The organism is Rhodococcus sp. UNC23MFCrub1.1 (assembly GCF_000686025.1).
GTDB lineage: Bacteria > Actinomycetota > Actinomycetes > Mycobacteriales > Mycobacteriaceae > Rhodococcoides.
Window position 1 is genome coordinate 1 of sequence record NZ_JMLQ01000002.1, and the last position, 461,373, is coordinate 461,373.

397 protein-coding genes, 4 tRNA genes, 1 pseudogene and 1 riboswitch (1 of these 403 only partly in view) are annotated in these 461,373 nt (G+C 68.3%); of the genes and pseudogenes, 267 read left to right on the top strand and 135 right to left on the bottom strand.

The window, feature by feature from the left end; all coding sequences use genetic code 11:
* A partial coding sequence (locus tag BR07_RS0105030) for an integrase core domain-containing protein (protein ID WP_027504490.1) occupies positions 1–325 on the top strand: 325 nt, incomplete at its 5' end.
* Here BR07_RS0105030 and BR07_RS0105035 read toward each other — a convergent pair.
* On the bottom strand, positions 322–1,140 hold the full coding sequence (locus BR07_RS0105035) for an esterase/lipase family protein (protein WP_027504491.1): 819 nt from the start codon (positions 1,138–1,140) through the stop codon (positions 322–324). The two genes, BR07_RS0105030 and BR07_RS0105035, sit on opposite strands and share 4 nt — an antisense overlap.
* Positions 1,141–1,265: 125 nt before the next feature.
* Between BR07_RS0105035 and BR07_RS0105040 the strand changes: the two genes are divergently transcribed.
* From BR07_RS0105040 to BR07_RS0105050, 3 genes are all read left to right on the top strand, one after another.
* Positions 1,266–2,021, top strand: a complete 756-nt coding sequence (locus BR07_RS0105040; protein ID WP_027504492.1) for a phosphoglyceromutase — start codon at positions 1,266–1,268, stop codon at positions 2,019–2,021.
* Between the two features lie 105 nt (positions 2,022–2,126).
* Positions 2,127–3,296 (top strand): sensor histidine kinase, encoded by a 1,170-nt coding sequence (locus tag BR07_RS0105045; protein ID WP_027504493.1) that lies wholly within the window; start codon positions 2,127–2,129, stop codon positions 3,294–3,296.
* A gap of 16 nt (positions 3,297–3,312) precedes the next feature.
* On the top strand, positions 3,313–3,996 hold the full coding sequence (locus tag BR07_RS0105050) for a response regulator transcription factor (protein WP_027504494.1): 684 nt from the start codon (positions 3,313–3,315) through the stop codon (positions 3,994–3,996).
* A gap of 82 nt (positions 3,997–4,078) precedes the next feature.
* Here BR07_RS0105050 and BR07_RS0105055 read toward each other — a convergent pair whose 3' ends face one another.
* A complete protein-coding gene (locus tag BR07_RS0105055) occupies positions 4,079–4,948 on the bottom strand; it encodes a DUF559 domain-containing protein (protein ID WP_051613155.1) in 870 nt (289 codons plus the stop codon).
* A gap of 182 nt (positions 4,949–5,130) precedes the next feature.
* Positions 5,131–5,931, bottom strand: a complete 801-nt coding sequence (locus BR07_RS0105060) for a hypothetical protein (RefSeq protein WP_027504496.1) — start codon at positions 5,929–5,931, stop codon at positions 5,131–5,133.
* A gap of 154 nt (positions 5,932–6,085) precedes the next feature.
* Here BR07_RS0105060 and BR07_RS0105065 point away from each other — a divergent pair, with 154 nt between their 5' ends.
* From BR07_RS0105065 to BR07_RS0105105, 10 genes are all read left to right on the top strand, one after another.
* Positions 6,086–7,042 carry a Ppx/GppA phosphatase family protein gene (locus BR07_RS0105065; protein WP_027504497.1) on the top strand — a complete coding sequence of 319 codons (957 nt, stop codon included), beginning with the start codon at positions 6,086–6,088 and terminating at the stop codon, positions 7,040–7,042.
* Positions 7,039–8,055 carry a Yip1 family protein gene (locus BR07_RS0105070; RefSeq protein WP_027504498.1) on the top strand — a complete coding sequence of 339 codons (1,017 nt, stop codon included), beginning with the start codon at positions 7,039–7,041 and terminating at the stop codon, positions 8,053–8,055. Before BR07_RS0105065 ends, BR07_RS0105070 begins: the two co-directional genes overlap by 4 nt.
* Positions 8,052–8,906 carry a sugar phosphate isomerase/epimerase family protein gene (locus tag BR07_RS0105075; protein WP_231476212.1) on the top strand — a complete coding sequence of 285 codons (855 nt, stop codon included), beginning with the start codon at positions 8,052–8,054 and terminating at the stop codon, positions 8,904–8,906. The genes BR07_RS0105070 and BR07_RS0105075 overlap by 4 nt, the downstream gene beginning before the upstream one ends.
* A 90-nt stretch (positions 8,907–8,996) precedes the next feature.
* A complete protein-coding gene (locus BR07_RS23415; RefSeq protein WP_231476247.1) occupies positions 8,997–9,737 on the top strand; it encodes a MerR family transcriptional regulator in 741 nt (246 codons plus the stop codon).
* Entirely contained in the window at positions 9,734–10,585 is an 852-nt protein-coding gene (locus tag BR07_RS0105085) for a thioesterase family protein (RefSeq protein WP_027504500.1), read from the top strand. Before BR07_RS23415 ends, BR07_RS0105085 begins: the two co-directional genes overlap by 4 nt.
* Before the next feature lie 61 nt (positions 10,586–10,646).
* Complete coding sequence (gene proC, locus BR07_RS0105090) at positions 10,647–11,462, top strand: pyrroline-5-carboxylate reductase (RefSeq protein WP_027504501.1); 816 nt, start codon at positions 10,647–10,649, stop codon at positions 11,460–11,462.
* A 123-nt stretch (positions 11,463–11,585) separates the two neighbouring features.
* On the top strand, positions 11,586–11,831 hold the full coding sequence (locus BR07_RS0105095; protein WP_027504502.1) for a helix-turn-helix domain-containing protein: 246 nt from the start codon (positions 11,586–11,588) through the stop codon (positions 11,829–11,831).
* Positions 11,832–12,080: 249 nt separating this feature from the next.
* Positions 12,081–12,182, top strand: coding sequence for a 30S ribosomal protein bS22 (locus tag BR07_RS26520; RefSeq protein ID WP_003402602.1), 102 nt, complete (start codon positions 12,081–12,083; stop codon positions 12,180–12,182).
* Positions 12,183–12,375: 193 nt separating this feature from the next.
* Positions 12,376–13,485, top strand: coding sequence for an NAD-dependent epimerase/dehydratase family protein (locus BR07_RS23420; RefSeq protein WP_155956935.1), 1,110 nt, complete (start codon positions 12,376–12,378; stop codon positions 13,483–13,485).
* Entirely contained in the window at positions 13,482–14,588 is a 1,107-nt protein-coding gene (locus BR07_RS0105105) for a lysophospholipid acyltransferase family protein (RefSeq protein WP_027504503.1), read from the top strand. The genes BR07_RS23420 and BR07_RS0105105 overlap by 4 nt, the downstream gene beginning before the upstream one ends.
* On the opposite strand, the gene BR07_RS0105110 is transcribed toward BR07_RS0105105, so the two are convergent.
* Positions 14,585–16,075 carry a phytoene desaturase family protein gene (locus BR07_RS0105110; RefSeq protein WP_037184684.1) on the bottom strand — a complete coding sequence of 497 codons (1,491 nt, stop codon included), beginning with the start codon at positions 16,073–16,075 and terminating at the stop codon, positions 14,585–14,587. The genes BR07_RS0105105 and BR07_RS0105110 overlap by 4 nt on opposite strands.
* 5 nt (positions 16,076–16,080) lie before the next feature.
* Complete coding sequence (locus tag BR07_RS23425) at positions 16,081–17,046, bottom strand: HAD family hydrolase (protein WP_051613156.1); 966 nt, start codon at positions 17,044–17,046, stop codon at positions 16,081–16,083.
* A gap of 180 nt (positions 17,047–17,226) precedes the next feature.
* Between BR07_RS23425 and BR07_RS0105120 the strand changes: the two genes are divergently transcribed.
* The 14 genes from BR07_RS0105120 (at position 17,227) to BR07_RS0105185 (ending at position 26,529) form a co-directional block, all read left to right on the top strand.
* Positions 17,227–17,487, top strand: a complete 261-nt coding sequence (locus BR07_RS0105120) for a glutaredoxin family protein (RefSeq protein ID WP_027504505.1) — start codon at positions 17,227–17,229, stop codon at positions 17,485–17,487.
* A gap of 200 nt (positions 17,488–17,687) precedes the next feature.
* Positions 17,688–18,569 carry a redox-sensing transcriptional repressor Rex gene (locus BR07_RS0105125; RefSeq protein ID WP_037184687.1) on the top strand — a complete coding sequence of 294 codons (882 nt, stop codon included), beginning with the start codon at positions 17,688–17,690 and terminating at the stop codon, positions 18,567–18,569.
* Positions 18,566–19,960 (top strand): glutamyl-tRNA reductase, encoded by a 1,395-nt coding sequence (locus BR07_RS0105130; RefSeq protein WP_027504507.1) that lies wholly within the window; start codon positions 18,566–18,568, stop codon positions 19,958–19,960. The genes BR07_RS0105125 and BR07_RS0105130 overlap by 4 nt, the downstream gene beginning before the upstream one ends.
* A gap of 29 nt (positions 19,961–19,989) precedes the next feature.
* Positions 19,990–20,988, top strand: coding sequence for a hydroxymethylbilane synthase (gene hemC, locus BR07_RS0105135; protein WP_027504508.1), 999 nt, complete (start codon positions 19,990–19,992; stop codon positions 20,986–20,988).
* Positions 20,989–21,055: 67 nt separating this feature from the next.
* On the top strand, positions 21,056–21,190 hold the full coding sequence (locus BR07_RS27765; RefSeq protein ID WP_261781496.1) for a hypothetical protein: 135 nt from the start codon (positions 21,056–21,058) through the stop codon (positions 21,188–21,190).
* Complete coding sequence (locus tag BR07_RS0105145; protein ID WP_027504509.1) at positions 21,187–22,749, top strand: uroporphyrinogen-III synthase; 1,563 nt, start codon at positions 21,187–21,189, stop codon at positions 22,747–22,749. The genes BR07_RS27765 and BR07_RS0105145 overlap by 4 nt, the downstream gene beginning before the upstream one ends.
* A 69-nt stretch (positions 22,750–22,818) precedes the next feature.
* Entirely contained in the window at positions 22,819–23,793 is a 975-nt protein-coding gene (gene hemB, locus BR07_RS0105150; protein ID WP_027504510.1) for a porphobilinogen synthase, read from the top strand.
* Entirely contained in the window at positions 23,790–24,473 is a 684-nt protein-coding gene (locus tag BR07_RS27560) for a DUF5336 domain-containing protein (protein WP_051613084.1), read from the top strand. Before hemB ends, BR07_RS27560 begins: the two co-directional genes overlap by 4 nt.
* 89 nt (positions 24,474–24,562) lie before the next feature.
* Positions 24,563–24,700, top strand: a complete 138-nt coding sequence (locus tag BR07_RS26920; protein ID WP_155956937.1) for a hypothetical protein — start codon at positions 24,563–24,565, stop codon at positions 24,698–24,700.
* Between the two features lie 57 nt (positions 24,701–24,757).
* Positions 24,758–24,967 (top strand): hypothetical protein, encoded by a 210-nt coding sequence (locus BR07_RS0105165; RefSeq protein WP_027504511.1) that lies wholly within the window; start codon positions 24,758–24,760, stop codon positions 24,965–24,967.
* Between the two features lie 52 nt (positions 24,968–25,019).
* Positions 25,020–25,487: a hypothetical protein gene (locus BR07_RS0105170; RefSeq protein ID WP_051613085.1), complete on the top strand. Its 468-nt coding sequence runs from the start codon at positions 25,020–25,022 to the stop codon at positions 25,485–25,487.
* Positions 25,484–25,981, top strand: coding sequence for a hypothetical protein (locus BR07_RS0105175; RefSeq protein ID WP_027504513.1), 498 nt, complete (start codon positions 25,484–25,486; stop codon positions 25,979–25,981). The genes BR07_RS0105170 and BR07_RS0105175 overlap by 4 nt, the downstream gene beginning before the upstream one ends.
* Positions 25,978–26,217, top strand: coding sequence for a hypothetical protein (locus BR07_RS0105180; protein ID WP_155956938.1), 240 nt, complete (start codon positions 25,978–25,980; stop codon positions 26,215–26,217). Before BR07_RS0105175 ends, BR07_RS0105180 begins: the two co-directional genes overlap by 4 nt.
* Before the next feature lie 36 nt (positions 26,218–26,253).
* Positions 26,254–26,529: a metal-sensitive transcriptional regulator gene (locus tag BR07_RS0105185; protein WP_027504515.1), complete on the top strand. Its 276-nt coding sequence runs from the start codon at positions 26,254–26,256 to the stop codon at positions 26,527–26,529.
* Between the two features lie 95 nt (positions 26,530–26,624).
* On the opposite strand, the gene BR07_RS0105190 is transcribed toward BR07_RS0105185, so the two are convergent.
* Complete coding sequence (locus BR07_RS0105190) at positions 26,625–28,634, bottom strand: acyl-CoA dehydrogenase family protein (RefSeq protein WP_081821114.1); 2,010 nt, start codon at positions 28,632–28,634, stop codon at positions 26,625–26,627.
* A 42-nt stretch (positions 28,635–28,676) separates the two neighbouring features.
* A complete protein-coding gene (locus tag BR07_RS0105195) occupies positions 28,677–28,934 on the bottom strand; it encodes a hypothetical protein (RefSeq protein WP_027504517.1) in 258 nt (85 codons plus the stop codon).
* A 96-nt stretch (positions 28,935–29,030) separates the two neighbouring features.
* On the opposite strand from BR07_RS0105195, the gene BR07_RS0105200 reads away from it, so the two are divergent.
* The 8 genes from BR07_RS0105200 (at position 29,031) to BR07_RS23435 (ending at position 36,742) form a co-directional block, all read left to right on the top strand.
* Positions 29,031–29,525, top strand: a complete 495-nt coding sequence (locus tag BR07_RS0105200) for a GNAT family N-acetyltransferase (RefSeq protein ID WP_027504518.1) — start codon at positions 29,031–29,033, stop codon at positions 29,523–29,525.
* 66 nt (positions 29,526–29,591) lie between these two features.
* Positions 29,592–30,929 carry a glutamate-1-semialdehyde 2,1-aminomutase gene (gene hemL, locus BR07_RS0105205; protein ID WP_027504519.1) on the top strand — a complete coding sequence of 446 codons (1,338 nt, stop codon included), beginning with the start codon at positions 29,592–29,594 and terminating at the stop codon, positions 30,927–30,929.
* A 95-nt stretch (positions 30,930–31,024) separates the two neighbouring features.
* Positions 31,025–31,630, top strand: a complete 606-nt coding sequence (locus BR07_RS0105210) for a histidine phosphatase family protein (RefSeq protein ID WP_051613157.1) — start codon at positions 31,025–31,027, stop codon at positions 31,628–31,630.
* Positions 31,627–32,235, top strand: a complete 609-nt coding sequence (locus tag BR07_RS0105215; protein ID WP_027504521.1) for a TlpA disulfide reductase family protein — start codon at positions 31,627–31,629, stop codon at positions 32,233–32,235. Before BR07_RS0105210 ends, BR07_RS0105215 begins: the two co-directional genes overlap by 4 nt.
* Complete coding sequence (locus tag BR07_RS0105220) at positions 32,228–33,019, top strand: cytochrome c biogenesis CcdA family protein (RefSeq protein ID WP_027504522.1); 792 nt, start codon at positions 32,228–32,230, stop codon at positions 33,017–33,019. Before BR07_RS0105215 ends, BR07_RS0105220 begins: the two co-directional genes overlap by 8 nt.
* 16 nt (positions 33,020–33,035) lie before the next feature.
* The gene (gene resB / locus BR07_RS0105225) at positions 33,036–34,679 is read left to right on the top strand and encodes a cytochrome c biogenesis protein ResB (RefSeq protein ID WP_037184693.1); all 1,644 of its coding nucleotides are present in this window, start codon (positions 33,036–33,038) and stop codon (positions 34,677–34,679) included.
* A 2-nt stretch (positions 34,680–34,681) separates the two neighbouring features.
* Positions 34,682–35,659: a c-type cytochrome biogenesis protein CcsB gene (gene ccsB, locus BR07_RS0105230; RefSeq protein WP_027504524.1), complete on the top strand. Its 978-nt coding sequence runs from the start codon at positions 34,682–34,684 to the stop codon at positions 35,657–35,659.
* A gap of 33 nt (positions 35,660–35,692) precedes the next feature.
* Positions 35,693–36,742: a MinD/ParA family ATP-binding protein gene (locus BR07_RS23435; protein WP_051613086.1), complete on the top strand. Its 1,050-nt coding sequence runs from the start codon at positions 35,693–35,695 to the stop codon at positions 36,740–36,742.
* 39 nt (positions 36,743–36,781) lie between these two features.
* On the opposite strand, the gene BR07_RS0105240 is transcribed toward BR07_RS23435, so the two are convergent.
* Positions 36,782–36,991, bottom strand: a complete 210-nt coding sequence (locus tag BR07_RS0105240) for a hypothetical protein (RefSeq protein ID WP_027504525.1) — start codon at positions 36,989–36,991, stop codon at positions 36,782–36,784.
* Positions 36,992–37,163: 172 nt separating this feature from the next.
* Positions 37,164–37,373, bottom strand: coding sequence for a BldC family transcriptional regulator (locus tag BR07_RS0105245; RefSeq protein ID WP_027504526.1), 210 nt, complete (start codon positions 37,371–37,373; stop codon positions 37,164–37,166).
* 168 nt (positions 37,374–37,541) lie between these two features.
* Between BR07_RS0105245 and BR07_RS0105250 the strand changes: the two genes are divergently transcribed.
* Positions 37,542–37,859: a DUF4229 domain-containing protein gene (locus BR07_RS0105250; RefSeq protein WP_027504527.1), complete on the top strand. Its 318-nt coding sequence runs from the start codon at positions 37,542–37,544 to the stop codon at positions 37,857–37,859.
* On the opposite strand, the gene pepN is transcribed toward BR07_RS0105250, so the two are convergent.
* Positions 37,839–40,316, bottom strand: a complete 2,478-nt coding sequence (gene pepN, locus BR07_RS0105255) for an aminopeptidase N (protein WP_027504528.1) — start codon at positions 40,314–40,316, stop codon at positions 37,839–37,841. The two genes, BR07_RS0105250 and pepN, sit on opposite strands and share 21 nt — an antisense overlap.
* Positions 40,317–40,391: 75 nt before the next feature.
* Between pepN and BR07_RS0105260 the strand changes: the two genes are divergently transcribed.
* Positions 40,392–40,784 (top strand): phage holin family protein, encoded by a 393-nt coding sequence (locus tag BR07_RS0105260; protein WP_027504529.1) that lies wholly within the window; start codon positions 40,392–40,394, stop codon positions 40,782–40,784.
* Between the two features lie 18 nt (positions 40,785–40,802).
* Here the strand turns inward: BR07_RS0105260 and BR07_RS0105265 are convergent, their stop codons facing one another.
* Both BR07_RS0105265 and BR07_RS0105270 read right to left on the bottom strand, forming a co-directional pair.
* Positions 40,803–41,285 carry an FBP domain-containing protein gene (locus BR07_RS0105265; protein WP_027504530.1) on the bottom strand — a complete coding sequence of 161 codons (483 nt, stop codon included), beginning with the start codon at positions 41,283–41,285 and terminating at the stop codon, positions 40,803–40,805.
* Between the two features lie 59 nt (positions 41,286–41,344).
* Complete coding sequence (locus BR07_RS0105270; protein ID WP_027504531.1) at positions 41,345–42,214, bottom strand: 1,4-dihydroxy-2-naphthoate polyprenyltransferase; 870 nt, start codon at positions 42,212–42,214, stop codon at positions 41,345–41,347.
* Between the two features lie 198 nt (positions 42,215–42,412).
* Between BR07_RS0105270 and BR07_RS23440 the strand changes: the two genes are divergently transcribed.
* Positions 42,413–42,607 (top strand): hypothetical protein, encoded by a 195-nt coding sequence (locus tag BR07_RS23440; RefSeq protein ID WP_037184696.1) that lies wholly within the window; start codon positions 42,413–42,415, stop codon positions 42,605–42,607.
* A gap of 23 nt (positions 42,608–42,630) precedes the next feature.
* Here the strand turns inward: BR07_RS23440 and BR07_RS0105280 are convergent, their stop codons facing one another.
* The 4 genes from BR07_RS0105280 to BR07_RS0105295 form a co-directional block, all read right to left on the bottom strand.
* Positions 42,631–43,752 carry a GAF domain-containing protein gene (locus BR07_RS0105280; protein ID WP_155956939.1) on the bottom strand — a complete coding sequence of 374 codons (1,122 nt, stop codon included), beginning with the start codon at positions 43,750–43,752 and terminating at the stop codon, positions 42,631–42,633.
* 115 nt (positions 43,753–43,867) lie between these two features.
* Positions 43,868–45,031, bottom strand: a complete 1,164-nt coding sequence (gene menE / locus BR07_RS0105285) for an o-succinylbenzoate--CoA ligase (protein ID WP_027504533.1) — start codon at positions 45,029–45,031, stop codon at positions 43,868–43,870.
* Entirely contained in the window at positions 45,024–45,398 is a 375-nt protein-coding gene (locus BR07_RS0105290; RefSeq protein ID WP_027504534.1) for a VOC family protein, read from the bottom strand. The genes menE and BR07_RS0105290 overlap by 8 nt, the downstream gene beginning before the upstream one ends.
* Before the next feature lie 13 nt (positions 45,399–45,411).
* The gene (locus tag BR07_RS0105295) at positions 45,412–46,320 is read right to left on the bottom strand and encodes a 1,4-dihydroxy-2-naphthoyl-CoA synthase (RefSeq protein WP_373425200.1); all 909 of its coding nucleotides are present in this window, start codon (positions 46,318–46,320) and stop codon (positions 45,412–45,414) included.
* Positions 46,321–46,371: 51 nt separating this feature from the next.
* On the opposite strand from BR07_RS0105295, the gene BR07_RS0105300 reads away from it, so the two are divergent.
* The 4 genes from BR07_RS0105300 to BR07_RS0105315 all read left to right on the top strand — a co-directional run bounded on the left by BR07_RS0105300 (position 46,372) and on the right by BR07_RS0105315 (position 50,756).
* On the top strand, positions 46,372–46,983 hold the full coding sequence (locus tag BR07_RS0105300; RefSeq protein ID WP_027504536.1) for a PaaI family thioesterase: 612 nt from the start codon (positions 46,372–46,374) through the stop codon (positions 46,981–46,983).
* Positions 46,980–47,963, top strand: a complete 984-nt coding sequence (locus BR07_RS0105305; RefSeq protein ID WP_027504537.1) for an o-succinylbenzoate synthase — start codon at positions 46,980–46,982, stop codon at positions 47,961–47,963. The genes BR07_RS0105300 and BR07_RS0105305 overlap by 4 nt, the downstream gene beginning before the upstream one ends.
* 71 nt (positions 47,964–48,034) lie before the next feature.
* Positions 48,035–48,478 carry a DUF6918 family protein gene (locus tag BR07_RS0105310; RefSeq protein ID WP_037184699.1) on the top strand — a complete coding sequence of 148 codons (444 nt, stop codon included), beginning with the start codon at positions 48,035–48,037 and terminating at the stop codon, positions 48,476–48,478.
* Between the two features lie 73 nt (positions 48,479–48,551).
* Positions 48,552–50,756 carry a glycoside hydrolase family 3 C-terminal domain-containing protein gene (locus BR07_RS0105315; RefSeq protein ID WP_081821115.1) on the top strand — a complete coding sequence of 735 codons (2,205 nt, stop codon included), beginning with the start codon at positions 48,552–48,554 and terminating at the stop codon, positions 50,754–50,756.
* Here BR07_RS0105315 and BR07_RS0105320 read toward each other — a convergent pair.
* Positions 50,753–51,817 (bottom strand): AbrB family transcriptional regulator, encoded by a 1,065-nt coding sequence (locus BR07_RS0105320; RefSeq protein WP_081821116.1) that lies wholly within the window; start codon positions 51,815–51,817, stop codon positions 50,753–50,755. The two genes, BR07_RS0105315 and BR07_RS0105320, sit on opposite strands and share 4 nt — an antisense overlap.
* On the bottom strand, positions 51,814–52,407 hold the full coding sequence (locus BR07_RS0105325) for a flavin reductase family protein (RefSeq protein ID WP_027504541.1): 594 nt from the start codon (positions 52,405–52,407) through the stop codon (positions 51,814–51,816). Before BR07_RS0105325 ends, BR07_RS0105320 begins: the two co-directional genes overlap by 4 nt.
* A gap of 83 nt (positions 52,408–52,490) precedes the next feature.
* Between BR07_RS0105325 and menD the strand changes: the two genes are divergently transcribed.
* Positions 52,491–54,101 (top strand): 2-succinyl-5-enolpyruvyl-6-hydroxy-3-cyclohexene-1-carboxylic-acid synthase, encoded by a 1,611-nt coding sequence (gene menD / locus BR07_RS0105330; protein WP_027504542.1) that lies wholly within the window; start codon positions 52,491–52,493, stop codon positions 54,099–54,101.
* Here menD and BR07_RS0105335 read toward each other — a convergent pair.
* Positions 54,098–54,598: a DUF2505 domain-containing protein gene (locus BR07_RS0105335; protein WP_027504543.1), complete on the bottom strand. Its 501-nt coding sequence runs from the start codon at positions 54,596–54,598 to the stop codon at positions 54,098–54,100. The genes menD and BR07_RS0105335 overlap by 4 nt on opposite strands.
* A 117-nt stretch (positions 54,599–54,715) precedes the next feature.
* Between BR07_RS0105335 and BR07_RS0105340 the strand changes: the two genes are divergently transcribed.
* The 4 genes from BR07_RS0105340 to BR07_RS0105355 all read left to right on the top strand — a co-directional run bounded on the left by BR07_RS0105340 (position 54,716) and on the right by BR07_RS0105355 (position 58,178).
* Positions 54,716–55,165 carry a DUF3592 domain-containing protein gene (locus tag BR07_RS0105340; RefSeq protein ID WP_051613160.1) on the top strand — a complete coding sequence of 150 codons (450 nt, stop codon included), beginning with the start codon at positions 54,716–54,718 and terminating at the stop codon, positions 55,163–55,165.
* Positions 55,166–55,252: 87 nt separating this feature from the next.
* Positions 55,253–56,398 carry a glycosyltransferase family 4 protein gene (locus BR07_RS0105345; protein WP_027504545.1) on the top strand — a complete coding sequence of 382 codons (1,146 nt, stop codon included), beginning with the start codon at positions 55,253–55,255 and terminating at the stop codon, positions 56,396–56,398.
* Positions 56,399–56,428: 30 nt separating this feature from the next.
* On the top strand, positions 56,429–57,133 hold the full coding sequence (locus BR07_RS0105350) for a demethylmenaquinone methyltransferase (protein ID WP_027504546.1): 705 nt from the start codon (positions 56,429–56,431) through the stop codon (positions 57,131–57,133).
* A gap of 61 nt (positions 57,134–57,194) precedes the next feature.
* Positions 57,195–58,178 carry a hypothetical protein gene (locus BR07_RS0105355; protein ID WP_027504547.1) on the top strand — a complete coding sequence of 328 codons (984 nt, stop codon included), beginning with the start codon at positions 57,195–57,197 and terminating at the stop codon, positions 58,176–58,178.
* A 26-nt stretch (positions 58,179–58,204) separates the two neighbouring features.
* Here BR07_RS0105355 and BR07_RS0105360 read toward each other — a convergent pair whose 3' ends face one another.
* Positions 58,205–59,482 (bottom strand): geranylgeranyl reductase family protein, encoded by a 1,278-nt coding sequence (locus tag BR07_RS0105360; RefSeq protein ID WP_051613089.1) that lies wholly within the window; start codon positions 59,480–59,482, stop codon positions 58,205–58,207.
* 82 nt (positions 59,483–59,564) lie between these two features.
* On the opposite strand from BR07_RS0105360, the gene BR07_RS0105365 reads away from it, so the two are divergent.
* Together BR07_RS0105365 and htpX are read left to right on the top strand one after the other, a co-directional pair.
* Entirely contained in the window at positions 59,565–60,599 is a 1,035-nt protein-coding gene (locus BR07_RS0105365; protein WP_051613090.1) for a polyprenyl synthetase family protein, read from the top strand.
* Positions 60,600–60,671: 72 nt separating this feature from the next.
* Positions 60,672–61,538 (top strand): zinc metalloprotease HtpX, encoded by an 867-nt coding sequence (gene htpX, locus BR07_RS0105370; protein WP_027504550.1) that lies wholly within the window; start codon positions 60,672–60,674, stop codon positions 61,536–61,538.
* A 1-nt stretch (position 61,539) separates the two neighbouring features.
* On the opposite strand, the gene BR07_RS0105375 is transcribed toward htpX, so the two are convergent.
* Positions 61,540–62,031, bottom strand: coding sequence for a YajQ family cyclic di-GMP-binding protein (locus BR07_RS0105375; RefSeq protein ID WP_027504551.1), 492 nt, complete (start codon positions 62,029–62,031; stop codon positions 61,540–61,542).
* A 144-nt stretch (positions 62,032–62,175) separates the two neighbouring features.
* Here BR07_RS0105375 and BR07_RS0105380 point away from each other — a divergent pair.
* The 11 genes from BR07_RS0105380 to rplA all read left to right on the top strand — a co-directional run bounded on the left by BR07_RS0105380 (position 62,176) and on the right by rplA (position 67,020).
* Positions 62,176–62,258: transfer RNA gene (locus BR07_RS0105380), tRNA-Tyr, on the top strand.
* Positions 62,259–62,429: 171 nt separating this feature from the next.
* Positions 62,430–62,502, top strand: a tRNA-Thr gene (locus BR07_RS0105385).
* Between the two features lie 35 nt (positions 62,503–62,537).
* Positions 62,538–62,610: transfer RNA gene (locus tag BR07_RS0105390), tRNA-Met, on the top strand.
* Between the two features lie 98 nt (positions 62,611–62,708).
* On the top strand, positions 62,709–62,876 hold the full coding sequence (gene rpmG / locus BR07_RS27295) for a 50S ribosomal protein L33 (protein ID WP_027504552.1): 168 nt from the start codon (positions 62,709–62,711) through the stop codon (positions 62,874–62,876).
* A gap of 190 nt (positions 62,877–63,066) precedes the next feature.
* A complete protein-coding gene (hadA, locus tag BR07_RS23445; RefSeq protein WP_051613161.1) occupies positions 63,067–63,621 on the top strand; it encodes a (3R)-hydroxyacyl-ACP dehydratase subunit HadA in 555 nt (184 codons plus the stop codon).
* Positions 63,611–64,039, top strand: coding sequence for a (3R)-hydroxyacyl-ACP dehydratase subunit HadB (gene hadB / locus BR07_RS0105405; protein WP_027504553.1), 429 nt, complete (start codon positions 63,611–63,613; stop codon positions 64,037–64,039). Before hadA ends, hadB begins: the two co-directional genes overlap by 11 nt.
* A gap of 132 nt (positions 64,040–64,171) precedes the next feature.
* Positions 64,172–64,247 (top strand) — tRNA-Trp (locus BR07_RS0105410).
* An 80-nt stretch (positions 64,248–64,327) separates the two neighbouring features.
* Positions 64,328–64,786: a preprotein translocase subunit SecE gene (gene secE / locus BR07_RS0105415; protein ID WP_027504554.1), complete on the top strand. Its 459-nt coding sequence runs from the start codon at positions 64,328–64,330 to the stop codon at positions 64,784–64,786.
* A gap of 70 nt (positions 64,787–64,856) precedes the next feature.
* Entirely contained in the window at positions 64,857–65,702 is an 846-nt protein-coding gene (gene nusG / locus BR07_RS0105420) for a transcription termination/antitermination protein NusG (RefSeq protein WP_027504555.1), read from the top strand.
* A gap of 77 nt (positions 65,703–65,779) precedes the next feature.
* Entirely contained in the window at positions 65,780–66,214 is a 435-nt protein-coding gene (gene rplK / locus BR07_RS0105425; protein ID WP_027504556.1) for a 50S ribosomal protein L11, read from the top strand.
* Between the two features lie 86 nt (positions 66,215–66,300).
* Complete coding sequence (rplA, locus tag BR07_RS0105430; RefSeq protein WP_027504557.1) at positions 66,301–67,020, top strand: 50S ribosomal protein L1; 720 nt, start codon at positions 66,301–66,303, stop codon at positions 67,018–67,020.
* 60 nt (positions 67,021–67,080) lie between these two features.
* Here rplA and BR07_RS23450 read toward each other — a convergent pair whose 3' ends face one another.
* The 3 genes from BR07_RS23450 to BR07_RS0105445 form a co-directional block, all read right to left on the bottom strand.
* Complete coding sequence (locus tag BR07_RS23450) at positions 67,081–67,926, bottom strand: alpha/beta fold hydrolase (RefSeq protein WP_051613162.1); 846 nt, start codon at positions 67,924–67,926, stop codon at positions 67,081–67,083.
* 114 nt (positions 67,927–68,040) lie between these two features.
* On the bottom strand, positions 68,041–70,014 hold the full coding sequence (locus BR07_RS0105440) for a CocE/NonD family hydrolase (RefSeq protein WP_027504558.1): 1,974 nt from the start codon (positions 70,012–70,014) through the stop codon (positions 68,041–68,043).
* Between the two features lie 112 nt (positions 70,015–70,126).
* On the bottom strand, positions 70,127–70,324 hold the full coding sequence (locus BR07_RS0105445; RefSeq protein ID WP_027504559.1) for a hypothetical protein: 198 nt from the start codon (positions 70,322–70,324) through the stop codon (positions 70,127–70,129).
* A gap of 429 nt (positions 70,325–70,753) precedes the next feature.
* Between BR07_RS0105445 and rplJ the strand changes: the two genes are divergently transcribed.
* Together rplJ and rplL are read left to right on the top strand one after the other, a co-directional pair.
* Positions 70,754–71,308 carry a 50S ribosomal protein L10 gene (rplJ, locus tag BR07_RS0105450; RefSeq protein WP_027504560.1) on the top strand — a complete coding sequence of 185 codons (555 nt, stop codon included), beginning with the start codon at positions 70,754–70,756 and terminating at the stop codon, positions 71,306–71,308.
* Positions 71,309–71,413: 105 nt separating this feature from the next.
* Positions 71,414–71,800, top strand: coding sequence for a 50S ribosomal protein L7/L12 (rplL, locus tag BR07_RS0105455; protein ID WP_027504561.1), 387 nt, complete (start codon positions 71,414–71,416; stop codon positions 71,798–71,800).
* A 78-nt stretch (positions 71,801–71,878) separates the two neighbouring features.
* Here rplL and BR07_RS0105460 read toward each other — a convergent pair whose 3' ends face one another.
* A complete protein-coding gene (locus tag BR07_RS0105460) occupies positions 71,879–72,577 on the bottom strand; it encodes a hypothetical protein (protein ID WP_027504562.1) in 699 nt (232 codons plus the stop codon).
* The gene (locus BR07_RS23455) at positions 72,577–73,167 is read right to left on the bottom strand and encodes a sigma-70 family RNA polymerase sigma factor (RefSeq protein ID WP_231476214.1); all 591 of its coding nucleotides are present in this window, start codon (positions 73,165–73,167) and stop codon (positions 72,577–72,579) included. The genes BR07_RS0105460 and BR07_RS23455 overlap by 1 nt, the downstream gene beginning before the upstream one ends.
* Before the next feature lie 138 nt (positions 73,168–73,305).
* Between BR07_RS23455 and BR07_RS0105470 the strand changes: the two genes are divergently transcribed.
* Both BR07_RS0105470 and BR07_RS23460 read left to right on the top strand, forming a co-directional pair.
* On the top strand, positions 73,306–74,007 hold the full coding sequence (locus BR07_RS0105470; protein ID WP_027504563.1) for a CHRD domain-containing protein: 702 nt from the start codon (positions 73,306–73,308) through the stop codon (positions 74,005–74,007).
* Between the two features lie 13 nt (positions 74,008–74,020).
* The gene (locus BR07_RS23460) at positions 74,021–74,620 is read left to right on the top strand and encodes a class F sortase (protein ID WP_051613091.1); all 600 of its coding nucleotides are present in this window, start codon (positions 74,021–74,023) and stop codon (positions 74,618–74,620) included.
* 9 nt (positions 74,621–74,629) lie between these two features.
* Here BR07_RS23460 and BR07_RS0105480 read toward each other — a convergent pair whose 3' ends face one another.
* Positions 74,630–75,805, bottom strand: coding sequence for an acyl-CoA dehydrogenase family protein (locus tag BR07_RS0105480; RefSeq protein WP_231476216.1), 1,176 nt, complete (start codon positions 75,803–75,805; stop codon positions 74,630–74,632).
* Between the two features lie 299 nt (positions 75,806–76,104).
* Here BR07_RS0105480 and BR07_RS23465 point away from each other — a divergent pair, with 299 nt between their 5' ends.
* Positions 76,105–77,391 carry an aminotransferase class I/II-fold pyridoxal phosphate-dependent enzyme gene (locus BR07_RS23465; protein WP_081821120.1) on the top strand — a complete coding sequence of 429 codons (1,287 nt, stop codon included), beginning with the start codon at positions 76,105–76,107 and terminating at the stop codon, positions 77,389–77,391.
* 7 nt (positions 77,392–77,398) lie between these two features.
* A complete protein-coding gene (locus tag BR07_RS0105490; protein ID WP_197027737.1) occupies positions 77,399–77,902 on the top strand; it encodes a DUF2505 domain-containing protein in 504 nt (167 codons plus the stop codon).
* A 6-nt stretch (positions 77,903–77,908) separates the two neighbouring features.
* On the opposite strand, the gene BR07_RS27300 is transcribed toward BR07_RS0105490, so the two are convergent.
* From BR07_RS27300 to BR07_RS23480, 3 genes are read right to left on the bottom strand one after another with little or no spacing between them, the layout of a single operon-like run.
* Positions 77,909–79,549: an NAD-dependent epimerase/dehydratase family protein gene (locus BR07_RS27300; protein ID WP_051613092.1), complete on the bottom strand. Its 1,641-nt coding sequence runs from the start codon at positions 79,547–79,549 to the stop codon at positions 77,909–77,911.
* Entirely contained in the window at positions 79,546–81,180 is a 1,635-nt protein-coding gene (locus BR07_RS23475) for an MFS transporter (RefSeq protein WP_051613093.1), read from the bottom strand. The genes BR07_RS27300 and BR07_RS23475 overlap by 4 nt, the downstream gene beginning before the upstream one ends.
* Entirely contained in the window at positions 81,177–82,883 is a 1,707-nt protein-coding gene (locus BR07_RS23480) for an MFS transporter (protein ID WP_081821122.1), read from the bottom strand. Before BR07_RS23480 ends, BR07_RS23475 begins: the two co-directional genes overlap by 4 nt.
* Positions 82,884–83,338: 455 nt before the next feature.
* On the opposite strand from BR07_RS23480, the gene BR07_RS23485 reads away from it, so the two are divergent.
* The 14 genes from BR07_RS23485 (at position 83,339) to BR07_RS0105575 (ending at position 103,654) form a co-directional block, all read left to right on the top strand.
* Entirely contained in the window at positions 83,339–84,562 is a 1,224-nt protein-coding gene (locus tag BR07_RS23485; protein WP_051613163.1) for an ABC transporter ATP-binding protein, read from the top strand.
* A 9-nt stretch (positions 84,563–84,571) separates the two neighbouring features.
* The gene (locus BR07_RS0105515; RefSeq protein WP_027504566.1) at positions 84,572–85,366 is read left to right on the top strand and encodes an MlaE family ABC transporter permease; all 795 of its coding nucleotides are present in this window, start codon (positions 84,572–84,574) and stop codon (positions 85,364–85,366) included.
* Between the two features lie 3 nt (positions 85,367–85,369).
* Positions 85,370–86,230, top strand: a complete 861-nt coding sequence (locus BR07_RS0105520; protein ID WP_027504567.1) for an MlaE family ABC transporter permease — start codon at positions 85,370–85,372, stop codon at positions 86,228–86,230.
* On the top strand, positions 86,227–87,558 hold the full coding sequence (locus BR07_RS0105525) for an MCE family protein (RefSeq protein ID WP_027504568.1): 1,332 nt from the start codon (positions 86,227–86,229) through the stop codon (positions 87,556–87,558). The genes BR07_RS0105520 and BR07_RS0105525 overlap by 4 nt, the downstream gene beginning before the upstream one ends.
* A complete protein-coding gene (locus BR07_RS0105530) occupies positions 87,555–88,619 on the top strand; it encodes an MCE family protein (RefSeq protein WP_027504569.1) in 1,065 nt (354 codons plus the stop codon). Before BR07_RS0105525 ends, BR07_RS0105530 begins: the two co-directional genes overlap by 4 nt.
* Positions 88,616–89,635 carry an MCE family protein gene (locus tag BR07_RS0105535; protein ID WP_037184706.1) on the top strand — a complete coding sequence of 340 codons (1,020 nt, stop codon included), beginning with the start codon at positions 88,616–88,618 and terminating at the stop codon, positions 89,633–89,635. Before BR07_RS0105530 ends, BR07_RS0105535 begins: the two co-directional genes overlap by 4 nt.
* A 56-nt stretch (positions 89,636–89,691) precedes the next feature.
* Entirely contained in the window at positions 89,692–90,921 is a 1,230-nt protein-coding gene (locus BR07_RS0105540) for an MCE family protein (RefSeq protein ID WP_027504571.1), read from the top strand.
* 2 nt (positions 90,922–90,923) lie between these two features.
* On the top strand, positions 90,924–92,186 hold the full coding sequence (locus BR07_RS0105545; RefSeq protein ID WP_027504572.1) for an MCE family protein: 1,263 nt from the start codon (positions 90,924–90,926) through the stop codon (positions 92,184–92,186).
* Complete coding sequence (locus tag BR07_RS0105550) at positions 92,183–93,433, top strand: MCE family protein (protein ID WP_027504573.1); 1,251 nt, start codon at positions 92,183–92,185, stop codon at positions 93,431–93,433. Before BR07_RS0105545 ends, BR07_RS0105550 begins: the two co-directional genes overlap by 4 nt.
* 70 nt (positions 93,434–93,503) lie before the next feature.
* The gene (locus tag BR07_RS23490) at positions 93,504–94,235 is read left to right on the top strand and encodes a hypothetical protein (protein ID WP_051613094.1); all 732 of its coding nucleotides are present in this window, start codon (positions 93,504–93,506) and stop codon (positions 94,233–94,235) included.
* A 60-nt stretch (positions 94,236–94,295) separates the two neighbouring features.
* The gene (locus BR07_RS26160; protein WP_155956942.1) at positions 94,296–95,066 is read left to right on the top strand and encodes a hypothetical protein; all 771 of its coding nucleotides are present in this window, start codon (positions 94,296–94,298) and stop codon (positions 95,064–95,066) included.
* A 440-nt stretch (positions 95,067–95,506) separates the two neighbouring features.
* The gene (gene rpoB, locus BR07_RS0105565) at positions 95,507–99,013 is read left to right on the top strand and encodes a DNA-directed RNA polymerase subunit beta (RefSeq protein ID WP_027504574.1); all 3,507 of its coding nucleotides are present in this window, start codon (positions 95,507–95,509) and stop codon (positions 99,011–99,013) included.
* Positions 99,014–99,110: 97 nt separating this feature from the next.
* Positions 99,111–103,067: a DNA-directed RNA polymerase subunit beta' gene (locus BR07_RS0105570; RefSeq protein ID WP_027504575.1), complete on the top strand. Its 3,957-nt coding sequence runs from the start codon at positions 99,111–99,113 to the stop codon at positions 103,065–103,067.
* Positions 103,068–103,264: 197 nt separating this feature from the next.
* Positions 103,265–103,654 carry a VOC family protein gene (locus BR07_RS0105575; protein WP_027504576.1) on the top strand — a complete coding sequence of 130 codons (390 nt, stop codon included), beginning with the start codon at positions 103,265–103,267 and terminating at the stop codon, positions 103,652–103,654.
* Positions 103,655–103,670: 16 nt separating this feature from the next.
* Here BR07_RS0105575 and BR07_RS0105580 read toward each other — a convergent pair whose 3' ends face one another.
* Positions 103,671–103,997: a hypothetical protein gene (locus BR07_RS0105580; RefSeq protein ID WP_027504577.1), complete on the bottom strand. Its 327-nt coding sequence runs from the start codon at positions 103,995–103,997 to the stop codon at positions 103,671–103,673.
* 99 nt (positions 103,998–104,096) lie between these two features.
* On the opposite strand from BR07_RS0105580, the gene BR07_RS0105585 reads away from it, so the two are divergent.
* On the top strand, positions 104,097–105,734 hold the full coding sequence (locus BR07_RS0105585; RefSeq protein WP_027504578.1) for an alkaline phosphatase D family protein: 1,638 nt from the start codon (positions 104,097–104,099) through the stop codon (positions 105,732–105,734).
* On the opposite strand, the gene BR07_RS0105590 is transcribed toward BR07_RS0105585, so the two are convergent.
* Positions 105,731–107,314, bottom strand: coding sequence for a GMC oxidoreductase (locus tag BR07_RS0105590; RefSeq protein WP_197027751.1), 1,584 nt, complete (start codon positions 107,312–107,314; stop codon positions 105,731–105,733). The two genes, BR07_RS0105585 and BR07_RS0105590, sit on opposite strands and share 4 nt — an antisense overlap.
* 205 nt (positions 107,315–107,519) lie before the next feature.
* On the opposite strand from BR07_RS0105590, the gene BR07_RS0105595 reads away from it, so the two are divergent.
* Positions 107,520–108,482 (top strand): MsnO8 family LLM class oxidoreductase, encoded by a 963-nt coding sequence (locus tag BR07_RS0105595; protein ID WP_027504580.1) that lies wholly within the window; start codon positions 107,520–107,522, stop codon positions 108,480–108,482.
* Positions 108,483–108,486: 4 nt separating this feature from the next.
* Here the strand turns inward: BR07_RS0105595 and BR07_RS0105600 are convergent, their stop codons facing one another.
* The 3 genes from BR07_RS0105600 to BR07_RS0105610 form a co-directional block, all read right to left on the bottom strand.
* The gene (locus BR07_RS0105600) at positions 108,487–109,578 is read right to left on the bottom strand and encodes an endonuclease/exonuclease/phosphatase family protein (RefSeq protein ID WP_027504581.1); all 1,092 of its coding nucleotides are present in this window, start codon (positions 109,576–109,578) and stop codon (positions 108,487–108,489) included.
* Between the two features lie 64 nt (positions 109,579–109,642).
* Complete coding sequence (locus BR07_RS0105605; RefSeq protein ID WP_027504582.1) at positions 109,643–110,992, bottom strand: MFS transporter; 1,350 nt, start codon at positions 110,990–110,992, stop codon at positions 109,643–109,645.
* 182 nt (positions 110,993–111,174) lie between these two features.
* Complete coding sequence (locus BR07_RS0105610) at positions 111,175–111,558, bottom strand: VOC family protein (protein WP_027504583.1); 384 nt, start codon at positions 111,556–111,558, stop codon at positions 111,175–111,177.
* A gap of 153 nt (positions 111,559–111,711) precedes the next feature.
* Here BR07_RS0105610 and BR07_RS0105620 point away from each other — a divergent pair, with 153 nt between their 5' ends.
* Complete coding sequence (locus BR07_RS0105620) at positions 111,712–112,605, top strand: SDR family oxidoreductase (RefSeq protein ID WP_027504584.1); 894 nt, start codon at positions 111,712–111,714, stop codon at positions 112,603–112,605.
* On the opposite strand, the gene BR07_RS0105625 is transcribed toward BR07_RS0105620, so the two are convergent.
* Genes BR07_RS0105625 through BR07_RS23500 form a run of 5 tightly spaced genes read right to left on the bottom strand, consistent with a single transcriptional unit; the run spans position 112,584 to position 117,156 of the window.
* On the bottom strand, positions 112,584–113,081 hold the full coding sequence (locus BR07_RS0105625) for a SixA phosphatase family protein (RefSeq protein WP_027504585.1): 498 nt from the start codon (positions 113,079–113,081) through the stop codon (positions 112,584–112,586). The genes BR07_RS0105620 and BR07_RS0105625 overlap by 22 nt on opposite strands.
* 9 nt (positions 113,082–113,090) lie before the next feature.
* Positions 113,091–113,888: a glycosyltransferase family 2 protein gene (locus BR07_RS0105630; protein ID WP_027504586.1), complete on the bottom strand. Its 798-nt coding sequence runs from the start codon at positions 113,886–113,888 to the stop codon at positions 113,091–113,093.
* A gap of 30 nt (positions 113,889–113,918) precedes the next feature.
* Positions 113,919–114,944 carry a glycosyltransferase gene (locus BR07_RS0105635; protein ID WP_027504587.1) on the bottom strand — a complete coding sequence of 342 codons (1,026 nt, stop codon included), beginning with the start codon at positions 114,942–114,944 and terminating at the stop codon, positions 113,919–113,921.
* Positions 114,941–116,074 carry a glycosyltransferase gene (locus BR07_RS0105640; RefSeq protein ID WP_027504588.1) on the bottom strand — a complete coding sequence of 378 codons (1,134 nt, stop codon included), beginning with the start codon at positions 116,072–116,074 and terminating at the stop codon, positions 114,941–114,943. Before BR07_RS0105640 ends, BR07_RS0105635 begins: the two co-directional genes overlap by 4 nt.
* Positions 116,071–117,156 (bottom strand): hypothetical protein, encoded by a 1,086-nt coding sequence (locus BR07_RS23500; RefSeq protein WP_231476217.1) that lies wholly within the window; start codon positions 117,154–117,156, stop codon positions 116,071–116,073. Before BR07_RS23500 ends, BR07_RS0105640 begins: the two co-directional genes overlap by 4 nt.
* Before the next feature lie 194 nt (positions 117,157–117,350).
* Between BR07_RS23500 and BR07_RS0105650 the strand changes: the two genes are divergently transcribed.
* The 4 genes from BR07_RS0105650 to BR07_RS0105665 are packed head-to-tail and all read left to right on the top strand — an operon-like array spanning position 117,351 to position 121,858.
* On the top strand, positions 117,351–118,304 hold the full coding sequence (locus BR07_RS0105650; RefSeq protein WP_027504589.1) for a WcbI family polysaccharide biosynthesis putative acetyltransferase: 954 nt from the start codon (positions 117,351–117,353) through the stop codon (positions 118,302–118,304).
* Positions 118,301–119,299, top strand: a complete 999-nt coding sequence (locus tag BR07_RS0105655) for a glycosyltransferase (protein ID WP_027504590.1) — start codon at positions 118,301–118,303, stop codon at positions 119,297–119,299. The genes BR07_RS0105650 and BR07_RS0105655 overlap by 4 nt, the downstream gene beginning before the upstream one ends.
* On the top strand, positions 119,296–120,627 hold the full coding sequence (locus BR07_RS0105660; protein ID WP_231476218.1) for a glycosyltransferase family 2 protein: 1,332 nt from the start codon (positions 119,296–119,298) through the stop codon (positions 120,625–120,627). The genes BR07_RS0105655 and BR07_RS0105660 overlap by 4 nt, the downstream gene beginning before the upstream one ends.
* Before the next feature lie 40 nt (positions 120,628–120,667).
* Entirely contained in the window at positions 120,668–121,858 is a 1,191-nt protein-coding gene (locus tag BR07_RS0105665) for an NAD(P)/FAD-dependent oxidoreductase (protein ID WP_027504592.1), read from the top strand.
* Between the two features lies 1 nt (position 121,859).
* On the opposite strand, the gene BR07_RS0105670 is transcribed toward BR07_RS0105665, so the two are convergent.
* Positions 121,860–122,489: a TetR/AcrR family transcriptional regulator gene (locus BR07_RS0105670; RefSeq protein WP_027504593.1), complete on the bottom strand. Its 630-nt coding sequence runs from the start codon at positions 122,487–122,489 to the stop codon at positions 121,860–121,862.
* 89 nt (positions 122,490–122,578) lie between these two features.
* On the opposite strand from BR07_RS0105670, the gene BR07_RS0105675 reads away from it, so the two are divergent.
* Positions 122,579–123,922, top strand: a complete 1,344-nt coding sequence (locus tag BR07_RS0105675; RefSeq protein ID WP_027504594.1) for a cytochrome P450 — start codon at positions 122,579–122,581, stop codon at positions 123,920–123,922.
* On the opposite strand, the gene BR07_RS27305 is transcribed toward BR07_RS0105675, so the two are convergent.
* Complete coding sequence (locus tag BR07_RS27305; RefSeq protein ID WP_051613096.1) at positions 123,864–124,292, bottom strand: DUF1707 SHOCT-like domain-containing protein; 429 nt, start codon at positions 124,290–124,292, stop codon at positions 123,864–123,866. The genes BR07_RS0105675 and BR07_RS27305 overlap by 59 nt on opposite strands.
* 130 nt (positions 124,293–124,422) lie before the next feature.
* Here BR07_RS27305 and BR07_RS0105685 point away from each other — a divergent pair, with 130 nt between their 5' ends.
* Positions 124,423–124,941 carry a PadR family transcriptional regulator gene (locus tag BR07_RS0105685; protein ID WP_027504595.1) on the top strand — a complete coding sequence of 173 codons (519 nt, stop codon included), beginning with the start codon at positions 124,423–124,425 and terminating at the stop codon, positions 124,939–124,941.
* A gap of 60 nt (positions 124,942–125,001) precedes the next feature.
* Here the strand turns inward: BR07_RS0105685 and BR07_RS0105690 are convergent, their stop codons facing one another.
* Together BR07_RS0105690 and aroQ are read right to left on the bottom strand one after the other, a co-directional pair.
* Entirely contained in the window at positions 125,002–125,826 is an 825-nt protein-coding gene (locus BR07_RS0105690; protein ID WP_081821125.1) for an acyl-ACP thioesterase domain-containing protein, read from the bottom strand.
* Between the two features lie 14 nt (positions 125,827–125,840).
* Positions 125,841–126,335: a type II 3-dehydroquinate dehydratase gene (gene aroQ / locus BR07_RS0105695; protein ID WP_051613097.1), complete on the bottom strand. Its 495-nt coding sequence runs from the start codon at positions 126,333–126,335 to the stop codon at positions 125,841–125,843.
* 32 nt (positions 126,336–126,367) lie between these two features.
* On the opposite strand from aroQ, the gene BR07_RS0105700 reads away from it, so the two are divergent.
* Positions 126,368–127,660 (top strand): MFS transporter, encoded by a 1,293-nt coding sequence (locus BR07_RS0105700; RefSeq protein ID WP_027504598.1) that lies wholly within the window; start codon positions 126,368–126,370, stop codon positions 127,658–127,660.
* On the opposite strand, the gene BR07_RS0105705 is transcribed toward BR07_RS0105700, so the two are convergent.
* Complete coding sequence (locus BR07_RS0105705) at positions 127,608–128,825, bottom strand: MFS transporter (protein ID WP_027504599.1); 1,218 nt, start codon at positions 128,823–128,825, stop codon at positions 127,608–127,610. The two genes, BR07_RS0105700 and BR07_RS0105705, sit on opposite strands and share 53 nt — an antisense overlap.
* A 49-nt stretch (positions 128,826–128,874) precedes the next feature.
* Here BR07_RS0105705 and BR07_RS0105710 point away from each other — a divergent pair, with 49 nt between their 5' ends.
* From BR07_RS0105710 to BR07_RS0105725, 4 genes are all read left to right on the top strand, one after another.
* The gene (locus BR07_RS0105710; protein ID WP_027504600.1) at positions 128,875–129,906 is read left to right on the top strand and encodes a LacI family DNA-binding transcriptional regulator; all 1,032 of its coding nucleotides are present in this window, start codon (positions 128,875–128,877) and stop codon (positions 129,904–129,906) included.
* Between the two features lie 111 nt (positions 129,907–130,017).
* Complete coding sequence (locus tag BR07_RS0105715) at positions 130,018–130,977, top strand: lysophospholipid acyltransferase family protein (RefSeq protein WP_037184715.1); 960 nt, start codon at positions 130,018–130,020, stop codon at positions 130,975–130,977.
* A 16-nt stretch (positions 130,978–130,993) separates the two neighbouring features.
* Entirely contained in the window at positions 130,994–131,377 is a 384-nt protein-coding gene (locus BR07_RS23510; protein WP_037184717.1) for a MerR family transcriptional regulator, read from the top strand.
* A gap of 8 nt (positions 131,378–131,385) precedes the next feature.
* Entirely contained in the window at positions 131,386–132,381 is a 996-nt protein-coding gene (locus BR07_RS0105725; protein WP_027504602.1) for an aldo/keto reductase, read from the top strand.
* A 92-nt stretch (positions 132,382–132,473) separates the two neighbouring features.
* Here the strand turns inward: BR07_RS0105725 and BR07_RS0105730 are convergent, their stop codons facing one another.
* The gene (locus tag BR07_RS0105730; RefSeq protein ID WP_155956944.1) at positions 132,474–133,214 is read right to left on the bottom strand and encodes a giguanylate cyclase; all 741 of its coding nucleotides are present in this window, start codon (positions 133,212–133,214) and stop codon (positions 132,474–132,476) included.
* 244 nt (positions 133,215–133,458) lie between these two features.
* Between BR07_RS0105730 and BR07_RS0105735 the strand changes: the two genes are divergently transcribed.
* From BR07_RS0105735 to tuf, 14 genes are all read left to right on the top strand, one after another.
* Complete coding sequence (locus tag BR07_RS0105735) at positions 133,459–134,271, top strand: TIGR03084 family metal-binding protein (protein WP_027504604.1); 813 nt, start codon at positions 133,459–133,461, stop codon at positions 134,269–134,271.
* Between the two features lie 5 nt (positions 134,272–134,276).
* Positions 134,277–135,980 (top strand): acyclic terpene utilization AtuA family protein, encoded by a 1,704-nt coding sequence (locus BR07_RS0105740; RefSeq protein WP_037184994.1) that lies wholly within the window; start codon positions 134,277–134,279, stop codon positions 135,978–135,980.
* Complete coding sequence (locus BR07_RS0105745) at positions 135,977–137,125, top strand: acyl-CoA dehydrogenase family protein (RefSeq protein WP_027504606.1); 1,149 nt, start codon at positions 135,977–135,979, stop codon at positions 137,123–137,125. The genes BR07_RS0105740 and BR07_RS0105745 overlap by 4 nt, the downstream gene beginning before the upstream one ends.
* Complete coding sequence (locus BR07_RS0105750; protein WP_027504607.1) at positions 137,122–138,720, top strand: acyl-CoA carboxylase subunit beta; 1,599 nt, start codon at positions 137,122–137,124, stop codon at positions 138,718–138,720. Before BR07_RS0105745 ends, BR07_RS0105750 begins: the two co-directional genes overlap by 4 nt.
* 5 nt (positions 138,721–138,725) lie before the next feature.
* Positions 138,726–140,696, top strand: a complete 1,971-nt coding sequence (locus BR07_RS0105755) for an acetyl/propionyl/methylcrotonyl-CoA carboxylase subunit alpha (RefSeq protein ID WP_027504608.1) — start codon at positions 138,726–138,728, stop codon at positions 140,694–140,696.
* Complete coding sequence (locus BR07_RS0105760) at positions 140,693–141,853, top strand: acyl-CoA dehydrogenase family protein (protein WP_027504609.1); 1,161 nt, start codon at positions 140,693–140,695, stop codon at positions 141,851–141,853. The genes BR07_RS0105755 and BR07_RS0105760 overlap by 4 nt, the downstream gene beginning before the upstream one ends.
* Positions 141,853–142,701 carry an enoyl-CoA hydratase family protein gene (locus tag BR07_RS0105765; protein ID WP_081821126.1) on the top strand — a complete coding sequence of 283 codons (849 nt, stop codon included), beginning with the start codon at positions 141,853–141,855 and terminating at the stop codon, positions 142,699–142,701. The genes BR07_RS0105760 and BR07_RS0105765 overlap by 1 nt, the downstream gene beginning before the upstream one ends.
* A gap of 5 nt (positions 142,702–142,706) precedes the next feature.
* Positions 142,707–143,381, top strand: coding sequence for a TetR/AcrR family transcriptional regulator (locus tag BR07_RS0105770; protein WP_051613166.1), 675 nt, complete (start codon positions 142,707–142,709; stop codon positions 143,379–143,381).
* A gap of 65 nt (positions 143,382–143,446) precedes the next feature.
* Entirely contained in the window at positions 143,447–143,980 is a 534-nt protein-coding gene (locus BR07_RS0105775; RefSeq protein ID WP_037184722.1) for a DUF3558 domain-containing protein, read from the top strand.
* On the top strand, positions 143,977–144,498 hold the full coding sequence (locus tag BR07_RS0105780; RefSeq protein ID WP_027504613.1) for a DUF3558 domain-containing protein: 522 nt from the start codon (positions 143,977–143,979) through the stop codon (positions 144,496–144,498). The genes BR07_RS0105775 and BR07_RS0105780 overlap by 4 nt, the downstream gene beginning before the upstream one ends.
* 291 nt (positions 144,499–144,789) lie before the next feature.
* Positions 144,790–145,164, top strand: coding sequence for a 30S ribosomal protein S12 (gene rpsL / locus BR07_RS0105785; RefSeq protein WP_027504614.1), 375 nt, complete (start codon positions 144,790–144,792; stop codon positions 145,162–145,164).
* Between the two features lies 1 nt (position 145,165).
* A complete protein-coding gene (gene rpsG, locus BR07_RS0105790) occupies positions 145,166–145,636 on the top strand; it encodes a 30S ribosomal protein S7 (protein WP_027504615.1) in 471 nt (156 codons plus the stop codon).
* Positions 145,637–145,726: 90 nt separating this feature from the next.
* On the top strand, positions 145,727–147,829 hold the full coding sequence (fusA, locus tag BR07_RS0105795; RefSeq protein ID WP_027504616.1) for an elongation factor G: 2,103 nt from the start codon (positions 145,727–145,729) through the stop codon (positions 147,827–147,829).
* A gap of 98 nt (positions 147,830–147,927) precedes the next feature.
* Positions 147,928–149,118: an elongation factor Tu gene (gene tuf / locus BR07_RS0105800; RefSeq protein WP_027504617.1), complete on the top strand. Its 1,191-nt coding sequence runs from the start codon at positions 147,928–147,930 to the stop codon at positions 149,116–149,118.
* Between the two features lie 61 nt (positions 149,119–149,179).
* On the opposite strand, the gene BR07_RS0105805 is transcribed toward tuf, so the two are convergent.
* Entirely contained in the window at positions 149,180–149,845 is a 666-nt protein-coding gene (locus BR07_RS0105805) for a hypothetical protein (RefSeq protein WP_027504618.1), read from the bottom strand.
* A gap of 100 nt (positions 149,846–149,945) precedes the next feature.
* The gene (locus BR07_RS0105810; RefSeq protein ID WP_027504619.1) at positions 149,946–150,230 is read right to left on the bottom strand and encodes a hypothetical protein; all 285 of its coding nucleotides are present in this window, start codon (positions 150,228–150,230) and stop codon (positions 149,946–149,948) included.
* A gap of 113 nt (positions 150,231–150,343) precedes the next feature.
* Between BR07_RS0105810 and BR07_RS0105815 the strand changes: the two genes are divergently transcribed.
* Genes BR07_RS0105815 through BR07_RS0105825 form a run of 3 tightly spaced genes read left to right on the top strand, consistent with a single transcriptional unit; the run spans position 150,344 to position 153,522 of the window.
* On the top strand, positions 150,344–151,108 hold the full coding sequence (locus BR07_RS0105815) for a glutamate racemase (protein ID WP_027504620.1): 765 nt from the start codon (positions 150,344–150,346) through the stop codon (positions 151,106–151,108).
* Positions 151,109–151,159: 51 nt separating this feature from the next.
* The gene (locus BR07_RS0105820; RefSeq protein ID WP_027504621.1) at positions 151,160–152,377 is read left to right on the top strand and encodes an MFS transporter; all 1,218 of its coding nucleotides are present in this window, start codon (positions 151,160–151,162) and stop codon (positions 152,375–152,377) included.
* 44 nt (positions 152,378–152,421) lie between these two features.
* Entirely contained in the window at positions 152,422–153,522 is a 1,101-nt protein-coding gene (locus BR07_RS0105825) for a HoxN/HupN/NixA family nickel/cobalt transporter (RefSeq protein WP_027504622.1), read from the top strand.
* 10 nt (positions 153,523–153,532) lie between these two features.
* Here BR07_RS0105825 and BR07_RS0105830 read toward each other — a convergent pair whose 3' ends face one another.
* A complete protein-coding gene (locus BR07_RS0105830) occupies positions 153,533–155,035 on the bottom strand; it encodes a UDP-N-acetylmuramoyl-L-alanyl-D-glutamate--2,6-diaminopimelate ligase (RefSeq protein ID WP_231476219.1) in 1,503 nt (500 codons plus the stop codon).
* Positions 155,036–155,100: 65 nt separating this feature from the next.
* Between BR07_RS0105830 and BR07_RS0105835 the strand changes: the two genes are divergently transcribed.
* Together BR07_RS0105835 and BR07_RS23515 are read left to right on the top strand one after the other, a co-directional pair.
* Entirely contained in the window at positions 155,101–155,610 is a 510-nt protein-coding gene (locus BR07_RS0105835) for a GNAT family N-acetyltransferase (protein ID WP_197027738.1), read from the top strand.
* Entirely contained in the window at positions 155,607–156,353 is a 747-nt protein-coding gene (locus tag BR07_RS23515; protein WP_081821128.1) for a GTP pyrophosphokinase, read from the top strand. The genes BR07_RS0105835 and BR07_RS23515 overlap by 4 nt, the downstream gene beginning before the upstream one ends.
* Here the strand turns inward: BR07_RS23515 and BR07_RS0105845 are convergent.
* A complete protein-coding gene (locus BR07_RS0105845) occupies positions 156,327–157,913 on the bottom strand; it encodes an NCS1 family nucleobase:cation symporter-1 (RefSeq protein ID WP_027504625.1) in 1,587 nt (528 codons plus the stop codon). The genes BR07_RS23515 and BR07_RS0105845 overlap by 27 nt on opposite strands.
* 133 nt (positions 157,914–158,046) lie before the next feature.
* On the bottom strand, positions 158,047–158,748 hold the full coding sequence (locus BR07_RS0105850) for a GntR family transcriptional regulator (protein WP_027504626.1): 702 nt from the start codon (positions 158,746–158,748) through the stop codon (positions 158,047–158,049).
* Between the two features lie 437 nt (positions 158,749–159,185).
* Here BR07_RS0105850 and mftF point away from each other — a divergent pair, with 437 nt between their 5' ends.
* The 4 genes from mftF (at position 159,186) to BR07_RS0105875 (ending at position 164,152) form a co-directional block, all read left to right on the top strand.
* Positions 159,186–160,592, top strand: a complete 1,407-nt coding sequence (mftF, locus tag BR07_RS0105860; RefSeq protein ID WP_027504628.1) for a mycofactocin biosynthesis glycosyltransferase MftF — start codon at positions 159,186–159,188, stop codon at positions 160,590–160,592.
* Between the two features lie 118 nt (positions 160,593–160,710).
* The gene (locus BR07_RS0105865) at positions 160,711–161,973 is read left to right on the top strand and encodes a transcriptional regulator (RefSeq protein ID WP_051613169.1); all 1,263 of its coding nucleotides are present in this window, start codon (positions 160,711–160,713) and stop codon (positions 161,971–161,973) included.
* 104 nt (positions 161,974–162,077) lie between these two features.
* Positions 162,078–163,601: an aldehyde dehydrogenase gene (gene adh, locus BR07_RS0105870; protein WP_027504630.1), complete on the top strand. Its 1,524-nt coding sequence runs from the start codon at positions 162,078–162,080 to the stop codon at positions 163,599–163,601.
* 56 nt (positions 163,602–163,657) lie between these two features.
* Positions 163,658–164,152: a DUF779 domain-containing protein gene (locus BR07_RS0105875; protein ID WP_037184728.1), complete on the top strand. Its 495-nt coding sequence runs from the start codon at positions 163,658–163,660 to the stop codon at positions 164,150–164,152.
* Between the two features lie 21 nt (positions 164,153–164,173).
* Here the strand turns inward: BR07_RS0105875 and BR07_RS0105880 are convergent, their stop codons facing one another.
* Positions 164,174–165,037 carry a type IV toxin-antitoxin system AbiEi family antitoxin domain-containing protein gene (locus tag BR07_RS0105880; RefSeq protein WP_027504631.1) on the bottom strand — a complete coding sequence of 288 codons (864 nt, stop codon included), beginning with the start codon at positions 165,035–165,037 and terminating at the stop codon, positions 164,174–164,176.
* A 166-nt stretch (positions 165,038–165,203) separates the two neighbouring features.
* Here BR07_RS0105880 and eat point away from each other — a divergent pair, with 166 nt between their 5' ends.
* The 6 genes from eat to BR07_RS23520 all read left to right on the top strand — a co-directional run bounded on the left by eat (position 165,204) and on the right by BR07_RS23520 (position 206,317).
* A complete protein-coding gene (gene eat, locus BR07_RS0105885; RefSeq protein ID WP_027504632.1) occupies positions 165,204–166,634 on the top strand; it encodes an ethanolamine permease in 1,431 nt (476 codons plus the stop codon).
* Positions 166,631–168,043: an ethanolamine ammonia-lyase subunit EutB gene (locus BR07_RS0105890; protein WP_027504633.1), complete on the top strand. Its 1,413-nt coding sequence runs from the start codon at positions 166,631–166,633 to the stop codon at positions 168,041–168,043. Before eat ends, BR07_RS0105890 begins: the two co-directional genes overlap by 4 nt.
* Positions 168,040–168,765 carry an ethanolamine ammonia-lyase subunit EutC gene (gene eutC / locus BR07_RS0105895; RefSeq protein WP_027504634.1) on the top strand — a complete coding sequence of 242 codons (726 nt, stop codon included), beginning with the start codon at positions 168,040–168,042 and terminating at the stop codon, positions 168,763–168,765. Before BR07_RS0105890 ends, eutC begins: the two co-directional genes overlap by 4 nt.
* A 26-nt stretch (positions 168,766–168,791) precedes the next feature.
* Complete coding sequence (locus BR07_RS0105900; protein ID WP_027504635.1) at positions 168,792–170,297, top strand: amidohydrolase; 1,506 nt, start codon at positions 168,792–168,794, stop codon at positions 170,295–170,297.
* A gap of 625 nt (positions 170,298–170,922) precedes the next feature.
* Positions 170,923–179,598 carry an amino acid adenylation domain-containing protein gene (locus BR07_RS0105910; RefSeq protein WP_027504636.1) on the top strand — a complete coding sequence of 2,892 codons (8,676 nt, stop codon included), beginning with the start codon at positions 170,923–170,925 and terminating at the stop codon, positions 179,596–179,598.
* Positions 179,599–179,809: 211 nt separating this feature from the next.
* Positions 179,810–206,317, top strand: a complete 26,508-nt coding sequence (locus BR07_RS23520; protein WP_051613100.1) for a non-ribosomal peptide synthase/polyketide synthase — start codon at positions 179,810–179,812, stop codon at positions 206,315–206,317.
* A 52-nt stretch (positions 206,318–206,369) separates the two neighbouring features.
* On the opposite strand, the gene BR07_RS0105920 is transcribed toward BR07_RS23520, so the two are convergent.
* A complete protein-coding gene (locus tag BR07_RS0105920; protein WP_027504637.1) occupies positions 206,370–207,749 on the bottom strand; it encodes a wax ester/triacylglycerol synthase domain-containing protein in 1,380 nt (459 codons plus the stop codon).
* Positions 207,750–208,158: 409 nt separating this feature from the next.
* On the opposite strand from BR07_RS0105920, the gene BR07_RS23525 reads away from it, so the two are divergent.
* Complete coding sequence (locus tag BR07_RS23525; protein WP_051613101.1) at positions 208,159–216,657, top strand: non-ribosomal peptide synthetase; 8,499 nt, start codon at positions 208,159–208,161, stop codon at positions 216,655–216,657.
* Here BR07_RS23525 and BR07_RS0105930 read toward each other — a convergent pair.
* From BR07_RS0105930 to BR07_RS0105960, 7 genes are all read right to left on the bottom strand, one after another.
* Entirely contained in the window at positions 216,654–218,096 is a 1,443-nt protein-coding gene (locus BR07_RS0105930; protein WP_027504638.1) for a wax ester/triacylglycerol synthase domain-containing protein, read from the bottom strand. The two genes, BR07_RS23525 and BR07_RS0105930, sit on opposite strands and share 4 nt — an antisense overlap.
* A 144-nt stretch (positions 218,097–218,240) precedes the next feature.
* Positions 218,241–219,086 (bottom strand): ABC transporter permease, encoded by an 846-nt coding sequence (locus BR07_RS0105935; protein WP_027504639.1) that lies wholly within the window; start codon positions 219,084–219,086, stop codon positions 218,241–218,243.
* Positions 219,083–219,883: an ABC transporter permease gene (locus BR07_RS23530; RefSeq protein WP_037184733.1), complete on the bottom strand. Its 801-nt coding sequence runs from the start codon at positions 219,881–219,883 to the stop codon at positions 219,083–219,085. The genes BR07_RS0105935 and BR07_RS23530 overlap by 4 nt, the downstream gene beginning before the upstream one ends.
* Positions 219,880–220,878, bottom strand: a complete 999-nt coding sequence (locus BR07_RS0105945; RefSeq protein WP_027504640.1) for a daunorubicin resistance protein DrrA family ABC transporter ATP-binding protein — start codon at positions 220,876–220,878, stop codon at positions 219,880–219,882. The genes BR07_RS23530 and BR07_RS0105945 overlap by 4 nt, the downstream gene beginning before the upstream one ends.
* Before the next feature lie 230 nt (positions 220,879–221,108).
* On the bottom strand, positions 221,109–222,074 hold the full coding sequence (locus BR07_RS0105950; RefSeq protein WP_155956945.1) for a hypothetical protein: 966 nt from the start codon (positions 222,072–222,074) through the stop codon (positions 221,109–221,111).
* A 50-nt stretch (positions 222,075–222,124) separates the two neighbouring features.
* Complete coding sequence (locus tag BR07_RS0105955; RefSeq protein ID WP_037184736.1) at positions 222,125–223,585, bottom strand: wax ester/triacylglycerol synthase domain-containing protein; 1,461 nt, start codon at positions 223,583–223,585, stop codon at positions 222,125–222,127.
* 103 nt (positions 223,586–223,688) lie between these two features.
* Positions 223,689–225,137 carry a wax ester/triacylglycerol synthase domain-containing protein gene (locus tag BR07_RS0105960; protein ID WP_081821133.1) on the bottom strand — a complete coding sequence of 483 codons (1,449 nt, stop codon included), beginning with the start codon at positions 225,135–225,137 and terminating at the stop codon, positions 223,689–223,691.
* A gap of 246 nt (positions 225,138–225,383) precedes the next feature.
* On the opposite strand from BR07_RS0105960, the gene BR07_RS0105965 reads away from it, so the two are divergent.
* The gene (locus BR07_RS0105965) at positions 225,384–226,418 is read left to right on the top strand and encodes an alpha/beta hydrolase (protein ID WP_027504644.1); all 1,035 of its coding nucleotides are present in this window, start codon (positions 225,384–225,386) and stop codon (positions 226,416–226,418) included.
* Between the two features lie 87 nt (positions 226,419–226,505).
* Positions 226,506–227,396 (top strand): glycosyltransferase, encoded by an 891-nt coding sequence (locus BR07_RS23535; RefSeq protein ID WP_051613102.1) that lies wholly within the window; start codon positions 226,506–226,508, stop codon positions 227,394–227,396.
* A gap of 117 nt (positions 227,397–227,513) precedes the next feature.
* Here the strand turns inward: BR07_RS23535 and BR07_RS0105975 are convergent, their stop codons facing one another.
* Complete coding sequence (locus BR07_RS0105975; protein ID WP_027504645.1) at positions 227,514–227,990, bottom strand: hotdog fold domain-containing protein; 477 nt, start codon at positions 227,988–227,990, stop codon at positions 227,514–227,516.
* Positions 227,991–228,579: 589 nt separating this feature from the next.
* On the opposite strand from BR07_RS0105975, the gene rpsJ reads away from it, so the two are divergent.
* From rpsJ to BR07_RS0106035, 12 genes are all read left to right on the top strand, one after another.
* Complete coding sequence (rpsJ, locus tag BR07_RS0105980; protein WP_003938093.1) at positions 228,580–228,885, top strand: 30S ribosomal protein S10; 306 nt, start codon at positions 228,580–228,582, stop codon at positions 228,883–228,885.
* Between the two features lie 14 nt (positions 228,886–228,899).
* Positions 228,900–229,565 (top strand): 50S ribosomal protein L3, encoded by a 666-nt coding sequence (rplC, locus tag BR07_RS0105985; protein ID WP_027504646.1) that lies wholly within the window; start codon positions 228,900–228,902, stop codon positions 229,563–229,565.
* Positions 229,562–230,251, top strand: coding sequence for a 50S ribosomal protein L4 (gene rplD, locus BR07_RS0105990; protein WP_027504647.1), 690 nt, complete (start codon positions 229,562–229,564; stop codon positions 230,249–230,251). The genes rplC and rplD overlap by 4 nt, the downstream gene beginning before the upstream one ends.
* The gene (gene rplW, locus BR07_RS0105995; protein ID WP_027504648.1) at positions 230,248–230,553 is read left to right on the top strand and encodes a 50S ribosomal protein L23; all 306 of its coding nucleotides are present in this window, start codon (positions 230,248–230,250) and stop codon (positions 230,551–230,553) included. The genes rplD and rplW overlap by 4 nt, the downstream gene beginning before the upstream one ends.
* Positions 230,554–230,600: 47 nt before the next feature.
* The gene (gene rplB, locus BR07_RS0106000) at positions 230,601–231,437 is read left to right on the top strand and encodes a 50S ribosomal protein L2 (protein ID WP_027504649.1); all 837 of its coding nucleotides are present in this window, start codon (positions 230,601–230,603) and stop codon (positions 231,435–231,437) included.
* 17 nt (positions 231,438–231,454) lie between these two features.
* Positions 231,455–231,736 (top strand): 30S ribosomal protein S19, encoded by a 282-nt coding sequence (gene rpsS, locus BR07_RS0106005; protein ID WP_027504650.1) that lies wholly within the window; start codon positions 231,455–231,457, stop codon positions 231,734–231,736.
* Positions 231,733–232,137: a 50S ribosomal protein L22 gene (gene rplV / locus BR07_RS0106010; protein WP_027504651.1), complete on the top strand. Its 405-nt coding sequence runs from the start codon at positions 231,733–231,735 to the stop codon at positions 232,135–232,137. The genes rpsS and rplV overlap by 4 nt, the downstream gene beginning before the upstream one ends.
* Complete coding sequence (gene rpsC, locus BR07_RS0106015) at positions 232,137–232,940, top strand: 30S ribosomal protein S3 (protein ID WP_027504652.1); 804 nt, start codon at positions 232,137–232,139, stop codon at positions 232,938–232,940. Before rplV ends, rpsC begins: the two co-directional genes overlap by 1 nt.
* A 3-nt stretch (positions 232,941–232,943) precedes the next feature.
* Complete coding sequence (gene rplP / locus BR07_RS0106020; RefSeq protein WP_027504653.1) at positions 232,944–233,360, top strand: 50S ribosomal protein L16; 417 nt, start codon at positions 232,944–232,946, stop codon at positions 233,358–233,360.
* Positions 233,360–233,605 (top strand): 50S ribosomal protein L29, encoded by a 246-nt coding sequence (gene rpmC / locus BR07_RS0106025; RefSeq protein ID WP_027504654.1) that lies wholly within the window; start codon positions 233,360–233,362, stop codon positions 233,603–233,605. The genes rplP and rpmC overlap by 1 nt, the downstream gene beginning before the upstream one ends.
* A complete protein-coding gene (gene rpsQ, locus BR07_RS0106030) occupies positions 233,602–233,883 on the top strand; it encodes a 30S ribosomal protein S17 (protein ID WP_027504655.1) in 282 nt (93 codons plus the stop codon). The genes rpmC and rpsQ overlap by 4 nt, the downstream gene beginning before the upstream one ends.
* 100 nt (positions 233,884–233,983) lie before the next feature.
* Positions 233,984–234,676 (top strand): hypothetical protein, encoded by a 693-nt coding sequence (locus tag BR07_RS0106035; RefSeq protein WP_027504656.1) that lies wholly within the window; start codon positions 233,984–233,986, stop codon positions 234,674–234,676.
* Between the two features lie 6 nt (positions 234,677–234,682).
* Here the strand turns inward: BR07_RS0106035 and BR07_RS23540 are convergent, their stop codons facing one another.
* From BR07_RS23540 to BR07_RS0106065, 6 genes are all read right to left on the bottom strand, one after another.
* On the bottom strand, positions 234,683–236,227 hold the full coding sequence (locus BR07_RS23540; protein WP_037184741.1) for an alanine/glycine:cation symporter family protein: 1,545 nt from the start codon (positions 236,225–236,227) through the stop codon (positions 234,683–234,685).
* 76 nt (positions 236,228–236,303) lie between these two features.
* The gene (locus tag BR07_RS0106045) at positions 236,304–237,308 is read right to left on the bottom strand and encodes an aldo/keto reductase family protein (protein WP_027504657.1); all 1,005 of its coding nucleotides are present in this window, start codon (positions 237,306–237,308) and stop codon (positions 236,304–236,306) included.
* 42 nt (positions 237,309–237,350) lie between these two features.
* Positions 237,351–240,470: a helicase HerA domain-containing protein gene (locus tag BR07_RS0106050; RefSeq protein ID WP_027504658.1), complete on the bottom strand. Its 3,120-nt coding sequence runs from the start codon at positions 240,468–240,470 to the stop codon at positions 237,351–237,353.
* A gap of 14 nt (positions 240,471–240,484) precedes the next feature.
* On the bottom strand, positions 240,485–241,171 hold the full coding sequence (locus BR07_RS0106055; RefSeq protein WP_027504659.1) for a hypothetical protein: 687 nt from the start codon (positions 241,169–241,171) through the stop codon (positions 240,485–240,487).
* A complete protein-coding gene (locus BR07_RS0106060; protein WP_027504660.1) occupies positions 241,168–242,190 on the bottom strand; it encodes an endonuclease domain-containing protein in 1,023 nt (340 codons plus the stop codon). The genes BR07_RS0106055 and BR07_RS0106060 overlap by 4 nt, the downstream gene beginning before the upstream one ends.
* A 137-nt stretch (positions 242,191–242,327) precedes the next feature.
* Entirely contained in the window at positions 242,328–243,641 is a 1,314-nt protein-coding gene (locus BR07_RS0106065) for an AIM24 family protein (protein ID WP_027504661.1), read from the bottom strand.
* Between the two features lie 182 nt (positions 243,642–243,823).
* Here BR07_RS0106065 and rplN point away from each other — a divergent pair, with 182 nt between their 5' ends.
* The 5 genes from rplN (at position 243,824) to BR07_RS23545 (ending at position 246,989) form a co-directional block, all read left to right on the top strand.
* Complete coding sequence (gene rplN / locus BR07_RS0106070; RefSeq protein WP_027504662.1) at positions 243,824–244,192, top strand: 50S ribosomal protein L14; 369 nt, start codon at positions 243,824–243,826, stop codon at positions 244,190–244,192.
* A 1-nt stretch (position 244,193) separates the two neighbouring features.
* Positions 244,194–244,508 carry a 50S ribosomal protein L24 gene (rplX, locus tag BR07_RS0106075; RefSeq protein WP_027504663.1) on the top strand — a complete coding sequence of 105 codons (315 nt, stop codon included), beginning with the start codon at positions 244,194–244,196 and terminating at the stop codon, positions 244,506–244,508.
* Positions 244,508–245,074 (top strand): 50S ribosomal protein L5, encoded by a 567-nt coding sequence (gene rplE, locus BR07_RS0106080; protein ID WP_027504664.1) that lies wholly within the window; start codon positions 244,508–244,510, stop codon positions 245,072–245,074. The genes rplX and rplE overlap by 1 nt, the downstream gene beginning before the upstream one ends.
* A 4-nt stretch (positions 245,075–245,078) precedes the next feature.
* A complete protein-coding gene (locus tag BR07_RS0106085) occupies positions 245,079–245,264 on the top strand; it encodes a type Z 30S ribosomal protein S14 (protein ID WP_027504665.1) in 186 nt (61 codons plus the stop codon).
* A gap of 210 nt (positions 245,265–245,474) precedes the next feature.
* Positions 245,475–246,989, top strand: coding sequence for an APC family permease (locus tag BR07_RS23545; RefSeq protein WP_051613170.1), 1,515 nt, complete (start codon positions 245,475–245,477; stop codon positions 246,987–246,989).
* Positions 246,990–247,060: 71 nt separating this feature from the next.
* Here the strand turns inward: BR07_RS23545 and BR07_RS0106095 are convergent, their stop codons facing one another.
* Positions 247,061–247,546: a hypothetical protein gene (locus BR07_RS0106095; protein WP_027504666.1), complete on the bottom strand. Its 486-nt coding sequence runs from the start codon at positions 247,544–247,546 to the stop codon at positions 247,061–247,063.
* A gap of 688 nt (positions 247,547–248,234) precedes the next feature.
* Between BR07_RS0106095 and rpsH the strand changes: the two genes are divergently transcribed.
* From rpsH to map, 9 genes are all read left to right on the top strand, one after another.
* Positions 248,235–248,633 carry a 30S ribosomal protein S8 gene (rpsH, locus tag BR07_RS0106100; RefSeq protein WP_027504667.1) on the top strand — a complete coding sequence of 133 codons (399 nt, stop codon included), beginning with the start codon at positions 248,235–248,237 and terminating at the stop codon, positions 248,631–248,633.
* Between the two features lie 14 nt (positions 248,634–248,647).
* Complete coding sequence (gene rplF / locus BR07_RS0106105; protein WP_027504668.1) at positions 248,648–249,187, top strand: 50S ribosomal protein L6; 540 nt, start codon at positions 248,648–248,650, stop codon at positions 249,185–249,187.
* A complete protein-coding gene (rplR, locus tag BR07_RS0106110; RefSeq protein ID WP_037184745.1) occupies positions 249,187–249,609 on the top strand; it encodes a 50S ribosomal protein L18 in 423 nt (140 codons plus the stop codon). The genes rplF and rplR overlap by 1 nt, the downstream gene beginning before the upstream one ends.
* A gap of 46 nt (positions 249,610–249,655) precedes the next feature.
* Positions 249,656–250,327, top strand: coding sequence for a 30S ribosomal protein S5 (rpsE, locus tag BR07_RS0106115; protein ID WP_027504670.1), 672 nt, complete (start codon positions 249,656–249,658; stop codon positions 250,325–250,327).
* Positions 250,320–250,505, top strand: a complete 186-nt coding sequence (rpmD, locus tag BR07_RS0106120) for a 50S ribosomal protein L30 (protein WP_027504671.1) — start codon at positions 250,320–250,322, stop codon at positions 250,503–250,505. The genes rpsE and rpmD overlap by 8 nt, the downstream gene beginning before the upstream one ends.
* A complete protein-coding gene (gene rplO / locus BR07_RS0106125) occupies positions 250,502–250,945 on the top strand; it encodes a 50S ribosomal protein L15 (protein WP_027504672.1) in 444 nt (147 codons plus the stop codon). Before rpmD ends, rplO begins: the two co-directional genes overlap by 4 nt.
* A gap of 220 nt (positions 250,946–251,165) precedes the next feature.
* The gene (gene secY / locus BR07_RS0106130) at positions 251,166–252,488 is read left to right on the top strand and encodes a preprotein translocase subunit SecY (protein ID WP_027504673.1); all 1,323 of its coding nucleotides are present in this window, start codon (positions 251,166–251,168) and stop codon (positions 252,486–252,488) included.
* Positions 252,485–253,072: an adenylate kinase gene (locus BR07_RS0106135; RefSeq protein ID WP_027504674.1), complete on the top strand. Its 588-nt coding sequence runs from the start codon at positions 252,485–252,487 to the stop codon at positions 253,070–253,072. The genes secY and BR07_RS0106135 overlap by 4 nt, the downstream gene beginning before the upstream one ends.
* Before the next feature lie 3 nt (positions 253,073–253,075).
* The gene (gene map / locus BR07_RS0106140; protein ID WP_027504675.1) at positions 253,076–253,870 is read left to right on the top strand and encodes a type I methionyl aminopeptidase; all 795 of its coding nucleotides are present in this window, start codon (positions 253,076–253,078) and stop codon (positions 253,868–253,870) included.
* Between the two features lie 28 nt (positions 253,871–253,898).
* Here the strand turns inward: map and BR07_RS0106145 are convergent, their stop codons facing one another.
* Both BR07_RS0106145 and BR07_RS0106150 read right to left on the bottom strand, forming a co-directional pair.
* Positions 253,899–254,918, bottom strand: a complete 1,020-nt coding sequence (locus BR07_RS0106145) for a glutathione S-transferase family protein (RefSeq protein WP_027504676.1) — start codon at positions 254,916–254,918, stop codon at positions 253,899–253,901.
* A 9-nt stretch (positions 254,919–254,927) separates the two neighbouring features.
* Positions 254,928–255,644 (bottom strand): GNAT family N-acetyltransferase, encoded by a 717-nt coding sequence (locus BR07_RS0106150; RefSeq protein ID WP_027504677.1) that lies wholly within the window; start codon positions 255,642–255,644, stop codon positions 254,928–254,930.
* Positions 255,645–255,726: 82 nt separating this feature from the next.
* Between BR07_RS0106150 and BR07_RS0106155 the strand changes: the two genes are divergently transcribed.
* The 3 genes from BR07_RS0106155 to BR07_RS0106165 all read left to right on the top strand — a co-directional run bounded on the left by BR07_RS0106155 (position 255,727) and on the right by BR07_RS0106165 (position 258,717).
* The gene (locus BR07_RS0106155) at positions 255,727–256,317 is read left to right on the top strand and encodes a PadR family transcriptional regulator (RefSeq protein ID WP_027504678.1); all 591 of its coding nucleotides are present in this window, start codon (positions 255,727–255,729) and stop codon (positions 256,315–256,317) included.
* Positions 256,314–257,837, top strand: a complete 1,524-nt coding sequence (locus BR07_RS23550; protein WP_051613103.1) for an MFS transporter — start codon at positions 256,314–256,316, stop codon at positions 257,835–257,837. Before BR07_RS0106155 ends, BR07_RS23550 begins: the two co-directional genes overlap by 4 nt.
* Before the next feature lie 88 nt (positions 257,838–257,925).
* Positions 257,926–258,717, top strand: a complete 792-nt coding sequence (locus BR07_RS0106165) for an enoyl-CoA hydratase/isomerase family protein (RefSeq protein ID WP_037185024.1) — start codon at positions 257,926–257,928, stop codon at positions 258,715–258,717.
* Here BR07_RS0106165 and BR07_RS0106170 read toward each other — a convergent pair whose 3' ends face one another.
* Both BR07_RS0106170 and BR07_RS23555 read right to left on the bottom strand, forming a co-directional pair.
* A complete protein-coding gene (locus BR07_RS0106170) occupies positions 258,718–259,488 on the bottom strand; it encodes a tyrosine-protein phosphatase (RefSeq protein ID WP_051613104.1) in 771 nt (256 codons plus the stop codon).
* Positions 259,481–277,102 carry an amino acid adenylation domain-containing protein gene (locus BR07_RS23555; protein WP_155956946.1) on the bottom strand — a complete coding sequence of 5,874 codons (17,622 nt, stop codon included), beginning with the start codon at positions 277,100–277,102 and terminating at the stop codon, positions 259,481–259,483. Before BR07_RS23555 ends, BR07_RS0106170 begins: the two co-directional genes overlap by 8 nt.
* A gap of 228 nt (positions 277,103–277,330) precedes the next feature.
* Here BR07_RS23555 and BR07_RS0106180 point away from each other — a divergent pair, with 228 nt between their 5' ends.
* Positions 277,331–277,810, top strand: coding sequence for a MarR family winged helix-turn-helix transcriptional regulator (locus BR07_RS0106180; protein ID WP_027504681.1), 480 nt, complete (start codon positions 277,331–277,333; stop codon positions 277,808–277,810).
* Between the two features lie 110 nt (positions 277,811–277,920).
* On the top strand, positions 277,921–279,852 hold the full coding sequence (locus BR07_RS0106185; RefSeq protein ID WP_027504682.1) for an MDR family MFS transporter: 1,932 nt from the start codon (positions 277,921–277,923) through the stop codon (positions 279,850–279,852).
* A gap of 140 nt (positions 279,853–279,992) precedes the next feature.
* On the opposite strand, the gene BR07_RS0106195 is transcribed toward BR07_RS0106185, so the two are convergent.
* The 10 genes from BR07_RS0106195 to BR07_RS0106240 all read right to left on the bottom strand — a co-directional run bounded on the left by BR07_RS0106195 (position 279,993) and on the right by BR07_RS0106240 (position 289,906).
* Positions 279,993–280,460: a heme-binding protein gene (locus BR07_RS0106195; protein WP_027504683.1), complete on the bottom strand. Its 468-nt coding sequence runs from the start codon at positions 280,458–280,460 to the stop codon at positions 279,993–279,995.
* Positions 280,457–281,509, bottom strand: coding sequence for an L-glyceraldehyde 3-phosphate reductase (mgrA, locus tag BR07_RS0106200; protein ID WP_027504684.1), 1,053 nt, complete (start codon positions 281,507–281,509; stop codon positions 280,457–280,459). Before mgrA ends, BR07_RS0106195 begins: the two co-directional genes overlap by 4 nt.
* 12 nt (positions 281,510–281,521) lie before the next feature.
* Positions 281,522–282,133, bottom strand: coding sequence for a bifunctional 4-hydroxy-2-oxoglutarate aldolase/2-dehydro-3-deoxy-phosphogluconate aldolase (locus BR07_RS0106205; protein WP_027504685.1), 612 nt, complete (start codon positions 282,131–282,133; stop codon positions 281,522–281,524).
* Complete coding sequence (locus BR07_RS0106210) at positions 282,121–282,864, bottom strand: IclR family transcriptional regulator (protein WP_027504686.1); 744 nt, start codon at positions 282,862–282,864, stop codon at positions 282,121–282,123. Before BR07_RS0106210 ends, BR07_RS0106205 begins: the two co-directional genes overlap by 13 nt.
* 34 nt (positions 282,865–282,898) lie before the next feature.
* Positions 282,899–283,798: a sugar kinase gene (locus BR07_RS0106215; RefSeq protein WP_027504687.1), complete on the bottom strand. Its 900-nt coding sequence runs from the start codon at positions 283,796–283,798 to the stop codon at positions 282,899–282,901.
* Positions 283,791–285,296, bottom strand: coding sequence for a tripartite tricarboxylate transporter permease (locus BR07_RS0106220; protein WP_027504688.1), 1,506 nt, complete (start codon positions 285,294–285,296; stop codon positions 283,791–283,793). The genes BR07_RS0106215 and BR07_RS0106220 overlap by 8 nt, the downstream gene beginning before the upstream one ends.
* On the bottom strand, positions 285,293–285,802 hold the full coding sequence (locus tag BR07_RS0106225) for a tripartite tricarboxylate transporter TctB family protein (protein WP_027504689.1): 510 nt from the start codon (positions 285,800–285,802) through the stop codon (positions 285,293–285,295). Before BR07_RS0106225 ends, BR07_RS0106220 begins: the two co-directional genes overlap by 4 nt.
* Positions 285,799–286,833, bottom strand: a complete 1,035-nt coding sequence (locus BR07_RS0106230) for a tripartite tricarboxylate transporter substrate binding protein (protein ID WP_231476220.1) — start codon at positions 286,831–286,833, stop codon at positions 285,799–285,801. The genes BR07_RS0106225 and BR07_RS0106230 overlap by 4 nt, the downstream gene beginning before the upstream one ends.
* 264 nt (positions 286,834–287,097) lie before the next feature.
* On the bottom strand, positions 287,098–288,594 hold the full coding sequence (locus BR07_RS0106235; RefSeq protein ID WP_197027739.1) for a molybdopterin-dependent oxidoreductase: 1,497 nt from the start codon (positions 288,592–288,594) through the stop codon (positions 287,098–287,100).
* A gap of 13 nt (positions 288,595–288,607) precedes the next feature.
* Positions 288,608–289,906: a D-arabinono-1,4-lactone oxidase gene (locus tag BR07_RS0106240; protein ID WP_027504692.1), complete on the bottom strand. Its 1,299-nt coding sequence runs from the start codon at positions 289,904–289,906 to the stop codon at positions 288,608–288,610.
* Positions 289,907–289,959: 53 nt separating this feature from the next.
* On the opposite strand from BR07_RS0106240, the gene BR07_RS0106245 reads away from it, so the two are divergent.
* A complete protein-coding gene (locus BR07_RS0106245) occupies positions 289,960–290,595 on the top strand; it encodes a TetR/AcrR family transcriptional regulator (RefSeq protein ID WP_027504693.1) in 636 nt (211 codons plus the stop codon).
* Entirely contained in the window at positions 290,592–291,728 is a 1,137-nt protein-coding gene (locus BR07_RS0106250; protein ID WP_027504694.1) for an alanine racemase, read from the top strand. The genes BR07_RS0106245 and BR07_RS0106250 overlap by 4 nt, the downstream gene beginning before the upstream one ends.
* Positions 291,729–291,734: 6 nt before the next feature.
* Here the strand turns inward: BR07_RS0106250 and BR07_RS0106255 are convergent, their stop codons facing one another.
* Positions 291,735–295,148, bottom strand: coding sequence for a TM0106 family RecB-like putative nuclease (locus tag BR07_RS0106255; RefSeq protein WP_027504695.1), 3,414 nt, complete (start codon positions 295,146–295,148; stop codon positions 291,735–291,737).
* Positions 295,149–295,178: 30 nt separating this feature from the next.
* Positions 295,179–296,132 (bottom strand): alpha/beta hydrolase, encoded by a 954-nt coding sequence (locus BR07_RS0106260; RefSeq protein WP_027504696.1) that lies wholly within the window; start codon positions 296,130–296,132, stop codon positions 295,179–295,181.
* Positions 296,133–296,221: 89 nt separating this feature from the next.
* Here BR07_RS0106260 and BR07_RS0106265 point away from each other — a divergent pair, with 89 nt between their 5' ends.
* The gene (locus tag BR07_RS0106265) at positions 296,222–296,833 is read left to right on the top strand and encodes an alpha/beta hydrolase (RefSeq protein ID WP_027504697.1); all 612 of its coding nucleotides are present in this window, start codon (positions 296,222–296,224) and stop codon (positions 296,831–296,833) included.
* Positions 296,834–296,835: 2 nt separating this feature from the next.
* On the opposite strand, the gene BR07_RS0106270 is transcribed toward BR07_RS0106265, so the two are convergent.
* On the bottom strand, positions 296,836–298,410 hold the full coding sequence (locus tag BR07_RS0106270; RefSeq protein WP_027504698.1) for a molybdopterin-dependent oxidoreductase: 1,575 nt from the start codon (positions 298,408–298,410) through the stop codon (positions 296,836–296,838).
* A gap of 122 nt (positions 298,411–298,532) precedes the next feature.
* Complete coding sequence (locus BR07_RS0106275; RefSeq protein ID WP_027504699.1) at positions 298,533–300,323, bottom strand: AMP-dependent synthetase/ligase; 1,791 nt, start codon at positions 300,321–300,323, stop codon at positions 298,533–298,535.
* Positions 300,324–300,469: 146 nt separating this feature from the next.
* On the opposite strand from BR07_RS0106275, the gene BR07_RS23560 reads away from it, so the two are divergent.
* Positions 300,470–302,164: a DEAD/DEAH box helicase gene (locus BR07_RS23560; protein ID WP_051613107.1), complete on the top strand. Its 1,695-nt coding sequence runs from the start codon at positions 300,470–300,472 to the stop codon at positions 302,162–302,164.
* 42 nt (positions 302,165–302,206) lie between these two features.
* Here the strand turns inward: BR07_RS23560 and BR07_RS0106285 are convergent, their stop codons facing one another.
* On the bottom strand, positions 302,207–303,493 hold the full coding sequence (locus BR07_RS0106285; RefSeq protein ID WP_081821135.1) for an MFS transporter: 1,287 nt from the start codon (positions 303,491–303,493) through the stop codon (positions 302,207–302,209).
* 431 nt (positions 303,494–303,924) lie between these two features.
* On the opposite strand from BR07_RS0106285, the gene BR07_RS23565 reads away from it, so the two are divergent.
* Positions 303,925–306,216 carry a putative bifunctional diguanylate cyclase/phosphodiesterase gene (locus BR07_RS23565; RefSeq protein WP_081821136.1) on the top strand — a complete coding sequence of 764 codons (2,292 nt, stop codon included), beginning with the start codon at positions 303,925–303,927 and terminating at the stop codon, positions 306,214–306,216.
* Between the two features lie 4 nt (positions 306,217–306,220).
* On the opposite strand, the gene BR07_RS0106295 is transcribed toward BR07_RS23565, so the two are convergent.
* Complete coding sequence (locus tag BR07_RS0106295) at positions 306,221–306,832, bottom strand: histidine phosphatase family protein (RefSeq protein ID WP_051613109.1); 612 nt, start codon at positions 306,830–306,832, stop codon at positions 306,221–306,223.
* A gap of 98 nt (positions 306,833–306,930) precedes the next feature.
* Here BR07_RS0106295 and BR07_RS0106300 point away from each other — a divergent pair, with 98 nt between their 5' ends.
* Together BR07_RS0106300 and BR07_RS0106305 are read left to right on the top strand one after the other, a co-directional pair.
* Positions 306,931–308,106 carry an acyl-CoA dehydrogenase family protein gene (locus BR07_RS0106300; RefSeq protein ID WP_027504702.1) on the top strand — a complete coding sequence of 392 codons (1,176 nt, stop codon included), beginning with the start codon at positions 306,931–306,933 and terminating at the stop codon, positions 308,104–308,106.
* A gap of 11 nt (positions 308,107–308,117) precedes the next feature.
* Positions 308,118–309,278, top strand: coding sequence for an acyl-CoA dehydrogenase family protein (locus BR07_RS0106305; protein ID WP_027504703.1), 1,161 nt, complete (start codon positions 308,118–308,120; stop codon positions 309,276–309,278).
* 58 nt (positions 309,279–309,336) lie between these two features.
* Here BR07_RS0106305 and BR07_RS0106310 read toward each other — a convergent pair whose 3' ends face one another.
* The 8 genes from BR07_RS0106310 to BR07_RS0106345 all read right to left on the bottom strand — a co-directional run bounded on the left by BR07_RS0106310 (position 309,337) and on the right by BR07_RS0106345 (position 318,177).
* Positions 309,337–310,311, bottom strand: coding sequence for a 2-hydroxyacid dehydrogenase (locus BR07_RS0106310; RefSeq protein WP_027504704.1), 975 nt, complete (start codon positions 310,309–310,311; stop codon positions 309,337–309,339).
* The gene (locus BR07_RS0106315; protein ID WP_051613171.1) at positions 310,308–311,621 is read right to left on the bottom strand and encodes an enolase C-terminal domain-like protein; all 1,314 of its coding nucleotides are present in this window, start codon (positions 311,619–311,621) and stop codon (positions 310,308–310,310) included. Before BR07_RS0106315 ends, BR07_RS0106310 begins: the two co-directional genes overlap by 4 nt.
* Before the next feature lie 268 nt (positions 311,622–311,889).
* On the bottom strand, positions 311,890–312,606 hold the full coding sequence (locus BR07_RS0106320) for a sulfite exporter TauE/SafE family protein (protein ID WP_027504706.1): 717 nt from the start codon (positions 312,604–312,606) through the stop codon (positions 311,890–311,892).
* Positions 312,607–312,616: 10 nt separating this feature from the next.
* Complete coding sequence (locus BR07_RS0106325) at positions 312,617–313,648, bottom strand: ABC transporter ATP-binding protein (RefSeq protein WP_231476221.1); 1,032 nt, start codon at positions 313,646–313,648, stop codon at positions 312,617–312,619.
* The gene (locus BR07_RS0106330; protein ID WP_027504708.1) at positions 313,620–314,639 is read right to left on the bottom strand and encodes an ABC transporter ATP-binding protein; all 1,020 of its coding nucleotides are present in this window, start codon (positions 314,637–314,639) and stop codon (positions 313,620–313,622) included. The genes BR07_RS0106325 and BR07_RS0106330 overlap by 29 nt, the downstream gene beginning before the upstream one ends.
* The gene (locus BR07_RS23570) at positions 314,636–315,619 is read right to left on the bottom strand and encodes an ABC transporter permease (RefSeq protein ID WP_231476222.1); all 984 of its coding nucleotides are present in this window, start codon (positions 315,617–315,619) and stop codon (positions 314,636–314,638) included. The genes BR07_RS0106330 and BR07_RS23570 overlap by 4 nt, the downstream gene beginning before the upstream one ends.
* Positions 315,620–315,630: 11 nt before the next feature.
* Complete coding sequence (locus tag BR07_RS0106340) at positions 315,631–316,557, bottom strand: ABC transporter permease (RefSeq protein WP_027504709.1); 927 nt, start codon at positions 316,555–316,557, stop codon at positions 315,631–315,633.
* Positions 316,558–316,629: 72 nt separating this feature from the next.
* The gene (locus BR07_RS0106345; protein ID WP_027504710.1) at positions 316,630–318,177 is read right to left on the bottom strand and encodes an ABC transporter substrate-binding protein; all 1,548 of its coding nucleotides are present in this window, start codon (positions 318,175–318,177) and stop codon (positions 316,630–316,632) included.
* A 370-nt stretch (positions 318,178–318,547) separates the two neighbouring features.
* Here BR07_RS0106345 and BR07_RS0106350 point away from each other — a divergent pair, with 370 nt between their 5' ends.
* Both BR07_RS0106350 and BR07_RS0106355 read left to right on the top strand, forming a co-directional pair.
* Complete coding sequence (locus tag BR07_RS0106350; protein WP_027504711.1) at positions 318,548–319,567, top strand: 2-hydroxyacid dehydrogenase; 1,020 nt, start codon at positions 318,548–318,550, stop codon at positions 319,565–319,567.
* On the top strand, positions 319,564–319,950 hold the full coding sequence (locus BR07_RS0106355) for a universal stress protein (RefSeq protein ID WP_027504712.1): 387 nt from the start codon (positions 319,564–319,566) through the stop codon (positions 319,948–319,950). Before BR07_RS0106350 ends, BR07_RS0106355 begins: the two co-directional genes overlap by 4 nt.
* Before the next feature lie 31 nt (positions 319,951–319,981).
* Here BR07_RS0106355 and BR07_RS0106360 read toward each other — a convergent pair whose 3' ends face one another.
* The 5 genes from BR07_RS0106360 to BR07_RS0106380 all read right to left on the bottom strand — a co-directional run bounded on the left by BR07_RS0106360 (position 319,982) and on the right by BR07_RS0106380 (position 325,813).
* Positions 319,982–320,875: a LysR substrate-binding domain-containing protein gene (locus BR07_RS0106360; RefSeq protein WP_027504713.1), complete on the bottom strand. Its 894-nt coding sequence runs from the start codon at positions 320,873–320,875 to the stop codon at positions 319,982–319,984.
* A 33-nt stretch (positions 320,876–320,908) separates the two neighbouring features.
* A complete protein-coding gene (locus BR07_RS0106365) occupies positions 320,909–322,171 on the bottom strand; it encodes a glucarate dehydratase family protein (protein WP_027504714.1) in 1,263 nt (420 codons plus the stop codon).
* On the bottom strand, positions 322,168–323,121 hold the full coding sequence (locus BR07_RS0106370; protein ID WP_027504715.1) for a 5-dehydro-4-deoxyglucarate dehydratase: 954 nt from the start codon (positions 323,119–323,121) through the stop codon (positions 322,168–322,170). The genes BR07_RS0106365 and BR07_RS0106370 overlap by 4 nt, the downstream gene beginning before the upstream one ends.
* A gap of 105 nt (positions 323,122–323,226) precedes the next feature.
* Positions 323,227–324,825 carry an aldehyde dehydrogenase (NADP(+)) gene (locus BR07_RS0106375; protein WP_027504716.1) on the bottom strand — a complete coding sequence of 533 codons (1,599 nt, stop codon included), beginning with the start codon at positions 324,823–324,825 and terminating at the stop codon, positions 323,227–323,229.
* Positions 324,826–325,015: 190 nt separating this feature from the next.
* Positions 325,016–325,813, bottom strand: coding sequence for a TspO/MBR family protein (locus BR07_RS0106380; protein ID WP_051613111.1), 798 nt, complete (start codon positions 325,811–325,813; stop codon positions 325,016–325,018).
* 362 nt (positions 325,814–326,175) lie between these two features.
* On the opposite strand from BR07_RS0106380, the gene BR07_RS0106385 reads away from it, so the two are divergent.
* The 8 genes from BR07_RS0106385 (at position 326,176) to BR07_RS0106420 (ending at position 331,696) form a co-directional block, all read left to right on the top strand.
* On the top strand, positions 326,176–326,733 hold the full coding sequence (locus BR07_RS0106385) for an alternate-type signal peptide domain-containing protein (RefSeq protein ID WP_027504718.1): 558 nt from the start codon (positions 326,176–326,178) through the stop codon (positions 326,731–326,733).
* Between the two features lie 49 nt (positions 326,734–326,782).
* Positions 326,783–327,343 (top strand): hypothetical protein, encoded by a 561-nt coding sequence (locus BR07_RS0106390; protein ID WP_027504719.1) that lies wholly within the window; start codon positions 326,783–326,785, stop codon positions 327,341–327,343.
* Positions 327,340–327,900 carry a signal peptidase I gene (locus BR07_RS0106395; RefSeq protein WP_027504720.1) on the top strand — a complete coding sequence of 187 codons (561 nt, stop codon included), beginning with the start codon at positions 327,340–327,342 and terminating at the stop codon, positions 327,898–327,900. Before BR07_RS0106390 ends, BR07_RS0106395 begins: the two co-directional genes overlap by 4 nt.
* Positions 327,901–327,908: 8 nt before the next feature.
* Entirely contained in the window at positions 327,909–328,457 is a 549-nt protein-coding gene (locus BR07_RS23575) for a hypothetical protein (RefSeq protein WP_155956947.1), read from the top strand.
* Positions 328,450–329,982 carry a signal peptidase I gene (locus tag BR07_RS26165; RefSeq protein WP_051613113.1) on the top strand — a complete coding sequence of 511 codons (1,533 nt, stop codon included), beginning with the start codon at positions 328,450–328,452 and terminating at the stop codon, positions 329,980–329,982. The genes BR07_RS23575 and BR07_RS26165 overlap by 8 nt, the downstream gene beginning before the upstream one ends.
* Before the next feature lie 79 nt (positions 329,983–330,061).
* The gene (locus tag BR07_RS0106410) at positions 330,062–330,568 is read left to right on the top strand and encodes a mycothiol transferase (RefSeq protein ID WP_027504721.1); all 507 of its coding nucleotides are present in this window, start codon (positions 330,062–330,064) and stop codon (positions 330,566–330,568) included.
* Positions 330,569–330,630: 62 nt separating this feature from the next.
* Complete coding sequence (locus BR07_RS26170; RefSeq protein WP_051613114.1) at positions 330,631–331,182, top strand: hypothetical protein; 552 nt, start codon at positions 330,631–330,633, stop codon at positions 331,180–331,182.
* Between the two features lie 46 nt (positions 331,183–331,228).
* Positions 331,229–331,696: a phosphoribosyltransferase gene (locus BR07_RS0106420; protein WP_027504722.1), complete on the top strand. Its 468-nt coding sequence runs from the start codon at positions 331,229–331,231 to the stop codon at positions 331,694–331,696.
* Positions 331,697–331,706: 10 nt separating this feature from the next.
* Here BR07_RS0106420 and BR07_RS0106425 read toward each other — a convergent pair whose 3' ends face one another.
* Both BR07_RS0106425 and BR07_RS0106430 read right to left on the bottom strand, forming a co-directional pair.
* Entirely contained in the window at positions 331,707–333,017 is a 1,311-nt protein-coding gene (locus BR07_RS0106425) for an MCE family protein (RefSeq protein WP_027504723.1), read from the bottom strand.
* Between the two features lie 66 nt (positions 333,018–333,083).
* Positions 333,084–334,112 (bottom strand): NADPH:quinone reductase, encoded by a 1,029-nt coding sequence (locus BR07_RS0106430; RefSeq protein WP_027504724.1) that lies wholly within the window; start codon positions 334,110–334,112, stop codon positions 333,084–333,086.
* A gap of 98 nt (positions 334,113–334,210) precedes the next feature.
* Here BR07_RS0106430 and BR07_RS0106435 point away from each other — a divergent pair, with 98 nt between their 5' ends.
* From BR07_RS0106435 to BR07_RS0106445, 3 genes are read left to right on the top strand one after another with little or no spacing between them, the layout of a single operon-like run.
* Positions 334,211–335,857: an alkaline phosphatase D family protein gene (locus BR07_RS0106435; protein ID WP_027504725.1), complete on the top strand. Its 1,647-nt coding sequence runs from the start codon at positions 334,211–334,213 to the stop codon at positions 335,855–335,857.
* Positions 335,858–335,902: 45 nt separating this feature from the next.
* A complete protein-coding gene (gene trhO, locus BR07_RS0106440) occupies positions 335,903–336,751 on the top strand; it encodes an oxygen-dependent tRNA uridine(34) hydroxylase TrhO (protein ID WP_027504726.1) in 849 nt (282 codons plus the stop codon).
* Positions 336,748–337,635: a pseudouridine synthase gene (locus BR07_RS0106445; protein ID WP_037184765.1), complete on the top strand. Its 888-nt coding sequence runs from the start codon at positions 336,748–336,750 to the stop codon at positions 337,633–337,635. Before trhO ends, BR07_RS0106445 begins: the two co-directional genes overlap by 4 nt.
* A 58-nt stretch (positions 337,636–337,693) precedes the next feature.
* Here BR07_RS0106445 and glsA read toward each other — a convergent pair whose 3' ends face one another.
* Together glsA and thiM are read right to left on the bottom strand one after the other, a co-directional pair.
* On the bottom strand, positions 337,694–338,887 hold the full coding sequence (gene glsA / locus BR07_RS0106450; RefSeq protein ID WP_027504728.1) for a glutaminase A: 1,194 nt from the start codon (positions 338,885–338,887) through the stop codon (positions 337,694–337,696).
* Positions 338,884–339,714 carry a hydroxyethylthiazole kinase gene (thiM, locus tag BR07_RS0106455; RefSeq protein ID WP_027504729.1) on the bottom strand — a complete coding sequence of 277 codons (831 nt, stop codon included), beginning with the start codon at positions 339,712–339,714 and terminating at the stop codon, positions 338,884–338,886. The genes glsA and thiM overlap by 4 nt, the downstream gene beginning before the upstream one ends.
* Positions 339,715–339,968: 254 nt before the next feature.
* On the opposite strand from thiM, the gene BR07_RS0106460 reads away from it, so the two are divergent.
* From BR07_RS0106460 to BR07_RS0106495, 8 genes are all read left to right on the top strand, one after another.
* Positions 339,969–340,169, top strand: a complete 201-nt coding sequence (locus BR07_RS0106460; protein ID WP_027504730.1) for a cold-shock protein — start codon at positions 339,969–339,971, stop codon at positions 340,167–340,169.
* Between the two features lie 306 nt (positions 340,170–340,475).
* On the top strand, positions 340,476–341,420 hold the full coding sequence (locus BR07_RS23590; RefSeq protein ID WP_231476226.1) for a BMP family lipoprotein: 945 nt from the start codon (positions 340,476–340,478) through the stop codon (positions 341,418–341,420).
* Positions 341,421–341,422: 2 nt separating this feature from the next.
* Positions 341,423–343,000, top strand: coding sequence for an ABC transporter ATP-binding protein (locus BR07_RS23595; RefSeq protein ID WP_051613115.1), 1,578 nt, complete (start codon positions 341,423–341,425; stop codon positions 342,998–343,000).
* A complete protein-coding gene (locus tag BR07_RS0106475; RefSeq protein WP_231476227.1) occupies positions 342,997–344,196 on the top strand; it encodes an ABC transporter permease in 1,200 nt (399 codons plus the stop codon). The genes BR07_RS23595 and BR07_RS0106475 overlap by 4 nt, the downstream gene beginning before the upstream one ends.
* Positions 344,196–345,461, top strand: coding sequence for an ABC transporter permease (locus tag BR07_RS0106480; RefSeq protein ID WP_027504732.1), 1,266 nt, complete (start codon positions 344,196–344,198; stop codon positions 345,459–345,461). The genes BR07_RS0106475 and BR07_RS0106480 overlap by 1 nt, the downstream gene beginning before the upstream one ends.
* A gap of 97 nt (positions 345,462–345,558) precedes the next feature.
* Positions 345,559–346,206 (top strand): SDR family oxidoreductase, encoded by a 648-nt coding sequence (locus tag BR07_RS0106485; protein WP_027504733.1) that lies wholly within the window; start codon positions 345,559–345,561, stop codon positions 346,204–346,206.
* A 39-nt stretch (positions 346,207–346,245) separates the two neighbouring features.
* Positions 346,246–347,109 (top strand): HAD hydrolase family protein, encoded by an 864-nt coding sequence (locus tag BR07_RS0106490; RefSeq protein ID WP_027504734.1) that lies wholly within the window; start codon positions 346,246–346,248, stop codon positions 347,107–347,109.
* A gap of 15 nt (positions 347,110–347,124) precedes the next feature.
* A complete protein-coding gene (locus BR07_RS0106495; RefSeq protein WP_027504735.1) occupies positions 347,125–347,868 on the top strand; it encodes a siderophore-interacting protein in 744 nt (247 codons plus the stop codon).
* Positions 347,869–347,890: 22 nt separating this feature from the next.
* On the opposite strand, the gene BR07_RS23600 is transcribed toward BR07_RS0106495, so the two are convergent.
* The 3 genes from BR07_RS23600 to BR07_RS27315 all read right to left on the bottom strand — a co-directional run bounded on the left by BR07_RS23600 (position 347,891) and on the right by BR07_RS27315 (position 350,722).
* Positions 347,891–348,451, bottom strand: coding sequence for a hypothetical protein (locus BR07_RS23600; protein ID WP_051613116.1), 561 nt, complete (start codon positions 348,449–348,451; stop codon positions 347,891–347,893).
* A gap of 61 nt (positions 348,452–348,512) precedes the next feature.
* Entirely contained in the window at positions 348,513–349,319 is an 807-nt protein-coding gene (locus BR07_RS27310) for an ESX secretion-associated protein EspG (RefSeq protein ID WP_027504736.1), read from the bottom strand.
* The gene (locus BR07_RS27315; RefSeq protein ID WP_027504737.1) at positions 349,316–350,722 is read right to left on the bottom strand and encodes a hypothetical protein; all 1,407 of its coding nucleotides are present in this window, start codon (positions 350,720–350,722) and stop codon (positions 349,316–349,318) included. The genes BR07_RS27310 and BR07_RS27315 overlap by 4 nt, the downstream gene beginning before the upstream one ends.
* 155 nt (positions 350,723–350,877) lie before the next feature.
* On the opposite strand from BR07_RS27315, the gene BR07_RS0106515 reads away from it, so the two are divergent.
* A complete protein-coding gene (locus BR07_RS0106515) occupies positions 350,878–352,074 on the top strand; it encodes a metallophosphoesterase (RefSeq protein ID WP_027504738.1) in 1,197 nt (398 codons plus the stop codon).
* Here the strand turns inward: BR07_RS0106515 and BR07_RS23605 are convergent.
* Positions 352,037–353,353, bottom strand: a complete 1,317-nt coding sequence (locus tag BR07_RS23605) for a helix-turn-helix domain-containing protein (RefSeq protein WP_081821138.1) — start codon at positions 353,351–353,353, stop codon at positions 352,037–352,039. The genes BR07_RS0106515 and BR07_RS23605 overlap by 38 nt on opposite strands.
* A gap of 167 nt (positions 353,354–353,520) precedes the next feature.
* On the opposite strand from BR07_RS23605, the gene BR07_RS0106525 reads away from it, so the two are divergent.
* From BR07_RS0106525 to BR07_RS0106545, 5 genes are read left to right on the top strand one after another with little or no spacing between them, the layout of a single operon-like run.
* Positions 353,521–354,297 (top strand): ABC transporter ATP-binding protein, encoded by a 777-nt coding sequence (locus tag BR07_RS0106525; RefSeq protein WP_037184772.1) that lies wholly within the window; start codon positions 353,521–353,523, stop codon positions 354,295–354,297.
* Positions 354,290–355,030, top strand: coding sequence for an ABC transporter ATP-binding protein (locus BR07_RS0106530; protein WP_037184775.1), 741 nt, complete (start codon positions 354,290–354,292; stop codon positions 355,028–355,030). The genes BR07_RS0106525 and BR07_RS0106530 overlap by 8 nt, the downstream gene beginning before the upstream one ends.
* Positions 355,031–355,054: 24 nt before the next feature.
* Positions 355,055–355,933 carry a branched-chain amino acid ABC transporter permease gene (locus tag BR07_RS0106535; protein WP_027504741.1) on the top strand — a complete coding sequence of 293 codons (879 nt, stop codon included), beginning with the start codon at positions 355,055–355,057 and terminating at the stop codon, positions 355,931–355,933.
* Position 355,934: 1 nt separating this feature from the next.
* Positions 355,935–357,029: a branched-chain amino acid ABC transporter permease gene (locus BR07_RS0106540; RefSeq protein WP_051613117.1), complete on the top strand. Its 1,095-nt coding sequence runs from the start codon at positions 355,935–355,937 to the stop codon at positions 357,027–357,029.
* Positions 357,026–358,360 (top strand): ABC transporter substrate-binding protein, encoded by a 1,335-nt coding sequence (locus tag BR07_RS0106545; RefSeq protein WP_027504743.1) that lies wholly within the window; start codon positions 357,026–357,028, stop codon positions 358,358–358,360. Before BR07_RS0106540 ends, BR07_RS0106545 begins: the two co-directional genes overlap by 4 nt.
* Before the next feature lie 83 nt (positions 358,361–358,443).
* On the opposite strand, the gene BR07_RS0106550 is transcribed toward BR07_RS0106545, so the two are convergent.
* Positions 358,444–359,085, bottom strand: a complete 642-nt coding sequence (locus BR07_RS0106550; protein WP_027504744.1) for a CG0192-related protein — start codon at positions 359,083–359,085, stop codon at positions 358,444–358,446.
* A gap of 23 nt (positions 359,086–359,108) precedes the next feature.
* Positions 359,109–360,221 (bottom strand): hypothetical protein, encoded by a 1,113-nt coding sequence (locus BR07_RS23610; protein WP_051613118.1) that lies wholly within the window; start codon positions 360,219–360,221, stop codon positions 359,109–359,111.
* A 163-nt stretch (positions 360,222–360,384) separates the two neighbouring features.
* Between BR07_RS23610 and BR07_RS26175 the strand changes: the two genes are divergently transcribed.
* The 5 genes from BR07_RS26175 to BR07_RS0106580 all read left to right on the top strand — a co-directional run bounded on the left by BR07_RS26175 (position 360,385) and on the right by BR07_RS0106580 (position 363,371).
* Positions 360,385–361,023, top strand: a complete 639-nt coding sequence (locus BR07_RS26175; protein ID WP_051613119.1) for a CsbD family protein — start codon at positions 360,385–360,387, stop codon at positions 361,021–361,023.
* 257 nt (positions 361,024–361,280) lie between these two features.
* Positions 361,281–361,577, top strand: coding sequence for a WXG100 family type VII secretion target (locus BR07_RS0106565; RefSeq protein ID WP_027504745.1), 297 nt, complete (start codon positions 361,281–361,283; stop codon positions 361,575–361,577).
* A complete protein-coding gene (locus tag BR07_RS0106570; protein ID WP_027504746.1) occupies positions 361,574–361,861 on the top strand; it encodes a WXG100 family type VII secretion target in 288 nt (95 codons plus the stop codon). Before BR07_RS0106565 ends, BR07_RS0106570 begins: the two co-directional genes overlap by 4 nt.
* Positions 361,861–363,135, top strand: a complete 1,275-nt coding sequence (locus BR07_RS0106575; protein WP_027504747.1) for a WXG100-like domain-containing protein — start codon at positions 361,861–361,863, stop codon at positions 363,133–363,135. The genes BR07_RS0106570 and BR07_RS0106575 overlap by 1 nt, the downstream gene beginning before the upstream one ends.
* Positions 363,132–363,371: a hypothetical protein gene (locus BR07_RS0106580; RefSeq protein WP_027504748.1), complete on the top strand. Its 240-nt coding sequence runs from the start codon at positions 363,132–363,134 to the stop codon at positions 363,369–363,371. The genes BR07_RS0106575 and BR07_RS0106580 overlap by 4 nt, the downstream gene beginning before the upstream one ends.
* A 70-nt stretch (positions 363,372–363,441) precedes the next feature.
* Here the strand turns inward: BR07_RS0106580 and BR07_RS0106585 are convergent, their stop codons facing one another.
* Positions 363,442–363,930 carry a hypothetical protein gene (locus BR07_RS0106585; protein WP_155956948.1) on the bottom strand — a complete coding sequence of 163 codons (489 nt, stop codon included), beginning with the start codon at positions 363,928–363,930 and terminating at the stop codon, positions 363,442–363,444.
* A 94-nt stretch (positions 363,931–364,024) separates the two neighbouring features.
* Here BR07_RS0106585 and BR07_RS23620 point away from each other — a divergent pair, with 94 nt between their 5' ends.
* From BR07_RS23620 to BR07_RS23625, 3 genes are all read left to right on the top strand, one after another.
* Entirely contained in the window at positions 364,025–364,486 is a 462-nt protein-coding gene (locus BR07_RS23620; protein WP_051613120.1) for a hypothetical protein, read from the top strand.
* A 10-nt stretch (positions 364,487–364,496) separates the two neighbouring features.
* Positions 364,497–365,987, top strand: a complete 1,491-nt coding sequence (locus BR07_RS0106595) for a fatty acyl-CoA synthetase (protein WP_027504750.1) — start codon at positions 364,497–364,499, stop codon at positions 365,985–365,987.
* 108 nt (positions 365,988–366,095) lie between these two features.
* Positions 366,096–367,211, top strand: a complete 1,116-nt coding sequence (locus BR07_RS23625) for a cellulase family glycosylhydrolase (protein WP_155956949.1) — start codon at positions 366,096–366,098, stop codon at positions 367,209–367,211.
* A gap of 2 nt (positions 367,212–367,213) precedes the next feature.
* Here BR07_RS23625 and BR07_RS23630 read toward each other — a convergent pair whose 3' ends face one another.
* Positions 367,214–367,795: an excalibur calcium-binding domain-containing protein gene (locus BR07_RS23630; protein WP_051613121.1), complete on the bottom strand. Its 582-nt coding sequence runs from the start codon at positions 367,793–367,795 to the stop codon at positions 367,214–367,216.
* 98 nt (positions 367,796–367,893) lie between these two features.
* Positions 367,894–369,246 carry an MmgE/PrpD family protein gene (locus BR07_RS23635; protein ID WP_051613122.1) on the bottom strand — a complete coding sequence of 451 codons (1,353 nt, stop codon included), beginning with the start codon at positions 369,244–369,246 and terminating at the stop codon, positions 367,894–367,896.
* A 168-nt stretch (positions 369,247–369,414) separates the two neighbouring features.
* Here BR07_RS23635 and BR07_RS0106615 point away from each other — a divergent pair, with 168 nt between their 5' ends.
* Together BR07_RS0106615 and BR07_RS0106620 are read left to right on the top strand one after the other, a co-directional pair.
* Complete coding sequence (locus tag BR07_RS0106615; RefSeq protein ID WP_027504751.1) at positions 369,415–370,227, top strand: cyclase family protein; 813 nt, start codon at positions 369,415–369,417, stop codon at positions 370,225–370,227.
* On the top strand, positions 370,224–371,639 hold the full coding sequence (locus BR07_RS0106620) for an MmgE/PrpD family protein (RefSeq protein ID WP_027504752.1): 1,416 nt from the start codon (positions 370,224–370,226) through the stop codon (positions 371,637–371,639). Before BR07_RS0106615 ends, BR07_RS0106620 begins: the two co-directional genes overlap by 4 nt.
* On the opposite strand, the gene BR07_RS0106625 is transcribed toward BR07_RS0106620, so the two are convergent.
* Both BR07_RS0106625 and BR07_RS23640 read right to left on the bottom strand, forming a co-directional pair.
* The gene (locus tag BR07_RS0106625; RefSeq protein ID WP_037185079.1) at positions 371,636–372,448 is read right to left on the bottom strand and encodes an HpcH/HpaI aldolase/citrate lyase family protein; all 813 of its coding nucleotides are present in this window, start codon (positions 372,446–372,448) and stop codon (positions 371,636–371,638) included. The genes BR07_RS0106620 and BR07_RS0106625 overlap by 4 nt on opposite strands.
* An 8-nt stretch (positions 372,449–372,456) precedes the next feature.
* A complete protein-coding gene (locus BR07_RS23640) occupies positions 372,457–373,257 on the bottom strand; it encodes an IclR family transcriptional regulator (protein ID WP_037184784.1) in 801 nt (266 codons plus the stop codon).
* Positions 373,258–373,501: 244 nt separating this feature from the next.
* On the opposite strand from BR07_RS23640, the gene BR07_RS0106635 reads away from it, so the two are divergent.
* The 11 genes from BR07_RS0106635 (at position 373,502) to BR07_RS0106685 (ending at position 384,799) form a co-directional block, all read left to right on the top strand.
* On the top strand, positions 373,502–374,722 hold the full coding sequence (locus tag BR07_RS0106635; protein WP_027504754.1) for an ABC transporter substrate-binding protein: 1,221 nt from the start codon (positions 373,502–373,504) through the stop codon (positions 374,720–374,722).
* Positions 374,719–375,702, top strand: coding sequence for a branched-chain amino acid ABC transporter permease (locus BR07_RS0106640; protein ID WP_027504755.1), 984 nt, complete (start codon positions 374,719–374,721; stop codon positions 375,700–375,702). The genes BR07_RS0106635 and BR07_RS0106640 overlap by 4 nt, the downstream gene beginning before the upstream one ends.
* The gene (locus BR07_RS0106645) at positions 375,699–376,742 is read left to right on the top strand and encodes a branched-chain amino acid ABC transporter permease (RefSeq protein ID WP_027504756.1); all 1,044 of its coding nucleotides are present in this window, start codon (positions 375,699–375,701) and stop codon (positions 376,740–376,742) included. Before BR07_RS0106640 ends, BR07_RS0106645 begins: the two co-directional genes overlap by 4 nt.
* Positions 376,739–377,458: an ABC transporter ATP-binding protein gene (locus tag BR07_RS0106650; RefSeq protein ID WP_197027740.1), complete on the top strand. Its 720-nt coding sequence runs from the start codon at positions 376,739–376,741 to the stop codon at positions 377,456–377,458. The genes BR07_RS0106645 and BR07_RS0106650 overlap by 4 nt, the downstream gene beginning before the upstream one ends.
* Positions 377,455–378,159 carry an ABC transporter ATP-binding protein gene (locus BR07_RS0106655; RefSeq protein WP_027504758.1) on the top strand — a complete coding sequence of 235 codons (705 nt, stop codon included), beginning with the start codon at positions 377,455–377,457 and terminating at the stop codon, positions 378,157–378,159. The genes BR07_RS0106650 and BR07_RS0106655 overlap by 4 nt, the downstream gene beginning before the upstream one ends.
* A 28-nt stretch (positions 378,160–378,187) precedes the next feature.
* Positions 378,188–378,820 (top strand): hypothetical protein, encoded by a 633-nt coding sequence (locus BR07_RS0106660; protein WP_027504759.1) that lies wholly within the window; start codon positions 378,188–378,190, stop codon positions 378,818–378,820.
* On the top strand, positions 378,817–380,184 hold the full coding sequence (locus BR07_RS0106665; RefSeq protein WP_027504760.1) for an FAD-dependent oxidoreductase: 1,368 nt from the start codon (positions 378,817–378,819) through the stop codon (positions 380,182–380,184). The genes BR07_RS0106660 and BR07_RS0106665 overlap by 4 nt, the downstream gene beginning before the upstream one ends.
* Positions 380,185–380,196: 12 nt before the next feature.
* Positions 380,197–381,663 carry a dihydroorotase gene (locus BR07_RS0106670; protein ID WP_027504761.1) on the top strand — a complete coding sequence of 489 codons (1,467 nt, stop codon included), beginning with the start codon at positions 380,197–380,199 and terminating at the stop codon, positions 381,661–381,663.
* Positions 381,660–382,847, top strand: a complete 1,188-nt coding sequence (locus BR07_RS0106675) for a CaiB/BaiF CoA transferase family protein (protein WP_027504762.1) — start codon at positions 381,660–381,662, stop codon at positions 382,845–382,847. The genes BR07_RS0106670 and BR07_RS0106675 overlap by 4 nt, the downstream gene beginning before the upstream one ends.
* A 26-nt stretch (positions 382,848–382,873) precedes the next feature.
* A complete protein-coding gene (locus BR07_RS0106680) occupies positions 382,874–383,275 on the top strand; it encodes a DUF6992 family protein (RefSeq protein WP_027504763.1) in 402 nt (133 codons plus the stop codon).
* Positions 383,276–383,533: 258 nt separating this feature from the next.
* A complete protein-coding gene (locus BR07_RS0106685) occupies positions 383,534–384,799 on the top strand; it encodes a DUF4185 domain-containing protein (protein ID WP_027504764.1) in 1,266 nt (421 codons plus the stop codon).
* Positions 384,800–384,802: 3 nt separating this feature from the next.
* Here the strand turns inward: BR07_RS0106685 and BR07_RS0106690 are convergent, their stop codons facing one another.
* Both BR07_RS0106690 and BR07_RS27320 read right to left on the bottom strand, forming a co-directional pair.
* Positions 384,803–385,126 (bottom strand): hypothetical protein, encoded by a 324-nt coding sequence (locus tag BR07_RS0106690; RefSeq protein WP_027504765.1) that lies wholly within the window; start codon positions 385,124–385,126, stop codon positions 384,803–384,805.
* A gap of 10 nt (positions 385,127–385,136) precedes the next feature.
* A complete protein-coding gene (locus tag BR07_RS27320) occupies positions 385,137–385,607 on the bottom strand; it encodes a DUF3558 family protein (protein ID WP_197027741.1) in 471 nt (156 codons plus the stop codon).
* A 483-nt stretch (positions 385,608–386,090) separates the two neighbouring features.
* Between BR07_RS27320 and BR07_RS0106700 the strand changes: the two genes are divergently transcribed.
* The 4 genes from BR07_RS0106700 to BR07_RS0106715 are packed head-to-tail and all read left to right on the top strand — an operon-like array spanning position 386,091 to position 391,693.
* Positions 386,091–388,901, top strand: coding sequence for an FAD-binding and (Fe-S)-binding domain-containing protein (locus tag BR07_RS0106700; RefSeq protein WP_027504767.1), 2,811 nt, complete (start codon positions 386,091–386,093; stop codon positions 388,899–388,901).
* Between the two features lie 60 nt (positions 388,902–388,961).
* On the top strand, positions 388,962–390,347 hold the full coding sequence (locus BR07_RS0106705; protein ID WP_027504768.1) for an acyl-CoA dehydrogenase family protein: 1,386 nt from the start codon (positions 388,962–388,964) through the stop codon (positions 390,345–390,347).
* Positions 390,348–390,389: 42 nt separating this feature from the next.
* Complete coding sequence (locus BR07_RS0106710) at positions 390,390–390,908, top strand: DUF2243 domain-containing protein (RefSeq protein ID WP_027504769.1); 519 nt, start codon at positions 390,390–390,392, stop codon at positions 390,906–390,908.
* Positions 390,905–391,693 (top strand): cytochrome c oxidase assembly protein, encoded by a 789-nt coding sequence (locus BR07_RS0106715; RefSeq protein ID WP_027504770.1) that lies wholly within the window; start codon positions 390,905–390,907, stop codon positions 391,691–391,693. The genes BR07_RS0106710 and BR07_RS0106715 overlap by 4 nt, the downstream gene beginning before the upstream one ends.
* Here BR07_RS0106715 and BR07_RS0106720 read toward each other — a convergent pair.
* Entirely contained in the window at positions 391,641–392,555 is a 915-nt protein-coding gene (locus BR07_RS0106720; RefSeq protein WP_037184789.1) for an alpha/beta hydrolase, read from the bottom strand. The genes BR07_RS0106715 and BR07_RS0106720 overlap by 53 nt on opposite strands.
* Before the next feature lie 72 nt (positions 392,556–392,627).
* Between BR07_RS0106720 and BR07_RS0106725 the strand changes: the two genes are divergently transcribed.
* A complete protein-coding gene (locus BR07_RS0106725; RefSeq protein WP_027504772.1) occupies positions 392,628–393,158 on the top strand; it encodes a TetR/AcrR family transcriptional regulator in 531 nt (176 codons plus the stop codon).
* 103 nt (positions 393,159–393,261) lie between these two features.
* On the top strand, positions 393,262–393,663 hold the full coding sequence (locus BR07_RS0106730; protein WP_027504773.1) for a (R)-mandelonitrile lyase: 402 nt from the start codon (positions 393,262–393,264) through the stop codon (positions 393,661–393,663).
* A 3-nt stretch (positions 393,664–393,666) separates the two neighbouring features.
* On the opposite strand, the gene BR07_RS0106735 is transcribed toward BR07_RS0106730, so the two are convergent.
* Entirely contained in the window at positions 393,667–394,674 is a 1,008-nt protein-coding gene (locus BR07_RS0106735; protein ID WP_027504774.1) for an alpha/beta hydrolase, read from the bottom strand.
* Positions 394,675–394,722: 48 nt separating this feature from the next.
* Here BR07_RS0106735 and BR07_RS0106740 point away from each other — a divergent pair, with 48 nt between their 5' ends.
* The 6 genes from BR07_RS0106740 (at position 394,723) to BR07_RS0106765 (ending at position 401,247) form a co-directional block, all read left to right on the top strand.
* Complete coding sequence (locus tag BR07_RS0106740) at positions 394,723–395,568, top strand: tryptophan 2,3-dioxygenase (protein ID WP_027504775.1); 846 nt, start codon at positions 394,723–394,725, stop codon at positions 395,566–395,568.
* The gene (gene kynU, locus BR07_RS0106745) at positions 395,565–396,770 is read left to right on the top strand and encodes a kynureninase (protein WP_027504776.1); all 1,206 of its coding nucleotides are present in this window, start codon (positions 395,565–395,567) and stop codon (positions 396,768–396,770) included. Before BR07_RS0106740 ends, kynU begins: the two co-directional genes overlap by 4 nt.
* Positions 396,771–396,864: 94 nt before the next feature.
* Positions 396,865–397,497, top strand: coding sequence for a response regulator (locus BR07_RS0106750; RefSeq protein ID WP_051613124.1), 633 nt, complete (start codon positions 396,865–396,867; stop codon positions 397,495–397,497).
* The gene (locus tag BR07_RS0106755; protein WP_027504778.1) at positions 397,494–398,672 is read left to right on the top strand and encodes a sensor histidine kinase; all 1,179 of its coding nucleotides are present in this window, start codon (positions 397,494–397,496) and stop codon (positions 398,670–398,672) included. Before BR07_RS0106750 ends, BR07_RS0106755 begins: the two co-directional genes overlap by 4 nt.
* A complete protein-coding gene (locus BR07_RS0106760; protein WP_027504779.1) occupies positions 398,669–399,685 on the top strand; it encodes a hypothetical protein in 1,017 nt (338 codons plus the stop codon). Before BR07_RS0106755 ends, BR07_RS0106760 begins: the two co-directional genes overlap by 4 nt.
* Positions 399,686–399,726: 41 nt before the next feature.
* Positions 399,727–401,247 (top strand): alkaline phosphatase D family protein, encoded by a 1,521-nt coding sequence (locus tag BR07_RS0106765; protein ID WP_027504780.1) that lies wholly within the window; start codon positions 399,727–399,729, stop codon positions 401,245–401,247.
* A gap of 4 nt (positions 401,248–401,251) precedes the next feature.
* On the opposite strand, the gene BR07_RS0106770 is transcribed toward BR07_RS0106765, so the two are convergent.
* The gene (locus BR07_RS0106770) at positions 401,252–401,944 is read right to left on the bottom strand and encodes a TerD family protein (RefSeq protein WP_027504781.1); all 693 of its coding nucleotides are present in this window, start codon (positions 401,942–401,944) and stop codon (positions 401,252–401,254) included.
* Positions 401,945–402,185: 241 nt separating this feature from the next.
* Between BR07_RS0106770 and BR07_RS0106775 the strand changes: the two genes are divergently transcribed.
* Positions 402,186–402,635, top strand: a complete 450-nt coding sequence (locus BR07_RS0106775; RefSeq protein WP_027504782.1) for an Hsp20/alpha crystallin family protein — start codon at positions 402,186–402,188, stop codon at positions 402,633–402,635.
* Positions 402,636–402,736: 101 nt separating this feature from the next.
* Positions 402,737–403,612 (top strand): SCO6745 family protein, encoded by an 876-nt coding sequence (locus BR07_RS0106780; protein WP_027504783.1) that lies wholly within the window; start codon positions 402,737–402,739, stop codon positions 403,610–403,612.
* A gap of 1 nt (position 403,613) precedes the next feature.
* Here BR07_RS0106780 and BR07_RS0106785 read toward each other — a convergent pair whose 3' ends face one another.
* Entirely contained in the window at positions 403,614–404,606 is a 993-nt protein-coding gene (locus BR07_RS0106785; protein WP_051613126.1) for a sugar-binding transcriptional regulator, read from the bottom strand.
* Between the two features lie 191 nt (positions 404,607–404,797).
* On the opposite strand from BR07_RS0106785, the gene BR07_RS0106790 reads away from it, so the two are divergent.
* The 3 genes from BR07_RS0106790 to BR07_RS0106800 are packed head-to-tail and all read left to right on the top strand — an operon-like array spanning position 404,798 to position 408,847.
* Positions 404,798–405,598 carry an MIP/aquaporin family protein gene (locus BR07_RS0106790; protein WP_051613174.1) on the top strand — a complete coding sequence of 267 codons (801 nt, stop codon included), beginning with the start codon at positions 404,798–404,800 and terminating at the stop codon, positions 405,596–405,598.
* Between the two features lie 31 nt (positions 405,599–405,629).
* Positions 405,630–407,141 carry a glycerol kinase GlpK gene (gene glpK / locus BR07_RS0106795; protein ID WP_027504786.1) on the top strand — a complete coding sequence of 504 codons (1,512 nt, stop codon included), beginning with the start codon at positions 405,630–405,632 and terminating at the stop codon, positions 407,139–407,141.
* Positions 407,138–408,847: a glycerol-3-phosphate dehydrogenase/oxidase gene (locus BR07_RS0106800; RefSeq protein WP_027504787.1), complete on the top strand. Its 1,710-nt coding sequence runs from the start codon at positions 407,138–407,140 to the stop codon at positions 408,845–408,847. Before glpK ends, BR07_RS0106800 begins: the two co-directional genes overlap by 4 nt.
* 63 nt (positions 408,848–408,910) lie before the next feature.
* Here the strand turns inward: BR07_RS0106800 and BR07_RS0106805 are convergent, their stop codons facing one another.
* Positions 408,911–409,723 carry a formate/nitrite transporter family protein gene (locus BR07_RS0106805; protein WP_027504788.1) on the bottom strand — a complete coding sequence of 271 codons (813 nt, stop codon included), beginning with the start codon at positions 409,721–409,723 and terminating at the stop codon, positions 408,911–408,913.
* A 39-nt stretch (positions 409,724–409,762) separates the two neighbouring features.
* A complete protein-coding gene (locus BR07_RS27325; RefSeq protein ID WP_197027742.1) occupies positions 409,763–409,906 on the bottom strand; it encodes a hypothetical protein in 144 nt (47 codons plus the stop codon).
* A gap of 140 nt (positions 409,907–410,046) precedes the next feature.
* Between BR07_RS27325 and BR07_RS0106815 the strand changes: the two genes are divergently transcribed.
* The 12 genes from BR07_RS0106815 (at position 410,047) to fbaA (ending at position 420,144) form a co-directional block, all read left to right on the top strand.
* Complete coding sequence (locus BR07_RS0106815; protein ID WP_155956952.1) at positions 410,047–410,331, top strand: hypothetical protein; 285 nt, start codon at positions 410,047–410,049, stop codon at positions 410,329–410,331.
* Between the two features lie 22 nt (positions 410,332–410,353).
* The gene (locus BR07_RS0106820; RefSeq protein WP_155956953.1) at positions 410,354–411,271 is read left to right on the top strand and encodes a hypothetical protein; all 918 of its coding nucleotides are present in this window, start codon (positions 410,354–410,356) and stop codon (positions 411,269–411,271) included.
* Positions 411,268–411,696 (top strand): hypothetical protein, encoded by a 429-nt coding sequence (locus tag BR07_RS23645; RefSeq protein ID WP_051613127.1) that lies wholly within the window; start codon positions 411,268–411,270, stop codon positions 411,694–411,696. Before BR07_RS0106820 ends, BR07_RS23645 begins: the two co-directional genes overlap by 4 nt.
* A gap of 128 nt (positions 411,697–411,824) precedes the next feature.
* Entirely contained in the window at positions 411,825–412,154 is a 330-nt protein-coding gene (locus tag BR07_RS0106830) for a TfoX/Sxy family protein (RefSeq protein ID WP_027504791.1), read from the top strand.
* Between the two features lie 384 nt (positions 412,155–412,538).
* Positions 412,539–413,582, top strand: a complete 1,044-nt coding sequence (locus tag BR07_RS0106840; protein WP_231476228.1) for a glycerophosphodiester phosphodiesterase family protein — start codon at positions 412,539–412,541, stop codon at positions 413,580–413,582.
* A gap of 132 nt (positions 413,583–413,714) precedes the next feature.
* Entirely contained in the window at positions 413,715–414,713 is a 999-nt protein-coding gene (locus tag BR07_RS0106845; RefSeq protein WP_027504793.1) for a substrate-binding domain-containing protein, read from the top strand.
* Positions 414,714–414,721: 8 nt separating this feature from the next.
* A complete protein-coding gene (locus tag BR07_RS0106850) occupies positions 414,722–415,717 on the top strand; it encodes an ABC transporter permease (RefSeq protein WP_027504794.1) in 996 nt (331 codons plus the stop codon).
* Positions 415,714–416,496: an ATP-binding cassette domain-containing protein gene (locus BR07_RS0106855; protein WP_027504795.1), complete on the top strand. Its 783-nt coding sequence runs from the start codon at positions 415,714–415,716 to the stop codon at positions 416,494–416,496. Before BR07_RS0106850 ends, BR07_RS0106855 begins: the two co-directional genes overlap by 4 nt.
* Positions 416,496–417,392: a PfkB family carbohydrate kinase gene (locus tag BR07_RS0106860; RefSeq protein ID WP_027504796.1), complete on the top strand. Its 897-nt coding sequence runs from the start codon at positions 416,496–416,498 to the stop codon at positions 417,390–417,392. Before BR07_RS0106855 ends, BR07_RS0106860 begins: the two co-directional genes overlap by 1 nt.
* A 5-nt stretch (positions 417,393–417,397) precedes the next feature.
* On the top strand, positions 417,398–418,045 hold the full coding sequence (locus tag BR07_RS0106865) for a nucleoside/nucleotide kinase family protein (protein ID WP_027504797.1): 648 nt from the start codon (positions 417,398–417,400) through the stop codon (positions 418,043–418,045).
* A gap of 27 nt (positions 418,046–418,072) precedes the next feature.
* A complete protein-coding gene (locus BR07_RS0106870) occupies positions 418,073–419,077 on the top strand; it encodes a LacI family DNA-binding transcriptional regulator (RefSeq protein WP_027504798.1) in 1,005 nt (334 codons plus the stop codon).
* A gap of 44 nt (positions 419,078–419,121) precedes the next feature.
* Entirely contained in the window at positions 419,122–420,144 is a 1,023-nt protein-coding gene (fbaA, locus tag BR07_RS0106875; RefSeq protein ID WP_027504799.1) for a class II fructose-bisphosphate aldolase, read from the top strand.
* A gap of 1 nt (position 420,145) precedes the next feature.
* Here the strand turns inward: fbaA and BR07_RS0106880 are convergent, their stop codons facing one another.
* Positions 420,146–420,829: a FadR/GntR family transcriptional regulator gene (locus tag BR07_RS0106880; protein WP_027504800.1), complete on the bottom strand. Its 684-nt coding sequence runs from the start codon at positions 420,827–420,829 to the stop codon at positions 420,146–420,148.
* Between the two features lie 70 nt (positions 420,830–420,899).
* Between BR07_RS0106880 and BR07_RS0106885 the strand changes: the two genes are divergently transcribed.
* From BR07_RS0106885 to BR07_RS0106900, 4 genes are all read left to right on the top strand, one after another.
* Positions 420,900–421,640, top strand: a complete 741-nt coding sequence (locus BR07_RS0106885) for a (Fe-S)-binding protein (RefSeq protein ID WP_027504801.1) — start codon at positions 420,900–420,902, stop codon at positions 421,638–421,640.
* Entirely contained in the window at positions 421,637–423,103 is a 1,467-nt protein-coding gene (locus BR07_RS0106890) for a LutB/LldF family L-lactate oxidation iron-sulfur protein (RefSeq protein WP_027504802.1), read from the top strand. Before BR07_RS0106885 ends, BR07_RS0106890 begins: the two co-directional genes overlap by 4 nt.
* On the top strand, positions 423,100–423,699 hold the full coding sequence (locus BR07_RS0106895) for a LutC/YkgG family protein (protein WP_027504803.1): 600 nt from the start codon (positions 423,100–423,102) through the stop codon (positions 423,697–423,699). The genes BR07_RS0106890 and BR07_RS0106895 overlap by 4 nt, the downstream gene beginning before the upstream one ends.
* A gap of 91 nt (positions 423,700–423,790) precedes the next feature.
* Positions 423,791–424,498 carry an endonuclease/exonuclease/phosphatase family protein gene (locus tag BR07_RS0106900; protein WP_037184810.1) on the top strand — a complete coding sequence of 236 codons (708 nt, stop codon included), beginning with the start codon at positions 423,791–423,793 and terminating at the stop codon, positions 424,496–424,498.
* A gap of 119 nt (positions 424,499–424,617) precedes the next feature.
* On the opposite strand, the gene BR07_RS26930 is transcribed toward BR07_RS0106900, so the two are convergent.
* The 6 genes from BR07_RS26930 to BR07_RS0106930 form a co-directional block, all read right to left on the bottom strand.
* Positions 424,618–425,139, bottom strand: a complete 522-nt coding sequence (locus BR07_RS26930; RefSeq protein WP_155956954.1) for a hypothetical protein — start codon at positions 425,137–425,139, stop codon at positions 424,618–424,620.
* Positions 425,140–425,538: 399 nt separating this feature from the next.
* Positions 425,539–425,796, bottom strand: coding sequence for a helix-turn-helix domain-containing protein (locus BR07_RS0106910; protein WP_027504806.1), 258 nt, complete (start codon positions 425,794–425,796; stop codon positions 425,539–425,541).
* A gap of 149 nt (positions 425,797–425,945) precedes the next feature.
* Positions 425,946–426,443: a hypothetical protein gene (locus BR07_RS23655; RefSeq protein WP_051613128.1), complete on the bottom strand. Its 498-nt coding sequence runs from the start codon at positions 426,441–426,443 to the stop codon at positions 425,946–425,948.
* Positions 426,440–427,525 (bottom strand): MerR family transcriptional regulator, encoded by a 1,086-nt coding sequence (locus tag BR07_RS0106920; protein WP_051613129.1) that lies wholly within the window; start codon positions 427,523–427,525, stop codon positions 426,440–426,442. The genes BR07_RS23655 and BR07_RS0106920 overlap by 4 nt, the downstream gene beginning before the upstream one ends.
* Before the next feature lie 93 nt (positions 427,526–427,618).
* Positions 427,619–428,968 carry an MFS transporter gene (locus BR07_RS23660; RefSeq protein ID WP_051613130.1) on the bottom strand — a complete coding sequence of 450 codons (1,350 nt, stop codon included), beginning with the start codon at positions 428,966–428,968 and terminating at the stop codon, positions 427,619–427,621.
* A gap of 129 nt (positions 428,969–429,097) precedes the next feature.
* Entirely contained in the window at positions 429,098–429,799 is a 702-nt protein-coding gene (locus BR07_RS0106930) for a FadR/GntR family transcriptional regulator (protein WP_027504808.1), read from the bottom strand.
* Positions 429,800–430,000: 201 nt separating this feature from the next.
* On the opposite strand from BR07_RS0106930, the gene BR07_RS0106935 reads away from it, so the two are divergent.
* The 5 genes and pseudogenes from BR07_RS0106935 to BR07_RS0106950 all read left to right on the top strand — a co-directional run bounded on the left by BR07_RS0106935 (position 430,001) and on the right by BR07_RS0106950 (position 434,670).
* Positions 430,001–431,632 carry an AMP-binding protein gene (locus BR07_RS0106935; RefSeq protein WP_027504809.1) on the top strand — a complete coding sequence of 544 codons (1,632 nt, stop codon included), beginning with the start codon at positions 430,001–430,003 and terminating at the stop codon, positions 431,630–431,632.
* Positions 431,629–432,393 (top strand): enoyl-CoA hydratase-related protein, encoded by a 765-nt coding sequence (locus BR07_RS0106940; protein WP_027504810.1) that lies wholly within the window; start codon positions 431,629–431,631, stop codon positions 432,391–432,393. The genes BR07_RS0106935 and BR07_RS0106940 overlap by 4 nt, the downstream gene beginning before the upstream one ends.
* A 317-nt stretch (positions 432,394–432,710) precedes the next feature.
* Entirely contained in the window at positions 432,711–433,601 is an 891-nt protein-coding gene (locus BR07_RS0106945; protein WP_331280447.1) for an acyl-CoA dehydrogenase family protein, read from the top strand.
* A gap of 43 nt (positions 433,602–433,644) precedes the next feature.
* Positions 433,645–433,803, top strand: a pseudogene (locus tag BR07_RS27770) (acyl-CoA dehydrogenase family protein); the annotation flags it as partial.
* Between the two features lie 45 nt (positions 433,804–433,848).
* Positions 433,849–434,670, top strand: coding sequence for an acyl-CoA dehydrogenase family protein (locus tag BR07_RS0106950; RefSeq protein WP_231476255.1), 822 nt, complete (start codon positions 433,849–433,851; stop codon positions 434,668–434,670).
* Between the two features lie 39 nt (positions 434,671–434,709).
* On the opposite strand, the gene BR07_RS0106955 is transcribed toward BR07_RS0106950, so the two are convergent.
* On the bottom strand, positions 434,710–435,357 hold the full coding sequence (locus BR07_RS0106955) for a response regulator (RefSeq protein WP_027504813.1): 648 nt from the start codon (positions 435,355–435,357) through the stop codon (positions 434,710–434,712).
* A gap of 56 nt (positions 435,358–435,413) precedes the next feature.
* Positions 435,414–435,508: riboswitch (TPP riboswitch) on the top strand.
* Here BR07_RS0106955 and BR07_RS0106960 point away from each other — a divergent pair.
* Positions 435,508–436,272 (top strand): 3-oxoacyl-ACP reductase, encoded by a 765-nt coding sequence (locus tag BR07_RS0106960; RefSeq protein WP_027504814.1) that lies wholly within the window; start codon positions 435,508–435,510, stop codon positions 436,270–436,272. (Overlaps the previous riboswitch by 1 nt.)
* A 4-nt stretch (positions 436,273–436,276) precedes the next feature.
* Here BR07_RS0106960 and BR07_RS0106965 read toward each other — a convergent pair whose 3' ends face one another.
* On the bottom strand, positions 436,277–437,428 hold the full coding sequence (locus tag BR07_RS0106965; protein ID WP_231476230.1) for a sensor histidine kinase: 1,152 nt from the start codon (positions 437,426–437,428) through the stop codon (positions 436,277–436,279).
* Between the two features lie 219 nt (positions 437,429–437,647).
* Between BR07_RS0106965 and BR07_RS0106970 the strand changes: the two genes are divergently transcribed.
* From BR07_RS0106970 to drmB, 11 genes are all read left to right on the top strand, one after another.
* The gene (locus BR07_RS0106970; RefSeq protein WP_027504816.1) at positions 437,648–438,259 is read left to right on the top strand and encodes a DUF4352 domain-containing protein; all 612 of its coding nucleotides are present in this window, start codon (positions 437,648–437,650) and stop codon (positions 438,257–438,259) included.
* Positions 438,260–438,298: 39 nt separating this feature from the next.
* On the top strand, positions 438,299–438,934 hold the full coding sequence (locus BR07_RS0106975) for a VWA domain-containing protein (RefSeq protein ID WP_027504817.1): 636 nt from the start codon (positions 438,299–438,301) through the stop codon (positions 438,932–438,934).
* A gap of 72 nt (positions 438,935–439,006) precedes the next feature.
* Complete coding sequence (locus tag BR07_RS0106980; protein WP_027504818.1) at positions 439,007–439,450, top strand: hypothetical protein; 444 nt, start codon at positions 439,007–439,009, stop codon at positions 439,448–439,450.
* A gap of 349 nt (positions 439,451–439,799) precedes the next feature.
* Positions 439,800–440,375 (top strand): TerD family protein, encoded by a 576-nt coding sequence (locus BR07_RS0106985; protein WP_027504819.1) that lies wholly within the window; start codon positions 439,800–439,802, stop codon positions 440,373–440,375.
* Positions 440,376–440,485: 110 nt separating this feature from the next.
* The gene (locus tag BR07_RS0106990; protein WP_197027743.1) at positions 440,486–443,050 is read left to right on the top strand and encodes a Z1 domain-containing protein; all 2,565 of its coding nucleotides are present in this window, start codon (positions 440,486–440,488) and stop codon (positions 443,048–443,050) included.
* A gap of 5 nt (positions 443,051–443,055) precedes the next feature.
* Positions 443,056–444,879: a hypothetical protein gene (locus BR07_RS0106995; RefSeq protein ID WP_042572915.1), complete on the top strand. Its 1,824-nt coding sequence runs from the start codon at positions 443,056–443,058 to the stop codon at positions 444,877–444,879.
* A 275-nt stretch (positions 444,880–445,154) separates the two neighbouring features.
* Positions 445,155–445,772, top strand: coding sequence for a hypothetical protein (locus BR07_RS26180; protein ID WP_027504822.1), 618 nt, complete (start codon positions 445,155–445,157; stop codon positions 445,770–445,772).
* A 137-nt stretch (positions 445,773–445,909) separates the two neighbouring features.
* The gene (locus tag BR07_RS26185; protein WP_051613132.1) at positions 445,910–446,521 is read left to right on the top strand and encodes a DUF6339 family protein; all 612 of its coding nucleotides are present in this window, start codon (positions 445,910–445,912) and stop codon (positions 446,519–446,521) included.
* A gap of 458 nt (positions 446,522–446,979) precedes the next feature.
* The gene (locus BR07_RS26190) at positions 446,980–449,931 is read left to right on the top strand and encodes a UvrD-helicase domain-containing protein (RefSeq protein ID WP_197027744.1); all 2,952 of its coding nucleotides are present in this window, start codon (positions 446,980–446,982) and stop codon (positions 449,929–449,931) included.
* On the top strand, positions 449,928–453,134 hold the full coding sequence (locus BR07_RS0107015) for a helicase-related protein (RefSeq protein WP_037184823.1): 3,207 nt from the start codon (positions 449,928–449,930) through the stop codon (positions 453,132–453,134). Before BR07_RS26190 ends, BR07_RS0107015 begins: the two co-directional genes overlap by 4 nt.
* Positions 453,131–454,840: a DrmB family protein gene (gene drmB, locus BR07_RS0107020; RefSeq protein WP_027504824.1), complete on the top strand. Its 1,710-nt coding sequence runs from the start codon at positions 453,131–453,133 to the stop codon at positions 454,838–454,840. The genes BR07_RS0107015 and drmB overlap by 4 nt, the downstream gene beginning before the upstream one ends.
* Before the next feature lie 7 nt (positions 454,841–454,847).
* Here drmB and BR07_RS26935 read toward each other — a convergent pair whose 3' ends face one another.
* Together BR07_RS26935 and BR07_RS0107030 are read right to left on the bottom strand one after the other, a co-directional pair.
* Positions 454,848–455,327 carry a hypothetical protein gene (locus BR07_RS26935; RefSeq protein ID WP_155956957.1) on the bottom strand — a complete coding sequence of 160 codons (480 nt, stop codon included), beginning with the start codon at positions 455,325–455,327 and terminating at the stop codon, positions 454,848–454,850.
* Positions 455,324–456,226: a ParA family protein gene (locus BR07_RS0107030; protein WP_027504825.1), complete on the bottom strand. Its 903-nt coding sequence runs from the start codon at positions 456,224–456,226 to the stop codon at positions 455,324–455,326. The genes BR07_RS26935 and BR07_RS0107030 overlap by 4 nt, the downstream gene beginning before the upstream one ends.
* A 129-nt stretch (positions 456,227–456,355) precedes the next feature.
* Here BR07_RS0107030 and BR07_RS23685 point away from each other — a divergent pair, with 129 nt between their 5' ends.
* The 4 genes from BR07_RS23685 to BR07_RS0107050 all read left to right on the top strand — a co-directional run.
* Entirely contained in the window at positions 456,356–457,492 is a 1,137-nt protein-coding gene (locus tag BR07_RS23685) for a DNA cytosine methyltransferase (protein WP_081821140.1), read from the top strand.
* Between the two features lie 128 nt (positions 457,493–457,620).
* Positions 457,621–457,857 (top strand): hypothetical protein, encoded by a 237-nt coding sequence (locus BR07_RS26940; protein WP_155956958.1) that lies wholly within the window; start codon positions 457,621–457,623, stop codon positions 457,855–457,857.
* A gap of 105 nt (positions 457,858–457,962) precedes the next feature.
* The gene (locus BR07_RS0107045) at positions 457,963–460,155 is read left to right on the top strand and encodes a 3'-5' exonuclease (RefSeq protein WP_027504826.1); all 2,193 of its coding nucleotides are present in this window, start codon (positions 457,963–457,965) and stop codon (positions 460,153–460,155) included.
* 84 nt (positions 460,156–460,239) lie between these two features.
* A protein-coding gene (locus tag BR07_RS0107050; RefSeq protein WP_027504827.1) for a DUF262 domain-containing protein crosses the window boundary here: on the top strand, positions 460,240–461,373 show its 5' portion. The gene runs 735 nt beyond the window's last position; 1,134 of the gene's 1,869 nt are visible here — the first part of the coding sequence; it begins with the start codon at positions 460,240–460,242; its stop codon lies off the right edge, out of view.

Here is a 461,373-nt window from a genome sequence, read left to right on the forward strand (position 1 = left end):
CGACCACGGCATCACCATCGCCAGAGTGCTCACCGACAACGGATCCTGTTACCGGTCAACACTGTTCGCCGAAGCACTCGGATCGGTGGTGCACAAGCGCACCCGCCCCTACCGACCGCAGACCAACGGCAAAGTCGAACGGTTCAACCGCACCCTGAACCAGGAATGGGCCTACGCCCACACCTACCTCTCCGACGAAGCCCGCGCAGCGACCTACCAGGACTGGGTCCATCACTACAATCACCACCGACCCCACACAGGCATCGACGGCAAGTCACCCATCGAGCGACTCACCGTCCACAACCTCCCCGCGAAGAACAGCTAGCCGGTGAAGGGCGGGACGAACTCGCAGGGCACGGGTCGCGGGTGCGCGGGGTCGAGAGCGTTCAGCACGAACGCCGCGGCCCTCGGCGACCCGACGATGCCGGCATGCTCGGAGAAATCGACGTCGCACGTGTCCTGTACGACGATGTTGGTCGCGTTCGGAGCCTCGACGTAGCCGTCGGTGTACGGGACCACCACCTCGTCGTACCGGGTCATGATGTTCGTGTACGTGATGCCCGGCGCGTAGCGATACGACGCGTCGGGCCACGCGAACTGCGACGGGCCCGACTTCTTCCACAGCGGGGCCAGCGAGACGTACCTGTCGATGTCGTCCGCTCCGCCGAGCACCTGCGCGTAGTAGTTGGGCAGCACCGTGCCCTGCGAGTGTCCGACGATGTCGACCTTCTCGGCGCCCGTCGCGGACAGCACCTCGTCGACGAACGCCGCGAACTGCGCTCCCTTCTCGGGAACCGGCCCGAGGCCACCGATCGCGCTGATCGGCCACGCACCCGGCAGCGCACCGTACGTCGGAGCGAAGACGCAGTACCCCTCGTTCTTCAGCAGCGGCGCGTACACGCCCCACCCGGTCTGCTGCCCGGTCCCCGTCCCGTGCACCAGGATCACCGGATTCGGGTGCTCCGCCGTCGGCGCGCACGAGAAGTCGTTGGTGCCGGGCAGCGATCCGCCCGGGTTCGCGATCTCCGCCGGGAAGCCACTGAAGAAGTTGTAGTCGACGGGCAGCGGATCGGCCGTGGCGGTCGGCGCGCACGCGAGCCACGCGCACGCCGCCAGCGCCACTGTCCAGCGGGTTCTCATCAGCAGAGGCTAGCGGTCACGCCGGTTCGGCTCGGCGGAAGCGCAGTTCCCGCTGCGCACCCCGCACGACCTGCGGCGCGCCCGACCGGTCGTCCCGCCGACGGCATCGTGAGAAACTGGGCGGCATGAGCATCGGAACCCTGATCCTTCTCCGCCACGGCGAGAGCGAGTGGAACGCGTCCAACCAGTTCACCGGATGGCAGGACGTGCGCCTGACCGCCAAGGGTGAGGCGGAGGGGAAGCGTGCCGGCGAGCTGATCAAGGAGGCCGGTGTGCTTCCCGACGTGCTGTACACCTCGCTTCTGCGTCGCGCCATCAGCACCGCGAACCTCGCGCTCGACGCGGCCGATCGGCACTGGATCCCGGTCGTCCGCGACTGGCGTCTGAACGAGCGGCACTACGGCGCACTGCAGGGTCTCGACAAGGCGGCGACCAAGGAGAAGTACGGCGACGAGCAGTTCATGCTGTGGCGTCGTAGCTACGACACCCCGCCGCCCCCCATCGAGGTCGGCTCCGAGTACAGCCAGGACGCCGATCCGCGCTACGCCGATCTCGACAGCGTGCCGCTGACCGAGTGCCTGAAGGACGTCGTCGAACGCTTCGTTCCGTACTACGAGGACGTCATCGTCCCCGAGCTGCGGGCAGGGAAGACGGTCATGATCGCCGCCCACGGCAACTCGCTGCGCGCCCTCGTCAAGTACCTCGACGGCATCTCCGACGCGGACATCGCGGGGCTCAACATCCCCACCGGCATCCCGCTGCAGTACGACCTCACGGAGTCGGGCGACAAGCTCGTTCCCACCGTGCCGGGCGGCACCTACCTCGACCCGGAGGCCGCTGCGGCCGGAGCCGCGGCAGTGGCGAACCAGGGCAAGAAGTAACGACTCGATGAACGCGGTGCGAACGTGCGCCGGACGTGCGGTGACGGCCGGAAAACCCGGCCCACCGTGCGTCGGTGCACGGTCGTGTGACCGTACGATCGGCCCGTGACCACTCCGACCGTCGTACTGATCGCCGCCGTCGCGGCGTTCGGTGGGTACCTCGTCGGTGGAGTGCTGATCCCGTATCTGAACTCCCGCCACGTCCTGCGCCAGACCCGCGACAACGGGCTGACGATGTCCCAGGTCCTCGACCTCATCGTGCTGGCCGCGCACAGCGGTATCGCCGTCGTCGACCAGTTCCACGACGTCGTGCTGTTCAATCCGCGCGCCGAGGAGCTCGGTCTCGTCCGCGGTCGGTCGCTCGACGATCGGGCCTGGAAGGCCGCCACCAGGGTCCTCGAGACCGGTGACCACGTCGAGGTCGACCTCACGGTTCTCGACGCCCGCGGGCGCGCCGGCATCGCCGTGAAGGGGCACGCGCAGCTGCTCTCCCAGGAGGATCGCCGGTTCGTCGTCCTGTTCGCCGACGACGACTCCGAGCAGGTCCGCATGGAGGCCACGCGGCGGGACTTCGTCGCGAACGTCAGCCACGAACTCAAGACCCCCGTCGGCGCCATCAGCCTGCTGGCCGAGGCGCTGCTGCAGTCGCGCGACGATCCCGAGTCGGTCCAGCGATTCGGTGAGCGGATGCTCGACGAGTCCACGCGCCTGGGCAACATGGTCAGCGAACTCATCTCGCTGTCCCGGCTGCAGGGTGCCGAGAAGCTCCCCGATCTCGACGTCGTCGACGTCGACACCGTGGTCAAGAGCGCGCTCTCGCGTTCGGCCCTCAAGGCCGAGGCCACGGGCATCGTCGTCACGACGGACCGACCGAGCGGACTCGAGGTGCTCGGCGATCAGACCTTGCTGGTCACCGCACTGTCCAACCTCGTCGAGAACGCCATCGCGTACTCCCCGAAGGGGTCTCCCGTGTCGGTGACGCGGTCCCTGCGTGACGACGATGCGACGGGCCCACAGAGCATGGTGGCCTTCTCGGTCACCGACCGCGGCATCGGCATCGCCAAGGAGGACCAGGAGCGCGTGTTCGAGCGCTTCTTCCGCGTCGACAAGGCGCGGTCGCGGGCCACCGGCGGTACCGGTCTGGGACTGGCCATCGCCAAGCACGTCGCCGCCAACCACAACGGCCGCATCGAGCTGTGGAGCAAGCCCGGGACGGGCTCGACCTTCACGCTCCTCATTCCTGCTCACATCGAAGACGACGGCGAGCCGTCATGACCGAGAAGGACACCCCATGACGAGCGTGCTCATCGTCGAAGACGAAGAATCGTTGGCCGACCCGCTGGCGTTCCTGCTCCGCAAGGAAGGTTTCGACGCGACCGTCGTCGGCGACGGCCCCTCCGCCCTCGCCGAGTTCGATCGCGTGGGAGCGGACATCGTCCTGCTCGACCTCATGCTGCCGGGCATGAGCGGCACCGACGTGTGCAAGCACCTGCGCAGCCGCTCCGGTGTGCCGGTCATCATGGTCACCGCGCGCGACAGCGAGATCGACAAGGTTGTCGGCCTCGAGCTCGGTGCCGACGACTACGTCACCAAGCCGTACTCGTCGCGCGAACTCATCGCCCGCATCCGCGCGGTCCTGCGCCGCGGATCCGACACCGAGGAGATCGACGACAACAGCATCCTCGAGGCCGGACCGGTACGCATGGACGTGGAGCGCCACGTCGTCATGGTCGGCGGGCAGCAGATCACGTTGCCGCTCAAGGAGTTCGACCTGTTGGAGTACCTGCTCCGCAACTCTGGTCGAGTGCTCACCCGCGGACAGTTGATCGACCGCGTGTGGGGCGCCGACTACGTGGGCGACACGAAGACGCTGGACGTCCACGTGAAGCGGTTGCGCTCGAAGATCGAGACGGACCCCGCGAAGCCCGTGCACCTCGTCACGGTGCGTGGACTGGGGTACAAGCTCGAGGAGTGAGGCCGTTCGGTTTCGGCGAGTACGTCCAAAACGTCGCTGGCGGAGACTGAATCACGGCACTTTCGGCGTACTCGCGGGGGTATCAGGCGGCGAGTAGCCGGCGGACACGACCGACCAGGACATCGGGTTCGCGCCGCACATCGTCCGACGTGATCTGCAGAACGCGCCAGCCTTCATCAGCGAGCAGCGCAAGACGGGCCTTGTCGCGTCGGACGCTCTCGGGCGTTCCGTGGAATTCGTCGCCGTCGTATTCCACCGCGAATCGTCGTGCTGGCCAAGCGAGGTCGAGATAGAAGATGCCGAGTCCGTGCATCACGGGCCACTGCAACTCGGGTGCCGGAAGGTGGCCGTCGTGCAGAACCAGGCGAGTCTCCGACTCCATCGGTGAGCCGGATCTTCGGTCGACGAGCGGTGCCAGACGGCGGACCTCGACGATGCCCCGCCGCCCCCGTTGCGCATCGACTGCTCGTTCCAGCGATCCGGGTTCGCAGCCCACCCGGGCCGCGGCATCGAGAACGGCGAGCGCGCGACCGGGAGAACGTTGCCGTGCGACCTCGACAGCAGTCCAGGCGGGCTCCACGACGAGTCGGGTGCCGATCTCCATGAGCGGCGCACCCCGTCGCTGGTGCACCACCACCCCTGGTCTGCTCTCGATGCGCCGATCGTCCGGCTCCACCACATGTAATTGCTGCGTCTGGTCGAGATCGAAACCGTGCATCGCCGCCGCCGTGTCCATGGATGCGGCGACCCGCGTTCCGAGCTCGATGCTCAGAGCGTCGAGTCGCGCCGAAACAGGGAGCGTTCCGACCGCGTACAGCCCGTGCCGTACGCGGGTCAGCTGACGAGTGTGCACCAGCCACCGCACGCGGCTCGGGGACATGCGTCGGAGGAGATCGGTCGTGTGCAGGAAGCCGCCGTTGGCTCTCATTGCGTCGACGAGTGTGGGGTCCATGGCGCAGACCGTCACGAGCTGCACCGACAGGCGCCGCGTCGATCGAGCAACTCGCCAGTGCCGTGGGGATGACGGGGTGCCTGTGGATGAAGCGTGACCAAGCCCCGGCGAGTACGTCGAAAGTGCTGCGGCGAGCGCCGAGATCACGGCACTTTCGACGTACTCGCGGGGCATTGACGGGACTACGTGCGCTGAGCCTCGCGGGTCGCGGGGTGCACGGCGATCAATCCCAAGCCTTGCCGACGCCGACACAGCGCGGCGAGTTCGGTGTAGACGTCCTTGCCGAGCAGCTCCGTCAGCTCTGGCGCGTACGACTGCCAGACCGCCTTCGAGCCGACGTGTGCGTCGGGGGAGGCGGTGCAGTACCAACTGAGGTCGGCGCCGCCCTCACCCCAGCCGCGTCGGTCGTACTCGCCGACGACGGTCTGCAGGATCTCGACACCGTCGGGGCGCGTCACCCAGTCCTGGGTGCGGCGGATGGGCAGCTGCCAGCAGACGTCGGGCTTCACCTCGAGGGGTTCGACGCCGGTGCGCAGCGCCATCCGGTGCAGTGCGCACCCGATGCCGCCCTCGAAGCCCGGTCGGTTGAGGAAGATGCACGCACCCTTGTACTTGCGGGTGCGCAGCGCCTGCTCGCCCTCGAGGTCGTCGACCTCGACGAAGCCCTTCTTGCCGTGCCCCTTGTCGAAGAACTGCCAGTCGTCCGGCGTGAGCATCTCGACGGAGGCGACGAGTTTGGCGTGGTCGTCGTCGTCCGACAGGAACGCTCCGTGCGAGCAGCACCCGTCGTCGGGCCGATCGGGGACCGTTCCCTGGCACGCGGGGGTTCCGAAGACGCACGTCCAACTCGACAGCAACCACGTCAGATCCGCGCGGACGACGTGCTCGGGGTTGGTCGGATCGACGAACTCGACCCACTCGCGCGGGAAGTCCGGCGCCACCTCGGGTGCGGGATCGAGTTTGTGAGTCGCCGCGGGTTCCAGCACGTCCGCGGGCCGTCCGGTGGCCTCGCCAGACCGCCGTCCGGCCTCGTCGCCCACGCTCGTCGTCTGCTTTGCGGCCCGGCCGGCCTCCGGCCTACCCGCCTTCTCAGCACGTGTCACAAGCCACGACGCTAGACCCAGTACGGTGTTCCCTGTGCGGTTAGGGGTGCTCGACGTCGGAAGCAACACAGTTCATCTGCTCGTGGTCGACGCTCACCGCGGCGGTCACCCGACACCGATGAGCTCCACCAAGGCTGCCCTGCGCCTGGCGGAGAACACCGACGACGCCGGTGACATCACCCAGTCCGGCTCCGATCGACTGGTGCGGACGGTCGCCGACTTCTCGTCGATCGCCACATCGTCGGGCTGCGGCGAGCTCATGGCGTTTGCCACGTCGGCCGTCCGCGACGCACGCAACTCGACCGCCGTCCTGAACCGAGTGCGCGACGAGACCGGCGTGAGCCTGCAGGTCCTCTCCGGCGAGGACGAGTCGCGTCTGACGTTCCTGGCCGTGCGTCGGTGGTACGGCTGGAGTGCCGGGCGCATCCTCGACCTCGACATCGGCGGCGGATCCCTCGAGCTCAGCACCGGGATCGACGAGAACCCGGACGTGGCGATGTCGCTTCCCCTCGGGGCCGGCCGACTGACGCGCGACTGGCTGGCCGAGGATCCTCCCGGCAAGCGGCGGGTCGCCGTGCTGCGTGACTGGCTCGACGCGGAACTCGTCGAACCGGCGAAGAAGCTGCTCGAGCCGGGGCTGCCCGACCGGGCGGTGGGAACGTCGAAGACGTTCCGCTCGTTGGCTCGATTGACGGGCGCCGCTCCGTCGGCTGCCGGCCCCCGTGTCGTCAGGACCCTGACGGCCGACGGTCTGCGTCAGGTCATCTCGTTCATCTCGAGGATGACCTCGGCGGACCGTGCAGAATTGGAAGGCGTGAGCGCGGATCGATCACGACAGATGGTGGCCGGAGCACTGGTCGCCGAGGCGAGCATGCGCGCGCTGTCGATCGATTCGTTGGAGATCTGTCCGTGGGCGCTGCGTGAGGGATTGATCCTGCGCAAGCTGGACACGGAGACGTTCGGCGATGTGGTGGAGACTCGAGAGACATGAGTGACGACAACAACGGAAGTGGCGCGGCCGACACCGGACAGGTGTCGGTGGCGGAACTGCTCGCGCGCAACGGCGCCAAGGTGGACACGCAGTCCGGTGGCGGTCGACGTCGACGCGGCATGGCCGGCGGTATCTCCGTCGCCGAGCTGACCGGCGAGATCCCGATCGTCCGCGACGAGACCCCGGCCGAGGCGCCCGACGACGAGACCGACGCGTCGCCCGAGACCGAGTCGCCGCAGGACCAGCCGCGGCAGGCCGAGGCCGAGGAGTCGACCCGCGACGCCGAGCCCGAGCGGCCCGCCCCGGCACCCGAGCCCACACGGACCACGCCCCGGATCGACGACCGCCGCCGTGAGCAGCAGGCCCGCCCGACCCCCGCGTTCGGTGCCGCCCGATCCGCTCGGCCCGAACCCGCGCTGTTCTCCGGCGCTCCGTCCGTGGCGGTCGACCGCCTGCGTGCCTCCACCGAGGAGCGTGCGCTCGCACCCGAGCGGCCGGCGCAGGAGCGTCCCGCCTCCGATCGACCCGGCACTCCTGAGCAGCAGCGATCGACGCCGGCCGAGCCGGAGGTCGACGCCGACGAGGTCACGGCCGAGAACGACGCGGTGACCACGATCGTCCCGGCAGTGACCGAGGATTCCGAGAACCCGGACACGATCGCCACCGACACGGCCGACGAGGCCGATCTCGCGACCCCCACCGATGCGGAACCCGTCGAGGACGCACCGGTGGCGCCGTCGAAGTCCCGCAGCCCGGTCAAGCAGTGGTTGTCGCTGATCGGCCAGGGCATCGTGGCTATCGTGCTCGGCGCGCTCCTGTTCAAGGGGTTCGAGCGACTGTGGGAGATGCTCCCCTGGGTCGCTTTGGTCCTTGCGTTCTTCGTCATCGTCGGACTCGTGGCCGTGGTGCGTGTGCTGCGCCGCACCGACGACATCGTGTCGATCCTGCTGGCGGTGGTCGTGGGCGGATTCGTCACTCTGGGCCCGCTGGCCTTCATGCTCAGCACCACGTGACGACGCCCGGGCGCCGGCACGTTCCGGTGGGGTTGTCCACGGCCTCGGTCTATCCGCAGAACACCGAGTCCGCGTTCCGCTTCGCCGCGGAACTCGGCTTCGACGGGATCGAGCTCATGGTGTGGGCCGAGCCGATCAGCCAGGACGTCGGTGCGATCAAGCAGCTCAGCCGCGCGTACGGCGTTCCGGTTCTGGCGCTGCACGCACCGTGCCTGCTGATCACCCAGCGGGTGTGGGGTTCGGATCCGGTCTCGAAGCTCGTGCGCTCGGTCCACGCTGCCGAGGCGCTCGGCGCGTCCACCGTGGTGGTGCACCCGCCGTTTCGGTGGCAACGCATCTACGCCGACGGTTTTCCCGACCAGGTCGCCGAGCTCGAGTCCGACAACGAGGGCATGGTCGTCGCCGTCGAGAACATGTTCCCGATGCGTGCGGACCGGCTCTTCGGTGCGGGCACCGGCTCGGTGAAGCGGCTCGAGAAGCGCGGCGGGAAGCCCGGCATCGGGTTCACCGCGTTCGCGCCGTCCTACGACCCGACCGACGTGGGCCACCAGCACTACACGCTGGACTTCTCGCACACCGCGACGTCCGGGCTCGATGCCGTGGCGCTGTCCGAGCGCATGGGCGCCGGGCTCAAGCATCTGCATCTCGCGGACGGCCGCGGCGCCTCCGTCGACGAGCACCTCGTGCCCGGCGACGGCACGCAGCCGGTCGCGGAGGTCTGCCAGGCGCTGGTCGCGCGAGGCTTCGACGGTCAGGCCGTGCTCGAGATCAACACCCAGAACGCGCGGACGGCCACCGAGCGGTCGGCCGCACTCGAACGATCGTTGGCGTTCGCCCGGCAGCACCTCTGACGTCCCTCACCTCTGAAGTCCGCACTCTCGGAAGATCGCACCTTCGGATAGTCGCACTATCCACTGTGGTCTAGAGTTCGACCGGTGCGCATGTCCGAGCTGGTCGAACGGTCCGGGGTCCCGCGACCCACGATCAAGTTCTACCTCCGCGAAGGGCTCCTCATGCCCGGGGTCGGCGCGGCGACGGTGTCCGAGTACACCGACGAGCACCTCGACCGCCTCCGGTTGATCAAGGCCCTTACCGGCGCCTCCCTTCCTCTCGGACGGATCAGGACGGTGCTCGCGGCCCTCGACGAGGCGACCGGCGACGTCCATCCCGCGATGAGCCGGGCACTCGGTGCGCTCCCGCCCTACCTCGACGACGCGGGGCAGGACGGAGTCGACCCGGGTCCGGCGCCGCGTACCTCGCGGATCCTGGAACGGCTCGGCCACGCCGCCGCCGATCTCCCGACCGACAGTTCGGCAGCTCGTCAGCTCGACCACTCCCTCGCCGCCGCCGACGCTGCGGGCGTCCCGCTATCCGACGACGACGTCGTCGCGTACGCCCGTGCCGTGCGCGTGATCGCGGAGGGGGAGTGGGCGCGGGTGCTCGACCACACCGAGCCACGCGACGCCGTGCGCTTCGCCGTCCTCGGGACGGTGCTCTACGAACCGGTGGTCACCGCCCTGCGCCGCCTCGCGCACCACGATCTCGCCCAGCAGCACTTCGCCCCGACCGGCCTTCCCGACCAACTCACCCGGCCGGCCTCCGGCCTTCCCGACCAACTCACCCGGCCGGCCTCCGGCCTTCCCGACCGGCCCCACCCGACGACAGATTCGAGCGACCAGTGACCGACGCCCCGTTCCGCACCCTCACCACACTCGATCGCACCGACACGGATCTGTTCGAGGGCAGCATCGACCCGACGTGGACCATCGGCCCCAAGGTGCACGGCGGCGCCATGATGAGTGTCTGTGCCGCGGCCGCCACTCAGCGTCTCGCGCTGGACGACGACCCGATCGAGCTCACTCCGCTCGCAGTCAGCGCCAGCTACCTCGCGGCGCCCGATCCCGGCCCGGTGACGGTCGAGACGACGGTGCTCAAGCGTGGTCGGCGCGTGGTGCACGTCGACGCGGTGTTGCTGCAGAACGGTCGTCCCGCGGTGCGGAGCGTGGTCACGCTCGGCACGCCGGACAGCGGAGCGCCCGTGCACCAGGAGCACGAGTCGTCCCTGGCGTCGGTCCTCGACATGGCCGTCGAGCCGCCGGACTCGGCCGCTCGAGTGGCGCCCGGTCACCCGATGGCGGACGTCGTCCACGTCGCGACGGGCTGCGACATGCGTCTCGATCCCACCGCCGCGCACTTCCTGACCGGCGCGCAGGGGTCGGCGGAGATCCGCATGTGGGTCCGGCCGCGGCCCGACGACGAGAACGATCCCGTCACCGCGGCGCTGTTCGCCATCATGGCCGGCGACATCTGCCCGCCCGTGACGATGAATCGCGGCCTCTTCGGCTGGGCTCCGACGGTCCAGCTCACGACGTACCTGCGCCACACCCCGGCACCCGGCTGGCTGCGCGTGAAGTCGTCGAGCACCGTGCTCGGCGGTTCCTGGTTCGAGGAGGACCACACCATCGTCGACTCCACCGGTGCCGTGGTGGTGCAGAGCCGACAGCTGGCCATGGTGCCGCTCGCGACCTGAGCCCGACCGAGGGACCGCGACACCCTGCTGACCGCCACCCGGGGCATGGCACGCTGAGCGCATGACGAGAATTGCGGTGATCGGCGGCGGCCGGATCGGTGAGGCGTTGATCGCAGGACTGATCGAGGGCGGGTTGCCCACCGGCAACGTGGTGCTGGCGGAGAAGTACCCGGCCCGCGCGGACGCGGTGGCCACCCAGTTCGGCATTCGGACCACCAGCGTGATCGACGCGATCGAGGGCGCCGACGTCATCGTCGTCGCGGTGAAGCCCGACGACGTCGACTCGGTGATCACCCAGATGTCCAAGGCCGAGCTCAACGGGGAGCGCGAGCAGATCATCGTGACGATGGCCGCCGGCGTCACCGCGTCGCGCTACGAGCCGAAGCTGCCCGCGGGCATCCCGATCGTCCGTGTCATGCCCAACACCCCGATGTTGGTGGGCGAGGCGATGAGCGTGCTGGCCCCCGGCCGCCATGCCCGCTCGGAGCACATCGAGACGGTGCGCAAGCTGCTCGGCACCGTCGGGAAGACGGCCGTCGTGTCCGAGGACAAGATCGACGCGGTCACCGCCGTCTCCGGATCCGGACCCGCCTACTTCTTCCTCATGGCCGAGGCCATGATCGACGCCGCCGTGGGTCTCGGACTGCCTCGCGACACCGCCACGACACTGGTCGTCCAGACGATGGTGGGCTCCGCGGCGATGCTCGATCGCTCGGACGAGTCACCGCAGGAGCTCCGCGCCGGTGTGACGTCTCCCGGCGGCACCACGGCGGCGGCCATCGCCCAGCTGGAGCGAAAGGGCTTCCGAGCTGCGCTTCTCGACGCGATCGACGCCGCCAAGGCGCGGGGAATGGCTCTCGGTTCACCGGTCGAATAAATATTGGTCCCCCCACCCGTCGCTTTTGTCACTCGAGTCCCGCTAAGCTCGCTGCAGCACGTGCGTGTCTGTTCTGCCGGAGGGGAAGCCGGCAGCGCGGGCGTGCCGGAGGTATGTGGATTTATGGAATCCGTCAACAAGCCGTCCGGGTCGAGCAAGAGCTCGTCCCACGACGGCCAACCGGCTGTGGCCGGAACCCAGTTCCTCACGGTGGCAGAAGTTGCCTCACTGATGAGGGTGTCCAAGATGACCGTGTACCGCCTGGTGCACGGTGGCGAGCTGCCCGCCGTTCGTGTGGGCCGTTCGTTCCGAGTGCATGCGAAGGCGGTGCACGACTACCTGGAGACGTCCTACTTCGACGCAGGCTGACGCACGCTCCACGTGGAACGGTGCATGCCCGGGGAAGGGCATCGGCACGGTTCACCGGAATCGGACGGTTCGGGTGTGCGCCGCTGCTGCGGAGGCCGGTCGAGGGTGGTCGTGTGAGCTGGGTATGATGGGGCTGAGTCGCGTGAGCGCGCAGTCCCGTCACTGCCGTGTCCGCCGACGACCGAACAGCACCAGCAGCGGTATCAGCAGTGCAGCTGTACAGAGACGAAAGAACGCGAGGACACCCGCATGGGTTCAGTGATCAAGAAGCGTCGCAAGCGCATGTCGAAGAAGAAGCACCGCAAGCTGCTTCGCCGCACCCGCGTTCAGCGCAGGAAATTGGGTAAGTGATCCGCTAGGGATCGCGACGACTTCCGCCCGTGAGGATCGAGTTTCGACCGTCCTCGCGGGCGTTGTCGTATCCGGTCCCGCGGGTGTCGCGTGCCGGTTCTTCTCGTGCCGGAGCGCGCACGCGGGGTTCGTGACACCATGGCGTGTGCGGCGCCGCGCGAGCGGTGGCCACGGGAGAAACCGAGGGGGTCTGGTGAGCTCTGACGACACCGGGCGCGACGCTCCACGCGTCGTGCTCGTCACGGGAGCGAGCCGATTCCTGGGCGGATACCTCACCATGCGACTGGCGCAGAACCCGTCGATCGAGCGGGTCGTCGCCGTCGATGCCGTGGCACCCACCAAGGACATGATCCGGCGGATGGGTCGCGCCGAATTCGTGCGGGCGGACATCCGTAACCCGTTGATCGGCAAGGTCATCCGCAGCGCGGGCGTCGACACCGTCGTGCACGCGTCGCTGCTGTCCCGGCCGCCCAGCGGCGGTGGCCGCACGGTGATGAAGGACCTCAACGTGCTCGGGGCGATGCAGCTGTTCGCCGTCTGCCAGAAGTCGCCGACGGTGCGGCACGTGGTGCTGCGCTCGTCGACGGCGGTGTACGGCTGCAGTGCGAAGGATCCGGCGCAGTTCACCGAGGAGATGGGCGCGCGGTCACGTCCGCAGGGCGGCTTCGCCCGCGACGCCATCGAGACCGAGGGCTACGCCCGTGGGCTGGGCCGTCGTCGTCCGGACATCGACGTCAGCATCCTGCGCAACGCCCCCATGATCGGACCCCGGTTGAACGGATCCGTCTCGCGCTACCTCACCTCGCCGGTCACACCGTCGATCCTCGGTCGCGATGCGCGCATGCAGTTGCTGCACGAGGAGGACGCGCTCTCCGCACTCGAACGCGCCACGTTGGCCGGCCCCGCGGGCACCTTCAACATCGCGGCCGACGGCATCATCATGCTGTCGCAGGCCATCCGCCGAGCCGGCCGCGTGGAGCTGCCGGTGCCCATGGCCCTGTTCCGCACCACCGGCAAGGCGGTGATGGGATCGCTGATGCGCGACTTCTCGGCGGAGCAGCTCGACTACTTCAACTTCGGATGCGGGGTGGACACCACCCGGATGAAGAACGTCCTCGGATTCACCCCACGGTGGACCACCGTGCAGGCGTTCGACGATTTCGTGCGCGGAGTCGCGCTGACGCCGGTGATCCGGCGTGAATGGGTCGACGCGATCGAGAATCGTGTCATCGGACTGTTGGGCGGTGCGACCTCCGGGGCGCACCCGTCGCCCGTGTCGTTGCCGGCCGGAGCGGGAAGGTGACCGACGTGGCCAAAGTGATTCCGCTGCACGGTAAGTCGTTCGATCGCCTCCGGCAGTCCACGCCCGACGGTGGGCCACGCGCCGGCAGCGACCCGGCGGACGTCCGCGGTCGGCACCCCTCGTCCTATGCGTCCCCGTCGCCCTCGCCCTCGATGATGCCGAGTGTCGAGGTGCCGACGCCTCTGGTCGTGCCCGAGACGGCAGCACCGCATGCGACGCCGGACGTCGGCGAGTTCCCGTCGGCCGTCGAGTCGGTACGGCGTGCTCTCGTCGACCGTGTCGCCGGGGGAGCGGACTTCCTGCGGACGCGCCTGTCGGGCGACTACGAGGTCGACGAGTTCGGTTACGACCCCCACTTCGCCGATTCCGTCTGGCTTCCGGCGTTGCGACCGCTGTTCGAGAAGTGGTTCCGCGTCGAGGTGCGCGGGATCGAGAACGTGCCCGCCGAGGGCGGCGCCCTGGTGGTCTCGAACCACGCGGGTGTCATCCCGATCGACGGACTCATGGCCTCGGTCGCGATGCGGGATCACCACCCGCAGCACCGCGCGCTGCGCATGCTCGCCGCGGACCTCGCGTTCGAGACCCCGCTGGTCGGCAGCATCGCGCGCCGCGCCGGCCATACCCTGGCCTGCCAACCCGACGCCGAGCGACTGCTGCGTGGCGGCGAGGTCGTGGCGGTGTTCCCGGAAGGGTTCAAGGGCATCGGCAAGCCGTTCAGTGAGCGCTACAAGCTGCAGCGCTTCGGCCGCGGTGGCTTCGTCTCCGCCGCGCTGCGCACCCAGACGCCCATCATCCCGTGCTCGATCGTCGGGTCCGAGGAGATCTACCCGAAGATCGGTGACCTGACGACGCTCGCACGCGTCCTCGGCATGCCGTACTTCCCGGTCACGCCGCTGTTCCCGCACTTCGGTCCGCTGGGTCTCGTCCCGCTGCCGTCGAAGTGGTACATCGAGTTCGGCGAGCCCATCGAGACCACGTCCTACGAGCCGTCCGCCGCCGACGACCCGATGGAACTGTTCGAGGTCACCGACCGCGTGCGCGAGACGATCCAGCAGACGCTCTACCGGCTGTTGACCCGTCGCCGGAACGTCTTCCTCGGCTAGAGGGCGTCGGCGATCAGCTCGTCGACGATCTGTGCCGAGAGCGTCACCAGCGGGAGTCCACCGCCGGGGTGCGACGATCCACCGACCAGGAACAGGCCGGGGATCGGCGAGCGATTGGCCGGGCGCAGGAACGCGGCCGTCGCCCCGTTGGACGACGTTCCGTAGATGGACCCGCCCGGAGTCATGGTGCGGCGCATCAGATCTGCCGGCGAGATGATCTCCCGCCACAGCACCCGCTCGCGCACGTCCACTCCGCGCTCCGCCATGACGTCGAGGATGCGGTCGGCGTAGCCCTCCGACAGTTCGGGAGCGTCCCAGTCGACCAGCGCCGAGGAACCGGTGCCGTGTCGCGCGGCGTTCACCAGGACGAACCAGGCCTCGGTGTCGTCGTCCGGGCGCAGAGCCGGATCGTCGGGGGCGCTGACGTAGACGGTCGGGGCGTCGGCGGGGTGCGCCGGCCGCGTGCGGGTGCCGAAGACGGCGTCGAACTCGGCGTCGTAGTCGTCCGGGAACAGCACCCGGTGGTGCGGGGTGTCGGCGTCGCGGCCCCGCAGAGCCAGCAGGATCACGAAGCCGGACAGGCTCGCGGTGGTCGCGTCGAGGCGCCGCCGGGCGAGCGCGGTGCGCCGCGTGGCGGGGACCAGAGACCGGTAGACCTGCTCGGCATCGGCGTTCGCGACGACGATGTCGGCCGCGACGGGTCCGTGTGTGGTGTCGACGCCGGTGGTGCGTCCGTTCTCGACGCGCACGCCGGTCACCGTGACACCCGTGCGGATCTCCGCTCCGAGCGATGTCGCGCGGTCGACGATCGCCTCGGCGATGCGGTGCAGCCCACCGGGAACGTGCCACGATCCCCAGCGCTGCTCGACGTGCGGCACCGTGGCGAGGGCCGCCGGGGCGCGCCGCGGATCCGAGCCGGTGTAGGTGGCGTAGCGGTCGAGCATCATCGCCAGCCGGGGATCGGTGAGGTACTGCCGACCCAGATCACGCAGCGACGACCACGGGCTGATGGTGCGGAGGTCGCCCACCCGTCGCGACAGCGATACCAGTTCGCGGGGGCCGATGGGCGATTCGAGGAACGCCTCGTGGGTGGCGTCCCAGATCTGCTCGGCACGCTCGGAGAACCGGGACCACTGCGCACCGGCACCGGCTCCGAGCGCCGAGTCCAGAGCGGCGGGGATCTCCTCCGCGCGACCGGGCATGTCCAGCTCGGTGCCGTCGGGAAAGCGGTAGCGACACGCGACCGGGAGCCGGTCGAACGTGAGGTCCGACGGCCCACCGGTCTGCGCGAAGAGATCGTGGAACACGTGCGGCATGGTGACCAGTGACGGCCCGGTGTCGAACGAGAAGCCGTCCCGCCGAACGATGCCGAGCTTCCCGCCCAGATCGTGCGACTGCTCGAGCACGACGGTCTCGACACCGCGGTGGGCCAGGCGGGCGGCGGTGGCGAGTCCGCCGACACCCGCACCGATGACGACTGCTCTCACAGGACTCACGGATTGCGTCGGCCGAGCACCGCGGCGACGCCGCCGCCGACGGCACCGAGTGCGAGAGCGGTGGGGACGCCGATCTTGGCGGCCTTGCGGCCGGTGCGGAAGTCGCGGATCTCCCACCCGCGGTTCTTCGCGAGCTCGCGCAGGTCCGCGTCGGGATTGACCGCGACGGCCGTCCCGACGAGGGACAGCATCGGCACGTCGTTGTGGCTGTCGGAGTAGGCGGTGCAGCGTCGCAGGTCGAGGCCCTCGCGCACGGCGAGGGTCCGCACGGCGTGGGCCTTGCCGCGACCGTGCAGGATGTCGCCGACGAGGCGCCCGGTGAAGACGCCGTCCTTGCTCTCGGCGACGGTGCCCAACGCGCCGGTCAGGCCGAGGCGTTTGGCGATGATGGACGCCAGCTCCACCGGGGTGGCGGTGACGAGCCACACCTGCTGGCCGGCGTCGAGGTGCATCTGCGCGAGAGCACGGGTGCCGGCCCAGATGCGGTCGGCGATGATCTCGTCGAAGATCTCCTCGCCGAGCCGCACGATCTCCGCGGTCGAGCGGCCCTCGACGAAGGACAGTGCCTTCTCGCGGCCGGTGCTGACGTCGCCCAGGTTCTCCTTGCCGCTCACCCGGAACTTGATCTGCTGCCAGGCGAACTCGGAGACGTCCTTGGACGTGAAGTACTTGCGGGCCGCGAGCCCGCGGGCGAAGTGGATGATCGACGCGCCCTGCACCATCGTGTTGTCGACGTCGAAGAACGCGGCGGCAGTGAGATCACGCGGAACCGTACTGACGTGGTCGTCGGCGGCCTCGGCGCTCTCGGCCTGCAGCGCGATGGCGGCATCGGCGCTCGCCTCGCCGGCGAGCTTGGCGCGGATCTGGGCGGCGGTGGGGCCGAGGGGATTGCGGATCCGTCGACGGACCTGCTTCTCGGCCGCCTCCGGGTCGACGAGTCGACGTTCCCGCGACTCGTCCATCACCTCGGGCGACTCGGTGAGTTCCGAATCGGGCGTGACAGCAGCATGTGCGTCGTCCGGATCATGCTGATCGGGCACGGTGCACCTCCCCACCTCGACCGGTCGTCCCACGGGCGCGGGCCGTCCCGGTCCTGCCGATCCACCCTAACCGCGTGCGCGAGGCGGTGAGACACTCGACTCATGACCAGCCCGGTACGCACCGTGACGTTGCTGACACGCGCCGGATGCGGGGCGTGCGACGCCGCCCTGCGCGTGCTCGTTCCCCTGTGTGCGGAGTACGGCGTGGCCTGCGAGTCGGTCGACGTCGACGCGGTGGCCGCGCAGGACCCTGACCTGCGGGCGGAGTACGGGGACCGGCTGCCGGTGGTGCTGCTGGACGGCCGCGAACACAGCTACTGGGACGTCGACGTGCCCCGGCTGCGGCGCGATCTGGAGAACTGACCCGGGCCGCTCGTCACCGTCGGTGCGCGCGGCCGTCGGATCACCGGGCGCGGGATCGTACTACACGGGTCGGCGACTTTGTTCATCCCTCCACGAGAGGTTACCGTGGAGAGAAGAAAGGGGTCGGCGACGAACCCTGCGTCACAGGTACCACGGTCCTGTGCGTGGCCCGCCGATCCTCGGATGACCGTGGAGACCGCATGCCTGTCATCAGGCGTGCCGTCGGACGAGGAGCCTTCGACGTGACCTCACAACGCCGCCTGCCCGGCGTCGGTATCGCGCGCTCCGGCGCGGTGTCCGACTCCGGCCGCGACGGTGGTGCTGTGTCTCGTGACGGTGGTGCGGTCTCTCGCGCTGTGCCCCAGGCTACGGTCACCCGATTCGCGGGGTATCTCCGGGTACTGAGTTCGCTGACCGACACCCGAGTGATGATCGTCTCGAGCGAGGACCTCGCGACGGCCGCCGGGGTCGGTTCGGCCACGCTGCGCAAGGACCTCTCGTTCCTCGGCCCGATGGGTGTTCGCGGAGTGGGATACGACGTCGCTCGCCTGCGGGCGCGCATCGAGCTGGCGCTCGGTCTGGATCGCGGTCACCGCGTCGTGCTGGTGGGCACCGGCAACCTCGGCACCGCACTGGTCGGGTACGACGGGTTCAGTCGTCGCGGTTTCACGATGGTCGCCCTGTTCGACAGCGATCCGGCCGTCGTGGGCCGCGAGATCACCGTCGGCAACGCCGACGACGGTTACTCGCAGCTCACCGTTCTGCACGTCGATCGGCTGGTCGAGGTCGCCGCCGAGCTCGGCGCCACCGTCGGCGTCGTCGCCACGCCGGACGCTGCCGCCCAGTCCGCCGTCGACGCCCTCGTCGAGGCCGACATCGACTGCATCCTCAGTTTCGCGTCCACCGATCCGGTGACCCCCCCGCACGTCGATCTCCGCCGCGTCGATCTCGCCGTGGAGCTGCAGGTCCTCTCGTTCGCGAACGCCCACAAGGCACCGCGCATCCGTCCCGCCCGCCCGGTCTGTCGTGATCCCCGGACGGTCACCCCCGCTAGTAGAAACGGATCGGTGATAGCACCGTGAGTGTCCTTCTCCTCGGGATTTCGCATCGAAGCGCTCCCGTCTCGGTGCTCGAACGTATCGCCGTCAGCGACACGGAACGCCCGAAACTGACCGACGAGATCATGATGTCGCCGCATGTCTCCGAGGTCATGATCGTCTCGACGTGCAACCGCGTCGAGGTGTACGCGGTGGTCGACGCCTTCCACGGCGCCCTGACCGATCTCGGTGCACTGTTGTCCGAGCACTCCGGTCTCGAGCTCGCCGAGCTCACGAAGTACGCCTACGTGCGCTACAGCGAGGCCGCGGCCGAGCACCTGTTCGCCGTCGCCGGCGGACTCGACTCGATGGTGATCGGTGAGCAGCAGATCCTCGGGCAGATCCGTGCCGCCTACGCGGCGTCGGACGCTCAGCAGGCATCGGGCCGCGCGCTCCACGAGCTGGCGCAGCAGGCGCTGCGCGTGGGCAAGAAGGTCCACTCCGAGACGGGCATCGACAAGGCGGGAGCCTCCGTGGTCTCCGTCGCGCTCGATCGCGCCTCCGACGTGCTCGGTGGTCTCGCGGGCAAGAAGGCCGTCGTGCTCGGCGCCGGCGCGATGGGCGGTCTCTCCGTCGCTCATCTGACGCGCACCGGCATCGGCAGCATCGCGGTCGCCAACCGCACCCAGAGCCGCGCGCAGCACCTGTCCGAGACCGCGGCCTCGGGCGGCGTGACGTCGTTCGCGATCACACTCGACCAGCTCTCCGCGACGGTGGCGGACGCCGACATCCTCGTCACCTGTACCGGTGCGGTGGGTGCCGTCGTGACCATCGCCGACGCCCATCGTGCGCTCGCCCAGCGCGACACGCAGGCTCGCCCGCTGGTGATCTGCGACCTGGGCCTGCCTCGCGACGTCGAGCACGCCGTCGCCGGCCTGCCCGGCGTGACCGTCCTGGACATGGAGTCGCTGCAGCACGATCCCGCGGCCGGCGCCGCGGCGTCCGACGAGCGTGCGGCCCGCGACATCGTGGCCGCCGAGCTCGCCTCCTACCTGTCCGGACAGCGCCTCGCCGAGGTCACCCCGACCGTCACGGCGCTGCGTCAGCGGGCCGCCGAGGTCGTCGAGTCGGAGCTCATGCGGCTCGACTCACGACTGCCCGATCTGGCCGACCCGCAGCGCGACGAGGTGGCCCGCACCGTGCGCCGCGTCGTCGACAAGCTGCTGCACGCGCCCACCGTGCGCGTGAAGCAGCTGGCCACCACGCCGGGCGGCGACTCCTACGCCGAGGCGCTCCGGGAGCTCTTCGAGCTCTCGCCGAGCACGGTTCAGGCCGTCGCGTCGCCGATGGAGGTCGCCACCGCCGTCGACACGGACAATCCCACCGCCGCCCTCGCGGACGACTTCACCCTCTCCCACGAGCGGGGTACGGAATGATCGCGAACGCCGCTGCGCTGGGTGATCGCGTGGTGCGTATCGGTACCCGCGGCAGCCTGCTCGCCACGACGCAGGCCGAGACCGTCCGCGCTGCCATCACGGCCGCCGGTGTCCGCACCGAGCTGGTCGTCGTGACCACCGCGGGCGACAAGTCGGCCGCACCGGTGCAGGAGATCGGCGTGGGCGTCTTCACCGCCGCCCTCCGGGAAGCATTGGCGGACAAGACCATCGACGTCGCCGTGCACTCCTACAAGGATCTTCCGACGGCGGAGGACGAGCGTTTCACCATCGGCGCGATCCCGCAGCGCGAGGACGCGCGTGACGCCCTGGTGGCGCGCGACGGACTGGTGCTCGGCGAACTGCCCGCCGGTTCCACCGTCGGCACGTCCGCACCGCGGCGTATCGCCCAGCTGCGCGCACTCGGCCTCGGCCTGGACGTGCAGCCCCTGCGCGGCAACCTCGACACTCGCATCGGCAAGGTCACCAAGGGTGAGCTCGACGCCGTCGTCGTGGCCCGTGCCGGACTGGCGCGGATCGACCGTCTGGACGTCGTCACCGAGGCTCTCGAGCCGGTGCAGTTCCTGCCGGCTCCCGCTCAGGGGGCACTCGCAGTGGAGTGCCGCTCCGACGACCACGATCTGGCCTCCGTGCTCGCGACCCTCGACGATCCCGCGGCGCGCGCCTCGGTGACGGCGGAGCGGGCCCTGCTCGCCGAGCTCGAGGCCGGTTGCACCGCTCCGGTCGGGGCCATCGCCGAGGTCGTCGAATCCATCGACGAGGACGGCCGAGTCTTCGAGGAACTGTCCCTGCGCGGCTGCGCCGCCGCGGTGGACGGCTCCGACGTGATCCGAGCCTCCGCAGTGGGGCCCGTCGACGACGCCGACGGCATCGGCCGCCGTGTCGCCCGTGAACTTCTCGAACTCGGCGCCCGAGACCTGGTCGCCGTCACCGAGCCCTCCAGTTCGTCCACCGCCGCCTCGACCCAGAGACCGGGCGGTACCGAGAAAGGCGAGTCGATCGATGCGTGAGCAGAGGGCGCTGAGCGTCGTCGGGACCGCGAGCCGACACAGACGTGGCGGCCTGCCCGGGCGACGCGTGACACCCCGTCCGGGACGGTACGAGCGCATCGCCACATCGCGGTTGATCCCCAAGCGGGGTCCCGCCACCGAGATCGAGATCCGCTTCCGCGACAAGTACGCGGAACAGACTGCACTGGAGAACGAATCATGAGCCGAGTCCGCAAGAACACCCCGGGACGGATCCTGTTCGTGGGATCCGGACCGGGCGACCCGGCCCTGCTCACCGTCCGGGCGAGGGACGCGCTGGCGATCGCCGAGATGGCCTTCACCGATCCCGACGTCGACAAGGGTGTCATCGCCCTGGTGGGCACCGCAGTCCCGGCCGACGCCGAGACGGGCGAGAACGGCGTGGACGTGCGTCCGGCGCTCGGCGAGCCCGCCGAGGTGGCCAAGACGCTGGTCGCCGAGGCGAAGAACGGCCACGACGTGGTGCGGCTCGTCTCGGGTGATCCGCTGACCACCGACTCCGTCATCGCCGAGGTCACCGCCGTGGCGCGGACCCAGGTGCAGTTCGAGGTCGTTCCCGGCCTTCCCGCGGGGTCCGCGGTGCCGAGCTACGCCGGCATGGCACTGGGCTCCGAGCACACCGAGGCGGACGTCCGGGGCGACGTCGACTGGGCGTCGCTCGCCGCGGCACCCGGACCGCTCGTCCTGCACGCGACGTCCGGCCACCTCGCCGAGACCGCCAGTGCGCTCGTCGAGCACGGCCTGGCCCCGCAGACGCCTGTCGCCATCACCGTCCGCGGTACGACGCGTCAGCAGCGCACCGTCGAGGCGACCCTCGCGACGCTGAACGACGCGGGATCCGAGCTCGTGGGATCACTCATCGTCACGGTCGGCAAGGTCGTCTCGCAGCGCAGCCGGATGTCCTGGTGGGAGAGCCGCGCGCTGTACGGCTGGACCGTCCTCGTGCCCCGCACCAAGGACCAGGCCGGCGAGATGAGCGAGCGCCTGGTGACGCACGGCGCCATCCCCATCGAGGTGCCGACCATCGCCGTCGAGCCCCCGCGCAGCCCCGCTCAGATGGAGCGCTCGGTCAAGGGCCTCGTGGACGGCCGCTACCAGTGGGTCGTCTTCACCTCCACCAACGCGGTGCGCGCGGTGTGGGAGAAGTTCGAGGAGTTCGGACTCGACGCTCGCGCGTTCTCCGGCGTCAAGATCGCCTGCGTCGGCGAAGCGACGGCCGAGAAGGTCCGCTCGTTCGGCATCAACCCCGAGCTCGTCCCGTCCGGCGAGCAGAGTTCCACAGGGCTGCTCGAGGACTTCCCGCCGTACGACGAGGTCTTCGACCCCGTCAACCGGGTCCTGCTGCCGCGCGCCGACATCGCGACCGAGACTCTCGCCGAGGGCCTCCGCGAGCGCGGCTGGGAGATCGACGACGTCACCGCGTACCGCACGGTGCGCGCTGCGCCGCCGGCCGCCGAGACCCGCGAGATGATCAAGACCGGCGGCTTCGACGCCGTGTGCTTCACGTCGAGCTCCACCGTGCGCAACCTCGTCGGCATCGCCGGCAAGCCGCACGCGCGCACCCTCGTGGCGTGCATCGGACCGAAGACCGCCGAGACGGCCGTCGAGTTCGGCCTGCGTGTCGACGTGCAGCCCGAGACGGCTCAGGTCGGACCGCTGGTCGAGGCACTGGCCGAGCACGCTGCACGACTGCGCGCCGAGGGTGCACTGCCGCCTCCGCGCAAGAAGTCTCGTAGGCGCTGACCCGCCCGTGCGCCCTTTGCGCATCCAGGGATACGCAAAGGGCGCACGGCCGAACGAAGTGAGGGTTCCGTGTTCCCCGTAGACCGTCCCCGGCGACTGCGTCGTACCCCAGCCATCCGCCGGTTGGTGGCGGAGACGTCGCTCGAACCGCGGCACCTCGTGCTGCCGATGTTCGTGGCCGACGGCCTCGATGCCCCGCGCGAGATCAGCTCCATGCCGGGCGTCGTCCAGCACACCCTGGACTCGCTGTCCGCCGCTGCCGACGAGGCCGTGCGGGCCGGAGTCGGCGGTCTGATGCTCTTCGGGGTTCCACGTCCGGAGGACAAGGACGGACAGGGATCGATGGCCTCGGATCCCGACGGCATCCTGAACACAGGTCTGCGTCGGCTCCGAGACGACCTCGGCGACAGCACCGTCCTGATGGCGGACACGTGCCTCGACGAGTTCACCGACCACGGTCACTGCGGCGTCCTCGCCGCGGACGGCAGCGTCGACAACGACGCGACGCTGGTGCGCTACGTGGACATGGCTGTGGCGCAGGCGGAATCGGGCGCTCACCTGCTCGGCCCGAGCGGCATGATGGACGGGCAGATCGGCGCGATCCGCGAGGGCCTCGACACCGCCGGATTCGCCGACGTGGGCCAGCTGGCCTACACGGCGAAGTACGCCTCCGCGTTCTACGGCCCGTTCCGCGAGGCCGTCGGGTCGACGTTGCGCGGCGATCGCCGGACCTATCAGCAGGATTCGGCCAATCGGCGCGAGTCGATGCGCGAACTCGACCTCGACATCGCCGAGGGTGCCGACATGGTGATGGTGAAGCCCGCGATGAGCTACCTCGACATCCTGCGCGACGTGGCCGACGCGTCACCCGTGCCCGTCGCCGCTTATCAGATCTCTGGGGAGTACGCGATGATCACCGCCGCCGCGCAGAACGGGTGGATCGACCGCGACGCGGCGATCATGGAGTCCGTCACCAGTATTCGCCGAGCCGGCGCCGACATCGTCCTCACCTACTGGGCCACCGAGATCGCGACGCGGCTGTGAACGACCAGCGCCCGGGCGGCAACCCGGAGGACCCTCGCCACGACCCCCACGATCCGCAGGGTCAGCCGCAGTGGGGTCAGCAGCCGCAGTGGGGTCAGCAGCCGCAGTGGGGTCAGCAGCCGCAGGGCAACTGGCACCCCGAGGGTCTGCCCCCGAGCGCGATGCAGCCGATGCGGTCACCGGAGAACAGCGAGGCGCCGGTCGACATCGAGACGGCGCGCCACCTGTGGTTCGGCGTGATCGGCATCGGTCTGCTCTCGATGCTCATCGGGCTCTACTCCCTGTTCACCGATCGTGACGCCTTTCTCGACGCGTTCCTGACGGACCTCGAGGCGCAGGACCCGTCGTTGGCACTGCCGCCCGAGACCGCGGACACCGTGCTCGTCGTGGCCATGGTGTTGTCGTTGATCGTCGGGGTGCTGATCGCTGGGCTCGTCCTCCTGGTGGTGCGGAAGATGCGGGCCGGGAAGCTCTGGGCGCGCGCGGTTCTCACGGCGATCGGCGTGGTCATCGTCGTCACCACGATTCCCACGCTGTTCGGCCTCGGTTCCGGAGGCGCGATCGCCCTGGTCACCGCGGTGCTCGGGATCCTGCAGGCCGTCGCGGCCGCGGGTGCGGTGTATCTGATGCATCGACGCGAGTCGTCGGAGTACTTCCTCTCCCGGAGATCACCGCGCTGACCTGCGACACGCCGTGACAGATGTGACCTGAGTTACAGAAGTGGCGTTATGGTTCTGACGATCGGACACACCCTGATCGGAGGATCTTCATGACCCCACGACAGACGGTCGGGCACGACGCCAACGACCGCCGCAACCCTCTCGCCGAGGTGTTCGCCCTGCTGCTCCTGACGTCTGCCGTGGTGGTGGTCGTCCTCGTCGTCGCCAGCGGCTTCTCGGGCGCCTGAGACGCCCGTCCTGCCTGGTCAGGCTGTCTTTTTGCGTCAAACATCGATCGGTGTATCGTGACCACTGTCACAAGCATTCTGATCAGTACGGAGACAGTGTTGCCCGCCGATTTCTCCTCCACCTCCGCCGGTTCCACGGCGCCTCGCACTCGTATGCAGACCGTCGAGTGCAGCAGTGGCCGACGTGAGTTGTGGTTGCTCGCCATCGTGCTGATCACGGGCATCCTCATGGCTGCCGCAGTGCTTCTGCCGGCCGTCCTCACCTGATCGAGAGACGCCTGGACTCCACCGTGTGGAGGCGTCTTGGCAGGATGGTCGAGTGAACGTCGAGAAGCCCGAGCCCGCGTCGCCCGCCCGTCCCCGGATCGTCACCGTCGCGTTCGCCGTGTGGGTTCTCGGGGCCGTCCTCGTCGTGCTGCTCGGCCTCATCTCGCTGACGTTCCCGGCCGACTCGCTGCGGACCCAGCTGACCGAGACCGGGGGCGAGCCGGATGCCGTGGAGAGCGTCATCACGGTGCTGCGCACGGTCGGTGTCCTCGAGATCATCGTCGGACTGGCCATCGGATTCCTCGCGGGGCCCGCGTGTCGACGCGGCGATCCGCGGTTCCGCCGGGCACTGACGGTCCTGTCGATCGTCTTCGGGCTGGTGCTTCTGGGCTCGGTGACCGTCGGCTTCGCCATCGTGCCCCTGCTGGCGACGCTCGGGGCGATCCTCTTCTTCGTGGCCTGCGTGCTCGTGTACCGACCGTCCGCGGCGCCGTGGTTCGCGGCACCGGAGGCCCCGTGAGCGACGAGACGGAACCGGTGATCTTCGCCGAGTACGGCGCGAAGTGGCGCGCCCTGGCCTGGGGGCCGATCTTCTGTCTCATCGCTCTCGGCGTCGAGATCTACACGGGACCCGTTGTGCACTACGTGGCGCTCGTCGTGATCGCGCTGGTTCTCATGGCCTTCACCTACGTGCAGATCGTGGCCGCCCGTCGGCACGCCACGGTGATCCTGACGCCGACGACGCTGAGCCAGGGCACGGAGAACGTCGCCATCGCGGACATCCTCGAGGTGTACCCGGAGCCCGACTACGACGCCAACGGGAACACCCTGGAGAAGTGGCAGGCCGCGCGAGTGCTGGGGGAGCTGTCCGGGGTGCCACGCAAGCGGACCGGCGTCGGCCTGAAGCTGCGGGGCAACGGCCTGGTCCAGGCGTGGGCGAAGGACGACGAGACGCTCCGCGAGGAACTGCTCGCACTCGTGGCGCCCGCCACCGACGCGGAGCCCGACGCGTGATGCGCCGGTTCGCTCCGGTGGTGGTCGCGGTCGTCCTCGCCGTCGTGGCCGTGGTTCTGTGGGTGCAGTCGAGGACCACGACCACCGTGACCGAGCAGTTCGCCACCACGTCGTCGTTCGAGGGGTTCTCGGTCACGTACGACTCGACCCGTGTCGCGGGGCCCTGGGCGGCTCTCTCTGTGGTCGCGGCGGCCGTCGCGGTGTACCTGGTGATGCGCGTCGTACGGCGGCGCTGACCTCTACCCGTTACCCCCTGGGGGTACTCTGGACGCATGAGCAGTTTCGATCAGGACGACCTCCTCAAGCGTCTGCGCCGCATCGAGGGACAGGTGGCCGGCATCTCTCGCATGGTGGCCGACGACCGGTACTGCATCGACGTGTTGACGCAGGTCTCGGCTGTCACCAAGGCGCTGCAGTCCGTGTCGCTGAAGTTGCTGGACGCCCACCTCGCGGGCTGCGTCGTGGACGCGGCCCGCGAGGGCGGACCCGAAGCGGACGCGAAGGTCAGGGAGGCGTCCGAGGCGATCGCTCGCCTCGTCCGTTCCTGACTCCCACCCTCGGCGAGTACGCCCATAGGGTCGTTGTGGAGCACTGAATCACGACATCCTGGGCGTACTCGCGAGGGGGCCGAAGGGGTGCCGGCCTAGTCGGCGGTGACGGATTCCTTCACTTCACCCGGCTCGTCGTCGGCGAGCATCGCCGCACCGAGCAGCGCCTCGGGAACGCCGAACGCGTCGATCAGCGTGTGGGCGTGCGGGCGCAGCGTGCGACAGCGCTCGTTGATCCCGCGCGTGACGGCCTTCGACCGCTCAGTGGAGATGTAGCGGTGCTCGATGAACCAGGCCTTGTCAGCGTCGATCGTGGTGAGCGCGTAGAGGTCGCACACCTCGCCGAGCAGTTCCTTGGCGTCGTCGTCCTCGCAGTTGTCGATGCCGGCGACGAACGCCTCGAGCACCACGCGATCGACGTGCGCCGTGGCCGCGTGCAGGATGTGGTCCTGCACCGCGTTGAACGCGTCGAACTGGCTCATCTTCTTGGACAACCCGTTCAGACGCTTCGCGGCCGTGGAGATGAGGTACTCCTCGCGCTCCTCGAACATCGAGATCTGGGTGCCGCGGTTGAAGAGGCTGCCCTCCTCCTCGTTGTCCTGACGTGAGTCGACGAGGGTCTGGATGATGGGCGCCGCCGCCGTGCGCTTCTTCACCACGTCGCCGACCGTGCCGGCGGCGAACTTCACCCAATCGGCCGCACCGAACGAGCGGACCTCGTGGGCGTACGCGGTGAGCAGCTCCTTCGCGACGAGCTGCGTGAGCACCACGTTGTCGCCCTCGAAGGTGGTGAAGACGTCCGAGTCCGCCTTGAGCGCGATGAGTCGGTTCTCCGCGAGGTAGCCCGCGCCGCCGCAGGCCTCGCGGGACTCCTGGATCGCCTTCGTCGCGTGCCAGGTATTCGCTGCCTTCAGGCCGGCCGCCCGCGACTCGAGTTCCCGTTGCTCGGTGGCGTCGGGATCCTCGGCGCTCTGGATGTCGTGCATCTTCGAGACGAGCTCGTTCTGCGCGAACTGCAGCGCGTACGACTTGGCGATGAGCGGGAACAGCCGACGCTGGTGGACGAGGTAGTCCATGATCGTGACCTCGTCGTCGGTCCCGGGCGCGCTGAACTGCTTGCGCTGCAGCGCGTACTTCGTCGCGATGGTCAGCGCGACGCGCGCCGCGGCGCCCGCCGAACCGCCCACGGTGATGCGGCCGCGGATGAGGGTGCCCAGCATGGTGAAGAAGCGCCGGTTCGGGTTGTCGATGTCCGAGGAGTAGCTGCCGTCGGCCGCGACGTCCGCGATCTTGTTGAGCATGTTCTCGCGCGGGATGCGGACGTGATCGAACATGATGCGGCCGTTGTCCACGCCGGGCAGGCCGCCCTTGTAGCCGATGTCGAACGTGGTGACGCCGGGGAGGTCGTTGCCGAAGTTCTCGTCGCGGATCTGTACGACGAAGCAGTGCACGCCCTTGCTCTCGGGCTCCTCACCCGGTCCGGCGGTGATCAGCTGCGCGAACACGGCGGCGTACTTCGCCGACTCGGCGGCGCCGCCGATGTAGTCCTTGCGCGAGGACTTGTCCGGCGTGTGGATCACGAATTCCTGCGTCTCGCGGTCGTACGTCGCGGTGGTGCCGATGGACTGCACGTCGCTGCCGTGGCCAGTCTCCGACATCGCGAAACAGCCGAGCGTCTCGAGATCGATCAGGGGCTTGATGAACTCCTTGTGATGCTTTTCGGTGCCGAGGTTCTCGATCGCGCCACCGAAGAGGCCCCACTGCACGCCGGCTTTCACCATGAGTGACAGATCCGACATGGCGAGCATCTCGATCATCGTGACGGCGGCGCCGATGTCGCCCGTGCCGCCGACTTCCTTGGCGAAGCCGGACTCGGCGGCGCCGGCCGCGGCGAGCACACGCAACTGCTCGAAGGCCTTGGTCCGCGCGATCGCGGTGTTGGGTGTGTAGTGCGGTGCGAACTCGTGACGCGCGAGCTGCTCGCGCGTCTGGTTCCGTACGTCGCGCCACCGTCCGTCGAGAGTCCTGCGCAGGTGATTCGCCAGCTGAGCAGCGTTGTCGGAGGACGTGCCGGTGTCAGTGGTGCCGGTCTCGGTAGTGGTCATACTCGACGGTAACCAAAACTCGAGGTGCCCGGGAGGGACTTGTCAGCGCGGCCACAGAAATTCACGCCACACCGCGCGAATCTTGCGAAACATCACACTCGTGGCGTCCATCGACGCAGCCTGCGGGGTCGACGGGGCGTAGGGGCCGTCGCGGAAGAGCGAGGCGCCGTTGTCCGCAATGGCGCGCGACATGATCGAGCTGAAGCCGTCGCACTGCTCGACGAGGTGCTCGCGGAACCCCTCCGGCCAGGCCAGTCGGGATTCCGGGTGCTGCCGGTCGGGCTCGTGTGGTGCCGTCATGGCAGAAGGATATGCCCGATGTAACACGGATTTAACACTTTCGATCACGTCGATTCTCGTCGATCGTGCCTGCCTGCAACCGACTACCGTGTCGCTGTGCTGATTCGCGACGCCGTGCCCGCCGACCTGCCCGAGATCCTCACCGTGCACAACGCCGCCATCGCGGACACGACCGCGATCTGGGACGAGGAGCAGGTGGGACTCGCGGACCGGCAGGCCTGGTTCGACCAGCGCACCGGCGCCGGCCTGCCGATCCTCACCGCCGAGATCGACGGTCGGGTCGCGGGCTACGCGTCCTACGGGCCGTTCCGTCCGAAGTCCGGCTACCGGCACACCGTCGAGAACTCCGTGTACGTCGCCGACGGCTTCCATCGGCGCGGCGTCGCGACCGCGTTGATGGCGGAACTGATCGAGCGCGCCCGCCGTGGGGACGTCCACGCGATCGTCGCGGGAATCGAGTCCTCGAACACCACCTCGATCGCCCTGCACGCGAAGTTCGGCTTCACGGTGGTGGGTGTCATGCCGCAGGTCGGCGTCAAGTTCGGGCGGTGGCTCGACCTGACCTGGATGCAGCTCCTGATCGAGACGTGAGACAGCCGGTGTGAGACTGCTCCTTATCAGAAAGAGCACTCCGCGTCCTGTGAAACACTGGAGGGCGTGACTCCTTCGAGCGGAACCGACACCGGCGTCCCCACCGCCCGATCCGCAGAACTCTTCGCACGCGCGTCCGCCGTCATCCCCGGTGGCGTGAACTCGCCCGTGCGGGCCTTCCACTCCGTGGGCGGAACCCCGCGGTTCATGGCCGAGGCCAGCGGATACACCCTGCGCGACGCCGACGGCAACAACTACGTCGACCTCATCTCCTCGTGGGGACCGATGATTCTCGGTCATGCCCACCCGGCCGTGGTCGAGGCGGTGCAGAAGGCGGCCTCCACGGGACTGTCCTTCGGTGCTCCCACGCTCGGCGAGATCGAGTTGGCGGAGGAGATCGTGCGCCGCGTCGATCCCGTCGACGAGGTGCGCCTGGTGAATTCGGGCACAGAGGCGACCATGAGTGCGGTGCGTCTGGCCCGCGGGTTCACCAGTCGCAGCAAGATCGTCAAGTTCTCCGGCTGCTATCACGGCCATGTCGACGCCCTGCTCGCCGACGCAGGCTCGGGCGTCGCCACCCTCGGGCTGCCGACGTCGCCCGGCGTGACGGGTGCGCAGGCGGCCGACACCATCGTCGTTCCCTACAACGACCTCGATGCGGTCGCGAAGGCGTTCGCCGACCATCCGGGTCAGATCGCGTGCGTCATCACCGAGGCCGCGGCGGGCAACATGGGTGCGGTGGCGCCGCAGCCCGGCTTCAACGAGGGTCTGCAGCGTCTGACCCGTGCGCACGACGCACTGCTGATCATGGACGAGGTCATGACAGGCTTCCGCGTCAGCGCGTCGGGGTGGTACGGCGTCGACGGCATCGCCGGTGACCTGTACACCTTCGGCAAGGTCATGAGCGGCGGCCTCCCCGCGGCCGCGTTCGGTGGCCGGTCCGACATCATGAGCTACCTCGCCCCCGCGGGCCCCGTCTACCAGGCCGGCACCCTGTCGGGTAACCCCGTCGCGGTCGCCGCGGGTCTGGCGACGCTGCGCGCGGCGGACGCCGACGTCTACGCGGCACTCGACGCGAACTCCACCCGTCTGGGCGGCATCCTCGGTGACGCGCTCACCGCGGCGGGCGTCCCGCACCGCGTGCAGTACGCCGCCAACATGGTCAGCGTCTTCTTCTCCGAGGAACCGGTGATCGACTACGCGGGCGCCAAGGCGGCCGCCACCTGGCGTTTCCCCGCCTTCTTCCACGCGCTCCTGAGCCGCGGCGTGTACCCGCCGCCGAGCGCGTTCGAGGCCTGGTTCGTCTCCGCGGCGCTCGACGACCGCGCGTTCGAGATCATCGAGTCGGCCGCTCCCCACGCCGCCGCCGCAGCAGCCGCTGCCGAGCAGAAAGCACCGTCATGACCGAGTCGTCCCCGACCGACCCGACAAACAGCGACGCGTCCGGTAACGACACTTCCGGGCACCCGCACGCCGACACCCGCACGATCGTGCACGTGATGCGGCACGGCGAGGTGCACAACCCCAAGGGAATCCTCTACGGGCGCCTCCCGAACTTCCGGTTGTCGGTGAACGGTCAGGCCCAGGCGCGCACGGTGGCGAACGTGCTCGCCGGGCACGACGTCACGCACGTCGTCGCCTCCCCGCTGCAACGCGCGCAGGAGACGGCGGCGCCCATCGCGTCGGCGTTCGGGCTCACCATCGAGACGGACGAGAACCTCATCGAGGCCGGGAACGACTTCGAGGGTCTGAAGGTCGCCGTCGGAGACGGTGCGCTGCGCCGGCCCCGCCACTGGCTCAAGCTGCGTGACCCGTTCACCCCCTCCTGGGGCGAGCCCTACCTGCAGATCGCCCACCGGATGTTGGCTGCCGTCAACGCGGCTCGCGTCGCGGCCGTGGGCCACGAGGCCGTGTGCGTGAGTCATCAGCTGCCCGTGTGGACCCTGCGCCGCTTCCTGCAGGGCGACCGGTTGTGGCACGACCCCCGCAACCGCCAGTGCGGCCTCGCGTCGCTCACCTCGCTGATCTACGAGGGCGACACCCTCGTCGACATCGTCTACTCCGAGCCCGCAGGGGCGTCGGACCCCCTCCAGACGGGCGCATGAGACCCGCCCGCCTGCTCGCGCCGCTGCTCGTGGCCGCCACCGTTCTCACCGGGTGCGCCACGGGTACCGACGCCGTGGCACAGGGTGGGACCTTCGAGTTCGTCTCACCCGGCGGCAAGACGTCGATCTTCTACGACCCGCCCGCCGACCGCGGCACCGTGGGGAACCTCTCCGGACCCGACCTCATGACCGAGGGCACGACGACGTCGCTGTCCGACTACGAGGGCCAGGTCGTCGTCCTCAACATCTGGGGTCAGTGGTGTGGCCCCTGCCGCGGTGAGGCCGACGATCTCGAGCAGGTCTTCGAGGCGACGAAGGACCAGGGTGTGCAGTTCCTGGGCATCAACGTGCGCGACAACCAGCAGGACAAGGCGCAGGACTTCGTCATCGACAACAACGTGACGTACCCGTCCATCTACGACCCGCCGCTGCGCACCCTCCTCGCTCTCGGATCGAACTACCCGACCACCGTCATCCCGACCACGATCGTGCTCGACCGTGAGCACCGCGTCGCCGCGGTGTTCCTGACGGAGCTTCTCGCGAGCGACCTGCAGCCCGTGGTCGAGCGCATCGCAGCCGAGCCACCCGACGTGTCCGATGGGTGAGGCGTTCCAGTCGGCTGCCGCGTCGGGGCCGCTGTTCCTGGCTCTCGGTGCCTGCCTGCTCGCCGGTCTGGTGTCCTTCGCGTCGCCCTGCGTCGTCCCCCTGGTTCCGGGTTACCTGTCCTACCTGGCCGGAGTCGTCGGAGCGGACTCCCCGTCCGTCACCGCCGACGAGGCGGCCACCAAGACTCTGGTGCGGGGTCGCAGCCGCGTCGCCGGTGCCGCGGCCCTCTTCGTTCTCGGATTCACCGTGGTGTTCGTCCTGGCCACGGCCTCGGTCTTCGGCGCCATCTCGGTGCTGTCGGTGAACCGCGAGATCCTGCAGCGTGTGGGCGGCGTCGTCACCATCGCGATGGGTCTCGTCTTCCTCGGTCTGATCCCCGCCCTGCAGCGCGACACGCGCTTCGAACCGCGCCGCGTCGGCAGCATCCTCGGGGCACCGCTGCTCGGTGGCGTGTTCGCGCTCGGATGGACCCCGTGTCTCGGACCCACGCTGGCGGGCGTCATCTCGCTGACGGCCGGCACCGAGGGCACCACCGCGGCGCGCGGTGTGGTGCTGATCGTCGCCTACTGCCTGGGACTGGGACTGCCCTTCGTCGTTCTGGCGTTCGGCTCCGTCAGCGCGTTGCGCGGCGTCGGATGGCTGCGCCGCAACGCCCGTGCCATCCAGGTGTTCGGCGGTCTGATGCTGGTGGCTGTCGGCATCGCACTGGTGACCGGCGCCTGGGACCTGTTCGTCAGCTGGATCCGCGACGGAGCGGTGACCAGCGTGACCCTGCCGATCTAGTGGACGAGAAAGAGATATGAGCACTGACCTGTCGGCCCGCCCGGACGCCGAGGCGCGCCCGCCGCGGCAGTCTCCGGCGGGGCGCGTCGTCGCCGCAGTCCGGAACACCTGGCGCGGCCTGACCTCGATGCGCACGGCACTCGTGCTCCTGTTCCTCCTCGCCCTGGCCGCGATCCCGGGTGCGCTGCTGCCGCAGCGCAGCCTCAACTCGGGGAAGGTGGACCAGTACATCGCGGACCGCCCGTCCCTGGGGCCCGTCATGGACCGGCTGGAGTTGTTCGACGTCTTCGGCAGCTTCTGGTTCACGGCGATCTACGTCCTGCTGTTCGTCTCGCTGGTCGGCTGCATCCTGCCGCGGTGCGTCGACCACGCCCGCGCGTTGCGCACCTCGCCGGTCGCCACCCCGCGCAACCTGGGGCGGCTGCCCCACCACCTGCGCACCGAGGTCGACACGGCACCCGACGTTCTCCTCGACGAGATCGACGGCCGGATGCGCGGCTGGCGGAAGATGCGGCGCACCGAGGAGAGCGGCGCCCTGACGCTGTCCGCGGAGAAGGGGTACCTGCGCGAGGCAGGCAACCTGGTGTTCCACCTGTCGCTCGTCGGTCTGCTCGTGGCCATCGCCGTCGGGAAGCTCTTCAGCTACGAGGGCAACGTCGTCGTCATCGCGAACGACGGCCCGGGCATCTGCACCACCTCGCCCGCCCAGTTCGACTCGTTCCGGGCCGGCAACAGCGAGGACGGCACGGGCATGACCCCGCTCTGCGTGCGGGTGAAGAACTTCACGGCCGACTACCTCGAGAACGGGCAGGCCGAGCAGTTCACGTCCGACATCGAGTACCAGGCCGGCGACGACCTGGTCACGAACACCTGGCGCCCGGACACCCTGCAGGTCAACCATCCGCTGCGGGTCGCCGGTGACCGCGTCTACCTGCAGGGACACGGATACGCGCCGACGTTCACGGTGACGTTCCCCAACGGAGAGACCCGTACCGAGACGGTCCAGTGGGAGCCCACGGACGGCACCACGTTCCTCTCCAGCGGAGTGCACCGCTTCGATCCGCCCGGCGGTCTGTACCCGGATCCCGATGTCCGCCGCCAGAACCAGATCGCCATCGAGGGGCTGTTCGCGCCCACCGCGTTCTTCCACGGCTCGCTGTTGTCGTCGAGCTTCCCCGCCCCGAACGATCCGGCGGTGGCCGTCGACATCTACAAGGGCGACACCGGCCTCGACACCGGTAATCCACAGTCGCTGTTCTCGCTGAGCCAGGTGCTGGTGGAGCAGGGCCGGCTGGTGAAGCAGGATCGCGTCAACCTGACACCGGGGGAGTCGACGACGCTGTCCGACGGCACGCAGGTGCGATTCGACGGTGCCGAGAAATTCGTCAACCTGCAGGTCTCGCACGACCCCGCGCAGACGTGGGTGCTGGTGTTCGCGCTGTCGATGATGGCCGGTCTGCTGGTGTCCCTGGTGATCAAGCGCCGTCGCATCTGGGTCCGCGTGAGCACGGACGACGACCGACGACGTACCGTAGTAGAAGTGGGCGGACTCGCCCGGACCGATCAGGCCGGCTGGGGTGACGAGTTCGACCGCCTCACCGCGCGGGTGCTCGACCGACCCGACGCCGATGACGTACCGACCTCGAACAACAGGGAGTGACCATGCCGATCGACGCCACACTCGCGCAGTTCAGCGACTGGTCCTTCCGGTCGGCGTTCGGTGTCTACCTGCTCGCGGCGGTGTTCCTCATCGCCCAGTACGCCACGCAGACCGTCACGGCTGCGGAGCAGAAGTCCGAGCGGCAGCTCGTCGCGGCGGGCAAGGCGCCCGTGCGGCCCACCGGTCCCGGTCGGATCGAGGAGGTGCCCCGGCGTCCCGCGTCCGAGCGCTACGGCGGCATGGGCTACGCGCTGGTGGTGCTCGGTCTGCTGCTCACGGTCACGTCGATCGTGCTGCGCGGATTCGCCACCGACCGGTTCCCCCTCGGCAACATGTACGAGTTCGTGACGATGGCCACGGCCGCCGCGACGGCGACCTCGATCATCGCGCTGCGGAAGATGCGCCCGACGCTGATCTTCGTGGTCGTCCCGGTCATGATCCTGATGTTCCTCGCGGCGACGGTCCTCTACGCCGACGCGGCCCCCGTGGTCCCGGCCCTGCGCTCGTACTGGTTGCCGATCCACGTGACCATCGTCAGCATCGGCAGCGGAATCTTCCTGGTGGCCGGCGTCGCGTCGCTGCTGTTCCTGCTACGGATGCGCTTCCCCGCCACGGAGGACGGCGCGAACACGGGTGCACTCGCCCGGTTCGCCCAGCGTCTTCCGGACGCCCGCACGCTCGACCGCCTGGCCTACAAGACCACGATCATCGGCTTCCCGCTGTTCGGCGCCGGCGTCATCCTCGGTGCGATCTGGGCCGAGGCCGCGTGGGGACGCTTCTGGGGCTGGGATCCCAAGGAGACGGTGTCCTTCATCGCGTGGGTCGTCTACGCGGCGTACCTGCACGCACGGGCGACGTCGGGCTGGCGGAACACCCGCGCGGCGTGGATCAACGTCGCGGGCTTCGTCGCCATGCTGTTCAATCTCTTCATCATCAACATGGTCGTCTCCGGTCTGCACTCGTACGCGGGTCTGAACTGACCGTCGGCTCGACATGACCGCCGGGGGGAATCGGTGACGGACGATCGTTGGGACGGGTGGTCGCCCGGCCCGCAGGACGACGGGCGGATCCCGTCCGCGTCGACGCCGACGGATCCGGCGATCCAGCAGGTGCCTGCCTCGCCGATGCAACCGCCCACGGCGCACGACCTCTCGACGTCACGGCTGCTGCGGACCTCGCCGCCCCCACCGACGGGCGGCTGGCGCCGCACGCTCTTCGACGTCACCGGTGGCCGGGTGAACGTGGGCAACAGCGCCAAGGAGCAGCGGCGGCTCGCGTTGATCCGTCAGGTCGGCAACCCGTTGCACGGGTGTCATCGCATCGCGATCCTGAGCCTCAAGGGAGGCGTCGGGAAGACCACGGTGGCGGCGGCGCTTGGATCGACGTTCTCGTCGGTCCGGGGCGACCGTGTGATCGCCGTGGACGCGAACCCCGACCGCGGAACGCTGAGCTCCCGGGTTCCGCTGGAGACCGAGAAGACGGTGCGCGACCTGCTGAAGGATGCCCGCGACATCGACAAGTACAGCGCGGTCCGCGACTTCACGTCCCAGAATCACCACCGGCTCGAAGTGCTGGCGTCGGAGTCCGATCCGGCCATGTCGGAGGCGTTCGACGCGTACGACTACGAGACCACGGTGGCCGTGCTGGAGCGGTTCTACAACATCGTGCTGACCGACTGCGGAACGGGACTTCTGCACTCGGCGATGCGGGCGATCCTGCGCAGCGCCGACGGGCTGGTGATCGTGAGCAGCGGATCGGTGGACGGTGCGCGGAGTGCATCGGCGACGATGGACTGGCTCGACGCGCACGGCTACCGGCATCTGGTGGAGCAGTCGTTGACAGTGGTCAACATGGTGCGGCCCGGGTCGAAGGTCATCGACGTCTCGAAGATCGTCGACCACTTCGGTCAGCGATGTCGCGCCGTGCGGGTGATCCCGTACGACGACCATCTCGCTCAGGGGGCGGAGGTCGACCTCGACGCTCTCGCGCCGGCGACGCGCACGGCGCTTCTCGAGACGGCAGCAGCGATGACCGCCGAGTTCCCGCCCCACGTCACGCGGTGACGGTCGTCCGCTGCACCGCACCGCACCGCGTGACGGGACTCAGTCGACGGAACCGGGCGTTCCCGCATCGGGACGCTCGGGACCGTTGCCACGATCACGTGCAGGGTTGTTCCTGATCTTCCACAGGAACTCCGGGTCGTCGTCCGGTCCGGTGACGCGTCCTCTGGGTGCCCCGGTCTCGGGGCCGAAAGACTTCCAGAGGAGCACGATCACGACCACGAGCCCGATCAGAGCCAGAACATAGATCATCACGCACCTCCACTACCGAGCGTAGTCGTGGCGGAGCGCCGGGGCACTCGAGTCGAGCTCGCAAGATCCTGAGAATCTGCTCGCACGCACTGGTGTCCGGCACGAACACCGCGAGTGGCGACCGATGGTCGACTCGGTGACGAGTGGGTGGCGCTCTAGGGGTGACGCGTGATCAGCGGTTCGCCTCGGTGGTGAGCGAGGTCAGGAGCTGCATGACCTCGGACTCGCGGAAGCGACGGTGGCCGCCGGGAGTGCGGAGCGATCCGAGCCGGCCGGCGTGGGCCCAGCGCGTGACGGTCTTCGGATCGACATGGAAGAGTGCGGCCACCTGGCCGGGGGTGAGCAGGTTCTCCTGCGTGGGGGTGTAAGCCGGTGCACTCATCGCGATCCTCCAGGGACACAGTCTTCATCTCGGTCGAATGCGGCTGTATGTCCGCATCCGTTTCCCATGGTGGCACCGAGACCCCCGGGTACTCGACTCTTCTAATGTTGGTAAAGGGGAGGTAATGGACAAATCGGATACGTCGAACGGCTCCGGTAATCTGTGTCCATGACCGATCCCATCCCCACCGGCAGCACCCCGAGCGGGTCGGCGAAGGGCCGACTGGTCCGCGATCTCGGCCTCTACACCGCCGCCCGGCTCGGTCTCATCGCTGTGGTCGCGGCCGTCATCTACTTCGGTGCCGCGCTGGTCGGGGTGACCGTGCCGCTGCTGATCGCCATGGTGTTCGCCCTGGTCGTCGCGTTCCCCCTGTCGCTCGTGCTCTTCAAGGGACTGCGCCGACGCGTCAACGAGGACATCGCCGCCGTCGACGAGAAGCGTCGCCGCGACCGCGAGGATCTGCACTCACGCCTGCGCGGAGAGTGACCGTGCGGCGAGTGCGCGGGCCAGGTGGTCGCGCTGCTCGATCACGCACCGTCGCAGAGCCGCGGGTACGTCCGGGTGACCCGAGAGCCAGCGATCGGCGTCCTCGCTGTGGGCGGCCGACGGGAAGAGCCCGATGACGAGTCGTCGAGCGATCTCGATGCTCCGCTCCCGCCAGAAGGTCTCCAGCAGGGCGTAGTACTGCTCGTCGAAGCGCTCGATCAGCGTGCGTGACGGTCCGGCGGTGAAGCCGCGGATCAGCGCCCCCACCCGCTCGTTGCTCAGGGCGTCCGAACCGGTCAGGGCGGCCCAGGTCGCCTCCTTCACCGACGCGACGGGCTGCGCCGCCACCGCGGCGGCGTACTGCACCTCACCGGCCCCCGTGCGGTCGGACTCGAGCACCGTCGCCAGCTCGGCCTCGTCGGTGTGACCGGTCGCCGACAGGGCGAACCACAGGACCCAGCGCTGCTCGGCGTCCAGTTCGAGACCGTCGACGGAGTCCTCGCCGGAGAGCAACGCGCGCACCCTTCCGGCGTGCGACGGGTCGTGTGACGCCGCGGCGGAGAACGCCCGGAACCACTCGAGCTGCGCGTCCGACCCGGCCGGCGCCCCGGCGAGCTGCTCGGCCGCCGTCGCGGTCCACCGCTGCCGGACACCGTCCCGGTCCGCGGCGTAGTGCTCCACCGCGACCGCGGTGTCCGCGAGAATCGATCCGAGCACGGCCGGATGCGACTCGGTGGGTGCGAAGCGGACGGCGAGATCGACGTACGTCTGCGCAGGCAGTTCGGCATCACGCGTCGCGTTCCACCAGGAGGACCACACCAGCGCGCGGCGCAGGTCGTCGGGGATGCGGTCCACCGACTGCATCGTCGACTCCATCGACCGCGCGTCCAGGCGCACCTTCGCGTACGTGAGATCGCCGTCGTTCGGCAGGATCACCGCGGCATCGGGCAGCGCGAGCGGTGTCTCCGCGTCGGTGATGTGCACCGAGATCGGTTCCGCATCGACGAGGTGGCCGTTCTCGTGCGGCGACAGGCACGCGATGTCCAACCGCTGAGGACGCGGATCCGTCTGCGTGAGAACACCTCTGGTGCGGTCGTACAGCACGGTCGACACGCCGGTGGTCTCGAGCCAGGCGGCCGACCAGTCGTCGAGCGACCGACCGGCCGGTGCGGCCAGGGCGTCGAGAAGGTCGCGCAGGGTGGCCGTCCCGAAGGCCCGAGCGCGGAAGTACGCGCGGGCGCCCTCGAAGAAGGCCTCGTCACCGACGAAGGCCCCGAGTTGTTTGATCACGCTGGCGCCCTTGGCGTAGGTGATGCCGTCGAAGTTGAGCTTGGCCGCCTCGAGGTCGACGATGTCGGCGACGACGGGGTGGGTGGTCGGGAGCTGGTCCTGCGAGTAGGCCCAGGCCTTGCGGCGCAGGGCGAACGACACCCACGCGTCGGTGAACCGGGTGGCCGCGACCGAGGCGTACGCGCCCAGGTAGTCGGCGAGGGACTCCTTGAGCCACAGGTCGTCCCACCACTGCATGGTCACCAGATCGCCGAACCACATGTGCGCCATCTCGTGCAGGATCGTGTTCGCGCGCCGTGCGTACTGCGCTCGGGTGGCCGCGCTGCGGAACACGTACGACTCCGTGAACGTGACGCAGCCGGGGTTCTCCATGGCGCCGAGGTTGTACTCGGGCACGAACACCTGGTCGTACTTCCCGAAGGGGTAGGGGAACTCGAACGCATCGTGGAAGAAGTCGAGCCCGGCGCGCGTGACGTCGAAGATGTCGTCGTGGTCGAGGTGCTCGCCGAGCGACGCACGGCACCACGCGCCGAGTTCGATGGTGAGGTCGCCGCGGCGGTACTCCGACGTGGCGCGGTGGTACGGGCCCGCGACGACGGCCGTGATGTACGTGGAGATCGGCTGCGTGGCGGCGAAGACACGGGTGGACGACCCTGCGTCGTCGGTGGTGGTCTCCTCCACCCGCTCGTTCGACAGCACCGTCCACTCGTCCGGTGCGCTCACCCGGAAGACGAACGGTCCCTTGAGGTCCGGCTGCTCGAAGTTCACGAAGACGCGCCGCGCGTCGGCGGGCTCGTACTGCGTGTAGAGGTAGGTCTCGCCGTCCGCCGGATCGACGAATCGGTGCAGGCCCTCACCGGTGCGGCTGTACCAGCCGCGGGCGTGGATGCGCACGGTGTTGCGGCTCCCGAGATCACGCAGCAGCACCCGCGCACCGTCGTACTGCACCTCCTGTTCGTGGTCGTTGACGATCACGCGGTCCACGCCGGCACCGAGGAAGTCCATCCACGTCGACGACGCGGTGGCCGCGAAGCTCACGGTGGTGACGGTGCCGAACTCGGCTCGGGTCCGTGCCTCGGTCAGGTCCAGCGCCACGTCGTATCGCACGTCGGACACCACCCGGGCGCGGTCGGCGGTCTCGGCGCGGGTCAGGTTCGCGGTACTCACACCTTCATGCAACACCACCGGAGGCGCGGCTCGCGACACACCACCGTCGCGGCGACCCGTGCCATCATGGGGCGCATGATTCTGGTGCTCAGATTGATCGTCACGGCGTTCGCGATCTGGCTGGCGGCGTCCTGGGTGGACGGCATCTCGATCGCGAGTTCGGGGCGCGGGCAGGGCTGGGACCTGGTGGTGCTGATCGGGATCGCCGCCGTGTTCACCGTGATCAACGCCTTGGTCAAGCCGATCGTGCAGTTGTTGTCGCTGCCCCTCATCGTGCTGACCCTCGGGCTGTTCCTGTTGGTGATCAACGCGTTGATGCTGCTGCTCACCGCCGCCATCACCGAGAGCACCGGGTACGGGCTCACCGTCGACGGTTTCGGGTCCGCCTTCTGGGGCGCGGTGATCGTGTCCATCGTCAACTGGGTTCTCGGTGGACTGGTGCCGGACCGGCGATCGGCGCGCCGCTGAGGCTGCCGCCGACCGCGGTCAGTCCAGCCGCGCCACGAATGCCGTGATGGTCTCGCGAAGCTTGCCGACGCGCTCCTCGACCGGGGTGTCGTCGCGGTACTGCCGTCCCAGAGTCGGGGTCTTGATCCGTCGCGCGTACAGCGAGCAGGCCAGGTCCGAGCACAGGTAGGTGCCGACGGTGTTGCCGCGGCGGCCGGACTCACCGGTCTTGCGCGCCACCATCAGCGTGACGCCGCCGTTCTGATGCCCGGTGGTGCAGATGCTGCACATCTGAGACCGGCGCGAACTGCTCTCCGAACGCAGGGCGACTCCGACGAGCCGATCCGCGGTCGGCACGACGAGGAAGCTGCGGCCCGGATACGCGGGGTCGCTCCAGCCGAGGAAGTCCAGGTCGTCCCACGGGCGACGGTCCAGATCGGTGGGGACGGGGATGCGCTTCGCCTCGCCCTTCGAGCAGTTGACGAACGATGCCCGGATCTCGGGTTCGGTCACGGGGTCCATGGGACGACCGTAGAGGGAGATCATGACCGTCGGCAACGGAATTACCCGTCGCGCCGCGACTATCCGAGCAGCAGGCCGACGGTGGTCGCCACCGCCCAGACGAGCATCGCGAGACCCGAGTCGCGCAGAGCCGGAATGAGCGCGAGGCCCTGCTGCCGGGTGCGGACGGGGGCGTTGGCACGCCAGGCCAACGGGAAGGCGACGACGCCCAGCACGGCCCACGGCGAGTGCAGGAGCAGCAGCAGGCTGACGAGGAACGGCACGCCGAGCAGCGCGGCGTGCAGACCGCGGCTCCGGGCGTCGCCCAGCCGGACCGCGAGGGTGAGCTTGCCCGCCTCGGTGTCGGTGGGAATGTCGCGGATGTTGTTGGCCACCAGGACGGCGCTCGAGAAGCAGCCCATCGCGACGGCGCACGCGAGTCCCACGAGGTCGACGCGATCGGTGAGCACGAACTGGGTGCCGAGCACGGCGACGAGGCCGAAGAAGACGAAGACGGCGATCTCTCCGAGGCCGCTGTAGCCGTAGGGCTTCGATCCGCCCGTGTAGTACCAGGCTCCTGCGATGCACACGACACCGACGAGAACCAGCCACCAGGCCGTCGTCAGGGCGAGGACGAGCCCCGCGACGGCAGCGAGTGCGAAGCACGCCACGGCCGCGCCGCGGACGGCCGACGGCGTCGCCAGCCGGGAGCCGACGAGGCGGATCGGTCCGACGCGGTCGTCGTCGGTTCCGCGGATGCCGTCGGAGTAGTCGTTGGAGAAGTTCACGCCGACGATGAGGGCGACCGACACGAGCAGTGCCACCGGGGCCTTCCACCACGTCACGTCGCCGGCCGCCGCTGCCGCACCCGCCGCGGCCACGACCGGTGCGATCGCGTTCGGAAGTGTGCGCGGCCGTGCGCCTTCGAGCCACTGGGATGCTGTCGCCATGTGTGGATCATTGCCTACGCGTGCCGATGCGGCCCCGCGCGGTCGTGTTGTGAGGCCCACCGCTCCCGGCGTACACTCCGGATGCGCCCTCGACCTCGGGGGTTTCTCACAGGCTTGTCGCCGTCGGCCGTGAACGTGGCACACGAATGCGGAACCGGTCCTTCGATCGGTTCACCTGTCGCACCCCGGGGATGAACGATGGACGACATCACCAGTTCCACGATCGACGACGCCGTCGCGGCCATGACGGACGTCGAACTCGACCGCGCCATCCGCGCGCTCACACTGCGTCAGCGGTCCCTGCTGCTCGGCGGTGACCTCGACACGGCCTGGGCGGTCACCGAAGATCTCGAGCGCTGCCTCGCCGCCCGGTGCGGTATGCCGCGAACCTGACACGCTCGAGCCCCAGAAGAGGCTCAGCTGGACCGTCTGCGCGGCCCACGACCCGGGTACCCGGTGTCGGTGGGCGGGACGGGATCGTCCTCGTCGGAGAATCCGACCGGTTGGAATTCCACCATCAGGAACCGTTGTCCCGGAACACGTGTCGCCCGTAGGTCGACGACGGTCCACCCGCCGTCGACACGGCGCAGACGAACGCCGGGGATCTCGGTGCGATGGTCCGCCCACTCGTGCATCTGCCGATAGGCCGACACGATGCGGGCGATGTCCGAGGGGTGCGGGGTGTCGCGCTGATCGACCTGCCCTTTCCACAGGATGTTCTCCACCGGATCCGTCAGCCACCGCACGACGCGCACGCGCTCGGTGTCGATGAGGGCGATCGCGGTGGGGGAGTTGCGCGTCAGCGACCGCAGCGCGAACGCCTCGACCGACGGTCCGGCCACCACGAGTTCGTCCGCGCGGAGCGAGATCGCCAACGCGTGCGACACGGTGTCGACGTACCGGCTGGCGTCGTCGGCGGACGAGGTGTCGAGCACCGTCCGCACCGCATTGCGCAGGGGCCGGGCACCGCGCGGGGTACGCAGCGCCACGGTGCCGTCCCAGCGGGTTCCGGGTTCCGCGTCGAGCAGAGCGACGAGGAGATACATCGCGCTGTCGGCGTCGTCCGCGTGGTCGAACAGCTCGAATGCCGGTGCGGCGAGCTTCGATGCCGGCTCCCGGCCCGTGACGCCGGCGATGCCGGGCGTGAACGCGAACTGTCGACGTGACGAGGACCAGTCGTAGCCGACGACGAGGGGCGGCGGTGCGTCGGAATCGTCACCGGCGTACAGCATCACACCGTGGACGGCCTTCCGGGGACCCGGTACCGCGACGGCCCGCAGCGGACCGTTCAGTCCCGGCACGGTCTCGGCCGCGTCCTCGCCGCTGGTCGCGACGAACGCGGTCATCGCACGCGCCGCGTCCGCGATGCGCTTGCTGCCGACCGCGCGGGAGAGCGCCGTCCAGTCCTTCGCCCGACCGTCCTTGGCGACGACGGTCCCCACGGGACCGGCATCGCCGTCGGGCGGTTCGGCGAGTGTCTCCACGACGATCCAGCCGTCGTGCGCGTCGGGAGCTGCTCCCGTCGCCTGCCTCGCCATCGTCACTGTCCTCCGAACCCACGAACAACCAAGCCCCCGACCCGGATGTACCGGGAGGACCTTACTCACCGTCACGGTCTCGGGCGGCTCGCCCCTCGGCGTGCGGGGGAAGATGTCATTCGGTCGGACTACACGCGACCAGCGTCGTTCGCGCGGCCGCGCGGTCCACCTTGCCCGGGCCGCGGGCCGGGAGCGCGTCCACGAACAGCACCTGCCGGGGTGCCGCGGCAGGGCCGAGCGCGTCGGCGACGGCCGCCCGGAGAGACTCCGGCGACAGCTCGACACCGGGCCGCAGCACCACCAGTGCGCCCACCCGTTCGCCCAGGCGCGGATCGGGAACGCCGACCACGACGCACTCGGAGACCCCGTCGATCCCCGCGACGGCGTCTTCCACCACTCGCGGTACGACGGTGAGTCCGCCCGTGGTGATGGCGTCGTCGGCCCTCCCGAGAATCTGCAGACGGTCGCCCTGCAGGCGTCCGAGATCATCGGTGCGGAACCACCCCGCCTCGGCGAACGCCGGGTGATCAGGCATTCGGCGGTAACCGTTCGCCAGTGTGGGTCCGCCGAGGCGCACCCGGCCGTCCGCCTCGAGGCCGACGGTCACGCCGTCCAGGGGAACGCCGTCGTAGACGCACCCGCCGCAGGTCTCGCTCATCCCGTAGGTGCGGACCACGGTGATCCCCGCAGCGAGTGCGCGGTCGAGCACGGGAGCCGGGGTCGCGGCCCCGCCGAGCAGAACGGCGTCGAGGGACGCGAGCGCCGCGACGGCGTCCGGACGATCGAGCGCCTTCACCATCTGGGTGGGGACGAGGGAGGTGTAGCGCCGGGGCCCGCTCATCGACGCGACCGCGCGGACGAGGTGCGCGGGGTCGAATCCCGTCGACACGTCCACCACCGCGGGTTCGTGGCCGGCGGCGAGGGAGCGCAGCACCACCTGCATCCCGGCGATGTGATGGGCCGGCAGCGCGAGCAACCACTGTCCCGGCCCACCCAGCCGGGTATGGGTGGCGGCGGCGCTGGCCCGAAGTGCGGCCGCCCCGAGCAGGGCTCCCTTCGGGGTTCCCGTCGACCCGGACGTCGCGAGCACCATCGCGGTACCCGGCTCCGCGGGAGTGCCCGGTGACAGCGCGTCGGCGAGGCGTCGACGCTCACGATCGTCGTCGGCGGGGACCGGCAGGACCGGCTCGGCGGTGCCGTCGAGCACGGCGCGCAGTCGCGGCAGCAGACCCAGCACCGCGTCTCCGCTGGGCACCGGGAGGACGGTCAGATCAGCCACGGCGTTGCGGGTGGTCGGGCGGAACCTCGACCACGACGACGCGCGTGCCGTCGGGGTCGGCGATCCACATCTCCGTCAGTCCCCAGGGCTCGGTCTGCGGGGGCCGCACGATCTCGACGCCCGCCGCCTCGAGCTCGGCGCGTGCCGCCTCGACGTCACGCACCTGCAGCAGAATCGTCGCCCCCGCCCCCGCCCCCGCCGTCGGCTCGCCGTGTCCGGCCACCTCGATCAGCGACTGCCCCGCGAAGAACACCACCCCACCGGGATACTCGCGGAAGATGCCGAGCCGCAACCGGTCCCGATAGAAGCTCAGGGTCTCGTCGACGTTTCTCGGCCGCAGGATGATCCGGCTCGCCAGCACCTCCATCGTCGGTCGCCTCTCAGAAGTACCAGGGGTAGGGAGACCAGTCCGGCTCACGCTTCTCGAGGAACGAGTCGCGACCCTCCACGGCCTCGTCGGTCATGTAGGCCAACCGCGTCGCCTCGCCCGCGAACAGCTGCTGCCCCACCAGCCCGTCGTCCTGAAGATTGAACGCGTACTTGAGCATTCGCTGCGCCTGCGGGGACTTGCCGTTGATCGTGCGCCCCCACTCGATGGCGACGGTCTCGAGGTCGGCGTGATCGACCACCTTGTTCACAGCACCCATCCGGTGCATGTCCTCGGCGGTGTAGGTGTCACCGAGGAAGAAGATCTCGCGAGCGAACTTCTGCCCCACCATCTTCGCCAGGTACGCGCTGCCGTATCCGCCGTCGAAGCTGCCCACGTCGGCGTCGGTCTGCTTGAAGCGGGCGTGTTCCCGGCTCGCCAGAGTCAGGTCGCAGACCACGTGCAGGCTGTGTCCGCCGCCCGCGGCCCACCCGTTGACGAGGCAGATCACGACCTTGGGCATCGTGCGGATCAGGCGCTGCACCTCGAGGATGTGGAGCCGTCCCGCGCGCGCCCGGTCCACGGTCTCGGCCGTGTCGCCGCTGGCGTACTGGTAGCCGGACCGCCCCCGGATGCGCTGGTCGCCGCCGGAACAGAAGGCCCACCCGCCGTCCTTCTCGCTGGGCCCGTTGCCCGTGAGGAGGACGGCGCCGACGTCGGAGGTCATCCGGGCGTGGTCGAGCGTGCGGTACAGCTCGTCGACGGTGCCGGGGCGGAAGGCGTTGCGTACCTCGGGGCGATCGAACGCGATGCGCACGGTGCCGTCGGTGACGTGGCGGTGGTACGTGATGTCCACCAGGTCCTCGAAGCCGGGGACCGCGGTCCACTGCTCGGGCTGGAACGGCGAGGTCTGATCGGTCACCCTCGACAGCCTAACGACGGACCGAATCGGACTCCGCGTTACCGTCGTCCGATGACCGACGATTCCCCCCACGGCGGATTCCCGAAGTTCACCAGGGCCACGCCGCCGCCGGACTACGGCCGGTTGATCGAGGCGTTGCGCACCGTCCAGGACCTCGCGGTGTCCACGGACCTGCCGGACGACCAGCTCGCCCTGGCCGCCGACCAGGCGGAGAAACTCGCTGCGACCATGGCGCCGTACGTGGTGCCGGAGGGTCTGTCTCCGGCGGGCCGCGCGCTGGAGCTCCCGGGCCGCGGCAGTCTGCTGATGCTGCCGTGGACCATCGAGAAATACGGCGCCGAGGGCGTGCGGTCCACCGGTGTGTTCCGCCGGTTCCATCTCGGCGGCAACGGCGCAGCCCACGGCGGCACGCTGCCGTTGCTGTTCGACGACCTCTTCGGGCTGATCCAGCACGCGTACGGTCGCCCGATCAGCCGCACCGCTTTCCTGCACATCGACTACCGCGCCGTGACCCCGTTGAACGAGCAGCTCGTCGCCGAGGGGCACGTGACGAAGGTCGAGGGCCGCAAGACGTTCATCGAGGCCCGGTTGACCAAGCAGGACGGCACGCTCGTCGCCGAGAGCAACGCCCTCATGGTGCAGTTGCTCCCCGGCCAGCAGTGACGGCGGCACCCGCTCCCGGGCTCGACGAGATCGTCGCGTCGGCCCACGTGCTGTCGCTGCCCATGCGCACCCGGTTCCGCGGCATCACGACGCGGGAGGTACTGGTGTTCTCCGGACCCGCCGGATGGGGCGAGTTCGGCGCCTTCCCCGAGTACGACGACGCCGAGGCGTCGGCATGGCTGCGTGCCGGCATCGAGATGGCGTGGCAGGGCGCGCCCGATCCGGTGCGGGACCACGTCGAGGTCAACGCCACCGTGCCCGCGGTGCCCGCCGCCGAGGTGCCCGCCGTGCTCGCGCGCTATCCCGGCACGCGCACGGCGAAGGTCAAGGTCGCCGAGAAGGGCCAGACCCTCGACGACGACGTCGCACGAGTCGAGGCGGTCCGGGCGCTCGTCCCCACCGTGCGTGTCGACGCCAACGGGGGCTGGACGGTCGACGAGGCCGAGACGGCCCTGCGCGCCCTCACCGAGAACGGTGACCTCGAGTACGCGGAGCAGCCCTGCGCGACGGTCGAGGAACTCGCCGAGGTGCGCAGACGCGTGCGCGGAGTGTCGATCGCCGCCGACGAGAGCATCCGGCGAGCCGAGGACCCGCTGCGCGTGGTGCGGGCCGGGGCCGCCGACGTGGCCGTCGTCAAGGTGCCGCCGCTGGGCGGGATGCGGGCGGTGCTGCGGCTCGCCGAGGAATTGGCGCAGTACGGCGTCCCCGTGGTCGTGTCGAGCGCCCTCGACTCGGCGATCGGCATGTCCGCGGGACTCGCTGCGGCGGCGGCCCTGCCGTCGAGTGCCGCGTGCGGCCTGGGCACCGGCGCACTGTTCGTCACCGACGTGGCCGAGCCGCGAGCACTCGTCGACGGTCGTCTGCGGGTCGACACCGTGGTCCCCGATGCGGATCGACTTCGCGAGCTCGCCGCCCCGGACGATCGGCGGACGTGGTGGCTGGAGCGTCTCGCCCGGTGCCATCCCCTCGCTCTGTTGTAGGGTCGCGCCGACCAGAAACCTTCTCCGAGAACGGCGTTTGCGCCCGACTCCAAACGACAGGATTGTTTTCCGTGGCATCACTGCAGACCACCCTCCTCGACGAGAACACCGCACCGGCCGTGCGCGCGGACGTCCGCGCGCTGATCGACGCCGAGGTCTCCGACAAGAAGGGCGCCTCCGGCCTGGCGGTCAAGGGCGGATACGGCGCCGTGAAGAAGGTGAGCCCCAGCGTCGTCGACGATGCGGTCGCCAAGCTGTGGCCGAGCTTCGTCGAGAAGCTCGACCCGTTCTGGCAGCGGTACCAGGCCGCGCCGACCGGCACGTTCGGTGAGTTCCTCGCCGCGAACGGTGACGAGGCGTCCGACGCGCTGCTGTCCGTCACCGACGCGCGCATCGACGAGACCAGCAAGTCGACCATCAAGAAGGCGTACTCCTCGCTCCGCCCGTCGGCGAAGAAGAACGTCACCGAGGCTCTCCCGCGCGTCGGCGCCCTGGTGCAGAAGTACGCAGCCTGACCCCCGTGCGCCTTTCGCGTATCCCCGGATGCGCGAAAGGCGCACGGAGGGCCGGATCGTCGATGATGGAGCCATGACTCCACGCAACGATCTCGCAGCCCTCACCAGTGGACGCAACTTCTGGAGCACCGAGCAGCAGGACGGGCTCCCGGCGATCACGCTGACCGACGGCCCGCACGGCGTGCGGATGCAGGCGAGCGACAGCGACATGTTCTCCGGACGACCCGCGACGTGCTTCCCGCCGGCCACCGCCACCGCGAGTACCTGGGATCCCGACCTGCTGCGGCGGATGGGAGAGGCGCTGGCCACCGAGGCCCGGTCGATGGACGTGTCCGTCCTGCTGGGACCCGGCATCAACATCAAGCGCAGCCCGCTCGGTGGCCGCAACTTCGAGTACTTCTCGGAGGACCCGTTGCTCACGGGCACGCTCGCCGCCGCCTACGTGCAGGGCGTGCAGAGCCGGGGTGTCGGCACCTCGCTCAAGCACTTCGCGGTCAACAGCCAGGAGACCGACCGCATGCGCGTGAGCGCAGAGGTGGACGAACGCACCCTGCGCGAGATCTACCTCCGGGCGTTCCAGCGTGTGGTGGAGCAGGCGCAGCCGTGGACCGTCATGTGCTCCTACAACCGCATCAACGGCGTCCACGCCTCGCGGAACCGGTGGCTACTGACGGACGTGCTGCGCGGCGAGTGGGGTTTCGAGGGCGCCGTCGTGTCCGACTGGGGCGCCGTCGTGGACCGGGTCGACTCGATCGCCGCGGGCCTCGACCTGACGATGCCCGGACCCGACGCTGCCGGTGACCAGCGGGTCGCCGACGCGGCGGAGTCCGGTGCGCTCGATCCGGGCGCTCTGGAGACGGCGGCGGCCCGCGTGCGCGCACTGGTCGAGCGCGCGCAGGACGCGAGCGGTTCCGTGGACGTCGATCACGATGCCCACCACGCGCTGGCCCGGGAGATCGCGAGCCGGGCGATCGTCCTGCTGAAGAACGACGGTCTGCTGCCCCTCGCACCGGGTTCCGGATCGATCGCCGTGCTCGGTGAGATCGCCCGCACCCCGCGCTACCAGGGCGGCGGTAGTTCGCAGATCACCCCGACCCGGTTGGACGACGCGCTGTCGGCGATCACCGCTGCCGCGCAGGGCGAGGTGGCGTTCGCGCCCGGGTACGACGCCGACCACGCGTCGACCGAGGAGACCGACGCCGACGACGGACTGCTGAACGAGGCCGTCGAGCTCGCTCGCACGCACGACATCGCCCTCGTCTTCGTCGGCAACGACCCCGAGACCGAGGGCATGGACCGCACCACGCTGACGCTGCCGGAAGGCCATCTGGCCCTGGTCGAGCGAGTGCGCGCGGTGAACGAGAACACCGTGGTGGTGCTGTCGAACGGCGGCGTGGTCCTGACGTCTCCGTGGGACACCGACGTCCCCGCGATCCTCGAGACGTGGCTGCTGGGACAGGCCGGCGGCGGAGCGATCGCCGACGTGCTGTTCGGCGTCGTGAACCCGTCGGGACGGCTCGCGGAGACCGTTCCGCTCCGGCTCGAGGACCACCCGTCCTACCTGGACTTCCCCGGTGAGCACGGGGTCGTCCGCTACGGCGAGGGCATCCACGTGGGCTACCGCGGCTTCGATGCGCGCGAGACCGACGTGTCGTACCCCTTCGGGTGGGGCCTGTCGTACACGACGTTCGAGTACGGCGACGTGACCGCGACGGTGGGGGAGCACGGCATCGACGTCACGGTGCCGGTGACCAACACCGGGGACCGGGACGGCCGGGAAGTCGTGCAGATCTACGTGTCCGCGCCCGACGAGGACGCGCACCGTGTTCCGCGTGAGCTCGCGGCGTTCGAGTCGGTCGAGATCGTCGCGGGTGCGACCGAGACCGTGACTCTCACCGTCCGGCGTGCCGACCTGGCGTACTGGGACACCCGGGTGTCGTCCTGGATCGTGGCGCCGGGCGAGTACGTCGTGGCCGCGGCGGCATCGTCGCGCGATCTCCGGAGCGTCGCGATCGTCTCCGTGACGGGCGACGACGTCCGCCTGCCGTTGACGGCCGAGTCGACCGTCACCGAGTGGCTGGACGATCCGCGCGGCGGTGACCTGCTGCGGGCGGCCGTCGACGACGGCGACGGACCGTCGGTGGCACAGGCGATGATGGGCAATCCGGAGACGGCAGTCTTCCTGTCGAGCGTCCCGCTCGCCCGCATGGTGGCCTTCGGCGACGGAACCCTGACACCCGATGTCGTCGCGCGGCTCGTGCAGGACGCGAACGGCTAACCGCGCCCGCGTGCCCGGGTGAACAGCGGGACCACCAGCAGCATCATGAACACCCGGAGCACCTGGGCCGCCACGACGAAGGTCACGTTCACGCTGCTCGCCGCCGCCAGCGCGAGCACCGCGTAGATACCGCCCGGCGTCGTGGCGAGGTAGGCCTCGTACGGGGTGATACCGGTGGTGCCCACCAGGATCAGGCCGAGCAGCGCGCAGCCCACCGCGATGGCGATGATCAGCAGTACTGCCCACGGGATGATGCGGCCGATGGACTTCAGGCTGTTGAGGGTGAACTGCAGGCCGGCCTGCCACCCGATGACGATGTAGACGAGCTGGAGCAGCAGAAACGGCACGCCGGCGTCGCCCGTCCACCCCAGCAGGTCCGCGGCACCGGAGATCAGCAACGGTCCGAGCAGGGCGGGTGCGGGCAGGCGGATAAGTCGGCCCAGCGGGATGCCCACCAGCAGGCACACCGCGATGAAGAGCGCGTCCGTCCAGAGCGGGGCGGAGGCGGTGTCGAGTGATCCGCCCTGTCCGGTGTCCGCCGAGAAGACCACCGTGGCGACGAACGGTAGCGACGCGGTGACCAAGAGCACCCGGACGTACTGCACCACGGCGACCACCCGCTCGTCGCCGCCCAGATCACGGGCGATCGCGACCATGCCGGACGCACCCCCGGCCACGAGTGCGAGGGCGCCGGTGGTGGCGTCGAGGTCACGATGCAGTCCGAGGAGAGCGCCGGCCGCGATGGACAGCACCAGGGTGCCGAGCGAGACGACCACCACCCAGATCCAGTCGGACCCCAGCGAGGACATCGTGTCCCGATCGAGCAGGGTGCCGATCTCGACGCCGAGCACGGCCTGCGCGCCCATCGACGCGGTGCGCGGAACCTTCCCCGGGCCCCATCCGCACAACGCGAACACCGTCGCCACGGCGAGCGCGACGAACAGCGCGGCCGACGGAACGCCGACCCGCTCCGCCAGGACGGCGACGACGACGGTCGCCAGAGCGAGCGAGGCCCAGCGCACCGCGCGCGAGCGGTCGAACGGGACCCGATCCGGACTCAAGGCCTGTCGGGGCGCTGGATTCGTCGCACGGCCGGGGGCATGCCCCACTCGTCGCGGCCGAGCCGGCTCAGCGGTGCGAGGGCGCCGAAGTCGGGCAACCCGTCCTCCGCGAGGAACTCCGGACGCACCGTGATCATCGTGACCGCGCCCATGACGACGAACGAGTTGCCCACCTCGACCACCTGGTGGAGCGTCGCCTCGATCGAGAGCGGGGACGCGACGACGCGCGGCGGGCGGACGGTCTCACTGGGCTCGCTCTCGAGGTCGACCGCGGTGTACTCGCTCACCGAGGCGTCGTAGTTCGCGGACGTCTGATTGATCTGCTCGAACAACGACTCGGTGGCGAGGTTGACGACGAACTCGCCCGTCTCCTCGATGTTCCGCAGGCTGTCCTTACGGCCGACCGACGTGAACTGCACCACGGCGGGTGCGCTGGAGGAGACGGAGAAGAAGCTGTACGGCGCCAGGTTCGGTACGCCGTCCGCGGAGACCGTCGACACCCACGCGATGGGTCTGGGCACCACTGACGTGGTGAGAAGCTTGTAATAGTCGCCGGCGTCCATGGTCTGCGGATCGAAGTGTGTGCGCACCGGTTCATCGTGCCAGGGCCGCGCGCGCCCTGGAGGCCGGCCGATCATTCAGGCAGGTCCGGCATCTGTGACACTCTGAAATGGTGAATCCGTCCACCTCTCAAGCCGCCGTCGTCGTCGACGAGATGATCCGCGGCGGCGTCCAGGACGTCGTGCTGTGCCCCGGATCGCGCAACGCGCCGCTCGCGTTCGCGCTCGAGGCCGCCGACCGTGCCGGTCGCGTCCGCCTGCACATGCGCATCGACGAACGCACCGCCGGCTTCCTCGCCATCGGACTGGCCGTGTCCGGCCGCCGACCCGTCCCGGTCGTGATGACGTCCGGCACCGCCGTCGCCAATCTCGGACCCGCCGTCCTCGAGGCCAACTACGCCCGCATTCCGCTGGTCGTGCTCAGCGCCAACCGCCCCTACGAGATGCTCGGCACCGGCGCCAACCAGACGGTCGAGCAACTCGGCCTGTTCGCGGGTCAGGTGCGCGCGACCATCAGCCTCGGTCTCGCCGAGGAGTCCGACCAGGTCAACAGCCAGTGGCGGTCGGCCGTGTGCCGCGTCCTGGCTGCCGCACGCGGTACGCGCTCGGGCAACGCCGGCCCGGTCCACTTCGACATGCCGCTGCGTGAGCCCCTCACGCCCGACCCGGCCGACTCCCGCCCCGCCCCGGAGGGACGTCCCGACGGCTCCCCGTGGACCACCACGCAGTACGCGACGCTCGACGTTCCGGTGGACCTGGACCTCTCGGTGGACACCGTCGTCATCTCCGGACACGGCGCCGCCTATCGGCCGGAACTCGCCGGGCTGCCGACGGTCGCCGAGCCGACCGCGCCCCTGCACGGCCACCCGCTCAACCCGCTCGCGCTCGGTGCGCTGTCGCCGCGCCAGGCCATCATCACCGGGCGTCCCACGCTGCATCGTCAGGTCTCGAAGGTGCTGGCCGACCCGGCCGTCTCCGTCATCGCTCTCACCACCGGACCCCGCTGGCCCGACGTCTCGGGCAACGTCGTGGCGACCGGAACGCGCGCGCTGGTCACCGGGACACCGTCACCCGAGTGGCTGCGTCGCTGTGCCGACGCCTCGGAGTCGGCCGATGCCGCGGTCCGCGGGCAGCTCGACTCGCTCTCGATTCCAACGGGTCTGCACGTCGCCGCCGCCGTGTCGTCGGCACGTCGGCCGGGTGACCTGCTCGTGCTCGGCGCCTCCAATCCGGTGCGCGACATGGCACTGGTCGGCTACCCGGCGGAAGACGTCCGGGTGCTGTCCAATCGCGGTGTGGCGGGCATCGACGGCACCGTCTCCACCGCGGTGGGCGCTGCGCTGGCACACGACGGCCGCACCATCGCGTTGATGGGGGACCTGACGTTCCTGCACGACGCGTCCGGACTGCTCATCGGCACCGGGGAGCCCCGACCGCGAGACCTCACCATCGTCGTCGCGAACGACGACGGTGGCGGCATCTTCGAACTGCTCGAGCAGGGTGATCCCCAGTACGCGGGCGTCTTCGAGCGCGTGTTCGGCACTCCGCACGGCATGGACCTCGCGGCGCTGTGTGCCGCCTACCGGATCCCGCACCGGCGGGTCGATCCCGACGAGCTCGCGAAGCTGCTCACGGGGCACGCCGAGGGCACCCGGGTGCTCGAGGTGACCACCGATCGGTCCGGCCTCCGCGATCTGCACGCCTCGATCCGCGCTGCCCTCTAGGCCCTGTCGGCGAGGTACTCCCGTGCCTGCTTGCTCTCGGAGTGCACCATCTTGCCGATCATCTCGGTGACCATGCCCTCGATCTTGCCGCCGACGAACGGGACCTTCACCTCGGCCGTCCCCTTCAGGGTCAGGCGCGATCCGGTGCCGTGAGGCACCAGTTCGAACGTTCCGCGCACCTTCGAGGTCAAGCCCGTCGATCCGCCTTCGAGCGTGCCGTTCGCACGGTCGCCTTCGAGCGGTCCCCAGCTGTCCTTGCGCGTGATCACCAGGTCGCCGCGAATCACCTTCCGGACGAACCCCGGCAGCACGGACGCGCCGACCCCCTCGGAGATCACCACGTCGAAGCCGCCGTCGGGCCGGTGCGAGTACTCCACGCTGGCCCGGTCGGAGACCTCCTTGGTTCGCTTGTCCCACAACGCTTCGTCCGTCAAGGCGGAGTGCGCCTGCGCCGGTGTCACGTCGAAGTCCTCGGTGTAACTGAATTTCCGCCCCATGGCGGGAGACGTTACTCGGCGTACCGCTGCCGACGTCCTGCGTGGTGCGGTCGCTAGCCTGTCCTGGTGAACCCCGTCGTCCCGAGTCCGGCCGGTGCCGAGATGTCCGGTGGCGACATGCCTGCTGTCGAGAACTCCGAGGCGGACGAGGCCCCCGTGCGGCGCCGCTCGCGCGTTCCCACCGTTCTCCTGGTGATCGCCACCGTCGTTTCGGTGCTCGCGGTCCTGTTGGTGCTCGCGGCGTGGCGCAACGACCACACCATCTCCTCGGACGAGGGCGTCGCCACGGCCGAGGTGCTGTCGGCCGGACGTCTGCGCTCGGCGGTGAGCTTCGTGACTCCCGACGGCGAGATGCACAATCCCAAGCTCGGAGTGCTGTACCCGACCAACCTCGTCGCCGGTCAGCGCATCGACGTCGAGTACTCCCGCAGCGATCCCGACCTGGTGCGGGTCGCCGGCCGCGACGCCTCGGTGGCCGTCGTGCCCGCGCTCTCCGTCATCGTCGTCACGTGGCTGATCGCCGGCCCGTCGATCCTCTACCTGCGGCGCCGCGACGCGCGCGTCTGACCCGGTACCGGAGGGTTCGCCCGGGGTTCGCCCGCTGGTCACGTCGCCCTCGCATCGCGGTCGTCGCGGCGCGGAACAGTCCACGGTGTGCGCATAGCCGTGGTCGCTGAATCGTTCCTGCCTCACGTCAACGGTGTCACCAACTCGATTCTCCGTGTGCTCGAGCATGCGGAGTCCGCAGGTCACGACGCCATGATCGTCGCGCCGGACACGCCGGCCGGGGTGCCCGCGGCACCGACCTCACACGGCTCGTTCCCGGTTCTGCGAGTGCCGTCGGTGATGGTCCCCAAGGTTAGTTCGCTGCCCGTCGGCGTGCCGAGCCCCGGTATGACCGCCGCGCTGCGCTCGTTCGCGCCCGACGTGGTGCACCTGGCATCGCCGTTCTCGCTCGGTGCCGGTGGCCTCGCGGCCGCGCGGAGGCTGGACGTCCCGGCCGTCGCCGTCTATCAGACCGATGTCGCCGGGTTCGCCGAGAGTTACGGTCTCGGGTTGACCTCGCGTGCCTGCTGGGCGTGGACCCGCCGGATCCACAAGGGCAGTGCCCGCACCCTCGCACCGTCGACGTCGGCGATGGACGCACTCGCCGCGCACGGCATCCCCCGCGTGCATCGCTGGGGTCGGGGAGTGGACACCGTGCGCTTCGCGCCGTCGTCGCGGAACGCGGAGCGTCGTGCGCAGTGGGACGCGGGCGACGCGCTGGTGGTGGGCTTCGTCGGCCGGTTGGCACCGGAGAAGCACGTGGAACGCCTCGCGGTACTCGAGCGGACACCGGGCGTGCGCGTGGTGATCGTCGGTGACGGTCCGGAGCGCGCACGGCTCGAGGCGCTCATGCCGTCCGCGGTGTTCACCGGTCAGCTGGGCGGGCAGGCCCTGTCGGAGGCCTACGCGTCCTTCGACGTGTTCGCGCACCCCGGTGAGCACGAGACGTTCTGCCAGACCGTCCAGGAGGCGCTCGCGAGCGGTGTCCCGGTGATCGGACCCGACGCCGGCGGTCCCCGCGATCTGGTGAGCCACTGCCGCAACGGGTACCTGCTGCCCGTGGATCGGTACGAGGAGTTGCTGCCGAGCGCCGTGCAGGCCCTCGCCGACCCCACCACGCGTGCGAGGTTCGCCACGTCCGCGCGCAAGTCCGTCCTGCATCGCACCTGGCCCGCGCTGTGCAGCCAGTTGATCGGCCACTACGAGGCGGTCATCGGCACCTCGGACGTCGGACGGCGGACGACGGCGGCCTAGGTGAGTGCGCGGCCCACGTACTGTTCAGGTGTGGCAGCACACGGCTCCAGAGCGCAACTGGACAAGCAACCGCACGACGTCGCGTCCATGTTCGACGGAGTCGCGAAGCGGTACGACCTGACCAACACCGTCCTGTCCTTCGGGCAGGACCGCGGCTGGCGGCGCGCGACGCGCGACGCGCTCGCGCTGAAGCCCGGGGAAGCGGTGCTCGATCTCGCGGCCGGGACCGGAGTGTCCACGGAGGAACTCGGCCGGTCCGGCGCCTGGTGCGTCGCCACCGACTTCTCCAAGGGCATGCTCCGCGCGGGCCTCTCGCGCGGCGTCCCGATGATCGCGGGCGACGCGATGCACCTGCCCTACGGCGACGACGTGTTCGACGCCGCCACCATCTCGTTCGGTCTCCGTAATGTGGCCGATCACAACGCCGGCCTCGCCGAGATCCTGCGGGTGGTCCGGCCCGGCGGACGGTTGGTGGTGTGCGAGTTCTCCACACCGGTCTTCCCGGCGTTCCGCACCGTCTACATGGAGTACCTGATGAAGGCGCTCCCGGCCGTGGCCCGCACCGTCAGCAGCAATCCCGACGCCTACGTCTACCTGGCGGAATCCATTCGCGCCTGGCCGGACCAGGCGGAGCTCGCGCGGCGCATGCAGTCCGCGGGATGGGGCCGCGTGCAGTGGCGCAATCTCACGGGCGGCATCGTCACCTTGCACAGCGCCGTGAAACCGGTGTACTGAAAGATACGGAGAACGCACCTATCGGTGTTCGTACCGTGTCCGGATACGGCATGATCTGCGCATGCCCGTACCGGATTGGCTGCCCTATGCCACCCTCGCTGCCTCGGCCGTCGCCGCCGGCGGGGCCGGTTGGGCCGTCAGCACCACGCGCATGCACCTCACCAGGGAGACGCGCCGCGCGCGCGAGCTGCGCACCATCCGCGCCGAGCTGACCCACGATTCCGGTCGCCAGGCCGTCGAGACGTCGCTGGTACGCGACCAGGTCACCGAGCGCTACCAGGAATTGTCGGTCGCGCTGACCACCTTCCAGCGGGTCTGGATCGACGCCGTACGTCGCCGGACCGCCCCCGACGCGACCGCACTGCCGCCGGGTGCCGACGACCTGCAGGCCGACGTCGACGCCGCCTATCAGGAACTGCTGCGCATCTCGACGATCACCGTCGTCGTGGCCCGCCAGCGCGTCGCGCCGCTGCTCGAGATGCTCATGTCGCTCGATCTCCGGGTGCTGGTGCCCTACTCCACGACGGGCGCGATGCCAGGTCCGGCCGTCGAGCGGCTGAACCGTGAGCACGGGTTCCTGATCGAGATCCAGCGTCTGCTGCGCGACGCCGTGCGCGCCGACCTCGGTCTGCTCGACGCCAACGACCTCGGCCTGTTGATCATGGACACCAAGCGCGTCGTCGACACCCTCTCGCCGGACCGCCGGTCGATCGGCTTCGGCGCCACCGAGCGCCGCATGGTGGAGTACCTGGCCGAGTTCGGGGTGCGGGTACTGGCGGGCGGCAACGAGCGCGACTACACGATGGAGGCGGACCGTTTCGCGTTCTACCAGGCCAAGGACCCGGCGCTCGCCGGCGCGGTCGAGGCCATCCTGGCGCTGTACGGAGCCGAACTGTCCCTCGCCGTCCACGCCGGACTCGACGAGCAGGCACGGCTCCCCGTGCTGCAACGCGTCGTGGCGTCTCTCGAGTGCGGCTTCCGCGATCGCGACGGGATACTTCTGCCGGACGGCACCACCGTGTACGCCTTTCGACCGGGACGCTGACCGGCTCCTGAGGCAGCCGGGCACTCTCAGGAGAACGGTGGCCGGTCGTCCACCTTCAGCGACGTCGATCCCGCGGCCCGCCAGGCGCGCGCGACCACGTCGCGATCCTCGTCGGTGATGAGGTTGCCCATCACCCGCACGGCGACGGTCATGATCGCGCGCGACCGCATGCCGATCGGCCCCGTGGCGGGCAGGAACCGCGGCACCGTCAGCAGTCCCGCGAGGCGACGAGCGACCGAGAAGCTCTGCCCGTAGTGCTCGCGGAGCACCGCCGGCCACACCTGCGTCAGGTCTGCGCCGTCCAGGTGTTCGGCGATCAGTCGACCACCCTCGAGTCCGTAGTCGATGCCCTCACCGTTGAGCGGATTCACGCAGGCCGCCGCATCGCCGACGAGCGCCCAGTTGGGGCCCGCCACGTCCGACACCGCGCCGCCCATCGGTAGCAGGGCGGACTGCACGCGGCGCACGCCGCCGCTCAGGCCCCACTCGGACTCCCGTTGTGACGCATAGAGATTCAGGAGAGGTCGCAGCGCGCCGGCAGCCGGGCGCTTCGAGGTGGCGAGCGTCCCCACCCCCACGTTCACCTCGCCGGTGCCCTCGTCGTTCACGCCCAGCGGGAACACCCACCCGTAGCCGGCCTGCAGGGTGCCCTCCTCGTCGCGGAGCTCGAGGTGCGAGGTGATCCACTCGTCCTCACTGCGGTCACTCGTGACGTACGCCCGCGCCGCGACCCCGAAAGCGGTGTCGCGGTGCCACGTACGGCCGAGGATCTTGCCGAGCGGCGAGCGCACCCCGTCCGCCACGATCAGCGTGCGACAGGCCACGGCGACAGGGCCGTCGGCGGTGTCGAACATCACCTCGGTGACCCGCCCGCTCACCAGCACCGCATCGACGGCCTTGGCGTTCTCCATCATCACCGCGCCGTCGTCGACGGCCACCCGGCGGATCCGGTCGTCCAACTCGGTACGCGGTACCGCGGAACCGATGTCGGGCAGTGAGCCACCCGGCCACGGCAGCGTGAGTTCCTGACCGAATCCGGTGAGGCGTAGGCCACGATTGATCGCCCGCGAGCGCACCCAGTCACCGAGTCCCAGCTCGTCGAGCTCGGCCACGGCACGCGGCGTGAGTCCGTCACCGCAGGTCTTGTCGCGCGGGAACGTGGCGGCGTCCGCGAGAATCGTGTCGTGACCAGCTCGTACGGACCAGGCCGCGGCGGCGCTGCCCGCGGGTCCCGCTCCGACGACGAGAACGTCGGTCACGCGTCGAGTTCCCGGTGTCACACCCTGTGCGCGTCCATCCGTCATCGTTCCATCTTGCAGGCACGATAGGTTGGAGGCAGACGCGGCGCCGAGGCCCGGAGCCGCGCGAGGTGTTCGACGACGAGAAATGGGTGCGAGCGCGGTGACCGAGACGAGTGCGAGTGGGGCCACCGTGGTGGCGGGCGTGGATCTCGGGAACGCGGAGTTCGCGGAGATCGTGCGCGCGGCGATGGCCGAGGTCGAGAGCCTGCTCGTGACCGAGCTGTCCGACGGTGAGGACTTCCTCACCGAGGCGGCGCTGCACCTCGCCAAGGCCGGCGGCAAGCGGTTCCGCCCGCTGTTCACCATTCTCACCGGTCAGCTCGGCCCCAAGGCGTCCAGCCCGGACATCGTCACCGCGGCCACCGTGCTCGAGATGGTGCACCTCGCGACGCTGTATCACGACGACGTCATGGACGAGGCCGCCATGCGCCGCGGCGTGGAGTCCGCCAATGCGCGCTGGGGCAACAGCGTCGCCATCCTCGCGGGCGACTATCTCTTCGCACACGCGTCGCGCCTGGTCTCGACGCTGGGCCCCTCCGCCGTGCGTACGATCGCCGAGACGTTCGCCGCGCTGGTCACAGGCCAGATGCGCGAGACGATCGGCAGCAAGCCCGATCAGGATCCGGTCGATCACTACCTCACCACGGTGTGGGAGAAGACGGGTTCGCTGATCGCGACGAGCGGTCGCTTCGGCGGCACGTTCTCCGGGGGCGACGACGAGCACATCGAGCGCCTCGAGCGTCTCGGCGACGCGGTGGGCACCGCGTTCCAGATCTCCGACGACATCATCGACATCTCGTCCGCCGCGTCGGACTCCGGCAAGACGCCGGGCACCGACCTGCGCGAGGGCGTCCACACGCTGCCCGTGCTGTTCGCGCTGCGCGACGAGGGTGCGGACGGCGACCGGCTCCGCCACCTGCTGCGCGGTCCCATCACCGACGACGCGGACGTGGCCGAGGCGTTGACTCTGCTGGGTCGTTCGCCGGGCATGGCCAAGGCACGCGAGACGCTCGACACCTACGCCCAGCGGGCGCGCACCGAGCTGGACGCTCTGCCGCAGGGCCCGGCCAACGACGCGCTGCGCAAGCTGGTCGAGTACACCGTCGCCCGCATCAGCTGACGGGAACTACCCGCGTCACCTCGGTCGTTGGTCGTGCAGGAAGCACTGCGGCGAGAGGATCGGCGACACACGATGAAGTTCGCGAACGGCATGAAGACGTTCGGCCTGATGGTCGGGATGTCGGCTCTCATCGTCTTCATCGGCGCTCTGTTCCAGAACTCGACCATCCTGGTGGTCGCGGTCGTCCTGGCCGTCGGCATGAACGGGTACGCCTACTTCAACAGCGACAAGCTGGCGCTGAAGTCGATGCACGCCCAGCCGATCACCGAGGTCGAGTACCCGCGCATCTTCGCGATCGTCCGCGAGCTGGCCACCGCGGCGCATCAGCCCATGCCGCGGCTCTACATCAGCCCCACCAACGCCCCCAACGCGTTCGCCACGGGACGCAACCCGCGCAACGCCGCGGTGTGTTGCACCAGCGGCATCCTGGCGCTGCTGAACGAGCGTGAGCTGCGCGCGGTCCTCGGCCACGAGCTCTCGCACGTCTACAACCGCGACATCCTCATCTCGTCCGTGGCGGGCGCCATGGCGGCCGTGGTGTCCGGACTCGCGAACTTCGCGTTCTTCGCGAACGTCTTCGGCGGGCGCGGGAACGGGCAGGGCGCCAACCCGCTGGCCCTGCTGCTGGTGTCGATGCTCGGACCGATCGCGGCGTCACTGGTGAAGCTGGCCGTGTCGCGCTCGCGGGAGTACCAGGCGGACCAGTCGGGTGCCGAGCTCACCGGCGACCCCCTGGCGCTGGCCTCCGCGCTCCGCAAGCTGCAGAGCGGCACCCAGGCCGCCCCGCTGCCCCCCGAGCCGCGCCTCACGGCCCAGTCGCACCTGATGATCGCCAACCCGTTCCGGGCGGGTGACCGCGCGAGCAAGCTGTTCTCCACGCACCCGCCGATGGAGGAGCGCATCGCCCGCCTCGAGCGCATGGCGGGGCCCTACCGCTGAGTCAGCGGTAGTTGACGAACTGCAGGGCGATGCCGAAGTCCTCGCCCTTGAGCAGCTGCTGAACGGCCTGGAGGTCGTCACGCTTCTTGCTGCTCACCCGCAGTTCCTCGCCCTGGATCTGCGCCTTGACGCCCTTGGGGCCCTCGTCGCGGATCTTCTTCGAGATCTTCTTGGCGTTCTCGGTGGTGATGCCCTGCACCAGCGTGCCGGTGATCTTGTAGGTCTTGCCCGACTGCACGGGATCGCCGTCGTCGAAGGCCTTGAGCGAGATGTCGCGTCGGATGAGCTTCTCCTTGAAGACGTCCAGGGCGGCCTTCGCGCGTTCCTCGGCCTCGGCGGTGATGACGATGGCCTCGTCTCCGGACCACTCGATGCTCGCGCCGGTGCCGCGGAAGTCGAAGCGGGTCGACAGCTCCTTGCCGGCCTGGTTCAGAGCGTTGTCGACCTCCTGGCGGTCCACCTTGCTCACGACGTCGAACGACGAATCAGCCACTGACAACACTCCTTCGTGCGTGATCGGTACGGTGCCGACGGTAGCGTGTCCAGCCGGTTTGCCATCGAGGGGTGCGGTCGTTGTATTCTGCGTATCGCACCTGGAGCGGTCACTCGACGAGTGTCCGGCGCCATGGAGCATCCCGGCAGATTGCCCGAGCGGCCAATGGGAGCGGACTGTAAATCCGTCGGCTTATGCCTACGTAGGTTCGAATCCTACATCTGCCACACCCGACGAGACCCCGGCGAGAATCCTCGCCGGGGTCTCGTCGTCGGGGTGGGGGCAGGCGGCATGCGAAACGCCGCGTGCAACTCGTTCACCAGGCAATTTGGCGAGCGGTCTGACCCCTGTGTAATGTCTTCGAAGGCTTCGACGTGCACCTCGTGTGCGCCGATCCTGCCCCCTTAGCTCAGTCGGTAGAGCGTTTCCATGGTAAGGAAAAGGTCAACGGTTCGATTCCGTTAGGGGGCTCGCGGGACCGAGCGCCGGCCGGCGTCCGGCACCGAGGCGGTGTAGCTCAGTCGGTAGAGCAAACGACTCATAATCGTTGTGTCGCCGGTTCAAGTCCGGCCATCGCTACTCGACAGAGGACTCCGCCGCTGCTGCGCGCAGTGGGGTCCGGTATTCATGACCGACGCAGCACCCGTATCGCGCTCTACCCGAAAGCAGGCATCGACGTGGCCTCCTCCACTGACGTTCGGCCCAAGATCACCTTGGCGTGCGAGGTGTGCAAGCACCGTAACTACATCACCAAGAAGAATCGCCGCAACGATCCCGATCGCCTCGAGATCAAGAAGTTCTGCCCGAACTGCGGAACTCATCGCGCGCACCGCGAATCTCGCTGATCATTCGCACAGCAGCGCTGCCCCGGCACAGTCGCCGTGGCAGCGCTGACGTGTGTCCAGGTGCCGGTGACCCAGTCGGCTCGGCGCCGTCCGTCTCGAACTCGCCCGACAGAGCCGTCCGGACTGTCTCTCGTCCCACGCTCGGGTGTCCCGTGGTGAGTTCCACATCATTCTCGGGGGAGTCGACGACGTGACAGTCACCGCAACCGCAACCGACCGGGGCGACACGCCTGCCGTCGACCCGGCGGTGCACACCGCCAGCATGGTCGGGCACCACTACCGCATGCCCGACTTCTACGAGATCGGGCGCGAGAAGGTGCGCGAGTACTCACGGGCCGTGCAGAACGATCATCCCGCGCACTCCTCGGAGGACGCCGCGGCCGAGCTCGGGTACGAGCATCTCGTCGCACCGGCCACCTTCATCTCGGTCGTCGGCATCATCGCGCAGAAGGCCATGTTCGACGAGGTCATCACCGGGTACGACCTGTCGCAGATCATGCAGGCGGATCAGCGTCTCGAGTTCCACCGTCCGATCGTGGCGGGGGACCGCCTGACCGTCGACGTGAGCCTGGAGTCCTTCCGCCAGATGGGTGGAAGCGACATCATCATCACGAAGAACATGGTCACGGACGAGGCCGGCGAGGACGTCATGACGTCCTGGACGACACTCGTGGCGAAGACCGGCGGCGGTTCCGATCAGGACGCGCTGGAGATGGCGAAAGGTGTCATGAAACATGACTCGTAAGCAGTTCGACCAGGTCACCGTCGGCGACGACCTTCCCGAGCGCACCTACGAGCTCACCCGCGGTGACCTCGTGAACTACTCGGGCGTCTCCGGCGACCCGAACCCGATCCACTGGAGTGATCCGGTCGCGCGCACGCTCGCCGGACTCTCGGACGTCGTCGCCCACGGCATGCTCACCATGGGACTCGGCGCCGGTTTCGTCACCGACTGGTCGGGTGATCCGGGCGCCATCACCGAGTACAACGTGCGCTTCACCAGCCCCGTGCTGGTCAAGGAGACCGAGCCGGCCAAGGTCGACTTCACGGGTCGCATCAAGTCGGTCGACGCGGACACCCGCAAGGCCGTCGTCGCCATCACCGCGAAATACGAGGGCAAGAAGATCTTCGGTCGCGCCGTCGCGACCGTCCAGCTCGCGTGATCCGGCTCTCCGATCGCCGACTCGAGTCAGCGATTTCGGGGGCGTCCGTGAGTGCAGTACACTGAGATCTCCGGGGTCGTACAGCGCTGTGCGCTGTCCGTCGCCGGTACGACCGGATTTCGATCCGGCCGAAGGGGCGTAGCTCAATTGGTAGAGCAACGGTCTCCAAAACCGTAGGTTGCAGGTTCAAGTCCTGTCGCCCCTGCCACGTTCGCAAGCGGTGCTTCGGACAGTGGTCATGCAGAGCATTCGAGTGCAGACACCCTGCCGACGACCGAGAGGAACGACGTGAGCGATCAGCGCGGCGCGCGCGACAGCAGCTCCGACGGTTCCGAGGATCTCGGTGCGGACGATGCTGTCGTCGCCGACGATGCTGCTGCCGCCCACGATGCCGCCGGGTCGAGCCGGCCCTCCGGCAAGCGCGCAGCCCGCCGGACCCGGTCCGCGGACGATGCTCCGTCGCTGATCAAGGATGGTGCCAAGACCACCGCCGGCAAGTCCGTCGCCACCGCCTCTCGTGTCGAGGGCCGCACCCGCGCCGAAGCGACGCCGAAGATGAACATCTTCAAGCGGCTCCGCAAGTTTCTGCGCGAGGTCGTCGCCGAGCTGCGCAAGGTCATCTGGCCCAACCGCAAGCAGATGGTCACCTACACCGCTGTGGTGTTGGTGTTCGTGACGTTCATGGTGGCCTACATCAGTGGGCTGGACCTGGCGTTCATCAGGGGAGTGCAGTGGCTGTTCGGCTGACGCCGGACACACAGGTCCGCACGACCACCCCGAGTACGACCGGAACGATTACAGGAAGCGAGTGCCTTTCGTGAGCACGCCCCATAACGACGCCACCGAAGTGGCCGCCTACGACGCTCAGGTCGAGGCGACCAAGCAGGGCCTCGAAGCGGAGCAGGCCGCACAGGACCGCGAGACCGACGAGGCCATCGCGGCCGACGTCGCTGCCGCCACCGGTGACACCGACGAGTCGGAGACCGTCGACGCCGATGCGGACGCCGTCGTCGCCGACGACGCTCCCATCGACGCGGAGCCGGTCGACCCCGTCGCCGAGATGAAGGCTGCGCTGCGGCGCGCCCCCGGCGACTGGTACGTCATCCACTCGTACGCCGGATACGAGAACAAGGTGAAGACCAACCTCGAGACCCGCGTCCAGAACCTCGACGTCGGTGACTACATCTTCCAGGTGGAAGTTCCCACCGAGGAGGTCACCGAGATCAAGAACGGCCAGCGCAAGCAGGTCAACCGCAAGGTGCTGCCGGGCTACATCCTGGTGCGCATGGAACTGAACGACGAGTCCTGGGGTGCTGTCCGCAACACTCCCGGTGTCACCGGCTTCGTCGGCGCCACGTCGCGCCCGTCCCCGTTGACCATCAACGAGGTCGTCAAGTTCCTCATGCCGCAGGAGGACAAGAAGAAGGCCACCGCGGGCGCCATCACCGGTGCCGAGGGTGCGGGCGAGACGTCGTCGAAGCCGACCATCGAGGTCGATTTCGAGGTCGGCGAGTCCGTCACCGTCATGGACGGCCCCTTCGCCACGCTTCCCGCCAGCATCAGCGAGGTCAACGCCGAGCAGCAGAAGCTCAAGGTGCTGGTGTCCATCTTCGGCCGCGAGACTCCGGTCGAGCTGGGCTTCACCCAGGTCGCGAAGATCTAGGGCGCTCAGAACCCCCCACAACTTGCAGGCAGTACCGCAAGACATCCGAGAACCACGCAACAACCTAGGAATCACAGATGCCCCCCAAGAAGAAGAAGCTAGCCGGGATCATCAAGCTTCAGATCCAGGCCGGTCAGGCCAACCCGGCACCGCCCGTGGGCCCCGCCCTCGGTCAGCACGGCGTCAACATCATGGAGTTCTGCAAGGCGTACAACGCCGCGACCGAGTCGCAGCGTGGCAACGTCGTGCCGGTGGAGATCTCGGTCTACGAGGACCGGACCTTCGACTTCAAGCTGAAGACCCCGCCTGCCGCCAAGCTGCTGCTCAAGGCAGCCGGCGTCGCCAAGGGTTCGGGCGAGCCGCACAAGACCAAGGTCGCCACGGTGACCATGGACCAGGTGCGCGAGATCGCCAAGACCAAGGCCGAGGATCTGAACGCCAACGACATCGACCAGGCCGCGAAGATCATCGCCGGCACTGCTCGCTCGATGGGTATCACGGTCGAAGGCTGAGCCACAGGCTCACCAGCTCCACAGCATCACGTGGGAGAGCCGGCCAGGCTCGTCAACCACGCTCCGAACAACGAACGGACATCATCATGGCAAAGCGCAGCAAGGCCTACGAGGCCGCAGCAGCGAAGATCGATCAGGACCAGCTCTACTCGCCGCTCTCGGCGGCGAAGCTGGCCAAGGACACCGCGTCGAGCAAGTTCGATCCGACCGTCGAGGTCGCGATGCGCCTCGGCGTCGATCCCCGCAAGGCGGACCAGATGGTGCGCGGCACCGTCAACCTGCCCCACGGCACCGGTAAGACCGCCCGCGTCATCGTCTTCGCCGCAGGCGCGAAGGCCGACGAGGCCGTCGCCGCCGGTGCGGACGAGGTCGGCGCAGAGGACCTGATCGAGCGGATCCAGGGCGGATGGCTGGAGTTCGACGCAGCGATCGCCACCCCTGACCAGATGGCCAAGGTCGGCCGCATCGCCCGCGTTCTCGGACCGCGTGGCCTGATGCCGAACCCGAAGACGGGCACGGTCACCAACGACGTGACCAAGGCCGTCGGCGACATCAAGGGCGGCAAGATCAACTTCCGCGTCGACAAGCAGGCCAACCTGCACTTCGTCATCGGCAAGGCGTCGTTCGACGACGCCAAGCTGGTGGAGAACTACGGCGCAGCCCTGGACGAGATCCTGCGTGCGAAGCCGTCGTCGGCCAAGGGCCGTTACGTCAAGAAGATCACGGTCTCGACCACCACCGGACCGGGCATCCCGGTGGACCCGAACCGTACTCGGAACCTCCTCGAGGACGACGCGACCGCCTGAGTCACTCGCAGCACCGAAGAAGGCCGGCACCCCGTGGGGGTGCCGGCCTTCGTCGCGTTCTCAGGCCTTGGCGACGTTCGTGAGAATCGTGTCGACCACGCGGTCCACCAGGGCGTTCGGGATGTCGTGCGCCATGCCGTCGACGAGCACCAGCTCGGATCCGACCACGTGGCGCGCGATGGCCTTCCCGCCGGCGGGACGCACGAGGGGATCCGCCGTGCCGTGGATGACGACCGTCGGCGCCGTGATCCGCTTCGTGTACTTCGCGAGGCTCCCGGTTCCGGTGATCGCCGCGAGCTGACGGACGATGCCGGCCGGGTAGTAGCCGCGGTCGTACGCCTCGGTCGCGTCGGCGACACGTTCGTCCCGCGTGGTGGGGAACTGCTTGCTGCCGATCGTCTGGAACGTCGTCGCCTGGTGTTCGATGATCTGCTCGCGCGTCGCGTTCTTGGGCGGCGGCTTGAGCAGCGGCGCGAGCGCGCGGACGTCCGGCGGCGGCAGGAACGCCTCGTTGGTGCTGGAGAAGAGGATGGAGACCGAGCGGATGCGCTCCGGGTGCGACCCCGCGACCACCTGCGTGATCATGCCGCCCATCGAGGCGCCGACGATGTGGGCCGACTCGATGCCCAGGTGGTCGAGCAGGCCGACGGTGTCCTCGGCCATGTCCACCACCGTGTACGGAACCGAGCTCGACTGCCCGAGTTCGTGGCGGACCAGTCGCAGCAGGATGTTCCCCGTGACGCGCTGCCCGTCGAGCTTGCCCGAGAGTCCGATGTCTCGGTTGTCGAAGCGGATCACGCGATAGCCGGCGTTGATCAGCTTGCGGCAGAACGGCATCGACCACGTGAGCAGCTGGCAGCCCAGTCCCATGACGAGCAGGATCGGCGGGTTCTCGATGTCGCCCATGTCCTCGTAGGCGATCTCGACCGCGCCGACCGAGGCGGTGCCGGTACGGACCTCGACCTCGACCTCGGTCTCGGAACGGCCGGTCTCGGGTGTGCCTGTCATACGTGGATCTCCTTACCAGCCGGGCTCACCGAGCAGCGGCAACGTGATGAAACTGGGGTTCGTCGGGTCGAGGTCGACGTCCTGCGCTCGCCATCGGGTGCGGAGGCGATCGGGCAGGATCGGCACGAATCGAGGCGCGTCGGCCGCGAAGATGTCGAGTCGCAGGCGGTGTCCGGGGTGCAGGACCGCCTCGGTCGAGAGTAGTTCGATGTCGAGGACGATCGGTTCGCCGGGGACCACGGGGAGCAGTGACTCGCGCGTGAGCGGGTGGTGGGCCACCAGGTAGTCACCCGACTCGGTGCGGATGCTCTCCTCGTCGTCGATCGCGCGGCGCGACGCCAGCAGCGCACCGTTGGTGAGCACGGTGGGAGTGCCGTCGGGGGCGACGTCGCACAGCATCACGGCCCACATCGACTCGCGGGCGCGCGCGACGGTGCGGACGTGGACGTTGGCGGGGCCCGAGTAGACGACGGTGGTCATGACGGGAGGCGTGGTGAACGTGAGCGCGTCACCCTCCGCGAAGCGGTTGTCGTAGGTGAAGCCGCCGCCGAGAACGGCCGGAACACCGGCCAGCACCTGCGTGGTGTCGCGGGAGACGACGGTGCGGAACCCGGGCTTCACCGTCAGACGGGCCGTGTCGGTCGGCGCCTCGAAGTGCAGGGACCCGTCGTGCCGGCTGTGCGACGCGGTACCGGACGAGTCGGCGCTCAGGTAGAGGCGCCGAGCCACGGCGGCGGGCGCGGGGAACCGGCCGTGCGCTTCCCACCCGCCGCCCTGCTGACGCAGCGTGACCGGTCCGTAGCGGTCGATACCGTTGTCGATGCCGCGCAGCCACTTGTCGAACCAGGCGCGTTCGAGCACGTCGAGTCGCGGCGGGAACCCGGGTTCACCGAAGCCGATCCCGGGGTTGCCGTGGTACCCGTCGCCCACCAGAAGTTGCTTGCGCCCGCGTTCGACGGTGAGTCGGTTGTACATGTCGGGTGCCGCGCCGCCGAAGATGTCGTGCCAGCAGCCGTAGAGGAACGTGGGGACCGCGATGTCCTCGATGGTGGGATCGATGGTGTCGAAGGACGGGTCGTCGTAGATGCGCGGGTCCGAACCGGTGAGGAACCCGTTCACCAGATTGCTGATGTTCGTGGCGGGGGACCGTACGCGATCCGCGAGCCAGCCGACTCCGCCGCGTCGCAGGATCTGCACTGCCGGAACCCATTTGAGGGTGTTCACGGCGGTGAGCCACAGGGGGATGAAGAGCGACGGTGCGCCGCCGGTGGCGAAGATCTCGCGGACGATGTCCTCGGATCCCTCGACGGCGAACACGGCGTCCGGTCCCGCGCTGCCCGCGGCGGCGGCCTGCAGGGAATTGATGGCGGAGTAGGAGATGCCGGCCATGCCGACGCGCCCGTCGCACCACGGCGACGCCCGGATCCACTCGAGGATCTCCAGGGTGTCGAGTTGTTCACGCGGGCCGAGGGTGTCCCACACGCCGGACGAGGAACCGGTGCCGCGCGCGTCGATGATGACCTGCACGTAGCCGCTACGGACGAGATGGCGGTTCACGGTGAGCAGATCCGCCGCACCGCCCGCGACGACGCGGGTGATCTCGGAGATGCCGTCGAACGGGGTTCCCGAGAGGTCGACGGAGCGGGACACGCGACGCAGCGCCGGCCCGAGCACGGGTGCTGCGAGGAGTGCGTCGATCGAGTCGAGCAGGACCGAGTTGTACGGGGTGATGTTCAGGACGACGGGGAAGCGAGAGGAGACGGATCGTCCACTCGCGTCAGCAGGGGACACGACGATGGCGCGGAGAACGGCTCCGTCCGTCATCGTGACGGCGGCGCCGCGGTCGATGTGCACACGGGGGAACTCGGGAGCGGACTCCACGAGTTCTGCCCATGCTCGGCCGTCGGCGCCGCCGGTGGGATCACGGTGGAAGGGCGAGACGACGTGCTCGGGTTGCACCAGTGCATGGGCCGATGTCGTCGTCATGAACGTCGAGTCAACCTCATTGCTGTGACACGCGGTACACAACACGCCATTCCCGGCCCTTCGACAACGACGAGGGCACGTCGTCGTTCGATGTCACCAGGTGAGTGCGCTGCTACTTGCCGCCCTCGGGGGTTCCCTCGCTGTCGCTGAAGAAGGCCCACTCGCCGTCGTGCTCCACTTCGAGGCGCCAGCCGAGTTCGGCGTCGTCGGACTTGCTCTCCTTGAACCAGGTGTGGGCGTCGGTGGAGTTGGGGATCTCCTTGGTGGCGACGACGGATCCGGTGGGGTCGAGTACGCGATAATTGGCCATGAGCACCGTGTTCCCTCGGGAGAGCACCTCTCAAACCGAGCGGGCTCCGCCCCCGTGCGCCCTTTGCGTACCCGGGGATGCGCACAAGGCGCACAGGGGCGTAGCCCTTTTGGTGTCTCCGGCGGCCCCGGGGTACTCTTCTCTCCGGACACCGTGCGGTCGTGATCTGCGATCGTGCGATGTTCACCTGATCTGTTCCACCCAAGACCGTTGGTCATCGTGGTCTTCGAAGAGGTTCGCCTCGTCGGAGATGGCGATTGAAGGTCCGGCCGAGCCGGCGACCCACGCAGGAGGACGAGGACCAGGGATACGTGTTGCTGACTCTCTCCGAGTCGCGCCGCCCGCATTCCGACGCCCCGTGTGCCCTGCACCGGGGCGTTTCTGCTTGTTCGGGCCGGGCCGACTCGACGCAACGAGAGGAGGCGAAGTATGGCAAAGGCTGAGAAGGTATCCGCGGTCGCGGAGATCTCCGAGCAGTTCAAGGGCGCCACGGCGGCCGTCGTCACGGAATACCGTGGCTTGTCGGTCACCCGTCTGACGGAGCTCCGTCGGGCCCTCGGTACCGGAGCTACGTACTCCGTCGCCAAGAACACCCTGGTCAAGCGTGCCGCAGCTGATGCGGGCATCGAAGGCCTCGACGACTTGTTCGTCGGTCCGACCGCCATCGCATTCATCGATGGTGAGCCGGTCGACGCTGCCAAGGCGATCAAGCAGTTCGCCAAGGACAACAAGGCGCTCGTCATCAAGGGCGGCTACATGGACGGCCGCGCGCTGTCCGTGGACGAGGTCAACAGGATCGCGGATCTCGAATCCCGCGAGGTCCTGCTGGCCAAGCTCGCCGGCGCGATGAAGGGCAACCTGGCAAAGGCCGCAGGCCTGTTCAACGCTCCCGCTTCGCAGGTCGCGCGTCTCGCGGCTGCGCTGCAGGAGAAGAAGGCTGCAGAAGAGGGCGCCTCGGCGCCGGAAGCCGCAGCTGCCGACTAGCTGATCCGCAAGGACTGCACACCACCCCGTGCGGCCGGCCTCCGGCCTGCACGCAATCTCCTGTCCCCGGATCGGCGACAAGGACTTACAGAGAGGACCGCCACCATGGCGAAGCTCAGCACCGAAGAATTGCTCGACCAGTTCAAGGAGCTCACCCTCCTCGAGCTCTCCGAGTTCGTGAAGGCATTCGAGGAGACCTTCGAGGTCACCGCAGCTGCCCCCGTCGCCGTTGCTGCCGCAGGCGGAGCAGCTGCTCCCGCCGAGGCCGCTGAGGAGCAGGACGAGTTCGACGTCGTCCTCGAGGGCGCCGGCGACAAGAAGATCCAGGTCATCAAGGTCGTCCGTGAGGTCGTCTCCGGCCTGGGCCTGAAGGAAGCCAAGGACCTCGTCGAGAGCGCTCCGAAGGCCATCCTGGAGAAGGTGGACAAGGCTTCGGCCGACGCCGCCAAGGAGAAGCTCGAAGCTGCCGGCGCGAAGATCTCCATCAAGTGATCTAGCCCCACAGCGCAGAAGCGGCCGTACCCCTCGGGGTGCGGCCGCTTTTCTCGTGTCTGGCGACGGCGCGCGGAGTCAGCCCACGGTGGGCAGTGCGGCGCGGGCGAGAAGGCCTCCGCTCGCGGCCCGGATCTCGATCTCCGCGACGTCGGGACGAAGCACCGCGGCGTTCATGCGGCAGTCGATGGTCACGGAGCTGCCGAGGAAGCTGCCCGAGGAACGATCCGCGCCGGTGCGGTCCACCAGAACCACCTCGAACGCTTCGTCGACCGGGACACCCTGCATGTCCAGGACCGTCTCGGTGCCCCACGTGTGAGCAACCAGGCCGCCGTCGACAGTGACGCCGGGACTCGACGCGGTGAAGTCGATCGCCTCGAACGCGCCCAGCTCGCCCGGTGGTCCCTCGACCTCGGGGGCCGCGATCGTGCTGTCGGCGGGCGTCTCGCCACCCCCGGTGCCGACCGTCTGCACACCGAGCACCGCCGCGACGCCCACCGCGATTCCGGCGACAGCTGCAGCGGCCGGGACGAGGCGACCGGGCGCAGACGGTCTGACGATGCGTCGTCGAAGCAGGTCACCGGGTTCCGCATCGACCCAGGTCAGTCCCGCTGCCGACCCCAGCGACGCGACCGTCTCGCGCATCTCACGGATCTCGTCGGCGACGGAGGTGTCCTCGGCCTCCAGAATGCGAAGCTCGCGCCGCTCGGCGTCGGTCAGGTCGCCGGCCACCGCAGCCGCGATCAACTCCTCTCGTCGCGGATGTCCCGGAGTCATCAGGTCTCCTGACCGTCGAAGTGAGCGCGCAGGGCACGCAGTGCGTAGTACGCGCGGGTGCGCAGGGTGCCGATCGCGACGCCGGTGCCGGCCGACAGCTCCGCGTAGGACAGGCCGGTCAGGTGTATGGCCACCACCACCTGTCGATGTTCGGGGGACAGGGTGGCCAGACCCTCCACCACCCGCATCCGGGTCAGGACGTGATCGCTTCGATCGGGTTCCACGGCGTCGCCTTCCGCGACGGGGGAGGACGCGACCAGCGGAGTACGGCCTCGCGACCGCTGAGCATCCGCGACGACGTTGCGTGCGATGGCGAAGAGCCAGGTCCGAGTTCCACCCCGGGACTCGTCGAACCTGTCCCGCGCTCGCCACGCACGTACGAAGGTCTCCTGCACGCAGTCCTCGGCGGCGACACGATCGTGCAACACGTTCACGGCGAAACCCAGCAGCGACGACGCGTGGGCGTCGTAGGCGGCCGTGAGATCGAACGTCCCGCTCTCGCGCGACCGGAAGATCGCCAGCGTCTGCCCCCTCGATGTCGGGGGAGGGGTGTTCCCCGCCGGTGCCCGTGCAGGACGAACCCTACTCACCGTCGACGCCGCTCCGACCTCCATGGTGGGTGTACGTCGAGAAGTGCGACGACGTTCGACCGGTGAACGTTTCGGTCATTCCGGACGTATCCCCTCTCGAAGGACGTCCGCGCATCCCGATCGGAAGGTACGACCACCATGACGACACGCACTGCACGAGGAACGATCATCGTTGCGGGAGGCGCCGCGGCGTTCCTCGCGCTCACCGCTGCTCCCGCGGCAGCAGAGACGCCGGTCGGCGAACCGTCGTCGTTCACCAGTGCCTTCACGGCCATGGCGACTCCGGACCAGGTCCTGAACGCGGACGGCGTCGCGACGCCGGGTGAGCCCGGCGCGACCGGAACGTTCACGTTCCGCATCAACTCGGACGAGAACATCATCTGCTACGACATCACCCTCGAGGGCGTCACCGGCGACTACATGTCGCCGGCGAAGACGGCGACGCACATTCATCAGGCAGCAGTGGGTGCCGCGGGCCCGCCGCGCATCGCGTTCCCGAACCCGTCCCCGGTCGGCGACGGACCTCGCACCAGCAGCGGCTGCCTGCAGGGGCCGTTCACGACCGGCGTGATGGCGAACGGTGCCGACACCGGAACGAACTTCGACCTCGCGGCCATCGAGGCGAACGCCGCCGGGTTCGCCGCGGACAGTCACACCACCGCCTTCGCCGCCGGCGCGGTGCGCGGACAGCTGACCCCGATTCCCGTCGGCGGTGTGGAGACGGGCGCCGGTGGATCCGTCACCGACAGTTCGACCGCGACCGTCGCGGGTGCCGGTGCCGCCGTTCTGGGCGTGGCGGCCCTCGTCGGGCTGGGCGTCGCCCGTCGGCGGAACTCCTGATCGACCGACGCGGATGAGATGGTCGACGCGCGCGAGTGCGTTCCTCCTGGTGGGGCTGGTGGTCGCCTGCGCGCGACCACCGGCCGTACCGCCCACCGAGACAGCGGTGTCCGTCACGTCTCCCGCTGCCGCGACCGTGTCCGAGACGGGACCTCTCGTCCCGGCGCGGGTGTCGGCCCCCGAGATGGGTCTGGACGAACCGTTGATCGAGCTGGGTCTGAACCCGGACAACACCATGGCGGTTCCCGAGGACCACGACGACGTCGGCTGGTTCACCGGCGGCGGGCGGCCCGGGCGTCCCGGTGCGGCCGATCAGGTCGGACCCACGGTGCTGGCCGGTCACGTCGACTCGACCACGGGTCCCTCCGTGTTCTTCCGACTCCGCGACCTCGTGGTGGGAGACGACGTCACGGTCACCACGACAGAGGGCATCGAGGCCAGGTACCGGGTGACGGACATCGGCGACTACGCGAAATCCGAGTTCCCGACGGCGCGCGTGTTCGGCGCCGTCCCGCGCGACGAGATCCGACTGATCACGTGTGCCGGAGTGTTCGACGACGACGCCGGGTCCTACGAGAACAACCTCGTCGTCTTCGGCACCCGCGTGGGGTGATGCGACACCTCAGGCGAGGGAGAAGTTCTCGCCGCGGTGATAGGCCGCGAGGGACGACTCGGTCTCGCGGATCGACGGCGGGTGGAACGCGAACGCCGACACGACGGACTGCAGGTACGCGATGTCCGGGTCGGTGATGAACGCGATGCCGCCCAGTGCTGTCACGGCGGCATCGACCGCGCGCCGTAGTGCGCCTCGAAGCGCAATGCGGCAGAACAACAGTCGAGCCGAGATGTCGGCGCCGCGCTCACCCGAGTCCATCGCCGCGGCGACGGCCTCGAGGCCCGCGATCGCCGCTTCGAGTTCGGCGGCCGCCGAGGTGTAGACGCTGTCGCTGACCTTCGGGTGTCCCACGAGACGCTCCACGAGCGCGGTGGCCGCGCCGATGTACCCGGCGGAGGCGAGGATGCCGAACCACAGGAACCCGGTGAGCTCGTGCATGCCCTCCGGATCGTCCAGCGCGCCGACCATGGTCAGCGACACCGGCACGCGCACGTCCTCGAGGACGACCTCCTCGCTCTCCGCACCCGCGAGAACGGGCGTCGTCCAGAACGGACGCACCGAGACACCGGGCATCGACGCGGGGATGAGGGCGACCGCCTTGCGTGTCTTGCCGCCCTTCTTCTCGCGTGTCGCGACGCTGGCGGCGAGGAAGTCCATCGAGGCCGACAGACTGCACGGCTTCTTGCTGCCGTTGACGACGTAGTCGCCGTCGTCGTAGTAGGCGTCCACGGACGGCACCAGCGTGCTGCCCACGCCCTCCGCGAAGCCGGACGCGATGATCGACTTCTGTTCGATGAGGCCGGCGACGAGCGGCAGCTCCTCCTCGGGACCCGCCATGGCGATCTCGATGATCGTGGCGATCGACAGGTGGTGCATCGTGACGGCGGCGGCGAGCGACGGGGAGGCCGCGCCGATGGCCCGGTGGACGCGCAGTGCCTCGACGGCGGTCGCGCCGAGTCCGCCGAGCGAGGTGGGTGCGATGAGTCCGCACCCGCCCGCGTCGCGGAACGTCGCGATGGCGTCGCTGCCGGGCGCCTCGAGCACGGACAGCGGCGTGGCCTCGAGGTAGGTGGCGAGGGCGGGCAGCAGGCGACGGAGCGTGGCGCGTTCGGTGGACATGAGCCGCGACGGCTGCGCGGTCCCGTCGGACGCGAGAGCTGCTCTGTCAGCGAGAACGGACACGTACCGGCCTTTCGTCGAAGAAGGGTGACCGTGGCTGGGACGGGTGTGGGACACGTGCCAGCACGTCACTCGATACCGCAGTATTCGGGGTCGGCGACGGCCTCGATGGCGCCCGTCTCAACTGCTGTTGCATGACACAAGTGCAGTCGTGTTCGTTGGCAACTACTCACAGGTCGCGGCACCCTCGGGCCGCCTGTGCTGACCGTAGGCTCGAATCACAGACGTCTCCCGTCGCACGGCTCTCCCGGACCGGCGAGCGCACTCGCGTCACGTACCGATCCCCCAATCTTGGAGCGAACATGAGCTCGCAGAGAATGCTCGACCGAATCCGCCACGACAAGAGGATCTGGGCCCATCGTGTGCTGACGAAGCACGACCAGAACCCGTTCTTCCGCGTCATGAAATCGGTCAACGCGCCGGTCGTCGACGTGGAGGACCGCAGCGTCATCATGCTCGGTTCCAACAATTACCTCGGCCTCGCCGACCACCCGCTGGTGCGCGCGGGAGCCGCTGCGGCACTGGACAAATACGGCGCAACGGTCACGGGCAGCCGGTTGCTCAACGGCACCATCTCGCTGCACACGGAACTCGAGGAAGCGCTCGCCGACTGGCACGGGACCGAGCAGGCGCTAGTCTTCACGACCGGCTACCAGGCGAACCTGGGCGGTATCAGCGCGCTGTGCGGTGTGGGTGACACCATCATCGTCGACTCGGCCGCGCACGCGTCCATCTACGATGCCTGCCGCCTCTCACGCGCCACCATCCGCGCCTTCCGTCACAACCGGGTGGACCTGTTGGAGGAGAAGCTCTCCCGCTCCACCGGCGTCGTCATGGTGGTCGTGGACGGTCTCTACTCGATGCACGGCGACCTGGCCCCGCTCGACGAGATCGCCGCGGTCTGCGAGAAGTACGACGCGGCACTGTTCGTCGACGAGGCGCACAGCGTCGCGGTCATGGGCGCGAAGCGCACCGGTGCCGCCGAGCTGTTCGGTATCGAGGACGACATCGACGCCCGGATGGGCTGCCTCTCCAAGGGACTCGGGTCCTCGGGTGGTTTCGTGGCCGGCTCGAAGGACATCGTGGACGCCATGCGCGTGCATGCGCGCACGTTCCTGTTCACCACCGCGGGCGTGCCTGCTGCCCTCGGCGCGGCGCTCGCCTCCGTGCAGCTCATGCAGACCGAGGAGGGCGCCGAGCGCGCCACCCGCACACTCGCGAACGCGCGGTACCTGCACGACGGGCTCGTGGCGGCCGGTGTCGACGTGCACGCGCCGAGCCCTCTCCCGGACGGTACGGACATGGTCTCGCCCATCGTCCCCGTGAACGTCCGTGACGACCTGCGCACCGTCAACACGTGGCGGAAGCTGTGGGACGCGGGCATCTTCGCATCCGCCGCCATGTTCCCGGCGGTGGCCCGCGACGGTGCACTCCTGCGTCTGTGCGTCCAGCCCGATCACACCACCACCCAGCTCGACTACGTGGTGGAGCAGATGGGCCTGTTCCTCGGCGAGAACTCGTCCACGTCCGAGGTGGCGTCGGCCGAGGTGGGGGCAGCGCTCGCCGCGCCGGCGCCGGCATCGGTCTGACCCGGTGGTGACACAGGTCGACCAGCGCACGACGTACGACTGTGCCGCCGCGGTGCTGCACGCGACCCTCACCGACGAGAGATACTGGCAGGACCGGATCGCCGAGATCGGTGGCGGCAGTCGAGTGGTGGAGCATCGCGTCGAGGAGGGCCTGACCACCTCGGTGGTCGACCAGGACCTCGAGGCGGCGGCACTACCGAAGGCGTTGCAGCGCTTCGCCGGAGCGTCGATGTCGGCACGGTGCACCGAGTCGTGGCAGTCGGTGCGCGAGGACGGGTCCGCGCAGGGCCACTACACCCTGCGGGTCGCCCGGATGCCCGTGGTGATCGACGGGGAACTCGAACTTCTCGCGACCGGAGCGCAGCAGTGCGTGCTCCACTTCGTCGGTACGGTCGACGCGTCGATCCCGGTGATGGGTCCGGTGGTCGAGAAGATCATGGTCGGCGAGATCGACAAGAGTTTCTCTGCCGAGCGCGAGTTCACCCAGTCGTGGCTCGCCCTCCGGACCTGAGCCCTCTCATCTGCGGCGCGGGAGTGCGCGCAGGATCGCCTCCAGCACCTGGCGCTGACCACGGCCGGACGTGACGGTGGTTCCGCGCGGCACCGACACGGTCCGGTAGGAACCCGAGACCGGCTGCGCTGCCTGATGTTCGACTCCTCGCAGACGTCGGGGCAGGCGCGGTCCGTTCCGTGCGGCGAGCAGACCGTCCGTGCCCGGCACCGCCGTCAACGTGTCGTCTCCCCGGCGGAGGGCCGCGGCCGTCCGTCGGGTCCTGGTGCGCGGAACCCGCACGAGAAGAACGTCGGTCCCCGCGAACTCACCGGCCGCAGCGTCGATCGCCTCGGCTCGTGCCCGGCGTCCGGCGCGCCCGCGGATGCCGGTACCGAGACCGTGGCCGGGGGCGTCGAGCAGCACCACCCGCGGGCCGTGATCGGCCAGTGTCCGTGCCAGACCGGTGGCGTACCGCGCATGGGAGCCGCGGGGCAGCGCGAGAACGACCGTCGGGGCCGAGGTGTCGGTCCCCTCGTGGATCTCGGCGTGCACCGAGCCCGTCGACGTGCGGATCTGGCGGTGCTCGCACGAGGTGACCGCGCGATCGAGCTCGGCGCTGAAGGGCTTCATGTCCGGGTCCACGTCGCCCCACGTCCGCACGCGGCGAGTGGCGCCGTCCAGGGCCGCCTCGCACACGTGATGACGGACCGGCGCGTGACGGGTCGACAGGATGGGGCGCCCGTTGAGCAACACCATGACGGCCGCGGCCTCGGCGGACGACATCGTCGGGGTCCATCCGGTGGCGCGTTCGAAGGCCGTCGAGTCGACGGCCGCCTCGCCCGAGGAGATCCAGTGGCTGGAGAACGGCAGGATGCGGAGCGCGTACGCGAGATCGACCACGGTGCGCAGGACTCGAAGCGGGATCGGCAGCACCAACTGGCCCTGCATCGCACCGAGTTCGCGCACCCCGAGCCAGTCGCGCGGACCCAGGTTGAAGGGGCCGTTCACGGGTGTCCGGACGGCCCGGTGGAAGGCGTCGGCCAGGTCGTCCTCGTGCAGGAACTGGTAGCGGGACTGCGCCGGATCGGGGAAGGCCACCACGGACTGCGTGAGGGTGTCGATACCGTCGTTCGAGAAGTGGGTGCCCACGATGTAGGTGGGGCGCAGCATCGAGATGGTCATGCCGCCCTCGTGCCGGCGCAGCCACCACTCGACGAAGTGTTCGACCTCTGCCTTGTCGAAGAAATAGTAGCGCAACGGATCCGACGTCGGGAACTCCTCCTCGGTGACGGGTACCGGGAGGTCCTCGCGTCCGTACGCGCTGACACTCGAGGCGATGACCATCGACCGCACACCGGCCCGGTGCGCGCACTCGACGGCGTTGCGCGAGCCCTCCAGGTTGGTCTCGTGGATCGCGGCCTTGTCGCGCTGCTCCTCCACGACGAAAGCCAGGTGGATCACCACGTCACAGCCTGCGAAGGCCGTCTCGAGTTCGGGGGAGCGGATGTCCATCGCGATCGAGCGGAGTTTCGGGTGCCGCACGCGCGGTGCCCGGCGACCCAGCCCGATGACCCGGTCGATCTCCGGATCATCCAGCAGCACAGGGAGAATGACAGCACCGAAATCGCTCGTCGCACCGGTGACGGCGACGGTCAGGCCGCTCACCGTTCGTCCGAGTTGAACTGTCGGGTGATGTCCTGTGGGTCCGTCATGACGACTCCTGTGGTGCGGTGGTGGCGGGGAAGCAAGACCGCGACGACGACGGCGCAGGCGAAGACGGCCGCGGCGGCGAGGTAGGACGCCACCTCGGACCCGGCCATCGCGGCTTCCTTCATGGACAGGACGAGGTTGTCGCGCACCGCGGAGAACATCTCGGGGAGCGGGTACTGCTGGATCTGCTGCACGCTGAGGAAGCTGCCGTTCACGTACTCCCGGTCGCGGTCCGAGAGGATCTCCGACGGAATGGTCGCGACGAGTGGGCCGACGGTGGTGTTGTAGTACGACGCGGTCACGGATCCGAGCACCGCGACACCGAGAGTGCCGCCGAGTTCCCGCGTCGTGTCGTTCACGGCCGAGCCGGCGCCGGCCTCGTCGATGGGCACGGAGGACATGATGGACTCGGTCGCGGGACCCTGGATCACGGCGATGCCGACTGCGAGCACGATCATCGTGGGCAGCAACAGCCCGACGTACGAGCTGTCGATGCCGACCTGACCCGCCATGATCATGCCGATGCCCACCAACAGCAGGCCCGCGACGATCACCGGCATGGTGCCGATCCGCTGTGCCAGCGAGGTCGCGGTCGGTGCGCTCACCGCGAGGGCCACCGCGAACGGCAGTGTGGCGACACCGAACTCGAGCGGCGAGTAGCCGCGGACGCCCTGGAAGTACTGGGTGATGAGGAAGACGTACCCGAAGAGCGAGAAGTAGGCGACCGAGATCGCGAGCGCCGGCATCGCGAAGGGTCGCAACCGGAACAGGCGCACGTCGAGGATCGGGCTGGACACGCGCGACTGGCGTACGACGAAGGCGGATAACAGAACCAGGGACACCGCGATCCCGCCGAGCGTGGGCACGGTCACCCAACCGTGACCCGGCGCTTCGATGAGTGCGTACACCAGGAGCGAGACCCCCGAGAAGGACAGGGCGACACCCGGCAGATCGAGCGGACCGGTGGCCGCAGCGCGTGATTCGGGCACCACGGCGACGATGCCGATCACCGCGACGACGGCGACCGGCACGTTCAGCCAGAACACGGAGTGCCAGGTGAAGTGTTCGATGAGCCACCCGCCCGAGACCGGTCCGATCGCGATGGCGACACCGGCGATCGAGGCCCACACCCCGATGGCCACGGCGCGGTCCGCGGGAGTGCGGAACAGGTCGATGATCACCGCCAGGGTCGCGGGCAGCGCGGCGGCGGCGAAGACCCCCATCAGTGCGCGCGAGGCGATCAGTTGCGGCAGGTCGTCGGCCACCGCTCCCACCACCGACATCGCGGCGAGACCCACGACGCCGATCAGCAGCATGCGGCGCCGCCCGATGCGGTCGGTGATGTTGCCGAACGCCAGCAGCAGACCGCAGAACGTGAGGATGTACGCGTCGACGATCCACTGCAGCCCCGTGAAGCCGGCGCGGAGGTCGGTGGAGATGTCGGGCAGAGCGACGTTGACGACGGTGTTGTCGAGCACGACCAGCAGCTCGACGAGACAGATGACGAGGAAGGCGATCATCCGCCGCGGTGACGAGAGGAGGTGGGACGACGACCGCGGCGGCGGCGCGGCGTGTCGGCCGGTCATGACGGCGAGTCCGGGCCGCCGCCCGGTGCGGAGCCGACGTCCTTCGTTGCGGCGAGACGGTCCACCGCGCGCTCGTCCGAAGTCTGCGGTGCCAGCATGCCCGTGGTGCGGTACGAGGCGGGGAAGAAGAAGAAGACCAGTGCGGCACAGACGAACACGGCTCCGGCCGCCACGTACGCGGCGATGGACGATCCGCGCAGAGCGGCTTCCTTCATCTCCAGGATCAACTGTGCGCGTTGCGGTTCGAACATCGCGGGCAGGTCTCGCTTCTGGATCTCGATGACACTGAGCACGCTGGACTGCGCGTAGCCCTTCTCGGTCTCGCTCATGATGGCGGTGGGGATCCGTTCGACGAGCGGCCGCACCGTCGACACGTAGTAGGAGGCGACGATCGACCCGAGCACCGCGACACCGAGAGTGCCGCCGATCTCGCGGGTGGTGTCGTTCACCGCTGCACCGGCTCCGGCCTCGTCGAGGGGGAGCGAGGACATGATGGATTCCGTCGCGGGGCCCTGGATGATCGCGATGCCCACCGCGAGCAACAGCATCGCGGGCAGGACGAGCGTCAGGTAGGAGCTGTCGATCTCGACGCGGCCCGCGACGAGCAGTCCCGCGCCGATGAGGACGAGCCCGGTCACGAGAACCGGCATCGTGCCGATCTTCTGCGCGACGATCGTCGACACCGGGGAGCTGACGGCCAGCGCGGCGGCGAAGGGCAGTGTCGCGATGCCGAATGCGAGAGGTGAGTACTCGCGCACTCCCTGGAAGTACTGGGTGATGAGGAACAGGAAGCCGAAGAGACTGAAGAATCCCACCGCGATCGACACGGCCGGCCACGCGAACGGACGGATGCGGAAGAGCGACACGTCGAGCACGGGGGACGAGATGCGTCGCTCCCGCTGGACGAACAGCACGAGGAACACCGCGGCGAGCACGAGACCGCCGATCGTCCGCCACGACGTCCAGCCGAAGTTCGGTGCCTCGATGACCACGAACACCAGCAGGGTGACGCCGGCGATCGACAGGATCACGCCGGGCACGTCGAGCGGGCCCACCGCCGAGGCCTTCGACTCGGGGACGATCAGCACCACGAGCACGACGGCGACGAGGGCGACGGGGACGTTCATCCAGAACACCGAGTGCCAGGAGAAGTGTTCGAGCAGCCAGCCGCCCGACACCGGTCCGATCGCGACGGCCACGCCGGCGATGGACGACCACACGCCGATGGCGAGAGCCCGCTCCTGCGGCTTCGGGAACAGGTTGGTGATGACGGCCAGGGTGGCGGGCAGGACCATCGCGGCGAAGACGCCCATGACCGAGCGTGAGGTCAGGACGTGGGCGAGGGAGTCGCCGAGCGCACCGATCACCGACGCGGTGCCCAGGCCCGTGAGGCCGACGACGAGGAACAGCTTGCGCCCGTACCGGTCACCGAGGTTGCCGAACGCCAGGAGCAGGCCGGAGAAGGTGAGGGTGTACGCGTCGACGACCCACTGCAGGCCCGAGATGCCCGTCGCCAACTCGATGCCGATGGACGGCAGCGCCACGTTGATGATGGTCATGTCGAGGACGATGAGGAGTTCGGCGATGCAGATGACGCCGAAGGCCGCGAGTTGGCGACGCCGACCGATCTCGGTGCGGACACCGAACGTCGAGTGCCCCCTCGACCCGGGCGTGCCCGTGTCGTCCTTCGAGCTGCTGCCCATGGCGTGATCCCCCGTATTCCCCCCGGACCCCGCCCGCGGATGCAGCGCGGCGAGTGTCGTGCGCGAGCGCAACGCTAGGTGTCACGACGGCACTGTCGACGCTAACGGCGGGAGCGCGGGAGAAGTCGGTGTGACGTCACAGAGTTGCGTCAGCGAGCCGGTGACGCCGTACGACGCTGCAGGTGGGAGCGCCCGTCCCGCGCCACGCGGCGTGAGCCCGGGCCGCCCGCGCGTGCACCGCCGCCACCAATTTCGGCCTTGTCGGCGCCGTTCCCTCGTGAATCGGGCGTTCATGGGTCACACTTCTATCCGGAGACTGCGGCCAGGTCGGGGGACGTGTTACTGGGCGGTAAGGTCCGTGGTCGTTGCGACCACTCGGCTGGGTTAGAGTGACGCGACGCACACAGGTGTCGACGCGTTCGCGTCGTGTGCGACGAGCAGTGGGAGGGATCCACATGGGTGTCGAGGTTTCGGTCGAGGGATTGACCAAGTCGTTCGGTGTGCAGAAGATCTGGCAGGACGTCACGTTGACGCTCCCGAAGGGTGAGGTCAGTGCTCTCCTGGGGCCGTCCGGTACCGGTAAGTCCGTCTTCCTCAAGTCGCTCATCGGCCTTCTCCGACCGGAGGAGGGTTCGATCGTCGTCGACGGCACGGACATCATGGAGTGCTCGTCCAAGGAGCTCTACGAGATCCGCAAGTTGTTCGGCGTGCTCTTCCAGGACGGCGCCCTCTTCGGCTCCATGAACCTGTACGACAACACCGCCTTCCCGCTTCGTGAGCACACGAAGAAGAAGGAGGACGAGATCCGCAGCATCGTCATGGAGAAGCTCGAGCTGGTCGGTCTGACCGGTGCCGAGAACAAGCTCCCCGGCGAGATCTCGGGCGGTATGCGCAAGCGTGCCGGTCTGGCGCGTGCGCTCGTCCTCGACCCCGAGATCATCCTGGTGGACGAGCCCGACTCGGGCCTCGACCCGGTGCGCACCACCTACATCAGCCAGCTGCTGCTCAACATCAACGCCCAGATCGACGCGACGATGCTGATCGTCACGCACAACATCAATCTCGCGCGCACGGTGCCGGACAACATCGGCATGCTGTTCCGCAAGAACCTCGTCATGTTCGGTCCGCGCGAGGTGCTGCTCACCTCCGACGAGCCCGCCGTGAAGCAGTTCCTGAACGGCACGATGATCGGGCCGATCGGCATGAGCGAGGAGAAGGACGAGGCGCAGATGCGCCAGGAGCAGGCCCTCTCCGATGCCGGCCACAACCTCGGCGGTGTCGAGGACGTGGAGGGCATCATGCCGCAGATGGATCCCACGCCCGGCATGCCGCGTCGTCAGGCCGTGGATCGTCGTCGCGACCGGGTGCGCAGCATCATGCACACGCTGCCCGAGCACGCACAGCACGCCATCCAGCAGAGCCTCGACGAGGCGGACGGCCAGGACGGCCGTCAGGCGGAGCCGGCGTACGCGGGTGCTCAGCAGGGCTACCAGGAGTCGTACGGTCAGCAGTCGGGCCACGACCAGCAGCCGGCCTACGGCAACCAGAGCTACGACCAGGGCCAGAGCTACGACCAGGGTCAGACGTACGACCAGAATCAGGGCTACAGCAACCAGGGGTGGAGTGAGCCCGGCCAGGACCGGAACGACGGTTTTCCTTCCAGTGGCTCGCGGGGCTGACCGAAAACAATGGCTAAAACGAAGAACCCGATTCTCAAGTCGGGCACTGCAGCGCTGGCCCAGGCAGGAAACATCGTCGAACTTCTGGTCGATGTCGCGCGCAACACCTTCCGGCGCCCCTTCCAATTCCGCGAATTCATCGAACAGGCCTGGTTCATCGCCAGCGTCACCATTCTTCCGACCGCGCTGGTCGCCATTCCGTTCGGCGCGGTGGTCTCCCTGCAGACCGGGTCGCTGATCAAGCAGCTCGGCGCCGAGTCCTTCACCGGTGCCGCCAGCGTGCTGGCGGTGGTTCAGCAGGGCAGTCCCATCGTGGTGGCGTTGCTCATCGCGGGTGCGGCGGGATCGGCCGTGACGGCCGACCTCGGTTCACGCACCATCCGCGAGGAGATCGACGCCATGCGGGTGCTCGGAATCGATCCGGTGCAGCGCCTGGTCGTTCCCCGCGTGCTCGCGATGATTCTCGTCGCGCTGCTGCTCAACGGCCTGGTGTCCGTCATCGGCATCGCCGGTGGTTACTTCTTCAACGTGATCCTGCAGGACGGAACGCCCGGCGCGTACCTGGCGTCGTTCTCCACGTTGGCGCAGCTGCCCGACCTGTGGGTCGGTGAGCTCAAGGCCGTGGTGTTCGGTCTCATCGCCGGCGTCATCGCGTCCTACAAGGGGCTGCATCCCAATCCCGGTCCGAAGGGCGTGGGTGAAGCGGTGAACCAGACCGTCGTCATCACGTTCCTGATCCTGTTCTTCGCCAACCTGATCATGACGTTGGTCTACCTGCAGGTCGTCCCTGCGAAGGGAGGGTGAGCGATGACCATCGCTCGTGGTCGTGGAGACCGCACCCTGCTCCGGCTCCGTAGCGCGGCCTCGGCTCCGCTCGGTGTGCTGGACCGTGCCGGTGAACAGATGTCGTTCTACGGACGCGCGATCGGGTGGATCCCGAAGACGGCCGTGCACTACAAGAAGGAGACCCTCCGCCTGCTCGCGGAGGTGACGTTCGGTTCCGGCGCTCTCGCCGTCATCGGCGGCACCATCGGCGTCATCCTGATGATGTCCGGGTTCACCGGTGTCGTCGTCGGTCTGCAGGGCTTCGCGGCGCTCGAACAGCTCGGCAGCCAGGTGCTGACGGGCTTCCTGTCGGCGTACGTGAACACCCGTGAGATCGCGCCCATCGTGGCGTCCCTCGCGCTGTCCGCGACCGTCGGCTGCGGCTTCACCGCCCAGCTCGGCGCCATGCGCATCTCCGAGGAGATCGACGCACTCGAGGTCATGGCCGTTCCGTCCGTGCCGTTCCTGGTGTCGACGCGCATGATCGCCGGATTCATCGCCGTCATTCCGCTGTACATCGTCGGCCTGCTGTCCGCCTATCTTGCGTCCCGCTTGGTGAGCACCGTCTTCAACGGTCAGTCACCGGGCTCGTACGACCATTACTTCACGCTCTTCCTGCCCCCGGAGGACGTGCTCTACTCCTTCGCCAAGGTGCTGGTCTTCGCCTTCGTGCTCATCATGATCCACTGCTACTACGGCTACACCGCGTCGGGCGGACCCGCCGGCGTCGGCGTGGCCGTCGGTCGTGCCGTGCGTGCCGCACTGGTCACGGTCGCGGTGCTGAACTTCTTCCTGAGCCTCGCCATCTGGGGCACCACGACGACGGTGAGGGTCGCCGGATGAACCACGCTCCGTCGGCGACACGTCGTCGCCTCCTCGGAATCGGATTCCTGCTCGTCGTCGTTCTCTTCGTCGCCTGGAGCATCACGACCTTCAACAAGACGTTCAAGGACGTCGTCATGGTCGACCTGATCACCGACACCGTCGGCAACGCGCTGCCCGCCAACGCGGACGTGAAGGCGCGCGGGATGATCGTCGGCGAGGTGCGGTCCGCCACCACCGAGAACGGTGAGGTCACGTCCGAGCTGGCACTCGATCCCGGTCTCGTGGGCACCATCCCCTCCAACGTCACCGCCCGGTTGCTGCCGAAGACGCTCTTCGGCGAGCGCTACGTCGCGCTCCAGATCCCCGAGAACTCCGCCGGCGCCAGCCCTCTCGCCGAGGGCGCGGTGATCCGTCAGGACACCAGCGGCAACGCGGTCGAGGTCGGGCAGCTGCTCGACTCGCTGCTCCCGCTCCTCGACGCCATCCCGCCGCAGGATCTCGCCAACACGCTCGGTGCGCTGTCGCAGGCTCTCGAGGGCAACGGCGAGCGGCTCGGTCTGACTCTCGACCGGCTCGAGGAGATCTTCTCGGGTCTGAACGACGAGCTGCCGAACATCCAGCAGGATCTCGTCGGCATCGCGGACCTGTCGGAGACGTACTCGACCGCGGCTCCGGATCTGATCGACGCGCTCGACAACCTGCGCGTCACCGGGAACACGGTGGTGGAGAAGCAGAACGACGTCACCACGCTCCTGGCGAGCGCCACCGCGTCGTCGGGCTCGCTGGCCGACCTGGTGCAGACCAACGCCGAGTCCATCGTGTCCATCGCGGCGGACTCCCGCGAGGCGCTCGAACTGCTCGCCGAGTTCTCCCCGTCGTTCGGCTGCACGTTCACCGAGTTCGTCCGTGTCGCCGACGAGGCGAAGAAGATCCTCTCGGTCGACGACGCGTACCCCGGCGTCCGCGCGTCGATCAACTTCGTCAACCCCAAGGGGCGCTACATCCCCAACCAGGACGAGCCGCGACTGTTCGACACCCGTGGCCCGTCGTGCTTCGAGAACGTGACCACACCCGGCAAGTTCTTCCCGCAGTACCCGGGCAGCGGCGTCAACGACGGCTCCTACCAGGTGCCGTCGCGCAACCCCGGTCCCGCGGTCGACCCCGGCGCGCTGCCCAACCCGCTGCAGTCGCCCGTCCCGGCGGCCTACGCCGGATCGGACATCGAACGGGACACGCTGGCCGTGGTCTACGGCGGAGGCTCCGGCATCTCGCCGGACCAGGTCCCCGCGTGGACCACCCTGGTGGGCGCTCCGGCGCTCCGCGGCACGGAAGTGAGTGTGCGATGAGAGGCCTAGCGGCACCGCTGATCAAGCTGATCGTCTTCGCGGTGGTGACCATTCTGGCGACGGCCGCCCTGGCGTTGACCATCGCCAACGGGGCCGGGTCCGGCAAGACCAAGTTCTCGGCCATCTTCACCGACGTCTCCTCGCTCAACGAGGGCGACGAGGTGCGCATCGCCGGCGTGCGCGTCGGCCAGGTGGAGAAGATCGAGATCCACGAGCGTGACCTGGCTCAGGTGGACTTCGCGCTGACCGAGCGTGAATGGCTGCCGGCCTCCACCACCGCGACCATCCGCTACCGGAACCTGATCGGGCAGCGCTACATCGCGCTCGAGCAGGGCACTGGCGACCAGGGCGAGAAGATCACCAGCGGAGCCACCATCCCGCTCGATCGGACGTCCCCCGCGGTGAACCTGACGACACTGTTCAACGGCTTCCGTCCGCTGTTCCAGACGCTGACGGCCGACGACGTGAACAAGCTGTCCTACGAGATCATCCAGGTCTTCCAGGGTGAGTCCGGCACCATCGGCGATCTGGTGCGCGACACCGCGAGCCTGACCAACACGGTCGCGGACAAGGATCAGGTCATCGGGGCGGTCATCGACAACCTCAACGGGGTCCTCGACACGGTGAACCAGCACGACAAGGAACTCGACCAGTTGATCGTGAACACCCAGGCGCTGGTGTCGGGGCTGTCGGCGGATCGTGACACCGTCGGCTCGGCGGTCACCTCGCTGGCCGGTCTGACCGACGCGACAGCGGATCTGCTCGAGCCGACCCGTCCGTCCATCCAGTCGGCCATCTCGTCGATCGACGGACTGTCGACCAAGATCAACAATCGGCAGCAGGACTTCGACAACATCCTGTCGAACTTCCCGGTCAAGCTCGAGAAGCTGATCCGCGTCGCCAGCTACGGCTCGTGGTTCCAGTTCTACCTGTGCGGCATCGACATCGTCGCCGGGCCGGGCTACGCGCCGCAGCTCAACCTCCCGACAGGACTGCCCACCATCAATCAGCCGCTGTACACCAACTCCGCGAAGCGTTGCGCCGCAGGAGGTATCTCGTGACGAAACGCAAGCCCGCGGTGCTGGGTGCCCTCGGCATCTTCATCATCCTGATGGCGACGCTGTCCGCGTTCTTCCTCGACTCGCTGCCGATCATCGGTGCCGGATCGAAGTACACCGCGAACTTCTCCGAAGCGGCCGGTCTGCGCGCCAGCAACGAGGTGCGGATCGCCGGCGTGAAGGTCGGCAAGGTCACCGACGTCGCCCTCGACGGCGACAAGGTGAAGGTCGAGTTCACGGTCAGTGACGCGTGGGTCGGCGACAAGACGTCGGCGTCCATCCAGATCAAGACGTTGCTCGGACAGAAGTTCCTCTCGCTCGAGCCCAAGGGCGAGGAGCGGCTGAACCCGCGCGACGCGATCCCGATCGACCGCACGACGGCCCCCTACGACGTCATCGACGCGTTCTCCGACGCCGCCCGCACCACCGGCGACATCGACACGACGCAGCTCGCGACGAGCATGGAGACGCTGTCGCAGGCGTTCTCCGAGACGCCGGAGAACATCCGCGCGTCGCTCGACGGTGTCACGCGGTTGTCCGAGACCATCTCCTCCCGTGACGACGAGCTGAGCAAGCTCTTCGCCGCGACCGACAAGACGACGCAGGTCCTCGCCGACCGCAACCAGGAGTTCACCAAGCTGATCGGTGACGCCTCGGTCCTGTTGCAGGAGTTGAACAATCGGCAGCAGTCCATCTCGCAGCTGCTCATCGGCACGCAGCGGGTGTCCACTCAGCTGACCGGTCTGATCCGCGACAACGAGGCACAGATCGGGCCCGCACTCCAGTCGCTGGGTCAGGTCATCGACACCCTGAAGACCAACAACCAGAACATCGCCGAGGCGATCAAGCTGTACTCGCCGTTCGTCCGGCTGTACACCAACATCGTCGGTAACGGCCGCTGGTTCGATCAGGTCATCGTCAACACCTTCCCGCCCGGTCTCCCGGACATTCCGGGATACCGTGAGCCGATTCGCACCCTCGGTGTGGATCCCGTCCGTAGTCCGGGAGCAGGCCAGTGACCGCATCCACCGACCAGGAAGCCCCGTCGAACGGCGGCTTCTTCAGCAAGCGCAACCTGGGAATCATCGCTGCCGTCGTCGCTGTCGTGGTGCTGGTCGTGTTCGCGCTGTGGTGGGCCTTCACCCGCCTCGGTACCACCACCATCACGTCGTACTTCGACAAGACGGTCGGCGTGTACGAGGGCACCGAGGTTCGCGTCCTCGGCGTCAAGGTCGGCACCGTCACCAAGGTCGAGGGCCTGGGCGATCAGGTGCAGGTCGACATGCGCGTCGATCGCGGCGTCGACATCCCCGCCGATGCCCGCGCCGTCCAGCTCGCGCCGTCCGTCGTCGCCGACCGCTACGTCCAGCTCGCGCCGGCGTACACCGGCGGCGAGAAGATGGAGTCCGGTGCCGTGATCCCACGCGAGCGCACGGCCACTCCCGTCGAGGTCGACGAGCTGTACAAGAGCATCGACGAGCTGTCGGCCGCGCTGGGACCGAACGGTGCCAACCAGAACGGCGCCGTCTCCGACCTCGTGACCACCGGCGCGCAGAACCTGGCCGGAAACGGTGAGGCGCTGAACGATTCGCTGACCCAGCTCTCCGGTGCCGTCGAGACGCTCGACTCGTACCGCGGCGATCTGTTCGGCACGATCCAGAATCTGCAGACGTTCGTCAGTGCACTGTCGGCGAACGACCAGCAGGTGCGTGCCTTCAACAATCAGCTGTCCTCGCTGACGAGCTTCCTGGCGGGGGAGCGGGAGAACCTCGGTCTCGCGCTGAACCAGCTCTCGGTCACGCTCGGTGACGTCGCGACCTTCGTGCGGGACAACCGGGACCAGCTGTCCAACGATCTCGACGACCTCGCTCCGACCACGCAGTTGCTCGCCGACAACCGCCAGAACCTGGCGGACACGTTGACGCTGCTGCCGCTGGCCGTCGCGAACGTCGCGAACTCCTACAACGCCGAGTCCGGATCGTTGGACGCGCGCCTGATCTTCCAGGAGTTCCAGGATCCGAAGACGTTCTTCTGCAGTCTCATCGATCTGCAGAAGCTGCGCCCGGGCGATCCGCAGTTCGAGGCGCTCGGCCGTCAGATGCAGCCGATCGTCGACAACTGCGGCGCGATCATCGACCAGGCCGTCGCCGGTGTGAAGACGCCGACGCTGGTCCTGCCGTTCGGGTTGCTCAGTGCGGACAACATCCAGCGCAACGTCGAGCCCGGCACCGTGCCCGGTGTCGAATCGCCGCGGGTCGACGACCTGCAGCTTCCGGGCCTGAACATTCCTGCGGAAGGGGAGTGACGATGAGAGTGCGCTCGCGTGGCCTGATGGCCGCCTCCGGTGCCTGCGTCGTCGCCGTGACGCTCAGTGCCTGCGGATCCAGCGGTATCTACGGGATCCCGCTGCCCGGCGGTGCCGACGTCGGATCGGATCCGATCCGGTTGACGTTGCAGTTCGACGACGTGCTGGACCTGGTTCCGCAGTCGACCGTCAAGGTCGACGGTGTCCAGGTCGGTCGGGTCACCTCGGTCTCCGTGCCGAACGACTCGTGGATCGCCGACGTCGAGGTCGAGGTCGACTCGTCCGTGGACCTGCCGGCCAACGCCATGGCGTCCGTCCAGCAGACCAACCTGCTCGGCGAGAAGTTCGTCCAGCTCAGCGTTCCGGCCGACGACGCGGCGTCCGCGCGCCTCGCCTCGGGCGACACCATCCCCGTCGAGCGGACCCGCCACGCCACCGACATCGAGCAGGTGCTCGGCGCGCTGTCGATGTTGCTCAACGGCGGCGGCGTCGCGCAGCTCGCTCCGATCGTCAAGGAGCTGAACACCGCGCTCGGCGGCCGCGAGGACCGGGTGCGGAACCTGCTCGAGGAGGCCAACTCGCTCATCGGCGGCCTCGAGGATCAGAAGGCCGACATCACGCGCGCGATCGACGGTCTTGACGTCCTCACCGGCACGCTCAACCAGCAGACCGAGAAGATCGACCGGATCCTCGTCGATCTGCCGGTCGCCACCGAGGTGCTCGAACAGCAGCGTCCGCAGCTGACACAGCTTCTCGGTCAGCTCGATCGCCTCGGGCAGGTCGGGACCGACGTCATCGAGCGTTCGAAGGACGATCTGATCGCCGACCTGCGCGCACTGCGCCCGACCCTGCAGGAGCTCTCGACCTACGGCGACGAGCTGATCACGGACCTCGCGTTCGTGCCCACGTTCCCGTTCCCCGACGGCGTCGAGAAGATCACCCAGGGCAACGCGGTCAATCTGTTCCTCAGTGTGGATCTGCAGATCGGCAACCAGCTCACCGCGCTGGGCGTCGGCCAGGGCAACCCGATCTACAGCGCGCCCCGCAACGGCGATCCCAAGCCGCGGGTCGATCCGTCGAACCCGTACTACAACGGCAACGGCCCGCGTAACTCCTTCCCGACCATCTCGCTGCTGCCTCTGCCGCCCATCATCCCGTCGCCGACCCCGGCGCCGGGTGTACCCGCCGCCGCACCGTCGGCGAACCCGTTGGACGGCATCCTGCAGCAGTTCGGGATCGTTCCTCAGAACGAAGGTGGACAGTGAGATCCAAGCTGGTCAGCACACAGCTGATCCTCTTCGTCGTCATCGCCGTGCTCGGCCTGGTGTACGTCGGTGCCAAGTACGTGCGCGTCGACCAGCTGTTCGGTTTCGGCCAGTACACGGTCACCGGTCAGTTCGCCGATTCCGGCGGCATCTTCAGCAACGCCGAGGTGACGTACCGCGGCATTCCCGTGGGGCGCGTCGGTGAGCTGAAGCTGACCGAGCAGGGCGTCGACGTCGAACTGAAGCTCGAGAAGAGCGCTCCCGACGTCCCGGCCGACACCATCGCCGTGGTGGCCAACCGCTCCGCCATCGGTGAGCAGTACGTCGATCTGCAGCCGCGCACCGATCAGGGCCCGTTCCTGCAGGACGGCGACGTCATCCTGCAGGACGACACGTCCATCCCGACGCCGGTGGAGAGCCTGCTCAAGAACGTCAAGACGCTCGCGGACTCCGTGCCGGTCGACGATCTGCACACCGTGGTGACCGAGCTCGGTACCGGGTTCGCCGGCACGGGTGACTCACTGCAGCAGCTCGTCACCTCGCTCGACAGCTTCTCCGAGGACGGTCTCGCCAACCTGCCGCAGACCCTCACGCTGATCCGCGACAGCCGCGTCGTGCTGGACACCCAGTCCGAGCAGTCGTCGTCCATTCAGCAGTTCAGCTCGGATCTGGATCTGGTCACCGCGCAGTTGCGGTCGAGCGATCCGGACATCCGACGACTGATCGACAACGGGCTTCCCGCCAGCGACCAGGTCGGCGCGCTCGTCGACCAGGCCGGCCCGGGTCTGACGACCAACCTGACGAACCTCGCGGGTGTGACCAGTGCACTGAGCCCGCGCACGTTCGCACTGCGTCCGCTGCTCCAGTTCCTCCCGGCCCTGGCGCAGGGAGCGAACTCGGCGAGTCCGGGTGACGGCACCATTCACTTCGGCATCGCGCTCGAGGTGAACAACCCGCCGTCGTGCACCCAGGGTTACGAGGGCACGCAGGCGATCCTCGACGCGGAGTACGCCAAGAATCCCGACTTCGATCCGACGCAGCAGGACTTCCCGTTGAACCTCGACGCGAACTGCACTGTGCCGCAGGGATCCCTGACGGGTGTGCGCGGCGCCAACAGCGTGCGCTTCGCCGATCCGCAGACGGTGCAGCCGTGGGACGACAAGCCCAAGGTCGCGCCGGACCCCCTGGATCTGAACCCGATCGCGACGCAGCTGGCCGCACTGCTCGGTGTGACGGTCCGCCCCTGACCGTCGAGTCGGGTGAGGAGAGGTGCGCGGTGATGGCAGCGAGAAGTTACCCTCAAGTAGGGTGTCTGCTGTGACGCCAACCACCTCTCCTTCCGACCCGGACCTCGACGGCACCGACACCGGTGACGGCACGTCCGAGTCCACGCCCGCACCGGCGCCGCGCACGTCTCCGGTCGCCACGGCGGTGACTGCCGCGGCCGCCGCGATCACGTTGATCGCGGCCGTCGTGCTGAGTATCTTCTGGTTCCTCGCGTACCAGGAGTCCTCGAACGCCTCCCTGCGGGACGACGCCCTCGCCGGCGCCCGGCAGGCGGCGATCAATCTGAACTCCGTCGACTCGAACGATCTGGACAAGACGTTCGCCGACATCGAGTCCTCCATCACCGGTGACGAGCTCACCAACGGTCTGAACGACACCAAGGATCAGTTCCGCCAGCAGTTCGCGGAGACCGGTGTGGTCACCACCGCGGCGGTGCAGCACGCGTCGCTCGTCGGGTTCAGTTCCGACGACGGCACCGCGCAGTCGCTCGTGGTCCTCACCACCGACACCACCAAGCCGGACGGCAACGAGCGGTACCAGAGCACCCTGCGTCTCGAACTGCAGGACGTGGACGGCACGTGGAAGGCCACGCGTATCCAGCCCATCGGGCAGCGCATCCCCCTCGAGGTCCCGGGCGCACCCGCTGCGACGGGCGATCCCGCTGCACCGACCGATCCCGCAGCCCCGGTCGACCCCGCAGCTCCGGCGGATCCCGCCGCGCCCGTCGATCCCGCTCCCGCACCGACCGACGGCGGTCAGTGACACCTCGCTGTCACGACGCCGTCCGTCCCGCTCGCCTCGCACCAGCCAGGAGTTCTCCCTATGCCCCCCGCACGCCGTAGACCCCCCACAGGCACTCCCCGTGTCCCCGCCGGCAGCGTTCGTCGACCCAAGGTCGCCGGACGCTCCACGGCGCCCCCCGCGGGCGGCGACGCGATCGAGGACGAGACCACGAGCGCGTCCACCGGCGCGGCCTCGACCGTCGACCTGTCGAAGTCGTCGGCCGACACCGCTGCGGTCGACAGCGTTGCCACGGACTCGGTCGTGAACGAGACGACCGAGACGACCGAGGTGGACGACGGCGCCCCCGCCGGCCGCACGGCCTGGTGGACTCCCCGCACGATGCTGCTCGCCGCACTCGCCGTGGTGTTCGCCGTGATCGCGCTCCTCGCCGTGGTGCGCCCCGGTACGTCCGAGGTGAGCAACCAGGCATGGGTCGACACTCCGGCCACACTCGAGGTCACGTCGGCCGGGCGCGACGCCCTGCAGACGGTGTTCAGCTACAAGTTCGACACGATCGACCAGGATCAGGCGGCCGCCCGCGCGGTGCTGAACGACGAGCGCCGCGGGGAGTACGACTCCACCGCGGAGCAGACCAAGCAGGGCGTCATCCAGACGCAGACCACCACGACCGCCACGGTCACCGACATCGGGGTGTCACTGCTCGACGGTGACCGGGCCGAGCTGCTGGCCAGCATGGACATCGCCGCGACGCAGGACACGGTCGACCAGGGAACGGTGCAGACGCCGGTCTCGGTGACCATGGAACGTGTCGACGGAAAGTGGCTGCTCGCGACCATCGACAACCGCTGATCGCCCGCGTCGAGCGGATTCGGGGGACGAAACGCCGCTCTCGCTCTTGACGCGAGGGCTTCGGGAGTCCACTCTGATTACCGGATTCATCGAACGCGGGTGCGACCCCGCTGCCATGATCGAGAACGACGCCGGAGCAAATGGAGGCACCGGGCGCCGGGATCGACGGGCAGGGGCGTACGGCAGTTCGTGGATCACGGCCCGTGCAGTCTCCGGGCCGAGCGCGCTCCCCGCGCGGACGCGGTTGCCATATCCGCCGCATTGGGGTACTTTTGGACGTTGCGCTGGGTGCCTCCTGTCCACTTCCAGACTTTGCCTGAATCGACACGTGTGTCGATCTCTGCTGAGCGAGGACTTCGTACGGGTAGTGACCAGCGAAGTTCCCACACAAAGAAGCAGATTAGCGACGGTCGCGCAGTGCACGAAGCGGCCCGCGTGAGGTGCTGGAAGGACGCATCTTGGCAGTCTCCACCCAGTCCAAGGAAAACGCCGGAACTCCCGGAGCCCCGAAGAGGGTGTCGTTCGCGAAGATTCGCGAACCCCTCGAAGTACCGGGGTTGCTCGATCTTCAGACCGATTCGTTCGAGTGGCTCGTCGGCACGCCGGAGTGGCGCGCACGTGCGGAAGCACGTGGCGACAGCTCTCGCAGCGGCGGTCTCGAGGACATCCTGACGGAGCTCTCTCCGATCGAGGACTTCTCCGGCTCGATGTCCCTCTCCTTCTCCGATCCGCGCTTCGACGAGGTCAAGGCCTCGATCGACGAGTGCAAGGACAAGGACATGACCTACGCGGCGCCGTTGTTCGTCACCGCGGAGTTCATCAACAACAACACCGGTGAGATCAAGAGCCAGACGGTCTTCATGGGTGACTTCCCGATGATGACCGACAAGGGCACGTTCATCATCAACGGCACCGAGCGCGTCGTCGTCTCGCAGCTCGTGCGTTCCCCGGGTGTCTACTTCGACCACGCCGTCGACAAGACCACCGAGAAGGATCTGCACAGCGTCAAGGTCATCCCCGGCCGCGGCGCCTGGCTCGAGTTCGACGTCGACAAGCGCGACACCGTCGGTGTCCGCATCGACCGCAAGCGTCGTCAGCCCGTCACCGTGCTCCTCAAGGCACTCGGCTGGACCACCGAGCAGATCACCGAGCGCTTCGGCTTCTCGGAGATCCTCATGGCCACGCTGGAGAAGGACAACACGGCCGGCACCGACGAGGCGCTGCTCGACATCTACCGCAAGCTCCGCCCGGGCGAGCCGCCCACGAAGGAGAGCGCGCAGACCCTGCTGGAGAACCTGTTCTTCAAGGAGAAGCGCTACGACCTCGCACGCGTGGGTCGCTACAAGATCAACAAGAAGCTGGGCCTGAACTCGGGTCTGCCCATCGAGGCGTCGACGCTGACCGAAGAGGACATCGTCGCCACCATCGAGTACCTCGTGCGTCTGCACGCGGGCGAGAAGTCGATGACGGCACCCGACGGCGTCGAGGTTCCCGTGGAGGTCGACGACATCGACCACTTCGGCAACCGTCGTCTCCGCACGGTCGGCGAGCTGATCCAGAACCAGATCCGCGTGGGCCTGTCCCGCATGGAGCGTGTGGTCCGCGAGCGGATGACCACCCAGGACGTCGAGGCCATCACGCCGCAGACCCTGATCAACATCCGTCCCGTGGTCGCTGCCATCAAGGAGTTCTTCGGAACCTCGCAGCTGTCGCAGTTCATGGACCAGAACAACCCGCTGTCGGGTCTGACGCACAAGCGCCGCCTGTCGGCGCTGGGCCCCGGCGGTCTGTCGCGTGAGCGCGCCGGCCTCGAGGTCCGCGACGTCCACCCGTCGCACTACGGCCGCATGTGCCCCATCGAGACCCCGGAAGGCCCGAACATCGGCCTGATCGGATCGCTCTCGGTGTACGCCCGTGTGAACCCGTTCGGTTTCATCGAGACGCCGTACCGCAAGGTCGTCGAGGGACAGGTCACCGACGACGTCGACTACCTGACCGCCGACGAGGAGGACCGCCACGTCGTGGCGCAGGCCAACTCGTCCATCGACACCTCGGGTCGTTTCGTCGACGAGAAGATCCTTGTCCGCCGTAAGGGTGGAGAGGTCGAGTTCGTCTCGTCGATGGACGTCGACTACATGGACGTCTCGCCTCGGCAGATGGTCTCGGTCGCCACGGCGATGATCCCGTTCCTCGAGCACGACGACGCCAACCGCGCACTGATGGGCGCGAACATGCAGCGTCAGGCCGTGCCGCTGGTGCGCAGCGAGGCTCCGCTCGTCGGAACCGGCATGGAGCTGCGTGCCGCTGTCGATGCCGGCGACGTCATCGTCAACGAGAAGTCCGGTGTCATCGAGGAGGTGTCCGCCGACTACGTCACCGTGATGGCGGACGACGGCACTCGCAACACCTACCGGATGCGCAAGTTCGCGCGCTCGAACCAGGGCACCTGTGCCAACCAGCGTCCGATCGTGGACGAGGGCGCACGGGTCGAGGCCGGCCAGGTCCTGGCCGACGGTCCCTGCACCGAGAACGGTGAGATGGCGCTGGGCAAGAACCTGCTCGTCGCGATCATGCCGTGGGAGGGCCACAACTACGAGGACGCGATCATCCTGTCGCAGCGCCTCGTGGAAGAGGACGTCCTGACCTCGATCCACATCGAGGAGCACGAGATCGATGCCCGCGACACCAAGCTCGGTGCCGAGGAGATCACCCGTGACATCCCGAACGTCTCGGACGAGGTCCTCGCCGATCTCGACGAGCGCGGCATCATCCGTATCGGTGCCGAGGTTCGTGACGGTGACGTCCTGGTCGGAAAGGTCACGCCGAAGGGCGAGACCGAGCTGACCCCGGAGGAGCGCCTGCTGCGCGCCATCTTCGGCGAGAAGGCCCGCGAGGTCCGCGACACGTCTCTGAAGGTTCCGCACGGCGAGAACGGAAAGGTCATCGGCATTCGCGTGTTCTCGCGCGAGGACGACGACGATCTGCCTCCCGGCGTGAACGAACTGGTCCGCGTCTACGTGGCCCAGAAGCGCAAGATCCAGGACGGCGACAAGCTCGCCGGCCGCCACGGCAACAAGGGCGTCATCGGCAAGATCCTCCCGCAGGAGGACATGCCGTTCCTGTCCGACGGCACCCCGGTCGACATCATCCTGAACACGCACGGCGTCCCGCGTCGTATGAACATCGGTCAGATCCTCGAGACTCACCTCGGCTGGATCGGCAAGACCGGATGGAACATTCAGGTGGCCGCGGACGGAGTCCGACCCGACTGGGCCGCGACGCTGCCCGAGGAGATGCTGGCCGCCGAGGCGGACACCAACATCGCCACCCCGGTGTTCGACGGTGCGAAGGAGGACGAGCTCACCGGCCTGCTGGCGAGCACGATCCCGAACCGCGACGGCGAGCGCATGGTCGGCGCGGACGGAAAGGCCACCCTGTTCGACGGCCGTTCCGGCGAGCCGTTCCCGTACCCGGTCTCCGTGGGCTACATGTACATCATCAAGCTGCACCACCTCGTCGACGACAAGATCCACGCTCGTTCGACCGGTCCGTACTCGATGATCACGCAGCAGCCCCTCGGTGGTAAGGCGCAGTTCGGTGGACAGCGCTTCGGCGAGATGGAGTGCTGGGCCATGCAGGCCTACGGCGCTGCGTACACGCTGCAGGAGCTCCTCACCATCAAGTCCGACGACGTGGTCGGCCGCGTGAAGGTCTACGAGGCCATCGTCAAGGGCGAGAACATCCCGGAGCCCGGTATCCCCGAGTCCTTCAAGGTGCTCCTCAAGGAGCTCCAGTCGCTGTGCCTCAACGTGGAGGTGCTGTCCTCGGACGGCGCGGCCATCACGATGGCGGACGGCGACGACGAGGATCTCGAGCGTGCCGCGGCCAACCTGGGAATCAATCTCTCCCGCAACGAGTCCGCGACCGTCGACGATCTCGCGCAGTAATCGGTGACAGGCCGGCGCGAGGGGACTCGCGCCGGCCCACCCCCGATCACTCGTAGCAGCAGAAAACTATCCCTGAGAAGGGGAAAGGAAGTACGACGTGCTGGACGTCAACTTCTTCGATGAACTCCGCATCGGTCTCGCGACCGCGGACGACATCCGCAATTGGTCCTACGGCGAGGTCAAGAAGCCGGAGACCATCAACTACCGCACGCTCAAGCCCGAGAAGGACGGCCTGTTCTGCGAGAAGATCTTCGGACCTACTCGCGACTGGGAGTGCTACTGCGGCAAGTACAAGCGCGTGCGCTTCAAGGGCATCATCTGTGAGCGCTGTGGCGTCGAGGTGACTCGCGCCAAGGTGCGTCGTGAGCGCATGGGACACATCGAGCTGGCCGCACCGGTCACGCACATCTGGTACTTCAAGGGTGTTCCGTCGCGCCTCGGCTACCTGCTGGACCTGGCGCCGAAGGATCTCGAGAAGATCATCTACTTCGCCGCCTACGTCATCACGTCGGTCGACGACGAGCTGCGCCACAACGAGCTCTCCACTCTCGAGGCCGAGATGGAGGTCGAGAAGAAGGCTGTCGCCGATCAGCGTGACGCCGACCTCGAGGCCCGTGCGCAGAAGCTCGAGGCCGACATCGCCGAGCTCGAGGCGGAGGGCGCCAAGTCCGACGTCCGTCGCAAGGTCAAGGACGGTGGCGAGCGCGAGATGCGTCAGCTCCGTGACCGCGCGCAGCGTGAGCTGGATCGTCTCGAGGAGATCTGGACCACCTTCACCAAGCTGGCCAAGAAGCAGCTCATCGTCGACGAGCTCATCTACCGCGAGCTGATCGACCGCTACGGCGAGTACTTCACGGGTGCGATGGGCGCGGAGTCCATCCAGAAGCTCATGGAGACCTTCGACATCGAGGCCGAGGCCGAGAGCCTGCGCGAGACCATCCGCAGTGGCAAGGGCCAGAAGAAGCTCCGTGCGCTGAAGCGTCTCAAGGTCGTCGCCGCGTTCCAGTCCACGGGCAACTCGCCCATGGGCATGGTGCTCGACGCCGTGCCGGTGATCCCGCCGGAGCTGCGTCCGATGGTGCAGCTCGACGGTGGACGTTTCGCGACGTCCGACCTCAACGATCTGTACCGCCGCGTCATCAACCGCAACAACCGCCTCAAGCGACTGATCGACCTCGGTGCTCCCGAGATCATCGTCAACAACGAGAAGCGGATGCTGCAGGAGTCGGTCGACGCCCTGTTCGACAACGGTCGTCGTGGCCGTCCGGTCACCGGACCGGGCAACCGCCCGCTCAAGTCGCTGTCCGATCTGCTCAAGGGCAAGCAGGGTCGTTTCCGTCAGAACCTGCTCGGCAAGCGCGTCGACTACTCGGGCCGTTCGGTCATCGTCGTCGGACCGCAGCTCAAGCTGCACCAGTGCGGTCTGCCGAAGCTCATGGCACTCGAGCTGTTCAAGCCGTTCGTGATGAAGCGTCTGGTGGATCTCAACCACGCGCAGAACATCAAGTCGGCCAAGCGCATGGTCGAGCGTCAGCGCGCTCAGGTGTGGGACGTCCTCGAAGAGGTCATCGCCGAGCACCCCGTGCTGCTGAACCGCGCACCGACGCTGCACCGTCTGGGCATCCAGGCATTCGAGCCGCAGCTGGTCGAGGGCAAGGCCATCCAGCTGCACCCCCTCGTGTGCGAGGCGTTCAACGCCGACTTCGACGGTGACCAGATGGCAGTACACCTGCCGCTGTCCGCCGAGGCGCAGGCCGAGGCACGCATCCTGATGCTGTCGTCGAACAACATCCTGTCGCCGGCATCGGGCCGACCGCTCGCCATGCCGCGTCTGGACATGGTGACGGGTCTGTTCCACCTGACGCGTCTCGACGACAAGGCTCTGGGCGAGTTCCAGGCCTCGACGTCCGACTCGGCGGAGCTGGGCATCTACGCCAGCCCGGCCGAGGCGCAGATGGCCGTCGATCGCGGCGTCCTGACCGTGCAGTCGCAGATCAAGGTGCGTCTGACGCAGCAGCGTCCGTCGCGCGAGATCGAGGCGGAGCTGTTCCCCGACGGCTGGACCCCGGGCGATGCCTGGACCGCCGAGACGACGCTGGGCCGCGTGCTCTTCAACGAGCTGCTCCCGACGAACTACCCGTTCGTCAACGAGCAGATGCCGAAGAAGCGCCAGGCGACGATCATCAACGATCTCGCCGAGCGGTACCCGATGATCGTGGTCGCGCAGACCGTCGACAAGCTCAAGGACGCCGGCTTCTACTGGGCCACGCGTTCGGGTGTCACGATCTCCATCTCCGACGTCCTCGTGCCGCCGGAGAAGCCGCAGATCCTCGAGGAGTTCGAGGCTCAGGCCGACCGCCTGGAGAAGCAGTACCAGCGTGGCGCTCTCGACCGGACCGAGCGCAACTCGGCCCTGGTCAAGATCTGGCAGGAAGCCACCGAGCAGGTCGGTAAGGCCATGGAGGCCCACTTCCCCGACGAGAACCCGATCCCGATGATCGTGAAGTCCGGCGCAGCCGGAAACATGACGCAGGTGCGGTCGCTCGCCGGCATGAAGGGTCTGGTGACCAACCCGAAGGGTGAGTTCATCCCGCGCCCGATCAAGTCCTCCTTCAAGGAGGGCCTGACGGTCCTGGAGTACTTCATCAACACGCACGGTGCTCGTAAGGGTCTGGCCGACACGGCGCTTCGTACCGCCGACTCGGGCTACCTGACGCGTCGTCTGGTCGACGTCTCGCAGGACGTCATCGTTCGGGAGACCGACTGTGGCACCGAGCGCGGCATCACCACGGTGATCGCGGAGAAGCTGGCCGACGGCTCGATGATCCGCGACGCGCACGTCGAGACCTCGACCTACGCCCGCACCCTGGCTGCCGACGCGGTCGACGCCGACGGCAACGTCATCGTCGAGCGTGGACACGACCTGGGCGACCCGGCCATCGACGCGCTGCTCGCAGCGGGCATCACGTCGGTCAAGGTCCGTTCGGTGCTCACCTGCACCACCGGAACCGGCGTCTGCGCCACCTGCTACGGCCGTTCCATGGCCACCGGCAAGCTCGTCGACATCGGCGAGGCCGTCGGTATCGTCGCGGCACAGTCGATCGGTGAGCCCGGCACGCAGCTCACGATGCGTACCTTCCACCAGGGTGGTGTGGCCGGCGACGACATCACCGGTGGTCTGCCCCGAGTGCAGGAGCTCTTCGAGGCTCGTGTGCCCAAGGGCAAGGCGCCCATCGCGGACGTCTCGGGTCGCATCCAGCTCGAGGACGGTGACCGTTTCTACAAGATCACCATCGTCCCGGACGACGGCGGCGAAGAGGTCGTCTACGACAAGCTCTCCAAGCGTCAGCGTCTGCGTGTCTTCAAGCACGACGACGGCACGGAGCGTCTGTTGTCGGACGGTGACCACGTCGAGGTCGGTCAGCAGCTCATGGAAGGTGCTGCCGATCCCCACGAGGTCCTGCGAGTCATGGGCCCGCGCCAGGTGCAGATCCACCTCGTCAACGAGGTCCAGGAGGTGTACCGCAGCCAGGGTGTGTCCATCCACGACAAGCACATCGAGACGATCGTTCGTCAGATGCTCCGCCGCGTGACCATCATCGATTCGGGCTCCACGGAGTTCCTGCCCGGATCGCTGACCGAGCGCAGTGAGTTCGAGTCGAGCAACCGTCGCGTCGTGTCCGAGGGTGGCGAGCCCGCGGCCGGACGTCCGGTGCTGATGGGTATCACCAAGGCATCGCTGGCGACCGACTCGTGGCTGTCCGCGGCGTCGTTCCAGGAGACCACCCGAGTGCTGACCGACGCGGCGATCAACTGCCGCTCGGACAAGCTCATCGGTCTCAAGGAGAACGTGATCATCGGAAAGCTGATCCCCGCCGGCACCGGCATCAACCGGTACCGGAACATCACGGTTCAGCCCACCGAGGAAGCACGTGCCGCGGCCTACGCGGTGCCGTCGTACGACGATCAGTACTACAGCGCGGACGGCTTCGGCCAGAACACCGGTGCTGCAGTGCCGCTCGACGACTACGGTTTCTCCGGCGACTACCGCTAGAGACGAGCAACGCACGAGCCCCATCCCGCGTCGGCGGGGTGGGGCTCGTGTCGTTTCTCAGCTGCTCGGCCTGGCGCACCGCGGATCGTCTGGTGCACCCCCCATCGCGGGTGCAGGTGATGAACCGGAGTGCGGCTGGTGTCGCCGGGCGCACCGCACCGCGATGAGTTCCGGGCCACCGCGGAGTCGGCACCTGTATGACCGAGACTCCCAGCACCATCACGAACATCGGCGTGGCCATGTTCACCGTTGCCGATCAGGACAAGGCCCTCGACTTCTACACCCGCGTGCTCGGGTTCGAGGTGCGCGGTGACACCCGCTTCGGGCCGAACGAGGAGTACCGCTGGCTGGAGGTGGCGCCGCCGGGGTCCACTGCGCGGTTGGCGCTGAACCCGCCGATGTACGACACGCCGGGCGGCTCGTCCATCGGTGTGGAGACGTCGGACGTCCGCGCGGAGCACGCTCGCCTGAGTGCCTTCGACGGGTTCGAGATGGAACCGCTCGGCGGCGACGACGATCCGAACGTGCCGCCGATGTTCATGCTGAAGGATCCCGACGGCAACGTCATCACCGTCGTGCAGGCGTGATCCGTTCCCTCCCGGCTCAGCGCAGAGCGAGGGTCGGGAGGGACAAGCTCACCAGCATCAGCGCGAACAGCAGCCAGGCGGCGCCCTGCCAGACGGGCCACGTCCCGCCGTGGCGGTAGGAGCGGTAGCCGATCCACAGTGCGCCGATCCCACCGAGCAGACAGACACCGGGTACGAGCGCAGCGATCGCGACGCTGGACGCGCCCGCTGCGAGGAACACGGCCACCGCGACGGCAGCGATGCCGATCACTGCCCCGTCGTACGTGGCCGCGTGCCGGATCGCGCGCGGATCGCGCCACCGCTTCTCGACGTCGCGTCTGCCCATCTCTCGCTTGTCGTCCATGTCGACTGCGTACCCGATTCGGGTGGCTTCAGCGCGAGTCCTCGCGCGCGTCGTCTCCGATCCACACGGAGTTTCCTTTCGAGGGGCACCGTTCGGTCCATGAGCCGTCGTGATCTCGTCATCGGTGCCGATCGTTCTCTGCGTGCCGGCACCACGCGTCGTTCGTTCCTCACGTGGACCGCACTGGTCGGTGCGCTCGCGATGACACCGGAACTGTCGAGCGCGACGGCGCACGCGCAGCCGCAACGCGGCATCCCGGCCGACTACCCGTTCCGCCTCGGCGTCGCGTCGGGCGATCCGCTTCCGGACTCGGTGGTGCTGTGGACTCGTCTCGCGGTCGACCCACTCGCTCCGGTCGGCGGTATGCGGCCGGGTGTGGTGCCGGTGCGGTGGGAGATCGCCGAGGACGAACGGTTCGGGCGGACGGTGAGCCAGGGCATCGAACTGGCATCCGATGCGGACGGCTGGTCGGTGCACGTGGACGTGCGGGGTCTGGCTCCGGCGCGGGAGTACTTCTACCGCTTCATGGTCGGTCCGCACGTGAGCACCGTCGGACGGACGAGGACGGCGCCCGCACCGGGATCACCCCTTGCGTCACTGTCGTTCGCGTGGGCGTCGTGCCAGAAGTGGGAGGACGGGTTCTACGGCGCCTATGCCGATCTCGCGGCGAGTGACCCGGACGTCGTGTTCTTCCTCGGCGACTACATCTACGAGTACGCGATCGAAGGTACAGGCGCCCGCGCGTCGCAGCCACGGCCCGAGTCCGCGGGACGAGAGACGCTGGCACTGAACGACTATCGCGATCGGTACGCGCTGTACAAGTCGGATCCCGACCTGGCGTCGGCGCACGCAGCGGCGCCGTGGATCACCACCTTCGACGATCACGAGGTGGACAACAACTGGGCCGGGGCGATCAGCCAGGATGCCGGCACCGCCGCTCCCGGCGATCCTGCGGGTGATCCGCGGGTGTTCCTCCTGCGCCGCGCCGATGCGTTCAAGGCGTGGTGGGAGAACACTCCGGTGCGGATGGCCCAGCGACCGACGGGGCCGGATCTGACGGCGTACCGCCGCTTCAGTTTCGGTGACCTGGTGGACTTCTCGGTGCTCGACACCCGGCAGTACCGCAGCGATCAGGCCAACGGGGACGGCGAACACGCGCAGAACGCGGAGACCGCGGACCCGAGTCGCACCATCACCGGAGCGGCACAGGAGAAGTGGATCCTCGACGGTTTCGGGTCCGGTGCCACGTGGAAGTTCCTCGCACACCAGACGGTGATCTCCGACCTGGCCCGCATCAGCGACGGCGAGCGGAAGGTCGGGATGGACCCGTGGAGTGGGTACGAGGCGTCACGGCACCGCATCCTCGACGGCGCCCGCGACCGGGGGATCACCCTCGCGTCCATCGTGGGCGACATCCACCGCACCATCGTGTCGGAACTGCGCCGCGACTATCAGGACGACTCCGCCCCGGTGGTCGGAGTCGAGATCGCGTCGACATCCATCGCGTCGGGCAAGGACGGTGCGGACGTCGACACGGCCGGTGCGGACATCGCGGCGGCGTCACCGCACGTCAAGTTCGGCAATGCCCGACGCGGTTACCTGCGTGCGACGCTGACGCCGACGGAGTGGCGCTCCGAGGTCCGGGTCCTGGACGCGATCTCGGTTCCCGGCGCGCCGGTTCGCACGGCAGCGACCGTGACGGTGCCGGAGGGTCGGCCGGAGATCGGCCTGGCCTAGCCTCCGGCAGCGATGACGGCTGCGATGTTGCGCTCGGCGAGCGCGGTGATGGTGAGAGACGGGTTGGCCGCACCCGTGCTGCCGGGAACGAGAGCTCCGTCCATGACGTACAGGCCGGGGTGCCCCTTCACTCGTCCGTACGCATCGGTGACGTCGCCCAGGACCGCACCGCCGAGGGGGTGCGCGGTGAACGTGTCGTCGACGTCGCGAGTGAACGGCTCGGCGGAGACGACGGTGCGGCCTGCTTGTGCCATCCGGTTCTGCACCGCGCGCAGTGCCTCGACGGTGTCGCGGCTGCCGCCCTTGGGCCAGGTCAAGCTCATTCCGTCGGTCGCACGGTCGTAGCGGAAATCGGCCCGCAGCGGGTCGATGGTCATACCGAGCGATCCGAGGAAACCCATCTCGGTGGGAACGCCCGGGACGTACCAGTTCTCGACGCTGAGTGGCATGCCCGTGTCGTCGACGATGCGCGAGGCGCACGGCGCCCCCTGCGGTCCACCGCCGATGGGGCCGAGCGAGCGCGTCATGAAGGCGTCGCCGTTGGTGCCCCATCCGCGTCCGACGAACTCGTTGAGCTCGGGAAGCGCGCCGGTGGCCTGCGCGCGGACCAGCAGTTCGGTGGTGCCGATGGAGCCGGCGCCGAGGATCAGCGAGTCGCAGGTCAGCGTGCGCGTCTCGAGTGCGTTGCCCTCGGGATCGAGGCGCCGCACCTCCACGCGGTAGCGGCCGCCGCTCTCGGTACCGATGGCGACGACCTCGTGGCTGTGACACACCACGGCGTTGCCCGTGGCCTCGGCCTGCGGGATGTAGTTCTGCGTCAGGTCGTGCTTCGCGCCGTTGGAGTTGCCGAACGTGCTGCAGCCGACGGTGGCGGACGGCCGGGACCGACCCGACATCTCGTCACGCAGCACGTTCCAGTTCCAGCCTCCGTCGACGCGCTGCGGGTCGAAACCGGCGCGGCGGGCGTGGTCGTCCCACGTCCTGGAGTGGGCGAACCCGGGGGAGGCGTAGATGTCGTCGGGCATGGTCGACGGCCGGAGCACCGAGCGAGCCTTGGGGTACCACTGCGACGCCATCTCGTCGTAGTCCACGCGGCCACCGAACGAGAGATCGAAGAAGCGCTTGTCCGGGGCGATGCTGACGCCGGTGTAGACGACGGAGCCGCCGCCCACCGCGGCTGCACGCCACACCGACAGGTTCTCGTAGCGCGTGGTGTCGAGGACGCCGTTGAACCAGTCGACGGGCCCGACAGGCATGCCGGTGAGGTTGGTGAACGAGCGCTGATGCCACAGGCCGCGCCCGTCGGCCGTCATGTCGGCGGTGAAGATGTCGCGGAACGGATCGCGCGGCCAGCGGAGTCCTCGTTCGAGCACGGTGACCGACGTACCGGCCTGCGCGAGCCGCAACGCCGCGGCGCTGGCTCCGAAGCCCGATCCGATGACGAGGGCGGGTGAGTGGTTCGGTGGACGCGGAGGGTCGGCGAACAGTTCGGGAAGGAGGTTCCGGATCGAGGGGACGCCGAGCGGGAGTGCGGACGCCGTCGACCGGGTGATCGCGGGCGGGACCGCGAGACCCACCATTCCTGCTGCGGCCAGTTGCAGCAGTTGCCTGCGCTTCACGTGCACACCCACCATCGATCGAGAACAGTCGAACGGTCAGTGTCCCGTGAATGGTGCAGGTGATGGAACCACTCGACCGGATTGTGTGACTGTTACCAATCTCTGTGCCGGTTTCTCGGGCGGTTCGGGGTGGAACAGGGCGACTCCCGCGAGGGTTGTGCAGAGTATGCGTCTGTCCCTTCTCGATCGCTCCCGTACTCGCACCGATCGGTCTGCCGCCGCCGCGGTGTCGGACACGATCGAGCGTGCGCGGTGGGCCGAGGCTGCGGGTTACGAGCGGTTCTGGGTGGCCGAGCATCACGCCGTACCCGGCATCGCGAGCGGCTCACCCGCGGTGCTGCTCGCGGCGATCGGCGCGGCGACGTCGCGGATTCGGCTGGGGTCGGGCGGCGTCATGCTGCCGAACCACTCGCCCATCGTCGTCGCGGAGCAGTTCGCGTTGCTCGACGCGCTGTGTCCCGGCCGGGTCGACCTCGGTGTCGGCCGGTCGCTGGGGTTCACGCCGCCGGTGCGCAAGGTCCTGCGGGCGGACACCGAGGACGCCGAGCGCTTCGCCGACGACCTCGCGGATCTGCAGGACTTCCTGCTCGGAACCGGCCCGGTGACCGTGCAGCCCGCGCCCGAGCGACTGATCCCGATCCACGTTCTCGCGACGGGTCACGGGCTGGCGATCGCCGCGCAGCGCGGGCTTCCCGTCGTGGTGGGCGGTCCGATGCTGTCGGGGGACCTGGCTCCGCTGGAGGCGTATCGACACGAGTTCGTTCCCTCGGCCTTCGCGGCGCAGCCGTCCGTGACGGTGTCGCTCGACGTCCTGGTCGCCGACACCGACGCCGAGGCCCGCCGTCTCGCCATGGCGGAGGCCGTGGCCATGGCGGACTCCCGCCGGACCGGGGAGTTCCCACCGTTGCGGGCGGTCACCGAGATGCCCGACGGACTCACCCCGCGGGCCCGGGAGTCGGCCCAGCGCTCCCTCGACGGCAGCGTGCACGGCAGTCCGGCGACGGTGGGTCGCCGACTCGAGGACCTCGTCGACCGCACCGGCGCCGACGAGATTCTGTCCTCGGCATCGACGTTCGACCGTGACGCTCTGCGTGCGTCCGACGAGGCGTTGGCCGCACTGCTGCGCTGACGGGTCAGACCTGCAGGTCCACCCACACCAGTCTGTGATCGCTGGCCGACAGCAACTCGGCGCCCGGCTCGCCGGGCGCGGGCCAGAAGACCCCCGACCCTTTGACCGTCAGATCGGTGCTCGGCAGGACGTAGTCCACCCGCAGATCACCCGGCACGGGATCGGCGAAGTCCGCCGTGTCGGTGCCGGCGGTCGGCGAGGTGGGCGCCGGGTCCTGCAGCGCCGGGCTGTCGAGCAGTTGCGCGATGGCGCCCGGATAGGAGTCCCCGTCGACCGGATCGCTGTTCTGGTCCCCCAACACCACGAACGAGGAACCGTTCGGCAGGCCGCCGGCGAGTCCGGTGTCGTCGACGAGGTAGTCGGCGCCGGCGATGTAGTCCGCGGTGAGCCGGATCTCGTCGTGATTGCGTCGGCCGTTGCGGTCCTCGGGCCCGTCGAAGGAGGGCGGCGTGGGGTGCGAGACGAGCAGGTGGATCACCCGCCCGTCGATGTCCACGGGCACGTCCCAGTGCGATTTGCTCGACAGGCGCAGGGCGTCCGAGTTCGCGCCGTAGTACTCGCGCGGCAGCAGGTTGTCGGGCATGTCGGCCCAGCGGAAGGTCTGGAACGTGCGGACCGCGGCGGCGTCGAGTGGGAACTTCGAGAGGACGACCATGCCGTACTGGCCGGGGAACTGCCCGAAGCCCCATGTGTCGTTCGGTCCGTCGGACCGCCCGTCCCCGTCGAGGTCGAGCCCGGACGGCTCGCCGGTATTGACGGGCGCCGTGTACGCGAACGGGTAGTCGATCGGTGCGTCGCCGACGGCGAGGTAGTTGTCGCGGAAGAGGTCGACGGCGCCGTCGGAGTAGTCGAACTCGTTGAGCAGCAGCATGTCCGGGGCGTTGTGCTGGACCACGTCGGCCACCGACCGGATCTGCGGATCCGTTCCGGACCGCAGTGCGGCGACCAGATCGCCGGCGGCGGGGCGGTTCATGCTGGCGTTGTACGTCGCGACGCGGACGGTGCGCGGGTCACCGGGCGGCTCGTCGGCGGCAGGCGCGCTGCAGGCGGTGATCGTCAGGACGGACGCGGCGAGAAGCACGCGGGTGAGTCGCATGGTGCGGGACGCTATCGCGCCGCCCTGACAGACGGGCGAACACGAGGGGGCGGGCAGGGGCGCGTCAGGCCACGCCGTCCAGCACCCGCTGCGCGTCCGGCGACACGTACGGGTAGGCGCAGAGGGCGAGCACGCCCCCGATCAGCAGCAGGGGCAGCAGCGGGACCATGCCGGTGGTGAGGGAGCCGTACGCGTCGGACACCGCGCCGACGAGGAGCGGTCCGACGGCGCCGCCCACGGTCGCGGCGATCTGCAGCAGTCCGTAACCCAGTCCGCGGTCGCGCGGGGCGAGCACGTCGGCGACGCACGAGGTGAGCGTGGGGATCGCCCAGGCGGTGAAGAAGCCGAACACGGTGAGCAGCACGGTGAAGGGCAGCCAGCTCTCGGAGGCCAACGCCCCGGCCATGGCCGCGGTGCCCAGCAGGATTCCGGTGCCGCCCACCAGGACGCGCCACTGCGACGGCGTCGAGAACAGGGTTCGCCGGGTGAGCAGGGATCCGACGAGCGTGCCGCCGACGATGCCGATCAGTGTCAGACCACCGCCCGCGGACGCGGCGGCCGCTTCGCCGAGGCCGAATCGGCGTTGCAACAGGCTGGGCACCCAGAACGTCAGGCCACCGACCGCGAGGCTCATGACGGTGAGCGCGCCGCCGGTGAACCACAGCGTCCGGATCGGTGCGACGCGGCGGAGTTGGACCGGCATCGGGTCGGTGGTGGCCTCCGGCGCAGGCGTGTCCGCGCTGCCCGCGGCCAGTCTGTCGGCGTACCCCCGTTCGGGCTCGCGCACGCGTGACATCAGGACGGCGACCACCACACCGGGAATCGCCATGACGAGGAAGGCGCCGCGCCACCCGAGCCACTCGGCGAGCACGCCACCCAGCACGATGCCGGCGCCGCCGAGGTAGGCCGCGGTCCGCCACCACCCGAAGGCCGTCGGGCGGGTCGCGGGTGGGTGGAAGTCGGCGAGCATGCTGGCGCTGGCCGGGTTGTCGATGGCCTCGGCGGCGGCGAGGCCCATGCGCACCAGGTAGAAGACGGCGAAGGTGGGAGCGAGCGCGGAACCGACCGTCGCCAGGGCCCACAGGAACACGACGACGGTGATGATGCGGCCGCGGTCGTGGCGATCGGCGAGGTAGGCGGCGGGCATCGCGAGGAGGCCCGCGGCGACGGCGGCCGCGGTGGGGATGGAACCGGCCGCCGTGTCGCCGAACCCGAACTCCGCCTGCAGCTGCGGCAGCACGGCGGCGACCAGGCTGAACTCGATGCGGTCTACGAGGGAGACCAGCACCAGCACGATCGCGGGTCCCCACCCGTACGGGAGGGTGAGGGAGTCGCGCCGCGCCCCGATCGTGCGCCACCGCGGTGCCCGCGTCGCCGCCGCACCCCGCTCGGTCCGATTCTCGGTCTCCGTCACTGCCGCCCCCGTCCGACCGGCGCGCCTGCCGATTCGGGCGCAGCCTATTCCGGCGAAACGCCCGGGTGCCGTCGTCGGGAGAAGCTTGGGCGGACCCACCATCGGGCCCGCCCGGACCCTTGCTCCGTCACCCCCGTGCGCCTTTTGCGTATCCCTGGATGCGCGAAAGGCGCACGGGGGCGTCAGCCCACCGGCAGTTGCTGCACCGCCCACCTGTTGCCGTCCGGGTCGGCGAAGTACGTGAACAACCCCCAGCCCTCGTCCTTCACCGGGGTGGCCTCGACGCCGGCGGACAGCAGCATCTCGTACGCGGCCTGCGCGTCCTGCACGACGACGAGCATGCCCTCGACGGATCCGGGTGCGGCGGAGGTGATGTTCTTCCCGATCGCGATCGAGCACGCGGAACCGGGTGGGGTCAGCTGCACGTAGCGCATGTCAGGGAACGGACTCGCGTCGTGGTCTGCGTGGAAGCCGATGCGCGTGTAGAACTCCTTCGCGCGGTCCACGTCGGTGACGGGCAGCATGACGAGCTGGATCTCCATGGTGAGCTGGTGCGTGGCGGTCATGGTCGGCCTCTCCTCGTGTCGGATGATGACCGAGATTCTGCTCCCGATCGAGGACGATCACGGTCCGCAATGCGCCGCCGATTCCGAGGAACAGTAGGTGTCATCTCCGGTCACAGGTACGGTGACCGGACATTCGTCGTCAGGAGGACTCACATGGTCAGCGTGCGCAACAAGGTCGTGCTCATCACCGGCGCGGGCCGCGGTATCGGCGAGGCGACGGCGCGGGCTCTCGCGGCCAAGGGCGCGAAGCTGGTGCTGACCGACGTGGACGAGGCGCCTCTGACGGCACTCGTGGCCGATCTGGGCGACGTCGCCGTGGGGGTGCGCGCCGACGTACGGGATCTGGCGGACATGCAGGCCGCCGTGGACGCGGGCATCGCGCGATTCGGAGGCATCGACGTGGTCCTCGCGAACGCCGGCATCTCGAGCTACGGGTCGGTGCTCAACGTCGATCCGGAGACGTTCAAGCGCGTGATCGACATCAACACCACGGGCGTCTTCCACACCGTCCGCGCGGCGCTGCCCTCGCTCATCGAGCGCAAGGGCTACGTGCTCGTCGTGTCCTCGCTCGCCGCCTTCACCGCCTGCCCCGGACTCGCGTCGTACAACGCGAGCAAGGCGGGAGCCGAACACTTCGCCAACGCCCTGCGCCTCGAGGTGAAGTACCAGGGTGTGGACGTCGGCTCCGCCCACATGGCGTGGATCGACACTCCACTGGTGCAGGACGCCAAGTCCGACCTCACCGCGTTCCAGGATCTGCTGTCCGTGCTGCCCTGGCCGCTCGGCCGCACCCTGCCGGTCGAGGCGTGTGTCGATGCCTTCGTCCGCGCGGTGGAGCGGCGGTCACGCCGGGTCTACGTTCCCGGCATCGTGGGCGGCATCGGGTGGGTGCGCTCCGTGCTCACCACTCGGCTCGGTGAGGCCACGACGCTGCGCCACGTGCCGCGCATCCTGCCGAAGATGGACGCCGAGGTGAAGGCGCTGGGTCGCTCGGAGAGCGCGCGCAATCGTGCTGTGGTGGAGGGTCAGTCGACGCGGAGCGCGTGAGTCAGGCGGGCGCGCCCCGGCCCGAGATCCGACCAGTCGCCGGTGAACTCCAGCACCGCCAGCGCGGAGGTGGGGTAGCCCCGTCGGATCCACACCGCCGCGTCCGACTCCTGATCGTCGGCGAGTTCCAGTGCCGTGAAGGGGATTCCGGGTGCGTGGCCCACCACCAACACGCTGGCCGCCGAGTCGTCTGTCGCGGTGATCTCGCGGACGATGTCGTCGGGGGAGCCCCCGTAGACGGTGCCCTCGAAGCGCACCGGCGCGTCGACGGCCGTGCGCTCGAGAGTCTGGCGAGTACGCGTCGCCGTCGAGCAGATCACCGCGTCCACGGCGCCGACGTTCGCCCGGATCCAGTCGCCGGCCGCGGCGGCCTGGCGACGGCCCCGCTCGTCGAGCGGCCGGTCGTGGTCGTCCACCCCGTCCGGGTACGAGGACTTGCCGTGGCGCATCAGGATCAGGGTGCGGGTGTCGGACATCGCTCGATGCTAGTGCCCGACCGGGCGGCGAGCGATGCTGCTGCCCTCGGGCGTCCAGTCGATGTCGCCGCGCTCGCGAAAAGCGTTCAGCCACCCGATCATCGGCCAGTGTCCCCATCGACCGTGGAAGATGGCGGCGTTGGTCACGATGTCGTCGAGATGCTCGATCGGCGGCGAGGACACGGGGTGCCACTGATGGTGCGCGTGCGCTCCGCCGACCCACAGCAGATCCAGACCCGATCGTTCCGCGACGCGGCCGACGTCGGTGTCCTCGCCGCCGTAGCCCGTGTAGTCCTCGCAGAACCCCCCGAGCGTGTGCCACGTCGCCGACGTGACCGCGAACGACAGCGACCAGAACAGATCCCAGTTCGTTCCGATCTCGACGTGCCCGGGCGCCGGATTCGGGCGCGCCGCATGGGGATTCGTCCATCCGTCGAGGTCGTCCGGGTACCCACCGGAGACCTCGGGCAGGTAGGTGACCGGCCCGCACAGCACGGCTCCGTCGCGCGCACGACGGACGTACCGGTCGATCATCTCGCGGCTCGGGATGCAGTCGACGTCCAGGAAGATCAGCAGATCGGCACCGGCCTCGAGGGCGAGGCGGGCACCCTCGTTGCGCGCCCGCGCCAGGGGGAGCGCGTCGCCGACGCGGGGAACGACGGCGGTGGCGTCCACGACCGTCGGGTCACCCATCGACACCACGACGTGCAGATCGGCTCGCCGTGTCGAGCGAGCGAGACCGCGGCGTTGCGCAGCGAGGTGCCCCGCGCGACCCGACACGATGGTCACCACGGCCACCGAAGTCATGTAAGCACCGACGTCATGTCCGCACCGACGTCACGCCCACACGTCCTCGATCGCCGCTGCCGCACGACGCGCTGCGCCGTCCACCTCGGTCCGTGCCCGGATGTCGCCGGTCAGCGCACCGGCACGGTTCAGGATCTCGGGCCACCGGTCCGGATCGGGCCACGACTCGAGCGAGATCGCCAGCCCCGCGGCCCCCAGCGCGCGAGTGGTCGCGAGTTGCTCACCGTGCGGGCGACTCTCGGCCACGACCACCGCGGGCGCACCCGATGCGGCCACGTCGGCCACCGCGTTCTGCCCGCCGTGTGTGACCACCACGCCGGCACCGGTCAGCAGCGGCCACACGTCGTCCACCCAGGGGGTGCCTGGCGCGCCGACACCGCGCCAGGTGCGGGTCGGCGTGGCAGCACCCGCTCGGGCGAGGTGGTCCGGGGTGAGAGCTGAGCCCCCTGCGCCCGCGAGCACGACGACGGACGTCGGGTCGCGGTCGGTTCCGGCGCGGGCACGATCGGCGTGGGCACTGATCGAGCCGGCGTACACGGTCCTGTCCTCGAACTCGCGCAACCACTCCGGCCGGTACACCGAGGCCGACCACGGAGCGACGATGCGGTCGGCGACGCGGTAGGCCAGCTGATGGGGCGCATCGGTGCGTTCGCCCGGCATCGCGAACACGACCACCCGAACACCCATGAGTCGCACGAACATCGCAACCTCGACGGACACGTCCACGACGACGCATCGGGGGCGAAGCTCGTCCACGAACCGCGCGAGGGCGGCCATGCGGTCGGTCATCCCGGGGACCGAGGTGGGCGCCCAGTGGACGACCCCGTGAGCGGTGGGGTCGTCCGGATCGTCACCGCCGGCGGGTGTGTCCGGAGCGGGATCGGCGGAGCCGTCGGGTGTGTCGAGAGGAAGTGTGATCCAGCCCGCGAACGGGTCGATGTCCGACGGCCGGGGCCGCGAGGACAGCACCGTCACCGGCTCGGCGAGCGCCCGTGCGACGGACCGGGCCCGGGTCAGATGCCCCACGCCGTGGTGGTGGACGTAGTACCCGATCATGCAGGGACGGCGGCGGTTCGGCCCGACGTCGTCAGCAACTCGCGGTAGAGGTCGAGATAGCTGTCCACCATCGTCGCGTCCGAACAGATGCGCTCCGCGCGAGCGCGGGCGTGCGCACGGGGGAGTCGCGCAGCATCTCCGATGGCCCCGGCGAGAGCGTCGATGTCGTCGGCGGGCACCATGCGGCCGCACGTGTCGTCGAGGATCTCCGGGATGCCGCCGCGACGGAAGGCCGCCACCGGTGTGCCGCACGCGAGTGCTTCGGCGACCACGAGCCCGTACGGCTCGTCCCACTGCGGCGTCACCAGTGCGACGGCGGCTCCGCCGACCAGATCGGCGAGTTCCTTCTGCATCAGGTGGCCCTCGTAGGTGACGCCGTCGCCGAGGCGGGGCTCCACCGCCGTCCGGAAGTAGTCGTCGTCGGCTGCCGGTCCGGCGATGCGCAGGTGGTAACCGGCGCGCCGCGCGGCGTCGATGGCGAGATCGACCCCCTTCTCGGGAACCAACCGGCCCGTCCACACCGCGTACTCGCCCGCCCCGCCGCGATCGCCGGTGCCCTGGCCGAACGGCCACCGTTCGAGCGGGATCCCGTTGGGAACCACGGGGATCGGACCCGCGACGGGTAGCCACTGCCGCGCCGTGTACTCGCTCACCGCGGCGTACCCGGTGTTCGGATTGAGCGGCACCGCGGCCGCCGACTCCAGCCAGGCGAGCGGTGGCGTGTGCAGCGTCGTGAGCATGGGGACCGGCACCATCGAGGACATCGCGATGGGCAGGTAGTGGAGGCTGTGATTGTGGATCACGTCGAACGACTGTGCCAGGGGCCCGGCCAGTTCGAGCATGACCGACAGATAGGCGTGATGCTCGTGCACCACCCACGACGGTCCCATGTGTTCGGTCCGCGCGTGCGGACTCATCTGGAACGTGTGGACGTCGATGACGTCGTGCGCGACGTCGGTCGACGTGCCTTCGGCACCGAAGAGCGTGACGCGATGGCCGCGCTCGGTGAGGGCATGGGCGAGATGCCACACGTGTGCCTCGAGGCCACCCGCGAACGGTTGCGCGATGGGGAAGCGCGACGATCCGAGAAGGGCGATGCGCAGTGGACGTGCGGTGGCGGCGACCGTCATACGAGCACGGCTCCGTCCGCGCGGCCCGAGGCGACGGGTGCGGACAGGGCACGGTAGAGCGCGGCGTGCTCGGCGGCGATCGCGCTCTGCTGATGGCGTCGGTAGTCGGCGAAGTCCGGGCCGGTCGGCTCGGTGCGCAGCGCCTCGCCCACCGCGGCATCGAGCGACGCGGGATCGAAGAGGCCGGGTCCGAACACGAAGGTGGGGCACGGGAACTGATCGGCGAAGTGGCCGATGTCCGGGACGACGGGGACGACGCCGAGGTCGCGGCACGCCTCCATCCAGCCAGAGTGCGTACCGAAGCGGTACGGAAGCACGGACACGTCGATCTCGGACAGGTACTGCCACAGCTCCGCGTCGGTGAACCGACGATGCACCCGCACGTCGACGTCCGGGTGATCACGGAAGGCCAGCAATCGCTCGCCGCGCTCCGGTGCGTACCAGTGGCTCGTGTGGTCGAACACGTCGTCGTCGATGTCGAGACGCACCACGGCGTCGCGTGCCGACGCGGCCGCCACGACGGTCGCCATGACCGCCTCGGGATCGAGGTTCGCGCGCAACGACTTGGCGTGCACGGCGACGACTGCGCGCTCGTGCGCCGTGGTGTCGCGTGCGGTGATGACGTCGAGCGGTGCGACGTGCGGATGCGGGATCACCATTGCCGAGCGGCCCCACAGACGTTCGATCTCCCGAGCGGCGCGGTCGGTCAGCGTGATGACGGCGGCCGCGGCGGGGACGAGGACGTCGAGCTGGGACCGGTGCATGTCGAGCTCGGCGAAGTGTGGATTGTGCAGGTCGTGCACCGTGAGAACCAGGGGGGTCGACGACTCGCGCAGCACGGAGACGACGTCGGCGAGACGGTCCGGTGTGGCGGCGTCGAAGCCGAAGTGCAGGTGCACCACGTCGATGTCGTCGATGTGCGCGCGGAGATAGTCGGGCTCGAGCAGGCGCGGCGGCCACCACTGCCCGGGCGTGGTCGCCTCGAGGGGCCGGGGATCGTCGAGCAGAAGAATGTCGTCGCCCGTGGCGACGACAGCGGCGACGTACGGGTGCGCAGCAGGGATGGATGCGACGGCGATCACGGCTCGGGTCATCCTCTCGGGGGCAGACACGCGCGCCCGAGGGGTGGGCAGGGCGGCACGGGTGTACGAACAGGGATCGGGCCGCCTTCTGGACCACGACAAAAGAGGAATGCCCCGGGGGGCTCGTCCACAAACGCGGTGTCGTGCAGGTCTCTCACCGCTTCGCCTGCGCGCTGTCCGGGTAACCCGACGTCATGCCTCACTCTGCGTCGACCGAGCCGGACGGCCGGACGCGTCACTACGGCGAGTTCTACGGTCTCGACCCGGTGCCCGACGATCCACCGCTGTGGATCGTGCTCGGGAACTGCCAGGCCGAGGCCGTGCGAGTGATGCTCGACGAGGTGCCGGACGCGCCGTTCCGGACCGTGCGCATGCCGCCGGTGCACGAACTCGACTCGGCCGACGTGCGGCACCTCGCCGAGCTGGCCGGCCGGGCCTCGGTGTTGCTGGCGCAGCCGGTTCGCGACGACTACCGCGACCTGCCGATCGGGACGAACCAGGTGGCGTCGATGCTGCCGGAGCACGCCCGGGTCGTGCGGTGGCCGGTCTTCCGGTACAGCGGGCTGTACCCGTTCCAGGTGATCGTGCGGCACCCGAGCGACCCGTCGGCGTCTCCCGCCGGCGCTCCGTACCACGATCTGCGCACGGTGCTCGTGGCCGCAGGCAGGGTGGCATCCGAGGAGTGGCGCGCCGCTCCCGTCGCCCCTGACGCGCTGCGCGCGAACGCCGAGGCGAGCATCGCCGAACTCGCACGACGCGAGCGCCGGGACTGCGACGTCGCGATCTCGGACGTCCTGACCGCCCACGGAGCGGACGCCGCACACACGATCAACCACCCCGGCAATCCGGTGCTGCTCGAGCTGGCCACGCGCATCCTGTCGGCAGCCGGTGTCGACGCTGCGGCGGCGGATCCGGGCCGCGTACTGCTCGATTCGGTGCACACGCCGCTGGAGTCCGCTGTCATCGACGCGCTCGGCCTCGGCGCCGCGCCCCGGCCGGACTGGGTGATCGGCGGCTCCGTCGTCGATGCCGAGGACATTCACCGTCGCCAACTGCAGTGGTACGCGGAGCATCCCGCGTTCGTGGACGCCGCGCTCACCCGACACGCGGACACACTCTCGCTGCTGCTACCGGAGGTCGACTCGTGACGTCGGTCGCGCATCTCGTCATCGGTCCCGAGCGACACGGGGTGGTGCAGTTCGCGCTGCGCATCCGCGACGGCATCATCGACGCCGGTCTCGAGTCGACGCTCCTGCGTCACGAGTCCGCGACTGACGTCACGTCGATTCCGGACGTCGACGTCGTGCACCTGCACGTCACGGACCGATTGTTCGGGTCACCGGCGACGGCTGCGGCCGGGGTGGTCGAGGACCTGGCGCGGCGCATCCACGCGTCGGGCTCCGCATTCGTGGTGACGCTGCACGATCTGCCGCAGCCGTCCGACGGCCGATCCGCGTCCGCGCGCGTCGAGTGCTACCGACGGGTGGTCGCGTGCGCGGACACCGTGATCGTCAGCAGCGAGCACGAACGAGACCTGTCGCGCGAGGCCGGTATCGGTACCCCGTCCGTCGTGATCCCGCTTCCCGTGGCGACGGGGGCCGGCATCCGCACGGACAGCGGCGAGGTGACCGTCGGCGTCCTCGGGTTCCTGTACCCGGGCAAGGGACACGCCGAGGTGCTGGACGCGCTGCCCCCGGGCGCGCACCTGCTGGCACTGGGAACGCCGTCGCCGGGACACGATCATCTGGTCGACGAGCTGACCGAGTCCGCAGCGGCACACGGCACCACCGTGCGTGTCACCGGCTACATCGACGACGCCGACCTTCCGGTCGAACTCGGCCGCGTCACCGTTCCCGTGGCGCATCATCGGCACATGTCCGCGTCCGGGTCGATCAACACCTGGATCGAGCACGGCCGTCGACCGCTGGTGGTGGCCGGCGCGTACACCCGTGAGTTCGCCCGGCGCTCGCCCGGCACCGTGACCCTGTACGAGGAGGACCGTCTCGCCGAGGCGCTGGCCGACGCGGCGGGTGACCCCGAGTCGACGCGGCTGGAGGACGGGGTCGTCGCGCACCCCACGCGCGTGGAGGTCGGCGCCGCGCACGTGCGGGTGTACGCGGAGTCGGTCGTGGTGCACGCGTGATCACCACCGCCGTCACCACCCCGCTCGGCCACGCGGTGCCCGGAAACAGGTGGGACCTGCTGCGCGACATCGATGCTCCGCGCCCGTCGGTCAGCGTCGTCGTGCCCTATTTCGAGCAGCAACGGTCGCTGGATCTGGTTCTCGCGGCGCTCGAGCAGCAGACGTACCGTGCGTTCGAGGTGATCGTCGCGGACGACGGCTCGGCCACGGCGCCGCTCGTCCGCAGTGCGCTCGACGTCACGGTGGTCTCGCAGGAGGACCGTGGCTTCCGCGCCGCCGCGGCGCGCAATCTCGGGGCCCGTGCCGCGTCCGGTGACGTGCTTTGTTTCCTCGACGCCGACACGGTTCCCGAGCCCGGGTACCTCCAGGCGCTCGTGCGTCTGCCGTCGCTGGTTCCCGATGCGCTCACCGTCGGTCGACGGCGACACGCGGACCTGTCCGCGCTGGGCCGACTTCCGGGGCCGGACGACGAGATCCTCGACGAGCCGCGCTGGTTGATCGACGCGTACCGCGGTTCGCGCGATCTGCTCGATGCCGATCATCGCTCCTATCGCCACGTCATCAGCGCGGTGATGTGTTGCACCGCAGCATTCTTCGAGGAGATCGGCGGCTTCGACGAGTCGTTCGGCGGATACGGCGGCGAGGACTGGGAGCTGGCCAATCGCGCCTACCTCGCCGGCGCCCTGATCGCGCACGTGCCGGACGCCGTCGCCTGGCACGACGGTCCCGACTGGGCCGGCCGACCCGGTGAGCAACGCACCGAGCAGAAGAACACGGAGGCCCTGTCCCTGCTTCCACTCGTCACCGACCCCGCTGCGCGCACCCACGGCGTCCGGTACGCCGTTCCCGACCTCACGGCCGTCGTGCACGCCGACGGGCACAGTGCCGCATCGCTGTTGGTGACGGTGGGATCGGTGCTCGCGCAGGGGGACGTCACCGTGTGGGTGGACGGGACGGACGCCGCGGATCTCGTCGCGTCGTGGCGGACCGACGACCCGCGAATCCGCCTCGGTGTCCCCGGCGGCGACGACGTACGGCGCAGCCGCTTCGGGCTCGACCTCGTCGGTCCGGTCGTCCTGGCCCCGGATGCAGCGCGGACGCTGGCGGCGTCGACGCCTCCGCAAGGCCCCGGTCTGGTGCGGTCGACCGTGCCCGGCGGCAGTGTGGAGTGGTGGTCGTGGCGCGCCGTGCGCCGGGCCCGCCGGTGGGCCGACGCACTGGATCGCACCCCGCAGCAGGCCCTCGCCGACCTGTTCGGCATCACGGACGTACCGGCCGACGAGGTCGGCATCGCCGCGGGTCCGCATCAGCCGGACCTGTCGTGGTGAGACCCCCGAACCATTCGAGTCACAGGACACCGGAGGCATCATGACCACCGAGCACGACATCGTCATCATCGGCGGGGGCAACGCGGGCATCAGCGCCGCCGCCCGTTTCCTGAACAAGGGCGTCTCCGACGTGGTGGTCATCGAACCGCAGGAGGTGCACACCTATCGGCCGCTGCTGTCCTACGTCGGCGGCGGGCAGGCGTCCCTCGCGTCCGCGCAGCGCTCCCAGCGCTCGGTGACACCGAAAGGCTGTACCTGGATCCAGGAGCGTGTCGTCTCGGTGGACACCGTGACGCGGACGGTGCGCACCGAGTCGGGCACGGAGGTGCGCTACCGCGACCTCGTCGTGGGATCCGGTCTCGTGCCCGATCACGACGCACTGCCCGGAATCGACGCGGCGCTGGCGTCGTCGTCGGTGGCGAGCAACTACCTCGACGAGGCGACGCGTACCTGGCACCTCGTGCAGACGATGCGTCCCGACGGGCACGCCGTCTTCACGGTTCCTCGTGCGCCGGTGAGCTGCACCGGCACCACCATCAAGCCGCTGTTCCTCGCCGCCGCGCACTGGCGGAAGGTGGGTGCCGCGCCGTCGATGACGCTGGTGGTCGACCGCCCGGATCTCGTGGGAGTGCCGGCGCTCGACGCCCGGCTGCGGAAGTACCTGCGGGAGCTGGATGTCCGAGTGCTTCACCGCACCGCCGTGACGGCGCTCGCGCCGGGCGAGCGATCGATCACGGTGACCGGCGCGGACGGTCGCACCGAGCGGATCGGCTACGACATGCTGCATCTGGTGCCGCCCTACCGCGGACCGCGGTGGGTCGAGGAGACCGGCCTGGCGAGCGCTGATCCCGGCACGCACGCAGTGGTGGACGTGGATCCGCGGACCTTCCGGCACCGCACACACGAGGGCGTGTGGGCCGTGGGCGACGGCGCGTCCATCGACACCGATCCCTCGGGCGGCGGACTACGGCGCCAGGTGTCGATCCTCGTCGACAACGTGCTGGCGCAACGATCGAACGAGGCGCTGGGGGAGTACGACGGCTACACCGTGGCGCCGATCCCGGTGGACGCGCGGCGTCTCATCGCGGCCGAGTTCGATCGCACCGGCGAGATCACGTCGTCGTTGCCGTCGTTCCTGGACCCGCTGAAGCCCCGTCGGCTCTCGTGGGCGGGCGACCGGTTCGGCCTGCCGTTCACGTACTGGCACCTGTTGCTGAAGGGCCATCTCTGAGTCAGCTCGTCGGGCGCAGCATTCCGGTGAGGAACAGTTGCGTAGCAGCATCGACGATCTCGTCGGGGGTCGCACCGATGTGGTCCTGCAACCGGGCGGAGACGAGTTCGGAGCAGGCGCCGATGAACATCAGCGCCATGAGCCGGTCCTGCGGCGGCGGGAGTGCGCGGTCGGCCCAGAGTTCGTGCGAGCGTTCGACGACCACGTCCGCGACGGCGTCGATGGTCGCCTGACGTCGAGCTCGCAGGGTCGGTGACGCCATCGACTCGACGAACGCGATCCGGCCCTTGCGGGGGTCGGAGAGCATGATCGACACCACGGCGCTCAGAGCGGCCCGCACGCGGTCGGCGACGTCTCCGTCCGTGGACGAGACGGCATGGATCGCAGCGCTTCTCACCTCGTCGGCAACGCTGTCGAGCACGGCGAGCAGCAGGTCCGACTTGGTGCGGAAGCTCTCGTAGAAATACCGCTCGGTGAGCCCGGCTGCGGCGCAGACCGCGGTCATCGTCGTCTTGTCGGTGCCCACCGAGGACATGAGGTCCAGGCCCGCCTCGATCAGTGCGGCCCGGCGGCGGACGGCGCGGTCCGCCGCGTCCACTCCGCCGTAGGTCCTGCTCGCGGGTTCCGCCATGCCGTCAGTCTCGCAGGTCTTGACGAGTGCCTCTCCTGTGACGCACACTACATCTGACAGGATGCCCTGTCAGATACTCAGGAGGCCCCATGGCTCACGCGCTCGCCGCCCCACCGCTCGGCTCCGATCTCCGTCCCGTCATGGGCAGCGCGGGCATCCCCTACGTCGGCCGTTCGATGCAGTACATCCGGGACCCCCTCGCCCTGTGGCGGCAGCAGGAGCGGCGCTACGGGCAGGTCTCGTGGCACACGATGGCGGGCCGGCGCGTGGTGCTGGTGCTCGGCGCCGACGGGTGCGAGGAGATCCTGACCAACCGGGACAAGGCGTTCAGCAACGCACTCGGCTGGCGGCCGCTCATCGGGCCGTTCTTCGACAACGGGCTCATGCTCATGGACCTCGGCGAGCACCGCCACCACCGGCGGCTGCTGCAGCAGGCGTTCACCAAGGACCGTCTCGCGTCCTACGCCGCGGCGATGGAACCGCTGATCGCCCGCACCGTGCAGGAGTGGGACTCGTCGGAGCACTTCCAGATCTATCCCGCCGTGAAGTCGTTGACGCTCGGCCTCGCGACCGAGGTGTTCATGGGCGGGGTGCGCGACGGTGACACCCGGCTGGACGCCGTCAACAAGGCCTTCGTCGACTGTGTTCAGGCGGCGACGTCCATCGTCCGGCTCGACGTGCCCGGTGGTCGGTGGCGCCGGGGTCTGAAGGGTCGACGCTTCCTCGAAGACTTCCTGCGGGACTATCTTCCGGATCGGCGGCGCGGCGACGGCCGAGATCTGTTCTCGGTGCTCGCCCACCTCGAGGACGACGACGGCGAGCGCTTCTCCGACGACGCGATCATCGACCACATGATCTTCCTGCTGATGGCAGCGCACGACACGTCGACCATCACCATCTCCACGATGGTCGATCAGCTCGGCCGACACCCGCAGTGGCAGGAGGAATGTCGCCGGCAGTCGCTGGCTGCGGGCCCCGATGTCTCCGCACCCGAGGCGCGGGCGGGTCTGACGGCACTCGACGCGGTGATGAAGGAATCGCTGCGCATGCTCGCTCCGCTGCCCACCATGGCGCGATGGACGGTGCGGGACACGGTGATCCGCGGCCATCACGTGCCTGCCGACGTGATGGTGGTGGCCACGCCGCACTACACGCATCACGATCCCACCTACTGGTCGGATCCCGAGGTCTTCGACCCCACCCGCTTCGACGGTCGCGCGCTGCCGCACAAGTTCGCGTGGCAACCGTTCGGCGGCGGGGTCCACACGTGCCTGGGTCAGTTCTTCTCGGCCATCGAGATCACGATGGTGCTGCACCACCTCTTGCGCCACCACACGTGGTCGGTGCCGGCCGATCGTGCGACACCGATCGACTTCACCTCCCTGCCGTATCCCAAGGACGGGCAGCCCGTGCGGCTGCAGCGCCGCAGCTGACGGTGCCGAGGCCCTGTGTCGACGCGGCGATGCTGTGTACGAGCAGCACCATGCCCCACGGCCCGGCCACCCAGACGGGCCAGGGGTACAGCATCGATCGCGAGGCGACGCAGGTGATCACGTAGATCGCGCTGCACAGCGCGACCGCCGACGCCCACCGCAGCCACGCGGCCGCGGGCACGGTCGTCGGATGTCCGGGTGTGGACGGCGCTGGATGCAGATCGGCGGTGACGGCGGCCAGGTCTGCATCGGAGCGGGCCGAGACCACGGCCGCGGAGCGGGTGTCGAACTCGTCCAGGGTCAGGCGCCCGTCTCCCACCGCGGCGGTGAGGAGTGCGAGTGCCTGCTCGTGTGTCTGCGGTGCGGTCATCGAACGCTCGATTCGTCGGGGTGGTCGAGATCGGGGTGGTCGAGATCGGGGGTCGACAGTCCACTGTGGAATGTCCGATCTCAGACTGCACCGTCCACTGTGGACTGTCAAGGTGTGGGACGATGACGCCATGGCCGACACTCGTGGCACCACCGTCAACGCGACGGCGGCCTCTCTGCTGGGATTCCTGCACAACGGGCCCATGTCCGGATGGGACCTCGTCGCCACGGCGCAGGTCTGCATCGGCGGCTTCTGGACGGTCACGCGCTCCCAGGTCTACCGCGAACTCTCCGGCCTCGCCCGCGCCGGACTGGTGGAGGAACTCGAGACGCAGGCGCGTGATCGCAAGCCGTACCGCATCACCGACGCGGGGCGAACCGAGTTCGCCGCCTGGATCTCGGTGCTCCCCGAGCCGGAGGTCATTCGTCATCCGCTGCTGCTGATGATCTCCTTCGGCGAGCACGTGCCGGCGTCCGTGCTGAGCGAGGCAGTGGCGGCGCACCGGAGCACGCATGAGGAGAACCTGCGCCGGTATCGCGAGCAGAAGGACGCCGCGCTCGACGATCCGTACGCCGCGGCCACCCTCGATTTCGGCATTGCCTACGAGACGATGGTGCTGAGCTGGCTCGACGGCCTGCCCTGGCAGTAGGCGACCGGCCTCCGGGGTTTCTGCTCTCCTCGCGCCGCCTGCGAGCGGGATCCCGCCGAATCAGTCTGCGAGAGGAGCAGAAACGCCACTCGCGCCGGCGCGCGCCACCACGCACGCGATCGTGCGTACCGCGTCGTCCACCATGAACCACACCGTCACCGCCGGTGCACCGTCCACGTCGTGCCGACGCCAGCGGAGCGTGACGTGATCCGGCGCCATGATCGGCGAGAGGTACTCGATGACCGCGCGGTGCGGTCCGCCGGTGATCTCGCCGGACTCCGCGCGGGCGAGCACCTCCTCGACGGCCTGCCAGTAGGCGGCGTTGTTCACGTGGTTGAACGCGTCGACGTCGGTGATGCGCAGCGGGAACGCGAGATCTGTCAGTGAGGACTCCGGGGCCGGATCGCGGAGCCACTGCTTCCACCTGAGTCTGGTCTCGCCCGCTGTGCGGGTGAGCAGCGCGAGCCCCTCGTCGGAGATGCGCGTCGGCATGCCCGTCGTCGACGAGATGCTGATCCAGAATCCCTCGGTGCGGATGTGCGCGCCCTTGTCGCCGGTGATGTCGACGCGCATGTTCGACCATCGCGTCGACAGACCGGAACACCAGCGCCGCAACGTGATCCGCTCGGGCCAGACCGACGGTCGGTCGATGTCCATGATCGTGCGGCGCACGATCCAGAACGGATCCGTCTCCCCGAGTCCGGAGGCGTCGAGGTTGTCCGACCCGATGTCCTGCAGGTACCGGGCGACGGAGTCGTAGCGCAGGCGGTTCGCGGTGTCGACGTCGCCGGCGCGGATGGGCCACGCGGTCTCGAACCCCTCGCCCGTCGGCGGCTGTGGTGCGAGTTCGTGGTTGGTGACGGGGGAGAGGTCCATGGTGCTCATTTCCGACGTGATGGTCAGGACGTGCGGGCGCAGATCTCGTCGACGGCGTAGCGGTACCCGCGGACGCCGCACCCGGCGATCACCGACACGGCGATCCCCGAGACGAAGCTGTGGTGTCGGAACTCCTCGCGGGCGTGCACGTTCGAGATGTGGATCTCGACGACGGGGATCTCGGGCACGACCAGAGCATCGCGCAGAACGACCGACGTGTGGGTCAGACCGCCCGGGTTGATGACGATTCCCGACGCCGTCCCGCGCGCCTCGTGAATCCAGTCGATCAACGTGCCCTCGTGGTTGGACTGCTCGGCACGAATCGTGCGTCCGTGGCGTTCCGCGGTCTCGCGGCACAGCGCGACCACGTCGTTGAGCGTCTCGGTGCCGTAGACCTCGGGTTGGCGGGTTCCGAGCATGTTCAGGTTCGGACCGTTGAGCACCAGGATGGGCAGCGGGGAGGCCGGAGGCCGGCCGTCGTCAGGCAGCGTGTCGTGGTGGGCGTGACCGTGGGTCATGGGTGCGGACTCTACCCGGGAGACTGAGCAGCATGCGCGCGTGGATCGTCTGGGGAACAGGTGTCCTCGCCTACATCGTCGGCGTCCTGCATCGCACGTCGTTCGGTGTGTCGGGGCTCGACGCGGCGGATCGGTACGCCGCGAGTCCGTCGGTGCTGTCGTCGTTCGTCGTCCTGCAGGTCGTCGTCTACGCGGCCATGCAGATCCCCGCGGGAGTGCTGCTCGACAGGGTGGGTCCGCGCGCGATGATCGTCACGGGAGCGCTGGTCATGGCGTCGGGGCAGATGATCCTGGCGTTCACCGACTCGCTGCCGGTGGCGGTGGCGGCCCGTGCCGTCGTGGGTGTCGGTGATGCGCTGACGTTCATCTCGGTGCTGCGGCTGGTGCCGAAGTGGTTCGCGCCCCGCCGGGTTCCGCTGGTCTCGCAGCTGACGGGCATCTTCGGGCAGGTCGGGCAGGTGCTGTCCGCGGTGCCGTTCCTGACGCTGTTGCACGGCGGGGGGTGGTCCGTCGCCTACGGCGCGGCCGCGGGCAGCGGGGTGGTGGTCGCGCTGGCCGCGTTCCTCGCCGTCTCGAACTCGCCCGATCCCGGACCCGGCAGCGCGCCGCGGGTGACGTTCCGCGAGACGGTGCGCAACATCTCCGTCGTCTGGTCACGGCCCGGTACCCGGCTCGGCTTCTTCTCCCACATGGGGACGCAGTTCTCCATCACCGTGTTCGCGCTGATGTGGGGAGTGCCCTACCTGAGTTCGGCGCAGGGCGTGTCGTCCGCGGTGGTGGGTGCGCTGCTCACCACGTCGGTGGTGTCGGCCATCGTGTCGGGCATCGTCGTCGGCATCCTGACGGGGCGCTATCCCATGCGCCGGTCGTGGATGGTGCTGGCGATCATGGCCAGCAACGCTCTCATGTGGGCGGTGGTGCTCGCTCTTCCGGGACCCGCGCCGACGTGGTTGCTCTTCGTCCTGGTGGTCGTTATTTCGGTCGGTGGCCCGGGGTCGGCCATCGGCTTCGACTACGCGCGCACGTTCAACCCGTCGGTCGCGCTCGGCACCGCCCAGGGCATGGTGAACATCGGCGGATTCCTCGCGTCGCTGCTGGTGATGCAGGCCATGGGCGCCATTCTGAACGCGATGGGCGGCTACACCTTCGAGGCGTTCCGCGTCGCGTGGCTCACGCAGTACGCGGTCTGGGCCGTGGCGGCGACGGGTGTGCTGGTGGCCCGCCGCAAGACCCGTCGCGACGCGGGGATCTCGCCCCGGACCTGGCGTGAGGTCAGGGAGCGGATGCGGTCGCAGCGACCGGCACGGGAGCCGTCGGAGCCGTGAAGGCCGACCGCCCGGCGAGGACCCCGAGCAGTGCCAGCAGCATGGTGACGGCCGCGAAGACCAGCACCGCCGTCACCGACAGGGTGTCGACGATGCCGCCGCCCACCAGGGCACCCGTCGCGATGGCCACCTGGAAGGTCACGACGTAGATCGCCGACGCGCGGTCCGCCGCGGCCCCGGCCGGTGCCGAGTGCAGGACGGCGGACTGGATGCACACCGGGATGGTGGTGAAGGCCATGCCCCACAGAGCGATGGCGACGATCGCCAGCACGCCGGATCCGGTGGACAGCGCCAGGACCAGCGCCGCGAGCGCCGTGGTGATGGCGGTGAGGACGACGATCGTCGAGCGCCACGGACCGCGGTCGTACGTGCGACCGATGAGCCAGATGCCGGCGACGCCGGCGAGTCCGTAGACGAACAGCATGGTCGAGAGCACGCTCCCCGATGTGCCGATGCCCTCGCCGACCACGAGCGCGAAGTACGTGTAGCCGGCGAAGTGGCCCAGCGCGGCGAGGAACGTGATGCCGCACAGCAGGACGAGCACCCTGCTGATGCCGGGGCGCGACGTGGCCGTGGTGGCGACCGGAGTCGCGACCGGGAGAGCGGGCAGCAACCGGGTGAGGGCGACGGTGATGGCCAGCGCGACGACGCCGAGCGTCGCCGCGGCGACGCGCCAGTGCGTCCACTGTCCGAGGGCGGCGGTCAGCGGATTGCCCGCGACGAGTGCCAACGACGTCCCGGCGTAGACGAGCGCGATCGCCTTCGCGCGCTTGCCCGGTGCGGCGAGTGACGCCGCGACCGGAGCCACCACGGCCCAGAACACACCGTGGGTGGCCGCGCAGATCAGTCGTGCTCCGACCAGCATCGGATAGCCGACGGACACCGCCGACACGAGTTGCGACACCGCGAGTGCTCCGGCGGTGATGACGACGACCTTGCGACGGTCCCACGACTTCACCGCCGCCATCAGCGGCAACGTGATCACGGCGACCGCGTACGCGTAGAAGGTCAGCAGCAGCCCGATGGCCGATTCGCCGACACCGAGGTCGGCGGACATCTCGGGGAGCAGTCCCACCGGCAGCGTCTCCGCCGTGACGTAGATGAACGCGGTCGCGCCGAGGACGAGCAGAGCGGGCGTGTTCGCGCGCGGAGGTGCCGTGGACATGCTGTGTAACGATACACACGGACGGGGGTGGGCGATAGAGTGGCGATCGATGACCTCGCACACACGCGTCACCATGGCCGACGTCGCGGCGGCGGCCGGCGTCTCGGTCATGAGCGTGTCCTACGCGTACGGGCGGCCGGAGCGGGTCTCGGACGAGACGCGGGGGAAGGTGTTCGACGCCGCCGAGCGACTCGGCTACACCGGCCCGCACCGGGGCGCGCAGTCGCTCCGCAGCGGCCGCAGCAACAACCTCGCCGTGCTTCTGACGGAGAAGCTGACGTACGCGTTCGACGACCCGCAGGCCCGCCGGTTCCTGTCCGGAGTGGCCGACGCGTGCCTCGACACCGACACCGGCCTGGTGATCCTGCCGAACACGCGCGTCGCCCGCGACGTCGACCGGGTGCGCGACGCCGCCGTGGACGGGTACGTCTTCTGGACCACGGTCACCGGGGACCCACTGCTCGACGCGGCCGTCGCCACCGGGCGACCCGTGTGCGTGCAGGGCGGTCCGGAGCACGACGGCACGACGTTGGTCAGCATCGACGACGCCGCCGCGGCCGAGGCGGTCGCCCTGATCGCCCTCGCGGGTGCCGCGCGACCGCTGGTGCTCGCTTTTCCTGCCGACGAGCATCGGGAGCGGCGCCTCGTGCACGGACCGGATCCGGAGACGATCGACTTCCCGGTGACGAGGAACCGTCTGCGGGGCTACCGTGCGGCTGCCGAGGCGCTGGGGCTCGACTGGTCCGCGGTGCCCGTGGCGTTCGGCACCGGCAGCTTCCGCTCGGAGGGGACGCGCGCGATGCAGGATCACCTGGACGCGCTGCGGCCGGACACGGTGCTGGCGATGAGTGACGAGGTGGCGCTCGGAGCATTGTCGGTGGTGCGGGACCGCGGCCTGCAGGTGCCGGGCGACCTGGCGATGGTCGGGTGGGACGACACCGAGGAAGCGGCGGGCGCAGGGCTGACGACGGTGGCCCAGTCGCTGTACGAGCAGGGGCGCAGCGCTGCGCGGGCCGTGCTCGCGGGTGAGCCGGTCGCGACACCGGAGTGGCACGTCGTGCGGCGGACCTCGACGAGGTGAGGCGTGCGAGGCTGCACACGAACCACCGCCCCGGGGCCGGATGTGCTGATTCGTCACGGCCTGTGTGCAACCGGGGTACGGCGCATCTGACCGTGCAGTAGGTTCGGCCTCATGAGTGGCGCCGATCACACAGACATTTCCCCTACCGACCATCGCGATCCCGAGCTGCAGGACCAGGCCGAGCGGGTCGCCGCCGCTGCCCGGCTGACGATGAAGGACAAGCGCGAGAACGCGTCCGGTGGACTCAGTGGCCTGGTCGCCTCGCGAGCCGGCGACTGGGACCTCACGGACCAGGACGTCGACAGCATGCGGCGCCAGGAGAAGTTCTGGAACCCGCTCGTCGACAAGTACTTCCGCATGGAGATCGACGGGTGGGAGACCATCCCGCCGCCACCGGTGCTGCTGGTCGGCGTGCATTCGGGTGCACCGTTCGTGTGGGACGCCTGGACGGTGGGGGCGCAGTGGTGGCGACGGTTCGGCCCGTCACGCACGTTGCACGGCACCGCACACGACGCGCTGATGGCCTTCCCCCTCATCGGCACGGTGTTCCGGTCGATGGGTGTCCTGCCCGCTGCTCCCGACTCGATGTCCACGGCACTGGCCGAGGGGCGCGACGTCATCGTGTGGCCCGGAGGTGAGGTCGACTCGCTGCGACCGTGGAGCGAACGTGACGTCGCCACCCTCGGCGGGCGCACCGGCTTCATCAAGCTCGCCATCCGCTGTGGGGTGCCGATCGTGCCGATCGCCACCGTCGGCGGCGCCGACGCCATGCCCGTGCTGGTCCGCGGTGACAAGCTCTCGAAGATGCTGGGGCTGGACAAGATCGCGCGACTCAAGGTGTTCCCCATCGCCGTGTCGCTGCCGTGGATCATCGCGCCGGCCGCACTTCCGCAGATCCCGCTGCCCGCCAAGATCCGGACCCGCTTCATGCCGCCCGTCGAGGTGGATCACGATCTCGCCCGCGTGGACGACGAGGAGTACGTGGAGGCCAAGTACGAGGAGGTGCGGCGCTCCATCCAGTCGGGCATGGACGCGCTCGCCACCAAGAGGAAGTTCCCGCTCTTCCGCTGATGCCTAAGCTGACGGGGTGAGTCACAGCATCGCGGAGGCGTCCGAGCAGACCGGGCTGACCATCGACACGCTGCGGTACTACGAGCGTGACGGGTTGCTCCTGCGCGCGGTGCCGCGGTCGTCCACCGGACAGCGCCGCTACAGCGACGACGACATCACGTGGATCGTCCTGATCACCCGACTGCGCGCCACCGGGATGTCGATCGCGGAGGTGCGGCACTACGCCGACCTGGTGCGTCAGGGCGAGGGGACGGAGCAGCAGCGGCTCGACGCCCTCCGCGCGCATCGGGAACGGGTGCTGGCGCAGCTCGCCGAGGTGACCGGCCATCTGCGCGCGATCGACCACAAGATCGAGCTCTACGTCGACAGGCTTGACCTGGAGCGCACTCCAGCACGTTGAGTGGGGGCATGACGCTCACCTCACGCACCCTCGGTACGCAGTCCCCTCTCACCGTCTCCGCCCTCGGCCTCGGCTGCATGGGTATGTCCGAGTTCTACGGCGACACCGACCGCGCCTCCGGCATCGCCACCATCCACCGCGCTCTCGAACTCGGTGTGACCTTCCTCGACACGGCCGACATGTACGGCCCGTTCGTCAACGAGGAGCTGGTCGGCGAGGCCATCGCCGGCCGTCGGGACCAGGTGGTGCTCGCCACCAAGTTCGGCAACGAGCGACTCGCCGACGGCACCCGTCTCGGCATCAACGGCACCCCCGAGTACGTTCGCGCGGCCTGCGACGCGTCGTTGTCGCGGGTCGGTGTCGACCACATCGACCTGTACTACCAGCACCGCGTCGACAAGTCGGTCCCCATCGAGGACACGGTCGGCGCGATGGCGGAGCTGGTGCAGGCGGGCAAGGTGCGCCATCTCGGGATGTCCGAGGCGTCGGCCGCGACCATCCGCCGGGCGCACGCAGTGCACCCGATCACGGCCGTGCAGACCGAGTACTCCCTGTTCACGCGGGATCTCGAGGAGACTGTGCTCCCGACGCTCCGTGAGCTCGGCATCGGGTTGGTCCCGTATTCGCCGCTCGGTCGCGGGCTGTTGACCGGCGCCATCGCGCACGAGTCGGAGTTGGCGGAGAAGGACTCGCGCCGCACCGCGTACTTCCCGCGGTTCCAGGGCGAGGCGCTCGAGGCGAACCTGGCGCTCGTGGCGCGCATCCGTGAGATCGCGGACCGGCTGGGATGCACGCCCGGTCAGCTGGCTCTGGCGTGGGTGCTGGCGCAGGGCGAGGACGTCGCGCCGATCCCCGGAACCAAGCGCGTGCGCTACCTCGAGGAGAACGTGGCAGCGGCGGACGTCGCGGTGACGCAGGAGATCCTCGACGAACTCGAGGCAGCGGTGCCCGCATCGGCCGTGGCCGGAGCACGCTACGGAGACATGTCCAGCATCGACGAGTGAGCCCCGAGGCCACCCCCCCACCGCGAGTACGTCGACAGTGTCGTGATTCCACTCGCGATCACGACACCACGGACGTACTCGCGGAGAGTGGCTCAGGACTGGTCGAGCCGCACCGCTCGCACGAACGTGTAGAGCAGTGCGGGAACGGCGATGACCAGTGACATGACCGGTGCCCACACGACCAGCGCGCCCAGCGGGGGAACGTCCTCGAACAGCATGTTGTAGCCGATGATGGACGTGACGGCGACACCGGCGATCGCGATGTGAGTGGCCAGCATCCAGCGATCGAGGAAGACACCGGCGAACAGGCCGAGCACCACGAAGAAGGTGGTCTTCCCGACGGCGTAGGCGGGCGGCATGTCGGCGCTGAGGTTCGCGGCGAGGATGCCCAGGTTGGACAGGACGACGAAGGCGAAGGCGGTGTGCAGCCGCGGCCACGAGGTCACCGTCCACCAGAGAGCGGCGGCGAACGCGAAGGCCGCGCAGCCGATCTGCACGCCCACCGTGAACGTGGTGGTGCCGCCGAAGCCGTACAGGATCTCGAGGGTGGCGCACACGCCCATCGACGCGGTGAAGAAGGCGATGATCCACCGCACGACGCGCTGATCGGTGAACGACGACATGAGGCCGACGATCCACTCGTAGCGAGCCTCGAGTTCGCCGATCGGCTCGTCGTCGTCGTACCGGGGTTCGTCGTATTCGGTCTCGTCGTGCCGCACCGGTTCCGGCGCCGGGTACTTGGCTCGGGGTCCGACGCCCGGACTGAAGGCCGTGGTGAAGGCGCCCGGCGCGCTGTAGGCCTGCCCCGGTCGTCCGTCTCGTGCACTGACCATGTCGGGTCCCGTTCCCTTCGGTGCCCGCATTCGCGGGCGGCCTCGTCCCGCCCGGCGTGTCGCGAGCGTCGTGATGGGTGTCGTGCGGTAAAGCGTCCAACCGCCTGTGGGTTCACCGTAAACCAGGCTTTCGGACCTGCGCTGCGGATGGATGGTGCCACGGATTGTTTTGGAGTTCGTCACAACGTCCAAGAACAAGCAAGCATGCTTGCTTTTTTGGCCCGTGGGTGCGACCGTTCCAGGCATGGCTGCTCTCGAGGTGTTGCTGCAGGACCTGCGTGCGGAGGGCGACGCGCTGGACGCGCTGGTCGCCGATGCCGACGACGCCGCGTGGCGTACGGACACCCCGGCGGCCGGCTGGACGGTGGCGCATCAGATCGCTCACCTGCACTGGACCGACCACGTCGCCGCGCTGACGACGGCCGGCGCCTCCGGTGACGAGGACGCCGAAGCGGCATTCGACGCGGTGATCGCCGACGCGATGGGCAGTCCGGACTCGTTCGTGGACTCCGCTGCCGACGCACTCGCCGGAGAGCAGGTCAGCACCCTGTTGTCGCGATGGCGGCTCGGCCGAGTGCAACTGCTCGACGTCCTGACACACGTGCCCGACGGCGTGAAGATCCGCTGGTTCGGCCCGCCGATGAGCGCGATGTCGATGGCCACCGCGCGCATCATGGAGACCTGGGCACACGGTCAGGACGTCGCGGACGCCCTCGGCGTGGTCCGGGAACCCACCGTGCGGCTGCGTCACGTCGCGCACATCGGCGTACGCACCCGCGACTTCGCCTATGCGATCCGCGGCCTGACGCCGCCGTCGGCACCGTTCCGCGTCGAGCTCACCGCTCCCGACGGGAGTGAGTGGTCGTGGGGGCCGGAGGACGCGGAGCAGAGTGTCACGGGTTCCGCTCCGGACTTCTGCCTGCTCGTCACGCAGCGCGTGCACCGTGACGACACCGACCTGGTGGCCGTCGGCGACGACGCGGCGACGTGGCTGGGTCTCGCGCAGGCGTTCGCGGGGGCCCCCGGCGGTGGCCGGGACGTGCGGGTGGCGTCGTGACGGAGATGATCAGGGTCGGGAACTGCTCCGGCTTCTACGGTGACCGCGCGTCGGCCATGCGCGAGATGCTCGACGGCGGTGATCTCGACGTCCTCACGGGCGACTACCTGGCCGAGCTGACGATGCTCATTCTCGGACGCGACCGGATGAAGGATCCGACGCGCGGCTACGCCAAGACGTATCTGCGGCAGCTCGAGGAGTGCCTGGGCACTGCGCTCGACAAGGGCGTCACCCTGGTCAGCAATGCCGGTGGGTTGGCGCCCGCACGACTGGCGGACGAGATCCGGTCCCTCGCCGACCGTCTCGGTCTGACCGTCTCGGTCGCCCACGTGGAGGGAGACGATCTGCACGACCGCGCCGAGGAACTGGGCCTCGGCTCCCCGCTGACCGCCAATGCCTATCTCGGCGCCTTCGGTGTCGCGGCGTGCCTGGACGCCGGGGCGCAGGTCGTGGTCACCGGACGCGTCACGGATGCGTCGGTGGTGGTGGCCCCGGCGATCTCCCGGTTCGGGTGGACCCGCGATCACCTCGACGAACTCGCGGGCGCCGTCGTCGCCGGCCACATCATCGAATGCGGAACTCAGGCGACCGGCGGGAACTACTCCTTCTTCGGTGAGATCGAGGATCTGCGTCGACCGGGGTTCCCCCTCGCGGAGATCCGGTCGGACGGGTCGTCGGTGATCACCAAGCACGAGAACACCGGCGGCGCCGTGACGGTCGGAACGGTGACGGCGCAGTTGATGTACGAGATCACCGGCCCGCGCTACCTCGGCCCGGACGTGACCGCGCGGCTCGACACGGTGCGGGTCTCGCAGGACGGACCCGACCGCGTGCTGGTCACGGGGACTCGCGGCGAGGCGCCGCCGCCCACCCTCAAGGTCTCCCGGAACACGCTCGGCGGGTTCCGCAACGAGATGACCTTCGTGCTCACCGGGCTCGACATCGAGGCCAAGGCCGACCTGGTGCGCACCCAGATGACCGAGGCGCTGACGCCGCCGCCGCGCGACGTCGACTGGACTCTGGCGCGCACCGACCACCCTGACGCCGACACCGAGGAGGCCGCCAGTGCGGTTCTCCGTGTCGTTGTCCGCGACGCTGATCCGCAGCGTGTGGGTCGCGTGTTCAGCGCTGCCGCAGTGGAACTCGCGCTGGCGAGCTACCCCGGTTTCTGTGTGACGACGCCTCCGGGTCAGGGGTCGCCCTACGGCGTCTTCGAGGCCGGGTTCGTCGATCAGGCGGTGCCGCGGCACGTGGCGGTTCTCGCGGACGGCACGCGCGTCGACATCGCACCGCCCACCGTCACCACGGCTGTCGAGGCGGACCCGTCCGACGCGCCCGCAGGCCGCCCGCCGGCCGAACCGACACGCACGCTGCCGCTCGGCACGGTGGCGGCGGCGCGCAGCGGTGACAAGGGCGGCAACGCCAACGTCGGGGTCTGGGTGCGCGGCGACGCCGCGTGGGCCTGGCTCCGGTCGACTCTCACCACCGAGCTGGTGACGACGCTGCTCCCGGAGACGGCGGGCCTGCGCGTGCACCGGTACGAGTTCCCGCACCTGCGGGCCGTGAACATCGTCGTCGACGGGATTCTCGGAGAGGGCGTCGCATCCGGCGCTCGCTTCGATCCCCAGGCCAAGGGCCTGGGGGAGTGGCTGCGATCGCGGCACGTCCCGATACCCGAATCAGTACTCGCAGAAAGTGGACTCGCATGAGCACCTGGGGTGGCCCCGACCGAGCGCAACTCCGTAAGACGGTCCGGGGGTTCGTCGACCGCGAGGTGCTGCCGCACCTCACCGAGTGGGAGCGTGACGGCGAGATTCCCCGTAGCCTGCACCGCGCGGCAGCCGAGATCGGTCTGCTCGGGGCGCCGTTCCCCGAGGCGGTCGGCGGTGGCGGCGGCTCGCTGGTCGACGCCACGGTCATCTGCGAGGAGATGCACGAGGCGGGTGCGTCCGGCGGCCTGTTCGCGTCCTTGTTCACCTGTGGGATCGCGTTGCCGCACATGGTCGCTGCGGGCAACCCCGACCACCTCGAGAAGTGGGTCCGGCCCACGCTCGACGGCGAGCTGATCGGGTCGCTGGCCATCACCGAGCCCGGCGGCGGATCCGACGTGGGACACCTGCGCACCCGAGCGGTGCGCGACGGGGACCACTTCGTCGTCAACGGCGCGAAGACCTACATCACCTCGGGGTGCCGGGCCGACTTCGTGGTCACCGCCGTCCGCACCGGGGGAGACGGCGCGGCCGGCGTCTCGCTGCTCGTCGTCGAGCGCGGCACACCGGGATTCGAGGTGTCCCGCAAGCTCGACAAGATGGGATGGCGGGCCTCCGACACCGCCGAACTGTCGTACACCGACGTGCGCGTGCCCGTGGAGAACCTGGTGGGCCCGGAGAACTCCGGGTTCGCCCAGATCGCGCAGGCCTTCGTCTCCGAACGCGCTGCGCTGGCCGCGCAGGCCTACTCCTCGGCGCAGCGGTGCCTCGATCTGACGGTGGCGTGGACGCGGGACCGCTCGACGTTCGGCAAGCCGCTCATCGCCCGTCAGGCGGTGCAGAACACGCTCAGCGAGATGCACCGCAAGATCGACGTGGCCCGCACGTACACGCACGCACTGATCGATCGCCACGTCGAGGACGGCGACGACTGCATCGCCGAGGTGTGCTTCGCGAAGAACACCGCGGTCGAGGCCGGCGAATGGGTCGCCTCGCAGGCGGTACAGCTGTTCGGTGGACTCGGCTACATGGCCGAGAGCGAGGTCGAGCGTCAGTACCGCGACATGCGCATCATCGGCATCGGCGGCGGCACCACCGAGATCCTCACCTCGCTGGCCGCGAAGCGACTGGGGTACACCGCATGACGACTCTGACCTCCCGACTCGACAGCTCCGGTGACGCGTACGTCTCGGCCGCCGACACCATGATCGCGAAGCTCTCCGAGGTGGAGACCGAACACGCCAAGGCATTGGGCGGCGGGGGCGAGAAGTACGTCGCACGGCACCGCAGCCGCGGCAAGATGACCCCGCGCGAGCGCATCGAGATGCTCGTCGACCCGGACTCGCCGTTCCTCGAGCTGTGCCCGCTCGCGGCCTGGGGCACGGACTTCCCGGTCGGCGCCAGCGTGGTCGTCGGCATCGGTGTCGTCAGCGGCGTCGAGTGCCTGATCGTCGCCAACGACCCCACCGTGCGGGGCGGCACGAGCAATCCGTGGACCCTGCGGAAGACGCTGCGAGCGAACGACATCGCGATGCAGAACCGGCTGCCGGTCATCTCACTGGTCGAGTCCGGCGGTGCCGACCTCCCCACGCAGAAGGAGGTGTTCATCCCGGGTGGCCGCATCTTCCGTGACCTGACGCGCCTCTCCGCGGCCGGCATCCCCACCATCGCCCTCGTGTTCGGCAACTCCACCGCCGGCGGCGCCTATATCCCCGGCATGTCCGATCACGTCGTCATGATCGAGGAGCGGTCCAAGGTGTTCCTCGCCGGACCGCCGCTGGTGAAGATGGCCACCGGCGAGGAGACGGACGACGAATCGCTCGGCGGCGCCCGCATGCACGCCCGGACCTCCGGTCTCGCAGACCATCTCGCGGTGGACGAGAAGGACGCCATCCGCATCGGCCGCGGCATCGTGAAGCGGCTCAACTGGCACAAGAAGGGTCCGGCGCCGCGCACCGAGGTGCTCCCGCCCCGGTACGACGAGGAGGAACTGCTCGGTATCGTGCCGGCCGACCTCAAGATCCCGTTCGACCCACGCGACGTCATCGCGCGCATCGTCGACGACAGCGACTTCGACGAGTTCAAGCCGCTCTACGGCTCGTCTCTGGTCACCGGATGGGCGGAACTGCACGGGTATCCGGTCGGCATCCTCGCCAACGCCCGCGGCGTCCTCTTCAGTGAGGAGTCGCAGAAGGCGACGCAGTTCATCCAACTGGCGAACCGTTCGAACACGCCACTGCTGTTCCTGCACAACACCACCGGCTACATGGTGGGCAAGGAGTACGAGGAGGGCGGGATGATCAAGCACGGGTCGATGATGATCAACGCCGTCTCGAACTCCACCGTCCCGCACATCTCGGTGCTGCTCGGTGCGTCGTACGGCGCCGGGCACTACGGCATGTGCGGTCGCGCCTTCGACCCGCGCTTCCTCTTCGCCTGGCCCAGCGCCAAGTCCGCGGTCATGGGCGGTGCCCAACTCGCGGGCGTCATCTCGATCGTCTCCCGCGCCTCCGCCGAGGCCCGCGGACAGGCGTTCGACGAGGAGGCCGACGCGGGTCTGCGCGCGATGATCGAGCAGCAGATCGAGGCCGAGTCGGTTCCCATGTTCCTGTCCGGACGCCTGTACGACGACGGCGTGATCGACCCCCGAGACACCCGCACGGTGGTGGGGATGTGCCTGTCGGCCATCGCCTCCGCCCCGATCGAGGGCACCGCCAACTTCGGTGTCTTCCGGATGTGACCGTCATGACCATTTCGTCAGTACTCGTTGCCAACCGCGGCGAGATCGCCCGCCGCGTGTTCACGACCTGCCGCGCCGAGGGCATCGACACGGTTGCCGTGTTCTCCGATCCGGACTCCGCGTCACCGCACGTCGCCGACGCCGACGTCGCCGTCCGGTTGCCCGGTTCCGCGTCGTCGGAGACGTACCTCCGCGGAGACCTGATCATCGAGGCGGCGCAGCGCGCCGGCGCCGACGCGATCCACCCCGGTTACGGGTTCCTGTCCGAGAACGCGGAGTTCGCGCGCGCCGTGCAGGATGCGGGCCTCACCTGGATCGGTCCGCCGGTGAAGGCGATCGAGTCGATGGGGTCGAAGGTCGAGTCCAAGGCCATGATGCAGAGCGCCGGTGTGCCGGTGCTCGATCGGCTCGACCCCGCGTCCGTCACGCAGGACGATCTGCCGGTGCTCGTGAAGGCGTCCGCCGGTGGTGGTGGTCGCGGTATGCGCGTGGTGCGTGAACTCGACGCACTGCAGGACGAGATCGACGCGGCGTCGCGGGAGGCGCTGTCCGCCTTCGGTGACGCGACGGTCTTCTGCGAGCGCTATCTCGAGACGGGCCGCCACATCGAGGTCCAGGTCATGGCGGACCGCCACGGCACGGTGTGGGCGGTGGGCGAGCGGGAGTGCTCCATCCAACGACGCCACCAGAAGGTGGTCGAGGAGGCGCCGTCTCCGCTCGTCGAGCGCGTTCCGGGTATGCGGGAGAAGCTCTTCGAGGCGGCACGCATCGCCACCGAGGCGCTCGACTACGAGGGGGCCGGCACCGTCGAGTTCCTCAGCGACGAGCGCGGCAACTTCTACTTCCTCGAGATGAACACGCGCCTGCAGGTCGAGCACCCGGTGACCGAGTGCACCACCGGTCTCGATCTGGTGGCACTGCAGATCCACGTCGCCGCGGGCGGAGCGCTCCCGGCCGAGCAGCCCACCACGCGCGGACACTCGATCGAAGTGCGTCTGTACGCGGAGGATCCGGCGCGCGACTGGCAGCCGCAGAGCGGCGTCGTGCACCACGTCGAGTTCGACGGAGCGCGAGAGTTCGAGGTGCTCACGCGGACAGGCCTGCGGGTGGACTCGGGCATCGTCGACGGCAGCGTGGTGGGGACCCACTACGACCCGATGCTCGCCAAGGTGATCTCGTACGCGCCCACCCGGGAGCAGGCGGCCGGAATCCTGGCGAAAGCGCTGCTGCGCGCGCGCATTCACGGGGTGCGCACCAACCGCGACCTGCTCGTCACGGTGCTGAGACACCCCGCGTTCCTCGCGGGCGACACCGACACCGCGTTCTTCGCGACGCACGATCTCGCGGTCCTCGCTCGGCCGCTCGTCGACGACCGGGGTGTGCGGCTGTCCGCACTCGCCGCAGCGCTCGCGGACGCCACCCGATCGAGAGAATCGGCGACGGTGGGCCGATCCCTCCCCAGCGGCTGGCGCAACCTCGCCTCCGTGCCGCAACGCAAGACGTACGCGGTGAACGGCACCGAGATCGTCGCCGAGTACCGGCTGTCGCGCGGAACGCTCGTCACCGACGTCGACGACTGCGCACTGGTCCGGGCCGAGTCCGACCGGGTGGTGCTGCTGGCCGACGGTGTGCGACGCGAGTTCCACGTCGCGGTCCACGGCGACGCCGTGTTCGTCGACTCGTCGCTCGGACCGGTACGGCTCGAACGGGTTCCGGTGTTCGTCGATCCGAGCGAGATCGTCGCCGCCGGATCGCTGCTGGCACCGATGCCCGGCAGCGTCGTGCGGATCGGTGCTGCCGTCGGCGACACCGTCACCGCCGGCCAACCGATCCTGTGGCTCGAGGCCATGAAGATGGAACACACGATCACCGCACCCGCGGCGGGCGTGCTGACCGAGCTCACGGTCACCGTGGGACACCAGGTGGACGTCGACGCCGTACTGGCGGTCGTCGCAGCAGAAGGAGATCAGGCATGAGCTTCATCGAGACGGACGAGCAGAAGAGCCTCCGCGCCGCGGTGGCCGGACTGGGCAAGCGCCACAACTACATCGACTACGTGCTACCCAAGGCACGCAAGGGTGAGGCACTCACCGAACTGTGGCACGAGGCCGGGCAGTTGGGCTTCCTCGGGGTGAACCTCCCCGAGGAGTACGGCGGCGGCGGTGCCGGCATCTACGAGCTCGCACTGGTCCAGGAGGAGATGTCCTCGTTCGGTGCGGGCCTGCTGCTCGTGGTCGTCAGCCCGGCGATCTGCGGCACCATCATCGCGAAGTACGGCACCCCCGAACAGAAGCAGTCCTGGCTGCCCCGCCTCTCGGACGGCTCCGCGATCATGGCGTTCGGCATCACCGAGCCCGACGCCGGCTCCAACTCCCACCAGATCACCACCACCGCGCGACGCGACGGTGACGAGTGGGTGCTGCGCGGCAGCAAGATCTACATCTCCGGCGTCGACCAGGCCGACGCGGTGCTCATCGTCTCCCGCACGGAGGACGCGAAGACCGGGAAGCTCAAGCCGGCGCTGTTCATCGTGCCGACCGATGCACCTGGCCTGAACAAGACGCAGATGCGCATGGACATCATCGAGCCCGATCATCAGTTCACGCTGTTCCTCGACGACGTCCGGCTGCCGGCCGAGGCGCTGGTCGGTGAGCCCGACGCGGCGTTGATGCAGTTGTTCGCGGGTCTCAACCCCGAGCGCATCCTCGGTGCGGCGATGGCCGTCGGCATGGGCCGCTACGCCCTCGACGCCGCCGTGAAGTACGCGAACGAGCGCACCGTGTGGAAGAGCCCCATCGGGGCGCACCAGGGGATCGCGCATCCGTTGGCGCAGTGCAAGATCGAGCTCGAACTGGCGAAGCTGATGATGCAGAAGGCCGCGGTGCTCTACGACAGCGGTGACGATTTCGGTGCGGCGGAAGCGGCCAACATGGCGAAGTACGCGGCCGCCGAGGCCAGCATCAAGGCCATCGACCAGGCCATCCAGACGCACGGCGGCGCAGGCCTGACCGAGGAGTACGGCCTCGCGTCCATGCTCGGTGCGGCGCGCATCGCCCGCGTGGCTCCCGTCAGTCGGGAGATGATCCTGAACTTCGTGTCCCAGCACTCGCTGGGCCTGCCGAAGAGCTACTGATGGCGGGCAGGCCGGAGGCCGGTCGGGGCTCGGGCAGGCCGGAGGCCGGTCGGGGCGACGGACCACCTGTGCGGGTCGATCGGTCGGAGGGCGTGGTGACTCTGACACTCGACACCCCGCACAATCGCAACGCCCTCTCCACCGCCCTGGTCGACGGCCTGACGGCGGGGCTCCGCGACGCGGGCGCGGATCGGGACGTCCGCGCCGTGGTCCTCACCCACACCGGCGGAACGTTCTGTGCTGGTGCCGATCTCACGGAGGCGGGCAGTTCGGTCTCCTCGCGCACCGAGCAGATGCTGACGCTGCTGCGGGCGATCCTCGAGACGCCGAAGCCAGTGATCGGCAGGATCGACGGGCATGTGCGTGCCGGCGGTATGGGCCTCGTGGGCGCGTGCGATCTGGTGGTGGCCGGGCCGAGGAGTTCGTTCGCGCTGACGGAGGCGCGGCTGGGGTTGGCCGCGTCCATCGTCTCCTTGACGGTGGTGCCGAGGATGACCTCGCGTGCGGCGAGCCGGTACTTCCTGACGACGGAGACGTTCGGCGCGCACGAGGCGGAGGCCATCGGGCTCGTCACCGAGGCTGCGGCCGACACCGGGGCCACGGTGGCCGAACTCGTCGCGGCGATCCGTCCGTCGTCACCGCAGGGTCTCGCGGCGTCGAAACGCCTCACCACCGCCGCGATGCTCGAGGAGTTCGACCGCCGGGGCGCGGACCTGGCGGAGGAGTCCGCGAGGCTGTTCGCTTCGGACGAGGCGCGGGAGGGGATGATGGCCTTTCTGCAGAAGCGCAGCCCGTCGTGGGCCGCACCGGCGGAGTCGTCCGGTGCCGCTGTGGGGAAGGAGACGTGACGGCCATGACCGTGCCCACTCGTCACCGGGTCGGTGACACCCGCAGCCCGAAGCAGGATCGCAGCCGCGCCACGCGACTGCGTCTGCTCGAGTCCACGATCGACGCGCTCGCCACCGAGGGATGGGCGGCGACGACGGTCGCCGTCGTGGCCGAGCGGGCCGGCGTCTCTCGCGGTGCCACCCAGCACCACTTCCCGACGCGGGAGGACCTCATCACCGCGGCGCTCGAGTACATGTTCGACACGCGCATGGGGGAGGCGCGAGCCGAGAGCAGTGCGCTCCCGCAGGGCGCCGGGCGGACCGAGGCCGTGGTCACCCGGCTGGTCGACTACTACACGAGCCCCATCTTCCGTGCCGCGCTGCAGGTCTGGACCGCCGCGGCCGCGGATCCCGAGATGCGTGCCCGGGTCCTGCCTCTCGAGGAGAAGTTCGGTCGCGTGGCGCACCGCACGGCGGTCGATCACCTCGGCGCCGACGACAGTGATCCGCGCACCCACCGACTCGTGCAGGCCACCCTCGACCTGGCCCGCGGGCTCGGTCTCGCCGACGTGCTCAGCGACGACTCGCGCCGCCGCGCCGAGATCGTGAAGGTGTGGGCCTCGGTGCTCGACGCGTCCCTGGCCCTCGATACCCCCACCACCAGCACCAGCACCCCCGCGAGTACGTCCGAACTGTCGTGATCGGCGCTCGCATCACGGCACTTTCGGCGTACTCGCGACAGTCCGCACTCCGATAGGCTGCCGCCATGAACTCCGTGCGGTGGGCCGGCGTGGCAGCAGTGGTGCTGCTCGGGCTCACCGGTTGCGGATCCGACTCCGATGCCGCCACCGACGACGCGCCGTCCACGTCCGCGTCGCAGGGACCCGGCCCGTTCTTCGGCGTCTGCGGCGGTCTGTCCGACGAGGAGGTCCGCACTGCGTTCGCCGTGCCGTCGTTCGCGATCGTGACCCGCAACTCGGTGGGCTGCGAGTGGGAGGTGTCGGGTCCGACGGGTCCGTCCGTCAGCTTCTCCTGGTACCGCGGCAGTCCCATCGGGCGCGAACGGATGGGCTCGGAGCTCATCGGGCGCCCGGCCGAGGACATCGAGATCGACGGCAAGCCCGGGTTCGAAGCCAGGTCGGAGAACGCGACGGGCGAGACCTATCTCTGCGAGAACGGATTGCAGTACGGAGACGACTTCGTCCACTTCTCCGTCATGTACGCCGACAGCGTTCCCACCGCGGATCCGTGCGCCGTCGCCGAGAGGCTGATGGCGCTCGTCGCGGAGCGCGCGCAGTGAGGGCCGGACGCGTGCTGGCGGCGCTGTCGGTCACCGCGGTGCTCGCCGGATGCGGGTCGACCATCGAGGGCACGCCCGTGGCAGCGGGCGTGAGTGGCGCGGACGGCGAGTTCCGCTCGCTCCTCGAGGAGTGCGACACCGTGACGCCGGAGCAGATCGCCGACGTCGTGGGCGGCGACGCCATCGACCAGGGCTTCATCGGGGCCATCTGCCGGTGGGACCTGACCGGCCCGGGCGGCGCGGTCAAGGTGACGTTCGACTGGTTCGAGACGGGGTCGCTCGCGGCCGAGCGCGAGGTGAACGAACGTATGGGGTGGACGGTGAGCGACGTCGAGGTGTCCTCGCGGAAGGCCCTCGAGATCCGTCAACCGGACGATCCGGCATCGTGCGGCGTGGCGGCGCAGTCGCCCGATTCCGGGGTCATCGGCTGGTGGGTGCAGTATCGGCCGGGGAACCCGACCGACCCCTGTGAGTCGGCCACGCGGTTGATGCAGCTCTCGCTCAATCTGTCGGCGTGACGACGGAAGGGTGAACTCCTGTACCCGATGCAGGGGCGTTTTGACCATCAGGCGCGCCGCCGGGTACCGTTACAGGTCGTGCCCGGCCCAGCCGGTACGTCTGTGTGCCTATGCGAGGTACAGCCGTGTTCGAGTTCACCATCGAGCAAGAACCGCGGCTGCCGTGTGGGGGTATGCGACACACCCGACCGCGGGGTGCACGAAGCCCGCGGAAGCACTACTGGGTGAGGGGCAGCGTTCTCTTGCCCCAACTGCTAGATCCCTGTTTCTCGACACGAAGAAAGCCGGTTCATGCCAACAATCAACCAGCTGGTCCGCAAGGGTCGCACCGACAAGGTCGCGAAGCTGAAGACCGCTGCCCTGAAGGGCAGCCCGCAGCGCCGTGGTGTGTGCACTCGCGTGTACACCACCACCCCGAAGAAGCCGAACTCCGCGCTTCGTAAGGTCGCTCGCGTCCGCCTGACCACGTCCGTCGAGGTCACCGCCTACATCCCCGGTGAGGGCCACAACCTGCAGGAGCACTCCATGGTGCTCGTGCGCGGTGGTCGTGTGAAGGACCTCCCGGGTGTCCGTTACAAGATCATCCGTGGCTCGCTCGACACGCAGGGCGTGAAGAACCGCAAGCAGGCTCGCAGCAAGTACGGCGCCAAGAAGGAGAAGAGCTGACATGCCACGTAAAGGCCCAGCACCCAAGCGCCCGCTGATCAACGATCCCGTCTACGGTTCGCCGCTGGTCACCCAGCTGGTCAACAAGATCCTGCTGGACGGCAAGAAGTCGACCGCGGAGCGCATCGTGTACCAGGCTCTCGAGCAGGCACGCGAGAAGACGGGCACCGATCCCGTCGTGACGCTCAAGCGCGCACTGGACAACGTCAAGCCGGCCCTCGAGGTCCGCAGCCGTCGTGTCGGTGGCGCCACCTACCAGGTTCCGGTCGAGGTTCGTCCGGGCCGCTCCACCACGCTGGCTCTGCGCTGGCTCGTCTCGTTCTCCCGCGCTCGTCGCGAGAAGACGATGGTCGAGCGTCTGGCCAACGAACTCCTCGATGCCAGCAACGGTCTCGGCGCAGCAGTCAAGCGTCGCGAGGACACGCACAAGATGGCGGAAGCCAACAAGGCATTCGCGCACTACCGCTGGTGATCGCGTCTCGGGGGCGCCGGGAAACATCCGGCGCCACCCGAGCGTTGAACCTTCGACTCACTTCTTCCAACACCAAGGCGGGATGAATTCGTGGCACAGGACGTGCTGACCGACCTGAACAAGGTCCGCAACATCGGCATCATGGCCCACATCGATGCCGGTAAGACCACCACTACCGAGCGCATCCTCTTCTACACCGGTATCTCGTACAAGATCGGTGAGGTCCATGACGGCGCAGCCACCATGGACTGGATGGAGCAGGAGCAGGAGCGTGGCATCACCATCACGTCTGCTGCCACGACGTGCTTCTGGAACGACAACCAGATCAACATCATCGACACCCCCGGGCACGTCGACTTCACGGTCGAGGTGGAGCGTTCGCTCCGCGTCCTCGACGGTGCCGTCGCCGTGTTCGACGGCAAGGAGGGCGTCGAGCCCCAGTCCGAGCAGGTGTGGCGTCAGGCCGACAAGTACGACGTGCCGCGCATCTGTTTCGTCAACAAGATGGACAAGCTCGGTGCGGACTTCTACTTCACCGTGCAGACCATCAAGGATCGCCTCGGCGCCAAGCCGTTGGTCATCCAGTTGCCGATCGGCGCCGAGGACAGCTTCGAGGGCATCGTCGACCTGATCGAGATGAACGCGAAGGTCTGGCGCGGAGAGACGAAGCTCGGCGAGACCTACGAGACCGTCGAGATCCCCGAGGAGCTGAAGGAGCGGGCCGAGCAGTACCGCACCGAGCTGCTCGAGACCGTCGCCGAGTCCGACGAGGCACTGCTGGAGAAGCACTTCAGCGGTGACGAGCTGACCATCGACGAGGTCAAGACCGCGATTCGCAAGATGACGGTCAACTCCGAGCTGTACCCGATCCTGTGCGGTTCCGCGTTCAAGAACAAGGGCGTCCAGCCCATGCTCGACGCGGTCATCGACTACCTCCCGTCCCCGCTCGACGTCGCCGAGACCATCGGTCACGCCGTGGGCGACGAGGAGAAGGAACTCACCCGCAAGCCGTCCGCCGACGAGCCGTTCGCGGCGCTCGCGTTCAAGATCGCGACGCACCCGTTCTTCGGCAAGCTGACGTACGTGCGCGTGTACTCGGGCAAGGTCGACTCCGGCTCGCAGGTCATCAACTCGACCAAGGGCAAGAAGGAGCGTCTGGGCAAGCTCTTCCAGATGCACTCCAACAAGGAGAACCCGGTCGCGACCGCCAGCGCCGGCCACATCTACGCCGTGATCGGTCTGAAGGACACGACGACGGGTGACACGCTCTGCGATCCGCAGAACCAGATCATCCTCGAGTCGATGACGTTCCCGGACCCGGTCATCCAGGTGTCGATCGAGCCGAAGACGAAGTCCGACCAGGAGAAGCTCGGCACGGCCATCCAGAAGCTGGCCGAAGAGGACCCGACCTTCTCGGTCAAGCTCGACGAGGAGACCGGCCAGACCGTCATCGGCGGCATGGGCGAGCTCCACCTCGACATCCTCGTCGACCGCATGCGTCGCGAGTTCAAGGTCGAGGCCAACGTCGGCAAGCCGCAGGTGGCCTACCGCGAGACGATCACCAAGATCGTCGAGAAGCAGGAGTTCACCCACAAGAAGCAGACGGGTGGCTCCGGCCAGTTCGCGAAGGTCATCATCGGCCTCGAGCCCTTCATCGGCGAGGACGGCGCGACCTACGAGTTCGAGAACAAGGTTTCCGGCGGTCGTATCCCGCGCGAGTACATCCCGTCCGTGGATGCCGGCGCGCAGGACGCGATGCAGTACGGCGTTCTCGCCGGCTACCCGCTGGTGAACGTCAAGCTGATCCTGCTCGACGGCGCGTACCACGACGTCGACTCGTCCGAGATGGCGTTCAAGATCGCGGGTTCGCAGGCCTTCAAGGAAGCTGCCCGCAAGGCCGGTCCGGTCATCCTCGAACCGCTCATGGCGGTCGAGGTGATCACGCCCGAGGAGTACATGGGCGACGTGATCGGCGATGTGAACTCCCGCCGTGGCCAGATCCAGGCCATGGAGGAACGCAGTGGTGCCCGTGTCGTCAAGGCGCTGGTTCCGCTGTCGGAGATGTTCGGTTACATCGGTGACCTGCGGTCTCGCACCCAGGGCCGAGCGAACTACTCCATGGTCTTCGACTCCTACGCAGAGGTTCCCTCGAACGTCTCGAAGGAGATCATCGCGAAGGCCACCGGAGAATAGTCTCCGAAGCTGGACCCGGTACCACCGTCACACCGCACCACCCGTAAGTACATCCGTAATGCTGCATAACGCAGGCAATAACAGTCCAGGAGGACACAGTGGCCAAGGCGAAGTTCGATCGGACCAAGCCGCACGTCAACATCGGCACCATCGGTCACGTTGACCACGGTAAGACGACGCTGACGGCTGCAATCACCAAGGTTCTGCACGACAAGTTCCCGGACCTGAACGAGGCGTCGGCCTTCGACCAGATCGACAAGGCTCCGGAGGAGAAGGCTCGTGGTATCACGATCAACATCTCCCATGTCGAGTACCAGACCGAGAAGCGTCACTACGCACACGTCGACGCTCCCGGCCACGCCGACTACATCAAGAACATGATCACCGGCGCGGCACAGATGGACGGCGCGATCCTCGTCGTCGCAGCGACCGACGGCCCCATGCCCCAGACGCGCGAGCATGTCCTGCTCGCTCGCCAGGTCGGCGTGCCGTACATCCTCGTCGCGCTGAACAAGGCCGACATGGTGGACGACGACGAGATCATCGAGCTCGTCGAGATGGAGGTGCGCGAGCTCCTCGCCGCACAGGAGTTCGACGAGGACGCTCCCGTCGTCAAGGTCTCCGCTCTCAAGGCCCTCGAGGGCGACGAGAAGTGGGCCGAGTCGGTTCTCGAGCTCATGCAGGCAGTGGACGACTCGGTTCCGGACCCCGTCCGTGAGACCGAGAAGCCCTTCCTCATGCCCGTCGAGGACGTCTTCACCATCACCGGTCGCGGCACCGTCGTCACCGGCCGTATCGAGCGTGGCTCGGTCAACGTCAACGAGGATGTCGAGATCGTCGGCATCAAGGAGAAGTCGACCAAGACCACGGTCACCGGCATCGAGATGTTCCGCAAGCTGCTCGACTCGGGCCAGGCGGGCGACAACGTCGGCCTCCTCGTCCGCGGCATCAAGCGCGAAGATGTCGAGCGTGGACAGGTCGTCGTCAAGCCCGGCACCACCACTCCCCACACGGAGTTCGAGGGCCAGGCATACATCCTGTCGAAGGACGAGGGCGGTCGCCACACCCCGTTCTTCAACAACTACCGCCCGCAGTTCTACTTCCGTACCACGGACGTGACGGGCGTCGTGACCCTCCCCGAGGGCACCGAGATGGTCATGCCCGGTGACAACACCGAGATGTCCGTCGTGCTGATCCAGCCGGTCGCCATGGACGAGGGCCTGCGCTTCGCGATCCGCGAGGGTGGCCGCACCGTCGGCGCCGGTCGCGTCACGAAGATCAACAAGTAAGACCGCCTCACACCGAACGGCGCTCACCCTGCGGGGTGCGCGCCGTTCGGCGTGTGTGGAATCAGGGCAGCACGACGACGTCCGCGGGAGAGCGCGGATCGATCTCGTAGTGGTCCTCGTACTGGCTGCTCATGCCGGTGACGCGCAGTGTCTGCCCCGCGCGGATCGCGCTCACGTCGATGCCCGTCTGCGTGTTGACGAAGACGGTGGTCTCCCCGGTCCGGTCCGCGATCGTGAACTTGTACCCGTACGGCAGATCGTCCACCACGGCGCTCGTGACGCGTCCGACGACCGTCACCAGCGACGCCTCGGTGGACTCGCCGACCACGCGGACCACCACCGGTCTGGGTGCCACCGCATCGACCGGTCCCAGCGACACGATGCTCGTCGGTCGCACCACCAGAAGTCCGGACTGGTCCGCGAGCGACCCCGTGACACGCACCGATGTACCCGGCACGACGTCGGTGGGCGCCGAGGCGCTGATGTAGATGCCGGCGGTGCGGTCCTGGATCCCGAACCCGACGTCGAGGAAGCTCGATGCGAAGGCGCCGGGCGGTGTGGTGACCGTGCCGACCACGGTGACCGTGGCGCCGGCGGAGAGAGTGCGCACCTGCGCGATGGGCGGAGCACCGCCCGGAGCGGCCGATGCAGGGGATGCTCCGAGCGTGAGTGCCACGAGGGCGGTGAGGGTCGTGCCGACAGTGCGGCGAAGGATCGTGCGCATCATGTGAGTTCCGTTTCCGCGCCGATCCCGCGTCGGCGCGCGCGCAACCCTCGTCCTCTCGGGTCGCGACGGCAACCGTGCCGAAAAGCGTTGTGACGCCGACTCACTCGACGGCGAAATCCTCCACCGTGACCACAACGGGAATCCGGACGACACGCGCGAGCGTCTCCTGGACGGCGTGGACGACGGAGTCGGGATCTCCCGGACAACGGACCGTGATGTGCACGGCGCAGGACTCGTGCCCCACCACCACGCCCTCGATGCGTCGACCCGGCAGCAGCGTCACGGCCTCACCGAAGAGGCCGGAGTGCAGGCCGGCCACACCGGGGACCGCGAGCACCGCCGCGGCGATGAGGTCGGCCTCATCGGGCTCGAGCGGAGCGGTCATCCGCTCAGTCTGCGCTCTGTCACATTCCGACCGGCCTCCGGCCTTCCCGCATCCATCGTGGCCGCGCGCCGACGTCCGGAGGTCGGCCGGCACCGGGGCGGTAGATTGTCACCGTGAACGTCGCGCTGATCGACTCGGGCCTGGGGTCGTTGCCCACGGCAGCCCGCCTGCGTCGACTGCGCCCGTCGCTCGACCTTCATCTGTACCTCGACCCGGACAACGCGCCGTGGGGACCCAAGCCCACCGCGTGGACGGAGGCGCACGTCGTGGAGACGGCGCGGCGCGCCGTCGACGGTGGAGCCGAGGTGGTGGTGCTGCCGTGCAACACCGCCAGCGTCATCGCGCTCGACGCGACCCGCGCGGCCCTGGGGTCCACCCCCGTGGTCGGGACGGTTCCGGCCATCAAACCCGCTGCACTGCAGTGTGACTCGATCACGGTGTGGGCGACGGCGGCGACCACCGCGTCGTCGTATCAGGCGCGCTTGATCGCGGAGTTCGCGTCGGGTCGCACGGTGTCGGCCGTCGCGTGCCACGGGCTCGCCGATGCCATCGACCGCGGTGATCTCGCGGCCGTCAGCGCGGCCATCGCGTCGGCAGCGGCGCGGACGCCGGACGACGTGCAGGGCATCGTCCTGGGGTGCACCCATTATCCGCTGGTAGCGGACGAGATCATGGCGGCGCTGCCGCCGGGTGTGCGGATGTTCGACAGCGCCGAGGCCGTCGCGGCCCAGACTCTGCGCCGCCTCGACGAGGTGTCGTCGCCGCGTGAGGGACACGGGAGCGTGTCGGTGACCCTGTCGGGACGCGACGGTTCCCTCCCCGACAGTGCGTTGCGCTTCGCGGCCGGGCGATCGCTCGCGGTGCCCGCGACGCTCTGACGCCGTCACCGTCCCGGGAATGAGGAGTCGGTGGGGGGGGTTGGACCCACGGTGACGACGACCGAGGTGCGACCCCAGTCCTGGATGACCCCCGTTCGCTCGTTCTGGGTGGTGGCCCTCGTGTTCTTCACCGTCATGGGATCGTCGGCGGCGCCGTCCCCGCTGTACCCCGTGTACCAGTCCCGATGGGGATTCGGCGCGTCGACGCTGACCATCGTCTTCGCCGTGTACGTCTTCGCACTACTCGCCGCCCTGTTGACCGTCGGGTCGCTGTCCGACCACCTCGGCCGTAAGCCCGTGATCGTGACGTCGCTGCTCGTGCTGATCGCCAGCCAGGTCGTCTTCGTGTTCGCCGACGGGGTCGGCTGGCTCATCGCCGCGCGCGTCGTGCAGGGTCTGGCGGCCGGCGCGGCCATGGGTGCCCTGACCGCCGCGATCATCGATCTGCAGCCGACCGACCGTCTCGGCCCCCTGGTGAGCTCGGTCGCACCGGCCTTCGGGCTGGGAGCAGGCGGTATCGCGGCCGGACTGCTGGTGCAGTTCGCGCCGTTCCCCACCACGCTCGTGTACGTCGTGATGATCGTCGCGCTGGTCGTCCTCACGGCGCTCGTCGTGGCAGTGCCGGAATCCGCGGTCCGGGCAGGCTTCGACGACCGTCGACACGTCGTGCGGGTGCTGACGCCGACCCTCGGGCTGCCCGTGTCGATCCGTGCCCACTTCTGGCCGGTCGTCCCCGCGCTCGTCGCGACGTGGTCGCTGGGCGGGTTCCACCTGTCGCTGGGGCCGTCCATCATGGGCACGGTCTTCGATCTCCGCGGCGCCGTCGTGGGCGGGCTGGACATCTTCACGATGTTCACGGCCGGAGCGATCGGTGCCGCGTCCGCTCGTACTCTTCTCCCGCGCACGGCCATGACCGCCGGTGCACTCACTCTCGCTGCGGGCATCGTGGTGAATCTCGTCGGGCTGCACATCGCGTCGGCGCCGCTGTACTTCGTCGGGACCGCGGTGTCCGGGTTCGGCTGGGGCGCGACGTTCCTCGGCGCGATGAGCATCATCGGCGCTCTCGCACCGCCGGAGCATCGCGGCAGTGTCTTCGCCACGACGCTCGTGCTGAGTTACCTCGCCTTCAGCGTGCCGGCCATCGTCGCGGGTGTGGCGATCCACTCGGCCGGTCTCCTCGTCACCGCGACGGTCTACGGAGCGGTCGTCGTGGCGCTGGCGTCGGGTGCCGTCACGACGACGGTGCTCCGCTCACCCGCGCGCGTCTGACCCAGCACTGCGCGGACGGGTTCCATGAGGAATATTGGTGTCCCATGACGTCTGCCGACACCGTGACCGGACGTGCGCGTTTCACCCGCGACGAGATCCCCCGGCTCCTGGGCCTGGCAGCAGTGCTCGTGGCGCTGCACGTCGTCGGGTGGGGCCTGTTCCTGCACTACGACTCGATCCCGGCGATCCACGGCCTCACCGGCGCGGACGGCACTCTCGTCTACGCGGGCGCCGGGGTGTTGGCCTACACGTTGGGCATGCGGCACGCCTTCGACGCCGACCACATCGCGGCCATCGACGACACCACCCGACTGTTGCTGCAGAAGGGCAGGCGGCCCCTGGCGGTCGGACTGTTCTTCTCGCTCGGGCACTCGACGGTCGTGTTCGCGTTCGTCGCCGCGATCGCGTTCGCCGCATCGCGCGCGACGGACTTCCGGGACGCCTTCGCGGACACCGGCGGCCTCATCGGCACCCTCGTCTCCGGCACGTTCCTCTACCTCATCGCGGCCCTGAACCTGGTCGTCCTCGTCGGCATCGTGCGCATGTGGCGTGCCGCGCGGCGCGGACAGTTCTCCGACGAGACGCTCGACGATCTCCTCGCACGCAGAGGACTGCTCAATCGGATCTTCCGCGGCCGCTACGACCGGATGATCAGCCACTCGTGGCAGATGTATCCGCTGGGGCTGCTCTTCGGCCTGGGGTTCGACACCGCCACGCAGGTCGGTCTGCTCGCCGTGGCGGGCACCAGCGCCATCGCCGGTGGCCTGCCGCCGATGGCCATCATCGCGCTGCCGGTGCTGTTCGCGGCCGGCATGTCGACGATGGACACGCTCGACGGCGTCTTCATGTCCAAGGCGTACGGCTGGGCCTTCGTCACGCCGGTCCGGAAGATCTACTACAACATCACGATGACGGGCCTGTCGATCTTCCTCGCCCTCGTGGTGGGCACCGTGCAGATCCTGTCGTTGCTCGGTGAGGAACTCGGACTGTCCGGCGGCATCTGGGACGCGGTGGCCGCAGTGGATCTCACCCTGGCGGGCCAGATCGTGGTGGTCGTGTTCGTGGTGGTCTGGATCGGCTCGATCGTCTATTACAAGGCGGCGCGCATCGACGACCGGTTCGAGCGGGAGACGCCGGCGAGCTGATCCGCGGGAGTCATCGGGCGACGATCGCGTCGTGCAGTTCGGCGTGATCGTCGAAGTACACGGTTCGGCTGCCGAAGTGCTGCCAGGTGTCGTTGCCTCGCCCCGCCACGACGACGGTGTCGCCGGCCGCCGCGTCCGCCACGGCGTGGTGGAATGCTGCGCGCCGGTCCGCGATCTCCACCACGCGGACGCCCCGATCACCGGACCGGGCGCCGCGGACGACGTCGGCGCGAATCGAGTGCGGATCCTCGCCGTTGGCACTCTCGTCCGTGACGACGATGTCGTTCGCATAGGCCGCGGCGACCGTGCCCAGCTCGACGCGCTTGCCCACGTCACGGTCACCGGTCGCCCCGATGACCAGGATCAGGCGCCCCGGGGTGATGCGCCGCAGGTACGGCAGGATCGCGCGCTGGCCGGACACGTTGTGCATGTAGTCGACGAGGGCGGTGAAGTCCTGGCCGGCCGACACGGTCTCGCATCGGCCGGGAATGTTGTGCAGCGCCGAGATGCCGGCGGCCGCACGCTCCGCGTCCACCCCACCGGAGACGAGGGAGGCGAGTGCGACCAGAGCGTTCGCCACCTGGTGGGGGCCGAGAACCTGCAGTGAGAGCGGGATGTCGCCCACCGGGGTCCGGGCGAGGAATCGGGTGCGATGCGTCGTGCAGTCGATGCGATCGGCGCGGAAGTCCGCCGAAGGATCGGACACCGAGCACGTCACCGTCGGCACCGCGCACTCCGACGCGAGCCGCCGCCCGTACTCGTCGTCGATCATGACGACGGCCCGTCCGGTGCGGTCAGGGGTGAACAGTGAGGCCTTGGTCCGGTAGTACTCCTCCATCGAGCCGTGGAAGTCGAGGTGGTCCCGGCCGAGATTGGTGAAGGCGGTGACGGCGAACTCCACCCCGTCGACGCGGTGCTGGGCGATGGCGTGCGAGGACACCTCGAGGGCGGCGGCCGTGCATCCGTTGTGGACGAACGTCGACAGCGTGCGTTGGAGCACCGTCGCCTCGGGAGTGGTGCGCACCGGGGCCTCGTCGCTGCCGGCGCCGCTGACCGCGACCCCGGAGATCATCCCCGCACGATGACCCGCGGCGCGCAGGCCGGCGTGGTGGAAGTGCGTCGTGCTGGTCTTGCCGTTGGTGCCCGTCGCTCCGAACACGGCCATCGACGAGGACGGGCTCCCGTGGAACCATGCGGCCAGCGGACCGACGACGACCCGCGGATCCGCGACCACGATGCTCGGCAACCGGGTGCCGGGCCGATCGCTGAGCACGGCCACCGCGCCGGCGCGCTGGGCGTCCTCCTCGAAATCGAGACCGTGCCAGCGTGTTCCGGGGAGCGCGACATACAGATCGCCGGGCCGCACCGCACGCGAATCGTCACAGAGATCGTCCACCGTGACCGGCTCGGCGGGACCTGTGACCGATCCGCCCGCGCGGTCGGCGACGTCGACGAGGGACCTTGCCCCCTGGCCACCGGCATGCCGGATCGGACGGCGGGACACGACACTCACCAGGATGCGGTACCCGAAAGTAGAACGCTCAACCACCTCTGTGCGGCACCCGGGACACTGGAGGGGTGAGCGCAGCCGACGGAGACTCCACGCAGGCCCGAGTGGTGCTGAGGACCATGCCCGACGATCGACTTCCCGAATGGGTCGAGCGCAGCCGCGGTGACTACCGCGCGGATCGCGTCCGGGCGGGTGACACCCTCGAACAGGCGACCGACAACGCCGAGCAGAGTTTCTCCGCCTACTTCCCCGACGGTCGTCCGGCACCGCATCATCAGGTGTACGACGTGCTGGACGGCGAGACCGTGGTGGGGTCACTGTGGATCGGGCCCCAGTCGATCGCGACCACTACCGACTGGTGGGTCTGGGACGTCGCCATCGACGAGCGGTACCGGGGTCGCGGCCTCGGCCGGGCGGCGATGCTCCTGGCGGAGGACGCCGTGCGGGAGAACGGCGGAACGGTACTCGGGCTCAACGTCTTCGGCTTCAACACGGCGGCGCGTCGGCTGTACGAGTCGCTGGGGTACGACACCGCGTCCCTCCGGATGCAGAAGGTTCTCCGGAAGGACGCGCGATGAGCGTGGACGAGCCGGTGGTGTTCGACCTCACCGCGGCGCGCGACGAGTTCACCCGCTTCATGATGTCCTACCGCTTCGGCATGCAGGAGCTCACCACCAAGATCGACATCCTGAAGGACGAGTTCACGCACCTGCATTCCTACAGCCCCATCGAGCACGTGGTGTCGCGGCTGAAGACGCCGCGCAGCATCGCCGAGAAGGCCGTGCGCAAGGGGATTCCGTTGACGTTCCAGGCGATTCGCGCCGGTCTGTTCGACATCGCCGGCGTCCGGATCACCTGTAGTTTCATCGCCGACACCTATGCGGTGAAGGAGATGCTGGCGTCGCAGAGCGACATCCGAGTGCTCGAGTTCGAGGACTACATCGCGAATCCGAAGCCCAACGGGTACCGCAGTCTCCACCTCACCATCGAGATTCCGGTGTTCCTGTCCGACCGCACGGAGCACGTCTTCGTGGAGCTGCAGATCCGGACCATCGCGATGGACTTCTGGGCGAGTCTCGAACACAAGATCTTCTACAAGTACGACGGTGAGGTGCCGCAACGCCTGCGGGACGAGTTGCGCGAGGCGGCGATGGCCGCGGGCACGCTCGACATCACGATGGAGCGACTGCACGCCGAGGTGGTCCGTCTCGGCGACGCCCGCACCGACGCCGGCCCCGACTACGAGGAGCTGTTCCTGCGCTCGCTCATGCCGGGACTGGCGCCGGATCCGCGGTCAGGCGGGGACGTTCCGCACCCGTAGCGAGGTCTTCGTGGCCAGCACCCAGTAGAGGGCGAAGCCGATGCCGCAGCCGATGAACCAGCTGTACTGCGCCGCGGTGTGCATTCCGGTGAGGGTGCCGCCCGTGAGCACGGGGAACATCGCGAAGACGGCACCGACGGCGGTGGCGATCAGCGCGGCCGGGTTGTAGCCCTTGGCGTAGTGGTACGTGCCGCTCTCGTCCATGGTGAACAGGTCGTCGACGATGACCTTCTGCTTGCGGATGAGGTAGTAGTCCGCGATGAGGATGCCGAACAGCGGTCCGATGAACGCTCCCAGGGTCTCGAGCGTGTAGTGGATGACGTCGGGATTGTTGTAGAGGTTCCACGGCGTGATGAGCACGGAGCCGACGGCGGCGATCATGCCGCCGGCGCGCCAGCTGATCTTCTGCGGGCTGACGTTGGAGAAGTCGAAGGCCGGCGAGATGAAGTTCGCGACGATGTTGATACCGATCGTGGCGATCGTGAAGGTCAACGCGCCCAACATGATCGCGAAGGTGCTGTCGATGCGCGCCACCGTCGTGACGGGGTCGGTGATGAGCTCGCCGAAGACGGGAACGGTGAGGGACGCGGTGACGACGACGAGGATCGAGAAGAGCAGGAAGTTGACGGGCAGGCCCAGGAAGTTGCCGCGCTTCACGGCGGCGTAGCTCTTTCCGTAGCGCGAGAAGTCGCCGAAGTTGAGCATCGGACCCGAGAAGTAGGAGACGACGAGCGCGATCGCGCCGAGCATGACGGGCACCGCGGCGAACCCCGTGTAGGTGACGTCGCCGAGGTTCAGGTCGATGGCGCTCCAGCCGGCTTCGTGAATCAAGTAGCCGCACAACAGGAACATGACGACGTAGACGGCCGGGCCGCAGAAGTCGATGAACTTGCGGATGGACTCCATGCCGCGCCAGAAGACCGCCGCCTGCAGGACCCACAGGAGCATGAAGCTGCCCCACCCCAGAGTGGACAGTCCCGCGAAGCCGTGGAGGTCTCGGTCCGCCCACGGACCGAGCGCCGGGAACAGCTTGATCAACACGATGTCGAGCGCGGCGGAGGCCAGGAAGGTCTGGATCCCGTACCACGCCACCGCGATCAGTCCTCGGATGATGGCGGGAACGTTGGCCCCGAGGACGCCGAAGACCGATCGACAGATCACCGGGTACGGGACACCTGCGACCTGACTGGGCTTGGCCACCAGGTTGCAGAAGACGTAGACGATCGAGATGCCGACGAGGAGACAGACGAGCACCTGCCAACTGGCCAGTCCCAGCGCGAAAAGGCTGCCCGCGGTGACGTATCCGCCCACGGAGTGCACGTCGGACATCCAGAACGCGAAGATGTTGTAGGACGACCAGGTCTGCTTCCGCAGCGGGGCGAGGTCCTCGTTGGTGAGCCTCGGGTCGTACCCCTCCTTGATCACTCCACCCCCCACCGGATGTCCCTCTGCTGTCGACCCGCCTCCGGCGTACCCGTGTGCCTCGATCAGATCGTTCACACCGGAGCGGGACCCGGGAGGCGGGTCGAACGGGCCGGTGTGCGGAATGGTGTCGGTCATCGTGTCTCCGTCGCTGGTGCGGACCGTGGTCGGTGCTGCGGAGAAGTCTGAGCCCGTTGTATTTCCGTGTCGTGACGAAACCGATATATCTCTTTACCGGCAGGTTTCCGGGTCCGGTCTGTCCGGTTCCGGCTCAGGAGAGCAGGCCGGAACCCGCCGGAAGCGTCGCGATGACGTCGTTCAGCCGCTCGTTGTGGTGCCCTGCCGCCGCCAGGAGTGCCGCCGAGTCGCGGTCGACGAACGCGCGGACCATGACGCTGTGATCGTCGTTCAACGCCGCGCGGTCCGCACCCAGCACGTGCACCATCGGTTGGACCGGCTCCGTGACGTTCCACGCGACGTCGAGCATGTGGAGCAGGCGGTACATCCGGGACGGCGCGGTGAGGGCGACGTGGAACTCGCGGCTCAACCGGTGGTAGCGCTGGGGATCGTCGTCCGCGATCGAGGATCGGAGGTCTCGCTCGATCTGTTCGGCACGACGCCGTTCCCCGTCGGTGGCGGCCTCGGCCGCCACCGCGAGGGCGGCGTTCTCGAGCACCTCCCGAACGATGTACATCTCGCGCAGTTCCTGAGACGTCAACTGCGCGACCGTGTATCCGAGGTTGGGTCGATGCGACACCAGATTCTCGCCGATGAGGGTCTTCAGCGATTCGCGCACCGGGATGCGGCTGACTCCGAACACGTCGGCGACGTCGCCCAGGGGAATGGGCGTTCCCGGCGGGGCGTCACCCGACAGGATGACCCGGCGGAGTTCGGTGAGGATCTCCTCCTGTGAACCACCCGCGACGTCGCGGGACAGTTTCGCGAGCAGGGCCGAGCGGCGACGCGGCGGCATCGTGACCCCTTCTGCGAACCGGGACGGGACATGGCGACTCTAACCGGGGGAGTCGTCGGACGCTCGCGTGTCGCCGCATCGGTGCGACGAGAGTTGGTGAACGTTCACGTCGGCGGACGCCGGTCGATCGATCCGCTGCCGGGCAGTCGGCTCGCCTGCCCGAGCTCGCGGCGCGGGCTCCCCGGTGCACGTCGATCTGCCGTGGACGATCCGGTCGGCGGCCGCTCGATCCGAGCGAACCTCAAGTCTCGCTTGACAGTCGAGACCAGGCACGCCGACCGGTCGGGGTCACGGCGCGCCGAGCAGCGCCGATGCACGGTGCGCGCGGGGCGGGTGTCCCTCGAACGGACCACAGCGCGATTCCCGCGTCGGCGGGTGTTCGGGCCGATCCTGCCCGACTTATGACAAATACCGAGAGAGGCCCTTACGATGACCCGATGCGCGACGGTCGTCTTCCCGATGGATTCGGAGTGCGTATCGATCCTCGAGTGCGGACTCTCTCGAACGGTCGAGTTCTCCTCGGCGGATCGCCCACCAGGATGGTGATGCTGGCACCCGCCGCGGCCGCGATGATCGGCGACGGATTCCTGCGGGTGTCCGATCCCGACTCCGCGACGGTGGCGCGTCGACTGCTCGACTCCGGTGTCGCGAACCCCCGGCCGATGAGCACTCCGTCCGCCGCGGACGTGACGGTCGTGATCCCGGTCCGCGACAACCACGAGGGACTGCTGCGGCTGATGCGCGCGCTGCGTGGACTCCGCGTGATCGTCGTGGACGACGGGTCCCGCGTTCCCGTCCGGCACGCCGAGATCGCCGTGGACGAACTGTGTGCCTCGGTCGCGGTGGTGCGGCACGACGCCCCGCGGGGACCGTCCGCGGCGCGCAACGCCGGCCTCGCCGCGGCCACGACCGACTTCGTCGCGTTCCTCGACTCCGACGTGGTGCCGCGCAAGGGCTGGCTCGAAGTCGTCCTCAGTCATTTCTCCGACCCCTCCGTCGGGCTGGTCGCTCCGCGCATCGTGGCGCTCGAGCCGGAGGGTAGTGCGCTCGCCCGCTACGAGCGCGCACGGTCCTCCCTCGATCTCGGTCGCCGGGAGGCCCCGGTGTTCGCGGGTGGCCCGGTGTCGTACGTCCCCAGTGCGGCGGTCGTCGCCCGGCGACGGGCCGTGCTCGACTGCGGAGGCTTCGACGAGGCCATGCACGTGGCCGAGGACGTCGATCTGTGCTGGCGACTGCAGGACGCGGGATGGCGCCTGCGGTACGAGCCGGTGGCCCGCGTCGCCCACGATCACCGCGTCACTCTGCGAAAGTGGTTCGGGCGCAAGCTGTTCTACGGTACCGGTGCCACCGAGCTGGCCTCCCGTCACCACGGGAAGGTGCCGCCCGTGGCCATGGCGCGGTCGACCCTGCTCGCACTGCTGCTGGCCGCCTCGGGGACGCGTGCGGGCATGGTCGGTGCGCTGGTCACGCTGATCACCACGGTGGTCCGCCTACGGCGCCTGTTCGTCGATCTGGATCACCCCACTCGCCTCGCCGCGGTGTTCGCGGCACGCGGAACCGTCGGGGGCGCTTGGCAGTTGGCCTCCGCGGCGGTGCGGCACTACTGGCCGGTCACGCTGGTGGCCGTGCTGTTCTCCCGGCGCATCCGACGTCTGGCGCTGGCCATCGCGGTGGCGGAGGGTGTGCGGGACTGGGTCGAGCACCGGGAGCCGGGCGGCCTCGGTCCGGTGCGCTACGCGGCGTACAAGCGCATCGACGACGTCGCCTACGGCACCGGACTCTGGGTGGGTGCCGTGTCGCACCGCGACCCCCGTGCTCTGGTGCCGCGTCTCGGCAACCAGTAGTCCCCGCCACCTGCTCTGTGAGCTGGGTTACAGTGGAGGCCGGTCGAGTGTGCCGATCTGCCGGGCGAGGCTGTTGACGGAAGCGGGGTCTGTGGTGACGGTCAATCCGTGGGTCGCGATGAGGCCCGGGGACGACGCCGCCACGCTCGCACGCTCCGTCTCCCGCGCTCACGAGACCTTCGTCGGGCCCGGTCTGTCGACCGTGGGACTCGCCCGTCCCGTCGACCCCCAGTCGCCCGTGCGGTCCGTCGTTCTCGACTCCTGGCTGCGCAGCCGCGACATGGGCGTCGACCCCGATCGTGGCGCGGACGATCTCCTCGACGACGTCACGCTCGCGCAGTACCGCGCCGATCACCCGATGTCAGTCATCCGACCCGTGGTGCGCAAGCTCCTCGTCGAGGACGCCGCCGACACCGGCCTTCTCGTGGCCATCACCGACGCGTCGGGCCGGCTGCTGTGGGTCGAGGGCGACACCGCGGCGAAGGATCGCGCGAACGCCATGAACTTCACCGAGGGCGCTGACTGGAGCGAGGGGCGGATGGGCACCAACGCCCCCGGCACCGCGTTGGCCATCGATCACTGCGTGCAGATCTTCGCCGCCGAGCACTTCTCGCGGCCCGTGCACGAGTGGAGTTGCAGTGCAGCCCCCGTCCACCACCCCGTCACCGGCCGCATCCTGGGGGCCATCGACATCACGGGCGGTCCGCGCGTCGCGGTTCCCGAGGTGCTCTCGTTGGTCCGCGCGACGGTGGCGGCGGCCGAGTCCGAACTGCGATTGCATCTGCTCGAGTCCCCGCGTCCCGATCTCGACACCGGAGTCCGGCTGGAGGTACTCGGGGCCGGGCGCCCGTCGTTGGTCCGCGGCGGTGAACGCGTCGCCCTGTCCGGACGGCACGCCGAGATGCTGCTGCTGTTGCGGGCGCATCCCGAGGGGCTGAGCTCCGACCATCTCGCCGTGCTGCTCGACGAGAACGAGCTGGACTCGGTCACCGTCCGAGCCGAGATGTCGCGCCTGCGCAAGGTTTTCGGAGCCGACGGCGTGGCCTCGCGGCCCTATCGACTGGTGGCGGAACTGTCGTCGGACGTCGAGGACGTGCGGGCGGCTCTCGACCGCGGGGACGTCGACGCGGCGCTGCGGCTCTACTCCGGCGTGGTGCTCCCGTCGTCGTACGCCCCGGGTATCGCGGAGATCCGCGAGGAGTTGCGAGTGCGCGTCCAGGCGGCGCTGCTGCGGTCCGGTGACCCGGTGCTGCTGGCGCGGTGGACGGCGTCGGTGCACGGCCGCGAGGACGCCACCGCGTGGTCGGCCTACCTCGCCACGCTCAGCCCGTCCTCGGCGCTGTACGGGCAGGTCCAGGCTCGCCTCGCCCTGCTGGGCTGACCGAGTCGGCTCTGCAACGGTCATGCAACCGTCGTCGTTCTAGTGTCCTGCATCACAGCCCCCGATGACCGTGGGGGTGGATCACCGATGAAGGAGCATGTTCGATGACTGTCTTCGCTCGCCCGGGTACGCCCGACGCCGCCATGTCTTTCGAGGCCCGCTACGACAACTGGATCGGCAACGAGTGGGTGGCTCCGGTCAAGGGTCAGTACTTCGAGAACCCGACGCCCGTCACGGGACAGAACTTCTGCGAGATCGCGCGTTCCACCGCCGAGGACATCGACCTCGCCCTGGACGCCGCACACAAGGCCGCGCCGGCGTGGGGCAAGACCTCGCCCGCCGAGCGCGCCGTCATCCTGAACAAGATCGCCGACCGCATCGCCGAGAACCTCGACTCCATCGCGCTCGCCGAGTCGTGGGACAACGGCAAGCCGATCCGCGAGACGCTGAACGCCGACATCCCGCTCGCGATCGACCACTTCCGCTACTTCGCCGGATGCATTCGCGCGCAGGAGGGTTCGCTGTCCGAGATCGACAGTGACACCGTGGCGTACCACTTCCACGAGCCCTTGGGCGTCGTCGGCCAGATCATCCCCTGGAACTTCCCGATCCTCATGGCCGTGTGGAAGCTCGCGCCCGCACTCGCCGCCGGCAACGCCGTCGTCCTCAAGCCGGCCGAGCAGACTCCCGCGTCGATCATGTACCTGATCAGCGTCATCGGTGACCTGCTGCCCCCGGGCGTGCTCAACATCGTCAACGGCTTCGGCACCGAGGCCGGCAAGCCGCTCGCGTCGAGCCCCCGCATCAAGAAGATCGCGTTCACCGGTGAGACCACGACCGGGCGCCTGATCATGCAGTACGCCTCGCAGAACCTCATCCCGGTGACGCTCGAGCTCGGTGGCAAGAGCCCCAACATCTTCTTCTCCGACGTGCTGTCGCAGAACGACGACTACCAGGACAAGGCCCTCGAGGGCTTCACGATGTTCGCCCTCAACCAGGGCGAGGTCTGCACCTGCCCGTCGCGTTCGCTGATCCAGCAGGACATCTACGACGACTTCCTTGCACTCGCCGCGATCCGCACCAAGGCCGTCCGCCAGGGTGATCCGCTGGACACCGAGACGATGATCGGCGCCCAGGCCTCGAACGACCAGCTCGAGAAGATCCTGTCCTACATCGAGATCGGCAAGGGCGAGGGCGCCAAGATCGTCACGGGCGGCGAGCGCGCGCAGCTCGGCGGCGACCTGAACGGTGGCTACTACGTGCAGCCGACCATCTTCACCGGCAAGAACAACATGCGCATCTTCCAGGAGGAGATCTTCGGACCCGTCGTCTCGGTCACCTCCTTCACCGACTACGCCAACGCCATCGAGATCGCCAACGACACGCTCTACGGCCTCGGCGCCGGTGTCTGGTCGCGTGACGGCGGCGTCGCCTACCGCGCCGGCCGCGACATCCAGGCCGGTCGTGTGTGGACCAACACGTACCACCAGTACCCGGCCCACGCGGCCTTCGGTGGCTACAAGCAGTCGGGAATCGGCCGCGAGAACCACAAGATGATGCTCGACCACTACCAGCAGACCAAGAACCTGCTGGTGAGCTACGCCCCGAAGGCTCAGGGCTTCTTCTGATGCAGCCGAACCACGGGTCGGCACCGCCTCCGAGGCTCAAAGCAACCGCCGGGGCGATGGAGCTTCTCCGTCGCCTCGGCGGGCTCCACGGCGCGCTGATGATGCATCAGAGCGGCGGATGCTGCGACGGGTCGTCGCCGATGTGTTACCCCGCAGGCGAATTCATCGTCGGGGACCGCGACGTCCTGCTCGGGCTCCTCGACCTGCGCGCGGAGGTCGGCACCGTCGCGGACGACCTGCCGAGCGACGGCGACGCCGTTCCGGTGTGGATCTCGGGGTCGCAGTTCCAGGCGTGGAAGCACACCCAGATGGTGCTCGACGTGGTGCCGGGCCGGGGCAGCGGCTTCTCCCTCGAGACGCCGGAGGGGTTGCGGTTCCTCAGTCGTGGGCGCGCCTACACCCCCGAGGAGAACGCGGAACTCGAGTCGCAGGACCCCATCACCGGCGCGCAGTGGGAGGAGGGCGCTCGCCCGCCCGTCCCCACCGAGTCCATCGTGGTCGCCGAGGCCGTCGACGCCTGCCCGGTGCCGGGGATGGCGATACAGGGTTGAGTCGGGTGCGCTGAGCCGCGGTCACCGCGGTTCAGCGCACCGTCGGAGCGCCGCTCGGACTTCGGCGATCACCTCGTCGGGTCTCTGGGTGAGGTCGCGCCAGGTGTATCGCAACAGCGTCCACTCCTGGACGACGACGTTCTGCCGAGTTCGGTCTCGGTGAAAGGCGGTGGGGTCCGAATGGAAGGCCCAGTCGTCGATCTCGATGCAGACGCGTTCGTCGAGGAACACGAAGTCCAGCACGTACCCGCGCCACGGGAAGTTGACCATGAACCCCGTGATGCGTCCACTGCGCATCACGGTGACGAAGAGGCGCTCGGCTTCCGACCGAGTTCCTCCCTCCGCTGCCACCAGAAGCTTCTCGGCCGCGGGGGCGCCCCGTCGCCGGGGATTTCGATCGTGTGCGCGCCGGAGCACCGCCGGCGACATCCGCCCGCGCAAGGCGACGTCGACGATGCCCATCCCCATCTCCTCGGACGCTTCGAGAACCGTGAGACCCGAGGCCGTGACTCGGATTCCGCGCATCGCCACCACATCGGCGGGGTCGAGGTTCCGTCGCCGCACCCGGACACCCGACGGTGCCCTGCTCCGTCCTCCGCGCGGGACCGTGACATCGACGATGCGCGGTGCAACCGGGACGAGTCCGTGCCAGTACGCGGCACTCACCGATGTCACCACGGCCCCGTCGCCTGCCCAGTACGCCGCGCACCGCACTCGGGCGGCATCCGTCCACGGTCTGTCGCAGGCGACGTACACACCGCGTGTGACCCGGCGCCAGCGGCCGGCCCGGACGCGCCGATCGATCGCGTCCTGGCTCACCCCGGCGTCGTGAGCTTGCTTCGCGGTGATGACACCGTCGTGGAGCGCGAGAAGTCGATCGATCACAGGCGTTGGACGGCCGCGTCGGCCCTCCTGGTTCCGCCGGGTGCGCGCGGCCGCGGTTACCGCGGGTCAGCGCACCGTCCAGTGGAAAAACAACCGCAACGTCCCCGCAACAGAGAAGTCCTAGCCTCACCTCACCACCCGCTCACACTCCGAAAGAGGCTCACCCATGGCCGTGAAGGAACCGCGCCCCGTAGCGTCCGATTCTCAGGCAGAATCGTCCGACTACCTGGCCAAGCGCACGCTCAAGACCGGCAGCGCGGGGTGGGTGCTGCTGGCAGGGTTGGGCGTCAGCTACGTCATCTCGGGTGACTACTCGGGGTGGAACTTCGGACTCGAGCAGGGCGGGTTCGGTGGTCTGCTGATCGCCGGCATCCTCATCGCGGGCATGTACCTGGCGATGGTGCTGGGCATGGCGGAGATGTCGTCTGCGCTCCCGGCAGCGGGCGGCGGATACACGTTCGCCCGGCGCGCGCTCGGACCGTGGGGCGGATTCGCCACCGGCACAGCCATTCTCATCGAGTACGCCATCGCCCCCGCGGCCATCGCGACGTTCATCGGCGCGTACGTCGAATCGCTCGGCCTGTTCGGGATCACCGACGGGTGGTGGGTGTACCTCGCCGTCTACGCCATCTTCATCGGCGTGCACCTCGCCGGTGTCGGTGAAGCGCTGAAGGTCATGTTCGTCATCACCGGCATCGCTCTCGTAGGCCTCGTCATCTTCGCTGTCGCCGCGATCTTCCAGTTCGACGCCTCCAACCTCACCGACATTGCCCCGACGGATGCCGCGGGCGCCTCGAGTTTCCTGCCGATGGGGTACCTGGGGATCTGGGCCGCGGTGCCGTTCGCGATCTGGTTCTTCCTCGCGATCGAGGGCGTGCCGCTCGCGGCCGAGGAAGCGAAGGATCCGGCGCGCAACGTGCCACGCGGCATCATCGCCGCCATGGCGGTGCTGCTGGTGACCGCCACCGCCATGCTGATCCTCGTGACGGGCGCCGGCGGAGCCGACGCGATGCAGGCGTCGGGCAACCCGTTGGTGGAGGCGCTGGGAGACAGCGGCGCCGCGACGGTGGTCAACTACATCGGCCTCGCCGGTCTGATCGCCAGCTTCTTCTCCATCATGTACGCCTACTCCCGGCAGCTGTTCGCGCTGAGCCGCGCCGGCTACCTGCCGAAGTCCATGTCGGTGGTCAACAGCCGGAAGGCGCCGACGCTGGCGCTGATCGTGCCCGGCATCATCGGCTTTGCCCTGACGTTCACCGGCAAGGGCTCGATGTTGTTGAACATGGCCGTCTTCGGGGCAGCGCTGAGCTACGTTCTGATGATGGTGAGCCACATCGTGCTCCGTCGCCGCGAGCCCGACATGCCGCGTCCGTACCGCACTCCGGGCGGCACGGTCACGACCGGATTCGCGCTCGTCATCGCCGCCTTCGCCGTGATCGCGACGTTCCTCGTGGACAGTCAGGCGGCGCTGTGGTGCCTGGTCGTGTTCGCGCTCTTCATGGTCTACTTCGGCGTCTACAGCCGCCATCACCTGGTGGCCAATTCTCCGGACGAGGAGTTCGCGGCGCTCGCCGCTGCCGAGGACGAACTCGGGTGAGCACCTACCACCAGCAGATCTCGGGATCGACCTACACCTTCGACGGTCTCGTCGAGGTCATGGCGAAGGCCACCCCGGCGCGATCGGGCGATCAACTCGCAGGCTGCGCGGCGGAGTCGGACGCCGAACGTGCCGCCGCCGCCTGGGTTCTGGCGGATCTGCCGTTGCAGACGTTCCTCGACGAGCAGGTGGTGCCGTACGAGAGCGACGAGGTCACCCGCCTCATCATCGACAGCCATGACGCGCAGGCATTCGACGCGGTCTCTCATCTGACGGTGGGCGGTCTGCGGGACTGGTTGCTCACGGTCGCAGCGGAACCCGACAGCGCCCGGACACTGCGGGACGTCGCGCCCGGCCTCACCCCGGAGATGGTGGCCGCGACGAGCAAGATCATGCGCAACCAGGATCTCATCGCGGTGGCGCGGGCGGCGACGGTGATCTCGGCGTTCCGCACCACCATCGGTCTGCCCGGAACGATGGCCACCCGCCTGCAGCCCAATCATCCGACGGACGACCCGCACGGAATCGCCGCGGCAACGCTCGACGGTCTGCTGATGGGCTCGGGCGACGCCGTCATCGGCATCAACCCGGCGACCGACTCACCTGCTGCGACAGCCGATCTGCTGTACCTGCTCGACGAGATCCGCCAGCGTTTCGAGATTCCGGTGCAGTCGTGTGTGCTCTCCCACGTCACCACCACCGTGGACCTGATCGGCAAGGGTGTCCCGGTGGATCTCGTGTTCCAGTCCATCGCGGGAACCGAGGGTGCCAACTCCAGTTTCGGGGTGACGGTGCCGATGCTTCTGGAGGCCAACGAAGCGGGAAAGTCGTTGCACCGCGGCACTGTCGGGAACAACGTCATGTACCTGGAGACGGGCCAGGGTTCGGCGCTGTCCGCGAACTCCCACTTCGGGACCGGGGGCAAGCCGGTCGATCAGCAGACGCTCGAGACCCGCGCGTACGGGTTGGCCCGAGCGCTCGATCCGCTGTTGGTCAACACGGTCGTGGGCTTCATCGGACCCGAGTACCTCTACGACGGCAAGCAGATCATCCGCGCGGGACTCGAGGATCACTTCTGCGGCAAGATCCTGGGTCTGCCCATGGGTGTCGACGTCTGCTACACCAACCATGCCGAAGCGGACCAGGACGACATGGACACGTTGTTGACGCTGCTCGGTGCCGCGGGCGCCGCCTTCGTCATCGCCGTGCCGGGTGCCGACGACATCATGCTCGGCTACCAGAGCCTGTCCTTCCACGATGCCCTCTACGTCCGGCAGGTGTTGGGCCTCAAGCCCGCTCCCGAGTTCGAGGCGTGGATGCACCGGCTGGGGATGACCGACGACGCGGGGCGGGTCCTGCCCGTCGACGCCGCGTCGTCGCCGCTGCGAGCACTGACGACGCCGGCATGAGCACCCCGGACTTCTGGACCGACCTTCGCGTGACGACGCAGGCGCGCATCGGGCTCGGCCGGGCGGGGGACGCCCTGCCGACGACGCGGGTGCTCGAGTTCCGGGCCGCCCACGCCGCGGCGCGGGACGCGGTCCACATACCGCTCGACACCGACAGCTTCGCTCGGGAGATCGCCGCGGTCGGACTCGGTGATCCGGTGGTCGTGTCCAGCAAGGCGTCCACCCGCAGCGAGTATCTGCGTCGTCCCGATCTGGGACGGCAGCCCGAGGACCTGTCCGGCGTCGACACGGTCGACGCGGACATCGGAATCGTGTTGTGCGACGGGCTCTCCCCGCGGGCACTGATGGATCACGGCGCAGGACTGCTCGGTGCGCTGAAGGACTCGCTGGGCACGTTCACGATGGCGCCCCCGGTGATCGCCACCCAGGCGCGGGTCGCGCTGGGAGACCATGTCGGAGCAGCACTGGGCGTGGCGACTCTGATCGTCGTCATCGGTGAACGGCCGGGACTCTCGGTCGCGGACAGTCTCGGCATCTACCTGACGCACGGTCCGAAGCCCGGCCGTAACGACTCCGAGCGCAACTGCATCTCGAACATTCACCCGCCCGGCGGCATGCACTACGACCATGCGGCGCGGGTGACGGCATCGTTGGTCGCGGGTGCGCGCACGCTCGGGCGGTCCGGCGTCGATCTCAAGGACTCCTCTCGCGAACTGACCTGACCCGCGCACCGTTAGGGTCTGACATCGTGCTGCTGCAACGTGTGCGCGTCGATCCCGCGCGGGACGACCTCTCGGACGTCCGCATCGTCGACGACCTGGTGAGCGAGATCTCGGCACCCGGGGAGCGCCTGACTCCCGCCTCCGCCGAGACCGTCGTCGACGGGCGCGGGGGAGTGGTGCTGCCCGGGTTCGTCGACGGGCACCTGCACATGGCGCAGTGGGCACTCGCGCGCCGCCGACTGGACGTCGGCGCGGCCACCAGTGCACGGCACCTCGTCGACCTGCTGGTGGCGTCGGGCCTCACCGCCGACGTTCGTGCACAGGGCTTCCGGGGTGCCCTCTGGCCGGACGCACCGCACAAGGACATGCTCGAGGCCGCGCTGCCGGGTGTGTCCGTCGCGGTGACGAGCATGGATCTGCACACCGTCTGGCTCTCCCCGGCGTTGCTGCGCGAGCTCGCGGTCGATCACCCCACCGGTGTCTTCCGTGATCACGACGCCATCGCGATCGCGAGTGCCGTCGACGCGCGTGTCGGTACGGGCGTGCTCGACGAGTACGTGTGCGAAGCCACCGAGGATCTCGCCGCGCGGGGCGTGACCGAGGTCCTCGACTTCGAGTTCGACGACAACCTCACCGCGTGGACGCGGCGCTTCGCCTCCGGTCGTCCGGCGGTGCGGGTGAGCGCGTCGACGTGGCCGACGTGGCTCGACGAGACTCTGGCGGCCGGACACCGGACCGGCGACGTCGCCGCGGACACGGGCCGCATGCTCCGCATGGGGCCGCTGAAGATCATGGCCGACGGGTCGCTCAACACGCGGACGGCCTGCTGCCACGACCCCTATCCCGACGCGGGGCACGCGGCGCCGGCGACGCACGACGCCGAGGCACACGGGCTGCTGCTCGTCGACCATCCGGAGCTGGTGCGATTGATCTCGCGCGCGGCGGGCGGTGGGATCGCCGCCGCGGTGCACGCCATCGGTGACCGCGCCAACACCGTCGTGCTCGACGCCTTCGAGACCGTGCGCGCGCTCATGGACTCGGGTGCTCTCCCCGTCGTCGGTGGACGCGTCGAGCACGCGCAGCAGGTCCGCCCGGAAGACCTGGACCGGTTCGCGGCGCTGGGCGTCGTCGCCTCTGTCCAGCCTCAGCACGCGGTGACCGACCGCGACGTCGCCGACGTGCTGTGGTCCGGCCGACGATCGATCGCGTACGGCTACCACTCGCTGCACCGCCACGGCGCGCTGCTGCAGTTCGGGTCCGACGCTCCCGTCTCCCCGCCCGATCCGCGGTCGGCCGTCGCCGACGCCGTGTTCCGCACCGACGACGAGCGACCGTCCTGGCATCCGGGCGAGGCGGTGCCGATGGACGTCGCACTGCGGGCGGCATCGGGTGGGCGCGCAGGTGTCGACGTCGGATCCGCCGCCGATCTCGTCGTGCTCGCCGAGTCCCCGTACGTCCTGTCGAACGCCGACCTGCGGTCCGTTCCGGTGATCGCCACGATCAGCGGTGGGCGCGCGACCCACGTGTCCTGAGCCTTCGCCACCGTGTCGGAGACACACGCGGTGGCCGAGCAACCCGACCAGTGTCGCTACCCGGCGGTAGTGTCGATGTGTGACAACAGTCTCGCGGTGTGGGTGCATGTTCCACGCCCGGTCGACGCCGCCGGGAGCGTCGCGGGCCGCATTCGGCGCGTCGGTGGGCCACGGGCGGCGCCTGTTCGGTGGAAAGTTCGACAATCCCTCCGGAAACGGGATCGTCGACCGTTTTCGTGCCATTCCTCGTGACGGGGGTGGGGACCGTGTTCCGAAGGCGTCGTCCCTGCTCACACACCCTTTTCTCGCGTTGCGCGGCGAGCGCGTTGGGTCGCACCCGACGTGGTCGACTAGCATGGAGGGCTGCTTGCCAACGAAAGGACTGTCATCGACCACGTCGATTCATCGTCACTGATCAGCGACGTAACGAGTGGCGCCCGCATTCCGGTAAGGAATGAGGTGGAAGTGGAGCACGACGCCCACGGGCGAATCGACGGGCACAGCGCCGGGTACGGATCGCGAATCGGGGGAATCGCTGTCCTGCCACCGTTCACGACGGTGGGCTCGGTCGGCCGGGGCGCGGTGCGCGAGCACGGTGTCGCGAGAGATCACGGGGAGTAGACGAGTGGATGACGGTGCACGGTTCGACGGCGGACCGGCTGACGACGACCGCTCCGACGAGACGGTGACGAGCGAGACGCAGGTGAGCTCGGCGGGAGTGCTGCCCGAGGGCGCGTTCCCGCTGTCGGGAGCACAGCGCGGCATCTGGTTCGCGCAGCAGTTGGCCGGGGACGTGCCGATCGCGATCGCGCACTACGTCGAGCTGAACGGAAGTCTCGACCTCGACCGTCTCGAGTACGCGCTGGACCGGGCGGGCCGCGAGTTCGGATCGGGCTATCTGCGTCTGGCCGAGGTGGACGGCGAGCCGTTCCAGTACGTGGACCTCAGCATGCGTGATCACATCTCCTACTTCGACCTGCGCTCCGAGTCCGACCCGGAAGCCGCGGCGATGGACTGGATGACGCGCGAGTACAGCACCCCGGTGGACATGCTCGTCGACCGTCTCGTGGTGTCCCACGTGCTGCAGTTGAGCGACGAGCGGTGGTTCTGGTACTCCCGCATCCATCACGTCGCGCTCGACGGTTTCGGCGCGATGACGATGATCCAGCGCACCGCTGCGCTGTACACGGCAGCGGTGGAGGGCAGGGAGCCCGAACCCTCCAAGGCCGTCGATCTGAACGATCTCTATGTCGACGACGCCAAGTACCGGTCGTCGGACCGCTTCGAGAAGGACGCCGCGTACTGGGCGGAGAGAGTGCGCAGCCTCCCGGATCCGCCGTCCCTCTCGGCCGTCACCGCTCCGCCGACGTCGCCCGCGCTCATCGCCGGTGGCTTCGTCTCCACCGACCTCGCCGAGCGCCTCGACCGGCGGGTCACCGATCTCGGCACCGCGTCGGCACCGTTCGTGGTCGCCGCCTTCGCCGCGTTCGTCTCCCGCATGACGGGGGCCGAGGACACGGTCCTGAGCCTGCCGGTCTCGGCGCGCACGACGGCGGCCATGCGTCGCTCGGGCGGCATGGTCTCCAACGTCGTCCCGCTGCGTCTCGCACTCCCGCCGAGCTGCACGGTCGCCGAGTCCGCGTCCCGCGCCCAGCTCGAACTCACCGGCGCCCTGCGCCGGCAGCGCTACCGCCACGAGGACATTCGTCGCGACAGCGGCGAGTCGGCGACCCAACGCGGACTGTTCGGCCCGTCGATCAACATCATGCTGTTCCACGACGAGCTGCGGCTCGGCGACCTCAACGGCTCGTACAACGTCCTGACCACGGGTCCGGTCGAGGACCTGGCGCTGAACATCTATCCCGGTGCGGACAGCCGCGAACTGCGGATCGACTTCGAGGCGAACCCGCTGCGGTACACGCAGGACCAGCTGAACGCGCATCGTGCCCGCTTCGTGCGCTTCCTCGATGCGCTGATCGATGCCGAGCCCGACGCACCGCTCGGATCGCTCGAGGTGCTGACCGACGACGAGCGGCGGCGTTTCGTCCCCGCACTGGGCGGCGAGAGCTTCCCGCAGGTCACTTTCGGCGACATCATCGCCCGCGCCGTCGACGCGGCGCCGGACACGGTGGCCGTCACGTGCGGGTCGGAATCGGTCACGTACGCAGAGCTCGACGCGCGCTCCAACCGCCTGGCCCGGCTGCTGATCTCGCGGGGCGTCGGACCGGAGAGCGTCGTCGCGGTCGCACTCGGTCGATCGGTCGAGATGATCCACGCGACGTGGTCGATCGTGGCGTCGGGCGGCGCCTTCCTGCCCATCGACCCGGCGTATCCGCTCGAGCGCATCGTGCACATGCTCGGGGACTCGGGCGCCCGGATCGGCGTGACCACCCGACGACACGTCGCGGACCTGCCGGACACGATCGACTGGCTCGTCGTCGACGACGACGAGCTGTGCGGCGACCTCGAGGTCTGCTCGCCCGCCCGCATCACCGACGCCGAGCGATCGGCTCCGGTCCGACCGTTCACCGCTGTGTGGATGATCTACACCTCGGGATCCACCGGCTTGCCGAAGGGCGTCACCGTCGGCCACGACGGACTGTCGAACATCATCGGCGAGATGACCGCCTCGTACGGGGTGTCGACGAAGTCGGTCGTCCTCGGTGTCGCGTCGCCGAGTTTCGACGCGTCCATCTTCGAGCAGCTGATGGCGCTCTCGTCGGCGACGACTCTGGCTCTCGCTCCGTCGGGGGTGTTCGGCGGAGAGGAACTCGCGGACTACATCCGCGAGAAGAACGTCACGCACGTCGTCATCACGCCGGCCGCGTTGGGATCGTTGGACCCGGACGGTCTCGAGCAGATCGAGTCGATCATCAGCGCCGGTGAGGCTTTGCCGTCCGAGGTGGCGGCACGCTGGGCTCCGCGCACGGCGCTGCGGAACGCCTACGGCCCCACCGAGACCACGATGATCGGATCGATCTCCGATCCACTGGTGCCCGGTGCTCCCGTGACCATCGGGTCGCCCATCCGAGGAACGCGACAGGTGGTGTTGGACAACAGGCTCCGGCCCGTTCCCGTGGGTGTCGTGGGTGAGCTGTATCTCGCCGGTGTGGACCTTGCCCGCGGGTACGCCAATCGCTTCGCGCTCACCGCCACGCGCTTCGTGGCCGGACCGTGGGCCGAGCCGGGCGGGCGCATGTACCGCACCGGTGACCTGGTCCGGTGGACCGAGGACGGCGACATCGTCTACGTCGGTCGCGCCGACTCGCAGGTGAAGATCCGCGGCTTCCGCATCGAACTGGGCGAGATCGACGCGGTGCTCGCCGAGCATCCCAGCGTCCGTACCGCCGTCACCGTGGCGCACCGGCAGTCGTCCGGGGCCACGGTGCTCGCGGCGTACGTCGTGCTGCGTCCGGACACGACGCTCGAGCACACCGAACTGCTACGCCATGCGGCGCAGCATCTTCCGTCGCACATGATCCCTGCCGCCGTCGTGGTCCTGGACCGCCTGCCCGTCACCGTCAACGGCAAGATCGACCACCGGCGGCTGCCCGAGCCGGTGCTCGCGACGCGCGAGTTCCGCGCCCCGACCACCGTGGTCGAGGAGATCGTGGCATCCGTCTTCACGCAACTGATGGGTGTCGACCGGGTCGGACTCGACGACGACTTCTTCGCTCTCGGCGGCAACTCGCTCATCGCGACGCGCGCCGTCTCCCGTCTGGGTGCCGCACTGGGGACACAGGTCTCGGTGCGCACGTTGTTCGAGGCACCCACCGTCGAGTCGCTCGCGTCCCGGCTGCAGCAGGGTGGCCACGGCGAGACCCGCACGCCGCTGGTGCCCCGCGAGCGGACCGGGCCGGTGCCGCTGTCGCTCGCGCAGCGCCGCATGTGGTTCCTCAATCAGTTCGACCCGTCGTCGGTCGCCTACAACATCCCGTTGGCCCTGCGCCTCGAGGGTGATCTGGACATCGCCGCGCTGCAGGTCGCGATCATGGACGTCGTCGACCGCCACGAGGCGCTGCGGACGTCCTACCCGGACACCGAGAACGGACCGGTCCAGGTCGTCCACGATCCCGAGGCCGTGGTGCCGGACCTGACACCCGTGCCGGTCGACGCGGGGGATCTGCACGGCGTGCTGATCTCCTTCGCGATGACCACCTTCCAGGTCACGGAGCACGTCCCGCTGGTCGGTCGCCTGTTCCAGATCAGCGAGACCGACCACGTGCTGGCCATCGTGGTGCATCACATCTCCGCCGACGGTGCATCCCTGACACCCCTCGCGCGCGACCTGATGGCGGCCTACAGCGCCCGCATCGCGTTCTACGCGCCCACGTGGACCCCACTGCCCGTGCAGTACGTCGACTACACGTTGTGGCAGCGGGAGGTGCTGGGGTCCGAGGACGATCCCACGTCGCTCATCGCGCAGCAGGAGCGCTACTGGGTCGAGACCCTGCGCGACGCACCGGATCTGCTGCCGCTCCCGATCGACCGGGCCCGTCCGTCCCGGTCGTCGCTCAGCGGCGGAGCGCACGCGTTCGAGATCGATGCCGAGCTCCACGCGAAGATGATCGACCTGGCCGGGCGCCACCGCACCACGCTCTTCATGGTGGTGCACGCGGCGCTGGCCGTGACGCTCGCCAAGATCAGTTCTACCGACGACATCGTCATCGGTACCCCGGTCGCGGGACGCGGCGACGCGGCGATCGACGACCTCGTCGGCATGTTCGTGAACACGTTGGCGCTGCGCACCACTGTGGGCAGTCGCCAGCCGTTCGACGCGCTGCTGGACCACGTCCGCGAACGCGACCTGCAGGCGTTCGCCAACAGTGACGTGCCGTTCGAGCGTCTCGTGGAGGTGCTGTCCCCGGCGCGGTCGGAGTCGCGTCACCCGATCTTCCAGGTGATGCTGGCGTTCGAGAACATGGGTCACTCGACGGTGGAACTCACCGGACTGCGCCTGTCCACGGTCGATCTCGACCTGCAGGTGGTCAAGTTCGATCTGCAGCTGACCATGACCGACCGCACCGACGACGCGGGCCGTCCGGCCGGTATGCCGGCCACGTTCTCGTACGCGTCGACACTGTTCGACGCCTCGACCATCGACGCGATCACGCGCCGGTTCGTGCAGGTGCTGACCACCATCGTCGACGATCCCAGTGTGTCGGTCGCCGACATCGACGTGCTCGACGCCAGTGACCGCGTGGTCGCCGAGAGGTCGATCCAGCGCGTGTCCGAGGGCCGTCCCGTGGGCGACGACACCATCGTCTCGCGGGTGCTCGATCACGCGGCGAGCCACCCCGAGGCGAGTGCGGTGCGGTTCGGCGAGGTCTCGATCACGTACGGGGAGTTGGACTCTCGTTCGCGCGCTGCTGCAGCGAGGCTGTACGCGATGGGGGTGCGGTCCGGCGATCGGGTCGCGGTGGTGTGCGACCGATCGGTGGATCTGGTCGCCGTGCTGTTCTCCGTCATGCGGGCCGGCGCGACCTACGTGCCGATCGACCCGGAGTATCCCGGTGACCGTGTCGACTACGTCGTCGCCGACTCCGGTGCGCGCTTCGCCGTGGTCTCCGCTCGGCTCGAGGACCAGGTGCGCCGCGACGGCCTGACCGTCGTCGTGGACACCGATGTCGTGGCGCCGGAATCGGATTCGGAGGCGGGGTCCACCGCGCTGCTTCCCATGGCACGGCCGGACGACGTCGCGTACATCATCTACACCTCCGGATCCACCGGGAACCCGAAGGGTGTCGCGATCCCGCACACCAACGTGGTGACATTGCTGACGAACACCGAGCAGTACTTCGGCTTCGGACCCGACGACGTCTGGACGATGTTCCACTCCTACGCGTTCGACTTCTCGGTGTGGGAGTTGTGGGGCGCGCTCACCACGGGCGGCAGCGTCGTCGTGGTGGACCACTGGACCGCGCGCTCGCCGGGCGACTTCCTGGACATGCTCGCCGACCGGGGCGTGACGGTGCTCAACCAGACACCGTCGGCGTTCTACCAACTCGCCGAGGCCGAGCGCGATCGGGCGGGCACCGAGCTGTCCCTGCGCCACGTCGTCTTCGGCGGTGAGGCGCTGGATCTGTCGCAGCTGCAGCGCTGGTACGCGCGGCACGCGGACGACAGTCCCCGCCTCGTGAACATGTACGGCATCACCGAGACGACGGTGCACGTCACCTACCAGGAGCTGACGGCGGCATTCGCGGCCGCGGCCCAGGGCAGTGTGATCGGCGTTCCCGTCCCGGGGCTCGGCGGCATAGTGCTCGACGACGCCCTGCGGCCCGTGCCCGTCGGCGTTCCCGGTGAGCTCTACGTCCTGGGTGATCAGTTGGCACAGGGCTACGTCGGTCGCCCCGACCTGAACGCCACCCGGTTCGTGGCCAACCCGTACCTGGCCGGTCAGCGGATGTACCGATCCGGTGACGTCGTGCGGTGGAACCGCGACGGTGCACTGGAGTACCTCGCACGTGCGGACGCCCAGGTCCAGATTCGCGGGTTCCGCGTGGAACTGGGCGAGATCGAGACCGTGGTGGCGTCCACGCCCGGCGTCGCGGGGGCCGCGGCGTCGGTGGTGCGGCGTCCGGCCGGCGACGTCCTGGTCGCGTTCGTGGTGCCCGAATCGGGCTCCACGGTCGACGCGGCGGCAGTCACCGAACACGTCGCCTCGCTGTTGCCGGCGTATATGGTTCCCGCGCGCATCGTCGAGCTGGACCGTCTGCCGCTGACCGTGAACGGCAAGCTCGACCGCAAGGCGCTGCCCGAGGTCACCGAGGACTCCGATCGCACGTACCGCGCACCCGAGACGCGGGTGGAGAAGGCGATCGCGGGGGTCTTCGAGGACATCCTCGACGTCACGCCCGTCGGCCTGGACGACGACTTCTTCGGGCTCGGCGGCAACTCGCTCGTCGCGACGCAGGTCGCGTCCCGCATCGGTACCGAACTGGGCGTGCACGTTCCGGTCCGCGCGGTGTTCGACGCGACCACCGTCGCCCGACTCGCGGCGGTCGTCGCCGAGCTCGGCGCGTCCGATCGACCCGCGCTCGTCGCCGGTCCCCGTCCCGACGTGATCCCGCTGGCACTCGCGCAGCAGCGCATGTGGCTGAGCAACCGGCTCGACCCGTCGTCGCCGATGTACAACCTGCCGTTGGGCATCCGACTCGAGGGCCGTCTCGATCTCGACGCCCTGCGCCGGGCCGTGCACGACCTCGTGACGCGGCACGAGATCCTCCGCACCGTCTATCCCCACACGGACGGCGTACCGCGGCAGGAGATCCTGACGGTCGACGAGGCGGGCGTCGAGCTCGCGGTCGAGGACGTTCCGTCCGCGCGCTGGATCGACGAGTTCGTCGCTCTCGCGACGAGCGGCTTCGACGTCACCACGGCGGTCCCGCTGCGGCTCGCGGTCTTCCGTGACCCGGAGGTCTCCACCGAGGCCGTGCTCGCGATCGTCGTGCACCACATCGCCGCGGACGGCGTGAGCCGCGTGGCGCTGACCCGCGACCTCGTCACCGCCTACCTCGCACGCACCGAGGGCGCCGACCCCGCGTGGGCTCCGCTCCCCGTCCAGTACGCGGACTACGCGGTGTGGCAGCGCGACGTCATCGGCTCGCCCCGCGACGCCGAGTCGGTCGCGTCCGCCCAGATCGCCTACTGGAAGCAGGCTCTCGACGGCCTGCCCCCGGAGCTGGACCTGCCGCGTGACCGGGAGCGGCCGGCGTCGCCCACCCGCGAGGGTGCGTCCGTCCACTTCGCCGTGGACGGGTTCGCGGCGGACCGGGTGGAGGCACTGGCGCGCGACCACAACGCGACGCGATTCATGGTGGTGCACGCGGCTCTCGCCGTCGTCCTCTCCCGCCTGTCCGGATCGACGGACATCGCGATCGGCACCGCTCTCGCGGGCCGCGGAGATCCGGCGCTCGACAACCTGGTCGGCATGCTCGTCAACACGGTGGCCCTGCGTCTGCGGGTCGACGAGGATCTGAGCTTCGCCGAACTGGTGGCCGCAGCCCGTCGCGTGGACGTCGACGCGTTCGCGCACTCGGAGGTGCCGTTCGAGACCGTCGTCGACGCCGTCGCGCCGCAGCGCACGGGATCGGTGCCGCCGCTCTTCCAGACCGCACTGGCGTTCCGCAACATCACGCCGGCGCGGGTGGAGCTGCCCGAGATCACCGTGTCCGAACTGGAGAATCCGTTCGAGCCCGCCAACTTCGATCTGTTGCTCACGGTCGACGACGACGGCTCGCGGAAGCCGGGCGGCGACATGACGATGATGTTCACGTACTCGACCGAGCTGTTCGACGAGGAGACGGTGGAGACCTTCGGCCGGCATCTGGCGTCGGTGCTGCGGGCCGGGGTCACCGAACCCACGCGCGTCGTCGCCGATCTGCCGCTCGCCGAGGTGGTCACCGCGGCGCCCGTGGTGGAGCCCACGACTCCCGCGCCGTACTCGGGACCATCGGTGGTCACGTCGTTCGCGTCGGCCGTGGAATCGGATCCGGACGCCCCCGCCGTCGTGATCGGCGAGAACGAGGTCAGCTACGCCGACCTCGACGCTCGTTCCAACCGCCTGGCGCGCTGGCTCGCGGGGGCAGGAGTCGGTGCCGGGTCGACGGTCGCGGTCCGGTCCGGCGACTCCGGCCTCGACACGGACACCCTGGCCCTGTGGTGGGGGATCCTCAAGGCAGGCGCGGCGTTGGACATCGGCCGAGTCGCACCCGACGTGATCGTGCTGTCCGGCGCATCCCGCAACGGGAGTCGGGCGCCGCTGATCCTGTCGGTGGACGACGCCGCCGACGACGTGGCGCAGTTCTCCGCGCGCCCCGTCACGTACGCGGATCGGGCACGCCCGCAGAACGGAGCCGATCCGGCGCTGGTCCTGCCGACCGGGACGGGCTCGGTCGGCGTGCTCACGTTCGACGAGCTCTCCGGCATCGTGTCCGCCGAACTCGATCGACTCGCCGTGGACTACGAGTCCCGGTTGTTCGCGACGGCGGCGGTCTCGACCGTGTCGCAGGCGCTGCGGGCGCTGGTCGCCGGTGTCGCGGGCGCCGCTGTGCTGGTGCAGGACGGAGCGGCGGAGTCGCTGACGGACGTGCTGCTCGATCAGTGGGTGACGCACCTGTTCGCCACCCCGTCGGACCTGTCGGCGGTGGACGCCGGGGAGTTCGAGGATCTCGCCGTGGTGGTCACCGACGCGGGCCGGGGCGACAGCGAGTCGTGCGACGGCTTCGCCGACGGCACCGAGATCGACGTCGTGCCGTTGACCTCGACGGGTATCGGACTCGCCATGCGGAGCTCATGACGGGATCCGTCCACACCACGGAGACAGGCGCCGTTCACACCACCCGGGTGAGCGGCGTGCGCGCCGCCCTGCTCGATAGGGTGGATCAGATGGGGCGACGCCCCATGAAGCACGCGTGCGCGCATCCGCGGGGAGTGTCGCGAGTACGCAGCGGGATCGTCGGTGGGCAACCACGGGCGAGGCTCGGTATCGATTCACGAGGAGCACGACGATGACGGATGGCACTCCCGACGAGACCTCGAACGAGGACCGGTCGCGGGCGGAACGTCCGGGACGCGCGGGGGCACCCCGCCGCGAGCGTCCGACCAGGGAACGCCCGCGTCGCCGGCAGCGTCCTCGCGCGGCCACCCTGCCGCAGATCCTCGCGGCCGCCGTGGAGGCGAACGCCGACGGTGTGGCTCTCGTGTTCCGCGACGAGTCCGGCGCGACCACCGAGTGGACCTACCGCGAGCTCGATGCGGCGTCGTCGAAGCTGGCGCGCGAGCTGATCGCGCGCGGCATCGGCGCCGAGGACGTGGTGGCGCTGGCCGTCACGCGGTCCGCCGAGTCGATCCTGTCGATCTGGGCGGTCGCCAAGACCGGTGCGGCATACGTGCCGGTCGATCCGAAGTACCCCGCGGACCGCATCGAGTACATGCTCACCGATTCGGGGGCCACCCTCGGGATCACCACTACGGAGCACCGCGAGACCCTGCCGGAGGGAGTGGGCCCCAGCTGGCTCGTCCTGGGCGACGCCGACCTGGACGCCGCCGTCGACGCACGGTCCGCCGAGCCGGTCACCTACGCCGATCGCGTGCGGGTGCTCGGCCCCGCGAACACGGCCTACATGATCTACACGTCCGGATCGACGGGTCGACCCAAGGGCGTCGAGGTGACGCACGCCGGCCTCTCGAGCCTGGTCGCCGAGCAGCGTGAGCGCTTCGGTATCGACGCGTCCGCCCGCACCCTCGCCGTCGCGTCCCCGAGCTTCGACGCCTCGGTCTTCGAACTGCTCATGGCCGTGGGGTCCGGAGCGACGATGGTCGTCTCGCCGCCCGACGTCTTCGGTGGCGACGATCTGACGGCTCTGCTGCACGAGCAGCGGGTGACCCATGCCGTCATCACCCCGTCCGTGCTGGCCTCGGTCACGCCGTCGGAGTTGCCCGACCTGCGGGTCGTGGTCACCGCCGGTGAGGCGTGCCCGCCGGAACTGGTGTCCCGCTTCGTGACCGACACCCGCCGCATGTTCAACGGCTTCGGTCCGACCGAGGCCACCATCATGACCAACTGCGCGGAGCTGTTCCCGGACGCGCCCGTCTCCATCGGCGGCGCGATCCGCGACTTCCGCACGCCCGTGCTCGACGGCCGCCTGCGCGACGTCCCGGCCGGTGTCGCCGGTGAGCTGTACGCGGCCGGCCCCGGTCTGGCCCGCGGGTATCACGGTCGGCCGTCGCTCACCGCGGAGCGTTTCGTCGCGGACCCCTTCGGTGAACCCGGCTCGCGCGTGTACCGCACCGGTGACCTCGCCCGCGTGCGCAGCGGCGGCGCGGTCGACTACCTGGGCCGCTCCGACTTCCAGGTGAAGGTCCGCGGGTTCCGCATCGAACTCGGCGAGATCGACGCCGCCCTGACGGCGCACCCGGACGTCCGCTTCGCCGCGGCGGCCGGTCATCAGCTGCCCGACGGCTCGACGGTGCTCGTGGCCTACGTGCAGCCCGAGCCGGGCCACGAGATCGACGTCGACGACGTCACGGCCTTCGTCGGCCGGAGCCTCACCGCGTACATGGTGCCGTCCGAGATCATCGTCATCGACGCCGTGCCCCTCACACCCGTCGGCAAGCTCGATCGCGCGGCGCTGCCGCAGCCGACCATCGGCACGTCGACGAAGGAGTACCGGGCTCCCGAGACCCGGACCGAGATCACGGTGTCCGAGGTGCTGGCGGACCTGTTGTCGGCCGAGCGCGTGGGTCTGGACGACACCTTCTTCGAACTCGGTGGCAACTCGCTGCTCGCGACGCAGGTGGTCGCCCGGATCAACCAGGCGGCGCAGTCCCGCATCGCGGTGCGGGACGTGTTCGAGGCGACCTCGGTCGCGGATCTCGCCGCGCGCGTGGATCTCTCGCTCGGTGCCCCCGAGCGGCCGCCGCTCGTGCGCCGTGACCGCTCGGGCGACCTGCCGCTGTCCTACGCCCAGCAGCGGATGTGGCTCACCAACCAGTACGACGTGACGTCGCCCGCGTACAACCAGCCGGTCGTGCTGCGGATGACGGGTGCGCTGGATCTCGAGGCGCTCGGCCACGCGTTCGAGGATCTCATCACGCGGCACGAGACGCTGCGCACCGTCTACCCGCAGACCGACAGTGGTCCGGTGCAGCGCATCGAGCCCGCGTCGTCGGTGTCGGTGGTGCTCGATCCGGAGCGGATCGACGAGAGCTCGGTGTACGAGCGACTGACCCCGGTGGTGCTCGACGGCTTCGACGTGTCGTCCTCGGTACCCTTCCGTGCCAAGCTGTTCCAGATCGCGGACCAGGACTACGTCCTCGCCGTGGTCATGCACCACATCGCCAGTGACGGTGGATCTCTCGCCCCGCTGGTGCGCGACCTCACCACGGCCTACGTGGCGCGCAGCGCCGGTGCGGCTCCCGAGCTGCCCGAGCTCGAGGTGCAGTACGCGGACTACGCGATGTGGCACCGTGAGCTCCTCGGCGACGAGAGCGACCCGGAGTCGTTGAGCGCCAAGCAGATCGACTTCTGGACGCGCGCCCTCGCCGGTACTCCCGAGGTCATCGAACTCCCCTCCGACCGGACGCGACCGGCGCAGCCGTCGTCCCGCGGTGCGACGGTGCCGTTCCGACTCGAGTCGGACGTCGTCGAGGGTCTGAACGACCTCGCGCGACGCACCAACTCGACGCTGTTCATGGTGGTGCACGCCGCCCTGGCCGTGCTGCTCTCGCGCATGGCCGCGACCGACGACGTGTCCGTCGGCACGCAGATCGCGGGCCGCGGCGAGCAGGCGCTCGATCCGCTCGTCGGCATGTTCGGCAACACGCTGGTCCTGCGATCGCATCTGGAGCCGGGGGAGTCGTTCGAGGACTTCCTGCTCCGCACCCGCACCGCGGACCTCGATGCACTGGGCAACTCGGACCTGCCGCTGGACCGGCTGGTCGAGATCCTGCGACCCCAGCGCTCGCTCGCCTACGCGCCGCTGTTCCAGGTACTGCTCATGCTGCAGAACTTCGAACGCACCGAGATCGAGCTGCCCGACGTCACCATCGGTCTCCTCGACTCGGACGTGCCAGTCGCGAAGCTCGACCTGACGCTGACGCTCATGGAGCAGGTGAACCCCGACGGGTCGCCCGGTCCCATCGACGGATCGCTGCTGTACGCCACGGATCTGTTCGACGAACCCACCGCACGCACCATCGCGGAACGCTACGTCGGCATCCTCGCCGCCGTCGTGGCCGATTCCTCCACCGCCGTCGGCGATCTCCCGCTGACCACCTCCGGCGAGCAGACGCAGCTCGCCGCGCTGCGCGGCATCGACGCTCCGCTGCCCGCCGAGACCCTCGTCGACGCGTTCCGCCGCGGCGCCGCACAGGATCCGAGTCGGACCGCGCTCGTGTACGAGGGGACCTCTCTCACGTATGCCGAGTTCTCCACGCGGGTGAACCTGTTGGCACGGCACCTCGTCGCACTGGGGGTCGGTCCCGACGCCCGCGTGGCCGTCGGCATGCGCCGCTCGCTCGAGATGATGATCGGGATCTACGCGGTGCTCGAGGCCGGTGGCGCCTACGTGCCGGTGGATCCGGACCACCCGCACGAGCGCACCGAGTACGTCCTGTCCAGCGCCGCACCCGTCGTCGTGCTGACCACCACGCGCGATCACCGGGACCTGCCCGAGCACCACAACGTGATCGACGTCGACACGGTCGATCTCGCCGACGTGTCCGCGGAGCCGCTGACGGATGCGGAGCGGACGGGCACGCTCGTGCCGTCCAACATCGCCTACATCATCTACACATCGGGCTCGACCGGCCGCCCCAAGGGCGTGGCGGTCTCGCACCGCTCCGTCCTGAACCAGATGCTCTGGATGCACGAGACGTACGACCTCACGGTCGGCGACACGATGCTGCAGAAGACGCCGGTGACGTTCGACGCGTCGGTGTGGGAACTCTTCCTGCCCTTGCAGCTCGGAGCCACCCTCGTCGTCGCGCGTCCGGACGGCCACCTCGACGTGCAGTACCTGCTCGACCAGGCGCGCTCGCACGGCATCGCGATCCTCGAGTTCGTACCGTCCATGCTCGAGCTCTTCATGTCCGATGCCGGTCTGGCCCTGCCGGGATCGCTGCGCTACCTGTCGGTGGGCGGCGAGGCGTTGTCCGCCGATCTGGTGCGTCGGTTCGCGGCCTCGTCGGCCGCCGAGCTCGACAACACGTACGGCCCCACCGAGGCGACGGTCACGTCCACGCTGCACCGGACCACCGACGCCGACGTCCGTACCGTGCCCATCGGTCGCCCGATCCGTAACACCGGTGCGCGCGTGCTGGACTCGCGTCTGCACGACGTTCCGGTCGGTGTCCCGGGAGAGCTCTATCTCACGGGCGCGCAGCTGGCTCGTGGGTACTTCGGTCGGCCCGACCTCACCGCCGATCGCTTCGTCGCCGATCCCCGCACGACCGGTGAGCGGATGTACCGGACCGGCGACCTCGTCTCGGTCACCGCGTCGGGTGAGCTGGAGTTCCTCGGCCGCACCGACTTTCAGGTCAAGCTCCGTGGTCTGCGCATCGAGCTCGGCGAGATCGAGTCCGCTCTCACAGCGCACCCGGACGTGGCCCGCGCCGTGGCCATCGTGCACTCCGACGAGCGCACCGGCGAAGCTCTGGTGGCGTACATCGTGCCGGAGGCCGGGCGCGCACCGGAACTGGCGAGTGTCCTCGACCTGGTCGCCGAGCGCGTCCCCGCGTACATGGTGCCGTCACACCTGACGGTGCTCGACGAGATCCCGCTCAGCCCCAGCGGCAAGCTCGACCGCCGCGCTCTGCCCGAGCCCGTGGACGTGTCCGGACCGCGGGAGTACCGGGCTCCGGAGACGGTGTCCGAGAAGGTCGTCGCGGACGTCTTCTCCGCACTGCTCGATGCCCCGCGCGTCGGCATCGACGACTCGTTCTTCGAGCTCGGCGGCAACTCGCTGGTCGGCATGCGCGCCGTCGCGCGGGTCAACGAGGCGCTGTCCAGCTCCATCGGCGTCCGCGATCTGTTCGAGAAGCCCACGGTGGCCGCGCTCGCCGCCCGGATCGATGCCGCGGCACACACCGGCCGTACCCGGCCCGTGCTGGCGCCGCGGGAGCGCCCGGAGCGGATCCCGCTGTCGCTCGCGCAGTCCCGCATGTGGTTCGTCAACCAGTTCGACACCGAGTCGGCGGCCTACAACATTCCGCTCGTCATCACGCTGCGCGGCGCGCTCGACGTGGACGTGCTGCGCGCGGCCGTCGGCGACGTGCTCGAGCGCCACGAGTCTCTGCGTACGCTCTACCCGCAGGTGGACGGCACGCCGTACCAGGTGATCCTGCCCGCCGATCGGGTCGCCGGACAATTCGCCGTGACCGAGGTCGCCGCGGACGACGTGCAGGCGCGCGTACTCGACATGGTGACCTCCGGCTTCGACGTCACCGCGGAGGTGCCGCTGCGCGGCGCACTGTTGCGGACGTCGGACACCGAGGCCGTGCTGGCGTTCGTCGTGCACCACGTCAGTGCCGACGGATTCTCGATGGGCCCGCTCGCCCGCGACGTCATGACCGCCTACGCGGCACGTCAGGCCGGCACGCCGGCGTGGTCCGAGAACGGCCCGCTGCGTCCGCTGACCGTGCAGTACGCCGACTTCTCCCTGTGGCAGCGCGAGATGCTGGGCTCCGAGTCCGACCCGGAATCACTGGCGTCGCAGCAGGAGTCGTACTGGGTGACGCAGCTCGACGATCTGCCGGAGGTGCTCACGCTCCCGTCGGACCGCCCGCGTCCCGCGGTGTCCACCGGGGCCGGGTCCGCGGTCCACCACACGATCGATGCCGAGATCCACACTCGCGCGGCAGACTTCGCACGCGCCCACGACGCGAGCCTCTTCATGGTCGTGCACAGTGCGCTCGCCGTCGTACTCGCCCGACTGTCGAACACCACCGACATCGCCGTCGGTGCCCCCATCGCCGGTCGCGGCGAGGAAGCGCTCGACGACCTCGTCGGCATGTTCGTCAACACGCTCGTGCTGCGCACGCAGGTCTCGCCGCACGCCACGTTCACCGAGCTGCTCGCCGAGACGAAGACCGTGGACCTCGGCGCCTTCGGCAACGCGGACATCCCCTTCGAGCGGCTCGTCGAGGTCCTCGCTCCGGAGCGCTCGACATCGCACAACCCGCTCTTCCAGGTGGCGCTGGCGTTCCAGAACCTCGAGCGCACGACGTTCGAACTCGGCGGCCTCGAGGTCGCCCGGTACGACGCCGGCATCCACTCCGCGAAGTTCGACCTGTCCATCGAGATCACCGAGACGGTGGAGGACGGCGGGCAGGCCGGAGGCCGGTCGGGTGACGTACAGGCCGCGGGCATGACGATGGAGGTGACGTACTCGACCGACCTGTTCGATGCGGAGACCGTCACGCTGTTCTGCGAGCGCTTCGAGCGCGTGCTGGCCGCGGCGATCGAGACGCCCGACCGCGCCGTCGGCGACATCCCACTGCTCGACTCCGAGGAGGCGGCGTCGTTGGCACCCGTCACCGGGGACGACGCTGTGGCGGAGCGGACGCTCGGCGACCTCCTCGTCGATGCCGTCGAGAGCAACCCCGACGGCCCGGCACTGGTCTTCGACTCCGCGGTCCTGTTCGACGGGACGTCGGTGTCCTACCGCGAACTCGGCGAGTTCTCGGCTCGACTCGCCCGCGTGCTCATCGACCGGGGCATCGGAGCCGGATCCGCCGTGGCGCTGTCCGTCCCGCGCTCCGCGGAGTCGGTCGCGTTGATGTGGGCGGTGACCCGTACGGGTGCGGCCTTCGTCCCGATCGACCCCAACTACCCGGCCGATCGCATCGAGCACATGGTGACCGACTCGGGCGTCCGTGTCGGCCTGACGCTCGGCGTGCACCGGGCGTCCCTGCCCGACGAGATCGACTGGCTCGTCGTCGATTCCGACGAGATCCGGGCACAGGTCTCGGCCGCGTCGGCGGATCCGATCACCGACGCCGACCGCCGGACGGCCGTCACGCCGGCCGACCGCGCGTACATCATCTACACCTCGGGTTCCACCGGTCTGCCCAAGGGCGTCTCGGTGTCCCATCGTGGTCTGAACCAGCTCGGGGTCTCCCAGCGCGAGCAGTACCGCGTCGAGAGCGACTCGCGCGTCATGCACTTCGCGTCGCCGAGCTTCGATGCCTCACTGCTGGAGCTGCTGCTCGCGGTTCCCGCTGCCGCCGCGCTGGTCATCGTTCCCACCACCGTGTACGGCGGTGAGGAGCTGGCGCAGTTCCTGCGCCGTCACGCGGTGACGCACGCGTTCATCACCCCGGCCGCGCTGGCCTCGGTGGACCACTCGGGTCTCGAAGCGTTGCAGACCATCTCGGTCGGCGGCGAGGCGTACTCGCAGGACCTGGTCACCAGGTTCGCGCCGGGTCGCCGCATGCTCAACGTGTACGGACCGACCGAGACCACGATCGTCTCGCACATCGGCAAGCCGATGGTGCCGGGTGGCCCGATGCCGTTCGGTGGCCCGATCCGCGGCGGTCGCGCCATGGTCCTCGACGCTCGGCTCAACCCCGTCCCCGTCGGTGTTCCCGGCGACCTCTACACCGCGGGCCCCGGTGTGGCGCAGCACTATCACGAGCGTCGGGCACTCTCGTCCGAGCGGTTCGTCGCCGATCCGTACGGCGAGCCCGGTGCTCGCATGTACCGCACGGGCGACGTCGTGCGCTGGTGGCGCCGCCCCGAGACGGGTGACCTCGAACTCGAGTACGTGGGTCGTGGCGACTCGCAGATCAAGATCCGCGGGTTCCGCATCGAGCCCGGCGAGATCGACGCCGTCGTGTCCTCGCACCCCGAGGTGCAGTTCGCGCTGACCACTCCCTTCACCACCGCTGCCGGGTCCAAGGTGCTGGTCACCTACGTCACGCTGACCGCGGGATCGTTGCTGCGCGAGTCGGACGTCACCGAGTGGGCAGCGGAATCACTTCCCGCGCACATGGTCCCGTCCGCCGTGGTCGTCATGGACGAGGTGCCGCTGGGTGCCACGGGCAAGGTCGACCGACGGGCTCTGCCGACGCCCGAGTTCGGTACCGACACCGACACGTACCGCGAACCCGCCACCGAGACCGAACGCGCGCTGGCAGCGGTCTTCGCCGACGTGCTCGGCGTCGATCGGGTCGGCGCGGACGACGACTTCTTCGCACTCGGCGGAGACAGCATCGTCTCCATTCAGCTCGTCTCCCGCGCCCGCGCCGCCGGACTCTCCCTCAGCCCGCGTGACGTCTTCGAGCGCCGCACGGTGGCTGCCCTGGCGGCCGTCGTGTCGTCGGGGGAGAACGCCGTCCGCATGCTGCCCGAGCTCGAGGGTGGCGGCGTCGGATCCCGTCCGCTGACCCCGGCGGAGCACTTCATGACCCGCCGCGGCGGCGCCTACGAGCGCTTCTCGCAGAGCGTCGTACTGGACCTGCCGACAGGTATCGACGAGGCCGGTATCACCGCGACACTGCAGGCCGTGCTGGACCGTCACGACATGTTCCGCGCGCGCCTCACCGGGTCGCTCGACGACGGCTTCGAGATCGTCACCGCGGCACCGGGTTCGGTGGACGCCGCGTCGCTGCTCACCCGAGTCGACGTCGATGCCGACGTCACGGGCGACGACCTCGAGAAGGTGGCTCGCACGGCACTCGACTCGGCGCTGGATCGCCTGTCGACGGCCGAGGGTCGTCTCGTGCAGTTCGTCTGGCTGGACCGGGGGCCGTCGACCGGCGGCCACCTCGTCGTCGCCGGCCATCACCTCGCCGTCGACGGTGTCTCGTGGCGCATCATCGTGCCGGACCTGGTCACCGCGTGGTTCGGCGTGTCCTCCGGGACCGAGCCGACTCTGCAACCGGTGGGCACGTCGATGCGTACCTGGGCGCACGCGCTCGTGGACCAGGCGCCGTCCCGTCGCTCGGAACTGCCGTTCTGGAGTTCCGTCGTGCGGTCCGAGGACGTGCTGCTCGGCGACCGCGATCTCGACCCCGCCGTCGACGTGCAGGCCACGCTCGACAAGGTGCGCGTCACCGTCCCGGCGGACGTCACGACCGCCGTCGTCACCGCTCTGCCGCAGGTGTTCCGGGGCGGCGTGAACGACGGACTGTTGTCCGCACTGGCTCTGGCCGTGGCGAAGTGGCGCCGTGAGCGCGGCACCGAGACGTCGTCGTTGCTGCTGCGCCTCGAGGGCCACGGCCGCGAGGAGGACGTGCTCGGCGACGCCGGACTCGCGGATCTGTCGCGGACCGTCGGCTGGTTCACGTCGATCTTCCCCGTGCTGCTCGACCTCACCGACGTCGACCTCGACGACGCGTTCGCCGGTGGCGCCGCGGCCGGCCGAGCTGTCAAGGCCGTCAAGGAACAGCTGCTCGCGGTGCCCGATCGCGGTATGGGCTACGGCATGCTGCGCTACCTCGACGAGACGGGACGCTCGGTTCTCGCGCGATCCGTCGGCCAGATCAGCTTCAACTACCTGGGCCGCCTGTCCGCGGGCGAGCTGCCCGAGGGTGCGGAGGGTCTGGGCTTCCTCCCGTCGTCCGACATCACCACCCTCGCGGACGTGCCTCTCGATGCCGACATGCCGGCGATCGCCGTGCTCGACATCAACGCAGTCCTCGCGGACGAGCAGCTCGGTGCCACGTTCGCCTTCCCCCGCGGCATCCTGTCGTCGGAGGACGTGTCCGCGCTCGGCACCTACTGGGTCGAGGCGCTCACGGCGCTCGCTCAGCACGTCGGGAACGGCGATGCCGGCGGCCTCACGCCGTCGGACGTACCGCTGGTACCGGTGTCGCAGAAGGACATCGAGGTCTTCGAGAACGAGATGTCCGATGCCGGGTCTCATCTCGAGGACGTCTGGTCCCTTGCTCCGCTGCAGGCGGGTCTGCTGTTCCACTCGTCGATGCAGCCGGCCGGCGCTCCCGACGTCTACGTCATGCAGGTCGTGATGGACCTGACCGGCGACGTCGACCGGGACCGGTTCGTCGCCGCGGCCGGTGCGCTGCTCGCGCGCTACGACGGGCTGCGGACCTCGTTCCGCACCACCGCGGACGGTCGTGCGGTGCAACTGGTTCCGAGTTCCGCCGAGGTTCCGTGGGTCGACGTCGACCTGCGCGGCCACGACGACATCGAGGGCGACCTGCGCGTCGAGCTCGAGACCGAGCGGGACCGCCGGTTCTCGATGGACAGCGCGCCGCTGGTGCGCTTCCGGATGATCCGCACCGCCGACGACGCGGTCACGCTGTCGTTCATGGCGCACCACATCGTCATCGACGGATGGTCGATGCCGCTGGTGCTCAAGGATCTCCTGACGCTGTACGCCCTGCGCGGAGATGCGTCGCTGCTTCCCGAGGTCCGGTCCTACCGTTCCTTCCTGGAGTGGCTGTCGGTCCGCGACCGCGCCGTCTCGGTCAAGGCGTGGACCACCGCGTTCGCCGGCGCTGAAGAGCCGACGCTGTTGTCGGGAATCACCGATACGTCCGGGGTCTCGACCGACACGGGTCGGGTCGAGGTCGTCATGGACGAGAAGGTCACGTCCGAGCTGACCGATCTGGGGTCGCGTCTCGGTGTCACGCTCAGCACGATCGTGCAGGCGGCGTGGGGCCTCGTGCTCGCGCGCCAGCTGGGCCGCGACGACGTCGCGTTCGGTGGGACGGTTTCCGGTCGCCCCGCCGACCTCGAGGGCGTCGAGACCATGGTCGGCCTGTTCATCAACACGCTGCCCGTCCGCGTGCGCATCGACGAGTCCGACAGCATCGAGTCCTTCCTGCTCCGGTTGCAGGAGGAGCAGACGGTGTTGCTCGACCACCACTACCTGGGGCTGGCGGACATCACCACCGCTGTCGGCCCGGGCGCGGTGTTCGACTCGATCACCGTTCTCGAGTCCTACCCGGTGGACGAGGAGGGCCTGAAGGCCGCCGCGTCCATCGACGGCATGGCTGTCACCGGCGCTCAGGTGCTCGACGCGACGCACTACCCGATCAACGTGGTCACGTTCGCGGACACGCAGATCCGCATGACGCTGCGCTACCTGCGCGACCTGTTCTCCGACGAGTACGTGTCCGCACTGGGCGGTCGCCTGCAGGCCGTGTTCGCGGCGTTCGCCACGTCACCGGGTGCACCCGTCGGCCGCATCGAGACGCTGCTCGCCGACGAGCGCGCCGACCTGCTGTCGCGCCGCGGATCCGCCGACGTCGACGAGCGCACGCTCGTCCGGATCCTCGAGGACGCCGCGGATCACGCTCCCAGCAGACTCGCCGTCCGCCAGGGATCGGTGCAGTGGACGTACGAGGAGCTCGACGCTCGTGCCACGCGCCTCGCGCGCGTCCTCGTCGACGCGGGTGTCGGACCGGACGTCGTGGTGGCCGTGGCGGTTCCGCGGTCGCCCGAGTTCGTGCTCTGCGTCTGGGCGGTCGCCAAGGCGGGCGGTTACGTGGTGCCCGTCGACCCGGCACACCCTGCCGAGCGCATCGACTACATGGTGCACGACTCGACGGCGGCGCTCGGCATCACGACGGTCGCCGACCGCCCCGCCGACGTCGACGGGCTGCGGTGGCTCGTCCTCGACGACGAGCAGTTCGCGGCCGACGTCGACTCCCGCTCGCCCGAGCGCCTCACCGACGGTGAGCGTCTCGGCACCGTGCGCATGAGCAACGCGGCGTACATGATCTACACGTCCGGATCGACCGGTCGCCCCAAGGGTGTCGTCGTCCCGCACACCGGTCTCGCCAATCTGGTGGCCGCACAGACGGACTCGCTGGGTATCGACCACGCGTCGATCGTCCTGGCCGTGGCGTCGACGAGCTTCGACGCGTCGATCTTCGAGATCCTGCTGGCCGCGGGCAATGCCGTGCCGCTGGCACCGGCGCCCGCCGGGTTCTACGGCGGACCCGATCTGGCGCGCTTCGTCACCGACGAGGGTGTCACCCACATGGTGATCACGCCGTCCGCGCTGGCGACCGTCGAGCCGGACGCGGTGCCGTCCGTGCGCGCCGTCATGCCCGTCGGCGAGGCTCTTCCGCCGGATCTGATGACGGCGTGGGCGACATCCGGTCGCACCGTCGTCAACGGGTACGGACCCGCCGAGACGACGATCATGATCAACGCGTCGGTGCCCCTCTCCGCAGGCGATCCGATCACGGTGGGCGGTCCCAGCAAGGGCACTCGCGAGTACGTGCTGGACGGCCGACTGCGGCCCGTGCCCGTCGGCGTTCCCGGTGAGCTCTACGCCGGAGGACCGGGTGTCGCGCGCGGCTACTTCGGCCGCCCGACGCTCACCTCCGAGCGCTTCGTCGCCGATCCGTACGGTCCCGCGGGGAGCCGTCTGTACCGCACCGGCGACGTGGTCCGCTGGACCGAGGCCGGCACCGTCGAGTACATCGGCCGCAGCGACTTCCAGGTCAAGATCCGGGGCCAGCGCATCGAGCTCGGCGAGATCGACGCCGCTCTCGCGGCGCACCCGGACGTGGACTTCGCCGTGACGGTCGGCCACCGATCCGTCGGTGGCGTCACCGACCTCGTGTCCTACGTCCTGCCGGCGGCGTCCCTGCTCGAGGCGGGCGCGACCCTGGACGTCGCGGCCGTGCACGCCTCCGTCAAGGAGAGCCTGCCCGCGCACATGGTGCCCGCGGTGATCATGCCGCTCACCTCCGTGCCGCTGAACCCGGTCGGCAAGCTCGACCGTGCCGCGCTGCCGGAGCCCACCCTGGTGCGGCAGCAGGCCGAGTACCGCGCCCCCGAGACGCCCGAGGATCAGGCCGTCGCCGAAGTGTTCGCCGATCTTCTCGGCGTGGAGCGGGTCGGTGTCGACGACAGCTTCTTCGATCTCGGCGGCAACTCGCTCGTGGCCACCCAGGCCGTCGCGCGTATCAACGCGGCACTGGACACCCACATCGGCGTGCGCGACATCTTCGACGCGTCGACCGTGGGCGAACTCGCGGCGCGCGCACTCTCGGGTGGAGTCGGTCGTCGCCCCGCGCTCGTCGCGGGCGAGCGGCCCGATCCGGTGCCGCTGTCGCTCGCACAGCGCCGCATGTGGTTCCTCAACCAGTTCGACACCAGCTCGCCCGCGTACAACATCCCGCTGGCGGTGCGCCTCACCGGCACGCTCGACGTCGCCGCGCTGGAGGAGGCCGTCCGCGACGTCCTCGCCCGGCACGAGACGCTGCGCACGGTGTACCCCGGGTCGGAAGAGGGTCCCTACCAGGTCATCCTGGGTGTGGACGACGTTCCCCTCGACCTGGCGCCACGTCCGGTCGAGACCGCCGGTGTGCCCGGCGCGTTGTTCGAGTTCATCGCGTCCGGGTTCGACGTCACGGCCGCCGTGCCCGTGCGCGGTCTGCTGCTCGAGGTCGTCGACCCGGCCGGCGACGCGGCGGAGTACGTGCTGTCCATCGTCGTGCACCACATCTCCGCGGACGGATTCTCGCTCGGCCCGCTGGCACGCGACGTCATGGTCGCCTACTCGGCGCGCGTCGCCGGAGCGATCCCGGAGTGGGCACCCCTGCCCGTGCAGTACGCCGACTACGCGCTGTGGCAGCGCGAGGTGCTGGGATCGGAGAGCGACCCGGAGTCGTTGACCGCCCAGCAGATCGCGTACTGGAAGCAGCAGCTCGCCGGTCTGGACGATCCGATCGAGCTGCCGACCGACAGGCCGCGCCCGGCGGTTCAGTCCATGCTCGGCCACTCGGTGCAGTTCGCGCTGACCCCCGAGCAGACGGCCGGACTGCGCGCCGTCGCCGCGTCGCGTCAGGGCACGCTGTTCATGGCCGTGCACGCGGCGTGGTCCGTGCTGCTCGGCGCCCTGTCGGGCTCGCGCGACATCGCCGTCGGAACCCCGATCGCCGGACGTGGCGAGCGCGAACTCGACGACATGGTCGGCATGTTCGTCAACACGCTGGCACTGCGTCTCGACGTCGATCCGGATGCGTCGTTCGCCGATCTGGTCGCGGCCGCCCGCGCGGCCGACCTGGCCGCGTTCGGTCACGCCGACGTGCCGTTCGAGCAGCTCGTCGAGGCCGTCGACCCGCGTCGGTCGACCGCGTACCACCCGATCTTCCAGGTGGGCTTCTCGTTCCAGAACCTCGCGCCGGTGACGTTCGAGCTCCCCGACCTCACCGTCGGGGACGTCGGGCTCGAGGCCGCGGTCTCGCAGTTCGATCTGCACCTCATCGTCAGTGAGGGAGCCGAGGACGGCTCGCTGCAGTCGGTGCTCACCTTCGCCGAGGCGCTGTTCGACCGCGCCACGGCCGAGTCGTTCACCGAGCGCTTCTCCCGCGTGGTCGACGCGCTGATCGCCCGTCCGGACGCACCGGTGCACACCGCGGACGTCTTGAGTGCGGACGAGCGTCGGTCGATCCTGGTGGACACCAACGACACTCGTGTCGCGGGTGCGCCCACCTCCGTCGCGCGAATGTTCGCCGATCGGGTCGCCGAGCGTCCCGACGTCGCGGCCCTGACCGAGGGTGACGTCTCACTCACGTACGGCGAGTTCGGCTCTCGCGTCGCACGGCTGGCGCGCAGGTTGCTCGCCGACGGCGTGCGGACCGGTGATCTCGTCGCCGTGGCGATGCCGCGGTCGACCGAGTCGATGGTCGCGATGTACGCGGTGGTCCAGGCCGGTGCGGCCTACCTGCCGATCGACCTCGACCACCCGGCCGAGCGCACGGAGTACGTGCTGGGTGATGCCCGGCCGTCGCTGATCCTGCTGGGCGGTCGAGCTCTGTCGGCGCCCTCGGACGTCCCGACGATCGACGTGCTCACGGCGGAGCTCTCGGACTTCTCCGACGCTCCCGTCACCGACGACGAGCGCAGCCGCCCGCTGTCGGCCGAGGACCCCGTGTACGTCATCTACACCTCGGGGTCGACCGGACGTCCCAAGGGCGTCGCGCTGCCGCATCGCGCTGTGGCGAACCAGCTCTGGTGGATCCAGAACGAGTTCGAACTCACGGCGGACGACGCGATGGTGCAGAAGACACCGTCCACGTTCGACCTGTCGGTGTGGGAGCTGTGGTGGCCGCTGACCGCGGGCGCCCGGTTGGTGATCGGTTCGCCCGAGGCGAACCGGGACCCCGCCGAACTCGCGCGACTGATGCGCGAGCAGAACGTCACCGTCGCCGACTTCGTGCCGTCGCTCCTCGGTGCGTTCGCCTCGGTGGCGACGGCCGAGGACGTCGCGTCACTGCGAGCGGTCCTGTGCATCGGCGAGGCGCTGCCGCGCGATGTGGTCACCGCGTTCGGTCGACTGTCCGACGCTCCGGTGGTGAACCTCTACGGACCGACGGAGGCTGCGGTCTCGGTCACCGTGCACCACATCGCGTCCGACGAGACGGGTCCGGTGTCCATCGGTGGACCCGAGGCGAACGTGCAGGTCTACGTTCTCGATTCGCGACTGCGGCCGGTACCCGTCGGTGTCGCGGGTGAGCTCTACCTCGCGGGCGATCAGCTGGCGCTCGGCTACTTCGGCAACACCACCCTGACGGCGGAGCGCTTCGTCGCCGATCCGTTCGGGTCCGGCAGGCTCTACCGCACGGGTGACGCGGTCCGCTGGGTCACCCGCGGTGACGCACGGGTTCTCGAGTTCGTCGCCCGCACCGACGACCAGGTCAAGGTGCGCGGTTTCCGTATCGAACTCGGCGAGGTCGAGGCCGCGCTGACCACCGCCGACGGTGTCGCCGCATCGGCCGCCACCGTCGCCCGTACCGCCGGCGGCGAGCTGCTGGTGGGCTACGTGGTGCCCGAGAAGGACGTCACCCTCGACGTCGACGCGGTGCGATCCGCTGCGGCCGAAACGGTTCCGGGCTACATGGTTCCCGCGCGCATCGTGGTGATCGAGGAGTTGCCGCTGAGCGTCAACGGCAAGCTCGACCGTCGCCGATTGCCCTCGATCGATCTGGACGTGGCGCGGGAGTACCGCGCGCCGTCCACCCCGGTCGAGGAGATCGTCGCCGCCGCGTACGCCGCGGTGCTCGGTGTCGAGCGAGTCGGCATGGACGACAACTTCTTCGAGCTCGGTGGCAACTCGCTGTCGGCGACGCAGGTGGTGGCGCGGGTCAACGCCCGGCTGAACACCCGCATCGGCATCCGTGAGATGTTCGAGTCGGCCGACGTCGCGACGTTCGCGGCGCGCGCCGAGTCGGCGTCGACGTCGGACACCCGTGCACCGCTGGTGCCCGTCGAACGTCCTGCTCACGTGCCACTCTCGCTCGCGCAGTCGCGCATGTGGTTCCTCAACCAGTTCGACACGTCGTCGCCCGCCTACAACGTGCCGCTGGCCATCCGCCTCGAGGGTCGCCTCGATCTCGACGCACTGACGCTCGCCGTCCGGGACGTCCTCGACCGCCACGAGTCGCTGCGCACGGTTTACCCGCAGACTCCGGACGGCCCGACCCAGGTGGTTCTCCCCACTCGCGACGTGCCGCTCGACCTCGCGGTCGAGGACGTCACCGAGGAGAACATCGCCGCACGGCTGTTCACCTTCGTCTCCGGCGGCTTCGACGTCACCGCGGAGGTGCCCGTCCGCGGACTCCTGCTGCAGGTGACGGACGCGGCGGGAGACGCCCCCGCGCACGTGCTCGGCATCGTGATCCACCACGTGTCGTCCGACGGCTTCTCGCAGGGCCCGTTGGCCCGTGACGTCATGGTGGCCTACACCGCCCGCGTCCGCGGCGAGGCTCCCGGCTGGACGCCGCTCCCGGTGCAGTACGCCGACTTCGCGCTGTGGCAGCGGACCGTCCTGGGATCGCTGGACGACGACACCTCCGTCGTCTCGCGGCAGGTCGCGTACTGGCGGACCCGTCTCGCCGGCCTCGGCGACGCGCTGCCGCTGCCCACCGACCGCCCCCGCCCCGCGGTGCAGTCGTTGCAGGGCAAGTCGATCCGCTTCGAGATCTCCGCGGACATCACCGCCGCGCTCACCCGCATCGCGCAGGAGCGCCGCGCGACGCTGTTCATGGCGATGCACGCCGCCTGGTCCGTCACCCTGTCCGCACTCAGCGGCAGTCGCGACATCGCCGTCGGCACCCCGATCGCCGGTCGCGGCGAGCCGGAGCTCGACGACATGGTCGGCATGTTCGTGAACACGCTGGCACTCCGCGTCGACGTGGACCCGGACCTCACGTTCGGCGCCCTCGTGGACGCGGTTCGCGAGTCCGATCTCGCGGCCTTCGGCAACGCCGACGTGCCCTTCGAGCAGCTGGTCGAGGCACTGAACCCCGTGCGCTCCACGGCGTACCACCCGTTGTTCCAGGTGGGCTTCTCGTTCCAGAACCTCTCGCCCGTCCGGTTCGAACTGCCCGACCTCACGGTCTCCGACGCGGGCTTCGACTTCGATGTGTCGCAGTTCGACCTGCACCTCATCGTCAGCGAGGACGCCGCCGCAGGACAGATCGCGATGCTCACCTTCGCCACGTCGCTCTTCGACGAGTCCACGGCACAGGTCTTCGTCGACCGCTTCCTGCGCGTGCTCGACGCCGTCACCGCACGGCCCGAGGACCGCATCGCCGCCGTGGACGTCCTGTCGCCCGAGGAGCGCCGCGACATCCTTCTCACGCGCAACGACACCGCGGTGGCCGGCGTGCCCGAGCTCCTCACGGACATGTTCGCCGCGCGCGTCGCGGCGGCTCCCGACACCACGGCCCTGACATATCTCGACGACTCGATCACCTACGGTGAGTTCTCCGAGAGGGTGTCCCGTCTCGCCCGGTTCCTCATCGGTGAGGGCGTGCGGACCGGTGACCTCGTCGCCGTCGCGATCCCGCGCTCGATCGACGCGATGGTCGCGATGTACGGCGTCGTCGCGGCGGGTGCCGGCTATCTGCCGATCGACCTCGACCACCCTGCCGAACGCACCGAATACGTCCTCGACAGCGCGTCCCCGTCGGTCGTCGTCATCGCGGGCACCCCGCTGTCCGTCGAGACCACGATCCCGACGGTGGATCTGGCGACCGTCGACGTGTCGCTCTTCGACGGCTCGCCCATCACCGACATCGATCGCAGTCGGCCCCTGCTGCCGCAGGACCGCGCCTACGTCATCTACACGTCGGGATCGACAGGTCGTCCCAAGGGCGTGGCCCTTCCGCATCGCGCCGTCGCCAATCAGATGACGTGGATCCAGAACGAGTACCGGCTCACGGCGACCGACGCGATGGTGCAGAAGACGCCCGCGACGTTCGACCTGTCCGTGTGGGAACTGTGGTGGCCGCTGACCGCCGGCGCGCGTCTCGTGCTGGCGTCGCCCGAGGGCAACCGCGACCCGTCGTACCTCGCTCGTCTGATGCGCGAGGAACACGTCACCGTCGCCGACTTCGTGCCGTCGTTGCTCGGTGCGTTCTGCGCCGTCGCGTCGCGGGAGGACCTCGTGTCCCTGCGCGCCGTCCTGTGCATCGGCGAGGCGCTCCCGCGTGACGTCGTCCGGGCGTTCGAGGCACTGTCCGACGCGCCGCTCGACAACCTCTACGGACCGACCGAGGCCGCCGTCTCCGTGACCGCCCACCGCACGGTGCGCGGCGCGACCGGAGCCGTGCCCATCGGTACCCCCGAGGCGAACGTGCGCGTCTACGTTCTCGACGACCGGCTGCGTCCGGTCCCGGCCGGCGTCGGGGGAGAGCTCTATCTCGGCGGCGTCCAGCTCGCACTCGGCTACGTCGGTCGCCCGGATCTGACGAGCGACCGCTTCGTGGCGGATCCGTTCGGCGAGAACGGGTCTCGGCTCTACCGCACCGGTGACGCCGTGCGATGGAACGCCGACGGCGCACTGGTGTTCCTCGATCGCACGGACACCCAGGTCAAGATCCGCGGGTTCCGCATCGAGCTCGGCGAGATCGAGAGTGTGCTCGTGTCCCACGAGTCGGTGGCCGCGGCCGCCGCCGCCGTGTCCTCGGGACGCGGTGGAGACACCCTCGTCGGCTACGTCGTCGCCCGTCCGGACACGACCGTGGACGTCGACGCCGTACGGGCCGCGGCGGCGGAACAGCTGCCGTCCTACATGGTTCCGCAGCGCGTCGTCGTGATCGACGAACTGCCGTTGAGCGTCAACGGCAAGCTCGACCGACGTCGTCTGCCGCAGGTCGGCGTGGACACCGCCTCGACCTACCGCGCGCCGTCGACGCCGGTGGAGGAAGTGGTGGCGGGAGCCATCGCCTCGGTGCTCGGCGTGCCGCGCGTCGGCGTGGACGACAACTTCTTCGAGCTCGGCGGCAACTCGCTGTCGGCGACGCAGGTGATCGCCCGCGTCAACGCCGCACTGAACGCCCGCGTCGGGATCCGGGAGATCTTCGAGGCGCCCACCGCGGCCGGTCTCGCCCTGCGCGCCGAGCGTGCGGTGGAGTACGGCACCCGCGTACCGCTCGCTCCCCGCGAGCGCCCGGACGAGATCCCGCTGTCGCTCGCTCAGCAGCGCATGTGGTTCCTCAACCGGTTCGACGCGTCGTCTGCGGCCTACAACATCCCGCTCGCCATCAAGCTCACCGGCGATCTCGACGTCGCGGCACTCGAGCAGGCGGTCGTGGACGTCGTCGGGCGGCACGAGGTGTTGCGCACGGTCTACCCCGAGGGCGAGAACGGCCCGCACCAGGTGGTGCTGCCGATCGACCGCACGGGGCTGTCGCTCACGGTCGACGACGTCGACGAGGCGGACGTCCGCGCACGCCTCTACGGCTTCGTGACTCGCGGGTTCGACGTCACCACCGAGGTGCCCGTGCGAGCGGCGATCTACCGGACCGGACCGTCGGAGCAGATCCTGGCGTTCGTCATCCACCACGTGTCGTCGGACGGGTTCTCGCTCGGGCCCCTCGCCCGCGACGTCATGGTGGCGTACTCGTCCCGCATCGCCGGCAACGCTCCGGTGTGGTTGCCGCTGCCGGTGCAGTACGCGGACTACACCCTGTGGCAGCTCGAGGTGCTGGGAGACGAGTCGGATCCCGAGTCCGTGCTCGCCCGGCAGGTCGAGTTCTGGCGTACCGCACTGGCGGGCATCGAGGGACCGATCGAGCTGCCGTTCGATCGCCCGCGCCCGGAGATCCAGGCCATGGAGGGCGAGTCGGTGCGCTTCACCATCTCCGCCGACCGTGCGTCCGCTCTGAACCGTGTCGCCGCGGCGTCGCGTTCGACGCTGTTCATGGCGATGCACGCCGCGTTCGCGGTGACCTTGTCGAAGCTGTCGGGATCGCGCGACATCGTGGTCGGCACCCCCATCGCCGGCCGCGGCGAGCAGGAGCTCGACCAGATGATCGGCCAGTTCGCGAACACGCTGGGCCTGCGGCTCGACGTCGACCCCGACAGCACGTTCGCCGATCTCGTCGAGCAGGCGCGCGGCCGCGATCTCGCGGCATTCGGCAACGCCGACGTCCCGTTCGAGCGTCTCGTCGAGGCGATCAACCCCGAGCGGTCGACGGCGTACCACCCGCTGTTCCAGGTCGGCTTCTCGTTCCAGAATCTCGAGCAGATCTCGCTGACCCTGCCCGGTCTCGAGATCTCCGACCTCGGCGTCGAGACCGGCGCGGCGCAGTTCGATCTGCAGTTGCTCGTGGGTGCGGAGGAAGGTGGCGACGGTGTCACCAGTGCGCTCGACTGCGCGTTGACGTTCTCGACGGCGCTGTTCGATCGCAGTACCGCAGACCAGCTCGTGGAGCGGCTGCTGCGCGTTCTCGACACGGTGACGGACGATCCGACGGTGCCGGTGCGCGCCGTCGACGTCTTGTCCGACGCCGAACAGCGCACGCTGATCGACTCGGTCAACGCCACCGACCGCGACGGTGCGCCGTCGCTGCTCTCCGCGATGTTCACGTCGCAGGTCGCGGCCACCCCGGATGCGGTCGCCGTCACGTTCGAGGGCGAGTCCCTGACGTACGCCGAACTCGGCGCCCGTGTCGCTCGCTCCGCTCGCCACCTGATGGCGTCGGGAGTGGGCACCGGCGATCTCGTCGCCGTCGCGGTTCCGCGGTCGCTCGACTCGATCGTCGCGCTGTACGCCGTCGTGCAGACCGGCGCCGCGTACCTGCCGATCGATCCGGATCACCCGGCGGACCGCACCGAGTACGTGCTCGCGGACGCCGGGCCGTCACTCGTGATCACGGGACCCGACGGGCTCGCCGTGTCGAGCGACCTCGTGCAGATCGATCTGTCCTCGGTCGACCTCTCGACGTACCCGTCCGATCCGGTCACCGATGCCGAACGCAGCCGCACACTCCTCCCAGGTGACATCGCGTACGTCATCTACACCTCCGGGTCGACCGGCAGGCCGAAGGGCGTGGCCCTGCCGCACCGTGCCGTCGCGAACCAGATCTGGTGGATGCAGTCGGAGTTCGCCCTCACGGTCGACGACGCGATGGTGCAGAAGACGCCCTCGACCTTCGATCTCTCGGTCTGGGAACTCTGGTGGCCCCTCACCACGGGCGCCCGGCTCGTCGTGGCGAACGCCGAGGGCAACCGCGATCCGGTGTATCTCGCGCGCCTCATGCGCGACGAGCGCGTCACGGTGGCCGACTTCGTGCCGTCACTGCTCGGTGCGTTCACGGCCGTCGCGACCCGCGACGACGTCGCCGCGCTGCGTGCCGTCGTCTGCATCGGCGAGGCGCTGCCGCGCGACGTGGTCACCGCGTTCGCACGCCTGTCCGACGCGCCCGTGATCAACCTGTACGGGCCGACCGAGGCCGCGGTCTCGGCGACCGCCCACCGCATCACGGCGGCCGAGTCGGGTGTCGTGCCCATCGGCGCACCCGAGGCGAACGTGCGTGTGTACGTGCTCGACGACCGGTTGCGACCGGTGCCGCAGGGCGTCATGGGAGAGCTCTACCTGTCCGGCGTACAGCTCGCCCGCGGCTACCACCGTCGGCCGGGTCTGACGTCGGAGCGCTTCGTCGCCCACCCGTTCGGCGAGGGCCGCCTGTACCGGACCGGCGACGCCGTGCGCTGGAGCGCCGGCGCCGACGGGCCCGAACTCGAGTTCGTGGCGCGGACCGACGACCAGGTGAAGGTGCGTGGTTTCCGCATCGAGCTCGGCGAGGTCGAGTCCGCCCTCACGTCGGCCGACGGTGTGTCCGCAGCCGCGGCCGCGGTCAAGCGCATCGCCGGCGGCGACGTCCTCATCGGCTACGCCGTGCCCGAGGCCGGCAGCACGGTCGACGTCGACGCCGTCCGGGAGACCATGCGAGGACTCGTCCCCGCGTACATGGTTCCGGCGCGGATCGTCGTCATCGACGAGCTGCCGCTCAGCGTCAACGGCAAGCTCGATCGCCGACTGCTCCCCGCGGTCGACGCGTCGGTCACCCGTGAGTACCGCGCACCCTCCACCCCCGTCGAGGAAGCGGTCGCGGACGCGTTCGCCTCCGTCCTCGGGGTGCAGCGTGTCGGCGTCGACGACAACTTCTTCGAACTCGGCGGCAACTCGCTGTCGGCCACGCGGGTCATCGCGCGGATCAACGCGCGCCTCGGGACCTCCGTCGGCATTCGCGAGATGTTCGAGACCGCGGATGTCGCCGGGTTCGCCGCGAGGGTGGAATCGGCGACGTCCGACACCCGCGCGCCGCTGGTCGCCAGGGAACGGCCGGACCGCATCCCGCTGTCGCTCGCGCAGCAGCGCATGTGGTTCCTGAACCAGTTCGACACCGTCTCGCCCGCCTACAACGTGCCGCTGGCCGTGCGACTCACCGGGCCGCTCGACGTCGACGCGCTCGTGCGTGCGGTGCAGGACGTCGTCGCCCGGCACGAGAGCCTGCGCACGTACTACCCGCAGGACGAACTCGGACCGTTCCAGAAGATCGTTCCGGCGGCCGAGCTCACCCTCGACTTCGAACAGGACTCTGTGGCCGAGGACCGCGTGCGCGGGCGACTGGTGTCGTTCGTCGCCCGCGGGTTCGACGTCACCGCGGGGGTGCCGGTGCGCGGTCTCCTGCTCGAGACCGGCGCGGACAGCCACGTGCTGATGATCGTCATGCACCACATCTCGGCGGACGGTTTCTCCGTCGCTCCGCTCGCACGTGACGTGATGATCGCGTACGGATCCCGGTCCGAGGGCAACGCACCCGTGTGGAGTCCGCTCGAGGTGCAGTACGCGGACTACACGTTGTGGCAGCGCGACGTTCTCGGAGCCGTGGACGATCCGGATTCCGTTCTCGCCGAACAGCTCTCGTACTGGAAGGAGTCGATGGCCGGGCTGGACGGGCCCATCGAACTGCCCTTCGACCGACCTCGTCCCGAGGTCCAGTCCATGAGCGGACACGAGATCGGGTTCTTCGTCCCGGCGCGCGTCATGGACGCGTTGCAGGAGGTGTGCCGAGGATCGCGGGCGACGCTGTTCATGGGTGTGCACGCGGCCTTCTCGGTGTTGCTCTCCAAGCTCGGCAACACCCGCGACGTCGTCGTCGGCACCCCGATCGCCGGTCGCGGCGACGAGGCGCTCGATCACCTCGTCGGCATGTTCGTGAACACGCTCGCGCTGCGACTGGACGTCGATCCCGACCTGTCGTTCGTCGATCTGGTGCGCAGTGCGTCGGCGGTCGATCTCGGCGCCTTCGCCAACGCGGACGTGCCGTTCGAGAACGTGGTCGAGGCGGTGGACCCGGAACGGTCGACCGCCTTCAACCCGCTCTTCCAGGTGGGCTTCTCGTTCCAGAACCTCGCACCGGTACAGGCCACGCTCTCCGGCCTGGAGGTCGCGGCGCTCGAACCGGGCTCCGAGATCTCGCAGTACGACCTGCATCTGGTCGTCGCCGAGGGACACGAGAACTCCGAGTACGGACGCGGTCTGGAGATGGCGTTCACCTACGCGACGTCGCTCTTCGACGAGGCGACCGTGCAGAGCTTCGCCGATCGTCTGCTGCGCGTGCTCGAGTCGGTCGCCTTCGCGCCCGACACTCGGGTCCGCGACATCGAGATCATGAGCGACGACGAGCGGTCCGTCGTGGTGGTCGAGCGCAACCGCACCGAGATGGCGGGAGTGCCGCCGACGGTCACCGAGATGCTCGATCGTCAGTTCTCGGCGTCACCGGACGACACCGCGATCGTGGCGGGTGACTTCTCGCTCACGTACCGCGAGTTCGACGAGCGGGTACAGGCGCTCGCCCGCTATCTGATCGCCCACTCCGTCGGACCGGGAGACCTCGTGGCGGTCGCGATTCCGCGATCGTTCGACATGATGATCGCCCTGCACGCGATCGTGCGGTCCGGGGCGGCGTACCTGCCGATCGACCTCGAGCATCCGCCGGAGCGCACCAGGTACGTGTTGGCGAACGCGCGTCCGCGCGGCGTCCTGACGGTCTCCCCGGTGGTCCTGGATCTGGACGAGACGGGATGCTCACGCGTCGACGTGGACACGTTGGATCTGGACGAGTTCGCCCTCGGACCGATCCGCGAGGAGGAGCGCACCAGGCCCATCACGGGCGACGACCTGATGTACGTCATCTACACGTCGGGATCGACGGGCAAGCCGAAGGGCGTCGCGGTGGGTCATTCCGCCGTCGCGAACCAGCTGGCCTGGATGACGCGGGAGTACTCGCTGTCCACGGCGGACGCGGTGATCCAGAAGACGCCGGTCACGTTCGACGTGTCCGTGTGGGAGCTGTGGTGGCCGCTGACCGCGGGCGCCACGGTGGTGCTGGCCAAGCCGGGCGGGCAGAGCGATTCGCTCTACATCGCGGATCTGATCCGCACGCGGAACGTCACCGTCGCGGTGTTCGTGCCGTCCCCGTTCGTCGCCTTCCTCACGGTGGCCGAGGCCGCCGACGTGGCGTCGGTGCGTGCCGTGCTCTGCGCCGGCGAGGCGCTGCCGAGAGACAGTGTCGACGCGTTCGGCCGGATCAGCGACGCGCAGGTGGACAACCTCTACGGCCCGACCGAGGCCGCCGTCACCGTCACCCGTTTCTCGGGCGCGTACACCGGTACCTCGTCGTCGATCCCCATCGGGCGTCCGGCCGCGAACACCAGCGTCTACGTGCTCGACGGTGCCCTGCGTCCGGTCCCGGACGGTGTCGTGGGCGAGCTGTACCTGGCCGGCGACCAGCTGGCATGGGGATACTTCGGCCGGACCGAACTCACCGCGGACCGATTCGTTGCCAACCCCTTCGAGCCCGGCCGGATGTACCGCACGGGTGACGCCGTCCGGTGGACCACAGCCGGCGACATCGAGTACATCGGCCGTACCGACGATCAGGTGAAGGTCCGCGGCTTCCGCATCGAGCTCGGCGAGGTCGAGAAGGTTCTCGCCTCGTTCGACGGCGTGACCGTGGCCGCGGCCGCGGTCAAGCGCTTCGGCGGCAGCCCAGCCCTGATCGGCTACGTCGTCCCACAGGAGGGCTCGACGGTCGATCTCGCCGCGCTCGAGGAGTTCGCGGGAACCAGACTGCCGTCGTACATGGTGCCGAGCCGGATCGTCGTCATCGACGCCATCCCACTCGGAGCCAGCGGCAAGATGGACCGCAAGTCGCTGCCCAGCCCCGAGATGGCGGCCCAGCGGGAGTACCGGGCGCCCTCCACCCCGATCGAGGCCGCGTTCGCCGAGGCCTTCGCGTCGGTACTGGGCGTCGACCGGGTCGGCGTGGACGACAACTTCTTCGAGCTCGGCGGCAACTCGCTGAGTGCGACCAAGTTGCTGAGTACTGCCAGGGCGTCCGAGGCCATCGAACGCGACGTTCCGTTGCAGTGGATCTTCACCTCGCCCACGCCGGCGACGCTCGCGGCGAAGGTCGAGGCGGGATCGGTCGGGGACGACAAGGACGCGCTCGGCGTGCTCCTGCCCATCCGCACCACGGGCAGCCAGGCGCCGCTGTTCTGCTTCCATCCGATCGTCGGGTTGGCGTGGAGCTTCACCGGTCTGGCGTCGCGATTGAGCCCGGAGATCCCGATCTACGGCATCCAGACGCCGGCCCTGTCCGGGGACGACACCCTGGAGGAGTCGATCACAGCGGTCGCCGAGCGCTACCTGGCGGAGATCCGCACCGTGCAGTCGGAGGGCCCGTACCGGTTACTCGGGTGGTCGTTCGGTGGCACCGTCGCCCAGACGGTGGCGAGCATGCTGCGCGAGGCAGGGGAGACCGTCGAGCTGGTGGCGATCCTCGATTCCCGTGGCGGTCCTGCACCGACCGAGGCGAGCGGCGAGGAGACCTCACTGTCTCTGGCCGAGCTCCTCGGCGCTCTGGGCGTGAGCACCGAGGGCGTCCCGGACGTGCCCCTCGGCAGCTTCGAGGAGGCCGCTCGCATGATCGCGTCCGCACCGGCTGTCGCGGATGTCCTCGACGAACGCACGGTCGAGCTGATGCTGCGGGGTGCTGCGCACAACGGTGTGCTCATGGAACAGCACGAGTCGCCCTACTTCGACGGGACGCTGCTGTTCTTCGCGGCTGCGGCGGACGATCCGACCGGCCGCGTGTTCGCCGACAGCTGGATCCCCTACGCCGATGTCGTCGACGCGTACTCGGTGCCCGTGACGCACTGGTCGATGACCACCGACGCCGCGTGGGACGTCATCGTCCCGGTGATCCGCCGAGCCATCGGGGGCTGACGACGCCGGACCGGCGGGCGGGACGACGCGACCAGCGCCGTCCCGCCCGCGGTCAGGCCCGAGTCGTGTCGACGTCCGGGTCCAGCAGATCGAGTGCGTGTCGGACGACGTCCATGTAGTGCTCGATGTCCGGCAGGGACCGTGCGTTCGCTGCGACGGACAGGGAGATCGACGTGCCGACCGACCGCGCCGAGTGCGTGAGATGCACCCCGCGCACGGCGGGAAGAACTCCGTAGCAGCCGACCACCGGCGCGCCGAGCAGCGCGAGTGGCCCGCGTCCGTAGCTGACGTTGCTGAGCATCGTGGTCACCGGCGCGGTCGCGGGATCGGTCGACGGCGCCCGCGTGAGGGCACCGATCACGGGGACCACGACGGAGGGCAACGCACCGAGAGGGTGTGGTGGGCCCGTGCGCTCGGTGGAGCGAGCCACCGATTCCTTCGCCGCCACCAGCGACTCGTGGATTCTGCGGAGGCGTTCCGCCGGATCCGGCACGTCGGTGTGCAGGTCGACCATCATCGGCGTGAGTTGGTTCGCGGTGGTCGCGTCGGTGAGCGAGCGTGTGCTCATCGGCATCGAGATCGAGAGACTGCCCGCGGGCAACTCGCCTCGTTCCTCGAGATAGGTCGAGAGGGCGAGCGAGATGATCGCGGTCAGCATGTCGTTGACCGTCGTGCCCGGGTACGCGGACTTGACGCGCCGGATGCGGTCGAGGTCGAACCAGGCCAGGTCCCACGACATGTCCGGTTCCTTGTCACCGTTGAACCGTGTCGCGGGCACTGCGGTCGGCGCGGTCGACGACGCCGGTGGGGTCCCGGCACGAGACCGCGTCGACCAGCGGACCGCCACCGCGGCGAGGCGCACCAGGTCGGCCGGAACGCGAGAGAGTGCCCGCACTCGACCGGGAACCGGAACCTCTGCGGTCTCCGGTCGCGGCTCTGCCGGAGTGGGGGACAACATTCGGGAGATGAGGTCGGAGGCACTCACACCGTCGATCGCGCTGTGGTGGAACTTGGCGATCATCACCGTGCCGCCATCGGGGACCCCGTCGACGCCGTGCAGGTCCACCAGGAAGTGCAGTTGCCACGCCGGCCCGGTGGTGAAGTCGAAGAACTCACGGGAGAGTTCGACCGTCCGGCGGCGCACGATCTCGACGTCGCCGTCCTGCTGGTGCGTCACGGTGACGTGCGAGTCGACGTCCGCGTCGGGGTCGTCCACCCAGAAGGGGTAGTGGATGTCGCCGGGGTAACGGTGGAGCCGCTGCCGGAAGATCGGGTCGAGGTGCACGATCGAGCGGGCGTAGGCCACCGCATCGGCGTGCGTGCGTAGTCCGGTACCGGGGCCCGCGGCGACGTCGACCACGAAGGCGTGGATGAGGATCGCCGACGTGTGCGGCGACTCGAGATAGAGGTTGAGGGCGTCACGGGACGTCATCGGTCGCCCTCGGGTGGGGGTGGAGCGTCGTGTGGTTCGCCGGAATCGGCTCACGGGATCTCCTGTGCATGTCACGTCGGGTGGTGCCGCTTCCACGGTAGACAGCGGTGTCTCCGTCCAGGTGGTTCGTGCCTGATCCCGACAAGGTTCGGTCTGCTTTGTGTACTCTCCCGAATCGTGACGAATCAGTGATCGCGTCTCGCTTTCGCCGACCGACTCGGGTCGTACGTCGTCGGCGGACCGTGCAGCGAACTCGATGGTCGGACCCGGTTGCCTTGTCGGGGTTTTGGGACTGTGAAACACTGAATAACCGGATCGAGGACCAGCAGTCGAGGGTGGCGCGGACCGGGTTGCGATCCTCATCGACGACGCAGAGTGCGGTCGTCCCCGGATTCGGAGGTCCAGATCGGTGCAGTCGTTCGACACCGCGCGCGTAGCGAACCGAAGCGTCGGTATCGCCGAGGCGACGGACGCGGAGGACGACGGCGCCCGTGAGGACGGCCCAGCGCCCGTGCTCGACGCGGTTCCCCTGACCGCGGCTCAGCGCGGAATCTGGTTCGCTCAGCAGCTCGCCGGCTCCGTGCCGGTGTCGATAGCCCACTACGTCGACCTGCGTGGACCGGTCGACGCGGCGGCTCTCGAGGCGGCGATGATCTCGGTCGGCCGGCAGTTCGGGTCCGGGTTCGTGCGCATCGTCGAAGAGGACGGAGTGCCGGCCCAGGTGGTCGACCTGTCCATCACCGACACGGTGCGTTTCCTCGATCTGCGCGAGGATGCGACTCCCGTCGAGACGGCGATCGAGTGGATGCGCGCCGAGTGCGCCGCGCCTCTCGACATGACCTCCGACCGGCTGGTCGTCACCTACCTGATCAGGGTCGAGGACGAGCGCTACCTCTGGTACTGCCGGATCCACCACATCGTGTTGGACGGCTTCGGTGCGATGACCATGATCCGCCAGGTCGCGGCGCACTACACCGCGCTCGTCGAGGGCCGCGAGCCGACGCCGACGCGGGCGGGCGACCTCCGCACGGTCTACGACGACGACGTCGCCTACCGCGAGTCGACGCGATTCGAGAACGATCGCCGCCACTGGGCCGAGAAGTTCGAGACGCTCCCCACCGGAGTCTCGTTCGTCGACAGCACCGCACCGGTCTCGGTGCCGTGCCGGGCGGCGTCGGGACGCACTCCCGTCGAGGTCGCGGAATCTCTCGCGAAGGGTGTCGACTCGCTCGGCACCACCACGGTCACGCTGGCCATCGCCGCGTTCTCGGCGTTCGTCTCCCGCACCACCGGAACCACCGACGTCGTGCTGTCCCTCCCCGTGTCGGGCCGCGCGAGCGCGGTCCTGCGGCGCTCGGGCGGCATGGTCTCCAACGTCGTTCCCCTCGTCGTCCGCGTCGACGCCGCCGCCACCGTGTCCGACGTCATCGACCGCGTGCAGCGCGAACTCACCGGTGCGCTGCGCCGACAGCGGTACCGGCACGAGGACATCCGGCGCGACGCGGGCGAGATGACGAACACGCGCGGCCTCTTCGGTCCCACCGTGAACCTGATGATGTTCGACAACGAGATCGTGCTCGGCGACGTTCGTGGGTCGTACCACGTGCTCACCACCGGCCCGGTCGAGGATCTCTCGATCAACCTGTACCCGGCTCCCGGCGACGGCGACGAGCTGCAGATCGACTTCGAGTCCAACCCGAACCTCTACACCCAGCAGCGCGTCGAGGACCTGCGGTCGCGGTTCCTCGACTACCTCCGGCGCTTCTCGCACAGCGCTGCGGACGGCCGGGTCCTCGACATCGAGGTCCTCTCCCCGCACGAGCGCGCCACCCTGGTGCCCGCGCGGGGAGCATCGAGCGTTCGACCCCGGCGGTTCGTCGACGTCATCGACGACGCCGTCGCAGGGTCGCCCGACGCCATCGCGGTCGAGACGGCGCACGGCGCCCTCACCTACGCGCAGATGGACGCCTCGGCGAACCGCATCGCTCGACTGCTCGTCTCGCGCGGCGCGGGGCCGGAGACCACCGTGGCGATCGCCCTCCCACGGTCGCTGCACTCGATTCTCAGCACGTGGGCCGTGGCGCGAACGGGCGCGGCGTTCCTGCCGATCGACCCGGCGCTGCCCACCGCGCGCATCCTGCACCTCGTCTCCGACTCCGGGGCCGTCCTCGGTATCACCGACACCACCCGCGCGGGCAGCCTCCCCGATGCGCTCGACTGGCTCGCGATCGACGCCGTCGAGACCGACCGCCTGGTGTCGCAGTACTCGCCGGCGCGGGTCACCGACGCGCATCGGCTCTCGCCGATCCAGCTCGAGACTCCGGCCTGGATGATCTACACCTCCGGATCGACCGGTCTCCCGAAGGGCGTCGTCGTCGGCAACGGCGGTGTCGCGAACCTGACGCGGGACATCGCTCTGCGTCTGGACGTCGAGTCGTCCTCCCGTGTCCTGGCCCTGGCCTCGCCCAGCTTCGACTCGTCGTTGTTCGAGATGCTCTCCGCCCTGAGCCGGTCGGCGACGCTGGTGGTGTCGCCGGCGGACGTCTTCGGCGGCGAGGAACTCGCGCGCTACCTGTCGGAGAAGGCGGTCACCCACGTGACCATCACCCCCGCCGCGCTGGCCTCGGTCGATCCGGACGGGCTCGATCACGTGCAGCACGTCGTCACCGCAGGCGAGGCCTGCCCACCCGATCTCGTGGCGCGGTGGGGTACCGGCCGACGCATGTACAACGCGTACGGACCCACCGAGATCACCATGATCAGCCACATGTCCCGGCCGCTGGATCCGGCCGCGCCGATCACCGTCGGCCGCCTGGTGCGCGGAGCATCGTGCCTCGTTCTCGATCCGTGGCTCCGGCCCGTGCCCGAGGGCGTCGTCGGCGAGTTGTATCTGTCGGGACCGTCCGTCGCGCGGGGCTACGTCCACGCACCCGGCGTCACGTCGGGGCGCTTCGTCGCGTCGCCGTACGAGCCGGGCGCACGGATGTACCGCACGGGCGATCTGGTGCGCTGGTCGGCCGACACCGAGATCGCGTACGTCGGCCGAGCCGACTTCCAGATCAAGATCCGCGGGATGCGCGTCGAACTCGGCGAGGTCGACGCGGTGCTGTCGATGCACGAGAGCGTCCGCGCGTCCGTGACCATCGCGCACCGACCGTCGTCCGGCTCCCTCGCGCTCGCGTCCTACGTCGTCCTGCAGGACGGCCGCACCGTCGACAGCGACGAGATCCACCGCTTCGCCGTGCAGAGTCTGCCGTCGCACATGGTGCCGTCGTCGGTGATGGTGCTCGACGCGCTCCCCATCACCGTCCAGGGCAAGATCGACCGGCGGAGTCTGCCCGAACCGGTCGTCGAGGTGCACGAGTTCCGGGCGCCGTCCATGCCTGTCGAGGAGATCGTCGCGTCGGTGTTCGGCGAGCTGCTCGGCGTCGACCGGGTCGGTCGCGACGACGACTTCTTCGCCCTCGGCGGGAACTCCCTGATCGCCACTCGCGCGGTCGCGCGGCTCGGCAAGGCTCTGGACACCACGGTGACCGTGCGGACGCTGTTCGAGGCGCCGTCGGTGGCGGCCCTGGCGGCGCGGGTGCAGTTCGAGTCCGGAGTCCCGCCGCGGCCACCCCTGGTCCGCCGCACGGCCGCCGACTCGGACGCTCTCGAGGACGCGCCGCCGTTGTCGTACGCGCAGCGCCGCATGTGGTTCCTCAACCGATTCGATCCGACGTCGGCCGCCTACAACATCCCGTTCGCCGTCCGGTTGGTCGGCGATCTCGACGTGCCGGCGCTGCAGGTGGCGATGCTCGACGTCATCGATCGGCACGAGTCGCTCCGCACGATGTATCCGGACACCCCGAACGGCCCCGTGCAGCTCGCACTGACGGCGGAGTCGATCGTTCCCGACCTCACCCCGGTCGACGTCCACGAGAACGCGCTGCCGTCCGCGGTGGCCGCGCTCGCCGGTCGTGCGTTCGACGTGACGGAGGAGGTCCCCGTCGCGGCGACCCTGTTCCGGACCGAGTACGACACGCACGTGCTCGCCGTCGTCGTCCACCACATCTCCGCGGACGGCGCCTCGATGGCTCCGCTCGCCCGCGATCTCATGGCGGCCTACAGCGCCCGGGTGTCGTGGTTCGCACCGACCTGGGCGCCGCTTCCCGTCCAGTACGCCGACTTCTCGGTGTGGCAGCGCGACGCCCTGGGCGACGAGAACGATCCCGAGTCGGTCATCGCGCAGCAGGAGCGGTACTGGCTCACCGCGCTCGCCGACCTGCCGGACGAGCTGCCCTTCCCGGTCGACCGGTCGCGGCCCACCGAGCCGACGTATGCCGGTGCGTCGCACACCTTCTCGATCGAACCGGAGCTTCACGCGGCGCTCGTCGACGTGGCGCGCGCCCACAGCTCCACGCTGTTCATGGTCGTGCACTCGATCCTCGCGATCGTGCTCGCACGCCACTCGGGCACGGACGACGTGACGGTGGGGACACCGGTCGCCGGTCGCGGCGACGCCGCCGTCGACGACATGATCGGCATGTTCGTCAACACCCTCGCGCTGCGTACCCGCGTCGACGTCGGCGCCGGATACCGCGACCTGCTGGCCCACATCCGCGAGCAGGACCTCGGTGCCTTCGCCCACGCCGACGTCCCGTTCGAGCGGCTCGTGGAGGTCATCGATCCGCCGCGCTCACGTGCGCGGCACCCCATCTTCCAAGTGCTCCTGTCGTTCCAGAATCTCGGCCAGGCGCACTTCGAGCTGACCGACCTGCGCCTCGAGACTGTCGAGTTCGATCTGGGCGTGGCCAAGTTCGACCTGCAGTTCACCCTGGTGGACTCCCTGACACCGCTGGGAGCTCCGGACGGTCTCGCCGCGACCATCGCGTACGCGACGGACCTGTTCGACCGGGAGACCATCGGGTCCCTCGCGGAACGTTTCGTGGCCGTCGCCCGCGCGGTGGCCGCTGATCCCGATGTCGTCCTCGACGAGATCGACCTGCTCGGCGGAGTGGAACGCGAGCGCGTCACGGCGCCCGTGTTGCCGGAGGGGACCACGGAAGCGGTCTCGCTGACCTCGCGATTCCGTCGGCGCGCAGCCGAGAACCCCGATGCGACGGCACTCGTCGACGCCGCGGGTTCGCACACGTACGGAGACTTTGCGGCGCGCGTGAATCGCGTCGCCCGATCCCTGGTCGAGCGTGGCGTCGGCCCGGAGGTCGCCGTCGTCGTCGCTCTCCCGCGCTCGGTCGACGCACTCGTCGCGGTGTACGCCGTGCTCGAGGCCGGTGGCGCGTACGTCCCCGTGGATCCGGAGCAGCCTGCGGCCCGTATCGATCAGATCGTCGCCGCCACCGCGGCGCGCTGCGTTGTCGTGGCCGAGCCCGACGCACTCCCGGTGGCGGGCGAGAGAGCCGTGTCGTTGGCGACACTCGACGATCCGTCCGTCTCGTCCGCTCCGCTGACCGACACCGACCGGACGGGCTCCGTGCGCGCCGGCACCACCGCCTACGTCATCTTCACGTCCGGCTCGACGGGTGTGCCGAAGGGTGTGTCCGTCCCGCACGGTGCCGTCACGCACCAGGTGGACTGGTTCGCGCGCACCTATGCGCTGACCGAGAACGACGTGGTGCTCGCCAAGACCCCGATGACCTTCGACGTCTCGGTGTGGGAGATGTTCGCGACACTGGCGGTCGGGGGCACCCTCGCCGTCGCCGATGCCGACGGTCACCGTGACCCCGAGTACCTGATGCGGGCCATCTCGCGGTACGGCGTGACGGCCGTGTCGTTCGTCCCGTCGATGTTCGCCGTCTTCACCGAGGCCGCTGACGACTACGCCTGCCGCTCACTGCGTCTGGTGTTCCTGGCAGGCGAGGCCCTCGGTCGCGCCGCGGTGGACACGTTCCGCGAGAAGTGCGACATCGACGTGCACAACCTGTACGGCCCCACCGAGTTCGCGGTTCACGCGACGGCACATCCGGTCGGGCGGGGCGAACCGCCGTCCGTGCCGATCGGGATCCCGGTCGACGGCACCGCCGCGCTCGTGCTCGACGGTCGCTTCCGGCCCGTGCCGGACGGTGTCGTGGGCGAGCTGTATCTGTGCGGCGTCCAGGCGGCGCGGGGGTATCACGGGCGTCCGGACCTGACGGCGGACCGGTTCGTCGCACTGCCCGGCCACGACGGTGCGCGCATGTACCGCACCGGTGACCTGGCCCGGTGGAACCACCACGGCCATCTCGAGTTCGCGGGGCGCGTCGACCACCAGGTCAAGCTGCGTGGACTGCGCATCGAACTCGGCGAGGTGGAGGCGGCGGTCTCCGCGTCGTCGCGCGTCGCCCGCTCGGTCGCCATCGTCCGCGACGACACGCTCGTCGCCTACGTCGTGCCCGCGCCGGGAGCGACGGTCGACACCGACCTGCTCCGAGCGGACGCGGCGCGCATCCTGCCGGCGTACATGGTGCCGGTCGTGGTCGTCCTGGACGCGCTGCCCGTCAGCGCGAGCGGCAAGCTCGATCGCTCGGCGCTGCCCGACCCGGTGGTGGACGTGCAGCGATACCGCGCACCGCGTACGCAGGAGCAACGCGTCGTGGCCGAGGTCCTCGCGGAACTCCTGGGCGTGGAGCGCGTCGGGCTCAATGACAACTTCTTCGCTCTCGGCGGGAACTCGCTGGTGGCGACCCGCGTCGCGGCCCGCATCGGAGACGAGCTGGGTGTGCGGGTGCCGTTGCGCGCCGTCTTCGACGCGGCCACGGTGGCAGACCTCGCGGACAGCCTCGACACCGTCGTCACCACCAGCCGACACCTGACGTCGACTCCCCGCCCCGAGGTCGTTCCTCTCGCTCCGGCACAGCAACGGCTCTGGCTCGCCAACCGTGTCGATCCGACGGCGGCGACCTACAACCTGCCGATGGGCCTGCGGCTCACGGGACCACTCGATGTGGATGCCCTGCGCGTCGCGGTCGACGACGTCGTCGCCCGACACGAGACGCTGCGCACCGTCTACCCCGACGTCGACGGTCACGGGCGTCAGTCCGTGCTCGCACCGGTGGGCCGGCCGCTGACCCCGATCCCGGTGACGGAGGCCGAGCTCGCGGCGCGTGTGGTGGCGGTGGCGACCACGCCGTTCGACGTGACGACGCAGGTGCCGCTGCGCGTCGAGTTGTTCCGCCTCGGCGACGAGGAGCACGTGCTCGTCGTGGTCGTGCACCACATCGCGGCCGACGGCTTCTCGATCGCGCCCCTCACCGTCGACGTCGTGACGGCATTCGCGTCGCGCACGGCGGGCGTGCTGCCGGCGTGGACGCCGCTCGAGGTCCAGTACGCGGACTACGCCCTGTGGCACCGCACGCTGCTGGGCGACCCGGCAGATCCCGAGTCGGTCTCGGCACGTCAGCTCGCCTACTGGCGCGAGACCCTGGCAGGGCTCCCTGGTGAGCTGTCCTTGCCGCAGGACCGTCCGCGTCCTCCGGCACCGTCCGGTGTGGGTGCCTCCGTGCGCTTCGAGATCCCGGCGCAGACGTACGAGCTGGTCCGCGATCTGGCGCGGGAGCGGCGCGCGACTCCGTTCATGGTGGTGCACGCGGCGCTGTCCGTCGCCCTGTCGCGCATCAGCGGGTCGACCGACATCTGCGTCGGCACCGCGGTGGCGGGTCGAGGCAGCGCCGAACTCGATCCTCTGGTCGGCATGCTCGTGAACACCCTGGTGCTGCGCCTGGCGGTCGACGAGGACGCGTCCGTCGTCGATCTCGTCGACGATGCGCGGGGTGTCGCCCTCTCGGCGTTCGCCCACGCGGACGTGCCGTTCGACACCGTGGTCGACACGGTGGCGCCTGCGCGGTCGTCGTCGCTGTTCCGCGTGGCTCTGGCGTACCAGAACACCGAGCGTTCGGAGATCGATCTCGCGGGTCTGCACGTCGAGCAGTTGCAGAACCCGTTCGATCCCGCCCAGTTCGATCTCACGCTGACCATCGAGGACTCGCCTCACCGCGAGCACTCGGACCCGGTGACCGGCATCGTCACCTATGCCACCGATCTGTTCGACGAGGCCACGGCGGCCACCTTCGCCACCGTCTTCTCGTCCGCGCTCGACGCGGTGGTGGCGGATCCGGGCGGTGCCGTCTCCTCGATCGCCCTGGCCTCGGGCCCGTCGACCGACGCCGACAAGCCGGTGGCCGCGGCCGTGCAGACGAGTCGGCCGCAGCCCGTCGACCTGCCCTCGATGATCACCGCGTCCGTCGAGGCGGATCCGGGAGCTCCCGCGTACGCACGGGGCGAGTTCGAGATCAGCTGGGCCGAGATGGACGCCCGGTCCAATCGCATCGCCCGGGTCCTGCTGGCCGAGGGGGGTGGCCCCGGCCGACCGGTGACCCCGCTGGTCGAGGCACCCGAGGACAGGATCGCGGCGACCTGGGCCGCGGCGAAGATCGGCGCGACGCTGACGGACGCGGACACCGCGATCCGGGTGACGTCCGACGACCGTTTCACGCAGGGCCCGGTCGGACCGCTGTCCGCCGCGGACGGCATCGTGTCCGCCGGTCCCGGCGATCCACTCGTCGCCCTGGGCGATGCCACGCTGACGCACGCAGCGCTCGCCTCGTGCATCACCGCGGACAGTCTTCAGGTGACGTACGAATCGCGGGTGGCGGTGGCCGCCGGGGCGCCGCTGGACCTCGAGGTGCTCGCCGTGGTGGTCGCTGCCGCGGCCGGAGCGACGACCGTGAGTCTCGACGCCTCCGACGATCTCGCCGACGCGCTCGCCGACGAGTGGGTCACCCATGTCGTGCTGTCCGAGTCCCAACTCGCGTCGCTCGACACGCAGGGACTGGACGACCTCGAGGTCATCGTCGTGAGCGATGCCGATCAGGCACCCGCGACGCCGCCGCTGGACGTCACGGTGCTCACCGGGACGGCGCTGCGAGGCTAGTCGGTGTCGACGCTCGCGGGGGCCGCTGCGCGCGGCGCGGCGACGTCGTCGAGCGTGGCCGCCGCGAGCGCGTCCACGGCGTCCCGGATCATCGCGCAGTAGCGGTCCGGCTCCGCCATCATGGTCGACTCGACCGTCACGGTGAGTGCCAGACGGTCGCCGAGCGAGGTGATGTGGTGGATGAGTCCCATGCCGTCGACCGTGGGCATCGGCATGAACGCGGCCACCGCGCGGGCGCCCAGGAACCACAGGTCGTCGCTTCCGTGCGGCATGTTCGACACCACGGTGGTGGACGGCACTGTCGGACGGTCGTGAGGAGCCAGGGTGGACAGGGCGCCGATCGCCCGCAGGAGGAGGGGCGGGGCGACGTCGAAAGGGCTGACCTCGTGCCGAGACGTCAGATCCTGCACCCGCCTCTTGGCGTCGGCAGCCGAAGCGTGCACAGCGCGGAGGCGCAGGAGCGGGTCGACGACCGTGGTGTGCAGGTCGACGTCCGCGAACGTGGTCTGATTCGCCGCTGCGGTGTCGTGGGTCGCGTGGATGTCGAGCGGCATGGTCGTGCTCAAGGTGGCCGCAGGGTGTTCCCCTGCCTCGTCGAGGAACCGGGTGAGTGCCAGGGAGACCGCCGTGAGCAGCACGTCGTTCACGGTGATTCCAGGAACGGCTCGCGAGATCGTCCGGACGTGTGCGAGGTCCAGCCAGACGATCCGGACGCGGTGGTCGAGTGCGATCCGGGCGTTGAAGCGGGTCGCGGGCCGCGGTGGCCGCGGTGTCTCGGGGGCAGCCCGGCGCACGGCCGCCATCGTCCGGACGAACATCGCCGTCCGGCGGGGCATCGTGGCGGCGTCCTTCCACAGCGGCGGAATCGGGCCCGGAACCGCGGTTCCGCGGCGCTCCGCGACACGTCCGTCGTGCGAGAGGTCGGGAGACGCGAACAGGGCTCGGACCACGGCCACCAGCCCCAACCCGTCCATCGACGCGTGATGGACCTTGATCACCACCGCGGTCGCGCCCTCCGGAAGGTGCGGCACGCCGTGGATGCCCGTCAGGACGTGCAGTTCCCACCCCGACGACGCCAGCGTCATCGGAGTGGCCATGACCCGAGCGATGTGGCGCTCGACGGGGTCCCATCCCGGTCGATCGATCGAAGTGACGACGACGTGGTCGTCGAGGTCCACGTCGCCGGTCACCCAGAACGGGTCACCGAGATCGCCGGCGCGCCGTCGGAGCCGCCGGCGGAACACGGGGGAGACGTCGAGACGTCCACGCATCCACGCGCACACCGTGGCGTGGGTCGGGGATGCTCCCATCGTGCCGGCGGCGTCGAACACCATCACGTCGACGAGGTTGGCGATCACCCGCTCGCTCTCGGCGAGGACGTTGATCGCGTCCCGGGGTGATACTCGAACGCCGATGAAGGGCTGTCGGAATCGTGTCACGGCGTCGGTCCTCGCGTTCGGCCACTGCGCCGACCAGCATCCGCGGGCCGCGCCTACAGCGACTACATTGCCGGAACCGAGCGTTCTGTTACGCCCTTTTCGGGCCGATCGGGCGGCCATTGTGACCGGCCGGTCGCGGCAGCGTCAGAACGTCTCGGCGGCGCGACGGTACCCACGCACCGCAGGCCCCACGAACACCAGGAACAACCCGAACGACCAGGCCAGCGACTGCAACAGCGGGGAGGTGACCGGGCCACCGAGTGTGAGGCCCTTCATCGAATCGACCGCACAGGAGATGGGGTTGTGCTCGACGAACGGTTGCAACCACGTCGGATAGGCCCGCGTCGGGACGAAACCGGAATTGAAGAACATGAGAATGGTGAACACCATTCCGACGGCCTCGACCAGAGGGAAGGTGGTGGTCACGATCGCGGCCGAGGTGACGAACACCGCGAACCCGAGGCCGAACGCCAGCGGCACGAGCATCGCCAGCACGCCCGGAACGGGCCCCTGCTCGAACCGGAAGCCGAGCGTGAACCCGACGACGACGATGAGCAACGTCGTGGTGACGATGCGGGCGGTCTCGGCCAGGAGTCGACCCACCAGACCCGCGGCGCGGTGCACCGGCAGGGTCTGGAAGCGGGACACCAGACCGGCCGCACGCTCTCGGCGCAGACCCACCGCGCTCGCGAGCGACCCGGACATGGCGGCGACCATGGCGATCAGCGGGACGGTGCCGAAGATGCTGTTCTCTCCGGTGGCCGCCGACACGGAGTTGCCGAGCACCGTGCGGAGCATGAGAAGGAAGACCACCGGGTACACGACGGCCTGGATGATGGTGAGCGGATCGCGAGCCCAGCGACGGAGCAGGCGGCCACAGTGCAGCACGCTCTGCGACGCCAGCCCGGCGAGGCTGCGTTCGCCCACGAGGCGTTCCGGTTCGGGGAGCGCGCGCAGATCGAAGCGGGGTTCGGACGCGGTGTCGGTCATGATCGCCTCGTGCTGGCCCAGACCGCGAGCGGTACGAGGACCACGATGAGGCCCACCGCCCAGGCGATCGCCGGCCACAGTGTCGCGGAGTTGACGCCCCCTTCGGCCATGTCACGCATGGCCTTCGAGAAGAGGGAGATGGGCTGGTTGCGGACGAACGGACGGATCCATTCGGGGAAGCCTGTCTCGGGAACGAAGCCCGACGACAACATGCCGAGGATCAGCTGGGGCAGGGTCAGTGCCTGGCTGGTGGCCTCGGGGGACCGGGACAACGATCCGATCGCGTCGCCGCCCGTGGTCAGCGCCGCGCCGACGAGGAGTGCGAACAGCATGAAGATGACGGCGTCGTCGAGTCCTGCCTGGAATCGGAACCCGATGAGGGAGCCGTAGACCAGCGCGGCTATCAGGGAGAGACTCGCGTGCACCAGGTTGGCCGTCGCTCTCGACAGCAGCGGTACCCACGGGGTGACCGGCATCGTCTGCAGACGGGTGGTCATACCCGACTGACCCTCGATGGCAGCACGCTGCGCTGCGGAGATGGCAGTGAACGCCATGGCCTGCAGGCAGATGATCGGCATGAGGAACTGGGCGTAGTCCAGGCCCTGGAACTGCATGACGAGCCGGAGCGGCAGGTAGAAGCCGACCGTGTAGACGGCCGGGGCGACCACGGCGACCACGAGGCTGCCGGACCTGGCCATCGATCCCAGGGACCGTCCGGACAGGCTCGCCCACTGCTTGAACGCCGTGGGTTCCGGTGCTCGGTGCGAGGCACGTCCTGCGTCTCGGGTGGCCGTCACGAGGGTGCGCCCGAGCCGATGGCGGGTTCGGCCGGAGCCGCATCACCCTGCGACTGACCGGTGAGGCTCAGGAACACGTCGTCGAGGGACGGCCGGCGCAGACCGATGTCGGACAGTTCGATGCCCGCGGCGTCGAGCCTCTTCAGCGCCTCGGCCAGCGTGCCGGGGCCGTCCGGTGCGGGAATGATGATGCTGTCGCCCTGCAGGTCGGCGGCGCTGAAGGTGGGCGGAAGCAGACCGGCGAGAGCATCTGCGGCGCGGCGCAGTTCGGTGGGATCCAGCGGGCTGATGTGGCAGTAGTTGCCGCCCGTCATCGACTTCAACTCGTCGGCCGTGCCCTGCGCGATGACCCGACCGCGATCGATGACGATGATGCTGTCGCTGAGAACGTCGGCTTCCTCGAGGTACTGCGTGGTCAGCAGCGTCGTGATGCCCTGGTCTCGCAGCGACGACACGAGTGACCACACCGCCTTGCGGCTGCGCGGGTCGAGTCCTGTGGTCGGCTCGTCGAGGAACACGACCTTCGGACGCACCACGAGACCGCACGCGATGTCGATGCGTCGACGCATACCGCCGGAGTAGCCGCGGACCTGTCGATCCCCGGCCTCGATCAGGTCGAAGTCGTTGAGAAGGTTCTCCGCGCGCACACGGGCCGACTTCTTCGTCAGTCCCATGAGACGACCGAAGAGGACGAGGTTCTCCCGGCCGGTCAGGGCGTCGTCGAGAGCGGCGTACTGACCCGTCATGAGGATGGAACGCCGGACGGCCGCAGGATCCTGCGCCACGTCGTGGCCTGACACCACCGCACGTCCGCGATCCGGTCGGACCAGCGTCGCGAGCACCTTCACGGTGGTGGTCTTCCCGGCGCCGTTGGGCCCGAGAACTCCGAGGATGGAGCCGGTGGGAACGCTGAAATCGATGCCGCGCAGTGCGTCAACCGTTCCGAAGGACTTGTGAACGTCCTCTACGAGTACGGCTGTGTCGTCTGATGGCATTGGTCTCCACTGTCGTCGGGTGCGGTGTCGTCAGTGCTCGTCGCTCGAGAGCGATCATGCCCGACCGAGTCGGTCGCGGAGCGACGTGTCGAGCGTGCGGCACTGTCGAAGTCATCCCGCGAACCCCGACCGATGTTACTTCTTCCACGTGGGAGCCGTGGTGGTGGACCGAGTCCGACCACGTCCGAGGACGCGGCCGAACCCGTTTCGACTGTGTGGTGGCAGGTGAGTCAGGAGGCGACGTTCGCGCGCTCCCGTGCGTGGCGAGAGAGTGATCCCAGGCGAGAGAACTGGGCGGCGGCGGAGTGCTCCAGGCCTCGCAGCCCGTCCTCCACGTGGTGCAGAACGGTGGCGAGGTCGAGTGCGGGCACCGAGGAGGAGAGCGTCACCACGGTGGCTGCGCCGACACGGCACACGGTGGCGGTGACGGAACGCGCGTCCTCCGCGATGTGCGGTCCGAAGGACAGAAGGTCGGGCGTGTCGACCCCGGACGGCGGGACCGGCATGTCCGCGACGAGCAGAGCGGTGACGGGTGACGTCCCGGCCGGAACCGCGCGCCGCACGGCGGTGGAGACGACCGTCGACACCACGTCCGCGATCGTGGTCTGACCGAGTCCCGCGGAGATCTGCTCGAGTCGGACGGTGGGGAACTGCGCGACGAGTGAACGGGCGTCACCCAGTGGTGCCGGGTACGCCGGCGCGTCGGCACCGTCGAACGGTCGGTACGCGTGGCGTGCCACGGGACCACCCGGACGAGCGGGACGGCCGGGAGCGAGGACGGTCTCGACGATGCGGGTGATCGTGCGCGACTCGACGGGCTCGACTGCGGAGCGGAACACGGCGACTGCCGATCCGCTCGGCACCGCATCGAAGCCCGACACCTCGGTGAAGACGTCGAGGCACCACGGTGCGTCGGTCGACGGGTGCGCGGCGTCGAGAAGCGCGACGACGGTGCCGGCCGCGACGCCCGGCGCGTGGACGGTCACCCGGGCGTGCTCGTCGGTTCCGAGCAGACCTGCCTCCGCGGCGAGGTCGGTCAGGTGCCTCGACATGCGATCCGGCGTGGAGCTCTCGGATCCCGGACGCACGACGAACACGTGACGGCGGAGAGACGTGGGTGCATGCGTCCAGACGCCGACGGATGCGCGAGGGGTGTCCGTCGTGGTGACGGGAGTGCGGCTGTGTCGGGGCGCCATGGCGTGTCCTTCGGTGTGCGGGTTCGGGCTGCGGAACGAGTGAGAGGACGTCACGGCGAGACCGTGATCGTCGTGGGGGTGACGGCGGCCTGCGCCGCCGGAGGATCGGCGTCGCGCGGAGCGACCGCCGCCTCCAGACGGTCGAATGCGGTGTGGATGTGGCGTATGTATCGAGCGGTGTCCGGCATCGCGTCGTCCACGGACGTGACCGACACGAACATCGACGCGCCGAAGGTCGCGACGGCGTGCGCCAGAGCCACTCCGGTGACGGTGGGGAGGGGCCCGAAGACGCCCACCATGGGTGATCCGGCGATCGTGACTCCGCCCACGCCGTACGGCACGTTGGTGATCATCGTGTTGGTGGCGACCCGTGCCGGTGCGGCCGGTGACCTCATGGTCTTGCCCAGCAACGCCATCAGCGGCGCCGGCATCACGGTGAGCGGATGCGCCGGCAGCCGGGTGGCGACAGCGGTGGCGTGGTCCTTGGCCCGCGACGCCGACGCGTGCACGGCCCGCAGGCGCACCACCGGGTCGATCACATCGGTGTGCAGCGACAACGTCGCGACCGCGATCCGGTTGGCGTTGGTGCTCTCCCCCATGGCGCGCGTGCTCACCGGGATGGTGGTGCCCAACGAGTCGGTGGGCAGCTCACCGTCCTCCGCGAGATACGCGGACAGCGCGAGCGAGACGACCGTGACCATGACGTCGTTGAGAGTGACGCCTCCGGCCCTGTTCTTCAGTGCGCGGACACGGCTCATCTCGAAGAACGTCATGTCGAAGACCATCGACGGGCGTACTCGACGGTTGAAGCGCGTGGCGGGGAAGGATTCGTGCGCTGCGGTGCCGGAGTCGGACGAGGCCTTCAGTGCGCGGGCCGCCGTTCGCCGCCGCAGCGCCGCTCCCGTGAGGGTCACGATGTCGCGCGGAAGTGCGCGTGCCGCTCGGACGGGACCCGGGACGTCCACCGCAGTGTCCGGGTCCACGCGCGGTGTCGGGTTCGGGCCGAAGACGCGGTTCACCAGTTCGACGGACCCCATGCCGTCGATCGCGCTGTGGTGGCTCCGGAAGATCACCACGGTGGCGCCCTCGGCCACCCCGTCGATGCCGGTGACGTCGAGGACGAAGTGGAACTGCCACGGCGGGCGTTCACGCGGCAGCCGTGTGGTCGTGAAGTCGGTGATCATCGACACGAGCAGGTCGCGGCTCTGTCCCGCCGGCGGCGTGTGCACGTACACGTGCTCGGTGACGTCGACCTCGGTCGGTACCCAGTGAGGGAACGCCAGGTTCGCGGGGACCGACACCAGCCGCCGGGTGAAGAGCGGGTCGAGCGCGAGGATGCCGCGCCCGAACTCGGCGGCATCGGCGACGGAGCGCACGGACGCGCCGTCGGCCAGGACGTAGCAGTGCACCACGGCGGCGGACGTCAGCGGCGACTCGAAGAAGAAATTGAGGGCGTCGCGTGCGTGCATGGCGGTACCACGTTCGGCCGTGCCCCGACGTGCCATGGTCATGTTCCGGCCCTTCAGCGATGTGATGAAGGGGAAAGCTACTCCGACCGAACGTTCTGTACAAGCTTTATGCCCGTTTTTACGCTGTAACAAAACTGTAGGCATGCTAAGCAACGGTGGCGACGGACGCGCGCTCGCTGGTGTCGGTCGCGACCGCGAGCGTGTCCAGCGCCGAGGCGAGCAGTGCCGTGTAGTGGTCGACGTCCGGCATCAGGGCGCGGTGGGACACCGCGGTCAGGCACATCCGACCGCCGGCCGACACGACGACGTGCGCGAGTTGGACCCCCTCCACCACGGGGAGGGGTGCGAACACGCCCGTCACGGGCGCGCCCGCCAGCTCCATCCGGTCGTTGCCGTAGGCGATGTTGGAGATCAACGTGTTCGTGCCGGTCGTCGTGGGGGCAGCGGGGCGGCGGGGCATCAGTCGAGCGATCGCCGCCAGGAGTGGGGCCGGTGCCGAGTTCATGGGATGGGAGGGGAGGCTGCGGAGCCGCGTCGCGAGGTCGGACTTGCGGTCGCGTGCTGCCGCGGAGACCGCGCGCAGACGGTCGACCGGATCTGCGACGTCCGTGAACAGATCGACCACGGCGATCGCGAGCTGGTTCGCGGTCTCGCCCGTCGTGTCGACGGTGCGCACGTTGACGGGGAACGACGCCCCGAGGCTCGTGGCCGGGAGCTCGCCGCCCAGGTAGTCCGACAGCGCGATCGACACCACTGTCATGACGACGTCGTTCACGGTCGCGCCAGGCACGGCGGATTTGATCGCGCGAACACGATCGAGGTCGAACCACGCCATTCCGAACGTCATGTCCGGAGCGAGATTTCGATTGAAACGCGTGGCCGGGTAGTGATGGGCGGTGGGTCGCTGTGCAGGGTCGAGCTGCCGGACCGCACGCCACCGGCGGACACCGCGGCCGGCGAAACCGGCGAACTCGCGGGGAAGCGAACGAAGAGCAGCGAACGGGGTCGGCACGATGATGCTCTCGCGGTCGAAGACGTCGTTGCGGTGCGCCGAGACGTCCGCGGACGGCGGGGCCAGCATCCGGTGTACGAGCGACGTGGTGCCCATCCCGTCGATGGCGCTGTGGTGCACCTTGAGGAGGAGCACACTGCCGCCCTCGGGAACGCCCGGTACTCCGCGCAGACCTGTCACGAGGTGGATCTGCCACGCGGGGACGTCGAAGTCGAACGGCGTGCTCGAGGCGTCCATCACTCGTCGACGCAGGAAGTGGTCCGGATGCTCGTCGGCCGCGGAAGCATCGTGGACGAACACGTGCGCGCGGACGTCGACGTCGCACTCGACCCACACGGGAAAGGCGAGGTCGGCGATCGTCGTCCGCAGGCGACGCCGGAACAGAGGGTGGAGGTCGAGCACGCTTCGCGCGAAGCGCTCGACGTCCGCAAGCGTGCGGAGCGATCCGTCCGAGCGGGCGGCGTCCACGACGATGCCGTGCACGATGGTGCCCGGCGTGCGCTCGCTCTCGAAGTAGTAGTTCAGCGCGTCCCGCGGTGCCATCGGCTCACCCACCGCGGAGGTATGTCGTCGTGTCGCCATCGGAAGTACCGCCTTCGTCTCGGTCGGGGCCGGAACGCTGTCACCGGGCCGCAGCCTCGTTCGGCCGCCTGTACCCGATGATCGCCCTGTTTCAGGCCCGTGTTACCGGAATGACGAATCTTCTTGCTCGTGCATGGCCGCACGCCCGTCTGTGACGTCGCCTAGAGTGCGAGGCGATGGGGCGCATGACACTGCTGTGACGGCAGTGCACTGTCGCCGGGAGTGCAGTGCGAGAGGGATACGACGATGACGTGGACACGACGGCCGATCACCGCTCTGGTCGCCGCTGCGGTGGTCGGTGCGCTCATGACGGCCACCCCCACCGTCGCCCGAGCCGACGACGCACCGATCGCCGCGGTCGAGACCGGCTCGGGTGCGCGGGTGGAGAGCGTGGAGTTCGTCGGCGGTCAGCAGTACCTCGTCACCGTGTACTCGCCGTCGATGGATCGGTCGGTTCCGCTGCAGGTGTTCCGGCCCGCCGACACCTCGGCCCCGCGCCCCACGTACTACCTGCTCAACGGGGCGAGTGGCGGCGAGGATCCGTCGAGCAACTGGCCAGATCAGGCCGATGTGTCCACCTTCTTCGCGGACAAGAACGTCAACGTGGTCGTGCCCAAGGCCGGCGCCTTCAGCTATTACACCGACTGGGTCGCGGACGACCCGGAGCTCGGCCGCAACAAGTGGGAGACCTTCCTGCTGGACGAGCTGCCCCCTCTCATGAACCGCTCGCTCGGAACGACGGGTACCCAGGCCGTCGGCGGCATCTCGATGGCGGCGAGCGCGGTCCTGATGTTGGCCGCCGATCGACCCGGCTTCTACTCGTCGGTCGCGTCCTTCAGCGGCTGTGCCGGCACGTCGGACGACCTGGGCCGCGCCTTCGTCAAGCTCGTGGTCGAGGCGCGCGGCGGGGGCGACACGGAGAACATGTGGGGACCCGACGACGGTCCGGAGTGGGCGGCCAACGACGCGTTGCTCAACGCGGACAAGCTGCGCGGCACTCCTCTCTACGTCACCACGGGAAGTGGGCTGCCCGGCTTCGACGAGACTCTCCAGAGTGCCCGCATCGCAGGGGACGTCCCCGCACTGATCAACCGGGTCGTCGTGGGCGGCGGCATCGAGTCGATCACCAACACGTGCACGCGGACGTTCGCGGAGCGACTGGCGCAACTCGGCATTCCGGCCACGGTGAAGTTCCGAGACAACGGAACGCATTCCTGGGCCTACTGGCAGGAGGACCTGCACGAATCCTGGCCCATGGTGGCGGCGTCCCTCGGAGTCTGATTCTCCGGCTGTGCGCCACGGCCGCGAGCGTGTCGAACTTTGCGGCGCGTCCCCTTATTGTCGACGGTGGAAAGGGGGTCGCCGATCATGACATTGCAGGGGACGGTCACCAGTCTCGTCATTCCTGTCCTCGACGAGGAGGACTACATCGCAGCGTGTCTCGATCACGTGTTGCCGCAGATCGACGAGTTGTCCGAGGTCATCGTCGTGGACAACGGGTCGATGGACGACACGGTGCAGATCGTGAAGGAGTACGCGGCGCGCGAGCCGAAGATTCGTCTCGTGCACGAACCGCGAAAAGGATTGTTCTTCTCCCGTAATACGGGTTTCCGGGAAGCGACATCGGACATCATCGGGCGTATCGACGCGGACACCCGAATCGGCGCCGGATGGGTGTCCGCCGTGAAGCAGACATTCCGGGACGCGGATTCCGATCTCAATCTCGGTGGTATCACGGGATTGAGCGCGCCCTACGACTCACCGTTCACCAGGTCGAAGAAATGGCTCGTCGACGCGCTCGTCCGGGCGAAGGTTCTGGGCAACGGCATGAAGATCGACAACATGCACGGCGCCAACATGGCGGTGCGGCTGGAGGCCTGGGACGCGGTCCAGGACAAGCTGACGTCCCGTTCCGACGTGCACGAGGACATCGACTTCGCGCTGTGTCTCATCGAGGCCGGCTACTCCATCGTCCAGCCCACCGAGATGTGGGCCGACATCTCGCCGCGGCGCGCGTTGACACCGCCGCTGCAGTACACGTCGTTCGTCAAGGCCGGCATCACCAGTTTCGAGATCCACGGTCGCTCCAACTGGTCGTTGCGGTGGCTCGTCGCACCGGTCACCTGGCTCTCGCATGCGGTGTTCTGGTTCCCGTACCGCGCCTACGACCCTGTTCGCCGGTCCTTCTCGCCGAGACGTCTGCTCACCGAGCGCACCTTCCGGCCGGCAGCGCTGTCGGAAGCACCTCCCGGGAGCTGACCGACAGCAGAGCACCGGAAGTCACCGCGGGCAGGCCGGAGGCCGGTCGGAAGTCACCGCAGGCAGGCCGGAGGCCGGTCGGAAGTCACCGCGGGCAGGCCGGAGGCCGGTCGGATGTCACCGCGGGCTGACCCACACGGTGATGTCGGCGTGGACGACCTCGGTGCCGCCGGCGTCGCGCAGGCTGACCGGGATGACGAGTTCCACGCCGCTGGTCACCGATTCCCAGTCCGGCCGATCGTCGAGCAGCGCGGTGGCGGTGAGCCCGGATCTGCCGGGGGCCAGGTACTGGACGTTCATGCCCTTGGGGATCCACCGGTGGGTCGTGGGGATCGTCGCCTCGGCGAGCATCCCCATCGCCACCTCGGCCAGATTGCAGGCCGCGATGGCGTGGAAGGTGCCCAGGTGGTTGTGCACTCCGAACCACGTGGGCCCGGAGACCACGCACCGCCCGGGGGCGAGCTCCCGTACGCGGGGGAGGACCGTGGCGAAGAAGGGCACGCGGACACACATTCCCGCGGAGAACGCCAGGGAGCGGGTGATCCCGCCGGGGAGTCGCTGCCAGAGCGCGTACGTGCTGGTGACCGTTGCCATGGCTGCACCTTACTCGGCGGTAAGTTGGTCGGGCGCGGTAAATCCGCGCGCTGACCGGTCGTCCGCGCTGGTTGCACCACGTGCGGATGGGTACCACCTGCGCGGATCGCTGCGATCGACCGTGCGTTCCGGCCGCGGTACCGCCTCGATTTGAACTCGACCCCCGGCGTGGGTAATACTGTTCGGGTTGCCTTGACCGAGGTGATCTCTGTTGTGCGTGTTGCGACGTGATCTCGCGGTCGAGGTATGCGACGAGAACGACATGCAGTGATTGCGCCGGCACGATGGGCGCATCCGGTCCGCGTTCTCCCGCCGGTCGAGTTCGGGCCGAGGGAGAAATCATGTGCGGGAATGCGACACGCCCGACCGCGTGGACCGGAGAACCATGACAGATGAACAGCGGCAACGGATTCCTCCTGGCTACGCGTGTGCGTGGATGCGAGAGTCCGCCACGTTCGTCCTCATGGATGCGCCTCGCGCTCGGCTTCATGCCGGCGTCGGGTCAGCACACTGCCGGGTTCTCCGGATCGACATCCGGAGACGAGAGACCTGACCAACGGTTAACCAGGGCAAGGAAGAGGACATAAGCGTGGCGGGACAAAAGATCCGCATCAGGCTCAAGGCCTACGACCACGAGGCGATCGACGCGTCCGCGCGCAAGATCGTCGAGACCGTGACCCGCACCGGGGCACGCGTGGTCGGACCTGTGCCGTTGCCCACCGAGAAGAACGTGTACTGCGTCATCCGTTCGCCGCACAAGTACAAGGACTCTCGCGAGCACTTCGAGATGCGCACGCACAAGCGACTCATCGACATTCTCGACCCGACGCCGAAGACGGTCGACGCGCTCATGCGCATCGACCTGCCGGCAAGCGTCGACGTCAACATTCAGTGAGCGCGGAGACAACCATGACTGACAACATCAAGCGTCCGGCCAAGGGCATTCTGGGCACCAAGCTCGGCATGACCCAGGTCTTCGACGAGAACAACCGCGTCGTCCCGGTCACCGTCGTGAAGGCTGACCCGAACGTCGTGACCGCGATCCGTACCGAGGAGCGCGACGGCTACAGCGCCGTCCAGGTCGCCTTCGGTGCCATCGATCCCCGCAAGGTGAACAAGCCGGTCACCGGCCAGTTCGCCAAGGCAGGCGTCACGCCTCGCCGCCATCTCGCGGAGCTGCGCGTCGCCGACGCCGCAGGCTACGAGATCGGCCAGGAGCTCACCGCAGCCGAGTTCGAGGACGGCGCTTTCGTCGACGTCACCGGAGTGAGCAAGGGCAAGGGCTTCGCGGGAACGATGAAGCGCCACGGCTTCAAGGGCCAGGGCGCGAGCCACGGTGCGCAGGCTGTCCACCGCCGCCCCGGTTCCATCGGTGGCTGCGCGACCCCCGGCCGTGTCTTCAAGGGCATGCGCATGTCGGGCCGCATGGGTAGCGACCGCATCACCACGCAGAACCTCTCGGTGCACAAGGTCGATGCCGAGAACGGTCTGCTGCTGATCAAGGGTGCGATCCCGGGCCGCAAGGGCGGCGTCGTGATCGTCAAGAGCGCAGTGAAGGGTGGTGCGCGAGCATGACCAGTCTCGAGAAGAAGACCGAAGCCAACCTGACGCTCGACGTCAAGGAGCTCGGTGGCAAGACCAACGGCACCGTCGATCTCCCCGCCGAGATCTTCGATCGCACCGCGAACATCGCGCTGATGCACCAGGTCGTCGTCGCGCAGCTCGCTGCGGCACGTCAGGGAACGCACTCGACGAAGACGCGTGGCGAGGTCCGCGGTGGCGGCAAGAAGCCGTACCGCCAGAAGGGCACCGGCCGTGCACGTCAGGGCTCGACCCGCGCACCGCAGTTCGTCGGCGGTGGCACCGTCCACGGCCCGCAGCCGCGCGACTACAGCCAGCGCACCCCCAAGAAGATGATCGCTGCAGCTCTCCGCGGTGCCCTCTCCGACCGGGCGCGCAGCGAGCGCATCCACGTGATCACCGAGCTCGTCGCGGGACAGGTGCCCTCCACCAAGGGTGCCCGCACGTTCCTCGCGGAGCTCACCGATCGCAAGAAGGTTCTGCTGGTCATCGGCCGCGCAGACCTGGCCGCATGGAAGTCCGTCCAGAACCTCGACGGCGTTCACCCCATCGCGCCCGATCAGCTCAACACCTACGACGTCCTCGAGGCAGACGACGTGATCTTCAGTGTCGAGGCACTGAACACGTTCATCGCAGGACCGGCCAAGGCAGCAACGGATTCACAGGAGGAGGACAAGTGAGCACCATTGCCGATCCCCGCGACATCCTGCTGGCCCCGGTCATCTCGGAGAAGTCGTACGGGCTCATCGAGCAGGGGACCTACACGTTCATCGTGCACCCCGACTCGAACAAGACGCAGATCAAGATCGCTGTCGAAAAGGTCTTCGGCGTGACTGTGACCAGCGTGAACACCGCCAACCGGCAGGGCAAGCGCAAGCGGACCCGATTCGGCTACGGCACGCGTAAGAGCACCAAGCGCGCGCTCGTGACCCTCTCGGCCGACAGCAAGCCCATCGAGATCTTCGGAGGCCCGGTCGCGTAAGCGGCCGGAGCTCAGAGGGTCCTCGAGGATCAAGGGACGAGACAAACATGGCAATTCGTAAGTACAAGCCGACCACTCCCGGTCGTCGTGGCGCGAGTGTCTCCGATTTCGCGGAGATCACGCGCTCGACACCGGAGAAGTCGCTCATCCGCCCGCTGCACGGCCGCGGTGGCCGCAACGCACACGGCCGCATCACCACCCGTCACAAGGGTGGCGGTCACAAGCGCGCCTACCGGCTCATCGACTTCCGCCGCAACGACAAGGACGGCGTGCCGGCCAAGGTCGCTCACATCGAGTACGACCCCAACCGCACCGCCAACATCGCGCTGCTGCACTTCGCAGACGGTGAGAAGCGCTACATCATCGCGCCGAAGGGCATCTCGCAGGGTTCGCCCATCGAGTCGGGTGCCACGGCCGACATCAAGCCCGGCAACAACCTCCCGCTCCGCAACATCCCGACGGGTACCACCATCCACGCGGTGGAGCTTCGTCCGGGTGGCGGCGCCAAGATGGTCCGCTCCGCCGGTGCCGGTGCTCAGCTCCTCGGTAAGGAAGGCGCCTACGCCACGCTGCGTATGCCGTCCGGTGAGATCCGTCGAGTCGACGTGCGCTGCCGCGCCACCGTCGGCGAGGTGGGCAACGCCGAGCAGTCCAACATCAACTGGGGCAAGGCCGGCCGTATGCGCTGGAAGGGCAAGCGCCCGACCGTCCGTGGTGTCGTCATGAACCCGGTCGACCACCCGCACGGTGGTGGCGAGGGCAAGACCTCCGGTGGTCGCCACCCGGTCAGCCCGTGGGGGCAGCCGGAAGGCCGTACCCGCAAGAACAAGCCGAGCGATCAGCTCATCGTCCGCCGCCGCCGCACCGGCAAGAACAAGCGATAATCAGGAGGGAGTAGCAGATGCCACGCAGTCTGAAGAAAGGCCCGTTCGTCGACGACCACCTCCTGAAAAAGGTGGACGTTCAGAACGACAAGGGCACGAAGCAGGTCATCAAGACCTGGTCACGCCGCTCGACCATCACCCCCGACTTCATCGGTCACACCTTCGCCGTCCACGACGGTCGCAAGCACGTCCCGGTGTTCGTCTCGGATGCGATGGTCGGACACAAGCTCGGTGAATTCGCGCCGACGAGGACCTTCAAGGGTCACATCAAGGACGACCGGAAGGCGAAGCGGCGATGACCAACTTCACCCCCACCGACAACCCGATCGCCCGGGCCACGGCCAAGCACGTTCGCGTGACGCCGATGAAGGCCCGTCGCGTCGTGGACCTGGTCCGCGGAAAGAGCGTCGAGGATGCCCTGAACATCCTCAAGTTCGCACCGCAGGCTGCCAGCGAGCCCGTCGCCAAGGTCGTTGCCTCGGCAGCGGCCAACGCGGAGAACAACCTGGATCTCGATCCGAGCACGTTGATCGTCTCGGCTGCATTCGTCGACGAGGGCGCGACCCTCAAGCGTTTCCAGCCTCGTGCCCAGGGTCGTGCGTTCCGCATTCGTAAGCGCACATCTCACATCACGGTCATCGTGGAGAGCCTGCCCAAGACCGGCGGCTCGACACGTGGTCGCCGGAAGGGAGCTCAGTAGTGGGCCAGAAGATCAACCCGCACGGCTTCCGCCTCGGCATCACGACCGACTGGAAGTCCCGCTGGTACGCAGACAAGCAGTACGCGGAGTACGTCAAGGAAGACGTGCAGATCCGCAAGCTCCTCGCCACGGGCATGGAGCGCGCCGGCATCGCCAAGGTGGAGATCGAGCGCACCCGTGATCGGGTTCGCGTCGACATCCACACCGCGCGTCCGGGCATCGTCATCGGTCGCCGCGGCGCCGAGGCGGATCGCATCCGTTCCGAGCTCGAGAAGCTGACCGGCAAGCAGGTCCAGCTGAACATCCTCGAGGTCAAGAACGCCGAGTCCGAGGCACAGCTCGTCGCACAGGGTGTGGCCGAGCAGCTCTCGAACCGTGTCGCTTTCCGTCGTGCGATGCGCAAGGCCATTCAGTCGGCCATGCGTCAGCCGAACGTCAAGGGCATCCGCGTTCAGTGCTCCGGTCGCCTCGGCGGCGCGGAGATGAGCCGTTCCGAGTTCTACCGCGAAGGTCGCGTTCCGCTGCACACGCTGCGTGCGGACATCGACTACGGCCTCTACGAGGCGAAGACCACCTTCGGTCGCATCGGCGTGAAGGTCTGGATCTACAAGGGCGACATCGTCGGTGGCAAGCGTGAAGCTGTCGCCGCCGCTGCTCCGGCAGGCGATCGTCCCCGTCGTGAGCGTCCGTCTCGTCCGCGTCGCAGCGGTGCCTCGGGCACCACGGCGACCAGCACCGAGGCCGGCCGCGCAGCGACCGCAACCGCTGATGCACCCGCTACGACCGAGCAGAAGGAGGGCTGACGCATGTTGATCCCCCGTCGGGTCAAGCACCGCAAGCAGCACCACCCCAAGCGTTCGGGTGCCGCCAAGGGCGGAACTCAGGTGACCTTCGGTGAATACGGCATCCAGGCTCTCGAGCCCGCCTACATCACCAACCGTCAGATCGAGGCAGCCCGTATCGCCGTCACCCGCCACATCAAGCGTGGTGGCAAGGTCTGGATCAACATCTACCCGGACCGTCCGCTCACGAAGAAGCCTGCCGAGACCCGCATGGGTTCCGGTAAGGGTTCGCCGGAGTGGTGGGTCGCCAACGTCAAGCCCGGCCGCGTGCTCTTCGAGCTCAGCTACCCGGACGAGCAGATCGCTCGTGAAGCACTGACGCGCGCGATTCACAAGCTGCCGATCAAGGCACGCATCATCACGAGGGAGGTTCAGTTCTGATGGCTACCGGTACCCCGGCTGCCGAGCTCCGCGAGCTCGGCGACGAAGAACTGATCACCCGCCTTCGTGAGTCGAAGGAGGAGCTGTTCAACCTCCGCTTCCAGATGGCCACCGGCCAGCTGGACAACAACCGTCGGCTGCGCGTCGTCCGCCACGAGATCGCGCGCATCTACACCGTGATGCGCGAGCGCGAGCTCGGGCTTGCCGCGGGACCTTCCGAGGACACGGCAGGTGACGCAGCATGAGCGAGGAAACAGTGACTGAAGAGACCACCCGCAACAGCCGGAAGACGCGTATCGGATACGTCGTCTCCGACAAGATGCAGAAGACGATCGTCGTCGAGCTCGAGGACCGTGTGAAGCACGCCCTCTACGGCAAGATCATCCGACGCACCACCAAGGTCAAGGCCCATGACGAGAACGGAGTCGCCGGCGTCGGCGACCGCGTTCAGCTCATGGAGACCCGCCCCCTGTCCGCCACGAAGCACTGGCGACTGGTCGAGGTCCTCGAGAAGGCCAAGTAACACCTGCAGCACCCATGGACGACCCCGCACTCCTCGTGAGTGCGGGGTCGTTCTGCGTTCTCCGGTCCTCGCTACGATGGCCGGACGAGAGGGGATCGGCATGGACAGTGTGATGCAGTTCGCCGGCCAGTACTGGTGGCTGTGGTTCGTCTTCGGCGGGTCCATCGCGGGTGCGGCCAAGGCGGTCAGCGCCGCCAACGAGCGACGTGCGGATCGTCGCCTCGAGCGGTACCGCATCAAGCAGCAGGCCAAGGTCGCAGCGCTCGAACTCTCGAAGTCCACGAAGCAGGACGCGGAGACACAACGTCGATCCGTCGAGAAGGCGCTCGCCGAGCACGACGACGTGAACGCTCGGTGGTTCGCCTACGAGACCGACGTCATCAACCTGCTCGAGTTCCCCATGATGACGAACATGCGCGACCCGATGACGGTGGCCTTCCACCGAGCCAAGCTCGAAGCCGACTCCCTCCGGCCGTCGGCGGCGGACGAACTGGTCGGCGATGTCGAGGCGCAGCGGCTCTACCGCTCGGCCGTGCACGACTACGCCGTGGCGTTCACCGCCGCCGAGTCCGAGGCGAAGCGTCGTCGCCGCGGAAACTTCAGCGAGGCGGAGCAGAACCGACTCACTCGCGCGCAGTCGCTGCTGCGCATGGCCTTGGACGGCGCCTCGACCCCCGCCGAGCGGCAGGCGGCGTACCGCAAGGCGCGCACCGAGCTCGAGGGCCTGGTGACGCTGCCGACGACGGCGTACGCACAGATCGAACAGCGGATCGCGGGGGCATTGGAGGCGTAGGCGCGGTCAGCCCGTGACGTCCAGGTCGTCGACCGCCACCGTCTCGCCCCGGCGATGCGCCATGTAGTCGCGCAGCTCCCGCCTCACGACGGGAAGCAGCAGGTAGAGGCCGATGATGTTGACGAAGGCCAGGGCGAACAGCGCCGCATCCGCGAAGTCCAGTACGGATCCGAGCGACAGCACCGTGCCGACGACGGTGAAGAGGCAGAAGATGACGTTGAAGCTGTGCTTGGCGAGGGCGCTGCGGCCGAAGAGGGACGTCCACGCCTGCGACCCGTAGTAGGCCCACGTGATGGCGGTGGACAGCGCGAAGAGCGCCACCGCGACCGTCAGAATGTACGGGAACCAGGGGAGCACCGTCTCGAACGCGTCCGAGGTGAGTGTGACGCCGCCGGCAGGAAGAGCGCCGGTCTCCGCGACGATGGCGCGCTGGTCCTGCCAGGACTGCGTGTTCGCGATGACGATCGTCAGAGCGGTGGCCGTGCAGATCACGACCGTGTCGATGAACGGTTCGAGCATGGCCACGAATCCCTCGGTGACCGGATGACGCGTCTTGACTGCCGAGTGCGCGATGGAGGCCGAACCCAGTCCCGCCTCGTTCGAGAACGCGGCGCGCTGGATGCCGATGATCATGACGCCCAGTACGCCACCCGCCACGCCCGTGGGGGAGAAGGCGCCCGTCACGATCGCACTCATGGCGCCGGGGACCTGCTCGATGTTGACGGCGATCACCACGGCGCATCCCAGCACGTACACGATGGCCATGGCGGGAACCAGCTTGGCCGTCACGGCGGAGATGGACTTCATCCCGCCGATGATGACCAGCCCGATCACGACGGCGACGACGAGCCCGAAACCGAACTTCGCGCCGTCCGAGCCGAGGAAACCCTCGTCGCCACCGGTGACACTGCGCACCTGAGCGTAGGTCTGGTTCGCCTGGAACATGTTTCCGCCGGAGATGCCGAAGAAGATGATGATCACGGCGTAGACGGTGGCCATGATCTTCCCGACTCGGCTCATCCCGCGCTCCGCGAGCCCCTTGGTGAGGTACTTCATGGGACCACCGGAGACGGTGCCGTCCTCGTGGACGTCGCGGTACTTCACACCCAGCGTGCACTCGACGAACTTGGTGGCCATACCGAGGAAGCCGGCGAGGATCATCCACAGCGTGGCACCGGGTCCGCCCAGGGTGACCGCGACCGCGACACCGGCGATGTTGCCGAGCCCGACGGTGCCGGACACGGCGGCGGTCAGGGCGCGGAAGTGGCTCACCTCGCCGGGTGCTGTGGGGTCGTCGTGTTTCCCGCGGACCAGTTCCACCGCGTGTGTGGCGCCGCGTACCTGCAGGAACTTGAAGTTGACCGTGAAGATGATCGCGGCGGCCAGGAGCCAGATCACGACCAGAGGCACCGACGCGCCGCCGATGTCGACGGAGAAGAAGACGACGGTGGTGACCGCCTCGGTGACGGGTTCGAAGGTGGAATTGATGGCATTCTCGATGGTGGTGAGGGTGCCACCGTCGGCCGCAAGGATCCGGGGTACGGAAGTCATGTCTCATTCGACCCCGGCATCCCGGATCCTGCACGCCTTGAGGCGTATCTGACCGATCCTTTACCTGATCTTGACCTCAGACCAGACGCTTCTCGGGACTCACCGTCTTCGACGGATCCTTCTCGACGATGTCGCCCAACGCCTCGTCGATCTTGGCGAGCACGTCGGCGTCGAGGGTGACGTCCTGCGCCTTGACGTTGTCGGCGATCTGCTCGGGACGAGACGCGCCGACGAGAGCGGCCGCGATGTTGTCGTTGGCCAGCACCCAGGCGATGGCGAGCTGGGACATCGTGATGCCCAGGTCGTCGGCGATCGGCTTCAGCTTCTGCACGCGCGTCAGCGTCTCGTCGTTCATATAACGCGAGATCATGTCCGCGCCGCCCTTGTCGTCGGTCGCGCGCGAGCCCTCGGGAAGCGACTGTCCGGGAACGTACTTGCCCGTGAGGACGCCCTGAGCCAGCGGTGACCAGACGACCTGCGAGATACCGAGTTCCTTGGACGCCGGGACCACGTCGGACTCGATGACGCGCCAGAGTGCGGAGTACTGAGGCTGATTGGAGACGATGGAGAAACCGCGCTGCCGGGCCAGTGTCTGCGCTTCGCGGAGCTGGTCCGCGGTCCACTCGGACACACCGATGTACAACGCCTTGCCCTGCTGGACGACGTCACCGAAGGCGGCGATGGTCTCCTCGAGCGGCGTCTCGTGGTCGTATCGGTGCGCCTGGTAGAGGTCGACGTAGTCGGTGCCCAGGCGTCGCAGCGAGTTCTCGATGCCCTCGAAGATGTGTTTGCGCGAGAGCCCCGTGTCGTTCGGGCCCTTCTCGCCGACCGGGAAATACACCTTGGTGAAGATCTCGAGACCTTCACGACGCTCGCCCGCCACCGCCTTGCCCAGCACGGTCTCGGCCGCGCCGTTGGCGTAGACGTCCGCGGTGTCGAACGTCGTGATGCCGGCGTCGAGAGCCGCCTTCACGCAGGCGGTCGCGACGTCGTTCTCCACCTGCGACCCGTGGGTGAGCCAGTTGCCGTAGGTGATCTCGGAAACCTTGAGTCCGCTGTTGCCCAGAAATCTGTAAGCCATGCGAACAACGCTACTCGCGCGCCGGCGCCAGGACTTCTCCTCTCACTCGCGCGCCAGCGCGAGGACCTCCTCTTCGGTGGGGGGACTCTTCGGGTGGAAGGTGAGGCACAGGGGAGTGGCCGTACGCCGGAATTCCGAACCCTCGACGGCCGCGTAGAACTGACCTGCGGGGAGACGTCCGACGTCGGGCACGGAGCCGCCCTTGGCGCGCGCCATCTCCTGCGCCGCCTGGATCTGGGCGGGGCTGTTCAGCAGGCCGTAGAACTGGGTGGCCGCGTTCCCGGCGATGCGATTGTGCAGCCCCTTGGGGGCCTGGGTCGCAAAGACGAGGCCCAGGCCGTACTTCCGGGCCTGCGACGCGAGTGCGAGCGTGCTGTGCGTGGCCGGTGTCGCTTTGTCCGAGGGCGCGTAGTTCTGCGCCTCGTCCATGACGAAGAGTCCGCCGAGCGGTCGATCACCCGCCGGGTTCTTCTTGATCCAGGCGAACAGACCCATCTGCAGCTGATTGACGAAGCTCTGCTTCTGCTCCTCGGTGGTGAGCCCCGAGAGGTTGATGACGGACACGCGCGCCTTCTTCCCCTCGGCCGGGGTGAGCAGCACGCCCGGATCGACGGGAGTGCCGGACCCGGCGAACATCGGGTCGTTCGTCATCGCGGCCTTGAGGTTCTCGGCGAGATCGGCCGCGATGCGCACGGCGTCGCGCAGATCGCTGGCGTCGGCGGGGAGATTCTCCAGCAGGTCGATGAAGTCCGACATGTCGCCGGCCGAGCGCCGCCCGAACCCGTCGAGTGCCGCGCGCAGCACCGCCTGGCGGTGCTTCGCCTTCTCCGTGGTGCCCGTCGCCAGTGCGGCGGGAGCCAGCGCCGCGAGGCCCGACTCGACGGACGCGTCGAACTCGTCCTTGTCGTTCACGACGCTGGCGAAGTCGGGGAGCGGCTGGAAACTGAGCGGCCGCCCCGACGACTTGCGCGGAGTCCAGATGACGACGTCCGTGTCCCGCAGGTACGCAGCAGCTTTCGCCTCGTCGCCCGGCGGCCACGTGCGCTCGTCCTCCGGCCACGGTGTCCCGAGGCGGGCGAGATCGTTGTTGATGTCGAGCACGATCGACGAGACACCGTGCAGGGCACACTCCTCGACCAGCCGGCGGATGAGCACGGTCTTACCGCTGCCCGATCCGGCGAAGATCGCCGTGTGCTTGCGCAGCGCCTCGAGCGGAATGCGGACCTCGGCGTTGGTGCTGAGCTCCGTCCCCATCTCGATCTGCTCCCGGCGCGGAGTTGCCGCTGGAGCCTGCGACACGTCGGGTTCGATGAGTGCCTGATCGTCGTCGACGACGCTCGCGTCGGGCAGCACCTCGCGGAACAACGCGATCTCGTGCGCCGGCTTGCGAGCGAGCAGCCACGACGTGAGGGCCGGCGAGTTCTCCGACCGGAGAGCGCCCAGGGCGTGCAGCGAGCGGCGATCGTCCTCGCTCAGCGGCACCTCGACACCACCGGCGCGGTGCAGCGCCGCCACGGTCTGTTCCGTCTTCGCGCCCTTGGGCCACGGTGCGTTGCGGATGAGGATCAACCGACGGCGCGGCATGTCGATGTGGAGACCCGCCGCGGTGACGGCCCGCTCGATACGGGCCAGGGCCGCACGGGCATTGGTGGAGGAGACGGCGCGGAAGCACCAGTGTTCCTCGTCGTCGGTGTCGCTGTCGACGGTGTGGCGGAGCCGTGCGTGCAGTGCCGGGCGGCCGCTCGGCGGAGGATCCTGCGCGAGGCTGTCGTCGGACGACTGGTGTTCGTGGATCCACGCGTCGAGACCGGCGGAGAGCAGTGCCGGGACGAGGCTGTCCTCGGTGCCGGGCTCGAGCGGTGTCGACACGTCCGCGGCGCTCCGCAACTGCGCGTACCGCTCGTCGAGCGCCTCGAGTTCGGATCGCTTGGCCGTGGGGAGCGATGGTGTGTCGGATCCCCCTCCGCTGGAGGCGAAGTCGGTCAGTTCCGTCGCGACCCCCGTCTCGAGGCAGTGGCGGATGTGCTTGTCGACGGCGATGAGCAGCTGGCGGGGAGTGAAGTCCGGCGCCTTGTCGAACGCGTCGACGGCCACCGGCCATGTCGGGTGCGGGGTGGCGAAGCCGACCTCGCGGAAGCACGCCTCGAGGCGACGCTCGAGCAGCAGGCGGCCGACGTCCGACGACGGAATCGGCTTGAGCCGCTGCGTCACCCGGAACCGGTCACGCATCGGTGCGACCCCGCGAGCGGCGATCAGATCCCACGCGCTCGACAGCGCCGACAACACGGAGGCGGTGCGCGGCAACGTCTCACGGAGAGTCATCAGACCGTGGGCGAGCTGCTCGACCACCTTGTCCTCCTGCTCGTCCGCGTAGTCCTTGTCGGCGCCGGTGCGCGCCTGCGCGACGAGGGTGTCGATCTGATCGATGGCGAGGATGGTGGGACCCGTGATCGCGAGCAGTCGGGAGATGTTCTCCGCGATGCCCTGGTGACCGAGCTCCGCGCGGCGGATGCCCCACGACTCGAACTCGTCGGCGTCCACGTCGTCGATCGACTGCAGGTAGGCGTCGCCGATGTCCTGCACGGCCGCGTCGGGTGCGATCGAGAGGACCAGGGCACGCAGGGTGTGCTGGGAGGTCCGACGATGGCGGGGATGGGCCTTGTAGACGCCGGTGACGAACTCGTTCAGCGTGTCGGCGTCGATCATGGTCTCGCCCATGACCTGTCGTCGCTGGTCCTCGCTCACGCCGGCGATGTCGCAGAGCCGCTGCAGGACCAGGCGGAGCTGACTGTCGTCACCGCGACCCGATGGGCGGTTGAGATCGTCGAGCATGCCCATCAGCGTCGAGCGCCAGAAACCCGCGGCGTCGAGGAGCCGGATGAGGAAGAAGTAGCCGCCGCGCGACTGCACCTCCTCGCGGACCTGCCCGAGAAGGTGCGTCTTGCCGGAACCCGCGGGGCCCTGCACGACGACGCCGAGCGGACTGGCGTCGTCCGAGTTCTCGGCGTCGGTGTACGCACTCATGACCTCGGTGAACACCCGCTCGTGCATCCCGGGCACGTGGACGTCCGACTGGGACCGCCACACGTCGTCGGGTGTGGGGGCCCAGCTCAGCCGCACCGACTCGAGAGCGCGGATCTGTTCGGACTTCGTGGTCGTCATCGTGGAGCCGCCCATCACTGTTCGATCGCCAAGAGGTGGTTCTGCTGGTTGCCGACATCGACGGCCGCGGCGCGGTCCTCGTCGGTCAGCGTCTTCTGGTTCTCCTCGGGGATGAGGGAGACGTCGGGGGCGCGTCGCAGCCGGGCGAGCGCCTCGTCGAGATCCGTGCGCGAGATGTCGGACAGGGCGGGCCGCAGCCGCGACAGCCGCACCCAGGCCCCGGGCTCACGAGCAAGGTCCGCGTACGTCGACCGGATCCGCTGTTCGACGTCCGCGGCGGACAGTTCACCGCGGACCGCGGGGGCGACGATGGCGTTGGGTGGCGTCGGCGGCGCCGTGATCGACGTCGGAGTGTCGCGCGGGAAGAAGACCTCGGCGGGACGTACGTCGTCGCGATGGAACCACCGACCGAGGCCTGCCATGACGGTGAACAGGGCCTTGCCGGGGCCGGCCGCACCCTTCGGCGCTTGCGTGCCCATCAGGTCGGAGCAGTGCTTCCAGCCCTTGTCGGTGAGCTCGACGGTCATCGTCCGACCCTGCTTGCCCACCTCGATCAGGCCGAGCGACGCGAGGTGGTCCCGGTGGGGCTTCTTCAACTCGGGCCCGAGTGTCGACAGTTCGGGGTTGCGCACTGCGCGTGCCTCGGCCATCAGCACCATCAGCACGGACACCTCGGTGCCGGTCAACTCGTTCGCGCTCACGTGGGAGTCCCCTTCGATCGTCGTCGGTGCAGTGCCTGTTCGATCATCGTCATCACGCTCTCGTGGTCCGCGAGCACGTCCTCGTTGGTGAAGCGCAGCACGATCCAGCCGTGCGTCTGCAGCAGGTTGTCGCGGGACCGGTCGTCGGCGAACTGAGCACGCGCACGGTGCTCGTGGCCGTCGATCTCGATGGCGACCCTCTCATCGACCCACGACACGTCCAGCGTGAACGGTCTGCTCAACGTCGTCGGACGGACGGACCGGTTGTGGCGTCGGCCCGCCGCCCACTCGCGGGTGGAGAGGACGCGATCCAACAGGATCTCCGCCGCGCTGGCCGCGTGCGGACGCCCCTCGACGGGCGGGTAGCTCAGCGGCCGGAAGCGGTCGACGATGGTGTCGACGTCGTCCGGGGTCGACGGAGTGCGCACGGTCAGCACCGGGAACCTGTCCACGGCGGGTGCACCGGCCCCGGTCAACCACACGCCCGTCCCGGTGCTGCACCACCATTCCGCGGCGGTCGCCACCGCTGCCGGGTCGGCGTCGGCGGGGACGTCCACGACGAGGACGGCGCGCTCTCGCCCGTGGACGTCGGCGATCACGCGGGCGGCACCGGCGGCTCGGGTCTCGCGAGCGAAGGCGTCGACACGCAGGGGGCGTCCGGACGTCGACGCGCCCGCGAGATGGGCCAGGTACGGGCCGAAGTGTTCGCTCGAAGACGCGTGCTCGTGAGCTCGTGCCCGAGCGGCGTCGCGGGCCAGCGACGAGCGGTCGCCGACGTCGCCGGGCAGCAGGAAGGGGACGAGGTCGAGCGCGGCCTGCTCGATCGCGGCGACGACGGCGTCCACCATCTCCGACGCGGAGCCGTTCGTCAGGGTGAAGAAGAGTGCGGCCGGAGCATCGGACGGCAGCGGGTCCACCGACTCGGCGAGATCCCTCATCGCGGCGCCGGACAGTCGTACGACCCGGTCGAGCGGGGCGTCGTGCCACCAGGGCGTCGCGGTGTCGACGCGTGTCGTCACGTCATCACCCCCGCCCTGGTGTCTAGGCCGACCGGACCGGCCACCGCCCCGCGGCCGATTTCGGCCGACTTCAGGCCTGCCCTGTCGGTTACCATCCCCGAAACCGTACCCGGGGACGGGAACCCGTGTCGCGCGGGTCACCGTCCGAGCAGGCCACCCAGCGCGCCGCCGACACCGGCCTGCTGCCCGCCGCCCGTGCCGCCGACGAACCCGCCGGGCGGCTGCTCCGACGGCTGCACGACGACGAACCCCTGCCCGGAGAACTGCAGGGTGAAGCGCTCGCCGGTGCTGCGGCCGATGAGGGTGCCGAAGTTGAGTTGATCGTTGCTCTTCACCGAGGTCTGCAGGCTCGACGACCACGCGACCGCAGCCTGCGGATCCGCGAAGGTGGGCTGGTCGACGTTCAGCACGACAGGTTGCCCGTCGGTGGTGATGGCGATGCGCCCCTGCCCGGTGAAGATGCAGTTGAACAGGCCCGCGTTGCTGCTGGCGGCCGCACCCTGGACCCGGCCGATGCGGTACGACAGCGACGAGTCGAACGCGAGCACGTTGGCGCCGTTGATGGTGAGACCGTCGCTGCCGTCGAGGTCGATGATGTGCACGTCCTGGGCGGCGTTCGCGAGGAAGAGGTCGCCGCGACCGGACACCTTCATCAGCGGCACACCCTCGCCCGTCACCGTGCGACGGATCATGTTGCCGATGCCGCCGGATCCCTGCGCCTCGAACTTCAGGTCGCCCTGGTAGGCCACCATCGATCCCGAGCGCGCCATGATCTCGCCGTTCATCGCGACGCGGGCCATCTTGCTGCCCTGCTTCTGGATGCCGACGCCCTGGACCTCGGCGTGGGTGGGGGCGAACAGTTCACTTCTCACGGCCAGTGCTCCCTGCGTCGGTACGGGTGGTGGTGCTGCTGTGGTGGAGACGACGGTCGGTGTCGGTGTCGGTGTCGGTGTCGGTGCCGTGGCCGGCGCGGGCTCGTCGTCGACGGTGATGCCGAAGTTCGTCGCGATGCCCGCGAGCCCGTCGTCGAAGCCCTGGCCCACGGCGCGGACCTTCCAGGCGTCGCCGCGTCGGTAGATCTCGACGCACACGACGGCGGTCTCGCTCGTGAGTCCGCTCATCCGGAACGACAGGTCCGGTCCGATGGAGATGGTCGGCTCCAGGCCGCCGAACGTGGTGGGGCCCGATCCGTCCAGGCTGGCGGTGACGGCCACGGTGTCGACGTCGCGGGGCACCGCACGGGTGTCCACGCGGATCCCGCCGCTGCCGTACGTCACGCCGGGGCCGACCGGGTTGTTGAAGAAGACCAGGTCCGCGTCCGATCGAACCCGGCCCGCGGAGTTCAGCAGGAGCGCCGAGACGTCCACGGCGGCGCCGGACACGGAGATGTCGAGGCTGTCCGAGGGTGCGGGGCGGTTCTCCCCCCGTGCGAGGCTGTCCACGGACATCAGTGTGCCACCGGCGCCTGACAGAGACCTGTGCCGTCGCGCGTGGTGGGGATTTGGATCCCGTCCGCGTGTTCCCTACACTAGAGCGGTTGCCCGTGGTAGACGCATGCGTCGGCCAGGGCCACAGACCGCGCGCGTCGGGTCGGTATCCGCCGCGTACGTACATCCAGGTCACTAGGAGACCCATGATTCAGCAGGAGTCGCGGCTTCGCGTCGCCGACAACACGGGTGCCAAGGAAATCTTGTGCATTCGCGTTCTCGGTGGCTCGTCACGCCGTTACGCCGGGATCGGCGACGTCATCGTCGCCACCGTCAAGGACGCGATCCCCGGTGGAAACATCAAGAAGGGCGAGGTCGTCAAGGCCGTCATCGTCCGCACCACGAAGGAGCGTCGCCGCGCCGACGGTTCGTACATCAAGTTCGACGAGAACGCTGCCGTTCTCATCAAGCCTGACAACGATCCCCGCGGTACCCGCATCTTCGGCCCGGTCGGCCGCGAGCTGCGTGAGAAGAAGTTCATGCGCATCGTGTCGCTGGCTCCGGAGGTGTTGTGAGATGAAGGTGCACAAGGGCGACACGGTTCTCGTCATCTCCGGTAAGGACAAGGGAGCGAAGGGCAAGGTCATCACGGCCTACCCCGAGACCTCCAAGGTCCTCGTCGAGGGCGTCAACCGCATCAAGAAGCACACCGCTGTCTCGGCCAACGAGCGCGGCGCCTCCTCGGGCGGCATCGTCACGCAGGAAGCCCCCATTCACGTTTCCAACGTCGCGGTCATCGACTCGGACGGCAACCCCACCCGCGTGGGCTACCGCACCGACGACAACGGCAAGCGCGTTCGGATTTCCCGTAAGAACGGGAAGGACATCTGATGACGACCACCGAGAACAAGATCGTTCCGCGCCTGAAGACTCGCTACCGCGAGGAGATCAAGGACGCGCTGAACACCGAGTTCGAGTACGCCAACGTCATGCAGATCCCCGGCATCGTCAAGGTCGTCGTCAACATGGGTGTCGGCGACGCCGCCCGTGACGCGAAGCTGATCAACGGTGCGGTCGCAGACCTCGCCGCGATCACCGGCCAGAAGCCCGAGATCCGCAAGGCTCGCAAGTCCATCGCGCAGTTCAAGCTCCGCGAGGGCATGCCCATCGGCGCGCGCGTCACGCTGCGCGGCGACCGCATGTGGGAGTTCCTGGACCGTCTCGTGTCCATCGCGCTTCCCCGCATCAGGGACTTCCGTGGCCTGTCGGGCACGCAGTTCGACGGCAACGGCAACTACACGTTCGGCCTGAACGAGCAGTCGATGTTCCACGAGATCGACGTCGACAAGATCGATCGCCCTCGCGGCATGGACATCACCGTCGTCACGACGGCCACCAACAACGACGAAGGCCGCGCGCTGCTCAAGCACCTCGGCTTCCCGTTCAAGGAGAACTGAGCGTATGGCTAAGAAGGCACTGGTCAACAAGGCCAACAAGAAGCCGAAGTTCGCGGTTCGTGCGTACACCCGCTGCCAGCGTTGCGGCCGTCCGCACTCCGTGTTCCGCAAGTTCGGCCTCTGCCGTATCTGCGTGCGCGAGATGGCGCACCGCGGCGAGCTCCCCGGAGTGCACAAGTCTTCCTGGTGAGACAAGCCTCCTGGTGATCTGATCACCTGATCGACCCGACAGGCCCGAGCCATCACGGCTCGGGCCTGTCGGCGTTCACGGATGCAGTGCGTCGAGGAATGTCGCGCGGTCCGAACGGTCTGTTCCTCTCTGCGTGTCTCCCGCCGTATGCCTCGCGCTGGCGCCTCACCGGGCCTAGTGTTGCGCGACGGGGGAGCGAGCGGAGGAATCATGACTCAGACCGCGGAGACCGAGACCTCGGCCACGCCGGAACTCAAGCGGGTCCTCGGACCCGGACTGCTGTTGCTCTTCATCGTCGGCGACATCCTGGGCGCCGGCGTCTACGCCGTGACAGGCGACATGATCGCCAATGTCGGCGGAATGGCGTGGCTGCCGTTCATCCTCGCCTTCGTCGTGGCGACGCTGACCGCGTTCTCCTATCTCGAGCTGGTGTGCAAGTACCCGCAGGCCGCCGGCGCCGCGCTGTACACGCACAAGGCCTTCGGCATCCATTTCGCGACGTTCCTCGTCGCGTTCGCCGTCATCTGCTCCGGCATCACCAGCGCCTCGACGTCCTCGAACGTGGTGGCGGGCAACCTGTTGGCCGGCCTGCACGAGACCTTCAGTACCGAGGACGGCATCGGGTGGTTCGACGTACCCACCGGCGACACAGCGCAATTGGTGGTCGCACTGGCCTTCATGCTGCTGCTGGCGGCGATCAATCTGCGCGGTGTCGGCGAGTCGGTCAAGTTCAACGTGATCCTGACGATTATCGAGATGGCAGCGCTCGCCATCGTCATCGCGATCGGCTTCGTCGCGGTGGGAAGTGGTAGCGCCGAGGGCGACATCGCCAATCTGGTCGTGTTCGACGACGCCAACGAGAAGGGCTGGTTCCTCGCCGTCACCGTCGCGACCACCATTGCTTTCTTCGCGATGGTCGGCTTCGAGGACTCGGTGAACATGGTCGAGGAGACCAAGGAGCCCGAGAAGATCTTCCCGAAGATGATGCTTTCCGGACTCGGCATCGCCTGCCTCATCTACGTTCTCGTCGTCGTGGCCGTGATCGCGGTCCTGCCGCTGGACTACGACTCCGGCAGCGAGGGCATCCTGCTCCACGTCGTGCGACTCGGCGCACCGGGACTGCCGATCGACGAGATCTTCCCGTACCTGACGGTGTTCGCCGTCGCCAACACCGCGCTCATCAACATGCTGATGGCGAGTCGGTTGATCTACGGCCTCGGGCGTCAGCGCATCCTGCCCAAGTCGCTGAGCGCTGTTCTGCCGACGCGTCGCTCGCCGTGGGCGGCCATCATGTTCTCCACCGTCATGGCACTGGTGCTGATCGTGGTGGTCAACCAGCTGCAGGGGAACTCGGTCGTCAGCGCTCTCTCCGGAACGACCGGGCTGCTGCTGCTCTGCGTGTTCGCGGTGGTCAACGTCGCCAACCTGGTGCTCAAGCGCAAGAAGGAGACGACGGGCTTCAGTGCGCCGCTGTGGGTTCCGGTGACGGGCGGCACGCTGTGCCTGTTCCTCGTCGGACCGTGGGCGCGGACCGATGCGCAGATGATCCAGTACCGCATCGCCGGCGCGATGCTGCTCCTCGGTGTGGCGCTGTGGGTGGTGACGTTCTTCGTCAACCGTGCCACGCAGGGCAAGTCGCGCTTCATCGACGTGGATGCGCTCGACCGCGACGAGAAGGCGAACCTCGGTGACCGGGTGCGTGATCGGGGAGACGGCAAGGACTGACCGGCGGGGTCGACCCGCGCACGAGACGAGCCCCGGACCTCCCTGAGGACCGGGGCTCGCGTCGTCGAGCGTCAGCTCTCGAAGATGTCCAACGGCAGAGAGCCACCGCCACCGACAGGTGGGACGACAGGCGGGAGGCTGCCCTCCGGAAGCACTGTGACGGGGAGGTCGACGAGCGTGTCGACCGATGTGCCGCCGTCGTCACACGTCACCGCGACGCTGTAGAGCCCGGCCTCGAGTCCGTCGATGACGATGGTGCCGACGGCGGGAGCGATCGGCAGGAATGGCGTGGCGGGGCCCGAGGCGCTCGCCGTGTTGGTCTCGTCACCCACTTCGGTCGCGGTGACGGTGCAGTCCACCGCGCCCGTGAAGGCGAGAGCGGGTGTCACGGTCACCAGCGTGCTGATCGATTCGACGCCGGGCGTGGGTACCGCCACGACGGCGAGCACCGCCGCCGACGCCGTTCCCGACCCTGCCAACAGCGCCGCAGCAGCTGCCGCTCCCACCATTCCGACCTTGCCGAATGTGCGTACACCGGTCTTCACATCGTCCTCCATCACTCGTCGTGCGCGATAAACGTTGTGAATGGACACTAAAAGGCTGAACGAGAATGGCGGAGCGAAACGGACCAATCGGTCATCGAACTTGGTTCCCCGGCTGAACCCGACCGATGTAGCGGTGAACCGTTCGGGCCGGCGCAGGGCACCGTGCACACCTCCCGTGAGGCTCACACCTGTTGCGGCAGGCCGGAGGGGGTGTTCGCCCACCGCAACCTGTGTGCACACCCCCTGCGGCACTGGCGAGTGCCACACCGGCACCTCACGCCGCACCCGGCCGACACCACCGCCGCGCACTCGTTCCGTGATGCGCACACCCCTCGCCGCAGGCTGCAGAGGGTGTCCGCCCACCGGAACCGGTGCGCACACCCCTGCAGTACCGGCACCACCCGCCCTACCTGCACCGATTTGGTCCCCGCAGGTCACTCCCTTACACTTGACCGGTTGCCCGGGTACCGTCATGCCTGCATACGACCCGAGCTACTCAGGTTTCTTGCCATGATGCTCGAAACACCCGCCAGTGCTCACGTCTGCACTGGCAGGAGCGCAACCCCTGACCGGCAACAGTCGGTCAGGACAGAACACTTCGCTGTAGGCCCACGACGGGACGAGTCAGGCCCTGCTACCAGGGCACCAGCTCGCACGTGCTGCATGGGAACCGCTGCGAGAAAGGGCCATGAACTCTGTCATGACCATGACCGACCCGATCGCAGACTTCTTGACGCGTCTGCGCAACGCCAATTCGGCGTACCACGATCAGGTGAAGCTGCCTCACTCGAAGATCAAGGCGAACATCGCCGAGATCCTCAAGCGTGAGGGCTACATCTCCGAGTACCGCACCGAGGACGCCGAGGTGGGCAAGACCCTCATCGTCGACCTCAAGTACGGCCCCAGCCGCGAGCGCAGCCTCGCCGGTGTGCGTCGGGTGTCCAAGCCCGGACTGCGTGTGTACGCAAAATCCACCAATCTGCCCAAGGTGCTCGGCGGCCTCGGCGTGGCGATCATCTCCACGTCCACCGGCCTGCTGACCGATCGCCAGGCGGCCAATCAGGGCGTCGGCGGCGAAGTCCTCGCGTACGTCTGGTAAGGGAGGCCACCACTATGTCGCGTATCGGAAAGCTTCCTGTGACAGTTCCCGCCGGAGTCGATGTCACCATCGCCGGCCAGGATGTCACCGTCAAGGGACCCAAGGGCACCTTGAGTCTCACCATCGCCGAGCCGATCACCATCGCAAAGAACGATGACGGATCCCTCTCGGTCAACCGGCCGGACGACGAGCGTCGTAGCCGCTCGCTCCACGGCCTCTCGCGCACTCTCGTCGCGAACCTCATCACGGGTGTGACCACCGGTTACACCACGAAGATGGAGATTCACGGCGTCGGTTACCGCGTGGCACTGAAGGGCAGCGACCTCGAGTTCGCTCTCGGCTACAGCCACCCGGTGCCGATCACGGCGCCCGACGGCATCACCTTCGCGGTCGAGACGCCCACCCGATTCTCGGTCTCGGGTATCGACAAGCAGAAGGTCGGCCAGATCTCTGCCAACATCCGTCGTCTCCGTCGTCCCGACCCGTACAAGGGCAAGGGCGTTCGGTACGAGGGTGAGCAGATCCGCCGCAAGGTCGGAAAGACAGGTAAGTGATGAGCAACTCCGCAGCAACGAAGGGTTCCGACGCGAACCCGAAGCGCATCCCGCTGGGCAAGGACGCCTCCACGCGTCGTCGCCTGTCCAAGACGCGCCGCCACTTCCGTCTTCGCAAGAAGGTCTCCGGAACCGCCGAGCGTCCCCGTCTGGTCGTCAACCGTTCCTCGCGTCACCTGCACGCACAGCTGATCGACGATCTGACCGGCCGCACTCTCGCGTCCGCGTCCAGCATCGAGGCCGATGTGCGCGCGACCGAGGGCGACAAGAAGGCCCGTGGCGCGAAGGTCGGCGCTCTCATCGCCGAGCGTGCCAAGGCGGCCGGCATCGAGGCAGTGGTCTTCGACCGCGGTGGCCACGGTTACGCCGGACGCATCGCGGCACTCGCCGATGCAGCTCGCGAAGGCGGGCTGACGTTCTGATGACCAACGCAGCGAAGATTCAGCTCACCAACGGAAGGACAGCCTGATGCCGGGACGTCAACGGCGTGACGGCGGCAGCGGACCCGCCGGAGCCAACGCAGGACCCAATGCAGGCGGAGGTGACAACCGCGGCGGAGACAACCGTGGAGGTCGCGACCGTCGCGACTCGCGGGGCGGCAACGCTCCCGAGAAGAACAACCTCGAGCGCGTCGTCGCGATCAACCGCGTCTCCAAGGTCGTGAAGGGTGGTCGTCGCTTCAGCTTCACCGCCCTCGTGATCGTCGGAGACGGCAACGGTCTGGTCGGCGTCGGCTACGGCAAGGCCAAGGAAGTTCCGGCCGCCATTCAGAAGGGTGTCGAGGAGGCTCGCAAGAGCTTCTTCCGCGTCCCGCTGATCGGTAGCACGATCACGCACCCCGTCCAGGGTGAGGCTGCGGCCGGTGTGGTCATGCTGCGCCCGGCAAGCCCCGGTACCGGTGTCATCGCCGGTGGCGCGGTGCGTGCCGTGCTCGAGTGTGCAGGTGTCCACGACATCCTCGCGAAGTCGCTGGGTAGCGACAACGCGATCAACGTCGTGCACGCCACCGTTGCGGCTCTCAAGAGCCTGCAGCGTCCGGAAGAGGTCGCGGCTCGTCGTGGTCTGCCGATCGAGGACGTCGCTCCCGCCGGCATGCTGCGCGCTCGCGCCCAGGCAGCAGCAGGAGCAGCTCATGGCTGACCTCAGAGTGACCCAGATCAAGAGCACCATCGGTCAGAAGAAGAACCAGCGTGACAGCATTCGCACGCTGGGCCTCAAGAAGATCCGCCAGTCGGTGATTCGCGAGGACACCCCGCAGACCCGCGGGCTGATCAACGTGGTGCGTCACCTCGTCGTCGTTGAGGAGGTCACCAAGTGACCATCAAATTGCATCATCTTCGCCCCGCACCGGGTTCGAAGAGCGCGAAGATCCGCGTCGGTCGCGGTGAAGGCGGAAAGCGCGGCAAGACCGCAGGTCGTGGCACCAAGGGCACGGGCGCTCGTAAGAACGTCCCGGCCGGCTTCGAGGGTGGCCAGATGCCGATCCACATGCGGCTGCCGAAGCTCAAGGGCTTCACCAACCGCAACCGGGTCGAGTACCAGGTCGTGAACCTGGTCGACATCGAGCGACTGTTCCCCGAGGGTGGCGAGATCTCCAAGGACGATCTGGTCGCCAAGGGTGCGGTGCGCAAGAACCGTCTCGTCAAGATCCTCGGCGACGGCGACCTGTCGGTGAAGGTGTCCATCACCGCCGACAAGTTCACCGGCAGTGCCAAGGAAAAGATCAACGCAGCCGGCGGATCCGTCACCGAGTTGTGAGTTCGGCGGCCCGCCCACTCGACGAGTGAGCGGGCCTCCGGCAGTACGGACCGATGGCCGTGGTACGACTCTCGTGCTGCGGCCATCGGCCGTTCGGTGCCACGGTGAGTGGTTGTCCGGCTCGGCCCGGGCTGCGCACTCCGCGGCGCTGTTAGAGTTCGACGGGGTGCCAGTGCGCCCCGACCATCTCCCTCGTTAGTCACCCCGTCCAGGAGGATCGTTGCTTTCCGCCTTTGTGTCGGCCCTCAGGACACCTGACCTGAGACGGAAGATCCTCTTCACTCTCGGCCTCATCGCTCTGTACCGCTTCGGCGCGACGCTGCCGTCGCCCGGTGTCGACTACGGCAACGTCCGTCAGTGCATCGACCAGGTGTCGGGTGGCGACTCCGCCGGCATCTACTCGCTGATCAACCTGTTCTCGGGCGGCGCTCTGCTGCAGCTGTCCGTGTTCGCGATCGGCATCATGCCCTTCATCACCGCGAGCATCATCGTCCAGCTCCTCACCGTGGTCATCCCGCGGTTCGAGGAACTCCGCAAGGAGGGCCAGGCCGGCCAGGCGAAGATGACGCAGTACACGCGCTATCTCTCCATCGCTCTGGCGATCCTGCAGGCCACGGGTCTCGTCGCGCTCGCCTCGCGCGGGCAGCTGCTCCAGGGCTGCAACCTCGACATCATCGCGGACTCGTCCATCTTCGGACTGGTCACCATCGTGCTGGTCATGACCGCGGGTGCTGCCCTGGTCATGTGGTTCGGCGAGCTCATCACCGAGCGCGGCGTCGGCAACGGCATGTCGCTGCTCATCTTCGCCGGCATCGCCTCGCGCATCCCGTCCGAGGGCAAGTCGATTCTCGACAGTCGCGGCGGCATCGTCTTCGCGCTCGTCTGCCTCGCCGCTCTCGCCATCATCATCGGCGTCGTCTTCGTCGAGCAGGGCCAGCGCCGCATCCCGGTGCAGTACGCCAAGCGCATGGTCGGCCGCCGCATGTACGGCGGTTCGTCCACCTACCTGCCGCTGAAGGTCAACCAGGCCGGTGTCATCCCGGTGATCTTCGCGTCGTCGCTGCTGTACCTCCCCAATCTCATCGCCCAGCTGACCAATGCCAGCACGGCGGCGGATCCGAGTTGGTGGCAACGCGCCATCAACACTTATCTGGTGAACCCGGCGAACCCGGTGTACATCGCGATCTACTTCGGCCTCATCGTCTTCTTCACCTACTTCTACGTCGCCATCACGTTCAACCCCGAGGAACGTGCCGACGAGATGAAGAAGTACGGCGGATTCATCCCGGGCATCAGGCCGGGACGTCCGACGGCCGACTACCTCAATTTCGTTCTCAGTCGCATCACGCTGCCCGGTGCCATCTACCTCGGCACCATCGCTGTGCTTCCCAACCTGTTCCTCGACATCGGTAACTCCGGTGGCGCCCAGAACCTGCCCTTCGGCGGAACAGCGGTGCTCATCATGGTGAGCGTGGGACTCGACACGGTGAAGCAGATCGAAAGCCAGCTGATGCAGCGCAACTACGAAGGGTTCCTCAAGTGAGACTCGTCCTCCTCGGTCCTCCCGGAGCAGGCAAAGGTACGCAGGCGACGCTGCTGTCGGAGAAGCTGGGAATTCCCCACGTCTCGACGGGCGATCTCTTCCGCGCGAACATCGGCCAGAAGACGCCCCTGGGCATCGAGGCCAAGAAGTACCTCGACGCGGGCGACCTGGTCCCGAGTGCGCTGACCGTGGACATGGTGCGCGACCGTCTGGCCGAGCCCGACGCCACCAACGGCTTCATCCTCGACGGCTTCCCGCGATCGACCGATCAGGCCGACTCACTCGCCTCCATCCTCGAGGACGCGGGCACGACGCTCGACGCCGTCGTCTCCTTCGTCATCGACGAGGACGTCGTGGTCGAGCGCATGCTCGCCCGTGGGCGCGAGGACGACAAGGAGAGCGTCATCCGGAACCGGATGAAGGTCTACCGCGACGAGACGGCTCCGCTGCTCGAGTACTACAAGAGCCATGGTCGCAGCGGGCAGGCCGAAGGCCGGTCGGGACTACTCGTGACCGTCGACGCCGTCGGCGAGGTCGAGGATGTCAACAAGAAGGTCATCGACGCGATCCAGGGCGACGACTGACCTATGGCTTTCGGACGTAAGCGCAAGGTGGTCCCGTTCCGCAGCGCCGGTGAGCTCGATGCCATGGCTGCGGCCGGGGCCGTCGTGGGCGCCGCTCTCGTCGCGGTGCGCGACGCGGCGAAGCCCGGCGTGTCCACTCTCGAGCTCGACGCGGTGGCCGAGGCGGTGATCCGGGACGCGGGCGCTGTCCCGTCGTTCCTCGGGTACCACGGCTTCACGGGCAGCATCTGCAGCTCGATCAACGATCGCGTCGTGCACGGCATCCCGAACTCGTCCGACGTGCTCGCCGAGGGCGACCTCATCTCGATCGACTGTGGCGCCATTCTCGACGGCTGGCACGGCGACTCCGCCTGGACGTTCGGTGTCGGTGCCGTCATCGAGGCAGACGAGCAGCTGAGCGAGGCCACTCGGTTGTCGATGGAGGCCGGTATCGCCGCGATGCTGCCGGGCAACCGCCTTACCGACGTCTCGCACGCCATCGAGCAGGGCACGCTGGCCGCCTCGGCGGCGCACGGACGTACCTACGGCATCGTCGACGGCTACGGCGGCCACGGCATCGGCCGCGAGATGCACATGGAGCCGTTCCTCGCCAACGAGGGTGCGCCGGGCAAGGGCCCCGAGCTGGTGGTGGGGTCGACGCTCGCCATCGAGCCGATGCTGACACTGGGCACCCACGAGACCCGCGTGTTGGACGACGACTGGACCGTGGTCACCACGGACGGATCGCGATCCGCGCACTGGGAGCACACGGTCGCCGTCACCGAGGACGGGCCGAGGATTCTCACTCTGCGTCCCTGACGCAGATCCTTCCGACCCGTCCGGGTCGTCAGGCCCAGTGCTCGGCCGGAACCTGCTCCGACTCCTTCGGCGGCGGCGGGGGAGTGCCGTCTCCGAACGGCCTGCCGCCCAACGCTTCCCGGCCGTGTGGGCTCAACCAGCTCGACAGGTCCGGCCCCTTGGGCACGATGCCGGTCGGGTTGATGTCGGTGTGCACCTCGTAGTAGTGCGACTTGATGTGCACGAAGTCCGTGGTGTCGCCGAATCCCGGTGTCTGGAACAGGTCTCGGGCGTAGGCCCACAGCACCGGCATCTCGGAGAGCTTGCTCCGGTTGCACTTGAAGTGGCCGTGGTAGACGGGATCGAACCGCGCCAGCGTCGTGAACAGACGGACGTCGGCTTCGGTGATGGTGTCGCCCACCAGGAATCGCTGGTTCGAGAGGCGGTCGCTCAGCCAGTCCAGTCGCGCGAAGAGAGCGTCGTACGCCTTCTCGTACGCGCTCTGGGAGCCGGCGAAACCGCACTTGTAGACGCCGTTGTTGACGTCGTGGAAGATCAGTTCCGCCACCTCGTCGATCTCGCCGCGCAATGCTTCCGGGTACAGGTCGGGTGCGCCCTCACGGTGGTACCGCGTCCACTCCGTCGAGAAGTCGAGCGTCATCTGGGGGTAGTCGTTGGTGACCACCTCGCCCGTCGACACCTCCACCATGGCGGGCACGGTGATCCCGCGTGGGTAGTCGGGGAAGCGCGCGAGGAACGCGTCCTGCAGACGTGGGATCTTCAGCACCGGGTCGAGGCCGTCGGGATCGAGATCGAAGGTCCAGCTCCGCTTGTCGTGGGTCGGTCCGCACACTCCCATCGAGATGGCGTCCTCGAGACCCAGGAGCCGACGCACGATGATGGCGCGGTTGGCCCACGGGCAGGCGCGGGCCACGACGAGGCGGTAACGACCGGGCTCCACCGGGTAGCGCGACGACGGATCGTCGGTGATGCGGTCCTCGATGTAGTTCGTGTCGCGGTCGAAGCCGCCCTTCTCCACGTAGGACGGGGTACCGCTGTCGGTGCTCATGGTCGTAACTTACCCGGGGTCGGTCAATTCCATCCCGATGTGCACTCCCAGTTCGGTGAAGCCGAGCGAGAGGCCGAACAGCCGGGCGGTCGCGTTGTCCATCGGCACCGACCACTGCGGCACGAGTCCCGCGTCGATGGCCTCGTTCGTGGCCAGCCGTGCGGCGGTCGAGCCGTACCCCCGCCGGCGTCGTGACGGCACGGTGACCGCGACGGTGTCGGCGAGGAAGCCGCGCCACTCGACGTACCCGGCAGCGGCCGCGGGGAGAGCGTCGTCCTCACCGTCGGCGTCGTCGAACACCGTGAACCACGAGTCGACGCCGACCGCGCGGATCCCGGTGGCGTCGTCGGGAGGCACCAGTGCGAGGACGCGGTCCACATCGTGCCCGTCGTGGGAGATCAGAGGGTGTTCGACGCGCACGTCGTCGCGACTGTCGTCGAGGAAGGCGAGGACCCGTGGTCCACCGCAACGACCCCGGCGCTGTCCCGCGAGGTCGGCGAGACCGTCCCGCGTCGCGAGCACGTCGTTGCCCAGTGCCTCGGCGCGGTCGAGGATGTCGCCGGGTCCGACCAGGACCGCGTGGCCGTCCAGGACGACGAACGTGAGGCGGGTCGCGTCGTCGTCGACCACGTGCAACCGCTCCGCGTCGTCGAGCGAGGCGTCGTCGGGAAGACCCAGTTCTCGCGCCCAGGCGAGACGGACGATGTCGATCTGGTGGGAGTTCATCGCCGTCCACGCTAGCGCCGCTTGTGGCGACCATGCTCGGCGCCGTATATTCCAAGCGGAATATACGGGCGAGGGGATCGACATGGAACGCGTGACACCGCTGGCCATCGCCGTGCTCGCGTGCCTGTTCGAGCGGCCGATGCACCCGTACGAGATGTATCTGCTCCTGCTCGAGCGCAAGGACGACCGACTGCTCAAGGTACGTCCGGGGTCGCTCTACCACGCGGTCGACCGCCTGGCGGAGCGTGAGCTGATCGTGGCGGTCGGCACCGAACGGGAAGGTAATCGGCCCGAGCGCACCACCTACTCGGTGACCGACTCGGGTCGGGCGGCTCTGTCGGACACCCTGCGTACTCTCCTGGCGGAACCCACGCCCGAGTACTCGCAGTTCACCCTCGCCTTGTCCGAGTCGCACAACCTCCCCGGGCCGGAGGTCGCGACACTCGTCCGTACCCGTATCGCTCTGCTGGAGAAGGATCTCGACGAGCTGCGCGTCATCGATGCGATGGCCGTCGATCGCCACGTTCCCCGGCTCTTCTCTGTGGGCCTCGACTACACCCTCGCCCTGCGCGAGGCCGAACTCACCTGGCTCCGGGCCTTCGTCGACGACATCGACTCCGGACGTCTCCCCTGGCTGGACCGCATTCTCACCGAACGACAGGACCACCGATGACCAGCACCACCAGCCCGGCCGTGAAGGAGGCGTCCCCCTGGATCGCGCTCTGGACCCTGTGCCTCGGCTTCTTCATGATTCTCGTGGACACCACCATCGTCGCCGTCGCGCAGCCGGCGATCCTCGAGGGTCTGCAGACCGACATCTCGAACGTCATCTGGGTGACCAGTGCGTACCTGCTCGCGTACGCGGTACCGCTCCTCGTGACCGGCCGTCTGGGCGACCGGTTCGGGCCGAAGAACCTCTACATCGGCGGGCTCGTCGTCTTCACTCTCGCCTCGCTGTGGTGTGGCGTGTCGGGGTCGATCGAGATGCTCATCGCCGCGCGCGCCGTGCAGGGCCTGGGCGCCGCGATGATCACGCCGCAGACCATGGCCGTCATCACCCGCATCTTCCCCAAGGACAAGCGCGGTGCCGCGATGGGCGCCTGGGGCGCGGTCGCCGGCGTCGCGACCCTGGTGGGTCCGCTGCTCGGTGGCGTGCTGGTCGACGCGTTCGGGTGGGAGTGGATCTTCTTCATCAACCTCCCCGTCGGTGTCGTCGCCATCGCACTGGCCGTCAAGTTCGTGCCGACGCTCCCCACCAACGACCACAAGTTCGACATCCCCGGCGTCGTGCTGTCCGCCGCCGGCCTGTTCTTCATCGTCTTCGGTCTGCAGGAGGGTCAGAAGTACGACTGGAACGGGTGGATCTGGACCTCCATCGCCGTCGGCGTGGTCGTCTTCGCCGCGTTCATCGTGTGGCAGTCGCGCAACCGCAACGAGCCTCTGGTGCCGCTCGGGTTGTTCCGCGACCGGAACTTCTCGCTCAGCAACATCGGCATCGCGGCCATGGGCTTCGCGATGACCGGCATGATGCTGCCGATCATGTTCTACGCGCAGGGCGTCACCGGACTGACGCCCACGCGTTCGGCCCTGCTGTTCGTGCCCATGGCGGTGCTCACCGGCGTGCTCGCGCCCAACGTCGGCCGTCTGGTGGACCGCGTGCACCCGCGCTACATCGCCGGTACCGGCCTGACCCTGCTCACCGTCGCCCTCGTCTGGCTCGCGATGGAGATGACACCGACCACGGCGATCGTCCGGCTCCTCATGCCCATCGCACTGATGGGTGTGGCCAACGCGCTCATCTGGTCTCCGCTCGGTGCCACGGCCACCCGCAACCTGCCGATGTCGCAGGCCGGCGCGGGCAGCGGTGTCTACAACACCACCCGCATGATCGGGTCCGTGCTGGGCAGTGCGGGTATCGGCGTGCTGATGCAGTCCCGCATCTCCGCCGAGGTGCCGTTCGCCGGTGCGGCCGGCGCGTCGGGCGAGCTGTCCACGGGCCGGGTGCCGGCACAGGTGGCGGAACCGTTCGCCACCGCGCTCGCCCAGTCGCTGTACCTCCCGGCCGCGGTCCTGCTGGTCGGAGCGATCGCGACGCTCTTCTACGCGCGCCCCAACTTCGGTGGGCACGGGGCTGCGGTTCCGGATCCGTCGGTCGAGGCGAGTGTTCCGGCCGGGACGACGCCCGTCCGCTGAGGCGGGCAAGCCGGAGGCCGGTCGGGGTAGGCGGGCAGGCCGGAGGCCGGAGAACGAGGATGTGTGCGCACCTGGCATGCTCCGATCCATGAGTGAGAAGCCCACCCGTCTCGAGCGCACCACCACCGACGCGGGCGCCGAGGTCGCGATCCTCACGTTCGCCCACGGCGCCCTGAACCTGTTCGACCAGGCCATGTTCGATGCCGTGACGGCCGACGTCGCCGAGCTGGTGGCCACTCCTCCGCGTGCGCTGCTGCTGCGCGCGGAGGGCAAGGTGGTCTCGGGTGGGGTCGACGTGCACGTCTTCGAGGGGCTGTCGGAGGCCGAGGGAACGGCGTTGTGGGAGGGGCTCTTCGCGGCCATCGCCCACCCGCTCGAGGCGCTGCCCTGCCCGGTGGTGTTCGCCGCGCACGGTCTGACGTTGACGGCCGCGCTGGAGATCGCCCTGGCCTGCGACATCATCCTCGCGTCGCCGAAGGCGAAGTTCGGTCTGGTGGAGACGGTGGTGGGTCTGACTCCGTCGATGGGTGGTCCGCAGCGGATGGCGGAGCGTGCGGGCAGCGGCCGGGCACGTGAGTTCGTCATGACGGGCGATCTGTACACGGCGGAGACGCTGCGAGAATGGGGAGTCGTCAACCAGATCCACGAGGACGTGGACTCCGCCGCCAGGGCTCTCGTCGCACGGCTCGCGGACGGGCCGACGCGCGCCCATGCGGCCACGAAGGAGATCATCGGTGCGTGGCGTTCCGGCGGTGTGCGCCATGCGGATTCGGTGACGTCCGCGGTGTCGGGTGCTCTGTTCGAGACCGAGGATCTGCAGGGCGCGGTGCGCAGCTTCCTCGATGTGGGGCCTGGTAAGGCGACCTACACCGGGCGCTGATCAGCGCTGGGTGTCCACCAGCGCATTCCGCAGTCGAGTGACCGCGTCGTGGTCGAGGCCGAGCCAGTCCAGGTAGCCGTCGAACGAGCCGTGCGCCGTGGTCATCGCCTCGAGCCCGGCGCGGTAGTACTCCTCCCGCACGCCCAGCAGGTCGTCGTCGAGGTCGGCGGGGGCCACCTCGTCGTGATCGAGAATGTGGCGCCGGAGTGGAGCGACGGCGGCGTTGCTGCGCAGGTAGTCCGAACCGATGTCCTCCTCGACGACGCCGGCGGCGCGCAGCACGGTGGCGACGGTCCACCCCGCGCGGTCCTTGCCGGCGGCACAGTGCACCAGCGACGAGGTGCCGGACGACAGGGCCTCGACCACCGCCCTGATCGCCACCCGCGCGCCGGGCAGCGTCGGAAAGGCGCGGTAGGCGCCGTCGAGGAAGCCCTGGGCGGTGGTGGCGGGCACGGCGCGCTCGTGCGGCGCGTCGCGTTCCGCGGCGATGTAGGGGACGCGATGCACGGTGACCGTGTCCGGGGCCCGGTCCGAGCCCCACCGCGTCACCTCGGCGTCGCCGCGCAGGTCGAACACGTCGCTGACCCCGAGTCCGGCCAGCGTGGCCCGGCCCTCGTCGGAGAGGTGCGTGAGTGCCGACGCGCGGAAGAGAAGTCCGCTGCGGGTGCGTCCGCCGTCGGACGTGCGCAGGCCGCCGGTGTCGCGGAAGTTCCACGCGCCGTGCAGGTGGAACTGGCCGGGTTCGGAACCATCCGTGCTGCGTTCACTCACCCGTCGACAGTAACGACGCGGTCTCCACGCGTCCGAGCCACCGTCCCACCAGGGGACCGATGTCCGCCACGGCGTCGCTCGACAACAGTTCGCCGTGTCGCCACGGCACCGACTCCACGTCGGCGGGTCCGGTGCAGTACTGCGACCAGAAGTCCGACATGCGGCCGAGTTCGACGGCGGTGACGTCGGAGTCGATCATCAGGACGGCGCCGCTGTAGGTCGGCGGCACGTGCTCGTCGACGAGGGCGAACAGGGTGAGCATCGCCTTGGTGATCAACCGCGCCTGGATGTCCGAGACCGGTAGCTGGTCGCCACCCATCGCCGACCACACCGACCACAGCGCGTCCGGCGTCATGTCCGCCAGGTCGTCGGTCAGGTGCCGGTACGCGCCGAACATGGCGTCCGCCTGCGCCTTCTTGACCGCACTGCCCGGAACGATGCTGTGCACCGGGTCGAGAAGCGACAGCGACGCGACGGTGTGGCCCTGCGATTCCATCCGGGCCGCGACGGCATGGGCCAGCACACCGCCGACCGACCATCCGACGAGGTGGTACGGGCCGACGGGATCCACGTGCCGGATCTCCTCGACGTAGCGCTCGACGACGTCGTCCATCGACCGTGGTGCGAAGTCGGGGTCCGCCACCGCCGGCGTCTGCACGCCGTACAGGGGGCGGCCGGTCTCGAGGTGGCGGCCGAGCTCGAAGTACGGCCAGGCCAGCCCCATCATCGGGTGGATGCAGAACACGGGGGCGAGCTCGACTCCGCCGCCCAGTCGGAGAACGGGACCGACTGCGTCGGACGAGGCGATCGACTCGTCGTCGTCCTCGCGGTCGAGATGCTCGGCGACGGCGCCGACGGTGCCGTGCGAGAACAGGAGTCGGAGCACGCGGTCGACCCCGGCGGCACGACCGAGGTGTGCGGCCACCCTGGTCGCGGTCAGTGAGGTCCCGCCGAGGGCGAAGAAGTCGTCGTCGAGTCCGATGTCGCCGACGCCCAGCACGAGTGCGAAGGCCTCGGCGACCATGTGTTCCGTCGAGGTCGTCGGCGCGCGGTACACCGTCGGTGCGAACGTCGGTGCGGGAAGGGCCGCCCGATCCACCTTGCCCGCGGTGGTGCGCGGAACCGCGTCCAGAGCGATGACGCGCGACGGCACCATGTACTGCGGAACCCGTTCCGCCACCGCCTCTCTGACAGAAGCGACGTCGATCCCGTCGCCGGCGACGTACGCGACGAGATGATCCGATCCGGTTCCGGCGTCGCGGTGGAGGAGGACCACCGCCTGCGTCACCGCGGGATGGGCGAGGGCGGCGTTCTCGATCTCGCCCGGCTCGATGCGCAGTCCGCGGAGCTTGATCTGGAAGTCGCTACGTCCCAGATACGCCAGCTCACCGGCCGAGTTCCACCGCACCAGGTCGCCGGTGCGGTACAGGCGCGCGCCCGGCGGTCCGTACGGCGCGGCGACGAACCGGCTCGCCGTCAGCCCGGTCTGCTCGACGTACCCGCGGGCGAGATGTGGTCCGGACAGGTACAACTCACCGACAGCCCCGAGAGGTACCGGCCGCAGTCGGCCGTCGAGCACCACCGCGTCCACACCGCGGACCGGTGTGCCGATGCCGACGGGGCGGTCCGGCGTGATCGGTCCGTGCGCGGTGGCCCAGACGGTCGTCTCGGTGGGGCCGTAGTCGTCGTACATCTCGCGTCCGGCGGACCACGTCGCCGCGAGGTGATCCGGGAGGGCCTCGCCGCCCACGACGAGGACGCGCACGCAGTCGAGGCCGGCGGGGTCCAGGGAGTCGAGCACCCGGGGCGTGATGATCGTGTGCGTGACCCTCTCGTGGCGAATCAGCGCGCCGACCTCGTCGCCGCTGTGTACGTGCGCCGGCGCGAGAACGAGAGTGCCGCAGTGCGCCAGCGCCATCAGCATCTCGGCGATCGAGGCGTCGAAGGTCGGCGAGGCCACCGCGAGCACCCGCACGTCCGGCACGTCGCCGCGCCGGGAACGTTGGTCCGCCAGCGCATCCGCCAGGCCCGCGTGGGTCACGGCGACGCCCTTGGGTCGGCCCGTGGAGCCGGAGGTGTAGATGACGTACGCGATCGAGCTCGGATGCAGCCCCGGACGACGCTCCGACGCGAGCACCGTGTGGGCCGGGTGACGGTCGAGCGCCGACACGACGTCCGGATCGTCGAGCACGATGCGCGGGATCCACGGCGCGGCGGTCGAATTTGCCTGCTCGGTCCGGGAGTCCGTGATCACGACGACGGCGCCGGAGTCCTGGAGGATGTGCGTAATTCGGTCGGCGGGTTGCGCGGGATCGACCGACAGGAACGCGGCCCCGGCCGCGGCGACGGCCCACACGGACAGGACATGGTCGATCGAGCGCGGCATCGCCAGCGCGACCACGACGTCGGGTCCTGCGCCGCATGCGATGAGTTCCCGCGCGAGACGATTCGCGCGCGCGGACAGGTCCGCGTAGCTCAGGTCGATGCCGTTCGCCCGCAGGGCGATCGCGTCGGGACGGGCCGCTACCGCGTCGGCCACGAGGTGGTCGAGAGTCCGGGCCGCCAGCGCGGGGGCACCGCTGCGGGGACGCATCGCGGCACGCTCCGAGGGCTCCACCGTCTCGAGGTCCCCGATCCTGACCGAGGTGTCGCGTGTCATCGACCGCAGTGTCCACACCAGTCGGCGCGAGACCCGCTCGATGGTGCTCCGGTCGAACAGGTCGGTCGCGTAGGACAGCTCGATCAGCAGGCGCCCCTGGTCCTCGCGCAGCATCACGGCGAGATCGAACTGCACGGGAGCGCCGCCGAGATCGAGCACCTCGACGGCCGGTGTGGTGACGGGGAATCGCGGCGGCGCGGTGTTCTGCAGAGTCAGCATCACCTGCACCACAGGGTGACTCGCAGTGGAACGCACCGGGTCGAGGGCCGTCACCAGGGTCTCGAACGGCAGAGCGGCATGCGCGAAGGCGTCCAGGGTGGTCTCGCGCGCCGCGGCGAGGTGGTCCGCGACGGTGCCGTCCTCGTCGATCGTGGACCGCAGGACCACCGTGTCCACGAACATGCCGACCACGTCGTCGAGTGCCGGATCGGTGCGACCCGCGACGGCCGTCCCGACGAGGAGATCGCGGGTTCCCGCCCACTGGGCGAGCACGATCGACAGCGCGGTGTGCGCGACCATGAAGAGGGTGACGTCGTGGGCCTGCGCGACGGATCGGAGCGCGCCCAGCGCGTCCGCGTCGAGAACGGTCCGCACCCGATCGCCTTGCTGCGACGGGGTTCTCGGCCGGGCGCGATCGGTCGGCAGCGCGAGATCGAGGGGTACGCCGGCCAACCGCTCCCGCCAGTGATCGAGGTGGCGCGACAAGGCCGAGCCGGGATCGTTCAGCGATCCCAACGCTGCGCGTTGCGCGAGGGCATGGTCGGCGTACTGCACGGGTAGCGGTGGTAGGTCGAGTGGCCGTCCCTCCGCGCGAGCGGCGTACGCCGTGACGACGTCGCGCGTGAGCGGCGCCATCGACCACCCGTCCGCGGCGATGTGGTGCACGAGGATCACCAGCACGTGATCGGTCGGCGACACGACGAGAAGAGTGGCGCGCAGCGGAGTCTCGGTGGTGACGTCGATGCGCGCCGCCGCGGCCGTGCGTACCGCCGCGGGCACGTTTGTGGCAGTGGTGCGCACGAGGTCGAGGGGAACGTCGACCGTGGGCGACACCACCTGGTGCGGCACGCCGTCGAGGGCGGGATGGACGGTGCGCAGGATCTCGTGCCGGAGGGTCACGTCGTCGAGGGCGGACCGGAGCGCGTCGACGTCCAGCGGACCGGTCAGCCTCAGCGCGAGCGGGATCAGCTGTCCACCGCGGTCGGCGTCGACGCGGCCGAGGAACCACATCCGGTGCTGAGCGAAGGAGAGCGGCACCCTGTCCGGGCGCGGCGCCGCCGTCAGGGGAGTGCGCGCCGCGGTCGGCGCCGCGACCAGCACTGCGGCGAGCGCACCCACGGTGGGGTGGTCGAACACCGCGCGCACCGACACCTCGCGCTCCGTCGCCGCCGACACCCGTGCGGCCACCCGGGTTGCGGACAGCGAATGGCCACCGAGAGCGAAGAAGTCGTCGTCCAGCCCCGGTAGCTCCGGCAACTCGAGCACGGTGGCGAACGCCTCGGCGACGGCGCGCTCGGCCGGGCCGACCGCCTCGCGACGCGGGACCGTCGCCACGGTCCCGGGAAGGCCGGAGGCCGGTCGGCGAGGGGCCGACGGGAGTGCGCGACGGTCGAGCTTGCCCGACGCCGTCAACGGGATCGCGTCCACGGTGACGATGTGCGCGGGCACCATGTACCGCGGCAGGCGGCGCGCGGCGTCGTGTCGGAGGTCGGCGGGGTCGACGGCACTCGTGCCGGACGGCACCACGTACGCGACGAGGTGGTCGTCCTGCACCAGCACCGCGGCACGGTCGACCGACGGGTGCGAGGCGAGTGCCGCCTCGATCTCGCCGGGCTCGATGCGCAATCCGCGCAGTTTGACCTGGACGTCGGTGCGGCCCAGATACTCCAGATCTCCGCCGCTGGTCCAGCGCACGAGGTCGCCGGTGCGGTAGAGCCGCGCGCCCTGAGCCGCGGCGACGAACCGCTCGGCCGTCGCGGTGGGGCGGCCGACGTACCCGCGCGCGAGGTGGGTGCCGTCGAGGTAGAGCTCTCCGACCACCCCGATCGGCACCGGACGCAGGAACGTGTCGAGCACCCGCGCGCCGACCCCGCGGACGGGCCGCCCGATGGTCACGGCGTCGTCCGCCCGGAGCGGGCCGCTGCTCGTGGCCCAGACGGTGGTCTCGGTGGGACCGTAGTCGTTGAACAGGCGTCGACCGGGGGCCCACCGGGCGGCCAGTGCCGGTGGGCAGGCCTCACCGGCGGTGACCAGGACGTGGAGTGACGGAACGTCTTCGGGGATCAGCGAGTCGAGCACTCGCGGCGTGAGGAGAGCGTGGGTCACCGCGGACTGCGCCACGAGGCGACCCAGTGCCGGTCCGCCGAACACGTCTGGTGGAGCGACCACCAGGGGAGCGGACAGGGCCACGGCGATGAGCAGCTCGGCGATGGACGCGTCGAACGTGGGGGACGCGACTGCGAGCACACGTGCCTCCGCAGCCTCGCGCAGTCGCTGGTCCGGCCGCGCAGCGCCGCGCAGTCGCTGGTCCCACAACGCGTCCACGAGGCCGCGGTGTGTGACGCCCACGCCCTTGGGGGTTCCGGTGGAGCCGGAGGTGTGGATGACGTACGCGAGGGTGTCGGGACGGATGGCGCCGAGCCGGTCGGCGGGCGTCACGTCGGCCTCGGACTCCGCGCCCGTGTCGAGGACCGCCGGTGACACCGTGGCGAGACGTGCCAGTGCGGCGGGAACCGTCACGGCGGTGACGGCCACGGCGGCGCCCGTCTCGGTGAGCATGTGCCGCAGTCGGTCCGGTGGCCCGTCGGGGTCGATCGGCAGGAACGCCGCTCCGGTCTTCGCTACCGCCCACACCGCGGTGATCTGGTCCACCGAGCGCGGCAGCGTGACGGCGACGACGGTGTCGGGCGCGGCGCCGAGGGCGATCAGTGCCCGCGCCCAGCGGTTGGAGCGGCGGTCCAGCTCGGTGTAGGTGAGCGTGCGCTCCCCGATCAGGGCGGGCCCGTCCGGGTTGCCGGCCACCGCGTCGGCCAGCAGACGAGGCAGCACGCGCGATGGCAGTCCGGCGCTGCCGTGCTGGGAGAGCAACAGTGCCCGCTCCGACGGGTGCAGGATCTCGAGGGCGCCGATCCGGTCGAAGGGCCTGCGCGCCACCGCGTCGAGGACGCGGAGCAGGACGTCGACGATTCCGGCCGCGGTCCGCCGGTCGAAGAGGTCGACGGCGTAGGTCAGTGCGCCGCTCAGTCCGTCCCCGGTCTCCGTGAGATCCAGGGTCAGGTCCACCGGCGCGGCCACGGGACCCGAGTCCAGGACGTCGATCTCCAGTCCGGCGGCCACGAGAGTGGGCGGAGTCTGGTTCTGGAACGCGAACATGACCTGCACGACGGGGTGGTGCGCGGTGGAGCGCACCGGATCGAGAGCGTCGACGATCAGCTCGAACGGCACGTCGGCATGGTCGAGGGCCCCCACGGTGTCCTTGCGCACCTGATCGACCAGAGCCGCGACGGTATCGGTACCGGTGACGAACGCGCGGTGCACGACCGTGTCGACGAACATGCCGACCAGCTCGTCGAGATCCTCGTGACCGCGGCCTGCCACCGGTGTTCCGACGGCGATGTCCTCGCTTCCCGTCACGCGGGCGAGAGTGACGGCCCAGGCCGCCTGCAGGACCATGACGAGCGTCGCGTGGTGGGCGGTGGCGAGCGCACGCAGCGCCGCGGTCGTGGCGTCCGGCACCGTCACGCGTACACGCGCCCCGCGATGCGAGGCCACCGGCGGCCGCGGTCGATCGGTCGGCAACGGCAGCACGTCCGGGAGACCGGCGAGGCGGTCCGTCCAGAACGCGACTCGACCACGGATGTCGTCCGCGTGATCCTGTTGCCACACGGCGTGATCCGCGTACTGCATGGGCAGGGGGTCGACAGTCCACTCTCGACCGGACCGGCGGGCCGCGTAGGACGCCGTGAGATCGCGGGTGAGCGGCGCCAGGGACCAGCCGTCCGCGGCGATGTGGTGCAGCACGAGAAGCAGGACGTGATGCTTCTCGGTCACCGCCACGACGGAGGCGCGCAGCGGGAGATCCGCTGCCAGGTCGAACGGTGCCGACGCCATCCGGTCGAGGACGGCCTCCGGTGTCTCCGACTCCCGGTCGATCGCGATCCGCGCGTGATCGAGAACGTGTTGCTGCGGAACACCGTTCACGGCGGGGTAGACGGTGCGCAGTATCTCGTGGCGGTCGACCACGTCGGCGAGTGCGCCCTGTAGCGCGCCGTGGTCGAGGACACCGCGCAGCCCGAGTGCGAGCGGGATGACGTAGCCGCTGTCGCTGGAGACCGTGTTCAGGAACCACATGCGCTGTTGGGCGAACGACAGAGGCACCATGTCGGGGCGCGGCCGTGTCCGCCGCGGTGCGAGAGCGCTCCGAGGCACGGCGTCGATCTGCGCGGCGAGTGCGTGCACGGTCGGTGCCTCGAACACGCTACGGACCGGAACCTGCAGTCGGGCAGCGACTCTGGTGGCACTGAGGGAGTGGCCACCGAGCGCGAAGAAGTCGTCGTCGAGCCCGACGGGGTCCGCGAGTTCCAGGACCGTCGCGAAGACGGCCGCGACGGCGACCTGCCCGGCGGTGGACGGAGCGCGGAACTCGGCCGTGTCGAGGGGCGGGCGGGGCAGCCGCGCGCGGTCGAGTTTGCCCGACGTCGTCATCGGCAGTGCGTCCATCACGACCACCGCGGCGGGAACCAGGTACCGCGGCAGTGCCGCCGCGGCTGCGGCCGACACCTCTGCCGCGTCGATGCTGTGCCCGTCGGCAGCGACCACGTAGCCGACGAGACGCTCGTCGATCACCCCGGCCGCGGCGGCGCCGACGCCCGCGGCGCCGACGAGCGCGGTCTCGACGTCCCCGAGCTCGATCCGCAGGCCGCGCACCGTGATCTGGTGATCGGACCGTCCGAGGTACAGCAGGTCGCCGACGGCGTTGCGGCGCATCAGGTCTCCGGTACGGTACGTCCGCTGTCCGTCGGGAGCCGCGACGAAGCGGGACGCGGTGAGTCCCGGCCTACCGAGGTACCCGCGTGCGAGATGGTCGCCTGCGACGTACAGCTCACCGACCACGCCGTCCGGAACCGCGTGCAGGCGGACGTCGCGAAGCGAGACCTCGACGCCGAGAGTCGGGGACCCGACGGTCACGGGATCCCCGGCGGCCAGGAGTGCCGTCGTCGACCAGATGGTCGCCTCGGTGGGTCCGTAGACGTTGGTCATCGTCCGGCCGGGTGCCCACGTGTCGACGAGACTCGGCGGGCACGCCTCGCCGGCGCTCATGACCACGCACAGGTCACCGCCGGGATCGGGTGTCGCGTCCAGCGCGCGGGGTGTCATCAGCGTGTGGGTGACGCGGTGCCGCCGCATCAGGTCGCGGAGTTCGACACCGGCGTAGACCTCGGGAGGGGCGACGACGAGTGCGGCGTCCAGTGCGAGTGCGATGACCAGTTCGCCGACGGACGCATCGAACGTCGTCGACGACACAGCGAGCACCCGGGCATCGGATGCCGGTGCGTGCCGGGCCCGTTGGTCCTGGACGGCGTTGTGGAGTCCGCGGTGCGTGACGGCGACGCCCTTGGGCCGTCCGGTGGATCCCGAGGTGTAGAGGACGTAGGCGAGGTGGTCGGGTCGCAGAGTCGAGCGACGGTCGCGATCGGTGATCGCTGCGTCCGACAGCGCCGCGACCGCGGCGAGTGTGGCGGGATCGTCGACCGTGATCCGGACGACGTCTGTCGGGAACGGTGCCGCCGTGTCCGTGAGCACCAGCGTGGGCGCCGCCTCGGTCAGGATGTCCGCGAGCCGAGCCCTCGGCTGCTCGGGATCGATCGGGAGGAACGCAGCTCCCGCACGGCTGATCGCCGCGACGAGAACGAGGTACCGCGCCGACCTGGCGACGGCGACCGCGACGACGGTCTCGGGACCGGCACCGAGCGCGATCAGACGGCGCGCCCACCGGTTCGACGCTCGTGCCCACTCGTCCCGCGTGAGAACGGTGTCGCCCTCGATCACCGCGACCGCGGAGCCGTCCGCGTGGGCGTCGAGCAGGGCGGGGAGCGTCGTCGGGGTCGTGCGGGCGTCGGGATGCGTCCACGTGTCGGGCTCGTCCGCTCCGCGGATCGCGATGTCGCCCACTGCGATCTCGGAACCCGGGGCCGCCGCGCGCAGCACGTGCTCGAGGACGGACGAGAGGCATTCCGCGGTCGTGTGATCGAACAGGTCGCACGCGTAGGTGAGGACGACCGCGAGGCCGGCGCCGGCGGGGCGGACGTCGACGGTGAGGTCGAAGGTCGCGGGTGCCGGCCCGACGTCGAGCACCTCGATGTCGGGACTGCCCTGGAGCGGATCCACGTCCTGGAAGGCCAGCACGACTTGGAAGACCGGGTGATGCGCCGACGTGCGAGCCGCACCGAGGGTGTCGACCACGTGGTCGAACGGGACGTGCGCGTGCGCGAAGGCGTCCACCGTCTCGTCTCGGGTGCGGGAGAGCAGCTCGGCGAACGACTCCGACGGATCCACGCGGGTGCGCAGCACGACGGTGTCGACGAACAGGCCGACGAGGTCGTCGAGCGCAGGATCCGGTCGACCCGAGATCGGTGATCCCACCGCGATGTCCGTCGACCCGGTCCAGCGCGCGAGGGCGACGGCGAGGGAGGTGTGCACGACCATGAACACCGTGGCCCGGTGAGCGACGGCGAGCTCGCTCAGTGCGGCCACGGTCGCGTCGTCGAGATCGAGGCGCACCGCGGCACTCGCCCGGCCGCGCCGCTCCGGGCGCGGTCGGTCGAGCGGCATGTCGAGGACGTCGGGCAGTCCGGAGAGACGGCACTTCCACCACGCCGCCGCGTCGGAGTCGACGCCCAGTTCCGTCTGCCGCACAGCGACGTCGGCGTACTGCACCGACAGTGGCGACTGTGCCGGTACTCGTCCGGAGCGATGGGACTGGTACGCCGACCGCAGGTCTCGCGTGAGAGGGGCGAGAGACAGACCGTCCGCGGCGATGTGGTGCACGGTCAGCAGCAGGACGTGCTCGTCGTCGGCGAGGCGCAGCACCTCGGCCCGCAGGGGTGGTTCGGTGGCCAGGTCGAACCGCGTGGTCCGGGCATCCGACAGTCGCTCCACCAGTGCGTCGGGTGTGACGGCGGTGACCGTGAGGGTGGTCGGCGCCGGGGGCGGCAGCACGACCTGGTGCACGACACCGTCCGCATCGGCGTAGACGGTACGGAGGATCTCGTGGCGAGTCATGACGTGACCGATCGCGGACGACAGCGCGCCGAGATCCAGGTCGCCGAGGACGCGCAACGCCAGCGGCATGACGTAGGACCCCGGTTCGTACCGGTCGAGGAACCACATCCGGTGTTGGGCGTGCGTGAGCGGGATGCGGTCGGGACGCGCAGCGTGGAACCCGTGGTCGGTGTACGCGTCTCCCGCATCGACGGCGGCAGCCAGCCCCGCGATGGTCGAGACATCGAAGAGCGTGCGGAGCGTCAGGTCGCGTCCGGTCGCCGACCGGATGCGCGCGACGACCCGCGCCGCGCTGAGGGAGGTGGCGCCGAGCGCGAAGACGTCGTCGTCGGCACCCACCGGAGCGGACGTCTGCAGGACGGCCTCCACGATGTCCGCGACGACACGCTGGGTCGGTGTGAAGGGAGTGCGGTGGACCCGGCCGCGGCGCGCGGGTGCGGGCAGCGCACGCTTGTCGACCTTGCCCGACGCGGTGAGGGGAATGGTCTCGATCTCCACGATGTCGTCGGGAACCAGATGGCGCGGAAGCGACGAGCGCAGCGACTGCAGCAACGCCTCCGTGACGGCTGAACGGCCCCGTGTCGGAACGACGTACGCGACCAGTCGGTCTCCGACGACCGTTAACACCGCGCGGTCGATCAGGCCCGACCGCGTCAGCACGGCCTCGATCTCCGCCGGCTCGACGCGCACGCCGCGCACGGACAGCTGGTCGTCGCTCCGGCCGAGGAAGTGCAGGTCGCCGGCGGCGGACCAGCGGACGCGATCGCCGGTCCGGTAGAGACGAGATCCGTCCGGTCCGGCGACGAACCGCTCCGCGGTCAGCGCGCTGCGATGCGCGTAGCCGCGGGCGAGTTGCGCACCACCGAGATACAGCTCGCCGGGGACGTCGACGGGAACGGGGCGCAGGGCGTCGTCCAGCACGAGGGTCGTCGTGTTCCACACCGGCCGCCCGAGGGGGACGTTCGTCGTGTCGGCGTCGGTCACGACGTGGGCGGTGACGTCCACCGCCGCTTCGGTCGGCCCGTACAGGTTCACCACTCGTACGGGGAGCACGGCGCGGACGGCGGCGGCGACCCCCGCGGGCAGCGCCTCGCCCGACGAGAGGATCGTGCGCAGCGACGTGCAGGCGGCGAGGCCCGGTGCGTCCGCCATGAGCGCCAGCGTCGACGGGACGGCGTGCACCACGGTGACGCGGTGCCGTGCGATCAGTTCCACCAGCAGATCGGCGTCGCGGTGGTCGTCCGGATCCGCGACGACGACCCGGGCACCGATCTGCCACGGCAGGAACAGCTCCCACACCGAGACGTCGAAGGTGGCGGGTGTCTTGTGGAGCACGACGTCGTCCGCGGTGACACCGACGAACTCGGCGCGCCAGCGCAGTTGGTTCACGATCGCGGCGTGCGACACCCCGACACCCTTGGGCTGCCCGGTGGAGCCGGACGTGAAGAGCACGTAGGCGAGGTGGTCCGGGCGCAGGGGTGCGAGGCGATCGTCGTCGGTGAGGGGTGTGTCGGAGAAGGACCCGAGGGGCGCATCGCTGATCGTGATCCACTCGACGTCCTCGGGAAGCGTTGCCGCACTCCCGATACCGAGCCGCGCACCCGACATGGTCACTGCGTGTCGGAGCCTCTCCGCGGGATGGCCGGGATCGAGCGGGACGTAGTGTGCGCCGGTGGCCACGACGGCGTGCACGGCGACGAGCAGATCGATCGACCGCTCGAGCGCCACCGCGACGGCCGTCTCCGGTCCGGCGCCGCGGCTGATGAGGTACCGGGCGAGGCGGTGCACGCGAGCGGAGAACTCGGCTCGGGTGACGTGTCGATCGCCGTGAGTGAAGGCCACACGGGACGGAACCAGAGCCGGCACGGCGTCCAGGAGTGTGGTGGGGACGAGGGGGTGCCGGGTGGAGTTCCACGTCTCGGTGACGAGGGTGCGCTCCGTGACCCCGAGCAGGTCGATCTCGGCGAGCACACGCGAGGGGTCGAGTGCCTCGAGCACCCGCAGGAGTCGGTCCAGCAGTCGGTCCACGGCGTCGGTGTCGAGGACGTCGCGGCGGTGCGTCGCGCGCACGACGAAGCTCTCTCCCGGTTCGACCGCCAGGGACAGCGGGTAGTGCGTCGCGTCCCGTGCCTCGACGCCGAGAACGGAGAGGTCACGCGCCGCCGCGGTCAGAGCGGTGCGATCCAGTGGATACGACTCGAAGGCGAGCGACGTGTCGAATCCGGCGCCCGGCCCGACCTCCGCCTCGATGGCGGACGGAGCGAGGTGATGATGATCGAGCAGCGCGGCCTGCTCACGCTGCAGTCGCTGAGCCGACTCCCGCACCGTCGCTGTGCGATCGAGCCGCACGCGAACCGGAACGGTGGAGATGAGGAGCCCCACCATGGATGCGGAACCGTCCAGCTCGGCCGGTCGGCCCGAGACGGTGGCTCCGAAGACGACGTCGGTACGGCCCACCGCGGAGCCCAGTACGAGTGCCCACGCGAGTTGCACGAGGGTGTTGACCGTGACCCCCGCGGCGCCGGCGCGCGCCAGGAGTTCGGCGGTGCGCTCGGTGCTCAGCGTCGCGATGCGCTGTCCTGGTGCCTCGTCGGTTCCGGAACCGTGCGCGGGAGCGAGCAGCGTCGCCTCGGTCGATCCGGTCAGGGCCTCCGACCATGCCGCGAGCGAGGCCGTGGTGTCGCGTTCCCTCACCCACTGCAGGAAGCCGCGGAGTGGAGGCGGCGCGGGCCGGGGTTCCTCGCCGGCGTAGTCGGCCAGGAGGTCGGCGAGGACGATCGGCAGGGACCAGCCGTCGAGGAGCAGATGGTGATGGGTGAGCACCAGGGTGTGCCGCTCGTCCCCGGTGTGCAGCAGAGCGACGCGCAGCAGCGGTGCGGCGGCCACGTCGACGGCGACGCCGCGATCGTGCGCGAGGAAGGCGTCGAGCACGGCGGCAGGGTCGGGATCGGCCCGGACGTCCACCTCCGTCCACGGCACCGTGACGGATGCCGCGATCACCTGGACGTCCGTCCCGTCGACGGTGGTGTCGAAGGCGACCCGCAGCGCGTCGTGACGGTCCACCAGCGAGTACGCGGCCCGCCGCAGACGGTCGGCATCGAGCGCTCCACCGAGGTGCACGATCGTCTGCACCACATAGGGATCGACGCTCCCGGCGGCGAGGCGGGCATGCACCAGCAGGCCCGCCTGCAGTGGCGCGGTGGGCAGGACGTCGATCAGCGTGGGATGACGCCCGGTCCACCCGTCGACATCGAATGGTGTCGCATCGACCAGCGGGAAGTCCGACGGTGACCGCCCGCCGGCGCCGGGGGTGTCGACGTGCCGTGCGACGGCCGTCGCCGCCTCGACCCACAGCGAGACGAAGGCCTCGACGTCCGCGTCCGCCAGGACCGCGTCGAGCGTGCTCAGTCGTGCGATCAGGGTGTCCCCGAGGACGACGGTGTCGATCTCGAGCACGGCGGCCGCGCCCAGGTCCTCGGGCCGTGGTCCCGACAGCGGGGAGATGCCGGGAACCGGGAGCCAGTCACCGGTGTCCGTCGTCGTCATCCTGCCGAGGTGCGCGAACGAGATCTGCGGTGTCCAGCGCAGGGCGTCGCGCGCGTCGTCGTCTGCCCCGTGTCGCAGCAGCCCGTAGCTCGCGCCGTGGTCGGGAACTCGTGCGAGGTGCTCCTTGACCCGCAGAATCGCCTCGCCCGCAGCAGGTCCGCCGCGCAGCGCCGCGGCGATGTCGAGACCCGTGAGGTCCAGTCGTACGGGGAACACCGTGGTGAACCAGCCGACGGTGCGCCCGGTGTCGGCGCCGGGAACCAGGTCGTCCTCCCGTCCGTGTCCCTCGAGTTGGACGAGCCTGGTCGGTGCGTCGTCCTGTCGCCACGCGGCCAGCGCGAGGGCGAGCGCGGCGAGGAGGGCGTCGGTCGGTCCGGCGTGGAACAGGGTGGGCGCGCGGACCAGTAGTGCGTCGGCGATCTCTGCTGGAAAGGCGACGTCCCGGACCGTCGTGTCCCGTACCCGATCGACGACGGGGTCGAGGAGTCGTTGTCCGAGAACGGGATCGGGGCCGTCCAGAACGCCGGTCCAGTACGGCAGCCGCGCGCTCGCGTCGTGCGCTGCGAGACCGGACGACCAGCGCCGCATCGACGTGCGGACGGGGGCGAGAGTCGGTGCGACCCCGTCGCGCACCGCGGCCCACGCCGCGACGAGATCGGCGACGAGGACGCCCCACGACACCACGTCCACCACCAGGTGGTGCGCCGCGATCACGAGGCGTCCCGCCGTGTGCTCGCCGAGGTCGTTCCAGCCGAGCCCGAGCATCACGCCCTTCTCGGGATCGAGTGTCGCTACGATGTCCTCCACCGCGAGATCGGCGCCGCGGCGCAGCAGTCCGTCGACCCGGACGACATCCCGCGGGCGCACCTCGAGGTGTACGCCGTCCGCGTCGCGGACGAGCACGGAGCGCAGCATGTCGTGGTGCGCGACCACGGCCTCGATCGTGGACACCAGGGATGCGCGGTCGATGCCGACCGGGAGCGAGAGCGTGAGGGTCTGAGCGAACCGATCCGGTGTTCCGCCGCGCTCCAGCAGGTGGCGCACGATGGGTGTCGGGTCGACGCGGCCGATGCCGCTGCCGGGTGGCTCGTCGACGGTGCCGACCGTGTCCGCCACACGCGCGAGCCCGGCGGCACTGCGTTGTTCCACGACGTCACGAGCGCTGATCCGCACGCCCGACGCCGCCGCGACGGTGACCAGTCGGATCGAGAGGATGCTGTCACCGCCGAGCGCGAAGAAGTCGTCGTCGACACCGACATCGTTGCGGGACAGCACGTGTGACACCGCGTCGAGCAGCCGCCGCTCGACGTCGGAGGCGGGTTCACGGCGGGTCGTGGTCCGGCGCTCCGGCTCGGGGAGTGCGCGGACGTCCACCTTGCCGGAGGCGGTCAGTGGGAGCGCGTCCAGCGGCACCACGTGCACCGGGACGAGGTGGCTCGGCAGCGTCCGGACGACGGCGGCGAGAACGTCCGCGGGGTCGGCGTCACCGGTCACGTACGAGACCAGCTGCTCGCTGTCGCCGTCACGGCGGACCACTGTGACGGCCTGCGTCACACCGGGAACCGCGACGAGGGCCGTGTCGATCTCGCCGGGTTCGACGCGGCGTCCTCGTACCTTGACCTGACTGTCTGTGCGCCCCAGATACTCCAGGTCACCGGACGACGTCCACCGTGCGCGGTCACCCGTGCGGTACAGCCGCGTTCCGTCGACCCCGGCCACGAAGCGCGCCGCGGTCTCCGCCGACCGTCCGACGTACCCGCGGGCCAGGCCGGCTCCGGCGAGGTGCAGCTCACCCGGAACTCCGACCGGGACGGGGCGCAGGCGGGAGTCGAGCACCACGGCGCGCACTCCGGGCAGGGGACGCCCGATGGTGACGGTTCCGGACTCCGTCAGCGGCGCGGTCCCGGTGGCCCACACCGTGGTCTCGGTGGGTCCGTAGTCGTTGTGCAGCAGGAGGTCCGGTGACGTCGACCACCGGGACGCCAGCGCGGTCGAGCACACGTCGCCGACGCTGAGGACCTGGCGCAGCGACGGAGCTTCGGTCGGGGACAGTGTCTCGAGCACCCGCGGAGTCAGGATCGCGTGGGTGATCGATTCTCGTCGCAGCAGATCCTGCAGAGGTGCACCGGAGTACGCGTCGGAATCGGCGACGACGAGGCAGCCGGACAGTGCGAGGGCGAGAAGGTGTTCCGAGATCGACGCGTCGAAGGTCGGAGCCGCGACGGCGAGGACGCGAAAGCCCCCCATCTCCGGAACCCGTGTCTCCGGACCGCGTGCGCGGTGGCCGGCCACGACACCGTGCAGTCCGGCGTGGGTGATCGCGACGCCCTTCGGGCGGCCGGTGGAGCCGGAGGTGTACATGACGTAGGCGAGCTCGGTGATCGCCGGCCGCTCCCTCGTCAGCGGCTCCGGTGCGACGTCCGTGACGGCCACCCGGGTCGTTCCGCTCGGCAGATCGACGGGATGTCGATCCGTCGTGACGACGAGGGTCACCCCGGATTCGGCCAGCACGGCGGCGAGCCGCTCGACGGGGTCCGCGGGGTCGACCGGGAGGAACGCGGCACCGGTGCGCACGACGGCCCAGAGCGCGATCACCTGGTCGACGGACCGCGGAAGTGCCAGCGCCACCACGGTTCCCGGAGTCGCCCCCGCATCGCGGAGAGTGCGGGCGAGGCGCCCGGAGGCGTCGTCGAGTTCGCCGTACGTGAGCGTGGCCGTTCCGCCGCGCACGGCCGGCGCCGCCGGGTCGCTGCGCACGACCGCCGCCATGAGGTCGCCCAGCGTCGTCGCCGTCGGTGCCGGCCCGCCCGACCGGTCGAGCAGATCGGCCGCCTCGCCGTCGTCCAGGAACGCGAGATCGCCCACGGTGGTGTGGTCGTCCGCCGCGACGATGCCGCCGAGGAGTCGCGTCAGCCGCACGCCGTGCCGGTCGATGTCGAAGGCGTCGTAGCGCTCCGGGTTCCACTGGATGTCCAGCGTCAGTGTGTCGCCGGTGTAGATGTTGATCGCGGTGTCGTGGACGGGCCCCGACGACAGGATCCCGACGGGAGCCGAGATGTCGTCGAACTGCAACGGGGCGACGAACGGCATGATGTTCACGACGGGGCCGAAGGAGACGCCGAACGGCCGCACCTCCGGTGCCAGAAGCTGATCCCAGTCCCGGAAGCGTTGGTGCCGAAGCGCCCCGGTGATCTCCCGCCGTACCTGTACGAGCAGTTCTCGCACCGCCGTGGTCGAGTCGACCGTCAGCCGCAGCGGCACCAGATTGGCCATCATCCCGGCCGTCGCCCGCAGAGCGGCGGTGGTGCGTCCGGTGACGGGGAATCCGAGGACCACGTCGTCGGTGTCGAGCACCCGCGACTGATGCACGGCGAGAGCGGCGACGACGGCGAGTGGGTCGGCTCCGGTTCCCCTCGGCTGGGTCCACGGCAGGCGCGTCGCGACGGGTTGCCGGGGTGCGCTCGGTGGTGCCGCCGACAGGGCCGTGGGGCCGCCGACGTCGGCGAGGTGCTCGCGCCAGTGCTCGAGGTCGGCGTCGTGGCGACGTGACGCGGCGTAGGCGACCTCCGCATCGTGGATGCGGGCGGCGGTGTCGGGCGTCGGCGCCGGTCCCGGAGCCGACGTCCCCGAGTAGTGGCCGGCGATACGTCCGAGGAGGGTGAAGGCGCCCTGACCGTCGAGCACCACGTGGTGGGCCCGCAGATACAGGAACGTGCGGTGATCGTCGAGTCGGAGGAACACGCATCGAACCAGCACGGTTCCGTGGAGATCGACGGGCTCCCGGAACTCGGCGCGCATCCACGCCTGAGCGGACGCCTCGGGGTCGGCGTCGCCGCGCAGGTCGAGCACGTCGAGGTTCATGACGGCGTCCTCGACGTGGATCAGACACGGCTCGTCGTCCTCTCCCTGCGCGAGGCGCGTCTGCCGCAGGCCGGACTCGGTGCCCGCGGCGTACATCGCCCGTTCCAACCGAACGAGGTCGACACCGGAGCCGACCGGAGCGGAGATGTCGACGTACAGGGCGACGGTGAGGGCCGCGTCGGGATCGAGGCGCTGGGCCAGCCAGAACGGCCGTTGCGCACCCGTCAGCGGAACCCGGGCGGGGCCGCCGTCCGGTTCGGGGGACACGACCGCCCCCTCGTTCCGGTCGTCTCCCACAGGACGAAACCTATCCGCGGGAATTGCCCGTTCGGTCGGGCTCGCCGTCTTCTGGAGGACTCACAGGAGGCGGCGACGACTGCTGGTCCGGGCCACGCCCCACGGCTCGGGAAGAGAGACACATTAATAGTTGTTTACCTCAGGTATCTATCTATATAGTTGCAGACAGCAAGTAAACGAGTTCGAGGAGAGATCGCCGTGGCCGTCCACACCGAGACAGCAGAGCTGCTGATGGAAGAAGTCTTCCGCTTCGGCCGCGCACTGCGCGTGGCCGTGTCGACGGGGGACGACCGCACCGAGTTGCCGGCCGCCCTGGTCGGCGTACTGGGAACGCTCGCCACCCACGGCGAGTGCCGACAGTCCGAACTGGCGAACGCCATGTGCACCAGCCAGTCCGTGCTCAGCCGTCAGCTCGCCGAGCTGGTGGACGCCGGCCACGTCGTGCGTACTCCCGATCCCGACGACGGACGTGCCACCCGGGTTCGGGTGTCCGACGCCGGACTCGCCTGCTTGGACCGCATCAAGGAGCACCGAGTCGCACGGTTGTCCCGCATGTTGGGGGACTGGGACGAGGACCAGGCGAATGCCGCCCTCGACTCCATCCGTCGACTCACGTCCACCTTCACCGACGAGGCGCAGGCCCGGCACTCCGGCCAGCGCATCCTCTCGCATAACTGAGAATAGGAAGAACCACAGACATGACCGTCACACACGACACTCCGCCCTCCCGGGTGAGTGACACCGATCAGCTCTCGGCTCCCGCCGAGGCCGCCGCGGACTCGACCCCGATGACGCACCGGCAGATCCTCGAGGCCCTGATCGGTCTGCTCGCCGGGCTCTTCACCGCCCTGCTCAGCACGACCATCGTCTCGACCGCCCTGCCCACCATCATCGGCGACCTGAAGGGCTCGCAGACCGCGTACGCATGGGTCATCACGACGGCACTGCTCGCCAACGCGGCCTCGACGCCGATCTGGGGCAAGCTCGCCGACCTCTTCAACAAGAAGCTGCTGGTCCAGAGCTCACTCGTCATCTTCGTCATCGGCTCCGTCATGGCCGGCCTCGCGCACAACGTGCCGATCCTGCTCGCCGCTCGCGTGGTGCAGGGCATCGGCATGGGTGGTCTGACCGCACTCGTCGTCGCCATCATCGGCAGCATCGTGTCTCCTCGTGAGCGCGGTCGCTACTCCGGCTACATGGGCGCCGTCATGGCCGTCTCGATGTCCGGCGGCCCGATCCTCGGCGGCGTCATCGTCGACAGCCCCCTCGGGTGGCGCTGGTGCTTCTTCGTCTGCATCCCGCTCGCCGTCATCGCTCTGCTGCTGCTGCAGCGCACGCTGCACATCACCACCGAGCGCAAGGACGACGTCTCCATCGACTGGCTCGGCGCGCTTCTCCTCACCGCCGGTGTGTCCGTGCTGCTCATCTGGGTCTCGTTCGCCGGCAAGGCCGGGTACTACGACTGGATCTCCCGTGAGACCGCGATGTACGTCGGCGGCGGTGTCGCTCTGCTGATCCTCACCGTCCTCGTCGAGGCGAAGGTCAAGAGCCCGATCATCCCGCTCAAGATCGTCACCGAGCGCACCACCGGACTCGCCATCATCGCCTCCGTCGCCGTGGGTGTCGGCCTGTTCGGCGCCACCACCTTCCTGGGTCAGTACTTCCAGACCGCTCGTGGCTACTCGCCCACCGCGGCAGGTCTGCTCTCCATCCCGCTCGTCGCCGGCATGCTCGTCTCGTCGGTCGGCTCGGGTCAGCTGATCTCCCGCTTCGGCAAGTGGAAGCCCTTCATCGTCACCGGTTCCTTCCTGCTGGTCATCGGCTTCGGACTGCTCGGAACTCTCGATCACGCCACCAACCTGTGGCTCGTGGGCGTCTTCATCGCCATCGTCGGCCTCGGTACCGGCATGCTGATGCAGAACCTGGTGCTGGCCGTGCAGAACACCGTGAGCGTGCAGAACATCGGTGCGGCATCGTCCACCGTCGCGTTCTTCCGGACGTTCGGTGGCGCCATCGGCGTCTCGGTTCTGGGATCGGTCCTCGCCACCCGCGTCGCCGACAACTCGGCCTCCGGACTCGCCGCCCTCGGTGTCCCAGCCGGCTCCAACGGCGGCGGCACCCTGGACATCGGATCGCTGCCCGACCCGATCGCCGCGGTCATCCGTACCGCCTACGGTGACGCCACCGGACGCATCTTCCTGATCGCCGGGTTCGTTGCACTGGTCACCGTGCTCGCGGTGCTGTTCATCCCGAACCGCCCGCTGCGCACCACGATCGACCTGAAGCCTCAGGGTGAGCAGGCCGTGCCCGTCGAGGACTCGGACGTGCAGGGCGAGACCGCCGTGGACATGCAGAAGGACGAGGCTCGCACCGACACCGCGGACACCACCGAGATCGCACCGGTGACCGCTCCCGTCGGCAAGCACGAGGCCGCGGAGGGCTCCGCACCGTTCGACGGACTGAGCACCGATGCCCGCGACCGGCTGCTGTCGCTGCTGCTGCCCAAGCCCGCGGAGACCCTCGACGCACTCGAGGAGGCCGAGGTGCTGCGCGCCGAGGTCGCCGAGCTCCAGCAGGAACTCGACTCCAAGATGCTGAGCTTCGACGCCGTGTGCGAACGACTGCGCCGGTTGGGTCTCAGCGAGGACCAGATCGCTCGCGTTCTCGGTGACGTCCACGTGCCGGACGTGCACTCGCGATTCGACGCCTCGCACAACTAGTTCGACGACGACAGAGCGGACGCACCCGATTCGGGTGCGTCCGCTCTCTCGTGCGTGGGGTGCACGGGTTCCGTGATGTGCACACCCCTTCTATCCGGCGGACGAGGGTGTGCGGCGCGGGAACCTGTGTGCGCGAGCGCTCATCGGCTCAGTGCGTACTCCCGCAGCTGCTCCACGACGAACGCGTGATCGTCGCGGTGCGGTAGACCCGAGACGCCCGCGTACCCGACGACTCCGACGCCGTCCACCCGCAGCGGCAGCACTCCACCCGCGGCGGCGTGCCTCTCGGCGGGCAGGCGCGACTGCGAATCGAAGTCGCGGCCGGTGGCGGTGAAGAACTCGAGCACGCCCAGCGAGCTCCGCCCGTACCTCGTGGCGGTGTTGGTCTTGCGGGTCAACCAGTCGTCGCTCTCCGGATACGACCCCGGCAGAGCTGTGTGGAACGCCCGCTGGTGGCCGTGCACGACGCCGATGACGAGGGGGAGCCGACGCGTCGCCGCGGCCTCGCGCATCCGGCAACCGAGAGCCCAGGCGTCGTCCAGGTCGAACGAGGCGAAGCTGACCGCGGTCTCGTCGGCGATCACCGCGGCGAGTTCCGGGGTGCTCATGCGGTAGACGAGGCGAGCCAGATGTTCAGACCGCCGTCGACGGCGTACTCGTCGATGTCGGCGAGATCCTGATCGCTGAAGGGCGGGCTGTCGAGGGCTGCGACGCTGTCCGCGATCTGCGACGGCCGGGACGCACCGACGAGCACCGAGGAGACCTGTCGGCGACGCAGCACCCAGGCCAGCGCCATGTGCGCCAGCGACTGTCCGCGCCGCTCGGCGATGCCGTTCAGTGCCGCGACGTTGCCGAGGTTCTCCTCCGACAGCATGCCGTCACGCAGGGTCTTGCCCTGAGTCGCGCGGGATCCCTCGGGGATGCCGTCGAGATACTTGGTCGTCAGCAGACCCTGCGCCAGGGCAGAGAACGCGATGCAGCCGATGCCCTCCGCGTCCAGCACGTCCAGAAGTGACGGAACTCCCTGCTCCACCCAGCGATTGAGCAACGAGTACGACGGCTGATGGATGGCCAGCGGCGTGCCGAGATCCCGGAGAAGAGCTGCCATCTCGACGGTCCGCTCCGCGGAGTAGGACGAGATGCCCGCGTACCGTGCCTTGCCCGAGCGCACCGCGGTGTCGAGTGCACGGGCCGTCTCCTCGAGCGGGGTGTTCGGATCGAACCGGTGGCTGTAGAAGATGTCGACGTAGTCGAGCCGCAGACTGGTCAGCGAGTGGTCGAGGCTGCCCAGCAGGTACTTCGCACCACCGCCGCGGCCGTACGGTCCGGGGAAGAAGTCGTATCCCGCTTTCGTGGAGACGACGATCTCATCGCGGAGTGTCGCGAAGTCCTCGGCCAGGATGCGGCCGACGTTCTTCTCCGCGGAGCCCATCGGCGGGCCGTAGCCGTTCGCGAGGTCGAAGTGGGTGATGCCCAGATCGAATGCGCTGCGGATGATCTCGCGCTGTTTTTGCAGTGGCGTGTCGTCGCCGAAGTTGTGCCACATACCGAGTGACACGGCAGGCAGCAGGAGGCCCGAGGTCCCGACGGGCCGGTAGGCCATCGAGTCGTAGCGGGTCGACGCCGGGGTGTAGGCGTCACGGAGCAGGGAGGGCATGAAGGAGGGCTCCTATCGGGTGAGGGAGAGGTCTTTCAGAAGGGCGATCTGGGTGTCGTCCTCGAGGGCGGACCCGACGGCGACGACGTCGGCGCCGGCGGCGAGATAGTCGGGGGCGTTGCGGGCGTTCATGCCGCCCGTCGCGACGAAGCGCATCGCGGGGAAGGGGCCCTTCATCGCGGCGAACCAGCCGGCGCCCAGGACGGATGCGGGAAACGCTTTGACCCATCCGAGCCCGAACGCGGCCGCTGCCTGGACGTCGGTCCCGGTGGCGACACCGGGAAGGTGCGGCATACCGGCGTCGATGCTCGCCCGCGCGACGGCGGGGTCGAAGCCGGGAGCCACCGTGAAGGCGGCACCCGCCTGCTGTGCCGTCCGCACGAGGTCGGGAGTGACCACCGTCCCCGCCCCGACGGTCATGCCGCGCTCGGCTCCCGCACTCACCACCGCGGCCAGGGCGTCCACCGCGGCGGCGGACTGCACCGGCACCTCGATGCAGGTGATGCCGGCGTCCCAGCCGCGCTGGGCGAGCGCGACCGACCGCGCGGGGGAGAACCCCCGCAGAATGGCCATCACGGGTCGCGACGAGAACGCGTCGTCGAACCAGTCGTTCACGGTCTCCATCCGAGCTCCTTCGACACGTTGTCGGTGACTGCCCGGAGGTCGGGCAGCAGTTTCTGCAGGGCGGCGAGGTCCGCGCGCCCCTTCAGCGAGGTGATGGACACCGCCGCGACGACGCGATCACTCGCGTCTCGCACGGGCATCGCCACACAGTTGACGTAGTCCTCGTACTCGGCGTCGTCCACCGACCAGCCGCGCTCGGCGACGACTCGCAGTTCCTCGTCGAACTGCTGCCGCGAGGTGATGGTGGTGGCCGTGTGTCGCGAGAAGTCCGCGCCGTCGAGCACGGCATCGACCACCTCGGGGTCCTGGAATGCCAGTACCGCCTTGCTGACGCCGGCCGTGTGAAGGCACACGGGAGCGCCGATCTGGGAGAACAGCTTGATCATGCCGGGTTGTTCGATCTTGTCGACGTAGATGATGCGGCCGCCGTCCAACTGAGCGAGATGCACTGTGTGCGAGCATTGTTCACCCAGTCCGACCAGATACGGGCGAGCGGTGTTCGCGAGGTCGAACTGGTCACGCGCAGCGTGAGCCAGCCCGGCGATGCGGTACCCGACGCCGTACTTCCCGTCGGCCCGCTTGCGGGTCAGGCCGTGGTCGGTGAGGGTCTGCAGCACCCGCAGTGCCGTCGACCGGTGGATGTCGAGATGCGCCGCGACCTCGCTCTGGGTCCGCGGCTGGACGGCGACGAACTCCAGGATCTCGACCGCTCGTTCCACGCTCTGCGACATCGTTCACGCTCCTTCGACTGTGGGGCTCGTGCCGTCAGGCATCGAGCGCTGCTGCGGGGACGAAGTCGGTGGTGCTCGACAACGCTCTCGAGGCGAGATCGTGCCCCATGGACAGCCTGCCGTGTGCGTCCTTGCCTGCACGCAGTCCGGACAGGTATCCCGCCGCGAACGCGTCACCGGCCCCGACCACCTCGACCACCTCGACGGTGTGCGCCGGTACGAAGACGTCGCCCGACAGGGTGAACTCCGTGGCACCGACGTCGCTGTCCTTGATCACCACCGTTCCCGACGTTCCGACGAGGGAGGCGATCGACCGGGCGTCCTCGGTGCCCCACAGGTCGGCAGCCTCGTCGCGGCCGACGAAGACGATGTCGGCGCGTCGGGCCAGATCGAGCAGGATCGGCGCGGCCCGCTCACGCGACCAGACGCCGGGCCGGTAGTTCACGTCGAACGACAGGATCGTCGACGTGCCGGCGCAGAGGTCGAACAGTCGATCCGTCATTGCCGCACACGTCGGCGACAGCCCCGCGGTGATACCGGACGTGTGGACGACGTCGGTCCGATGCAACGGCAGTCCGTCCAGAGTCGCCGGGGACATGCGCGACGCAGCAGAGCCCCGCCGGTAGTAGTGGACGGTGGTGACACCGTCGTCCGGGTCCTTGAAGTACACGCCGGTGGGCGCGTCCTCGCGGACGGTGACGTGGGAGGTGTCGACGCCGTGGGACGCGATGGCGTCGACGATGCGACGGCCGAGCGGGTCGGCACCCACCGCGCTGGCCCACGACACCTCGTGTCCCAGTTCGGCCAGGTAGAGAGCGACGGTCGATTCGGCCCCGCCCATGTGCAGGGTGAACAGATCCGCCGTGTGGAGTGGGGTGGCGTCGACCGGTGCGACGAGCGTCATCGTCTCTCCGATGCAGAGGAACTCAGGCATCGACGCTCTCCTTCGGGGCGCGGGTGCGACTCTTCTTCAGGCCGGCACGCAGGTACGGGCCGACGACGGCCAGCGCGCTCAGCATGAGCAGACCGACGGCGATACCGCTGGTGTAGATGCTCGCGGCGCCGTCGATGAGGAACGCCCGACGGATGTTGCTCTCGGCCAGCGGACCCAGGATCAAGCCCAGGACGAGCGGACCTGCCGGAAAACCGTTGCGTCGCAACACCAGTCCGAGTAGCCCGAAGACGAGCATGAGTCCGACGTCGAATGCGCTGTTCTGCACCGCGTAGGTCCCGACCATGCAGAAGGTGATGATGACGGCCCACAGGTACTGCTGCGGGAGGTCGAGCAGCTTCACCACGCCGCGCATCCGGACGAGTGCGAGAGCGAGTGCACCGAACGTCGCGAGCAGCATGATCGCCGCGAGGCTGTAGACCAGGTCGGGGGAGTCGACGAACAGGGCCGGGCCCGGCTGCAGGCCCCAGATGACCATCGACCCGATCATGACCGCCATCACCGCGTCGCCTGGAACACCCAGTGCCAGTGTGGTGGTGACCGATCCGCCCATGGTGGCCGTGCTGGCGGTGTCCGCGGCCGCCAGGCCCTCGAGTGAGCCCTTCCCGAACTTCTCGGGATGCTTGGACGCCCGCCGAGCCTGGTCCCACGAGACGATTCCGGCGATGTCGCCGCCCGCCGCGGGGACCACACCGACCACCGACCCGACGCCGGATCCGATGAGTGCCGGCTTGAGAAGCTCACGGCGCTCCGCCTTGGTCGGCCACCACTTTCCGAGCTGTGTGATCGGTGCGGGGAGTAGACCGGGGCGGCGGCAGATCATCTGATTGAACACCTCGGCGATGCCGAACAAGCCGACGATCGCCGCGATGAAAGGTATGCCGGAGCTCAGTTCGTTCAGTCCGAAGGTGAAGCGGCCGTCGCCGGTGATGGGATCGCGGCCGATGGCCCCGAGTCCGAGGCCGAGGATGCCGGCGAACAGACCCTTCACGACGCGCCCACCCGAGACGCCGATCATCATCGTCATGCCGAACACCACGAGGGCGAACATCTCGGCCGGCCCGAACCGGAGTGCCACACTCGCGATGGGTTGTGCGGCGAAGACGAGGATGCAGATGCCCACCACGGATCCGATGGCGGACACGAGCGCCGAGCTCGTCAGTGCGATCCCGGCCCGCCCCTGCTTGGCCATCGGGAACCCGTCGAAGGTGGTGGCGATCGACGCCGGGGTGCCGGGCGTGTTGATGAGGATGGACGGCACCCGATCGCCGAACTGGGCGGCGACGTAGATCGACAGGAGGACCGAGAGGCCCTGCAGCGGTTCGAGAGTGAGCGTGAAGCCGGCCGCGAGTGCGACTGCCATCGCCGCGGTGATGCCCGGCACGGCACCGACGAGTGTGCCGAGCAGGATGCCGATGAGAAGGCACAGCCCGATGCTGGGGTCGAGGAGGGCGCTCAGTCCCTCGCTGACGGCGCTCACAGCGGCACCTGCAGGAGCATGCCGAAGATCACCCAGAGAACCGCCGTGGTGACCACCGGGAACACGAGGAGCGCCTTGATTCCTCGGCCGCCGAAGATCGCGACGAGCGCGGCGAGCAGCACCACGGTGACGACCCGGAAGTCGAGGTACTGCCAGGCGGTGCCGTAGACGACGATGACCAGCAGCGTCGCGGTGAGGGCGACACCGCCCGATCGGGTCATCGCGGCCTCGTCGGAGACGATGCGTCCCGTGAAGGCCTGCACGACGAGGACGAGTCCTGCGATCACCATCGAGATCGCGAGCGCGGTGGGCCACCAGCGCGGACCGAAGGCCTGCCCCTCGCGGGCGAGATCGATGTTCCGTGCGGCGACGAACAGGGCGCCGCCGACGAGGGCCACGACGACGCCGATGACCGCTTCGTAGGTGCGGCTCGTGTGCCGCACGTCCTCCTCGGAGGAGTCGCCCGGGATCGTCACGGACGAATCCGTCAGGTCGTGCGTCGTCATTCCTGTGCCGCCAGATCCGCGAATCGATCCGACTCGGATCCGACGAAGGTGGTGGTCTCGTCCGCGGAGCGGTACAGCGGCAGGTTGCCGCCGGACTCGATCAGATCGATGTACTCGTCTGTCGCGGAGGCGCTTTCGATGGCGTCCTCGATGCGGGTGGCCACGCCGTCGGGCAGGCCGGTCGGCGCCGCGATGACGGCCCAACTGCCGATCACCACGTCCTGACCGAGCTCGGTGGCGGTGGGGACTCCCGGCAGCGCGGGGGCGGGCTCCTCGGTGAAGACGGCGAGAACGCGGAGTCGCCCGTCGGCATGAGCGGGTGCCGTCTCTCCGATCCCGGCGACGACGGCATCGACCTGGGAGCCCACGGCCGCGGTGACCGCGGGTGCGCCGCCGTCGAAGGGGACTCCCGTGAACTCGACACCGGCGACCCTGCCGAGTTCGACGGCGCCTGCTTCCCAGATGCTTCCGGGTCCGGCGTTCGACACGGTGATGCCGCCCGGATCGGCCTGTGCGGCGGCGAGGAGGTCGTCGAGAGTCTGATACGGGCTGTTCGCCGGCACTGCGATGGTGCCGGGCTGGGAGTTGACCTGTCCGAGGAAGTCGTAGGACGCCGGATCGATCGAGTAGCCCTGATGACCGAGCAGGCTCACCTCGACCGGGAGAACACCGATGGTGTATCCGTCGGGATCCTGATCGGCGAGGTACTGCATGCCGATGGATCCTGCTCCGCCCGGTCGGTTCTCGACGATCACACTGACACCGAGGGATTCCTCCATCTGCCGGCCCAGTGTGCGCGCGGTGAGGTCGGTCGCGCCGCCCGCTGCGGTCGGCGTCAGCAGGGTGATGTTGCCGGTGGGGAAGTCCTCGCCGGACTCGGCGCCGCCGGACGATCGATCCGCGCAGCCCGCCGCGACGCCGGCGATCAGGGTCGCTGCTGCCACGACGCCGAGCGCCCGGTGCGAGGAACGAGAGGGTGAGATGCGCACGCATGCCTCCAGGATGGGATTGTGTTGCACTGTCTGCAACACGGTTGCTGAGAGTGCACTCACCATAACCCATATGTGAGCCAGTGCATACCAATTGTCCGTTTGTGATCGAGGCGTCGTCGACGCGGCGGTACCCGCGCGGCGGGCACGACGAGTGCACCCCTTCCGTCGAGCCGGAAGGGGTGTGTGGCGCCGAAACCTGTGCGCGCAGTGGCAATGGGGCACTGCGCACCGGTTCCGCGACGTGCACACCCCCTGCAGTCGGCGGAGGGGCGCGCGTACCGCGGAAGCCCGCGCAGATGCGACCTACTGCACCGTCACGGGCATGCTCGCGTACCCGCTCGCACCGTCGGGAACGGTGTCGACGCGCACGTCCGTCTGCACCTCACCGGTGCCGTCGGTGGCCCGAGCCTCGATGCGGTGCTGGCCGGAAGTGGCGGTCCAGGCGTACGACCATTGGCGCCAGGTGTCGCGCGAGTACTCGTCGGAGAGGGTGGTCTCGGTCCAGGGGCCGTCGTCGACGCGGACCTCGACACGGGAGATGCCTCGATGCTGGGCCCACGCGACGCCGGCGATCATCACCGTGCCCGCCTGGACGTCCTTGCTGCCGACGGGGGTGTCGATACGGCAGGCTGTCTTGATCGGTCCGCGCTCGGACCATCCGCGGTCGGTCCAGTACGCGCGAGCCTGGCTGAACTTGGTCACCTCGAGGTCGGTGACCCACTTGGTCGCCGAGACGTAGCCGTACAGGCCGGGGACGACGAGGCGCGCCGGATAGCCGTGCTCGATCGGCAGCGGCTCCCCGTTCATGGCGACGGCGAGCATGGCGTCGCGCCCGTCCATGAGGACGTCCAGCGGGGTGCCGGCCGTGAAGTCGTCGTGCGACGAGGACAGCACCATGTCGGCCGATGCCTGCGGACGTGCTTCCGCCAGAATGTCTTTCAGGGCGTAGCCGGTCCACGTGGCGTTGCCGACGAGGTCGCCGCCGATGGGGTTGGACACGCAGGTGAGCGTCACCATCCGTTCGATGGACACACGCTGTTCGAGATCGGCCAGCGTCAGCGTCATCTCGTTGTCCACCATGCCGTGGATGCGCAGACTCCAGTCCTGCGAGTTCACCCGCGGCACCACGAGAGCGGTGTCGATCCGGTAGAACTCGGCGTTCGACGTGACGTACGGGGACAGGCCGGGCAGCCGGAGATCCGCGGCGGCGGGCACGGGCGGCGCCGGGCTGTCGGGCACCGGGACGGTGAAGGCGTTGCGGTCCTGCGTGACCGCCCGCGTGGAGGCGCCGAGCACCCGTCCCGCGGCGCCGGTCGCGACGGCCGCGGCAGCGCTGATCCCGGCGAGCATCACGAAGCGTCGACGGGAGAACCCCTCCGACGCGTCCGGGTCCGCGCGCTCGACGAGCGACCGTAGGACGAGGACGCCGACCGCGACGCCGACGACGGTGGGGAGCGCTGCGATCGATCCACTGCCGGAGCGCGAGATCGCCGCCAGGACCCCGAGTACGCCGAGAACCACGAACAGTGCCGATCCGATGGGTCGCCGAGCACGTTCGAGGATGCCTGCTCCGGCGGCGAGGAGGGCGATGACGACACCCATACCGATGAAGAGGGCGAGCTTGTCGGAGGTGCCGAACGTGTCGATGGCCCACTCGCGGACGCCTGCGGGGGTGTTGTCCACCGCGGCCGACCCCACAGCGACGATCGGTGACGAGTCCGGGCCGACCACGGCGGCGAGGAGTTCACCGACACCGAGCACGAGGGCGGCCGAGAGGATTCCGGACAGGGCCCTGCGCATCACGTTCACTGTGTCACTCTAGTCGCGCGAGCACCGTGTCCGAATAGTCGTTTCCGAAGGTGCCGTGGGGATCCACTCGCTCGCGTTCGGCCACGACGTCGTCGAAGCGCGGGTACAGCGAACGAAGTGTGCCCGCGGTGAGGGAGTGCAGCTTGCCCCAGTGCGGTCGTCCACCGACATCACGAGCGATCGCCTCCACCGCGTCGAAGTACCCACCCACCGGCCGCCGGTGGTACTGGTGGACCGCGACGTAGGCGGTGTCACGGCCGTGCGCGGTGGACAACCAGACGTCGTCGGCGGCGGCGCAGCGGACCTCGACCGGGAAGGTCACGCGGTAACCGGTCCGCGCGATCCAGGCCTCGATCGCGCGGATCACGCTCGGCACGGACTCGGGCGGCACCGCGTACTCCATCTCGCGGAAGCGGACCCGACGGGAGGACGCGAACACGGACGAGCTGCGATCGGTGAACGTGCGACCCGACCAGGCCGCCGCCGACACCGTGTTCACCCTCGGGATGATGGACGGGATTCGCGTCGTCACGCGATTGATCACCTCGAAGGCGCTGTTGGACAACAGTTCGTCGTCGATCCAGGACGACACGCGGCCCACGGGAGACAGTGGCGTGTCGGCGGGCAGCCGCGTGTTGCGCTTGGTCAGCACCCGATCCGTGTGCGGGAACCAGTAGAACTCCGGATGGTCGACGTCGCGCATGTCGTCGGGGAAACGCTCGAGTGCCTCGCCGAGGCGACCCGGGGTCTCCTCGGCGTGCAGCGCGAAGGCCGGAACGCACCGCATCGTCACGGCGGTCAGGATCCCGAACGCCCCGAGGCCGAGTCGCGCGCACTCGAACAGCGGCCCGTCCGACACCGTGACCTCCGTGCCGTCGGCGAGCACCAGTCGCGCCCCGACCACGTGGGCGGACAGCCCGGCGAACCGCGCCCCGGTGCCGTGCGTGCCGGTCGAGATCGCACCCGCGAGTGTCTGCACGTCGATGTCGCCCATGTTGGTCAGCGCCAGCCCGCGGGCGTGCAGGAGATCGTTCAGGGTGTGCAGCCGCGTTCCGGCGCGCACGGTGACGTCGGTGGTGCCGTCCGGTCCCGCGGCCACACCCTCGATGCCCGTCAGATGGTCGAGCGCCACCAGGACGCCGTCCGTCAGCGCGGCGCCGGTGAACGAATGGCCTGCTCCGACCGCGTGGACCCGGCCCTGCGCGCGCACGACGACGTCCCGGATCTCGTCGGCGCTGTGCGGTCTCACGATCGACGCGGGCCGTGCGCGCTGGTTTCCCGCCCAGTTCGTCCATTCGGTCATGGATGGATACAAGTACTGGACAACCGTCCAGGTCAACCCCCTAGACTTCGACCATGACCGTGCGCCTCCCCGCCGATCTCCGGCGTTCGCAGCTGATCGAGGCCGGGCTCACCGTGGCAGCGGAGGCGGGGATCGCCGCCGTCACCGTGCGCGCCGTCGCCGAACACGCGGAGGTCTCGCTCGGCGTCGTCCACTACTGCTTCGAGAACAAGGAAGCGCTCGTCACGGCCATGGGCGAGGCGTTGGTCCAGGAGCTCGGCGCCGCCGTCGGCACGGCCCTGCACGCTGCCGCCGCCGACGGTCGGCGGGACTGCGCCGGCCCCCGTGCGCTGCGCGAGATACTGCACCGCGGCGTGGCCGCACTCTGGTCGGTCATCGAGAGCACGGCCGACCGGCAGCTGCTCACCTACGAGATCACCGCCTACTCGGTGCGCTCCGCGGGAGCCGGACCCGGCATCGGCACGTTGCAGTACCGCGTCATGGACACCGAGACGGAGAGCTTCCTCGAGGCGGCGGCCGAGGCATCACGGATGCGGTGGACCGAACCGATGGCGTCGTTGACGCGTTCCGCACTGGCGACCATCGACGGGGTGGTTCTCCGGTGGCTCGTCGACCAGGACACTCTCGCCGTCATCGCGGAACTCGACGACCTGGCCGCGCGCATCGCGGCGAAGGCGGTGCCGTCGTGACCGTGCTCGATCGGCTCGGTGCCGCGACGGCAGAGCTCGACCCGCCGCTGCTCGCGATCGACGAGGAGTCGCTCGAGGCCAACCTCGCGGATCTGGTGCGACGGGCCGGCGGTACGCCCATCCGTCTCGCGTCGAAATCCGTCCGTATCCGCGGTGTCCTCGAGCGTGCGCTGGCCGTTCGGGGGTTCGCGGGCGTCATGGCCTACTCGCTGCGAGAGGCGTTGTGGCTGAACGAGGTACCGGACATCCTCGTCGGCTATCCGACCGTGGATCGACAGGCGCTCGCCACCCTGGCCGCTGACGCCGACGCGTGCCGCCGCATCACTCTCATGATCGACTCGCGAGCACACCTCGACGTGATCGACGCCGCCGGTCCGTGGGCAGCTCCGGTGCGGGTGTGTCTCGACGTCGACGCGTCGCTCCGCATCGGACCCGCTCACATCGGCGTTCGTCGGTCGCCGCTACGTCGTCCGGCCGAGGTGGCCGCGCTGGCGCGGGAGGCGGTCCGGCGCGGCGCGTCCGTCGTCGGCGTGATGTTCTACGAGGCGCAGATCGCGGGGCTGCCCGATTCCGGACGAGCGGTGCGGTGGATGAAGCGGAAGTCGGCGTCCGAGTTGGCCTTCCGGCGACGCGCCGTGATCGATGCCGTGCAGGACGAGGTGGGCGTACTCGAGATCGTGAACAGTGGCGGCACCGGGTCGATCGAGGTGTCGGCTGCGGATCCGGCGGTGACCGAGGTGACGGCGGGCTCCGGCTTGTTCGCGCCGACGCTGTTCGATCGCTACGACGCGTTCACTGCACGACCGGCGCTGTTCTTCGCACTCCCCGTCGTCCGCACGCCGACGCGGACCATCGCGACAGCGTTCTCGGGTGGGTACATCGCCTCGGGACCGACGGGGGCCTCTCGTGTGCCGTCACTGATCGGACGCGGGGCGTTGATCCGCACCGAGGGGGCTGGGGAGGTCCAGACGCCGGTGGCGGGATCCGGTGCGGCGGTGGGGGATCGGCTGTGGTTCCGGCACGCCAAGGCCGGTGAGGTGTGCGAGCGCTTCACCGAGGCGCACCTCGTGTCCGCGGACGGTTCCCGCACGACACTGCCCACCTACCGCGGTGAGGGCCGGGCCTTCGGCTGACCGGCATCACTCGTCGGGGCTCACCCGCATGAAGGCGCCGACCAACGACAGCTCCGCCGGTGTCGAGGGCAGATAGTGCGTCAGCGCGGGTGAGCGGACGACGTACGCGGCCCACTGCCCCCGCGACAAGGCGACGTTGATGCGGTTGCGCGACAACAGGAACTGCATGCCGCGCGGCACGTCCTCGGGGGCCGACGCGGCCATGGACACGATCACGACGGCGGCCTCCCGACCCTGGAACTTGTCGACGGTGCCGCACGAGGCCTCGTGCAGTCCGGCATCGTCGAGCGCCGCGCGCACGGTGGCGACCTGGGCGTTGTAGGCCGCCACCACGAGCAGGTCCGAGGCGCCGAGCGGCCGTGTCTCCCCGTCACACGTCCAGGCCGATCCCACCAGTGACCGTGCGAGTCGGACGATCTCGACCGCTTCCTCTCGCGAGGACGTCGCGTTGCCCTCGTGGTTGACGAGAACTGTGTGCACTCCCGGGCCGACGCCGTCCAGGTGCCGTCCCAGCACTGTGTCGTGCGAGCGGAGCCGTCCGTCGTAGGACAGGTCGGACACCACGGAACACAGCTCGGGGTGCATGCGGCGAGTGGTGGCCAGGAAGTACCCGAGGTCGGCCGGGAGCGTGTCGGAGCCGTCCGCGAGCCAGCCCAGAGCAGAGGTGTCCACCGGTTCGGGGTGGCTGCCCTGGCTCACCTGCGGCAGCTGCTGCGGATCGCCGAGCAGCAGGAGGTTGCGTGCCACCCGCGCCACCGCAATGGTGTTGGCGAGCGAGAACTGGCCCGCCTCGTCGACGACCAGCAGGTCCAGCTCCTGCTCTGCGAACTCCTTGCGGTTGGTGAACGGCCAGGCCGTCGCACCCACGACGCATCCGCCGGTGTGTGTGGCCAGGTACCCGGAGTACGAGTCCACGCCGAGCCACGAGTGCGTGCTGTCGGACGACCCCTTCTTGGCGACGCTCTCGGGATCGAGCCCGGCGGCGACGACACCGTCGAGAAGGTTCTCGATCACCGAGTGCGACTGGCCGACCACCCCGATGCGCCAGCCGTGATCGCGTGCGAGTGCGGCGATCACTCGCGATCCGGTGTAGGTCTTCCCCGTTCCCGGCGGCCCTTGGACCGCGATGTAGGAATCGTCGAGATCGAGGAGCGACGCCGTGATGGCCGCAGCGATCTGCTCGTCGACGACCTCGGCGAGCGGTGCGCCGGACCGGGTCCGGGGAGGATCACGACGCAGGAGGTCGACCACGGCCGAGGCGCGGACCTCGGGAAGGCGATCCGCTGCCTCCGCCGCGGTGGCGGCGATGGCCTCCCGCAGCGTGGTCGTGTTGACGAAGGCATCCGGCGTCGTGGCGACCGGTGCGACATCGTGGGGTTCGGCGCCCTTGGACAGTGACTCCTCGAGCGTGAGGTGGGCGCCGTCCTCGGACACCTCGACGATCGTTCCGGGCATCGTCCAGCGATACTGCGGGTTCGCGCGTCTGTCGGGCGCGATCCAGTCCGGAGCAGGCGGCGCGTAGAGCACGGTCACCTTCGACCCCACGCGCCCACTGCCGGGCCCGAACTCACCGCGCACCACGCTCGTGCGCCGCTGGACCCGCTTGCCGGGCGGTGTCGCCCACTCGGTCATGGACTCCACTTCCTCGACCATGAACACGTCGCGGGTGTCCGCCCACTCGTCCATGGGCGAGGCCAGTCGGTCGAAGTGCGCCCACCAGTAGGGCTTCTCCTCGCGCTGGTGGTAGCCGACAGCGGCCGCGAGCAGGGCGATCGCCTGCTGGTCGGTCGTGCGTGATACCGATTCACCGGCGAACTCCCACAGGGCGTCTCGCACCGCGTCCCGGTCCTCGTCGACCGGTTCGGCCGCGTCGAGCGGACCGCGGGGCACCACACCCGCGCGTTCGGCGTGACCGAGCAACCAGTCGCGCAGTTCCAGTGTGGAGCGGCAGTCGTACTCGTTGTAGTCGGCGATCTCGGCGAGGACGCCGGCCGCCTCGTCGAGGTCGCCACGGTCGCGCAGATCGCACCACCGCGCGTACTCGGTGATGGAAGCGACGGCGTCTGCCACGTCGCCGCGGTGATCGGTCATGTACAGCGGTTCGAGCTTCTTGATGCTGTAGCTCGGTGCGCCGATGCGCAGGGCGGACCGCACGACGGGATACAGGTCGACGAGGATCTGCTGCCGGAGAAGGTCGTCGACCTCGTTCTCGTACACCCCGTACCGCGAGGCCAGACGTAGCAGAGCCGACTTCTCATATGCCGCATAGTGATACACGTGCATGCCGGGGAACGCCTCGCGGCGTGCACGCACGTACTCGACGAAGGCGACGAAGGCGGCCCTCTCCTCGTGCCGGTCGTGGGCCCAGAACGGCCGGAACGCGCCGTCGGACTCCATGACGCCGAAGAGGTACTCGAGCCCCCAGTCGGAGGAGCCGCGTTCGGCGTACAGCGGGTCGCCCTCGAAGTCGAAGAAGATGTCGCCCTCGTCCGGAGCGGGCAGTGCACCGAGAGCACTCGGGGTGTGCACGTCGACCACCGGTGACCCCGACTGCTCCTGCTGAACCTGGGCCAGGGCCTGCGCGCGCAGGGTGCCGAGGGACCGCTCCGAGAGGTCCGCGACGGAACCGGTGTGTGCGGCCAACTCGTCGACGGTCGTGATCCCCGCGGCGTGCAACGTGGACCGCTGGGAGACGCGCATCCCAGCGACCAGCAACAGGTCACGCTGTGCCTCGACCTCGGGGGTGCAGTGCTCGCACCGGAAGCAGGCGCGAATGTCGAGGTCGGCCCAGGATGCCGGGAGCAATTGCGTCAGGTGGCCGGACAGCAGGGCCACCATCTCGCGCCGTGCGCGGCGGTAGACGGGGAGGACGTCCGGCAGGTGCACGAGATGGTCGGTGCCGTCACCGAGGACGAGGTGGCCCGTGGCGGACGTGGGAACTTCGACAGCCTCGAGCGCGTCGGCGTACGCCGCGATCTGCAGGACCGACGGGACGCGCTCGGTGCGCGACAGCTTGGTGTCGTGCACCGCATAGGTGTCGGTCGACGGGTCGTGGATCAGGAAGTCGCTGAAGCCGAGGAACTCGCCGTCGAAGAACGTGCCCTGGTAGATGACGGGGACGCGCTGCTGCGCCGCGGCGAGGGTGGCCTGTGCGGCGGCGGCCAGCGCGGACGGGATGCTCTCGGCCGGCCGTTCGATGGTCACGACGCCGTCCGGATGCTCGCGCTTCAGTCTCAGCAGCTCGCGGGCCTCGTGCTGACTGCCGAGGCGCGCGAGCCGGGCGAACATCGCGTCGTCGACCTGCTCGGTCTCGATGCGGCCGAGGTTCGCGTCGAGCGTGCGCAGGAGTGCGTACTCGCACCGGGACGCCAGCGCGAGGTCGCCTGCGCTGTGGACGAGGGTGTCTCCGGTGACGAACATGCCGCCACCCTAACGAGACCGGCCGACAGGTCAGCGGGTCCCGAGGGCAGGTGCGATCGTCGTGCCCCAGGCTTCCTTCAGCTGGTCCTCGAACAGTGCCCAGCTGTGCGAGCCCTCGCCGCGCATAGAGATGGTCGCAGGCACGCCCGCCCTCCGCACCGCGTCGGCGAAGATGCCGGTGCACGTGTTCACCATGGCTTCGACGGCTGCTCCGCCGAACGGGGGAATGCTGCCGGGCGGGATGCGGTCGACGGGGCCGGGAACACCGCTCGCGGATCCTGCGTAGACAGCCGTTCCGCGGAGGCGGTCGGCGTGGAGGGACGGGTCGTGCTGCGCCCATGCGGGAGCACCGGGAGGGCCCCACATGTTGAAGGGGTTGTTCAGGGCGCCGCCGATCATGATCGAGATCGCGGCCTGGGCGAGCGGGTTCGACGAGGCGGGGCACCCGCTGATGGATGCCGCGGCACGGTAGAGGCCGGGCGCCTGCACGGCGAGATCGAGTGCCGGACCGCCGCTCATCGACACCCCTGCCACCGCGTTGCGGCGCGTACTGCCGAAGTGCTGGTCCATGACGCCGGGCAGTTCCTGCGTCAGATAGGTCTGCCATTTGTTGGATCCGAGGATCGGATCGTCGGCGAGCCAATCCGTGTAGAAACTCAGACGCCCACCGATGGGGAGCACGACGGTGACGTTCTTGTCGGCGAAGAATGCCGGGGCGCCGGAGTTGTTGATCCAGCCGACTCCGTCCTCGTTGCCCAGGGCGCCGTTGAGAAGGTAGAGCGTGGGGAGCGACCCGCCGCGAGCCGGGCGGAGCACGTCGTTCGGCACGACGCGGTTCATGGCGGGGGAGTAGACGTCGACGACCGAGTGTGTCGGCGAGAGCTGCCGCACCCCGACCACTCGGGCAGGCTCCGCAGCGGTGGCGGCGGGCGCCCCGAGAAGAGCCGCGACGACGGCGACGACGATGACGAAAACCAACCTCATGGTCCGATGCTCGCACGGCGGAGGGAACCGTGGGGTTCGGTTCTGTGTCGAACCGGTGACTATTGAGTCACATCAGCCACAATGGCCACATGCCGTTCTTCGAAGGACCCCGAGGTCGCGCCCACTACCGCCAGTGGGGACCCACCGAGGACCCTGCCGCGACCCTCGTGTTCCTGCACGGGCGGGGACAGCACACCGGCCAGTACCACCGGTTCGGCGCTGCCCTGGCAGCACATGGCATCGCCACCTGGGGCCTCGACCACATCGGCCACGGCTTGTCCGAAGGAGAGGCGGCCGACGACGCCGTCTACCTCGACGCGCTGGCGGAGAACGCACGACATCTCCTCGACGTCGTGGTCGAGGCCGGCCACCGACCTGCGGTGATGGGCCACTCGCTGGGGTCCGCGACCGCGGTGCGGATGCTCGCGACCGGCGGGAGCGCGCCCGCCGTCGTGCTGGTGGCGATGCCGCCGCGCGCGATCTCCCGCGAGGATCTGACGGCAGCGACCCGGTCGCCCACCCTGGCACTGCACGGTGTGGACGACCGCATGGTGCCGATCGACGGCGTCCGAGACCTCGTGCGCGGCATCCCGACGATCACCCTGCGCGAGTACGCCGACGCCGGACACGACCTGCTGCACGAGAAGATCCACCGGACCGTGACCGACGCGGCCGCGGACTACGTCCTCGCGAACGCCTGACGTCAGCTGACGATGATGGTGCGGGTGTGCCACCCGGTCGAACCACCGGGGATCGGCGGGGTGCGCTCCTCGACCTGCGTGTTCCCGTCCTGATCCGTCGCGCGGACCTGGATGTTGTGGTTGCCCGCAGTGGCGTCCCAGTCCCAGAACCACTGGCGCCAGGTGTCGATCGTGTACTGCTCGGCGAGCGTCGCCTCCTGCCACGGTCCGTTGTCGACACGGACCTCGACGCGCTCGATGCCACGCTGCTGCGCCCAGGCGGTACCTGCGACACGGACGGGACCGGGTGCGACGGGGGCGAAGGCGGCCGGCACGTCGATGCGTGACGCCGTCTTGATCGGTGCCTTGTCGCCCCAGCCGCGGTCGGTCCAGTAGGCCGTCGCCTCGTCGAAGCGCGTGAGTTCCCAGTCGACGACCCACTTGGTGGCGGAGACGAATCCGTACAGACCGGGCACGACCTGACGCACCGGGTAGCCGTGCTCGACGGGCAGCGGCTCGCCGTTCATCGACACCGCGAGCATCGCGTCGCGGCCGTCGGTGAGGGCCTCGACCGGCGAACCGATGGTCATGCCGTCGATGCTCGTGGACAGCAGCATGTCCGCGTCGGCCTGCACACCCACCTCGTCGAGGATGTCCTTGATGGGGAACCCGATCCAGGTCGCGTTGCCGGCGAGCGGTCCGCCGACCTCGTTGGACACGCACGTCAGCGTCACGACGCGCTCGATCGGAGTGCGAGCCATGAGGTCGTCCCAGCTCAGCGTCATCTCGCGGTCGACCTTGCCGTGGATCTTGAGCTGCCACTCGGCGGTGGTCAGCTGCGGGACCTGCAGAGCGGTGTCGATGCGGTAGAAGGTGTTGTTCGGCGTGACGAAGGTGGTCGCGCCCTCGACACCGATGTCGGTACCGGCCGGAATGGCGGCGGCTTTCTCGCCGGCCGCGACCGTGGGGAGGCGGAAGTTCTTGATGTCCTCGGCGACGCCGGCGACACGATCGCCGAGGTACCGGCCGACCGTGCCGGCTGCGACGGCCACCGCGGCGGCAGCGCCGAACAGGACGAGGAACTTGCGACGCGGCATGAACCCGTCGACCGTGCCCGCCGGTACCTCCAGCGCTCGCGTGAGGGCTTGCAGGACCGCGATGCCCAGGACGACACCCACCACGGTGGGGATGACGTCACTGAGTGAGGACGTCGGCCGCTGCAGCACCGCGTAGACACCGACGGCGCCGAGCACCAGCAGGATCACCGATCCGATGGGACGGGACGGGCGCTCGAGCAGGCCGGCGATGGCGGCGATGATCGCGATGCCGATGGACATGCCGACGAACAGGGCGGCCTTGTCGTTGGTGCCGAAGGTGTCGATCGCGAACTCGCGGGCGAACGCGGGCGTGCGGTCCACGGTGGTGGAGCCGACGGCGAAGAACGGTGACGACGCCGAGCTGAAGAGGAGCGAGAGGATCTCGCCCACGCCGAGCACGACGCCGGCGGCGACCACTCCGCTGAGCATGCGTGCGAAGGGGTGGACGCGCGTACGCGCGGAGTCACCCGAGGTCTGGCGTTCGGTGGTCGTCGTGGTCATGACTGCTATTCGTCACGATGGCAGTGTCGGCTTGCTCCGGTGGGCGTGTTGACGAGCCACAACGAGCGAGGCGCGCCCGTGAGGAGTTCTCACGGGCGCGCCTCGGGTGGATCGGACGAGTGTCAGCCGCCGTAGATGTCGGCCACCTCGGTGGCGTGCGACTCCAGGATGACGTTGCGCTTGAGCTTCATGGTCGGCGTCAGTTCTCCCGACTCGATCGTGAAGTCACCGGGCAGGATCGTGTATTTCTTGATCTGCTCGGCCTTGGAGACCTTCGAGTTGGCCGTGTCGACGGCCTTGTCGATCTCGGCGATCAGGTCGGCGTTGGTCGTCAGATCACTCGCGGACGTGCTCTTGTCGAGACCGTGACGCTCGAGCCAGCCGGGCAGAGCCTCGGGATCCAGCGTGATGAGCGCCCCGATGAACGGCTTGGCGTCGCCCACGACGAGGCACTGGCTGACCAGCGGGTGCGACCGGATGGAGTCCTCGAGGCCGGCGGGCGCGACGTTCTTGCCACCTGCCGTCACGATGATCTCCTTCTTGCGACCGGTGATCGAGAGGAAGCCCTCGTCGTCGAGTGAGCCGAGGTCACCGGTGTGGAACCAGCCGTCGCGGATCGATTCCTCGGTGGCCTTCTCGTTGTGCCAGTACCCGGAGAACACGACGGGACCCTTCACCAGGATCTCGCCGTCCTCCGCGATCTTCACGGCGTGCCCCGCGAGCGGGCGGCCGACGGAACCGATGCGCTGCTTGTCGGTGGTGTTGACCGTGACGGCGGCGCTGGTCTCGGTGAGTCCGTAGCCTTCACGCACCGGAACGCCGATGCCGCGGAAGAAGTGGCCCAGTCGAGCGCCGAGGGGGCCGCCGCCGGACAGCGCACTGGTGCACCGTCCACCGAGAGCGGCGCGGAGCTTCGAGTAGACCAGCTTGTCGAACAGGGTGTGCTTCGCCTTGAGCACCAGGCCGGCGCCGCCCTTGTCCTGCGCGATGCTCCACTCGATCGCGACGTCCGCGGCCTGATCGAAGATCTTGCCCTTGCCGCCGTCGTGCGCCTTCTGCTTGGCCGAGTTGTAGACCTTCTCGAACACGCGGGGGACCGAGAGGATGAAGTCGGGCTGGAACTCGGCGAACTGCTCGACCAGCGTCGTGGTGTCGGACGTGTGCGCCACCGTGACCTTGGCCTCGAAGGCGCCGAACGACACCGCGCGAGCGAACACGTGCGCCATCGGGAGGAACAGCAGGGTGCGCTTGCCCTCGGTCATCTGGTCGTGCAGCGCCACCTGGGTGGCTGTCGTCTCGGCGTAGAAGTTCGAGTGCGTGAGCTGGACACCCTTCGGGCGGCCGGTGGTCCCCGAGGTGTAGATGAGCGTGGCGGCCGACGACGCGGACACCTGCTGACGACGGGCGTGCAGATCGTCGTCGGACACGGAGGCGCCGCGGGTGGTGAGCTCGTCGATCGCACCGCCGTCGAAGCTCAGCGTCTCGCGGAGATCCGCGGCGCTGTCGGTGACGTCCTTCATGCGGGTGAGGTGTTCGGAGGTCTCGACCACGAAGAGCTTGGTCGCGGAGTCCTCGAGGATCCACTGCGCCTGATCGGCTGCGGACGTCTCGTAGATGGACACGGTGCAGCCACCGGCGGTCCAGATCGCGTAGTCGAGCACGACCCACTCGTAGCGGGTGCCGGCCATGATGGCGACGCGGTCACCGAACTCGATGCCGGAGGCCATGAGGCCCTTGGCCACGCCCGCGACCTCGTCGGCGAACGTGCGCGCCGTGACGTCCTTCCACGAGCCGCCGACTCGCCGTTGGAACGCCACCCATTCCGGGGTCTCGCTCGCGTAGCGGAACACGGTGTCGGCCATCGAGACGTCGTCCGGGATCGTGTAGGACGCGGGTACCGAGTATTCGTGCACGGTGTCTGTACCTTCCAGTAGCAGCAGGTTTGTTGTGTATTGGATCACATGAAGCGATGCTGCGGTGATCGTAGTGCCGTATCCGCTTTGTCCTGTTCGAACAGTTGTCGTTCTGCAGGTGGTCGCTGGACTAGACTCTGGTGCACATGAGCACTTCCGAGTCGGAAACGGTGTCCACCGACACCCCCTCGTTCGTCGATCTCGGTATCGACGAGCGTGTGCTGAAGGCCCTCGCAGACGTCGGGTACGAGACGCCCTCGCCCATTCAGGCAGCCACCATCCCGCCGTTGATGGCCGGGAACGACGTCGTCGGCCTCGCGCAGACCGGCACCGGCAAGACCGCCGCGTTCGCCGTGCCGATCCTCTCGCGCCTCGACGTCGCCAACCGGGTGCCGCAGGCGCTGGTCCTCGCGCCCACCCGCGAGCTGGCCATCCAGGTGGCCGAGGCGTTCGGCAAGTACGCCACCCACATCGAGGGCCTGCACATCCTGCCCATCTACGGCGGGCAGGCGTACGGCATCCAGCTCTCCGGTCTGCGGCGCGGCGCCCACATCGTCGTCGGCACGCCCGGGCGCGTCATCGACCACCTCGAGAAGGGCACGCTGGACCTGTCGCACCTCGAGTACCTCGTGCTCGACGAGGCCGACGAGATGCTGAAGATGGGATTCCAGGAGGACGTCGAGCGCATCCTCGCGGACACCCCTGAGTACAAGCAGGTGGCGCTGTTCTCGGCCACCATGCCGTCGGCGATCCGCAAGATCTCGCAGCAGTACCTACACGATCCGGTCGAGATCACGGTGAAGACGAAGACGTCCACCGCCCCCAACATCACGCAGCGGTACGTGCAGGTGGCGCATCAGCGCAAGCTCGACGCGTTGACGCGGATCTTCGAGGTCGAGGACTTCGAGGCGATGATCATCTTCGTCCGCACCAAGCAGGCCACGGAGGAGCTCGCCGAGAAGTTGCGGGCGCGGGGCTACTCGGCCGCCGCCATCAACGGTGACATCGTTCAGGCGCAGCGCGAGCGGACCATCGGTCAGCTCAAGAACGGTGCGCTCGACGTGCTCGTCGCCACCGACGTCGCGGCCCGCGGTCTCGACGTCGAGCGGATCTCGCACGTCGTCAACTACGACATCCCGCACGACACCGAGTCGTACGTGCACCGCATCGGGCGGACCGGTCGCGCCGGGCGCGCGGGCGAGGCGCTGCTGTTCGTCGCGCCGCGGGAGCGTCATCTGCTCAAGGCCATCGAGAAGGCGACGCGGCAGCCGATCACCGAGATGCAGCTGCCGAGCGTCGACGACGTCAACGCGCAGCGCGTGGCCAAGTTCGCCGACTCCATCACCCAGTCGCTGTCCTCGACGTCGCTCGGTCTGTTCCGTCGACTCATCGAGGACTACGAGCGCGAGCACGACGTGCCGCTCGCGGACATCGCCGCGGCGCTGGCGACGCAGTCGCGGGACGGCGACGCGTTTCTCATGTCGCCCGAGCCGCCGCCCCCGCCGCGGGAGAAGCGCGAGCGCCCCGAGCGCAAGTTCGACGATCGGGACGCACCGCCGTTGCGCAAGTCTCGCAAGGGCGATCAGGATCTGGCGGTGTACCGGATCAGCGTCGGCAAGCGGCACAAGGTGGCGCCCGGTGCCATCGTCGGTGCCATCGCCAACGAGGGCGGTCTGCGGCGCAGCGACTTCGGGCACATCAGCATCCGGCCGGATCACAGCCTGGTCGAGCTCCCGGCAGATCTAGCGGACGAGACGTTGGAAGCGTTGCGCCGCACCAGGATCAGCGGCGTGCTCATCCAGCTGCAGCGCGACGGCGGACCGCCCCGCGGCAAGCACTGACACCAGCGCACCCCCGCGAGATTCTCGCGGGGGTGCGGTGCGTCAGCTCTTCTGCAACGCGGAGGGATGCGCGTCGGTGTCGACGCCGGGGACTCCGCGGCCGCGGATCGACGCGCCCGCCGTCTCGGCGACGAAGAGCAGTGCGATCAGTCCGACGACGCAGGCGCCCATCATGTAGAACGCCGGGACGAGATCGTTGCCGGTCCGTTCGACGAGCCACTCGTTGGCCGCCGGCGCCGTGCCACCGAACAACGAGGTCGACACGTTGTAGGCGATGGCGAAGCCGGCGAACCGGACGTGCGTCGGGAACATGGCCGGGAACGTCGCCGAGATGGTCGAGAGCTGCAGGACGTAGAGCAGGCCCAGCACGGTGAACGCGACGATGGCCCAGCCGAAGTTGACCGTCATCAGCATGTACATCGGGATCGCGAAGATCAGCAGTCCGACCATCGAGACGAGCCACAGTGGCTTGCGCCCCACCTTGTCCGACAGTGCTCCGGCGAACGGAATGACGAGCATCATGGCGAACTGCCCGATGACGACGAGGAACAGCGACGACGTGCTCGACAGGCCGATCCGGCTCTCCAGATAGGTCGGCATGTAGCTCAGCAGGGTGTAGTTGCAGACGTTGAGCGCGACGACGAGGCCCATCAGCGTGAGGATCGGTCGCCAGTAGGTGGCGATCAGTTCGCGGAACTGGGTGGACGTCTTGTGCTCCACCGCGTCCTCGTTCTCGAGTTCACGGAACACCGGGGTGTCCTCGAGCTTGGACCGCATGTAGAGCCCGATGAGCGCCAGCGGCCCGGCGACGAAGAACGGCAGGCGCCAGCCCCACGTGTCCATGAACGCGTCGGTGGAGAGCAGGTCGACGGCCAGCACCACGAGGGCGCCGAGGGAGAAGCCGCCGAGTGTGCCGAACTCGAGGAAGCTGCCGTAGAAGCCGCGCTTGCGGTCGGGGGAGTACTCGGCCATGAAGGTGGCTGCGCCGCCGTACTCACCGCCGGTGGAGAAGCCCTGGATCATGCGCAGGATCACCAGCAGAACCGGTGCCCAGAAGCCGATCGAGGCGTAACTCGGGATGACACCGATGAGGAAGGTCGCGGTGCCCATCAGGATGATGGTCAGTGCGAGGACGTGCTTGCGGCCGAGACGGTCCCCCAGTGGTCCCCAGACGAGGCCGCCGAGCGGCCGCACGAGGAAGGACACCGCGAAGATGCCCAGCGTCAGCAGGGTGGCGGACTCGAGGTCGTCCGGGAAGAACGCGCGGGAGATGTACGTGGCCGTGTAGGCGTACACGCCGTAGTCGAACCACTCGGTCGCGTTACCCATCGCCGAGGCGCCGATCGCGCGCCGGAGAACCCCGGGCGGAGCGTCCTTCAGCGCCGGTGTCGGGTTGTCGACAGAACCTGATTCGGAAGTACTCACTCACCCAGACCTACCGAAGTAGTGGCCGAACCTCAGCATCGAGAGGGGCGATCGGTCTCTTCGTTATCGAGTCGTTACGGCGCCCGGGTTGCCGCGACAGTGGCCGTTCGGCGCCGGAAACCACCTCTCACCTGGTCCTAGCACGGACCGTCGTCGTCAGTGTCGCGGCGCGGGAGCGGCGGCATCCGATCTCGGGCACTGTCGGCAGCCTCGGCGCCGTCCGCGCAGGCATGACTGCTGCCTCGGCGCTGCTCGTCTTTCCACTGCTCAGCTAGGTTGTGGACGGATAGATTGTGGTCGGACAGGTCGTGGTTCGGGGGACACGCTCACGCGCGGTGGTCGAGGAGGACGAGTCGATGGTGTCGACGCCCGTTCCCCCACGACTGACCGCTGCGGCGCTGGACCGATCGCGCCTCGGTGGGCCCGTCCGGTCGCCGGGGCGCTACCTGGCGGCGTCGTTCACGGTGGCCGCCGTGGTGCTGGCCGTCTACCTGATCGTGCCCGCATCGATCCGGACCGGCGTCTTCGCGGTGGGCGCCATCGGCTGCATGGTCGTGGTCCTGGTCGGCCTGCGGCGCAACAGCCCGACCGACACGTACGCCTGGCGGTGCATGCTCGGCGCGGCGACGTCCTTCCTGGTGGGCCTGTCCGCGCGGAGCGTGCGCGCAGACCTGCCCTCGGCGATCCGGCTGCTGCCGGAGGTGCTGGTGTTGCTCGGCTACCTGCTGCTCGTTCTGGGCATCGTGGGCTGGTCGCGGCGAGGGGGAAACTCGCGGCCCACCCCGACCATCATCGACGCGGTCCTGGTCACGCTGGGCATGACGTTCGTGTCCTGGGTGCTGCTGGTGGCTCCGGTCCTCTCGACCACGCGGGACGTGCCGTCCGTGGTGCTCAACGGGCTGTTCCCCGCGATCGACGCCGGCCTGTTCACGATGGCGTTCTTCCTGCTGTTGTCGAAGAGCCGCTTCAACGTGTCCCTGGTTCTCCTCGTCGCCGCACTGCTCGTCACCATCGTCGGCGATCTCGGCTACGCGATCGCGACGGCCCGCTCGGTCGCCCCGCCCGCGGTCGTCCTCGACGCGATGTATCTGCTCGCGTTCGTCCTGCTGGCCGCCGCGTCGCTGCATCCGTCGATGGCGTGGGTGGGTCGCGCGGGAGGTGTGACGGCCGCGCTCACCCGGCAGCGGATGACGGTGTCCGTCGCGCTCGTCGCCACCTGCGCCGCGCTGCCGCTCGTCGGCGACGCGGTGGGGACCGCGGACGTGGTGGTCCGCTCGACCTTTCTGGCCGTGATCCTGGTGGGAATGTTCGTCCGTGGTGAGCGGGCGCTGAGCCGGGTGCAGCGCAGCGAGGACAAGGCCCGCCACGACGCCACCCACGATTCGCTCACCGGTCTCCCCGATCGGTCCATGCTCGAGTCGATCCTGGAACGCGCTGCGCGGAGGCCGTCCTCGTCGGCGTCGGCCACCACCGTGCTGTTCGCGGACCTCGACAACTTCAAGGTCGTCAACGACTCGTACGGCCACCGCGCGGGCGACGAGCTCATCCAGGCGGCGGCGCAGCGCATCCGGCGCGTGGTCTCCGCCGACGAGGACGTGGTGCGGTACGCCGGCGACGAGTTCGTGGTGGTGGCGCACTGTGACCGGGCCCGTGCCGAGGAACTCGCGGAACTGCTCCTGGCCGCGTTCGCGGAACCGTTCGAGTTGAGTGTGGCGTCGCTGTACGTGAGCGTCAGCATCGGCATCGCGACGTCCTGCGGTCCCGCCGGGCTCGCGGACGATCTGGTCCGCGAGGCCGACACGGCGATGTACGACGCCAAGTTCCGCGGGCCGGCGGCCTACGCGTTCTTCGACGAGTCCCTGCGCACCGCGGCGACCCGGTCGGTCGAGCTGGGCAGCGCGCTGCGCGGCGCGGTCGCGCGCGGGGAGATGGCGGTGCACTACCAACCCATCGTGTCGCTGCGGACCCACGACGTGCTGGTCTACGAGGCCCTGGTGCGGTGGAAGCATCGCGGCCGCTGGGTGGGGCCGGACGAGTTCATCCCGGTCGCCGAGGCCACCAACATGATCTCCGAGATCGGGACCTGGGTACTCGACACGGCTCTGGGCGATCTGGTGCGACTGCGGGCGGCGGGAGCGCCGCGCATGTCGATGTCGGTGAACCTCTCCGTGCTGCAGCTGCGTGACGAGCGGCTCCCGGACGTCGTCGCGGACCTGCTGGCGTCGCACGGTCTGGACGGGTCGGTGCTCGGGCTCGAGGTGACCGAGAGTGCCCTCATCGCCGATCCGGTGGTGGCCAATCGGGTCCTCGCACGTCTCGCCGAGCAGGACATCGTGCTGGTGCTCGACGACTTCGGGATGGGGTACTCCTCGCTCGGTCGCCTACGAGATCTGCCCATCACCGTCATCAAGATCGACAAGTCGTTCATCGACCGCGTCCCGGTCGACGACGCGTCGGTGTCCATCGTGACGGCCATCGAGGCCATGGCCACCGCGCTGACCATGCGCACCGTCGCCGAGGGCGTGGAGACGACGGAGCAGGAGCGCATCGTCACCGAACTCGGCTGCACGTACGCGCAGGGGTACCTCTACGGGCGCCCCGCGCCCGTGGAGACGTTCCTCTCCTGACGCGTCAGCGGAGCCGTCGGCCGTGGCGGACGGGAACCGAGTTGACGGTGCGGACCGACCAGCCGTCGTCGTCGCGGACGACGATGCTCACGCCGGCGTTCGCGATGCGCGGCGCAGGGTGGCCGGTGATGGACCTCAGCACGGCCCGGATGATGCCGCCGTGGGCCACGGCGACGAGGGACCTGCCGGGGTTCTCGTCGGCCAGCAGGTCGAGTCGACGACGCCCTCGCTCGGCGAGCGCCTCGTGCGACTCGGCGCCCGGGTAGTCACCGTCGGGCCAGTACGCCCACGCCTCGTAGCCGGTCATGCCCTCGGCACGTCCGAAGCGACGTTCCATCAGGTCCTCGTGGTCGGCCGAGCGGGTGAGCCCGATGACGTGGCCGATGATGTCGGCGGTCTCCGACGCCCGCGAGAGCGGCGAGCTGACGAGGGTGTCCCACGAGTCGTCGGCCAGCGCGGCGGCCGCTGTCCGGGCCTGGCTGCGCCCGATGTCGTTGAGCGGGATGTCGGAGGAGCCCTGCAGACGCCCCTCGACGTTCCAGTCGGTCTCGCCGTGGCGCACGAGGGCCACTCGGACAGAGGTGCTCCGCGCCCGGGAGTCGAGGTGATCGGTCATGGTCGGGCCCAGAATATCGGTCGACGGCACCCCTGTCCGAGCCTGGTTACCGGAGAGTACGGTGCTAGAGATCAGCGAAGGACTTCGAAAGGTCACAGATGAACCTGGCACTCACCGATGAGGAAGCTGCGTTCCGCGACGAGATGCGAACTTTCTTCCGTACCGAGATCCCTGCCGATATCCGCGAGCGCAACGCGGCAGGCGAGGAACTCGAGCGCGAGGACATGATCACGACGCTGCAGATCCTGAACAAGCACGGCATGGCGAGCCCGCACTGGCCCGTCGAATGGGGTGGCAAGGACTGGACCCCGATGCAGCACCACATCTGGTTGGACGAGTTGCAGCTCGCGTCGGTGCCCGAGCCCCTGGCCTTCAACATCTCGATGGTGGGGCCCGTCATCGCGACCTTCGGCAGCGAGGAGCAGAAGCAGAAGTTCCTCCCGCCCACGCAGAACCTCGACATCTGGTGGTGCCAGGGCTTCTCCGAGCCCGAGGCGGGATCGGACCTCGCGTCGCTGCGCACGGTCGCTCTGCGCGACGGTGACGAGTACGTCATCAACGGTCAGAAGACGTGGACCACGCTCGGCCAGTACGCCGATTGGATCTTCGTGCTGGCGCGCACCAACCCGGACGCGCCGAAGAAGCAGGCCGGTATCTCGTTCATCCTGGTCGACCTGAAGACCCCCGGCATCACCGTGCGCCCGATCAAGCTGATCGACGGCGGCCACGAGGTCAACGAGGTCTGGTTCGAGGACGTCCGCGTCCCCGTCGAGAACCTCGTCGGCGAGGAGAACGCCGGCTGGACCTACGCCAAGTTCCTGCTGAGCAACGAGCGCACCGGCATCACGCGACTCGGCTTCACCAAGACCAAGCTGGCGCAGGCCAAGGCGCTCGCGGCCGAGACCACGGTCGGGACCGGCACGCTGCTCGACGATCCGGTCTTCGCCGCTCGGTTCGCCGAGCTCGAGAACCAGGTGCTCGCACTCGAGCTCACCCAGCTGCGCATCGTCTCCAGCTACGTCTCCGGCAAGGAGAACCCGGCGTCGTCGGTGCTCAAGCTCCGGGGCAGCGAGCTGCAGCAGCTGGCCACCGAGATCCTCACCGACGTGGCGGGACCGGACTCGCTCCCGTTCGCGGCCGGAGAGGACTCGCCGACACCGGTCTGGGCGCAGCGTGCGACCCCGACCTACCTGAACTTCCGCAAGACATCCATCTACGGCGGCTCGAACGAGGTGCAGCGCACCATCATCGCGTCCGGCATTCTCGGTCTCTAGGAGCGCACGACATGCAGTTCGAACTGGACGAAGAACAGAAGCTGCTGCGCGACACGGTGCGTGACGTGCTCGCCCGCAGTTACGACAACGAGAAGCGCAAGGCAGCGGTGGAGAGCGAGCGCGGCTGGACCGAATCGGTCTGGAAGCAGTTCGCCGAGCTGGGCCTGCTCGGCCTCAGTTTCGCCGAGGACGACGGCGGCATGGACGCCGGACCGGTCGAGACCTTCGCGGTCATGACCGAGATCGGTCGCCGCCTCGCACCCGAGCCGCTGCTGGACTGCGTGCTGATTCCGGGTGGTCTCATCACCGAGGTCGGATCGACCGATCAGCGTCAGCGCATCCTGCCGGGCGTCGCGGAGGGGCAGACCCTTCTCGCATTCGCGCATTCCGAGCCGGGCACCCGCTGGCCGGCGGCCGAGGTGTCGACGTCGGCCACCGAGGACCTGCGTGAAGGCCGGAGGCCGGCCGGATCGGGTGGCTCGTGGGCACTCTCGGGTGTGAAGAACCCTGTGCTGCACGGTGACTGCGCCGATCACTTCGTGATCAGCGCGGCGCTGCCCGGCGGCGGCGTGGGCCTGTTCCTGGTCGCGGCCGATGCCGAGGGACTCACGCGCAAGACCTACCGCACCCACGACGGACTGCGCGGCGCGTCGCTCGAGCTGTCGGACGTCGCGGGCGAACCGCTCGGTGACGGCGGCGACGCCAGTGCCGCCATCGTGGCGTCCAACGTCCGTGCGCAGGCGGCTCTCGCTGCCGAGGCGCTCGGTGCGATGGAGGAGTCGCTGCGACTCACCACGGAGTACCTGAAGCAGCGCAAGCAGTTCGGTGTGCCGCTCGCCAAGTTCCAGGCACTGACGTTCCGCGCTGCGGACATGTACGTGCAGCTCGAACTGGCACGCAGCATGGCGCTCTACGCGACGATGTCGCTGGCCGACGGATCTCCGGATCCCACGGTCGCGTCGCGGGCGAAGTTGCAGATCGGACGCTCCGCCCGGCAGATCGGCCAGGAGTCGATCCAGCTGCATGGCGGAATCGGTGTGACGGACGAATACCCTGTGGGACATTACTTCTCGCGTCTCACGGCCATCGAGCACACGCTCGGCGGGGTCGACGATCACCTCCGGGTGATCACGTCGTCGCTGAAGGATCACGAGATGCTCGGCGTCTCCTAGCACCGCCTCGACGAAGGCCGGTCGCCCGCGTGGTGACCGGCCTTCGTCCTGTTCGGGGTCAGCCGACCAGGTTGATCAGCGGGGTCCCGTCGGCGAGATGCCGGATGTTGGCGACGATGTCGCGGCAGCGGCCCTCGAACGTTCGGCGCGTGATGCCGGACGAGTGCGGCGTCATCAGCACGTTCGGCAGGCTTCCGAACGGGAGTGCACTCGGCTCGCCTCGCCCGTCCGGGCCGGGGTAGCTGTACCAGACGTCGATGGCCGCGGCGCCGAGCTCGCCGGTCGCCAGCGCGTCGTGTAGCGGCCGCTCCTGCACCAGCGGCCCGCGGCCGACGTTGATCAGGACTCCCGCCGGCCCCAGCGCGCGGAGCTCGTCCGCGCCGATCATGCCGGTCGTCGCCGCGGAGAGAGGTGCCGAGACGACGACGATGTCCGACTCCGCCATCAGCCGCGGAAGTTCCGTGGCATCGCCGGCCCAGTCCAGGCCGTGAGCGGCCACGTCGACGGCTCCGCGTCCGGTCACGGCGGCGCCGAGGCAGCCGAGGGTGCGCAGCAGCGACCACGAGCGCTGCCCGATGTGGCCGAAGCCGACGAGGCCCACGCGGGCGCCCGCTGTCGCGGACGGCTGGGGCAGCGTGTCGTCGTACACCGAGGTCGACCAGACACTCTGTCGCAGTGCGTGATCCTGCGTCAGGAAGCCACGCCTCATGAGCACCGCAGACGCGAGCACGTACTCCGCGATGGAGTCCTCGTGGTGGAACGTGTTGGCCAGCAGTGTGGTCGATGGAAGGGCCGCACGGGCGACGTTGTCGACGCCGGCTCCCGCGACCTGGACGAGTCGCAGGCCCCGGCCCGCCTGCGCCATGGCCTCGGTGATCCGGCCCCCGACATGGACGTCCGCATCGCCGAGGTCGGCGACGAGCGCGTCCTCGTCGAAGCGTTCGTGCCACGACACGACGGTGCCGTCCGGCATCCCCGCCTCGACGGCGTCCCGATGCGGGAGGAGGTTGCGGTCCGCGACGACGACCTTCATGCGCGCTGCAGGCAGGGGCGCTTGCTGTCGAAGGTCCAGTTCGGCACCAGGTACTGCATGCCGACCGCATCGTCGCGGGCCCCGAGGCCCTCGCGCTGGTACAGCTCGTGTGCGGCCTCGACGCGCTCCATGTCGAGGGTCACTCCGAGACCCGGCACGTCGGGGACGGTGAGGTACCCGTCCACGATGGGGAACGGATTCGTCGTGATGCGCTGCCCGTCCTGCCAGATCCAGTGCGTGTCGATGGCGGTGATCTCACCGGGAGCGGCAGCTGCGACGTGCGTGAACATGGCGAGCGAGACGTCGAAGTGGTTGTTGGAGTGCGATCCCCACGTCAGGCCCCAGGCATCGCAGAGTTGCGCGACGCGGACCGATCCGTTCATCGTCCAGAAATGGGGATCCGCGAGCGGGATGTCGACGGCGCCGGATCGAATGGTGTGTCCCATCTCGCGCCAGTCGGTGGCGATCATGTTGGTGGCGGTGGGCAGGCCGGTCGCGCGCTTGAACTCGGCCATCACCTCGCGCCCGGAGAATGCGCCCTCGGGTCCGACCGGGTCCTCCGCGTAGGCGAGCACGTCGCGCAGACCACGGCACGTCTCGATCGCGTCCTTCAGGAGCCAGCCGCCGTTGGGATCCAGCGTGATGCGTGCCGCGGGGAAGCGCTCCGCGAGTGCGCGCACGGCGTCGGCCTCCTGCGCTGCGGGGAGGACACCGCCCTTGAGCTTGAAGTCCTGGAAGCCGTACCTGGCGTGCGCCGCTTCCGCGAGTGCGACCACGGCGTCGGGCGTCAGTGCCTCCTCGTGGCGCAGGCGGGACCAGGCGTCGGCGGAACTGCCCTCGTCCGAGGGTGCGCGGTACGCGAGATCCGTCTTGTTCCGGTCGCCGAGGAAGAAGAGATACCCGAGCGCCTGCACTCGGTCGCGCTGGCGGCCGTCGCCGAGCAGGGCTGCGACGCTCACACCCAGGTGCTGGCCGAGGAGATCGAGCAATGCGCTCTCGACGGCCGTCACGGCGTGCACGGCGATCCGCAGATCGAAGGTCTGGGCGCCGCGTCCACCGGAGTCGCGGTCCGCGAACGCGCGGCGCATCGCGTTGAGCACGGAGTGGTGGTCGCCCACCGAGGCGTTCTCGACGAGAGCTCGGGCGTCCTCCAGGCAGCGGCGGATGGGCTCGCCACCCGGTACCTCGCCCACACCGGTGCGCCCGTCGGAGTCGGTCAGCACGACCAGGTTCCGGGTGAAGAACGGTGCATGGGCGCCGCTGAGATTCAGCAGCATGCTGTCGTGGCCGGCGACGGGAACGACGCGCATCGCGGTGACGACGGGCGTGGCATGGGAGGTTCGGACCTCGGTGACGGTGCTCACGTCGACGAGCCTAGGGCGGGTGATTCATTCCCGTCCAACACCATTTGTGGATGCAGCGATGCAGGGTGAGTATCGATCGAGTGCGCCGGCGCCGAGTGCGCACATCTGCCATGAAGCGCACACCCCGTCCAGTCGGCTGTAGCGGGTGTGCGCTCACCAGAGGGTGTGTGCGCTCCCGGAAGCGCTGGCGCCGCACCCACCGCAACCGCACACCTCACACCACCGCATCGACCAGCAGCACGAGCGCACCACCCGCCGACACGACGATGGACACCCATCGCAGCCGACGACGGTCGAGTACGCGGTTCACCCAGCGCGAGGCCATGTACCCGAGCGCGACGACGGGCAGGAGCAGGGCGCCGGTCGCCAGGGAGTGCGCGTCGAGGGAGCCGGTGACCCCCAGCGCGGCGAGCGACATCAGGGAGCCGATCAGGAAGAAGCCGCTCATGGTGCTGCGCAACGCGGCGCCGCTGCTGCCGCTCCAGATCAGCGCCATGGGTGGCCCGCCGATGGAGGTGGCGGTGCCGAGCAGTCCGGACGCGGCGCCCGCCGTCATGAGCGATCCGCGTCGCGGTGTCGGCGACCAGCCGATCGCCGTGGCCACGACGCCGAACAGCACCACTGCGCCGAGCATGATGGAGACTCCCCGCTCGGGCAGCACGACGAGCAGCGCGGCGCCGGCGATCACGCCGGGCACCCGTCCCACCAGTGCCCAGCCGGCCCCGCGCACGTCGATGCTCGTGCGCTCCCGCACCACCACCAGCGCGGTGAGCGCGGTGGCGAGCAAGATGATCGTGCCGGGCACCATCCGCGGATCGATGATGGCCAGGACGGGCGCCGCGACCATCCCCATCCCGAAGCCGATGGACGACTGGAGACACGATGCCGTGAAGATCGCGACGCCCACGACCAGCCATTCGAGGCCGGTCACGCGAGCACGGTCATACGGCCACGGCGTCCGATCTCGGGTGGTGGCACTCGGCGATGTGCAGGTTCCCGAGACGCCCGACCGACGGGGGGATACCCGTGGCGCAGACGTCCGTCGCGTGCGCGCAGCGCGTGCGGAAACGGCAGCCCGACGGCGGGTTCAGAGGCGACGGGACCTCTCCCTCCAGGAGGATGCGCGAACGCCGGGTCGAGGGATCCAGCGTCGGGGCTGCCGACATCAGTGCCTCGGTGTACGGGTGCGTGGGGTGGTCGAAGACGTCGTCGGTCGGACCGGTCTCGATGATCCGGCCGAGGTACATGACGGCGACCCGGTCGGCGACGTGGCGCACCACCGACAGGTCGTGTGAGATGAAGACGTAGCTGATGCCGAGCTCCTTCTGCAGATCCGAGAGCAGGTTCAGCACCTGCGCCTGGACCGACAGGTCGAGAGCCGAGACGGGCTCGTCGCACACCACGACACTCGGGTCGAGTGCCAGGGCCCGCGCGATGCCGAGACGCTGGCGCTGACCACCTGAGAACTCCTGCGGGTAGCGGTGCTCGTCGCTGGGACGCAGACCGACGAGGTGCAGCAGCTCCCGGACGCGGGCGGCGCGGTCGCGCTTGGTCTTGTACATCGTGCGATGCGTGTGCCACGGCTCCGAGATTATCTCCGCCGCCGACATCCTCGAGTTGAGCGATCCGTACGGGTCCTGGAAGACCATCTGGATCCGACGACGCCACGCGAGCAGTTCCTTGCCCTTGAGGCCGAACGGATCGACGCCGTCCCACGACACGGTGCCCGTGTCGGGTCGTTCGAGCATCATCAGCGTGCGCGCGAGTGTGGACTTGCCGCAACCGGACTCACCGACGAGGCCGAGGGTCTCGCCGCGTCGCAGCTCGAGGTCGATGCCGTCGAGTGCCCGCAGTTTCTTGTGGCCGCCGCTGCCGGCGGCGACGTCGAACGTCTTGGAGACTCCACGGACCTGGAGCAACGGTGCGGCCTGCGTGGCCGCGGCCTCACTCGCCACTGTCGTCGTAACGGACACCGGACACCTCCTCGGGGAAATGGCATGCGGTCGCACGGCTGGTGCCGGCGACACTGCGGAGTTCGGGGCGCTGCGCGACGCAGACGGCGCGCGCGATGGGGCATCGGGCCTGGTACACGCATCCCGGCGGGATGGAGTGCAGATCCGGCGGGGTGCCGCCGATGGACTTGAGGTGCTCGCCGCGCACGGTGGCGACGGGGACCGAGTCGAGCAGTCCCTTCGTGTACGGATGCTGCGGTGAGCCGAACACCTCGGCGACGGGTCCCGTCTCGACGACGGTGCCGGCGTACATGACGGCGACGTCGTCGGCTTCCTCCGCGACCAGCGCGAGGTCGTGCGTGATGAGGATGACGGCCATGTCGTGCTCGGTGCGCAGGTCGCGCAGCAACGACATGATCTGCGCCTGCACGGTGACGTCGAGAGCGGTGGTGGGCTCGTCCGCCAGCAGCACGGTGGGCCCCAGGGCGACGGCCATCGCGATGAGCAGGCGCTGACGCATACCGCCCGAGAACTGGTGCGGGTAGGAGTCGGCGCGCGACTCGGGCTCCGGGATGCCCACCCGCTCCATCAGCGAGATCGCTTCGACACGTGCAGCTTTCGCCGACATGCCGCGGTGGATGCGGAACGGTTCCGCCAACTGTGTGCCCACGGTGTAGACGGGGTTCAGCGCCGTCAGCGCGTCCTGGAAGACGATGGCGAGCTCGGTGGCGGCGATGCGGCGTCGAGTCCTGGAGTTCGCCGTCACCAGATCGGTGTCGCCGAGCATGACGGTGCCGTCGACGATGTCGGCGATCGGCTCGAGCAACCCGACGAGGGCCTGGGCGGTCATGGACTTGCCGCAGCCGGATTCGCCCAGCAGTGCGAGTGTGCGGCCGCGCTTCGCGCTGAACGACACTCCGTCGACGGCACGCACGGTGCCCGACGGGGTGCGGATCTCGACGGTCAGACCGTCGACCTCGAGCGCGGTGCGGGCGAGAGCGGGAGCACTCATCGACGTGCCTTTCTCTTCGAACGCGGGAGGGTGAGGCGCCAGCGCTGCGCCGGGTCGGTGGCGATGCGGGCCCACGCGGCCAGCACGGTCGCGGACACGGTGGTGATGACGATCGCGAGTCCGGGGAAGAACGACAGCCACCAGGCGCTCTGCAGGTAGGTGCGGCCCTGGGACACCATGAGGCCCCAGCTGATGTCGGGTGGCTGGATCCCGATGCCGAGGAAGCTGAGCGACGACTCGGCCAGCATCACGAAGCAGAAGTCGAGCGTGGCGACGGTCAGCAACGTGGGCAGCAGAATCGGCACCACGTGGCGACGGATCACCGCGCCGCTGCCGGCGCCGAACGTGCGGGCCGCGTCGACGAAGACTCGCGATCGGAGTTCCGCGCTCTCGGCGCGGGCCGTGCGGAGGTAGATCGGGATGCGGGTGATGGTCAGGATCAGCACGATGTTCGCGGCGCTGGGGGAGAAGACGTACAGCACGACGACGGCCATCAGCAACGACGGGAAGCTCATGATGACGTCGGCGACGCGCATGGCGGCGGTCTCGCGCCAGCCGCGGTGGTAACCGGCCCACATGCCGATGATCGAGCCGATGATGCCGGACAGGATGACTGCGGGGATCGCGACCGACAGCGTGGTCCGGCTGGCGAGGATCAGGCGGGCGAGCATGCTGCGGCCGAGCGGATCGGTGCCGAGGATGTTCATGAAGCCGGTGTCGAGGGAGAACGGCGCCAGGTTGGATCGATCGAGGTCCTGACGGGTGGCGGCGTCGCCGACCAGCATGGGACCGAAGATCGCGGTGAGGAAGACGAGCACCAGGATGCTCGCCGCGATGGTGGCGACGCGGTCCCGCAGCAGCAGACGCCACAGCGGCATGGAGGTCGTGCGCGAGGGCGCCGCGGACGCGGCGTCCGGGGTGGGCGGCAGCACCGGGGGAACCGGAACGCCCGAGCTGTCCTTGCTTGCTTCGAGTGTCATGGGTGTACCTCTCAGACCTTGGCCTTGTCGCGAACCCGTGCGTCGAGCAGCGCGTAGCACGCGTCGATCACGATGTTCAGAACGAAGATGCTCACGGCCGTCAGGAGGACGGCTGCTTGGAGGACGGCGAAGTCGCGCTGCAGGATCGCGTCGATCATCAACTTGCCGATGCCGGGCCACCCGAAGATGGCCTCGACCACGACGGCGCCGTTCACCAGGCCGACGGTGAGGTCGCCGGCGACGGTCAGCGCGGGTGCCGCGGCGTTGCGCAGCGCATGGTGGGTGACGACGCGCAGATCGCCGGCACCCTTGCTGCGAGCGAGGCGGACGTACGGGGCGGACAGGGCCGAGACCATCGCACCGCGGACCACCTGGGTGAGCACGCCGAGCGGCCGGATGAGCAGTGTCGCGATGGGGAGCACCCATGCGACGGCGCCGCCGGTGCCTGAGGTCGGCAGGACACCGAGCACCACGGCGAAGATCCAGACGCCGGTGATGGCGAACCAGAAGTCGGGGATGCTCGCGGCCGTCATGGACAGCAGGCTCGAGAACCGGTCGGCGAGAGAGTTGGGACGGTAGGCGGCCCAGCAGCCGATGACGATCGAACCGATCACGGCGAGGAGCATCGTGACGAACGCGAGCTGCAGGGTGGCGGGGAAGGCGCGCAACGCCATGGTGGACGCGGCTTCGCCCGTCCGGAGCGACTCACCGAAGTCGAGGTGCAGTACGCCGCCGAAGTAGTCGGCCATCTGTGTCCACACGGACTGGTCGAAGCCGTTCTGGGCGGCGAACGCCTCGCGCTGGGCGGGTGTCGCCGACTCGGGAAGGTAGAGGCTGGTCGGATCACCGGTCAGACGAGCGAGGAAGAAGACGCCGATGAGGACGACCAGAAGTGGGACGAGGCTGGTGTAGACGCGGCGTCGCAGAAAGGCGAACATGGCGGTCACTCCCTTCCGGAGGAGGGGCTGGTCGGCCTCTCGATCGAGGTGGGCTGCTGGTCGGGGTCGTGATCAGTCGGTCGCATCGGAACTCCGGGTCATCTCGGCCAGTCGCATCTCGTCGACGGTGGCGGAATCGGGGGTGTAGTCGATGCGCGGGTCCTTGGCCAACACACCGTTCATGTGCGCGATGTACGCCATCTGCGTGATCTCCTCGGGTTCACGGGCGAAGAGATCGGCGAACGCGGTCTGTCGCTCCTCGTCGGTCAGCGATTCGGCCTCGTCGATTCCCTCGTCGAAGTCGGTTGTGCCGTAGGAGCTCTGGAATCCGTCGCTGCGCATGTACTGATCCATCGTGAACGCGGCGTCGCCGGCCTGATTGCCGTGCTGGATCACCAGCAGGTAGGGCCCGACGTTCGGGAACGGCCGTTCCTGGAACTCGGCGGTGGCCGCCGTGTCCTTCATCTCGATCTTCACGTTCAGGCCGATGCCGGCCAGCGCGTTCTGGATGACCTCGACGGTCTCGTTGATCTTGGGGAACTGCCCGGTGCGGCCGATGAGGCGGATCTCGGTGTCGACGGGAACACCGTCGGCGCGAGCCTCGTCGATGAGGGCCTTGCCCTTCTCCATGTCGTACGGCCACGGGGTGAGCTCGTCGTTGTAGCCGACGACGCCGTCCGCGATGAGTTGCGCAGCGGGCGCTCCCATTCCGCGGAACAATGCCTTGACGATGCCCGCACGGTTGATGGCGTAGTTGATCGCCTCGCGCACGCGCTGATCGTCGAGTGGCGGTGTGGTGGCCTGCATCCGCAAGGCGGTGGTCTCGTTGTTCGGGAAGGCGACACCGAGGTCGCCCGCTCCGTCCTCGGGGCCGAGGCCGGTCGCGATGTCCGCCTCGCCGTTGGTGACCATGGCGGCGCGGACGCTGCCCTCGGTACGCCACTGGTAGACGGCCCGCGTGAATTCCGGTGCGTCGCCCCAGTAGGTGTCGTTGCGCACCAGGGAGAGTCGCTGGCCGTAGTCCCACGAGTCGACGCGGTACGGGCCGGTACCGATCGGCTCGCGGGTCCGCTCGGTGCTACCGACCTCGCTCTTGACCATCTCGATGAACGAGAGCCGAAGCGGCAGAATCGGATCGGGAGTCGGCGAGGCGACGGTCAACGTCGTCGGATCCACGGCGCGGACGGTGAGGTCGTCGTCGCCGAAGACGTATCCCTCGACGTTGCAGGCCAGATCGGAGTTCACGGCGCGATCGACCGACACGGCGGCGTCCTCGGCGTCGAACGGTGTGCCGTCGCTGAAGGTGACGTCGTCGCGCAGGCGGATCGTCCACTCGGTGTCCGACGTGCGCTCCCACGACGTGGCGAGCTTCGGTTCGAGGTCACCCGTGGTGGGGTCACGCTCGATCATGGGTTCGGTGATGTTGGACCGCGTGACCACGCCGATGGCCGTCAGCGAGACATCGCACGGCTCCAGGGTCGGTGGTTCCTGCGGCAGCACGATCCGGACGGTGTCGGGACTCGCGGCGTCTCCGCTGTCCGAGTTCGCGACGGTGCATCCGGTGAGGAGTGCGGACGCGGCGATCACCGACACCAGGGATGTGGCGCGGGTGGATCTCATGGATTCCTCCAAGCTGAGGGGGCTTCACCGGGTGCGAGGTGTCGGGGCTGACGACGCACGCCGAGTGGAGCCGATGGACCGCCTGTGACGGTAGACACACGGTAGGAGTGGGGGGAGTGACCGTCAACAGACGATCGGCCGGGAAATCGCAGTTCGGGGCCGATTTCGGGCTCGCCGTGACGGCGTCGAGCGGTCCGCATCACACTGCCGAGGCTCTGACCTGCTGCGTCACGAGAAGACACGATATCAATACCGGAAGAGTATGGATCCATGCTAATTGCGTGTTGGACCGGTATTCGTCGGCCGACATACGATCACCGCAGACGATGGCCGTCGCTCCCGGTGGCCGTCGCACGGTGAAGGAGGCGGCATGACCGACGGTGGAACGCCGAGCTCGAACGGATCGGCATCGAGTCCCGATGAGGCGCAGCGATTTTCGCGCGTTCTCCGGGTCGGCGGACTCAAGCCTTCGCTCATGGAGACACTCGAGGCCGGCGGCGCGCTGGTGCTGCCGGACGACGATCGCGACGATGTGCTCGGCCGGCACGCCGACGAGATCGTCGCCGTCGTGACGTCCGGCCGTGTCGGCGTCAAGGCGGACCTCATGGACCGCCTGCCCGCGCTGCGCGCGATCGTCCACTTCGGAGTCGGGTACGACGGCACCGATGCCGAGGAGGCCCGCCGCCGCGGGATCGGTGTCAGCAACACGCCGGACGTCCTCACCGACGCCGTCGCCGACACCGCCCTCGGGCTGCTCATCGACACCCTCCGCGGCCTCTCCGCCGCCGACCGCTACGTGCGCGCGGGCGAGTGGACCACCAAGCCCATGCCGCCGTTGGCGCGGCAGGTCAGCGGATCTCGGGTCGGCATCCTCGGTCTCGGGCGCATCGGCGGCGCCATCGCGCACCGCCTCGAGGCCTTCGGCTGCACCATCGACTACCACAACCGCAATGTCGTCGAGTCGAGTCCATACCGGTACCACTCGTCTCCGCGGGAACTCGCTGCGGCAGTGGACGTTCTGGTCGTGGCCGCAGCCGGCGGACCGGAGACGCAGCAGCTCGTCGACAGGGAGACGCTGGACGCACTGGGGCCGGACGGCTTTCTGATCAACGTGGCTCGCGGCAGCGTCGTGGACGAGGACGCCCTCGTCGAGGCGCTGCAGAGCGGACGGTTGGCCGGCGCCGGGCTCGACGTCTTCGCCCACGAACCCGAGGTGCCGGACGCGCTTCGCGCCCTCGACACCGTGGTGCTGCTTCCCCACGTCGGAAGTGCCACGGTGCAGACTCGCGCCGCGATGGAAGCACTCACCCTCGAGAACCTGAACTCGTTCCTCGCCGACGGCACGCTCGTGACGCCGGTCTTCCAGCCCGATCAGAAGGAGACCCGATGAGCGTCGTCGTGGGATACGCGGACACCGTCGAGGATCGCAACGCACTGCCGTTCGCGTTCCGCGAGGCCAAGATGCGCGGTACCGACGTCACCGTCGTGGTCGACGGTGATCGCAGTGCGGTCGACGAGCTGATCATGGCTGCCCGCACCGACTCCGGCGCCGACGGCGTGGCGGCGCGGGTGGCGGAGCCGGTACCCGGCCGCTCGCACGCCGACAACCTCGTCGACATGTCCTACGAGCCGGACGTCGAGCTCCTCGTCATCGGCGTGCGTCGCCGCTCACCCGTCGGAAAGCTGTTGCTCGGCAGCCTGTCTCAGCGTGTCCTGCTCGACGCACACTGCCCGGTCGTGGCCGTCAAGCCGCCGGTCGAGGTCGCGCACTAATTCGCGGACGCAGCAGCCGCCGGCCGTGATCTCACTGCAGTGAGGTCACGGCCTTCACGTCCGTCAGCACACGGTGCAGGGCGGGGTTGGCGGCGTCGTGACGCCATGCGGCGTTCAGTCGCACGGGTTCCTCGGTGCTGGAACGGATCTCGCGGAACACGACGCCCTCGGTGTGCATCGTGCGTGCCGAGGCCGGCACCAGTGCGCAGCCCAGGCCGGAGCTGACGAGCATCAACATGGTGTGCACCTGCGTCACGTACTGCACGTATCGAGGCGTGACCCCGGCGACGGTGAAAGTGCTGATGAGGAGCTCGTGGAAGTAGCGGGCATCCACCGGCGAGTACATGATCACGGGTTGATCGTCGAAGTGCGTCACGCTCAGACGCTCCACGTCGAGGAGTTCGTGCCCCTCGGGAAGCGCAGCGACGAGTGCCTCGCGGTGGATGGGCCGCGTGAGGATTCCCGGTCGCGTGACGGTGGGACGGACCAGACCGAGATCCAGTTCCCCGCTCGCCAGGGCGTCGATCTGAATCGACGACACCATCTCCCGCAGCACCAGTTCGACGTCCGGGAGAGCCGCGCGCACGTCCGAGAGCAGCCGAGGCAGGACGGCGTGCGCGGACGCCGCGGTGAAGCCGATGACGACGGTGCCCAGATCACCGGCGGGGACGCGCTTGACGGTCAGTGCGGCGCTCTCGGCCAAGCGGACTATCCGGCGGGCGTCGGGCAGGAACGCCACGCCGGCGGCCGTGAGGGTCACCGAGCGTGACGTCCGATCGATCAGCTGCACGCCCAGTTCACTCTCGAGCTGTTGGATCTGCCTGCTGAGCGGGGGCTGGGTCATGTGGAGCCGCTCTGCGGCTCGGCCGAAGTGCAGCTCTTCCGCGACGGCGATGAAGCACGTCAGGCGCGAGAGCGAGAACATCGGCTCAAGATAGCCGACCGTGTGAACGGCCGGTCACCATCGCGGCAAGGAGTTGACGAAGTCTGGTTCGAGACTCTGCCGGTAGCCGGTGTCGTCACGGTCCCTGATCCCGCAGTCGAGGTATTGCTGGTGCAGCCTCGCCAGAGCGTCCTCGTCGAGTTCGACGCCCAGCCCCGGTCCCGTGGGTACCGCGACGGCGCCGTTCTCGATGCGCAGAACGCCCGGGACCACGACGTCCTCGGTCTTCCACGGCCAGTGTGTGTCGCAGGCGTACGTGAGATTCGGCGTGGCGCCGGCGAGGTGCACCATCGCGGCGAGCGAGATGCCGAGATGGGAGTTCGAGTGCATCGACAGGCCGAGTCCGAAGGTGTCGCAGATGCCGGCGAGCAGCCGTGAGCGTTGCAGTCCACCCCAGTAGTGGTGATCGGACAGCACGACCCCGACCGAGTCGCGTCGGACCGACGGCTCGAGCTGATCGAACGCCACGACACACATGTTGGTCGCCAGCGGCATGGCGGCCTTGCGGGCCACCTCCGACATTCCGTCCAGGCCCGGTGTGGGGTCCTCGAGATACTCGACGACACCGGTCAGGGCCGACGCGACCTCGAGGGACGTGTCGACGGTCCACGCCGCGTTGGGATCCAGCCGCAGTGGGAGATCGGGAAATGCCTCGCGCAGCGCGTGCATCGCGGCGATCTCCTGCTCGGGTGGGAACACCCCGCCCTTGAGCTTGATCGCGCCGAAGCCGTACCGGTCGATCATCCGTCGGGCCTGCGCGACGATGCCCTCGGGATCGAGCGCGGCACCCCACTCGTCGTCCGCGGAGCCGGGGTGCCCGGCCCACTTGTAGAAGAGATAGGCACTGAACGGTACGGCCGTGCGCACCAGGCCACCGAGAATATCGGAGACGGGCCGCCCGAGGATCTTGCCCTGGATGTCGAGGCACGCCACCTCGAACGGCGAGAACACCCGATCGGTGGTGCTGGCCGTCGTGATCATGCCGGCCACCCCGTCACCACCCGTCACCGTCAGGCCACCCAGGCACTCGTCCACGACGGCGCGCAGCGTGTGGAGTGCGAAGACGTCCACCCCGACCATGGCCTCGGCAGCAGCGTTCAGGCGAACGAGATGCGCGGTGTCGGCGTAGGTCTCGCCCAGACCCACGGCGCCGTCGTCGGTCCGGATCTGCACGATCGCGCGCAGAGCGAACGGCTGATGGACTCCGACGGTGTTGAGCAGCGGCGGGTCGGCGAAGGCGACGGGGGTGACGGTGACGGAGGTGATACGGGCGCTCACGAGTGCACGGCCTCCTTGGTGACCGAGTCGGCTGCGAGGGAGTCGGCGAGCACGGCGCGGCCGGCCGCGATGATCGCGGTGAGGGCCTCCACGTCCGCGGGGGCGGCGTCGATCAGCGGTGCCCGAACGGGGCCGGCGGCAACACCTTCGAGGGTGACGCCCGCCTTGATCAGGGAGACGGCGTAGCCGGGTACCGAGTCACGCAGACGCACGAGTGGGTGGAAGAACTCGCGCAGCAGGGCGTCGGTGAGTGTGACGTCGTCGTTCTCGAGCGAGGTGTAGAACGCCAGGGCCAGCTCCGGGGCGAAGGCGAACGTGGCCGACGAATAGAGCGTGACGCCGATGGCGCGGTAGGCCTGCTGCGAGACCTCGGCCGTGGGCAGTCCGTTGAAGAACTGGAACGCCTTGCCGGTGGGCGCCAGGGAGTCCTCGACCGCGCGCACGATACGCGAGACGCGATCCAGATCGCCTGTGCCGTCCTTGAATCCGATGACGGTGGGGAAGTGGGCGACCTCGACGGCGGACGCCTCGTCGTAGCGCGCGTTGCCGCGGTTGTAGACGATCACCGGCAGGTCGGTGACGGAGGTGACCTCGCGGGTGTACTCGACCAGGCCGGCCTGCGGCATGGTCACCAGGTAGGGCGGGAGCAGCAGGATGCCGTCGGCACCGTTGTCACGAGCGGATCGGGCGAAGATCTTCGCCTGGGCCACCGAACCACCCGCGCCCGCGTAGACCGGGACGCGGCCGGCGACGGTACGCACCGCGGTGGCGACGATCTCGCCGAACTCGACGGCCTCGAGAGCGTGGAACTCACCGGTGCCGCAGGCGATGAAGACACCGCCGGGGCCCGCGTCGACACCCTTCGCGATGTGCTCGGCGAGAAGTGCGTGGTCCACCTCGCCGGAGTCGGTGAAGGGGGTGACAGGGAAGAAGAGGACGCCGTCGAGCATGAGATCTCCTGGTGTACGAGAGGGGGGTGGTGCGGGAAGGCCGGAGGCCGGCCGGGGTGGTGCGGGAAGGCCGGAGGCCGGCCGGTGTGGTGCGGGAGGGTGGAATCAGTCGCGGGAGAGTTGGCCGTCGACACGCCGCCAGATGCCGTCGGGGTTGCCGTCGGCGATGGCGCTGGGGAGCAGCGCGGCGGGAACGTCCTGGTACGCGACAGGGCGCAGGAACCGCTCGATGGCGAGCGAGCCGACCGAAGTCGAGCGTGAGTCGGACGTCGCCGGGTAAGGGCCGCCGTGGACCATCGCGTGGCCCACCTCGACGCCCGTGGGCCACCCGTCGAAGAGGATGCGTCCGGCCTTCAGCTCGAGGACGCGGAGCAGGCGTCCGGCGTCGGCGTGATCGGCGGCGTCGGCGTGGATCGTCGCGGTGAGCTGACCTTCGAGAGCGCGGGCCACGGCGGCGACCTGCTCGGCCGAGGTGCAGCGGACGACGAGCGCGGATGCGCCGAACACTTCGGCCTGCAACACGTCTCGGTCGAGGAACGTCGCGGCGTCGGTGCTGAAGAGTGCCGCGCGGCCGGCGTTGGGTGCGTCGGTGACGGTGCCGCGGGCGACCTCGTCTGCGGCGGCGCTCAGCGCGTCGACACCCTTGCCGTAGCTGTCGGCGATGTTCGGCGTCAGCATGGTGGTCGGGGTGCTGGCCGCGACGGCGTCCGCAGCGGCCGCGACGAAGGCGTCGAGTTCCGGTCCGTCCTGCGCGATGACGAGGCCGGGATTGGTGCAGAACTGTCCTGAGCCGAGCGTCAGGGAGGCGACGAAGGCGCGGCCCAGATCTGCGGCCCGCGTCTCGAGGGCGTGCGGGAACAGGAACACCGGGTTGATGGAGCTCATCTCGGCGTACACCGGGATCGGTTCCGGTCGACCGGCTGCGGCGCGTACCAGAGCGGTGCCGCCGGAACGGGATCCGGTGAAGCCGACGGCCTTGACGCGCGGGTCGGTGACCAGAGCGGTGCCGATGGTGCGGCCGTCGCCGTAGACGAGCGAGAACACTCCTGCCGGCATGCCGGTCGACGCGGCGGCCTCGGTGATCGCGCGGCCGACGTACTCGGACGTACCCGGGTGGGCGTCGTGGGCCTTGACGATGACGGGGCATCCGGCGGCGAGTGCCGATGCGGTGTCGCCGCCGCCGACGGAGAAGGCGAGCGGGAAGTTGCTGGCGCCGAACACGACCACCGGTCCGAGTGAGACCGTGCGCTGGCGGATGTCGGCGCGGGGAAGGGGTGCGCGATCCGGCTGTGCGGGGTCGATGCGGGCACCGTTCCAGCTGCCCTCGCGGAGCACCGAGGCGAACAGGCGGAGCTGTCCGCTGGTGCGGCCGACCTCACCGGTGATCCGACCGACGGGCAGGCCGGACTCGGCCACCGCGCGCTCGATGAGCGTCTCGCCCAGCGCCTCGATGTTGTCGGCGATGGCGTCGAGGAAGTCGGCGCGCGCCTCGGACGTGGTGGAGCGGTAGGCGTCGAAGGCCTCGTCCGCCGCCGCGCAGGCCGCGTCGACGTCGGCCATCGTGCCGTGCCGGTAGGCGGGCTCGAGATCCGCGCCGGTGGACGGATCGATGCCGTGGACGGTCGTGCCGGTGCCGGGGACGGTGGACCCGGCGATGATCAGCTCCCCGGTCAGAGGAGCGGTCGTCGTCACCGTTGCAGTCATCAGTGCATCAGCCCTTCTCGCAGTGCGTGGTTGTACAGACGACGCTAAGGCGCGGTGTCATACAAGTCCAAGTCAAAATTGCACTGCAGCGATGCACTGTCGGTATCGACAGGGGTGACGCCTCGGTTCCCGCGGGCGTTGTGTGTTCCCGTGGTGGTTGCACGTGCAGCGGCCGCGGGAACACGGAACGTCAGCGGGAGCGCACTCGCACGGCGACCGTGCCCACGAGAACGACGACTGCCGCCGTCGCGGCAGTCCACCCGACGGTGGTGTTCAGGACCTCGCCGGACAGGCGCCCCTGCGCGACCCACCCGAGTCCCCACGCGAGAGACAGTGCGGGCGCGATCCGTCCGGCGGAGACGGTGGCCAGGAACAGTCCGACGAGCGCCGCGACGACGAGAACGAGAACGGCCCACAGGGTGGCCGCCGACTCGACGCCCGTCGACGCGAGCCATGCGCTGACGTTCGCGACCGTCGCGATCGCTACCCACCCGAGGTAGAGGCCCATCGTCCCATCGGTGATCAGCGTGTCGACGGCGGTGGTCCGCGGTGCCGCGATCAGCCGAGCGAACACGAACGCCAGGCTCGCGAGCAGCGCGACGATCACGACGACGCTCAGCAGTACCTGCCCGAACTGCACCACGGTGATCCACGCGGCATTGAGCAGCATCGTCACGGCGATGGGTACGCGGAGTGCTCGTTGCCGCTCGGACCGGCGCTGGGCGGGCAGTGCCTGCCACACCGCGTAGGCGATCAGTCCGAGGTAGATGACCGACCAGATGGAGAATGCGGGCCCCGCCGGGGCGACCAGGGTGGCGGTCGCGCTGAGGGCGCCGTCGGCTGCTTCGGCGATCGGTGTGCCGACCACGGCGCCGGAGCCCAGAAATCCTCCGACCACGGCGATGATCGCGCTGACGACGACCAGGAGAACCTGGCCCGACGATGCGGGCTCGGTGCGCTGCCGAGGTGTGGCCGTGTCATGGGTCATGGGAGTCCTTCGAGCGAGTGGATGGTGGCCGTGGAGTGCCCGAAACCGCGATCCGAGAAACAGGGTGAAAGATTTGTGTGACCCACCATTCCAGTATCGGCATCCGGGATTGGCCGGTATTGCGTACTGGAACCGCTTTTACGCAATGGCGCAGTAATGGCTAATAATGGCTGGCTGGGGCCATTTCGCCGGGCCTCGCATGGTGTAAATCCCCGGGCGCGAACGGTTTTGAGATACGTCCCAAAGAGCTTCCCGGATCCCCCATCCGCTTTGGGACATGTAACGAATGGGTAATCAGCTAGCGAAGCAATGGTTGAACCGCGCCGACCTCCGGCGTGGAGGACACGACGGAAGTGAACCCCATGAACAAGACCACGAAGGGTGCCCTCGCTGCGGGTGCCGCCGGTATCCTCCTGCTCGGTGGCGCGGGAAGCTACGCGCTGTGGAGTGACGCCGAGACCGTCCAGGGCGGCACCATCACGGCGGGCAACCTGGACATCTCGCCGGTCGCCGCAGGTGTGTGGACCGACGTCTCGCCGGGCCCGGTCAAGACGCCGGGCCCCCTCGACATCACCACGTTCCGGATGGTTCCGGGCGACGTCCTCCAGTACAAGGCGCAGTACCGAGTACTCGCGGACGGCGAGAATCTTCGTGCGACGATCGCCGCGGATGCTCAGAGCATCCAGCGCACTGGCGAACTGACCCCGACGAACACCCCGGTGTCGTTGGTCAGCACGTACAACGGCACCCCCCTCGCCAACAACCAGATCACGGAGGCGGACAACAACCGCCTCGTCGATGTCACGGTGACCGTCACGTTCGTCGAGACGACGCCGAACCAGGTGGGAACCGAGGACTCGGTGAACCTGTCCGCCTTTCGGATCAACCTGCAGCAGGCCGCCCGCACGACTGCTCCCTGACGCGCCGATCTGCCTGATTCCGAACACCCATCCAGCGAGGTGAACTGACGTGCCGCGGAAAATGTGGCTCGGGGCGGCGGTCGTGGGGGCCGCCGCCCTGGTGTTCGGCTCGGTGCAGAGCACCGGGGCGCTCTGGCGTGACGACGTGACGGTGGCCGGTGCGACCGTTCGGACCGGAACGTTGTCACTGGCCGCCGGATCGCCGTCCGGGTCGGACTACGTGTTCAGCGAACTGACCAAGAACCCGGTGGCTCTGAACGAGGCGGTGCAGGCGCCGCTGGTGATCACCAACACCGGTGACACCCCGCTACGCTTCCGGTTGTCCGCTGCGGGCCCGGCCGTCTCCACGGCGAACGCCGCCGCGACGGTGTCCCTCGCCGGCGCGGTGCTGTCGTCTGGCGCCACGTGCTCCGCGACCACTCCGATGGGGACGGCCTTCGGAACCTTGTCGACGTCCGCTCCGACCACCGCGGTTGCCCCGTTGTGGCAGAGCCTTGCCAAGGGTGCGAGTCAGACCTGGTGTATCAGAACGACTCTCACTCAGGTCACGTCGACCAGCGCGGTGGCCTACACCCACCGCTTCGCCTTCGCAGTGGAGCAGACACGATGACGACACACGAGGACGCGACCGAGCGCCGCACCGGTCCGTTGTGGTGGATCGGCACCGTTCTGTCCTGGGTGCTGCTGATCGGCGTGGTGGGTGTACTTCTGGCCGCCGTGGTCGTGCCGAAGTTTGCCGGGGCGCAGCCGTACACGATCCTCACCCAGTCGATGGAACCCACCTACCCTCCGGGCACCCTCGTCGTCGTCAAGCCCAGCGCGCAACTGAGCGTCGGATCATCGATCACGTACCAGATCCGCTCGGGCGAGCCCGACGTCGTGACACACCGCATCATCGCGACCGGTCTGGACAAGGACGGCGCTCGGGTCTACACCACTCAGGGCGACAACAATCCGCAGCCCGACCCGGATGTCGTGGAGCCGGGCCAGATTCGCGGCGCAGTCTGGTATGCCATCCCTTACCTCGGCTACGTCAACAACTGGCTCACCGGTCAGACGCGCACCCTCGTCGTGGGTGCCGGCGCTGCACTGCTGTTCCTCTACGCCGCAGCACAGTTCGTCTCAGCAGCGCGGGACCGACGACGTACGGGTAGGCACGCGTCGTGATGTTCTCGGTGAGCACCCCCACCAGCGTTCGTCTGCGAGCGATCCTGGCGTCCGGCCTGGTGTTCGGACTCGGCACCGTCGGGACCCTCGCCGCGTGGTCGACGTCCTCGACGACGACGTCCGGCCAGTTCCTCACCGGGTCGGTCGACATCACCGTCAACGGAACAGAGGGCGCACCTACGCCCGCCACGATCACCCTGCCCGCGGGAAACATCCTGCCCGGCAGGTCGACTGCGGCGCTCGTGAACGTCCGGAACGCGGGTAATATCGCCTTCACCTACACCCCCACCGCGGTGACGTCGACCGGTGGCCTCGGTACCAGCCTGACCACCACGGTGAGAGCGGGCACAGGTGTCGCCGTCAGTTCTGTCACGACCGGTCTCACGTGCACTGGGGGTACGACGCCCGTCCTGACCACGTCACGCCCGCTGGCTGTCGGCGCGACCGAGTCGCTGTGTGTGCAGTTCGATCTGTCGATCAACGCAGCCAACACCCTGCAGGGTGTCAACAACACCGTGACGTTCACCTTCGCTGCGACGGGGGTGGGAAGTGCCTGACCACTCCGAGACATCCGATCGGCGGCGCCGGGTCGCCGACCGCACACTCACCGTGGCCGCTGTGCTCGGCGCCCTCTGCATCGTGTTCGCGGTCTGCGCCTCCGTGTTCTCGTTGACACCCTTGGTCTTCCGATCGGGCTCGATGGAACCGTCGATTCCAACCGGATCGCTGGCGCTCGCGCGGGAGACTCCCGCGGTGGAGGTTCAGGTCGGAGATGTGGTCAGCGTGCTGCGATCCGACGGATCCCGCATCACTCACCGCGTGGACCGCGTCGACTTCGCCGAGGGGGAGACCGCCGTCCTGATCCTCAAGGGTGACGCCAACTCCACACCGGACGCCGATCCGTACATCCTGTCTACCGTCGACCGGGTCGTCGCGCACGTGCCGTACGCGGGCTACGCAGCGTCCTGGTTGTCCACACCGTTCGCGTGGGTCGTCGGCGGTCTCGCCGCGGCGGCTCTGCTGTACGTCGTTGTACGGCCGACAAGTCTCCGCAGGGAATCGCCCGTCCCGCCTGGTCGTCATCGGGTGCATTCCGGGGTCGCGGCAGCACTGGTGGCGGTCGTGGTGGTCCCCGGATTCGCGGCGACGCAGGGTACCGAGGCAGCCCTGAACGACACAGCGCAGGCGCGGGCCGTTCCGACGGCCGCGACGATGGTCCGGCCGACGAGCTTCACCTGCACCGATTCTCTCCAAGGAAGCAACCGAGCAGCGCTGCTGTCCTGGCCGTCCGTCGATCCGCTCTACGGCTACCGGCTCGTGTTCCAGTCGGAGGCACTGCTCGGTCAGTCGCGCACCGTCAATCTGCCGGCCGGCACCCTGTCGAGTTACCCGCCGGCCGAGATCCTCTCCCTGTTACAGAACTTCACCGTCTCGCTCTACTCGCGCGTCGGAGAATTCGTGTCGACTCCCGCTCTGACGCGCCGTATCTCGGTCACCTCGCTGGGATCGAACGGGATCTCGACGTGCGTCACCCCGGGAACGGTCACACCGACGACGACGGCGCCGCTCGCCGCCGCCCGCGTCGCACCGACGACGACGGCAACGGCAACGGCACCATCGACGACGCCTGCAGCCGGCACCACGACTCCGGTTCCCGCATCCACGACAACCGCGCCCCCGGTCACCTCGACCACCACCACGACCGTCGCCCCGGCTCCGTCCACCACACCTCCTGTGACGACGACGGCAGCCCCGCCGCCGCCCCCGCCGACGAGCACCACCCCACCGCCCCCACCGGCGAGCGCGTTCGTGGCCGACGGAGGCTCGGCGACGAGCGGCACGACCACCGCGTCGGTCGCGGGGAACACCCTGACGCTGACCGGACCGGACGGCACGTCGCTGTACTCCCGCACCCTTACACCGAGTGCGCGGTACGGCTCGGGCGTCGTCTTCTCGACCGCGGGTGACCTGTACGTCCTGGCAGATTCCGGGGTGTCGCGCATCGTCGTGGCGAACGGTGTCGCCACCGAGAGTGCCGCGTCGACGGCCGAACTCCCGGCCGACATCGGCGCCCTGCTCTGACCTCTCGCCAGAGAGGTCCGGCGTTTCCGTGTCCGGGGGCGCGGGCACACTGAGGCCACCGACACGAAGGAGATCACCGGTGGACCACAGAGGCGTGCTCATCGACGCGTACGACCGCATCAAGGAGACCGTGCACACGACGCTCGACGGCCTGGATCGGGAGGCGCTGACCTACCGCATCGATCCGGAGGCCAACACCATCGCCTGGCTGGTGTGGCATCTCGCGCGGGTGCAGGACGATCACGTCGCGGGTGTGGCGGGCAGCGAGCAGGTCTACACAGCGGACGGATGGAACGCCCGCTTCGCACTTCCGTTCGACGACGACGCCATCGGGTACGGGCAGTCGACGGAGGACGTGAGCAAGGTCGACGTCGACGCTGAGCTCCTCGCCGGGTACGTCGATGCCGTTCATGCGCGCACCGTCGAGTACCTCGACACCCTCACGGCAGAAGACCTCGACCGGGTGATCGACGAGAACTGGGATCCGCCGGTCACGCTGGCCGTCCGCCTCGTCAGTGTCGTGTCCGACGATCTACAGCACATCGGCCAGGCGGCATTCATCCGTGGAGTCGTCGAGCGGCGGTGAGAGAGCCTCGTGTCGGACGGCCGTGACATCGTGACGGCACTCAGCACGAGAGGACCCGAACGATGACCACCACCACCTGGCCGCTGCGTTGGCCGGCGTCCGCACGCGATGTCGCCGACGGCATCGTCCGACTCTCCGCGGCGCTGCGAGACTCCGATGCCGACGCGGTCGACGATGCTGTGTCGGAACTGGCTTCGCAGAACGGTGTTCGCGTCGAGGACGTCTACGCCGCGATCCTGCGGATGCTCCTCGAGGCTGCTCATCCCGACGGCCTCGACGGTGACGACGTGGGCGCCGTCGTCCGCGAGGCCGCCGCGAAGGACACCGGGTCGGATCCGTCCGACGTCGTGGCCGTGGTGCTCGGCACCCTGGGGGTCCATCCGGAACCGGAGCGTCGGACTAGCGGGTCGAGCGCCGAGGACGAGAGTCAGGACCCCGACGACCGGCGAGACGACGGCCAGGTGGTCGTGGCGAGAATGGCCGCGGCGCCTGCGATCCGCGCGTCGGCGGCGGTCACGGGCGTGCTCCTCGCCCGCATCGGATCACCGATCGAGGCCGTGGTGACCATGGTCGTCGACGACATCGCCGCCGCGGAGACCATCGAGTGGCCGTGATCGCTCGTCCGATCCGGTGGCACCGGCACGGGTAACGTGAGTCCCCATGCGCGAGACACTGACGTGGGACCTGTTCGGCACGGCGTCGCGTGAGCTCACACGCACCGTCGTGGACAGTGGCTTCCGGCCGGACATCGTCATCGCGATCGCACGCGGCGGACTCATCCCGGCCGGGGCTCTGGCCTACCGGATGGGTGTGAAGGCCGCCGGCACGCTCAACGTCGAGTTCTACACCGACGTCGAGGAGACGCTGCCGGATCCGGTGGTGCTCGCGCCATTGCTCGACACCGATGCACTCGTGGGCAAGAAGCTGCTCGTCGTGGACGACGTCGCCGACTCCGGGCGCACTCTCGCGCTGGTCGTGGGCTTGCTGAAAGAGCATGCGGCAGAGGTGAAGTCCGCCGTCGTCTACACCAAGCCCCGCACCATCATCACGCCGGACTTCTCGTGGCGGGAGACCGATCTGTGGATCGAGTTCCCGTGGTCCTCGGAGCCGGTCATCGAACGGAATTGACCTGCTGCCGTCAGCGGATCGCCACCTCGGCGCCGCGGAGTGCGGGAGCGCCGATCAGCGTCGTCCAGGACGGGACCGCGATGGGCTCGACGCCGCTGCCCTGTCCGTAGATGACGGCCAGCGTGTCTCGCTCGGCGTCCGATCCGGCGTACGACGCGTCGGCCGGAACGGGTGACTGCTGTGGGAGCGATGCGTACTCGATGTCCTGTGGGCCGGGATTGCGTGAGGGCACCTGGTACGACCCGTCGTTGAGTCCACTGCCCGGGTACTGCGGGAAGAACCGTCCGGGTGCGGTGACGTCCTGATAGCAGGCGGCCGGCCTGTCGTCGAAGAGGCGCGGTTCGTCCTGGTTGGGGAGGTAGCCGCCGCGCGGGTTGACGAAATTGATCGTGGCGCGCGCACCGGGGTACGGATCACCCACTCCCAGAATGCGTCTCGCCTCCCCGATCAGGCCCGCGAACTTGGGCAGCATGCACCCGAACGTGGGGGAGAACTCGGCGAGCAACTCCAACGTCTCTCTGCTGCCGTCGGCGATGGTGATGATCGACTCGGCGTTCGACGCGAGCAGGTCCGCGGTGCTGCCGGACGATGCGGTCGCCGACGTCAGAAGCGTGTCGACGGCGGGACGTCGCTCGACGAGCGTGTTGCCCGTGACGGTGAGGTTGTCGAGCGCGTCGAGCAGATCCGGAGCCGCGGTGGAGTAGGTCTCCGTCAGGGCGGCGAAGTCGACGAGATCCTGCTGCAGCGCGGGCAGCTCACGGCTGAGGCCGGTGACGATCTCGTCGAGTCGGTCGAGGGTGCGACCGAGTGCCTCGCCCCGCCCGTCGAGGGCCTGCGACAGCGCGCCCAGAGTGGTGGCCAACTTGTCCGGGGGAATGGCGTCGAGCAAGGGCAGCAGGCTGTCCAGTAATTGGCCGACCTCGATGGCGTTGCCGCTCGTGTCCTGCTCGATGACGTCGCCTTCCGCGATGGGAGTGCCCGTCCCTCCCCGCGGAATCTGGAGTGCGACGTAGCGCTCGCCGAACAGCGTCTTGGGCAACAGACGCGCCGTCACGGACGCCGGAATCATCGGTGCCGAGTCCTCCTCGAGCGCGATGCGGGAGATCACGACACCGTTCTCCGTGGTCGACGATCGCACCTGGCCGACGATGACTCCCCGCACCTTGACGTCGGCGTCGGGTGGCAGCGCGTTTCCCACCGAATCGGTGCGCAGTTCCACCGTCACCACGGACTCGAATGTCCGGGCGTACACCGCGGTGGTGAAGCCGACGAAGGCCACCACGGCCAGAAAGAACGCGAGACCGGCCAGGCGGCGCACCATCATCCGGGAATGGTGACCGCGATCACACCATTTGTCAATGGCCTCTCGACCGTTGACACGAAAGGATCACGGGGCGCTGATGTCGATGAGCACCTTTCCGGTCACCCCGGACTCGACGGCGGCATGAGCGTCGGCCGTGGCACCGAGAGAAAAGCGGTGCAGCGGCAGCCCGTGCGACTCACCGACCGGAAGTGCACCGGCCCGAACAGCCTCGGTCACGTCGTGCTTCGCGGCCTCGAGAGCGGCGGTTCCCACGGTGTACAGCAGCACGAACTGGTACCGGATGTTGCCGACCATGCTCGGGCGGATGTCGATGGAGACCGCGTCGCCGCCGTTGTTCGCGTAGATCGCGACCGACGCGCGGGGTGCGGCGACGGCGGCATCGAGCTCCGCGTTCTGGGCGGGAGCCACTTCGACGATGATGTCCACACCGTGCGGAGCCAGTTCGCGGATGCGAGCCACAGCGTCGCCGGACTTGTAATTGACGATGTGGTGCGCACGGGCTGCGGTGGCCAGACCTGCCTTCTCCGGGCCGCTCACCGTCGTGATGACGGTGGCGCCGGCCCAGCGGGCCAGTTGGATCGCGGCGTGGCCGACCGCACCTGCACCGCCGGCGACCAGGACGGTCTTGCCGTCCAGTGCGCCCGGATGGAGACGGGACGGTCCGTCCTCGGACACGGTGAGCGCGCGATGGGCGGTCACCGCCGGGACGCCGAGCGAGGCGCCGAGGTCGAAGTCGGCGTTCTCGGGCAGCCGGACCACGCGCTCCGCCGGGACGACGGTGAACTCCTGGGCGGTTCCGGTGGGGCGCTCGTGCTGGGCGAGCAGCAACCACACCCGGTCACCGGTGGCGATGCCCTCGACCTCCGGGCCGACCGCGTCGACGACACCGGCCCCGTCCTGGCCCGGAACCACCTCGTCGAACGCGGGCTTCTGCCCCGGACCCGCGCCCGTCCGCGACTTCCAGTCGGTGGGATTGACCCCCGCGACGACGAGGCGCACCCGCACCTCGCCGACGCCGGGCTCCACGATGTCGCGGTCGACTGCGGTCAGGACGGAGGGTGCACCGGTCTCGGTGTAGACGATTGCCTTCATGTGTGGGGCAACGATTCGACCGGGGGGTCCTGTTCCTGAGAGGGCGCCGCTCGAACGTTCACTTGACCGATCGGCCCCCATGGCATGGACTCACGGGCGTGCACGAGACTTCTCTGAACCGCCGCGGCTTCCTCCGGACCACCACCCTCGCCGCAGGGGTGGGCGCCGCGGCGACCCTCACCGCGTGGACCGCGGCGGCGCAGTCGTCGTCCGTCTTCCGACACGGCGTCGCCTCGGGCGACCCACTCGAGGATGCGATCCTGCTGTGGACCCGCGTCACGCCGACCCCCGACGCGACGCCGGGGTCCGGCCGTGGACCGGCCACCACCGTCACGTGGGAGCTGGCGCGCGACGCCGCGCTGACCGACGTGGTGCGCTCGGGCAGCGTCGTCACCTCTGCAGACACCGACCACACGGTGAAGGTCGACGTCACCGGTCTGAGCCCGGCGACGACCTATCACTACCGCTTCACGGCGGCGGGCGAGTCGTCGACGGTGGCCACCACCCGTACTGCCCCTGCCGCCGAGGCCGACGTCGCGCGCCTGCGATTCGGCGTCGTGTCGTGCGCCAATTGGGAGTCGGGGTACTTCTCCGCGTATCGCCATCTCGCGGCCCGCCAGGATCTCGATGCGATCATCCATCTGGGCGACTACATCTACGAGTACGAGACCGGCGGCTTCGAGGGCAAGAACGGCGTCGTGCGAGTGCACGATCCAGTGCACGAGATCGTCTCCCTCGCCGACTACCGAACCCGGCACGCCCAGTACAAGTCCGATCCGGATCTCCAGGCCGCTCACCGCGGTGTTCCGTGGATCTGCACGTGGGACGACCACGAGTCGGCGAACGACGCCTACGCCACGGGCGCCGAGAACCATCAGCCGGACACCGAGGGGGACTGGGCCTCGCGCAAGGCCAACTCGGTTCAGGCCTACTACGAGTGGATGCCCGTGCGCGCTGCGGGAACCGCGAACAACCGGCACCTGTACCGCCGACTGCGGTTCGGGACGCTGATGGAGCTGTCGATGCTCGATCTCCGCACCTACCGTTCGAAGCAGGTGCTGCCGTTCCAGGGCCCGGCGGTGGACTCGCCGGATCGCACCATCACCGGCGCCGACCAGATGGCGTGGCTGACGGCAGGTCTGACGTCGTCGCCCACGCAGTGGCGCATCATCGGCAACCCGGTGATGATCACGCCGACTCTGATTCCGCCGCTGGACCCCGAGGCGGCGCGAGGTGTCACCCAGCTGCTCGGGCTCCCGGCCGCCGGAGTGTCCTACAACGCCGATCCGTGGGACGGGTACACGGCCGACCGGCGCAGGCTGCTCGACGCGATCCGTACCGCGGGGGTCGACAACACCGTGTTCATCACCGGCGACATCCACTCCTCGTGGGCCTGCGACATCCCGGTCGACGCCGCGGCGTACCCGGCGGCGGGAACGGTGGCGACCGAGCTGGTGGTCACGTCGGTCACCTCGGCGAACATCGACGACTTCCTGAAGGTCCCGGAGCACACGGTAGGACGGGTGGCGGAGGAGGCGTTCAAGGCCTTCAACCACCACGTCAAGTACGTCGACCTCGACACGCACGGGTTCGGTGTCTTCGAGGTGACGCCGTCGGGCGCGCAGATGGATCACTGGTACGTCACCGCCAAGGAGGATCCCGCGTCGACGGCCTACTTCGGTGCGGGTTTCCGCGTCGGGTCGGGCACGCAGACGGTGGCTCCGGCTCCGCGCCTGGCTCCCTGAATGCCTTGACGTACCCCCGGCTCGGGGAATCTAGACTGTTCCTCCGTGTCGACGCCCAAGATCGTGCTGTTCTACGTGTTCACGCCGCTGCCGGACCCCGAGGCGGTCCGGCTGTGGCAGCACACCCTGGCGTCCGCACACGGGCTCACCGGCCGGATCATCGTCTCCCCGCACGGCATCAACGCGACGGTGGGCGGCGACGTCCGCGCAGTCAAGAAGTACGTCCGCGGCACTCGTGAGTACGCGCCGTTCGCGGCCGCGGACGTGAAGTGGTCGGACGGCCGCGGCGGCGACTTCCCCAAACTCAGCGTCCGGGTGCGTCCCGAGATCGTGACGTTCGGAGTACCGGACGAGCTCCAAGTGACCGCGGACGGCGTCGTGGGGGGTGGCCGCCACCTCGCACCCGAGGAGGTGCACGACCTGGTGGCCGAGCGGGGGGACGACGTCGTCTTCCTCGACGGCCGCAACGCCTTCGAGGCCGCGATCGGACGTTTCGACGGCGCTGTGGTTCCGGACGTCGAGAACACGCGAGAGTTCGTGGCGCAGTTGGATTCCGGTGTGTTCGACCACCTGAAGTCGAAGCCCGTCGTCACCTACTGCACCGGGGGCGTGCGATGTGAGGTGTTGTCCTCCTTGATGCGCTCGCGCGGCTTCGAGGAGGTCTACCAGCTGGACGGCGGCATCGTGCGGTACGGCGAGCGGTACGGGGACGACGGGCTCTGGTCCGGGTCGCTGTACGTGTTCGATCAGCGCGGCACCGTCTCGTTCTCCGACCACCCGGCCGTCATCGGAACCTGTTCACGCTGCGGTGTTCCCACCTCGCGGTACCTCGACACGGACGACGGCCACGGTCGTGGGTTGGCTCTGGTCTGCACCGAGTGCGTCCCCACGTGACAGTGCCGTTGCCGTTCCGGGACGGCCTCGCACCGCTGCGGCATCGGTTGCCCCACGGCGAGCATCCGGCGACCACGCTCGAATACCTGGAGAGCGTGCTGCCCGGCGACGCGTGGCGGGCGACGATGGCGGCGGGGGAGGTGGTCGACGAGCGCGGCCGCCCGTACAGCGAGGACACGGCCTATCGCGCCGGTGCCGTCGTGCACTTCCACCGGATCCCGGAGCCCGAGGTGCCGGTTCCCTTCGAGATGGAGATCCTGCACGTCGACGACGCGATCGTCGTCGTCGACAAGCCCCACTTCCTCGCGACCATCCCGCGCGGGCGTCACATCACCGAGACCGCGACGGTGCGGCTGCGGCGGCTCTTCGACGAGCCGGACATCACGCCGGCCCATCGGCTCGACCGCGCCACCGCGGGAGTCCTGATGTTCACCAGAGCAGCCCGATTCCGCCGGGCGTACCAGGGCCTCTTCGTCGACGGGAGCGTGGACAAGGAGTACGAGGCCGTCGCCGGATTCGACTCCGGCCTCACCTTCCCGCGCAGTGTCGAGAGCCGAATCGTCAAGGAACACGGCGTCATGACCGCGCACGAGGAACCGGGTGAGCCGAACAGCGAGACACGGGTGGAGATCATCGAGAGGGTGGGCGACGCGGCGCGCTACCGGCTCTTCCCTCGCACGGGCAAGACGCATCAGCTGCGCCTGCATCTCTCCTCGCTCGGCATCCCGATCCACGGCGACCCGTACTACCCGACGTTCACGTCCGTGGCGCCCGACGACTTCTCGACACCCCTGCAGTTGCTCGCGCGCCGGTTGAGCTTCACCGATCCGCTCACCGGCGACCCCCGCACCTTCAGCTCACGGAGAGAACTCCGGCTCGTCTGATTCCGGCCGGCCTCCGGCCTTCCCGCTTTCCGACCCCGGCCGGCCTCCGGCCTTCCCGCTACATGAGCCCGTTGGGGTCGTCCACCTCGACGTCGTGGCCGTCGCCGCGCAGTCGCTCGATCAACTCACCGAGCAGCCGCACCGCAGCTCCGTTGACCGCTCGGGCGGGCTTGAGCTCGAAGCCGATGCGTGTCGGCTCGTCCGGAAGGTCGGCCAGGACGCGGCTCATGATGTTCTCCGCGCCGGCGAAGCGGATGTCGCCCTGCAGCTCGTACACCGTGCGGCCGTCCTCCTCACGGGCCCGGCGCACTGCGGAGTGACCGGACGGGGCGATGTCCATCATGTGCAGATCCATGTCCCGCGACAGTCGCTCGAACACCTCGACCCCGCGCACGCTGTTGCCCCGGTCGTCGAGTCGTGGGGAGTGGACGGCGATCCCGAGCTGACCGGGCAGCACCCCGATGATCGCGCCGGACACACCGCTCTTCGCGGGAATGCCGACGTTCGCGATCCAGTCGCCCGTGCCGTCGTACATCCCGCACGTGGTCATGGTCGAGAGCACCTGTCGCACGACGGCGGACGTCGCCACCCGCTCGCCGCTCTCGGGATGGACACCGCCGTTCGCCATCGTCGCGGCGAGCATCGCGAGATCGGGTGTGGTGACGTCGATGCTGCACTGCCTGGCGTACCCGGTGACGACCTCGTGTGCATCGCACTCGAGGACCTTCACCGAGGCGAGCATGTGGGCGAGCGCCAGGTTCCGGTCGCTCGACTCCATCTCGGCGTCGAACACGTCGTCGTCGATCGAGAGGTCGCGGCCGACGAACGCGGAGTGCAGCGCGAGGATCCGGTCGACGCGATGCTCGACGTCACGCCCCTCGACCAACGAGTGTGCCGCGATGGCACCGGCATTGATGAGCGCGTTGCGCGGGCGGCCGGTGTCGCGTTCGAGCGAGATCTCGTTGAACGCGTCGCCCGACGGCTCGACGTCGATCTTGCGGTGCACGGCGTCGAGCCCACGGTCGGCCAGCGCGAGGGCGTAGGTGAGTGCCTTGGAGATGGACTGGATCGAGAAGGACGAGTCCACGTCGCCGGCGCAGTAGACCGTGCCCTCGACGGTGACGACGGCGACCGAGAACACGTCGGGGTCGGCCTCCGAGAGGATGCGGTTGCCCGTGAGGACCTCGCCGCCGTCCGAGTCCCGGCAGGCGCGCAGCACGGCCTCCAGGTAGTCGGTGATCGGTGACGTCACCGTGGCAGCCACTCGACGTGCGCGCGCCGGAGGATGTCGTCGGGAGTGACGGCGTGCAGTGCGTCCAGGTAGGCGACCGCGAACGAGCCGGGCGCGGTGGCGGTCTCGGCCGCGATGTCGGCGGCGACCGTCGCGTGCGTGTGGGCCGCGATCGTCGCGACTCCGTGGTCGTCGACCGCGGCGCAGTACGCGGCGACGAGAGCTCCGAGCGAACACCCGGTTCCGGTCACCTTCGTCATGAGGACGCTGCCGCCGTGCACCGTCGCGAGTCCGCCCTCGTGGGCGATGTGGTCGATCGCCCCACTCGCGGACACCGCTGTCGAGTAGGCGAGCAGGCCACGTGCGGCGTCGGCGGCGTCCGCCGGATCGTCCGAGCTGTCCACGCCGCGTCCGGACCCGTTCCGCTCGTCGGTGTCGAGTCCGGTCAGGCGGTGGAGACCGATGATCTCGGAAGCGTTTCCCCGCACGGCTGCGGGTCGGTGCTCGAGAAGGTCGCGGGCGAGTGCACCGCGCCACGGCAGTCCCCCGGCAGCGATGGGGTCCAGCACCCACGGGGTGCCCGCAGCCGCGGCGGCCGCCGCGGTGGCCAGGTACACCTCACGCAGCTGCGGCTGGGGCGTGCCGAGGTTGATCAGCACCGCGTCGGCCACCCCGGCGAACAGCGCCGCCTCGTCCTCGTTGTCCACCATGGCCGCACTGGCACCGGCGGCGAGGAGCACGTTCGCGGTGAAACCCGCTGTGACGTAATTGGTCACGGCGTGGACGAGGGGCGCGCGGTCACGCAGCGCGACGAGCGCGTCGGCCACGGAGGTCGTCGGGTCGGTCATGAGACGGGTATACCCGCTCGGTGCTTCGCGTCACCTCACGCGGTACCGGTGGCGCATGGTCCCCGGTGTGTTGTAGCCTTATCGCAGCTGACAGGTCGTAGTTTTTGTGTGTTCGTGTTCATGCACGCTCGCTGGGAACTTGTAGTTGCGAGCGTGTGCGTCTTTCTGAGGAAACTCGGAGTTCGTCACGTTCAGTGCCGGCCCGGGTTTCACACGGTGTGGAACTCGAAGTATCAGCTGTAGGGAGCAACACCATGACTCAGGGCACCGTCAAGTGGTTCAACGCCGAAAAGGGCTTCGGCTTCATCGCTCAGGAAGATGGACCTGACGTGTTCGTCCACTTCTCCGAGATCCAGGGCACCGGCTTCAAGAGCCTCGAAGAGAACCAGCGCGTCGAGTTCGAGGTCACCTCGGGCGCCAAGGGTCCTCAGGCGAGCGGCGTTCGCGCGATCTGATTTCGGAGTAACCCACCGAAACTTCACACTGGGGCCGGACACCGACAGGTGTCCGGCCCCAGTGGCATGTCCGGGGGTGGGTCGCACACAGGTTTTCGGGCGGACGCTCGGCGCTCGTTCGACGCTCGGGTTAATGTTCCATCACAGCCACGAGCGAAACGGAGCACACCCGTGCCGAACACCCTTTCCAGAGCAACACTCTCCACCGTCGCAGTCGCGAGCGCGTTCACCCTGGTCACCGCCTGTGGGTCAGCGCCGGAAGACAGCGCGAGCGGCGGATCCGACTCGGGTGACTTCACCCCGTGCATGGTCTCCGACTCCGGCGGCTTCGACGACAAGTCCTTCAACCAGCTGAGCTACGAGGGCCTGCAGACCGCGGCCGGCGAACTGAACGTCGAGCCGATCACGGTGCAGTCGAACTCCCCGACGGACTACACGCCCAACCTGAACAACCTCGTCGATCAGGGCTGCGGACTGGTGGTCACGGTCGGTTTCGCGCTCGCGGACGCAACGAAGGAAGCCGCGGAGCAGAACACCGACGTCAACTTCGCCATCGTCGACGACTCGTCCATCGAACTGGACAACGTCAAGCCGCTGACCTACGACACGGCGCAGTCCGCGTTCCTCGCCGGCTACGCCGCAGCGAGCTACAGCAAGACCAACACTGTCGGTACCTTCGGCGGATCGCAGTTCCCCACCGTCACCATCTTCATGGACGGCTTCGCCGACGGTGTGAAGTACTTCAACGAGCAGAAGAACCGCGACGTGCGCGTCATCGGTTGGGACGTCGACGCCCAGAACGGCTCCTTCACAGGTGGATTCGAGGCGAACGAGGTCGCGAAGAACACCGCGCAGGGCCTCATCGACCAGAACGCCGACGTCATCTTCCCGGTCGGTGGTCCGATCTACCAGTCCGCTGCCCAGGCCATCCGTGACGCGAACCGTCCGATCGCGTTGATCGGCGCCGACGCCGACGTGTACGTCTCCGACCCGTCGGTCTCCGACCTGGTGCTCACGTCGGTGACCAAGGGCCTCGCCACCAGTACCGAGGAAGTGGTCAAGGCGGTCGGCGACGGCTCCTTCGACAACACCCCGTACGTCGGCACGCTCGAGAACGACGGTGTCGGCATCGCTCCGTTCCACGATTTCGAGTCGCAGGTCGATCCGGCTCTGCAGGGTGAACTCGACACGATCCGCGCGGGCATCATCGACGGATCGATCACGGTCACGTCGCCCTCGTCGCCCAACTGACGATGGCGTCGAACGACACCGCGTCCACGCTCGACAGCAGCCCCGGGCACGACCTGCCGAAGCTCGAACTCCGGGGCATCACCAAGCGTTTCGGTTCCCTGGTCGCCAACGACCACATCGATCTGACCGTCGAGGCGGGGGAGATCCACTGCCTGCTCGGTGAGAACGGTGCCGGGAAGTCGACGCTGATGAATGTTCTCAGCGGCCTGTACCGGGCGGAGGAGGGCGAGATCCTCATCGACGGGGAGCGGCGCACCTTCGCCGGCCCCGGCGAGGCGATGAGCGCCGGGATCGGCATGGTGCACCAGCACTTCATGTTGATCCCGGTGTTCACCGTCGCCGAGAACATCATCCTGGGCAACGAGAAGACGACGTTCGGCGGTCGCCTCGACCTCGACGCGGCTCGTGCGCTGGTACGGGAGGTGTCGGCCCGCTTCGGATTCGACGTGGATCCGGACGCGACAGTGGGCGATCTCCCGGTCGGCGTGCAGCAGCGCGTCGAGATCATCAAGGCGCTCTCCCGTGAGGCCGACATCTTGGTCTTCGACGAGCCGACGGCGGTCCTCACCCCGCAGGAGACCGACGAGCTGATGACGATCATGCGTCAGCTCGCCGAGGCGGGAACGGCCATCGTCTTCATCACGCACAAGCTGCGTGAGGTGCGCGTGGTCGCCGATCGCATCACCGTCGTCCGCCTCGGGAAGGTCGTCGGCCAGGCCGAGCCGACCGCCACCGACGGCGAACTGGCGTCCCTCATGGTCGGTCGCGACGTGCAGTTGCGCGTCGCCAAGGACCCGGCGCAGCTGGGGGATGCCGCGCTGGTCGTGTCGAACCTGACGGTTCCGGGTGCTGCCGGCCCGGTGGTGAACGACGTGTCCTTCGAGGTGCGCGCCGGCGAGATCCTGGCGATCGCGGGCGTGCAGGGCAACGGTCAGACGGAGCTCGCCGAAGCACTGCTGGGTCTGCATCCGGCGATGACCGGTCAGATCACGCTCGACGGTGCCTCGCTGGTCGGTCGCGACGTGAAGTCTGTGCTCGACGCCGGTGTGGGTTTCGTTCCCGAGGACCGCACCGAGGACGGACTCGTCGGCGAGTTCACCATCGCCGAGAACCTCATGCTCGACCGGTCGCACGGCGGGCCGTTCTCCGCTCGTGGCAGCATCGTGCGGTCCTTCCTCCGGTCGTTCGCGTCGGAGAAGGTGTCGGAGTTCGACATCCGCACGCCGAGCATCGACACGGCCGTCGGCAGACTCTCGGGCGGTAACCAGCAGAAGGTCGTGCTCGCACGGGAACTCGGGCGCGATCTGCGCCTGCTCATCGCGTCGCAACCCACGCGCGGAATCGACGTGGGATCCATCGAATTCGTGCACAAGCGCATCGTCGCGACGCGGGACGCGGGCACCCCCGTCATCGTGATCTCGTCCGAGCTGGACGAGGTGTCGGCGCTGGCCGACCGCATCGCGGTGATGTACCGAGGCGCCATCGTCGGCATCGTGTCCGGCGACGCCTCACGAGAAGAGTTGGGACTGCTCATGGCCGGAGGCCACTCCACCGACGCGAACACCGAGGGAGCCGCGTGACCGCGACGGACACCGCGACGCCGCCGTCCACGTCCGAGTCGGTGCTGCGCAAGATCGCCAGTGGCAGTGTGCTGCTGTCCCTGCTGTCGGTCCTGATGGCGTTCGTGGTCGGCGCGATTCTCATCGCCGTCACCGATCCGCAGGTGCGTGAGACGGCGGGCTACTTCTTCTCGCGGCCCACGGACATGCTCTCCGCGATCTGGGACTCGGTCTGGGGCGCCTACTCGGCGCTCTTCCAGGGCAGTGTCTACAACTTCCGACGGCCTCGGTTCGCGGACGGTATCCGTCCGCTCACCGAGACCCTCACCTTCGCCACCCCGCTGATCGCCGCGGGTCTCGGTGTCGCGCTGGCGTTCCGGGTCGGCATGTTCAACATCGGCGGCCGCGGCCAGATGCTGATCGCCGCCGCGTGTGCCGGCTACGTCGGGTTCACCTTCGACCTGCCGCCCTACGTGCACCTCATCGTCGCGATCCTGGCCGGTGTCGTCGGCGGCGCGCTGTGGGGCGGCATCGCCGGACTGCTGCGGGCGCGGACCGGCGCGCACGAGGTGATCGTGACGATCATGCTCAACTACGTCGCGTTCTACCTGATCTCGTACCTGCTGCGCACTCCCGGCGCGCTGCAGGCACCCGGCTCCAACAACCCCAAGACGCCCGCGATGATGGACGACGCGATCCTGCCGTCGCTGTTCGGATCGAAGTACTCGCTGCACTGGGGATTCGTCCTCGTCATCGCCGTGACCGCAGCTGTGTGGTGGTTGCTCGAGAGGTCGAGCGTCGGCTTCCGGTTCCGCGTCGTGGGGGAGAACGCCTCCGCGGCCCGCGTGGCCGGCATCAAGGTCGAGCGCGTGTACATCTACGCGATGGTCCTGTCGGGTGCTCTGGTCGGGCTCGCCGGTGTCGCACAGGTACTCGGTACCGTCACCACGGGTTTCTCCGCTGACATCGACGCCGGCATCGGATTCGACGCCATCACGGTGGCACTGCTGGGGCGCTCGCGTCCGTGGGGTGTGTTCGCCGCCGGCATCCTGTTCGGAGCCTTCAAGGCGGGCGGCTTCGCGATGCAGGCCGCGGAGTCGATCCCCATCGACATCGTGCTCGTCGTCCAGTCGGTCATCGTCCTGTTCATCGCCGCGCCGCCCCTGGTGCGAGCGGTGTTCCGACTACCCGAACCTCGAGCGAAAGGGGTGAGCTGATGAGCACACTCGCCACGGCTCCTCCTGACGCCGGGTCCCGTCCCGCCGCCTCCTGGAAGCTTCCCGTCGTCCTGGGTGTCGTCACCGTCGTCGCGCTGCTGGCCTTCGGGCTGCGGGGCGACAGCGGCACCAGCACGTTCTCCCTGGCCAGTGACAGCGACTTCGTCAGGTTGCCGGACGTGGGGCTGCCCGCGCGCGCCACGTGCATCGCGCTCGTGATCCTGCTCGCCGCCCTCACGCTGGTCAGTGCGGTTCGCACCCGGGCGGGGCAGCGCACACCGGTGGCGGTCACCGCGGTGTTCGCCGTCGCGTTCGTCCTGCTGTTCCTCACGTGGTCCGCGGTGGGCGAGACCATTCCCGTGCCGGGCCTGCTCCTCGGAACCGTCGCCCTCAGCACGCCGCTGATCTTCGGTGCGCTCGGCGGCGTCGTCTCCGAGCGCGTCGGCATCATCAACATCGCCATCGAGGGCCAGCTCCTCGGCGGCGCGTTCGTCAGCGCGGTGGTCGCGACGCTCACCGGGTCGCCGTACGTCGGTCTCGCCGCGGCACTCGTCGCAGGAGCCTTGGTGGGCAGCGTCCTCGCGGTGTTCTCCATCCGGTACTTCGTCAACCAGGTCATCGTCGGCGTGGTGCTCAACGTGCTCGTCGTCGGGCTCACCAGCTTCCTGTACTCCAAGGTGCTGGTCCCCAGCGCCGCGACACTGAACACGCCGCCGCGCTTCCCCCGCATCGAGATTCCGCTGCTCTCGCAGATCCCGATCATCGGTCCGGTGCTGTTCCGGCAGACGGTCATCGAGTACGTCATGTACATCGCTGTGGCGGCCGTGTTCGTCGGCCTCTTCCGCACGCGGTGGGGCCTGCGGTTGCGCGCGGTCGGTGAGCATCCGCGCGCCGCGGACTCCGTGGGTATCGACGTCGCACGCACCCGCTTCTGGAACGTCTGCCTCGCGGGCGCCATCGCCGGCATGGGCGGCGCGTACTTCACCCTGGGGTCGGTCGGTGCGTTCGGCAAGGAGATGACCGCCGGTGCCGGCTACATCGCCCTCGCCGCCGTGATCTTCGGACGCTGGGATCCCGTCCGTGCGACGTTGGCGGCCCTGCTGTTCGGATTCGCGTCCAACCTGCAGAACGTGCTGGGCATCATCGGCTCGCCGGTACCCAGCGAGTTCATGTTGATGCTGCCCTACGTGGTCACCATCCTGGCGGTCGCCGGGCTCGTCGGGAAGGTGCGTGGTCCCGCCGCGGCGGGCAGACCGTATCCCTGATCGGCGTCCGATGTTTGTCGGGCGCCGACAGCAGGGAACCCCCCTCCGTGGACGGTCGTACGGCCGCCCGTGCTCGAAGAAGGGACACCCGGAACTCATGTCACGCATCGCAGTCGTCGGCGGCCACGGCAAGATCGCCCTGAAGCTCGCGAAGATACTGACCGAGAGTGGGCACCAGGTCACCTCGCTGATCCGCAATCCCGATCAGACCGCCGACATCGAGAAGACCGGCGCCACCGCCGTCGTCGCGGACGTCGAGGCGCAGACCACCCAGGAGATCGCCGGAACCGTGACCGGCCACGACGCCGTCGTCTTCGCTGCCGGCGCCGGGGGTGGCGATGCCGACCGCACGTACGCCGTGGACCGCGACGCCGCCATCCGCTGCATCGACGCGGCGTCCGCGTCGGGCGTCCCGCGGTTCGTGCTGGTGTCGTACTTCGGTGCCGGACCGGATCACGGTGTCTCCCCGGACGACTCCTTCTACGCGTACGCCGAGGCGAAGGCCGAGGCCGATCAGCACCTGAAGAACAGCGACCTGTCCTGGACCATCGTCGCGCCGTCCGGCCTCACCGATGACGCCGGCACCGGCTCCATCACCACCAAGGAGCAGGGAGCGACGGGCGCCTCGGTCAGTCGCGACGACGTGGCCGCGGTGATCGCCACCGTGCTCGACACCCCGTCCACCGCCGGCCGCATGATCGAGTTCGACCAGGGCGAGACGCCCATCGCCGACGCGCTGAGCTGACTCCCGGTCGGAACGGTCACCGGGTGAGAGGCTGACCCGGTGACCGTTCGACTCTTCGCCACCGATCTCGACGGGACGCTGCTGCGCTCCGACCGGACCATCTCTGCGCGCACCGCTGACGCCATGGCGGCAGCGCGAGACGCGGGGATCGACGTGGTGTGGGCCACCGCCCGTGCTCGGCACTCCGTCCACGAGTTCGCCGAGCAGAGCGGTTTCCGCGGAATTGCGGTGTGCGCCAACGGCGCCGTCCTCATCGATCTCGCCGACGGGACACCCGTGATCACCGAGACGGTGGGGATGGACGTCGCCGTCGGTCAGGCCGCGGTCGACCGGGTGCGCGCCCTCGTACCGGGAACCGTCGTCGCCGCGGTCGGACCCACCTCGTTCGTCGCGGAGTCGGGCTACGCCGCGTTGTGCGTGTTCTCCGACCATCACCGCGACCCGTCCACCATGGACACTGTCGTGGGTGATGATTTTTCGTCCGACAGCGACCGGCCTCCGGCCTTCCCGTGGTTGCCAGAGGACATGGTGAAGATCGTCGCCCGCCACGCCACCGTGCCGAGCGTGGATCTCTACCGCGGGTTGCTTGCCGGCGGTGTCGACGATGTCTCGGTCACCCATTCCGGCGCGCCCTACGTGGAGATCGCCGCGCGCGGAGTGTCCAAGGCGACCGCTCTGGCGGCGCTGTGCGAGCGCCGCGGCATCGCCCGGCGGGAGGTCGCGGCCGCCGGCGACGCACGCAACGATCTGGAGATGCTCGCGTGGGCCGGCACCGCGATCTGTCCGTCCAATGCCATCCCCGAGGTGCAGGCTCTCGTCGATCGGGTGGTCGCGAGCAACGACGACGACGGCATCGCGGAGTACCTCGAGGAGTTGGCACACTCCCACGTCGGTCAGGCTTAGGCTACCCTCAGCTGCATGACCGACGCAGCGACCAGCGAGCAGACCAAGGGCTGGCAGGGCACGGTCCTCAAGCTGATGGGCGGCTCGGACGTGCTGCTGACCGTTCTCGCGGCGGAGGACGTCACCCCGCACTACCGTCGGTTGACGGTCTCCGCGGGTAAACTGTTCACGCGTAAGCCCGTGCATCCCACGATGTGGCTGCGCCTGTGGTTTCCCACTGACGACGGCAGTGCCTCGCTGCACCACCGTGCCTACACGGTCGTGAACCCGGACCCCGAGAACGACCGCTTCGACCTCGAGTTCGCGCTGCACGACGGTCCGGCCGCGCACTGGGCACGACGCGCTGCCCCCGGCGACACCCTCGAGGCGACCTTCCAGGGCTCGAGATACGCGGTACCGGACCCGCTTCCCGCCGGGTACCTCATCGCGGGAGACAGCGCGGCACTTCCCGCGGTGAACTCGTTGCTGGCCGCACTGCCCGACTATCTTCCCGTCACTCTGTGGCTCGAGACCGTGCACGACGGCGACGACGCGCTCCCGCTCGCAGCGACGAGCGCCACGCAGGTCCATCGAGTACGACGGCGTGACGACGGTGCCTCGATGGTGGAGGCCGTCTCGGCCGCAGCGTTCGACGCGTCCCGCCACGCCGCATGGGTCGCGTGCGACACGGTCACGACGCGCTCGATCGCGTCGATCCTGAAGTCCGACTACCGCGTTCCGCGCAGGTCGGTCAAAGCTCAGGGGTACTGGATTCCCTGAGCGTCACGCACGACGGGGGCCGTCAGGGACGACCGTGATACGTCTTGGCCGCGGTGGTGGACAGCAGGGCCACGATGACGAACCCCATCAGGCCGTTGACGATCGCGGAGCCGAACGCAGCGGTGATCGCTCCTGCGGCGAGGAACGGCAGCACGATGATCGCGACGACCACCAGTCCGGCGATCCAGCTGAAGAACGTGTTCGGTGACGGCACCGCCTGGAACAGCAGGAGCATGAACGCTCCGGCGAGGATCGCGGCGAGGGCGCCGTACACACCGGCGATCCAGGGATCCTCCAGTCCGTACATCCAGAACACGCTGGTTCCGGTGCGGTTGTAGACGGCCTGGACGATAGCCGTGGCCACCCATCCTGCGATGAACGTGGTGATGGCGGTGGCGACGACTCCGCCGATGAACGGGCCGACGTCGAACTTCAGTCCGGACGATGCGGGCTTCTGTGGCGCGTAGCGCTGACCACCGGGCTCGGCGTAGGGCTCCTGCCGACCGTAGGCCCGAGTGCGGTCGTCGTAGCCGTAGTTGCCGACGTCGCGGTTGTCGGAGTCGCGCGGGTAGCGATCGCTCATCTGCCCAGTCCTCTCGATCGGCCGCGCACGCGTCAGCGCCGCAGCGTTCAATGGCCCAACCCTAGCTGCGTGTACCCGTCACCGGTGGTACCGCACCGGCCCGTCGGATCTCGTCGTCGAGCGCCGCCGCGATGGTCTGGGCCGTGGCGGGCAGCACCGCCACCACGTCGGTCGCGTGCACCAGGTAGCGCCCGTCACCGAGCGCGTCGATCCACCGTCTGCCGGCGATCGCCTCGAGCGGGCCGTCGCCGCCGTGTCCCACGACGATCTCACCGAGCCCCTCCCGTGGCCCGTCGAGGATGTGGATCACGCGATCGCGGTCGGTGTCGCCACGCGAATCGTGCAGGTGGGACGACGGAGCGCGGACCACGTCGTCGCGGGACACGGACGACGGCGTCACCCGTCCCGCGCGGCGGTGGGGCAGCGCCGCCGTGAGGGTGTGGGTCATGCGCTCCGGTGGTACGGCGTGGACGTGGACCGTGCCGCCGGTGTCGGAGGTCGGTCCCGGGTCCTGGACCACCACGACGGCGAGCGGGAAGGCCGGAGGCCGGTCGGAATGGAGCGGGTTTGCGGAGTACGAGGTTGCGGCTCGGATGCGCACGCGTCGATCGCCCGACTCCACCCCGCAGGCGGTGACCTGGAGTCCGGGTCCGCCGAGCAGGGACGCGGCGGCCAGCAGCGATCGGTCGCCGAGGCGGCGGCGGGCGGCCTCGCGTTCCGCACGCAGATCCGCGGCTGTGCGGGCGCGCGTGGTCCAGGAGAAGGGGAACGGCACTCGATCGCGGCCGATCCGGTCGAGGAGTACGGCGAACTCGAGTGACGTGAGGTGCCACGAGGCGACCCCCGTGGGAGCCGCTCGAACGATCATCCGATCACCGGGGGAGCGACGAGTGGGAGCTCCCCGACCAGGCGGTCGCCGTTGTCCGCCGTGACGAGGTACCCCGCCGTGGTGTGGTCGCCGTCCTGGTCTCCACCGGCGCGGCTCCCCGGCATCATCGCGCCCGGTCCGTAGGCCGCCGCGCGGGTGCCCGCGCCGGAACCGCCCGCGCCGGCTGAGGTCGCGCTCTGCAGGACGGGGCCGGTGGTACCGCCCGAGGGGCCGCGCCCGGACGAGGATCCCGGACCGAGTGTCCGCGCGCCCGACCCACCGGATCCCGCCGATGACCGCTGCCCTGCCGTCCCGTACCCGGCGGGGGTCGAGCCGCGCCCGAAGCCCGCGGGTGAAGTCAGGGCAGGCCGGGATCCCGACGGGCCGACCGGTGCCGTGCTCACGGGTGCGACACCCGACGGCGGAGCTGCGCCGTTCGGGGTGCTGCTCGTGCCTGCTCCCGCGGAGTTCTGGGCGGCGGCCGCAGGCTGTGGCCCTGCGACGGGCGTCGAGTCGCCGACCGACGCCGCCGTGGTCGGTGCGGGAGTCGCCGCGAGCGACGAGAGTGCCGTCGAACCGAGCGATGCGGCGTCGACACCTCCGCGCATGCCACCGGCCGCCGAGGACGAGGAACCCGACGCGGACCCGCTCGCCGGATCTCCCGGCGGCGTGAGCACCGGCACGCCGTGATCGGCTCGGACGGCGGTGGGGACGTAGGTGCCGTTCATGACCGCCACGGCCTCGGCGCGCCGCTCCTCCTCCTCGGCCATCATCGCGGTGATCGATCCGGCCGCGCCGACGGGTCCGAGGAACGCGGCCGTCATCGCGGTGCGCGCCCAGTCCGACGGTGTGAACGACTGGGGGGCGGGCATGGTGGCGCGGGTGAGCGCGAACCCGTCGCGGGACTGCTCGAGCTTGCCCGCGACGATGTCCATGAGGTCGAGGGTGCGCAACGACTCGGTGCGGTACGTGGTGATCGCGGCGAGCGCGGAGTCGGCCGCGGCGCCCTGCCAGTCGGTCCCGAGCACGGCGCCGAGGTCGTTCCACAGGGTCCACACCAGTGCGGTCGCCCGGGTGTGGGCCTCGCGCCACATCGCGGCACCGGAATCGAGGAGCTCCGGCGTGAGTTCGGTGGTGTACGCGAACATCTCGGGGTGCGACATCCCGTCGAACGCCTCCGGGACCACGACGCTCGCGCCGCTCGCCGTGTCGCCCACCCTGGACCTGTCGACGGCCTCGCGGGCGACCCGGACGGCGTCGTCGGCGTGGAACTCCGCCGTCAGTCGTGCCGCGGACTCCGCTGCGTCGCTGTCGTGTCCCGTCGCGAAGTCGGCCACCTCCGACGCCGCGTCCGAGATCGTCTCGCCCGCGGCACCGATCACCCCCGTGATGTCGAACCCCATGTTCGTGTCCTCCCCGACCGCGGTGCCACGATCCCCGTGACATTCGACGCGCGGACCGGCCGCACGGTTCCGCGTACGGTTGACGCGTCTCTCCCACGCGCGGCGATGCTCCTCGAGAGATCGCCGACGCTCCCGACACCGAAGGAACGTGCACCATGTCGGACCACTCAGTGCCGGGCGAGGTTCGCGAGAGCACTCCGTCCGGCGGGCCGCCCGTGGGCCGGCTCGCCGTCGTGACAGTCGTTCTCGCGATCCTGTTCGGGACGCCGCTGTGGACTCTCGCGTTCACCGGCGCGGACTGGCCGATCGCCGCGAGGATCATCGCGACGGTGGTCGCGGTCGGTGCTGCCGCCGCGCTCGTGATCGGCATGGCGAAGGGGCACGGCCGGGCACACTCCGACCGGTGGGCCCGCATCGGGGACACCCTGCTCGGACTGGTGTGGATCGCGTTCGTGTGGTCGATCATCGGGCTCGTCGTACGGCTCGGGCTCGGCATCGTCGGGGTCGACGATCCGCTGCGATCACGCATCGTCGCCGGCGCCGTGCTGGCCGTCATCGTCGCGTTGGCGGTCTGGGGACGACGCGAGGCGATGCGGCTGCCGCGCACGAAGCACGTGACGGTGACGCTCGATCGACTCGGCGCCGGACTCGACGGGCTCCGCGTCGTCCTGGTGACGGACACGCACTACGGGCCGATCGAACGGTCCGTCTGGTCCTCCGACGTCGTGGCGGAGATCAATCGCCAGGACGCCGACATCGTCTGTCACGTGGGTGATCTCGCCGACGGGTCGGTGGAGCGTCGACGCGAGCAGGTGGCGCCCCTGGAACGAGTGCACGCGAAGTCGGCACGCGTCTACGTCACGGGCAACCACGAGTACTTCGGCGAGGCCCAGGAGTGGCTCGACCACATGACGTCACTGGGTTGGGACTCGTTGCACAACAGGCACATCACCGTCATGCGCGGTGGTGACAGGCTGGTCGTCGCCGGGGTGGACGACAGGACCGCGCGCGGGTCGGGCGAGGTGGGTCACGGCGCGGATCTGACCGCCGCGCTGGCGGACGCGGAACCGTCGCTGCCGATCTTCCTGCTGGCGCATCAGCCGAAGCAGATCGACGCGGCCGTGGCGGCGGGAGTGGATCTGCAGGTCTCCGGGCACACGCACGGTGGACAGATCTGGCCGTTCGGGCTGCTCGTCCGACTCGATCAACCGGTCGTCCACGGTCTCAGCCGACACGGCGCCCGCACGCAGCTCTACACGAGCCGGGGCACGGGGTTCTGGGGTCCACCGTTCCGTGTCTTCGCACCGAGCGAGATCACCGTGCTGACGTTGCGGTCGAGCTCTCTGGTGTGACGGTCGCGGCGGCGCCGACGCCGGCCACCGCGTCCGCCCAGTGCCCGGAGCGGACCAGGGCAAGGGTGAGGAGGAGCCGGTCGTCCGGCGCGGTGATGGATCGGCCGGTCAGTTCCTCGACCTGATGAAGCCGATAGATCACCGTGTTCCGATGGCAGTACAGCAGTTTGGCGGCGTTGGTGGGTGAACCGTCGGTGGCGAGGACGTGCGCCAGAGTTCGGAGCAGTACCTCCCGCTGCGCGGGCGGGTGTCCGTTCAGCGACCCGAGTGCGTGGGACACGACCAGATCCGAGATCTCGTCGTCGGCAGACATGACGATGTGGGGCAGTCGGTCCGTGGCCACCGCGGCGGGAGTGTCGCCGGCGCCGATGGTGGCCGCCGTGCGCGCGGCAGCTCGGTACGCGGCGGCGAAGGTCACGAGTCCGTCCGTCGACGCGGCGATGCCCACCGGTCCGACCGCGCGTGCGGCGAGAGCCTCCGCCACCGAGCTGAGGTCCGCCTTGGCCGGGCACACGACGCCGAACTGAACCCCGTCGCGAATGTGCCAGTGCGACAGTGATGTCACGCCGTCGACGGCGTCCTCCGGTGAGGTCAGGGGTGGGTCACCTCGCTCGGACAGCGGGCCCACCACGCACGCGATCCGATGCTGTGCGGTGAGCCCCAGTGTGTTCCGCGCATCGACGACGAACGCGGGATCGGCTCCGCGCCCGTCGCGCAAGCCGTCGAGAACGGCGAGGATCTTCGTGACGTCGCGCTGCTGCATCCGTGCGGTCTCACGCCGGTACGAGTCGACGAGAATCGTGTTCTGCGCATCGAGTGCGTGCCACAACCGTTGGCCGGCGACGAGAAGCAGTCGCGGCTCGAGCAGCCCGGGATTCGCGCCGCGAGCGTTGACGAGTTCCTCCCACAACGTTCGACTACCGAGGGTGTACGCCTTGAGCACGAGTTCCATGGGGATGCCCTGGCGCGCGCGTTCGCGACCCGTGCGCCGCCACACCTCGGTGTTGTCCTCGCTACCGTGCTGCGTGCCGCTGAGCTTGCGCAGCCCCAGACGGATGTGTTCCCGCGTGCTGCGACGGACCACGGCCGTGATGTCGGAGCCGGCCTGGAGATAGTCGGGGTCCTGCTCGAACAGGGCCAACGTGATGGAGTCGGCGATGGCGTCCGCCTCCGGGATCAGCGTCGCCCACGCGCGTTGGATCGCGGCTCGTTCCTCCGCCGACAGCCGTCCGCGGACAGGATGCAGCCCCGATCCACGGCCGATCGACGGCGACGCCATGCGCGCATTTTTGCGCACAGCGCCCGACGGTTCGAGCGGTTTGACCGAAATTGGTGCCCACGGCATGACCCTTTTCGTGCGCGGAGACCATATCGCCGACTGTGCGGAGTGACCATAGTGAGTGCCACCGAGATGTGAGGTGGGCCACTGTGTCAACGATCGAGACCATGACCGAGTCCGTGTTCGAGCTGTCGTCCGTCACTGTGTCGTTCGGCGGCATCGTCGCCCTGTCGGACGTCGGACTCGATGTCCGACGAGGCGAGGTCGTCGGAGTCATCGGACCCAACGGGGCGGGCAAGACGACACTGTTCAACGTCGCGTGCGGCCTCGTCGCGCCGCAGTCGGGCACCGTGACCCGGAACGGCCAGGTGGTACGCCGGCTGAAGCCGACCGCGCTGGCGGCACTCGGTATGAGCCGCACACTGCAGGGCCTCGGGCTGTTCGACCGGATGACCGTGGTGGAGAACGTCATGGTCGGTGCGGACCATCTCGCCCGGACCTCGATCGTCGCCGGGCTGCTCGGACTCGCTCGGAGCGGGGCCGACACCGCCGCGATCCGCGACCGGGCTCTGGCCACGTTGTCCGAACTCCGCATCGACGAGTACGCCGACCGGTACCCGCCCAGCCTGCCGTACGCGGTGCGCAAACGCGTCGCGCTCGCGCGGGCGCTGGTGGGGGAGCCGACGTTGCTGCTTCTCGACGAGCCGGCGTCGGGTCTGTCGAACGCGGAGATGGACGAGCTGGGTGAGCTGGTCCGCGGACTCACCTTGAGGATGTCGATCCTCCTGGTCGAGCACCACATGGATCTGGTCATGAGTGTCTGTGATCGGTTGGTGGTCCTGGACTTCGGGAAGGTCATCGCGCGCGGGACACCCGACACGGTGCGCGAGGATCCCGCTGTGCTCGCCGCCTACCTGGGGGACGAGGTGGACCGTGATGCGTGACGTCGTGCGGGACGAGGCGACCCGCGACGCCCTGACCGTGTCCGATCTGACGGTGCGGTACGGCGCCGTCACCGCGCTCGACTCCGTGTCGCTGCGGGTGCCCCGCGGCGCGGTCACCGCGGTGCTCGGGGCCAACGGTGCCGGCAAGACGACCCTGCTCCGGACGATCTCGGCGCTGCACCCGCCGGTGGCCGGCCACATCCGGATGGGCGAGGTCGACCTCGTCGGAGCGAGTCCGGAGTCGATGTCACGGCGTGGACTGTCGCACGTGCCCGAGGGCCGCGGGGTCATCGTCGAACTCACCGTGGAGGAGAACCTGCGTCTGGGAGCGTTGGGCCGCAACAGGTCCGCGGCCGCGGTGGGGATCGACCGCGTGCTGTCCATGTTCCCGGCTCTCGCGGAGCGTCGGGCGTCGACCGCGCACACGCTGTCGGGCGGCGAGCGACAGATGCTGGTGATCGGGCGCGCCCTCATGGCGACTCCGACGATCCTGCTGCTCGACGAACCGTCGCTCGGGCTCGCTCCCCGCGTGGTGGCGCAGATCTTCCAGACGCTGCGTGACTCGGTCGACTCGGACGGCCTCACCGTCGTGCTGGTCGAGCAGAACGCCCGCAGCGCGCTGTCCATCGCCGAACACGCCGTCGTGCTGTCCCTGGGAACGGTGGCGCGGGAGGGTCCGGCGGCCGACCTCGTCGGCGACGAGGAACTCCGCCACGCCTACCTCGGCTTCTGACCACCCTCACGAAAGGACGACAGAGTGCAACAACTGCTCACCATCGTCATCAACGGAGTGACCAACGGGATGGTCTATGCCGCATTCGCTCTGGCACTCGTGCTGATCTGGCGCTCCACGCGCATCGTGAACTTCGCGCAGGCGCCGATGGCGATGATCACCACCTACGTGGCGCTCGTCGTGGTCGATGCCGGCTACTCCTACTGGGTCGGCTTCGCCGCCGCGCTCGTGTCCGGCCTCGTGCTCGGCGCGCTGATCGAGCGACTGATCATCCGGTACGTCGACAGCGCGTCGCACATCAATCCGGTGATCCTCACTCTCGGTCTCTTCATCGTGATCCACGCGGTGGCGGCACTGGTGTTCGGCAACCAGTTCCGGTCTTTTCCCGCTCCGTTCGGTCTCGACGGTCGGCGCATCGGGTCCGTGGACGTGGCGCTGACGGGCAACGACATCTACAAGGTCGTCGCGGTGCTGGTGGTGCTCGCCGCGCTGGTCGCGCTGTTCCGGTTCACCGATCTCGGACTCACGATGCGCGCCAGTGCTTTCAGCCAGGAGGTGTCGCGCCTGCTGGGAGTGCGCGTGGGCCGCATGCTCACGCTGGGATGGGCGTTGGCCGCGGTGGTCGGGTCGGTCGCGGGTCTGCTCATCGCCGGCGGGTCGCTGGTGCACCCCGGCTACATGGACTCCGTCGTGGTGTTCGGATTCGTGGCCGCCGTGCTCGGCGGTCTCGACAGCCCGGTGGGCGCCGTGGTGGGCGGACTGCTGATGGGCGTCGGGCTCAGTGCGGTCAGTGGCTACATCGGGCAGGACCTCGTGTCCTTCGCGGCGCTGGTCATCCTCATCGCGGTGTTGTTGTTGCGTCCCAACGGATTGTTCGCTGCCGCGGCAGCGAGGAGGGTCTGACATGACCGTGACGACGACCGACAGGCCCACCCTCTCACCCGCACGCTCGCGCGTCGCCCGCGTGGTGTCGACTCCGGTGCGGCGGCACCTGCTCGGCGCTCTGTTGGCCCTCGTCGTGGTGATTCTCGTGCTGGAGAGCGTCAGCACGTTCCGGCAGAGCCAGCTGACGTCGGTGGCGTATCTCGCGATCGCCGCGGCCGGACTGACCGTGCTCACCGGACTCAACGGTCAGCTCTCCCTCGGGCACGGTGCGTTCATGGCGGTCGGCGCGTACACCGCGGCACTGATGTTGCGGGCGAACGAGTCCGGCTGGTCGGTGCCCCTGGTCCTGATCGCGGCCACCGTCGTGGCCGGTCTGGTGGGGGTCGTCGTCGGGGTCGCCGCGGCGCGATTGCACGGGCCCTACCTGGCCGGCGCGACATTGGCGCTCGCCGTCGCCGTCCCTGGTCTCGCGCTGTACTTCTCGGAGTATCTCGGGGGCGAGCAGGGTCTCATCGTGCCCAGTCCCGACGTGCCGTCCGCGCTCGACGACATCGCCTTCTTCGTCACCGGAAACGAGCTGACGTCCACGAAGTTCGTGGCCTACGTCGGGTGGTTCCTGCTCGTGCTGGTGTTCTTCCTGCTGGCCAACGTGTCGTCGAGTCGCGTCGGACGGCGTTGGCGCGCCGTGCGTGACGACGAGGTGTCGGCCGAGATCGCGGGGATCGACCTCGGGCGGGCACGGGTGCTGGCCTTCGTGGTCAGTGCCGCGTGTGCCGGTGCCGCGGGGGCGATCATGGCGATGGCTGCCCGCATCGCCGCGCCGAGCGGGTTCACGCTGGTGTTGTCCCTGACCCTGCTCTCCGCTGTGGTCATCGGCGGACTCGGTTCGCTGACAGGCGCTCTCATCGGTGCCGCGCTCCTCACCTACATCCCGCCGGTGGTGACCAACCTGGGCCTCGACGCCGGGTTGAGCAGCCTGCAGGCCGCGGAACTCGCGCCTCTGGTCACCGGCATCTTCACCGTGGTCGTGATCCTCTTCGCGCCACTCGGACTGGTCGGCACGGTCCGCGGTCGTCTCGTACAGCGTCGTCTGAAGAGAGAAGGAGTTCGATGAACAGGATCCGAACATGGGCGCAGCGGGGCACCGCTCTCGCTGCGGCCGTCGTACTGGTGGCCTCGTGCGGTGCGGGTGGCCGTGAGGAGGCGGAGGAGTCCACGGAGGGCTCGACCGTCGGGATCACCGACACCTCGGTGAAGATCGGTGCGCACTATCCCCTGACGGGAGTCGCCGCTCCCGGGTACAGCGAGATCCCCACGGGCGCCAAGGCCTACTTCGACTACGTCAACGCCGCCGGCGGGGTGAACGGTCGGCAGATCGAGTACCTCGTGCGTGACGACGCGTACGACCCGACCACCACCACACAGGTGGTCAACGAGCTGGTCCTGCAGGACGAGGTGTTCGCGATGGTCGGCGGTCTGGGCACCGCGACCCACAGCGCGGTCATCGACTTCCTCAACGAGGAGGGCGTCCCCGATCTGTTCGTGTCCTCGGGCGCGATCATGTGGGGCAACGATCCGGCCAAGTACCCCAACACCTTCGGGTGGCAGCCCGACTACCAGGTCGAGGGCAAGATCATCGGCGACTGGGTGCAGAAGAACCGGCCGGACGCCAAGGTGGGCCTGTTCCTGCAGGACGACGACCTCGGCCGCGACAGCGAGGCCGCGGTGCGCCAGTACCTCGAGGATCAGATCGTCGGCGTCGCCCGCTACACGTCCGGCAACACCGACGTCGCCCCGCAGATCGCGTCCCTCCAGGCGGCGGGTGCCGATCTGATCCTGGGCTTCAACGTCCCGTCGTACACAGCACTGAGCCAGTTGGTCTCCCGCCGACTGAACTACACGCCCGAATGGTTCTACAGCTCCATCGGTTCCGACGTGGACCTCGTGGGGTCGCTGCTCGGACGCTTCTCGCAAGGCGCGGTGACCGACGGCGCCTCGTCGCTCGAGAACATGATCTCCCTCGAGTACATCCCCGGCATCGACTCGCCGGACAACCCGTGGACGCAGTTGTGGCAGAAGGTGTGGGCCGCCAACGGAACCGGTGAGGAGCTGACCAACTACCGCATCTACGGCATGAGCCACGCCTACGCCTTCGTGCAGGCGCTGCAGGCCGCGGGCGAGAACCCGACCAGGGAGTCGATCGTGTCGGCGCTGCAGTCGCAGGGCAAGGACCTGCCCGGCCCTCAGCTCGCCCCGTTCCGCTACTCCGAGGACAGTCACCTCGGCATCTCCGGTGCCAGCGTCTACAAGATCACGAACGGAAAGCCGGAGAACCTGACCCCGGTCCTGGTCACGGACATCGGCGACTCGGCCGTCGAGGAGTACACCGGTGAGGAGGCAACCCCACCGGAGAGCGGCATTCCCGACACCCAGCCGGCGGGATGACTTGGTCGGCGGGATGACCCGGGGGCGGGGGCGTCGACACGCCCCCGCCCAGTCACGTGTCGGCCCCGCTCGTCGGCAGTGGCCTACCCGCCATGCGCTGTTCCATGCAGGACGGCCGTCGCGAGAACGGCAGGGTGAGCCCGTCCGGCCCACGTGCCGACCAGGGCGTCGCGATCGGCCGGGTCGTCCAGCGGGACGCGATGCAGGGTGAGCACGGCGGTGCCGACGTCGACGACGGTGTCGGTGCCGCGGGTGTCGACCGACGGCGCGTGGACGTCGGGAACGTCGGCGCCGGCCTGTCCGGTTCCGTGGACGAGTGCGGTGACTTCGCGCTCGGGCCCGGGCTCGGAGTACTCGAACGCCGCCTGAGTTCCGCCCGTGAGAACGGTCCGCAGCAGCGTCGCCAGATACACCGGATCGTGCGCCGCGTCGTGAACGTGGCGGGTCCCGAGCACGCTGTGCTCCATGGTGGTGATCAGCGCCGTCTCGGCGCCGGGTAGCGGTGCCGATCGGTACGTGAGAGTCACGTGCAGGATCGTCCCGTCGGCGGCGCGGAGCAGGTGCGACTCCAGTCCCACCTCGCCGTCGGGATCGTCGAAGCGGTAGGCGTCGACGACCTCGAGCGTGCCGACGTCGATGCCTGCCGCCCACGGCTGCAGCGGAACCCACTGCCGCAGCAGGTCGATCTTGGTGGGAACGATGGTCGCGCGATGAATCAGGGCCACGCCGCGCACGCTACGCCGCGGTGTCAGTCCTCGGCGGAGGTCTCGGCGGCAACGGTGCCGAAGATGTCCGCGCGTCCCACGCCGTCGAGTACTGCGTGCCGGAGCTCGGGTGGCACCAGCAACACCTCGCCGCCGACGAGCAGTCCCTGGTCGATGAACGCTCGGAGCTTCGCGGTCACCAACTCCGCCGTCCGCTTGTCCTCGCCCTCGAGGTCGTCGTAGTTCTCGTCCAGGTTGCCCTCGGGCGGGTCCGGCGTCATGGCGGCCAGCACCGCCTGGGCGACGAAGCTGTCGGCCACCGAGGCGGAGACGTCGATCTCGTCGTCGGCGGACAACTGCGCCGTGACGTGCGCCGCGACGACGGTGCGCAGAGCGTCCGCCTCGCGCGCCCGGACGTTCGCCGCGAGTGGTCCGGGAGCGGCGCCGGCGTCCGAGATCTCCACGACGCCGGACGACACGGCGGTGGTCCAGGCGTGGGCGAGTTCGGGCACGTCGGCGGGCATCTGGAACGTCGACGCGGGCACGGTGAGCCCCAGCGCGGCGGCCACCTCCTTCGCGTCGATCGGCCGACCGGTGCTCGACCAGGCGAGCAGGGCGTCGACGTCGCGGACGATCGCGAGCTCGGCCAGTGCCGCCGACTCCGCGTCCGCAGTCACCTCGGGCAGGGTGATGTCCTCGGGCGTCAGCGTGTCGGGGACGCCGTCGACGAAATCGGTGAGGTCCTCCATGCAGTGCTCGTAGTCGGCGTCGCTGCCGCTCCAGATGTCCTCGTCGTCGAGGAACGTCAGATAGGACAGGGCGCTGAACACGAGGTGGAGCGCGGCGTCCTCGCTCGCCTCGGTGTTCTGCGCGAGGACGGATTCGGCGGCGTCGAGAACGAGGTGGGCGTCGTCCGGGGTCCAGGCCGTGGGGGTGAATCCCTCGTGGACCCGGGTGAGTTCACCCAGGAGCGACTCGACGACGCGACGCGTCGGCTCGACGTCTCCCGCGCCCTCCTGAACGGCCATCCACGTCACGAAGCGAGCGAGCACCCGTTCTGTCGTGGACGCCGTCGGCCCCGAGGTCTGTCGGCGTCTCCGCGCCGCGGTCTTGGCGGCGCGCTTCTGCCCGCGGTTGCCCGGTCGGTTGGATCCCATGCGCCGACCTTAATGCCGTCACCGGTCCGGTCGTCCCGTCAGGTCGACGCGGGCTGTGACCCAGATCATGTGTCGTCGGCGCGCGCTTCTCCGTTCTCTGTACGACTCACCTTCATACGAACACGAGCGCGCCCGGTAGGGGCAGCGTCGAAAGGAGTGCATCATGGCCGACTTCATCGAGAAGGCTCAGAACAAGGTCGACGAGGCCGCAGGCGCCGCGAAGAAGAAGGCCGGAGAGGTCACGGGCGACGATTCGCTGCGTACCGAGGGTGCAGCCCAGCAGACCAAGGCGGACGGCAAGCAGGCCGCCGACAAGGCCGGTCAAGCTGTCGACGACGCCGCAGGTGCAGTGAAGGACAAGGCCGGGGACGTCGCAGACAAGGCGCAGAACGCGGCGAACAAGGCTTCCGACAAGGCCGACGAGGTCGCGGACAAGGCTGCCGGCAAGGCGAACGAGGTGGCCGACAAGGCCGGGGACGTCGCAGAGAAGGCAGCCGACAAGGCGAACGAGGTCGCTGCCAAGGCGCAGGACAAGGCCGGCGAGGTCGCCGATCGTGCCAAGCACGCCGCGGACAACGTCGCACAGCAGGTCCGCAGCTTCGACGCGAACTCGTCCGACGTGAAGAAGGCCTCCGCAGTGAGCGCCCCCGTCATCGCCGCCGTCGTCGGTGCAATCGTGGCCGTCGTCGTGGTGCGCCGTCGGCGCAACGCCCCGCGCCGGGTCGCCCAGAAGCGACTGTCGGTCGCGCAGAGCTTCGGTCAGGATCTGGCCGAGACGGTGAAGCACAAGCTCGACCGCTGATCACCGAGAGATATCCGGGTCAATGCTGCGGACTGTTCGTTCGAACGAGGGGGCAGCGTTGATCTGATCACCGTGCACCGTCACCACGGAGCACAGTGACCACCATCCGAATGCGGCGTCTGCACGGGGCAGGCGCCGCATTCGTGTGTCCGGACACTGCTGACCGGTTCCGCGGGAACCGAACGTGAGTCCTGCCCGTCCATGCCTGCACACGCCGCCGACGACCGGTCGCCGGCGCCGGGCGGGGGGAGCACGGCATGGATTACACGGCTGTCGACGCGGCGACCATGGTGGACGCGGCCAGGGCGTTGGGCAGGGTGTCGCTGGATCTCGAGCGGGAGGTCGCGGAGGCCGCCTCGGTCGTCGCCGCGGTGTCCGCCTCGTGGCAGGGCCTGGCGGCGACGGCGTTCGTCGACGGGTGGGGCACCGTTCATCACGGCGCCCGGTCGGTGGTCGCGGCGCTCGAGGACTCAGCGGGTCGACTCGAGATCGCAGCCATTGCCTATGCGGGACAGGACGACACGTCCGCGGCCGCGATCGCGGGTGCGGTGTGACGGGCTACCGAGTCGACCTGGCCGAACTGGATGCCGTGGTCGTGAGGCTGACGCGGTTGGCCGAGGCCACGCGGGTCGCCCTCGACGACGTGTCGGTGCGGGTGTCCGCCCTGCCGTGGGAGGGCACGGCGGCAGAGGCTCATCGCGCCACGCAGAGCGCATGGTCGGCTGGGGCTCGCGAGATGGCGGTCGGTGTCGAGACCATGAGAGACGCTGCGCGCCGGGCACACTCGTCGTACACCGCGGCCCTCGAGTCGAACAGCCGCATGTTCGGGCGCGACTGATGGCGCCCCCGGTCGTTCTCGACGTGTCACCCGAGGTCTACGCCGAGGCGGCTCGGTCGGTGTATCGCGCGGACGAGATCATGGCCAGTGCGGTGAACGTCCACCACGGTGCGTCGCGCGCGTGGGCCGCGATGGCGGGAAGCGACGCCGCGGGTGAGCAGTGGGGCCGGGCGTACGACGGATCCGTCGTCGATCTCTCCCGCGCACTCGCCACGACGTTCTCGGCGACGTCGGTGCTGGCGCGGCTCGTCGATCAGGCAGGTGCGAATCACGTTGCGGCGGAGTCGATCGCGGTGGTTGCGAGTACCCCGCCGCCGGCAGGACGGGCACCGTCCGCCGCGCGGCAGCTCGAGTACCCCAGCGCGGTGGGTGACCTCGGCCCGGGGCTCCAGGGTGCGGTGGAGCTGGCCGACGCGGTCGGCGTGCCGTGCCCCAACGGCGATACCGACGCACTGCGGGACGCGTCGAGCGCGTGGATCGTGCTGGGGCAGGCGATGCTCGACGCACGGTCCGAGGTGCTCGGTGCCGCAGCCGATCTGGGTGCCGTGAACGTGCCGGAGCGGGACGCGATGGTGCGGGACCTCCGTCGACTGTCCGAGGCAGTGGAAGCGGTGGCGGGTGCGTGCTCGGGGCTGGCCGCCGCGTGCCACGACTACGCCGAGCAGCTCGAGAAGACGCGCCGCGACATCCGCGACCTGATCGAGCAGTTCGCAGTGGAGGAGGCGGCGGCCGTCGCGGTCGGTATCGGGTTGGCCTTCGTGTCCGCGGGACTGTCGGCCGCGGCGGGAGCGGCGATCGCGGCCGGTCGTTTCGCACGTACCGCCTCGAGAGTGCGCGCGGTCATCGCGGCGCTGCACGCGTTCGCTCGGATGCGGCGCACCGAGACGTCGATGGCGACGGTGCGACGAGCTGCCGACGACGTGGAGGATCTGACCACTCGTGTGCCCGTCGGTCTGGACGACGTCAGTGCGGCGGAGCGTGCTGCCGGTCCGCCGCCGGCAGGGTGGTCGTCCACTCGTGCGCTCGACGACCACTTCGCGCGCCACGGCGCCGACGTGGGTGCACGGTCGGCCGACGAGTACGCCGACCTCGCGGCGCGGTTCCGCACGGAGGGCTCGCATCAGGTCAAGGTCGGCCCGGACGGCACCGTGCGGATGTACGACCCGGAGACCAACACGTTCGCGTCTTATACGCCGGACGGCACCACCAAGACATACTTCAAGCCCGGATCCGGTGCGTCGTACTGGGACCGCCAACCAGGAGTTCCGGAATGACCACTCACCTCTGCCCGGTCTGCCACTACCCCGGTCTCGCGGACCCGCCGTGGTCGGAGGCGGGCCCGTCGTACGAGATCTGCCCGTCGTGCGGCTACGAGTTCGGTGTCACCGACGACGATCTGGGGGTGACGCCCGAATCCTGGCGCCGGCTGTGGATCGACCGCGGGCATCCGTGGAGTTCGACGGCGCCGCCGCCGCCCGGCTGGGACGGCGCACGGCAACTCCGGCGCTGACGTGCGGGAAGGCCGGAGGCCGGTCGGTGGACTGCGGGAAGGCCGGAGGCCGGTCGGTGGATCTCCAGTGTCAGGGGAGCAGGTGCGAGTACGCGGAGCACGTGGAGGCGACGCCGATGTAGACGAGTCCGTCCGACTGCTCGTCCGACCATCCGCGCACTCGCGTGCGGTCGGCGGTGTCGGCGAGGATGTCGACTCCGGTGCGTCCGACGGCGAGGTCTCGGCAGATCGAGGTGACCGAGGTGTCCATGAAGGCGGCGGTGTCCGGGTCGGTCGGGTAGCCGGCCATCTGCATGATCTCGGCGAAGGCGTCGAACGGTTCCTCGGCGGCCTGCTGGGCGAGGGGAGCGATCTGCACCGCCGGGGTGTCGAGGACGACGGGCGCGTCGACTGCGGTGACCGGCGCGGCGGGTGCGGGGGCGTCCGAGGCACTGGCCGTGGCGGGGGCACTGTCGGACAGCACCATGGTGGTGGTGGCTGCGCCGGCGAGCACGGTCACCGCGGCGCCGATCACCGCGATCCGTCGTCCGGTGCGAGTCGGTCGCCGATGTGCTGGCATCACGTGTCCTCGGTTGGTGGGTCAGTCGCTGACTTATACCCATTTCCGAGCAGAATGTTACTGGAGTCTCACAGGAATCAGGGAGGACGCGCGCATGGAGAAGGTGACGGCCCGGACTCTCGGGGCGTGGGTCATCACGGTGAATCCCCGCAGGACCGACGTCGCCTCGTTGCTCGCCGACGGGCACGCGGGCGGTGACTGGTGCGTGGCGCCCAACTACCGTTCGCGCCTCATGGCGGCCGGTCAGCCCATCCTGCTGTGGGTGAGCAACCGATCCGGCGTGCACCCCGCGCGGGGATTCTGGGGCGTGGGGACCGTGCTCGGCCCCGCTGTCGACATGCACGATCCCGACGATGCGCGCCTGCACGTTCCCACCGAGATCACCATTCTCGGCGAGCCCGTGACGGCCGCGGAGTGCGCCGGGACGGCCGGGCTGGACCGACTCGAGATGCTCCGGTCGCCCCAGCAGTCGAATCCGTCCGTGGTCACCGCCTCGGAGTGGTCGCTCCTTCGCGCTCGTCTCGAACGGGCACCGGAGGCGCCCGGCCTTCTCTAGTGTCCGAGGTATGACAGCTGATGTTCGCGCGAGCACGGTCGACGCAGTCCTGACGAGGTCGGCGCGTCGGTACCCGGACCGGGCAGCCCTGGAGTTCGACGGTCGAACGCACACCTATGCGGAACTGGACGCGGCGGTGTCCCGCGTCGCTCGGTACCTGGTGTCGACGGGGCTCGCACCGGGAGAGCGGGTCGCGGCCTACGGTAGTAACTCCGACTCCTACATCGTCGGGTTCCTCGCCTGCTGCCGTGCCGGGCTGGTGCACGTGCCGATCAACTACGCCCTCGTCGAGGACGAGTTGACCTACCTGGTCCGCCAGTCAGGTGCTCGCGCGCTGCTGGTCGACGACGCTCTGGCGCCGGCGGTCGACGCCGTGCGGACGGGTCTCGATCTCGACGTCGTGCTCTCTCTGCAGGAGCTTCTCGACCTACCCGACGCGTCCATCGCGCTGCCCACGGTGCGGACCACCGATCTCGCCCAGTTGCTGTACACCTCGGGAACGACGTCGAAGCCCAAGGGCGCGATGATGTCTCACGGTGCGCTGGTGAGCGAGTACGTCTCGTCCGTCCTGGCACTGGCGTTCACCGCCGACGACGCCCCGCTCATCGCGATGCCGCTGTACCACTCGGCCGGCATGCACGTGTTCGCCCTGCCGTACCTGTCGGTCGGCGCGACGGTGCGCCTGATGGCGAAGCCGGACGTCGCGGAGATCCTGCGCCGCGTCGAGGCCGACCGCATCGGTTCGCTGTTCCTGGCACCGACGGTCTGGGTCCCTCTGGCGGGACACCCGGATCTCGAGACCCGCGATCTGTCGTCCCTGACCAAGGCGCAGTACGGGGCATCGATAATGCCGGTCACGGTGCTGGAGCGGCTGCGGGCGCGGTATCCGGACCTTCGGTTCTTCAACTGTTTCGGACAGTCGGAGATCGGTCCGTTGGCGACGGTGTTGCAGCCGGAGGAGCACGATGCACGGCCCGCCTCGTGCGGGCGCGCCGTCTTCTTCGTCGAGACACGGGTGGTGAACGCCGACGGTGAGGACGTGGCGGACGGTGAACCCGGCGAGATCCTCTACCGCTCACCGCAGTTGTGCGACGGGTACTGGGAGAACCCGGACGCCACGGCCGAGGCCTTCCGCGACGGATGGTTCCACTCCGGTGATCTGGTGACCCGGGACGCGGAGGGATTCGTGACGGTGGTGGACCGCATCAAGGACGTCATCAACACCGGCGGCATCCTGGTGGCGTCGCGGGAGGTCGAGGACGCGATCTACACCCATCCGGCGGTGGCCGAGGTCGCGGTGATCGGCGTTCCGGACGAGAAGTGGATCGAGGCGATCACGGCGGTGGTGACGGTGAAGGACGGTCGTGCGGTGACCGCCGAGGAGATCATCGCCCACGTCTCGGGTCGCATCGCACCGTTCAAGATCCCCAAGCAGGTGCGGTTCATGGACGAATTGCCGCGTAACCAGAGCGGCAAGCTGCTCAAGCGCGCGCTGAGGTGATCGAACCGGCGTTCGGCGTGTTACCTGTGTGACTGGTGTGACTGGTGGTACTTCTGACACCGAGAGCTTCCGCGTGTCGCGGTAGCCGAATTGGTCGGGGAGTCGGTCATGCAGGTCGGTAGACGCGTTGCGCAGATTTTGTTGGTGGTGGCGACGGTGATCGCCACCCTGTCGGTGCCGACCGCGTCGGCGGCGAGTCCGTATGTCGGACGCCAGGGCATCGGGCTCAACGGCATCGACTTCCGGAGCAGCTCGAGCGCCCAGCAGGCACAGGCGACCCGGGTCGCGGGTACGGGCGCCAGGTGGGTCCGGATCGAGATCGACTGGTGGTACGTCCAGGACGGTGGGCCGACCGCCTACAACTGGTCGGGTCCGGACGGTGCTGTGGCGGCGGCCAAAGCGAAGTCCCTCAACGTCCTGCTGCTCATCCAGAAGACACCGCCGTGGGCTCGGACCACCAGCGACGGCAGCACACCGCCCACGAACCCGGACGACTACGCGACGTTCGCCGCCAAGGTCGTGAGCAGGTATGCGCCGCAGGGGGTTCGGTCGTTCGAGGTGTGGAACGAGCCGAACCTGTGGATGTTCTGGGCCGACCCGGTGACGGGTAAGCCGAACGTGCAGGGTTACGTCGATCTGCTGAAGGCGGCCTACCCGAAGATGAAGGCCGCCACCACCAGCACCATCAGCATCGTGGCCGCCGGACTGTCCCCCTACGGCACCACGGGTCAGAGCCCGGAAGGGCACGCCGTCTCACCGATCACCTACCTCGATCAGATGTACGACCTCGGCGCCGGACCGTACTTCGACGCCGTCGGCTGGCACCCGTACACCGCGCCCGCGTTGCCGAACGACACTGCCGACTGGAACGCGTGGTCGCAGATGAGCGTCGACTTCACCAATCCCGACGGCACGATCTACCAGAAGAGCGCGCGCACGATCATGACCGAGAACGGCGACGCCGGGAAGCTCATCGTCATGACCGAGGCCGGCGCCGCCACCGCGGGCGACCCGAGCGTCAGCGAGCAGGTACAGGCGACGGCCTACCGACAGGCCGTCGACAACCGCCTGTCCTACTCGTGGGCCGGGCCGATCTTCTTCTACGAGACCACAGACCGCGCCGCGATGACCGCGGTGAACCCCGACAAGGAGAACTACTTCGGGGTCTACCGCTCGAACGGGGTGGCCAAGCCGGCGGTGACCGTTCTCAAGAGCGTGCGCTGAGCTCACTCACACCCGACGCCGTCTCCGTCGCGGTCCAGGTGCGAGCCGTAGCCGGGGTCGCCCACGCGGACGGGCGCTGCGCCGGCGTTCCGAGCCGCGGTGCAGTTCGTGTAGTACGTCGATCCGGACGACTCGGGAACGACGGCCGGCGCGACGTACGGAGCCGGTGCGGGTACCGGCGCGACGAATGGCACGGGCGCCGGGACGTAGGCGCGGTCGACGTCCGGCACGTCGACGTCCGGCACCTCGACGTACGGGGTCTCGACGTACGGCACCGTCGTGGTGGGCGGCGGTGCGTACACGGTGACGGTCTCGGGAGTGGTCGTGACGGCAGTGGTCGTCGACGTGGTGGTGGTCGGCCGCGGGGTGGTGGTCGTCGCGCGGGGAGTGGTGGTCGGTGCGGCCGACGTGGTGGTGAGAGTGGTCTCCGCGCTCGCGGCGACGGGTTCGGGTTCCTGCATCAGCCCCAGTCCGACGACGGACAGGCCCACGAAGGCGGCGACAGCGGCCGTGATCTTGCCCTTGTTGCCCTTCTTGCGGGCCTCGATGTGGGGCGGCTGGAACGGCGGCGGATACGCGGTCATGCAGGTCCTCAGGTGAATGGCAGCAACGGGTCACACCACACGTCGCGCGGGGCGCGCGTCACGTTACAGGGTGGTCGGTTTCCGCTGGAACGCGCTGCTCAGGGCAGTGCGGTCAGAGTTCGGACCACGTCCGAAGAATGCAGGACATCGGTGACCACGCGATCGATCCGCCCGGCGTCCTCCGCGCCGACGAGCCGTTCGATCTTCTCCAGTATCTGGGCGTGGTCCAACGGGAAATGGTCGACGTCGCCCACCGGATCCGGTGAACCCGCCGACACGGTCTCGCCGGAGACGAGAACGATGTCGACCTCCGCGGCGCGTCGGTCGGGCAGCAGCGCCGTGAGCGCGGGCGACGACTCGACGTCCACCCGTGCGCTGAACTCCTCCGCCGCACGGAAGGTCGCGCTGCCGGGCGTCAGGGTCTCCACGTCGATGCTTCCGGCCACCACCGCGGCGGACACGACGAACGGCAGCGAGAACATCGCACCGAGCCGCGTCGAGGGGTGCCGACCGAACAGGGGTTCCGCCAGCGCGTGGGTGCGGACGCGCACGCTCGCGATGTCGGCGGTATCCAGGTTCGTGCGCAGAGCCTGCACGATGTCGACGGCGGCGTGGGTGTACGAGCAGCTGGCATGGCGCTTCGCGTACCCCTGATCGAGGGCGAACGTGCCGTCCGGCGCGGGTGCGAGCCTGTCGGCATCGAGAGTGCCGACGATGTCCCCCAGGGTCGTCGCCGCCGCGCCGCTGTTGTGCACCAGTCCTGCCGAGGACAACCGTGCGGCGTCGAGTCCCGCACGGACGGCGCCGCCGATCCACAGGTTCCGGGCGAAGTTGCCCGCGAGCACCACGGCCCACGGTGCGACGTGCACGAGCGCGGTCGAGGCGTCGATCGCGGCCGCCGTGCGCTCGGCGTCGAGATCCCACACGACGGCAGCGGCGGCGGCGGCGCCGGTCGCACCCCAGTGTCCGTGGGTGTGCCACTTCGGGTCGCGGGTCAGTGCGGCGCCGAAGCGGGTGGCCACCTCGTAACCGGCCACCACGGCGGCGACGAACCGGTCGCCCGGCACCGCCTGCGCGCTGAGGCGGGCCGCTGCGACAGCGGCCGGAAGCACATGGGCGGCAGGGTGACCCGCCGCGTACTTGTTGCCCTCGTCCAGTTCGAGGCAGCACGAGGCGATCGCGTCCAGGTAGGCCGCGGTCTCCACGCCGGTGTGGGCGCCGCGACCGACGGTGGCCGTCGTGCCCGGTTCGGCTCGCCACCGCGTGAGAAGCGAGGTCAGTTCCGGTGTCCGCGCTCCCGCCAGGGTGACACCCAGAAGGTCGAGCAGCACGGTGCGGATCCGACTCTCGTACGCGGTACCGGTTGCGGGTAGGTCCACGCAGAACCGCGCCAGATCGTCGATGCGTAGTCGCGCCTGTTCCGCTGGAAGGAACGTTGCCGAGTCGGTCATGCGACAACGCTAGGACTGACGCTCGTGCTGGTCAATACATCTGCCGGACGTGATCAGGGCTGCTAGGGTCGGCATCGACAACAGTCAGGCACCCCGGTGTGTCCGGTGTCGATCCGCTCAGCGGAACAGCGTGCACCGTGAACCCAGTCCAGAGGAGAGAATCGAGCCATGTCGGACAGACTTCTCGAGGCCGTCACGGCCGGTGTACGCCACTTCGATCTCGGACGCCAGCTGCGGGTCGGTATGCCGCAGTCGCCGAATCACCCGCAGTTCTGGCACACGCTTCCGCGTCGGCACGGTGACATGACCCGGTCGGACGGCGGCAGCGCCGCGAACGACATGATCACCACCGGAACGCATGTCGGAACCCACATCGACGCGCTCGCCCACGTCTCCCACGAGGGGAAGATGCACGGCGGTGTCGACGCGGCCGAGGCCGGTGTCGGCGGCAAGTACGTCGAGCTCGGCGTGCACACGATCGCGCCGATGATCCGCCGCGGCATCCTGCTCGACATTCCGGCCGTGCGCGGAACCGAGCGACTCGAGGGCGGCGACGAGATCACGGTCGACGACCTCGAGTCCGCCTGCGCCGCTCAGGGTGTCGAGGTGTCGGCCGGCGACGTCGTGCTGATCCGCAGTGGGTGGGCACAGTTGTTCGACGAGGGTCAGCCCTATGTCGGTGGTCCGTCCGGGGTTCCCGGCGTCGGCGAGCCCGGCGCGCAGTGGCTCGCGGCCCGAGAGGTGCACGCTGCGGGCGCCGACACCATCGCCTTCGAACGCCTCGCGCCGGGCGGTGGCCACGCGCTGCTTCCCGCTCACCGAGTCCTGCTGGTGGAGAGCGGCATCTACATCATCGAGGCCCTCGATCTCGAGGAGCTCGCACGCACCCGGACGTACGAGTTCACCTTCGTCCTGGTGCCGCTCAACATCTTCGGCGCCACGGGATCGCCGGTGCGCCCCCTCGCGGTGGTGTCGGCATGACCGAGTCCACACTCGCCCGCACGCTGGCGGAGTTCGCGGTCGAGCACTCGTTCGACGATTTGCCTGCCGACGTGGTGGACAGCATCGGGCTCCGCGTCCTCGACACGCTCGGGATCGCGATCGCCGCCACGGAACTCGACACCAGCGCGATGGCCACCGCGTGGGCGCGGGAGCAGGGCGGTCGAGCCGTCGCCTCGGCCGTCGGAGTGGAGGAGAACCTCCCGCCGACACTCGCGGCCTTCGTCAACGGGGTGCTCGCGCACTCCCTCGACTTCGACGACACCCACCTGCCCTCGGTACTGCACCCCAGCGCGTCGGTGGTACCGGCCGCACTCGCCGCGGCGCAGCAGCACGGTGCCTCCGGCCGGGACCTGGTGCGCGGCATTGCGATCGGCCTCGAGGTGTGTGTCCGCCTCGGCATGGCGGGTTTCGATCCGGAGACGAAGAACTCGGTGTTCTTCGAGAACGGGCAGCACGCCACGTCCATCTGTGGAGCCATGGGCGGTGCGGCCGCTGCCGCGGTGATCGGCGGCGCCTCGGCCGACGGCATCGTCGACACGCTCGGTATCGCGGCGTCGATGGCGGCCGGCATCATCGAGGCGAACCGCACCGGTGGCACGGTCAAGCGCATGCACTGCGGGTGGGCGGCGCACTCCGGCGTGTCCGCGGCGGGTCTCGCTCGGCACGGCATCACCGGACCGCCGACGGTGCTCGAGGGCAGGTTCGGATTCTTTCAGGCGTGGCTGCACCAGAGCGGGCGCGCCGCCGAGATCACCGACGGCCTGGGCAGCACCTGGGCCGCGCCGGGTCTCTTCGTGAAGCCCTACCCGGCCAACCACTTCACGCACGCGGCTCTCGACGCGGCGGCCGCGTTGCGAAGTCGGGGCATCACGCCGGCGGACGTCGAGAAGTACGTCCTCGGTGTCCCGGCCGCGAACCTCCGGACCATCGGTGAACCCATCGAGGTCAAGCGCACACCGCAGACCGGGTACATGGCTCAGTTCAGCGGACCCTACGCGGTGGCGGTGGGCATACTCGGTGGCGGTGGACTCGGTGCGGTACTGGACGACTACACCGACGAGAAGGCCACGTCGACGGAGCGTCGCGACATCATGGCACGCGTCGACGTCGTCCCGGACGCACAGTGCGACGCCATCTTTCCGCACCAGTTCCCGGCCGTTCTCACAGTGCATCTCACCGACGGCACCACCGTCGTCGAAGAGGTGCTGACCACGCGCGGCGGCCCGGAACGGCCGTTGTCGTTCGAGGACGTCCGAGCGAAGTTCACGGCCAACGTCGGCGGTCTGCTGAGCGTGCAGGCAGCCGACGCCTTCGCAGCGCAGTGCGCCGGCCTCGCCGACCTCGAGGACCCGGGCATGCTGTTCGATTCGATTCGCACACTAGGGAATTAGAGTCGGACGCGGGCCAGGATCTCCCGGGCGCCGCGGACCACGGCCTCGTCGACGAAGCGTCCGTCGTCGTCGACCGTGGGTCCGCCGGCCGCCCGGTCGAACAGGTCGACGAGGCGCTCCGCCCGGCGCACGTCGTCCGCGGCCGGTGTCAGGGCATCGTTGATCACGGGCACCTGGCCGGGATGTACCGCGGTGCGAGAGCGGAAGCCCATGTGCACGAAGTGCGCGGTGGTGGTGACGAACGCGTCGAGGTCGCGGAACTCGGTGGAGGTCGGTGCGATCGGTGCCTCCAGACCCGCTGCTGCGCAGCCGATCACGATGTCCGCGCGGATGGCGTCGACCACGTGCTCGGTGTCCGCCGCGCGGGTGATCCGCAGATCGGCCAGCAGGTCCACCTCGCCGATGCCGACGGTCACCAGTCGGGAACTGCTCGCCAGGTCGGTCAGGCCGCGCAGGGCGGCCGCGGTCTCCACCAGACCCACCATCGCGATGTCCGCGTCTCCGAGTCGCTCGTCCGCCTCCGAGAGGGAGGCCGCCCCGCACTTGGCCACGATGATCCCGGTGACGCCGGGTCGCGCCGCCGCGGCGAGGTCCTCGGCGAGGAACTCGGGTGTCACGCGAACCCACACCTGCGCTCCACCGTCGCGCGGACGGTCCAGCCACTGCGCGACATCGCTTCTCGCCGTGTCCTTCTGCGCGAGTGGGACCGCGTCCTCGAGGTCGAGGATGACGGCGTCGGCCGGTCCCGAGACGGCCTTGTCGAACAAGGCGGGCTTCACGGCCGGCACGTAGAGGAACGAGCGCGGCATGCGGCGGGTCATCGGGCGGCCCGCGCTTCGAGGCTCTGCGTGATCGCGCGCGCGGCGGCCAGCACCTGACCGGCGTGCGCCACGTGATCGTCGTCGGCGGTGGAGGAGTAGCGGAAGGCCGGTCCGGAGGAGCTGACCGAGCCGAGCACGTGGCCGGCCGCGTCGAAGAACGGGGCGGCGATGGAGGCGGCGCCGGTGTTGCGCTCGTTGATGGAGGTCCCGTAGCCGGTGTCCCTGATCTCCTGGAGCCGGGCCAGGAACGTCGTCTCGTCGGCGTCCGGAGCGCTTCCCCGCAGCTCCTCGAAGGCCTCGTGCGCGTAGTGCGGCGGAAGGAACGCGAGGATGGCGCGGCTCGAGGCGCCGGAGTGCAGCGGGTACTGCGGGCCGATCTCCACCACCATCTTCACCTCCTGCGGGCTCTCGTACTGGTCCAGGTAGACCCGCCGATGCCCCACCAGGACGGACAACGTCGCCGTCTCGAGGGTCTGCGCACGTAGTCGCCGCAGGATGGGAGCGGCGATGGAACGGACGTCGAGCTGGCTCCATGCCTTCGTGCCGAGTCCGATGGCCGCGGGCCCGAGGGAGTAGGTGGACTCACCCGCCACCGGCTGCACGATCGAGCGCGATGCCAGGGACTGAAGGATCCGGTGCACCACAGCCTTGCTCAGGTCCAGGCGGCGCGCGAGCTCCGTGACACCCAGTGCCCGGTCGGACTGCGCGAAGGACAGCAGGACGTCGGCCACCCGATCCGCCGATTCGGTTCCCGTCGACGCGGAGTCGGTGCCGGTCGAGCTGGTAGTTGCGGCCATGGGGCCAACCTTCCACATTCGCTGAGTACGTGCGCGGCTTCGGCGCGTTCCGCTGAGCGAACCATACCCGTAACAAGAAAGTCATCAAAGAGCCTGTTCTGACCCAGTGATGCGTGTAATACTCAGTACTGCAGGGAATAGCCACCCACTAAGTGGTGCGCTGAGCGGAACACAGGCCGTGTCCTTCGGTCACACGGTTTCCCGAGACTCGGCGCCTCGATCGGCGCGGAAGGCAGATCCAATCATGAGAAAAGTCGTAGGCGTGCTCGCCGCAGTGGCCCTTCTGGGCACGGCTGCGTGTGGATCCTCGTCCGGATCGGACGGTTCGGGTCCCATCAAGATCGGATCCGTGCACCCCACCACCGGTGCGCTGGCCGGTGTCGGTGGACTGATGAACGACGGTGCCGCACTGGCCGTCGAGGACATCAACGGTGCCGGCGGCATCTCCTCGCTCGAGGGGCGTCCACTGGAACTCGTCACCGGTGACAGCCAGGGCAAGGCGGAGGTCGGCCAGAGTGAGGCGCAGCGTCTGATCGACGACGGCGCGGTCGCACTGGTGGGCACCTATCAGAGCGACGTGACGCAGAACGTCGCGTCGGTCGCCGAGCGCTCGCGGGTGCCGCTGGTCATCGACGTCGCGGTCGACGACAAGATCCTCGACCAGGGTTACCAGTACGCATTCCGCATCCAGCCGAACGCCTCCAGCATGGGTACCGACGGCGCCAAGGCGCTCGCGGCCATCGAGGAGCAGACCGGCCAGCCGATCGATCGCGTGTCGTACCTGCACATCGAGGGCTCGTTCGGTGACAGCGTGTTCGACGCCTTCGAGAAGGAGGCCGCGAACCAGGGCATCTCCTCGGTGCAGGAGATCACGTACCCGGCCACCAACTTCTCCGACGCCACGACGCAGGTGCGCGAGGCCGCGGTCTCCAACCCCGACGTCATCGTCGCGACGGGCTATTACCCGGACGGTCTGCTGATCGCGAAGGCCGTCGAGCAGTTGAACGTGAACGTCAAGGGTGTCTACGGCATCGCCAACGGCGCCTTCGACGACAGTTCCTTCCCGGCTGCCGCCGGCACCGCCGGTGAGGGCGTGCTGTCCGCCAACTACCACTTCGATGCCACCAGCGACCGGGTCAACGACATCCGCTCGCGCTTCGAGGAGAAGTACGGCCGTCCGATGGAGACGGCGGCGATGCTGTCCTACCAGGCCGTCGAGGTCATCGCGGCGGGACTCGAGGACGGCGCCGACGCGGATCCGGAAGCGTTGCGCGAGGCCATCTCCGGCGTCACCATCGACGATCCGCTGCTCGCCTTCTCCGGTCCGATCCAGTTCGACGAGACCGGTCAGAACTCCAACGCGACCGTCATCGTGATGCAGGTGCGCGACGGCCAGGTCACCCAGGTCTTCCCGGACGAGTTCGCCACCGAGGCCATCGAGTTCCCCGCGGGAGCGGGCCGGTGACGGTCGTCGCCGAGAGCGCGGCCACGGAGAAGACCCGGCGCGCCGTGAATCCCGGCGTCGCCGTCGGGGGAGCGCTCGTGGTGATCCTCGCCGTCATCTTCTTCGTCGGCGGCAAGGACCAGGGCCTGGTCGGCCAGGCCATCGTGTCCGGTCTGCTGCTCGGCGGGGTCTACGCGCTGATCTCGGTCGGCCTGACACTCATCTTCGGTGTGCTCGGCATCGTGAACTTCGCCCAGGGCGCGATGCTCACCCTGGCGATGTACATCGTGTACGCGCTCTCGACGGCGGGGTTGCCCGTCTACGTGGCAACGCTTCTCGCAGTCCCCGTCATGTTCGTGTTCGGCATGATCGTGCAGGCCACCCTGCTCACCAAGCTCACCATCGGCGGGAGCCACGAGGGGCCGCTGCTGGTCACCCTCGGGTTGTCGTTGCTCATCATCAACGTGCTCCTCATGGTCTTCGGTGGTCGGCCCAAGTCGGTGGAGGCGCCCGTGGACGGATCGATCTCGATCCTCGGCACCGTCGCGGCCTGGCCTCGGGTGCTCGCGTTCGTCGGTGCCGCGGTCGTGGCGATCGCGCTCAAGTCGGTGCTCGAACGCACGCGCCTCGGGTTGTCGATCCGCGCGGTGGCGTCGAACTCGGAGGGCGCCAAGCTCGTCGGAGTCGACATCGGCCGGGTCTACGCGCTGACGTTCGGTATCGGCGCGGCCTGCGTGGCCGTCGCCGGCGGTCTCATGACACCGTTCACGTCCCTCACCCCGTCGGTGGGCGAGCAGTTCACGATTCTCGCCTTCGTCATCGTGGTGCTGGGCGGTCTCGGCAGTGTCGTCGGAGCCATGGTCGGCGGCATCGTCATCGGTCTGGTCCAGACGGTCGGCGCCCTGTACCTCCCCGGTACCGGATCGCTGATCCTCGTCTTCGCCGTGTTCGTCATGGTGCTCTTTCTCAAGCCCGAAGGTCTGTACGGAGGACGCCGATGACCACCACGACGGATGTCTCGACGGACTCCGCGTCCGACACGCGGCTGAAGGACTCCTGGCTGCGACGCCAGTTGCTCACGCTCGTCATCGGATTCGTGGTCGTCGCCGCGTTCCCGCTCGTGCTCGGCGAGCAGGCGCAGACGGTCGCTGTCCGGACATTGATCTTCGCGATCATGGCGGTCGGCTGGAACCTCATGAGCGGCTTCGGCGGCATGTTCAGCTTCGGTCACGCGGCGTTCTTCGGCATCGGCGCGTACACCGGTGCGTATCTGCTGGTGGAGCACGGCATCTCGCCGTGGATCTCCATGCTCGTCGGCGCCGTGGTGTCCGCCGCGGTGGGCACCACCATCGCCTACCTGTGCTTGCGCTACCGGCTGGCCGGGTCGTACTTCGCCCTGGCGACGTTCGCCTTCGCGCAGATGTTCCTGCTGCTCGTGCAGAATCTCGAGGTCTTCAACAAGACCGAGGGCTTCAACGTGCCGATCCTGCCGCGTGATTCGTGGTGGATGCTGCAGTTCGAGAAGGGCAGTGCCACCTACCTGTGGATCCCGTTGGTGATCCTGGCGCTCGCGGTGCTGGGCACCATCTTCTACGTCCGGTCCCGCCCGGGGCAGTACGTGCAGGCGATCCGTGACGACGCCACCGCGGCAGCCTCTCTCGGCATCGACACGATGAAGTACCGGCTCATCGCGGTCGCGGCGAGCTGCGCCCTCACGGCCGTGGCCGGCGTGTACTACGTGCAGTACTACTTCTTCGTGGGACCCGAGCAGGCATTCGGATCCGCGGTGTCCGTCGAGGCCATCGTCCCGGCCGTCATCGGCGGCATCGGGACCATCTGGGGACCGGTGCTCGGCGCCGCGGTCATCGGGCCGCTGTCGGAGCTCATCAACGAGCTGCTGCGCAACCCGCCCGCGTTCCTCGAGTTCCTCCAGGGATCCATCGGACTCGACGTGGCGGTCTACTCGGTGATTCTCATCCTGATCGTGATCTTCCTGCCCAAGGGGATCTTCGGCACGATTCGCGAGAGGTGGCGCAAGTGAGCGTCCTCAGTATCGAGAATCTCAGCAAGTCGTTCTCGGGCATCCACGCGGTGCGCGACGTCAGCATCGACGTCCCGGACGAGCAGTTTCTCGGCATCATCGGCCCCAACGGCGCCGGCAAGACCACCCTGTTCTCGCTCTTGGCCGGCGAGCAGCCGCCGACGTCGGGTCGCGTGATCTTCGACGGCACCGACATCACGGGGTGGCCCGCGGACCGCATCGCGCGCGCTGGGTTGGTGCGTACGTTCCAGTTGATGCGGCCGTTCGAGTCGATGTCCGTTCTCGAGAACGTCACCATCGCCGCACTGTCCAAGCGTAAGTCGCGGAAGGACGCGCGTCGGCACGCTCTCGAGGTACTCGACCGGGTGCAGCTGTCCGACCAGGTGGGCGGGACGGTGTCGACGATGTCGACGGCCGGACTCAAGCGCCTGGAGCTGGCCCGCGCTCTTGCCATGGAACCGCGGGTGGTCCTGCTCGACGAGGTGCTCGCGGGACTCGTTCCGGCGGAACGTGCGCCGATGATCGAGCTGCTGCGCTCCCTGCACAGCGGCGGGCAGACCGTCCTGTTCGTCGAACACATCATGGCCGCGGTCATGGCGTTGTCCGAGCGTCTGGTCGTCATGCACGAGGGCGCGGTCCTCACAGCGGGGGATCCGCGCACCGTCATCGAGGACCACCGCGTCGTCGAGGCCTATCTGGGTGAGGAGACCGCATGATGCTCGAGATCGACGATCTGCACGCCGGCTACCGGCGACTGGAGATCCTGCACGGTGTCACGATGCATCTGGAGAAGGACGAGATCGTCTCTCTCATCGGAGCCAACGGCGCCGGCAAGACCACGACGCTGCGCGCCCTGTCGGGTCTGGTCACGCCCAGCAAGGGCCGCATCATGTTGGACGGCAACGACATCAGTGGCAACCGCGCCGATCGCATCGTCCGGTCGGGACTGGTGCACGTCGCCCAGGACCGCGCACTCTTCGGTTCGCTGCCGGTCTCCGAGAACCTGGAGATGGGCGCGTACACCCAGAAGCGTGGGTCCACGAAGGAGTCGCTCGACCGCGTCTTCGATCTGTTCCCCATTCTCGCCGAGCGGCGGACCCAGCGCGCGGACACCATGTCCGGCGGTCAGCAGCAGATGCTGGCCATCGGCCGCGCCATGATGTCGAAGCCGCGTGTGCTCACGCTCGACGAACCGTCCGTCGGCCTGGCGCCGAAGCTCGCCGCCGAGGTCCTCGAGGCCATCGTGCGGATCCGCGAGACCGGGGTGACCGTGCTGATCGTCGAGCAGAACGCCGCACAGGCACTCGCGATCTCCGACCGCGCCTACGTCATCGAGAGCGGATCCATCGTGCTCACCGGTACAGGAGCCGAGCTCGCCCACGACGATCGCGTCAAGGCTGCGTACCTCGGCATCTGATGCCGCACCTCTCGTCAGGAGTTTCTTCGTGCGATTGCTCGCATACACCCCCATCCATGTCGACTTCGCCGAGTTCCGGCGACGTCAGGAGCGGTACGACGCACTGAGCCCGGTGGGCGTGTCCGTCGTCCTGCGCAACATCGGTCCCGATGCTCCGCGCGCGTTGGACACCGAGGCCGACGTCCGAGCGTCCGAAGTGGCGCTGGCCGCCGCCTTCCGCGTGTCCGATCCGGACGAGTTCGACGGGTACCTGCCCGACTGCGTGCTCGATCCGTGTGCGGAGGAGGCGGACTCCTTCGAGCGTCCCCTGTACGGACTGACGCGACTCACCGCGTCGTTCTACGCCTCGCAGGGCCACCGCCTCGGCGCCCTCGCCCGCAATGCCGCCATCGCTGCCGAACTCGACCGCCGCGTGGCGGGTTACGGCATCCCCGCCGAGCCGACCGTCGTCATGGACCTGTCGTTCGACGACATCGCGGACTCGCGGGCCTGGGCCGACGCGGTCACCGTCCACGCTCGTGCGCTGACGTGTTCGGTGGCCATCAACGCGTGCTCGGCGGTCGATCTCACCGGGCCGCGAACCACACCGCTGGTCGTGGATCCCACGGCCACCGCCCTGCGCCTGCTCGCACTGCGCGACGAGCTGGAGCCGGCATCGTGAGCGCGGACGGACCCGATCTGATCGTCGCCGGCGCCGGCGGCGGACTGATCGCCGCGCTGCGTGCCGCCGAGCACGGACTCGACGTGCTGGTCGTCGAGGCCAGCGACCACTTCAAGCGCGGCAACAACACTGCGATGTCGACGGCCATGATCCCCGGTGCGGGGTCCCGCTGGCAGCGTGAGGCGGGCATCGAGGACTCCCCGGAGACGTTCGTCGAGGACGTGCTCCGCAAGACGAAGGGCACGGCCGACGCAGAACTCGCCGGAGCCCTCGCCCGCGTGAGCGCGCCACTCGTCGAATGGATGGCGGATCACCTCGAGGTGCCGTTGTCGCTGGTCACCGATTTCGCCTACCCCGGTCACTCGGCACTGCGCTGCCACACCGTCGAGGGTCGGCACGGAAGCGTGTTGCTGGAGCACCTGGTGCGCGCGGTGACGGCGGAGCCGCGCATCGACGTTCTGGCACCGGCCCGGCTGACCGACGTCCGCGTCGACGACGGTCGCGTCACCGCCGCGGTGATCACGCTCCCGGACGGATCGACCGAGACGATCCCCACCGACGCGGTGCTGTTGGCCACCAACGGGTACGGCGGCGACCACGAGCGGGTCGCCACCCACGTCCCCGAGATCGCGCATGCTCGCTACCACGGCAGCGAGCACTCCCGCGGAGACGCGCTCACCATCGGTGACCGTCTCGGCGCCGCGACCGCGTATCTCGATGCGTACCAGGGGCATGCGGCGCTGTCGAAGAAGGCGTCGACCCTGGTCGGGTGGGCCACCGTCATGCACGGGGGCGTCGTCCTCGACCTCACGGGACGACGCTTCGGTGACGAGACGACGGGCTACTCCGAGTACGCCGCCCATCTCGCGGCCCGCCCGGAGTCCGAGGGCGTCATCGTCATCGACCGCGACATCCACGACAAGTGTCTGTCGTTCACCGACTTTCGTCAGACGGTCGATTCGGGCGCCGTCGTGTGGGCGGACACGCCGGCCGAGCTGGCCGACGCGCTGGGGCTCCCCGCCGATGCCGTCGTCGACGAACTCGCGGCCGTCGAGAGGTACGCGCGGGGTGAGGAGTCGGACCCGCACGGGCGCACCTCGTTCGAGCACGAGCTCACCGGGCCGTACGCGGCGATCCGCATCGTCCCCGCGCTGTTCCACACCCAGGGCGGCCTCGTCGTCGACGGGAACGCTCGGGTCCTGCGAACCGACGGCACCGCGATCGAGGGACTGTTCGCCTCCGGCGGCGCTGCGATGGGCATCTCGGGCCACGGCGCCGCGGGGTACCTCGCCGGCAACGGATTGCTGCCCGCACTCGGACTCGCTTATCTGGCCGCAGATGTCGTGGCCGGTACTCATCACTAGAGAAGGATTGTCATGACGAAGCTTCTGATCACCAATGCCCGAGTCGTACGTCCGGGCGCCGATCATCCCGAGGACGGCGAATTCCTCGACCTGCTGATCGAGGACGGGAAGTTCACCCGCATCGAGGCGGGGATCGATCCGTCCAGCGCCGACACCGTCATCGACGCCGCCGGCAAGGTCGCGTTCCCCGGAGTGGTGGACGCGCACCAACACTGGGGCATCTACAACCCGTTGGGCGAGGACGCCTACACCGAGTCCAGGGCCTGCGTGCAGGGCGGTGTCACCACCTCGCTGTCCTACATGCGCACCGGTCAGTACTACATGAACACCGGCGGCTCCTACGCCGACGTGTTCCCGACGGTGCTCGAGGCCACCGAGGGCAAGCCGTTCGTCGACTACGCGTACCACCTCGCGCCGATGTCGAAGGAGCACATCGCCGAGATCCCCTCGCTCATCACCGATCACGGTGTGACGTCGTTCAAGATCTTCATGTTCTACGGCAGCCACGGGCTGCACGGGCGCTCGACCGACCAGAGCGAATTTCTCATGACGCCGGAGGGCGAGCGCTACGACCTCGCGCATTTCGAGTTCGTCATGCGCGGCATCCAGGCCGCACGGGAGCAGCTCGGTGACAAGGCCGATCACATCTCGCTCTCGCTGCACTGCGAGACCGCCGAGATCATGAGCGCCTACACCAAGCTCGTCGAGGAGGAGGGAACGCTCACCGGCCTCGCGGCGTACAGCGCCTCGCGTCCACCGCACTCCGAGGGGCTCGCGGTCACCATCGCGTCGTTCCTCGCCGACGAGACGCAGCTGCCCAACATCAACCTGCTGCACCTCTCCTCCCGCAAGGCCCTCACCGCCGCGATGCGGATGGCGAAGGCGTTCCCGCACGTCAACTTCCGTCGCGAGGTGACCATCGGTCACCTGCTCGCCGACATCGACACCGCCTACGGACTGGGCGGCAAGGTCAACCCGCCGCTGCGCCCGCGCGACGACGTCGAGGCCCTGTGGGAGCACCTGCTCGGCGGCGACATCGACTGGGTGGTCAGCGATCACGCGTGCTGCAAGGACGAGAAGAAGTTCGCCGAGGACCGCGGCGACATCTTCGCGGCCAAGTCGGGATTCGGCGGCGCCGAGTACCTGCTGCCGGGACTGGTCAGCGAGGGCCGCAAGCGCGGACTCAGCTGGCGCCGCATCGCGGAGCTGACGTCGCTCAATCCCGCTCGTCGCTACGGACTTCCGGGCAAGGGCGAGATCGCCGTCGGTATGGACGCCGACCTGGCACTGGTCGATCCCGATCACACGTGGACGGTGCGTCCCGAGGATTCGGAGTCCACGCAGGAGTACACCCCCTTCGAGGGCTTCGAACTCGGCGCGAAGGTCACCGACACGTTCGTGCGTGGACATCGCGTGCTCGACAACGGCGCTGTCGCGGGGGAGCCCACCGGCCGCTACCTGCACAGGCCCTACAAGTGACCGGGCCCCTGGAGGGGATTCGCGTTCTCGACGCGTCCACGATCCTCGCCGGTCCGCTGGTCGCCCAGATCCTCGGCGACTTCGGTGCCGACGTCGTCAAGATCGAGCACCCCACCAAGCCCGACGGGATGCGCGGTCACGGCCTGGACAAGGACGGGCACCCGTTGTGGTGGACGATGGTCAGCCGCAACAAGCGCGGCATGACGCTGAACCTCGGCAAGCCCGAGGGGGCCGACGTCTTCCGCAAGCTCGTCGCGGACGCCGACGTGGTGGTGGAGAACTTCCGGCCGGGCACCCTCGAGAAGTGGGGCCTCGGTTACGACGTGCTGTCCGAGATCAATCCGGGTCTGATTCTGTTGCGTGTCACCGGTTTCGGCCAGACCGGTCCCTACTCGACGAGGCCGGCGTTCGGCACTCTGGTCGAGTCGATGAGCGGGTTCGCTCACCTCACCGGCTCGGCCGACGGACCGCCGACGCTTCCCGCCTTCGGTCTGGCGGATTCGCTGGCCGGTATCGCGGGATCGTCGGCGGTCTCGATGGCCCTGCTGCACCGGACGAAGACCGGTAAAGGCCAGCAGATCGATCTCGATCTGCTGAGCCCCATCATGACGGCGGTCGGGCCCGGCATCATCTACGCCGACCAGTTGGGCATCGACCAGGAGCGCACCGGTAACCGGTCGAGCAACAACGCGCCCCGCAATCTCTATCGGACCAAGGACGAGCACTGGCTGGCCATCTCCACCAGTGCCAACTCCATCGCCGAACGCGTTCTCCGCCTCGTCGGTCACCCGGAGGTTCTCGACGAGCCGTGGTTCGCGACGGGTCGTCAGCGCGCGGCCCACGCCGACCTGCTCGACGGATACGTCGGTGGGTGGATCGCCGAGCGCACGCGCGACGAGGTGATCGCGGCCTTCGAGGAGGCCGGCGCGGCGGTCGCCCCCGTCTACAAGCCGAGCGAGCTGCTCGACGATCCGCAGGTCAACGCCATCGAGATGGTCACCACAGTCGAGGACGACGCTCTCGGGCCGGTGCGCATGCAGAACGTCATGTGGCGCATGGGGGAGAGCCCTGGCAGCATCCGCCACACCGGACGTCCGCACGGCGCGGACACCGACACCGTGCTCGCCGAGCTCGGTCTCAGCGACGACGAGGTGCGAACCCTGCACGAGACCGGCATCGTCTGACCGCTCGAGTGGGCACACTGGTGTCCATGACGTCAGCACACAGTGTCGCGAAGGATCTCGGTCGTCGGCTTCTCTGGTGGGGCGGCGGCAGTGTCGCGGTCGGTGCCGCCGCAGCGTTGGGCGGCGGCTCTCCCGCGGTCCGTGCTTTCGGCATCCAGACCGCGGGCTGGGGTGCCATCGATCTCGCCATCGCCGGGATCGGGGCGGCCCGGTCCACCGAGGTTGCGGCCGACAAGCTGCGGAAGACCTTGTGGATCAACACTGGACTCGACGTCGTCTATGTCGCCCTGGGTGCACATCTCCTGTACCACCGGCCCACCTTCGGCGGGAGGGTGACGCCGCAGCAGTCCTCCGGGCACGGTGCCGCAGTCGTCGTGCAGGGTGCGGCTCTCCTGGTGCTCGACAGCGTGCACGCGAAACGCTTGTGACTCAAGACTCGGCATACCGCCCGGTCCGAGGGGCACACTGGACTGGAGTCCGCGGACCGACGTGGGCCTCGTGGCCGGTGCGTCCGTCGGGGGCGCACCGGCCGCCCTCATTGTGTGGCTGAAATACCCACCGTGTAATTCTCATCGGTCAAGTACCGACACATGCTTTTGTTGCGGCATGCCCACTTTTCGGTAACACTCACCACATCAGTCACATGAGTCACGTGAGTCACACAGTCGATCGGTGGGGGTCGGAGTATGCGAGCACGAAGTCGGCAGATCGCGGTGGGGGCCGCGCTGACGTTGGTGGCCAGCGGTCTGGGTGTGCTGTCGGCACCGGTCGCGTCCGCGGAACCGTGCGGTGGTCTCGGTGGCCCCGGCTCGTCACTGCTGGGCAGCTTCTTCGGTAGCAGCGGATCGAGTGGCGGCGGGGGCAGCAACCCGCGCGGGACTCAGCAGCCGCTCGCCCCGATCCGCAGTGGGAACACACAGTCCGTGGGGTGGGTGACCGGACCTCTCAGCGCCAACAACACGTACGACCGTTTCGGCATCTCGGGTACCGATCTCGGCATCAGCTGGGACAACGGCGCAGGCCAGACGCTCATGGCGTTCGGTGACTCCTTCGGCAACTGCTCGGTGAACGGGCAGCAGTGGCGCAATAACCTGCTGCTGCGGTCCAGCGACGACAACCTCTCCGACGGCATCACCGTTCCCGACGCCGTGCCCGGCGACAGCGCGTCCGGCTCCATCGTCCTGCCGGCGACGCCTCGGTACGCCGAGCAGATCGTCCCGACGCTGCGGTTGCCGGAGATCGAGGTGACCACCATCCCGACAGCTGCCATCGCCATCGACGGTGTGCAGTACCTGAATTACATGTCCGTGCAGAGTTGGGGAGCGCCCGGCCGGTGGGTCACCAACTTCTCGGCTATCGCGACGTCGAGGGACAACGGGCAGAGCTGGACGACGGACCCGATGACCATTCGCGTCAACAAGGGCGTCACGATTCCCGGTGTCGCTCAGGTCAACGAGGCCAACGGCCGATTCCAGATGAACGCATACGCCAAGGGTCCCGACGGCTGGCTGTACCAGTTCGGAACGCCCAACGGCCGTTTCGGTGCAGCCTTTCTCGCCCGTGTGCAACCGGCGGACATCCTCGACCTGACGAAGTACGAGTACTCCACCGGTGATGTCGCGCGCCCGTGGTCGACCGATGTCGCCGATTCGAAGAAGGTCGTCGACGAACCGGTCAGCGAGCTCAGCGTCTCGTGGAATGCGTACCTGAAGAAGTACGTGATGCTCTACGGCGATGAGAACCAGGGCTCGATCGTCGCCCGCACCGCCACGGATCCGCAGGGACCGTGGAGCCCGATGACAACTCTGCTCGGGCGTGCGGAGACCATCGGCGGCGTCTACGCCCCGTACATCCACCCGAAGTCGAGTGGGCGTGACCTGTACTTCACCGCCTCGCGCTGGTCCGACTACAACGTGATGCTGTTGAAGTCGGATCTCGATGCGCTGAAGTGACGGCTACTTCGGCGTGATGCGTTGTGCCGCTTCGCTGTCGGTGGACTCGTAGTTCCGGCCCATCTCGGTGAAGGTGTCGGCGAGCGACGACGCGATCGCGATGTGCGCCTGAAGCAAGGTCGACAAGGACCCCGGCCCACCCACCGCGAGCTCGGAGTACTTGCGCGCCAGCGCCAGGCCGGAGGGGAGGGTGCCGAAGCCTCCGCCGTGCCGCTGCGCTTGCAGTGATTCGCGGATGGGGATGATGCCCTCGGCGAATGCAGAGCACGCGGCGGCGCAACGCCTGGCCGCTTCGTCGCTGATCTGCAGGCGGTCCAACTCGCTCATGGTGACTCCTTCATCGAGGGCTGTTCGCCTCAAGTCGCTCTGCGTATCTGGTCGCTACGTCACACAACGGTTCAGTCCTTGCCTCTGTACCGGCCTCGCTGATCTCGAACTCCACGGAACCCCATGTCGTGGATATCGAGACGAAGCACGACTCGTCGAGAGTGCCTGCGAATTCGGTGTAGCGGAGGGCTTCACGTCCATTGACTGATGCCTCTACGGGATTGTCCGCCTGAACCGCGTCGCTAATTTCCTGCAGAGGGTTGGCCGTCGAGAACACCGTCAACACGAACCAGTCCTGCCGGAACGAGCAGTACCTCCACTCGTTGTTGTCTTGGTCGAACCGGCCCGAGTCGATGTACTCCGGGTTAACCCCAGCCGCAGCGATAGCGTCACTCGGAATGGTGCACGGATCCCACAGCTCCGCGACGGGTTCGCCCGAGACGCCGGGGGAGCAGGCGCCGCAGAACACGAGCGCAGCCACGGCCACCCCACCTCGAATCCATCGCACTCGAACTTGGACGCGGTCAGCGGCCCGGCGGTTCCCATGCCGATCTGCGCGGGTTCTGGTCAGCCGCGCGCGGTCCAACCGGCGCGGGTGTCCGAACGGTGCTCGGATCCGCCGCGACCGCTGGCCGCGCAGCTCCCAGCACTGCGCGCAGGCCACGGACTTGCGCGTACTGCTGCACGGTGCGCGTCTGCGGCGCCGACCGACGCGCCGATCCGCTCGACCGTTAGCACCCCCGCTCACCACAACCGGCGCACCCGACCGGAGCGGGCGCGGACAAGCGAGCACCACCATCCGCTCACCGCCCAGCACCGTGCGCAGGCCACGTCCAGCGCGTACTGCCGCGCAGTGCGCGCCGGCACCCACCCACCCACCCACCCGCACCCGCCCGCCCGCCCGCACCCGTTCGCCCCCGCCAACCCCACACCCCCGCCCACCCGGCCCGGTAGCGTCCACACGGTGATCTCCGCCGAGGACTGCGCCCGCGCACTGCGCCGCGCGGGCCTCGACGACGTGCTCACCGACGGCACGACCCGCGCCGCCTATTCGTCCGACGCGTCGCTCTACCGCGTGCACCCGCTCGTCGTCGCGCGGCCCCGTCGCACCGAGGACATCGCGGCGGCCGTCGCGGTGTGCCGCGAGTCCGGGGTTCCGCTGACCATGCGCGGCGGCGGCACGTCCGTGGCCGGCAACGCGGTGGGTACCGGGGTGGTGCTCGACGTCAGTCGGCACCTGAACCGGGTGCTCCACGTCGACCCCGAGGCGCGCACCGCGACTGTCGAACCCGGCGCCGTGCAGTCGGTGGTGCAGAAGGCAGCGGCGCAGCACGGGCTCCGGTTCGGTCCTGACCCGTCCACCTTCACGCGCTGCACCGTCGGCGGCATGATCGGGAACAACGCGTGCGGCTCGCGCACTCTCGGCTACGGCCGGACCTCCGACAACGTCTCCGCGCTCGACGTGGTGACGGGCAGCGGGGAGCAATTGCACCTGCCGAGGGACACCACGTCTCCGACTCTCGACGCGCTGCGGCAGATCGTCGCCGGCGGACTCGGAACCGTCCGAACGGAATTCGGCATGTTCGGCCGCCAGGTCTCCGGCTACGCGCTGGAGAACCTGTTACCGGAGAACCGTTTCGACGTCCGCCGGATGTTGGTGGGCAGCGAGGGCACGCTCGCGGTCACCACGCGCGCCACCGTCGACCTGGTGACGGAGCCTGCGTTCCGCATCCTCGTCGTTCTCGGGTACCCGGACATCGCCACCGCCGGTGACGCCGCGCCCACCGTCCTGACGTTCACGCCCACCGCATGCGAGGGCATCGATTCGCGCATCGTCGACGTCGTCCGCGAACGCCGCGGACCCCATGCGGTTCCGCCGCTTCCCGGCGGCGCCGCGTGGTTGTTCGTCGAGGTCGTCGGCGATACCCGCGAGCAGGCCGCGGACCGAGCCGACGCGGTCGCACGCGGCTGCGGAGCGGTCGACTCCCTGGTGGTCACCGACGCGGAACGCACCGCTCGGCTGTGGCAGATCCGAGCAGACGGAGCCGGACTCGCGGGGCGCAGTCCCGCGGGGTTGCCGGCACACGCCGGGTGGGAGGACGCGGCGGTACCGCCGGCCTCGCTCGGCCGATACCTGCGCGACTTCGACGACCTCATGACGCAGTACGGGGTGACCGGGCTGCCGTACGGGCACTTCGGTGACGGGTGCCTGCACGTGCGCATCGACCTGCCGCTCGACAAGCCCGGTGGGACAGGGGTGTTCCGCCGGTTCCTCGTCGACGCCGCCACGCTGGTGGCGCGGTACGGCGGGTCGTTGTCCGGTGAGCACGGCGACGGCCGTGCGCGCAGTGAGCTCTTGCCGCTGATGTACTCGGCGGACGCACTCGCGTTGTTCGGTGCCGTCAAGCATGTGTTCGATCCCGACGGCATCCTCAATCCCGGTGTGCTCCTGGATCCTCGACCACTCGATGCGGATCTCCGTGTCCCGTCCGCAAAGCCTCGGACGCTGCTCGCGATGGCCTACGCCGAGGACGGCGGCGACTTCAGTCAGGCCGTGCACCGGTGCACGGGCGTCGGCAAGTGCCGCGCGGACACCACCGGCACCAGCGGGGTGATGTGCCCGTCGTACCTGGCGACTCGGGAGGAGAAGGACTCCACCCGCGGGCGCGCCCGGGTACTGCAGGAGATGATCAACGGCACCGACGTCACCGGCGGGTGGCGCTCGCCCGAGGTGCACGATGCCCTGGATCTGTGCTTGTCCTGCAAGGGATGTGCCTCGGACTGTCCGACCGGTGTCGACATGGCGTCGTACAAGGCGGAGGTGCTGCACCAGAGCTACCGACGTCGGCTACGCCCTGCGGCGCACTACTCGCTCGGGTGGCTTCCGCGCTGGGCCGCTGTCGCCGCTCGAGCGCCGCGCGCCGTCAACGCTGCGGCGCGGCTTCCGGGGGTGGGTCCGCTGGCACTGCGGGCGTCGGGTATCGATCCGCGTCGCTCGATACCCGAGTTCGCCCCGAGGACGTTCCGGCAGTGGTTCCACGAATCGCACCGGCCCACGACCGGTGATCCCGTCGTGCTCTTCGTCGACTCCTTCACCAATCACTTCACGCCCGAGGTGGGCCGGGCGACGGTGCGTGTGCTCGAGGCGGCGGGCTACCGGCCCAGGCTGACCGAGAAGCAGCAGTGTTGCGGTCTCACGTGGATCTCGACCGGTCAACTGGACGCCGCGAAGCGCATCCTGGGACGCACCGTGGACGCCCTGACCGAGGCGTCGGACGGCGGTGTTCCCATCGTGGGTATCGAACCGTCGTGCACTGGTGTACTACGAAGCGACGCAACGGAACTGCTCGGCAAGGCACGCGCCGCGCCGGTCGCCGAGGCCGCCCGCACGCTGGCCGAACTGCTCACCGAGCGCGGGTGGGAACCGCCGTCCCTGAACGGCCGAGAGGTGGTGGCGCAGCCGCACTGTCACCACCACGCCGTGATGGGCTGGGGCGCAGACGCGGCTCTGCTCGAGAGAGCGGGCGCCGATGTGCAGCGCCTCGGTGGTTGCTGCGGGCTCGCCGGGAATTTTGGTGTCGAGAAGGGGCATTACGACGTCTCGGTCACCATCGCCGGTCAGCAACTTCTGCCGGCGGTGCAGTCGGCGGCGGACACCGCGTCGATTCTGGCCGACGGCTACTCCTGCCGTACCCAGCTGTCCGATCTCACGGATCGCCGCGGTGAGCACCTCGCGCAAGTGTTGGCGAGCGCGTTGCCTGATGAGACGGAGTGACGTGTAACACTCGTCGAGGTGGGGTATGCCCTGCCGAAACAACCGTCCTGGGGGGACATCATGGCTTTCGATCTGACGCTCACACCGGCCCAACACGAGTTGGTCGGTCGTGCTCACGACTTTGCCGAGAACGTGGTGCGACCCGTCGCGCAGCACTACGACAAGGAGCAGGAGTTCCCGTGGCCGGTGCTGCAGGAGGCGGCGCGGGCGGGCTTCTACTCGCCGTTGTTCTACCGCGACCTCATCGGTGACCCGACAGGGCTCTCGCTGCCGGTGTTCATGGAGGAACTGTTCTGGGGTTGTGCGGGAATCGGTCTCGCGGTGGTGATGCCGGCGCTCGCGCTGTCGGCCATCGGCCAGGCGGCGACGCCCGAACAGATGCTCGAATGGGCACCGCAGTGCTTCGGCACCCCGGACGACCTGAAGCTGGCGGCGCTCGCCATCTCCGAGCCCGAGGGCGGCAGCGACGTTCGCAACCTGCGGACGACGGCGCGGCAGGACGGCGACGACTGGATCATCGACGGCCACAAGATGTGGATCGGCAACGGTGGCATCGCGGACGTGCACGTGGTCAACGCCAATGTGGACCCGGAACTCGGTCACAAGGGCCAGGCCCTGTTCATCGTCCCCGGCGGGACCCCCGGACTGGAACTCGTGCGCAAGCTCGACAAGCTGGGGTGCCGTGCATCCCACACCGCGGAGCTGAAGTTCAACAGTGTCCGCATCCCCGGCGCCAACCTCCTGGGCGGCTTCGACAAGCTCGAGCACAAGCTGGCCAAGGCGCGCGAAGCGGAGAAGACCGGAATCAGAGGTCGCTCCGCCACTCTCGGAGCGCTCGAGCAGACACGACCGATGGTGGCCGCTCAGGCACTCGGAATCGCCCGTGCCTCTTTGGAATACGCGACCAAGTACGCCAACGAGCGTGAGGCGTTCGGGTCGCCGATCATCGACAACCAGGGCATCGCCTTCCCGCTGGCGGACCTCGCCATGCGGATCGACGCGGCGCGACTGTTGACGTGGCGCGCCAGTTGGATGGCCGCCACGGGTGTGGCCTTCGAGCGCGGCGAGGGGTCAATGGCCAAGCTCGCCGCCACCGAGGTCGCGGTGGCCTCCACCGAGCGGGCGATCCAGACGATGGGCGGGTGGGGCTACATCACCGACCACCCGGTGGAGAAGTGGTACCGCGACGCCAAGCTGTACACCATCTTCGAAGGCACCAGCGAGATCCAGCGCGTCGTCATCAGCAATGCGATCGCGCAGCAGGACGGCGCTCCGCCGCTGCACGTACAGATGGATGCCGAAGGGTCGGCGCTCAACAAGGCGTTCGGCCGCGGAACCGAGACGCGCACGAAGGTGATGGACAAGGCGATGGCGGCCAAGGACAAGGTGCCCGAGCCGGTCCTGCGCGGCGCCATGAAGTTCCTGCAGCCGCCCAGCCGCAAGTAGCCGCGTCGTTTCGAGGCCCTGCCGCCGGGTACCGCCCTGCGCATGGTCACCTCGGAACGCCCACAAGGCGTCGCACCCGATCGCGGCATCACCCTGCCCGGCATCGTCCTCGGTGTCGGGCTGGGCGGTTTGGTGGACGGGATATTACTGCACCAGATTCTGCAGTGGCACCACCTGCTGAGCAGTTCGGGCGACGACAACATCGGCCTGCAGCCCTACCCTGTCGACACGGTGCACGGCCTCGAGATCAACACGCTGTCAGACGGCATCTTTCACACCGTCACCTGGCTCGCCGTGCTGCTCGGACTCGGGTTGTTGTACTCGCGTGTCACCGGATCGCGTGGGCGGGTGTGGGCGTCGCGAGTGCTCTGGGGATGGGTTCTGGTCGGGTGGGGCCTGTTCAACCTGGTCGAGGGCATCGTCGATCACCATCTGCTGGGCATTCACCATGTCCGCAGCGGTCCGAACCAACTGTGGTGGGACCTCGGCTTCCTCGCACTCGGTGTCCTCCTGATCGCCGGCGGCCGGCTCCTGCAGCGCAGCGCACGCGCATCCCGATGATGCTCGCGCACGACGCCCATCACGGCAGCGGTGGTGTCGGACCGGTCGTGATCCTCGTCGTGGTGGCCATCGCATACGTGGTTGCGGCGGAGCGCTGCAGGCGTGAGCCGCGGGGGTGGAACCCCTGGCGTACGGCGAGCTTCCTCGTCGGCATCGGGCTCCTCGTTCTCGCCGTGGTCCCCGCACTGTTGCCCTACCCGGACGGCGACTTCCGCGGCCACATGCACCAGCACCTGCTTCTCGGCATGTACGCGCCGTTGGCGCTGGTACTCGGTGCCCCGATGACGTTGGTGCTGCGCTCGGTGTCGCCGCCGAACGGCCGTGCCATCGGCCATGTCCTGCGCTCGCGGCCGGTGCACGTGATAGCGAACCCGATCGTCGCGCTGGCCCTGAATCTCGGCGGTCTCGCGCTGCTGTACTTCACCCCGCTCTACGTGGCGACGACACAGAGTGCCGCGCTGCACCTGCTGGTGCACGCGCACTTCTTCCTGGCGGGATACCTGTTCGCGTGGGTCGTCGCCGGCCCCGATCCGGCACCGGACAGGCCGTCGGTACCCGCCCGACTCTGGATACTCGGGGCAGCGATTCTCGGCCATGCCGTCCTGTCGCAGCTGATGTACGCGGGACTCCTCGTGCAGATCCCGGTGCCCGCCGATCAGCGCCAGGGCGCAGGCGAGCTGATGTACTACGGCGGTGACGTCGCCGAACTGCTTCTGGCGCTGGCGCGTCTGCTCACCTGGCGACCGGCACGACGTCGCGAAGAAACGCCAGCTGGTCGGCGATGATCCGGGGGAAGAGCGGCTCGACGTACGGGTCGAAGTGACCACCCTCGTAGGTCACCACGGTGGCGCGCGGGATCTTTCGTGCGGTGCGCAGCGCGACGTCCGTGGGAGTGATGGCGTCCTCGGTGGCGATCTGGACGAGGGCGGGGCACTGAATGTTCGCGGCGGTCTTCCCCGGTGAGTACAGGCCGATGTGGAGCAGGATGCGGGCCGCGACCGTCTCGGGGTAGTCACCGGTCTGCAGTCCCGACGCGTCGAGAAGGCGGTCACGTCCCACCGCGGCATCGGGCGACACCATGGCGGCTACGGCACCCGGTTCGCCGATCGAGTCGATGTAGCGGGGCTCGCGACCGAGCAGAGCCCGGATCTGGTCCGAGAGGGCTGCCGGTGCGAGACGCAGGGTCTGGCGCAGGCCCGCGGAGCGCACGGCGGCGATGCCGTCCACGTGCGGGACCTGCGCGATGATCGCGGCCAGTCGTTCGCCCGTGCCCGCCAGGGTGAGGACATGGCCCCCGCCGAACGAGGTGCCCCATGCGACGACGCGGTCGGGGTCGACGCCGTCGAGTAGCCGGGCGAAGGCCAGCGCGTTGCGCCAGTCCTCGAGCTGCCTGCGCACGTCCAGGAGCTGCCGTGGGGTTCCTTCGCTGTCGCCGAAGTGCCGGTAGTCGAACAGCGCGACGACGTAGCCCGCCTGGACGAACTGGTCCGCGTAGGCGGGGAGACGCAACGCGCGCACCGATCCGAAGCCGTGGGCCATGACGATGATCGGCGCGGAACCGTCGAGCCCGGCAGGTCGGAGGATCGAGATCGCGCAGCGATCGGAACCGGAGTCGAACCACAGGTCGTCGCGAACGGTGTCAGGCATGCGGGCTCCTCTTGATTGACGTTCAAGAGAACGTAGCAGCGTCTTGATCGAGCATCAAGATAGGGTGACCGCATGCCTCGGAACAGACGTCCGCAGGATCGAGCGGAGAAACGGGCCGAGATCGTCGACGCCGCGACGGCCCTGTTCGTCGAGGCCGGATTCGACGGCACCCCGCTGAGCCGGATAGCGCAGAGCGCCGGCGTCACGCCGAACACCATCTACTGGTACTTCTCCGACAAGGACGAACTGCTCGTCGCCGCCCTCACCGAGATCACGGCGACGGCGTTGACGCGCTTCGCGGAGCTGGAGGTGACGTCACCGCAGGAACGGCTGACGTGGGTGGTGACCGAACTCGAGCGCTATCACCGGTTGGTGGACACCGTGCATGCCCGCGCTGCGGTGTCGCCACCGATCGACGAGTGGCACAACGGGTTCCATGCCATGGCCGATGCGCTGGTCGCGGAGGAACTGCGCCACGTCGGCGTCGCCGACGAGCGGATCGCCGCGCGGACCAAGGTCGTGGTGTTCGCCGTCGAGGGCATGTTGACGCACCCGCAGAGCGCTGCCGACAAGGCTGCGATCGTCGACGTCCTGTTCACCTAGAAGGCAGAGGGTGTCCTGCCGAGGCACTCCTCCGCAGGGACTTCCCCCGTGGACCGGCACCGCGAATGCTCGACACCAGCACCACCGACGAGAGGAACCGCGCATGCAGATCACCCGAAGCTCGATCGCAACCACCAAGGGTCCGGCCGACTGGTTCACCGGCGACGTCTACATCGACGCCGTTGCCGCAGCTCCGTCCCCGTCGCGGGTCTCCGCCAATCTGGTCCACTTCATGCCGGGGGCGCGTACGCACTGGCACCGCCACTCGCTGAGCCAGACGGTGTTCGTCACCGAGGGCGTCGGACTGTGCCAGCGGCAGGGTGGGCCGGTCGAGGTCATCCGTCCCGGCGACCGCGTGCTGTTCGAGGCCGACGAGGTGCACTGGCACGGCGCCGCACCCGATCGTCTGATGGTGCATCTCGCCATCAACGAGGGCGACGACGAGCACGACGTCGTCGTGTGGATGGACCCTGTCACCGACGCGGAGTACACCGCGCGCGAGTGACGATCAGCGGGGGAGACGTCCCTCGATTCGCTCCACGATGGCGGGCCAGATCTCCGACCGTGGATCGACGACACTGAAGTGGTCTCCGGGGCCTTCGACAAGCGTGACATCGTCACCTGCGGCCGATGCTGCGGTGACGTACTCGCGGCCGATGTCGTTCAGGTTCGGATCGTCCGAGGCCGCGACCACGACGATCTGCGGAACCCCGAGTGGCAGTCGCGCTCGCGGGGACGACTCCGCGTGAGCATCCGAGTACCGCGAGCCGAGGGCGGCACGCACCGCGCCGTCACCCAGGCCGCGGTCGTCGGCAATCTGTAGGTCGAGGACTCCGGCGAGACTCACGGCCAATGCGGGACGGGCATCCGCGGCGCAGCGCATCGCGAGCTGACCTCCTGCCGAATGGCCGATGACGGCCCGCGCACCAGCGTGCTTCAGGGCCGCGGCGACATCCGCCGCCGTCGTCTCCCATCCGTGCTCGTCGGGCGTTCGGTACTCGACGTTCCAGGTGGTGTAGCCGCGGTCGGCGAGATCGATCGCCGCCGCATCGAGCGAGTCGAGACGCCACGGTGCCCGCCAGTAACCGCCATGGATCAGGGCGACGACGGGTCCGCCGGTGCCGCGCACCTCGGCGAACTGTTCGGGGTGCTCGCCGTACCGCTCGACGGTCGCCGGGTGCCGACGGTGATGCACGATCCGATCGACGGCGTAGCGGAGCCCGCCGAGTCCCCGTCCGCGAATGTGGGCGTGCAGGCCCGCCGAGAGGTCCGCGGCCACGTAGCCGTAGTCGACACGCACCACACACCGGTCGCTCGCCTGCGTGCCGACGCGTCCGCCCGCGGCCGGGACCACGATCACGTCACCGGATGCCACGGAGACGTCGTCCGACACGTGGACCTCGCCGGTGGCGCCGCGCGCAGCGAGCGCGGACTGCACCAGGTCGGTCACCGTGCCGAGGTCTCGAACAACGTGCGGGTGCAGGACGACGTCGATTCGTTCCGAGGACTCGCTCATCCCTCGAATCTACGTCCTAGGCTCGGGGGAATCGACGGAAGAGGAGCAATGGACGAGCGCGCCATCGAGAAGGACATCGTCACCGATTTCCGCGAGCGGATGAGTTACGGGGCGTACCTCGATCTCGACACTCTGCTCAGTGCGCAGAAGCCGGTGAGTGTCCCGGAGCATCACGACGAGTTGCTGTTCATCATCCAACACCAGACCACCGAGCTGTGGTTCAAGCTCGTGCTGCACGAACTGCTCGCCGCACGCGACGCCTTCGACGCGGACGACCTCGGGTTCGCGCTGAAGTGTGTCGCTCGTGTCAAGCACATCCAGAAGACGCTGACCGAGCAGTGGTCGGTGCTCGCGACACTCACGCCCACCGAGTACGCGCAGTTCCGCGGGTTCCTGGGGAACTCGTCGGGGTTCCAGTCCGCGCAGTACCGCGCGGTGGAGTTCGTGCTGGGCAACAAGAACGCGGCGATGCTGACGGTGTTCGAATCCGACTCGGTGGCAACCGAACTGCTGACGCGGGTGCACCGCGAGCCGAGTGTGTACGACGCCCTGTGGCGGTGCCTGGCTCGCGCAGGACTCGACGTTCCGGAGAGCGCGCTGCGGCGCGACGTCACCGCGCCGTACGCGTGCAACGACGATCTGGTGCCACTGATCACGCACGTGTACGAGAACCCGACCGAGAACTGGGCCGCGTACGAGGCGTTCGAGGAATTCGTCGACCTGGAGGAGAACTTTCAGCTCTGGCGGTTCCGGCACATGCGCACGGTGCTCCGTACGATCGGGCACAAGAGCGGCACCGGCGGCTCCAGTGGTGTCGGCTTCCTCCAGCGCGCCCTCGAGTTGACGTTCTTCCCCGAGTTGTTCGCCGCCCGCACCGAGATCGGACAGCCATGAACGCAGCAGACCTCGACGCTCTGGACCCCCTGCGCGAGTACCGCTCTCGCTTCTACACCGACGACGCCGATCCCGTCGTGTCCTATCTCGACGGCAATTCGCTCGGCAGGCCGACGACGGCGAGCATCGAGCGTGTCTCGACGTTCATGACGCAGGCCTGGGGTGGCCGGCTGATCCGCGGGTGGGACGAGGAATGGTTCGAGCTGCCCATCACGTTGGGCGACACGCTCGGTCGGGTGGCCCTGGGTGCAGCACCCGGGCAGACCGTCATCGGTGACTCCACCACCGTCCTGCTCTACAAGATCGCGCGCGGGGCGGCGGCGCTGAGGCCGGGCCGGGCCGAGATCGTGCTCGATCGCGACAATTTTCCGACCGATCGCTACGTCGTCGAGTCCATCGCGTCCGAACTCGGCCTGACGCTGGTGTGGATCGACTCGGACCGGCGGTCGGGCGTACGGACTGCGGACATCGCCGATGTCGTCACCGAGCGAACAGCTTTCGTGCTTCTCAGTCATGTCGCCTACCGCTCGGGCTTTCTCGCGGACGCGTCCGCGGCGGCCCGTGTCGCGCACGACGTCGGCGCCCTGGTGGTGCTCGACCTGTCGCACTCGGTGGGATCCGTGCCGCTCCGTCTCGACGAGTGGGGTGTCGATCTCGCCGTCGGCTGCACATACAAGTACCTGAACGGTGGTCCCGGCTCGCCCGCGTTCGCATACGTCCGCGCGGAGCATCTGCCCGAGTTTCGGCAGCCCGTATGGGGATGGATGGGGCGTGCCGACGCCTTCGCCATGGAGCAGGGATACGTCCCGGCCGAGGGCGTGCGACGCGTCATCAGCGGCACCCCGCCGGTGCTCGGCATGATCGCGATGCAGGACACGCTCGCCATGATCGGCGAGGTCGGCATGGACGCGATCCGCGCGAAGTCGGTCGCTCTCACCGAGTACGCGCTCGAGCTGGTGCGCTCGGACCTGGTGCCACTGGGCGTGGAGATCGCCTCGCCGGAGAACGCGGACGAGCGCGGGGGACACGTCACGCTCGATCACCCCGATTTCCGCGAGGTCACGGCGCGGCTGTGGAAGCGCGGTGTCATCCCCGACTTCCGGGCCCCGAGCGGCATCAGGCTCGGCCTGAGCCCGCTCAGCACCAGCTTCGAGGAGGTGCGCATCGGCGTTCTCGCGATCGCCGAGGAGCTCCGGCGCTGACACCTGGCACTACAACACGACCGGTCAGATGGTTATGCTCTGACGACTTTGTGGCTGAGGGGGTCCGGTGGGGGTCGAACATGCGCGAATCGGAATGGTCGACGATCACGAACTGATCGTCCGTGGTCTGCGGGATTCCTTCGCCGATCATCCCGATCTCGAGTTCGTCGCGAGCGCCCCCACGGTCTCCGAACTGTTCGACGTCACCACGGACCTCGATCTGGTCATCCTCGACCTGCGACTGCGCGACGGGTCCTCGCCGGTGGCCAACGTCGAGGCCATCCGCGCCCGGGGGCTCGACGTGCTGGTTCTCACCTCGGGCGAGGATCCGTTCCTGGTCCGCTCGGCCGCCCGCGCCGGCGTGCTCGGCGTCGTGCGCAAGTCCCAGCCGATCGACGCGGTGGTGGACGCCGTGCGGAGTGCAGCCCGGGGCGAGATGGTGCCCACCATCGACTGGGCGGCGGCCATCGACGGGGATCCCGACCTCGCCGCGGTGGATCTGAGCCCGCAGCATCGACGGCTCCTCACGCTCTACGCGGCCGGGGAGACCGCCACGCGGGTCGCGTCGACCATGGGTATCTCGCCCGAGACGGTGAACGACTATCTCGGTCGAATCCGGCTCAAGTACGCCGACGCCGGCAGGCCTGCCCCGACCAAGACCGATCTCTACAAACGGGCACTGGAGGACGGGTGGTTGCCGTTTCCTCGTCGACGCAGGAAGTCGTGACGACGGCGGAGCGCAGCGCGGCCGATCAGATCCTCACGATGTTCGGCCGCTTCATCGGCGTGGGCTACGTCTTCTACCTGCTCGTGTCGATTCCGCTCATCCGCGATCTGGAGGGGGTGTCGGCGTCCTGGTGGACTCCGGTCGGGCTCGTCCTGTTCTTCGGACCCGGACTGGCGTTGGGCGCCGCGTCGTTCGGCCGGCGGGGTCAGCGTGCGCTCCGGCCACTGGCGGCGGCCTGCGCCGTGGTCTTCCTGCTCGGGTTGCTCACCTGGCCGCTCGGATGGACGGGCGAGACCCTGCCCGACGGGAAGGCTGCCTGGTTCTCCCTCTTCCCTGCCCTGGCTTCTCTGGGGGCTGCGGTGTCGATGAGGCCGCGCTGGGCGTTCCTCCATCTCGCGGTGGCCGTCACGGGTGTCCAACTGGTCAACCACTATCTGCGTGACGCCGGTGACCGGAGTCCGTTGGTGGCCGACATCGTCTACAGCTTCGGCTTCAGCCTCATCTTCGTCGCCGCGTCGATCACGGCGTCGCGCACGGGCTTCCTTCTCGATCGCACCCGCGAGTCCACCTACGCGCAGGCCGCCAGTTCTGCCGCTGTGCAGGCGCGGACGGTCGAACGTCGACGGTTCGACGGGTTGATCCACGACAACGTCATGTCCACGCTCCTCGCCGCATCGCGCGGTCCGATGGATCAACGTCTCGTCGACCAGGCGAGCGTCGCGTTGGCGGAGCTCGACACGTTGCGACGGAACACGCTGCCGGCCGCTGACTTCGATGTGCAGGACGTGGTCGCGCACCTTCGCGCCGCGGCCGCGGCAGTGGACGCATCGGCGACACTGAGCTTCCGGTTCGAGGCCGATGCGGCGGAACGGACTGTGCCGGCCGAGACAGTCCGCACCGTGGGCGCCGCCATGGCCGAGGCGATGCGGAACAGCCTGCGGCACGCGGGCCCCGATGCCCACCGGTCGGTCGTGGCTGCGCTCTCCCCACTCGGACTCCGGGTGACGGTGACGGACGACGGCCCCGGCTTCGATCTGTCGTCGATACCGGCACATCGCCTGGGCGTCCGGGTCAGCATTCTCGACCGCATGCACCGGCTTCCGGGCGGCTCCGCCGCGCTCCGCACTGCGGTGGGTCGGGGCACAGTCGTCGAACTGCGGTGGGAGGCACAGTGAGCAGAACGAACGATGTCACGACTCTGCTGGGCATGCACACGCGTGCAGCCTTCGTGGTGGTCGCCTTCAACGTCGCCGGTGTCGTTCTGGCCGCCGCCTCGACACTCGAGGGCGTCACCGAGCCGGCGCTCGTCGCGGTGGCGGTCGTCCTGCATGCCGTGTCCGTCGCGGCACTCCTCCGCGTCCCGGGCGATCCGATCCCTTTCGGCGCGACGGCAGCCGTCACGCTCACCGGCCCGCTGTCGTGTGCGATCGTCCTCGCCGCGCTTCCGGTGCCGATCGGGAGCCCTCTGCAGATGTGGCCGATCGGGACGGCGGCCGGGATCTACACCTTCCTCTGTGTCCGTGGGCGCACGTGGTGGGCGTGGGCCGGGTTCCTCGGCATCTTCGTCGTCACGCTCGTCTGGTGCCTGCTGACCGAGCAGAGCGCGGTCGACGCCGTGCTGTACGTGCTGCCCAGCGGCGCGCTGGTGTTGATGGGCACGTTCTTCGCGTTCGCGCTGCGCTCACCCGTCACGGACATCTTCCGGCTACGGGAGGAGTCCACGAGACAGGCAGCGGAGGAAGCGGCGGCCGCCGCGGCACTGCACGAGCGGGACCTGCAGCTGACCCGGCTCGACGAGCTGGCCCGCCCTCTCCTCACCAGGATCGCCTCGGGTGAGCCGCTGTCCGACGACGAGCGACTGAGCTGCCGTCTTCTCGAGTTCCATCTGCGGGACACCCTGCGTGCCGCGGGACTGGCCGACTCCGAGGTGAGCAGTGCGGCGCGGGCCGCGCGGAGTCGGGGAGTCGACGTGGTCCTGCTCGACGACCGCGGCGCGGACGCGACCGGCGTGGTCGATCGCGACATCGTGACCTCGGTGATCACCGCCCTCGAGAGCGACTCCACCAGCGCGGTGACGGTGCGTCTTCTTCCGCCGGACCGGGACTCGGCGGCGTCCATCCTGGTCACGGGAGCGGACGGAACGCACCGGGCCGAGTTCGACCGATCGGGCACCCGGCTGTCCTCCTGAGAGTCACGCCCCGTTCAAGTCCGTGCGGCACGGTGCGGAGCATGCAGATCTCGCGACGCTCCCTGTTCCGCTACGCCGCGCTCGGTGCCGCGGCCACGCCGTTGCTCGCCTGCAGCACCGGGCCCACCCTGGTGCGGGCGCGCCCGTCGCTGACCCACGGCGTCGCGAGCGGCGACGTCCGTGCCGATGGTGCGCTCGTCTGGGCACGGTCGGACACGCCCGCGACGATGATCGTCGACACGTCGGCCACCGACGCGTTCTCCTCCGTCACGACGACGCGGGGACCTCTCCTCACACCGCAGTCCGACGGCACCGGCGTGCTGCGCCTCACGGGTCTGCCGGCGGGACAGCGAGTGCACTACCGCGTGACGCTGGAGGGCGAGGACGGCGCCACGTCGGAGCCCGTCACCGGGGTGTTCTCCACGGCTCCCGACAGCCCGTCGAACATTCGCCTCCTGTGGGGCGGCGACACGGCGGGCCAGGGTTACGGGATCAATCCCGACATCGGCGGCATGACCATCTTCGGAGCGATGGCCGATCGGGAACCGGACCTGTTCCTGCACAGCGGCGACGTCATCTATGCCGACGGGCCGCTCGAGGAGAGCGTCACGTTGCCCGACGGCCGGGTGTGGCGGAACACGATGTCCGAGGCCAAGTCCAAGGTCGCGGAGACCCTCGACGAGTATCGCGGGCAGTACGCGTACAACCTCACCGACGACAACTACCGGCGCTTCAATTCCTCGGTCGCGCAGGTGGTGCAGTGGGACGATCACGAGACCGTCAACAACTGGTATCCCGGTGAGATTCTCGACCTCGAGCAGTACACCGTGAAAGATGTGAACCTGTTGTCGCAGCGGGCTTTGCAGGCCTTTCACGAGTGGCTCCCGGTCGCTCCCGCCGAGGCCGTCGACGGGCGGGTGTACCGGAAGATCGCCTACGGTCCGCTGCTCGACGTCTTCGTCCTGGACATGCGGAGCTACAAGGACGCGAACAGTGCCAACACCGCCCCGACCGGGGAGATTCTCGGAGATGCACAGCGGCGGTGGCTGATCGACGAGCTGTCGCGCTCGACCGCCACGTGGAAGATCATCGCCAACGACCTCCCCCTGGGGCTCGTGGTGCCGGACGGCAAGACCGCGCAGGAGGGCGTCGGCAACGGTGATCCCGGCGCCCCGCTCGGTCGGGAGACCGACATCGCGCAGGTACTCACCGCGATCGACCGGAACGACGTCACCGGCACCGTGTGGCTCACCGCCGACGTGCATTACACGGCGGCGCATCGGTATTCACCCGAGCGCGCCGCCTACCAGGAGTTCCGCGAATTCTGGGAGTTCGTCAGCGGGCCTCTCAACGCGGGTGCGTTCGGGCCGAACGACCTCGATCCCACCTTCGGCCCGGAGGCGGTGTTCGTGCACGCACCGCCGGAGCCGAATGCCTCACCGCTCGATACCTTCCAGCACTTCGGGGAGGTGCTGATCGACAAGGACTCGCGGTCGCTGACGGTGAACCTGTGCGACGGAACCGGGGCGGTTCTCTTCACGCAGGTGCTGCCGGCGCCCTGACCGGCTACTTGCGCCCGGCCGCCCAGCGCATGCCCCAGCCGTACTTCTTGTCCAGGTCCGCCTGGCTGCCCTGGATGTACTCGACCTCGCGCGTGACCGTGATGCCCTGGCCGGTGTTCTGGATCAGCGCGATGGAGCAGATGCGGGCGGAGTTGTTGTCGGAGTCCAGACGCACCTCCACCTGCGGGCCGCTGGTGGGGAACAGCGTGACGACGCCGTCGACCGCGGCCCAGTTCGGGGCGCCGTCGTAGATCATCGCGAAAATAAGAATGCGCTTGAAGGCGTCGGGCCGCGCGAGGTTGATGTGCATGTTCTCGCCGCCCGTGACGGATCCGGAGCGGTCGTCGCCGTCGAGCTGGATGAACGGTGCGCTCTCGAGGGCGCCGAAGCTCTTGCCCAGCGCCTGGATGACGCCCTTCGACCCGTCGGCCAGCTCGTACAGGCAGCCGAGGTCGAGGTCGACGCCGCCGGTGCCGTACGACGCGGCGGCGAGCTTCGCGAGGAAGCCCTTCTTCTTCGGCTCGGGTGCGGCCGCGCCCTGCGACCAGTTGAGGTTGACGCGCATCGCGCCCTGGCTCTCGCCTTTCTTGGCCAGATTCACCGTCGGCGCGGCCTTCGACAGCGTCACCTTGCTCAGATTGACACCGCCCGCTGTCGGGGCGGGGGTGGACGGCCTTTTGGTGTAGTCGATCGCCATGGATGGGAGGCCTTTCTTCCGGAAACGGCGGTGTCCGTTTCGCGCACTTCCCTCAGCGTAGTCGCCGTGAGCGGGCCGCACCTACCCTCGACCAGTCCTGCACTGCGAGAGCAACTTCGGCCGAAAAATTTTCTAAAGGGTGCTTGGCACTCTCGGGTGGAGAGTGCTAAATTCGGTGTCACGCACAGAGGAGCCGAGCATGACGGGCTCGGTGTCCACGAGATACAGGAGGTGTGTTGCTGTGCTTCGCTTCGATCCTTTCCGTGACCTCGACGCCGTGACCTCGAGCTTGCTGGGAGCCGGGTCGGGCACCGACCGTTCGCCGCGGTTCATGCCGATGGATCTGTACAAGGTCGACGACCATTACGTCCTCGACGCGGATCTCCCCGGTGTGGATCCGGGCTCGATCGACCTCGACGTCGACCGTGGAACCCTCACGGTGACGGCCCACCGTTCGGCACCGAGCGGCGACTCCCGGCAGTGGCTCACCTCGGAGCGCTTCACCGGTACCTACCGTCGCCAGCTCGCGCTGGGTGACGGCATCGACACCGAGCGCATCACCGCGTCGTACGACAACGGTGTTCTCTCCGTGCACATCCCGCTGTCCGAGCGCGCCGCGCCGCGCAAGATCAACATCGCGCAGGCCGAGAACACCGGTGAGCAGACCTCGCTCGAGGCTTCGGCGTCCTGACACCGCATTCCGGACAGCGCTGGGCCCTCTCACCAGGGAGTGTCCAGCGCTGTCGTCGATTCGGGGGTTCCGAGGCACACCCCGCCCAGTAGGTTCGAACCATGACCGACTCCACGGCAGCCGCCCATGCCCGCGCCGCGTACCGCACGTTCGAGCCCTTCCACATCTCGGCGTACTTCAATCCCGAACTCGGAGCGGCGGGCCGGGACACGGGTCTCGACGGACACGCCTGGTACGTGGGCTCGCGCGCCGAGCCGATGGGGCCGTGTGCCGCCGGGGTGGTCGCCGCCGCGTTCTACAGCTTCAACACCACGCTGATCGAGCGCTCCTGGCCCGCGGCGATCGCCGCCGGCCTCGACACCGTGGCTCGGCGCCGATGGGACGCGCTGGACACCGTCCTCGGAGGTGCGCTGGGTGAGTCGGTGTCCGACCCGGGCCTCACGTCGCTGGCCGACCGCCTGCACGGCATCGGCGACACGCTTACCTTCGCCGGCCGCCCACTGTCCGCAGCGTGGCATCAGTCGTCGGCGCCCGACGTCCCGCACCTACAGTTGTGGCACGCCATCGCGGTTCTGCGGGAATGGCGCGGCGACGGCCACCTCGCGGCTCTCCTCGACGCAGACCTCGATCCGACGGAGGCCGGTGTCTTCCACGAGGCCCAGCATCCCGAGCCCGGTGCTCGTCGGGTGCTCGGGCGTCGCATCACCCAGCTGACGCGCGAGTGGTCGGACGAGCAGTGGGACTCGGCGGCCGAGCGTCTCGCCGCGCGCGGTCTCGTCAGGACGGCCGTCGGCGTCGAGACTCTGACGGACGACGGTGTCGCACTCGACCGCCACATCGAGGACCGCACCGACGCGATGGCCGCCGCCGCGTGGCGCGGTGTCGACGACGCGGAGGAGCTCATCTCCTCCGCGCGCCCCTACGTCAAGGCAGTCATCTCCGCGGGCATCCTGCCGGGAACGAAGAAGAAGGGCTGACCTACGCCTGCAGCAGGGTCGCCGCGCTGAGGTCGTCGATCACGAGATCGGTGACGATCTTTCCCGCGAGGGCCGCTCGCAGCGCGGTGAGCTTGTACTCGCCGGCGACGATGCACACGCGTCGCGGCACGGCTTTGAGTCGGTCCAGGCGTGGGCCGCTTGCACGTTCGTTCAGCGCGATGCGGTCGTAGCTGCCGTCGGAGCGGAGGAAGACGGTGGCGATGTCGCCGACGACGCCGTCCCGGTCGAGTTCCTCGAGATCCGACTTCTCCAGGTAACCCGCGCTGTAGACGTGGCTCGGTACAGCGCCGCCGTGCACGCCGATGCTGAACACGGCGAGGTCCATCCGGTCCTGCAGGTCGAGCACGCGTTTGATGCTGCGTTCGCGCCACAGCATCTGCCGAGTCTCCGGGTAGTCGAAGAACGCGGGAACCGGAAAGCCCTGGGGGAGAGCGCCGTACGCGTCGGCGACAGTGCGGACGATGTCCGTCGCGTAGGACACTCCGGTGGTGCGCGTGTTGGCTGCGCCGTTGAGTTGAACCACGTGCGAGTTGTGGGTGCGCTTCGGGGCGAGGTGTCGACTGACCGCGCTCACCGTCGTGCCCCACGCGACGCCCATGACCATGTCGGAGGCGAAGAACGTCGTCAGCAGGCGGCCCGCGAACATGGCGACCCGGTCCAGGCGATCGACGTCGCTGACGGTCTCCGGAACAGGCACGACGTGGGCACGGACGCCGTACCGATCGGCGAAGGCACGCTCGAGCCCGGGTGCCTGGCCGAGAGCGGTGCTGATCTTGATCTCCACGAGTCCCGACGTGCGGGCGAAGGTGATCAGCCGCGACACCGTGCTGCGGGAGACGCCCATCTCGCGGCCGATCGCGGCCATCGTCAAGTCCTGGAAGTAGTAGAGCCGCGCCGCCTGCACCGCGTCGATCGTGCGCGGATCCGTCGCATCGGGGAGCAGGTGTTCCCCATAGATCTGCAGCTCCGACATGAGCCCACGCTAAACCACATCTGGACCGCCGCGGTATCGCGATCCGGTCCGACTTGCACATATGTGCACGCGGTTTGCGACAACGTGCATGTCACCTAGCATGGCTTCCAGTTGCTCTTTATGGCCTGGATCACAAACACGAGGGAGATGGCGTGACGGACAAACGCGCGAAGTGGGGGCTGCCTGCAGAGATGGCAGCCGAGTTCGCGGGAACGATGATTCTGATTCTGTTCGGTGCCGGCGTCGTGGCGCAGGTGGTCTCCGGCGGTGAGTCCGGGAGCCTCGGTGACCACGACTCGATCGCCTGGGCCTGGGGCCTGGGCGTCATGTTCGGCATCTACGTCGCCGGCCGCGCCACCGGTGCGCACCTCAATCCGGCTGTGACGCTGTCGTTCGCGTTGTTCCGGGGCTTCGCGTGGTCGAAGGTCGCGCCGTACGCGCTCGCGCAGACTCTCGGTGCCTTCGTCGCCGCGCTGCTGGTGCGGTGGAACTACAACGACATGCTGAACGCGATCGATCCCGAGCACACCACCGCGACGCAGACGATCTTCTCGACGCTGCCCGGCAACGGCACGCTGCCCGTCAGCCTCGGCTCCGCGCTGATCGACCAGATCATCGGTACCGCGATCCTGCTCTTCCTCATCGTCGCCGTGTCCGACTCGCGTAACAGCCCGCCGCTGTCCAACATGGCCCCGCTGATCGTCGGACTCATCGTCGTGGCCATCGGCTTCGCATGGGGCACCAACGCCGGTTACGCGATCAACCCGGCTCGTGACTTCGGACCCCGCCTGGCGTCGTTCATCACGGGATACGGTGGGGCATGGCGAGATCAGTACGGCAGCCTCTACTTCTGGGTGCCGATCCTCGGGCCCATCATCGGCGGCCCCATCGGCGTCCTGCTGTACGACAACCTGGTGGGTCGGTTCCTGCCGGCCGATCCCGACGGCGACGACGAGCAAGAGCCCAGCCGTCTGCCCGAGAAGTCCGCATGATCGTCCACTCCACTACCCAGGGGAACCACTCATGACCGAAACCCGTTACGTCGCAGCGATCGATCAGGGCACCACCTCGACTCGGTGCATGATCTTCGATCACAAGGGCACCGTCGTCGCCGCCGATCAGCGCGAGCACAAGCAGATCTTCCCGCAGGCCGGCTGGGTCGAGCACGACGCCGTGGAGATCTGGAACAACGTCCGCAGTGTCTCCGCCGGCGCACTCGCCGCGGCCGACCTCACCCCGTCGGACATCGCGGCCGTGGGCATCACCAACCAGCGCGAGACCGCACTGGTGTGGGAGCGTGCCACCGGCAAGCCCGTCTACAACGCCATCGTCTGGCAGGACACTCGCACCGACCGCATCGTCACCAAGCTCGGCGGGGGCGACGCCACCAAGTACACCGCGAAGACCGGCCTGCCGCTCGCGACCTACTTCTCGGGCCCCAAGGTCAAGTGGATCCTCGACAACGTCGAGGGCGCGCAGGAGAAGGCCGACGCCGGCGAGCTGTGCTTCGGCAACATGGACACCTGGGTCCTGTGGAACATGACGGGCGGTGTCGACGGCGGTCTGCACTACACCGATCCCACCAATGCCTCGCGCACGCTGCTGATGGATCTCGACACCCTGTCCTGGGACGAGAGCATCTGTGCGGACATGGGCATCCCGATGTCCATGCTCCCCGAGATCCGCAGCTCCTCCGAGGTGTACGGCAACGTCCGCGAGCGCGGTTCGCTCAGCGGTGTCCCCATCGCCGGCATCCTCGGCGATCAGCAGGCCGCCACGTTCGGTCAGGCGTGCCTGTCGCCCGGTGAGGCGAAGAACACCTATGGCACAGGCAACTTCGTGCTGTTGAACACAGGCACCGACAAGGTGATGAGCAAGAACGGACTGCTCACCACGGTCTGCTACAAGATCGGCGACCAGCCGACGGTGTACGCCCTCGAGGGTTCCATCGCCGTCACCGGATCGCTCGTGCAGTGGCTGCGCGATAACCTTGGAATGATCTCCACCGCAGCAGATATCGAGACCGACGCCCGCTCCGTCGACGACAACGGCGGCGCCTACTTCGTGCCCGCGTTCTCCGGTCTGTTCGCCCCGCACTGGCGCTCCGACGCCCGCGGCGCCATCGTCGGACTCACCCGTTTCGTCAACAAGGGCCACCTGGCGCGGGCCGTTCTCGAGGCCACCGCCTACCAGACGCGCGAGGTCATCGAGGCCATGAACGCCGATTCGGGCGTCGACCTCGAGGTGCTCAAGGTCGACGGCGGTATGGTGGTGAACGAGCTGCTGATGCAGTTCCAGTCCGACATTCTGAACGTGGATGTCGTCCGGCCGGTGGTCGCCGAGACCACCGCACTGGGCGCGGCGTACGCAGCGGGCCTGGCCGTCGGTTTCTGGGCGAGCGAGGACGAGATCCGCGAGAACTGGGCCGAGGACAAGACATGGACACCGTCCATGGATGACGCGGAGCGAGACAAGCTCTACGCCGGTTGGAAGAAAGCCGTCACACGAACACTCGATTGGGTCGATGCCGAATGAATTCCACCACAACAGCTCTCAGCCCCGAAGCACGCAAGGAAGCACTCCGACGTCTCGCCACGGAGGAGATGGACGTTCTGGTCATCGGCGGCGGTGTCGTCGGTACCGGAGCTGCCCTCGACGCGGTCACCCGCGGCCTGAAGGTCGGCCTGGTCGAGGCGCGTGACTACGCCGCCGGGACGTCCAGCAGGTCCAGCAAGCTGTTCCACGGTGGCCTGCGCTACCTCGAGCAGTTCAACTTCGCACTGGTCTTCGAGGCGCTCAAGGAGCGGTCGCTGGTCCTCAACGACCTGTGCCCGCACCTCGCCCGCCCCGTGCCGTTCATCTACCCGCTCGAGAAGCTGATCGACCGGCCGTACGTCGGCCTCGGTATCGGCGTCTACGACGTGATGGGTGCCGGCCGCGGTGTGCCCTCGCACCACAAGCACCTGGGCAAGAAGAAGACGCTGGAATCCTTTCCGTCGGGCAAGCGCTCCGCCATCCGCGGTGCCGTGCGCTTCTACGAGGGCCAGGTCGACGACGCCCGCCACACCATGATGATCGCCCGCACCGCCGCGGCCTACGGAGCGTTGTGCGCCAACAGCACTCGCGTCACCGGCTTCCTGCGTGAGGACGACCGCGTGATCGGCGTCGTCGCGACGGACCTCGAGTCGGGGGAGTCGTTCGAGATTCACGCCAAGCAGGTCATCAACGCTGCCGGTGTGTGGACCGACGAGATCCAGGAGATGGTCGGCGGTCGCGGGCAGTTCCAGGTTCGCGCGTCCAAGGGCGTGCACCTGGTGGTGCCCCGTAACCGCATCAACAGTTCGACGGGCATCATCACCCGCACCGAGAAGTCGCTGCTGTTCGTGATCCCGTGGGGGAGCCACTGGATCATCGGCACCACCGACACCGACTGGAAGCTCGACCTGGCGCATCCCGCGGCCAGCAAGAGCGACATCGACTACATCCTCGGGCACGTCAACAAGCTGCTGCAGGATCCGCTGGACCACAAGGACGTCGTCGGTGTCTACGCCGGTCTGCGTCCGTTGCTGTACGGCGAATCCGACTCCACCAGCACGCTGTCCCGCGAGCATGCCGTCTCCAGCCCCGTACGTGGCCTCACCGTCATCGCCGGCGGCAAGTACACGACGTACCGGGTCATGGCGAAGGACGCGGTCGACTCCGCGGTGCACAACATGGAGCGCAAGGTTCCGGAGTGCGTCACGGAGAAGATCCCGCTCGTGGGTGCCGACGGGTACTACGGCGCCTGGAACGCGCGCCAGCTCGCAGCCGACCGCGCAGGGATGCGCGTCGGACGCATGGAGCACCTGCTCGGTCGCTACGGCACCCTGGTCGGTGAGGTTCTCGACCTGATCGATCAGAACCCGGAGCTCGGCAAGCCCCTGGAGAACGCACCCGACTATCTCAAGGCCGAGGCCGTCTACGCCGCAAGCCACGAGGGGGCGCAGCACCTCGACGACATCCTGACGCGGCGCATCCGCGTGTCGATCGAGTTGGCCGACCGCGGCGAAGCTGCCGCAGCCGAGGTCGCCGGACTGGTCGCACCCATCCTCGGGTGGGACGAGCAGCACGTGTCCGACGAGATCGAGCACTACCGCAAGCGCGTTGCGGCAGAGCGCGAATCGCAGGCGCAGCCGGACGACGAGACCGCCGATGCCGCACGGCTCGGGGCTCCCGACGTGCGCGTGGGAGTCGGCGGCTGACCCTCCGCACCTTGCACGACCAGAACACCCTCCCCAGTCGACTGGGGAGGGTGTTCTGCTGTTTCAGGCCGCCTCGTCCTTCCGTTCCGACTTCACCAGTTCCTTGGTGCGTACGAGGCGGAGCGCCGTCACCAGGAAGGCGCCGCCCACGATGTTGAACGCCACCGTGTATCCGAACCACTCGATCCACTGCAGGTAGTCCACATCCGCGCCGGCGTGAATCGCGCCGAAGATCAACAGCGAGTCCAGGATCGAGTGGAACAGCTGCAGCCCCGCCAACAGGAAGCCGGCCGCCATGGCCGCGATGATGCGGGCGACGTCCGACGTGGTTCCCTGCTGCATCCTGGTCAGTAGCGTCATGGTGCTGCCGCCGAGGATCGCCAGACAGATCGACTGCGTGTTCAAGGGCGCGTCGACGAAGTGGTGTGCCGATTCCGACAGCACCATCAGCCACTGCGGGAACGCCTGCGCGACCAGCCACATCACCGCCCACCCGCCGACCAGGTTGGCCAGAAGAGTGCCGATCCAGAGCTTCGCGAGTTGTGCCGGGGTGCCGTCCTTCGAGACCACCGCGGCGATGGGCATGAGGAAGTCCTCGGTGAAGAGCTCGCTGTGCGCGAGATAAATTGCGACGAGCCCGATCCCGAACGCGAGCCCAGCGAGAAGATGGCTGCCCGTCTCGTCCAGCACCGCGAGGTAGGCCATCACGCCCAGCGCCACCTCGAGTCCGCCGAACAGTCCGGTGACGATCACGGCTCGGACGGTGCGGTGCAGACGCTCGGCACCCTCGGTGACCACCGAGTCGAAGCTCTCTTCGAGCTCCTCCTCGACGGGACCGTCGTTGTCACCGTCGTTGCGGCGCGCTTCTTCGCTCATCCCACGGTGTACCCCGCGTGGTCAGTCGCTACCGGGTGGTCAGCGCTTCTTCTTGTTCACCGCGGCGGAGGCATCGTCGGCGGCGATGTTCCCCGCGGCCTTCGTCTTCTTGTCGAGTCGCTTTTCCTTCAGCGACTTGCCCGATTTCTGCGTCATCGAGTTGCGCGGAGACTTGTCAGCCATGGTGTCAGCCCCTTGATCAAGGGAACCAGATGGCTCCGATACGGCGAACACTACGCCTGATGCAGCGTGAACAGCGCAAACGCTGACAGTGGAACGGGCTGCGGGACTGACGCGTCCTACCCCGCGAGGGGGTGGGAACGATGTTCGTCGTCGCTGATGTGGGGGCCGTGCGGGCCGCGAGCCGAGCTGTGCTCGGTGAGGTGGAGCAGATCGGTGTGGCGCCGCGAGGTGTGGTCGCGCTCCCCGGAGCGTCGACCGCGGCCGCACTTGCTCGAGCGGAAGAGCGAGCCGTCTCGGCACTCAACGATCTCGTCGCGGGCTTCTCTGCGACAGCGCGATCGCTGGATGTCGCTGCCGTCGGGTACGCCGACGCGGACTCGGCGAACGCCGCTCGGCTCGAGGGGGTCGGGCATGGAGGTCGCTGAGCTCGCGCCGCGTCGTGAGGTGGTGGCGTCGTGGGATCCCGACGCCGTCCGGATCGACGCGACGTGGATCGGTGACGGCGCCTCGGTTCTCGACTCTCGGGCGGCGGCAATCGACAGGAGCCGCGTCGATCTGCGCGAGGCGTGGCAGGGTGCGGCCGGCGATGCTGCGGTAGATCGTCTTGGTCGGGATCTTGCTGCAGCGCAACGTCGGACAGTTCAGCTTCGGGTGCTGGAGCGCGCAGTTCGCGACGGTGCATCTGCCATCGCCGTTGCTCGCGAGGCACTCCTCGACGCTGTCGTCGTGGCCGAGGCGGACGGTTGCCTCGTTGCACCGGACTGGTCGGTGGTCAGCAACGATGTCTCCCACGCGGCGATCATCGCGGCGCATGTGCAGGCGCTGATCGATGCGGACGAGTCGGCCGCACGGTCCATCGACGACGCGTCCGCTGCACTTCTCGACGGCGAACCACGGCGCTTCGTTCCCCTCGCGATCGGCCTGGCCTGGGCGGTGGAGGCGGCCGTGCACGCGATGATCGCGGCCGGAGTGCTGTCCGTCGGCGCGATGGCCTTCGCACTGGTCGACCGGTTCGGGACGGATGCGTGGGATGCGATCCACGACGCGCTGCCGGACAGCTTCTTCCAGGATGCGGGGCCGGTCGATGCGGCGGGTGTGGACGACGTGTTGAACGATCTGACGGAACCGGGCCGGCGCGGTGTCAACCGACAAGTGGAGTCGGAAGAGGACGTTCGGATCGTATTCGAAGGACTCACGGAGCAGGGTAGGTCGGTCGGAACAGGTGACAGTGCCAAAATTATCGAGCGATACGAATTGCCGGACGGTACGCGAATTCAGTTACGAGTCGACAGCAAGTCTGGTGGATCAGTGATCGACATCGTGGAGCCGGAAGGTATTCAAGTGATCAAGGTGCATGTGCGATGAATGTCGAAGAGGGGCTGGAATTTCGACTGCTCGACGAACTCGATGACGACTGGATGCCGCTGTGGGGCTTCGTAGCCATGGTTTCCGGATTCCGAGGTTGGAGCACCACGATCGACACAGTTGCCGGTGTTATTCGTTGGTTCGCTGAATCCGGGTTGATGACGTTCGGAGCGCTGGCGAACAACGAGGTCGGGTGGGAAGAGTGGGACGTAGACATCGACGAGTCGATGCGCCGGATCGCCGAGGGACATGGGACCAGTCAGGGCTACCTGCACGCTACGAAACGTGAAGACCTGATCTGGTGTGAAGTCTTTCGTGCGAACATCACCGAAAAGGGTGAGCGACGCCTTGCGGAGCTCGAGGCGCAGGGCATGACGTGGGACAACACGATCGGCCCGTTCGAGACTCGGAGCGGACTGCTGTGAGATCCGGTGCAGAAAGCGTCGCTAGGCGAAGGTTTCTACACCGCATTCGTCGCGACGGTGCGCTCACCCGCGCATTCCGCGGCTCCGCGCACCTTCCGACGCGTCGAGAGGCGACGTAGAGTTCCCGCATGGCTCGTGACGCCGACCTCGAGGACCGGGTTCGCGCTGCGCTGTCCGCCAGGTCCACCGTGACCGAGAAGGCGATGTTCGGCGGCCTGGCGTTCATGGTCGACGGGAAGATGGTCGTGTCCGTCGGCAACGGCGGCGGAGCATTGCTGGTGCGGGTACCGCGCGATCGCGATGACGACTACGTCGGACGCCCGGGAGCTCGCCGCGCTCAGATGGGCGCGGGCAGGTCGATGGGACAGGGGTGGATTTCCGTGAACGCGGCAGCTCTGGAGTTCGACGACGACTTGCGGGTCTGGATCGACGCCGCAACCTCGGCCGATACTCCCTAACCAGGGGAACCGACGTTCTACCGCGGCAAGTACTCGATGAACTCCCGCACCACCGGGCCTGGGTCGAGTAGCCGACCAACTCGTGTGCAGTAATCCGCTGACAGCGCGGATCACTGCACACGATCACAGCGTCGGCAGGTAAACCACCAACTCGAACGAGTCGCGCACCACCCGCCGCTCACCAATCCGGCCGCCCTGGCCTGCACCACCTCGATGCCGTGACGCTCCTGCTGCCGCAACGACTCCGGTACCAGCCACATACTCATGACGTTGCGGAGCAGTCGCACGGTGCAGTCGACACCCGCCCGGCAGCTCACCTTCGACCCGTCGTGGCGTGCGCGCTGATCCATTGCGCGTTCACTTTCCCGGCTTAGCGTGGGCGTCATGGCGATGCGACGAGTGCTGTTGACCGTCTCGATGTGTATGGCTCTGGCGGCCTGCTCCACGCAGGAGACCGAGATTGCGCAGCCGCTCGACGGCTTCGACCTCCAAGCGCACCGCGGCGGCCTCGGACTGGTCACCGAGAGCACGCTCGCCTCGTTCACCAACGCCCTCGAGCTCGGCGTCACCACACTCGAGATGGACACGCAGATCACCGAGGACGGCATCGCCGTCGTCACGCACGACCGAAAGGTGTCGGACGCGAAGTGCCGCGATACCCGGCCCGCGACCGACAACGATCCCGAGTTTCCCTACGTCGGGAAGTACGTCAACACCCTGACGCTGGCACAGGTGCGGACCCTGAATTGTGGTGTCACGCAGCTCGACGGCTACCCGGAACAGCGAGTGGCGACGGATGCCGAAATCCCGACCCTCGACGAGGTGCTCGATCTGGTGAACGCCTACGACTCCCCGGTGCAGCTGAACATCGAGACCAAGGTGGAGGCGGCGGCGCCCACCGAAACGGCGTCCCGTGAGCAGTTCGCCCACGTGGTGCTCGCCTCGGTCGGGGCGGCGGGACTGCTCGATCGCACGACCATTCAGAGTTTCGACTGGGGTGCACTGCGCGCTGTGAAAGAGGTCGACCCGTCGGTCCGTCTGGTGGCGCTCACGGAGCCCGACTTCCTCGAAGTAGGGGAACCGGGAGCGTCACCGTGGTTGGGCGGTCTCGACATCGACGAGTTCGACGGCGATCCGGTGGCGGCGGTGCAGTCGTTCGGCGCCCACGCTCTCTCGCCCGTCCAGGGCCGCCCGCAGAAGGGCGTCGTGGGGGATCCGGACTTCGAGCTCTACGTGACACCCGAGATGGTGGCGTCCGCGCATGCCGCCGGGATCCGCGTCGTGCCGTGGACGGTGGACGATCCCGCGACCATGGCGGCGCTGATGGACATGGGTGTCGACGGCATCATCACCGACTACCCCGACCGTCTGCGCGAGGTGATGGGGGAGCGAGGGATGGCGCTGCCGGAGCCCGCCAGGGTGCGCTGAGCCGGGTTTGTCCGGTTCGGAAATTGGTCGGGACGACTTTCGCGAAAACGCATGCGCAAGCGCTTTCCTTAGCCATAAGCTCCCGCCATCACGCGATGCGGTCGGCGTCGCAATGGGGACAAGGGAGTCCACATGTTCGAAAATCGCAGCAGAAGCACGCTCGCTCTCGGCACCTTCCTGATGGCCGGTTCGCTGGCTCTCGGCCTCACCGCGTGCGGCGGCTCCAGCTCCGACAGCGTCAAGGTCGGTCTGATCACGAAGACCGACTCCAACCCGTACTTCGTCAAGCTGCGCGAGGCGGCTCAGGCCCAGGCCGACAAGGACGGCGCCGAGCTCGTCGCTCTGGCCGGAGCCTTCGACGGCGACAACGAGGGCCAGGTCTCCGCGATCGAGAACATGGTCGGACAGGGCGTCAAGGGCATCCTGATCACCCCGAACAGCTCGACCGGCGTGCTCGACGCCATCCAGAACGCACGCGACGCCGGCGTCGTGGTCATCGCACTCGACACCGCGACCGACCCCGAGGACGCGGTCGACGCCACCTTCGCGACCGACAACAAGGCGGCCGGCGTCAGCCAGGGCAAGTGGGTCAAGGCAGCGCTCGGCTCCACGGCGCCGCAGGTCGTCATGCTCGACGGCACTGCGGGCGGCACCGTCGATTCCTTCCGTCACGAGGGCTTTCTCGAGGGCATGGGCCTGACGGACAGTTCACCGGAGATCGTCGGCCAGGAGAACACCAACGGCGACCAGACCAAGGCGCAGACCGCGATGGAGAACCTCATCCAGCGCGCCCCGCAGACCAACGCGCTTTACACCATCAACGAGCCGGCGGCCGCAGGCGCCTACCAGGCAATTCAGTCCGCGGGCAAGGCAGCGCAGGTCACGATCGGATCGATCGACGGCAGCTGCACCGGTGTCGCCGACGTCAAGTCCGGCAAGATCGGCGCGACCGTGATGCAGTTCCCCGCCAAGATGGCCGAGCAGGGCGTGCAGGCAGTCGTGGCCTTCGCCAAAGACGGCACCAAGCCGAGCGGCTTCAACGACACCGGCTCGCAGCTCATCACCGACAAGCCCGTCGACGGCCTCGAGTCCCAGGACACCACTTGGGCCGAAGCGAACTGCTGGGGCTGAGTCACTCCATGAGCACTGCCGCACCCGCGACAGCGCCGCAGTCGGTATCGAGCCGGTTCACCGCGAGCAACATTCTGCGTGAACCGCTGCTCGGGCCGGTGGTGGCGTTGATCCTCGCGATCATCGTCTTCAGCGCGCTCTCGGACTCGTTCCTGAATCCGCAGAACGTGTCGCTGATCCTGCAACAGTCCGTCGTCGTCGGAATCCTCGCCGTCGGACAGACTCTCATCATCCTCACGTCGGGCATCGACCTCTCGATCGGCGCCGTCGCCGTGTTCGGCACCATTGTCATGGCGCAGAGCGCGGGGGCCAACGGTCCGGTCGTCGCACTCGGATCGACGCTGCTGGTGTGCGTCGCGTTCGGAGCGATCAACGGCGGCCTCGTGACTGTGCTGCGGTTGCCGCCGTTCATCGTCACGCTCGGCACGTTCACCGCAATCCAGGCAGCCACCCGGCTGCTCGCGGGTTCCGAGACGTACCGCGTCGAAGAAGGCCCGCTCACGTTCCTCGGAACATCCTTCAAGATAGGGACTTTCGCGACGACGTACGGTGTGGTCGCGATGCTCCTCGTCTACATCGTCATGTGGTACGCCCTGTCTCAGACGTCCTGGGGCAAGCACATTTACGCCGTCGGCGGTAACCCGCAGGCATCGGACCTGTCGGGCATCAAGTCCGGTCGCGTGCTGTTCTCCGTCTACATCGTCACGGGCGTCATCGCGGCCATCGCGGCGTGGGCGGCGTTGGGACGCATCCCGAATGCGGATCCGAACGCGTATCAGAACGCCAACCTCGAGACCATCACCGCGGTGGTCATCGGCGGCACCAGCCTCTTCGGCGGCCGCGGCGGCGTCGTCGGAACTCTGGTCGGCACGCTCATCGTGGGCGTGCTGCGTAACGGACTCACCCAGGCCGGTGTCGACAGTCTCTACCAGAACATCGCGACCGGCATTCTCGTGATCGTCGCGGTGGCTGTCGATCAATTCGCACGCAGGAGGTCACAGTGAGCACCGCACCTGTTCTCGAAGCGCGCGGACTGGTCAAGAGATACGGCAACGTCACCGCCATCAACGGAGCGGACTTCGAGCTCCGGGCAGGTGAGGTGCTCGCGGTCATCGGTGACAACGGTGCCGGAAAGTCCAGTCTCATCAAAGCATTGGCCGGGGCGGTCGTCCCGGACTCGGGCGAGATCCTGATGAACGGCGAGGTCCAGTCGTTCCGCAACACGCGCGATGCGCGGGCTGCGGGGATCGAGACCGTCTACCAGGACCTCGCAGTGATTCCGGCGCTCGACATCGCCTCCAACCTGTACCTCGGACGCGAGATCAAGCGGAAGGGTGTGATGGGCAGCCTCTTCCGGCGGCTCGACATGCCACGGATGCGGGAGGAGGCCTCGCAGCACCTCGCCGACCTGAAGATCGGCATCAAGTCCGTGAACCAGGCCGTGGAGACGCTGTCCGGTGGTCAGCGTCAGGGTGTGGCCGTCGCGCGCGCAGCGGCTTTCGGTCGCGGTGTCATCATCATGGACGAGCCCACTGCGGCTCTGGGCGTGCGTGAATCGGGCATGGTGATCGACCTGATCCGGTCGATCCGTGATCGCGGCATTCCCGTGGTGCTCATCTCCCACGACATGCCGCATGTGTTCGAGGTGGCCGATCGCATCCACATCCATCGGTTGGGGCAGCGCGCCGGCGTCGTCGATCCGAAGCAACGGACGATGTCCGAGGTGGTGGCTCTGATGACCGGTGCGACCGAACCCACCGAGTCGGAACGCGCTGGGCTGTAATGACGTCGACCTCGCTCGGCGTCTTCGTGGGCCTGGCGACACTCGATGTGATTCACCGGATCCAGGCACCACCGGCGGTCAACGAGAAGATCACGTCGACGGATCAGTTCGTCGCGGCGGGGGGTCCGGCAGCGAATGCTGCCGTCACCTTCGCCGCGCTGGGCGGTCGCGCGATCCTGGTGACGGCGCTCGGCGACGATCCGGTCGCCGGGCTCGTGCGTGCGGATCTCGACCGGTACGGCGTCGAGGTGATCGATGCTGCGGCGGGCACGGCAAGGCCCGTACCCGTCTCGGCGGTGTCGGTCGTCGAATCCACGGGTGATCGATCGGTGGTGTCGCTCGACGCGGTCGCGTCCGAGGTGGCACCGCCGACCGATCTGGACGCGGTGATCGCCGAGGCCGACGTCGTCCTGATCGACGGTCATCACCCCCGGATGGCGCGCGCAGCAGCCGAGAGTGCCGCTGCCCACGGTATCCGGGCGGTGGTCGACGCCGGTCGGTGGAAGCCGATCATGGCCGAACTCGCTCCCCGGGTCTCGGACATGGTGTGCTCCGCCGACTTCCGAATGCCCGGTACCGAGGACTCGGACGCCACCGCCGCAGCGCTGGTCGCGGCCGGCGTTCCCACCGTCGTCACGACGCATGGGGGTGCACCGATCCGGTGGTGGACCGGTGGTTCGTCCGGTTCCGTGGACGTCCCGGCCGTCACAGCGGTTGATACATTGGGTGCCGGAGATGTGTTCCACGGGGCCTATTCGTACTTCTCGACGCGAACCGAGAGGGGCATGGACGAGCGCCTCGATCGGTCGGCCCGCGTGGCCGCACTTCGCTGTTCCGTGGTGGGACCTCGGTCCTGGATGCGGGAACTTCCTTCCGACCAGACCCGAAAGCGGTGACCGTCATGAGCGGCCAGAGTGTGCAGGACGCCACGTTCGACGAGTTGGTCGAATGGGCGCGTGCACTGGCGATTCCGGGGCAGCGCCGCATCCTCGGCCTTACCGGAGCGCCCGGAGCGGGCAAGTCCACCGTCGCCGCCGATCTGGTGGAGGCGCTCGGGACCGACCTCGCAGTGCTGGCACCGATGGACGGGTTCCATCTCGCGAACGAGGTGCTCATCGACCTCGGTCGTCTCGACCGCAAGGGGGCGCACGACACGTTCGACGACGACGGCTATGCCCGTCTGATCGAGGCCGTACGTGGGCAGGGACCGGACGGGCCCATCGTGTACGCGCCGCGGTTCCGCCGGGAGATCGAGGAGTCGATCGGCTCGGCCATACCGGTGCTGCCGTCGGTCCCCCTCGTGGTGACCGAAGGAAACTACCTGTTGATGGAGATCGACGCGTGGCCTCGTGCTCACGCGCAGATCGACGAGGTGTGGTTCCTGGCTCCCGACACGGACGTCCGGCATCACCGACTGGTCCAGCGCCACGAGGCGTACGGGAAGACGCCGGAGGAGGCAGCGTTCTGGGCTCTCGGATCCGACGAACGCAACGCCGAGCTGATCACGTCGACGGCCGTGCGTGCCGATCGAGTGCTGCGCCTTCGATGATCACCTCGTCTGGGCGACCGGCCTGACATGGCAACAATGGACGACGTGGCACGCCGTGCGGGCGTGTCGGTGTCGACGGTCTCGCACGTCCTCAACGGCACACGGAAGGTGAACGAGTCGACACGGGAGCGCGTCGAGACCGCGATCACCGAGATCGGCTACCGCCGCAACGTCGTCGCGCGATCCCTCGCGGCCGGTCGGACTCACACCGTCGGCCTGTCGATCTCGGCGTTCACCAACCCCTACTTCGGCAGCCTCGTGCACACCATCGAGGCGATGCTGTCGGAGGCGGGCCTGGTCATGTTCCTCGGTGACTCGCACGACGACGTCGCCTCGGAGCGTCGGGTGGTCGACTCGCTTCTCGATCGCCAGGTCGACGGCATCATCGTCGCGCCGGCGGCCGGCGCCGAGCGCAACACCATTCCGGCGATCACCGCGACCGGCACCCCGCTCGTCCTCATAGACCGTGCGCTCGACGTGGCATGTGACCAGGTGGGTCCCGAGAACGAGGAGTCCGCTCGACAATTGACCGAGCACCTGCTCGGGCTCGGACACCGGCGTATCGCGGTGGTGCGCGGGATCGACGGCATCTCGTCGTCGGTCGAGCGCTACGCGGGATACGAACGGGCGCTGAGGGACCGCGGGCTGGAGATCGATCCGGATCTGGTTCTCGACGGTGCATCGAGCGTCGACGTGGCGGAGCGCGAGGTGCTTGCCGTGATGTCTCGATCGCCGCGACCCACCGCCGTCGTGACCATGAACAACTCGATGACGATCGGCTCGATGAAGGCGCTGCGCGGCTTGGGCTTGTCGATACCCGGAGACGTCGCGCTGGTCTGTTACGACGACTTCGAGTGGTCCGATCTCTTCGAACCCCGTCTCACCGCGTCAGCGCAGGACGTCGTGACGCTCGGCAGCACGGCGGTGGACATGTTGTTGGAGCGCATCGGCGGATACACCGGCGACCCCAGACGAGTCCACGTCCCCACCACGTTTCATCATCGCAACTCGTGCGGCTGTACCCCGGCCTGAACGACCCCACAGCCTGATTCACCCTCACCAGGACAGGACTCACCATGCCGATCGCAACTCCCGACCAGTACGTGGCGATGCTCGACCGCGCCAAGGAGGGCGGGTTCGCCTACCCCTCGATCAACGTCACCAGCTCGCAGACACTCAACGCCGCTCTGCAGGGCTTCGCCGAGGCGGAGAGCGACGGCATCATCCAGGTCTCAGTGGGGACGGCACTGTATCTGTCGGGCAACAAGGTTCAGAACCGCTTCGCCGGGTCGAAGGCGCTGGCGCTGTATGCGCACGAAGTCGCACAGCACTACTCCGTCTCGATCGCACTCCATACCGATCACTGCCCCGCGGAGAACCTGGACGACTGGGTGCGTCCGTTGCTCGCCGACTCCATCGAGCGGCGGGCCCGCGGGTTGGATCCGCTGTACCAGTCCCACATGTGGGACGGATCCGCCGTTCCGCTCGACGAGAACCTCGCCATCGCCCGTCAGCTGTTGGACGAGTCGGTCAAGGCCAACACGCTGCTCGAGATCGAGGTCGGTGTGATCGGCGGCGAGGAAGACGGCGTCTCCGCCGAGATCGACGACAAGCTGTACTCGACGGTCGACGATGCCCGCGCGACCATCGCTGCCCTGGGTGCGGGTGAGCGCGGTCGCTACCTGACGGCACTGACCTTCGGCAATGTGCACGGCGTCTACAACCCCGACTCCGTCCACCTGCGCCCCGAGATCCTCGACGAGATCCAGACCGTCATCGGCGCCGAATCGGGCAAGGACAAGCCGTTCGACCTGGTGTTCCACGGTGGGTCCGGATCCAGCGCCGAGGACATCGCGTCCGCCGTGCGCAGCGGTGTGGTGAAGATGAACATCGACACCGACACCCAGTACGCCTTCACCCGGTCGCTCGCCGGTCACATGATCAGCAAGTACGACCAGGTGCTCAAAGTCGACGGTGCCTACGGCAACAAGAAGGCCTACGACCCCCGCTCGTGGGGTAAGCCCGCCGAGACCGCCATGGCCGCACGGGTGGTCGAGGCGACGGAGATGCTGGGCTCGGCCGGCCGCTCGATTCGGTGATTCAGTCGAGCCGCATCAACCCGTAGAACCCTTCAATGTGCTCGCGCGCCAGGGTGGCGGCCTTGGCGCCGTGTCCTCGGCGCAACGCGTCGACGATGGCGCGATGCTCGCACCGAAGGTTCACGGCGACGGCCGACCAGTCGTCGAGCATCGGCACCGCGTCCATGACATAGCCGTGGATGGAGTCGCGGAGCGAGGTCATCATCGCCTCGATCAGCACGTTGCCCGCCAGCCCGGCGAACCGTACGTGCAGCTCGGCGTCGAGGCGGTGGAACTGATCGGGTTCCAGACTCTGGTCGTCCATCCGGTCGAGCAGTTCGTCTATGGCAGTGAGGTCCGGGGTGCGCGCCGCTGCTTCCCGTAGCGCCCACGACTCGAGGAGCACGCGCGTCTGCACCACGTCGGCGATGGGCAGGAACTGCGTGGCCATGTGCAGCCGCAGTGCCGAGCCGATGGACGTGGCGGGATCGGCCACGACGATCGCGCCCGCGTCGGGGCCGGACCCGACCGACGTCTTCACCACGCCCATCGCCTCCAGCACCCGGATGGCCTCGCGAACCGAGCTCCGGCCGACGCCGAGTTCCTCCGCGAGTGCGCGCTCGGCCGGCAGCCGGTCGCCGACGCGGAGCCGGGCCGCCGCCAGGTCCTGTTCGATGCGGTGGAGAACCACCTCGTGTGCGCGCATTGTCGGAGAATAGCTGGTGTGGTCCGACCACAGGGGTTACTGTGGTCAGACCACACGCTCTGGAGGCTCCATGCGGATCGCCCTGTTCGCCACATGTCTAGTGGACGCACTCTTCCCCGAGTCAGCGAAAGCGACTGTCTCATTGCTCGAACGGCTCGGTCACACCGTCGTCTTCCCGTCGGATCAGACGTGCTGCGGCCAGATGCACGTCAACACCGGCTACCTCAAGGAAGCCGCACCGCTGGTGCGCCACCACGTCGAGGTGTTCGAGAAGTCGTCGTGGGACGTCGCGGTCGCCCCATCCGGTTCTTGTGTCGGATCGGTGCGTCACCAGCACGCGATGGTCGCGCGCCGCGCCGGTGATGAAGACCTGGCCACGCGCGCCGAGGACATCGCCGGCCGCACCTACGAGCTGTCCGAACTCCTCGTCGACGTCCTAGGCGTCACCGACGTCGGCGCCTACTACCCGCACCGCGTTACCTACCACCCCACGTGCCATTCGCTGAGGATGTTGCGCGTCGGCGACAAGCCCCTCGAACTGCTGCGCAACGTGCGCGGCATGACCTTGGTCGAACTGCCGCAGGCCGAGTCGTGCTGCGGCTTCGGCGGAACGTTCGCGTTGAAGAATTCGGAGACTTCGACGGCGATGTTGTCGGACAAGATGGCCAACGTCCTCTCCACCGGTGCCGAGGTGTGCAGCGCCGGGGACTCGTCGTGCCTGATGCACATCGGCGGTGGCCTGTCCCGCCTGCGCACCGGCGTCAAAACTGTTCACCTGGCGGAGATCCTGGCATCGACGGAGGCAGCATGACCACCTTCTTGGGTTCTCCCGGTATCGGAAACATCCGCGGCGAGGAGAGCTTCCCGAAGGCTGCGAAGCGCGCATTGCAGGACACTCAGATGCGGCGCAACGTCGGGGCTGCGACCAAGACCATCCGTGAGAAGAGGCTGGGAGCTGTTGCGGAGTGCGATGACTGGGAGGAGTTGCGCCTCGCCGGGAGTGCCCTCAAGACCGATGTGATGTCGCGGCTGCCCGAGCTGCTGCAGCAACTCGAAGCCAACGTCACCGCCCGCGGGGGAGTGGTGCACTGGGCACGCGACGCCGACGAGGCCAATCGCATCATCACGGACCTGGTCAAGGCCACGGGCAGTGACGAGGTGGTCAAGGTGAAATCCATGGCCACCCAGGAGACCGGCCTGAACGAGTACCTCGAAGCCGAGGGCATCGCCGCCATCGAGACCGACCTGGCCGAGCTCATCGTCCAGCTGGGTGACGACAAGCCCAGTCACATCCTGGTTCCCGCAATTCACCGCAACCGGGCGGAGATTCGCGAGATCTTCCTGCGTCGCATGCCCGGTGTCGACGCTGCCATCACTGACGAGCCGCGCGAACTGGCCATGGCCGCACGCGAGCATCTGCGACGGAAGTTCCTGTCGGCGAAGGTGGCCATCAGTGGCGCCAACTTCGGTGTCGCCGAAACGGGGACGCTCGCCGTCGTCGAATCCGAAGGCAATGGGCGCATGTGTCTGACGCTGCCCGACACGCTCATCACGCTGATGGGCATCGAGAAGCTGGTCCCCACGTTCTCGGACCTCGAAGTGTTCATGCAACTGCTTCCCCGCTCGTCGACGGCGGAGCGTATGAACCCGTACACCTCGATGTGGACCGGGGTGCACGAGGGCGACGGTCCCCAGAACTTCCACCTGGTGCTCATCGACAACGGCCGAACCAACGTGCTTGCCGACGAGGTAGGCCGCGCCGCCCTCAACTGCATCCGATGCAGCGCATGCTTGAACGTGTGCCCGGTCTACGAGCGAACCGGTGGGCACGCGTACGGGTCGGTGTATCCGGGGCCGATCGGTGCGATCCTGTCGCCGCAGCTCACCGGAACGACTGGTCACGACGATCCCAATGCCTCACTGCCGTATGCGTCGTCGCTGTGCGGGGCGTGTTTCGATGCGTGCCCGGTGCGCATCAACATTCCGGAGATTCTGGTGCACCTACGGGCGGAGCAGGTCGACTCCGAGCGCGGCGGTATCCCCGGCGCGCAGGAGATCGCGATGCGGGCTGCAGGGTGGGCGATGAACTCCCCGAAGCGATTCGGGATGGCCGAGAAAGCTGCGGGTGTCGGGCGCCTGCTGGCCGGGAAGAAGGGGCACATCGAGTCGCTTCCATTCCCCGGATCGTTGTGGACCACCAGCCGTGACATGCCGGCCCCTCCGAAGGAAACGTTCCGCCAGTGGTGGGCACGAACGCACGAGGACGAGTCATGAACGCGAAGTCGGAAATCCTCGAGCGCATCCGGTCCGCGACCGCGGGTGGGGTTGCCGGCGTCGATGTTCCGCGGGACTACGACCGAGCTGCTCTGGCCGGACCGGGGAACGTCGACCGCTTCGCCGAAACGGTCGACGACTATCGGGCACAGGTGTACCGGATATCCGAGGCCGAGATCGCCGGCACGGTGGCGTCGTCGCTCGGTGGTGGTCGAGCGGTTGTCCCCGTCGATCTGCCCTCTGCCTGGGTCGACGGCATCGCGGTGGTTCCGGACGAGGGCCTGTCGATCGACCAACTCGATGCTCTCGACGCGGTGATCACCGGCTGCGCGGTGGGGATCGCTGCCACGGGGACGATCGTGCTCGATGCGTCTGTCGCGCAGGGTCGTAGGGCGTTGACGCTGGTGCCGGACCATCACATCTGCATCGTCCGCGCCGACCAGGTTGTGGACACGGTGCCGCAGGCGTTCGCGGTGCTGGACGCCACTCGACCGCTGACCTTCATCAGCGGTCCGAGTGCGACCAGTGACATCGAGCTGAACAGGGTGGAGGGTGTCCACGGGCCTCGGCGGTTGGATGTGTTGATTGTGAGCTGACGCAGATGGGTCGAGGTCGTGACATCCACTTGCGTACCGAGATCTACCGCATTCGAGGGACCGATGAATCGAGCCATTTAGACTGCACGGCGTGAGCAATACCGGAACCACCGTCGCTACCTGGAACGTCGAATGGGCCACCACTCGCGGTCGACGGGGTGCAGAGGTACGAGATCGTCTGGCGGGGACGGGAGCCGACATTCTCGTCGTGACGGAGGGGCGTCGCGGTCTCCTCCCGGACGGCGGGTACATCTTGGACGGCGGCGGTGATTGGGGATACGCGATAGAATCTGATCGTCGCAAAGTGCTGGTGTACTCCCGGCGGCCACTCTCGGAAGTAATTCGGATCGAGACTGGAGGCGGCGCAGGACGTGTGGTGAGCGCACTGACCGAAACGCCCATCGGGCCGGTCCGATTGCTTGCGGTGTGCATTCCCTGGTCGCGCGCTCACGTGAGCACCGGTCGCCGCGATGCCGCGCCATGGTCCGAACACCTCGAATGCCTGGACCAGATCGAGGATGTGATCGGCACCTTCGATATATCTGTGCCGGTCATCGTCGCCGGTGACTTCAACCAAAAGATCCCGCGTGCGCGGCAGCCCATTCAGGTTGCCGACCGTCTCGCCGAGGTGATGACACGGTTGACGTGTCACACGGCCGGGACGACCGAGGACGGTCAGCTCATCGACCACATCGCGTCGGATATCAATTGTGGCGACGTTCGAACGCGGCCGGGAATGACGGACGACCTACGTCTGAGCGATCACTCCGGGGTTGCCTGCGAGCTCACAGCGGCCTGACCTGACGCCCCGGGTAAGCCGTGTACAGGGTTGACTCAGTGGTGTTGTCATTGCGTTGGCTGCGCTGACCATGCGTCAAGCGCGTCTCGTCCAGACGTTGACGTGAGCGCGCTCAGTACTCAGGCGCTTTGTCTGTCCGAACAAATTGCGCACACGGAACAGGTAGCGACGAGTATCGCGCCCACCAATGTCGACCAGACTCCCCAATCCGCCACTGATATGACCCCCCGCATCTCGATTTCATTGGATCTGTCGGACACGGTGTTCAGCGCAATGGCGGCCACGACGGTTACCGCCAACGACGCTACGGCCGCGATCCACAGTAACCATCCTCTACCTTGCGTCGCCCTCTCGAAGATGGCCGCACCGCACAACGCGATCAAGGCCAACGTGATTTTGCCGTCGCCCTGCATGCCGGACAACGTCACGGACACAGCTGACGCCGGATCGGTAAATTTGACCCATGGGCCCAGACTGCCAACTACTGCGGCCACAATACCGAAAAAACCCACGACCAGACATGCTGCAAGCGTGTCAACAGTACGCAGTGGGGCGATGCCGCTTCGAGCCGGCCGAGGCTCCTCGTTGGAGTCCTCGTAAATTCGTGTGTAATACGGATTGCGGCCGGTCTGCTCGTCCATGAGACCAATTAGACGTGATCAAGCTATGTCTTTGTCAAGATTGGCTGGCTGCGCCAGGTTGGCGATGAAGTTACGACCAGGCCTATCGGAGGCACCAAAGCAATACGGCGCTAGGTGCAGGTTCCCGACTGATCGACCCCTGTCCGTCGCGCAGCAGCGGCTAACGGCCCGGGCGCAGACGACCGGTAGGTACGGCCAAAGGCTGCTTTCGGTGGCCGCTGGGGAGCTGCTGGTGCCGACTAGTTCCGCTGCGGCCGTTTTGACCGCGATCGTGGTGGCCCGACTGCCTGGAGGTGCACCTTCCGAATCGAACGGTGTCGCTCGACCTCGTCAAGCTGCCCGCGCGCATCATCCTTGTAAACGTGGTGTCATCGACCTGGTGCAGATCGAGCCGGGCGCTCACTCGCGATTCGGTTCGACGACGATGCCGGCGCGGGTGATGAGCGACAGGTCGCACCCCAATGCATCTGCAACGGCGCGTACGCCGTCGAGTTGCGACGCTTCTTTGCCGCCCTCGATGGATTGCACAGTGGAGCGGCCGACCCCGGCCAGTAGAGCTAGCTCGGCTTGCGTCATTCCCAGCTCGTGACGGCGGGCGGTGAAGGACCGCGCCAGGCGGCTGGACTGAATGCGGCGTGATTTCCGGGGGATGGCCATACAGAGTCCAATGCTTGCGTAGGACGACTTAAGGAACGGTACATTCCCGCGATGGAATGCACCAGGACCTTATGCCGTCGTTGACAGGCGCAAGGTGACTCAGATCCGCGAACAGCCTCGGTGCTCTTCTTGCGCTTGTCCGCACAGGCTCAGGAATTGGTTGATGGCCAGTCCGCGCCTCGCCCCGCCGCGATGGCCGCGTCCACCCTGCCGATCGCTCCCCGGATGAGATCCCCGTAGGGATCGTCGGCAAGCGTCGAGGAGCACTCCTTCGCAGCGTCGATGTGCTCACGAGCTGCGTCGAAGGACCCTAGCCTGCAGTAGTTGTCCGCAAGGTTGAGATGCAGCGACGGAAAGAACCCCGCAATGTGGAGCCCCCCGTGGTGATTCTGCGTGCGTTGGTCCGTGACGGAGTGTGCGGCGTCGAGTGCTCGGACGTCCCACGTGAGCGCCTGCGCGGGATGCTCATAGAGGTCGGCGAGGTAGTGCGCGAGGCTGCACCGGTGAAGGGGATCGCCGTTGACACCGATGTCCTGCCACAGTGCGAGGAGTTGTCGACGTGCCTTGTCGAGGTTTCCACTTCTGCCCTCGGTGACGGCCGCGGCGATCGCGTCCATCGTCGGGTCGCTTGCGGGACTTCCTGTCATAGCGTGCGTCTTGTCGTCGTGGTGTCACGCGGTGCTGCGATGGGCATGACCAGAGTGGTCAAGTCGCCTCGGTCTGCAGAGCGCACAGTGGCGGGCTGTTCGGGCTCACGGAAATCGAGTAGTGCGTCAGTGCCGACGGCGGTGCTGATGGCCGGGTAGAGAGTGGTCATCTCGAACCAGGCGTCGACCGTGCACCCGCTCACACGGGCCGGAATTTCGATGTCCGGGAGCAAGTCACCATGGACCACGAGGTTGTTGTCGTTCGTGGACAACCGAACTCGATCGCTCGATCGTTGTTCGAGAGCATGCAGGAGCGCTGCTGTGGGGACCTCGACGCGACTGGTCACCGCCGGCAGTGAGTCGAGCATCGATCGGTAGTCGGGGAACGGCTCGGACACGAACCTCCAGTGACGATCATCGCGGTCTGTCAGTCGCAACGTCATACCGCGATCGGTGACATCCACGTTCACCGACGAGGTACGGCGCAAGTCGCCGAGGCACTGTCGCAAGTCATCGCCGTTCACCGTCGCCGCCCAGGCCGCCGCACTGTCGACGTGGCTCACGAGGGTGCGTGTCGACAGGCGGTAGCGGTCGCTGGCGGTCACTGTCAGAACTCCGGGCCCAGCTTCGACGTGAACGCCACCGAGCACTGCGATGTCCGGATCATCGACGGTGGCGGTGAGAATCTGTTCGACTGCAGAGGCCAGCACCGGCCCGCTCAGTCGGGCGATCTGCCGCCCGGATCGACCATTCAGCGTGCTCGTGATGGCAGCCGCCTGCTGCCGCACCGACTCGGCCTCACGCATCACCGTGGTGACGTGATCATCGACCGAGCGAATCGCGTCGTCAACGTCCGCGTCGAGGGTGGACTTCACAGCAGGAAGAGACATGCCGATCTCGCGCAGTTGTCGAAGCAGGACCGCCCGCGCGAGCTGGTCCTCGCGATAGAGGCGATACCCGGTCACGGGGTCCACCTCTGCCGGCAGCAGCGATCCTGAATCGGCGTAGAAGCGCAGGGCGCTCGCCGTCAGGCCGCACCGTTGCGCGAACGACCCGATGGACATCAACTCGGCATCTGACACCCCGACAGCATGCAGCTTCGACCTATCATGAAGGTCAACCGCGTGTGCCGACTACCGCTGGTTGGTGGCCGGAAGAGCTGCCGTGATGTCCGATCACCCCTGGCGCGCCTTCACCGTGTCGAGGTCGTCGGCCTCGACGTCGATCGAGTCGGCGGCAGCGTATTTCGCACCCCGGTAAGTCGATTGTCGGATGGTTGCCAAGGTCACCAAGCCGACGAGCGCAGCCCCGATCACGAAGAACGCGGGAGATACAGCGTTTCCGGTCCGGTCGATCAGCCACGTGGCAATGTAGGCCGCTGTTCCACCGGTGGCGATGGTAGCGATGTTGAAACCCAGTGCGACGCCGGTGAGTCGGACACGCGAGGTGAACAAGGACGGGAAGAGTGGTGCCGTCGAGGTCTGGATGAGCGGTGTGCCCAAGGCGAAGAACCCGAATGCGATGGCAGCCACCACCAGCCCGTGTCCGCTCATCATGGACATGGCGGGGTATGCCAGTACCGCCGACGCGACCAGGCCCGCCAGGAGAATCTTCTTGCTGCCGAACCGGTCGACGAGCAGGCCGGATACCGGCATCGACAGGGCGACCAGAACGATCACGAGCGCGGCAGTCCAGGTTACTGCCGTCTGACTGAATCCCCCTTCTCGAACGAGGTGGATTCCGACGTACGTCAGGACCATGTAGCCGGTGGCGTTCTGTGCGACACCGAGCCCGAAGACCTGCAGGACCTGACGGGGGTGGCTTCGCATCAGTTCGCTGAGTGGAGCTTTGGAGATGTCATCGCGCGCGGCCGAGCGCTCGAATTCAGGTGTGTCCTCGATTCGGCTACGCAGCCAAAGGCAGATGAGCAACAGCGGTAGGCCGAGGAGGAATGGGATGCGCCAACCCCAACTGGTCATCTGTTCAGTCGACGTCAACGCCGACGTCGTGGCCACTGCGACCGCAGCGAGAGCGAATCCGCTGTTGCTGCCGAGGGCGACGAACGACGCTCCCAGACCCTTCCGCTTCGGGCCGACGGTCTCATAGACGTACGTGAGGGCGCCTCCCAGTTCACCCCCGGCCGAGAAGCCCTGCACGAGACGTGCAACGACCAGGAGTGCCGGGGCGAGGACACCCGCCGTCTCGTAGGTCGGCAGTAGAGCCATCAAGGCAGTGCCGATACCCATCAGGACGACCGAGACGACGAGCGCTCGTTTGCGGCCGTGTCGGTCGCCGAGACGGCCGAAGAACAGTCCGCCGATCGGCCTCATCAAGTAGGCGGATGCGAACACTGCCAGGCTGGCCAGTAGCGACGCGGTGGGGTCGTCGCCGGGAAAGAACAGCGGGCTGACCACCACGGCGAGATAGGCATAGACGGTGAGGTCGTAGTACTCGACGATCGTGCCTGCTGCTGCAGCGATGACGCCTCGACGTCGAGTCCGATCGATGGTGCGGGGACTGGCCACATCCGGCTCCGGTTCTGTGCGGGCGCGCTGTCACTGGGTGATCGGCCGCGGGGAGACCGGTATGTGCGCGCCCTCGAACCATACGACTGCACGTAGAAACATGTACAGCTTTTGACCTGAGATCGTCAATCAAAGCTGCCAGTGAACGGGCTGCGCGATCACACGGCTCAACCAGCGCCTGTAGTACCGGGCCGAATCGGTCACGAACGTACTCATCGCCCGCCCGGCTGCGTCGGCATCGCCCAGGGCCAGGGCATCGAGGATGATCTGCTGGGCGTCGATGGCCGCGCGTCGTGTTGCGAGCGGGTGCTCGGTGGGCTCGGCATCCCGTACGAGCAGCCACAGCGTCTCCATCACGATGCGAAATGCCGCGTTGCCGGCCGCCTTGTACAGCGTGGTCTGGAAGAGCGCGTTCTGCTCCTGGAAGTTCTCGTAGTCGCGGGGATCGGTTCGCATGCTGTCGAGGGCTTGCTGCATCTCGTCGAGCTGGGAGGGCGAGGCGTTCTCCGCAGCTTGCCGGGCCACGAGAGGTTCCAAAGTGAGTCGAACGTCGATGACGTCGGAGATCGTCGCTCCTTCGAGCTGAAGGAACAGCTTGAATGTGTTGCCCAGCGAGTCGTACCGAGGTCGCGCCGCCGTGGGCCCACCCCCGACACCAGGCTTGATGGTGATGAGGTCTCGGCTCTCGAGCAGTCGCAGTGCCTCACGGACAGTTGTCCGCGCCACGCCGTACTCCGCCATCATCTCTTTCTCTGTCGGCAGGCGTTGCCCCTCGTCGATACCGCCGCCGAGAATCTGGTCGGCGATCACGTTCGCGACCCGCTCGGACATCTTCCTGGGTCTGGCCGCAGGAGTTCTTCTCGGTACGCGTTCACCCTGGTCGTCGGTCACTGCGCAATGCCATGTGGGCGCCAGAGGTCGCATGAACTCATGCGATCACGATACGTGAGCGCAAAGCGTCAAATGCTGTACATGTTTAATCGATCGGGATAGCGTCTGGAGTGACCGCACTGCCGACTACGGAGGTCCACCATGCAACCGACACGGCTCCCGGCCGACGAGCTGGTGCGCCAGTATCGAGCTCGCGGGCACTGGAGCGACGACACGGTCGGCAGTCTCCTGACCCGGTGCGCGGCCGACCGCCCCGACGCTCTCGCGGTAGTGGACGGTGACCGGCGGTCGACCTTCGGCGACATCGAGCGGGACGCGTCCCGTCTCGCCCTGTCGTTGCAGCGGCTCGGGGTCAGCCGTGACTCCGTGGTGTCCTTCCAGCTGCCGAACTGTGTCGAGGCGGTGATCGTCTTCCATGCCGTGATGAAACTCGGTGCAGTGGCGAATCCGATCGTTCCGATCTATCGCGAACAAGAGGTGAGCTTCATCCTCGACCAGTCGGGGGCAGCAGTCGTCTTCGTGATGGACTCTCGTGGCAACCGCGACGTCGAGTCCATGTACTCGTCGCCGATCTTCGCCGCCGTCGATGTGGTCGTCGTGGGTTCGGCGCGCTGGAACGACATGATCACGGTGACCGACGTCGAGGTGGAGGTGGAGGGCGTGGGCGTCGACCCCGACGACGTGTGCCTGCTGTTGTACACATCGGGAACCACCGCCGAGCCCAAGGGTGTCTTGCACAGCCACAACACTTTGGTCTTCGAGAACCGGTCGATGGTCGACTGGTTCGGACTCGGCCCCGACGACGTCGTCTTCAATCCCTCGCCGGTGACGCATGTGACCGGTATCAATTGCGCCCTTACCCTGCCGTTCCTGCTCGGAATCCCTGTCGTACTGCAGGATCGGTGGGATTCCGATGTCGCGCTCGCCCGAATTCTCGCGGAGCGCGCCTCGTTCATGATCTTCTCTACCCCGTTTCTGAGGGGTCTGGTGAATGCCGCGACACGGGCGAACACCTCGACTCCGTCAGTTCGATATGTCGTGTGCGGTGGCGCCGACATTCCCGACTCGCTCGCTACAGCTGCGACGGACACGCTCGGTACTACTGTCCGGATGTTCGGCGCAACGGAGGGCCCGTCTGCCACTTGTTCCACATCGTCCGATTCCCTGCATGCCCGCACGCGGAGCGACGGTCGTCCCATAGCTCCGACCGACGTTCTGGTGGACGGGACCGATCGGTCGTCCTCGGTCGGCGAGATCGTTTGGCGCGGACCCGACACGTTCTTGGGGTACTTGGACGCGTCTCTGAACGAGGCTGCGTTCACTCTGGACGGGTTCTTCCGTACGGGTGACTTGGGGCGCTTCGACGACGACGGGTACCTCCACGTCGTCGGACGTATCAAGGACATCATCAATCGGTCCGGGGAGAAGATCAGCGCGTACTCCGTGGAATCCCTGCTCTCGCAGCATCCGCACGTGTCGGAGGTGGCGATCGTTGCCGGTCCCGACCCCGTGACGGGAGAGCGCGGCTGTGCCTTCGTGGTTCCCGAGGCCGGCACGAGCATCGATCTCGCCGAGGTCCAGGCATTTCTCGAGTCCCACAAGATCGCTCGTCAGCGATTTCCGGAGAGCGTCTTCGTCGTGGATTCACTGCCGAAGACGCCTAGTGGGAAGGTTCAGAAGTTCGCTCTGCGGGAATGGACTCGCGACAGAGCCGAGGTTCCCCGTCACATGGCAGGCATCACCATCGCTGCGTCGTACGAGGTCGACCGGTGACCGCGAGCATCGCTGTCAGCCACCCCGAGTCCGGCGTCGCCCTCGTCGAACTGTCTCGCGGCAAGGTGAACGCACTCGACAGCGCGATGTACAGAGAACTGGCCGACGTATTCGAAGAATTGTCCGACCGTGTGGACACCACGGTTGTGGTTCTGACCGGTAAGGGCAAGAACTTCTGCGGTGGAAACGATCTGCACGAATTCCAGAGCATGTCCGCGGAGAACGGTGACCGGCGTATGCGAGAGATACGCCGTGGGCTCTTCTCCGTGATGGATTGCGCTGTGCCCGTGGTCGCTGCTGTCAATGGCGCAGCCCTCGGAAGTGGCTTGGGACTGACCGCCGTATGCGACGTCGTCGTCGCCTCCGACCGTGCGGTGTTCGGCCTACCGGAAATGAATGTCGGCGTTCTCGGAGGTGGGCGATTCGCCGCGCGCATGTTGCCGCAACAGGCCGTGCGGCGACTGTTCTTCACGGCGGAGCCGGTCGGCGCAGCGACCATGCGTGACTGGGGCGCTCCCATCGAAGTGGTTCCGGAATCGGAATTGCTGAACGTGGCGATGATGCGAGCACGGTCGATCGCAGCCAAGAACCGATACGCCGTGACGCTCGCCAAACAGTCCCTGAACGGGTGCGAATCTCTCGATCTGAAGAGGGGCTACGAGCTCGAGCAGAGCTTCACCGTCCGGCTGGCGGACGACCCGCATGCCAAGGCCGCGGTCGATGCCCGGATCGAGCAACTTGCACGAAAGGATCGGTCGTGACGACAGATGTGCAGTATGAACAGGCGACTCTCGATCAATTCGGTCGGGACTGTGTCGCGTTTCTAGAGGCTCGGGTTCCACGCCGATCGGGCGCGGCCGATGTCGAGCGGCGCTACGCGATCTTCCACAATCACGATGCCGCAGAGGAGCGTGCGCTCATCGATGCTGCCCGTCGATGGCAGGCAGAGCGGGTTGATGCGGGGTTCGGTGCGATCACGTGGGATCCGGTGTGGGGCGGACCCGGCCTGTCGGCGAGTCACGAGCGGAACTACGTCGAGCACGAACTCGAGTTCGCGGTCCCCGATCGTCATGAGATCGTGCTGGTCACTGTCGATCTCGTCGCGCCGACGGTCCACCTTCTCGGGACCGAGAATCAGCGACGACAGTTCGTCCGCTCCTTTCTGCGCGCCGATCTGCTCTGCTGTCAGCTGTTTTCGGAACCGGGGGCTGGGTCTGATCTGGCTGGGTTGACCACCCGAGCGACGCGTGACGGGGACTCCTGGATCGTCAACGGTCAGAAAGTGTGGAGCTCGGGTGCGCAGTTCGCAGAGTGGGGACTGCTGATCGCACGAACCGATTCCACTGCCCCCAAGCATCGTGGAATGACGGCTTTCCTGGTCCCCATGGATTCGGACGGTATCGACATCCGACCTATCCGACAGATGTCCGGTGGCTCCACGTTCAACGAGGTGTTCCTGGACGGCGTCGTACTTTCGGACACGCTGCGGCTCGGCGATGTCGGCGACGGTTGGAAGGTTGCACTGACGACATTGGGTTTCGAACGCAACTCGAGCGCCGGCATCGTCGATGCCGGAGGAAACGTCCGCGACCTGGCTCGACTCGTGCGGCAGGTCGGTGCTCCAGCAGACCCCCTGACACGGCAGCGCGTGGCCGAAGTAGCTGTCTACGAGCGCGCATCCGCGCTCCTCGTCGCCCGGTACGCCGAGCGACGCGAGGATGGCGCCGCTCCCGGTGTCGAGGGGTCGATCGGCAAAATTGTCTGGACCCAGAACCTGACCCGTATCGGAGAAGCAGCGGCACGAGTGCTCGGTCCGCGCCTTGCGGCGGACACAGGCGAAGCCGACACATTCGCCTGGTCGGAGCACCTCCTCGGAGCCCCCGGCTACCGCATAGCTGGGGGATCCGACGAGATTCAACGAAACATCATCGGAGAACGAGGGCTCGGCCTACCGCGGGAACCGAGGTGAGCACGACATGACCATGGAATGGACCGTCGAGCAACGCGACATCATGGATGCGGTTCGGCGCGCGCTGTCCGATGCGGCCGACGGCGACTCCTGGAGTGCACTGACGACGATGGGTTGCACCGAGATCGGTGTTCCGGAACAGTACGGCGGCGCAGGAGGAACGCTCAAAGACCTGTGCGCGGTCGCTCTCGAACTGGGTAGGGCACTCGATCCCGGCCCGTTCTTCGCGTCTGCAGTCCTGGCCGGATTGCTCCTGTCCGAACTGGCCCCCGCACCCGACGACCAGATGGGCATTACGCTCGCCCGACTGGCGACGGGATCCACACGTGTAGCTGTGGCTGGAAACCAGAGTGCACGTGATGGAGTCGTCTGGTCGGACGATGACGAAGGCGTGGTGCTCAGCGGGCACACTCATTTCGTCATAGGCGGGATGGACGCTGACACCGTGCTGGTCATTGCGACGTCCGACAAGGGTCGCCTCGTGGCGACAGTCGATGCGACCGACAACGGTGTCGAGCGGACGGCGATGACGACGTTGGATCTGACGAGACCTATGGCGTCCGTGACGTTCGACGGTGTTCGCCCGACCGAGTGGGTTCCCGTGGAGGGAACCGGGGCGGTCGACCGAGCCACGGCCGCGATGTGGACCGTACTGGCAGCTGAACAGGTGGGCAGCGCTCGCGCCTGTCTGGACATGTCCGTCGTCTATGCCAAGACCAGAAAGCAGTTCGGCCGGCCGATCGGTTCTTTTCAGGCAATCAAGCATCGGCTCGTCGATATGTCCATTGCCGTCGAGTTGGCTGAAGCGGCTGTTCTGGACGCAGCGAACGCGGCGGTGGACCGCGACGAGGCCTCGATGTTCACGGCCGTGTCCATCGCACGGGTGTTGGCATCGCGAGCGGCGTCGTTCGCCGCAGAGGAATCCATACAGGTTCACGGTGGTATCGGATTCACGTGGGAGCACGTCCTGCATCACTATTTCCGACGCGCGAAGAGCGTCGAGATGCTGTTCGGATCCATGGACTCCCATCTCGACTACATCGCCGAGGCAGTGCTCGAACAGGCGTGAACGGGAGGGTGCAGCAGCTGACTCGTCCGCGTGTGCTCGCTACTCGATCAACCCAGCGCGGAATGCCGCCAACGCCGCTTCGACTCGGTTGGACACCTGGAGCTTGTGGTTCACCGCAGAGAGGTGCGACTTGACCGTCGTCTCCGACATGAACAGGCGCCGTGCGATATCTGGATTCGACGCACCGGTGGCCATGACCGACAGCACTTCTCGCTCTCGTTCGGTAAGCGCATCCAGCATTGTTGTAGGCCGCGGTGCACGAGTAGACGCGACGATCCGCCGGAGTGACTCTTCGGAGAACAGAGTGTTGCCGGCAGCGACGGCGCGGATCGACTGGTGGAACGTCTCCGGTGCCTCCGACTTGCTGAGGAAGCTGTGGGCTCCGGCCTCGATGGCCTGGACCACCAAGTCGTCCACGTCCATCGCCGTCATCGCGACGACCTTCGGTGGGTGTGCAGATGCCATCAATGCTCGCGTGGCGTCGAGTCCGTCCACTCGGCGCATCTTCAAGTCCATCAGGACGACGTCGGGCCGATGAGCAGCGACTGCGGCGGGTACCTCGTCACCGTCCGAGACCGATCCGACCACCACGATATCCGTGGTGGCGGCGAAGATGTCCGCGACGCCGCGACGAACGAATGCGTCGTCGTCCACGACGAGAACGGTGATGACCGCATCGGAGTCCATGATGGGTCGACCGTATCGGGTCGCGCCGACACGCCACAGCGGATAGGTGTTCTATGGAGTCGGACACGGGGTGCCGAACCGAACCGGCTGAGAACACACCCGTCGAACCTGACCAGGTCATGCTGGCGAAGGGATGTCGAGATGCGCACAGTGCCATTGGCCGAACAGATCGTGCTCGTGACGGGCGGTGCTCGCGGACTGGGTTCTGCGATCACGCGAGCGTTCCTGCAGCAGGGTTCCCGCGTCGTGGTCAACTACCACCGCAGTGCAGCCGCAGCCGATGCTCTGGCAAGCGAGTTCGGTCCTGACCGCGTTGTTGCGGTGCAGGCCGATGTCACGGACCGGCACCAGGTCGACGCGCTGTTCGACAGCGCCCGTGAGCATTTCGGGTCGACTGTCACCACCGTCGTCAACAACGCTTTGATCGACTTCTCGTTCAACGGTGACGACCGTGCCAAGGCCGACGAGATCGAGTGGTTGGCGTTCGACTCGCAGTTCCGCGGCAGCGTTGCCGGCGCTCTGCATACCACGCAGGCAGCTGCGCCGGGTATGCGGGAGAGGGCATTCGGGCGGATCATCACGATCGGCACCAACCTCGTGCAGAACCCCGTCGTTCCGTACCACGACTACACGGCGGCGAAGGCTGCCTTGTTGGCGCTGACGCGGACCTTCTCGGCGGACCTCGGGCCTGACGGCATCACCGTCAACATGGTCTCCGGTGGTCTTCTGAGGACCACGGATGCCAGCTCCGCGACCCCACCTGCGGTGTTCGACATGATCGCCGAGAGCACCCCGCTGCGCCGGGTGACGACGCCGGCAGAGTTCGCGGATGCCGTGCTGTTCTTCGCATCGCCGTGGTCGAGAGCGGTGACAGGGCAGAACCTGGTCGTCGACGGCGGACTGGTCAAGGACTGACGCGTCAGGAGTACCAGGGGAGCCAGGCCGTCACGATGAATTCGCCACCCATGGCCGTCCACCGCACCCACCCGCCGGCGTTGTGAGCTTGCTCGGCGAGGCCGGCCAGTCCGGTTCGCGAACCGGGGCCAGGTTGCGCTGTCGTCGACATGTGGTTGCGCACAGTCAGGCCGATGCCATCGGTGTCCGCCCCATTCACCGTGATGTGGAGGGGTGAACTCGGGGCATGCTTCTGACTGTTGGTCAGAGCTTCCTGCACGATGCGGTACGCGGTATGACTGGTCAGATCGCCGACGACACCGGGATGAATGTCCTGAACCAGGGTCACCCGACACCCGGCAGAACGCGCCGCGTCGACGAGGTCCCCGATTCCCGCGATGCTTCGCCGACCAGCATCCTCGCCGCCGGTGTCGGACCCGCGGAGTACGCCGATGATGCGTTTGAGCTCGTCCAGGGACTCGTGGGCCGTAGACCGAATCAGTGCCGACGTGTTGGAGATCTTCTCCGGTCCGTCATTGCTCCCGACCTGTAAACCGCCTGCCAGCAACGATATTCGGCTGAGCCCTGCGGCCAAGGTGTCGTGCATGTCGCGCGCGATGCGGGAGCGTTCCTGCTGTATCAGCATGTCCTCGTGCAGGCGCTGCGACTGCGCGGTCGCCTGATCCCGGGACTGCACGGCCACCACGAGATCGGACTTCGTACGGCGAAGTTGAGAGAGCCCCAGAACGACGGCGACGAGGACGGCCGCGACGAGCCAGGGAAGCCACCATGGAAGCGACCACGTCGGCGGGGGAGTGCCCTCGACGTGCTTGACTCCGATCGTCAGGACCGAATAGTCGCGGCGGCGCCCCGCGTCGTACACGAGAGATATCGCGCAGGCCAGGTAGACCGCGACTGCAGCACCGGCGAGAGTACGACCTCGAGCGAAGACGCCCACCGCGTAGAGAGCTATCAGCGCGGCCGTTGCGTCGGTGGCGAAGAAGAGCGGACCGGCGACGGCCATCGCGAGGACGATCCTCGGTTTGTCGTGTCGCCAGATCAACGCAATCGCGGCGGCCATATTGAGGACGACGCCGAGCGCCACGTTCCGCACAGGTGTTCCCGATGTGCCCGCGAGACCGGCAGCCATGAAGGTGCAGAACAAGCTGAGAATCACTGCGCCGACGGTCCAGGCGCGACGCCGAACCGTAGCTGCAGTAGTGGTCACAGAAAAGACGGTACGGCCTTGGTCCGACATGAGCCTCCGTTCTTCGGTCGCGAATGCCGACCGAAAGGAGGAGTGAGACCGGCCGAATCGACGAGGTGCCCGACGGGGTCACTGCGGTGTTCTTGGTGGGACGCACCGACCGGTGCCGACACACCGAAAGGACTCGCCATGACTCAGCCTCCCCAGAACCCGTACGCGCAGCCACAGCAGCCGCCGACCAAGAAGAACTGGTTCCTGCGGCACAAGATCCTCACGGCGATCGGTGCGGTCGTCGTCATCGCTGTCGGCGTCAATCTGGCGAGCGGAGGACAGGACTTGTCGACGAGTGGCACCACGTCCTCCTCGCAGGCCGCAACGGAGGGCAGCAGTGCGCCGGCCGAGGAGTCGGCACCGGGAATCGGTGCTGCGGTGAGGGACGGCAAGTTCGAATTCACCGTGCAGAACGTCGAGCGTGGCGTCGCCAGTGTGGGGGATCAGTACACGTCGCAGACGCCGCAGGGCGAGTACGTGCTGGTCACCCTGAATGTCGCGAACATCGGCAACGAGCAGCAGCTGTTCGACACGTCGTCGCAGAAGCTGCTCGACGGGCAGGGGCGCGAGTACTCGACCGACACACTCGCGACGGTGACCAATGACCCGAATCTCGGCTTCTCGCAGATCAATCCGGGTAACTTGCTCGTGGCGACACTCGTCTACGACGTGCCGGCGGGCACCGCACCGTCGGAGATCGAGCTTCATGACTCGTTGTTCTCCGGCGGAGTCACAGTCTCCGTCGCCTGATCTTCAGTCCACCTATCCGTCCCCACGTCAGGAGTTTCCATGCCCGATCCTTCTTTGTCCCTCGTTGCAGCCCTTCTCGACCGTTCCGGTTCGATGTCCTCCATTGCCGACGACACCCGCGGAGGATTCGACACCTTCATCGACGCCGAGCGTGGTCACGACGGCACAACCGTCGTGACGCTGGCGCAGTTCGATGATCAGTACGCGATGGTCTACGACTCGACACCGATCGACCAGGTACCACCGCTGTACTTGGTACCCCGCGGGATGACGGCGTTGTACGACGCGGTGGGGAAGTTCGTCACCGCGATCGGCTCGTCTCTCGAGGCCCTGCGGGAGGAAGAACGGCCGGGGTCGGTCACCGTGCTGGTGATGACCGACGGCCAGGAGAACTCGAGTCGGGAGTGGTCGAACCAAGCGGTTCGCGAGCTCATTGAGCAGCAGGAATCGCAGTACGGGTGGGACTTCGTGTTCCTGGGCGCCAACATGGACGCCGTGGAGACAGGCGCGCAGATGGGGTTCAAGGCGGACAAGTCGCTGACGTACGACGCCTCGCCGGTAGGTGTGAGCGCGGCGTTCTCGGCAGTGGTGGACTACCAGGATCGGAAGCGGGCCCACGGGATGCAGCAGGTGGATGGGTTCTCGGAACGTGACCGGCGGCGGGCGGGGCGGTGAGCCTTCCCCGGCTAAGCTGGCAAGACGCCCATTCGACGTCGTTGACATTCCGAGCTGTGGAAGGCTGGCGAGATGAATGAGTACGTTTACGGCGATGTCGCCGGCGAATTGATTTTCATCAAGTCTGACTCTGCCGAGCAGCTGGCACTGCTGCATTCGGAATTTGCAACATGGGGGGACGCGAAGAACAGCCTCAGCGCTAAAAGCTGGACCGATGTGGTCGAGCGCTTCGCCGATGGCGAAACTGATCTTCCTGCGGACGGCGAAGTGTACGACCTGGACACTGTTCCCGGACACGCCGACGGTGATTGGCCGGCCTGGCCCGCCCGAGAGATGCTCCGCGACGTACCGCAAACGGTTCGTGAGCAATACGGGAAGGTCGAGGACACCATTCATGACGGCGAGTTCCTGCACTTCGACGTGAGCGATGAGGTCAACATCGTGCAGGCTCTACAGACACACGGTTGGACGTGCGTCCGCGATGATGCCCTGGTCCGCAAAGCGAGTGGCCACTGAATGGTGTGCGCGGACTGCTGAGTTCGCTGTACTTGGCTACACGACTGGTCGATGGGTCTGTCTGGCGGAACGTTCGACGATGTCTTCAACTCCGACTTCGTATACCCGGTGACGACTGCCTGTTCTTCATGACCTGACGGGCGGTCGGAGGCCGCGGCATACTTCTGGACGAGGTCCGAAGCGGCTGTCGGCGAGACTGCCCGGGGCGTCCATCGTCGGCCTGGCTGCGAGATCGGATCGCGTCAGCAACTCGAGCGAATCGGGAACTGCAGGACCATTCCGACCACTTGGCTTGTCGGTATGGCTAGATTGATATTGCAACCTGGTGACGTGAGGATGGGAACCGAACATGTCTGTGACACTGGCCAAGGGTGGGAACGTCTCACTCAGCAAGGAAGCGCCCAGCCTGACGGCTGTCAGCATCGGACTGGGCTGGGATGTTCGCTCGACGAGCGGTGGTGCGTACGACCTCGATGCAAGTGCGATCGCCCTCAACTCCTCCCACAAGGCCCTGAGCGACGAGTTCTTTGTCTTCTACAACAACCTTCGCTCGCCCGACGGCGCGATCGAACACACGGGTGACAACCGAACCGGCGAGGGGGATGGGGATGACGAGAGCATCGACATCGACCTCTCGGCGCTCGCGCCCGACGTCGATTCCATCGTGTTCCCGGTGTCCATCCACGATGCCGACGTCCTCCGGCAGAACTTCGGACAGGTAGTGAACGCGTTCATCCGAGTGGTCGACAAGGCCGACGGCCGCGAGCTCGCACGATTCGATCTGAGCGAGGACGCGTCGACCGAGACGGCTATGGTGTTCGGTGAGCTCTATCGCCGTAATGAAGAATGGAAGTTTCGCGCGATCGGGCAGGGCTACGTCTCGGGGTTGGCTGGAATTGCCCGAGATTACGGGATCAACGTCTGACGCGGATCGTCGACCTTTTAGATTGACCCGAAACCGACAGTCCTCCCTGATGACTCCCGGTTCCGACACCATGCCCGGGATGCGCTCGGGCGCTGAAGAGGATGATAGCCGTGGACCCGTTTTATGAAGTGTTCGCGGGGTGGGCGAGAAAGACCTCGCTCGATTCTGCAATCAAGAGTTTCACCGGCCGGCTCAGCCGAGATGAGCTCGAGTCGTACGTCAAGGAATATCGCAAGCAGGTGACCGGAGTCATCAGCGGTGGCCCGCCCATCATTCACGGCCCACGCGAGCCGTGGTATGCCGGACCGAATGCGTCCGCGGATGTGTATTGGCCTGCGCTCGAGCGGTTCATTCGGGTGGACCTGGCCTGGCCCGATGGCCGGGTGAGCACTTTGGACAGCTCGTCCAACAAGGTCATCGCGTACACGCCACGGCCCAACGAGTCGGACTGGGACTCGAAGGGTTTGGTCGTCGGGTACGTCCAGTCCGGGAAGACGACAAACTTCACTGCGGTCATCGCCAAAGCTGCGGACGTCGGGTACAAGTTCGTCATCGTTCTGTCAGGAATCCACAACGGCCTGCGTAAGCAGACGCAAGAACGCCTGGATGAGCAGCTTCACAAGTTGACACCGACCAAGTGGAAGCAACTGACCAACGCGGACGGCGACTTCAGAGCACCCACCATGCAGTCGACGGCTCTGCTGCACGTCGACGACAGCGGTGTGATCCTGGCCGTGGTGAAGAAGAATGCCGCGGTGTTGAAGCGGCTCGATAAATGGCTTCAACCTGCCGTCAAACAGCGCGCACTCAATGATGTGCCGACACTGATCATCGATGACGAAGCAGACCAGGCGAGCGTCGAGACCCGCATCATCAACCCGCTGATCCGTGGCATCATCGCCAAGCTGCCGAAGAGCACCTACATCGGATACACGGCGACGCCGTTCGCCAACATCCTGATCGACCCGGCTGCCGGCGACCTCTACCCGAAGGACTTCATCCTCAACCTGCCGGAACCGGAGGGTTACTTCGGCACCGAGCGAATTTTCGGCCGGGACGTGGTCGAGGGCGACGAGGCGAACGGCGTGGATTTGGACGGATCGAACATGGTCCGGATCATTCCGCACGAGGACGTCGACGACGTGCGACCTTCCGGCAAGAGTGCCGCCCAGGTGTTTCTCCCGTCGATACCGCCCACTCTCGACCTTGCACTGACCTGGTTCGTCCTGGCCACCGCCGCCCGGCGTGCTCGGGGCGACAAAGGCCACGCGACGATGCTGATTCACACGTCGGTGAAAACGGACATCCACGACCAGTTCCGAGGGCCGCTCAGCGCTTTCGTGTCTGGGCTCGCCAAGAAGTGGGAGACCGGTGATCCCACGGCCGTGCAACGCTTGTCGTCCCAATGGCAGGCCGAAACGTCACTGGTGACGTCCGCGACGTTCGGACTGGCACCGCTCACGTTCGAGGACGTGCGTCCGTTCGTCGGTGAGGTGCTCGGCAAGTGTCGCGTGGTCATAGACAATTTCCGCAGTGACGATCGCCTGGACTACTCCGAGGATGGTCAGGTGGCGATCGCAGTCGGAGGGAACACCCTGAGTCGCGGGCTGACGCTCGAGGGTCTGACGGTCAGCTACTTCGTCAGGGCAGCAGGGGCGTACGACACCTTGTTGCAGATGGCCCGGTGGTTTGGATTCCGCTTCGGTTACGAAGATCTTCCGCGGATCTGGATGACAGAAGAGCTGCGCCAGTGGTTCCGTCACCTGGCCACGGTCGAACGAGAAATTCGTCTCGATATCGATCGCTACGAGTCCGAGGATCTGACACCCACGGAGTTCGGTGTGCGCATCAGGACGCATCCGACTCTGCGGATCACCGCCAAAATGGGCGCGGCGATACCGGCCTACGCGTCGTACGGTGGGCGGCGTGTACAAACCCGATATTTCCGCACTCGGGATGAAGATTGGCTACTCCGCAATGTCGACGCCGCCGACGGACTCCTGTCCCGTGTCAGAACCAAGGGGATCGAACCGAGGACCCTCGACTCCGGGTCCGTCGTGTTCGAGAACGTCGACGCCGACGATGTGCTGAGCTTCCTGGACAGTTACTCCGTGCACCCGGATTCTCCTGATCTCGACGTCGACTTGATCGGCAAATATGTTGCGAAGCAACGTCGTCGAGGCAGTCTCGACATGTGGAATCTCGCAGTCATGGCTGCCAAACCCGGTTCGGAGCGGGGAACCGTGCGTCTCGGCGGGCTGGATTTCGGCCGTATCGTGCGATCGCAGTTGAAGGTGGATGGAGTCGAGCGCTCCGACATCAAGACTCTGATGTCGAAAGACCATCGTGCGGTCGACTTCCTCGACCAGTCTGAGGCGCGGAAGATGAGCGAGAATTCGCTGATGGATGCGCGAGACAAGAACCCAGATGTGCGATCGAAGGGATTGATCCTGCTCTATCCCATCGACCCGATGTCGGAGCCGGACCCGGCGAACTCTAAGTCGAGGGACCCGCTGGACGCGAGAGCCGATGTGATCGGCGTTGCGCTCGTCTTCCCGGGATCGGCGAATGACGACAGCAAGGTCAGTCAGACGTACGTCAGTGTCGATCTCACCGACGCCGAGATCGAGTCGGAAGACGACGAGTTGGTCGCGCTGGTCGGGTCGGACGGTTGAGCCCTGTGAGTTCGACAACGGCGGCTACGTGGTGGTCGCAGCGTGTCGCTGCCGAAGGCTCGACCGCATCCGAAGGCATTCGTCGGCAATTGGGGAAGCCCAAGCTCGACCCGCTCACCGTGTTGGTCCGTGAAGCGGCGCAGAACAGCTGCGACGCGGCACTGCCCGGTCGCGACGTGGAATTCAACGTGCAGATCCGCGAGTTGTCCGGCAAGAGGCTCGAAGGTTGGCGAAGTTTCTTGCTGCCCGGTCCCGAGGGAGCCGATCTGGGCTTGGTCGAGGAAATGACGACCAAGCCGACCGTCCTCATCATCTCCGATCGCGGAACGACAGGCCTCGGCGGCCCGTTGCGAGCGGACGAGCCTCCTCTCGATGGCGAGAGAGGTGATTTCGTCAAGTTCATTCGAAACGTGGGTGAGCGCAAAGGCGTGGATCTCGGCGGGGGTTCCTATGGCTTCGGTAAGGGAATCCTCTACAACGTGAGCAGGTGCCATGTCATCGTCGCGGACAGTCAGTGTGTCTTTCGCGGCAAAGTTCAGCGCCGACTCATCGGAGCCGCCATGGGCGATGGATTCCAACACGACGGGGTCAGATACACCGGTCGCCACTGGTTGGGGGTGCAGGACGGCGACATTGCACAGGCTTTGATCGACAGGGACGCAGAGGACGTGGCTAACGCGCTTGGGTTGCCGAAATTCGCAGAGGGCCAGACCGGAACGACGGTTGCCATCATTGCGGCCGATCTCGGCGCGGTGAGAACAGGGGATTCCGAGGAATCACGAAATCCGCAGTCCGCAGCGGAGTACATCGCATCGACGATGATGTGGAATCTCTGGCCCAAGATGCTCGACGGTGTGGACAACCGGTTGAAGTGCTCGGTGAAGTTCGAAGGATTTCCGGTGGAGCTCCCTGCCCCGGACCACACGATCGAACTCAGACCGTTCGTCGACGCGTTTCGCAAGCTGTCGCGGGAGGGCGAGTACGACATCCCTCCTCGTCGTGCGAAACCCACGGAGATCGGCAGGTTCGCCAAGGTCGAGTCGATGGCACCACTAGCGAAGCATCCGTTGCTCGCGCTCGCCGCGCCTTTTGCAGGGTCCGCACGGCACTGTGCTCGGATGCGGCAAGCGAACCTGGTTGTGGATTACGTTCCTGGGGAACCGAATCCAAACGAGGCGATTCAGTACGGTGCCGTGTTCAAGTCTGCGGTCGAGGCCGATCGATATTTTGCGGATGCCGAACCGCCCACGCACGACGACTGGGTGACTAGTGGTCTCCACGGCACGGCTCTGGGAGTCATCCGCCTTGCCGCACGGTTCGTGAACGCCAACCTGAAGCCCACTTCGGTAGAGGTTGGCCCAGAGTCGCAACACGACGCCGCGTTGGCTCCGCTCGCGGGACGCTTGGCGGGCTTGGTCGGCGGCGCGACCGAAGGCGCGTCGTCTCCCGGAGCAGCGGGTCGCGAGGGTGGGCATCGCGCGGGACGTGGTTCCAGTGTCCGTAGCTCCAAGCCCAAAGTGGTCGAGGGCCCCGCTCTGGTGGTCACGGACGGGCAAGCGCTGATCCAGGCGACCATCGAGTTGCCGGCCTGGTCCACCACCACGACGGTGACCGCCGAGCCGTTCGTGGTGATCGACGGAGGTATCGAACACCACGCGTCCCTGGATGCACCGGTGGTAGTTGGATGGACGAGCCTGGAAGCGAACGAATTTCGACAGGGCGCTGACCTCAGAGCCGGCCCGCGGGACGAGAGACGGTGGGTTGTCTCGGTCCGTCCGCCGACCGATGCCGTCGTGCGGCTTGCTGTCTCCGTGTCACGGGAGGGGTGAAACATATGACTGACGTGCGCCCGTACCTTGTCCCCAGCGCAGCTACCGTGACGATGTCGCCCTGGGCCCACCTCGTGGAGGGCGAGTGGGAACCTTTGGGCGAGGCAGTGGACAATTGGGACTACCGCTCTGAGCTACGGCTCCGGTGCCGGATCGAGGCAGACGTTCCACGAATCCGAGCCGAAACGCATCTGACCGATGGGTCTCCTCTTGCCTTTCACTTCGGCTGGCGTGCGTCGGATACATATCTTGTCGGTCCCAGTACCCGAATTCCGGTGGTCAACAGGCAGTTCGACGTCGAGATCGAGGTGGACCCACAGTTCGCGGGTACGTCTATCGTGTTGACCCGGCGTCTGGTTCTCGAACGTGACCGTTTGAGTTCGTCGGCCGGCGAAGCCTGCCAAGCGGGGTCCATTCTCTTGAGCGATGAGCAGTCGCTTCGGCTCATGGGCCCTGAGGCCATGTTCCCCACCGAGGTGGTGGACTTCCAGGCATTCGGAATCGATCCCGGGGCGAGTTGGCACCTCGTGATGCCTGCTACGCCGGACGAGCCGGCCATGGGGGCGTTGCTTCTTCTGCTCAATCCGCTCGACACGAAGCTGGTGAAGGCGGTGCAACGCGTGAAGAATCATACGGACGATCAGCTGGCATTGATCGAGAGCATGGAGGAGGGCCTGGTCGACGAGATGGTCCGGTGGTCGTTGGCACACTGGGACGAGCTGGGAGATTGCGACTCAGAATCGTTCGGGGCGGCTGCGCGCGTTCTAACGTCGCGAGTGCTGGACGATCCCGCTTCGTGGACGTCGGAGTCCGTACTGCGTTCGTCGATGGACCTCCGGAGCTCCATCGTTGCCGGGACGCGCGCCATCGGTTTTGGGAGGGCGCTCTCATGACGGAGCTCTGGCCACGACTGGGTCTCGCACCTGCAACGGTCGCTTATCGCAAGCTGGAGGGCGGGCCTGCGCAGATGGCTCGTGCGGCACGAACGAAGCACTCGCAGATGACCTATGCGGCAACCGGTGGTCGACGAATGGGTGAGACTGGGGTTCGCGAACTCACGGACTCGCTGCGTACGATCGCCGAGGACTTCGGGTATCCACACGATGCCGAGGCTGCCGACCTCGTTCGCTTCGATCGAGTCGCCGCAGAGGCCATCCACAGGTCGATGAACATCACGGCGGTCGAGGCCTCCACCCGCGGAGTGTGGTCCTTCCTTGCGATCGTCGCGATGCCGGACATCACGCAATGGCGGTTCCCGAATCGGAACATCGAGCGGTGGATTGCCACGGACTTGACGCGGCACATGTTCTCGCGACTGTGGTGGCAAGCAACCACATTCGTGGTCGTGACAGACGCCGGTAACGACTACTCGCTTCTCCGCAGCCTGTCCGAGAGTGACCTGAATCAGATCACCGAACGGCGGTCCATCGCCGGCATCACGCCTCTCGCCCGATCCATAGCTCGCGTGTCGATCGGCCTCGACTCAGGTGACAGCCGACGTGCGGTTTTCCGCGAAGCTGTTCCTCGGCTCCGGCGGCTGATGGCATTCGTGGATTTCGCCACCTTGTCCGATGATCAGCTCGATGACCGTGTCAGAGCCGTCTTCGGTGCGGCCTCGTCTTCGGTCCATCGTCACGGCTGACGTCGACACACCGTCACGCGTCGAGGCGCTTGATGGATGGCGCATCCCCCGCTCTGGTGTAGCGGACCTGGTGACACCGCGAAGCAGCCTGCCCGGCAGGGATCAAACGGTGTGGCCGACGCAGGACTTATCCATCGGAACGGCGGCCGTACAAATGTGCAGTGTCGCTGCAGCAGTTGCCGGGTCGACGTGCGGCAGTGCTGACCACCCGGACGTAAAGACGGTCGCAAAGATGTTGCAAGACGCATGAATAGACCGGGCAGGCGGTATGGTCGGAATGTCGGGGCCGGAACCAAGGATGGAGTCTGTTGGACACGCTTGACGGGGTGGCGGCGCTTCGATCGCTCGAAACTCATGTAGCTGCTCTCCGGTCGTTAGAGGCCGGCGACCAGCAACCTCCACAGCCTGCGTCGCTTCTGGCAGACCTCGTGGATTCACACGGTGATCTACCGTTCGGTGTGACGGCAACGTCCGACGGCCTCCAGTTCGTTCGACCCGATGTGGCAGCAACCGACACGCCGCCCCCGATGCTGTGGCCTCTGGACGGGCTGGTGGATGAATCTGAATTGACCGATTGGAGATCGCGACCGCTGGCCGTCGATCTCGGAGAATTACGACGAGGAGCTGTGTTCTACCAGCAGGAGTACGGCGTCGATGTCGAGCGCCTGTTCGCACGGTATCGACCTGTGTGGGATCAGTGGGCAATCAGCCAGAGCCGTGCGGCAGAGAGTGCCGAACTTTTCGATGCTCTTCATGAATTGGCCCAGACCAGCGCCACGAAGGTCCAGAATCTCTACCTCTCGGCTTGGCGTCTGACCTTGCCTGAGTACGGTATCGACACCCGTCTGGCTCGCCGACGAGCGAAGCTCAAGATGATTTCGACACGCAATCCGCGTTACGCCTTGTTCGACGATGACGATGAAGGTATTCGTGGCCAAGAGGTCGGCGCGATCGTGCTGGCAGTGGAACCCCAGGATGCACTTCACTACGACACGCGGGCCCTGAGCGCACAACTCGGTTCCGCGGACGACTACGCCTTTCGTCCAAGCCTTGTCGAACGCAACGATCTTCCGCTGGGGTCGCATGTCCGGCAGCGCGTGCTCGCTGACATCCGACCCTGGATTCAAGATGGCTTGCGCGCACGGTTCGGTGACGGTGTCGAATGGTCGCTGACGATGAGTCCAGCACTGCTGATCAGCGATCACGACCGGTCGACTACCGAGGACGCCCTAGAGGGCGTCACCGCGCTTCGTGGGCAATTGAGTCGATGGCCAGGAATTGCCACCGCGAGTGAGCGGTTGCTCGAAGGCGCCCCGGGAGCATTGAGTGCCTTGGAACAAGAGTTGACAAGAATCTTGCACTCGGTCGGCATCAGTGACCTTCTTCCTTCGGGAACGGTCCGCATCAAGGATTCAGCGCTGCCGGTTCCGACCAAATTCAGGGACCGTCTTCGCGCGCGCACCGGCACAGTGGACCCGTTACTTCGGTTCCGCGATCGTCGTCGAGCGGCGGCCGCCGCAGCGGCGGAGCAGGCAGCGAGCCTGGTGGGAGTCGATACCCCCGCCGCCGTTGCTGTTCCGGACTCGCTCGACGAGTCCGATCCCACATCAGGCTCCTACACCCTGGACGAACGCCAGCGGTCAGTGGCCGAGGCGTCGCCCTCGGATCGATTGGTGGTTGTCGCGGGCGCAGGGCAGGGTAAGACCGAGGTCGTCGCAGCGCGGTTGGAGCACCTGGCGAGCGAGCATGAGCTGTCTCTCTCCACTGAGGTCCTTGTCCTCAGCTTCTCGCGCGCAGCAGTGTCAGCTGTCAGGAAGAGACTGGCGACGCGGGTGCTCGCAGGCGCGGAGATCCGAACGTTCGATTCGTTCGCGAGCAGGGTCATCATCGACGCCGAGCAGGAACCTACGGGTAGTTTCAACGCACGAATCGAGCACGCGACGCGACTGTTGCTCGATGACGACGTCGAGCTTCCGATGCTGGACGATGTCCGGCACGTCGTTCTCGACGAGGTGCAGGATCTGGTGGGGAAGCGCGCGAAATTGGCACTGGCGCTGATCGCGCGGGCAGGTGCTGATGTCGGTCTCACTGCGCTGGGCGATCCCAACCAGGCCTTGTACGACTTCCAGTTGACCGATACCGAGCGTGCCCACCACTCCGAGGTCTTGGACGATTTCGGAGACCTGGAGAATGTTCGTGTCACACGGCTCACTCAGAACTTCCGCGCACGGGGTCCTGTTCCTCTCGCCGTCGTGGACCTCGGGCAGCGCCTTCGCACAATGAACGACGGTGCAGCGGCCCGCGGAGAGGTCGGGTCGTTCATCGAGGCGCTCCCGCGTATCGAGGCGGAGACCTGGCTCGCCGACGTCTACCGTGCGGGCCGGACCACAGCTGTCCTCACGAAGACGAATGGTGACGCCCTCCGCGTGTCCCAGCTCCTGACGTCATTGAAGGTCCGCCACACGCTCCGCCGGCCATCGCAGGAGCAGGGTGCCAGTGCGTGGGTGTCTGAGTTGGCGCGGCTTCTGCCGCGAGTGGTCAACCGGCGTGACGACGTGATCGCAGCGCTCGAGTTCACATCCGTTGCCGATCCGACAGACGCCTGGAATGTTCTCAAGGAAGCAGAAGGCGTCTTCCGTTCCCCCGAAGACCTAGACATGTCTCGTATCCGCCGCGTGATCGGGGGATACGGCATCCCGACGGCGTTGCTGGCGGACACCACCGAAGACGTGGTCATCTCCACCGTGCATCGGGCAAAGGGACTCGAGTTCGATCGCGTGTTCCTCCTGGACACCGACCACGAGTCCGATCAAGACGATTTCGCGATTGCTCGGCGAAACTACGTGGCGCTGAGTCGTGCTCGGGACGAAGTACGGCGGTGCGCTCCGAAAACGGCGAAGTCCTGGATGAAGAAGGATTCTGCGCCCCCGGGGCGGTGGATGGAGAAGTCGTTCGGCAAGGGCGGCAAGCAGCTGACACGGTCGATCGAGTTCCGCAACGGTGACATCGATACCGACTCTCCCTTTTCCACGGCGGACGCAGCCTCGTCCATGGCCGCACAGGAGCTGTTGGCGTCCGGTCGGGTGACGGGGCGCTCCGTGACATTGGAGCTCGATCGTGAGTGGAGTCATCGAGATGCGCCCATCTACCTCGTCAGGGGAGATGACGGAGAGGTCTTCGGCCGTACCAACGAGGATTTCGGCCGGAGTGTCAAGCGTCTGTTCACCGTTTGGCAGTACGCCTACCCGATGGTGATGACAGGCGTGACGGTGATGACGGTGGAATCAGTGACGGGGACGCCAGAGGTGTGTGCTGAAGCTGGACTCGGAGAGTCGGGAATCTGGCTTGCGCCGCAACTTTCGGGATTGGTGCGCCCGCTATGGGATCAGAAGTGGGACGGAATGTCATGACGAGCATTGGTAACTCGCTGGATTCGATGTACGCCTTCCGGGGCGACATGGTCGAACAATTGGAGAAGGACCTGTTCGGCCCCGGTGGGGGAGAAGGCGAAATCCTCGACGAAGCGCCACTCGACCGATACGTGGTCGGGGTCCTCTGGCCCGCCGGAGAGGCGCTTCAGGAAGAGCCGGAACCCGACAGCGCCGAGTCCGATCCCGTGGACAGTGCAAGCGATACCCCGGTCGCTCAGTCGATGATGCGATACCCCACATCGATGGGACTGACCTTCACTGTCGATTCAGAGCTCGCCGAAACGGTCACGCTTTCCGTTGCCGGCGCTCGTTACATACCGTCGGATATTCCCGACGCCACCCCCGCGGACGGCGGGACACGTCGACGTACCCGGGCGAAGCCGGATACGTGGAGCCGGTTGGCGGCAAATCCCGACGACATAGTTCACTCGATCACCGCACCTGGCACGAAGACACGTGACGTCGCGCCGGGCCTGCAGCTCTACACGCTGACCAGAAAGCCCCGCAACGGCACAGTCACGATCTCCGCAGTCCTACGCAACACCCTCGCGTCCTCCAAAGGTGAACTGCGCGACGCTAATGCGTGGTTTCAGGTCGGCATAACAGTCACCACCGAAGGCGCCGCTCTCGTCGATCGTGGAGCCCCTAACCGTCTCGGTGACGATGCTGATCTCCTCAGTGCCGATCTGATGTATCGCAACGCGCGTACGTTCGGAATCGGACATGGATGCGCTGTCACATGGGATACCACCGGACAGGTCGTCACCGACCGCATCGAGACCACGCTGCTGCCCACCTACGAGGTTTCACGGGCTCGCCCTGGATCCGTCGACGATGACGGCATAGATCTGCGAATGTCGACATTGGGTCACGCCTCTTCCGCAGACGTCGTCGCAGGTCTGGAGCGTCTCGTCGAGTCCTACCGCTGCTGGATCGCCGAGCGTGAAGCCGAGGTCACGTCCGGAGGAACTGATGTTCCCGAGTCGCTCGAGCCGACTGCAATGGACCATTTTCGAAATGCGCGCCACGCCGCCGACCGGATCGAGGCAGGAATTGCTCTCCTTGCCGGCGATCCGGAGGTGTTCGAGGCTTTTCAGCTGGCCAACCAGGCAATGCAGACTCAGCGCGCACGGCAGGTATGGGTCCGAAACGGCGCGACAGGGCCCATGGACGAGGGCCTCGACCAGACTTGGTACCCCTTCCAGATCGCTTTCGTCCTCTTGAACCTCCCTGGACTCGCTGATGCCGGTCACAATGACCGCGATATAGCCGATCTACTGTGGTTCCCCACGGGTGGTGGAAAGACCGAGGCGTACTTGGGGCTGGTCGCGTTCATACTTCTGCTACGACGCATCAGGAATACTGAGGCGATCGGTGTGGCAGTCATCATGCGATACACCCTGCGCCTCCTGACGATCCAGCAGTTCGAGCGAGCAACCATGTTGCTGTGCGCTCTCGAGCGAATCCGAATCGGCCACGGTGGCTTGGGGTCCCGGCCGTTCAGCATCGGACTCTGGGTGGGACGCGCGGGCACCCCCAACACGCACGACGACGCCAAGAAGGCCCTTCGTGCCTTGCGTCAAGGTACTGAAATCACTGAGGCGAATCCCGTCCAGCTGACTCAGTGTCCCTGGTGCGGTAAGGCGCTGGACGATTCCAAGTACTCGCTGGTGACCGGACCGGCAGCACGCCTGCGTATCGCGTGTGACAACACTGCCTGTGACTTCTCCGCCGGTCTCCCCGTCTATGTGGTCGATCAGGACATCTACGAGTACCGCCCTGAGCTCATCCTGGGAACTGTCGACAAGTTCGCGATGATGGCCTGGCGGTCGGACGTTCGAAAGTTATTTGCGCGGGACGGTATCGGCAGTCCGCCTGACCTGATCATTCAGGATGAGCTCCACCTGATCTCGGGCCCGTTGGGGTCGATGGTCGGCCTGTACGAGACAGCGGTCGATGCCGCTTGTTCGGTACCGATCACGGGAACGGATCGCATGTCACGACCGAAAATCGTGGCGTCCACCGCGACGATCAGACGGTCGAGTGCGCAGATCAAGAGTGTGTTCGATCGTGAGTCCCGCCAGTTCCCGCCTCCGGGCATCGACCCCGACCGGTCGTTCTTTGCCGAGCCCGCACCGCGGGACGTAGCGGGCACCCGAATGTACGTGGGGGTGATGAGCCCTGGAACCAGTCATGCGACCTTGCTGGTGAGGACCTACGGAGCGCTGCTCCAAGCTGCCCAGGACATCGACGCGGGTCCTGCTGTCCGCGATCCGTACTGGACCTTGCTGGGTTATTTCAACAGCCTCCGTGTGTTGGGAAGTGCGCTCCTTCAGGTCGAGGGCGACGTGCGCGAGCGGCTCGGGGTGGTGTCCCGTCGCTCGGGGACAACAGCCAGAAACCTCCAGTCGGCGAACGAACTCACGAGCCGCGTGTCATCGGCCGAAATCCCCCGACGGCTCAAGAGTCTCGAGCGGACCGTCGACTCGGGCGCCGCAGACGATGTCGTCCTGGCGACGAACATGATCTCGGTCGGGGTCGATATCGACCGCCTCGGGCTCATGACGGTGATGGGTCAGCCTCAGTCCAGTTCGGAATACATCCAGGCGACAAGCCGCGTGGGCCGCAAGTATCCCGGCCTCGTGGTGACCATCCTCAACTCCGCTCGGTCGCGGGACCGCTCACATTTCGAGAACTTCATCCCGTTCCATCAAGCCATGTATCGCGCTGTCGAGGCCACGAGTGCAACTCCCTTCGCAGCACGTGCACGAGATCGCGGGCTACACGGGGTGTTCGTCTCGCTGGCAAGGCTTCTCGTGGACGCGATGTCGGGTGAGGGCGGCGCGGTTGCGGCACCGCAGCACGAGACCGAGCTGCGGGCGCTCATCGACACGATCGAGCGCCGTGTTCTCGCGTCGTCGCCCGACGAAGCAGAAGACACCGTCGAGCAGCTGAACGCGATGATGAAGGTATGGATCGACGAAGCGTCGTCGCGAGACACGTTGAAATACCAGGATCGAAAGTCCGCGATGGACGCGTTGATGGTCGAGCCTGGCGCCGCCCTCACGGACATCGACATCGAGTACAACCAGACCGAGACGCCCTGGCCGACGTTGATGAGTCTTCGCGACGTCGATGCCGAGAGTGCTCTGTACCCGATTCGTATGAGGAGTAATTCATGAGCGTGGCCAAGGCCCGACGGACGCAGCTGCTCAGCACGTACGGGGTGGGCAGCCTGTTTCCCTCGGAGACGACGAGTTACATGATCGCCGGCATCCACGAGTGGAAGCCCCGCGAGGGTGACACTATTTCTGAACCGAGATTAGCGCGCAGTCTCGGGGTGTCAGAATTGAAGTCGCCGCCCGCCGGGTCGAAGAACAAGCGCGATGTTCCGGTCATCCGATTCCCCATCACGCAGGTCTGCCCGTCGTGCCGACGAATCGATTCGCTCGTTCGCTTGTCCGGTGACCCGGCAAAGGCCCGGTGCACGTGTGAGAAGCGTACGGAGCTCAGCCCCTTCCGCTTGGTGATTGCGTGTACCCGTGGGCACATCGACGAATTCCCGTACTTCAGGTGGCTGCACAAGGGGCAAGACTCGGGGAGCGATCATACGATGCACCTCCGTGCCCGCGGGCGAACATCATCGTTGGCGGACCTCGAGCTGACGTGCACGTGCGGGGTAGAGCCGCGGTCACTCGATGGATCTGCGGGCCCGAAGGCGCTGGCAGAGTTCGGTGCCTGTGCAGGACATCGACCCTGGTTGGGTCCGGATGCCACGCAACCGTGTGACGAGATTCCGCGTGCTGTGCAGCGTGGTGCCTCCAACGTGTGGCTCCCCGCTGTCAGATCCGCAATCTCCATCCCGCCCTACTCGCAAGCGCTGGCGAAGTTCGTCACCCGGAACTGGGCGTCACTCGAAGACCCCGACGCAGTGAGTCAGGCACTTCTTCAAAGTCTGGCCCGGCACTCTCGCCGTTTTACGGCCAAGGAGATCGAGACCGAGGTCGAACGCCGGCGTGGTGAACAGCTGGATGATCTGCTGACTGAGGCAGCCCTGCGCAAGCAGGAGTACCGCGCACTTCTGGAGGGCCGGGAGCAAGACGGTCTTGACGATGACTTCGTATGCGTCGAGCGTGACGTTCCGGTCGATTTCGAACACATCATCTCGGACGTCCGAAAAGTGACCCGACTGCGAGAAGTTCGCGCGCTTTACGGATTCACCAGGTTGGCCGATGAGACCGGCGAGGAGAACCTCTGCGATCTCTCGCCGGAGAAGACGTTCTGGCTCCCTGCCGTGGAGGTGATCGGTGAAGGGATCTTCGTGTCGTTTCACCGCGACGAGTTGGAGCGTTGGGCCGGTACCACATTCGCTGCAGAAAGATGGGCGATGTTCACCGCCGCGTCCGGGGGAACGTCACCGTGGGAGGATCTCCCCGGTGTCTCGGGGTTGATCGGCGTCGCACTGCACACGTTCGCACATCTGATCATCGATCAGCTCGCGTTGACGGCCGGCTATCCGGCCGCGTCGTTGAGGGAGCGGCTGTACGTCGACGAGGCGATGGCCGGCTTCCTCATCTACACGGCAAGTTCAGATTCGGCGGGAAGCTTAGGAGGCGTTGCCTCGCAGGCGGAGCCGGACAGCTTCGGGCCTGCCCTGCAAGAGGGGCTCACTCGACTGTCGTGGTGCTCGGCCGATCCGGTGTGTATCGAATCGAGGGGGTCGGGTTCGGACGCGCTTAACTTGGCAGCGTGCCACGCGTGCGTCCTGTTACCCGAGACGTCCTGTGAACTCGGAAACCGGTACCTAGATCGTGCGTTGCTGTTCGGTACGCCTGAGGATGGACACGAAGATCACGGCTTGTTCAGCGACGTGTTGTTCGCCGGCTGAGCGATGCTCAGTGGAAGGCCCTGTCCCGATTGCGAGTCGACTCGGTGCGCTCGACGATCCGCTCGCGCACTTTGGAGATCGTCTTCCATTTCATCGCTCGCTTGTCCGGATCCATCCCGAACTGATGGATGATGTCGCGAAGCTGCTCGAGGTCGAGCGCAGCAAGTCGTGCCCGTAGAGCATCTCGGCCGTCTGTCCTGTACAGATGAAAAGGGTCGAGCACAGCAGCCGCTCGAGGGGTGCGTGTCCGGGGAGCCGATGGTGGAGTGCGAACGACTGCGGCAGAGCCGGCCGTCGGTACGTCCGCAGCACTGACGACGCGGGCGGCCGCTCCGGCGAGGGCCGCATCGCCGTTCAGCATTGCCTGCGAGGCGAGACGTGCCATCGTGAGGACGACGACTGCTGCGTCACTGTCCTTGAGAGCCAGTGCATCGAGCGCCTCGTCGAAACTAGCTCGGGCGCTGCCAAGAATTCCGGGTTCAGTCATGTGTAGATTTTGGCATTGGTCATCACGTGCTCTGTCAGGTCCCGCAGAGTGTCGAAGGTGTCGCCGCCGCCATAACGCTTGGACAAGGTTCCGACATCTTCGTACGCGGCCGCGCCGGCGATCGTGATGGCGTCAGGCACCCAGAACGGAATGACGTTCGGCGGGCGCTCAGACGTCGTGCGGTCCTGCGGTGCCGTCGCATCGTAATCCAGCACCGCGCCTTGCAGTCGGTTGATGGTGAAGCGATGGAGGTTGGTGCTCTTTCGGTACTTTGTGATGATGAGCCCCAACGCCTTCAACGAGTGACCTGACTTCTCCGAGAACATCGAGACCCGCTTCTGGATTTGCGGAATGCCGTAGGTCGAGAGAACGTCGGGAATAGTGGGGATGACGTACGCATCGGCCAACATGAGCCCGTTTCGAGTCACGATGCCCATGTTCGGCGGGCAGTCGATCAAGATGTAGTCGTAGTTGTCTTTAATCTTGTCCACCGCATTCTTCAGGACGGACAGCGGCTCAAGGGAGTTCTGGTCGTCATACTGCCACGCCGCGACTTCTTCAGAGATTTCGATCATGTCGAGAGATGACGCGAGCAGGTCGATTCCAATTACTTTCGCGAGCGGCGATACATCTCGCTGGATTGCCCTTTCGATATCGAATACCGCGGCGTCCGAATCCAAAGCCTGCTCGAATAACGCCTTGATTGTGCGATGCGATTCGTTCAGTTCCTGCCACCGCTCACTACCGATCATCATGGTCGTGAGGTTGGTCTGGGGGTCGAGATCGATCAGCAGAACGCGTTTAGCGAAGTGCCCGGCCATGAACTCGGCCAGTGCAGCTGTCATCGTCGACTTGCCGACGCCCCCCTTGAGGTTGATCGTGGCAATAGCGGTGACCATGGTGGTGCCGATCCTTCCGGGATGAGCGTGATGTCCGTACCGGACGGTTCGTGAGTGAACTCTACGACGAGCCACCGACACATCGATCGGCGGCCGATCAGAGCCCTCCGTGTCGTAAACTCCGCAAGCATGGGTGACTACGTCGAGACGCAGCTCGATCTGTCTCACCATTCTATGATCGATCTCTTCGCCGGTCCGGGCGGTCTCGATGTGGCTGCCGCCTGGGTCGGACTCACTGCGCACGGCATCGAATGGGACGCGGAGGCAAACGCCACTCGCCGTAACGCGCAGCTCGAGACCACGGAGGGCGACGTGAGGGCGTACGGACCCGCGCTCCATGATGCCGCGACCATCCTGTCCGGCGGCCCGCCGTGCCAGACGTTCACCGTGGCGGGGACGGGGAGCGGCAGGAAGGCCCTCGGCCACATCGGTCACCTGGTGGGGCAGATGGCGAACGACAAGGACATCACGGCGTCGCTGAAGGTATTGGAGGATGAGCGGTCCGGTCTTATTCTGCAACCACTGAAGTGGATCCTGGAAGCCATGGACGCCGGCCACCCGTACGAGGCCGTCGTTCTGGAACAGGTGCAGGCCGCACTGCCGATATGGACGGCGATGAAGCCGGTGCTCGAAGCACTCGGATACCACGTCATCTGCACGGTGTTGAAGACGGAGATGTTCGGGGTACCTCAGACTCGACGACGAGCGGTGCTGCTGGCCAACCTGCGAACGTCGCCGATCATGCCAGAACCGACTCACCAGGCGTATCGGATCGGCACCGCCAGGCTTCCGAAGGGAAGTACTGAGCCTCGACCGTGGGTCTCGATGAACGATGCTCTCGCAAGGCCGGAGTGGTTCGAAGTCATATCCAACTATGGGTCGGGTGGCAACCCTGCAGCTCGTGGCCGGCGAACGTGCGAGCAACCCTCGGCGACGGTGACGGGCAAAGTGTCGAGAAATCGCCTGGTCGACCGGAACAGTCGTCCTCTCCCTAGGCTCACAGCGGAGGAGGCGGGAGCGCTTCAGACGTTCCCTCGCGATTATCCGTGGGACTCGTCCGGGTGGGCGCAGCAGGTGGGCAATGCCATTCCGCCGCGGCTGGGTGTGCACCTGCTCGCCGCCGTGTTCGGACGCGTGCCTGATCAGGCCACGCTGGATGCGCGTGTTGCAGCGCCGTGGACACCTGAGTCGCAGCCCGCCGTGGCTATGGTGCACCCTCAGCGAAGGCTGGCGGACGCAAACCTGTTTGACGCGCAGCCTGTTTAAGACCAAAGACCGCGCGACAACGCGGAACCGGATGAACGGTCCACGCGGGTTGACGGCGGCCGCTACGGTGAGTGAATGAAACCGTACCGCCGTACCTATTTCGACGCGGTGATGACAGGATCAGCCGGGTGACGTCTGCCTCGGTAACTCGATCTCCTATCACGGCAGCACCCGGTCTGATCGTCGAGGTACGTGACGCGGAGGGGCTGGTCACCAAAGGCAATCCAGTGTCGGACGGTTTCGTGGCCTACGTCATCGGCCCCAGTGAACTGGTTCCGGACACGTCGGCGCATTTCATTACAGGATTCGGCGACACCCAGGTCTGTTCTGATCTGTGGACCGTGTTGCCGACGATGTCGCGCTGACCGACGAGGACCGCCCCGAACCCATGAGTGCCGGATCAACGATTGGTCCGCCGTCGCAGAGGCAGCCGCCGCTGCGCTCGGCGGCGACGTGAAGAGGAGGCTCTAATGCCGCAGGTCGTGCTGGGCGAGATCAACAACATCGACGGAAGCGTGCAGAGAAAAGTCTTCGCGTTCCTGCAGAAGCTGATGCAGTCACACGAGTCGGCCGGGTTGCACATCGAGCCGATGGTGAACTCCGTCGATCCTCGCGCTCGAACGGGGCGGATCGACAGCTTCTGGCGTGCAGTCCTTTTCGAGATCACTGATCCCGACCGCGACCGGCTCTTCGTGTTCGTGGGTGCGTATGCCCACGACAAGGCGATCGAGATCGCACGTACCCGACGGCTGACAATCAACCCACGTAACGGGATCGCGGAAATTTCCTACGCGTCAGAACCTGTCGTCGCGGAACCGGCCCCCACCGTCCATAGCGCTGCGGCAGCGCCTCTCCATCCCCGCACGCTACGGTCGAGAGGATTCTCGGACGTCGACCTCACGGATCTGGGCATGGACGCGGTGTTCGTGGCCGGGGCGATGGACCTGGGCGACGAGGACGATATTCTTGCCTACGCTCAGACGGCGCCTGCGACCTGGCAGGGCGAGGCTTTGGTGGATCTGGCCACCGGAACTGCCTTGTCCGACGTACAGGAGCGGTACGCCCTGCACCTCGCCCGGCCCAGTGAGGGAACCGAGGACGAGCGGCTGATCGCCGCCCTCAAGCACCCGGCCGCGCGCATGCAATTTGCGTTCGTCGAGGATAACGATGAATTGCGTGCTGCGGTCGAGGCTGCGGACTTCGCCGCATGGAGAGTGTTCTTGCACCCTGAACAGCGTGTGTGGGTAGAGAAGGGGCAGACCGGCCCCTTCCGTCTGACCGGAGGCGCTGGAACGGGAAAGACGGTAGTGCTGCTTCACCGCGCGAGATTTCTCGCTCGACGCGATCCCACAGCGCGGATCGTGTTGACGACCTTCAACCGAACTCTTGCCGACAGCCTCGTCGAGCAGATGAAGCTACTCGATCCGACTCTCACCCTGGCCGGGGACGTCGGGCAGCCGGGAGTGTTCATCGCGAGCGTCGACAGCATCGCCGCGCGCATTCTGCACCGACACAAGACTGACCTCGAGGGGAGTTCAGCTCACCCGGGTCCGGTGGCGCGGGTGTTTGGGCCCAGGACGTCGGGGCTCTTCGGTCGGCGCGTCGATGATGCGTGGAAGAGAGCGATCGTCGTCGGCGGAGTCGACCTCCCACCCGAGTTGAGTGTGCCCTCGTTTTTCGAGACGGAGTACAGCCTCGTCGTGCTGCCGAATCGCATCGTCGACCGGGACGAGTACCTCCGTGTGCGTCGTGCCGGACGTGGTGTGTCGCTCAACCGCGCACGTCGCAACGCGGTGTGGGATGTCGTCGAGAGCTATCGGTCGGCCGCCGCGGCAGCCGGATGCGCCGACTTCGAAGAGAAGGCTGCGCTGGCCGCAGAAGTGGTGACTGCGGTGACCGAGGGGCTCGCGGATCACGTCATAGTCGACGAAGCGCAGGACCTCACACCGAGCCGGTTCCAGCTTCTGCGGGCGCTCGCCCCACTAGGCCCCGATGATCTTTTCTTCGCGGAGGATGCACACCAGCGCATCTATGGCCAGAAGATTGTCCTGAAGCAGCTCGGGATCAACATCGTTGGTCGTTCGCGACGGCTGACTCTCAATTACCGGACGACTCAGCAAAACCTGCACTACGCCCTCAGCGTTCTCACCGGCGACGACTTCGTCGGTCTCGAGGGCGACTCGGAGGACTCCGAGGGCTATCGCTCAGCCCGCACGGGTCCTAAGCCCTCGACTGTGCAGGCGGCGAATCTGTCCGACCTCTACGACAAGGTCGCCCAGCAAGTGTTGGCGTGGGGCGGCGGCGAAACGGCATCGATAGGTTTGCTTGCGCCGGCGAACAAGGAAGCGTCGGCACTGCCACGTGCGCTCGGGGAGCGCGGGGTCACGGCCACTTTCGTCGACAACACGAGTAAGTCATCCTCGGGCGGAGTGCAGGCGATGACCATGTACCGGGCCAAAGGTATGGAGTTCGCCAACGTAATCCTTGTCGGCGTGAGTGCCAATGCTATGCCCAGGGACTACATGATCGCGCAGCTGCCAGAGGGGGATCGCGGTGATGCGCTGCAGCGAGAGCGGTCATTGGTGTACGTCGCGGCCACCAGGGCGAGGGATCAACTGGCTGTCATGTGGGTGGGCGAGCGAAGTGCGTTGGTTCCCTCATGATCGGACACACGTTCCCAAGCCATTCACCGATCCGATTCACTCCATCATTCCTGATCCCATTACAGTCGACAGTACGGAGCCACGTTGAGCAGCATCACGCCCCATTACCGAAGTGTCAAGCAGCTACTACAAGCGAGATCGTTCTCGATCGATGAGTATCAACGTGAGTACAAGTGGGACAAGAAGAACGTCGAGGAGCTGATCTCAGATCTACAGACGAAGTTCTCGCTGGAGTATCAAGACGGCCACATGCCAAGGAATGCCAGTACCTACTCGGACTATTTCTTGGGCTCGATTATTGTGACACGGCGCGCCGATAAATATTTTTTGGTGGATGGTCAGCAGCGTGCAACTTCACTCACCCTTCTCCTTATATACCTGTACCGCCAAGCGAAAAGTCGCGACCTGAGCGTCGTCACGACGATCGAACCGCTGATCTTTTCGGACATCTACGGGCAACGAATGTTCAATCTCGATATACCGGAACGTCTGGATGTTATTACCGCATTATTCAACGGCAATGATTTCAACCCTGCCGGGAAGAACGAGTCGGTTCACAATATCCTGGAACGATACAGGGATATCGAGCAGTCCGAACTTGCGGACGAGATGGGGGCGGGCCTCGAAACGTTTATATATTGGTTGCTCAACAATGTTGGATTGATCGAAATTGCAACCGAAACGGACGAGCACGCATACTCGATTTTCGAAACCATGAATGATCGTGGCAAACCTTTAAGCCCTGTCGATATGATGAAGGCTTACCTGCTCGGTGGAATCGACGAAGCTGCAGATCGAACCGCTGCGAATCTTGCTTGGAAGAAGACGGTGTCAGATCTGATCTCGTGGGGTTCGGATCCGGACCCTGAACGTGATGCTGTCTTCGTGAAGGCCTGGCTTCGAGCTAGGTACGCAGAATCGATTCGCGATCGCAAAGCTGCGGCAGTGGACAAGGACTGGGAACTCATAGGCACCGCCTTCCATAGGTGGCTGCGGGATAGTGCGAAGCGGATCGGGATCGGAACCGCGAACGAAAACCGCCGACTCATTTCCGACGAAATCCCTTTCTTCGCACGCGCATACATGCAAATTCTGCACGCCTCGAAGTACTACACGTCCGGCCTCGAGTCAATATTTTATAATGCGCACAACGACTTCACGTGGCAGCCGACCGTGCTGCTGGCAGCGCTCTCCCCTCTGGACGACGAGACAACTGTT

What these genes read in the sequence shown, in the direction of transcription:
- BR07_RS0105035 (WP_027504491.1), bottom strand. Translation starts at nt 1,140, where the DNA reads ATGAGAACCCGCTGGACAGTGGCGCTGGCGGCGTGCGCGTGGCTCGCG.
- BR07_RS0105040 (WP_027504492.1), top strand. Translation starts at nt 1,266, where the DNA reads ATGAGCATCGGAACCCTGATCCTTCTCCGCCACGGCGAGAGCGAGTGG.
- BR07_RS0105050 (WP_027504494.1), top strand. Translation starts at nt 3,313, where the DNA reads ATGACGAGCGTGCTCATCGTCGAAGACGAAGAATCGTTGGCCGACCCG.
- BR07_RS0105055 (WP_051613155.1), bottom strand. Translation starts at nt 4,948, where the DNA reads ATGGACCCCACACTCGTCGACGCAATGAGAGCCAACGGCGGCTTCCTG.
- BR07_RS0105070 (WP_027504498.1), top strand. Translation starts at nt 7,039, where the DNA reads ATGAGTGACGACAACAACGGAAGTGGCGCGGCCGACACCGGACAGGTG.
- BR07_RS23415 (WP_231476247.1), top strand. Translation starts at nt 8,997, where the DNA reads ATGTCCGAGCTGGTCGAACGGTCCGGGGTCCCGCGACCCACGATCAAG.
- proC (WP_027504501.1), top strand. Translation starts at nt 10,647, where the DNA reads ATGACGAGAATTGCGGTGATCGGCGGCGGCCGGATCGGTGAGGCGTTG.
- BR07_RS0105095 (WP_027504502.1), top strand. Translation starts at nt 11,586, where the DNA reads ATGGAATCCGTCAACAAGCCGTCCGGGTCGAGCAAGAGCTCGTCCCAC.
- BR07_RS26520 (WP_003402602.1), top strand. Translation starts at nt 12,081, where the DNA reads ATGGGTTCAGTGATCAAGAAGCGTCGCAAGCGCATGTCGAAGAAGAAG.
- BR07_RS23425 (WP_051613156.1), bottom strand. Translation starts at nt 17,046, where the DNA reads ATGGACGAGTCGCGGGAACGTCGACTCGTCGACCCGGAGGCGGCCGAG.
- BR07_RS0105120 (WP_027504505.1), top strand. Translation starts at nt 17,227, where the DNA reads ATGACCAGCCCGGTACGCACCGTGACGTTGCTGACACGCGCCGGATGC.
- BR07_RS0105125 (WP_037184687.1), top strand. Translation starts at nt 17,688, where the DNA reads ATGCCTGTCATCAGGCGTGCCGTCGGACGAGGAGCCTTCGACGTGACC.
- BR07_RS0105145 (WP_027504509.1), top strand. Translation starts at nt 21,187, where the DNA reads ATGAGCCGAGTCCGCAAGAACACCCCGGGACGGATCCTGTTCGTGGGA.
- BR07_RS26920 (WP_155956937.1), top strand. Translation starts at nt 24,563, where the DNA reads ATGACCCCACGACAGACGGTCGGGCACGACGCCAACGACCGCCGCAAC.
- BR07_RS0105185 (WP_027504515.1), top strand. Translation starts at nt 26,254, where the DNA reads ATGAGCAGTTTCGATCAGGACGACCTCCTCAAGCGTCTGCGCCGCATC.
- BR07_RS0105190 (WP_081821114.1), bottom strand. Translation starts at nt 28,634, where the DNA reads ATGACCACTACCGAGACCGGCACCACTGACACCGGCACGTCCTCCGAC.
- BR07_RS0105195 (WP_027504517.1), bottom strand. Translation starts at nt 28,934, where the DNA reads ATGACGGCACCACACGAGCCCGACCGGCAGCACCCGGAATCCCGACTG.
- BR07_RS0105210 (WP_051613157.1), top strand. Translation starts at nt 31,025, where the DNA reads ATGCGGCACGGCGAGGTGCACAACCCCAAGGGAATCCTCTACGGGCGC.
- BR07_RS0105215 (WP_027504521.1), top strand. Translation starts at nt 31,627, where the DNA reads ATGAGACCCGCCCGCCTGCTCGCGCCGCTGCTCGTGGCCGCCACCGTT.
- BR07_RS0105220 (WP_027504522.1), top strand. Translation starts at nt 32,228, where the DNA reads ATGGGTGAGGCGTTCCAGTCGGCTGCCGCGTCGGGGCCGCTGTTCCTG.
- resB (WP_037184693.1), top strand. Translation starts at nt 33,036, where the DNA reads ATGAGCACTGACCTGTCGGCCCGCCCGGACGCCGAGGCGCGCCCGCCG.
- ccsB (WP_027504524.1), top strand. Translation starts at nt 34,682, where the DNA reads ATGCCGATCGACGCCACACTCGCGCAGTTCAGCGACTGGTCCTTCCGG.
- BR07_RS0105240 (WP_027504525.1), bottom strand. Translation starts at nt 36,991, where the DNA reads ATGATCTATGTTCTGGCTCTGATCGGGCTCGTGGTCGTGATCGTGCTC.
- BR07_RS0105245 (WP_027504526.1), bottom strand. Translation starts at nt 37,373, where the DNA reads ATGAGTGCACCGGCTTACACCCCCACGCAGGAGAACCTGCTCACCCCC.
- BR07_RS0105250 (WP_027504527.1), top strand. Translation starts at nt 37,542, where the DNA reads ATGACCGATCCCATCCCCACCGGCAGCACCCCGAGCGGGTCGGCGAAG.
- BR07_RS0105260 (WP_027504529.1), top strand. Translation starts at nt 40,392, where the DNA reads ATGATTCTGGTGCTCAGATTGATCGTCACGGCGTTCGCGATCTGGCTG.
- BR07_RS0105265 (WP_027504530.1), bottom strand. Translation starts at nt 41,285, where the DNA reads ATGGACCCCGTGACCGAACCCGAGATCCGGGCATCGTTCGTCAACTGC.
- BR07_RS0105270 (WP_027504531.1), bottom strand. Translation starts at nt 42,214, where the DNA reads ATGGCGACAGCATCCCAGTGGCTCGAAGGCGCACGGCCGCGCACACTT.
- BR07_RS23440 (WP_037184696.1), top strand. Translation starts at nt 42,413, where the DNA reads ATGGACGACATCACCAGTTCCACGATCGACGACGCCGTCGCGGCCATG.
- BR07_RS0105280 (WP_155956939.1), bottom strand. Translation starts at nt 43,752, where the DNA reads ATGGCGAGGCAGGCGACGGGAGCAGCTCCCGACGCGCACGACGGCTGG.
- BR07_RS0105290 (WP_027504534.1), bottom strand. Translation starts at nt 45,398, where the DNA reads ATGGAGGTGCTGGCGAGCCGGATCATCCTGCGGCCGAGAAACGTCGAC.
- BR07_RS0105300 (WP_027504536.1), top strand. Translation starts at nt 46,372, where the DNA reads ATGACCGACGATTCCCCCCACGGCGGATTCCCGAAGTTCACCAGGGCC.
- BR07_RS0105315 (WP_081821115.1), top strand. Translation starts at nt 48,552, where the DNA reads ATGACTCCACGCAACGATCTCGCAGCCCTCACCAGTGGACGCAACTTC.
- BR07_RS0105335 (WP_027504543.1), bottom strand. Translation starts at nt 54,598, where the DNA reads ATGGGGCGGAAATTCAGTTACACCGAGGACTTCGACGTGACACCGGCG.
- BR07_RS0105340 (WP_051613160.1), top strand. Translation starts at nt 54,716, where the DNA reads ATGCCTGCTGTCGAGAACTCCGAGGCGGACGAGGCCCCCGTGCGGCGC.
- BR07_RS0105355 (WP_027504547.1), top strand. Translation starts at nt 57,195, where the DNA reads ATGCCCGTACCGGATTGGCTGCCCTATGCCACCCTCGCTGCCTCGGCC.
- BR07_RS0105360 (WP_051613089.1), bottom strand. Translation starts at nt 59,482, where the DNA reads ATGACGGATGGACGCGCACAGGGTGTGACACCGGGAACTCGACGCGTG.
- BR07_RS0105365 (WP_051613090.1), top strand. Translation starts at nt 59,565, where the DNA reads ATGGGTGCGAGCGCGGTGACCGAGACGAGTGCGAGTGGGGCCACCGTG.
- htpX (WP_027504550.1), top strand. Translation starts at nt 60,672, where the DNA reads ATGAAGTTCGCGAACGGCATGAAGACGTTCGGCCTGATGGTCGGGATG.
- hadB (WP_027504553.1), top strand. Translation starts at nt 63,611, where the DNA reads ATGACTCGTAAGCAGTTCGACCAGGTCACCGTCGGCGACGACCTTCCC.
- rplK (WP_027504556.1), top strand. Translation starts at nt 65,780, where the DNA reads ATGCCCCCCAAGAAGAAGAAGCTAGCCGGGATCATCAAGCTTCAGATC.
- rplA (WP_027504557.1), top strand. Translation starts at nt 66,301, where the DNA reads ATGGCAAAGCGCAGCAAGGCCTACGAGGCCGCAGCAGCGAAGATCGAT.
- BR07_RS23450 (WP_051613162.1), bottom strand. Translation starts at nt 67,926, where the DNA reads ATGGGCGACATCGAGAACCCGCCGATCCTGCTCGTCATGGGACTGGGC.
- BR07_RS0105440 (WP_027504558.1), bottom strand. Translation starts at nt 70,014, where the DNA reads ATGACGACGACATCGGCCCATGCACTGGTGCAACCCGAGCACGTCGTC.
- BR07_RS0105445 (WP_027504559.1), bottom strand. Translation starts at nt 70,324, where the DNA reads ATGGCCAATTATCGCGTACTCGACCCCACCGGATCCGTCGTCGCCACC.
- rplJ (WP_027504560.1), top strand. Translation starts at nt 70,754, where the DNA reads ATGGCAAAGGCTGAGAAGGTATCCGCGGTCGCGGAGATCTCCGAGCAG.
- rplL (WP_027504561.1), top strand. Translation starts at nt 71,414, where the DNA reads ATGGCGAAGCTCAGCACCGAAGAATTGCTCGACCAGTTCAAGGAGCTC.
- BR07_RS0105460 (WP_027504562.1), bottom strand. Translation starts at nt 72,577, where the DNA reads ATGACTCCGGGACATCCGCGACGAGAGGAGTTGATCGCGGCTGCGGTG.
- BR07_RS0105470 (WP_027504563.1), top strand. Translation starts at nt 73,306, where the DNA reads ATGACGACACGCACTGCACGAGGAACGATCATCGTTGCGGGAGGCGCC.
- BR07_RS23460 (WP_051613091.1), top strand. Translation starts at nt 74,021, where the DNA reads ATGAGATGGTCGACGCGCGCGAGTGCGTTCCTCCTGGTGGGGCTGGTG.
- BR07_RS23465 (WP_081821120.1), top strand. Translation starts at nt 76,105, where the DNA reads ATGAGCTCGCAGAGAATGCTCGACCGAATCCGCCACGACAAGAGGATC.
- BR07_RS23475 (WP_051613093.1), bottom strand. Translation starts at nt 81,180, where the DNA reads ATGACCGGCCGACACGCCGCGCCGCCGCCGCGGTCGTCGTCCCACCTC.
- BR07_RS23480 (WP_081821122.1), bottom strand. Translation starts at nt 82,883, where the DNA reads ATGGGCAGCAGCTCGAAGGACGACACGGGCACGCCCGGGTCGAGGGGG.
- BR07_RS23485 (WP_051613163.1), top strand. Translation starts at nt 83,339, where the DNA reads ATGGGTGTCGAGGTTTCGGTCGAGGGATTGACCAAGTCGTTCGGTGTG.
- BR07_RS0105515 (WP_027504566.1), top strand. Translation starts at nt 84,572, where the DNA reads ATGGCTAAAACGAAGAACCCGATTCTCAAGTCGGGCACTGCAGCGCTG.
- BR07_RS0105520 (WP_027504567.1), top strand. Translation starts at nt 85,370, where the DNA reads ATGACCATCGCTCGTGGTCGTGGAGACCGCACCCTGCTCCGGCTCCGT.
- BR07_RS0105525 (WP_027504568.1), top strand. Translation starts at nt 86,227, where the DNA reads ATGAACCACGCTCCGTCGGCGACACGTCGTCGCCTCCTCGGAATCGGA.
- BR07_RS0105530 (WP_027504569.1), top strand. Translation starts at nt 87,555, where the DNA reads ATGAGAGGCCTAGCGGCACCGCTGATCAAGCTGATCGTCTTCGCGGTG.
- BR07_RS0105545 (WP_027504572.1), top strand. Translation starts at nt 90,924, where the DNA reads ATGAGAGTGCGCTCGCGTGGCCTGATGGCCGCCTCCGGTGCCTGCGTC.
- BR07_RS26160 (WP_155956942.1), top strand. Translation starts at nt 94,296, where the DNA reads ATGCCCCCCGCACGCCGTAGACCCCCCACAGGCACTCCCCGTGTCCCC.
- BR07_RS0105575 (WP_027504576.1), top strand. Translation starts at nt 103,265, where the DNA reads ATGACCGAGACTCCCAGCACCATCACGAACATCGGCGTGGCCATGTTC.
- BR07_RS0105580 (WP_027504577.1), bottom strand. Translation starts at nt 103,997, where the DNA reads ATGGACGACAAGCGAGAGATGGGCAGACGCGACGTCGAGAAGCGGTGG.
- BR07_RS0105585 (WP_027504578.1), top strand. Translation starts at nt 104,097, where the DNA reads ATGAGCCGTCGTGATCTCGTCATCGGTGCCGATCGTTCTCTGCGTGCC.
- BR07_RS0105590 (WP_197027751.1), bottom strand. Translation starts at nt 107,314, where the DNA reads ATGGTGGGTCTCGCGGTCCCGCCCGCGATCACCCGGTCGACGGCGTCC.
- BR07_RS0105595 (WP_027504580.1), top strand. Translation starts at nt 107,520, where the DNA reads ATGCGTCTGTCCCTTCTCGATCGCTCCCGTACTCGCACCGATCGGTCT.
- BR07_RS0105600 (WP_027504581.1), bottom strand. Translation starts at nt 109,578, where the DNA reads ATGCGACTCACCCGCGTGCTTCTCGCCGCGTCCGTCCTGACGATCACC.
- BR07_RS0105610 (WP_027504583.1), bottom strand. Translation starts at nt 111,558, where the DNA reads ATGACCGCCACGCACCAGCTCACCATGGAGATCCAGCTCGTCATGCTG.
- BR07_RS0105620 (WP_027504584.1), top strand. Translation starts at nt 111,712, where the DNA reads ATGGTCAGCGTGCGCAACAAGGTCGTGCTCATCACCGGCGCGGGCCGC.
- BR07_RS0105625 (WP_027504585.1), bottom strand. Translation starts at nt 113,081, where the DNA reads ATGTCCGACACCCGCACCCTGATCCTGATGCGCCACGGCAAGTCCTCG.
- BR07_RS0105630 (WP_027504586.1), bottom strand. Translation starts at nt 113,888, where the DNA reads ATGACTTCGGTGGCCGTGGTGACCATCGTGTCGGGTCGCGCGGGGCAC.
- BR07_RS0105635 (WP_027504587.1), bottom strand. Translation starts at nt 114,944, where the DNA reads ATGATCGGGTACTACGTCCACCACCACGGCGTGGGGCATCTGACCCGG.
- BR07_RS0105640 (WP_027504588.1), bottom strand. Translation starts at nt 116,074, where the DNA reads ATGACGGTCGCCGCCACCGCACGTCCACTGCGCATCGCCCTTCTCGGA.
- BR07_RS0105650 (WP_027504589.1), top strand. Translation starts at nt 117,351, where the DNA reads ATGCCTCACTCTGCGTCGACCGAGCCGGACGGCCGGACGCGTCACTAC.
- BR07_RS0105665 (WP_027504592.1), top strand. Translation starts at nt 120,668, where the DNA reads ATGACCACCGAGCACGACATCGTCATCATCGGCGGGGGCAACGCGGGC.
- BR07_RS0105670 (WP_027504593.1), bottom strand. Translation starts at nt 122,489, where the DNA reads ATGGCGGAACCCGCGAGCAGGACCTACGGCGGAGTGGACGCGGCGGAC.
- BR07_RS0105675 (WP_027504594.1), top strand. Translation starts at nt 122,579, where the DNA reads ATGGCTCACGCGCTCGCCGCCCCACCGCTCGGCTCCGATCTCCGTCCC.
- BR07_RS27305 (WP_051613096.1), bottom strand. Translation starts at nt 124,292, where the DNA reads ATGACCGCACCGCAGACACACGAGCAGGCACTCGCACTCCTCACCGCC.
- BR07_RS0105685 (WP_027504595.1), top strand. Translation starts at nt 124,423, where the DNA reads ATGGCCGACACTCGTGGCACCACCGTCAACGCGACGGCGGCCTCTCTG.
- BR07_RS0105690 (WP_081821125.1), bottom strand. Translation starts at nt 125,826, where the DNA reads ATGAGCACCATGGACCTCTCCCCCGTCACCAACCACGAACTCGCACCA.
- aroQ (WP_051613097.1), bottom strand. Translation starts at nt 126,335, where the DNA reads ATGACCCACGGTCACGCCCACCACGACACGCTGCCTGACGACGGCCGG.
- BR07_RS0105700 (WP_027504598.1), top strand. Translation starts at nt 126,368, where the DNA reads ATGCGCGCGTGGATCGTCTGGGGAACAGGTGTCCTCGCCTACATCGTC.
- BR07_RS0105705 (WP_027504599.1), bottom strand. Translation starts at nt 128,825, where the DNA reads ATGTCCACGGCACCTCCGCGCGCGAACACGCCCGCTCTGCTCGTCCTC.
- BR07_RS0105710 (WP_027504600.1), top strand. Translation starts at nt 128,875, where the DNA reads ATGACCTCGCACACACGCGTCACCATGGCCGACGTCGCGGCGGCGGCC.
- BR07_RS0105715 (WP_037184715.1), top strand. Translation starts at nt 130,018, where the DNA reads ATGAGTGGCGCCGATCACACAGACATTTCCCCTACCGACCATCGCGAT.
- BR07_RS0105725 (WP_027504602.1), top strand. Translation starts at nt 131,386, where the DNA reads ATGACGCTCACCTCACGCACCCTCGGTACGCAGTCCCCTCTCACCGTC.
- BR07_RS0105730 (WP_155956944.1), bottom strand. Translation starts at nt 133,214, where the DNA reads ATGGTCAGTGCACGAGACGGACGACCGGGGCAGGCCTACAGCGCGCCG.
- BR07_RS0105735 (WP_027504604.1), top strand. Translation starts at nt 133,459, where the DNA reads ATGGCTGCTCTCGAGGTGTTGCTGCAGGACCTGCGTGCGGAGGGCGAC.
- BR07_RS0105740 (WP_037184994.1), top strand. Translation starts at nt 134,277, where the DNA reads ATGATCAGGGTCGGGAACTGCTCCGGCTTCTACGGTGACCGCGCGTCG.
- BR07_RS0105745 (WP_027504606.1), top strand. Translation starts at nt 135,977, where the DNA reads ATGAGCACCTGGGGTGGCCCCGACCGAGCGCAACTCCGTAAGACGGTC.
- BR07_RS0105750 (WP_027504607.1), top strand. Translation starts at nt 137,122, where the DNA reads ATGACGACTCTGACCTCCCGACTCGACAGCTCCGGTGACGCGTACGTC.
- BR07_RS0105755 (WP_027504608.1), top strand. Translation starts at nt 138,726, where the DNA reads ATGACCATTTCGTCAGTACTCGTTGCCAACCGCGGCGAGATCGCCCGC.
- BR07_RS0105760 (WP_027504609.1), top strand. Translation starts at nt 140,693, where the DNA reads ATGAGCTTCATCGAGACGGACGAGCAGAAGAGCCTCCGCGCCGCGGTG.
- BR07_RS0105765 (WP_081821126.1), top strand. Translation starts at nt 141,853, where the DNA reads ATGGCGGGCAGGCCGGAGGCCGGTCGGGGCTCGGGCAGGCCGGAGGCC.
- BR07_RS0105770 (WP_051613166.1), top strand. Translation starts at nt 142,707, where the DNA reads ATGACCGTGCCCACTCGTCACCGGGTCGGTGACACCCGCAGCCCGAAG.
- BR07_RS0105775 (WP_037184722.1), top strand. Translation starts at nt 143,447, where the DNA reads ATGAACTCCGTGCGGTGGGCCGGCGTGGCAGCAGTGGTGCTGCTCGGG.
- rpsL (WP_027504614.1), top strand. Translation starts at nt 144,790, where the DNA reads ATGCCAACAATCAACCAGCTGGTCCGCAAGGGTCGCACCGACAAGGTC.
- rpsG (WP_027504615.1), top strand. Translation starts at nt 145,166, where the DNA reads ATGCCACGTAAAGGCCCAGCACCCAAGCGCCCGCTGATCAACGATCCC.
- BR07_RS0105805 (WP_027504618.1), bottom strand. Translation starts at nt 149,845, where the DNA reads ATGATGCGCACGATCCTTCGCCGCACTGTCGGCACGACCCTCACCGCC.
- BR07_RS0105810 (WP_027504619.1), bottom strand. Translation starts at nt 150,230, where the DNA reads ATGACCGCTCCGCTCGAGCCCGATGAGGCCGACCTCATCGCCGCGGCG.
- BR07_RS0105825 (WP_027504622.1), top strand. Translation starts at nt 152,422, where the DNA reads ATGACGTCTGCCGACACCGTGACCGGACGTGCGCGTTTCACCCGCGAC.
- BR07_RS23515 (WP_081821128.1), top strand. Translation starts at nt 155,607, where the DNA reads ATGAGCGTGGACGAGCCGGTGGTGTTCGACCTCACCGCGGCGCGCGAC.
- BR07_RS0105845 (WP_027504625.1), bottom strand. Translation starts at nt 157,913, where the DNA reads ATGACCGACACCATTCCGCACACCGGCCCGTTCGACCCGCCTCCCGGG.
- BR07_RS0105850 (WP_027504626.1), bottom strand. Translation starts at nt 158,748, where the DNA reads ATGCCGCCGCGTCGCCGCTCGGCCCTGCTCGCGAAACTGTCCCGCGAC.
- mftF (WP_027504628.1), top strand. Translation starts at nt 159,186, where the DNA reads ATGCGCGACGGTCGTCTTCCCGATGGATTCGGAGTGCGTATCGATCCT.
- BR07_RS0105865 (WP_051613169.1), top strand. Translation starts at nt 160,711, where the DNA reads ATGAGGCCCGGGGACGACGCCGCCACGCTCGCACGCTCCGTCTCCCGC.
- adh (WP_027504630.1), top strand. Translation starts at nt 162,078, where the DNA reads ATGACTGTCTTCGCTCGCCCGGGTACGCCCGACGCCGCCATGTCTTTC.
- BR07_RS0105875 (WP_037184728.1), top strand. Translation starts at nt 163,658, where the DNA reads ATGGAGCTTCTCCGTCGCCTCGGCGGGCTCCACGGCGCGCTGATGATG.
- eat (WP_027504632.1), top strand. Translation starts at nt 165,204, where the DNA reads ATGGCCGTGAAGGAACCGCGCCCCGTAGCGTCCGATTCTCAGGCAGAA.
- eutC (WP_027504634.1), top strand. Translation starts at nt 168,040, where the DNA reads ATGAGCACCCCGGACTTCTGGACCGACCTTCGCGTGACGACGCAGGCG.
- BR07_RS23520 (WP_051613100.1), top strand. Translation starts at nt 179,810, where the DNA reads ATGACGGATGGCACTCCCGACGAGACCTCGAACGAGGACCGGTCGCGG.
- BR07_RS0105920 (WP_027504637.1), bottom strand. Translation starts at nt 207,749, where the DNA reads ATGACGTCCCGTGACGCCCTCAACCTCTATCTCGAGTCGCCGCACACG.
- BR07_RS0105935 (WP_027504639.1), bottom strand. Translation starts at nt 219,086, where the DNA reads ATGACCGACACCGCGTCCGAACCCCGCTTCGATCTGCGCGCGCTCCCC.
- BR07_RS0105945 (WP_027504640.1), bottom strand. Translation starts at nt 220,878, where the DNA reads ATGCCATCAGACGACACAGCCGTACTCGTAGAGGACGTTCACAAGTCC.
- BR07_RS0105950 (WP_155956945.1), bottom strand. Translation starts at nt 222,074, where the DNA reads ATGGCGCCCCGACACAGCCGCACTCCCGTCACCACGACGGACACCCCT.
- BR07_RS0105955 (WP_037184736.1), bottom strand. Translation starts at nt 223,585, where the DNA reads ATGACCATGGCACGTCGGGGCACGGCCGAACGTGGTACCGCCATGCAC.
- BR07_RS0105960 (WP_081821133.1), bottom strand. Translation starts at nt 225,137, where the DNA reads ATGGCGACACGACGACATACCTCCGCGGTGGGTGAGCCGATGGCACCG.
- BR07_RS0105965 (WP_027504644.1), top strand. Translation starts at nt 225,384, where the DNA reads ATGACGTGGACACGACGGCCGATCACCGCTCTGGTCGCCGCTGCGGTG.
- BR07_RS23535 (WP_051613102.1), top strand. Translation starts at nt 226,506, where the DNA reads ATGACATTGCAGGGGACGGTCACCAGTCTCGTCATTCCTGTCCTCGAC.
- BR07_RS0105975 (WP_027504645.1), bottom strand. Translation starts at nt 227,990, where the DNA reads ATGGCAACGGTCACCAGCACGTACGCGCTCTGGCAGCGACTCCCCGGC.
- rplC (WP_027504646.1), top strand. Translation starts at nt 228,900, where the DNA reads ATGACTGACAACATCAAGCGTCCGGCCAAGGGCATTCTGGGCACCAAG.
- rplD (WP_027504647.1), top strand. Translation starts at nt 229,562, where the DNA reads ATGACCAGTCTCGAGAAGAAGACCGAAGCCAACCTGACGCTCGACGTC.
- rplB (WP_027504649.1), top strand. Translation starts at nt 230,601, where the DNA reads ATGGCAATTCGTAAGTACAAGCCGACCACTCCCGGTCGTCGTGGCGCG.
- rpsS (WP_027504650.1), top strand. Translation starts at nt 231,455, where the DNA reads ATGCCACGCAGTCTGAAGAAAGGCCCGTTCGTCGACGACCACCTCCTG.
- rplV (WP_027504651.1), top strand. Translation starts at nt 231,733, where the DNA reads ATGACCAACTTCACCCCCACCGACAACCCGATCGCCCGGGCCACGGCC.
- rplP (WP_027504653.1), top strand. Translation starts at nt 232,944, where the DNA reads ATGTTGATCCCCCGTCGGGTCAAGCACCGCAAGCAGCACCACCCCAAG.
- rpmC (WP_027504654.1), top strand. Translation starts at nt 233,360, where the DNA reads ATGGCTACCGGTACCCCGGCTGCCGAGCTCCGCGAGCTCGGCGACGAA.
- rpsQ (WP_027504655.1), top strand. Translation starts at nt 233,602, where the DNA reads ATGAGCGAGGAAACAGTGACTGAAGAGACCACCCGCAACAGCCGGAAG.
- BR07_RS0106035 (WP_027504656.1), top strand. Translation starts at nt 233,984, where the DNA reads ATGGACAGTGTGATGCAGTTCGCCGGCCAGTACTGGTGGCTGTGGTTC.
- BR07_RS23540 (WP_037184741.1), bottom strand. Translation starts at nt 236,227, where the DNA reads ATGACTTCCGTACCCCGGATCCTTGCGGCCGACGGTGGCACCCTCACC.
- BR07_RS0106045 (WP_027504657.1), bottom strand. Translation starts at nt 237,308, where the DNA reads ATGGCTTACAGATTTCTGGGCAACAGCGGACTCAAGGTTTCCGAGATC.
- BR07_RS0106050 (WP_027504658.1), bottom strand. Translation starts at nt 240,470, where the DNA reads ATGACGACCACGAAGTCCGAACAGATCCGCGCTCTCGAGTCGGTGCGG.
- rplN (WP_027504662.1), top strand. Translation starts at nt 243,824, where the DNA reads ATGATTCAGCAGGAGTCGCGGCTTCGCGTCGCCGACAACACGGGTGCC.
- rplX (WP_027504663.1), top strand. Translation starts at nt 244,194, where the DNA reads ATGAAGGTGCACAAGGGCGACACGGTTCTCGTCATCTCCGGTAAGGAC.
- rplE (WP_027504664.1), top strand. Translation starts at nt 244,508, where the DNA reads ATGACGACCACCGAGAACAAGATCGTTCCGCGCCTGAAGACTCGCTAC.
- BR07_RS0106085 (WP_027504665.1), top strand. Translation starts at nt 245,079, where the DNA reads ATGGCTAAGAAGGCACTGGTCAACAAGGCCAACAAGAAGCCGAAGTTC.
- BR07_RS23545 (WP_051613170.1), top strand. Translation starts at nt 245,475, where the DNA reads ATGACTCAGACCGCGGAGACCGAGACCTCGGCCACGCCGGAACTCAAG.
- BR07_RS0106095 (WP_027504666.1), bottom strand. Translation starts at nt 247,546, where the DNA reads ATGGAGGACGATGTGAAGACCGGTGTACGCACATTCGGCAAGGTCGGA.
- rpsH (WP_027504667.1), top strand. Translation starts at nt 248,235, where the DNA reads ATGACCATGACCGACCCGATCGCAGACTTCTTGACGCGTCTGCGCAAC.
- rplF (WP_027504668.1), top strand. Translation starts at nt 248,648, where the DNA reads ATGTCGCGTATCGGAAAGCTTCCTGTGACAGTTCCCGCCGGAGTCGAT.
- rplR (WP_037184745.1), top strand. Translation starts at nt 249,187, where the DNA reads ATGAGCAACTCCGCAGCAACGAAGGGTTCCGACGCGAACCCGAAGCGC.
- rpsE (WP_027504670.1), top strand. Translation starts at nt 249,656, where the DNA reads ATGCCGGGACGTCAACGGCGTGACGGCGGCAGCGGACCCGCCGGAGCC.
- rpmD (WP_027504671.1), top strand. Translation starts at nt 250,320, where the DNA reads ATGGCTGACCTCAGAGTGACCCAGATCAAGAGCACCATCGGTCAGAAG.
- map (WP_027504675.1), top strand. Translation starts at nt 253,076, where the DNA reads ATGGCTTTCGGACGTAAGCGCAAGGTGGTCCCGTTCCGCAGCGCCGGT.
- BR07_RS0106145 (WP_027504676.1), bottom strand. Translation starts at nt 254,918, where the DNA reads ATGAGCACCGACAGCGGTACCCCGTCCTACGTGGAGAAGGGCGGCTTC.
- BR07_RS0106150 (WP_027504677.1), bottom strand. Translation starts at nt 255,644, where the DNA reads ATGAACTCCCACCAGATCGACATCGTCCGTCTCGCCTGGGCGCGAGAA.
- BR07_RS0106155 (WP_027504678.1), top strand. Translation starts at nt 255,727, where the DNA reads ATGGAACGCGTGACACCGCTGGCCATCGCCGTGCTCGCGTGCCTGTTC.
- BR07_RS23550 (WP_051613103.1), top strand. Translation starts at nt 256,314, where the DNA reads ATGACCAGCACCACCAGCCCGGCCGTGAAGGAGGCGTCCCCCTGGATC.
- BR07_RS0106165 (WP_037185024.1), top strand. Translation starts at nt 257,926, where the DNA reads ATGAGTGAGAAGCCCACCCGTCTCGAGCGCACCACCACCGACGCGGGC.
- BR07_RS0106185 (WP_027504682.1), top strand. Translation starts at nt 277,921, where the DNA reads ATGACGCACCGGCAGATCCTCGAGGCCCTGATCGGTCTGCTCGCCGGG.
- BR07_RS0106195 (WP_027504683.1), bottom strand. Translation starts at nt 280,460, where the DNA reads ATGAGCACCCCGGAACTCGCCGCGGTGATCGCCGACGAGACCGCGGTC.
- mgrA (WP_027504684.1), bottom strand. Translation starts at nt 281,509, where the DNA reads ATGCCCTCCCTGCTCCGTGACGCCTACACCCCGGCGTCGACCCGCTAC.
- BR07_RS0106205 (WP_027504685.1), bottom strand. Translation starts at nt 282,133, where the DNA reads ATGGAGACCGTGAACGACTGGTTCGACGACGCGTTCTCGTCGCGACCC.
- BR07_RS0106210 (WP_027504686.1), bottom strand. Translation starts at nt 282,864, where the DNA reads ATGTCGCAGAGCGTGGAACGAGCGGTCGAGATCCTGGAGTTCGTCGCC.
- BR07_RS0106215 (WP_027504687.1), bottom strand. Translation starts at nt 283,798, where the DNA reads ATGCCTGAGTTCCTCTGCATCGGAGAGACGATGACGCTCGTCGCACCG.
- BR07_RS0106225 (WP_027504689.1), bottom strand. Translation starts at nt 285,802, where the DNA reads ATGACGACGCACGACCTGACGGATTCGTCCGTGACGATCCCGGGCGAC.
- BR07_RS0106235 (WP_197027739.1), bottom strand. Translation starts at nt 288,594, where the DNA reads ATGCGCAGGGCCCTGTCCGGAATCCTCTCGGCCGCCCTCGTGCTCGGT.
- BR07_RS0106240 (WP_027504692.1), bottom strand. Translation starts at nt 289,906, where the DNA reads ATGACCGAATGGACGAACTGGGCGGGAAACCAGCGCGCACGGCCCGCG.
- BR07_RS0106245 (WP_027504693.1), top strand. Translation starts at nt 289,960, where the DNA reads ATGACCGTGCGCCTCCCCGCCGATCTCCGGCGTTCGCAGCTGATCGAG.
- BR07_RS0106255 (WP_027504695.1), bottom strand. Translation starts at nt 295,148, where the DNA reads ATGTTCGTCACCGGAGACACCCTCGTCCACAGCGCAGGCGACCTCGCG.
- BR07_RS0106260 (WP_027504696.1), bottom strand. Translation starts at nt 296,132, where the DNA reads ATGAGGTTGGTTTTCGTCATCGTCGTCGCCGTCGTCGCGGCTCTTCTC.
- BR07_RS0106265 (WP_027504697.1), top strand. Translation starts at nt 296,222, where the DNA reads ATGCCGTTCTTCGAAGGACCCCGAGGTCGCGCCCACTACCGCCAGTGG.
- BR07_RS0106270 (WP_027504698.1), bottom strand. Translation starts at nt 298,410, where the DNA reads ATGACCACGACGACCACCGAACGCCAGACCTCGGGTGACTCCGCGCGT.
- BR07_RS23560 (WP_051613107.1), top strand. Translation starts at nt 300,470, where the DNA reads ATGAGCACTTCCGAGTCGGAAACGGTGTCCACCGACACCCCCTCGTTC.
- BR07_RS0106285 (WP_081821135.1), bottom strand. Translation starts at nt 303,493, where the DNA reads ATGGGTAACGCGACCGAGTGGTTCGACTACGGCGTGTACGCCTACACG.
- BR07_RS0106295 (WP_051613109.1), bottom strand. Translation starts at nt 306,832, where the DNA reads ATGACCGATCACCTCGACTCCCGGGCGCGGAGCACCTCTGTCCGAGTG.
- BR07_RS0106300 (WP_027504702.1), top strand. Translation starts at nt 306,931, where the DNA reads ATGAACCTGGCACTCACCGATGAGGAAGCTGCGTTCCGCGACGAGATG.
- BR07_RS0106305 (WP_027504703.1), top strand. Translation starts at nt 308,118, where the DNA reads ATGCAGTTCGAACTGGACGAAGAACAGAAGCTGCTGCGCGACACGGTG.
- BR07_RS0106310 (WP_027504704.1), bottom strand. Translation starts at nt 310,311, where the DNA reads ATGAAGGTCGTCGTCGCGGACCGCAACCTCCTCCCGCATCGGGACGCC.
- BR07_RS0106315 (WP_051613171.1), bottom strand. Translation starts at nt 311,621, where the DNA reads ATGCGCGTCGTTCCCGTCGCCGGCCACGACAGCATGCTGCTGAATCTC.
- BR07_RS0106330 (WP_027504708.1), bottom strand. Translation starts at nt 314,639, where the DNA reads ATGAGTGCTCCCGCTCTCGCCCGCACCGCGCTCGAGGTCGACGGTCTG.
- BR07_RS23570 (WP_231476222.1), bottom strand. Translation starts at nt 315,619, where the DNA reads ATGACACTCGAAGCAAGCAAGGACAGCTCGGGCGTTCCGGTTCCCCCG.
- BR07_RS0106340 (WP_027504709.1), bottom strand. Translation starts at nt 316,557, where the DNA reads ATGTTCGCCTTTCTGCGACGCCGCGTCTACACCAGCCTCGTCCCACTT.
- BR07_RS0106345 (WP_027504710.1), bottom strand. Translation starts at nt 318,177, where the DNA reads ATGAGATCCACCCGCGCCACATCCCTGGTGTCGGTGATCGCCGCGTCC.
- BR07_RS0106350 (WP_027504711.1), top strand. Translation starts at nt 318,548, where the DNA reads ATGACCGACGGTGGAACGCCGAGCTCGAACGGATCGGCATCGAGTCCC.
- BR07_RS0106355 (WP_027504712.1), top strand. Translation starts at nt 319,564, where the DNA reads ATGAGCGTCGTCGTGGGATACGCGGACACCGTCGAGGATCGCAACGCA.
- BR07_RS0106360 (WP_027504713.1), bottom strand. Translation starts at nt 320,875, where the DNA reads ATGTTCTCGCTCTCGCGCCTGACGTGCTTCATCGCCGTCGCGGAAGAG.
- BR07_RS0106370 (WP_027504715.1), bottom strand. Translation starts at nt 323,121, where the DNA reads ATGCTCGACGGCGTCCTCTTCTTCCCTGTCACCCCCTTCACCGACTCC.
- BR07_RS0106375 (WP_027504716.1), bottom strand. Translation starts at nt 324,825, where the DNA reads ATGACTGCAACGGTGACGACGACCGCTCCTCTGACCGGGGAGCTGATC.
- BR07_RS0106380 (WP_051613111.1), bottom strand. Translation starts at nt 325,813, where the DNA reads ATGACCCATGACACGGCCACACCTCGGCAGCGCACCGAGCCCGCATCG.
- BR07_RS0106385 (WP_027504718.1), top strand. Translation starts at nt 326,176, where the DNA reads ATGAACAAGACCACGAAGGGTGCCCTCGCTGCGGGTGCCGCCGGTATC.
- BR07_RS0106395 (WP_027504720.1), top strand. Translation starts at nt 327,340, where the DNA reads ATGACGACACACGAGGACGCGACCGAGCGCCGCACCGGTCCGTTGTGG.
- BR07_RS26170 (WP_051613114.1), top strand. Translation starts at nt 330,631, where the DNA reads ATGACCACCACCACCTGGCCGCTGCGTTGGCCGGCGTCCGCACGCGAT.
- BR07_RS0106420 (WP_027504722.1), top strand. Translation starts at nt 331,229, where the DNA reads ATGCGCGAGACACTGACGTGGGACCTGTTCGGCACGGCGTCGCGTGAG.
- BR07_RS0106425 (WP_027504723.1), bottom strand. Translation starts at nt 333,017, where the DNA reads ATGGTGCGCCGCCTGGCCGGTCTCGCGTTCTTTCTGGCCGTGGTGGCC.
- BR07_RS0106430 (WP_027504724.1), bottom strand. Translation starts at nt 334,112, where the DNA reads ATGAAGGCAATCGTCTACACCGAGACCGGTGCACCCTCCGTCCTGACC.
- thiM (WP_027504729.1), bottom strand. Translation starts at nt 339,714, where the DNA reads ATGACCGACCCGACGACCTCCGTGGCCGACGCGCTCGTCGCGCTGCGT.
- BR07_RS0106460 (WP_027504730.1), top strand. Translation starts at nt 339,969, where the DNA reads ATGACTCAGGGCACCGTCAAGTGGTTCAACGCCGAAAAGGGCTTCGGC.
- BR07_RS23590 (WP_231476226.1), top strand. Translation starts at nt 340,476, where the DNA reads ATGGTCTCCGACTCCGGCGGCTTCGACGACAAGTCCTTCAACCAGCTG.
- BR07_RS23595 (WP_051613115.1), top strand. Translation starts at nt 341,423, where the DNA reads ATGGCGTCGAACGACACCGCGTCCACGCTCGACAGCAGCCCCGGGCAC.
- BR07_RS0106480 (WP_027504732.1), top strand. Translation starts at nt 344,196, where the DNA reads ATGAGCACACTCGCCACGGCTCCTCCTGACGCCGGGTCCCGTCCCGCC.
- BR07_RS0106485 (WP_027504733.1), top strand. Translation starts at nt 345,559, where the DNA reads ATGTCACGCATCGCAGTCGTCGGCGGCCACGGCAAGATCGCCCTGAAG.
- BR07_RS0106495 (WP_027504735.1), top strand. Translation starts at nt 347,125, where the DNA reads ATGACCGACGCAGCGACCAGCGAGCAGACCAAGGGCTGGCAGGGCACG.
- BR07_RS23600 (WP_051613116.1), bottom strand. Translation starts at nt 348,451, where the DNA reads ATGAGCGATCGCTACCCGCGCGACTCCGACAACCGCGACGTCGGCAAC.
- BR07_RS27310 (WP_027504736.1), bottom strand. Translation starts at nt 349,319, where the DNA reads ATGATCGTTCGAGCGGCTCCCACGGGGGTCGCCTCGTGGCACCTCACG.
- BR07_RS27315 (WP_027504737.1), bottom strand. Translation starts at nt 350,722, where the DNA reads ATGGGGTTCGACATCACGGGGGTGATCGGTGCCGCGGGCGAGACGATC.
- BR07_RS0106515 (WP_027504738.1), top strand. Translation starts at nt 350,878, where the DNA reads ATGTCGGACCACTCAGTGCCGGGCGAGGTTCGCGAGAGCACTCCGTCC.
- BR07_RS23605 (WP_081821138.1), bottom strand. Translation starts at nt 353,353, where the DNA reads ATGGCGTCGCCGTCGATCGGCCGTGGATCGGGGCTGCATCCTGTCCGC.
- BR07_RS0106525 (WP_037184772.1), top strand. Translation starts at nt 353,521, where the DNA reads ATGACCGAGTCCGTGTTCGAGCTGTCGTCCGTCACTGTGTCGTTCGGC.
- BR07_RS0106530 (WP_037184775.1), top strand. Translation starts at nt 354,290, where the DNA reads ATGCGTGACGTCGTGCGGGACGAGGCGACCCGCGACGCCCTGACCGTG.
- BR07_RS0106540 (WP_051613117.1), top strand. Translation starts at nt 355,935, where the DNA reads ATGACCGTGACGACGACCGACAGGCCCACCCTCTCACCCGCACGCTCG.
- BR07_RS0106545 (WP_027504743.1), top strand. Translation starts at nt 357,026, where the DNA reads ATGAACAGGATCCGAACATGGGCGCAGCGGGGCACCGCTCTCGCTGCG.
- BR07_RS23610 (WP_051613118.1), bottom strand. Translation starts at nt 360,221, where the DNA reads ATGGGATCCAACCGACCGGGCAACCGCGGGCAGAAGCGCGCCGCCAAG.
- BR07_RS26175 (WP_051613119.1), top strand. Translation starts at nt 360,385, where the DNA reads ATGGCCGACTTCATCGAGAAGGCTCAGAACAAGGTCGACGAGGCCGCA.
- BR07_RS0106565 (WP_027504745.1), top strand. Translation starts at nt 361,281, where the DNA reads ATGGATTACACGGCTGTCGACGCGGCGACCATGGTGGACGCGGCCAGG.
- BR07_RS0106575 (WP_027504747.1), top strand. Translation starts at nt 361,861, where the DNA reads ATGGCGCCCCCGGTCGTTCTCGACGTGTCACCCGAGGTCTACGCCGAG.
- BR07_RS0106580 (WP_027504748.1), top strand. Translation starts at nt 363,132, where the DNA reads ATGACCACTCACCTCTGCCCGGTCTGCCACTACCCCGGTCTCGCGGAC.
- BR07_RS0106585 (WP_155956948.1), bottom strand. Translation starts at nt 363,930, where the DNA reads ATGCCAGCACATCGGCGACCGACTCGCACCGGACGACGGATCGCGGTG.
- BR07_RS23620 (WP_051613120.1), top strand. Translation starts at nt 364,025, where the DNA reads ATGGAGAAGGTGACGGCCCGGACTCTCGGGGCGTGGGTCATCACGGTG.
- BR07_RS0106595 (WP_027504750.1), top strand. Translation starts at nt 364,497, where the DNA reads ATGACAGCTGATGTTCGCGCGAGCACGGTCGACGCAGTCCTGACGAGG.
- BR07_RS23625 (WP_155956949.1), top strand. Translation starts at nt 366,096, where the DNA reads ATGCAGGTCGGTAGACGCGTTGCGCAGATTTTGTTGGTGGTGGCGACG.
- BR07_RS23630 (WP_051613121.1), bottom strand. Translation starts at nt 367,795, where the DNA reads ATGACCGCGTATCCGCCGCCGTTCCAGCCGCCCCACATCGAGGCCCGC.
- BR07_RS23635 (WP_051613122.1), bottom strand. Translation starts at nt 369,246, where the DNA reads ATGACCGACTCGGCAACGTTCCTTCCAGCGGAACAGGCGCGACTACGC.
- BR07_RS0106615 (WP_027504751.1), top strand. Translation starts at nt 369,415, where the DNA reads ATGTCGGACAGACTTCTCGAGGCCGTCACGGCCGGTGTACGCCACTTC.
- BR07_RS0106620 (WP_027504752.1), top strand. Translation starts at nt 370,224, where the DNA reads ATGACCGAGTCCACACTCGCCCGCACGCTGGCGGAGTTCGCGGTCGAG.
- BR07_RS0106625 (WP_037185079.1), bottom strand. Translation starts at nt 372,448, where the DNA reads ATGCCGCGCTCGTTCCTCTACGTGCCGGCCGTGAAGCCCGCCTTGTTC.
- BR07_RS23640 (WP_037184784.1), bottom strand. Translation starts at nt 373,257, where the DNA reads ATGGCCGCAACTACCAGCTCGACCGGCACCGACTCCGCGTCGACGGGA.
- BR07_RS0106635 (WP_027504754.1), top strand. Translation starts at nt 373,502, where the DNA reads ATGAGAAAAGTCGTAGGCGTGCTCGCCGCAGTGGCCCTTCTGGGCACG.
- BR07_RS0106645 (WP_027504756.1), top strand. Translation starts at nt 375,699, where the DNA reads ATGACCACCACGACGGATGTCTCGACGGACTCCGCGTCCGACACGCGG.
- BR07_RS0106655 (WP_027504758.1), top strand. Translation starts at nt 377,455, where the DNA reads ATGATGCTCGAGATCGACGATCTGCACGCCGGCTACCGGCGACTGGAG.
- BR07_RS0106670 (WP_027504761.1), top strand. Translation starts at nt 380,197, where the DNA reads ATGACGAAGCTTCTGATCACCAATGCCCGAGTCGTACGTCCGGGCGCC.
- BR07_RS0106680 (WP_027504763.1), top strand. Translation starts at nt 382,874, where the DNA reads ATGACGTCAGCACACAGTGTCGCGAAGGATCTCGGTCGTCGGCTTCTC.
- BR07_RS0106685 (WP_027504764.1), top strand. Translation starts at nt 383,534, where the DNA reads ATGCGAGCACGAAGTCGGCAGATCGCGGTGGGGGCCGCGCTGACGTTG.
- BR07_RS0106690 (WP_027504765.1), bottom strand. Translation starts at nt 385,126, where the DNA reads ATGAGCGAGTTGGACCGCCTGCAGATCAGCGACGAAGCGGCCAGGCGT.
- BR07_RS0106705 (WP_027504768.1), top strand. Translation starts at nt 388,962, where the DNA reads ATGGCTTTCGATCTGACGCTCACACCGGCCCAACACGAGTTGGTCGGT.
- BR07_RS0106710 (WP_027504769.1), top strand. Translation starts at nt 390,390, where the DNA reads ATGGTCACCTCGGAACGCCCACAAGGCGTCGCACCCGATCGCGGCATC.
- BR07_RS0106715 (WP_027504770.1), top strand. Translation starts at nt 390,905, where the DNA reads ATGATGCTCGCGCACGACGCCCATCACGGCAGCGGTGGTGTCGGACCG.
- BR07_RS0106720 (WP_037184789.1), bottom strand. Translation starts at nt 392,555, where the DNA reads ATGCCTGACACCGTTCGCGACGACCTGTGGTTCGACTCCGGTTCCGAT.
- BR07_RS0106725 (WP_027504772.1), top strand. Translation starts at nt 392,628, where the DNA reads ATGCCTCGGAACAGACGTCCGCAGGATCGAGCGGAGAAACGGGCCGAG.
- BR07_RS0106730 (WP_027504773.1), top strand. Translation starts at nt 393,262, where the DNA reads ATGCAGATCACCCGAAGCTCGATCGCAACCACCAAGGGTCCGGCCGAC.
- BR07_RS0106735 (WP_027504774.1), bottom strand. Translation starts at nt 394,674, where the DNA reads ATGAGCGAGTCCTCGGAACGAATCGACGTCGTCCTGCACCCGCACGTT.
- BR07_RS0106740 (WP_027504775.1), top strand. Translation starts at nt 394,723, where the DNA reads ATGGACGAGCGCGCCATCGAGAAGGACATCGTCACCGATTTCCGCGAG.
- kynU (WP_027504776.1), top strand. Translation starts at nt 395,565, where the DNA reads ATGAACGCAGCAGACCTCGACGCTCTGGACCCCCTGCGCGAGTACCGC.
- BR07_RS0106750 (WP_051613124.1), top strand. Translation starts at nt 396,865, where the DNA reads ATGGTCGACGATCACGAACTGATCGTCCGTGGTCTGCGGGATTCCTTC.
- BR07_RS0106765 (WP_027504780.1), top strand. Translation starts at nt 399,727, where the DNA reads ATGCAGATCTCGCGACGCTCCCTGTTCCGCTACGCCGCGCTCGGTGCC.
- BR07_RS0106770 (WP_027504781.1), bottom strand. Translation starts at nt 401,944, where the DNA reads ATGGCGATCGACTACACCAAAAGGCCGTCCACCCCCGCCCCGACAGCG.
- BR07_RS0106780 (WP_027504783.1), top strand. Translation starts at nt 402,737, where the DNA reads ATGACCGACTCCACGGCAGCCGCCCATGCCCGCGCCGCGTACCGCACG.
- BR07_RS0106785 (WP_051613126.1), bottom strand. Translation starts at nt 404,606, where the DNA reads ATGTCGGAGCTGCAGATCTATGGGGAACACCTGCTCCCCGATGCGACG.
- BR07_RS0106790 (WP_051613174.1), top strand. Translation starts at nt 404,798, where the DNA reads ATGGCAGCCGAGTTCGCGGGAACGATGATTCTGATTCTGTTCGGTGCC.
- glpK (WP_027504786.1), top strand. Translation starts at nt 405,630, where the DNA reads ATGACCGAAACCCGTTACGTCGCAGCGATCGATCAGGGCACCACCTCG.
- BR07_RS0106800 (WP_027504787.1), top strand. Translation starts at nt 407,138, where the DNA reads ATGAATTCCACCACAACAGCTCTCAGCCCCGAAGCACGCAAGGAAGCA.
- BR07_RS0106805 (WP_027504788.1), bottom strand. Translation starts at nt 409,723, where the DNA reads ATGAGCGAAGAAGCGCGCCGCAACGACGGTGACAACGACGGTCCCGTC.
- BR07_RS27325 (WP_197027742.1), bottom strand. Translation starts at nt 409,906, where the DNA reads ATGGCTGACAAGTCTCCGCGCAACTCGATGACGCAGAAATCGGGCAAG.
- BR07_RS0106815 (WP_155956952.1), top strand. Translation starts at nt 410,047, where the DNA reads ATGTTCGTCGTCGCTGATGTGGGGGCCGTGCGGGCCGCGAGCCGAGCT.
- BR07_RS23645 (WP_051613127.1), top strand. Translation starts at nt 411,268, where the DNA reads ATGAATGTCGAAGAGGGGCTGGAATTTCGACTGCTCGACGAACTCGAT.
- BR07_RS0106830 (WP_027504791.1), top strand. Translation starts at nt 411,825, where the DNA reads ATGGCTCGTGACGCCGACCTCGAGGACCGGGTTCGCGCTGCGCTGTCC.
- BR07_RS0106840 (WP_231476228.1), top strand. Translation starts at nt 412,539, where the DNA reads ATGGCGATGCGACGAGTGCTGTTGACCGTCTCGATGTGTATGGCTCTG.
- BR07_RS0106845 (WP_027504793.1), top strand. Translation starts at nt 413,715, where the DNA reads ATGTTCGAAAATCGCAGCAGAAGCACGCTCGCTCTCGGCACCTTCCTG.
- BR07_RS0106850 (WP_027504794.1), top strand. Translation starts at nt 414,722, where the DNA reads ATGAGCACTGCCGCACCCGCGACAGCGCCGCAGTCGGTATCGAGCCGG.
- BR07_RS0106860 (WP_027504796.1), top strand. Translation starts at nt 416,496, where the DNA reads ATGACGTCGACCTCGCTCGGCGTCTTCGTGGGCCTGGCGACACTCGAT.
- BR07_RS0106865 (WP_027504797.1), top strand. Translation starts at nt 417,398, where the DNA reads ATGAGCGGCCAGAGTGTGCAGGACGCCACGTTCGACGAGTTGGTCGAA.
- BR07_RS0106870 (WP_027504798.1), top strand. Translation starts at nt 418,073, where the DNA reads ATGGCAACAATGGACGACGTGGCACGCCGTGCGGGCGTGTCGGTGTCG.
- fbaA (WP_027504799.1), top strand. Translation starts at nt 419,122, where the DNA reads ATGCCGATCGCAACTCCCGACCAGTACGTGGCGATGCTCGACCGCGCC.
- BR07_RS0106880 (WP_027504800.1), bottom strand. Translation starts at nt 420,829, where the DNA reads ATGCGCGCACACGAGGTGGTTCTCCACCGCATCGAACAGGACCTGGCG.
- BR07_RS0106885 (WP_027504801.1), top strand. Translation starts at nt 420,900, where the DNA reads ATGCGGATCGCCCTGTTCGCCACATGTCTAGTGGACGCACTCTTCCCC.
- BR07_RS0106890 (WP_027504802.1), top strand. Translation starts at nt 421,637, where the DNA reads ATGACCACCTTCTTGGGTTCTCCCGGTATCGGAAACATCCGCGGCGAG.
- BR07_RS0106895 (WP_027504803.1), top strand. Translation starts at nt 423,100, where the DNA reads ATGAACGCGAAGTCGGAAATCCTCGAGCGCATCCGGTCCGCGACCGCG.
- BR07_RS26930 (WP_155956954.1), bottom strand. Translation starts at nt 425,139, where the DNA reads ATGGACGAGCAGACCGGCCGCAATCCGTATTACACACGAATTTACGAG.
- BR07_RS0106910 (WP_027504806.1), bottom strand. Translation starts at nt 425,796, where the DNA reads ATGGCCATCCCCCGGAAATCACGCCGCATTCAGTCCAGCCGCCTGGCG.
- BR07_RS23655 (WP_051613128.1), bottom strand. Translation starts at nt 426,443, where the DNA reads ATGACAGGAAGTCCCGCAAGCGACCCGACGATGGACGCGATCGCCGCG.
- BR07_RS0106930 (WP_027504808.1), bottom strand. Translation starts at nt 429,799, where the DNA reads ATGTCCGAGCGGGTCGCGAACGTGATCGCCGACCAGATTCTCGGCGGC.
- BR07_RS0106935 (WP_027504809.1), top strand. Translation starts at nt 430,001, where the DNA reads ATGCAACCGACACGGCTCCCGGCCGACGAGCTGGTGCGCCAGTATCGA.
- BR07_RS0106955 (WP_027504813.1), bottom strand. Translation starts at nt 435,357, where the DNA reads ATGGACTCCGATGCGGTCATCACCGTTCTCGTCGTGGACGACGACGCA.
- BR07_RS0106970 (WP_027504816.1), top strand. Translation starts at nt 437,648, where the DNA reads ATGACTCAGCCTCCCCAGAACCCGTACGCGCAGCCACAGCAGCCGCCG.
- BR07_RS0106975 (WP_027504817.1), top strand. Translation starts at nt 438,299, where the DNA reads ATGCCCGATCCTTCTTTGTCCCTCGTTGCAGCCCTTCTCGACCGTTCC.
- BR07_RS0106980 (WP_027504818.1), top strand. Translation starts at nt 439,007, where the DNA reads ATGAATGAGTACGTTTACGGCGATGTCGCCGGCGAATTGATTTTCATC.
- BR07_RS0106985 (WP_027504819.1), top strand. Translation starts at nt 439,800, where the DNA reads ATGTCTGTGACACTGGCCAAGGGTGGGAACGTCTCACTCAGCAAGGAA.
- BR07_RS26185 (WP_051613132.1), top strand. Translation starts at nt 445,910, where the DNA reads ATGGGTGAGACTGGGGTTCGCGAACTCACGGACTCGCTGCGTACGATC.
- BR07_RS0107015 (WP_037184823.1), top strand. Translation starts at nt 449,928, where the DNA reads ATGACGAGCATTGGTAACTCGCTGGATTCGATGTACGCCTTCCGGGGC.
- drmB (WP_027504824.1), top strand. Translation starts at nt 453,131, where the DNA reads ATGAGCGTGGCCAAGGCCCGACGGACGCAGCTGCTCAGCACGTACGGG.
- BR07_RS26935 (WP_155956957.1), bottom strand. Translation starts at nt 455,327, where the DNA reads ATGACTGAACCCGGAATTCTTGGCAGCGCCCGAGCTAGTTTCGACGAG.
- BR07_RS0107030 (WP_027504825.1), bottom strand. Translation starts at nt 456,226, where the DNA reads ATGGTCACCGCTATTGCCACGATCAACCTCAAGGGGGGCGTCGGCAAG.
- BR07_RS23685 (WP_081821140.1), top strand. Translation starts at nt 456,356, where the DNA reads ATGGGTGACTACGTCGAGACGCAGCTCGATCTGTCTCACCATTCTATG.
- BR07_RS0107045 (WP_027504826.1), top strand. Translation starts at nt 457,963, where the DNA reads ATGCCGCAGGTCGTGCTGGGCGAGATCAACAACATCGACGGAAGCGTG.